We start from the raw sequence: 461,373 nt of genomic DNA, 5'->3' as shown, positions 1-461,373 counted from the left end.
CGATATCTCGAAGATGCCGTGGATGAATAAGGCTCTCTCGCCCGATGAGCGCGCCAGCATGGTGCTCGGACAGATGACTCTTGATGAAAAAATTGAGATGGTTCACGGAACGGGTTGGGGTGTTCTGCGCGCGGGCGACCCGGTGCCGGCGAAATCGAACTTCGCCGCGGGGTATATGGCGGGTATTGACCGGCTGGGTATTCCTGGCATCGATCTTGCGGACTCCGCGGTCGGAGCCCGCATGGCGGCGTATCAGTCCCGTTATGCGACGCTGCTGCCATCGACGCTTGGCGCTGCCTCAAGCTGGGATCCTGATTCGGCTTTTCTTTACGGCTCCGTGATTGGCCGCGAACTTCGCGCCTGGGGCACGAATATGTCGATCGGAGGCGGTGTCAACATTACGCGTGAACCGCGCAACGGTCGCAACTTTGAGTACGCCGGAGAAGATCCGATCCTCGCTGGGACGATGACTGGCAATCTCGAAAAGGGAGTCTTCTCACAGCATGTGATGAGCGACATCAAACACTACGCGCTGAACGACCAGGAAACGGGGCGGACTGTTGTCAATGCGCTGCTCGACAAGAAGGCTTTACGCGAGTCGGACATGCTTGCCTTCGAGGTATCGATCGCGATCGCGGAGCCGTCGGCGGTGATGTGCTCCTACAACCTTTATGAGGGTGACCACACCTGCGAGAACGATTACCTGTTAAACGAAGTTTTGAAGAAGGACTTCAAGTTCAAGGGCTGGGTGGTGTCGGATTGGGGTGCGACCCACAGCACCGTCAAAGCAGCGCTGAACGGGATGGACCAGGAGATGCCAGGCGACGAAAACTACTTCAATGCGCCGTTGAAGAAGGCTGTTGAAGGGGGGCAGGTCCCCATGGCTCGACTGGATGACATGGTTCATCGCATTCTCCGCAGCATGTTTGCAGCGGGCGTGGTGGATGATCCGCCGGTCCGTACTGTCGTCGATCCGTTCCGTGGAAGAGATGACGCGCAGCACATTGCTGAAGAGAGCATCGTTCTGCTGAAGAACGCGGATCATATTCTTCCGCTGAAGGCGACGGCTGCGAGTTCGATTGCGATCATCGGTTCGCATGCAGATGTGGGTGTTCTCTCGGGCGGCGGATCGGCCCAGGTAGATGCGCCGGGCGGTAATGCTGCGGATCCGAAGGCAGGCGGCTCCGGCTGGACCGAGCATGTCTACTTCCCTTCTTCGCCGCTCAAGAACATTCAGGCGCACTCGCCTCAGGGGTCAGTTCGATACGCCGATGGGTTGGATACTGCCGCGGCGGTGAAGCTCGCGAAGTCTTCTTCTGTGGCCATTGTCTTTGTGAACCAGCCGATGCAGGAGGGGATGGATGCGGTGACACTGTCGCTGCCTGACAATCAGGACGCTCTAGTCGAGGCGGTCGCAGCAGCGAATCCGAACACCATCGTTGTGCTTGAGAACGGCGGACCGGTGAGTATGCCGTGGGTTCAACGTGTGAAGGGCGTGGTCGAGATGTGGTATCCGGGCATTGGCGGTGCGCAGGCTCTGGCAAACATCCTCTTCGGCGAGGTGAATCCTTCCGGCAAGCTGCCGGTCACGTTCGCAAAAGATGAGGCACAGTTGCCGCATCCGGTGGTACCGGGTCTTGAGGGCGTGCCACCTGGCCCAAATCAAGAGCATAAAGTTCAACCGTTCGACGTGAACTACAACTCAGAGGGCGCTAAGGTCGGCTACAAGTGGTTTGAGGCGACCAACAAGCAGCCACTCTTCCCATTCGGCTTCGGCTTGTCTTACACAACCTATGCTTACTCTGGCCTGACTGTGGATGATGCCAAGCGCACGGTTCACTTCACGGTTCGCAACACGGGAACGCATGAGGGCACTGAGATCGCCGAGGTCTACGTTGCGCTGCCTGCCGCTGCGAAGGAGGACTATAAGCGGCTTGCAGCATGGCATCGGGTGAAGCTGGCTCCTGGCGAGTCGAAGGAGGTCACGCTCGCGCTGCATCCGCTCTCGCTTACGGTCTTCAATACGGATCAGAACGGATGGCAACTGCTTCCGGGAGAGTACAAGGTGACGGCGGGGCCGTCCTCCAGTGATACTCCGCTGAAGGCTACGCTGCACGTTCAGTAGGGATCCGTGCCTGAGCCTGTTGATGGTGGCTCAGGCGCTGACCGCTCGGACGTTCTCCTTGAACGTTCACTATGATAAGTACTTATGCATGCGCGACTCATCATCAATGCGGACGACTTCGGTGTCACTCGTGGAGTTAACCGCGCGATTGCAGAGCTTCACCGGGCTGGGTCGCTGACCTCTGCAACGCTGATGGCGACCGGCGCCGCATTCGACGACGCTGTCGCGATAGCCAGTGCTAACCCAACCCTTGGCGTTGGTTGTCATGTCACACTCACAGACGGGATCCCGGTCTCGCCGCCGCAGAGTATCTCTACCTTACTGGGGCCCGATGGCAAAACACTTCGTCCTTCGCTGGTTGATTTCGTACAGGCACTCCTGCGCGGCAAGATCAGCGAAGCGGAGATTGAACGGGAGGCGCTTGCACAGGTGGAAAAGTTGCGCGACGCGGGCATTGAGGTTACTCACCTCGATACGCACAAACACACGCATCTCTTCCCTGCTGTCACGCGCCCTCTTCTGCGCGTTGCTGAACGCTGCTCCATCGGTGCGATTCGCAATCCCTTCGAGCAGAACTGGAGTCTTGCACTTGGCCACGGGAACCGCCTCCGCCGTTTGCAGGTAAATTTGCTCGGGAGCTTCAAAAGCAGGTTCGGGCGCCAACCGCAGATTCGCGAGGCCCGCGTGCTGACCACGGACGGAACCATTGGAATCTCCGCGACAGGCCATCTGGACTCCCAAACCCTTCACGAACTTTTGCTTGCTCTGCCTGCGGAGGGAACCTTCGAGCTGTGCTGCCATCCCGGCTACAACGACGGGGACTTAGATCGCGTCACCACTCGACTGCGCACTCATCGTGACGTCGAGCGAAATGCCTTGCTCACCGAGCTTCCCGCGAGGTCTTTGCAACCAAATGCGCCGCAGCTCATCAACTACGGGGACCTTGCAGTCTAGCGGTGCTTGTTTGCGAAAAGCCGATGAACCGCCGGACGCGGCGGAGTCCAATGAGACCTTTGCTTCGTCCAATAGCAGGAGAAATGCATGCAGCCGAAAAGTATGGGAAGACTATGAAGATCGGCATCACCTGTTATCCCACCTACGGCGGCAGCGGCGTCGTTGCTACTGAGCTTGGCATCGAACTCGCTGCTCGTGGACACGAGATTCACTTCATCACCTACTCGCAACCTTTTCGTCTCAGTGGCCGGGAGTCGAATATTCATTTTCACGAGGTTGCGGTTTCAAACTACCCGCTGTTTGAACACCCGCCGTATGATCTTGCGCTCGCAACTCGGATGGCCGAGGTTGCTGAGTTCTATTCGCTGGATTTGTTGCATGTTCATTACGCGATTCCTCACTCGGTGAGTGCGTTGCTGGCACGACAGATGCTCGCCACGCGGGGGATTCATCTGCCCTTTATCACGACGCTTCACGGCACCGACATCACGCTGGTCGGACTGGATCGCTCGTATCTTCCTATAACAAGATTCGGTATCGAACAGTCGGACGGGGTCACCAGCATATCGAGCTACCTCCGCGACCGCACACGCGAGGCCTTCGCGATCACCTCCGAGATCGAGGTGGTCCGCAACTTTGTGAACTGCGATGTCTACCTTCGTGATCCGGACCTAGTGGCTGCGATGCGTCCGCGCTTCGCTGAGCCGAACGAACGGCTTCTGGTGCATCTCTCCAACTTTCGGCCAGTCAAACGCATTCAGGACGTCGTGAGGGTCTTTGCCCGCGTCGCCAGAGCGATGCCGGCTCGCCTGATGTTGATTGGCGACGGGCCTGACCGCAGCGTCGCCGAGTATCTCGCACGTGAGCACAACGTGCAGGATAGGGTTCATTTCATCGGGAAACAGGATAACGTCAACGAGCTGCTGCCGCTGGCTGACCTAATGCTGATGCCCAGCGAGATGGAGTCGTTCGGACTGGCTGCGCTTGAAGCCATGGCGTGCAGCGTTCCCACCATCGGGACACGCGTCGGCGGAGTTCCGGAGCTTATTCAAGACGGACATAACGGCCTCCTCTTTGACGTGGGCGACGTCGATTCTATGTCCGCCGCCGCGATCTCACTTCTAAGCGATCAGCCGCGTCTCGACGCCATGGCGCGAGCGGGCCGTAAGACTGCGCAGGATCACTTCTGCGCCTCTCGAGTGATTCCGCTCTACGAGGACTATTACGACCGGGTCATTGCGCGCACGGCGTCTTCGACCATGTGACTAATTGCCTGCCCCGCCGCGCCTCCTATCGGTCCCCAGGTTTCGGCGCCTGCGTCCAGAATCGGCATAAGGAGCGTCACCTTTGTCCCTCGACCCGGACGGCTGTTGATATCGACGGTCGCCAGTTCACCGTATAAAACCTGCATGCGCTCGCGTACGTTGCGTACCCCGATGCCGTTTCCGGGACGAACCAGGCCGCTCACCAGAGAGACGTCGATGCGCTCTGGAGCCATTCCGACGCCGTCATCTTCTATCTCGACCATCAGCCTTCTTTCTTCCGTAATCCGGCTGCGGATCGTAACAGTGCCACCGCTGATTCGCGGCTCGAGGCCATGTTTGATGCTGTTTTCAATAAGCGGCTGGAGGAGCATTCCGGGCACCACGATGTCCAGTGTGTTATTGGCAATCTCCTTGACGACCTTCAGCTTGTCACCGAAACGCACTACTTCGATGTCCAGATAATCGTCGGTAAAGCGCAGCTCCTCGCTGAGCGGCAGGAAGGCCTCGCGGTCTTTCAAGAGCACGCGCAGGATGTTGGCCAGCTTGACGATCATCTCTCGCGCCAACTCCGGCTGCGAGCGAACCAGGGAGGTGATCGAATTCAGCGTGTTGAACAGAAAGTGTGGGTTGATCTGTCGTTGTAACGCATCCAGGCGGGCCTCCAGCAGCAGCCTTCCCTGCTCCTCCAGCTTTCTTTCGACACGAATCGCATTCCAGATCTTGAGTGGAATTCCGACGACGATTGGCGCGGTGGCGCAGATCAACAACTGCACCCACCACTCTCTGGAGTTCAGTTCGAAGAAGTGCCTCGGGAAGTAATGCGATAGCGCACTAGTCCCGAGCTGCATACCGGCTACCAGGAGAAGCAACAGAATCTGACGATCGAGCTGCGGCCGTCGCAGGTTACGTGTGACCCAGCGATAGATGCTCAGGTCGATCATGGGGGAGAACGACCACACGTCTTCGGGGTCAGCAAAGCGGCCGAAGGCTCCGGCGATCGCGGCAATCGCAAGATTTACCGGGAGAGTCCAGTACTCATGGTGAAGTACGGCTGGAATTGCAAGCGTCGCTCCGCCCGCCATTGCAGCGAGTGGCCCCACTAGAATTCCCAATAAAATCGTGGTTTCGAAGGAGAGATCGGCGGCCAGGAAGTTGGGGACGGCGGTGCGGACCCATACGCCAAGAGTTAGCGGCACGCAGATGATGATGACGAGCCAGGCCGTCTGCCGTGGAGTTCGACGCGGCAACAGGAGGAGATTTTTGAAACGGGTCGATCGCGCCAGCGAGCTCGAAACCGCTGCGGCCACGCCCAGTTCTATCAACAGCGTAATCAAAATCAGCTTGGGATCGGGCTGAGTCACACCACTACTTTACGCCCCTAATGCAACTTCGCATCCAGCAGCCTGTCTGAGCAATCTAATGTCCATGAAGCAGGAAACGTATAATCAAGAGATGCCGTTCGCAAGTGTTACCAAAGTAGCCGACGCCGACTTTCCAACCCGCTGGGGGCACTTCCGTATCCTCGGCTTCGAGGGTGTGATCGAAAACCCAGCCGCCTGCAACGACAACATCCCTCCGCCGGCCATACGCGTAGAGGGAGCGGTCGCTCTGGTGATGGGCGACGTTCACGCAGCACCTCCGATTGTGCGGATCCACTCGCAGTGCCTTACGGGCGATGTCTTCCACTCCCTGCGGTGCGACTGCCGTCAGCAGTTCGAACTCGCCATGGCCCTGATCACCGACGAAGGCACGGGCATTATGCTCTACGAACAGCAGGAGGGGCGCGGAATAGGACTGATGGCGAAGTTGCGTGCCTATGAGTTGCAGGACAAGGGTCTCGACACGATCGAGGCAAATCTTGAACTTGGCTACGAGGCCGACTGCCGCCACTTTGAGCTGCCTGCGCAGATCCTCAAGCAGATGGGGATCACTGAGGTCCGGCTTATCACCAACAATCCGGAGAAAGTGGAAGCCCTGGAGCTTGCCGGAATCAAGGTGGTTGAGCGCATCTCCGCCGAGGTCCCGAGCGAACCTACCAACGAGCGCTACCTTCAGACCAAGCGCGAGAAGATGGGCCACCTCGTCAGCTAGCTCAATTCTTGAATACCGCTGATTCGGGATGATGGTTCATCCAGTCGAACCAGTAGTCCTTGTGCGCGTCGATCTCTGCTAAGCAGCGTCCGGTTAGCGATCCCTCTACGGCGCAACCCTGGAAGTTCCAGACGCTGGCTGTATCGATGTCGCTTATTCCCTGGTCGTCTGCACTTCGTGCAAAGGTCAGGGGCCTATTCTCGAGGGTTCCTTCGAATACTCTGATGGATGCGCCATCAGGCCCCACCACTACGATAAGGGGCAGACTTCCAACCCGATCCTGAATCAGTTTTGCGGCGAGGATCGCCTCAATCGGATAAGCCTTGCTCTGTCCCGCCACGGCGACTCCCAGCATCAGCTGATGCGGTCCAATCCCGGAGCGCGTTGTGTCGACCACCGTTGTTGTCCTGGCGACATGCTTCTCCCAGTCTTTCGGGTCGTACTCTGCCGCATACGGTGGGTCCGACTTCAATACCTGCCCATGCGGCTCCTCGCTCTTCCACAAGGCGAAGGTCAACTCGTTGCTCCGAACGAGCTTCAGTTGCTGCCCCTTCAACAGACCGAAGATGGCCTCGCCGGTGCTCTGCTGCCAGATACTGCTGGTCTGCTCATCTCGCAGGAGAGCATTGCCGTTGTTGATGCCGGCAAGGCGAAAATGCAGTAGCTGTCCGTCGACGACGCGACTCCACACCAGCCCTGTGTGACACAACGTGCAATAGGTCACGGCGATCGGGACACCGCCTATCGTGTCGTTCACAATATGGTGATAGCCCATGGTCCGTATCGGATAGGCCCGTGCTTCCTGTCCTACTCTGACAGCGAGCACCTTGTCGTCGGAGTCGACTTTTGCCTCGTATGCGCTTTCGAATGAGGGCGAATCGTAGGGGTGAAACATCTTTTCGAAGATGTTGACGTGCGTAAAAGATACGCTCGCGAACGCAAGCACAAGCAAGCAGACTAGTGCGATCCGAGCGCCAATCCGTGCTGCCTTCCAGAGGAGAAACACCACCAGCAGCACGACCGCAACGCACACGCCCGCAAGCCATGGGCCGGCGTGGCGAACGGTCAGAGCAATCTCCAACTCTCGCGCGCCCTGTGGGCGGAATGGGCGAATGACAAACATCGGAATGGCGACACAGGCAGCCGAAATGAGGGCACACACCGACGCCAGAGCAAAAAAATATCCGGTTTTGTTTCGTACCGCTTGTATCTCCTGCGTTTGTGGCATGTTCTTCCTCGCAGCGATTCAACGCGGCCCATTGGGAACAGTCAACCATGCAAACGGAGGATCTTTCGCTCCACCTATCGGATGACATAGCCCTTCTAACGAGAGGTGAGACAGTTAGACACGCGCTCCCGTCACGATCTTCGCCGTTGTGACAGCCTGTCCGATGTGCCGCTGCGTATGCTCCGCGCAATGGACAAGCAGTCCGCCTACCGTGCTGGGCAACAACGCCCGGCCCACTCCACGCGGATCTTCATAACTTCCCTGCGAGACCATCAATACGCGCTGTCGTGCCTCAGCCAATCCAGCCCGGACCTCAGCGAGCACAACCTCGGCAGACGCACCATCCTGCATCTCACTGGCCAACGCATCCATTTGTGTCCCGGATAAAGCCCCACCCTCCGCATAGGTCAGCAGACGATCGAGGCTTCGCGCGATGTGACGGAGATGAAACGCCACCGGAGCTATGCCAAACGGCCGCGCATTCATCTCCTCATCGCCCAATCCTGCACACCAACGCTCGACGTCCTCCGCCGCCAGTTCCAGAGCGTGCAGCACCTGTCGCCTTACCGCGTCGATTTCAGTCAACGTCCCTCGCAACCACGGCTCAACCATCTAGATTCCTCCCGTTGCTCTCTGCGACACTGCGATGGACCTCCATTCATAGCCCCTTCGACTTGCGGAACTCTCTCACTACGTCCGCCACGTCCCTGTGCTCGGAGTCCACCGCGTAGTTCATTCCCCGTACCTCGTCCGCGCTCACCTTGCCTGCCAGCCGCTCCATCGCGACCTGAATTCCTGGATGCCGCAGCAGAGAATCCTGCCGTATCAGCGGGACCGCTTCATAGGGCGGAAAGTAGTGCTTGTCGTCCTCCAGCACTACGAATCCGAGAGCTCGTATCGGCCCGTCGGTCGAGTTGCCCGCCACCATATCGACCTGATCGCTCGACAGTGCGCGATAGAGCAGTCCTAGATCCATCGTTCTAGGGTCGCCTGCAAATTTTAGTCCGTAGGTAGCCTCGAGGCCGCGCAAACCATCCGGCCGTGACTGAAATTCATAGCCCACCCCGAGCCTCCATCCGTTCGGGTCGGGAGTCGTCTTTACAGCGTCCGAGATCGTCTTGACGCCCAGCCGTTTCGCATCGTCACCGCGCACTACCATCGCGAACGTGTCTTCGAACCCCAGCCCGGGACCTACCTTCACCCGATACTTTGATGCGTACAAATTGCTGACCTCACGAAAAACCGTCGCCTCATCCCGCTGGCCCACTGGAGGAAGTGGCTGCTTCAAGATCGCGGTCAACGCCGTCCCTGTGTACTCCACGTATCCATCGATGCGTCCGCTGACCAGCGCCTGCTGGCAGAGGTAGCTGCCCGCCAGGTAGAAACGCCGGTCCACCTGCTCCCCGGTCACGGCTTCGATCTCCTGTGCGAGCATCTCCCCCAGGACCACCTGCTCGGTGAAGTTCTTCGCACCAATCGTGATTCGTGAGGACCTCGGGGGGGCGCAGGCGATCAATCCGACGAGGGACAACGATAGAATCCTCGAAGCCAGCCGACGCAGAATGCAATCGGCATCCATCAGACTCTCCTCACGGCCAATCGTTTTTCCAATAAGCCCAGTCCCGCATCCGCGACCAAGGCCAAGAGCGCTGCCGGAATCGCACCTGCCAGTACCAGCCCGTTGTCGACACTAGCCACGCCGCGAAAGATTAGTTCTCCTAAGCCACCCGCTCCGATCGCGGCGGCGATGGTCGCGACGCCGACACAGGTTACGGTCGCGGTTCGGAGGCCGGCAAGGATTACGCTCGCGGCCAACGGCAGTTCCACCTTCAGCAGGCGTTGCCAGGAGGTCATCCCCATCGCGTTAGCTACGTCTACCAACGCAGGGTCTACGCTTCCTATCCCAGCATAGGTGTTACGCAGAATGGGTAAGAGTGCGTACCCGGTCAGCGCAAGGATCGCCAGCCGGGCCGCGTTCTCTCCCAGCCATGGGACGGGTAGGAGCAACCCGAACAGCGCGAGGCTTGGAACCGTTTGCAATATGTTCGCAAACCCGATGATCGGCTTGGCGAGCTTCTGTCTTCGGGTTAGCAGGATGCCCAATGGCAACCCTATCGCTGCAGCCAACAGCATCGCGGATAGAGTTAGCCAGAGATGCTCAAAGGTCAGTCGACCGATGTCGTACCCGTTTTGACGAAGGAAGTTCATCATGTGTGCACCCTGCGGTGTACGGCAAGAACATAATCCTTTACATGATGGTTTTCTGATCGCGCAACCTCTCCCGCAGGAAGATCTGCAACCACTGTGCCTTCGGAGAGAAACACTACTCGGCTGGCCAGGTAGAGAGCTTCATCGAGATCATGAGTCACGAGCAAGACCGTCTTCCCTACCTTCTTCAGCAGATCTCGCAGCATGGTCTGCATCTCGGCGCGGGTTATTGGATCGAGCGCGCCAAAGGGCTCATCCATCAACAATACGGTCGGGTCGGTTGCGAGCGCGCGTGCCAGGCCCACTCGCTGACGCTGGCCGCCTGAGAGCTGCCACGGGTACCGTCCGCGAAACTCTTCATAGTCCAATCCCACCAGCGACATGACCTCGTGAACCCGTGTCGCGATCTCCTGCTTCGAACGTCCCGCCAGCTCAAGTGCCATCCCGGCGTTACGCTCCACCGTCATGTGTGGAAACAGTCCCGTCTCCTGGATGACGTACCCGATATTGCGCCGCAGCGCTATGATGTCGCCATTTTGCGTCTGACTGCCTGCGACGGTCACCTCACCCGCGCTGGGCGTCACCAGATTGTTTACCATGCGTAACAGCGTGGTCTTGCCAGATCCACTGCGTCCCAGCAGGGCTGTTGTCGTTCCCGCCTCGAGCTGCAAAGAGACGTCACGCAATAAAACACGCCCACCTGCCAGCGTATAGCTCACCTTCGCGAACTCAACGCCAACCGTGGGCATGTCTTTTACTCTAACCTGCTGTGGCGAGCTGCGACGCTACTCTGAAGTCTCCGGGACTGGGACTGTATCAGCCGTTGGCTCTCCTGCCGTGCCGGGCTGGCCTTTCACGCGTACTACCGTGATCTTTTCGAAGCCTTCCTTGAAGGTGGGCGGTTTGAGGCGCTCGGCCATCTTCTGCATCACCTCGTCGGTTACCTGGCGATCGCGCTTCGAGTTGCGTTCCATGCATACGGCCAAAGGCACGTCGAAGAATACTGCCTGCACCTCGTAGCCGAAGCTCTTGGCCATCTTGATCCACTGTCGGCGCTCGTGAGGTGACAGGTTCGTCGCGTCCACGTAGTTCCACGGCATCTTGGCGATAAGACGGGCGCGCAGCAAGCTTCGCAACGTCGAAAATACGAGTCCCTGATAGCGCTGTTCGGTGATGTCGTCGAATAGGAGAGTGCGCAGCAGGTCGCTCGATAGAGGCGTTACGCCCCGACGCTTATACCAGGTCGTCTTACCCGAGCCGGGCAGACCGATCGCAAGTACAACGTACCCCTTTGGCGACTTGGTCGCTGTCAACTCTGCGGGCGGTGTTCCGAGCGACTCTGGCTGGGTTTCCATTACCATCTTTGGCTCAGCAGGCTCTGAACGCTCCGCCGCGGTTGCGGTCGGGGCGACTATGGGTTCCGCTGCGGTGGTTGGTTCAAGAGCTTGTTCAGCCTTGACTGGCGCGGACTCTGCGGCGCGTACCGGCGCAGCCTCCGGGTAGGTTGGTCTTAGGGGAGCTGGCTGGTTCGAGGGCAACTCCTGCCCACTTTTCCCCGTGGACTCCGAATCATTCGGTCCACGTCTAGGGCGTCGTCTCATCTTTTCGCTTATCCATTCGCGCAATTCGCGCATAGGACGCTTGTAACACAGCGCCGAAGCCTCCCGCAAATCCCTCGCACCTCTTGCGATACTCCGCCGACCGCCCCGATGATCCGAACTTGACACTCTCATCTCTCTTTTTCTCAGCGGCTTACATCGTCATTTCACATATCTGCAGTAGTGTCGCAAGTAAAAGAGGTGGACCATGGCTGTTGAAGTGTCCGATCTGAACCAGATGCAGGCCGCATACAAAGAAGCTGTCGATCAATGGGTCACCACCATCCGCGAAGAAGAGGCGCTCGCATCGGTCAATCACTCCGAGGCAGAGATTGATGCCTGGGAGGCCGCCGACTCGCGTGAGGAAGATGCTCGAGAGAAGGCAAAAGAGGCTAAGAAAAACTACGAAGACGCCCTTCGCGAAAAGTTTTTCAACTTCTAAATAAATGGTTGATGAGCGATTCGTCTCGCCGTCTGTCACTGCTGCGTGGTCGCGAGAAGCCGCGCCGAAGTTTGCGCCGCATCGGCTCGAGTGGTAGCATCCCGCTCTGATGGCGTGCAGAGCCGTTCGCCGCGCTCTACAATGGTCATACGGATAGATAACGCAGCAAACACGACAGGAGTAACCGACAATCATGGCAGCTGTAAAGGTAGGCATCAACGGCTTCGGCCGCATTGGACGCAACGTATTCCGCTCCGCTTTAGGAAACCCTGACATTGAATTCGTAGCCGTAAACGACCTAACTACCCCCGCCACGCTGGCACACCTCCTCAAATACGACTCCATCCTCGGCAACCTGAAGAACGAGATCACCCACGGATCCGATTTCATCGCGGTCGATGGGAAGAAGATCAAAGTCTTCGCTGAGCGCGATCCGGCCAAGCTGGACTGGGCCTCGGTCGGAGCGCAGATTGTGGTTGAGTCCACCGGCTTCTTTACAGACGCCGAAAAGGCCAAGGCTCACCTTGGCAGCACAGTGAAGAAGGTCATCATCTCTGCCCCTGCGACCAACGAGGACATCACTATCGTGCTCGGCGTGAACGACGGCAAGTACGAGGCGGCGAAGCACAACGTCATCTCGAATGCGAGCTGCACGACCAACTGTCTCGCGCCCGTCGTCAAGGTGCTTCACGACACCTTCGGCATCGCCTCCGGCATCATGACCACGATCCACAGCTACACCAACGATCAGGTCATTCTCGATACCCCACACAAGGACCTGCGTCGCGCCCGCGCTGCCGCCCTCTCGATGATTCCATCGAGCACTGGAGCCGCCAAAGCCCTGAGGCTCGTCGTTCCTGCAATGGACGGGAAGCTCGACGGCTTCTCGATGCGCGTTCCGACCCCGAATGTCTCTGTGGTTGACCTCACGTTCGTCTCCGAGAAGCCCATCACTGATAAGTCGATCAACGAAGCTCTCAAGAAGGCCGCTGATGGTGAGTTGAAGGGAATTCTGGGCTTCACCGACGAGGAACTTGTTTCCTCCGACTTCAAGGGCAACCCCCTCAGCAGCATCGTCGACAGCAAGCTGACCAAGGTCGTCGGCCAGAACACCGGCAAGGTGATCAGCTGGTATGACAACGAGTGGGGTTACTCCAACCGCGTGAAAGATCTCATTACCTTCCTTGTAAAAAAAGGCCTCTAGACATGAGGACGCCCGGGTAGTGGCAGTTCCCGCTGCTGCCTGGGCACATTCTGCATCATCTCTAACCCATCTCGAATCGAATCTCTTGGCAGCGAGTCCACCTGCCCGGATCGAGCGTGCACTATGGGTCGCTTTCAAGAACTAGCCTTCACCCCACTCGTCAAACAACATCAGCAGGAGCACGGCAGCAGACGCCAGTATGAGCGCATGACGGAGCATTCGCCGTCGGGCAATACTCTTGGCCGAGATGAGCAGGCTTTCATCGCGCTGCGGGACAGCTTCTACATGGCTTCGGTCAGCGAGACGGGCTGGCCTTACGTGCAACACCGCGGTGGCCCGAAGGGTTTCGTCCGGGTCATCGAGCCGGGCCTCCTCGGTTTCGCGGATTTGCGCGGGAATAAGCAGTACATCAGTCTGGGAAACTTCGACCACGACGCACGTGTCGCACTTTTCTTCATGGATTATCCAAACCAGACGCGTCTCAAAGTTCTTGGCCGCGTCGAGGTGCATGAGCATGATTCCGAAGCCCCGGCGCTGATCGAATCCTTCCGACCTGCGGACAGGTCTTCGGTCATCGAGAGAGTCATCCTCGTCCACGTTGAAGCGTTTGACTGGAACTGTCCGCAACACATCACTCCTCGCTACACGGCGGAGGAGATTCAGCAGGTCATCGCACCGCTTTCTCAAAGACTCGCTAAGCTCGATGCAGAGAACGCAAAGCTACGTGAGGAGCTCCACGCCCGATCGAAGATCGAACGAACCTGAAGCGCCTCTGTTAGCGGCTCCCGTCACGATCCGCCTCCCTATATACTTGGCGCCATGTCCACTGCGGAGTTGCTTCACGAGGGTCTAGTTCCAACGCCCGGAAAGCGAATTCGGCGGGGCGGCCTTCACGCTCTGACCGGGATTCGCTTCTTCGCGGCAATCTGGGTCCTGGCTTTTCACTTTGGGGCGGCCTTCACCGAACGTGTCCACATGCCGCATCCCATCACGGTCTTCCTGCAGCACGGCGAGCTCGGCGTCGCGCTCTTCTTCATGCTCTCCGGCTTTATTCTTTTCTACACGTACCAGGGCAATCTCCAGACTCCTCGCGACATCTACAAGTTCTTCGTGGCGCGTGTCGCCCGGCTTTACCCGGTTTATCTGTTGGCCATCGCCATCAGTATCCCCCTTCATGGGCGTCTTCCTGACCGCGGGGAACTCCTGATCTTCCCCATGCTGCAATCGTGGGTGCCTCCGGTTTCGGGTACTGGCTACGCGTGGATCATTCAAGCCTGGACGCTCTCCGTGGAGGCGTTCTTCTACATCTGCTTCCCGCTACTTCTGTTCCCCCTGCGCCGCGCCCGGAACACGGCTACACTCTGGCTTTGCGCGGCAGCGCTTTTTCTCCTCAATGTGGCCCTCCGCACCCCCCTTTTCCATCCGTTGATGACGGCGACATGGCTTACCCGCTCAATCATCCTCCCCGTCCTCTGTCTGCCAGAGTTTGCGCTTGGCATGGTTCTTGGGGCGCTCTTCCTGGAGAAGCGCAACCGCGAACCTGATGTCCCAACCAACGACTGGATCACGGCCGCCGGTATCCTTCCGTGCTGCGTCCTGATTGCCAGCGGGGTCGGAGATTTGCTGACTTCGCTGGCTGCTGTCCTTTGCTTCGGCTGGTCAATCTATCGTCTCGCCAATGGCCGTGGATGGCTCACCAATCTTCTCTCCAGCCGGCCAATGCTTCTGCTGGGCGGCGCCAGCTTCTCGATCTATCTTCTGCAAGCACTCGTCCGCGAAGGCGTTCACCGCCTGCTAAGCCGCTCCCACCCAGGTCTCGACGCGGCTCTCTCTCCGTTAGTCCTCATTATTCTTTGTTGCTTGATTTTTCTATATTACGAAGAGCCGATGCGCGACGTCGTTCGTAATCTGCTTTTCCGCAAAAAGACCGAGGCCAAAGTGGCCGTCTAGCCTCGAAAGGACATCGCAGGCACAATATGATCAGAAAAAATATCCCCGGCACGTCACCCTTCGAGCCAGTCATCGGCTTCTCCCGCGCCGTCCGTATCGGCAACCATGTCCACGTCTCCGGCACCGGCCCCGTAGGCGCAGACGCGGCGGACGTCGCGGAACAGACTGACCAATGCCTGACCCTAATCGCCGCCGCGCTCAGAAACGCCGGTAGCTCGATTGATCATGTGTACCGCACCCGTATGTATCTCACCCGCGCGGAAGACTGGGAGGCCGCTGGCCGTGTTCACGGCCAATTCTTTGGCCTGATTCTTCCCGCCGCCACCATGGTGGTCGTTGCCGCGCTGCTCAACCCAGCCTGGCGCATCGAGATCGAAGTCGACGCCTTCATCCCCGAATAATCTTCTGGGGATGCTTTAGAATTTCCCATGCCAAACGACTTGAGCCGCTCCGTCCCGAAGGCAATCCTGATCGGCGCGATGGTGGCCGCTCTCCTCGACATGGTCGATCCGATCATCTTCTATGGCCTGCGCGGAATACCTCCCAGGCAGATACCGCAGGCGATCGCGAGCGGCATCCTTGGCCGCGCCTCATACTCCGACGGCATCCCCAGCGTTCTACTCGGCCTGGCAGCGCATCTCTTCATTGCACTTGTCTGGGCGACGCTCTTCGTCCTGGCAGCCCGTGCCCTGCCGTTTCTTGCTCGTCACGCCATCGTAGCCGGGCTGCTCTACGGAGCTTTCATCTACGCTGTTATGTACTATCTCGTGCTTCCACACACGAACCTCTACCCCAGGAACGACCCCACTCTCGCGGTTCTCATCAACAGCATCGCCGCCATGGTCTTCCTGGTTGGGCTGCCCATATCTTTGGCCAACCGACGCTTCGCGCCGCCATCTCGGGTATCCTCTAACTGACATGGCCAAGCTATCGATCCGCGACCTCGACCTCACCGACAAGCGCGTCCTCATTCGCGTCGACTTCAACGTCCCTCTCAAAGACGGCATCATCACCGATGACACTCGCATTCGGGAGACCCTGCCCACGATCGAGTACGCCCTCCGCCACAAGGCCAAGGTCATCCTCTGTTCCCATCTTGGCCGCCCCAAAGGCAAGCCCGTGGCCTCCATGAGCCTTCGTCCTCTCGTCGATCATCTCCGCACCAGACTCGACCACATCCTGGGCGATGACGAAAACGTAGCATTCTCCCCTGACTGTATTGGCATCGTCGCCAGCGAAATGGCGCTCAATCTCGAATCCGGCCAGCCGCTCCTGCTCGAGAACCTCCGCTTTCACGCCGAGGAGGAGGCCAACGATCCCGTCTTCGCACAAAAACTCGCCTCGCTCTGCGACATCTACGTCAACGACGCATTTGGCAGCGCACACCGGGCTCACGCCTCCACCGAAGGCGTCACTCACTTCGTGCAGCAATCCGCGGCCGGGCTGCTGATGGAGAAAGAGCTGACCTACCTCGGAAAAGCCCTTGCTGAACCGGACAAACCGTTCGTCGCGATCATTGGCGGAGCGAAGGTGTCGGACAAGATAAAGGTCATCGACAACCTGCTGGAAAAAGCTGATGCGATTATCATCGGCGGCGGCATGGCCTACACCTTCCTCAACGCGCAGGGACAGAGCACTGGCATGTCTCTCGTCGAACCCGACAAGATCGACGTTGCCAAGGCCGCGCTTGAGAAGGCAAAGACCATGGGCGTCCGCTTCCTTCTCCCCGTCGACCACATTCTGGCCGACAAGTTCGCTCCTAACGCAAAGACCCGGGTCTTTGCTGGCGATGGCTCCTTTCCAGAAGATCTGATGGCGCTCGACATCGGCCCCAAATCCATTGCGCTCTTTGAAGAAGAGATTGCCGAAGCTCGAACCATCATCTGGAACGGCCCCATGGGAGTCTTCGAGATGCCCGCCTTCGCTCGCGGCACCAACGAGATTGCCGCCGCCGTTGCACGCAATCATGACGCGACCACTATTGTCGGCGGGGGAGACTCGGTCGCGGCCATCCAGCAGTCTGGAGTCGCGAGCCGCATCACCCACATCTCCACCGGCGGCGGGGCCAGCCTCGAATTCCTCGAAGGCAAAACCCTGCCCGGCGTCGCCGCGCTGACGAATAAGTAGGGATTCCGCTAATGGCATGGGAAATAGCGGTTATCGTCGATCCTGACTGCAGCGAATCAGCGGTCGATACTCTTGCCAGATATATGCCTATCTGGATGGTCGACACCCCACAGAATAAGGAACGTGCGCTGTCGGTGCGAAAAGCTGTCGGCGAAATGTGGCTGCCTGAAGCAGTTTGTACGACCTTCACAGTTAAAGACTTGAGCGCTCGCGAATATAACAGTTTGAGTGAGCTTAGTGCAGTCGATCTGCACCACCCGAAAATGGCTAAGTTGAACTTCGTCGGCGTCGATGACTCGGATTCCCTTCGCACCGGAGTAAATGAGTTCGACTTCATTCCGGCAATGGCAACATGGCCCGGTACGATTGCCTTTCGCAGACCCCTTGACATGCTGCGGAACGTTCCACGTCTGCACCTTGACGCCTCTAACTGGAAAAAGAAGGACGACATCTACGAATCACTCTTTACAGTGTTAGGTTCTCCATCTTGGCATGGAAAAAGTTTTAGCGCTTTGAATGACAGCATCGTTACGGGCAGCATCAACGCCGTAGAGATTCCCTACACGCTGTTGATCCGCAATTTAAAGTCTGCTAACTCCGAGGTTCGCGCCTTCGTGTTCGATCTTGTGACCTTCATATCCGAGCGAGAAATGGAAGGTTGTCCAGTTTCGATCCAAATTGAGGCTGATTCAAAATGACCTCACCAACCCTGGCCATGCCTACCGACATAAAGCTCCACCCGTTCAGGCTCTCCCTCCCTTCCCTTGAAGGCGTGAAGATGGAATACTGATTCGCACATGCGAAAGCCATTGATCGCCGCCAACTGGAAGATGTACAAGACGCCCAAAGAGTCCTTAGCCTTCCTTAACGAGTTCCTTCCCCTGGTCAAGGACCACACCGCCAGCGAGATCGCGATCTTCCCCACGATGTCTTCACTTGGCTATGTCATCGAGGCGACAAAGGGCACGAACGTTACCGCCGGAGCACAGACGATGCACTGGCTGAACGAAGGACCGTACACCGGTCAGACCTCTCCAACCATGCTCGAAAGCATTGACTGCACCCGCGTGTTGCTGGGCCACTCAGAGCGCCGCATCTACGCCCACGAGACCGACGACATGGTCAATCTCAAGCTAAAGGCCGCCCTCGATCACGACCTTATCCCCGTCGTCTGTGTTGGCGAAACGCTTGACAAGCGACAGTCGGGCCTGACAGAAGCCGTTCTCCGCTGGCAGATCGCCTGCGCGCTCAACGGCATCAAGGGAGCTTCCTGCGGGAGCGTCGTTATTGCGTACGAACCCGTTTGGGCGATCGGCACTGGCAGCGTCGCTACGCCGGAGCAGGCCAACGAAGCCCACGCCATCATCCGACGCGAGGTTGCCACACATCTCGGCCTTCCCTGCGCCAGCGGCATGCGTATCCTCTATGGCGGCTCCGTTAAACCCGACAATGTCGCCAGCCTGATGTCCCAGCCCGAGATCGATGGCGCGCTGGTAGGAGGGGCGAGCCTGCAAGCCAGATCGTTCGCCGAAATCATCCACAACTCCACCGCTGCCTGAAGATTCTGCGCAGTACTGCTCTGTCTAGCGGACGACCCCAGCCTGGTCCATTGGCCAGTACACAAACGCCGCCTTACCATAGATCAAATCTCGATCGACCGGCCCGAAGTCGCGGCTGTCGCTCGAGATCGACCGATGATCCCCCATCACAAAATATTCGTGTCCTGGAACGGTCATCTCCGGTTGCGATCTGTCATCGGCAAACCGCTTTGGCACGTAACTCTCCGCAACCCGCGCTCCGTTCACGATTACCTGTCCATGATCGATCCGAAGCGTATCCCCTGGCAGCGCGATCACCCGCTTGATATAGCTCTTTTCGTGGTCATGCGGATAGAGAAATACCACCACGTCACCGCGATGAATCTCCCCGACCCGGTACGCCATCTTGTTGATGAACAGCCTGTCCTGGTCTTCCAACATAGGCAACATGCTGGTCCCTTCCACTCGAACCGGCTGATACAGGAAGATGATGATGAAGGCCGACACCACCACGGAGATCACCAAGTCGCGCAACCAGGAGTGCATCACTCCCTTCCGCTGGCCTGTCGGCTCCATCTGCTGTCGATTGTCTGGCTCCGGCTGAAGCTTGCCGTTGGTCTCCACGCGATCTTCTGAATCCTCTAACATTTAGACGCACCAATCAAAGAGTTGCAATCACTAGCCTACTCGCCGGCGACCCGTCCGCAAGCGCCCGGCACGGGTAACCAATTAAGCGGAGATGCATCTCATATATCCAGCAGAGGCTCCAGGTTCAGCCTCATAAATTTATGAGAACTCCACGCTTGAACCAGAATACTTTGCTTATCACAGGTCGACTTAGTTTGCCATCCCAATCATCATCCGGCATAGACCCGACCCTTTATGATAACTCGCATAGGGCAAACCTTTCTTGACGCATTCGAGAAGGTTAGGACTAGAATTGCCCCAGCAGAACAGTAGGATACCTATGGCAACCCTTACCATGCTTGAGCAGGCCCCGACACCCAAACCCGTCAACCGTGGCGCAGCAGACTACAACGATCTCACCACGGAGACCGCCAACGCCGCCTCGGAGGGACTCGACACCAAGTCCGCTCTCGAGATCGCCCGAATCATAAATCACGAAGACGCTAAAATCGCAACCGCAGTCAAAAAAGCGCTGCCTGAGATCGCCATCGTCATCGATACTGTTGCGCGCTCCCTGCGCGATGGTGGCCGGCTTATCTACGTCGGAGCCGGCTCCAGCGGCCGCATCGCCTCCCTGGACGCCTCGGAGTGCCCACCAACCTACTCCACGGCTCCTTCGCAAGTCCAGTACATTATGGCTGGCGGCCCCAAGGCTCTTGCCTCCGCTTCCGATGTGAACGAAGACTCACCAGAGATCGGCCAGCGCGACATCGCCCGTCGGCGCCCGACTCGCAAGGACATTGTCATTGGAGTCTCCGCCAGCGGCCGCACGCCCTACGTGGTGGGTGCCGTAGAGTACGCCCGCGCCCGTGGCGCAAAGACCGCCGCAATCACCTGCAATCTCAACACCCCGCTCTCCGATGTCGCTGACACCACCGTCATCACCGAGGTCGGGCCGGAGGTCATCTCCGGCTCCACGCGCATGAAGTCCGCTTCCGCGCAGAAGATGGTGCTCAACATGATCACCACTGGCGCCATGACACGTCTCGGCTACGTCTACGACAACCTGATGGTCAACGTGCATATGAAGAACGCGAAACTGGTCGAGCGTGGCATTCGCGTCTTGATGAAGGTATGCGATATTGACCGCGATACGGCGATCCGCACCATCAAGTCCGCGGGTAAATCGATTCCCATCGCCGTCGTTATGCTCAAGGCTAATGTTGACAAGATGGAGGCAGTACGCCGCCTCACCAAATCCGATGGCAACGTTCGGCTCGCGATTGACGACTCTCGCCTCGAACTCTGATTGCTCAAAGATTGATCGTCAGTCGTCGGATCATCGATTGTCAGGAAGCGCAGGCACCCATACATGCGGCGTTTCCCTGCTCGTCCCTGATCTCCGGCCTATCTTCCTCATTCAATATTCCGCCCTGCGCCTTCCACGGACTGACCGAAATGGTAGGTTGATCCTGCTCCGATGTGATCTTCCACTGCCCGTTAATGCGCTTGAGCGTGAGACGGGTCGGCACATAGGACTCTAAAATCTCCGACTGTTCAGGTTCGTCGATGAAGTGCTTCATAAGGCGAACTTCAGCCTCAGAATCTGTCTGCCGTTCTATGACAACGTCCTCCATCTTCACGGTCCACAGGCCCTTCCGCATGCGGATTGTGGCCTCGCGGTCCCGCAAGACTGCACCTCGTCCGACGTTTCGCTGATCGAGATAGCGATCCAACTTATCTGCGTAGAAAGAGGCTTGAGCATTTGCATCTCTGGTTTGCATCGAAGCAGCCCATCCTTGCAGCCATCGCTTTACTTCCACACTGCTGGCGGGAGTCTCGGCATTTGTGTCTGATTTAGGAGGCGTACTGCCTGGAGATGATGCTTCGGGCGCTTTCGGCATGACTGGTAAGGGTGCCGGAACGACCGGCGAATCAATCGCTGGAGCCGGAACATACTTTGCTGCGGTTGAGACGGGATTGACGGTGACCTTCCGTTGCAACCAATACAAACGATACGTCCCTGCTGCTAACGCCAACAGCATGACCACCACAGTTGTTCCCAACGCAAGCCGTTTCCAGCCCGGGGTCCGATCTTCTTCCACTTGAAGTCGGTAAGGTGGTATTCGAGCTTCCCATGACAGTTCTTCTTCGAGTCCCGATCCAGCGTCGGGCTTTGGATTATTCGCCCGATTACGCGCAGCCCCCTTCGCAGGAGTTTGCTTCGCTTCCGTCGGGCGCACTGACTCTGCAGTGTGGGTTACGGTCTGTGCCGAATCGATGGCTCTTTCTGGACCATCTTTGACATTCGGTACATCTGCAAGAGGGTGCTCCACCGGTGGGGCAGCGGTCGGCTCCGCGATACGGGCATGGCTAGAGTCGCCACTTCGTTCGGGCAGAACAATCTCCTCCGGCTCTCCTATGAGAGCAGCCGCACCCCATCCTGCATCAGGAGCAGCCGTAATGGCCTCAATCACCGTTTTTGGAACCGCAACCGGCGGAATCTTCTCTTCCGACGGCAACAGTTTTTCTTCAGACGGATCCAAGTCCCGCAGTTTGACCGCGCTCTGATCGGGCCTGTCTAAAACGGTTGTTGACGATGAGGCCGATCTTCTTGCTGCTGTATAAGCAGCTACACGCATGGAATCGAGATGAATCTGTGCCTTCATCTGTTCAAACAGATCATCCAGTTTCGACCGCACAACCTCCTGTTGCGACGTATCTCCCAGGAGCGCCGACGCCTGGAAGTTCACCTCTCCCTGGATTACGGTCTCGTTGTTCTGGGCATTCACATGGAACACCGTAGTGTCGTGTTTGTTCTTCGATCGTGGCGACGGTCCCACACCTCGTAACGTAAGTCGGTCGCCAGACCGGACCACCTCGCTGGAGATCTCGCGTGAACACATCTCCAATGCGCGCAAAACCATCTCTGGATCCGGAGTCTGCACTGTTTCGTGGATCTCAAATCTCATAGCACCTCTTCCCGACTTCTTAATGGATGGCAGAAACCCCGTCTGGGGAAGCCGACAAAAGGTGGGCATGAACAATAAAACGTTCCGGCGCTGCGCCCACATAGTCGAACGGAAAACAGGTGATGAGCGTTAGCTCTGGCCTGGCGGCGATATTCAGCACTTCTACCTTGTCGGGACTCACGATTTCAGTCGAATCCACGACGTAGTGATAGGTGCCACTCTTATCGATCAACCGCACTTCCATCTTCGCGGCGATCCTGCGCAACGGCCGGAAGAACGAATCGCGATGACCTGCCAGCCCCACCGTTCCAAGGCCACCCGGCACCGCGGTCCCGGGAATATGTCCCACTCCCCGATGCAAACTACTCCCATCATAGTCGGCCGTGATCGGTGCTGACAACGCGAGTGCTGGAATCTCAATCCTGCCAATCACATCCTCAGTCGTGTGCGCGGCGGAAGAGGCGATTCTGGTTGGCACAGGCTGGTCGATCCGGTCCGCGAACCTCTGGGTCCCCTTTGCCTGGACAACCAGAATCAGGCAGTATCCGGCGCAAAGGAGACCACACGTCCAAAGAAGACGCTCTGCGTATGCGAGCACTCGCATACTTACTTCCGGAGCAACAGTTTCTGATTGAGACCGAAGACCCGACTCTGCGATGCGATCAGCCGCAGCAGCGCTGCAGCGATCAAGGAGCAGAAGCTAAGCAGCCATACCAGTGGAACCGGGCTGGCGGTATGAGGCAGCGCTTTGATCACCGGCTTCTGGACGCTGGCCACCTGCGTGTATCGCTCCGCCTTGATGCCTGGTTTTGCGGCGTCGCCCGTTCCGCTAACCTGCTCGAGCGACAGAAGCCATAGCGTCAGCAGTTGCATGTCGTCCTGAGACAGCGTGTTATCAGTGACCTTTCCCTCGGAAGCGGGATCAACCGCAGGCACCTTGGCTGGATTCGAGGTTGCTATCGCAACGGCCTCAGCCTTTGGATAGACGAACTCTACGACCGAAGAGCTGCCCGCAAAATACCACCCCTTGAGATATAGAGAGCCGTCAGCCGGGTTGGCCCACTTTACAGGACCAATGGCGGCCGGCTTCTGAATCTCGCTGTTTGGAATACCAAGAAAGGTTGAATGCACGTCGCCCTTCACCGAATCAACCTTCAGGATTACTCGGTCCGACAGACGGTTCACAATGTGGATCGTGTAGGAGCCGGGTTCCAGCGTAGCCCCGGGAATATGTGACGGGTTGGAGATCGTGAAATCAGCGGTGGAAGTTGCCGGACCGGCAGCCCATAAGACCGCGCTGAAAGAGCACAAAGAAGCACACAGCATGAGAGATTTGAGTCGCATCGTTTCTCCTTGCAGGATCAACTTACGTCCCGTGATATGCAAGGTGTACGCGAAAAGTTAGCCGCTCAGTTAAGAGAAGATGCGAGTAACTCAACTTTTTTGGCACGGGTAATCGTGAAATTCGAATTTGATTCGATTGGTAATCGAATGGCCGATTACGACACCCATCGAAGTTGAAAGACTTTTCACATAAACAATTTCGGGCTCTAGCGAACCGTCAGCTTCGTGGATTTTCGCGTGCCCTTGAGCTTCGCGTCTGTCATCCGCAATGATTGGTCAGCTTTCCGATCGAAAGCCTCACAGTTAAGCTATTTGAAATGAGCCACTTAAATGCAGGCACCCTTGATGCTTACTGATTTAGCGACAATGATCTGATCAAGAAAAAGAGTCTCTCACTCGTCAGAAGAGCGGCCGAACCACCGCCGTTACTCATTTCCACGTCGAATCTCCGTAGACTGTCAAAATGGACAAGTTCGTAGTACGCGGCGGCAATCCCCTTCTCGGCACTATCAAAGTCTCCGGAGCAAAGAACTCCGCTCTCCCCTGCATGGCCGCCGCCATCCTCACCGAAGACGAGGTCATCCTCGAAAACATCCCTCAAGTCCAGGACATTGAGACTGAGCGCAAACTTCTGACCAGCATGGGCGCCGAGGTTGAACTGGGTTATGGCCGCGCCCAACACCGTACCCACATCAAGTGCGCCATTCTGTCCGATCCCGTCGCAAAGTACGAGATCGTGAAGACGATGCGCGCCAGTTCCCTGGTCCTTGGACCGCTCATCGCACGCACCGGCATCGCACGCGTTGCCATGCCAGGAGGCTGTGCGATCGGCGGCCGCCCTATCGACCTTCACATCAACGGTCTCGAGGCCATGGGCGCCACGATCACGCAAGATCACGGCTACCTGGAAGCCCGTGCCGACCGGCTGAAGGGCGCGCACATCGTCTTCGACAAGATCACGGTCACCGGCACCGAAGACCTTTTGATGGCCGCGACTCTTGCCGAGGGAGAGTCCATCTTCGAGAACTGCGCCCGCGAGCCAGAAGTCACCGACCTCGCCGCTCTGCTCATAGCGATGGGAGCGAAGATCGAAGGCGCTGGCACCGGCACCATCCGTATTCAGGGCGTAGCTAAGCTCCACGGCGCACGCCATCGCATCAATCCCGATCGCATCGAGGCCGGAACCTTCCTCATCGCGGGCGCCATCACCGGTGGCGACCTCAACGTCGACTGCTGCGAACCGAAACACCTCGGCGCCTTGATCTCCAAGCTCGAACAGTGCGGAGTCAAGATCGACGTTGGCGCCGACCACGTCCGCGTCCGCTCCGGCGGCGAACTCAAAGCCGCCGACATCACCACCGAGGAGTACCCCGGCTTCCCTACCGACATGCAGGCCCAGTACATGGCGCTGGCCACCCAGGCCGAAGGCACCAGCACCGTGATCGAAAACATCTTCGAAAACCGCTTCATGCACGTGCAGGAGTTGATTCGCATGGGCGCGAACATCACCATCTCAGGCCGCACCGCAACCGTCCGCGGCAAAACTCCTCTGCAGTCGGCCGCGGTCATGTGCTCGGACCTGCGCGCCTCCGCCTCCCTTGTGTTGGCCGCTCTGGTCGCCGACGGCGAGACCATCCTCGACCGTGTCTATCACCTGGACCGCGGCTACGAGCACTTCGAAGAGAAACTCCGCGGAGTCGGTGCTCAGATCCGCCGCATGGGAGACGTCTTCGGGAGAAAGTAACCGATGGAGTCACACAAATTTCAGATACTTACGATATACAAAAGCGTCCAGTCCGGATTTGCCATAAAACCTGCGCCTTACTCCGGTTCGCCCGTACCCTGAGCGCTCATAGAACCGGATTGCACCCTCGTTGCCTGAGAACACGTGCAGCTCCATCCACCGCGCTCCCCTAGCGGTTGCGCGCTCCTCGGCATCCCGCAAAAGTCTCCCAGCCAATCCCCGCCTTCTGTACCCCTCTGCCACATCCAACGTCACGACATAAGCTCGTTGTTCCGTTTCAATCTGCTCGATGTGAACGATTACAAAACCAACAATCTCCCCATTCGTAATTACCGCGACACGAACGACGGCATCCGGCTCCTCGGCAAAAACCCTCATCCACTCCTTATCAAACCGAAACTCCGGCGAGAAACAGTCCTGATCCAAGCGATGCATCGCATCGAGATAAGTCGGACGATAATCACAAAGAGAGATCTCATCAATCATCAGATATCCAGACTAACGGCAGCAGACCTTACCATCTGGCAATAATTCCATGGACCGCTCAAAGTGCGAGACACAGGCATAAAAAACGCCTCGCTGAGTGGTCTCAGCGAGGCGGGTGGTGGCTGATGTCATCCTTAGAAGACGACCTTGCCGCTTAGCTGAAGTTGACGAGAAGATCCGCCGTCGCTCGTCGCGAAGCGAGTAGAGGAGATCTGCCCAAAGGTCGATCCCGCGGTATTCCCCGAGGGCTGGCCAAAGTTCGGATGGTTGAGAATATCGAAGGTATCGATGCGAAGCTTGAAGGTCACACGTTCCGTGATCTTCGTATTCTTCTCAAGCGACATATCGACATCCGCGAATCCAGGCCCCGTAATGGCATTTCGAGCGATATCTCCTAACCCCGTTGACACGACCGCGGAAGTAGAAGTAGCCCGCGTCGCCGGATTCTGGAAGCTGCATCCGGCAGGAACCGCAAGGGTCGGACCGATTGGACACACTTTGGACTGAATGAAAGTGACATTTGCGATTCCGGTCTGAATCTTCTTTGTCGCTACCGGACCCACAAGATTCGGCCGAATCACGTTAGCCACTCCAGTGAAGGTCGATGTGTTGTAGGTCAGGTTGATAGGATTGCCAGTCTGATACTGAACGATCGTGGATAGACTGAAACCTTCAACAAAGCGATTCCCCTTGAACGGCAAGTTATAGATCGCATTTCCAGCGTAGTGGTTCCGAGTATCGAAGTCGGAGGGACCATAGTTGCCGGCGGGGTTATTACTGTCTTGGAACGTATAGCCTCCCTGCGATCCTAGCGAATTGGTATCGAGCGATTTGGACCATGTGTAGTTCATATTGAACTGCAATCCGTGGCCGGCATTCTTCGTCGCGACCAGCCAAAGCGCGTTGTAGCTCGATGACCCTACGTCATTGATCTCCGCGATGTTCGAGTTCGACGAGATTCCCGGCTTGATCGGGCTGGTACTGGAGAGAACTGGGAATGGTCGGATACCCGCGGCATTCGGTTGATTCTCGTTGGTCTGCGCACGGAGATGTCTTCCGACAGATCCGTAGTAGCCAATCGACGTCACGATCCCCCAGGGTGACTCCTGCTGCAAGTTCAGGTTGTAGGTCTGGGTGTAAGCATTCTTCAGATTCGGATTAGTAGAGCTGATCGCGATACCAGCCGCCGTCGCCGATGCAAAAAGCGACTCCACTGGAATAGGCGCCTTCGTATTGGCATAGCTAACCTTGGTGCTGAACGGTGGATTCGACGCTAGACCACTTACAACGCCAGACACAGGCTGATCTGCCATGTAGGCGTAGCCACCACGAACGACCGTCTTACCGGTGCGGAAGACGTCCCACGCAAAGCCCAGCCGAGGCTCGTAGTTGTAATTTTGCGGGTAGATGCCACCCACACCATTCGTTCCAGTTTGGATGAGCGACACGGTACTAGGATTGAAGATGACTAGGCGGTTCGCGCCTTCTGTCGGGGTACCGTTCCACTCAAACCGCAAGCCGTACTCCAGGGTCAGGCTTGGCGTCAGTTTGAAGTTGTCCTGAACAAAAAGACCTGCGGCGTTCACATAGATACGGCTATCGATGGTTTGCGGCGTGATCGTGAAGCCTGTAGCCAGATCCTGTTCAAAATGCGCTGTCGTGTCGTAGGTAATGGTCCCGGTGTCGGAGGCAAAACTCGCCCCCAGAAAGCGACGGAACTCACCGCCGAATTTGATGCTATGTCTCCCCTTCAGAAAAGTTGCAGCATCGGAGAAGACACCGAATGTATCGGACCTGCCTTGCGGAAAGCCGGAAGGACCACCGAAGTTCAGACCGGTGCCTACATCCGTCACGGTGATCTGCGGAATCCCTATCGCGGTGGTGATATCGTCGCCAATATGAAAGTCCTGAGGATTCAGTTGATTTGCGGGTGTAAAGCTGATGACGATCCGGTTGAATCCGAGACGCGCCTCATTCACGAAGTTCGGATTGAAGACGTGTGTCTCATTTAGAGTCAAAATCTGCCGGCTTCCGGTACGGTGATCGCCGAAGCCGGGGATCGTATTGCCCTGGAGGTTTGGCTCCGTGCGAACGTCCTTCTGGTACGCATAGAACCCGTGCAACTGATCATTCGAACTGATCTGATGAAGGATGTCGATGGTGCCCTGATCAATATTTACCGGTCCTGGCGTAAATGCAACGTACTGGTTCCCGTTGTTCGGGGCAGGAACCAGAGCCAGAAGGGACTGTGCAGCCGGTGCACCGCTCGTCGCGATTGTATTTCGCACCGCAGGCGAGAAGACCGTGCCGTTCTGCAGAATCCCCTGACGCTGACGCAGACCCTCGTAGCTCGCGAAGAAGAATGTGTGACCCTTCCAAATGGGTCCACCAACGGCAGCTCCGAAGTTGTTTCGCTTCAAGGGCGCTTTATCGCCACTCGACGTACCATTTGGCCGATTGAAGTAGTTCCGTGCGTCCAGGGCTTCGTTGCGGAAGTAGTCAAACACCTCCCCATGCAGCTCATTCGTACCCGACCGCGTGCTAATGTTCACGATCGAACCAGAACTTCTGCCATACTCCGCGCTAAAGGTCGAGTTATCGATCTTGAACTCAGAGGTCGTATTGATGGAGGGCTGGAAGGTGATCTGATTCTGACTCATGTCATTGAGGTTCACGCCGTTGATCTGGAAGTTCACCGAGTCTTCTCGATTTCCTGCGGTGATGAAGGAGTTAGCTCCCAATCCACGGCTTGCCCCTGTCAAACTTCCTGCAGTGGGGGCGACCACACCCCCAGGGGTTAGCACCGTCAGATCGAGAAAGTGACGTCCATTCAAAGGAATCTCTTGAACGGTGGTCTTATCGATCACCTGTCCAACAGTCATCGTCTGCGTCTCGATCTGCACCGCGCCGCTATCCACCTGAACAATCGCCCCTGCCGACGACAGAGAGAGTTGAGCGTTGACCGAAGCTTTTTGATCGACCTCCAGATTGACCCTTTGCAGGGTATAGAGACTGAACCCATCCGCAGAAACCTGCACGTCATATATCCCAGGTTGGAGGGACGGAACCCCGTAGATTCCAGATCCATCGGTCACGACCACGCGATCAAGCCCCGTCGCAACCGAGTGGACCTTCACATGCGCTCCCGGCACTACGGCGCCGCTTGGATCGGTCACCGTACCGGACAAGGTCGCTGTCGACTGCGCAGAGCAGATACCAACGCTCACCGTCAGTAACGCGATCAGGATGAACAACCTGTTTGAGAACTTCCGTGAAGCATTCATTTCAAGCCTCCTGCGGATACACGTATCCCCTCCGGCAACTCACTCGGAAGAAATACGGCTGATGAAATAGAGCTTCTGATCGTTGTAAGTGTGCAAGAACACACCCGATGGCCCTAAGCAACGCCGGTGGTCCGGTCTTGTTTGCCCTCTGTTTATCTATCAAAAACCGGGGCTGCGACCGATCCCACGATGGAATCTATTGTGTGATATATAAAGTTTCATGCCAGCTGAAAGCTGTCAATATTTCAGCGTCATTACACTCATATTTCTTTTCTAAAAAATCTCGTGTCAGGCGACAATTTCTACGCAGTATCGCCCTCCGAGAACGATTTGTTCCCGCCTCAGCGCTCTCTAAGACGAAGGTTAGAGCCATGTGCTAACGAACCGATGGGCGATGATTGCCGACGGCTATCCCGACGTCCTTCCGCTCGCGAAAAGAGATCCACAGCGGTCGATATAGAGAAATTTATTAGGATACCCCTGCAGCTTTGTCACCCCGAAATCCCTGAATTGTCTTTTTTCTGTAATTGGGTATGGTTCGTTACTACTCTCTCAACCTGTCAGGTTCCTGTTCCCCGCTTTCGGATCAAGGGTGTACAACTGTTGCCGTACGTAAAAGGAAGATTTGCCGGAGCATGATGAAAGTACAAAGTAAGGACAGCAAGCCGGACGCCGGCAAACCCGTAACGCTCAAGACTCTGGCAGAGTATCTCGACCTCTCCCCGGCCACGATCTCGATCGTTCTCAATAACTCCCCCGTCGCGAAGTCGATTTCACCGGCAACCAGGGAGCGAGTTCTCGACGCCGCAAAGAAATTCGAGTACCGTCCCAACCTGCATGCCCGCATGCTCCGCACTCGCCTTACCAACACCATCGGTGTGATCGTCCCGGAACTCAGCGAAGGTTACTTCACCGGCGTTATGCTCGGCGTCGAGCAATATCTCCTTCAGGAGGGCTTTCTCTACTTCACCGTCAGCCACCTCGGCCGCGCCGACTTGCGGGAGGAGTATCAGGAGCTTCTCATGAGCCGCCGCGTCGATGGCTTTCTCCTGGTCAACACGGAACTCTCAGTCAACGTTTCCCTCCCCGTCGTCGGAGTCTCCTCCCACAGCCAGGAACCGGGCGTCTCCAACATCATGCTCGATCACGACTTTGCAGCTAAAAAAGCTCTCCGCCACCTTTACGACCTCGGCCATCGCAAGATCGCTTTCATGAAGGGCCAGCGTTACTCTTTGGACTCCGAAGCCCGGTGGGCATCCATCGTCAGCACAGCGAACGACCTTGGGATCACGATACGCCCTGAGCTTTGCATCTATCTGGAGAAGAACCTCTGGTCGCCCGAGCTTGGCTACCCGCCCATGCGAGAGCTGCTCGCTCGCACCCATGACTTCACTGCCCTCTTTTGCTTCAACGATACCGCCGCCATCGGGGCCATTCGCGCAATTCAAGACGCCGGCCTCTCCTGTCCGCGCGACATCTCGGTCATCGGCTTCGACGATATTATCGTTGCTGAATACTTCAACCCTCGCCTCACCACCGTTCGCCAGCCTCTCCATAAGATGGGTTGGGCGGCCGCACAACTGCTTATCAAACGGATTCAGTGCCCAGACGAACCGTATCCACATGAAGTATGGTTTGAACCAGAGCTGGTCGTGAGAGAATCGACCGCAGCCATTCCAAGCACATCCCGGTCACGGCGAGGCGATGGTCGATAGGAGAGCTTTGCAACTAGTCCAGTCGGAAGCCTCCCAACTGAGCCCGAACCGCCCGATAATCCTTCGCACGCTTGGCCCAGCTTACTTCTATTTTCTCGTAGCTGGCACGGTCACGGTTATGTTGGGCCCTCTGCTGCCGCAGCTCATCCAGCATTGGCAGATTCAGGACGCGCAGGCAGGCACCCTCTTCACCGCTGACTTTATCGGCCAACTCTGCGGCGCGTGGATCGCCGCTCGCAATCTTCGCGCAAGCCTGATCTACGGATCGATCCTCTCCGCAGCTGGATGCATTGCACTTACCTGGCTAGGCTTCGGGGCGGCGCACATCGCCCTCTTCTGTATCGGAGTCGGCCTCGGGACCGGTCTCACCGCCGGGAATATCATCGCAGGAACCACACTTCCTGCCATCCGTGCGAAGCTTCTTGCCGTCTTAAACGTCGCATGGGGGCTAGGTGCAATCGCGTGCCCTCTACTGATATACGTCACAGCAGCCGGCGGCATGCGGCGCTTCTTATTTGTTATCGCAACGCTTCTTGTCGCAGCCTCGTTGTATTCAATCGCATTGCCTCGTGCAGGAACCTCTTTCGTGTCTTCCGCAGCATCGGAACGGTCGGGATCAGAATATGCAACGGCAGATCCGCGATTCCCCCTGCCTTTGCTGCCGTTGATCTCCTTCGCCGCTGCAATGTTTCTTTACGTCGGCGTCGAGAACTCGCTCGGCGGATGGCTACCCAGTTACGCCATTCGTTCCAGCTCATCGCTCCAGGCATCTTCTATCGCTACCTACTTCTGGATCGCAGAGCTGATTGGCCGACTGCTCGTGGCAGCCCTCATGACCGTCCTCAGCGAGAGAGCTTTATACAGGCTTTGCCTGCTGCTGCTTCTTATCACCGAAGGACTGTTCTGTTCCATCGCACATCCTTCGGGGTCCGGGGTCATCGCGCTTACAATTCTCGGTGGATTCACCCTCGCCCCGGTCTTTCCGCTTTTGGTCTCCTTCATGCTTGCCCGCACCGGAAATCACAAACGACTTGGCGTTCTCTTCGCCAGCGCCTCTGTCGGAGGAGCAGTACTGCCCTGGCTGACCGGCGTGTGTTCCACTTACTTCCATGGTCTTCGCGTCGGGTTGGTTGTACCAGCCGCAGGATCAGCTCTTCTTCTTCTTCTCTCCGGCATCGTCACGGCCAAAGCTAACACGCCTTTCGAAACAAATTCGTGAGCTGACCGACCCTCAGCGTCGCAGACGAGACCGCCACTTCGGAGCGGTCAGAACATCGCTCCTCGAGAGCCTGGAAAAAGAGGCCAGGCTAAGCCTGACCTCCGTGAGGGATTACGCGCTACGAACTTATTTGGCTGCCGCTACAAAATGATCGCGAAGTTGAATAACGCCGATGACCAGAACTGCTGCCATCGCTGGCGAGAACAAAAGATACATATTGCCTCCTTCCCCAAAGAGTGGGTATGTAACTGAAATAGATTTCTTAACCTGGTGTAACCGCTGAACATTTGCTTTCCAACAGCGAAGCAGACGACTGTGTAAGAGCAACTGGAAGGCCAAAAATTTTGACTCAACTTATGCGCGAACTAATTTACGGCGGAGCACTCCTGCCATTCCGATCAACCCCGAACCGAACAACATCAGGCTTGAGGGCTCTGGAGTCGTCGCTGTACCGATAAACTCCTGTGGCCCCGAAGACGTGTCGTCCGAAGGAATGTATAGAGTGAACTGATTGAAGTAGCCGGAGTTGATCAACTGCTGGTTGTTGGCCGCGTTCAATGCATTGCTGGCCAGGATTTGCGCCGTAGAATCAAATAACGAATTTCCCGTCAGGTCGGCCGAATCGAAGATGCTCCATTCGGCGTACTGAACTTCGCTTGCGCTCACTCCCGCTTGTGGATGAAGAATCTCGGAGTAGAGAATCGCATCGGCGCGGTAGTCCTGATCCGTCACGGAGTTTCCCGTGGGTATGCTCTCTTCGGTGATGCTCCAGGTCTCACCGGCGGAGATTTCGCGGTTGTAGTTGAGGCACATCAGATTCACCGTCGACGTGCCGGAGGAAGTACCAAGCTGAAACGAATAGGGATAGATCTCCGCGCTGCCGCCGGAAGGATTGACCGTCCCATTGTTGAGAGTGAGTGTGTCGGCTTTCGCGGCCATTGAAGCAACACCAAGACAGAGGATTGGAACAAGCAATGCAAATTTCATCAAGAAAACTCCCGGAAAAAACTGTTGGCAGAGCCGTACCGCACCCTGTTTCCGCAAATCCCACCCGGGTTCGGGCATTCGAATCTGCAGAAATATCGATTAGTTGAGCCAGCGTCCATTCCCGTTTTGGTCCGTGACTTCTGGCCATTCATTGCGAAATGCTTACCTCGCCCTTCGTCATTGCAAGTCGCGAACCATTCACAAAGGATTAGAAAATTCTGCAATTTTGGGAGTTTTCTACCGTCGTCAGAGACAGAGTGCGCAAACCTTCGACTGCAGAACGCTAAAAGATTGCCCAAAATGAAAATCTTTTCCACTTTGGGTCTGCAATCTTTCGCATGGGTCTCATGCGTTGATTTGTCACGAAAATAAGTCGATCAGACGGGGACAGATCGTCCGGCGACCGGGAGAGAGGATTGAAGGACTGCAATTGATCAACCCGACTCGACTTTCAATTGATCAAGCCCAGCTCAGCCCGCCCCTCGAACGTGTGCTAACTGGGCTGTCACACAAGGCGCAAGAGGGACTGGGTCAGAAGCGCGCCTCTAAAAACGAAAGCCCCTTCCCATAGGAAGAGGCGAGAGACTCTTAGATCAGAATCTGCTGCTTATCTCGTCAATTCAAACTGCAACGGTAAAACTATCTTCACTGCGGGTCACGGCTCGGTACATTGTGTCGCGCTCAAAGGGTTCACGCCCCGCCTCAGTGATGAGGCGAACCAGGTCGGCCCGCCGCATTCCTTGCGGAGTCGTCGCGCCAGCGTCGTGATAGATCTTCTCCTCAATCACCGTGCCATCGATATCGTCCGCGCCGAATCGCAGCGAGATCTGGGCCATCTTCGGCGAGACCATCTGCCAATAGCTCTTGATATGGGGAAAGTTGTCCAGCATCAGCCGGCCGACGGCGATCTGACGAAGATCAAGCATCCCCGTCGTCCTGGGGATATGCGCCAGCGCAGTATTGTCCGGGTGGAACGACAGCGGAATGAAGGTCTGAAAGCCACCGGTCTCGTCCTGCACCGCGCGCAGCTTCAGCAGGTGGTCCACGCGGTCCTCTTCGTTCTCCACGTGCCCGTACAGCATCGTCGCGTTCGATCGCAGCCCGATCCGGTGCGCCATCCGAGCCGTGTCCAGCCATTCGCTGCCGTCGATCTTGTGGTCGCAGATGATATGCCGCACGCGATCCGCAAAGATCTCCGCGCCCCCACCCGGCATCGAATCCACGCCCGCTGCCTTCATACGCTCCAACGTCTCAGGAATCGTCATCTTTCCGCGCTTGGCCAGAAACGCCACCTCCACCATGGTGAACGCCTTGATATGCACCTTCGGAAACCGAACCTTCAGCCCCCGCACCAGATCCATGAAGTATTCAAACGGAAGATCGGGATGCAACCCCCCTACGATATGAAACTCCGTCACCGCCTCCGTAAGCCCCGTAGCTGCGGTCTCCCAAGCCTCCTCCAGCGCCATCGTGTAGGTGCCTGCGTCGCCCTTCTTCCGTCCAAACGCACACAGCCGACAGGAGGCCACACAGACGTTGGTTGGGTTAATATGCCGGTTCACATTGAAGTAGGCAATATCCCCATGCATCCGCTCCCGCACGAGATTGGCCAGCCAGCCCACAGCCAGAATATCCCCGCTTCGGTACAGCGCGACTCCATCGTCAAAGCTGAGACGCTCCCCCTGCTGCACCTTTGTCGCGATCGGCAAAAGTGCAGCATCGTCTGTTTGAAAGGAGTGTCGCGCGGGCAAGCTGGATGGTTGCAAACTCATACTCCAATTCTAGTCCTCATCGGTCGCTGAGGCACATCTCAGTGGCTAGCCATCTCCTTGGAATCAACCATCCGCGGTTGGATCACTACGCCATCAAACCAGGTCGCTCCAACTAGATGATCACCCATTGGACGCACCAGCCTGAGATTCCATCCGGTATTCCAGTACTGAATCTTCCGATCAGGCAGATGGACCGCGAATGCGATCGTATTTTTGCTACCCGCGGCAATCAGTACACGTTGAGAAGCATCGTCATAAAATATGCTGTTCACATCTCGCAGATACAGGTTCTTCACCGTCTGCCATGAAGCTCCCTTGTCGTCGGACACGTAGATGCCCTGCCGCCCTCCGACCCAAAGTCCACCGGCATCATCGACAGCCATCGCAGACAGTTGATCAAGGGTCTCCGGAAGCTTGATCGGGGTCCATTGCTGACCACCGTCCAAGGAAAGCACCGCGGAGTTCAAATTTGACGCCAGAACAGTTGACTTCCGGGCAGCAACAAAGTTCCAGCTCCTTGGTTCGAAGCCAGGAACCTCCTTCCAGCTTTGACCCGACGTAGCACTCTCGAAGAGGCCAGCCGAGGTTGCCGCATAGAGCGTGTCTCCTCCACGGGCAAAAGCGTTGATCGCCGGTTCGAAAGAATGAACGGTCTGCAAGGCAGTGCTTTTGTGTGCCACGGGTTCAGGCGATTTATGCGCAGCCGTAGCAGCAGCACCGGTATGCGCGGTCCTCTTTCCCGTCTTAGCAGGCGGCGCAGGCGGGGGGTTCAGCGTCACATTGTCCACACGACTCCAGGTAGCCCCCTGCAGCCGATAGATTCCATGTCGTGTCCCCGCCAGCAATGTGCCATCAGGGCCCTGGGCCAGGCTGAATACATCGTGCCCGTTCAGTCCGGAACTTGTTTGCGACCAGTTCAAGCCGCCATTCGTACTGGCAAACACGCCCCCCAGTGCTTTGTCGTTCACTACTCCTACATAAACAGCGCTGGGATTGGAAGCATCCGCGAGATAAGAAGTAATCTGTCGCGCCGAAAACCCGTTGTTCGACTGTACAAAGGAGTTTCCTCCATCGTTGCTGGCCAGCACTCCACCCCGGTCCGTCGCAAGCATTACCCGGTTCGTGTTGGTCGGGTCGACGAACACATCATTGATAATCACTTCCGGACCCGTAGTTCGCTGCCATGTAGCGCCCGAGTCCACGGTACGCCACAGACCCTCCGTGGTTCCCGCAAAGACAATATTCCGATTGGTGGGGTCCTGCATCAACACACGCGTTCTGCGCGCCGTCGAGGGAATTCCTTGGATCTTCTGAAAGACCTGTCCAGCGGTCTGGCTCTTATAAATTCCCGAGCATGCACTCGCATACACGGTCTTCGGGTCCTTTGGATCCACGATGATCGAAAACACGTCCGAGTCATCGATAACGCCCTGTTTGATGTTGGCCCAATGCTGTCCACCATCGACTGTCTTCCATGGAAGATGCCAGGTCCCCGCGTAGATAATCTGCGGATCCACTGGATCGATTGCAATTGATTCGACCTCGTGCAGCTCCTGGCTTCCGGCAGGACTAATCAGCTTCCAGCGCTCTCCGCCGTCGGTGGATTGATAGACTCCCTTCAACGTGCCCGCCACCAGAAGCTTTGGATCGGAGGGAGAAGGAGTAAGCGCGCGAATGGACTGACCTTGCATATCGCCCACAGTCTCCCACGTCGCACCACCGTCCTTGCTAAGGAATATCCCTCCATCCGGACTGCCAAGTACCCAGGCACCCACTACGATCTGCTTCGAATCGGCACCGCTGACCACGATCGAATCCAACACAAGATCATCCCGCTTGCCGATCCACGAGAGCCGCTTCCAATCGCCGCCGCCATTTCGCGACTCATACATCCAGCCCGTTGCTGTGCCCAGATACAGATGAGAGTGATCATGAGGATCGATCGCGAATGCTCGCGCGTCCCCTCCATCCGGACCGTACGGCAGCCAGCTTGCCGCATGTAACTGAAGGCAGGATATAACGATCAAAAAGACTACGAGTGTGATGGGGAAACGAAGAAATCGGCTCAAGGGAGGGGTTCCAGTCTGTAGAGAATTATCGAACTTACGCGAAAGGATGTCTATAACACAAAAGCTGACTGGGAATATTCCCAGTCAGCTTTTGTGCACGTCTACGGCTAATGGTTACTGCTGCTTCTTGTGGTGACGGGTGGCTGGTGCGGTCCGGGGCTTGGCGGTGACTGCGCTTTCGTCCACGGGGGTTATGCCCGTCGTGCTCAGGGTTGCGCCGGCAGGAATCAACGTCGTCGTCACAGTCTTACCGTTCTCTGAACCGGTGTAGACCGAGATACGTCCGGCATCGATGCCCTTCTCCGTTACCAGGTAGGCCTTGGCGTTGACGGCACGCTCTGCAGCGAGCTTGTCACCCTTCTTCTCGGCGCTGTCCTTATCGCCAACCACAGCTAGCTTCGCATCGGAAGTGCGCTGCAGGTTGAGAGCGATATCGTCCAGGCAGGCCTTGGCTTCGTTATCTACACGAGCGGGGCGCTTCTTGTCGCGATCAAAGTTGATCGAGCAGAGTTGGCTGGTCGTTGGTGCTGGAGGCGCTGGCGGTGCGTTGACCGTAACAGTGGTCGTCGCGGAAGCCGTCTGACCCTTGTCATCAACAACGTTGCAGGTCACCGTGATCGTGCCAGGTGCTGCTCCAGTCGTGGTCAGCGTCGCGGTCGAGCCGTTCCCTGAGACAGTTCCAGCCGACGAGCTGTAGCTATACGTCAGAGGACGATTCTGTGGGCTTACCCCGCTCGCTGTAATCGTTGAGGAGTCTCCCGGGGCAACCGTCGAAGGATTGGCCGAGCAGCTCAAGGTCGGCGGCTCAAACGCCTTCACCGTATAACTGGCCGAGCAGTCCGCCATCTCGCCGGGTTTGGGACCCTCGGTCACATGGCCCTTCACCGTGTAGGTGCCGGGATTCGCAGACTTCGTATCGATGTTGGCTGTCGTCGAGGTTCCCGAGATCGTACCGCCATCAGCAGTCCAGCTGTAGGTCGCCGTCTTCTTGGGGTTTAGATTCAGAGGCGTTCCGGTGACCGTAATGGGATCGCCAGGGAAGACCGTCGCAGGAGAGACCGCGCAGGAGTAGGTCACCGGCGGAGGAGGAATGATATGGCCAAAATGAGCCACGATGCCCGTGCTCACTTCAGCTCCGCTCAGGTTCGCTCGGCCACCTAGCACACCGCTAGTCGGAATCGGCACTGGTGGACCGTAGTTCGCATGAACGTAGCGATAGTCAACCTGGAACAGCCGCAGAGAGAATCTGTTGTTCAAGAAGGGAAGATCGTAGTCCATACCGCCGCCAACCGTAAGGGTCGGGCCCCACTGGTAGGGTTCGTGATAGATAAATGGATTTGACTGGTTCGGTCCACCAAGTCGAGCACCACCCGCCAAACCATGCGCAAACAGCGTGAAGTTCTGCATCGGAGCACGGAAGATTGGTCCAGCAGATGCCGTGTACAACCCGTCGTTATGACCGTCCGGATGCGCCGCGAAGATGATCTCGCCACCAACGTACTTGTTGAAGTAGTACGCGCCGCTGCCCATCGCGCCCGTGTCAATTGACGAGTAATTGATACCCGCCGGCTTTACCTGACCGTGAGCCCCAAAGTAGGAGTACCCCATAAATACGTCGACGCGCGAAGGGTTCGGCCCCACCGGGGCGGCTGTGCTGGGAGTCTGTGCACTGACACTGGCAACTCCGAGGCCGACTGCACATGCAGCCAGTAAGTACCGGCGTGTACTACGAAACGGGCGATAAACCATTCGAGTTCCTCCACTCAAAGTGTTGCGTTTTTACGAGCCTTCATATCATCTACGGGGTCGTTTTGTTGGTTCGATTCTCTACAGCTTACTTCAGTTGCTAATGCATCCGGTAAAAAAATACTCTTCGATGACACTATTTTCAATAGGTTACCAGCGAGAAAGGTAAAAACGGTCTTTGGCTGGGAAGGGCGAACCCATCCAGTAACTGCACTTTTGTTGATGCATTAACTCAAATTCAGCGTTTTTCGCATAGATCCGCGTTCCTGCTGGATCTTTTCCTGCAAAAGCGTGATGGCGTACAGCAGCTGCTCTGGCCGTGGAGGACACCCGGGAACGTACACATCCACCGGAATGATCTGGTTGACACCCTGAAGCAGAGCGTAGTTATTGAAAACCCCACCCGAGGTCGCACACGCCCCCATCGAGATCACCCACTTTGGCTCCGGCATCTGTTCGTATAGCCGTCGAATCACGGGCGCCATCTTCTGCGAAACCCGCCCCGCAATAATCATCAGGTCGCTCTGCCGTGGCGACGGTCGAAACACCTCCGCCCCGAACCGCGCAATGTCGTACCGCGACCCGCCCATCGACATCATCTCGATCGCGCAGCACGCCAGTCCAAAGGTCATCGGCCAGATAGAGTTCTTGCGCACCCAGTTGATCGCTGCGTCCATCGAAGCCAGCACAATCCCCTCTGGCTGCTCGTCTCCCCAGCTCACCTCGGTTACCTTCTCGTGGTTCTTGCCGGAGCTCTCTAGGTTGCCGAAGAGGTAGCGATCAGTCCTTTGCGGAGTGGCTGTCGGGCGGCCGTTACTTGTGTTGTCGCTGGTAGCTGTGCTCATGTCTCTAATATAAAACTCCATACAAGCGCCGCATAGCTTTATTCCGCGCTTTCGATTGGCCTACCGGCGAGCAAATTCAAGGTCGCGGTTGAGATGCGCTTCATCCCTCGCCAGGTTGCTTAGACCGAGATCAGGCATCGGAAGCGTGAACCATTTCCAAAACCTAGCGCGCGTTCTCCTCCATGGCCCGCAGCAGAGCCTCCCGCAGCTTCTGTTCTTCCTCATCGTCCAGCTTTGCCCCACTTCGCGTCAGGTAAAAAACGTCGATAGCCGTCTCCCCTTCCGTATCCACCAGCGCTACCTCGATATTGCAACCCTGTGCCGCCAGCGTCAGGCTCAACGCTCTCAACAGTCCAGTCGTATCCTGAGCCACCACCTCCAGCAGCGTACTGTGCGACGAAGCCTCATCGTCGAACTCCACCCGGGTCTCCACCACCATCAGCGGCGCCTTTCGCCTCCCTCTCCGCCGCCCGCTCAGCAGCTTCTCAACCGACACAGCCCCCGTCATCACATCGTGCACGCTCTTCACGAACGCCTCGTGCTCGGAGGCATTCATCTCCAGCGTCCGAAAGCTGTCCGTAAACCGGAACGTATCCACGACCACGCCCTGCCGATTCGAAAACGCATCCGCCGTTACGATATTCATTCCCCACGCCGCGAGCACTCCGGCCATCGTCGCAAACAGCTGTGGCCGGTCGCGCGTCACCAGCGTCAGCTCGCTCACTGTAGTCGCATACCGAAAATCAAGCTGTACCGGGTCGCTCGCGAAACCCGTCGCCATCTTGAAGTGCGTTCGTACCTGCTCTGGAGTCCGGGTCAGTACGTAGCGCTCCGGAAAGCCCTCCAGGTACTCCAGCACCCCGGCTTTCTGGCCAGGCAGCAGCGCCACCACACGATGCACCAGCTCGCTCTCCTCCTGAGCACCTAACCGCTCCTCATCCACGCTGCGGTCCAGATAATTCGCCGTCGCAATAAAGAGCCGCCAGAGATTCTCAGCCTTCCACGGCGTCAACGCATCCGGATGGACTGCATTGATATCCGCATACGTAAACAACGTCAGCATCCGGAGAGCTTCAGGCGTCTGCATCTTCCCCGCAAACGCCTGCACCGTCTCTTCATCAAAAATATCTCTCCGCAGCGCAGCCGACATCTCCAGGTGATTCGCGATCAAGTTCACCACCAGCCCGCTCTCATACGTATCCAGATTCAGGCGCTCCAGGACACTCTCAGCCATCCGCGCACTCTCCCGCGTATGATCGCCCGTGCTTCGTCCTTTGCCGGTGTCATGCAGCAACGCAGCAAGGTACAGCAGTTCAGGGTGCGGCAGCTCCCGCAGTACTCCACCAAACCGCGTCGCCCACTCCGCCATCCCACCCGACTGTGCGCTCTCCAATCCATGGAGCGTATCGATCAGCACAAACGTGTGTTCATCGACCGTGTATCGGTGATACGCATCCCGAATCACCAGCGCATCGATCCCGTGGAACTCAGGGATCAGCAGCTCCAGCACGCCCAGAGCATGCATCGACCGCAGCGCATCGCCGGCATAAGCCCCCTTCAAGATCCCTTGCAGATGATGCCACAGCGCCGGCCCCTCCTCGAGTTGCGCCGACAGCAACGGCAGCCCCTGCGACAAGCGCTCTTCCGCATCTCCCCCCAGCGTCACCCCCGTACGCGCCATCGCCGCAAACACCTGCAGCACTACATCCGGATCCTCCGCCGGATCATGACCGAACTCAGCCGAAGTCTCAAGCACCACCCGGCCGCGCTCCAGGCGGAACCCATGCTGCACCACCTCCGGCTTCCGATCGCGTTTCAATCCAAGCAGCCGGGACGCGGTGACCGCTGGCACCTCATCAAGCATCTGCGTCACCCGGCGCTCCACGCTGCGCGCATGTCGAAAATAGAGCCGCATCCAATACGCCGCATCCGCCTTCTTCGGCTTGCGACCCGTCATTCCCACAGCGGTCTCAGCCGCAGCATCCTGAGCCTGCCAATCCAGCGTGTTGTCGTCCCGTTCGTGCCGATAGTGCAGAAAACATCGCACCAGCCAAAGAAAATCCACCGCCTTACGAAACTCCTTGGCGTCGGCGACCGGCCCGCCATCGGCCTCGACGCCGCCCTTCTTCTGTGCCAACGCTGCGGCCGCTCCCAGCTTCGTCATCCAACCGCACACGTGCACATCCCGCAGTCCACCTGGGCAGTCTTTGATGTTCGGCTCCAGGTGAAACAGCGTATCTCCGTACTTCGCATGGCGCGCCCGAGTCAGCTCCAACAGACGAACCGACAAGGCCTTGTGCTCGCGCTGCAGCAGCTTCGGCGCACTCTGTTCCGACAGCTTGTCATAGAGCGTTGCATCTCCGGTCACCCAGCGATGGTCCATCAACGACAAGGCAAACTCGGCATTCTCGGCATCGAACTTCTCACACTCCGCCAGCTTCCGCGTCGCAGGAGAAACTCGAATCCCGCAGTCCCACATCTCCTGGTTCACGCGCCGAATTGCGTCTTTGACATCCTTCTCAGCCAGCTTCCCATCCAGCAGGAAAAGCACGTCCACGTCCGAGTAAGGAAACAGTTCGCTTCGCCCATACCCGCCAATCGCTACCACAGAGATCCCATTGCTCAACCGCGAATCGCGCTCAACTGCCTGCGCCCACAAACCGCGCACCAACTCGTCCAACGCCGCAGCCCGAGCTGCAATCGTCACTGCCCCTGAAGCACCACCCGCCTCAAACGCGCCACGAATCTCCAGCATCTTCCGCTGGTAGACCCCGCGCCCTAAACTTCCTGGGTATTCAGTTCCCTGCATGACCATTTTGCTCGAAAGAACTTTAAGCATTCCGACAGCCGTGCCCATCCCCACACGGCCAAGGCGCCAACCACATTCATCTGGCCCGAATTACTTAGAGCGCGATCTCTCCACGCTCATCGTTACGAATTCGAATCGCCTCATCGATCTTCGAAATGAAGATCTTCCCATCCCCAATCGTTCCCGTCCGAGCCGCGCTGGTAATCGCCAGAATCGCCTTATCCAGCATCTCGTCCGCCACCACCACCTCGAGCTTCACCTTCGGCAGCAGATCCACCGAGTACTCGCGCCCGCGGTAGAACTCCGTGTGCCCCTTCTGCCGCCCGTGCCCCCGAGCCTCGGTGATCGTCATCCCTTCAACGCCAATCTCCACCAGCGCATCCTTCACCGCGTCCAGCTTCGACGGTTGAATCACCGCTTCAATCTTCTGCATATCTGTATCTTCCTCTCGAGCCGATCGTTCTACCGCCGAAAACTTTAGTGCGCCCAATCGTATCCTTCTTCGCCATGCTGCGAAAGATCGAGTCCCTCGCGCTCTGCATCTTCACTCACTCTAAGCCCGATCAGTTTATCGACGATAAACAGAATCACCAGCGTTCCCACAATCGAAAGACTCCAGGCAATGGCCACGCCAACCAGCTGGTTCAGCAACTGGTGTCCATTTCCTTCGAGAAGCCCCGTCGCCTTACCAACTCCAAAGATCGGATTGATCACGCTGTTGGCAAAGACTCCGGTCAGAATGGCGCCTATCGTCCCGCCCGCACCATGCACGCCGAACGCATCCAGTGAATCGTCATAACCAAACACTGCCTTCACCTTTACCACCATCAGGTAACAGAACACCCCGGCGATCAGTCCAATCCACAACGCTGACATAGGCGTCACAAAACCCGAAGCCGGTGTAATCGCGACCAACCCCGCCACCGCGCCCGAGATCGCTCCCAACGCGGAAGGCTTACCCTGCCGAATCCACTCCGCCACGCTCCAACCGATTGCCGCAGCAGCCGCGCCGAAGTGCGTCGCCACAAACGCTGAAGTCGCCAGCGTCCCCGAGCTCAGCGCCGAACCGGCATTGAACCCAAACCAACCCACCCACAGCAGACAAGCTCCAATGAAACTCAGCACCACCGAGTGCGGAGGCATTGGCACCTTCGGATACCCCAACCTCTTACCTAGGTAGAGCGCCGTCACCAACGCCGAGACCCCCGAAGTCACATGAACCACCGTCCCGCCTGCAAAGTCCAGGCAAGGAAACTTTCCACCCAGCGAAGCATTCAGAAACCCACCCTTGCCCCAGACCATATGCGCCATCGGGCTATAAACGATCAGCGCCCACAACATCATGAACACCAGCATCGCTGAAAACTTCATCCGCTCCGCAAACGCGCCCGTAATCAACGCCGGCGTGATAATCGCAAACATCAGCTGATACACCATGAACGTCTGCAGCGGAATCGTCGCCGCATACTTCACATCCGGGGCCAGCCCCACACCCTTCAAAAACACATTGTGCAACCCGCCGATAAACGCATTTCCCTCGCCAAATGCCAGCGAATACGTCACAAACGCCCAAAGCACCGTAATCACAGCCATCATCGCAAAGGTCTGCATCATCGTGCCGAGAATATTCTTCTTTCGCACCAGACCGCCGTAGAACAGCGCCAGCCCAGGCCCGCTCATCATCAACACCAGCGCTGCCGAAACCAGCATCCAGGCGTTATCCCCCGAGGTCTGCGCCGCAGCGATCAGCGCCGCATTATCGGCGTTCTGCTTCTCCAGCGCCGCAATCCGGTCCGCCTGACCCAGCGTCGCTGTTGACGCTGCAGGAGCCGCCGTCTGCGCCATCACCCGCGATCCACCCACTACCGATCCGCCGACAATCAGCGCAAACAGAAAAGCCAGAAACACCTTCGCCACTGGAAGACGCATGGTTCAATCACCCGTTTCAAAGTTAGTCATTTCAAAATAAACGAAGCCATCAGGAAGAGAAGAGATACGCCGTCAATTCGCCACGCTGGCAACCTACGACCCAATCTTCAAACGTCAAAGAAGCGAAGCACCTCTGCACCGCTCCGGTTCGCTTTACTCTACACAAGGCGGCGCGCATCACAAAGCAAGAAATTCATCCGCTGCGCTACCCTGCACTCACCACCCTTCGAAAGGCGCTCACCATGTCGACCGCAACTCTTCACCGCTGGAATGAAATAGAACCCGAACAACTCAATCCCCTCCTCACCCGCCAGTTTGTCACCGGAACCCTCGCCATGTTCGCCCGCGTTGTGCTCGCCAAAGGCTGCATCGTCCCGCGTCACTCCCATCCCAACGAGCAGATAACCTTCATCACCGAAGGAGCACTCCGCTTCGACTACGACGACGGCACCTCGCACACCGTCAAAGCAGGCGAGGTCCTCGTCATCCCCGGCAACCTCCCCCACTGCGCCACCGCCCTTGAAGACACCATCGACTTCGACATCTTCGCCCCACCCCGTCAGGACTGGATCGACAAAGACGACAGCTACCTCCGCTAGTCAATCCTTGTCCTCGCGTTGCTCAGCCCGAGCAACGCGAGGCCCCCATACTCTCTTTCCAACCCAGACAAGGTACACGCCCCACGAAGTGGGCGCCCCGCGCGCAGCGGGCCCGTCCGGCAGGACATAAGTTTCAGCAAACCATACCTGCTTCGACAGCACACCCACCCATCCCGTACCCTTGCATCAGCAACTAAGGCCGCGCCGGAGACTTCATGAAGCACCTGGTCCAAAAGCAACTCGCTCAGTCCATCGCTACACTGCAAGCCGTCCTCGCCGATGAAATCATCTCCGACACCCTCGTCTCCATCGCCAAACTTACCGCCGAAGCCATGCAATCCGGCCACAAGCTCCTCGTTGCCGGCAACGGTGGCTCCGCAGCCGACGCCCAGCATCTCGTAGCCGAGTTCGTCGTCCGCCTCACCGTCAATCGCCCCGCCCTCCGCGCCATCGCCCTCACCACCGACACCTCCATCCTCACCGCGGCCGGCAACGACTACGGCTTCGACCATCTCTTCTCCCGCCAGCTTGAAGCCCTCGCCCAACCCGGCGACGTCTTCCTCGCCATCTCCACCTCCGGCAACTCGAAGAACATCCTCCGCGCCATCACCCAGGCCAAACTCATCGGCATCCCCACCATCGGCTTCACCGGCGCAGGCGGAGGAAAGATGCGCCCCCTCTGCGACTACAGCATCGTCATCCCCTCCAACATCACCCAGAACATCCAGGAGTCCCACCTCGCCCTCGAGCACATCTTCTGCATGCTCGTCGAGCGCTTCGCCTTCGGCCACGACCTCGACCACAAGCACCAGATCCTCAGCGAATAGTTCTACTTCAGATCCCGCTTTAGCCGCGTCAGCAACTCCACCGAAGGCCGCGCAAACCGGCTGATCCACCGGTCGTAGATCTCCTGCACCGGAACCACATTCAAATAGTTCCATCGCACCCGCCCCTCCCTCTTCGCAATCACCAGCCCAGCCCCCTCTAGCACCCCAAGGTGCTGCATCACCGTGCACCGATCGACCTTTTTGAAGTGCGCGCAGAGCTCCCCCGTCGTCCTCGGCTCATCCCGCAGCAGATCCAGAATCTCCCGCCGCCGGTCATCGGCCAGCGCCTTGAACACCGCGCCCTGAGAATCTTTTCTTGACATGTTATAAAAACATAACATATAAATATCGCCAATCCATCGCGAGGTGAACCAGCCCATGCAACTCAAATTTCAAGTCCAGACCAAAATTCAAAAGCCCATCGCCGAGGTCTTTGACGCCGTCTACAATCCCACAAAACTCAGCGCCTACTTCACCACCGGCGGAGCCAACGGCCCCCTAGACGAAGGCACCAGCGTCCTCTGGCACTTCGCCGACTTCCCCGGCGATGTCCCCGTCTCCGTAAAAAAGTTGTCCCCGGCAAACAGATCATCCTCGAGTGGGACGCCCACGAGAAGGTCGATCTTCTCCTCAACAAGCTGCCGCCCTCCGCCGGTTACAAAACCACCATCGAACTAGCCTTCGAGCAGCTTGACCCCACCAACACCCTCGTCCGCATCATCGAATCCGGCTGGCGCGAGACGCAGGCAGGCCTCGACGGCTCCTATGAAAACTGCCAGGGCTGGACCCAGATGAGCTGCGCCCTCAAAGCCTTCCTCGAATACGGCATCAACCTCCGCAAGGGCGCGTACTAAATCTCGCCAAATGATGAAGGCGATTCACTCGAAAAAGCTGCCTACTGCGGACCGCGCTCCATCGCCTTCACCGCCTCTTCCGTAGTCGGGACCGCATGTGCAATGAACGCATAATTAATGAGTGCCGCCGTATAGCCATAGCCCCACTCCGGGTGCTTTGGCCCCGCTGTCGCGTCTTTCACCACGGCGACCTCGAAGCCTTGTTCGACCAGCTCGCGAAGGTGAGATTCGACGCACATGTTGGCCAGCATTCCACCAAGAATAATCTTGCTGATCCTTCGTTTGCGTAGCTGCAGAACGAGGTCATTGCTCTCCGGCCCCCACACTCGGTGCGGTGAAACTACGATAGTTTTGCCATCCTCGATATATGGCTTGAATCGCTCCAGCCAGTCTGCACCCGATCCTTCAAAGCCATCGAGAGTCAAGACCCCTTTGCGACCGAACTCGTTATGAACGACCTCGTCGGTTTCAAGAGGGCCGTTGAACTTCCACCCTTTGTCAGTCGGATAAAAATAATGAGGAGAGATGAAAACCTCGTATCCATAGGCCTTCGCGGCCTTGAAGATGCGCTCCATGTTCTCAATCGTGTTGTTTTCCTTAAGGCTCTCGTGGAGCAGCGGCCAACTCAGGCCCTTCTCACTCAACACGTCATTCTGAGGATCGATAAAGACTACTGCGGTGTCGTTCTTGTCGAAGTTCATAGACCTCCTTTTTCAATGAGAGATATCGTTCGGACGCCACATTACGCTTTATCGGGTCATGTGACGATGAAAAGCATCGCATTCGGCAGTAGCCCGGCTAACCGTCAATCAACCAATCGGCCAGACACCGAACTCTACCTTCCCTCTGCCAATAACTCCTCCACGTCCTTCTTGAAATCTCCCTGCCTCACCGCCCCAACATAAGTCTTCGCCACCCGCCCCTGCCGATCAACCAACACCGTCGTCGGCACACCCGCCATCCCGTAGACCATCTGCGATCCCGGCTCCGGGAGCGCCACCGGATACGGCACATGAAACTCCTCCACAAACTTCTTCACCTTTGCCGTTCCACCTTCATCGACGGCCACTCCCACCACCGCCAGTCCCTGCGGCCCCATCTCCTTCGACAATCGAATCAACCCCGGCGTCTCCTCCCAGCAGGGCCCGCACCAACTCGCCCAATAGTTCACCAGCACCACCTGGCCCCGATGCTCCGCCATTCGCCACGTGCCGCCATCGAGCTGTGTCATCACCAGCTCCGGCATCGCCTTCCTATCGACCATTGATGCGATTCCGCCCGACTTCCCCGTGGCAAAGTACCACGCCCAACTCAGCACGGCGAACGCAATCAGTCCAGCCCCATATTGTATCCACTTCGACCGCATCATCCACCGCCCTCCACCAACCTAACTCTTTCCTCCGTCCCCCGAGCTATGTACAGTGTGAGAGATGCTGCAGGACCAAAAGCCAGAAGGGACGAACACCATCATTCCCACCCACCGCCGTACCACCCTGCTCAAAACAATAACCCTCGCGGCTCTGCTTCTCACGGCAATCCCCGCCGTTCCCTACTCTGTGCAGACCCATCAGGAGATCATCGACCTGGCCTGGAAGCAGTCCATCCGGCCGCTCCTGCTCAGAAAATTCCCCACCCTCACCGATGCCCAGCTCCAGGAGGCCCACGCCTACGCCTACGGTGGCAGCGCCATCCAGGACTTCGGCTACTATCCCTTCGGCAACGCCTTCTTCTCCGACCTCACCCACTACGTCCGCTCCGGCGACTTCGTCCTCTCTCTGATCCACAACGCCAACACGCCCGATGAAGTGGCTTTCGCCATCGGCTCTCTCTCCCACTACATCGGCGACAACATCGGCCACAAGTACGCCGTCAACGAATCTGTCCCCATCGAGTTCCCCAAGCTCGAGCAGAGATACGGTCGCTCGGTAAACTACGCCGAGAATCCCCACGCCCACGTCCAGACAGAGTTCGCCTTCGACATCAACCAGCTGAGCAAGGCGCGCTTTGCGCCCTCCGCCTACACCAAGTTCGTCGGCCTCGAGGTTCCCATCGTCCTTCTCCGCAAGGCGTTCTTCGAGACCTACGGCCTCCGCCTCCCTGACATCATCGGCAGCAAACAAACCTCCATCCGCGTCTACCGCTACGCCGTCCGCCGCTTCCTTCCCAACATCGCCCGCGCCGAAACCATCCTCCACAAAAAGAACTTCCCTGACGATCTCCCCAGCCCCGATCTCGACGCCCTCACCGTGGACCTCCGCCAGGCCGCGACCGACAACAACTGGGAGGCCTACCGCAAAAAGCCCGGCGTCCGCAGCCATCTCTATGCAGGCTTCATCTACATCCTGCCCAAGTTCGGGGTCTTCAAGCTCCTCGCTATCAAAGGCCCCAATCAACAGACCGAAGACCTCTACATCAAGAGCGTGAACCGATCCATCAAGGCCATGCGTCTCGTCCTCACCAACTACGACACCATCGATCACTACATCGCCAACCGCGACCTCGATACCGGCGAAGTCATTCGACCCGGTGGCTACCGCCTCACCGACATCACCTACGCAAAGCTTCTAGCCATGATCACCAAGAACCCCGACAACGTCGTTCCCTTCCAGGTCAAACACGACCTCATCGCCTACTACGCCGACCCGCAATCCCCCATCGAGACAAAAAAGGACCCGGAGAAGTGGGCTGCAGTCCAGGCCAATCTAAAGACACTCGACACCATGAAGACCATCGGCGTGCTCGATCCCGTCCCCGATGGAATCCTGGACGCAGACTAGCCTGCACAAGCGGCTTATCAAGAAGCAGGTACCTCCTATTCTCCCGATCGCGTCATTTGATAATCGGCAACAAAGCTGCCAGCTGCACACTCACCAGCAGACTCAACCGGTTATCGACCTGATAGAACTTCGCGGTCTGCTTCGCTCCGATCGCCTTCTCGAACTTCGACACGTAACTCTTTCGCAGCTTCAGGCTGTCCTCATCGAACTTCAACACCCGCTCGATATAAGACTGCGCCTGGGTGTCGTCTAAATGGTCATAGTTCGCCGCATAGTCTTTGATCAACGACACCCGCTGATCCCCGATGACCTGCTGATCATGCGCGTAGTTGCGGTACACCGGCCAGAAGGCCTTCGATTGGTCGTCCGTAAACTGCATACTGCGAGTGATAATCTCAGTCTTATCCGCCTGAATATCCTGCCGCAAAACCGCAATATCATCCTCCGTCGTCGGCCGTCCTGTGTTCGCATCGGCGGGAGCCTGGCCCAGCGCACTCAACGTTCCCAAAACAACCGTACCTATCAACAGCCCTTTCATAAGCTTCATCGCACTCTCCTTCGCTCTCTTTTGTCCCCTTGGTTGAATAAGCGTACGCCGACTCGCGCACCCGCTGACACATCGAAAAACCTGAACCACTCTCAGTTACAAACGCTCCCACAACTCTCTCATCCCTCTCAGCTGCATCCAACTAGTAAAAGTGACAGGAGAAGCGATGAAAATCGTTCAATGCAAGCCCGCCTCAACCGCACTCGCCGCCGCCGCACTTAGCCTTCTAACTATTGCCCCTCTCGTCTTTACGGGATGCAACAACACCGGGAAAGCCGCCGCGACCCCCGCCAACTTCACCACCGGCATCAACAACCACTACCTCGACCATCCCGAGTGCCTCTTCACCGACACACGCTTTCCCTTTGAGACCAGCGACCCTGAAAAAACAAAGCAGATGGACACCCTCGTCAAAAATCTTCTCCTCGAGAAGTCCGTCGAGACCAGCATCCACGTCAGCCGCTACACAGTAGCCCCTGCCGGAACCCGCTACGCCCCGCGCTTCTGCTACGGCCACCGCGAAGTCACCAGCATCGGCAGCTTCACCCCCGTCGCAGTCGCCAACGGCTTCAAAGAGACCACAGTCACCTACAGCTACACCATGAAAGAAGTCCCCGTCTGGGCGGAGAGTCACGACGTTCAGGCCGCCTTCCCTGCCATGGCCCATGCCACCACCAGCCAGGCCACCGCCACCATCACCCTCGCCCAAAGCCCAGTAGGCTGGCAGGTCCCCGACTAGCCCGACCAACGGGAGGACCCAAGCACATTACCGCACCAAGACAAGGTATACCCGTCACGAAGTGACCGCGCCACGCGCAGTGGGCCCGTCCGGCAGGACAAGTCTCTTCGGTGTCCAGCCCTCTCCCGCTACAATCCTCCCCAGAGGAACCAATGTCGAAATCCCGCCGCGAATTCCTGACCCAAAGCACCCTCACCCTGCTCGCCTCCGCCTCCGCCTCCGCCTCCGCACTCGCCCAAACCCCCTCCACCCCAACCACTCCCGGCGCACCACCAGCCTTCGGCACCTCGCCCTCTGTAGGCCCCGAGGTCTCCCCCGCCACCTTCGCCGAAGCCGAAAAGCTCGTCCAGTTCCCTCTCACCGAAAAAGACCGAGCCCAGGCCGCCGGCAACTGGCGAGCCGCCATGGCTCCTCTCTACGAGCGCCGCACCGGTCCACGCAAAGTGGCCATCGCCGACACCACCGCACCGTACTCCCTCGTCAACTCCATCCTCCCCGGCCAGCCCACCCTCCCCACAAAAAACGAGTTCCTCCGCACCCAATCCGACGCCCCACTCCCCACCACCGACGAAGCCATCGCCTTCGCCCCCGTCCACCAGCTCTCCCGCTGGATCGAGACTCGCAAGCTCACCAGCACGCGCCTCACCGAGATCTATCTCGCGCGCATCGAACGCCTCAATCCCAAGATCAACTGCATCATCACCCTCACCCGCGATCACGCCCTCGCGCAAGCCAAAGCCGCCGACGCTGAAATCGCCGCCGGCCACTATCGCGGCCCACTCCACGGCATCCCATGGGGTGCAAAGGACCTCCTCGACACCGCCAACATCGCCACCACCTGGGGAGCCGAGCCCTTCCAGCACCGCATCCCCACCGCCGACGCCACCGTCACCGAACGCCTCAACGCAGCTGGAGCCGTCCTCATCGCCAAGCTCTCCCTCGGCGCTCTCGCCCTCAACGACGTCTGGTTCGGCGGCCAAACCATGAACCCCTGGCTCCTCGAAGAAGGCTCCTCCGGCTCCAGCGCAGGTCCCGGAGCCGCCACCGCCGCAGGCCTCGTAGCCTTCGCCATCGGCTCTGAAACCGGAGGCAGCATCGTCAGCCCCTCCATGCGTTGCGGAGTCACCGGCCTTCGCCCCACCTACGGCCGCGTCCCCCGCACCGGAGCCATGACCCTCTGCTGGTCCCTCGACAAACTCGGCCCCATGGCCCGCAGCGTCGAAGACACCATGCTCGTCCTCAACACCATCACCGGCCCCGACGGCAAAGACGTAGCCTGCGTCCCCAGCAAACTAGACTTCGACGCAACCGCCCCAATAAAAAATCTAAAAATCGGCTACTTCCCCCAGTGGATGAAAGAAGCCCCCGCCACCGACGTAGACCGCGCCGCCCTCGCCGCCATCTCCACCCTCGGCATGACCCCCGTCGAAGTCACACTCCCCGACTGGCCCTACGACAACCTCGACCTCATCCTCTTCGCCGAAGCCGCCGCCGCCTTCGAAGAGATCACCCTCAACCATCAGCTCGACCAGCTCAAAGCCCAGGTCCCCGACGCCTGGCCCAACACCTTCCGCCAGTCCCGCTTTCTCTCCGCAGTCGACTACGTCCAGGCCGACCGCCTCCGCCGCATGGTCGCCCTCGAGATGGCCCGCATCTTCAGCTCTGGCCCCAACGCACCGGACCTCCTCCTAGTCCCCTCCCTCCGCGACGAGATCCTCACCATCACCAACTTCACCGGCCATCCCTCCCTCACTCTCCGCGCCGGATTCGTCGAAGTCTCCGAGGCCCGCAGCGACTGGGCACCCGACCCCGCCAAGCCCCTCCCCAAGTTCAACCCACCCCGCCGCGTCCCACACGGAGTCACCCTCATCGGCCGCCTCTTCGACGAGGGCACCATCGCCCGAGCTGGCCTGGCCCTCGAGCGCCACTTCAACGTAGCCCACGAAAACCCACCCGGCTTCTAACCAGACACCGCAAAGGGCTTCATTTTTCTCTCCATGGAAAACGAGACCGGAATCACCAACGTCATCATCACACCCGACCCTTTACGCCGCGAGCGCCTCTCCCCGCGGAGCCGCTAACACACAGCCCAGCCATCGATATCAAGCTGCCGCCAAAAACAAATAAATAGAGGGAGGAGGTAATCACTTGATTACGTCCAACCAATTAAATACTCTCCGCGCACGAGAGATAGCCGATAACAAGGACACACTGTTCGCAAACCTAGGGCCGGGGGTTCGGATATGTCATCTACCAACTACTTCGACGAGCTGTATGGGGTCACCGAAGAACGTGCGCTGAACTTCTGGGCCTCCCATCTCCACGAAGCGATAGGAAGTGAGCAGTGGTCCCAGATCTCAGACTCGACCGGAGTCTATCTCGCAAGCGTGCTTGGTCACTTCTGCCTCCAGTCGGTCGACCGAACCGAGCTCCTCTCTTCTGACTACAACCCCGGCGATCACGAATTTCGCCAGTTCGCGGACCTCACCCAGATCGCCGAGCTCATGATGCGACAGCTAACCAGCGCGAAGAACCCGCTATGGATGGAATCAGCCGGCGCACACATTCTTCTCTACGCCGGATTCTTTCAAACCCAGAACAAGCACCGCCACAACATCAACTTCTACTCGGCCATGGGCAAAGAGTGCTATCTCATGGCAGCCGTCGGAAAGAGAGAGAAGATGATGAAACGCGTAGCCACAGGATTCAATCAGTACCTCACCCATCTCGCCGACCTGCATCAACACCTCCGCGAAAGCCGATACCTGATAAGAATGGATAACTGAATTTACTGGCGCCCGGGTCTCAGAGCACCTCACAGCTGTCGATAATCTCGCCATGGCGAAGCGAAGCCCAGACCCGAAGCAGCTCGTAACCTGGGCCATCGCAGGCGCAGTGATAGCAGCGAGCACATGGTTCCTGTCCTTCGTACATATCCCACGCCTGACTGCAAACGGGGAAGGTTTCTGGGCTGTCCTGTGGACTGATCGTCTGCGATTCGCATACTTCGCGCCATTTGCCATCGGATTAGCTCTCTCCCTCTGGGCAGAACACCGATTCAAGCGTGGCCTCAAGGGTGAAATCTGGAGCGAGGCTGAACTCGAACCGGTGCGCGTGCTGGTCGCCAAGCCACTTTGGAGTTGGACCAGCTGGCTCCTGATCGGCGTTGCAGCAGTCGCCGTAATTCTCAGTGCCCGTACATCCGGTACCGGCCACATCGCTTTGCTCTACTTACTTCTTTATCCCATCCAAACCGCGGCGCGGATACGGCAGTTGGTGACGCCGAAGGTAACGTCGGCCGGCGGCCTCAAAGACTGGCAGAACGTTAAACCAATCCACTCCGATCACTGGGGCGAGCAGCCCCTTCATCCCTCCGAATAGACGATCCCTCCCGACGCCATTGAGGCACCACCCCCGCCTCGCCCTTCGCACTCATCCCGTGAAACAATAGAGCTCGCGCCAATTGGCGAATTCAGGGGTACCACGTTTGCTGCGATCTGCTTTCATTGCTCTCTCTCAAAACAAGTCTTTGCGCTCCTTCTCAGAGCGCTCCACCGTAGGCAAAAAGATGTCCGGCCGCTTCGTCGCCGGCATGTCCGTCGAGGAAGCCCTCGCCGCCTGCCAGCGTGTCAACAAAGAAGGCATCGCCGTCAGCCTCGACTCCCTCGGCGAATCCGTCACCACCGAAGCCGAAGCCCGCAAGTCCGCCGACATCTACCACCAGCTCCTCGACGCCATTCACACCCGCGGCCTCAACGCCAACGTCAGCGTCAAACTCTCTCAGGTCGGCATGGACTTCGACCCCGCCCTCACCGAGCGCATCGTAGGCGAGATGGTCGAGCACGCCGCCCACGTCCAATCCTTCGTCCGTATCGACATGGAAGGCTCCCCCTACACCGAAGCCACCATCGTCATGACCGAGCACCTCGCCGCAAAATTCCCCGGAGCCGTCGGCACCGTCCTCCAGGCCTATCTCTTCCGCACCGAAGCCGACACCGAACGCCTCCTCAACGAAAACATCCGCATCCGCCTCTGCAAGGGAGCCTACAAGGAAGGCCCCGAGATCGCCTTCCCCGCCAAATCAGACGTCGACGCCAACTACGTCAAACTCATGAAACGCATGGTCACCTTCTCCAGCTCAACCACCGGCAAAGGTGTCTTCTGCGGCATCGCCACCCACGACGAAGCCATCGTCGAGCAGATGCAAACCTTCGTCCGTGAGCACAACATCGACAAGTCGGCCTTCGAGTTCCAGATGCTCTACGGCGTCCGTCGCGACCTCCAGCGCCGTCTCGCCGCCGAAGGCTTCGGCGTCCGCGTCTACGTCCCCTTCGGCCCCGAGTGGTACCCCTATTTCATGCGCCGCCTGGCAGAGCGTCCCGCCAACGTAATCTTCTTAGCCAAAAACTTCTTCAAAAACTAGCCTCTTTCTCAGCCGACCAACGGGAGGCCCCAAGCACTTCACTCACCAAGACCGGTACACAAGTCACGAAGTGACCGCCCCACGCGCAGTGGGCCCGTCCGGCAGGACAAAAGCCGTAGCTATCGAAAACAGGAGCCCCGCCTTGTCAGCAATCAATCGGCGTCAGTTCACCTACGGCGTAATCGCAGCAGCTGGATCGATCCCAAGCGCAACTCAGTTGATCGCGCAAACACAGGCGAAGCCCCACAAGCCGATGCTCCAGCTCCAGCAGGAGTTCCTCGACCTACGATTCGGCATGTACATCCACCTCAACATGGCCACCTTCGAGCAGCGCGAGTGGGGAGACCCCAAAGCCTCACCTCAACTCTTCAACCCCGCGCATCTCGACACCGATCAGTGGGCGCAGGCAGCTCGTTCGGCCGGAATGACCTACGGGTGTCTTTCGACCAAGCATCACGACGGCTTCTGCCTCTGGCCCACCGCAACCACCAGCCCAAGCGTCAAAGACGCTCCCTTCCAACACGACATCGTCCGCGCCTACGTGGACTCGTTCCGTCGTCACGGCCTCAAGGTCTGCCTCTACCTCTCCATCTTCGATCTTCGCGCCGACATCCGCCCATATCAGATCACTCCCCGCAAAGTCGAGTTGATCAAAGCACAACTGACCGAGCTCCTCACCAACTACGGCGAGATCACAGCCATGATCTTCGACGGCTGGAACGCCCCCTGGACGCGCATCACCTACGACCAGCTTCCCTTCCGCGAAATCTACGATCACGTCAAACATCTCCAGCCCAACTGCCTCGTCACCGACTACAACGCCAGCCAGTATCCAGGCTCCGCGCTCTACTACACCGACATCCGCCAATACGAGCAACACGCCGGGCAGAAGATTCCCGCCGACAGCCTCGTCCCCTCACAATCCGCCACGACCCTGCAAAGCGAATGGTTCTGGAAGCGCGACTACCCCACGCAGGAACTTCGTTCCGCCCGGCAGATCGTGAACGACTGGCTCATCCCGTTCAACGAGCAGCACTGCAATCTCATCCTCAACGTCGCGCCCAACACAGACGGCCGATTCGACGACAACGCAATCAAGCGCCTCGCGGAGATTGGCCAACTCTGGAAGCACCCCGGCACCGCGCCCCGCCTGCAACCGTCGGTGGCCATCACGACCCCCAACCTCGCCTTCGCCAAGCCATCCTTCGCAAGCAGCAGCCCCGACACCATCGGACCCGACCTCGCAAACGATAACAAGTTCGACAGCTTTTGGATCTGCGACCAGGGGGTTTGCGACCAGCACCAGAACTCGTCCTGGCTCGAGATCGCATTCGAAAGACCGACCGCGTTCAACACGATCTCCATCGTCGAACCTCGTTACCTCCAGCAGTACGGACCAGACAGCAGAATCGCCTCCTACCGTCTGCAACTCTGGAACAACGGAACGGGCAATGAAACGGGCAACGGAAGGTGGACCGACATCCTAAACGGTCGAACCCCCTCCACCTTCCAGCTCCACCAATTTCGCCGGGTCACCGCGCAACGCGTTCGCCTCACCCTCGAAGGCATCGGCCGCCCTCCCGGCATAGCCGAATTCGGAGTCTACAACGAACCCATCACAACCTGAACCGCACCTAGGCGGGCCATCCGAAAATAAAGTTCAAAAACTTGGCGTATTTTTCATCGCCAAAAAAACGACATCTTTCCCACCACGTTTACCACGCAATCCACCACGTTCTCACCACCAAAAAACCACGTCCAGCCACCACGTTTTTCCAAAATACCCTCAAAAACCTCAGCAAAAACAGCAAAACCCCGGGTCTCCCCGGGGTCAAACTTTTTTCTAAAAACAATCGCAAAATCAGCGCGAAGCAGACTGAGTCGGAACCAGTTCCTCAAGCAGCCGCTCCACCAGCTCAGTAACTTCCTTCACCAGCGCCTCATGCGCCGGCGGATTCGCCGGCCCGGCAAACCCCGCATGGACCTCCCTCACCCGCCCATCTCTTCCCAGAAAAAACGAAGTAGGCCAGCAGTTCAAGTTCACCCCCTGCGGAATCTTCTCGTTCAACTGCTCCGTCTCACCCGCCACCAGAACCGTGTAAGTAAGCCCATATTTCTCAATAAAAGCACGCAATCTCGTCGGATCTTTCAACTGGTCCGCCTCTTCAAACGACAGGTTCACAATCTCCAATCCCCGGTTATGAAACTGCTTATAAAGGCTCTCGAGCATAGGCGCTTCATCGTGGCAGTTAGGGCACCACGACCCGCCAATCGCAACGATCACAACCTTCCCATCAAACTGCGGATCGGTATTAGAAACCAACTTCCCGCTAAGATCCGGAAAGCTGAATGCAAACCGCGCAGACGGGTCTTTCACCGTAGTCTGCTGCGTAGGATCCGTCATCCCGGGAAGCGCCGCAGCCCGCGCCTGTGCAGGCCTGCGAGCGACAAGATTCTGCTGCTCATTCACATCCGCCCGCAGCATATTCGAAACCAGCAACGTCCCATCCGTCTGCGGAGCCACGCTATAAAGCGCAGGCCCAGCAGCAGTGAAGTGCCCAATCACATACTCGTGCCCTGTCCAGCCTCCATAAAGAGCGCCAGTATCTCCATCGATGCGCTGAATCACCGCCTTCACCTGGTTCGATTGAGCAGCAGGTTCAATGCGAAGCTGCCACGCCGACTCGCCCTTGGACGATTTAACCTCGACCTCCCAATCCCCGTGAATATCCTGGTCCCCCGCTCCAACCGCGCCAGCAGCCGCCCCATGCAAACTCAAACTGACCGGATAGCGTGTAGCAATCGTGCCGAACGTCCCCGTCAAGTGACCATCAGCTACCGTCGCGTCAAGCGTCCTCGCGTAGTAGTTGAACGTGACCACCAGATGATTGCCAACATAACTGACGCCAGACGCGGGGCTGCGTTCCGGGCCGTTGAGCAGAGCCGCCTGAAGACCATTACCGCTACCGGTAATTTCGAGACGAACAGGAACCTGCTGTCCGTGGACCGTAGCATCGCCCACCCACGGACCGACGATTGCACCTTGCTTCGAACCCTGAGCGACGGCAGAGACTGCGACCAGAAAAAGACTGGCGAAGAGCTTCATGGAAGATCTCGATTCTTTCTTAGATTTATGTGAGACGAGTCTAAATCGGAGTCGGCTTGAACAGCAGACCCGGAGCACAGGTGTCAGGCCAGCGGGGAGTGGCGACAACAACAGAAGCTGTGCTGCATGTGCATACCCATAGGTTAGGCCGGGCAGAGCAACCAGGTCAAGGGGCACCCCCTGCGCCTTGCGCAAAGGAACCACAATCCTTCTTCCAAAGTTGTATGGATAGTAAACCGGGACCAGCGCAGACTGTATCCACTATGGGGAGGGAGACCGTTCAGGAGATATCTCGGATCTGTTTGGACTTTGCGATCACCTCGCCGCAATCCTGATTGGCTTGATCGTCTACCTCCGGAGATAGCCTCTAGAAGCTGGGCCAAAAAGCAGACGGTGTCCCTCACCCATAGCCCTGCCCCTTCCCTGCAACAAAAATAGCCGCCTTCGGGCGGCTACCTCCTTGTAGAAAACATGCGCTACCGAATCATTTTCCGTAGGAAGTACCGTCATTTGGCCGCCGAACCGGAAGATATGGTTCGACAGCGAGAAGATTGGAGAGTGTGCTCCGCTCCTGATCTGAAAATTGCCCACGAAAGCGGTCAGAGTCGAGGATAGCCTGGCGCTGAGGTTGAGGCATCTCGCGAAGATCGCGGAAGGCCCGCGCAACGAGACGGCGACGGTCTTCAGGGAGCCCACCAAGTTGCTGCATGGCGCCGCGAACTTGCTGTCGTTGCGGCAGCGTGAGACGCTCCATCGCTTCGGTGCGGTCAAGGATTCTTCGGCGCTGCTCCGGTGACATGTTATTCAGTTGCGTCAGACGATCGCGCATGCGCTGCTGAGTCGGCGGGGGAAGATCGCGGAAGCCAGGCTCATTTTCCAAAGCACGCTGTTGTTCCGCAAGAGGAAGGTTGCTATGACGGTCCATCCACTGGGCCAGGTGTTCCTGATTCCTCTTCGGCGCTGGCGCCGGCACAGGAGGGCTTGGACGCGACTGACCAATAGGCGCACGAAGAGCCACCCCCGCTCTATGCGCAGGTCCCGGCTGGGCCAAAGCAATCATCGTCGCGGATGACAGGATCATCCCGGCAAAAACTAGTCGAGCAGAAGGCCGTAACTGAAAGAAAGATGGCATGTTTTCAACGTGTAAAAGAAATGCAGTTTCATAAGACTTTGTGTTCAGAGCAGCTTATCGTGTTCCATCTCCCTTCAATCGAATTTTCTTGAAGTCGAACATCCTGCCCGGGAGACTAGCTGCTGGGCGGGGCGGTAGAATCATCGGCCGGAGCGTCGTCCTGCAAGAGTTGATCCATCGTTTGCAGCGCTTGATCGTTCTTATCGAGGATCTGCAGGTCTTGAACCGTCGCCGAGGTCTCGGGGGTTGAGTGAGGGAATCCGGTGAAATTGGCGACAGCTCCGCCGCCCAACAAGAGAACCAACGCAAGGCCTCCAGCAAGCGCCGGGCGAAGCTGACGCCCCGTATTGAAAAGCAGACGAGACCTAAGCCGCTCGAACCAACCGGCCGGCGCAAGTGTCTGCTCTTCGCGGAGTCGCACAGCTAGCTTTTGATCGAAGTACGGGGACGGCTCTGGAGCGTGCCAGGTATCGAGCAGTGCGAAGGTAGCCTGCATCGATTGAAACTCTTGAGCGCAGGCGGGGCACGACTCAATATGGACTTGCATGTCTCGACTCGCAGGCGCGCCCGGATCCAGAAGAAGATCGACGATTGCGGATTGGCAGTCTTTACAGATCATTGTGAACCTTTCCAATTTCTTTTCGGCAGCGCGTCAAAGATGCGCGCGTAAAACTCCAGCGAACCTAAACAAAAGCCTTCAGCTTGTCGCGCAGCGTCTGGTAGGCGCGGAAGAGCAACGACTTCGTGGCGGACTCGCTCAATTTGAGAACGTCACCAATTTGCTTATAATCCATACCCTCATACTTGTGCATGAGTACAGCCATGCGTTGCCGTTCCGGAAGCGCGAGTACATGCTGGCGAATAGCATTGAGACGTTCCTGTCTCAGGAGCTTGGCTTCAACATCCGGCGTAGAGTCCGCGACATCGGGCGTTGTCCCGGTTTCGGAATCCGCCTCATCGAGATAGACGGTAGAAGCGGTCCGTTCGTGCCTGGTGTCGCGTGCATAGTTGACGCCAAGGTTGGTGGCGATCCGGTAGAGCCAGGTACTGAACCGAGCTTCGGCACGATAGGTCTCGCGCGAACGGTAGACCCTGAGGAAGACCTCCTGAGCCAGCTCTTCTGCGACCGCCTGGTTGTGAACCATGCGATACATGAAGTGAACAATGGGCTTGCGGTATTTCTGGATGAGAAAATCGAACCCGGCCATGTTTCCGGCGCGCAACTCGAGCATGATTGCGGCGTCATCCATCTGTCCAAAGTCGCCGGTCGCACGATGCGTCTCTGCAATCTGAAGGTTTTCAAAGAGTCTCGGATTGATCGCCAGCGTAGCCATATCATCCTCAACCCCATCTTTCTCGCGGGGTTGCGCCTTTTGATCAAATTTCGCCGGAATCTCCTCCGAGCCTTCTTGCTCAAGGGGATCATGGGGGTCTCGGTGACCAAAATTCGGAGAGGGAGCGGACATCTGCTGGTCGATTGTACCGTCATCGAAAGGCCGTACCCAAGTATTGCCCATAACTAATGGCTGGCTAGTTGGAATCTGGTCTTGAGAAGCGAGGAATGCTATTCTATACAAAAGCTTAGGCGAGCGGCTCGCGTAGTCAGCCGAAGCCGTTCCGGGCGCATAACTCAGCGGTAGAGTGCCACCTTCACACGGTGGAAGTCGTAGGTTCGAATCCTGCTGTGCCCACCATATAATCAACAACATAGCGACATTGGCGGAAGTGGTTTGATGCCATTTGATGCCAAACTTTACCGGCTGGCATCAACTGCGCCGGTTATACCGGCTCAAACCTACCTGCCCGCTGCTGCTCGGTTGCCGTCGACGTGAGCATCGCGTAGACCGTTCCTACCATCTGCTGCACACTCTCAGGAAGCTCCTGCATGTACTCGTTTGCTGTGGTATCTGCTCGTGAGTGCCGCAGGTGCGATTGAACATCCTTCACTGAACCCAGCTTCTGTGCCCGGGTGGCGATGGTCCGCCGGAGCACCTGAAAATTCAGCTTTTCGGAGTTCCAACGCCTCCCGAATTGGCTTCAAAACTCTGTACCGGAAGTTGGCCGGGTCCAGGAATCCGCCGTCCGCGTTCGGGAAGATCGGCGCGTCCGGAGATGGGTCTGGGCATTCCAACTTCCACTGCCTGAGCTCGGCGGCAAGTCCATCCGGCAGATGAACCTTCGTCATGCTCCCTGGAGTCTTGCCAAAGGGCCGAATCTTCCTTCGGTAGATCGTTTCGGTGATCGACAACGTATTCACGTCGTCGAAGGACTTCCAGCGAAAAGCGAAGAGTTCGCTGGGGCGAAGCGCGTCGGTCATGTCCAGCATAAGCAGGATGCGATCCCGCTTTGATGCCGCTTTCAGTACCGCTCGCAATTGCTCCCAGGTCAGAATCTGTTTGTCCTTCGGCCGGAGATTCTTGGGAATCTTCAGCGTGCGGGTCGGATCTTTGACCAGGAACTCTTGCTCAATTGCTTCATCGAAGATGGACTTGAGATAGGAGCGCGCCTGTTTCACCCGATCCTGGCAGTATGTCCTTGCCAGATGGTTCACATGCGTTTGCAGCTCAAACTTGTCGATCGAGTCCAAAGCTCTGGAACCGAACTTGGAGATCAGGTCGATCTCAATCTGAGCTGTCTTTTCCTTCGCCGTTTCTGGCCGCCAGTCTCCCTGCCTAATCGGAAAGTAGCGGTTGCGAACGAACCACTCAAAGGTGACAGATCCATCCTTCAGGATTCTGCCGTCCGCGAGTTGGCCAGTCTGCTTGGCGATCTCAGCTTTCAGCGCATCTCGCGCCTTAAGCTTCGTCATCTGCGATTTCAGGCCGAGCCGAACGCACACGCGAACGGATCGGACATCTTCGGTTGTGGCGTCGATCACGTCCTTGCGGTAGAAGCCATACCAAGCCTTGCCGCGTTGGATGATCGAGCCCGTCTGATGCGAGATGCCCATCGTTCCTCAAGTTCTGTGGGGGAAGACAGTGGGCTCTTCCATTTTAGCTGGCGCGGCGACCCATGGAAGAGACTCTTTCGCGTTCATCAATGAACGCTTCGATCCGGTTTGCCCGGTAACGAAGTGTGCCATCTCCCATGCGAATAACCGGAAGAAGTGGCTTTTTCCGCGACGAGTGGTCCCAGACCCAATCCGTACTTACGTTGAGGCGTTTTGCAACGTCATCAGCAGTCAACAGAGGCTCAACTGCAATGTCGCTTTCCCTGTGCTCCCCTGGGCGGCTTTCGGATCGTGTGAGCAGAATCTACGGGTGAAACGGTGGAACTGATTTCAGCCTGAGCAATCGACAGCGAAGAATTTGGTTCAGTCAGTGGCATGTCGCCTCCGATTCGAGTGGTCAGATTCGGCACTGATTTCGAGCCGAATGCTAACTCTCAGGGTGAGACGCCAATCGCATCACGTCCAATACTTTGCGTTTATCAACTGATAGCTGGCAGTGATCGCCCCGATTCTTGGCTTGAACCGGTACATATCCTGCTGGCACCGGGCGCCTACGCGAGCATCACCATCGCGACTGTAAGCGAGTGGTACGAAACCGGAATGACTCCGACATAGAGAGGCAAAGAACAAATGACCAGGATCGCGGGAAAACCGCACAAGATTTTTTTCTTTATGATCGTTCTTTACCCTTGGCGGCAGCAGCCTGTAAAGCATGAGGAGGGAATCCTGTCGATTCGCGAATCACGAGGTATGTAGACACAATTTGTCTCGTGGGCGCGTCCTCGTACGGCCTTAGTTTTCGGAAGAGTAGATCAAAACATGCTTCGGCAAGTTGTGTACGAGGAATTCGAACCGTCGTGAGCGGGGGCGAAGTGAACTCCGCAAGATGAATATCGTCGAGACCAATTAGGGACATGTCTTTTGGGACGTCGAGACCTCTGGAGTGCAGAATTTTAAGGGCTCCAATAGCCATGAGGTCGTTGGAGCAGATCATGGCGGTGGGAAGGATCTTTCGTCCAAGGATTTTATGCGCTGCAGCGATGCCGCCTTCAAGGGTGTGCTCCTCGTCGAAGATCGCGTTGGTAACCACAATTCCGATCTCGCGCATCGCTTTCCTAAAGCAGGTTCGACGAAGTTCGGCAGTGAAGTTATCGGGCGATCCGGCCGCGAAGACAATGTCGCGATGTCCGAGCGCGGCTAGGTGCTGCACGGCTTGGCGAATGCCAGTTTCGTAATCTACTGCGATGATTTCGGGCCCGTCTGGTGTTTTACCAGCTTCGATTTGAACCATCGGCGTCTTCTTTAGAAGATCGTAGAGATGGGGATCTTCTTCTTTGAAGGTCAGCAGCGCCAGTCCTTCGACACCGTGCTCCAACATGCGTCGGGCCCAATCTTCGGTCTCACTAGCTACATCGTGAGTCGAGCCAATGAGAATTCCAAAGCCCTGAGCGGTCGCTGCCTGTTCGAATCCATGGATGAGCTCGGGGAAGAACGGATTCATGATATCGGGGACAAGAAGGCCGATGAGACGGGTGCGGCCGGAGATTAAAGCTTGAGCGTGGCGATTCGGAACGTATTCCGTTTCAGAAACGGCTTTCCAAACTTTACGCGCGAGCTTTGCATCGACGTTTGTGACGCCATTCATTACTCTTGAGACCGTTGCGATAGAAACGCCAGCACGCTCCGCAACAGCGTGGATGCCCCGTTTGGTCCCTTTGGAGGATGCTGGGATAGGTGTTTTCAGCCGAGAGATGCTCTTCGATGCGGGCAAGTCAGTAAGCCTCCGTCTACGTTAGTACTCTACGCCACGATCCTTGTCTTTCAGAAGACAAGCTCCGCTAGGAGCCCTGGGCGATCAGAGACTCAAAAATCGCTTACCGGATTTGGCTGCGGAAGTCTCGTATGCGAGTCTCCGAGTCGATGATGACCAGCTCGATGCCTGCAATCTCTGCAAAGTCTTCAAGGTGTTCGAGAGTAAGGGCCTGACTAAAGCTTGTGTGATGGGCTCCTCCCGCATAGATCCAGGCTGCAGCAGCAATTTTGAGACTTGGTCTAGGCACCCATACGGCACGTGCTACTGGCAGCTTCGGAAGCGGCTGCTCAGGCTGGATCACGTCCACCTCGTTGACGATCATTCGGAAACGATCGCCCATATCAACGAGAGAGGTGACGACGGCAGGACCAGGGGGAGCAGTAAAGACGAGCCGGACAGGATCGGCCTTGCCTCCGATTCCTAACGGGTGCACCTCCAGAGATGGCTTCCCAGCTGCGATGGAAGGACAGATCTCGAGCATATGCGAACCCAAGACCTTGGGCGTGCCGCTGAAATCGTAGGTGTAATCCTCCATGAAGGAGGTGCCTCCAGGTAGGCCTAGGGCCATAACCTTCATGGTACGTACCAACGCGGCTGTCTTCCAATCCCCTTCTCCAGCGAAACCGAATCCATCCGCCATCAGACGCTGAACTGCGATGCCGGGCAGTTGGTCGAGGCCATGCAGATCCTGAAAGGTATCGGTGAACGCACCGAAGCCGCCCTCGGTCAGAAAGCCGCGAAGTCCCAGCTCGATTCTTGCAGCAGCGCGCAGAGCCTCCGGACGATCATGCTCTTTGGCAATGGAGTAATCTTCGCGGTAGGCATCTACAAGTTTTGCCACCTCCGTCTCGGAGCTCTGTTGAATCCTATCGACGAGATCGGCGACTCCGTAACCATTCACGCTGTATCCCAGCTGGGCTTGAGCCGCGACTTTGTCACCTTCGGTGACTGCGACTTCCCGCATATTGTCCCCGAAGCGAGCGACTTTCAGACTTTGCGATTCATGCCAGCCCGCAGCCGCTCTCGTCCAGGCGGCGATCTCAAGCACCGTATCGGGATCCTGCCAGAAACCTACGACCACCTTCCGGGCCAACTTCAATCGTGCCGTGATGAAGCCAAATTCGCGGTCTCCATGCGCGGCCTGATGGAGATTCATGAAATCCATGTCGATGGAAGACCAAGGCAAAGCGAGATTAAACTGCGTGTGAAGGTGCAGGATCGGCTTGTTGAGCGCAATCAGGCCGGCGATCCACATCTTTGCCGGCGAGAAGGTATGCATCCAAAGCACGAGACCAAGGCAGGTTTCATCGGCGTTTGCTTCCCGGCAGAGAGCTTTAACCTCTTCGGAAGTTGTTACCGTCGGTTTATGAAAGATCTCGTAGGGAATGACAGATCCGGCGTTGAGGGAACCGGCGATCTCTCTTGAGTTATTCGCTACTTGCGTGAGCGCCTCTTTTCCATAAAGGTGTTGACTGCCTGTAACAAACCAGATCTTAAGACTCTTTGAGACTTTCACAGCTCCCCCTCTAAGGCTTGCGGCTCGAGACGTTCAATTTTGCTGAAGTGAAGAAAAACCAAAATTTCTTCGGAAAAGCTTTCCTGACAAGTTATAAGCATTAAGGGAGATGCGTCAACTCAATTGGCCCGCTCAAAGGTCCTGCTCCTTCCTTGATTGTCCGTAGGTGGCTTTGGCACCGTGCTTTCGAAAGTAATGTCGATCCAGCAGGGTCTGTGACACCTGCTGCATGTTCGCCTCGAGTAAGAGAGTGCGGTATGCCATGCGCGCAACCGCTTCGAGCACTACAGCGTTATGGGCGGCTTCGTGTGGCGTTCTTCCCCATACAAAGGGGGCGTGTCCGTGGACGAGGCATGCAGGGACTGCAAGAGGATCGATAGCGGCGCGGTCTTCCTCTCCGCGAAATCTGGCCACGATCGCCACACCTGTCTCGCGAACATATTGCCCTTCGATCGCTTCGTCGGAGAGTGGTGCCGTCACAGGAACCGGCCCGTGGAAGTAGTCCGCGTGGGTTGTGCCGAATGCCGTAATGGGCAGTCCAGCTTGCGCAAAGCTGGTAGCAAACTCAGAGTGTGTGTGAACGACGGCTCCGATCTCTCCAAACTCCCGATACAACAGGGTATGGGTATCGAGATCGGACGAAGGCCGCAAATTCCCTTCGATGATGTTTCCCTCCAGATCGGTTACCACCATGTGTTCGGGCTTGAGTTCGTCGTAGTCAACACCGGAGGGTTTGATGACGACGAGGCCTTGCTCGCGATCGACGCCCGAAGCGTTGCCGAAGGTGTAGAGCACGAGTCCTCCACGGACCAGTTCCAGGTTTGCTTCGAGGACTTCCTCGCGTAGTTGTGTAAGTCGCATGTCCTGTCTCCAGTTGTCGCTTCGAGCTTCATCCCTTTCCCGGGCGAAAGCGGATGGTGTAAAACCCGCCAAAGAGTGTCAGCAGCAGACCCCACCAGAAAGTGGGATGAAGGTTGCTGAGTACGGAGGAACTCTCATGTCCACTAAACCACTCATACGCGCCATACGGCAAAAGAATGATGCCGTAGAGCAGAGTGAGGCCTCCAACGAAGAACCAAATCGAGAGTGATTCGCCACGTCCTGTACCTTCCGCCATAAGAAAATCTCCGATACTTGCGTGCCCGAACCTTAGAAGAAAATAATGTTTAAAAGGAAGAAGATCGTGATGACGATCGCTGCCCAGAAGATCGGTTTCTGCCAGAGGGATCTTGCTCCGTCGTCAGGGATCGTCGTAGCGCCGTAGACCAAGCCTGCGAGCTGAGCTTCCGGCACAGGACGCGTAACAAGGCTCACCGAGACCGTGACAACGACGCAGATGAGCCAACTCCAGAAGGCGCGGTAGAGATTCTCTGCCATTGGTTTTGCGTCCAGGGACAATGCGATGTGTGCCAGAGCTTGCTGCCCGCCGTATGTGGTGTAAAGCCACATTGCTATCGAGGAGACGGTTCCGGCAAGCAGTCCCCAAAATCCGCCAGATCTTGTGGCACGTTTCCAGAGCATCCCCAGAATAACTGTGCCAAAGAGCGGTGCAATGAAGAAACTAAAGAGCGCCTGGACGTAATCCATGATGGAAGCTGCATGCATCACTAGATAGGCCGTGCCGATCGATGCAATCATACCAACGACGGTTGACCATCGGCCCATGGAGACGTAGTGCTTATCGCTTGCTTTCTTATTAAAGAAGGCACCGTAGAGGTCGTAGGTCCAGACTGTGGAGAACGCGCTGACGTTGCCTGCCATGCCGCTCATGAACCCGGCGATGAGCGCTGTGATGCCCAAGCCGAGAAGGCCAGGACCGCAATAGCGAATCAGCATGAGAGGAAGAACTTCGTTGTAGCTGTAAGGATGGGCTGCATCGACTTGATTTTCCCCAACAAGCCGAATGATCTGATGGGTATGAGGGTCGCGCAGAACTGCGAGCGCTAGAAGACCGGGAATGATGACGATGAATGGGACTGCCATTTTAAATGCAGCGCCAATCACCGGCGCCATCTTTGCGGCGCGAAGATTGTTGGCGCTCAGAATGCGCTGTACTACGAGAAAATCGGTCGTCCAATAGCCGAAGCTGATAACGAAGCCGAGCCCAAAGACGATGCCTGTCCAGTGCACGCCCATGGGATTGTCTTTGAAGGATCCCAGAGTGGTCCAGAGGTGCGTGTAATCGTTCGACCCGACGTTTACAGCAATCTGTGCTTTGAGCTTTGTCCATCCGCCCGCCTCCCACAGGCCGAGAATCGGAATCAGCGCGGCTCCTGCCCAGATGAGAACGAATTGCAACACCTCGTTGATAATGGCCGACCGCAGCCCACCAAGCATGACGTAGATGGCGACTGTGACTGCGCCGATCCAGATGGAGAAACTAATATTCCATCCGAGCACGACTTTCATGACCAGTGCCATAGAGTACATATTGACCCCCGACATGAGAATGGTCATGAAGGCAAAGCTGACGGCACTGACTCCACGCGCGCCCTCACCGAAGCGAAGCTGCAGGTAGCCGGGCACTGAGTGCGTTTTAGAGATGTAGTAGAAGGGCATCATGACGATGCCGAGAAACAACATCGCAGGAATGGCCCCAATCCAGTACCAGTGAGTTGCGAGCATTCCGTACTGGTAGGCAGCGCCGGCCCATCCCATCAACTCCAGCGAGCCGAGATTTGCCGAGACGAAGCTGAGTCCGGCGATCCAAGCAGTCATCTCGCGGCCGGCCAGGAAAAACTCTTCGCTTGTCCTGGTAGACCCCTTCACATAAAAGCCGATGAAGAGTACGACGACAAAATAAAGGACAAGTATCAAAATGTCGATCGGTGCGAGATGGGTGAGTTGCGTAGTGAGCAGGATGGCCAAGGCGGTCATGGTTTCTCGATAGCTGACGGAAGTTTGAAGTTTTCTAAGTGGGTCCTGGATGCGTACTCGCGGAGCTTGGGGAGTACCTCGGCAAGCCTAAAGGGGGATGTGGAATCATCGCCGAACGCGAAGTAGACGCCGCGGTAGAGACGATAAAGCTGCTCATAGAGCGCAACGTTGCTGGGATTGGGAAGAAACGATTTGTGCTTCAGGCACATATGATTCTGTGCGTCCTCGATGCTTGGAAAGATACCCGCGGCGAGTTGGGCGAAGATGCCCGACCCGATACTGGTTGGGATGCCGTCGGGAACCAGCACCTCCTTGTTGAGCACGTCCGCGTAGACCTGATTGAGAGTGGCGTTGTTTTGCGGGATGCCCCCGGCATTGATGATTCGTTTGATTGGAACACCGTTCTCGGCGAAGCGATCGAGAATGATGCGCGTATGGAAGGCGGTGCCTTCAATGGCGGCAAATAGCTCGTCTTGCGCGGTGTGGAGAAGATTCCACCCGATCGTGATGCCTCCAAGTTCTGATTTGACGAGCACGGTACGATCGCCATTGTCCCAGGACAGCCGCATCAATCCGGTCTGGCCGGCGCGGTACTCTTCAAGTCCTTCGGACAGAGTTTGCACGTCGGTGCAGGCCCTACGTGCGATCGCTTCGAAGATGTCCCCCACTGCGGACAGGCCCGCCTCCACCCCTGTGTACGCTGGATGAACGCTGCCAGGTACGACACCACATACACCGGGGATGATCTGGGTGCGGCTCTGCATTGCAATTATGCAAGTGGAGGTGCCAACGACGTTGACCACGTCTCCCTCGCGGCATCCTGCACCGATCGCGTCCCAATGCGCGTCAAATGCTCCGACTGGAATCGGAATGCCTGCGCTCAAACCGAGGCGCTCAGCCCACGTTGGAGACAAGGTCCCGGCCAAGTGATCGGAGGTGAGCACCTCACCTGCTAGCTTTTCGCGGATTCCTGCAAACAGGGGGTCGATTTCAGTGAAAAACTCCTGCGGCGGAAAACCGCCCCACTTCGGGTTCCAGAGCCATTTGTGCCCAAGCGCGCATACACTGCGCTTTGCTTGCTGCGGACTTGTGATTCCGCACAGAGTGGCGGCAACCATGTCGCAATGCTCGAAGGCGGATGCAAAGAGCGCTCGCTTCTCAGGATTATTCCGCAGCCAGTGGAGTAACTTAGCAAAGCCCCACTCGTGCGAGTACACGCCACCGCACCACTGAATCGCTTCAAGCCCGCGTGCATGCGCCAGTTTAGTGATCTGTTGCGCTTCTTTGACAGCACGATGATCGCACCATAGATAATAGTCGTCTAGTGGCTTCATCTCGGTATCTACTGGAATGACGCTTGAGCCTGTTGTGTCCAGAGCGAGCGCCTCGACCGTATTGCCCTCAATTCCGGTCTCCGAAAGCACCTTGTGCATTGCTTGAACCAGGGCGTTCATCTGATCGTCGTGGGACTGAGTGGCGAAATCGCGATCCTCACGCTTGCGATGTAAAGGATATGGGGCAGATGCAGTACCTATCCGGCCAGTCTTGCTATCAAGCAGGGTTACGCGGGTACTCAGCGTTCCAAAATCTACTCCTGCAACTATCCGCATCAATGGTTTGCTCCATGGCTCATGCATAATCCAGGTTGCTCGGCAAAAGCGACTTTGCGAGTTCAAGAGGGTGGTTGGCACAGAGACTGACCGAGTTCAACAGGCGAGTTTTTTACAAGGTGAAGACATGTTGTTTAGCAACCGTAAATTTTACAAATCGACTCCTGTAAGTTACCGTTTTATGCGGAAGTATGAAAAGCTTTTCACTGGGACGAATCGTAGGGTATACATACAGGGCTGTCAAGGGTAGGTTCGAGTTTCTCGGCGGCTTTGGCTAGGGGCGTCTGCTTCAGTCGCTCCACGGCTCGTATCGAGCTTTTGCAATCTAGCCTTGGCGCCATGACCGCGTTGCAGGTAGAAACGACGTGATCGATCTATTGGACTAACCGCTTTGTGGAACAGGAGAGGGATGTTGCGATGAACAAGCAGTTGAGGCTTCCAAAGTTTTCGATCGGAGTCGGTGACAGATTTGCTCACCAGGCAAAAGCGCAGCTGAAAGCATGCGTCAATGCGGGAGAGGCCGGAATCGATGTGGTGCCGGTGTGGAATAAGTCGAATCGAGAGCACCTGATTATTGGGTCAGAGCCACTCCAGACGCGGGCTGCGGCCGACGCTGCCGTAAAGGAGTTGGGATGGGTCAAGCCATACTTCCTCGACGCGGACCATATCAACGAGAAGACGGTTGAGAGATTCATTCAGCCTTGCGACTTTTTTACTCTGGACGTCGCGGACTTGATTGGAGAAGCCGCAAGGCCAGCGGATGTAGCCGCGTTTGTTAGGCGGCATCAAGAGCTTGTGGGAGCAGTAACGATCACGAATATCGCTGAACCGTTCCAGACGGATAAAGGGTTTGTTGAGGGCGTGGCCAACAAATTTCTGGCGGCCATCCAACATGCAGGGGAGATTTACCGTCTGCTCGTGGAGAAGAAGGGCGAAGGAAACTTCGTGCCTGAGATCTCGATGGACGAGACGGACTCTCCTCAGACACCATTGGAGCTATTGATTATTCTCGCGGCCATCGCTGACCAGAATATCCCGCTCCAGACGGTGGCGCCGAAGTTCACCGGCCGCTTCAATAAAGGCGTTGATTACGCTGGCGATGTGATGCAGTTTTCAAAAGAGTTCGAGGAGGATTTGGCGACGATCGCGTTTGCGATCAAAACCTACGATCTAACGGATAATCTGAAGTTAAGCGTTCACTCCGGATCAGACAAGTTTTCGATCTACAAAGCAATTCACGCAGGGATCAAGAAATTCGATGCAGGAGTTCACTTGAAGACCGCCGGAACAACTTGGTTGGAAGAGGTGATCGGCCTCGCTGAGTCGGGTGGCTCTGGGCTCGAGATCGCGAAAGAGATATATGGGGGGGCCTACGCGCACCGCGAGGAGCTTTGTGCGCCTTACGCCGCTATTATCGATATCCACCCGACGAAGCTGCCAATGCCGGACAAGGTTAATGAGTGGACGAGCGAGCAGTTTACCTCGACGCTGCGGCACGACCCAGGGAATAGCTCGTACAACGAGAGCTTCAGGCAGCTATTGCATGTAGGCTTCAAAGTCGCGGCAAAGATGGGTAACAGGTATCTAATGGCACTCGAAGCCAACGAAGAAGTTATCGCAAAGAACGTGACAGAAAACCTCTTTATTCGGCATATCAAGCCCGTGTTTCTGGGAGTCTAGTGGTGTGGTTTTGCAGAACACGCGAAATTTTGTGATTTTCTTTTTCTGCCATCGGTCTGAGCCCCTCGCTTCTGCCGCCGGTGGATTTGACAATTAGGACAAATATTGGCTACCGTTCTGTTGTTTCCAGTTAACGCTACAGTTAGGCTCCCCAAATCATGCGGGAGAGTGCAGCTAAAAACGTGTTTGTTGCGCTGAAATCGCCCGTCTCGGTTGATTGGGCCTCGCACACGACATAGCAACCGCGCCGCATAAACCTGATACGGAAGCGTGAGAGGCGGGTTGTCAGGTACCAAACTCTTATAAGTTTGCAGGAACAGAGGAAAGCCGGAGTCCCAGTGAAGTCAATCCATTTAGAAAAACCAGTTCTCGCGCGCCTCTTAGGTTTGAAGGCCGCGGCTCTCATCGTTGCCACGTCATTCATCTCGACCGGCGCGGCACAAACAACACCCGCATCCTTGAAGATTGCCTTGGACAAACCTGTTCATGCCGTAAGCCAAACACTGTACGGGTTGATGACCGAGGAGATCAACTTCTCCTACGACGGCGGCCTGTATGCAGAACTTGTGAGAAACCGGACATTTCAGGACCATGGATTCGAAGGGATCGCACACTGGAATATCGAACACTATGGAAGTTCGAGAGCTTCGATGGAGATCGACCCGGCAGAGGGGCCGAGTGCAGCGCTCTCTCATAGTCTGGCGTTGACGATCACGCAGGCCGACGCCGCGAACAGAGCGGGGGTGCGGAACGAAGGTTATTGGGGTATGGCGCTCCGACCGAACACCACATATAAGGGTTCGTTGTATGCCAAGGCTGACTCGACGTTTGTGGGGAGTCTGAATTTAGCGTTGATCAACGACGACACGGGAAAGGCAGCCGCGTCGACGGACACTCCAGCATTGACGAGAGAGTGGAAGCGATATGAATTCACGCTCCAGACGGGTGACTTGGAGACGTCGTCTGAAAATCATCTGCTGCTGACTGCTGGCCATACGGGCAGGATCTGGCTGGACCTGATCTCGCTGATGCCACCAACCTTCAACAATCGGGAGAACGGCAATCGGTCTGATCTGATGGAGAAGATGGCAGCCATGCATCCGACCTTCCTCAGACTTCCCGGCGGCAACTATCTTGAGGGAGATCAGATTGATGAAAGGTTCGATTGGAAGAACACGATTGGTCCGCTGGTTGATCGACCTACCCATCGCAGTCCGTGGAACTACCAGTCGTCAGACGGCATGGGCTTGCTAGAGTTTCTGGAGTGGACTGAGGACCTAAAGATTCAGACTGTGCTCGCGGTCTATGCCGGCTACTCACTCAAGGGGGACCATATTCAGGCAGGACCAGCGCTAGTACCGTATGTGCAAGATGCGCTCGACGAGATCGAGTTTGCGATCGGTGATACCTCGACTCAATGGGGTGCGCTGCGCGCGAAGCTCGGTCATCCAATACCGTTTCACGTGAACTATATCGAGATCGGCAACGAAGACCAGTTCGATCACTCCGACAGCTATGAGGGTCGCTATGCGCAGTTTTACAAAGCCATCAAAACAAAATATCCACAGCTTCAACTAATCGCGACAACTCCACTCAAACGAACGAGGCCTGATGTTGTCGACGACCACTACTATAGGCGCGCGGACGAGTTCTTTGACGATGTGAAGCACTATGACCAGACTGACCGCAACGGACCCAAGATCTTCGTCGGCGAATGGGCGACTCGGGAGGGCTCACCCACGACAAACATGGGCGCCGCCTTGGGAGACGCGGCGTGGATGACCGGCATGGAGAGGAACAGCGACTTGATTGTGATGGCTTCCTACGCGCCGTTGTTCGTGAATGTGAATCCAGGGGGCATGCAGTGGGAGTCAGATCTGATCGGTTATGACGCGCTGAAGAGCTACGGCGCGCCGAGCTATTACGCGCAGTGCATGTTCGGAGAGTATCTGGGCGACGAAGTTCCCACCTCTTCCATTACCGGCGAGGGCAAACTTTTCTTCTATTCGGTCACCCGTGATTCGCGTACTGGAAAAATCTACCTCAAAATGGTCAACGCTTCATCCCTTCCACAAGCGTTGGACATCAACTTCTCCGGTATGAACAAGGTCATGCCAGAAGCCATGCTCATCTCGCTCAGCGGCAAGACGAACGCAGAGACCAATTCGATCAGCGCTCCGAAGCAGATCGTGCCGGTGAAGACGTCCACGCGAATCGAGGGGCCGAATTTCTCCCACACCATCCCACCGTACAGTGTGCAAGTGCTTGAGTTGGAGGCTCACTAGGTGCGCGCCTTTTGACCGAGTTGGTTGATAGCTTCTCGGGATACCACCTGTTTAAAATTCCCTGCGATCTACAGGCGAGGGTTGGTCGGTTGTGTGTGCCAGCTTGAAGATTCTCTCCATCTGCCTCCAACGCGTGGTGGGGTCTGACCCGGAGGAGACATTCTGGTAGCTCGACATCAAGCTCTCCCATGCTTGCACTGCCGGATTAAGGCGGTCCATCTCTGCCTTACGCTCGAACGTGATGTCGTTTGTCGTATCCATGATCATGAAGAGGCTTCCTTCCAAATGAAATATCTCCATATCTAGAACACCCGCATCGCGGATACTCTTGTGAATTTCCGGGCGGCCAATTCTGTGATGCTCAATGTATTCGGCAATGAGTTCCGGGTCAGGACGAAGACTCAACGTAAGACAGAAGCGTTTCATGATTCACTCCTCTATTCGGAAAAAGCCTGAAGGCGGTTGGCGCCGTCAGACTCTAGATTTACCACATTATCAGGACGGCGAGAACCTCCGGCGTTGCAGATAGTTAACGTTAAATATTATGCTTTTCGGGCTAATACCTCCTTTCGGGAATGAGACTTCTTTTGCGCTATCGTGATCTTGGAACGACCGGTCTGAGCGTCTCAGTGCTCGGTTTTGGGGCTTCTACGCTGGGGAATGTATTCGGAAAAGTTGGTGCCTCGAGTGGAGAGCGTGCAGTCCGCCACTCGGTTGACCGCGGCATTAATCTGTTCGACGTTTCGCCCTACTACGGGATCACGCAGGCGGAGCAGCGCGCATAGCACGGCCGCAAGCTATCAACTCCCTCTCTACGCCTACCTGGTGATCGTGGTATGGGTCCACGGTCCTCTTGAAGGGCAGTATGGACGAGCCGATAAGGCCACCATCTAGGAACACGTAGAAAAGATCCCCACCGTAAGGAATGACAATTTCTTGCGGGCCTGCCTGCGCGACCTGCAATGTCGTGCTGTACCAGCAGTAGTCTGTTTTGTCTTTTGTCAAAAGCAGTTGCTCAACTGGTTCTACCGAAACAACGCCTTTGTCGCTTCGGGCACTCCTTCCACATCTGCCAAGAGTTTGCCTCGTCGCTTCCTGACACTGTGGTCCAGTTGGCTTCAGAGTAACTGTGCTCGACCCTGGAGTGGGCAGCATTTAGATCAAAGAGGGTTTCGCCCTTGGTGTTCAGAATACGAGCATCCTTCAGGTCATTTCCCCGGACCAGTAGGAATTGATCGCTTCCCTTGGTCCAGGTGGTGGTCCGCTGCTCACCATCGGAACTATCCGAGCGGTCTCCCTCCAAAAACACAGAGCTGTGCTCTTGCATGAAAGAATGGAACTGACCGAGATAAACTCCGGTCCGCGTAATGCCTCCGTACTCGTCAATGGGCGAGGAAAAGTCATAAGAGGTCGTCTGAAGATACATGGAATGGCGTCCGAAGTTTGTTCCGCCCTGCCACGGGTAGTAGTTCCAACCTGAGCCCCCGCGGCTTACAAAATCCAGAATGGCACCGGCAATCTCCCTGGGCGTCACGAGGTATAGGGTTGCGGCCTCCCCACACCTTGTACCAGGCTGGATAAAGTTCGGTCCAGAGAAGTGGTGTGCCTGGGTGAGACTTGCGCACAGACGCAATGCGCTCCGGCGAGATCGTAAATCCGTTCGAGGTTTCGATAGCGCCCTGAGCGCCGCCCTCGCAGGTTGTGGTTGGCACGCTGGTAAGACCGACCCGCTTAGCTAATTCAACAATCCACCTAAGGTATTCTTGTCCCTCTTCTCCGTACCGTTTGGCGACGTTGGTGTATTCGTTCTCAACCTGGACCAGCACCACCGGACCGCCATTGGGTGCGAGATGCGGCCTTACCACCGCAGCGAGTTTGAAGAAGAACGCCTCCACGCGTGCCATATAGGCCGCGTTCATGGTGCGGATGGTGATTCCGGGTTCGTCGCGCAGAATAAGAAGGAAATCCTCCGTAGTTCCACTCTGCGCATATATAAGGCCCGACCCAGAGGAAGACAGAAAGCCCGTTCTGATGGCAGAGGTCAAGGTAGTGGCCCAGGTCACGCTCGCCAGTGAAGTTATAGTTCCCACGGCTTGTTTCATGGACGTTCCAAAATACGTAGGTAGAAATCATATTCAGGCCAAGCGATTTACTTCGCTCAAGTAGCAGGGGCCACATAGCTCGCGTCGACCGAGGGTAATGTATCTCTCCACATATGACGAGGGTACGGTGCCCATTCAAGATGACCGACCTTTCGTCGTAAGCGACAGGTTCGTCTTTTGGGTCAATCCCAGCAAAACTTTTCCTGGAGGCGCTGAAGGCCACAGTTGCAGCGGCACCCTTTAGAAAGTCTCTTCTTGGAATCACGATATCCTCTCTGCTCCTACGAAATGTCACGGCACGACCAACGGCTGAGGGGCAGACTGCTCAATGGTTCTGCTCAAGGATGTCGACCTTGAAGAATAAAGAGGCATGTGGCGCAACAGTGGTGTGAAGAGCTTCCCGGTCGGCAATCTCTTTCTTGACCGCCTGCTGCCCCCACAGGTCGCGAACTCGGGTAGCCTGAGCGCGGACACCAAGACTCTTCCAGGAAAGACTAACGCTCCTGGCAGCGTCGCCCGTGTTGAAGACTGCTACAAACTTTGCCGGTCTCTTGCCGCCGGATGCATTCGCATCCGCCGTCCAGGCAATGATGTCTTCATTACGGTAGGTCTGGTGGCCGTGGGCGCTGGCTTGATTGACCGCCAGCACCTCGGGATTGGTGAGCAGGCTGAAGGTGAATGCGTCGCTAGTGGGAAGGTCGCCGCCGAAGATTAGTGGGGAGCGAAAGATAGACTACAGAGTCATCAGAGTGATTTGCTCGTCATGCGTTAGCAAACTGTTGCGATCGCCCCCCGTTCGCCGCGAATCGCAATGTGACCAAGCGGCAACATATCCGCATCGGGCCAGCCTCCCGGATGAGAGTCGTTCTCCCAGAGGTGAGCCCGATCGAACTGCTCCTTTACATCGATCCATCGATCCCAGAAGTCATCCGAGATGCGCCACATCTGCGCGTTGGCTTTGAGCTCCGGATAATTGGCAATAGGCGCGGGTCCAGGCGAAAGACTGAGAACGATGGGTCCTCAGAGCAGAGCTGAGGGCACGGATTTCTGGCTCATGGAAGGGCCGACTCATATCGTCTGCCTTAACCAGATCAACCCCCCATGCTGCGTAAAGACGTGCGATGGAGTCGTAGTAGTCCTGAGCGCCCGGCTTGCTCATATCGACGCCGTAGGTGTCTTCCATCTGGGGCCAATGACAGATGTTCACCTTGTCGGCAATATCGGCGGCATGGTATTTCGACCCTTCGATGGGCAGGTTCTTTTCGACAGCCTCCCGCGAAATTCCACGCATGATGTGAATACCAAACTTCGAGCCCTTGCTATGAACGTAGGCGGCAAGCGGCTTGAATCCCGCTCCGTCAGCGGCGGTCGGAAAACGATTGAGCGCTGGCTGAAAGCGCCCGTACTGGTCCAGCACGACCCTGCCCCGAGGGATGTAGCCGTTGGCGTGAGCATCGGGTACGTACCACTCGATGTCAACCGTGACGTATTGCCAGCCATACTTTGCAAGACGAGTCGCCATGACACCGGTATTCGCCTTTACCTCGTCCTCGCGCACGGAGGGTCCAAACGAATCCCAACTGTTCCAGCCCATGGGAGGCGTGGGAGCCAGCATCGTGCCGGGAGCATCTTGAGCATTTAGGGTGGGAATAAAGGATGCCGCGAGACAAAGAGCAGTCAGGCGAGATGCGATTGCGGAAAGCACCATGAGTAAAAATCCTTGGGAGGAAGACTAGGTTTAGTACGTTTAAGCCATTGCATGCTTTTCAAGTAATCGTTTACTGTTGCGTGTACATAGATATGGAAACAGTCCCACACTTGTCAATATCAAAGCAGCCGAGAAGGCTGGAGAGCGCTAAGGACTCGAATGGGATCTTCTACAACACGCCGCAGTTTTCTGAGTCTGCTTGGACTCACCTATGCTTCTTCCTACCTTTCGAGCGGTTCCGTCAACGCCATCGCAGAGAGTTCCTCGGAGGATACAAAAATATGCGAGCACAGAATCACTGCTGTGGTTTGAGCAGCCCGCCGGCCAGTGGGTGGACGCCGTCCCCCTCGGTAATGGACGCCTGGGCGCTATGGTGCTCGGGGGCGGCCTCGGTGGCACGTCGGACGCGGGCAGGGAGCGGATTACACTGAACGAAGACACGCTCTGGTCCGGAGCCCCCTCCGATTGGAACAATCCGGACGCCGAGCACCATTTGCCTGAGGTTCGCAAGCTCATCCTGCAGCAAGGTAAATACCAGGCAGCCGACCAGGAGTGCCGGAAGATGCAGGGTCCTTACAACCAGGCCTTCGAGCCTGTGGGGGATGTGCTGATTACGCTCGATCATCCGTCGGCCGTGAGCGGATACCGCCGAGAACTGGACCTTGATCGCGGCGTGGCGACCGTTCGCTACAGTGTGTCTGGGCGCAGAAGGCGCGAACGCGGAAGTTGGGGATTTATACACACGTGAGGTCTTTGTTTCGGCCCCGGCACAGGTCATCGTTATTCGGCTGACCTGCAGCCGTAAGGGGGCACTCAATGGAATAGTGAGATTCGTAAGCCTGTTGCAGTCGAAAACGGAGGCGATCGACGACAATACCATTCGTCTGACCGGAAAAGCGCCCAGCGTCTCGATACCGTCTTACCTGCACAACGGTTGAGGGATGTGAGTTCGAATCCAGCAGCTGTGCGTCCAGTACCGCAGCGAACCGCATGCCAACCCCTTCCACATTGCTGTATTGAATCGGATTGTCCCAGGGACGGCCCAGTTACGCGTGCGCAGGACGGGACTCTTGCGATCAAGAACGCTACCAGCGTGCTTCTGCTGGTCGGCATCGCTACCGGCTACAAGGGATATGCGCAGATTCCCGACATGCCGCTGTCTGAAATTGTGGCTGCCGCGGAGAGGTCTGTTGCGAGTGCCAAAGTCACTTCGTACCAGAGCTTGTATTCCGCGCACCTGAAGGATCATCAGGCGCTCTATCGACGAGTAACGATCGACCTGGGTAAGGAATTTGGCTCCAGCTCGAGTTCGACCGATAAGCGAGTATCGGAGTTTGCAGCGAACCCCGATCCTGCGCTTCTTGCGCTCTACTTCAACCAAGGCCGATATATGCTGATGACGAGCTCGCGGCCGGGTACGCAACCTGCGAATCTGCAAGGTATTTGGAGCGATGAGCTGCGTCCGCCGTGGAGCTCGAACTGGACTTCGAATATCAATGTCCAGATGAACTACTGGCCGGTTGAGACTTGCAACCTCTCCGAGTGCCACCTACCGCTGGCCGACATGATCGCGGACCTCAGCCAGAATGGAGCGAAGACGGCACAGGTCAACTACGGCGCCAATGGTTGGGTCTCGCACCACAACATCGACCTGTGGAGGCAGTCCGCGCCGGTCGGCATGGGAACGGAGTTCGCGACACCCACCTGGGCCAACTTCGCCATGAGCGGGCCGTGGCTGTGCGCACACCTTTGGGAGCACTATCTCTTCACCGGCGATGAATCATTTCTGCGCAAGGTCTATCCGATTATGCGCGGCTCGGCAGAGTTCTGCCTGAGCTGGATGGTCGACGACGGGAAAGGCGGTTTGACGACCTGCCCGTCGTTCTCCACCGAAAACACATTTTTTGCGCCAAACGGCACTCCGGCAAGCACAAGCTTTGGATGCACGCTGGACCTCGCACTGATTCGCGAACTCTCCACGAACGTGCAGCAAGCTGCGACCATTTTGAATACCGATTTTGCCTTTGCGACTAAGTCGGCGCCGTCGTCAAGCGTCTGCCCGACTACCAGGTTGGGCGATGGGGCCAGCTTCAGGAGTGGGCAATCGATTATGAGGAAAACCAGCCGGGGCAGCGCCACATGTCACAGCTTTACCCTGTCTACCCCGGCTCCGAGATCACGCCGCGCAACAACCCACAGCTTGCACAGGCAGCTCGAAAATCGGTTGAGAGGCGGCTTGCACACGGTGGCGCTTACACAGGTTGGAGCCGCGCATGGGTCATCGGATTATGGGCGCGTCTTGAAGACGGAGACATGGCTTGGGAGTCTCTCAAGATGCTAATCGAGCACAGCACCGGGTCGAATTTGTTCGACACACATCCGTTGGGCGAAGCCTTGGAGACGGCTATCGCTGCCAGCTCCGGCGAAAAGACGGTGCATTCGAAATCAGCTGGAACCCCGCACAGCATCTTTCAGATCGATGGAAACTTTGGCGCTACGGCTGCTATTGCCGAGCTTCTACTACAAAGCCACGATAAAGAAGTCGCACTCTTACCAGCACTGCCAATCGCATGGAAGAACGGCTCTATCAGGGGCCTGCGCGCGCGCGGTGGACTGGAGGTTGCACTGCGATGGAAGGACGGCAAATTAGTCGACACGGAACTTCTTGCTCTGCGCGATGGCACTCACCGGCTGCGCGTTCAGAGAGGTTTGCGCCTTATTAGGGCGACCAACGCGAAGGGGGACACAGTCGACCTCACTCCAGACAAAGATGGGGAGATAGTCACGATGCGTGTGCGCAAGGGACAATAATATCATTTGGTCGCAGGGGTCTCCGACAAACAATCAATTCACTCATCGTAACGACGATTACGATCAAAATAGCCAAACATCGAAACGGAATCAGCAGGAGAGTTCATGAAACTTTCAAGACGAGGTGCACTCGGTCTTCTCGCGGGCGCGGGACAAGCCGCCGTCACGTCAAGACTTCTCGGCGCCGTTATCAATTCCCCGGCAAACCCGGTCGGCAGGGTTGCGACCAGCCTCGAGCGCAGTCTTGCAAAGGGGCCATTCGAACCTACATGGGAGTCGCTTAAAGCGCATTACGAGATACCGGACTGGTTTCGGGATGCGAAATTTGGGATCTGGGCCCATTGGACGGCACAATGCGTGCCCGAGCAGGGGGATTGGTACGCCCGCCGGATGTACCTTCAGGGCGATCCGGCTTACTGCTACCACGTCAAAACCTACGGTCACCCTTCAAAGGTCGGCTTCAAGGATATTGACATCATGTGGAAGGCAGAGCGCTGGGATCCCGAGGCCCTAATGGACCTGTACCAGGCTGCTGGCGCAAAGTACTTCATGGCACTTGCCAATCATCACGATAACTTCGACAACTACAACTCCAAGTATCACAATTGGAACTCGACGCGAGTCGGTCCGATGAAGGACATCGTCGGGACGTGGAGTGCGATCTGCAGAAGGCGCGGCTTGCGATACGGGGTCAGTAACCACTCGGCTCACGCGTGGCATTGGTTTCAGACCGCCTACGGCTACGATGCGGAAGGTCCGCTGGCGGGCGTGCGGTATGACGGATTCGCAAAGAAGAGCTTGGCCGGCTTAAATCCACAAGAGCTCTACGTAGGACCCAATCTGGTCGTCCCGGATGGGTTCACATCAGCCCAGAAGATGCTTGGCTGGCACAATGCGAACGATCGCGTTTGGGATGAATTTCCTCCAGCTGAAAATCCCGACTTTACCAATACCTGGTTTCTGCGCTGCAGGGATCTTCTCGACACTTATAAACCGGACATGCTTTACTTCGACGATACCGGGCTTCCGCTGGGCCAAACCGGTGTCGATATTACGACCCACTTCTACAACTCGAATATAGCCCTTCATGGAGGACGCAATCAGGCAGTTGTCTTCGGGAAAGAGTTTGTTCCACAGCATAGAGGAGCCGCAGCGCTCGATCTCGAACGAGGCAGGTCGAATGACATTCTTCAGCTTCCGTGGCAGACCGATACCTGCATCGGCGACTGGCACTATAGCCGTGAAGTCTTTGAGCAGCACAAATATAAATCTGCAAAGACAGTGATTCATCTGTTGGCGGATGTCGTCAGCAAGAACGGAAATCTGTGCTTGAATATCCCGTTGAAGGGTGACGGCACCATCGATTCCGACGAGCGGCAAATCCTTGCTGACCTAGCAGCCTGGATGCCGATAAACGGAGAGGCTATCTTCGGCACGCGGCCTTTCACCGTCTATGGTGAAGGCCCACCGGACCCGGTGAAAACTGGTAACTTCAACGAGGGAAATGGCCGACCTTATACCTCTGAGGACATGCGCTTCACCGTGAAGGATGGCCGTCTTTACGTCATCGCGCTCGGTTGGCCGGCAGATGGCAAGCTTAAGATCAAGACGTTCGCTCGCGGATCGAAAGAGCTTCCAGGCGAGATCAGCAAAGTCGAGATGCTCGGCGTCGGAGAGCCTTGTTCGTTCGAGCGGAGCTCGAACGAACTGGTTGTGAAGCTGCCGACACAGAAGCCGAACGACATCGCGTACGCATTTCGGATTGCGGTGTCTCGCCTTAATATGTCCACCTGAGGCTTGAGACGTTTGTAGATCTTTCTGGTCTAAGCACACACGGGATTCATTTACCATATCAATCGCGACCATCTCTCGGCATGAGATGTGGATTGACCCGAGACTCTGGAGAACTTTGCTTTCCTACTTCACAACTCTGGAAGATTCTCTAACCACAAGCTCTGGCTCCAGTATGACGCGCTGGGGACGAATCGGCCCTTCTGCTTCAACGAGACGGAAGATCATCTTCGCGGTCCGAAGGCCTAGGGGCTCAATCCTCTGGTCTATTGTTGAAAGCGGGACGCGAAGCAGTTCATCGTAGTGATAGTTTCCGCAACCGATAACTGCGAGATCACGAGGTATCTTTAGGCCGGCGTCCAAAGCGGCCATTATGGCACCGGACGCGATCATGTCATTGAAGCAGAAAACCGCATCCGGACGCATCTTCAGGCTTAGCAGGTTTTTCATCGCCGTCTCCCCTCGCGTTCGGCCATCTACATCGACTGAGCCGAGCGGTGCGATCACATACCGAGGATCGATGGCAACCCCATGGCGCTCGAGAGTATCTCGATATCCCTCGAAACGGCTCTTCCCTACCCTGTTCTCCGGACCTCGGATGTGGGCGATCTTCTTGCGACCGATGGCGATGAGATGTTCCGTTGCTAACTCACCAACCTTGTAGTCGTTCGATCCGAGGAAGTTAGAGCGAAAATCCTGAAAGTCGCGGTCGAGAAGAATCAGCGGCGGCCCATTCTCGCTGACCTTGCGCAACTTCTCCGAGGTCGACTGTGTTGTGGCTACCACCAGGGCATCCAGCCGGTGAGCGAGCATATGCTCGATCTCGGCATCTTCGAGGACAGCGTCACTCTCGGAGGAAGCTACGAGCAGGAAGAAGTCCTTCTTGCGCAGCGCACTTGAGAGCGATTTCGCGATCTCGGAGAAGAAGGGGTGAATTAGGTCCGGCACGATGAGACCAACGAGAGAACTGCGCCCGGTCACCAGGCTCCTAGCCATCAGGTTCGGCCGGTAGTTGAGCTCTTTGATCTTCGCCATCACTCGTTCGCGTGTTGCCTTCGCAATATCGGGATGGTTCTTAAGCGCCTTTGAGACCGTCACGATCGAGACGCCGAGACTTTGCGCAACATCTTTCATTCGGACAGCCATGGAGTGAATATACAAGATACGTTTTGGCCTCGAAAGCGTTGCTCATTATTGACAAACGCCGTTGCATCTTCTAGCTTTCAGGTCGAGATAACCTTTACCCAAACTGTGGTTCAACTTTTGAAGCGCAGTTTGAAGACTTGGGCGAGCATGCTGTATGGAAAGTGAGTTTATGTTTCTAAGGAGATTGCTGCGGGCGTTACCGCTCTTCTTAGCTGCCGCATTCTCACTGCGCGGGTTACCGCAGGACAAGGCAGCTACACCAGTGCGCGACGCCGACGCCGCCTGTAGCCAATGTCACCGTACGATATTCAAGACTTACCTCAAGACACCTATGGCCAACGCGAGCGGACTAGCCGGCGAACGACTCACCCCAGGATCGTTTCGGCACGCTCCATCCGGCGGCATTTACACAGTAAGCAATCAGGCGCACCATACACTTGACTATACCCTTCCCACGTCGCCTCCTATCGAAATCAAAGAGCGGCTTCATTACTTCCTAGGCTCTGGTCACCTTGGTTTGACCTACCTCTATTCGAAGAACGGATACCTGCTGGAAAGTCCGAATGCCTACTACGCAAAACTCAAAGGCTACGCCATGAAGCCCGGCTTTCAGCGGTCGCAGGAGCTCCCCGCAGCGCTCACGCTTAACCCAAGCTGTCTGCGCTGCCACATGAGCAGCGTGAACAAGCAGGTAGAGGGAACCGACAATCTCTATCGCGGACTGCCCTTCGAGTACGTAGGCATAACCTGCGAGAGCTGCCACGGGGATAGCCGCGAACATGTTGCCTCCAGCGGACGCACCGCTGTCGTCAACCCCGTCAAGCTTTCGCCTGTAAAGAGAGATAGTATCTGCAGTGTCTGTCATCTCGAAGGCGATACAAGTGTCGAACGCCGCGACCGGTCCGTACTCGACTTCAAACCGGGCGCCGATCTCACCGCCTTCATGTCCTACTTCGTCTATGCCGGCGAGAACACGACCCAGCGCGCCGTCAGCGAGATCGAGCAGTTCCAGTCCAGCAGGTGCAGGATCGTGAGCGGGCCCGGCATGTCGTGCATGACCTGTCACAATCCTCACGCTTCGCCAACGGCTGAAGAGCGCACCAACTTCTATCGCGCCAAATGTCTCACTTGTCACACTCAGGACAAATACGTCGCCGAGCACTACGTCGCAACTCGTGACTGCACCAGCTGCCATATGCCTAAAACCGGAGCGCAGAACATCCCCCATGTAGCATGGACCGATCACCGCATCCGACAGCATCCCGGCCAACCCGATCTAGAAGCTGTTCCGGCTCGGACCCCGGAGCTGATTCCAATTCTAGCCAGCACGAGCAAATCGCGCGACCTCGCTCTGGCGTACTACAACCTCGTTGTGGTTAAAGGACTCACTACCGAAAGATCGCGTGCATGGCAGATGCTCATTGCGGCGGAAAAATTTGATCCCGAGGATCCTGCAGTGCTGCGCGCGCTCGGAATCATAGCCCAATTGAATCAGGATTACGCTCACGCCAAGACCTATTACCAGGATGTCTTGAAAAAGGAGCCCGAGAACCTGGCAGCCGCAACGAACCTAGGTACTCTCCTCGCTCGAGCGGGCAACCTCCAGGCAGCTGCAAATTCGTGGCAGCGAGCCTTCCGTCAAAACGCGGACATCCCCGCCCTCGGACAGAATCTCGCCAAGGCGCAGTGCATGCTTGGATCTAAAGAAGCCGCAGAAGACACGCTCAGAACTGTGCTGGTCTACAGCCCTGGAATGGGGGAGGTGCGCCATACCCTCACAGCGTTGGAAGACGGCAGTCAGTCGTGTCCTGCTCCCGAAGCGAAAGAAAACAGGTAGACCAGGACTGGGATTTTGTCAGGTGAGTCTTGTCCAATCGTCAAAGAAATAGATCGAGATAATAGATCGAAATCGCACATCAAAGAAGCAGAAAGAGCGAACAGTGTCCTTAGCAGATTCATCTCAGGCCCGGAAACTCAGAACACGATTCCCAATTCTTTTCGCTGCGCGATCCGTATGCATCGGCAGTGCGGTTTCGCTCTGCTTCCTGACTGCATCTGTTGTCTTCGGGCAGACCTCACCACCTCCTCACGTTGTCACACAACATCCGCCCGCCATACCCGGCAAATTTGTAGATATCAGCCAAAGCAGCGGCGTCCAATTTCAAGGCGTCGCTTCTCACACCTCGACAAAGTATTTGCTCGAGACGATGGGCTCTGGCGTCGCGTTCTTTGATTACGACAATGATGGCCTTCTTGACATCTTCTTCGTCAATGGAACTCACCTTGACAACCCAACAACAAAGGGCACCATTCCGCAGAAGTCCGGCCCCCAAGATTGGAACCGCCTCTATCACCAGAAAAAAGACGGCACCTTCGAGGATGTCACCGAGCGCTCTGGGCTCAAAGGCGTCGGCTACGGCATGGGTGTCGCAGTGGGAGACTTCGACAATGACGGCTTTGAAGATCTCTACGTGACGGCCTATGGCGGCAATCGCCTATATCACAACAACGGCAACGGCACCTTCACCGACATCACCGACAGCTCCGGAACCGCGGGCAGTGGCTGGTCGACCAGCGCGGCCTGGGTCGATCTCGACAATGACGGCCTGCTCGACCTCGTCGTCCTCCGCTACGTCAAATGGGACTTTGAAGACGTCTGGTGCGGCGAGCATCGCGACGGTTATCGCGCCTATTGCCATCCGGACATCTTCCCCGCGATCGCTCCCCTGGTCTATCACAATGACGGAAACGGCCACTTCACCGAGGTTTCTAAAAAAATCGGCCTCTCTGTCCCCGGCAAAGGTCTTGGGATCGCGCTCGCCGACTTTGACCGTGACGGCAAGATCGATATAGCCGTCGCGAACGATTCCATGCTGGAGTTCCTCTACCGCAACAAGGGAGATGGCACCTTTGAGGAGATGGGGCTCAACGCTGAGATCGCAGTCGACGGCGATGGCCGCACCTACGCCGGTATGGGCATCGACTTTGAAGACTACAATAACGATGGTTTTCCCGACCTTATCATCACTAATCTTGCCAACCAGAGATACGCCCTCTACAAAAACAACGGCGACGGCAGCTTCACTTACGACACCTACATGTCAGGCATTGGCCGCATCACTCTCCTTCACTCCGGCTGGAGTCTTCACTTTCTCGACTACGACAATGACGGGCTCAAGGATCTACTCATCGCCCAGGGACATGATCTCGACACCATCGAACTCACTTCGCCGCAACTTCACTACAAAGAGCCGATGCTTCTTGCCCGCAATACTGGTTACGGCTTTGTCGACGTGTCCGAGGCCTCAGGAAGCGTCTTTGCTCAGCCTTGGGTCAGTCGCGGAATGGCGGTGGGCGATTTCGACAATGACGGCCGCATCGACGCAGTCGTCACGACAAACGGCGGAGCCGCCCACATCCTACATAACGAAACGGCGACGCAGAATCACTGGCTCTCGCTGCGCCTCGTCGGCCACTGCAGCAACCGGGATGCCATCGGCGCAGAGATAAAGCTGACAACATCCAAAGGATCTCAATATGTCACCGTCTCGACCGCGGGGGGCTATCTCTCCTCTAACGATAAGCGCGCGCACTTTGGCCTCGGAACGGATACAGTCGCAAAGGAGATTGAAATTCGGTGGCCCAGTGGTGTCGTCCAGAAGTTAGGTGAGGTAAAGTCCGACCGAATTCTTCAGGTGGACGAACCTCTTCAATCGACCGCGGAGACCACTCCATCAAAGTCCTCTAGGCGTTGATCTTCGAGGAGCGTTCGTCAGTTCACGAATCGTGGGAAAAGAGCGCGAGCCAGTACATCTCATGGAGAGTAGCAGCCGCAGGTGTTAGAAAAGGTTATATCATCTTGATCGCTGACACATGCGATGGAATCGCGAAGACCCACATTGGCGATTCAGTCTTCAGGAAGAGTGCAACCCCGCTTATGATTTTTCGAAGAGTCATTCAGTTCATGGTTCTAGCAGTCCCCTTTGGGGTACATCCCGGCGCCTCCGCTCAAAATCCTTTGGAAACCCGGGACGCCAAGCAGCAGGAAGGAGCTCACCTCCTGCCAAGGGAGGTGCCAGCACCGGTGCCGCGCATTCGGCAGTCCTCGATGCAGAAAGACGCCCCATCACGGCCGGCGGTTTTGTGAAGACGGGCTCCATTGTCTTTCAAGACATCGCAGTAAAGGCGGGACTCACCACCTAGCGTCACAAAATGGGTTCCCCAGAAAAGAAGTACATCCTCGATACGGTCGGCTCGGGTGTCGCCCTGCTCGATTACGACAACGACGGCTGGCTCGATATCTATCTTGTCAACGGTTCTACCGACGAAGCGCTTCTTGGTAAAGAGCCCGCGCCCCACACCGCTCTCTTCCACAATAATCACGATGGAACTTTTACCGATGTCACGGCGAAGGCGGGTGTAGAAAACGACCGATGGGGCTTCGGCGTTGCCGTCGGCGACTAAGTTAACGATGGTTGGCCCGATCTCTACGTCTCGAACTTTGGCAAGAACAGGCTCTATCACAACAATCATGACGGCACCTTTACAGATGTAGCCGAGAAGGCAGGTGTCACAGTTGGAAACTGGTCAACCGGCGTCACATGGGGCGACTACGACGGCGATGGCCGTCTCGATCTCTTTGTTGCAGGCTATGTCCACTACGACATCCGCGATCAACTCGACGCCGGCGGCAAGGCGCTCAGCTTCTGCGAATTTCGCGGTGAGAAGGTGATGTGCGGCCCACGCGGCCTTCCCGGCGAACGGGACCACCTCTTCCACAACAACGGCGACGGTACGTTCACCGATGTCAGCGTCAAAGCCGGGGTCAGTGATCCACAGGCCTTCTACGGTCTTGGAGCTGTGTTCATAGACATCAACAACGACGGCCGCCCTGACCTGCTCGTCGCCAACGACTCTACCCCGAATTACCTGTATCTGAACAAGGGAGACGGAACCTTCGAGGACATCAGCTATGCCTCCGGTTACGCCTTGAACAAGGAGGGGCGCGAAACGGCTTCCATGGGCATCGCAGTTGGCGACTACCGCAACAACGGCCTGCTGGATCTCTACCACACCACCTTCTCCGACGACTACAAGCCGCTCTACCGCAACGATGGCGATGCCAACTTCACAGATATCAGCTATGAAGCCAATCTCGGCGAAATCTCCATTCCGTTCCTCGGATGGGAAGCTGCCTTCTTTCGACTATGACAACGATGGCTGGAAGGATCTGTTCGTCGTGAACGGCCACGTCTATCGCGGTGTGGACAAAACTTCCTGGGGCACCACCTGGGCACAGCGGCCGCTGCTGTTTCATAATCTGCAGGGTACGAAGTTCGATCTCGTTCGAGCTGTCGAAGGTACAGGCCTCGCTGAGGTAATGACCTCCCGCGGGATGGCGTTCGGGGATATCTTCAACGACGGCAAAATCGATGCGGTGATCAACAACATCGACTCGGTTCCCGCACTCATGCAGAATGTCGCCGAGCAGCGCAACCACTGGATCGAGCTTCGCCTGGTCGGCGGCCCAAAAAGCCCTAGGGACTCCACCGGCGCAACCATCTATCTGACCGCAGGAGGCATACGCCAACGTGAAGATGTATTTAGCGGAGCCAGCTATGCCTCGTCCTCCGACCCGCGTCCGCATTTCGGCATCGGTTCTGCCGCCCGCGTTGATAAGATAGAGATCCATTGGCCTAGCGGAGCCAAAGAGGAGATCGTGCCGCCTGCGGTTGACCGTATCTTCACCATCGTTGAAGGGAAGGGAATCCAAAACCCTCACGAGCACGTCAGCAAGTAGCTGTGCTATCGCAGGAGCAGACTTAGCGATATCCGCGCCAAGACGTGGCGCAGAGGAGCCAAAACGACTACCATTCTTCTCGGTTCGACATTTTGCTTCGCGAAGCAGACTCAGTAATGCTTTTCCGCAGTCTATTTTCTGGAAATCGTCTGATCATATAAAGATGGATGAACGACCGGTGATACCTGACAAAACGAACTCGACTCGAAAGTGCATGGGATGCTTCGCCCTCGTTGCTGGCTTCTGCGTTTTGACGTCCGCTTCTCTTCACCTGCAGGCAGTAAAAGCAGGCAGCGAAGTCGAGGAGGGCGCGGCTACTCGCCATGCTTATTCGGAAAAGGTCGCCGAAAAGTACAACTATCGCTATGGAAAAGAACTGCCGTTCCTGCCGTCGAATGCCACCACGGTCAACGGCGAGTTCCTAGACCCCAGACTCTTTCCCACCGCCGACTACTGTGGCCATTGCCATCGGGAAAGTCACAAACAGTGGCGCGAATCTGCCCACTCGAACGCCAACCGCGTTCCCTACTACCTCCGCAACGTCGCCCTCCTCAATGACTCCAAAGGTATCGAGTTCTCCCGGCACTGCGAAGGCTGCCATGATCCAATCGCACTCGTTTCAGGTGCTTTGACGCAGGCAGGCCCGAAGAAGCGTCCCTACGATCAGGACGGCGTAACCTGCACGGTTTGCCACTCCATACAGGCCATCGACACCCGCGGCACGGGCAGCTACGTCATGGGCATTCCCGCCGTGCTGGTCGACGAAGGCGGACAACCCGTCACACGCAAGGTGTCTGACGGCGAGATCCTTGCTCATCTCGACCGCCACAGCAAGGCCGTCATGAAGGACTTTTATCGCACCTCTGCGTTCTGCGCTACCTGCCACAAAGCCGCTCTGCCCCGGACTTTGAACGATTACAAGTGGCAGCGCGCCATCTCTCTCTACGACGAGTGGCAGAATTCCTCCTTCGCAAAGCAGTCTCCTTTGCCTTTCTACGTCAAAGATTCTGTCTCCTCCTGCCAGACCTGTCACATGCAGCGCGAGAAGCTGACGCTTACCGACTCAGGTGCCAAGGAGGGTCAGCTCGCATCGCATCGCTGGCTCGGAGCCAACACGCTTATCCCCAAAATCTACGGCTTCGATGAGCAGGCTACACGCATCGTTCAGTTCTTGCAGAACAGTGTCTTCAACGTCGACATTTTCGCGTTGGAACATGGCGAAATGGTCGACAGCGCCTCGGAAAAGGAGCTCGTCGCACCGCTCGGTCTCACCCCATTCACGATCGCTCCAGGTGAGACCATCACGGCAGACGTCGTCATTCAGAACAAGGGCATAGCTCACAGTCACGTACCCGAGCAGCGCGACATGTACGAGTCCTGGGTCGAGTTTCTGGTCAAGGACGCCTCAGGCAGGATTCTTCATCAAAGCGGCTTCATCAAGCCGGACGGCAATCTGGACGAACGTGCTCACAGCTTCACCAACCGCCTCGTCAACGTCAAAGGCGGCCTCAACGATCTGCATCAGGTCTGGACAAACCGCGTCGTCGCCTACAACAACACGATCCAGTCCGGCCGTTCGCAGCTTGTGCGTTACTCGTTCGTTATGCCGCCCGCGTCCGGCGGCCCTATCACGATCACGGCGACCGTCAAATACAGACGCTTCGATCAGCACTTCATCGACTTCGGCATGAATAGGCACTATGAGCAGCCTATCGTTGATATGTCCGCTGAGACCCGCACTCTCGTCGTCGGGGAGAACAAGCCAATCGCTCCCGGCGCTACTGAAAACAAGGAATGGATGCGCTGGAACAACTACGGCATCGCGATGCTGGACGCGCAGCAGTACGCCGCTTCGGCTCACGCCTTCCAGCACGTTGCCAGGCTCCGCCCTGACTACGCCGACGTCTACACCAACACCGCTATCGTCCAAATTCAATGGGAAAAGTACGACGAAGCTAGACCCAATCTGCAGAAGGCTCTCACGCTTGCTCCCGGGAGCGCCCGCGCCCTTTACTATCAAGCTCTCGTCGAGCGCAATCTGGGCAATATGAGCGAGGCCATCGCCGACCTTCAGAAAGTCGTGACCAGCTTCCCGGAGTCACGCGACGCCCATCGCGAACTTGGCTTCTCCTACTACCAGCTGCATCAGTATGACCTCGCCCGCGCAGAGTACGAGAAGGTTCAAACGATCGATCCTGATGACCTCGCTGCGCACTACAACCTTTCAATCCTCTACCGCCGTCTGGGCCTGAAAGACAAAGCCCAGCAACAGGCCGCGATCTTCGCCGACCAGAAGGACGACCCCACCGCCAGCACCTATGCACTTGAGTACCTCCGCCAGCACACTGAAATCGCAAATGAAAGCGTCATATGGCATACCCATGAATTAGACATGCCATTCAAACCGGGATTGCAGCCACCACAGACCGTCGCTCCCACTTCCAGCTCGATGAGCGGCGGCAGCTTCTGAAAATCGCAACGTAAATTTAGACAGAACGTCACCCTCGACTGACCCAGGCGAGTACATCCCAAAGCCCAACCCACCCGGACAGATCCGATCCAGCCGCCGCCACCGCATCAAACCAACCCACTTGTCTCCTATTGCGCCGGAGTGGAATGCGAACCATATAGCTCTGTACTCCTCTGCAGTTCGATTCTGCTCTTTTCCACCTCGCCGCTCTGCTTGTAGGCGCGCCCCAGCACGAAGTGGAACCGCGGATTCTTCGGTTCCAGCGCGACCGCTTTCTCCAGCGCCGCTTCCGCCTCTGGCAGCCTGTTGAGAGCCAGCAAGGCCTGGCCAAGCGCCTCTTGACACTGCGCACATGACGGAGCAATCGCGGCTGCCCGCGCTAGTTTTTCAGCGGCCTCCTGCGGCTGATTTCGATCCAGTAGCAACAGCCCAAGATTTAGTAGCGGTTGTTCGCTCTGTGACGCCGAGCCCTGCTGCAGCGCTTCGGCCTTGCGGTACGCCTCCATCGCCTTCTCCAGCTGATTTTGAGACGCAAGTGTAAGCCCCAGGTTGTTCTCCGCCTTTACGCTGCGGCTATCCAAGGTAAGCACCCTCCGGAAGGACGTTTCAGCTCCGCCGTAATCTCCTTTGCTGTACTGCGCGCGTCCCAAGCTGTACCAGGTATCCGCATCGTCCGGAGAGAGATCCGTCGCCTGCTTCAGCCATCGAATTGCGTCGGCGTAATCCTGCAGCAGAACGTAATCCAGCCCCACCATGCGCAACTCTTCGCCCGTAGGCCGGCGTTCTGCAGCAGCCTCGGTGAAAACCCGCAACGACTCTTTCGGCTGATCTCTTCGCATCAACACCTCGCCCAGCAAATAAAGCCCATCGGCGGAAGTAGGCTCGCGCTGCAAAAAACGTCCGCAGAACTTGCTCTGCAGCAGCGAACTCTGACCGTTTTATTTGACCCCGTGCTTGCTGCAACGAATCCTCCGCTCTAGCCACCGCTCCGCTGGTTTGATCGAAAAGATCTCCATGCAACACCCAAAAACCTGAAAATCCATTCAACTCAACCAAGACCATCCGCATCGGCGGCGATTGACCCACCGCCGAAATCGTCAGCGGCAGAAAAGCGACGGACCTAATCCATCTCAACGAGGAACCTTTTGTATCAACGAAGATCTTCAAAAGGGCCAGCTCCAGCTTCTCTTAGTTGTCGAGGCCTGCGAGTAAAGATTTTCTGAAAAGGTCTTAAAGCGAATGAACGTGCACCGAAAAATTCCATGCGATTTCATCCCGAACATTATAGCTACAGTTGCTTAGCACCATACCAAACCGCCTACGCTGAAGCCACTACCCGGACCGTCAATGGCCAGCAGTGCCGCACCGCCTATCCGAATAACATCATCACCTCGCCGCTGAGCCCTGTCGCAACCGCCATCTCAGCCTACATCCCCCAGGCCTCCAACGCCTTCACTAATAACTTCGTCTTCGCCGGAACTTATCCCATAATCAGCACTGCGGAATCCATTCGCATCGATCAGGCTTTCGGGCAGAACAACAAAGTGTTCGTCTCCTACAACGTCCGCGACAACGTTCGGAACAACAACAATCTTCCGCAGTTCCAGCTACCGGTAACTTCGTTCCTCACCTCCCAGGATCTTCCCACACACCTGGTCCGCGTCGGATACGATCACATCTTCTCGCCAACCCTCTTAAACCACGCCCTCATCGCCTTCACCCGCGTGCTCAACAAGGAAGGCTTCATCACGCCATCGCAGGGCAAAGACTACTCTCAGCTCGTCGGACTTCCAGGAGGCACCGGAAACTACTTTCCCGGCATCATCCTTAATAGCGTCACCGGCAATGAAAGCAGCCGGGTAAATCTCGGCGATTACGTTGATCCAAACAACAACGGCTTCAACTCAAAAATTTCCGACAACTCCTATTACGTCAGCGATGCATCTCGCTGACGAAAGGCAAGCATAATCTCACCATCGGAGGCGAATACCGTTACGCAGTCTCCATCTCCAGCTTCACCAACGTGGATAGCGGTAGCTTTGTCTTCAGCCGCGCACAGACAGCCGGAACCGCCACTACCACCGCCAACAGCGGAGACGGTTTCGCCAGCTTCCTCCTCGGGCAGGTCGCCCAGGCCACCGTCAAGCAGAACTTCGTCACTATCCGGAACGTCGGCCAATACAGCGCGCTCTACGTACAGGATGAGTTCAAGGCCAACAAGGATCTCAACCTGTCCCTTGGACTTCGCTATGACGTTGACCTTCCCTTCAAAGAGCTCCACAACTTCGGGTCGCAGTTCAACCCCACGACTATCAACACCGGCGCTCAGGGCACCAACACCCCCGGAGCTTTGGAGTTCGCCGGCAACGGCGCAGGAAAGGATGGCATCAGCTCGCGTTACTCCAACGTCTACTACAAAAACGTCGAGCCACGCGTAGGCATTACCTGGTCTCCGAGCTCGCTCGGTCACAAGAGCGTCTTCTCCGCTGCTTACAGCGGCCTCAATGCTCCGATTCTCCAATGGCAACAGATCTACGGCGGAGTGCCTGCTGGCTATTCCTCCATCAGCCAGATCAACAATAACGCGAACCCTTTCACCACAGGCGAACTGCTCGATCCCGCTTCGCTCAAAAGCCCCGGTATCGCCAACCCAGGAGCCTTCGGTGTACCAAACATACCCACCAACCCCAGCTTCGACCGTAGTCAGTTGAACGGTCAAAACGTCAACTACACCCGCCGCGACTTCGGCAAACCCGGCTACGACCAGACCTGGACCGCAACCGTTCAACAGCAGTTCGCAACCGATCTGATTCTTACCTTGGCTATCTCGGTGAGCGGGCCGTTCACCTCGGCTCCAACCTGCTCTACCTCAACAATATTCCGCAGCAGAACTTCGCCCTCGGCTCCCAGCTCAGCGATCCCTTCACGGGCTCCGGCGCGCCGGTCGACGGAGTCTCCGCTCCTTACGCTGGCTTTCAGGGAACCGTCGCACAAGCTCTCAGACCCTTCCCTCAATATCACCTGGTTAACACCGATGCCTATGGCGAAAACCACGGCCAGCTTTCCTACAACGCGCTGACGGCTAAGCTGGAACGCCGCTATCACAACGGACTCAACCTCCTTGCCTCCTACACCTGGTCCAAGATTCTTACCGACACTGGTAACATCATCGGTGGCAGCCTCGGAGGCTCATACACCGCCAGCATTCAGAACCCACTCAACCTAAAAGCAGAAAAGGCCATCTCCCCGCAGGATACGCCGCAGATCTTCGTCATTAGCTACATCTACGACCTGCCCTTCGGCAAGGACAAGAGCTTCCTGAGCCGCGGCGGCGTAGTCAACTACCTTGTCGGCGGATGGTCAGTCAGCGGCATCCAAAGATATCAAAGTGGCCAACCACCTGGCTTCGGCTGCGCAACCGGGATCCCCGGATACGACAACTGCATTCGCTACAACTTCGTGCCCGGACAGAATCTGCGTTCAAGTGCTAGGAGGAACGGATCGTTCAATCCTGCACTCGCTGGATCGAACCTCTGGTACAACCCTGCCGGCGTCCGCGATCCCAATGCCGACGTCACTAGAACTATCTCCTATGCCTTCGGCGACAAACCCGCCTATGAGTCCGACGATCGCTCATTCGGCTATCTCGAAGAAGACTTCGGCTTGATCAAGCGGACTCACATCACCGAACGCGTAGCCTTCCAGTTCCGTGCCGAAGCCTTCAACGCCTTCAACCGCCACGTCTTCGGTAATCCCGACAACAACCCGCACGATGCTGGCTTCGGAACGGTCGGCAGCACTGCCAACAGCCCGCGTTCGCTTCAACTCACCTTCCGCGCGGAGTTCTAACTGTCGAAAGCCTGGAAGCAGAGAAATATTCCTGTTCCCAGGCTCTAATCAGGTCCGGCTACGGGCACGCCATCAAGCTGTGCCCGGAAATTGCTTGCAGTGAAATGGGCTTAGCCTCAGAGATAAGCTGGTCATTCAGGGCGCCATTTATTCGGAGCCGCTTTAGAATCTTGGGCCGTACAACGCCTCGCCGTCGGGATTGCCCGGCGATCATCCGGCAACTGAAAGCAACTCCGCGAGATTAAGCATCGAGTTCGACTCTGTGCCCCGAGGCAGTGATGGAGCAATCACGAGGGCCTCGCTGTGGTCCTCAAACCAAACCAAAAACGAAGACTGTTCAGATCCCGGGAGTCGCTGCTGGTTGATCCAATGATAGTAGGCGCCCATATCGGCATCAATCAAGGAGCCTCTGAGATCGAGTTCGGGATTGCTCTCGCCACCGGACATCAGCTCATTCATTGGCTTCTGCCGTTGCCGAGGGGCAAAACGCACGAATAAGGTGAGGGGTTGCGCCCTTCGCAAAGCTTCGCGAGCCGTCCACTGGGCAAAGGTCGTACTGAATATCTGGGTCCCGGAACCCTCTGTGAGCAGCTTGACCTGAAAGCGCTGCAACACCTCGTCTCCTCCTTTATCGAGACCGAGGTCCGTTGGAGATAGACGCGCCATGTGTGTGCGCAGTTCCTCAGGGCCCATTCCCGGCCTTCCAATCTCCATTTGAATATTTTTCAGCAATGCGGCGCGTACGGGTTCCAGCCTCTGAAAGGACACGCAAGTGAGCAATGGGCTGTGTTCCGCTGCCTGCCCTCCATCGACATACCAATGTCCATAAGGAACCGGATGTGTCTTTGCCCTGGCTTCAACTGCGGCCAGCAGAAGTTTAACTCCGTTCTCAGATTTGACTTGCCTGAAATAAGTTCCGTGCTCGCGCAGATTACGGAACAGGGGCTCGTCATAAGACAAAACGCCTTGTCCGATGACCGCAACTCCAAGCCTGCGCATGGCATTTAGTTGGGGCGCCGTCCCTATGCGGGTACGGTTGCCGTAAGCGATCGCTGCGTCCGTGAACGCATCTAGCTGATGAGTTGTCCAAAGGTATGCCGATAACTGTTCGACAAACTGGGCTGGCTGGTTGATCCAATCAAGGCTCTCAAGTTTCCCCGACAGAGAAAGTTGCCAGAATGCCTGAAACCATTCATGGATCTGCGCGGGCGTTAGAGAACTAAGAGCAGCAAGTTCCCGATCGATTGCCGCATGCTCTGCGGGAAACTTGTAATCGTATTCAATGACCTCCCGCAGTAAGCTTGGCACGAAGCTCAGCGGCAGCTGCTTCACTGCTCCCAGGTGAGCCACGACGAGCTTTCTTGCCTCGGGCGGATACCCAGCGAACTGTTCGGCTTTGAGGTCCCTTGGCAGCATAACCTACAACAACTCGTGGATCGGCACGCCTTGTGACAGCTTCGGCGAGAATCCCATCATTGCGCCGAGAGTGGGGACAAGATCGATCGATTGCAGCGGACGATCATACACCATCCCCTGTCGAACGCCAGTGCCCAGGGCCATCATCCAGGTCGTGCGTGACGCCGCGTCACCCGTGCGATGGTGCTGAAATCCATTCCCGCCGGCATCCTCGTCGGCATCGCGTCCAAAATCCGGAAGGATAAACATCGTCGTATTGCCCGCGTATTCGGGTTCGGCTTGAACCGCTTTCCAAAGCTCCGCACAAAGACGGTCTGTGCGCCGAATTGCCTCAATATAGAGCGAGTAAGCACCGGTGTGAGCGACATCGATATCGTGCATCGTAATCCAAAGCAGACTTGGAGATTCCTGCGGCATTAGACGCTTCGCAATGTATACGGAAAGCTCATCCGCGCTCGAGACAGTTCGTGCATGCACCATGAAATCATCGACTGAGAGCTTCAATATTCTTTCCATTTGCTGCAGTTCGAATTCGCCGCCTCTAATTTGCGGTGCATATAGCGGTGTCTCATAATTATCACGAAGCAAATGGTTGAAATCCGCACCCGCTCCAGATGTTGCCGCACTCAGTAGATGCTTCGGTAAAATAACTTTCGCTCCCAGGCCAGGACCATAGGAACGATACTCGCTTTCGCCAATTCGGTTAAACCCATTGCTGGGCGCGACCACCCATGCGCTCGACGACGGGCGATTCAGGTCCTTGCGAAAATACTCGAACACTGTAGGATGTTCAGGTGGAACCGCCGAAAAATTATTGAGCGTTTCATAAACGCCGGTCGCCAGACTTGCGGTCGCCACGTAGTGGCCCAATATCCCCTGATTTATCACATGCGTGAAAAAACTGGACTGCGGAGCCAGCTCGTGGAGCATGTGCGGTATATTCTCCTGCCCTTCCGGAGCGAATGTCTCTTGATCCCGAGCGCCTCCACCAAACGTAATGACAATGATCTTCCGCTTCTTTGCCGCAGCCTCTCCATGCACAAAGGGGCTGCCTCCCATCAGCGCACTTCCCAGCGCCAGTCCAGCCGTACTGCGCAAAAAGTCGCGCCTGCTGCGACTAAGACGCTGTGCAGTGCGAGATCGGACAAGAGTCGCCTCGCTGAATGACGATGATGCCCTCAACTCAAATCCACCTTATGTCCTCCTAACTTCGATCATGCGCAACTTCTTCTCTCTTGGTTCGACATGCGATCGCCGATGCCGGCATTCAAGGCTTGGTTACCGAGCCGGGCTTCGCCGAATACACAAACTGCTGGACCTCGGCCCTTTCCTTATCAACTGCGGCCATATGTTGTGCCTGCAGTCTTTGATAGAGGGCGAACTCCTCCCGTGCATGGTCCTTTTGTCCGGCGCGAACATAATACTGGCCGAGACGGTAATGAGCATCTGGAAGACTAGGATTCAATTCCAGTGCCCGCCGATACTCAGGAAGCGACTTTGACAACTCATGCTGATCTGCGTACAGAATGCCCAATTGCAAATGCGCGTCGGCGAGTGTTCCATCTAATGCAATCGCCTTATGCAGCAAAGACTCCACCGCCCGAAAATCCACACTGGGTCCTTCCAGCCGTTTCCCCTTCCATAAACTAACAGCGTAATAATACTTGGCCAGCGCGTTGTCTGGCTGCAGCTCCGAATATCGCCGAAATCTTTCGATTACATCATCCGCCTGATTGGGAGAGCTAAGGTACGACTTGGACAAAAACAGATAACATCGGGCATCGGTAGGGTCGAGATCCGCTGCTGTAAGCAAAGATTTGATCGACTCCTCATACCTGCCCTGTGAATATAGCGCCATTCCTAACCCGATGAGTAGACGTGGGGAATTCGGATAATGCCGGGTAGCTTGCTGGAAGACGTCGATGGCTGGCTCATACGTCCTGTGGAGAAGAAGCTCGCTTCCCCAGGCAAACAGATTGTCCTCGCTCGGATCCATTTGAGCGGCAATTTGAAACTCGTTCGCCGCTTGAAGATATCTTCCGTCCTTCTCCTCGATCTGACCCAGCAGGTTGTGCAGTTCGCCGGTGTTCTTCTGTTTCACCATGTTCTGAACAAGCTGCCGCGCGTCTTCGAGCCGTCCCATAAGAAAGTAAACGAGAGCCAGATCGTAGCCGTTGCTATAAGAGGAAGGGTTGATCCGTTGCGCTTGTTCGAGCAGAGGAAGCGCATTCGCAATCCTATTGGTCTGAAGATAGAAGTCAGCCAGATTGTGGTTCGCGCCGAAATCCCCAGGTTCAAGAGCGAGTGCCCTGCGAAACTGCGCCTCGGCCAACTCCAGCTTCCCAGAACTAGCCAGAGCTGTTGCTAGATTCGTTCTTGCTGCCCCCAAATCCGGTTTCAATCGTACCGCGATTGCCAGTTGCTCTACAGCCTTCTCGTTTTCAGACAGCGCAGCATAAGTCAGCCCTAGAATCTCGCGAACTTCAAAGCTCTTCGGGACACTGGGTAAAATACTTTCCAGTTGGACCGCGGCCTCGGTGTACTTCCCTGCGTGGTACTGGGCTACCGCTGACTGAAACTGGCGATCTAGATTTTGGCTTGGGCCGTCTTGGGCCGCTAAAGCCTCAGCCTTCGAATTACGGACTGCAAATGCCGCGCAAAGCAGAAACCATCCGCAAAGAACTACAAGCCGCAATTGATGCGCCTTGCTCATAATCCTCCGCGTGAGGACAACAACACACCCACTAGAATACCTCGAACTCGAAAGGCACGTCTCGAGACGCCTTTCCCGCGAGCTTCAACTCAACCTAATAGTACAGCTTGAGAGCGAATTGAATCTGCCTTGGATCATACGGTGCATCGCGGGTCGATCCGATTTCACCAAAGGTGGAACTGGTGAAATTGCCCGAGTTTCCGATCGCTGTCACACCGTTACCTCCGAAGTTAGGCGAATTGAAGTTCGGATGATTCAAGATGTTAAAGAACTCGGCCCGGAACTGCATCGAGAAGCGCTCGCTAAGCTGGAAGGCCTTGAACGTTGAGAAGTCGAACCGATGGAATCCCGGCCCTGTGGTGGTTGACGGCCCGGCGCCCAAAATAGCACTTCCGGTTAAAGGGAAGCATCCGGCGGGTGCAACTGCTCCCAGCGGGCAAGGTTGCTGGAAGGCGTTCGGGTTCCCGAACCAGCTGAGTTTTCCGTTCGAGTCCGTATGCAGGCCAAGCTTCTGACTCTGCCCAAGCACCTGCACATCGTTGCAATACGTTCCAGAGGTTGTTGCGGTTGGGCAAGTGAGAGTGATCGGTTGGCCGCCCTGCAGGGTCACGATCCAGTTCACGCTCCACCCACCAATAACTGCATTCCCAAGTTTGCCAGCGTCGGCCATGAACTTCCTATCCTTGCCGAACGGTAGTTGATAGCCGCCGCTCAAATGGACCACATTTCGGATATCGAAGTCGGCCAGCCCGTAGTCAAATCTAGGACCAAGTCCAGGGACATACGCGGCCCGGTATCCACTTGAATTGCCTGTACTACCTCCGTTGAGGAGGTCGGCGGCATCCGAAAGCGTCTTCGAATAGGTATAGGTAACCAGGTAACTCAATCCGCTTGAAAATTGTTGTTCAAGTTTGGTTTGCAGGCCGCTGTAGTTACTGAGTCCAAGAGTTTGCTGATATTGCGCATTCTGACCAAAATCTGGAAATGGCAGGAAAGGAAGCACACTGGTGTTGGCTGGTAGCAATTGAGAGACGTTATTGTTGCCGATACCAACCTGCAGGTTATTGACGTTCGTAAATACGTAAGCAACCTGCGCGGACATAGTGGGGGTGATCGCGTATTGGAGAGTGAGGTTGCTGCTGACGGTGACCGGTGTTATGTATTTGAACTGAAGCCCCTGAAGGCCCAACCCTTTAGCATTTACCGCAAGAGGAGTAAACGAACTGCAGCTGAGACCGGCGCCAATCGGTGCGCTTCCGCCCGGACCCGCGGTCGCGCACGTCCCGTAGGGGTTGGAACCGGAACCGAAGGCTGCGGAGTCTGTCGTTCCCTTGTAGTCGAAGTTGTAGACGAAGGGATAGTTCTCGCCGATATTGGGTCCGTAACCCTGGTTCTCAAACGAGTTGTAGAAGAGCCCCACACCACCACGGAAGACAAACTTCGGGTTAATCTGAAAGGCGAAGCCTGCGCGGGGCGCGAAGTTGCCGTGTTGTGTCTTGACGAGAGCATTACCGTATCTGTTGGTCTCCTCAAGCGCAATTCCGTCTTTTGCCAACAGATCAAGGAAGCCGTTGCCGTTAAGAGAAGGATTATTGGAGGTGGAAGACAGAGACCTATCGGCCTTCCCTGACGCCGGGATTAGATATGTCGGCAGTCCGTTTGGAGGGCCGTTTTGAACAAAGTTGGCCTGGGCGCCATTTGATTCGGAGATTGGACTGAAGTAATCCCAGCGCAGGCCGAGATTGAAGGTAAACCTCGGAGTGACCTTCCAGTCATCCTGGAAGTAGAGAGCGGTGTACTTCCTTGTGTCATAGGTTTTGCTGATATTCGATGCATGTATCTCGTTCGCGCCTCCCACAAAACCGACTCCACCTGGATAAGCTGCTGCCGTTGGCGTCAAAAGGAGTTGTGCACGACCGGTCTGGTCCCCAGACTGGCCCGGAACACCTGCGAAGTTGCCATTGAAGTCGAACTCACCTCGTGAGTACGCGGGTTGTAGCGTGTTGAAGTGGACATTCTGGAACTCGATGCCCATCTTGAAGCTGTGTTTTCCATAGATCTTCGTGAAGTCATCTGTGATCTGGAGGGTCTGGCTAACCTCATCGGAAGGCAGGAAGTCGTTGCTGCCCAGCTCTTGTAAACCGCCGATGACGATCGCCGGAAGGCCGCCGTTCTCAGACGACTGCGGGATGCCCTGGATGCCGTATTTTGCAGGAATGCCTTGGGTGGTACCCTCTGGGCCGAATCGAGTGGTGTGCAGGTGGTTGAAGCCAACACGCGCTACGTTAACGATGTCGGGAGTAAACACGTGCGTCCAAGCGGCAACAGCCTGATCGGATTTCGCTGTCTGGAGGCCCTGCTGGAAGCTGCCGCCGTCTGCAACACCGCCAAAAGGTCCCGGAATAAATTGTGGGTCATCCACGTAGCTGAAGCGAACGAATATCTGTTCTTTTTGCGTGGGATTGTAGTCTCCGCGCACGTCAAAGGCGTTGCGATGCTCAAAAAGCTTTGGACTTGTTACAAAGTTCGAGGTGATGCCTGAAGCGGTTGGCAATGGATATAGATTAAGCAGGCCGATTGCATTCGGATCCAGGCGGGAGCCAGGGATTTGGTTCAGGTTGCAAGCTGCTAGTGAAAAAGACAGGGTACCTGGTGCGCAAGAGCCGAACGGATCGCGAACGTAGCCACTTTTTGACGCTACGAAACCTGAGACAGGGTCAAGCACACCTGCCGTAACCGCACGCGTTGTTGCCGGGTCCAGGATCGTGCCAAATGGTATCGATCTGCCCACATTGTCTGTACGCGCCGGTCCCGACTGCCCAGTGATCAGGTCAGAGAGATTTGTGTAGCCGCTGTTTCTCTCCAAGTTTGTCGGCACGCCAATACCAGACTGAGTATTACCTTGGACGCGCCGAAAACCTTCATAGTCGCCAAAGAAGAAGAGCTTGTTCTTGATGATTGGCCCACCGATGGTCGCTCCGAACTGGTTAAAGCGCAACGTTCCCTTTTGGACTTCGAAGTAGTCTTTCGCGTCGAGTACGTCATTGCGGAAGAACTCCCAGACCGCTCCATGTAGGCTGTTTGTGCCAGACTTGATCGTGGCGTTCAGAACGGCACCGGCCGAACGACCGAGCTCAGCGCTGAAACCTGCAGTCTGCACTTTGAACTCCTGAATTGCGTCCAACGGAGGAAGAATGACAAAGTTCGTTCCGTTCAGGAAGTCCACTGCATTGGAATTGTTGTCGATACCATCCAACAGGTAGTTGTTCTGTGCCGGCCGCAGACCATTGGCTGTAAAGGCTCCGGAGGCCGCGTTTCCGCGTGTGTCCGCCTGTGACGTATTCACGCCAGCGCCAAGCTGGGCAAGAAAGGTGAAGTTGCGCCCATTCAAAGGCAGGGCATTCACGGTACGTTCGGACACAACTTGTCCAACCGACGATTCGTCTGTTTGCAACTGCGGAGGCGCAGTCGTGACCTCCACCGTCGTAGTCGTTGAGCCTATCTTTAGTTGAACGTTGACCTGCAGGTTTTGGCCGACAGACACGTTCAGATTTTTCTGAGAGGTCGTAGAGAAACCCGGGCTCGTAACCGTTACCGTGTAGTTGCCAATCCTTACCGGCGAAAAGATATAAACTCCGGCCGCGTTCGTGTTGGTCTCCAGAGACAATCCTTGGTCGATATTCAAAAGAGTCACATGAGCATTCGGAACAATCGCACCTGCGGCATCTACGACCGTGCCGTTGATTGCTCCTTCGTCGACCTGCCCAAAGACGCATTGGGTCTGGGCCAGGAGAAGGCACAAGTAAGAAAGGGTTATAAAGCCGAAACGTCCATACCAGCTCATAGCATTGCGATCAAAAGCCATCCGAATTACCTCAGTTTTTTCGTTCCATGGTCATTGCGCTTCGCCGAACCTGAAAGGCTGATTGGATAGACACGTAAAGCTTTTCCGAGTAAAAGTAAGCGTTTACATTGTCGACGAGGAATCTAGTACAACCGGATAACTATTGTCAACCAAAAGGTTGAAACTGCCGTCTGCAGATAGATGGACTTCTGCCGCGGTGAGTAGTGTGTTTCCGCGCACGATTTTAGCTGTGTCCTTGTCCGGTGCTAACATTGCCGTCTACACGGACCTAGCCGAAATGTCGCATCGCAAAAGCGGAAGTCACTTTCTTTCACGGCGAAAGCTCCTCAAAAGCTTAGGCTTGGCACCTGTCCTGTTCCGTCCAGTTGCCTTCCATGCATCTTCATTCCTACTCGCCCCCCCGGAGACCCTCCCGAGTCAAGCTTCAAATTTCTCCTATGCCGACATAAGGCTCAAACCCCACTACCCCACAAAATCTCCATTGGAAGATGTTCTCCGTCTAGTTCCTCCGGGTTCAGATGAGTACATCAACGAGAAATACGCCTTTGAAATCGGGTCACAACTCAATCATTGGAGCCGAGCCCTCGAGGCATCAGCCAATGATCTTTCGGCCTTAGCCAGCTCCTTGGATTCTTCCGTGGAAGCCTCGTCACTGACTCCCACCAAAGAGATCAGGCTAGGCTCCTCTGATGCGATACATGTCGTGAAGCGACAGTTTACGTCCCAGGTTGTCCCTGGACGTGAGCGATTTCTCAAGGAGATTCAAAGATGGCTAGGGCAGGTCTCGCGCGTGGAAACCGCGGAGTTCGAAATCACTGATATCAAAGAAGTGTCGAGCGCTCCCCTGACGGTTCGCCTGGATATCCGATACGACATCGTCGCCAGTCGAAAGGATCGACACCGCGAGGAGCGAGTTGGATCGTGGCGCACCGAGTGGTCCTACGACGAATCGCGCAACGCATTGGAAACTTGGAAGGCACAAAGATGGGAGGCTACAGAAGAGATCTTGAGCGTCACTGACGGGCTCGCCTTTATTGACGTCACCCATGAAGCTCTCGCTGGAACGGAATCGTATACAAAGCAGATGCTTCGCGGATCCGACTATTGGCGTACGGTCTTGGATGGCGCATGCGGCATCGACGTTTACGGCAACAACGGTGTAGCCGCGGGGGATTTCGATAACGATGGATTCGACGATCTTTATGTCTGTCAGCCGGCAGGTCTGCCGAACCGCCTGTACCGCAATCGGGGTGACGGTACCTTTGAAGATGTAACAGAAGGATCGGGAGTTGGAGTGCTGGACAATACCGCATGCGCTCTGTTCGCCGACTTTCGGAATAACGGGTTTCAGGATCTTCTGGTGGTTTGCGGCAGCGGCCCCCTGCTATTCCTAAATAAAGGGGACGGAACGTTTGCGATCAAGCGTGACGCCTTCCAATTTACGAATCCTCCTCAGGGATCGTTCACGCATGCTGCGATTGCCGACTACGATCGCGACGGACTTCTCGACATCTACTTTTGCCTGTACAGCTATTACCTAGGCCTCGATCAGTATCACTATCCGGTGCCCTACTTCGACGCCCGTAATGGCCCAGCCAATTGCCTGCTGCACAACCAGGGGAACGGTACCTTTGTCGAGAAGACCGAAGCGGCAGGATTGAACGTTGATAACAACCGATACAGTTTCGCGTGCGCCTGGGGTGAATCCACCTCTAATGGCTTGCCCGATTTATACGTGGCCAATGACTTCGGGCGCAATAACTTGTATCGGAACAACGGAGACGGAACGTTCACCGTAGCCTCGAGCTCGGCCAACGTTGAGGACGTGGGAGCAGGGATGAGTGCCTGCTGGTCCGATTTTGATAACGATGGAAATCAGGATATCTATGTCGCCAATATGTGGTCGGCGGCGGGCCAAAGGGTTTCAACACAAAGACACTTTCAGGAAAAAGCTTCGGAAGACATCCGTGCACTCTATCAACGGCACGCGCGCGGAAATGCTCTCTATCGAAATCAGGGGAATGGGCAGTTTCAAAACATCAGCCGGCAAGCAGGAGTAGAGATGGGCCGATGGGCCTGGTGCTCGGATCTGTGGGACTTCGATCATGACGGCTACCCTGACCTCTACGTCGTCAATGGGTATATCACCGCCCCTGAAGGCCAATCAGCGAGAAGTGATCTCGGCAGTTTTTTCTGGCGGCAAGTGGTTGCGAAGTCGCCCATAGACGCCACGCCCTCTTTGGCCTACGAGCGTGGATGGAACGCTCTCAACGAATTGATCCGATCGGACAGCTCGTGGAGCGGCCAGGAAAGAAACGTAGCGTTCGTCAACAACCGCGATGGCACATTTTCTGAGGTTTCGGGGACGCTCGGTTTGGACTTCCCAGAGGACGGCCGCTCTTTCGTTCTCGCCGATCTCGACCACGACGGACGTTTGGAGCTCATCCTCAAAAACCGCAACGCTCCCCAGTTACGGATCCTTCATAACGTTATGAACGATATCGGCGCCTCGATTGCATTCCGTTTACGAGGGATCAAGAGCAATCGCGATGCGATCGGAGCTGCCATCAAAGTAGAAGCTGGAACTATCAGGCAGATAAAGTATCTGCAAGCAGGCTCCGGGTTTCTGGCTCAGCATTCCAAAGAGGTGTTCTTTGGCGTTGGGAGGCTGGAGGGACCGATCCGCGCCACGATCTGCTGGCCGAGTGGGCTCTCTCAGAAATTCGAGAACCTACCGGTAAACCATCGTATCGAAATCGAAGAGGGCGCCACCACATTTCTCGCCAAGCCCTTCGCCGCCCCTAACCCTTCCTTAACTCGAGCGGGCCCCGCGTCAAAGTTAGAGCCTCTCCCATCCCAGACAGACACATGGCTAATTGAGCCCTTACAAGCCCCGGAGTTTTCTCTAACTGATTTCGCGGGCAGCATTCGAACTCTCCAGGCGCTACGGGGTAATTTTGTGCTGCTCAACTTCTGGTCAACAACAGCACCACTCTCTCGCGACCAACTGAGACTTCTTCATCAATATGAGTCAGCCTTCACCGCAAGCCAACTGAAGATTCTCGCAATAGGCGTCGACGAACCGGACGATCTCGGCAAAGCTCGCTCCTTCGCGGCACAAGAAAAATTTGTCTTCCCTCTTGTCTTCGCAACAGCAGAAGTAGCCGGTATCTATAACATCATCTACCGCTACTTGTTCGATCGTCGCAGAGACCTCGCGATTCCAACCTCCTTCCTGCTGGACAGAGAAGGCATGATCGTAAAGATCTATCAGGGACCGCTTGCCCCCGAGCGTCTGCTCGAGGATGTAAGCTCTGTTCCAACTACAGCAGAGGGGCGCATGCAAAAGGCGATGCCTTTAGGCGGAATGCTCTACCGGGCAGGATTCCAACGCAATGACTTTACTTACGGGGTCGCGCTCTTTCAGCACGGCTATCTCGAACAGGCCGCTGAGTCATTCAAGCAGGTCATCGCCGCAAAGCCGGATGATCCGGAAGGCTATTACAACCTCGGAACGCTTAGCCTGCGAAGAAATGACTTTAAACAGGCACGCCAATATCTTCAACAAACGCTAAAGCTACGACCAAACTATCCCGAGGCGTGGAACAATCTTGGAATGATGGCTGCCCAGCAAGGTAAGCCTGACGAAGCCATCCAGAACTTCCAACAGTCATTACGCCTGAGACCAACCTACGCGATTGCCCTTTTGAACCTGGGAAATGTCTACCGGCGGCAGGGAGCTTTTGAGAAGGCACAGGATTGCCTGAACCACGCACGTGAAATTGAACCCGACAATCCTGAAGTCAACTACAGCTTGGGCATGTTTTACGCTCAGCAAAGCCAGATGCAAAACGCATCGAACTATCTGCAAAAAGCTCTCGAACTGCGTCCCGATTATCCTGAAGCATTGAACAACCTCGGCGTTCTCTTCGTGAGGGAACAGGACTACGCGAAGGCAGAAGAGCAGTTCAAGACTTGCATCCGTACCGTCCCGAGTTTCGATCAGCCCTATCTCAATCTTGCTCGACTCTACGCACTACGCAACGACAAGGAAAAGGCCAAAGAGGTTTTGCAGGATCTGCTGCGCATTCAGCCGCAGAACCCGAGTGCTAATAAGGCAACGGAGATGTTAAACGCAGTGCCTTGATCAAAGTCTTAAAACCAACGCCGAACCAATCCTATCCCTCTATAATCGCAACCTATGAATCTTCCCCGACGGCGTTTCCTCTGCTCATCTCTTGTTATGCTCGGTACCCCGTTGATGGACGCGCTAACGACCCCGCTCTGGCAATGGAGAGATCCAACGCTGATCCAAGCCGCAACCTCGAATCCTGCGCCCCCAGTGCAGTTTGTGGATGTCGCGCAGCGAGCCGGGTTGACAATCCCAAACGTGTGGGGCGGTATGGACCACAAGCGCAGCATTATCGAGGCCAAGGGAAGTGGGCTGGCTTTTTTTGACTACGACCAGGACGGTTGGTTGGACATCTATCTCACCAATGGGAATCGACTTGACGCTCAATGGTCTGCCGGAAAGGCGCCTATATCTCATCTGTACAAGAACAACCGCGATGGCACGTTTACCGATGTCACCGAGAAGTCGGGTCTGGGTGTCACCGGTTGGCAGACCGGCGTCTGCATCGGCGACTACGATAACGACGGATGGGACGATCTGTTTTGCACCTTCTGGGGGCATAACATCCTCTTCCACAACAATGGAAATGGAACCTTTACTGATGTTACTCACAAAGCCGGCCTCTATCAGGAACAGTTCCGTTGGGGCGCTGGCTGCACCTTTCTCGACTACGACAGGGACAGCCATCTCGATCTTTTCGTCTGTAACTATCTCAAGCTGAATCCGGAGACCATTCCAGCGGCAGACGAAACGCATTATTGTCAGTGGAAGGGTGTCCCCATCATGTGCGGCCCCCGCGGCCTTCCCGGCGACACGAACATTCTTTATCACAACAATGGAGACGGCACCTTTACCGACGTCTCGCAAAAGTCGGGCATTCTGAAACCGGGCCCGCGATACTCCATCACCTCCGTCTCTTACGACTTCGACAACGATGGTTGGCCGGACATCTATGTTGCGGTGGACTCACAACCGAGCATTCTCTTCCAGAACAATCACGACGGAACGTTCACCGATGTTGCCGTTATTGCCGGTTGCGCCTACAGCGATGGCGGTCATGAGCAGGCCGGAATGGGTGTCGCTGTCGCCGATTACGATTGCGACGGCTGGTTCGACATCTTCAAGACCAACTTCGCAGACGACACCTGCAACCTATACCACAACAACGGCGATGGAACCTTCAGCGATGTTACGTTTCCTTCCGGCGTAGGAATCAATAACCGCTATGTCGCATGGGGATGCGCTTTTCTTGACTATGACAACGATGGTTGGCCGGACATCTTTCAGGTAAATGGGCATGTTTACCCTGAGATCGACAACTACCATTTCGATCAAACCTTCAAGAATCCGCGCTTGGTCTACAAGAACCTCGGCAATGGACACTTCAAGGATGTTTCGTCGTCAATGGGGCCCGGAATTGCAGAACGCTTTTCCAGCCGGGGCGCGGCCTTCGGAGACTATGACAACGATGGTGGCTTGGATGCGCTGATTTTGAACATGAACGATTTGCCATCGCTCCTTCGCAACGACGGAGGAAACAAACAAAACTGGATCAAAATCAAACTGCTAGGCGTAAAATGCAATCGCACCGCAATTGGAGCTCGCGTGCGCGTCATAACCGGTAAGCACATTCAAATGGACGAAGTTCATAGCGGTACAAGCGTGATGTCGCAAAGCGATCTGCGCATTCACTTCGGTCTTGGCAAGGCAGATGTAGTGGATGTCATTGAAGTGAAGTGGCCGACGACGCAAAAGATAGAACGATTCATGCAGGTCAAAGCGAATCAGATACTCACCATCCGCGAAGGCAACGGAATCGTCGCAATCTCCAAGGCCGCCTCCTCGCGCTCCACTTAGAAGGTAGATAGGTTCTCATCAGGAACCCGCCGTCGACAGTTGCTGGATCAGCCTGTTTGCTTTTATCGTGCCGTCGAAGGAACAGGATGATCTGGCAGAACGATCAGGAATTGCTTGACCTCGCGACGCTTCTTCTCAACGGCCTCTGCCTGTTGACTCTTGATCTCATCGTGAAGCTTGAACTCTTCTTCAGCCTTCGCTCGTTCTCCGACTCGGTCATAGGCTAGCGCGAGCCGGTAATGGGCCTCGCCCAGCTGCGGCTCCCCTTCGATTGCCATTTTATAAAAATCGATCGCCTCGGAAAATTTGGATCGAGACGCAGACAGTATCCCGAGCTGGAGGTAAGCGTCGCCGCATTTTGCATCGATAGTGACAGCTCTTGCAAGCAGCTCCTCGGCCTGATTCATGGTCTGGGTCTCCGCCGAATGTTGCTGCCGCTTCAGGATCGCCATCGCATAAAAATAGTTGGCAAGAGCGTTGTCAGGCTGCTCCTTCACAAACCGTGCCAGCCTCTGCTCAACACACGACAATATATCGGGAGCCACAGTCTGCATCTTACCCATAAACATATACGGCTCAGGGTCCATCGGGTCAAGATCGGAAGCATGGCACAGGCGAACGGCAGCCTCCTCGTACAGCGCGCCGGCGAAGAGAGCCGCACCCAGGGCCGTCAGCATTCTGGCCGACCTCGGATAGGCTTCGTCCCCTCTGCGAAAGACCTCCTGTGCCTGCCAAACAGCTCGATGAATTAATAACTCAGAACCCCACTCAAAATAATTCTGTTCACTGGGTTCCAGTTGGACCGCCTCCTCATACTCATGAACGGCGGCTAGAGGATTGCCTGATGTCTCATCCAACTCACCCGCAAGCCGATATAGCTTCCCGTTCCCATGTTGCTTGAGTAGCTCATGGACGCGATCGAGGGCCGCCGCAGTACGACCACTCCGGTCATAAGCCTGAATAAGGTCGTACTGGTTCTTGAGATTTTCCGGATTAATCCGAGATGCATTTTGTAGGGGCGCTAGCGATTCGCCGTATCGGCCAGTTCGAAGATAGAATTCACCAAGCTTATGGTTCGCTTCAAAGTTTCCCGGAGAATGTTCCAAATCTGAGCGTAACTTGCCTTCGGTCTCCTTCCAAACAGGAGCAGCATCGGCTGTTCCAATACTGCCTGCCTGATCCCATGGTTTGAGCGTAACTGTTTCACTCGCGAGCGCTTCGCTGGTCCGCAGCATAGAGTCCGATCCATGCCCCCCGACCGCCGTCCAATCAGTCACTCCTGCAACGGTGAAGTTCGGCTTATCGGCGAAAGCCATAGCTTGTTCGGAAGGCGATGAGGTTGCCCCGGGAGTTGATTGAACTGAACCTCCATCTTCTAGGACCAGATCAACCTTCTGTTGGGTGCCCTTTGAAGATAGTGTGACAGCTACAGCGCGGCCGCGGAATCCTGGTTTCTCTGCGCTCAGCCGATATATTCCCGGTTGAATGGTCGAAAACGCGAACGTGCCATCTGCGTTGGTTTGAATCTCGACACCACCATGAACCCCCTTCTGTTCGAGCCTCACGACTGCGCCGTCGACAGGCTTACCGCTTGGAGAATGGACAGTTCCCTGCACGACCCCCGTCACGTCAGCAGAGATCTGCTGCGCAACCGCCACGCCAATGGAGACAACAAACAGAAGCATAGCGACAGCCACCAAAACACCGCGAAACCAACTAGCAGCACTCGTTTTGGAGTGAGAAAGCAATTCGCGCGATATTACCGTCGGTAAATTCGCTGCACTCGTCTTAAACAGGTTGTCAGTGTGCTTCTTCATGTACTTGACTGCAACTATAACTCCGTCTCATTCAGGCGGAAGGTGAATCGCGTTTACCTTGTTTTGAATTGCATTTCTCGACTTGGCAATAGCACCATCATCATATAAACGCGAACTGCAATCACGATCCCTTGTAGCATCCACAAATTACGATTGCTAGCCTGCAATGTATGCGCGTACATTGGACAAGATCGAACGAACCAGAGCTCTGCGCCGCGCAGATACTTTGACTCTCCCAATTAAGGAGCTCTTCTTGCCTGGACGTAAAGTCTGCCTCGTTCTTCTTGCGGCGCTAGTGACCTCGGGGGCTGCACTCCCTCAGTCTGCGATTCGTTACGATGCTGCTTCACGCGTCTGGCAGTTGTCCGCAGGAGAGATGACCTACGAAATAGGGGTCAACGATCAGAACGGCCTCCAAACAATGTACTGGGGTCCGCGCCTTGAAGGGCCATCGATGCTCGCCTCGGCAAAGTCGTACCCGGAGGCCGCGTCTTTCGATGCTTCTCTATCGACAACCCCACTCGAATACGCCGCTTGGGGCGACGGCTTACCAACGCAACCCGCTCTCAAGATCAGCTTCCCCGACGGCAACCGTTCGCTCATTCTCGACTATCTCGACAGCAAACAGACCGACGGCCCCAACGGCGATCGATTGGAGATTACACTCCGTGACCGACTCGCCGAGGTCTATGTCCATCTTTTTTACAAGGTGTACGCGCCCGGTATTCTCGCTCGCTGGTCACAAATAGAGAATCGCACCAAGGCAGTCATCACGGTGGAGCAAGCCGCTTCCGCAACCCTCAACCTTCCGCCAAGCACCTCCTACGAACTAAGCTCGCTCAGCGGTCGATGGGGCGCCGAATGGCAGCTCCAAACCGTCGCCCTTATGCCTGGGCACAACGTGCTGGAAAGCCGCCGCGGCAGCACCTCGCATCAGTCCAATCCATGGCTCGCCATAGGACGCACCGGGGAGACCACCGAGACAGCTGGCCCGGTCTGGTTCGGCGAACTCGGCTGGAGCGGCAGTTGGCAGATCGACGTCGAACAAACCTTCAGCCATCGCATCAAGATTACCGGCGGCTACAACACCTTTGATTTCTCCTATCCCCTCGCGCCCGGCCAACTCCTCAACACGCCCATCTTCTATGTGGGCTACACCAGCAAGGGCCACGGCGAGGCGTCGCGAATACTTCACCACTTTCAACAACAGCAGATTCTGCCCGGAGCACCACGCCCAAAGCCCCGCCCCATCATCTACAACTCCTGGGAGGCAACAGAATTCAACGTCGACGAGGCCGGCCAGCTTGCCCTTGCAGAAAAGGCCGCCAGCCTCGGAGTCGAGCGCATGGTCATCGATGACGGCTGGTTCGGCCAGCGCGCCACCGATCACGCCGGTCTCGGCGACTGGTACGTCAACCAGACGAAGTTCCCGAATGGCCTCAAACCCGTTATCGATCGCGTCCATCAACTTGGCATGGACTTTGGGATCTGGGTCGAGCCCGAGATGATAAATCCAGACAGCGATCTCTATCGCAAGCACCCCGATTGGGCCATGAGCTTCCCTGGCCGCCCGCGCACCGAAGCCCGGAACCAGCTCGTGCTCAACCTCGCCCGCGACGACGTGAAGCAGTTCATTCTCAGCTTTTTAGACAAGCTTGTTAGCGAAAACGATATCGCCTTCCTCAAGTGGGACTACAACCGCAACTGGTCCGAACCGGGCTGGGATGCGGTGCCCTTGCCTGAGCAGAAGGAGATTTACGTTCGCTACATCGACAACCTCTACAACGTCCTCGCCGAACTCCGCAAACGACACCCTAAGCTCGAGATCGAGTCCTGCTCAGGAGGAGGAGGCCGCGTCGATCTCGGCATTCTCCGCTACACCGACGAGGTCTGGCCCTCCGACAACACCGATGCCCTCGACCGTCTCTCCATCCAGGACGGTTTCTCCCACGCCTATACTCCTGGAGTCATGGTGGCCTGGGTCACCGATGTCCCAAACTTCCTCGACCGCCGCAACATTCCCCTGCAATTCCGGTTCACCGTCGCTATGACAGGGGCTCTCGGAATCGGCAGCGATGTCACCAAATGGACTGCTGACGAATCCTCTCTCGCAACACGTCTCCTCGCCTTCTACAAAACCATCCGCTCCACCGTGCAGCAGGGCGCGCTCTATCGCCTCGTCGCGCCAGAGGCCAACGAGCAGTCAGCGCTTGAATATGTCGCCGAAGATGGGCATCAGGCCGTCCTCTTCGCCTTCCTGCACTCGCAGCACTACGGAGAACCGTTTCAAACCGTTCGCGCTAAGGGACTCGAACCCGCAGCCCTCTACAAGGTCAACCCGCATGATCCAGCGAAGGCCACAGGCTTGCCCCAGCAGATGACCGGCAGCGAACTCATGGGGCTAGGCCTCTCCCTTCATCTCATCGGCGACTACGATAGCACCGCAATCGTCTTCGAAAAGGTCGAACGCAAATAATGCCCCCTCCGATCTCAACCCAACCTTCCCCACCCCAGCGTTTTTCCAACGCTTAGAACGGACCCGACAAGCATGAACCGCAGACACTTTCTCACTTCCACCGGAACAGTCCTCGCCGCCGGCGTCATCGCGCCAGCAGCCACAAGTCAGGCTGTCGCCCCCGTCACCACGCGTGGCAGCCGCATGATCCTGCCTATCAATCGCGGCTGGCGCTATAGCACAAAAACCTCAAGCGAAGGTCACAATCCCGGCTTCGACGACTCCAGCTTTACCCGCGTCGTCGTCCCGCACACTAACGTTCGCCTGCCCTGGCACAGCTTTGACGACAAGACCTATGAGTTCATCTCGCTTTACCGTCGCCCGCTCGACATCCCCGCCGCTCACGGAAGGCGCGTCTTCGTCGACTTCGAAGGCGTTATGACCGCATCCACCGTCTACCTCAACGGCACGAAGCTCGGCGAATACCGCGGAGGCTACACGCCGTTTTCCTTCGAGCTGACCCAGCATCTCGACCCCTCCGGCAAAAATCTTCTCTCCCTCGACGTCGACTCCACCGAACGCGCCGACATCCCGCCCTTCGGCAACGAGGTCGACTACCTCACCTTCGGCGGCATCTATCGCGAGGTCGCGCTCCGCATCGTCCCCCAGACCTTTCTCGAAAACATCTACGCCCGCCCAACCAACGTGCTCAGCGCCTCCCCCACCGTAGAGGTCGAATGCTTCCTCGACCGCGCTCCCGATTCTCGTCTCGGAGCACTTTCGCTCCGCGCCGAACTCCGCCGCAACCCAGACGGCAACGTCTGCTCCTCGACCACCCGCAAGATCTCCGAACCCACGTCCATCGATCACCACGAGGCCGATGCTGACCAAACCCTGGGCGCGCTTCCGCTCCCCACCCCGGTCCCCGGCTCCTACACTCTCACGCTCGATAAACTGGGCAAGCTCGATCTGTGGGATCTTGAAACCCCGCACCTTTACACCGTTCACGTTCAACTCCTCGAGAACGGCAGAGTCATCGACGAAGACGGCCGCCGCATCGGCTTCCGCGAGGCCACCTTCACCCCACAGGGCTTCTCGCTCAACGGAAAGATCGTCAAGCTTCATGGCCTCGACCGCCACCAGACCTTTCCTTTCGTCGGCCAGGCGATGCCTGCGCGCGTCCAGCGTCAGGACGCAAAGATCCTCCGGCATGACCTTCGTTGCAACATCGTCCGCACCTCCCATTACCCACAGTCCCGGCATTTTCTCGACGCCTGTGATGAAATCGGCCTCCTCGTCCTTGAAGAGATTCCCGGTTGGCAGCACATCGGCGACAAGCCCTGGCAGGATATCGCCGTCGATAACGTCCGCCGCATGATCCGGCGCGACTGGAACCACCCCTCCATAATCCTCTGGGGCGTCCGCATCAACGAGTCGCGCGACAACCACGACTTCTACACCCGCACCAACGCCCTCGCGCACGCCCTCGACCAGCAGCGCCAGACCGGCGGCATCCGCTACTTCCAGGAGTCCGAGTTCCTCGAAGACGTCTTCACCATGAACGACTTCGGCTGGCCCCTGAAGGCCCCAAACCATCCCCGCTACCTCAACACGGAGTTCGTCGGCCACACCTTCCCCGCCAAAACCATCGATAGCAAAGAGCGCCTGCAGGAGTTTGTCGTCCGCCACGCCCGCGTCCACGATACCCTCGCCTCCAACCCCCAATACGCCGGCGGCATCGGCTGGTGCGCCTTCGACTACAACACCCACAACAACTTCGGCTCCGGCGACCGCATCTGCTACCACGGCGTCATGGACATCTTCCGCACTCCTAAGTCCGCCGCAGGCTTCTATAAATCCATGTGCGAACCCTCCGAAGAGATCGTCCTCGAGCCCGCCTTCCACTGGTCGCGCAATGACGAGTCGATAGGCTTCACCACCGCGATGATCTCCTCCAACTGCGACCACCTTAAGCTCTTCGTCGAGAACGCCAAAGGCGAGCGCCTGGTCGGCGAAGGAGATCCCGATCGCAAGCAGTTTCCCTCCCTCAAACATCCGCCCTTCACCATCCCTCTCGGCGAAGGTCTTCGCGCCTGGGGCGATCTCCGAATCGAGGGTTACATTGGCGGTAAACAAGTCGTATCCAAACGCTACTCCGGCAAGGGCGTCGACCAGCAGTTCGTGGTGTTGCCCGACGATCGCGAACTGATCGGAGACGGCGCGGACACAACACGGGTCGTCTTACGGGTCAACGATGAATTCGGCCAGATACGCCCCTTCGCCAATGACGCCATCCGCCTTGAACTTGAAGGCCCCGGGGAGATCATAGGCGACAACCCCTTTGCCCTTATAGGCGGCACCGGAGCAATCTGGATCCGCGCCAAAGAACAGCCCGGCAGTCTCCGCCTGCGCGCCACTCACCCGTTCCTCGGCGAGCAGACCATCGACATCCAGTGCTCCTCAGCCTCACCCGAACAGGCCTGACCAACTCACTCATTGCCGCAACGCTAGTTCCACAGAGACTGGGTGCCCGATCCTTTCGCAGTCCCATCGCGATAGGGTGGGATATTCGTGCGAAAGCACGGACCGCAGTAAAAACCGCCCTGTGCCGAAGCCTTCCCTGAGCCGCACTAGAGATCTCACACAAAACCAACTTTACTTTTTCGGTGGTCCCGTCGACTTCCTGACCACCAGCATAGGCTCGATCACGCGGTTTCTTCCCGGACGCGGTTCAATCTGATGCCCATCATAACTTTCAAACAGAGACTGAAAGGCAATCTGTGCAATCTGCGTTCTGGGCAGGCGGATCGTCGTCAGCGCAGGATAGGTAAAAGCGCTCATGTGAATATCGTCGAAGCCGATCACCGAGATATCCTCCGGCACCCGGAAACCCTGTTCATGGATCTCGTCGATCGCCCCGATCGCAGTGAGATCGTTCGACGCCATCACGGCCGTCGGCAACTTCTTAGAAGTTAGCATGCGCCTCATCGCAATCTTTCCACCTTCGATCCGATGATCTCCCTCCTCAATCCATGTCTCTTTCATGCGGGGCTTATCGACTGCCATGCCCTTCATGAATGCGTCCAGACGTTTCCGCGCCGAGATCAGCCTTAGTGGGCCGCTGATAAATCCGATCCGGCGATGATTTAGCGTTCTCAGATGCTTCATCGCCTGGCCGATGCCTGTCTTGTAGTCCACACTGATAGTGTTGACTCCAAGCGCCGGCTTCCCGCCATCTAAAAACACCAGCGGAATGCCACGTCTGCCGAAAGGTCCTATCAGCGCCTCATCCATCTCGGAGGTCATAATGGCGACCCCGTCCACTTTGCGCTCCAGCATACGGCTCAGGCAATGCTCCATCCTGACCGGATTGTAGTCAGTGTTCGCAACCAGCACCTCCTGTCCGTGTTCTACCGCAATGGTCTCGAACGCTTTCACCAACTCAGGGAAAAAAGGATTGGTAATATCGGAAATGATCAGCCCAAACATGTTACTGCGGCCAGTTCCCAACGCTCGCGCATTCCGGTTGGGGTAGAAGTTCAACTCACGAATGACTTCCAGAACCGCCGCAGCCGTCGATGCCCGCACCAGCTCTGGTCGATTGATTACCCGACTAACCGTGGCAGTTGAGACGTTGGCGCGTCTGGCGACAGCTTCAATATTCATAAATCCCCGCGAGAACGGCATTTAGCCATAGCCGATTTTCGCAATCATCGTTTGACCGATGCTGACAGCAGCCGAACATGAATTGAATATATCTTCTATCAACGCATTCGGAAGATTGAGCCCAAATGCCGATTTGAAGTTGATTCTGGGATATGTTCTTGCGTTTGAGATTGGAACGGTCAAGCAAGCAAGACCTCTGCTCAACACCATAAGCACCTTGTTCGAAGCCATGTCCGCTAAACACTCACTCAAGTGCGATACGGCTGCGGCGATTCGGGCTCACGCGCCACCCGACGGACAGCTAAAGGTCCAGCCCCTAACTACCACACCAACACACACCATCATGGCACACCAATGCTGTGTACACCCGGCCAACACAGCGCCCCTTAGAGTAAACAGACGCGCCACTGACAAGAAATATAGGGGAAGGAGGAGTAGGAATGACTCTTGCAAAACATCTTCGGCGCAACGGATGCAAGCGGGGAAGGTGCCGCCAACTGCTCCGTGGTCAACTCATTTAAGTTCAACGGGTTCGACCCGGAACCCTACTATCGCGTCCCGGGTCAGACCGCGGCCATCCAATAAGCAAAATCAACGAGCTGCCGTCATGGAATGCCTCGCTCGACACCCCCACGACAACCCTACCAATTCGTCTCCACATCACGCTACGTGGAGACATAACTCTACCAGCCCTCATAAGAACGATCCATATCACAAACTTACAGTGCACCGGGTAGCAGATGCGATTTCATTTGAACGTAACTTCGGCTAACAAATCGTTGCTTGACAGAAGTCTTATTGTGCATGTAAATAGGTTTGCGTAAACCTTACAGTTAACGTATAAACTTCTTTGCCATTCCGCTGTCGTTCTTTTCAGGAGAAGCCTCTATCAACAGGGTCTTCCCGACTATTGGCGGGAAGATCATTGAAGGATTGCCGATATAGAGCGATATGTCGTCACCGTCCATCTAGGTTCTCATAATATAAAGCACTGGTTCTCTAATGCAGGATAAATGAACCACAATTCCTGGCATGCTAGAGCATTGAGTATCCTCTGAGGCTGTACGGCGTACTCAATGCGGACAACGTTCATCACGACTGCGCTTAAAACTCTACGTTCCTCGGAGAGATCGAATGCGATTAAAAGTCAGACAGCTCCGAAGCTCGATAGGCTCGAAGATTGCGGCCACTAGGAAGCATTCCTTTACAGGTTTCCACTCGGCACTAAGAATTGCGCGGGCGAGGGCACGGAACTCTAATCCTGCACCGTGTTAAAGGCGCTTCTGAAGCGGGAACGACGGAGTGACTCGTAACTGAGCACGAGAAGCGCTCGCCTTCGTGATCTAGAGATGCGAAGAGAGGTTGTCAAACATGGAGTTGTTTTTCTGCGGCTCCCTGCCACAACTCCTGGTTCTGAGATCTTCAAAGGCCGGCGTACGGCCTCCCTTCGTAGGCGGCCACTCCGGGTGTCAGCTAGAACGGCCTCAAGCCTGAGGCTGGAAAAGTCAAAGCTATTACATCGATATTTTTATATGTTTAGACCGAAATGGCTGTTTTCCCACGTTTCAATGGCCACCTCATCATTTCGCTGAACCGCCATATACGGCAGGCTCACCCAGGCTGCCTGCCCTCGGCAGGTTCCGAATATAAAGCACCATGCGCCACATATCCTCATCGGAAAAATCCTTGTCAGAGGCGGGCATACCCGAAGGAGCAATTCCGTTCTTGATAATCCACTCAGTTGTCCATCCGTATAAGACTGAATCTCGGCGCTGGCAAGCGAGGGGATGGGTGGAGAAACAGACGCAGCGAAAGGAACGCCCCTGTTCTGGCCGTCAAGCCCGTGGCAAACCATGCAGTACGAGGTAAAGCCCTGTTTGCCATCCTCAATATTCTCCGCACTTGCAGCCACCGGATTGGCGTCTTTTTTGCCCCCGATAGTGATATGCTTCGTCCAGTTGATAACCTTGGTCTCGGTTACGGACGGCATGCTGACACGGCATCCCGCAAGGCCAGTCGACAGTATCGAAAGCAGAATCAACGAAGAGAAGCGGCGTGATCTCATCTCACTATTGGATCACGTGCACCGTCATTGACATCGTCTTGTGTCCCGCACCGCAGTACACGCCGCAGTCGGCTTTGAAATCGCCCACCTGATCCGGAGTGAGGAGAACATCGTTAAACTCTCCAGCCTTCATCTTCGCATTCAGGTTGAGCGCGTTGATCCGGAGACTATGCAGGGAGTCGTCAGAGGTGAGGTGCAGCTTATACGTCTCGCCCTTGTGCAGCGTAATCTCTGCAGGTTCGTAGGCGAACTTCTTGGCGTGGATCTCGATGACCTTAGGCTCCGGATCCTGAGCACGCGAACTCGTTGTATTGGCAAAGAGAAAGATGACTGCAAGACCGCATGCAGCGGACCATTTCCTGGACTTCATGTGTTCCCTTTCGGTGGAGCAGTTAAGCAATGATGTCGTGGATCACATTTCCCGAGACGTCAGTCAGACGGAAGTCGCGGCCGCTGGAGCGGAACGTCAGCTTGGTGTGGTCGATGCCCATGAGATACAGAATCGTCGCATGGATATCATGGACATGGACAGGCTTATCAACGACCTTCCAGCCGAAGTCATCGGTGGCACCATAAGTCATGCCGCCTTTGATCCCGCCGCCCGCAAGCCACATGCTAAAACCATGCGGATTATGGTCGCGACCAGCGTGAGTTCCAGCCCCTCCAAGCTCAACCACCGGCGTACGACCGAACTCCGAGCCACAGACGATGATGGTCTCGTCGAAAAGACCACGCGCTTTGAGGTCCTTGACGAGCGCGGCGAAGGGCTGGTCCGAGTCCTTGGCGTTTTTGCGGTGAGACTGGATATCCTGGTGAGCATCCCACGGGTCGCCCATCGAGTAATAGACCTGCACCATGCGGACGCCGCGCTCAATCAAGCGGGCCGCAGTCAGGCAGCCACGTGCCGTTGAGCCCTCGCCATACATCTTGATCGTCGCCTCGCTCTCCTTGCGCACATCGAACACATCCGGCGCTTCGGTCTGCATGCGATAAGCAGTCTCCATTGAACCAATGGTGGCCTCAAGCTGCGGGTCCGCTGGTCCGTGGCCGTAAGTCTCAGTCTCGTTGAGTTCGTCAAGCTTCTTCACAAGATCCAGCTCGTGGCGCTGCTGCTTGATATCGAAGCCGTCGTTATGAATATTCGGAATGAGTTTGTAAGGATCGAAATCTTTCTGGCGAGTATCGGTGGTGACGTAGGTCGCCTGGTTGACGGCGGGAAGGAATCCCGAGCTCCAGAGCGGCGGACCTACGGTCGTGGGGACCTGCGGGCAAAGCACAACAAAACCGGGCAGGTTCTTGTTTTCGGTCCCCAGGCCATACGTAAGCCAGGAGCCCATCGAGGGGCGCCCGATGACATTTGCGCCAGTGTTCATCATAATAAGCGCGGGCTCGTGATTCGGGATCTCCGTAAAAACAGATCGAACAACGCAGATATCGTCGGCGCAGGCCCCGACGTTCGGGAAGAGCTCCGAAACCTGAAGCCCGCTCTTGCCATAACGCTTGAACTCGAACGGCGACTTCATCAGTGTGCCAGTCTTCCGTTCGTGGCCGAGATCACCTCCGGGCATCGGCTGGCCGTGGTACTTCTCGAGCATCGGCTTGTAGTCGAAGCTGTCGACGTGAGACAGGCCGCCATTCATGAACAGGAAGATGACGTGCTTTGCCTTGGGCTTGAAGTTGGGGTCGCGAAGCATCCAGGGATTGGTGGCGGTGGTTGTGGCGGCCGCGGCGCCTGGAGTGTTTGCATTGAGGATCTCAGCCTGGGCAAGCGATTCGCCGACCATACTAGCGAAACTCATCATGGCGAATCCGCCGCCGATACAACGGAGGGCGTCACGGCGATTGATCGGTTTTGGTTTCTCACAAGCCATTGGAGTGTCTCCTTTGTTCGTGGTTCCTGGAACCTGCCTGTAAAGGGTCAAAGAACCATCGGTACTGCTAATTCAAAAATTCAAATTCGTTCGAGTTGAAGAGTACACGCGAGTATTGCTTCCACGCGGTAAGTGGTTCTTGATTCACAAGGTAGCCGGGCTTCTCCGGAGTGTTCTTCAAGAAATCAAGTCCCGCCTGCAGTTCTGCCGGCGTTGGTGCTCGTCCGAAGAGCAAGCGATAGACCTCATTAATGCGTGCAGTGTCGTCTCCCCTGTCGTAGACACGCTCGGCCAGCTTTCCAGCTTGCGCGTAGATGAAGGAGTTATTCATAAAGTAAAGACGCTGCACCGGGACGTTGGTAGAGAAGCGCTGCTCTGCAGTAAACGTGGGGTTGGGAAAATCAAAGGCCTGCAGGAAAGGATCGATACGGAAACGGCTCACCTTGGCGTATACAGTGCGCCGATGGTTATCGATGCCTAGCTCCGTCGAAGGCCCACTCGACTCCTTAGTGTCTAGGTCGCCAGCGACGAAGAGTACGGAATCACGAAGCTGTTCGGCGTCGAGACGCTGCAGAGAAAAATGAGAGTAGAAGCGGTTGAGAGGGTCCGCGACATGCTCCTCCGGTGTCTCTTTGCTGCTCTGCTGATACACGGCCGAGAGCATGATCATGCGTTGAAGCTTCTTAAGCGACATGCCATTCTTCTGAAACTGAATCGCGAGATAGTCAAGGAGTTCTGGATCAGACGGTGGATCGCCAACCGCGCCGAAGTTGTCGGCTGTGTTGACGATGCCTGTGCCGAAGTGCCACTTCCAAACGCGGTTCATCCAAACCCGCGAGGCGATCGGACTCGCGACGATATCGTCTGCCAATTGCAGCCGGCCGCTGCCTTCTGTGTACGGCTTCTTGTCGGGCGAGCCAAGCACGGTGAGGAAGGCGCGAGGCGCAATATCACCGTGCGAGTGCGGGTTTCCACGAAGGTCCACAGCAATACTCACAGCCTGGGGTTTGTCGGCCATACCATGCGCAAAGGGGTAAATCTGACCGACCGACTTCACATAACCGCCATGGCTCCGCTCAGTCTGGAGCGTGGACAAATAAGCTTGTTCGGCTGGTCCGAGGCGACGGATCAGATCCCATCCGCGAAAGACGAAGAGGCCTGGCTCACCGCGCTCGTCGAAGACTCCTGTGCCTAACTGGCGCATGAAGAGGTCTTCGTAGAGGTTCGCCTTCTCCGGCGTCATTACCTTGAGCTCAAGCGTGCACCCTGGGCAGAACTGATCGTAGGTATCAAAGTCCGAGGGCTTAACATCCTTTTCGCGTTCGGTCGGAACCCCGGCTTTGGCCTTGATCTTGTCATTCTCGTCTTCAACCGCTTTGTTCTCGATCAGGAGATCGAGGATGCGCTGCTGGAAGGAGTCTCCAAGAAACTTGGCCTGGTCTTCCGTGCCGCCCTGGGCGATCATCAGCTGCCAGTCTTTGAGGTAAGGATAGAACGTTGGCTTCTTCGCCAGGAACTTGACCCAACGATCAAGCAACTCAGGATCCAGACGCGCCGCATCCGCAGCCTCCTCGATCTTTTTCTTGGGCTTTCCTGCCACCTGCCACGAAGCGACCATGTACGCAGAGGTCTGAGCCGCGAGTGCCTTGGCGAGTTCCGAGCTGACAGTCTTCGTATAGTCCTGGGCCGCTTTGTCCTTATCGTTTGCTTCCTTAAACTTCTCGCGCCAGAAATCGACCTCGGACTCAGGAACGAAGTTGTACTCCTTATAAGTAGAGCTCGCGAAGATTCCTCCGAGCGCGTAGTAGTCCTTGGCAAGGATTGGGTCGTATTTGTGGTCGTGACAACGAGCGCACGCAACGGTCAGACCAAGGAAGCCTCGTGTAACGGCGTCGATGCGCTCGTTACGTTCGTCAGCACGACCCTGAATCGGCTCGGCCTGATCCCAGATCCACGGCGCGCCGCCGAGGAAGCCTGTCGCCTTCAAGTCATCTGGCGTGGGCTGCTTGGACAGCAGATCTCCCGCGAGCTGCATCTTTACAAACCGGTCGTATGGGACGTCATCATTGACTGCTTTGATCACCCAGTCGCGGTAGACCCAAGCACCATCGAACGGCATGTAGCCCCGGCCACGCGGATCGAGGCCGCGAATGTCGTCATCCGCATATCTGGCGACGTCGAGCCAGTGGCGGCCCCATCGTTCGCCATAACGAGGAGAAGCAAGCAGACGGTCAACGACCTTGGCGTAGGCGTCGGGAGAAGGGTCCTTTTCAAACGCCACAATCTCTTCAGGGGTAGGTGGCAGGCCGGTCAAATCTAAAGTAGCGCGGCGAATGAGTGTTCGTTTATCCGCCATGGGGGCAGGTTTGAGCCCCTTTTCTTCGAGTTTGGCCAACACGAAGCGGTCGATGTCCGTCTTTGCCCACGACCTAAGCGCTGGATCTTTGATCACAGGTACGGGATAGTCCTTCAGCGGTTGGAATGACCAGAACTTGCGCATGTCGGGAGTGATCTGCTTACCGGCTATACGAACCGGAGCTGTGGTCTTGGGCCATGGCGCGCCCATCTTGACCCACTCCGCAAGTGTCTCGATATCTCCGGCTGAGAGCTTGCCGCCTTTCGGCATCTTGAGCGAACCGGTCTGGTGAACTGCCGTAAGCAGAAGGCTCTTCTCAGGATCGCCGGCCACAATCGCCGGGCCTGAGTCTCCTCCTTTGAGGAGCGCCTCGCGTGACGACAGACTAAGTCCGCCGGAGGTGCGCTCCTGGTGGCAGGATCCGCACTGCGTCGCAAGCACGGGACGCACTTTGTTCTCGAAGAAATCATCGCCGGGAGTGCTCTTCACCTGGGCCGCGGTGAGCAGGGCAACAACCGGCTTCGTTGGTTCTGCGCTGTCCCAAACGCCACCACGTCGAACCCACTCAACGATATTCGCGATATCGCCGTCAGGCAGCTTGTCACCCTTCGGAGGCATCTTGAGATCCCCGGTCTGACGGATCGCTTCAATCAGAAGGCTTTTTTCGGGGTCTCCCGGAACGATGGAAGGACCAGATTCGCCGCCCTTCAACACCCCCGCATGTGAGTCGAGATGTAGCCCACCGGCACCCTCGGAGGTATGGCACTTATAGCAATTCTGCGCCAGCACAGGGCGCACCTTTTGTGTGAAGAACTGCGTATTGTCTTCTTCTGAGGGCGTTGGGGCGATCGTCTTATCCGAGACCTTATTCAGGGTCTTTTCTTGACCGTGCATCCTGAAACTACCGATAGCAAAAAGGGCGACGAAAATGCACACGTCCGAGATCCGACCGCGAATCCAGAGGTTTTTCATAACGCGTCTTCTCCGTCAATGGGAAAAGCATCCGGGGAGGACGTCGTATGTTGGTCGCCTCGCGAGAACCGCTCTACATAGTCGACCAGATCGAGGAACTCCTGGCCATTCTTACGCAAACTCATTCCAGATGCCGGCAACTTTATATCGAGCGCTACTCGGGAGCCGCAGTGATCCTCTCGACCGGCGCGGGCGAGAACGATGAGTCGGCTGCCGAGGAAAAGCGCCTCCGCGGTATTGTGCGTCACGAAGACGACTGTCGGTTTCAGCTCATTCCACACCGAACGAAGCAGACGCTGGAGACTCGCGCGCGTAGCAGGGTCAAGTGCGCTGAAAGCCTCATCCATCAGCAGCACGCGCGATTTCATCATCAGGGACTGGGCAATCGCAACACGCTGCTGCATTCCGCCCGAAAGTTGATGAGGGTACTTGGCGGCGTCCGAAGCCTGGAGACCCATATGCTGTAGCTGACGAAGAGCCTCTTCTCGAACCTGTCTGCGGAACGCTCGAAAGCTGGGACGCAGTCGACCAAGAATATGGTACTTCGAGGTCTCCGGCCCCATCGCCAGATTGTTCAGAACCGTACGGTCCGGGAAGAGAGAATACTTCTGCGGAACGTATCCGGATCGTGCATCAACCCGCTCGACCGCGCTTCCGGAGACAGAGATACGGCCGCTGGTCGGCCGCTCTTGGCCGAGAATCATGCGCAGCAGGGTGCTCTTGCCACAGCCAGTCGCACCCAACAGAACAACAAACTCGCCCTCTTCAATCTCAAGATCAATGCCTTCAAGAACGGTTCTGCGGCTTCGTTTGCCAACCGCATACGAAACCGAAACGCCCTCAATGCGGATAGCGTTTGGTGCGCCGAGCGCCGTGACCGTCAGTTCGCCTATCTGAGGAGCATTCAAACTTGAAACCATGGATGCAGCCTCCTGTTCAGTACTCGCAATGAAAGATCGATCAGAAACAGCAGAAATGCAACCCAAAGGACATAAGGCAAAATGACGTCCATGCCCATATGTCGTCTCATGATTGCGATGCGGTAAGCGAGTCCGTCCGACGCCGCGATCATCTCACCGGCAAACAGAAAAAGCATCATCGGCTTCAGATTGAGACGGAGGCTGTTGATCACCTGCGGCAGCACCTGACGGAAAACCACGCGATAGGCGACATCGAAGTTGTTCGCATCTAGCGTGAACGCTTTGACGATCTGTTCCTGCGGGACAGCCTTCACCATCTGCGTCACATCGAGAATCATCGTTGGAGCGACTCCAATCACAATCAACGCAATCTTCGACCACTCGTCGATTCCAAAGACGATGAACAGAATCGGAAGCAGAGAAAGCGCGACGATCTTATCAAAGAAAAGAACAAAGCGAAGGAATCCAGCGCCAAACCAAGGGAAGAGACCAATATGGAGAGCGAGGAGCACAACCGGAATAAGAAGAAAGAGGCTAATAAAAAAGCGACGGCCGCTTGAGACAGTATCCTTCCATATCATCGAGTGATGAAATCGTTCCCACTTCGAAGCGTTGTCAGGGGCAACATAATCGTCTTCTTCCGCCGGCTCCAAGACAGAAGAGTGAATGCCCAGGGCGAGTTGACGCGCGTTCGGGACCACGCGGTCTTCAACATTTTCACGATGACGGCTGATCGATGTCTGCATATAAAGGCCAACGCAAACAAAGAACAACAAACAGGAGAGTCCCTGCGTCATCAGTCGGTTTGGCCTCGCCTGAATATCAAATGGAGAGAAGTTTGCCATAGGATGTTAGAGCTTTCCCTGTTGCGCAGCCTGCATATAGGCCGCATTGAATCTCAGACGTACTCGTTCTTTGTGGCCCTGGACAGAGCCGTCTGGATAAACGATGGCAACGTCGTCGACGGACTTGACGCCTTGACCAAGTAGTCCGTGTGCGAAGCAGAACTGGCGAACGAGTTCCATCTTTTGCTTGATATTTGGCCCGGTAGTGAAGTCGGCAGCAGACTTTGGTGTGGCAAAAAGCGAAGTAGTCCTGAGCTGCTCCTTATACGAGTCGATCGAGTCGCCGGACGCGGCGGCTGAAACCTTGATCGCCTGTGACTGCCCTGAGGCCAGCTGCTGCACCGTCTCGTACCAGGCCCCGCTAATCGCCTTGGCGAATCTCTGTCCGGATCCATCAGGGCGATTCAACACTTCGGTACGAACAACCAGCAGATCAAGGATTTCGCCGGGAATCTTCGAAGAATCGAAGATGGAGTGGACGCTCTTGTCAGCGAGAATCTGCGAAGCCAAAGGCTTCCACGTAACTACCGCAGGGTTCGACGTATTATTCATGAACGCCGGAACGATGTCCGAGTCCGAGGTGTTAATCAACCGAAGCTTGGAGAGTTGGGCCTGCTGACCGTTGAGCACCATCCCTCGCTCGAGTAAGTACTCGGACACTGTCTTTTGCACCAGCATAATGCGCTGGCCAGGGAGCTTATCAAATGTCAGCCCGTTACGGACTAGGACAGCGTCGTTCCCGTTAGAGTAGTCCCCAACGATGATAGCCGTGGAGTCCACGCCAGCGGCGGCCGGCATGTCCAATGCCTCCATATTAGTCATCGTGCAGGCGTCAATATTCTTTGCGACAAACGAGTCCAGAGACGCGGCATAGTCGAACCGTTGAACCTTGATGACTATCCCATACTTATCCGCCCACTTCTTCATAGTGCCGGACTTCTGCATGTAAAAGTAAGGATTCCAGCCCGCGTAGACCGACCACCCGACGGTGAAGGTCGGCGGCTCTGTTATCGCACTTGCAGGCAAACAACACCCGATTAGCAGAAAGACAGTAAAGACTAGGGCGAAAAAACGGTGCTTCGTCGTTTTCATTGGCTCCTGTACTTCGATAGTTCACTGACCTTTATGGTTCAGCTGCCCTCTTCTGGAGGTTAGGTTGGTCCCAACCACTAGATGCGTTTCCGAGTGATTTAACTGTTATGGAAGTACTGCGTAGTGGCTCTGAGTGACTCCGAGTGTAGTCCGAATCTCTCCGAAATCAACTGCCTATGGCAGCAGTCGATTGATGCGATAGAGAATTGCTATGGAAATAATTTTTCCTATGCGACGAATAGAGAAATCCCATGTCAAACAGAAAATCGATGAACCTTTGTTCTAGTAGAAGGAAGCCAATTCAATCAGAACCTGTTCCTCTCCTCATAAACCAGCGGGTGCTACGCGGAGTGTCTAGAACGATCATGACTTCAATCAATCATCGAAAAGCGAGAGGAGCCCGGTTTGCGATTGCGGCCAGTCTGATTGCCAGTCGAGCAATAGCGGGTATCTCCACACGGGGACAACAGGCAACTCCGCCGGCAGCCGCCCCGTCACGGCCACCGAACGTGGTTCGGACGGGGGTGACGACATCAGGCGTGGCTCGTCCACTCAGCGATCTCAAGCCGGAAACGATATATACCGTCGAAGGATCGCCCGACTGGTCCGTGGCGACGAAGGATGCTGTCTGGGTATCGAGCGCGCGCGTAAATCACGTTGTGCAATTACTTCCCTCGACCGGCAAACCCGGCCTTATCGCAACGGTGCAACGGCCCTGTTCCGGGCTTGCGTACGGCTGGGGATCGGTGTGGGTTCCAAGCTGCGGAACGCATCAACTCGTGCGACTCGATGAAGCCACCGGCAATGTGATAGCCGAGATTCCTGCAGACCCCGCAAACTCCGAAGGCGGTATCACGGTAGGGAATGAGTCCATATGGATGGTCGTAAAGCCAAGCATGTTGGTACGAGTTGACCCAAACACAAACACGGTCGTCTCAAACCTAGAGCTGCCGACAGCTTCGGAGAACCCAGCCTTTGGGGACGGGTTCGTCTGGATCTCCTCCTTTGGTCATGATCAACTGCTAAAGATCGACCCGAAGTTAAACAAAGTAATTGCAACGATCCCGGTCGGCCCAAAGCCACGCTTTCTTACGATTGGAGCAGGTTCGGTTTGGACGCTGAACCAGGGCGATGGAACCATCTCGCGGGTTGACATGAAGACTGACAAACTCGTCGCCACGATCGCATGCGGCATCCCCGGCGAGGGCGGCGAGATCACATTTGGCGCAGGTTCAGTATGGACGGCGTTGTTTGACTTTCCCCTCACCCAGGTAGACGCCACGAACAATCTCCCAGTTAGGCAATGGGCAGGCAAGGGCGGAGACGGCGTAAGGTTCGGCTTCGGTTCAGTGTGGCTTTCGAACTTGATGCAGGGCACCGTGTGGAGAATCTCCCCGGATCAAAAATGAAAGACCGCGCACACTTTTAAAGTAAGTGAAACGGCATAAATGCCGGGAAGGTTGGTTGGTTTGAGCTCTGAAGTTCTTTGGGAGGAGACGCTAAGCGGGTCCTCCACATGGTCGCACGTACTGAAGCGCGGAACCGCGCTGCGCATCACTGCCGGAGGCGACCACGCCAACGTAGGTGCAATATTTCTGAACGCCGATAACCCTTCAGAACGTCTGAATCTGCCAGATACCTTGAAGGCGCAGCATATTGCTCGGCTTACGACTGGTGCGGTGCTCTTCTCCGACATGGGTCGGATTCTCTGTTCAATCACGGACGACACTCTCGGTTGGCACGACCCATTAGGCGGGTGTTCCGACGCGACGCTGGTCGCTGAGAAGTATGGAGCTCTGACCTACCAGAAAGCACACAACGATTGGCACCAGAATGCTCTCGATGGCTTTTTGCTCGAGTTGGAAAAGTACGGCCTCAACCGTCGCGATCTGATGATGAACGTGAACTTCTTCAGCAAAGTCGAAGTGCAGGAGGACGGCAGCATGCAGTTCGTCGAAGGACACGCGAAGGACGGCAGCACGGTAGAGTTGCGGGCGGAGATGAACACTCTGGTAATCCTCAACACATGTCAGCATCCTATGGACTCCGATCGCGAATATAGACAGACGCCAGTCACTCTGACGTTGAAGCGAGTACCCGCGCCGGGAAGCGAGGATATCTGCCGCAAGTTCCGGCCCGAGAACGAGCGCGGCTTCCTCTTGACCGAGCGCTACTTCCAATAACCGCCTCCCAGGCGTAAATCAGTTTCCAGACGCAGGAGTAATTGAGGATGACAGAAGCAGTGATAACGAGAAGCCCACGAACTCCGACAGAGGCCATCTTTATGGTGGATATCGAGGCTGGGGCCTCATTTGTCCACGAGATCAAGCGTGGCCAATTCGTTCGTATCGTTGACATCGAAGGCAACCAGGCAGTGGATACGCTGTTCTACAACGCGCATGACTATGCTGACCGCTATAGCGCGCAGGACACAATCCGCGCGCAAGGCAACATCTATCTGACGACCGGAACGAAATTGATCTCAACCGCTCGTAATGTGCTCCTGACGATTGTGGCCGATACCTGCGGTCGGCACGATACGCTGGGCGGAGCCTGCTCTGCAGAGAGCAACATGGTCCGGTATGCGATCGAAAAGCGCTCCATGCATGCATGCCGCCAAAGCTTCCTGAAAGGCGCGATCCAATGGTCGGATAAGACCGGGCGCGATTTTGGGAAGCGGGATCTCACCGCAAATATCAACTTCTTCATGAACGTACCCGTAACTACTTCAGGCAAGTTAACCTTCGAAGATGGGGTTTCCAACGCCGGCAAGTATGTAGAACTGCAGGCAGAGACGGATACTCTTATCGTCATCTCGAACTGTCCCCAGTTGAACAATCCGTGTAATGCGTATAACCCCACGCCGGTAAGGTTGTTGATATGGGACGCCGCGACCAATGAATCTATGGATCAAAAGTAAAACTAGAGGAGTGGGATGTTTAAGAAGGTTTTGATTGCGAACCGCGGTGCGATCGCCTGCCGCATCGAGCGCACTTTGCGAAGAATGGAAATCATGTCGGTTGCGGTTTATTCCGCCGCAGACTCCAACTCCCTGCATGTGTTTGAAGCCGACGAGGCCATTGCGATCGGACCTGCACCAGCGGCACAGAGCTACCTGTCCTTCGAGAAAATCCTCGACGCGGCAAAGCAGACTGGAGCGGACGCGATTCATCCCGGCTATGGATTTCTCAGCGAGAATGTGCAGTTTGCGCGAGCGTGCACAGCCCAGGGAATTTCATTCATCGGGCCCGAACCGGAACATATTGAAGCATTTGCACTGAAGCACACCGCTCGGGAAACAGCGAAGCACTGCGGAGTTCCTCTCCTGCCAGGCACTGGTCTGCTCTTCGGCCTGGACGACGCATTAGCCCAGGCGGAAAGGCTCACGTATCCCGTCATGTTGAAAAGTTCGGGCGGAGGAGGCGGTATCGGAATGCGGTTCTGCCTCTCGGCCCAACAGCTAAGCGAAACATACAACTCCGTCCTACGTCTTAGCCGCGCAAACTTCGGTGATAGCGGAGTCTACCTTGAGAGGTACGTCGCTAAAGCCCGCCACATCGAGGTACAGATCTTCGGCGATGGCAAAGGCCAGGTGATCGCTCTGGGGGAACGCGACTGCTCGGCCCAGCGCCGCCACCAAAAGGTCCTGGAAGAAACACCCGCGCCGGGACTGACCGACGCCACCCGCGAAAAACTGTGCGCCTCGGCAATTCTGCTGGGCAAGGCAGTGAACTATGCGTCAGCGGGCACAGTCGAATTCATCTACGACGACGATACCGGCGAATTCTATTTCCTTGAAGTGAACACGCGGCTGCAAGTCGAACATGGAGTAACTGAGCAGGTGACTGGCATCGACCTCGTAGAGTGGATGGTGCTACAGGCATCCGGGGACCTCGCCCCTCTGGACTCGTTCACTATCAGACCGGTCGGCGCTTCCATCGAAGCCCGCGTGTACGCAGAAGATCCCGCGCAAAATTTTCAGCCCTCGCCAGGCAAGCTAACCCTCGTAAACTTCCCCGGCACTGAGCTGGCTCGAGTAGAAACGTGGATCGAATCAGGCTCGACCATCACGCCCTACTACGATCCGATGATCGCAAAGATCATCGTCACCGGCAAAGATCGCACTGAGGCACTCGCGAAGCTCGGCGCCGCGCTTGACGCAAGCTCTATCGACGGCACCGAGACGAACTTGCGGTATCTGCGCGAGATCGCGGCATCTCCAGAATTTGTATCTGGAAAAGTTACAACATCATTTTTAAGCAACTTTGCGGTTACGCGAAATTCAATTGAGATCCTCGACGGCGGGACCCAGACAACGATCCAGGACTACCCCGGACGGACAGGCTACTGGAACATCGGCGTCCCACCTTCGGGACCAATGGACCACCAATCGTTTCGCATCGCAAACCGCCTGGTCGGTAACAACGAAGGCGCTGCAGCAATCGAATTCGCGACGATGGGCGGACGTATCCGCTTCCACTCCGACGCACTGATCTCCCTCACGGGCGCCGACATGGGCGCAAAGCTGAACGGCAGCCCGATAAACCGCTGGACGGCCATTGAAGTAAAAGCAGGCAGCGTCCTCTCTCTGGGGGCATCATCGAAGGAAGGAATCCGTTCGTACCTCGCACTGCAAGGCGGTATCGACACGCAACCTTATTTGGGAAGCAGAAGCACCTTTCTGCTGGGTGGGTTCGGCGGACATGCAGGACGTGCCTTACGATCAGGCGACGTAGTGCACTTGGTTACAGCCGCCAAAGACTCCACCGTAAAACTCCAGACTCCCGCACACCTTCCGGCGTTGTTCATCCCGACGCTGACCCGAACCTGGGAGATCGGCGTACTCTTTGGCCCGCACGCGGCCCCCGACTTCTTCACCGAAGAAGACATCGAAACGCTCTTTACCACCCACTGGAAGGTCCACTACCAAAGCGATCGCACCGGTGTACGCCTCGTAGGCCCAAAACCAAAGTGGGCTCGACCCGATGGCGGCGAAGCTGGCCTTCATCCCTCGAACATCCACGACAATGCCTACGCGATCGGCACAATCGACTTCACTGGAGATATGCCAATCCTGCTTGGCCCCGATGGTCCAAGCCTCGGTGGATTCGTATGTCCTGCAACCATCGTTCAGGCTGAGCTTTGGAAGTTAGGCCAACTCAAGGCAGGCGACCTGATCCGCTTCAGGCGTATCACGCTCGCCGAGGCTGAAGCGATGGAACGCGCCCAGGATGCCTTCCTCGAGAACTTTTCCACCGCGCCCCCTTCCCTTCCCAGCGCTTCTTTACCTGAACCCGCGGTGATCGCAGCGTTTGTCGACCGCCCACAGAAGATGGTCTTTCGTACGGACGGTGACAAGTACCTTCTGGTGGAGTACGGGAAACTCGAGCTCGACCTTTATCTCAGGTTTCGCGTCCACATCCTGGAACAGAATCTACGCGCAGCTAACCTCGCTGGCATCATCGACATCACACCCGGCGTTCGCTCACTGCACATCCACTACGACAGCCGCAAAGTAGCACGCGCGAAGCTCATCGAACTGCTCGATAAAATCGACCGCACCATGCCAGAGCTAAGCGACATCACGGTGCCGTCTCGGATTGTTCATCTCCCTCTGTCTTGGGACGACCCGCAGGCAAAGCTTGCACAGCAGAAGTACATGCAGGCGGTTCGGCCTGACGCGCCCTGGTGCCCCTCGAACATAGAGTTCATCCGCCGCATCAACGGTCTCGAATCAATCGATGAGGTCTATCGCATCGTGCATGCGGCGAGCTATCTGGTCTTGGGTCTCGGCGACGTCTACCTGGGTGCCCCAGTGGCGACACCGGTCGATCCGCGCCACCGACTGGTCACGACCAAATACAATCCCGCCCGCACCTGGACGCCAGAAAACGCAGTCGGCATCGGCGGCGCCTACATGTGTGTCTATGGCATGGAAGGTCCAGGTGGCTATCAGCTAGTCGGCAGGACAATTCAGGTGTGGAATACGTGGAAATCGACACCTGCGTTTGCGCCTGGAACTCCATGGTCTCTTCGCTTCTTCGATCAGATACGCTTCTATCCGGTCAGCGCCGAGGAGCTTCTCGAAGCACGGGAGAAGTTTCCCCACGGACAATACGAACTACGCGTCGAGGAGACCACCTTCAACCTCAAGGAGTATCAAAAGTTTTTGGACTCCATCAGCGTAGAGGCTGCAGCCTTCAAGAAGCATCAGAAGGAATCCTTCAACGCTGAGCGCGAACGCTGGCAGCAGTCCGGACTGATGACCGTCGCCGAACCAGAGACTGAGCCCGAAGAAGAAACGACCGTAGTGGTAGCCGACGGCTGCGAGGGCATCGCATCGCCAGTGACCGCCAGCGTCTTTCAAATCGTGGTCGACAAAGGCCAGACGGTGACGGACGGAAAAAAGCTTATCGTACTCGATGCCATGAAGACCGAGATCGCCGTGTCCTCCCATATAGACGGCACAATCGAAGAGATATATTGCGCACAGGGAGCATTGGTTCAGGCGGGCCAGCTTCTGCTCTCGGTGCGTCCCACGCAGCCCATAGCTTTATAAGACACCGCAGGAGAACAATGAACATTGCAGCTCTTCATGCAGCGTACGCAATGAGAGACGAAAGTCCCGAAAAAGTAGTCGAGGCGATCTACAGCCGAATCGAGGCCGAGGGTCTGCAGCCCGTTTGGATCTCGATCGTTCCTCGAGAGAAGGCCTTGGCACATGCGAAGGCATTGCCTGCGGAAGACAGAAGCAAGCTGCCGCTCTACGGAATTCCCTTTGCAGTCAAAGACAACATCGACGTAGCAGGCATGGCAACGACGGCTGCCTGTCCAGCGTATTCGTACCTCGCGGCAGAATCTGCAACGGTCGTCTCCTTGCTCCAACAAGCAGGCGCGATCCTGATCGGCAAGACGAACATGGATCAGTTCGCCACCGGTCTGGTTGGCACGAGAACCCCTTACGGCATCTGCTCAAGCGTCTTCGACAAACGCTACATCTCGGGTGGCTCGAGTGCTGGCTCGGCCGTCGCAGTGGCTAGTGGACTTGTCTCTTTCTCGCTAGGAACCGATACCGCAGGGTCAGGTCGCGTGCCGGCCATGTTCAACAACATCATCGGGCTGAAGCCGACGCGGGGCGTGGTCAGTACGCATGGTGTGGTGCCTGCGTGTCGCACCCTCGATTGCGTCTCGGTGTTTGCGGAAACCGCACTCGATGCAGCGTTGGTGCTAACCGTGGCCGGTGCCTACGACGATCAAGATCCATACTCCCGAGCACCTGACACTGGGGATGGAGCTTCCCCGTGGGCGGCGACGTCTAGCTTCCGCTTCGGCGTCCCCGCCGCCGCGACACTCGAGTTCTATGGCGACCAGTACAATCCGCAACTCTACAAAGCCGCGGCTGAGGCACTCGAAGCCCTAGGAGGCAACCCGGTCGAGTTTGACCTCACGCCGTTTCTTCAGGTGGCGCAATTACTCTACAAAGGTCCTTGGGTCGCAGAACGGTACGCAGCCATCTCGACATTTATAGGCGCACATAGAGACGAGATGGACCCAACCGTCGCAAAGATCATCTCGGGAGCAGCAAACTACTCCGCGGTCGATACCTTCGAAGCCGTATACGCATTGGAGACGCTCAAGCTCGCAATCAAGCCCCTCTGGAGCACCATGGACTTGATGCTCCTCCCGACCGCGCCAAAGACCTTCACGATCGAGGAGGTCGCAGAAAAGCCCATCGAGCGAAATAGCATCCTTGGCCAGTACACAAACTTTGTAAATCTGTTGGACCTGGCAGCAGTCGCACTCCCCGCGGGTATGCGACCGGATGGGCTGCCCTTCGGAGTAAGCCTGATCGGACAAGCGTTCACTGAAACCGCCTTGCTTCCGATCGCCGACAAACTGCACCGCAAGCTGGCGAAGACGCTGGGAGGATCCGGTCGCAGTCTCGCGGACGCTCCCGCACTTGCCGCATCGCAGCCGCCGCATGGTTGTCTGCTCATGGCAGTCGTTGGGGCACATCTCTCCGGACAACCCCTGAACTGGCAGTTAACACAGCGGGGCGGCAGACTAGTCAGAACATGCAGAACAGGCACGCAGTACAAGTTTTACGCCCTGAAGAATACAACCCCTCCCAAGCCTGGTCTCGTCCGTATCCCCGGCTTCCAGGGGCCGGGCATAGAGATCGAGGTATGGGCTCTCCCTGCAGACACAGCCGGCACCTTCGTCGAAGGAGTTCCGCAGCCACTCGCAATCGGTACGCTTCAATTAGAAGACGGCGCTCTGGTAAAGGGCTTTCTCGTCGAGCCAACGGGCGTCGAAGGAGCTCTTGACATCACGGAGTTTGGCGGATGGCGTCGGTATCTGCAAAGCTTGAAATAGTCATAGCTCTAAACAGCGGGAAAGATCCGCTGTGGACTACTCACTATCATCATCGTCCCCAGCCGCAACCTCTTTTCCGCCTTCCTTCTTCGGCTTGTACCTTCCTTCGAGGACCTGCCCAATCGTTGAGATCATCTGGGGGGAGTCCGGCGTAACGTCCGGGTCAAGTCGCGCGATGATCCTGCCGTCCTTGTCGATAAAGAACTTGGTGTAGTTCCAATGGACAGGGCCTCCGGCGGGAGCGCCTTTGCTCTTCGTCAAGTAGAGGTAGAAAGGAATCTCTGCGTCACCGCTCAACTTCGAAACCGCCATCACAGGGAAGGAAACCTTGGCATCGGCATAGGCTTTCTGGATCTCCGCGTCGGAACCTGGCTCAGCCGCACCGAAATCGTTTGATGGAACTCCAAGAATCACAAGACCCTTATCTTTGAAAGTCTCCGCATCCTTGATCAAGGCTGGAAGTTGAGCGTGGTACTCCGATTTGCGACCTAGATTCACAACCAAAATGTATTTACCCTTGAAGCTCGAGAGTGGCACATCCTTCCCATCTGGACCCGGCAGGTTGTAGTCGTACGCAGTCTTATCAGGCTTTGCTGGCTTGCCCCCGGTATCGCCGACCTTGAACGGGTGTTTCTGTTTGCCATCATTCCCGGTAGCCCGCCCCGCATCTTGTGGTTGATATCCGAACGCTGGTATCTCATCGATCAAAAGGAAGAAGACAAAAGAGCAGGCATAAGCTGCGCAAATCTTCTTCACTAACGGATTTAGCACCTGATCGCTCCTTAGTTGTGCATACGTGAAGGTCTAGTCAAGTCGTAAAGAGTCGGAGCGGAGGGCAGCCTCCTACACCTTTGCGTTGATATTGAATCCTTCACGCAGCCAAAGGCACCACTGAAACCAAAAGATCTACATTTCGCATGGACGATAACGGGAGTGTAGCTCCCAAGAGGGATACAGCCAACTCACTATATATTTTCCTTATGCCTCTCATAAAAAAATCGTCTATTGCCAATCCTGTGTTGTAGGTATGGTTTTTCTCTATACCTTAAAGGAAGCAGCACGATCACAAATCAGTCCGACAGATGGGCCACAAAGATCTCCGCGCCCGCAAGTCGCCTCTAGAAACCGAACAGATTGTTGAAGAAGATCCGAGGCCGAAATGGATATAGATCAACTGAAGACGTTTCTTGAAGTGTCACGTCAGAAGAGTTTTTCACGGGCCGCGGAGAAACTACATGTCACGCAGCCCTCCGTCTCTGCCCAAATCAGATCCCTCGAAACCTATCTCGGCTATCGTCTTATGGAGCGAGGCGGCGGTAAGGTGACGCTCACAGCTGCCGGCCGAGTCTTCGAGCCGTTTGCGGAGGATTGTCTGTCGCGGCTGAAACATGTGAGCCTCATGCTCGCAGACACCGAACGGCTGCCGCGAGGTACGCTGACGGTTAGCGCGAATGACTCCACGGCGCTTTACGTTTTGCCGCTCCTCATCTCCAAGTTCAAGAAGCAATACCCGCGTGTTGCGCTCAACATTGTTCGTGCCGAACGCTCCAAGACGCTTGAACTGGTATTGGACCGCGAAGTGGAGTTTGGGATCGTCTCATTGCCCGTGAAAGATCCACGGCTTCATGTGGAGATTATTCACGAGGATAACCTGGTACTTGTAGTACCTGCCGGACATCCGCTTACGTTGGTCAAATGCGCGACACTGTCGGACGCAGCGAAGTTTGGATTTCTCGTACCCAAAGAGGGCCGACGCCGTGAGCTAATCGACCATTTGTTCGTTCAGAACAAGACAGCTAGACGCATCGCCATGGAAGTCGATTCGAGTGAGTTGCTGAAACGCTTGATTCTAGCGGGTTTGGGTATCAGCTTTCTACCACGCATCAACGTCATTGACGAACTAAATCAAGGTCGGCTGCAAACGGTCGCCATAAAAGATGTCAACATCCCGCGGAACCTAGGGCTCATATCCCGTCGTGACATGCCGCTGACGCGTGCCGGCAACACCTTCTTTACCTTTGCTATAGGGAGCGTCCGCCCTTCGCCCGATCCCGAAGCCCACGACGACGGACAGTAAGTTTTGGCTCGCCACGAACCGCCGACGCCTCTCCAAGGGGATCAGTTCCACCCTATTGGTAGCTCCTCAATCGCCTGGGAGGTAGACGGCTGGTCGCTGAGTGCCAGCCTCAAACGTCTAGAGAAGAGGCCTGGACTACGACATGACACAAAGTTAGAAATGCAATCGTTCCTCTGACGAGGAGCAGATGGCTTGTGCTGTCTCGGAATCGAACCTCTTCAGCGACTTGGATCCGGGAGGCTTGAGACTCGCGTACCACTGCTCTCATTTTGAATGAGCCTTGATTCCAAACTCTTCAGTATCGGCATCTTTTATTGGGAGCATAGCTGAACGTTCATTCGATTGATTTCGATAAAACCCCTGTGCATAATCGCTCTACACCGCCTCACAAGCTGCATCATTCTGAGTCCTGCAAACCCTGACTAGCTTCAGTGGCAAACGTGTATCTGCCGCCGCCTTCTAAGTGTCCACGCAACAGGTTATCGCCCCTGAGCCGTTCTACGCCGAACTGAACGCGCCATCATCCGTCAGTCGAATCTAATTCTGGAGTCTCCCTCTATGCGTTGTATTCGCCATTCGTCGATTCTGTTTCTTCTCCTGGCCTTTGTAACATTCGGTTATTCGCAGACCGCAACCACCTCGCTCCACGGCGTAGTAGTCGATCCGCAAGGAAGCGTAATCGGCGGAGTCGACATCACTCTCGCGGAGAGTTCAAACGGATTCACGCAGACCCACAAGACCAACGAAAGAGGCGAATATAGCTTTCAACAGATCCCGCCCGGAACGTATCAAGTGAAGGCGGTCTTCCCGGGCTTCTCGGAGCAGGTAACAAAGGTGGAGCTCCTGGTCTCCACCCCTGCGAATCTGCCCATCAAGCTCACCGTCGGAACCAGCGAAGTGGTGAGTGTGGAGACAAATCTCGCAGACCTGAACACCACCGACGGAACACTCGGCAAAGCCTTCGATCGCGCTCAGGTCCAGAATCTTCCCTATCTCGCCAACAACATCACCTACCTGCTCTCCCTGCAGCCCGGCGTCCTCGCACTCGATAGCGGCGCTCAGACCGGCGGTCTCAACACCGATCCCCGCACCGGCATCGTCAACGGCGCGCGTCAGGATCAATCCAACCTCACGCTCGACGGCGTCGATAACAACGACCAGATCTTCGGCTATGCCTTCAACGGCGCACTCCGCTCCACACGCGACTCAGTCGAAGAGTTCCGCGTCACCACCACCAATGCCAACGCCGACTCCGGCAGGTCTTCCGGCGCGCAGGTCTCGCTCATCACCCGAAGCGGCACCAACTCGATCCACGGCAGCGCCTACGAGTACTATCGCGATCCTGGCACCACCTCCAACAACTGGTTCAACAAACAAGCTCAGTTGAACTCCGGAGAACCCAACGTCGCAGCCAAGGTTCTCGAGCACACCTACGGCGCTTCCCTCGGCCTCCCCATCAAGAAAGACAAGCTCTTCTTCTTCGGTGCCTACGAGGGCTTCAAACAAGCCAGCGACGTTACTGTCGGTCAAACCGTGCCCTCTACTTTGAACGGTGGTGGTCTCGTCACCGGCAATGTCACTTATCAGGCTTGTCCAACATCCGCGACCTGCCAGAACGGCACGACCTATAAAACGCTCACCTCTGCCGAAATCGCGCAGCTAGATGGACGGTCTTCTGACCCGACCTGCGCCACGACCACCTGCTTCGCTCCCTCCACCAACGCCGCAGCGATCGCATACTTCAAAACCTTCCCGCTCTCAAACTCGAACGGCGCAGGCGACGGCTACAACACCGGAGGCTACAACTTCGTCTCACCGGCACCAATCCACCAGATCACCAACATCGCCCGCCTCGACTACAACCTGACCTCAAGGCAATCCCTCTTCGTGCGCGGTAATCTGCAGAGCGATAACCAGGTGACAGCTCTCCAGTTTCCCGGTCTGCCCCCTGCCTCGAGCGCCTTCTCAAATAACAAAGGCATCGCCGCCGGTCATATCTGGACCATCAACGACCGCATGACCAACAACTTCCGTTATGGTCTGACCCGCCTGGGCAGCGCCTCTCGCGGCACCGGCAGCGAACCCTACGTCGCATTCGGCGCCTTCAGCACCATCACGGCAACCACAACCAGTACCATCTACGCCCTCACCACCAACAACTTTGTAGACGACTTTTCCTACACCAAGGGCCGGCACACAATCCAGGCTGGCGCCAACATCTACTACGTTTCAAACGGCCAGTACTTCGACGCACCTCTGCTCTCCTACGCGAACGTAAGCCCGAACCTTCTGGCAACGGCCGCCATCGCCAATCAGGGTGGAAGCCTCGACCCGGCCGCCTTCAACTGTCCCGACTGCGGAACAGTCTCAGCTTCCTTCTCCAACTTCTACAACAATGCAGTCATCTCGAACGTCGGAGCCATTGAAACCGCGCAGACCGGTACCGAATTCCTCGTACAAAACAACCAGCTCGTGCCTCAGGGCGCAGGCATCGTCCCCACCCACACCTTCCGTAATCTCGAACAGGAATACTACGTTCAGGATCAGTGGAAGGCGACGTCGCGGCTCACTCTCACCTTCGGTCTGCGCTATGTCTATCTCGGCGTACCTTACGAGAAAAATGGACAACAGATCGCACCCACCATCCCGCTCGATACCTTCCTCGCCGATCGCGCCTCCGCTGCCGCTGCAGGCAACGCGTACACCGACCGCGTTGCCTTCCGAGCCGCCGGATCGAAGAATGGTCAGCCCGATTTTTGGACCGCGCAGAAGCGCAACTTCGCTCCCCGCATCGCCTTCGCTTACACCACACCAGACAACAAGACCTCAGTTCGTGGCGGATTCTCCCTCGCCTACGACCACTTCGGCTCGGCGTTGATCGATTCCTACCAGTCCAACCCGCAATCGCTCCTCTCTCTCTCGCAGGTCAATCTCGCTACCTATACCAACATCAACTCCAACCCGCGCTTCACCGGCTACCATGACGTCCCAACCATCGCGGGCGCTACGACTCCTCTTCAGCTGCCGTTTACCCCTGCCGACAGTGCGTTTACGTTCGACTACAGCATCAACGACAAGCAGAAGACTCCTTACGCAGAAGCCTTCAACCTCACGATCCAGCACGAGTTCGCGCACAATCTGGCGTTCACGGCATCCTACGTCGGAAGGCTTGGACGCCACCTCATCCAGAACATTGACGTTGCCATGCCCACCAATCTCTACGATCCCGGCAGCGGCCAAAACTACTTCCAGGCCGCTACCGCATATGACAAGATGGTTGACGCTGGCATAGACGCAGGAACGGTTCCGGATAGCGGCTACTTCCATAACGTCTTTCCGAACTTCAGCTTCAACGGCTACGTTGGCGCGCAAGCCTACTACGCCTACTTCGCTGCGAACCGCGGCAACGAAACCAACGCCCTCTTCGCTGCGGATACTGACCCCACTGCCTCACCATCAAATCAGAGCTTCCGCTTCTTCTACCCTCAGACATCCTCGATCTACGCCCAGTCCAGCACCGGGGTCAGCAACTACAACGCTCTCCAGCTCTCGGTTCGTCAGGCTCTCCGCTACGGCCTGGAGTATGACGTCAACTACAGCTACTCCAAGTCCATGGACGAGGGCTCCGATCCCGAACGAAACGGAACAACCGGCAGCCCAATCATCAACTCCTTCTCCCCACACCAGTGGTACGGCCCATCCGACTTCGATGTACGCCACAACATCACCGCAAACTACACCGCACCGTTTCCCTTCGGCAGAGGCACCCCGTTCCTCAACGGCGGCGGCATCCTCGATCGGATCGTCGGAGGATTTCAGCTAAATGGAGTCGTCCACTACAGCACCGGCTTTCCCTTTAGCGCTGTGGCCTCCGGCAACTGGGGAACCAACTTCGCCTTCAACAGCAACATGGTTCAGACTGGTAGAATCCCAACTGGCGGACATCACTACGACGCCGTCAACCTGGAAGAGACAGCTCTCAAGGGCATCACCTCCGCCGACGCGCATGCCAATCTGCGATTCGCCTACGTCGGAGAGAGTGGACAGCGTAACAACTTCCGCTCCGACGGCTACCTCTCCATTGACGACGGTCTGTCGAAATCCTTCCACACATGGCGCGAGCAACAGCTGAGGCTCTCCGTTGAAGTCTTCAACGTCATCAACACAAACCGTTTCGCAACTGTGCAAACCGACGGAACCAGCAGCAACTTCGGGGTCTACCAGAACAGCATCTCTACCGGCAACGCCACCCCACCCAGTTCCCTCTTGCTACAGCCACGTCAGATGCAGTTCTCTGGGAAGTACACCTTCTAGAAGCGATGAAGGAACAATGGCGCGCAAACCGAAAGGGATGCGCGCCATAACTCGCGATGACTCCCTTTTCGTGAGACGATCTATCTGCCTCTTCCACTATCAAGCTCCAAAATCGAGGTCATCATGTTTCGAGTTGCTCTGGCTGCAACGGCACTGACCGTTGCGCTGTCTCTCTCGTCTGGGTCCGTGCTGGCGCAGCTTCCGCAGCCAAATGGCGGAACCATTGAGCGAGGTACTCTACCCTCTCACTGGCTATCTCAGGAGCCGAAGTGCATGGAAATTCCCGAGTGGCAGGTCCATGAGTACAACCCCAATCTCTACATCCTCCGGCAATCCCCTTGTACCGATTTTGAGAAGCCCTTTATCTATCTCCTGTTCGGCAAGGATAAGGCCCTTCTCATGGACACCGGCTCGCGCAACGGCAACCTGGCGCCGACGCTTCAAGTAACGGTCAAGAACTGGCTCGCACGCAACGGGCGCACCAGTATCCCGCTGATCGTGGTCCACTCTCACGAACACGAAGACCACATCTGGGGAGACAAGGAACTGCAGGCGATGAACAACCCCGCGATGCCGGTGACGTTCATCCCCTCGGAGATCGAAGCGACGAAGCGCTTTTACGGTATCGAACACTGGCCCACGGACATCGGACACGTAGACCTTGGCGACCGCATCATTGATCTCATTCCGATCCCCGGCCACAGCGCCGTGAGCGTCGCCCTTTACGATCGGAACACTGCAATCCTCCTCGCCGGAGACACCGTCTACCCAGGTCGACTCTACATAGCAGACTTCTCTGCCTTCCAAGCCAGCGTGGAGAGGTTGATCGAATTCACCGCGGGCAAACCAGTGGCGCAGATCCTCGGCAATCACATCGAGCAGACCAGCACCCCGTATCTCGACTATCCGGTCGGCACCATGTACCAGCCCAACGAACATGAACTTGCACTCTCACGCGGCGCTCTGCTCGAGCTGAAGGATGCCCTCCTCTCCATGCACGGGACCCCAAAGCGACTCGCGCTGCGGGATCTCTCCGTTTGGCCCGTCGGTCCAAACTTCATGAGCCCTGCAGAGAAAGCCCAATTCAAAATTCACGAAAAAGAAGAGAAAGACAAGATGTGGAACCACGCCCCTCAGTAGCGGCTGAGCAACCCTCTGCCACACATTCCGTTAATGCGAGCGTTTGCATCGCAAAGACGGAAACCTGCAAAATAAATACGAAGTCCATGGCATATCTCTTTCAAACTTAAAGCAGCTTTGAGTGCGGCAGGAGAGAGAAATTTCTTAGAGCTCAGCTTCCTGCAAATCGCGCTTGTTGAACATAAAATGAAATCACGACGATTCGCGACGCGCAGTCTCAAAAACGAGAAAGATGGTGTTGTGAAGGCGCAGTTGCCCTATAGCAACCGAACAGAGGTAACAGATTTGCAGCACCTAGAGTGTTTCATTGACTACCCTGCCCAGAATCGCATCCTTGGCGGCGCGGCTCAGGCTGATGCGTATATCTCCAGCGTGGCGTAACGCGAACGCGGGCGGTGAAGTTGGGGCGGTAATCGCGAAAAAGTCAGCACGCTCCACATCTTCGAGAACGACCGCGGGCCGCCCATCCATTGCCATAGGAGCGATCTCAACATGGCTCATCTCAAGATGGCGCAGGTGTCGCAGGAAGAATCCATGCGCTGGCATGGGACCGAATACACCCGGATCCGGATACTTGTCCACATCCTCAGGTGGCACGATCTTCGCCTGTTCGGGGCTAATCCCTCCCTTGTGCTGCATGTAAAAGTTTGCGATCTTGATGTCTTCTATCGGATAGTCCGGAATTCCTGAGAGGATGTTGCCGATGCTTGCTTCTGAGTTATAGGACACGATGTTGGACACCAGGATGCGACGCAGTACGCCCACTCTCGTTGAATCTTTTGGTCCACGAAGTCGCGCACCGAGACGGAAGAACAAAGGCCCGTAGATCAGATTGCGCATGCTGATGTTAGAGATGGTAATGTCTTCGCACAAAGCTCCATCTTCACTCTCGAGCGAAAGGCTGTTGCAACCCTCGAAGACGCAGTTTGTGATCGTGATGTTCCTGAAGCCGCCATTCGATTCGGTCCCGCATTTGATACGGCCGGTACGGTAGATATTCTCGCCCGGCGGGAAGATCTTGTAGCTTCCGTCGAGTACACTGCCTAGCTGGTAGTAGCCAGTAACAGTGCAGCCCGTGATGGTGACGTTTTCCGTCGATCGCGCATAACCAAGCGCATAGCTCGACTTAGGACAGATCCCGTCATCCCAGGGCGAATTCACGATGCAGTTCGAGACGTGTACGTTCTTGCAACAATCTAGATCGATCCCGTCGCGATCGGTGTCGATTGTAAGGTTGTCGATGGTTAGATTGTCTACGCCGGTAAGCAATAGGCCGAAGTGGCCGCCCTTCAGGATATTGAGGTCGCGAAAAATGACATTACGACAGTTCTTTAATGCAATGGCTTTGTTGCCAACGCCGGGTTGTTCTGCTTCGTAGATCGGGTAGTCGCCGCGGCGCTCCCCCTTGATCCATCCACCGAACGAAAGCCCTTTGCCATAGATGAGGCCAGGACCACTGATTCCGACGTTATGGAGATCCTCTCCCCAGATCAGTGAATTGTGCCAGTGGTTGTGACCGTAATCCTGGTAGGCGTCGTATGCGGTCTTCGCCTCCGCGGCGTCGTACTTCCCTCCCATCTCACCTGTCGTCTGACCTGGTAACGGGGAGGCGGCAGCGAGGATGGTTGCGCCTTGCGAGATATATAGATGCACCTGGCTGCGGAGGCGTATGGAAAAACAGAGATAGGTCCCGGCTGGAAATACGACCGTCCCGCCCCCAGCAGCCGCTGCGGCGTTAATCGCTGCGTTAACGCCCGGGGAATCCAGAGTTCTGCCCGATCCGGTCGCTCCATAAACCCGAACGTCGAAGAACAAAGGAGTCATCACAGGATTGGCTGAGTCGGTCTGGCCAAAAACGGGCTTGTTGGTGAGCCCGGCGAGAGCAAACGGAGCGAATTTGAGCATGCTGCGGCGCTGGTTATTCATTCGAGTAAGCTTACCAAGCCCTGAGTGAAGAGAACGCCTCGCTTCATACGAGCCGCAATCGACTGGTCAGAATTTCCTTCACTCTGAGGCAAAGGGAGATTGGAGATGAAATTGACACTGACACAAATTCTGAACGAAAAAAATCCAAATACTGATTCGGTCCTTCACGCAGCACGATATTTTGTCGCAGAAAAATTCGGAGATGTCCCTCCCTCTGGCATGCGAGAGACTTTGCTGGAAAGTTGGATCACTGCTGCGTAACTAGATTCTTCGATTATGAAGCTCGAATCGGATTTAGCCTCCCTTGAAGACGAATCACTTCTCATTTTTGGACTCCGCGTTGCAGGAGCGACAAGATGATGCACCTGCAATCGAACGGGCATTTGATGAAGCGACGGCAAACGTCCCTGTACTCGAGACTGCAATCGTGGCACTCGTTGTCATGTACGACTTGTATCTGCTTACTCCGCCTGGTAATAAACCAGTTCGGATTGTTAAGCCTAGGGTTGTGAAAAAGGACGGAAGTGTTGAAACGTCGAGTGACGCCACATATCACGAGCCAACGGGCGCGTTGGCAAGCGTGGTCGATTTGATAAGCGGTGCAAAGTCACGTCGAAAGCGCTAGATGTCTCCAAGTTAATAAGGCCAAGAAATGGGTTGAACCCCCACGGTCAGCCCACGCCCACTGGTTAGAAAGTTGATGCCAATTTGATGCCAAACAGAGCCCGGAATACCGGTTTTTACCGGCCCTACCGGCTATTAACCCCTTTAGAATGTTTAGCCGTCCAACTTTAGCACACCTTCACACGGGGGAAGTCGTAGGTTCGATTCCTGTGCCCACCATATGAATCAGTTAGTTACAAGCTATGGCCCTTCGAAAAGGGCGCAAAATGGGCACAAAACACCACAACATCTTGTGGTTGCCCGTTATTCATGCCACAATCTCCAACCGTTCCAGTGAAAACAACGCATCACAACTTTGACACTGCCGCGCCTGCAAGAAACCACCCGGCGTGTCTCATTCCTGAGGCATAGTAAAGGCCAGATTGAAAACAAGCATCACCCTGGACCTCGAGATACGCTGCGAGGGCAAGAACGGCGAATGTGCCGGCGGGGTGGAGACAATCTGAGCAAGTTGATTCATTCTGGTCCTTAGAAATTGCATCTTCGAGTTTTCTCTATTGCCTGTTTGCAATAACGGAACCAAACGATTCGCCACTCTGTCATCACGTGTCTGAGCACCCGCGTTGACATCGCGGTCCGTTATTCTTCACGGAAGCGATAGCCGATATGGCTCTCGGTCAAGATATAAATGGGGTGTGCAGGGTCGTCTTCAATTTTCTTTCGCAGTTGATTGATGACAACTCGCAAATATTCACGTTCGTTGCTGTAGGGCGGTCCCCAGATAGATCGCAGCAGATTTTCGTGCTTGACGGGTCTGCCGGCATGCTCCATCAAACAACGGAGGGTCTCGTATTCTTTTGGAGCGAGGTGGATCTGTTCACCCTTTTTCTCGACGAGGCGGCGATTGGCGTCGAGCGTGATGTCGCCCACCGTGCTGATCAGATCTGGTTCTCCCATCGGAGCATGGCGACGCCGGATGACTGATCGTAACCTTGCGGTGAGCTCACGAATCTGAAACGGCTTCGTGACATAGTCGAAAGCCCCCGCGTCTAACGACTCGACGATATCCTCTTCATCGTCACGAACAGTGAGCATGATGATCGGGAGTCCCGGAAAGGTTTGGCAGATTCTTCGACACGTATCCTTCCCTCCCATGCCCGGCATGTTGATATCGAGGAGGACCGCGTCATAGCTGACCATGCGCAATTGCACGAGGGCCTCTTCCCCGTTATGAGCCTCCCCAACTGCAAATCCTAGCGCCCCCAAGGTTTCGAACAGGCTCTGGCGTATTCCTGCATCATCTTCAACAACGAGCACCTTGCTTTTCTGATTCACGCTTTCTCCTTTGCCATGCGGGGTAGTGCGATAGCGAACGTCGTTCCATTCACTTGATCGCTTTCAACCCATGTTCGCCCGCTATGCGCTTCAGCGATGCGCCTCACTACGGAGAGACCGATCCCGGTGCCGGAGATCGTCTTCACCGACCCAGAGCAACGATAAAAACGTTGAAACACCTTCTCTTTTTCGTCATCCGGAATAAACGAGCCTTCGTTTTTGATCCTGATAACCAGTTCCGCTTCTTCTTCGTGAACCGCGATGGCCACCTGAGAATTGGGACGGCCGTACTTTGCAGCATTGTCGAGGACTTGGAAGAGGGCCATTTGAAGAAGCTTTCCATCTCCATATACGGCGTTGTGCCCCGAGCTCACCTGGAAGTCAATGGAATGCCCATCCAGTTCCTGTGATGATTCCGTAATGGTGCTGTGTATCAACCGAGCTACGTCGACTTGCTCGCGCTTGATCTTTAGATCGCCGCTATCCAGCTTCGCGGTAAGGAGCAGATGGGTGGCGAGGTCGCTAAGGTGCCCCGCATGGCGATCAATCAAGCCAACCAACTTTTCTTCCGTGCCCGACAGGGTGTTCATCGCGAGCAGACCGGAGCTCGAAGCTCTGATCGTTGTAAGTGGGCTCTTGAAAGCATGTGCCAGGCCATCCAATATGGCGGAGCGTAGCTGCTCGCTTTGTTTTGCCGCTTCTGCATTTGCTTCAGTCGAGAAGGAGCGTGCCCTTTCGATTGCAACTGCGGCAAGCGAGGAGGCTGCATTGATCGAGGCAGAGTCGAGCGAATGCCCGCAGAGGAAGAGGGATCCAATAGGCCGGGTTCCTAGTCGAAGGACACGCCGGGAAACACCTGTGCTCAAGTCATCGTCATTTGTTTCGAGAAAGTAAGCGGAGCGCACTTCGTCATCGGAGAAATCACAATCTCCACTCTTCCACTGATGCACCTCATACGCGTTCCAAAGGGCTACCCCTTTCACTCGCAGGCTGGAGCGTATGAGATCGACGAGTTGCTGATCGACTGCGTCGTCCCGATTGAGGAGCAGAATATTCTGGCTGAGTTCGTAAAGCTTCTGCTGTTGAGCCTGGCGCCGCTCTAACTCACGAGCGTGGTGGCTCACTCGGTCTGAGAGGCTACTGACGACCAAAGCCGTTGCTTCAAAGACCAGCAGCGCGATCCAGTCGGGCGAATCTGTGATGTAGAACTGGAACAAAGGTTGGGTGAAGAAGTAGTCGAGGCAGGCAACGGACAGAATTGAAACGGCGCTCGCTTCGAATAAACCCCAACGAAGCGCGATGACCACCACTAGAAAGAGTTGGATGGAGGTTGCGGCGGAGAGATTAAAGTGAAGGCGGTAGGAGAGAAGCGTCAACAGCATTCCAGCGGCACAGCCACCGGCAATCCTGCGTAGGACCACCTGGATTGGTTTGGCAATCATTCGGTCGCCCCTGCCGGAACTATAGCGATTGAGGCATAAACAAACCGTTAAGAAGGAGCTTATGCATTGCTAATGGTATTCACGGTTCACTGAAAGTGTCGGTCTTTTCCGGCATACGAGGTGATTCGACATGAACTTACTTAGAGGCCTTCTTTCACTAGACACAGCAGCACGCACGTCCCTTGTAGAGGATATGGCGGTATCGCTTCAACAGCAGAACGAGGTTCAGCACACTCACAGGCGGGAGGGGCGGAGCGTTCTGAGACGCGTTTCATGCAGCGTCATCTCCCTGATTATGTGCGGCCTGTTGTTGGTTGCGGGGCCGTTAGCCCATGCGCAGTCGACGTTTGGAAGCGTCAGAGGCAATGTAGTGGACGCGAGCGGAGCGGCCATTCCAGATGCGCAGATTGTGCTGCACAACTCAGATGAAAATACAGAACGCGCGGTCAATACGGATACTTCAGGCGGCTTCGTCTTTGAGAACGTAAAGGCCGGCAAGTACACGCTACGTGCTCATCGCGATGGCTTTGCCGATACTGTTGTGTCGGGAATTTCAGTAGAAGCGCGACAGGACTTGAGACTTGGCGCCACACTCAACGTGGCGGCACAGTCGACAACTGTGGAGGTATCCGGTGCGGCGGACCAGATCAATACGGAAAATGGAACGATCAGCGATTCGAAGACGAATATCGAAATGACGCAGCTGCCCCTGAATAACCGCGCGACTACTACGAGTCCGCTCGGGGCGCTTGGCCTGTCTCCCAACGTTCAGACAGATAGTGCTGGCAATATCGCTCTCGGCGGAGCGAGCTCCTCAATGGTGAATTTCTCTGTCGATGGTATTTCAACTGCCAACGTGCGGCAGAATGGAGCGCTGCAGGACGCCTATCCTTCACAGGAAGGAATTGCTGCAGTTAAAGTGACCGCATTCAACAACAGTGCGGAGTTTTCCCAGGTTGGCGATGTGACATTCACCACCAAGAATGGGACAAGCCAGTATCACGGGAGTGTCTTCGAATATTTGCAAAATCAGGCGCTGGATGCCGATCCGTATGGCGCTAGCGGCAAAGCCCCCAAGAAGTTCAATACGTTTGGCTTCTCGTTGAGCGGGCCCATTGTGATTCCACATCTGTATGACGGGCACAGCAAGACGTTTTTCTTTGCGGACTATGAGGGCAACCGGCGCAGCACTGCGGTGTTCCAGCAATATGTAGTTCCGACGGTCGCAGACCGGAGCGGCAACCTCTCCGATATAGGTGGCCCTACAATTCCATCTACCCAGATTAGCCAGACAGCAAAGGCACTCCTCGCCTACTATCCATTGCCGAATGTGGCAGGCGCTACTAACCAGACGCGGGCCATCAACTATCAGAACTTTCAGGCGACGCCGGCAAGCACCGACGGCGCGGACATCCGGGTCGATCAGACGATCTCGTCCAAGCAATCGGTTTATGCGCGCTTTAGCCGCAAGAACATCACGACGGACTTCGCGAATCTTTTTCTGCCGGATGATTCGGATTCCATTCACAATCGGAGCTTGTTGATTTCGCACACCTACACGATTACTCCAAAGCTGCTGAATGAGTTCCGCTACGGCTTCACGAACGTTACGACCAACGTCAACTTCCCGATTCAAGGTTCCACTGCGCTGAGTCAGTTGGATCTGACTGGTGTGAATATCAGTCAGCATCCGCTAACCCACGCATTCCCTACCTTCAATTTCAGCGCGGGCACTCCGTTTCCAGTGATTGGAAGAGACAAGGCAGGGGTCACGCAGTCGAAGACGACGCAGTTCAGCGATAACCTGACTTACAGCTTCGGCAAGCACACGGTGAAGGGTGGGATCGATATCCGTCGGGTTCGATATTTCGATCTGGAGAGCTTTGCCCCACAGTTCGCCTCAGATGATTTCGGGGCCTTTATCTTTCAACCATCGTATGGAAACGCCCAAGGCGATCAATTTACGGGCAATGCCTTTGGTGACTTCCTCGAAGGCGCGCCAACCACACTTTACTTCGCTGTCTCGAGCCCGGATGTCGGAGGGACCGCCACGCAATATAGTTTCTTCGCTCAGGACGAATTCCAGGTGAACAGCCGGTTGACGCTCAGCTACGGTCTTCGCTGGCAGATTCTTCCCGGCTTTCAGGAGGACGGCGGCAATCTGGCAAACTTCGATCAACGAAATAACTCGATTGTCGTTCCTGATGCTTTGGCGGGATACCTTAGCAGCCAGAACATCACCTCTTCCAATGTTGCTTTCCAGCAGTCTTTCAATGCGTGCCCGTCCGGCACCGCGGCCGGATCGACCGTTCACGGGTTGCCGTGCACTGGATATATCACGGCCAGCCAGGATGGATTGCCGCAGAGTCTGCGCCAGACCTATAAAGGCGACTTCCAGCCGCGCATCGCGATTGCCTATCGTCCGTTCAACGACACCAAGACGGTGGTGCGTGCTGGATTTGGCATCTATACGATGACCAACCTGGGGCCACTTTCGTTCAACAACAGCGGCAACCCAACCTCAAATCTGCACACGTATTCCAACTCCAACAGCGCCGGACCGAACACGCCACAGATCGTGTTTCCGAATACTGCTCCCAGCACCTCCGGTGGTCCAACCTTCGGTGGCGGCGGACTGGATCAGGGAGTTGATCCCAACTTCCGCGACCCCCAGTCAAACCAATGGAACGTGACCGTGGAACGGCAGCTATCTAACGCAACATCGCTTCGCGCGAGCTACGCTGGCATGCACACCTACCGGTTGAGCATCACCGAGGATCTTAACCAGATTCCCGCCGGCACGATTCCGTACAATACGGGAGCAACGGCTGGGGCTTTCGTGGATTCCCGCGCGCCGTATCAGAATTGGACGACGCTGCTCAGCACGTTCAATGCAGGTGAGGCAAACTATCACGCGTTCGAGCTGCAGGCGACGCATCGTTTGGAGCGTGGGCTCTACGTGGATGCAAACTACACCTACGCAAAAAATGAGGCTGACAATCAGGGTGATGCACCGAGCGCGTTCGCCGGTGAGGTCAATTACGGACTTCCCATTGCCGATCGGTTTCATATCAAACAGAACCTCGGCAATGTTTCCGGCACTCGTCGCAACCGCATGCTGTTCACGGGGATGTATCAGCTGCCTTTTGGCAAGGGCCGACAGTACATGAGTACCAGCACAGCCAAGGATCTATTTCTCGGTGGCTGGGATCTGACAACCGTTACGCTGCTTGAGACGGGGCCCTGGCTTACGCCCAGTATCAGCGGCTCTGCCGATCAGTCGAACACGAACGTCGTCAATCGCAGCGCTGTGCTGCGTCCGGATGTGGTGCCGAAGGGTATGGCCGGAGCTGTGACCTACAACAACCTGTCCTTCCTGGCGACCCCGGCAGGAGCAGGTCGTTTCGGGAATGCAGGAGTTGGGACCATTCAGGGTCCTGGCACGGCTACGGTGAGCCTTGGTGTGGCAAAGCGGTTCGCTATCACCGAGAAGGTGCATGCGCGGTTCGAGACAACCTTCACGAACGTTCTGAACCACACCAACTTTGCGCCACCCGTGACGGCGATCGACAACTCGCTATTCGGGCAGCTGACCGGACCGCAAACGGCTGAGAACGCGGGAAATCGGACGGGACAGGCGGCGCTCAGAATCGATTTCTAATTCGATTGCCCGTTTTAGGGAGGTGAAGAGATTTCTTATCGCCTCCCTTTCATTCATATCATCTACACGCTGAAGTGGCCCGTTTCGTAAACTCAAATTATCCAAGGGGCTGGAGCTGCTGGCTACGGCTTCCTCAAATTTGAGTTCATTGCGGTCGGTACGCTTAAGCCGCTTGGCCTCCTCATCCAGAGCAAGTAAGCGCTAGTGGCGTCGGCTTCGAGACGGCGACGCCACCTTAGCGAATGACGCTTCGATGGAGCCGGGCTTCTGGTTCAAACAATCGGTACCGAGAGGGCGGCTTATGAGAAGTGATCAGCGACGGACTACAAAAGCGTCGTGCCTGCAAAACGGGGTTTGCGGCAATTACAGATGTGAAGTTGCCGAAAACCGGACTTTCGAGGAATTCTAGACGGATTAGCAACACAAGCGCGTTTTTCGTTACCAATCCTGTCCTGGGTCAGTACTGTGGGCATTGGTTACTTCACCTCTTCGACGTCGCCTGGTTTCCAGCTTCCGTCAAAGGCGGCTTTTTCAGGACCGTAGACGCGGAAGTAGACAAACCAGCCCTTGCCGGGGATTGTTTTGATCCACTGGTTCTCATGTCCCTGGGGGAGCGTTGGGACCGAAGTAGAGTTCGGTCGGCTGAGTTTTGGAGACGTCCTTGCCTGATCGGTCTGGACCTGGCTGCGAGTGTCGGTGTCATAGACCGTGACGGACCAGAAGAGCTTACCCGTTACCGGCTGCGGAACGGTGAGCTTATAGCTCTTGCAATGGGTCGCGCTTGAACATGGCAGGCGATGCTCCGATGGCCTGATAGAACCATTTATCGCGGGCGTAGAAGTCGCCGTAGTTGGGAGTGTTGAAGTCGCCGTCTTCGAAGCGGAGGGCGGCCCACTCCCACTTGCGATCGGGCCAGACGATGCGGTTGGGGCGGTTGTCGCCGAAGGACTCGACGCGCATCTGGGCGTTGCCGATTTTGGCGGCCTTTTCGAGGATGGCGGTCATGCGGGCGTCGGGGGTGAAGGGCTTGCCTTGCTCGATGCCAAGGGCGGCTAGCTCGCCGTAGAAGTAATGGACGCGCGGGTTGGATGGTTCGGAGCTAATGACGTTGTAGAGCTGTTGCCAGAACTGGATGTTGTTGTCCCAGGCGAGGGGCGTGGTAGGGTGGGGGTGAGGTCGAGCCATTGGAACTCAGGCCAGCCGGGAGTGGGCTTGAGTGGATGGACCCTGACGGTCTTGATGCGTTCGATGACGGCGGGGACGTCGCCGCCGACGGGGAGCGAGCGGATGCCGACAAGCTGCGCCATCATTCGCACCATCACCAATGAAATCGGAGAACGACATGTCGAGCTTTTCTGCCTATTCCTCTCAAGATCCTTCAGTCCATACCATGCTTCTCAGCGCCGCACCCGCCGGTATGTGGTACGAAGGCCGTTAGTCCATTCTGATCGGAAACACTCTTAGAACGCCACGAAATTCTGCCACACAGCCGAATACCTCACGTTGATGGCGGCGAGCATTCACCGGGAACCTTCGTGTTTATCAGATGCTTTTTGTCTTCTTATGCGACGCGGCGCTTCACTCGTTGTCTCAAACCCAAAGCTGGGCTTGTTCGCCCGGATGGTCGTAGCAACGTAAGACGGTGAGAAGTGTGCATAGTGTTTCTCAGCTATGCGAGTTCCAGAATGGCCTAGTTGATTGGCGATCAGTTGGATCGAGGTTCCGTTCAAGGCAAGTAACTGGGGCTGTAGGGGCTTCTTCATGCATGATTTATCGGCTCGGTTCAGATTCTCAAGTCCCCAACGTCCTAAAGCAAACCCATATTCCTATTCCGCACACCGGGGATAAACCCTCAGCACCTATTGAGGCATTCTGAATTCAAAATAGCGGATCCGAAACAGGATGGAAGACGAAGGCATCTAGCGAGACCACACGAGTGAAGCGATCTTCCAGGACGCCGTTGTCGCTGAAGTCGATGCTGTTGGAGCTTCAGTATGTAGCTCGACCCGGTTTTTGGCACGGGGCATGCGGTCCGGCAGCTTGCCGGGCGGGCGAAAGAACGCACTTTACCCTCTTGAGAATCTGAACGGGCAGATTTCAATCAAATCTGAATGCCCTTCGTACTCAAATTTCAGAATATGCAACTTTAACCAGTCGTTTCCTCTCACATCAATGTCGCACCATTAGACGAAGAGGACGGGCTCCATAATCTCTCTTTGGTTGCGATGTGGTCGTTCGGTTTAGAGAAGAGTGAGGGAGAAAATGAGATCGCTTGTCGATCCAACAAAGTTGAAACCCGTAAGCAAACAGGACGGGATGCTTCAGGTGATCGTCGAAACGCCTAAAGGTAGCCGGAATAAGTTTGCATTTGATCCCGAGCAGGGGATCTTTGCCCTGAAAAAGGTGTTGCCTGCGGGAATGGTATTTCCCTATGATTTCGGCTTTTTGCCTCGAACGATTGCGGACGACGGAGATCCGATCGACGTCCTCCTGTTGATGGACGAACCCGCTTTTACCGGCTGTGCTGTGCACGCGATTTTGATTGGCGTGATCGAAGGCGAGCAGTTAGATGGCAAGAAGAAGGTGCGGAATGACAGATTGCTTGCGGTGGCTGAGGCCAACCATAGCTACGCGAACATTCGAAAGCTGTCGGACCTGCCCAAGCAGTTTCTGGATGAGTTAGAAGATTTCTTTGTCAACTATCACAAACTTGAGGGCAAGAAATACAAGCTCCTGGGTTGTAAGGATGCCAAAAAAGCCCGCAGTCTGATCGAAAAAGCTCGCAAAGCAGTTTGAAATTGTAGGGGCGATGAATGAGTGAATTTGTTATGAGATTTCTCATCGGCGGTGCTGTTGTCAGCTTGTTCGCGGCCATTGGCGACGTGCTGCGCCCAAAAAGCTTCGCCGGACTGTTTGGGGCTGCCCCGTCAATCGCTCTCGCCACAGTTGGTCTCACTACCTCCAAACAGGGTTCGCAATACGCAGCAGCTGAAGCTCACTCAATGATCTTTGGAGCGATCGCATTCTTCATCTATGCGATCTCTGTTTCGAGAGTATTGGCGCGATACAAGACAGCCGCACTCCCGACCACAATCATTCTGATGTCAGTGTGGTTTGCAGTATCGATTGGACTATGGCGATGGTGGGGAAGGTTTTCCTAAGATGATCAGAATGGATTTTTCCTCTTTGCGAGAGACTCAGCCCCACGAATACATCATAAGATTTCTGTTCGGCGGCGTGTGTACGGTCTCGGCTGGACTCATTGCGAAGCGTTATGGGCCGGGAATAGGTGGGCTTTTTCTCGCCTTTCCAGCCATCTTTCCTGCCAGCGCTAGCCTGATCGAGAACCACGAAAAGAAACGCAAGGCCGAACATGGTTTCAATGGAACGATTCGAGGTAGGCTTGCCGCAAGTATCGACGCCTCCGGCGCATCGCTCGGATGCATCGGCCTCGCAATGTTCGCTCTGACTCTGCGGATGGCCCTCCCCGGCCATGTTGCGCTTCACACCCTCGTAGCTGCCAGTGTTGTCTGGATTACCATCTCAAGTCTTTTGTGGAGTATTAGCCGACATCGGATCTTTCATAAGCGAAAGAAACTGACGGATCAGCGGCGCCAGGATGTTTGATATCTGCGCCGGCCTACTCACGGAATAGGAAAATCGAGGGAGAAATGGACAAAGGAAACGGGTCGGGGTGTGAAACAAGTACCGAATGAACAGTATTGATGAGCGCTCAGAATAAAAGACCAGCCAAATGGATAGTCTAGGCCGAGGTTGGCCCTCGGTCGGTTCAGAATCGCATGGCAATCTAACGTATGAAAGAAGGACTCACAAGCGGTTAGCGGACTTCAGCGCTGGCCGCCTTGACGACCTGCTCTACCTGTGGGGTCACCATTGCACTCGTATCCTTTATAGCCGCGATGGCCTTGTCATACCGGCCGGCCATGAAATTACCGCGAATGCGTGCCATGTCTTCGAGCATTTTAATGCCGTCTCTCAGGTAGCTCATACGGCTGCGTTCGTCATGGCCCCAGGTGACCGGGACCTCGCGGACGACATACTTCAGCTTGCGAGCGATGAACAGGATCTCGGGGTCGAAGCCCCAACGTTCGATGGTTTGCAGGCGAAAGATGACCTGGGCAGCGGAGCGTTTGAACGCCTTGAAACCGCACTGAGTGTCTTTGAAAGGCAAGCCCATAACGGTTCGGGTGACCCAGTTGAAACAGCGACCGAAGAACTGCCGGTAGAGCGGCTGGTGGATTGTCTGACGGGTGCGGTCCATCCATCGGGAGCCGATTGCCACATCCGCCCCATCGTTCAGTGCGGCGATAAGGCGTTCCGCCTCTTCCATGGGAGCCGAGAGGTCAGCATCCGTAAACATGACGATGTCGCCTGCGGCTTGCAAAAGGCCGTTGCGCACGGAGTAGCCTTTGCCGCGATTACCCGGGTTCTTGACGAGGTGAAGTCGCGGATGTTGCATCATCCAACGCTGTACGATCGCAGCGGTGTCGTCGATCGAACCGTCGTCGACGACCAGAACCTCCGCATCCCAGCCCTGTTCCGCGACACACGACAGCACCTTATCCAGAGCATGCTCGATACGAGCGCTCTCGTTGTATGCCGGGATTACGATGCTCAACTGTGGATGTGCCATAGCGATCGACAGACTTTCTTTCTTCTACTGATTACTGAGAGATACACGGACGGTGTCGCGATTTATCATACTGCAATGTTTGACGCATGAACCGCCCTGATTGGCTCTATTTTTCACTTTGTCTACATTTCTTTTCGCGGCCCGTGCTCGAGCCTCGACTATGCACCGCGATCAGCGGTCCTGCTAAACTCCACAGCATGCCGGAAGACTTTTCAACACCTCCACCGCCTCCACCACCGCCATCGTTTCCCTACACTCAAACTCCGCCTTACCCTTATCCGCAACGTCAAGGCTTCCCGCCCCCGCGCCAACGCTCGGCATGGTTCTACATCGGGATCATCGCCGGCTCCTTGGCCGCGGTGTTTCTCCTTGTAACGCTCATGGTCTGGTTCACGGCGCGTTCGGTCACCGGAAATTCGGCAGGCTTGGGATTAGCTTCGGACAGCATTGCCGTGATCGACATCTCCGGTGCGATCCTGTCTCCTGAAATCATCGACAGTCAGCTGCGCAAGTTTGGGGATGACTCGTCGGTAAAGGCGATTCTTCTTCATATCAACTCGCCGGGCGGTGGCGCGGCTGCCTCGCAGGAGATTTACCATGAGGTCCTGCGGGTGCGGCAGGAGAGTCATAAGAAGGTCGTCGCCTCAATTGAGTCGGTGGGCGCTTCAGGGGCCTATTACATCGCCACCGCCTGCGACAGGATCTACGCGAACGATGCCTCCGTTGTCGGATCAATTGGGGTAATCATGGAGTGGACAAACTACGGTGACCTGCTGCGATGGGCCAAGTTGAAGAATGTGGTCATCCATGCCGGAGAGTTGAAGGACGCCGGCGATCCGAGCCGCGATCTGACGCCTAAGGAAGAGGCTTACTTTCAGTCGCTGGTGGATAACATGTATACGCAGTTTGTGCACGATGTCGCGACGGGTCGCCATACCTCTGATGACAAGATCAAACCGCTCGCGACCGGCCAGGTTTGGACAGGACAGCAGTCCCTTCCCCTGGGCCTCATCGATAAGGTCGGCGGCTACCGTGTAGCCCTGATGGAGACGGCCAAGGAGGCCGGAATCTCCGGGGAACCAAATGTGGTGCGACCCGCAAAAAATAAACGAGGGCTGTTTGCACTGCTTACCGACGACGGCGAAGACCTGTTCCCGAACCCGAGCCAGATGCTGAACCATGCTCCGGGTTTCTACTTCATGTGGAAGTAAGGTACGGTCCTTCAGTATTTACCTTGCCAAACCACTGCCAAAACACGACCAGGGCCCCGAAAAAATGGGGCTCTTTTTGTTGATCCTTTGACCTTTCGGACAGATTTTGCATCTTATGGGGCAATGCCCAATGTGTTCATTCTTTTGACTTCTTGCACAACCTTTTAGCCTCCATCCCGTCTACAATCAACAACAACGGATTGCTTTCACCCGGCCCTATCGCCCTCCCCCCAGTACGAAAGGAACCCACTATGACTAAAGCCGACCTTGTTGATAAAGTGACCGCTCTTGGAGACCTGACCCGCCGTGACGGGGAAGTTATCGTCGATACCCTCTTCGACGCTGTCATCGGAGCTTTGAAAACCGGTGACAAGATCGAGATTCGCGGATTCGGAAGTTTCCGGACCCGACAACGTAATGCCCGAACCGGCCGAAACCCGAAGACTGGGGCCAAGGTCGATGTTCCGGCTAAGCGAGTTCCCTTCTTCAAGCCATCGAAGGAGCTGCGTGACTCGGTGAACCCAAATGGGGCGGCGAAGTCCAGACCCACAGCCTCCAAAAAGGCAGTCGACAAGGAACACATCGATCCACATCATCCGCCAGCGATGTAATCGTGGCAGAACTGCAATCTGTACGAGTAGCAGGTGCTCCGGCATCTGCTATGTTGCTTTGAAATCAGGATGTGTCACTCAGCCATACCCTCCAAAACTACTGGCGAAATCGGCTCAGCGCCAAACTCCCCCTCCCACTTGGCGACCACGACACTGGCAAGGCAGTTACCAACAACATTGACGGTCGTGCGCGCCATGTCAGCCAACGCGTCGATGCCGAGAATAACGAAGATTGGCTCGGTGGGAAGGCGGAAGGTTGCCGCAGTCGCGAGCAGAACGACCAACATTGCGCGCGGAACGCCAGCAACTCCTTTGCTGGTCAGCATAAGAGTCACCATCATCAGAAGTTGCTGGCCAAGCGACAGATGAACTCCAGCTGCCTGCGCTACAAAGATGCTGGCAACCGCAAGATACAACGTGGAACCGTCCAGGTTGAAACTGTAGCCCGCTGGAATGACGAACGCGACAATCCGGCGCGGAACCCCCAGTGCCTCCATCGCCTCCATAGCTCGCGGAAGGGCCGCCTCACTGGTGGAGGTAGCAAAGGCAATCGTTGCAGGCTCTGCAACAGCCGCGAGGAATCGACGCACGGGGACACGGAAGAGGAGTGCCGCCGGTAGCAAAACAAGAAGGCCGAAGCCTACTAACGCGCCATACAGCGTCAGGAGAAGTTTGCCTAAATTCACCAATACTCCAAGGCCCATCTGACCGACCGTGAAGGCCATCGCAGCGCCTACACCAATGGGGGCCAAGTACATGACAACGTTGGTGAACTTGAACATCACTTCGCTGAAACTCTCGAACAGGCGTAAAACCGGAGTCCGTTTTTTCTCCTCCAGGCTGGCCAGCGCGATCCCGAAAAAGACCGCGAAGACGGCGACCTGAAGGATCTGGCCTTCAGCTACGGACTTAGCGATATTCTCCGGGAAGATGTGAAGCAGAAAATCCTGCCAGTGAGTGGGGGGGGGCGAGGCTATCGTCTCGCTGGAGGTAGCCGGGGGCAGAGAGAGGCCAACTCCGGCACGACTGAGGTTGATTGCCGCGAGGCCAATGACAAGCGCCAGAGTGGTGACGACTTCGAAGTAGATCAGGCTCTTGATCCCCATCCGTCCGACGCTCTTGAGGTCGCCATGGCCAGCGATGCCGGTCACCAGCGTCGCGAGAATCAGCGGCGCGACGATGGTCTTGATGAGGCGCAAAAAGATATCGCTGAAGACGCGAAGGCTCGTCGCCAGCATTGGCGCATCGAATCCCAGCTCCGCCCCCGCAACCATCGCAACAAAGATCCACGGCGTCAGGGAGCGGCGCCGCAGCGCAAAGAGGCCCAGGAGAACAATCGCGACACACCGCAAAGCAACTCCGGCATGGTGCACTTCGGGTCCATGGATCAAGCCCAGCGAGACTCCGACAGAGAGTAAAATCGCCGCCGTAAGCAACAGAATGTGCTGAAAGTTCGTCTTTAACATCAGGTGCGAAGAATATCAGTCTTCAACAGAAAGCCAATGCTCTATAGATCATCTTCGAGCGCTGATAGCATACTCTCTATGCATCGCGTAACCCTCAACAGCATCTTGTTTTGCGCTATCGCTTCCTCTCCACTGATCGCACAGACCGGACCCGGGATCGTTGCCGCATCTGGCTACGACGCTTTTGCACAGACCCCCGGAATCATCTCTAATCCGCTCTCTCAGCCGACACTAACGCCAGGAGCCCTGGTTCTGCTGGAGTTGGAGGGCCGCTTTTCGCAGGCGGTTGCCGAAGGCGGAGGCAAGGCCTTTGGCAGCTGGTTCGCAGAGGACGGAGTTACTCTCAACAACGGTAAGCCCGCGATTCTTGGTCGCACCGCTATCGCGGCACAGGCTCAGTGGGACCCAAAGACTTATCAGCTTAGCTGGACTCCGCAGGGTGCCCAGATGGGCCCTTCGAACGACATGGGATTTACCTGGGGTCACTATGAGGGTCGTAGTAAAGATAAAAATGGCGAGCCCGTGGTGATCTCGGGCCGCTACTTCACCGTATGGAAGAAGTTACCCAACGGCACGTGGAAGGTAGCCTTGGACGCGAGTGCGGATGAGCCGCCCGCAACAGGGGAGTGTTGCACTCTTCCAAAGCCGTAAACCATTGCTGCAACAAAAGTAGGAGTGCGCAACCATTTGCACATAACCTACGATTGAACTGTTGAAATGAACGCTCTCCTGGTCAAAGACGAAGCGCTGCGAATCGAGGCCCTCAACCAATACGAGGTACTCAACTCTGCGCCCGATCCCATCCTGGATGACCTGACAAACCTGGCTGCCCAAATATGTGACACGCCTGTCGCAGCTATCTCGTTGATCGGTTCGGATCGCATCTGGCTGCGCTCGCGCTTTGGCATCGACTCGCCTGACGTCGCGCTTGGTAGCCTGCCTTGCGAAACCACGATCCTGGGCGACACCGTCTACGAGATCTCCGACGCACGCAGCGATCCCGAATACGCTCCGGATGGCATTCTGCTCGAAGGCCGTCTCTACCGATTTTATGCGGGCGCTCCTCTGACAACACCCGGCGGTGTGACCATCGGCGCATTGCTCGTCCTGGATCGCCATCCCCGCACACTAACCCCAGCTCAATCCTCCGCGCTCAGCGTCCTGAGCCGCCAGGTCATCACCCGGCTGGAACTCAACGGTCGCATCCGACAGATGGACCGCGCAGCGCGCTCACGCCAACGCGTCGAGTCCGCTCTCACCGTGGAACGGAACTTTGTCTCGGCGGTCCTCGACACCGTCGGAGCGCTGGTCGCCGTGTTCGATCCGGCCGGCCGCATCGTCCGTTTCAACCGCGCCTGCGAAAACGCATCAGGTTACGACTTCCCTACCCTGGTCGGCCGCTATGCGTGGGACAAGCTTATTCCGCGGCAGGAGATTCCCGAAGCCATCGAGACCTTCGAGCGTCTGCGCTCCGGTCACTTCCCTGCTGCTTACGAGAATCAATGGCTCAACCGTGACGGCAGCATACGCCGCATCGCGTGGTCGGCGACTGCACTGACCGATACGCAGGGACAGGTCGCGTTCATCATCGCAACCGGCATCGATGTAACCACCCAGCGCGCTGCTGAAGCCACATTGCGCGAGAGTGAAGCCCGCTACCGCCAACTCATCGAAGGTTCGCTGGGTATGGTCTGCACCCACGACCTCCGCGGCACTCTGCTGTCGATCAACACCCACGGCGCGGAGACCTTGGGGCGTACCGTCGAGGAGATGACCGGTCACAATCTCGACGAGTTCATCGTGCCGGAGAAAAAAGCTGCGATGCCTGCCTACCTGAAAAAAATAGGCGAGACGGGCGAAGCACAGGGCCTTCTCCACCTCTCCCACAGCGACGGAGACATGCGTGTGGTCGCTTACCGGAACAAGCTCATCGTCGTGCCCGGGCGTGCACCGTACGTTCTCGGCTTCGGTGTCGACATCAGCGAACAGGTTCGCGCAGAAGGCAGGCTTCGCACTCTTACGCGGCAATCAGATTCCATCCTTGAGTCGGTCGGCGACGGCATCTACGGCATCGATCTCGAAGGCAAGGTAACGGTCGTAAACTCCGCCGCGGCTCAGATGCTCGGCTATAAGCAGGAGGAGATGCTGGGCCGAAACATGCATCAACTGATCCACCACACACGCGTCGACGGCACACCCTACGCCTCTGCCGACTCACCGATCCGCAAGAGCCTTACCAACTTCGCCACCGTCCGCATCTCGAACGAAATCTTCTGGCGCAAAGATGGCAGCTGCTTCCCAGTGGAGTATGTCGCAAGACCGCAGGTCGACTCGCAGTCCTCCGATTCGAACGGCCTCAAGGCACTCGGAGTAGTCGTTGCGTTCACCGACACGACGGAGCGCCGCGCCCTCGACCGCATGAAAGATGAGTTCATCTCCACAGTCTCCCACGAGCTTCGCACGCCGCTTACCTCGCTGCGTGGGGCGCTTGGGCTGCTCGCCGGAGGCGCGCTTACCAACCGCCCGGAGAAGACCCAGCAGATGCTCGAGATCGCCATCAGCAACTCAGATCGGCTGGTGCGGCTGGTAAACGATATTCTCGATCTGGAGCGCATCAGCAGCGGCAAAACAGAGCTGCATTCGACGATGTGCAGCGCCGAAGATCTGCTACGGCGAGCCGCCAGCGTTCAACAAACGCGCTCTCCCCGCCCCAACATCCGCATCTTCTTCGCCGCTCATGGTGTCAACGTCTGGGCCGATCCCGACCGTATTCTGCAGACGCTGAACAATCTGATCTCGAACGCAATCAAGTTCTCCCCGGAGGGCAGCGAAATTCACCTAACAGCGCGCAATCTCGACGAGAATGAAGCACTGATCGAGGTTCGCGATCAGGGCCGGGGCATTCCTGCCGATAAGCTCGAACACATCTTCGACCGCTTTCAGCAGGGGGATGCCTCGGACTCCCGCGCAATGGGCGGCACGGGGCTCGGCCTCGCAATCTGTCGCAGCATCATCAATCAGCACGGCGGACGAATCTGGGCTACCAGCGCGCCCGACCAGGGTACGATCTTCCACTTCACGCTACCCACCAAACCCAGCACCAACCTGCGTTAGAAGCGCGTCACTCATCGCCCTCGCGCAGCTTCGCGATCACGGTGAAGTCTTCAAGCGTAGTGGTATCGCCCTTCACCTCGCCTGTAGTCGCGAGTTCGCGTAACAGCCGCCGCATAATCTTTCCGCTGCGTGTCTTCGGAAGCGCTTGAGTAAAGGTAAGATCGTCCGGCCGTGCGAGTGCGCCGATCTCCTTCGCGACCCATTGTCGCAACTCCTGCCGAAGCTCTTCACTGGGCTCGTGGCCACCTTCAAGCGTCACAAATACGGCAATCGCCTGCCCCTTCATCTCATGGGGCCTACCGACCGCAGCCGCCTCTGCAACCTTCGGATGGGCGACGAGCGCCGACTCTACCTCCATCGTCCCGAGCCGGTGACCACTGACGTTGATGACATCATCGACGCGGCCCATCAGCCAGAAGTAGCCGTCTGCATCGCGGCGCGCGCCGTCGCCGGTGAAATAGCTGCCGGGAACCTCGCTCCAGTAAGCCGCCTCGTAGCGGGCCTGGTCGCCATAGATCGTTCGAGCCATGGAAGGCCAGGGCTTGCGTATAACTAGAAGTCCCCCGTGGCCATCGGGAACAGGATTGCCTTCTTTTGTAACCACTTCGGGAACAATTCCAAAAAAAGGTCTCGTAGCGGAGCCCGGTTTGGTTGCCACAGCGCCAGGGACTGGCGCAATCATGATGGCACCCGTTTCAGTCTGCCAATACGTGTCAACGATGGGGCAGCGCTCCTTGCCGATCATGCGGTGATACCACATCCACGACTCGGGGTTGATAGGCTCGCCGACCGTGCCCAGCAGCCGCAGAGAGGCGAGAGAGTGCTTCTCGACCCACTCGTTCCCCCATTTCGTGAAGGCCCGGATCGCTGTTGGGGCAGTGTAGAAGACGGTGACCTTGTGGCTATCGATGATCTTCCAGAAGCGATCGCACTCCGGCCAGTTGGGCGCCCCCTCATACATCAATACGGTTGCACCGTTCTGCAGTGGACCATAGACCACATAGCTGTGGCCCGTGACCCAGCCAATGTCGGCGGTGCACCAGTACACATCCTCATCGCGGAGATCGAAGATGTATTTGCTGGTCAGATAAGTCTGCACTGCGTAGCCGCCGGTAGTGTGTAGCAGCCCTTTCGGCTTGCCAGTGGTTCCAGAGGTATAGAGAAGATACAGCGGATCCTCGGCATCCATCCATTCCGCAGGGCATTCCGCCGAAGCTTTCCCCATCTCCTCGTGCCACCACAGATCGCGACCGGACCGCATCTTTACCGGGGAGCCCGAGCGCCGGAAGACGACAACATGCTTGACTGTGGAACACTTCTCCAGCGCCTCGTCAACAATCGCTTTCAACTGCACCTCGGCACCGCGACGATAGCTCGTGTCCTGCGTGATGATGGCGACACAGCTGGAGTCGTTCACACGATCCGAAATAGCGTGGGCCGCAAAGCCGCCGAATATCACCGAATGCACCGCACCAATTCGCGCGCAGGCGAGCAGCGCAATCGCCAGTTCGGGGGCCATCCCCATGTAGATCGCAACCCGGTCGCCCCGCCTGATACCCAGCAACTTCAGCACATTTGCGAAACGCTGCACCTGCTCATGCAGTTCCCCGAAGGTCACCTTGCGAACCTCGCCTGGCTCACCCTCCCAAAGCAGAGCCACTTTATCCTTGCGGGCTCCCAGCGCGTGACGATCGACACAGTTGTGCGAGAGGTTCAGCTTGCCCCCGACAAACCACTTTGCGTGCGCCGCTTCGCCGTCCATCACCTTTGTCCAGGGGGAGAACCATTCGAGCTCATGAGCGGCTTCGGCCCAAAACTCCTCCGGATGGTCCACGCTTTGCTTGTACATCGTCTCGTACTGCTCAAGACTCTTCACCTGAGCCTTCGCTGCAAACTCCGACGGGGGAGGAAATACACGATTCTCTCGCAGACTTGAATCCAGATTCGTACTCTCTTCGGACATCTCCAGCACAACCCTCCGTGATTTCATCTCGCAAGGTGAAGGTACCCTATACAACTCAACCCGAGCAACCCGCCGTTACATTTAGGTGACACCTGCGCCGTCGGAATCATGTATGGTAATTGGCGCATCTAGATATTCAATGAACGATCAGCTTACCGCTGTCCTCTGTTCGACGATGTACGACCTATCAACTCCTGAGGTTCTCAATGGCCCTGGCTTTTCTCGACCGTGACCGCTCTATAGCCCCCGCAGGATATAGCCGCTGGCTGGTACCGCCCGCAGCCCTTGCAATCCATCTCTCCATCGGGCAGGTTTACTCCTTCTCCGTCTTCAAAAATCCCCTCTTGGCCCTGCACGCGGCTGATGGCTCCGCCTGGAACCTCAAGGAAGTCGGCTATATCTTCTCGATCGCGATCGCGTTCCTGGGCATCTCGGCCGCTCTCTTCGGAGCGTGGCTTGAGAAGGCAGGTCCCCGTCGCGCGATGTTCTACGCTGCAATCTGCTTCGGCGCAGGCTTCGTCATTGCCTCTTTTGGAGCCAGCACGCACCAACTCGCTCTGATCTATCTGGGATACGGAGTCGTCGGTGGCATAGGCCTTGGACTGGGGTATATCTCTCCCGTATCCACCCTCATCAAATGGTTTCCCGACCGTCCGGGCCTGGCCACTGGCCTCGCCATCATGGGCTTTGGTGGGGGCGCGATGATCGGGGGGCCCCTCGCCAACAACTTAATGGCGCACTTCAAAGCCGCGGGACAGCCCTCAATCCCCTACACCATGTTCACAATGGGCGTCCTCTACTTTGTCTTCATGATGTTCGGCGTCTTCACGATACGCGTCCCGCCAACAGACTGGAAGCCTGACGGCTGGGTGCCCGCGGTCAAGCACTCCGCGCTGATCTCGAGTCACAACGTCGCCGTCACCGAGGCATGGAAGACGCCACAGTTCTGGCTTCTCTGGGTCATGCTCTTCGTCAACGTAACCGCAGGCATCGGCATCCTGGAACAGGCAGCGCCCATGATTCAGGATCTCTTCAAAGGTCAGATCAGCCCCGCGGCCGCCGTCGGTTTCGTAGGAATTCTTAGCATCTTCAACATGGCCGGTCGATTTCTCTGGGCTTCGGTCTCGGACTTCATCGGGCGCAAAGGAACCTACTTCACCTTCTTCGTACTCGGCGCAATTCTCTATTTCTTCCTTCCCTTCTCGCGACAAGACAAGATCGACTCCATTCCGCTCTTTGTCGCTATCGCCGCGCTGGTCATCTCCATGTACGGCGGGGGCTTCGCTACCATTCCCGCTTACCTGAAGGATCTCTTCGGCGGCTTCAACGTCTCAGCTATCCACGGCCGTCTGCTTACCGCATGGTCGGCTGCCGGAATTATCGGCCCGCTCATCGTCAACGGCATCCTCGACCACTACGTCGAAAACCACATGAACAAACAGGAAGCCTACCCGCTCATCCTGCACATCATGTGCGGCCTGCTGGTTGTTGGCTTTCTGGCAAACCTGATGGTGCGCCCGGTTGCTGAAAAGTATTGGCTCAAAGACCAGAACGTCGCGGTCCCAGAAGGTGCTGCTCACTAACCCCATCCGGCGGAGTACCTAGCATCCGCCCCAATTCCACACCCAGGAGTTCTCATGGCAGATTCCACCAATATCAAAAAATCCTCGCCCCTGCTCATCGCGGCCGCGTGGATTGTCGTTATCATTCCGACAGCATGGGGCTTGGATTACACCGTCAAAAACGCCCTGAAGATCTTTGCGACCACGCCTGCGCCTACGGTTCCAGCAAAGTAGCGAGAGCATCACCAAACCATCTCTCAGCAGATTAAGTCACATGACTGACGCCGAGACCCACTCAACCGGCGTCAGTCTTTTATTGCAGCAGCGCGACCGCAGCGTCAGTCATCGCTGTCACACCAGTTCGGAGGGTCGGCTCAGGCAACGGAGCAAAGAAGGCAGAGTGAGGTGAAGGCAGTGCCACACCAGTGCGTTCGCTCTCGGCCACCTTCGCCGAATCATAGGCGCCGAGCCAGAAGATGACCGCTGGAATCTTGTGATCGAGGCTGAATATCCCGAAGTCCTCGCTGCCCATAATTGGCTTTCTCTCGATCACGTTTTCGGCACCAAGCTTCGCAACAAATATCTTCTGGAGTCGTGCCGCAAGCGCCGTATCGTTCACCGTAGCCGGAGTCGACTCGCCCTCAAGCACCGTTACGATTGGCGTCCTGTCGTCAGGTACCCCGCCTGCGATGGCGATCCCCTTGGCTGTGCGTCGGACACCCTCGATGATCGTCTGCCGTACAGCCTCGCTGTAGCAGCGGGTCGTCAGCTCCAACTTCACTTCGTCTGGAATGATGTTGCGCTTTGTGCCACCGTGAATGTCCCCTACGGTCACCACTGCCGGCTGATCGGGAGGGATCGACCGACTTACGATCGTCTGTGCCGCCACAACAAACTCGCTCGCCATTACGATCGGATCTTTGCCTGCTTCAGGAGCCGCACCGTGGCTTCCGACACCGCGCATCACCACATCGATCGAGGTAGAACTGGCCAGGGCCGGTCCCGACACAACTGAGACCTTGCCTGCCGCAAAGTTCGCATCATGGAGTGCAATCGCCAGATCCGGCTGACCGAAGCGCTCATACAGATGATCGGCCAACATCGCCTTTGCCCCATCGATGGTCTCTTCACTCGGCTGTCCGATCAGCATCAGCCTCCCGTGCCATTGACTCTTCAGAGCAGCCATGTTCCGCGCTACGCCGATCATCGTGGTGATATGAATGTCGTGGCCGCAGGCATGCATGACACCGACATCCTGTCCTGCAGGATTCTTCGATCGAACCGAGCTTGCGTAAGGCAGCGATGTCTTCTCCGTCACAGGGAGAGCATCAAGATCCGTCCTGACCAGCAGTGTAGGACCTGCGCCATTCTTGAGAATCGCGACCACACCATACGCCTGCGAACCGTCAGGATACTTTCCTACGCGCTCTGTGACGGTGTAGCCCACCTTGCGCAGCTCGCTTGCCAGCAAGGCTGGTCGCCGCCTCATGATGAGACAGTTCAGGTGCAGCGTGAATACTTTTGTAGGTCATCAAAAGATCCGGGAGTTGCTTCTCGACCATCGCCGGGACTTCCTGCGCGTTTGAGGTCGCTGCCGTACCAACTGCCGCCGCAGTGATCCCGTATGCTGCTATTCGCCGCCATCTCTGCATCACACTCTCCCAGGTTGTCGATCGTTTGTTTGTACTGAACTGTAAATGCTGGCCGCTGTAGACTCCAGTTATCGTGAATTTTTACTGGCCATCGTTGATCGGCTTCTTTCTTGGCTTCGCTTTCGGGGTGGGTTGTGCGCTGGCGGTGATGTACTCGATTTACCTGGGAGGATACCGGGCCGCCGTACGCGACTCCCAACTTCCAGTCCCACCGGAACGCTACACAAAAGCGCTTGAAAAGAACTCAGCAAACTACTAACTCAAATCGGCAACGCCCCCCGCGCCGCAAGTTCGGTACGCATCTGCTTTACCTCGACATGCAGCTCCTCGATCGCCTTTCTCAACTCCGCCCGCTGCGCGTCGTCACTCATCGACTTAATCCCTTCGAGATAGAAGTTTCCGTTCGGTTCAAGGACGCACTTCTCTACCTCGCTGAAGTCGTTGAATCCCTGCTTGTGAAGCACGGATCGCAGTTCAAGCTCAGTCAGCGCTTCACGTTTCGCCTCGTCCCAATCGACTACCCCGTGACGAATCAAGACCGACGCGGAACCCTCGAAGGCTTTGTTCAGCCTTGGCATGTTGAACAGTAGTCTCGACAACAGCCAATTGATAGTCAGCAGCGAAAACGCGCCGATCACGCCACCGGACACCGAGTTGTCATCGCCAATCATCGCGTTCTGCACGGTGTTTGAGAGACTAAGCAGCACCACTAGATCGAACGGGTTCAGCTGCGCCAGCTCCCGCTTGCCGAATAATCGCAGAAACCCAATAAGAAAAAGGTAGACAATGACTGGTCGGAGAATCTTCTCCAGCAGCGGCAGATGCATATGAAACATGCTCTCGATCAAGATGCTCTCCTTCTAACCCCCTGCAACATCAGAGACAGAACGGAGGCGTGCCACGCCCACGCCCTCCAATTCCAAACATTGTTACGCATATCGTTTCTGATGCCACCCCCAGGCGCTGGCCATAATTTGATCAAGCTCCGCGAACCTCGGTACCCACCCCAACTCGGCTTTGATCTTCGCGGAACCTGCCACAAGGACCGCAGGATCGCCAGGCCGACGATCACACTCCTCGACAGCAATGGGCCTTCCCGTAACGCGACGGGCCGACTCGATGACTTCAAGAACGCTGAATCCCTGTCCATTGCCAATGTTGTAGATCAGCCGGCTCTTCGCGTCGCTGAGCGCTTGAAGAGCCAGAAGGTGGGCCTCGGCGAGATCACGTACATGGATGTAATCCCGGATGCAGGTTCCATCCTGGGTGGGGTAATCACGGCCAAAGATTTTAATATTCGCCCGCCTCCCTAGCGCCACATCGAGAATCAGCGGAATGAGGTGCGACTCCGGTTCATGTGCCTCCCCGTACCCTTCAATGGCTCCAGCGACGTTGAAGTAGCGCAGACTCGCATACTTGAACCCATGGATGAGGTTCATCCACCGAAGCATATGTTCTACAAGCAACTTACTCTCCCCATACGGGTTGGTTGGCTGCAATCTGGCGTCCTCGAGAATCGGTGTCTTCTCCGGCTCCCCGTAGCACGCGGCAGTTGAACTGAAGACCAACCGATCATGCCCAGTAGCCAGCATCGCCTCCAGGAGGGTCAAGGTTGCTGCCGTGTTGTTTCTGAAATAAATCTCCGGGCGTTTCATGCTTTCGCCCGCTTCGATCAGCGCAGCGAAGTTCATCACACCATCGAAACGGCCTTCGCGAAGGGTTTTTTCGATCAAAGGCCGATCCGCTATATCACCCTCGATAAACGTGGTGTTTTCAGCGACTGCCGAACGCTTGCTGTGGCAAAGGTTATCGAACACCGTGATGGCATGGCCTTGAGCCAGCAGAATCCGCGCCACCGTGCCGCCGATATAGCCCGCTCCGCCCGTTATCAGAATCCTCATGAATTGTCTCCCCGTACCCTTCTTGGATACCACAAAAGTGCCAGTGTCAATCACTTACGCTTACGGCACTATACTTGCAGTAAGAGAAGAGCAGAGCCCCGGCCCTGAAAAAAAAGACACCTCTCCAAAGCACGGCGCCTGCTACAACCTTTTTCTTTGTCGTTTGCGTCTCTTAAGTCGGGCCGACGCAGCGTTCCAACCTCCCCTTGGTGATATTGAAATTTTGCATTGAGTCAAAGACCACAGGTTCGAATCACCCTATGGCGCTCCGGCATAGCACCTCGGAGTTATTCCTCCTTCGCATCGGTTCTGTTTCCATGACAGTACTGGTGTAACTCTCCCGCCCTCGACACGAGGCACTTCAAGGACTTTTTTATGGCAAAGCCGCTTCGCAGTGATGATCCCACACCGCAGAATATGCAGTTCGCACACTTCGGCGTCCTGAACGACGGCAACCAGAGCAAGTCCTCGCTCTTCACTTCCATTGCTCTCAACGTCATCCTCGCGCTGTGCGCTATCATCATCGGCGCCGCCGCGAAGAAGACGATCGACACGCGTCACAAGCTCACCGAGTTGACCGAGCCGATTCCGATGAAGAAGCCCGATGAGCCGCCACCGATCAAGATCAAGCCGCCAAAACTTCCTCCCACTCCCGTGGTAAAGGTTGAGCCGCCAAAAATTAAACTGCCTGATGTAAAGTTGCCGGATGTTCCGAAGCCACCTGAAATCAAGATGGCGCAACCGATGCCAGTCGTTCTTCCGGCACCTCCCAAGCTGGTTCAACCTCCGCCGGCTCCCAAGGTCGTCAGCCTCGCCCAGGCCCAGCCCGCTGCGTTGATCAACAACTCTCCCCACCCAACTGCCGTTGCACTGGGTTCGCAGACCAATCCCATAGCACCATCGAATCGTCCTTCAACAACTTCTATCAACCTTGGCAACAAGGGAATGTCCGGCATGCCAGCTTCGAATAATGGCATGGGAGCACAATCAACCGTTGTCAATCTTGGTTCAGGTTCAGCCGGCAGTCAGAACATGCACGGCAGAGATAACGCATCAGCTGGCGTCGTTGGCGTCAAGCTTGGAGTCACTGGTGGCACTGGACCGATGAATGCTCCAGGCCGCTCGGCCGGCGTCGTCAACCTCGGCCAAAACACTCCTCCACCGATGCCGAAGCCCGGCGGCCCAGCGGCTCCCACAGCTAAGTCTGCACCCAAGGTTCTCTTCAAACCCAAGCCAGAGTACACCGCTGAGGCGCGCAACCTTCATATCGAAGGTGTCGTCTCAGTTCGGCTCCGCGTCTCTTCTTCTGGTGCTGTCCAGGTTCTGGGCGTCACCAGCGATCTTGGCCACGGTCTTGGCGACTCTGCCATCCATGCCGTACAGGCCACCCGCTTTCAACCCGCCACCGATGCATCGGGTCACCCGATCGATTGGGAAGGTGTTGTCAATGTAGCTTTCCAGCTCGCTGGATAAGAAACAATTTTGTTCCGTTGTCGCAGCACTGAAATAGCATCTAGTCCATACTCAGGATGACCCCAGGGGTCACCGTAGGAGCCGTAAATCATGATTCTCGGGAAACAGTCTACCGCCGGTCTGCTGCTGGCACTTCTAGTCGCAACCACTCTCCCCGCTGGAGCAGGCATCCTACATCCTGGCAAGAAGAAGAAGATGGATGAGGACCTCTCCACAACGCGCAAGCCTACTGCTGCGCAGAATGCGCTGATCGATAAGGCGATTGCCCGTGAAAAGGTCATCGTCAAGACGGTCAAAGAGCGGGCTCCTCTCGTGGAGACCTACATCCAGACGATGAAACCTGATCCCCTTCTGGGCCAGGTTCCCGAGTCTGATGAGCACTTCCTCAGCCGCGTCGACTTCAAGAGCGTCATCGGCGACAACTCTTATGCAGTGAACAAAGAGACCTCAAAGGGCACCAGCAACGACGGGAAGCTTGGCTTCTTCAAGCACTCCGTCTCTTTCGTCGGTGGCCTCGGCAACAGCCTGCACCTGAACTTCCACGAGTCCGGCTTTGTACAGATGCTGCTGATGGACTCCAACAGCTTCGATCGTCAGCACTACACGTTCGGCTACGTCCGCAACGACTTCCTCGGCAACACGCCCACGGCGGTCTTTGACGTGACGCCGATTGAAGGCAAGAAATCGTTTGGTCGCTTCTTTGGCCGCATCTGGATCGAGGCGCGAAGCGGAAACGTTGTTCGCTTCAACGGCGACTTCGCAGGAACGCAGGAGGATCAGAAGGAGTTCTATCACTTTGACAGCTGGCGGACCAACGTCCAGCCCGATCTCTGGCTCCCGACCTCCTTCTACGTTGAAGAGAGCGATCCGAAGAGCGTCTCCCGCACTCTCAAGTTCAAAGCGATTAACCACATCTGGGGCTATGTGCTGAAGGTCCCGCCACCAGAGAGCGAAAACACCTCAATGGACGTCGTCGGAGCAACCGACGTTAGCAACGATGCACAGGACGTCAGCCCTCTCGGAGCCCAGCGTGCTTGGGTCCAGCAGGCAGAGGACAACATCGTCGAGCGTCTCTTTCAGGCAGGCTTGCTCGATGCACCGAGCGAGTTCGACAAAACTCTTGAAGCGCTCGCTGGCAACATTCTGGCGTACAACAACATCACACTCTCAAGACCGATACGCTGCCGCACCTTGCTGACCGAACCGCTGGAATCTCTCGCAATCGGCAATACCATCGTTATCTCGAAGAGCTTACTGGATACCACTGGCGTTGTCACGCAGGATGGCGCACAGCAGATGGGCAACCTCAACGCGATTCTGGCTTTCCAGATTGCACACATCATTCTTGCTCACCGTCTCGACACCAAGTACGCCTTCAACGATCGTCTGCTCTTTCCTTCTACAACGGTCTTCAACCGCATCCCCATGCACCACACCGACGCCGACAACGCGGCAGCAGCGAAAAAAGCTATGGAATTGCTCAACGCGAAAGAGTTGGAAGGCGGACAGCAGTACTTCAGCCTTTACCTCCAGCAACTGCAGCAGCGAGTTAAAAATTTGAAGGCACTCAACGAGCCGATGATTGGCGACGGTCTCGTCAAGAGCGACACAGATCCAACATTCTGGATGCAGGCCATCACCACAAAGGGTCCCAAACTGGACATGAAGGACCTGAAGCAGCAAGCAGCCATGCCGCTAGCCAGCTTCCTTCGCTTCGACCCGTGGACCGATCAGGTATTCGTTCTGCACTCGGCCTTCGAGCCTCTACTCACAGCAGCCGACAAGATGCCCTTTGAGGTTGAACCGGTTTATTTGAAACTTAGCTACTACAAGGCACCCGCAGAACCTGCAGCCGCTCCAGCCGCCCAACCGGCGACCGCCGCGCCTGCCGACAACACAGCAGCACCAGCCGCCGCAGCACCGGCTGCCACTCCCCCACCGACCAACGCACAACAAAACTAAACCCTGAGAGCGTGGATGGATCTGGGTCGTTGAGACCATCCACGCTTTTACTGTCTCGGGCACTCCCTTGACACAACCTATGCATCAAAATATTTTTTGACAAGGAGGCACACTGTTGAAGCGGCATATTCTTATCGGCTGTTTCGTCTGCGTCCTTAGTCTGACTTATCGGTCGCATGCGCAAGCTGTCCCGACCGCCTCTCGCTCCGGTGCTATCCAGATCGGTGCCGGAGTAACCTTCATTAGCCCCGACTATACGCAGCACTATATGAAGGGTATCTCCATCTACGGCAACTACGATATTGGCCAGCACCTCGGAGTCGAGGGCGACTTCCACTACTCCGTCATCACGCCGGCCGACCTAAGCGAAAACTCTTATCTTGTAGGGCCACGTTATAAATGGCATTACAAGCGCTTTGAACCATACGCCAAGGTGCTGTTAGGTATTGGCCGCTTCGGGTTTCAGTCCGGTAGCTTCCCAGTGCCGACATCCTACACTTACTTCCAATTTGCGCCTGGCGGCGGCCTGGATATACGCGCAACACGACACATCAACGTCAGGGCCTTCGACGTTGAGTTTCAGAAGTGGCCAGGCTTCGCACCGAATGGCCTTTCCCCTATCGCCTACACAATAGGTGTTGCTTATACCTTGCGTTAATCAAAGAGTCCGTCCCATGATGAAGATGTTGCTTCACCGCAATGTCCTGTCGTTGCGCTGTCAAGCCTGCGATGAGGAATATTCTGTTCGACAGGAGTGCACGTGCTGACAAAGGTTGTTGTTTTTCTGGGCCTGCTGGGGGCCGCATCCACACTAAGCGCGCAGGCCACTCCTACGGCGACTCGCGCAGGGGATCTCAAGATCGGCGGCGGCTTCTCCACAGCTGACTCCGACTACGGAAATAGATTTAATGGTGGCGCAGCATACTTCGACTTCGACTTTCTCCCCCACATCGGAATAACGGGGGAGTTTCATTTCGTCAAGGATCAGAACGATCTCTATGAGAAGACATACGAGGTAGGCGGACGCTATTTTCGCGAATATCACCGGTTCGTTCCCTACGGCAAGATCCTCTATGGACGCGGCGTTTTCAACTTCCCTGTCAACCCCGATGGATTTCGGGCGAACCTCGCCTATAACCTTATAGCGGCTGGTATTGGTACCGATTACAAAGTGAAACCTTACCTCTACGTTCGCGCCGACTGGGAATACCAGGAATGGTTTGGCTTCCAGGGATCCAGTCTTACCCCCAACATCCTTACGGTGGGCGCAGCCTATCACTTCCGGTAGAAGCTCGTTAATTCAACGCTGGTCATCCAAAACTTGAAACGCCCCGGCCAACGCCGGGGCGTTTCAAGTTAAAGCTGCCAATCGTTAGAAGTGATATGCAATGCCGATCGAAGGAGTCGAGATGATCTCATAACGATTGGTATTGAAGATATTGCCTGGAAGGCTAAAAGTCGGAGTCTTTACCAGGAATGCCCTGTACTCCGCGCGGATGTCGAAGCTCGGGCTCAGCTCATAGGCCACACCGCCGCCAAAGAGCGCTCCGATGTTCGTATTCCGCTTTGCGTCAAGGTTCGTCGATCCCGCATCCTTGAAGGGCGAGAAGAACATTACACCCGGACCGGCTTCAAGGAACGGATTAAAGTTTTTGAAGTTCAGGTTGAACACATAGGCAGCGCTGACCTCCTGCTGGAGCGTATGTATTCCGCCGTTAGCCTTCCCGAAGACCTGATAATACTGCGTGTTTTGTTGATATCCGTAGTTAACTTCGAGTCCGCTCCGAGGCGTCAACAAATAGCGGTAGCTGGCAACCAGTCCCATAGTCGTGCTTGTGTTTTTCTGCACGCTGTTTCCGGTAATCTGTGGGGCAAACGCAGCGCTGGCGCTTACGCTCACGTCCTGCCGGCTCTCCTGCGCATAACCGGCTGCCGCAGATAACATCAGCGCGCCAAACAACAACATCGTTTTCTTCATTCTTCGCTGGATCCCTTCGAATTCGCCCATAACTTCCTACGCTGTCCCGCAGGCAACGCGTTTCAAAAGTTATAGGACGCCGTAATCACTGTTTTTCATTGTAACCGCACCGCTGCCCGAAGGAGTACTTACCGACGCAAGAAGGCCGGAGGATGTGATTCTCTCCGGCCCGAGTTACTTCTATGTGGACAACGCGTTACTGTGGTGGCGGAGGCGGCGCTGCTCCCTGTTGACCCTCATGACTCTCTCTACGCTCTCTCATCTGGGCCTGCAAAGCGTCGTACTTCGTCTTCTGATCGTCGGTCAAAACGGCGCGTATCTTGTCCTGCGCTGCTTTGTGGATGTCCATCATCTTCGCCCGCTTGTCAGCCTGAGGAGTAGTCGTGTCCTGATGCAAAGCCATCATCTGAGTTCGTGAATCGTCATCAATCGCCTTCACCTGGGTCACTTGGTCTGGCGTCAGATTAAGCTTCTTAGTCAGGAATTCAATCTGATGCTCCTCCCTTTGACCAGGATTCCGGTGGCCGCCGTTAGGCGGGCCTGCCTGATCCTGCGTTGGCGGCGGAGAAGGGTCTTGTGCCATCGCGGGAAGTGCACTCAACGCCGTGGTGCATAGTGCCAGAAGAACTGCTTGCAATAATGGTTTGCGAAATAATGTCGTCATCGGATTCTCACTCTCATACTGCATTTTCCGGAAGAGTTTCTCCGGTGGTCAATCTACCGGTACAGACGCTCTTTTTGCGCAAAGGTTCCGGTGTCTCGCAAATTTCGTTGCCTCATTTACATTCCCCGTTCGGCCTGAAAACAGTACGGGTCGCCATTTGCCGCCGCATAGGCCTCCACCACTTTGAGAAAGGCCAGCGCCGCATGCGACAGACTGGCCTGCCTCCGATAAACCAGTCTCAGCTTGCGCTCTATCTGCAACTCCGGCACTTGAACCCGCACTAGCGCTCCGCTCTCAAGCTCGGTACGCACCGTCAGTCCCGGCACCAGAGCCACACCGTTTCCCATCTCGACAAATCGTTTGATCGCCTCCAACGATGGCAACTCCACCCCCATCTGAAGCGGAGTCTTGTGGCGCTTGAATGCCTGAATAACCTTCTGCCGCTGGGGCGAAGGAATGTTATGTGCGATAAAGTTTTGCCCTCCCAGCTGCCGGATCGATACCTTCCCTGCCCCAGCCAATGGATGTCGTGGATTCACCACAAAGGCCAGTTCATCCCGGTACACGACCATTGATTTCACCTGAGTATCGTCAGGACGAAACGACAGCACCCCCAGTTCCACCGAGTGCATCAGCACCTCGTCCGAAATCCGGCTCGCCAGGGTGCGCTGCACCGCCAGCTTGATCCGAGGATTCTGCCGTCGAAACTCGTCAAGCAATGGCAGCAGATAGAGGCATGTGTACTCGTTCGCCGCAAGGTTCAGCCTGCCACGGTGAAGCTCCCGAAGCTCGGTCAACGCCCCCGCCGCTTCATTCCGCAGATTCAGTAACTTAGCGGCATATTCCCGCAAAACCTCCCCTGCATCGGTCAGTGTCCCATCTCTCGAAGAGCGCTCAAACAGAACCTCTCCCAGTTCCCCCTCCAGCTTGGCAATTGCCTGACTCACCGCTGGCTGAGTACGATGGAGCCGTGCTGCTGCTCGCGAAAAGCTACGCTCTTCTGCCACCGCCAGAAATGTCTCCATCTGGACTAAGTCCAAGCCTTACCTCCGTGCGGCAGAGATTTCCAGATCGAATGCCGCAATTAGATTTTCTGATATACCTTCAAGTCATCATAAGCATGCATTATGATAACGTCCAGATCGAAAGTGCCAAATCCTATGTCCTCGCATAACCAAATCGTCTTCTTCGACACCACCCTTCGCGACGGCGAACAGTCTCCCGGTTGCACCATGCACCACGACGAAAAGTTGCGCATGGCCCATCAGCTGGCAAACCTTGGCGTCGACGTCCTCGAGGCCGGTTTTGCTATCGCCAGCCAGGGCGACTCCGACTCGATCCGCATGATCGCCCGCGAGGTTCGCGGCCCGCGCATCGCCTCACTCGCTCGTTGCAAACGCGAGGACATCGAAGCCGCCGCCCGGTCCATCGAGCCTGCCGAGAAGGCTCGCATCCACACCTTCCTGGCCTCCTCCGACCTTCACCTCGAAGCCAAGCTGAAGATCACTCGCGCCGAGGCACTCCATCAAGCCGCCGAGTCCGTCCGTCTCGCCCGCACCTTCGCCGACGACGTCGAGTTCTCCGCCGAAGATGCCACGCGCACCGACCCCGATTTTCTCGTCGAAATCGTTACAGTAGCGGTCCAGGCCGGAGCCACGACCATCAATATTCCCGACACCGTTGGCTACACCACGCCCGACGAGTACGCCGCCACCTTCCGCATGCTTATCGCAAAGGTCCCAGGCATCGACGACGTCATTCTCTCCACCCACTGCCACAACGACCTCGGCATGGCCGTCGCCAACACCCTGGCGGGCATACACGCAGGAGCCCGTCAGGCCGAGTGCACCATCAACGGCATTGGAGAGCGCGCCGGCAACGCCGCACTCGAGGAGATCGCCGCAGCCCTCATGGTTCGCCGCGACAAGCTGCCCTACACCAACAACATCAAACTCAATCAGCTCTACCCCACCAGCCAGATGCTCGCCGAATTCATCAGCTTCGGCTGCTCGCCCAACAAGGCCGTCGTCGGCGCCAACGCCTTCGCACACGAGTCCGGCATTCATCAGCACGGCATGATGGCCAACCCGCTCACCTACGAGATCATGACGCCCGAGTCGGTCGGCGTGTCCTCAACGAACATGGTGCTCGGCAAACACAGCGGCCGCCGCCTGCTCGAGCAACGCCTCGTCGAGCTCGGCCACAAACTCACACGGCCCCAGCTCGATGACGTCTACCATCGCTTCACCGAGCTCGCCGACCGCAAAAAATCCATCTACGACCAGGACCTCCTCGGCCTTCTGCAGCCGGACAAGTCCACCGTTACCACGCACTAGATTAACGCCAAAGGAAAGACGGTCATGCGCCTCAAAATTGCAGTTCTCGCCGGCGACGGCATCGGCCCTGAAGTCACCCATCAGGCCACAAATATTCTTCGCGCTGTAGCCGAGCTGGGCGGCCACGAATTCACCTTCGTCGAAGGCCTCATAGGTGGCATAGCAATCACAGAGACCGGTTCGCCGCTACCAACAGCCACCCTCGACGCCGCGCTGGAGTGTGATGCCGTCCTCCTCGGTGCCGTCGGCGACAACAAGTTCAACGCGCTCCCTCCCGACAAGCGCCCTGAGGCCGGACTCCTCCAGATCCGTCAGGCTCTCGGAGGCTTCGCAAATTTGCGCCCCTCCATCGCCTACGCCGCGCTCAGCGAGAGCTCCCCGTTGCGCCCCGAGGTCACCAAAGATGTCGACATCCTCTTCGTGCGCGAGCTCCTCGGCGGACTCTACTTCGGCGCCCCACGCTGGTGGGATCGCGAGAGCAACGAGGCCATCAACACCATGCGCTACACTCGCGACGAAGTCGTGCGTGTAGCCCGCGTCGCGTTCGAACTCGCCGGCAATCGCCGCCAGAAGGTCACCTCCGTCGACAAGGCAAACGTCCTCGAGGTCTCGCAGCTGTGGCGCGCCACCGTCACCGAAGTCGCAAAAGACTACCCCTCCGTCACCTTGGAGCACCAGCTCGTCGACTCCATGGCGATGCACATCATGAACATCCCCCGAAACTTCGACGTCGTATTGACCGAAAATCTCTTCGGAGATATCTTGTCCGACGAAGCCGGAGTCATCACCGGTTCGCTCGGCATGCTGCCGTCGGCGACCATCGGCGGCGCGGTCAATCTCTACGAGCCCGTTCACGGCAGCGCTCCCGACATCGCGGGCACGGGCAAAGCCAATCCGCTCGGCGCAATCCTTACCGCCGCAATGGTCCTCCGTCACTCCGCCAACCTCGAGCAGGACGCCCGCGCCGTCGAAGCCGCGGTCAACAAAGTGCTCGACGCCGGCTATCGCACCGCCGACATCGCCCGCGGACAGCAGCCCGGGCAAACTCCAGTCAGCACGCAGGAGATGGGTAAGCTCGTTCACCAGGCTCTGGCTGAGTCCATCGACCGCCGCCAGGCCATGCACGCCGTCTAAACAACATGAGTCCGAGATTCAAGACGGCCCTGGCAAACCTCGCAATCACCGCAGCGCTGGTCTATCGCTGGCTGCGGGGAGCACCGCCGATGGTGCTCCTCATCACGGCGATCATCATGTTTCCTCTGGTCAACGGTCTGCTTTGGCTCAGCCAACGGCAGTTCAATCAACCCAGACGCAGTCGCTAAACAAAATGAAGATGCGCCACGCTATCCAACTCGCCGCCACTCTCCTGCTCTTCGCAGCTCCGGCCGCGCGCGCGCAAATCTCTTCGCCGCAAATCAAAAAAGACAAGAAGCAGCCGAAGGAAAACATTGAGTGGCTCTGGCAATACGCCCCTCCACCCGCCGACGGCCGCGAGACACAGTTGGTCCTCGACCAGCGCTTCCGTCCCTTCCTCGAGCAGTACTTCACCGCTCCACAAACCTTCTGGGGCAATCCCAAGACGGGCTACAAGACTCTCGCCGAGACCGCACTCGACTTCACCTCAGTCCCCGACAAGGTGCTCGCCGACAACAACCGGTACCTCTCCATCACCGGCTGCGTCTTCCGCTTCTGTCCTGAGCGCGGTCTGATCTGGGTCGATCTTAACGGCCCTCATCCGCTCATCGTCTTCGCCGCAATTGACTGGATCAAAGACAGCAGGACCCCCGATCAGTCCGGGGCCGAGTACACTCTTTGGGTTTTCCCGAATCACCCCATCGACCCCGACCACATTCCGGCAGCGCTCACCAACAGCGTCGCCCGCTGGACCGCGCATCCGCCGCAGGGCAACACACAGATCCAGCAGATCGCCAGCGCTATCCTCGTCGATCCCGACGGCACTCCGCATCAGATCAAACCGGCCGCCATCGGCGCTAACACCTTCACCCTCCCTCCATCAACAGAGCAAAAGGCACAACCATGAGCACACCCAAAACACTCTTCGAAAAAGTCTGGCAGCAACATCTCGTCGCTGAGCCCGCAGGCGAACCCAGCATCCTCTACATCGACCTGCACCTCGTCCACGAGGTCACCAGTCCGCAGGCCTTCGACGGTCTTCGCATGACAGGCCGCAAGCTTCGCCGCCCAGATCGCACCATAGCAACCGTCGATCACAACGTCCCCACCAGCAGCATCGAAGATCGCCTTCATATCGTCGATCAGATCGCATCGAAACAGATCGAAGCCCTGCGCAAGAACTGTGCCGACTTTGGCGTCGAGCTCTACGATGTCCAGTCGCCGAACCAGGGCATCGTCCACATCATCGGCCCAGAGCTTGGCCTCACCAAGCCCGGAATGACCATCGTCTGCGGCGACTCGCACACCAGCACCCACGGCGCATTCGGCGCACTCGCCTTCGGTATCGGCACCAGCGAAGTCGAACACGTCATGGCCACACAGACTCTCCCACAGGACAAGCCAAAGACCTTCCGCATCAATGTCGAAGGCGCATTGCCCCACGGCGTCACCGCCAAAGATATCGTCCTCCACATCATCGGCGAGATCGGCACCGCCGGCGCTACAGGCTATGTCGTCGAATACGCCGGCTCCGCCATTCGCGCCCTCTCGATGGAAGGCCGCATGACCATCTGCAACATGAGCATCGAAGCCGGAGCCCGCGCCGGAATGATCGCCCCCGACGCCACCACCTTCGCCTACCTCAAGGACCGCCGCTTCTCCCCGTCCGGTAGCGCATGGGACGGCGCAGTAGCCCACTGGTCCGAACTTGTAACCGACGCAGGAGCAATCTTCGATCGCGAACTCACCCTCGACGCATCCGATATCACTCCCACCGTAAGCTGGGGCACCTCTCCGGGCATGGTCACCGGCGTCAAGAGCACAGTTCCCCTGGCTGACCCCACCGCCAGCGAGGCCGATCAAAAGGCCTTCGAGCGTGCCCTCGAGTACATGGGTCTACACGCTGGCGAACCCATCGAAGAGATCAAAATCGACCGCGTCTTCCTTGGCTCCTGTACAAACGCACGCATCGAAGACCTTCGCGCCGCAGCCTCTGTCGTTCGTGGCTACCACGTCGCCACCTCGGTTCGCGCGATGGTCGTCCCCGGCTCACAGTCCGTCAAGGCACAAGCCGAAAAGGAAGGCCTCGACAAGGTCTTCACCGAAGCAGGCTTCGACTGGCGCGAGCCCGGTTGCAGCATGTGCCTCGGCATGAACCCCGACATCCTCGCCCCCGGCGAACGCTGCGCCTCCACCAGCAACCGCAACTTCGAAGGCCGCCAGGGCCGTGGTGGCCGCACTCATCTGGTCAGCCCGCAAATGGCCGCCGCAGCCGCCATCACCGGCCACTTCACCGACATCCGCACCTGGCAGTTCAAGGACAAATAGCCGAAGGGAGCGTGGGGCTTTAGCACCGCGAAACATCAACCAATAATTGAGGGCTTTAGCCCCGAGCCTTCTGCCAAACGAGGAACTCATGCATCCCATCAACGTTCTCACCAGCCACGCCGTCCCGCTCGACCGCCCAAACGTCGACACCGACCAGATCATCCCCAAGCAGTTCCTCAAGCGCATCGAGCGAACCGGCTACGGCGACTTCCTCTTCTACGACTGGCGCCGTATCCAGGATGGCCCACACGCGGGGGAGCCTCACCCGGACTTCGTCCTCAACAAACACCATCACAAGGGCGCGAAGATCCTCATCGCCGGAAAAAACTTCGGCTGCGGCAGTTCCCGCGAACACGCCGCCTGGGCCCTCACCGACTTCGGCTTCCTCGCCGTCATCGCCCCCAGCTTCGCCGACATCTTCTTCTCCAACGCCGGCAAAAACGGCATGGTTCTCGTTCGCCTCCCCGAGTCCGACGTCGAAACCCTGATGCATCGCTCCGAAAAAAATCCAGCGCACAAGATCACCATCAACCTCGAAGCCCAAACCATCACCGACGACGAAGGTTTCAGCGCACACTTCGAAATCGACTCCTTCCGCAAATACTGCCTCCTGAACGGCCTCGATGACATAGGTCTGACGCTGCGCCATGAATCCGAACTTGACGCCTTCGAAAACAAACATGACGCCGAGTTCTGGCTGAAACCACGCAGCAGCGCAGCCGCATAGATAAACCCGCTGCATATCTACACCGCAGTTTGTTGTTGCTGTCATCCTGAGCGGAGCGAAGGATCCCGAAGATCTCTCGGATCTCACGACCGCTCGAACCTTTTCAACCCGAAACACTCAAACACGGAGATGAATTGAGCAACGAACTCAATCCCGCAAAGAAGTACTCCAAAGTCCTCACTGAAGGGCCATCCCGCGCCGCAGCTCGCTCTTACCTGCGCAGCGTAGGCTTCACGAAAGAAGACCTCCACAAACCCATCATCGGTATCGCCAACACCTGGACCGAGGTCGGCCCCTGCAACTTCCATCTTCGGCAAGTCGCCGAAGCCGTTAAGCAAGGCGTCCGCGACGCCGGCGGCACGCCCATGGAGTTCAACACCATCACCGTCCACGACGGCATCACCATGGGCACCCAGGGCATGAAGGCCTCGCTCGTCTCCCGCGAGGTCATCGCCGACTCCATCGAGCTCGTCACCCGCGCCAACTCCTTCGACGGCCTGGTCTGCATCGCGGGTTGCGACAAGAACATGCCCGCCGCCATCATGGCCCTCGCCCGTCTCGACATCCCGGGGCTCATGCTCTACGGCGGCTCCATCGCCCCCGGCAAACTCCCCCAGCCCGACGGCACCGTCAAGGAGATCACGATCCTGCAGGTCTTCGAAGGCATGGGCTCACACGCCGCCGGCAAGATCACCGATGACGAGCTCGAAGCCCTAGAAGCCGCTGCCTGCCCTGGCCCCGGAGCCTGCGGCGGACAGTTCACCGCCAACACCATGGCCATGGCCGGCGAGTTCCTCGGCATCTCCCCCATTCAGATCACCGGCGTCCCCGCCATGTCACCAGATAAAGCCGCGGCCAGCCGCGAAGCCGGCCGTATCGTCATGGATCTCGCAAAGAACGACCTTCGCCCCTCCAAGATCGTCACCCGCAAGGCCATCGAGAACGCCTACGTCTCCGCCTGCGCCTCAGGCGGCAGCACCAACGCCGTACTTCACCTGCTCGCCATCGCGCGCGAGTTCAACATCCCCTTCACCATCGACGACTTCAACGCCATCAGCGACCGCACACCGCACATCTGCGACCTCTCCCCCGGTGGCAAATACGCCGCCAAGGACTATCAGGATGCAGGCGGCAGCCGCCTCCTCGCCAAGCGCCTCCTCGACGCCGGTCTTATCGACGGCAGCCAGATAACTGTCACCGGCAAGACCCTCGCTGAAGAGGCCTCCGCCGCCGTCGAGACGCCTAACCAGGCCGTCATCTACACCACCGAGCACCCACTCAAGGCCACCGGCGGCCTCGTCATACTCAAGGGCAACCTCGCGCCCGAGGGCTGCGTCGTCAAAGTCGCCGGCCACGAGCGTCTCTTCCACGAAGGAGTAGCTCGCGTCTTCGAGTCCGAGGACGAGTGTCACGCCGCCGTCGAAGCCGGCAAGATCAACCCCAACGACGTCTGCGTCATTCGCTACGAAGGCCCACGCGGCGGCCCCGGCATGCGCGAGATGCTCGCCGTCACCGCCGCCATCAAAGGCATCCCAGAGCTCAGCGAAACGGTAGCGCTCCTCACCGACGGCCGCTTCTCCGGAGCCACCCGCGGCCTCATGGTCGGTCACGTCGCCCCCGAAGCCCAACTCGGCGGCCCCATCGCAGCCGTGCACGAAGGCGACACCATCACCTTCGACATCCCCAACCGCAAGCTAACCCTCAACGTCCCCGAAGCCGAGATCGCCACTCGCCTCGCCGCATGGAAGGCCCCCGAACCCCGCTTCAAACGCGGCGTCTTCGCCAAGTACACCAACTCAGTAAGCAGCGCCAGCGAAGGAGCTGTCACAATCTAGTTTTTCGTTGTTGTCATTCCGCAGCGAAGCGGAGGAATCTGCTTCTCGATCTTGAGGTTGCACACAAAACCTGGCTTTAGCCCATGAGGTAACCGCTCTATGTCAAAAACGAAATGGATTCCGAAGGACATGGAGTGGTTCCTCGCCGACATGATTCAAGAACTGAAGGTCGCAGGTGCGGAAGACTCCACCGTTTGGATCAATACACATCTCATCAGAGCAAGTTCGCCGGATGAAGCCTACGAGAAGGCGTTGAATCGCGGAAAACTCTACGAGGATTCTTGGACCAACACCAGTGGGAGCAGGTCGTCTCACAATTTAGAGGACTTCGTGACCTGCTTCTGGTTTACGAAAAGCTTGAAGACGGCGCGGAGATTATGTGGGAAGAGCAAGAAGACGTCAGCGAACAAGGCATTCAAGAAATGATTAAGCCAAGAGCGCAACTAGGAGCGATTGAGGCACATGGAGCAAAGCGAGGAAAAGCGTCAACGGGAGGTAGCAATCATGTCAATTAATAAAAATCACCACCCCCAACTCACTGGAGCCGAGATCATCTGGGCCACACTCGTCGGCGAGGGCGTGGACAAGGTCTTCGGCTACCCTGGCGGAGCCATCCTTCCCGCCTACGACGCACTGCGCAAGTTCCCTATCCACCACATCCTCGTCCGCCACGAGCAGGGCGCATCGCATATGGCTGACGGCTACGCCCGTGCTTCGGGGAAGGTCGGTGTGTGTATTGCCACCAGCGGCCCCGGAGCTACGAATCTCGTTACCGGCATAGCAACCGCCATGCTCGACTCAATCCCGATCGTCTGTATCACTGGTCAGGTTGGCAGTAAAGTTCTCGGCTCCGATGCATTCCAGGAGGTCGACATCACCGGCATCACTCTGCCCATCACCAAGCACAACTACCTCGTCACGCGCGCCGAAGACATCGCACCAACCTTGCGCGAAGCCTTTCAGGTTGCGACCAATGGCCGCCCTGGTCCGGTGCTGGTCGACATCACCAAGGATGCACAGCAGAACACCGCCGCCTTCAACTTTGAAGCTGCTGCACCCGCGTCCTACCGCCCTCACCCCATGCTGCGCGCGGAGTCCTCCTCCATCCAGCAAGCCATCGAGTTCATCAAAGCAGCAAAGAAACCCGTCATTCTCGCCGGTCACGGCATCACGCACTCCGGCGCCGAAGCACAAGTTCTCGCCTTTGCAGAGCGCCAGCAGATTCCTGTCGCCAGCACGCTGCTTGGCCTTGGAGCCTTCCCGACCTATCATCCGCTCTCGCTCGGCATGATGGGGATGCACGGCGAATCGTGGGTCAACAACGCCATCCAGCAAGCCGATCTGCTACTTGCCCTCGGTATGCGCTTCGATGACCGCGTCACCGGCAACCTCGCCCACTATGCACCCAACGCAAAGAAGATTCACATCGAGATTGATCCGTCGGAGATTAACAAAAACGTCCGCGCCGACGTAGCCCTCATCGGCGACCTCAAAGAGGTCCTCGAACTCCTGCTCCCGCTTCTCGACTCCACTGGCTACACACTCGATCGCGACAAAGGCACCATCCGATTCGGAGATGGCGCCGACGGAAAGCGCCCTCCATCCGGCGATCCAGGCGGCTCCCGTCAAGGCAGCGGAGCAGCGGGAAACGTACCACGTGCAACCACCGACTGGCTCCGCGAGATCAACGCCATGAAGGGCGATGCAGCCGTCCGCGACATCATCAATCTGCCCGACAATGGCCATCTTTATGCAGCCCATGTGATCAACGACATCTGGCGCGAAGCACACGCTGCCGGCCGCGCCGATCAGACTATCATCGTGACCGATGTAGGGCAGCACCAGATGTGGGAGGCGCAGTACTACAAGCACGATGCGCCTCGTTCGCTGATCACCAGCGGGGGCCTTGGCACCATGGGTTTTGCGCTTCCTGCGGCGATTGGAGCGAAGGTCGCTTGTCCTGACAAAGATGTCTGGGTGATCGCTGGCGATGGTGGCTTTCAGATGACGGCTGCTGAGCTTTCGACCATTGTTCAAGAGGGTTTGGCGATCAACATTGCAGTGATCAACAACGGGTTTCTGGGCATGGTTCGGCAATGGCAGGAGGCGTTTTATGAGAAGAACTACGCGGCTTCGCCGATCCTGTCGCCTGACTTTGTGAAGCTGGCTGGCGCGCATGGTATTGATGGGGCGCATGTTAGCGAGCGAAAGAATGTTACACCGACGGTTACGAAAGCGCGCACCAGCGGTAAGGCGTTTCTTATCAACTTTCAGGTTGAAAAAGAGGATGGGGTTTATCCGATGATCGCTCCTGGGGCAGCGCTTCACGAGATGGTGCGGCGGCCTGCCAGCGATCCACTTCTTGAGACGGCGGAGGATGAATAATTTTCCGTTTTCCGCAGAAAAAATTCCGGCTGGTGGTCGAGGAGCGAAGACCTCTGTTTTCCCTTGTTTTTGAGGGGTGTTTTGTGAAAACCGGTGTTCTGAACGTGATTTTTTGATGGTGAGAACGTGGTGAAATGCGTGGTAAACGTGGTGCGTTAGCAACGTGCTTTTTGGCCTCGAAAAATGCGCCACGTTTTTGAAGTTTATTTTTTGCCCGCTGCACGGTTGTGATCTTTTGAGGGAGGGGTTACCGATGCCGAGTCGATTTGGAGCTGGAGCGAGTAGAAGATTCGGAGTCGTCGCATGCGTGGCCTGGCTGGTTCTGGGCATCTCGATGTCTGCGGCGTCTGCTTCGGCTCAATCTGCTGCGCCGGCTCAAGCTGCTCCGACCGAACCGCCGCCACCGCCGGGTCAGGTTCGCATCCGGGTGATCAATGCGCTCACCAACCAGCCCGTCCACGATGAGAGGTTGAATGTGGCTCTTCGCGTGGATCAGATCGGGTCGGTCGCCATGGGGACCGACAAGAACGGGATCATCCTGGTGGATCCGAAGAGGGCGACCATTCTCCGCATCCTCGCGAATATGTATGCGGACTGCAGGCCGCGGAGCGAGCTTTATACCAACTACTCCGTCGCTGCGATTCTCAGCACTGGAGTCACAACCGGCAATCTTTGCAGCAGTGCGAGCCCGAAGGCCAAGCCCGGCGAATTGATCCTCTACGAGGTTCCCAAGACTTATCTTCGCCAGTACCCTGCACCGCCTGTCGATTCCATGCCTCATAGTCCAAACTAAACGCCGAACTCCGTTGAAAGGCACTTATGCTCCACACCTTTGTAGCTCTCGTGCAAGACAAACCCGGCGTGCTGACGCGTGTCGCCTCCCTGTTCCGTCGACTCAACATCAACATCGTCTCGCTGACGGTGGGCGAGAGCGAGCGGCCTGAAGTGTCGCGCATGACGATCGTCTGCGAGGCGCCTGACCATGCCGCGCACCGCATTCGCGCCTCGCTGTACAAGCTGGAGATCACGGTGGACGTGGACGAGGTGGGGCGCGCCGACGCTGTCATTCGCGAGCTTTGCCTGATCAAGGTTGCAGCCGGGCCGAAGACTCGCTCGCAGATCTTCGAGCTTGCCAACGTCTTCCGGGCGCGTGTGGTCGATCTCGCGCCCGAGTCGGTCATGCTCGAGATGACGGGCGCGGCCAGTAAGATTGAAGGACTGATCCAGGTGCTCACCGAGAGCGGCTACACGATTCTTGAGGTCTCGCGCACGGGACGGATGGCGATGCGCCGCGGCCACCACACCAGCCGCGTGCTGAAGGCGCTCGGCACGCCTGATCCTGACCACCACGATGAGACGTCGTTTCCTGAAAAGCCACAAGCGGATGAGATTCTCCCGAGCGAGTTCTCCGAGGACAGCCAGTGATCTTTCAGAAACGATCGAACGCGCTACATTTAGCCCATTTTGTACTAGCCGGATTGAGTTCCTTCGCCTGGTTCTCGCCCTGGAACGCAAAAGCGGAGACGCCCGATAAGGTCTCCATTGACCTTCACAAAGTCGTTGGCGCAGAACATGCGTGCGCTCTGGGGCAAAGATCAGTTCAATTCATCTCTGAAGAAGAATTACTGTTGCAGGCAGGTCCAACAGAGAAGTGCTATCAATCAGTCAGCCAACTTGAATTGATCGTTATTTCGCTCGATGGACACATTTTGGCTCGCAAACCATGGCCCTCTACATTTTCAACAATTGTTTTGCCTTCCAAGCGAATTGCGCTCTCTAACCTGACTGAACTTCAGGTGGTAAACGACAGACTCGCAACGATTCAAGTGCTCCCACTTCCGGATCAGGCAAAATCTTTGGGTGGCTTTCTTTCTTCCGAGAGCACCGACAGAATTCGTCTAGCTGTAGCGAATGGAACTCTTGTTTTTGGAGGAACACCACTTCTGTACCTGCGATTCGATCCTCGTAGCGAGATCAAGCCAGGCGAACCGCGGCCCGTTTATGCTGAAGGCGACGGAAGGCAATTGGTTCTAGACGGAAGCCATCTAAGCGAGCGAGGGAACGAAGGAACGCTAAGAAAAATTGCGGATCTTAGTTGGGTTATTCCCTGCGATAAATATTGCCAGGCTTACGATGCCGGAACTGCGTTTGAAGTGGTGACTACGAAAGAACGTAGAATATTGGTCATCTCAAATGGCTCTCGTTTTCCCGTTACAGACGCCGCAGGCCTATTTCCCTATTTCCGCTTAGCAGTCTTCGATCTCGACACCGGAGCAGAGATTTACCGTGAACAATTCGTGACGAAAACTGGCGAACGATCGGCGGCTCTCAGTCCAGAAGGTGACCTTCTCGCAACCTTCTCTGGAGACTCAATTTCAATTCGCAAATTAAAACACTAGTTATCCCTTGAACCACATCGACAACACAACCCATCTCTAAATAAGGAAAGTAGAAAACACAATGGCAAAGGCATACCACGACGCAGACGCAGACCTCTCTCTTATCCAGGCAAAGAAAGTTGCCATCATCGGCTATGGCTCGCAGGGCCATGCGCACGCGCTGAACCTCAAGGACTCGGGCGTTGACGTTCGCGTGGGTCTGCGCAAGGACTCGCCCAATGCGGACCGCGCGCGCAAGGCCGGGCTTCAAGTCGATACGGTCGCCGAGGTTTCGAAGTGGGCGGACGTGATCATGAATCTGACGCCGGACCAGACAGCGGCGAAGGTCTACCACGCGGAGATTGAGCCGAACATGAAGCCGAACGTGACGCTGATGTTCGCGCATGGCTTCAACATTCGCTTCCGCACCATCACACCGCCTGCGACGGCCGACGTCTCGTTGGTAGCGCCGAAAGGCCCTGGGCATCGCGTTCGCGAGGTGTTTACCGAGGGCGGCGGCATTCCGGGGCTGGTTGCGGTGGAGCAGGATGCGAGCGGACATGCGCTTGCGCTTGCGCTGAGCTACGCCAAGGGGATCGGCTGCACCCGCGCGGGCGTGCTTGAGACCACCTTCACCGAAGAGACCGAGACCGACCTCTTCGGCGAGCAGGCGGTTCTGTGCGGCGGCACCAGTGCGCTGGTGAAGGCAGGGTTCGAGACGCTGGTCGAGGCCGGCTACCAGCCCGAGCTGGCGTACTTCGAGGTGCTGCACGAGCTGAAGCTGATCGTCGACCTGATGTATCGGGGCGGCCTGGAGTATATGCGCCACTCCATCTCCGACACCGCAGAGTGGGGCGATTATGTGGCCGGACCACGCATCGTCACGCCCGAAGTGAAGAAGGCGATGAAGGGCCTGTTGAACGATATCCAGGACGGAAGCTTCGCCAAACGATTCATCGAGGAGAACGAGACCGGCCGCCACGAGTTTTCCCGCATCCGCAAGCAGGAGGCCGCTCACCAGATCGAGAAGGTTGGGGCCGAGCTTCGTAAATCTATGCCGTTTCTCGACCCGGTCGTCGTAAAAGACGGTCAGGTTTACAAAGCGTAGAGTTGCACGTCTAAACAGCTGCAAGTTTTTACCAATCGAAGAGACGAGGAGCGGCATCTAAGAGGGTGTCGCTTCCTCTGTTTCCATCTCAGAATGATTCTCGAACCCGCGAATATCGCGTCGGCTGGACCAGCCTGCTTGAAATTTATGAGCCAGGAACAACCACCAAGCGGAACCTCTGTAACAATGGAGATGTAGATCTAACTGAACCGATTCAGACGCCAGCGCGACAGAAGGAGCTCCAGGAATGGCCACTTTGAACAACGTTGAAAGCCTCCTATCGACACTTCCCGCTCCCTCGGCAGATCAGGTGGCAGGTCCTCCCGCTCAACCGTCCCCCGTTGCTGATATCGTCGCCGGGCTGCGCACCATTGCTCCGCTCGACGGTCTGACGGACGAGGAGTACACCTGGATTGCGACAAAAGGGACCGAGCGCGTTGGCCAGGATCGTTCCATCGTCTTCCGCGAGGGTGAACCTGCCTGCAATATGAACTTCATCCTCCAGGGAGAGGTGCAGGTACGCCGTCGCCACTCGAATGCTGCGCTGTTTATCGGCCGGGCCGGCTCGATGACGGGCAAGCTGCCCTTCTCTCGCATGAAGACCTACGGCGGCGAAGGTTACTCGGTTGGTCCGGTATGGGCGATCGATGTTCATGAGTCTCTGTTTCCGGAGATGATGGTCGCGATCCCATCGATGGCGCAGCGCAGCGTCTCACAGTTGCTGGACCGCGTGCGCGAGGTGACCCGCATTGAGCAGCAGTCCGAGAAGCTCAATGCACTTGGAAAGCTCGCTGCGAATCTAGCCCACGAACTGAACAATCCCGCCTCCGCAGCGCAACGCTCTGCCGCCAGCCTGTTCGGCGAACTGCGCGAGTATGGCGACCAGAAGTATCGTATGGGCAAGCTTTGCCTGCCCGATGAGACGACAGAGAAGTATCGCGAGTGGATCAAGAATGCGCGTGCGCGGATGTCTGCTTACTCCAACCTGCCCAAGGGCTCGCAGAATCCGCTGGCGAACACAGATCGCGAAGAGATGCTGATTCAGTGGCTCAACGCTCATAACGTTCCCAATCCGTGGACGATCGCACCCGCGCTGTCGGAGACGACGCTGGCGTTTGACCTGCTCGATGAGCTCGCGGCGATCGTCGGCCCTGAGGTGCTTCCGGTCGCCGTTGCGACGGTCGCCAGCTCCCTGCGGGTGGAGCGTATGGCTGAGACGGTAGTCGATTCCACGGTGCGCATCTTTGACCTGATCAGCGCGATCAAGGACTACTCGTACATGGACCAGGCGCCGATCCAGGACGTCGACCTTGCGCAATCGCTTGAAAATACGCTGGTAATGTTCAACTCGCGGCTCAGAAACGTCAAGGTGGAGCTTGAGTTCGATCAGGGTCTGGAGCCGGTGAGCGCCTACGGTAGCGAACTCAACCAGGTCTGGACCGCCTTGATCGAAAATGCGCTCGACGCCATGAATGATATGGGAACGCTGCGGCTGACGACCCACAAAGGTGGCCAGATGGCCCTGGTAGAAGTCTGGGATTCGGGGCCTGGAATCGAGCCGGAGATCAAGTCGCGGATCTTTGAGCCATTCTTCACCACCAAGGCGCCGGGCCGCGGGCTTGGACTTGGACTCGACACCGTTCAGCGCATCGTCAATAAGCACTCTGGGTTCGTTACGGTTGAATCGAAGCCGGGAGCTACCTGTTTCCAGGTCCGGTTGCCACTCGATCGTCTCCAGGCTTACTAAAGCAAATGGGGAGAGGTATTTAGCCCATCTTCTTTATCTTTTACCTTAGCTATTTCGTGACTTCGACACCCCGCCAGAAGGCGATGTGGTGCTTCACATTGCGCGCCGCCGGCTTCGGGTCGGGGTAGTACCACGCCGCATCCGGGTTGTCCTGGCCGTCCACCACGATGGTGTAGTAGCGGGCCTGGCCCTTCCAGGGGCAACTGGAGGTGGTCGAACTGGGCTTCAAAAACTCTCGCTTTACTGACTCTTCGGGGAAGTAGATGTTTCCCTCGACCGTTTCATAGGTTTCGCTTTCGGCCAGTGTCTGGCCATTCCAAACTGCCTTCGCCATAGTCCACTACCTGCATTCTTTTCAACGAGTTACGTTCGTTAGCCAACGCCCGGCGATCATTGCCGGGGACATTAAGAAACCGTGAGGCCGTGATGCATTTGTAACAGAAACGATGCAAAAAAGGAAAGTCGCGGATTTTCAGGCTTGGCGCAGTTTCAGATTGCCCGCGGGTCGACCAGTCTGCAAGATTGCGGTGTCAGGAGGATAATTGGAGCTAAGGTAGAGGGAGCTGCTGCATGAAAAGCCGAATCGCCATTTGGGCCACCGTGGGCGCGATCATTGTCTTCGTCTGGAGAGTCTATATCTCGGCGACTCTTTCGAATCCGCTTGGTACAGGCGGCCTTGGACGGGCTCTCGTCTATCTAACCTGCCCGATCGCGATGGCACGCCAACACCCGCAGGGCTTCTACTTCGTCCTGATTGCAAATGCCGCAACCTATGCATTAGCCGGTGTCATCGTGGAAACCACGCGGCAGTATTACCACGTTCGCTCGAGTCCAAACTGACCCACTACCGAGTTTTCAGGCTTGGATCACGCGAAGGCGCGCTGACCGGTCCAGGAGTCCTCCACAGCGCATCTCGTCGTTCCCTTGCCTTCTGTTAAGCTACGCTCTCGACAACTGCCCGGGTCTTCTCAGGATCGGGCCGTTCGATGACGGGTATCGGAGCCGGCCCGGCAATCTTTTTCTCGTAAGTGCACGGCGGAGTCGTCGGCTCTTCTTCCGGAGCGCCCTTCTTCTTGCGGCGTTTCGGAAGCGCCTCACGATTGTTCGGACATACGAGGTAGGTGCCCTTGTCGTTGACCACCTCAAGGACGTATGCGCTGTCGCACTTCGGGCAGGTCTGGTTCACCAGCTTCAGGTTCGAGGCGAAGTCGCACTTGGGATAGTTCACGCAGCCGTAGAAGAGATCGCCGCGCTTGGTCTTGCGGACGGCAATATCGCCGCCATCCTTCGGGCACTTTACGTCGAGCAGCTCCTGCTTGATGTACTTGCACTTCGGATATCCGCTGCAGCTGATGAACTCGCCGTACTGACCGTTGCGGAGAAGCAGAGGTTTGCCGCACTTCGGGCAGGCCTCTTCCAGTTGGACCGGCGGCTTCTGCTGGACCTTCTGGTTCAGCTTGCGAATCGTCTTGCAGGGCGGATCCTCGTTGTAACCGGGGCAGGCCATAAACGGTCCCCAGGGGCCGTTGCGCAAAACCATCGTGCGTCCGCAGTTATCGCAGGCCTCCTCTTCGGGCGTCTCGTCGGCTCCGGGGGCGCTCAGGTCGGGCTTTGCCGCGAAGTTCTCCTTGGTGAAGTCGCAACTTACCGGCTCGACGGTGATTTTCTTGCCGTGCTCGCCAGCGTGCGCGATGGCAGCAGTCATCTCCTTCGCATCGCCGACCTCCTTCGAGAACTCAATCACGTCTTCTGTCGTTGCCTTCACGATCAGCGGGAATGCGAATGCACTTGTAACCTTTTTCGTTACAGCTTTGGGATCCTTCTTCCAGGGTCCGGCCGCAATCGTCATCGGCTTTACCTTGGTGAAGTTGCTGCAAGAGTAGAAGCTGCCGAACTTGCCCCACTTCAGAATGAGAGGACTACCGCAGTTGTCGCAGATCTCGTCGGTCTTCTGCTCCATCCGCTTGACGTCTTCCATGTTGTCGCTGGCGACGTTCAGCTCCTTCTCAAAGTGGTCGTAGAATCCGCTCAGCAGATCCGTCCATCGCTCCGTCCCATCTTCGACCGCGTCGAGTTCCCCTTCGAGCGTCGCGGTGTATGCGGTGTCAAAGATGTAGGGAAAGTTCTTTACCAGAAGCTTTGTAACCACCGTACCAATCTCGGTCGGCACAAACTTCGACTGGATTTTCTTCACGTAGTCGCGATCCTGGATCGTATTAATGATGGACGCATAGGTGGAAGGCCGGCCGATTCCCTTCTCTTCGAGCGTCTTCACGAGGCTCGCTTCGTTGAATCGCGGCGGCGGCTGGGTAAACTTCTGCAGCGGATCGAGCTTCTCGAGACGCAGTGCCTCGCCGTTGCTCAACTCCGGCAACCTTGCTTCTGCCTCATCCTCTTCTTCACTTCCTGCCTGCGCGGCTGCCCCTGCATCTACAACTGGCTTTGCGGACGCCTCTTCCTTCGCGGCCTTATCTTTGGCTGCCTGGCGAGCGCGCTTGTCTTCCTCTTCGAACTTCAGGTGCCCCTCAAACTTCAACACACTGCCGGTCACGCGGAAGTCGTAGGCGAGCTTCGCCTGCGCGACGATATCCACAGTCGTCTGGTCGAAGACCGCTGGCGTCATCTGGCTCGAGACAAAGCGCTGCCAGATCAGCTTGTAGAGTCTGTACTGCTCGTCACTCAGATACTTCCGGATCGAGTCCGGCGTGTACTTCACGCTTGTCGGCCGGATGGCCTCGTGTGCGTCCTGTGCCTCAACCTGTTTTTTGCCGAGATACTCGTTAGGGGTTGCGGGCAGATACTTCGCGCCCAGCTTGCCAATAAATTCGCGAGCCTCTGCAATCGCATCTGCGCTGACACGGGTGGAGTCGGTACGCATGTAGGTAATAAGACCGACCGTGCCCTCGGAGCCAATCTCTACTCCCTCATATAAACGTTGCGCCACGCCCATCGTGCGTCGTACGTTGAAGCCGAGACGACCGGCAGCATCCTGCTGCAGTTTGCTGGTCGTGAACGGAGCCTTCGGATTGCTTCTGCGCTCCTTCTTCTCAACCGAGCGAACACTCCACTTTGCAACCTTCAGCTCGCTGACAACCTCGTCTACCGCCTCGTGATCAGGCAGCGCGTTCGACAGAAAGAGCTCTTTGCCCTCTTCATCTTTTCCGTTTGCAACACGGGCGGGAACGCCATTGACACCGACAAACCGTGCCGTAAAGCTCTGCTTATTCGCAGTCGGCTCAAGCTGTGCATCGATGGTCCAGTACTCCACTGGATTGAAGTCATTAATCTCCTGCTCGCGCTCGACGATCAGCCGCAGCGCGACGGTTTGCACACGTCCCGCCGAAAGCCCGCGCCGAACCTTGTCCCAGAGCAGCGGAGAGACCTGATAACCCACCAGCCGGTCCAGCACGCGCCGCGTCTGCTGCGCATCCACCAGATCCTCATCAATATCGCGAGCGTTCAAAAACGCAGCCTGCACGGCCTTTTTGGTGATCTCATTAAAGGTGACACGCCGAACCTTCGACTTGTCCTTCATCATCGGCAGCAGCTGAATCGAGAGATGCGCGGCAATCGCCTCGCCTTCGCGGTCGGGGTCCGGCGCAAGGTAGACCATGTCCGCCTTCGACGCCAGCTTCTTCAGCCGATCCACCACCTTCTCTTTACCTGGAGACACAATCAGCGTCGGCTCGAACGTCCGCCTCTTCAGCTCTACGCCGATGTCGTTCTTCGGCAGGTCCATGATGTGGCCGATCGAGGCCTCCACCACGTAGTCGCTGCCGAGATACTTCCCAATCGTCTTCGCCTTCGCCGGCGATTCGACGATAACTAATGATTTACCCATTTGTTCCCTTCATCCACCAGAACGCATTGCCGAGGCAAAACGTTCCACACATCCTTATTCCATTGCGAACCTAACACGAGTTCTGCAAACACGTCATCTCGCCATGATTCCTCAACTGACGAAATCGGACTGAGAAGGTCATAGCACAGCAACTCAAACTGACAAGCCGACCCACGCTGTGGATAACTCGCCAAGTCGAACGAAACTCTGAGCTTACGTTTATGTTTGCGGCATCCACTTCGCCGCAGGAATCAACCTTGCCACTGAGACTCAAAACGCTCGCACATAATTTTTTCCGGGCAGTTGCCGAACGCGTCCTGCAAGCTCCAGTTCGAACAGCGCGGTAAAGATCTCTGCGGATCCCAACTCTGCCTCCAACTGTTCGATCAGCTCGTCCAGTTGCGTCGACTCATCGTGCCGCAGCTTTTCGAAGACGATCTTTTCGTGCTCGGGAAGCGGCGTATCGTTAAATAGAGATGCAGCACCTCCCGGTTTCGATTCAGAGCCGCCTCCGGCTGCTGCCTGCTCGTCCTCCAGGGCCAGCCTGATCTGCGATGGCAGATCCTCCCAGATGTCCTCCCAGGTAGCCGTCAGCTTAGCCCCCTGTTTTATCAGGGTGTTAGGCCCCCATGCGTTCTTGTTCGTCACGTTCCCGGGGACGGCATAAACGTCGCGATTCTGCTCCATCGCGCACCGCGCCGTAATTCTGGTTCCGCTGTACTCGGCGGCTTCGATGACCAGCACGCCGACGCTCATTCCACTCAGAATCCGGTTGCGAATAGGAAAGTTCTGCGGCGCAGGAAATGTTCCGAGCGGGTACTCGCTGACGATTGTCCCCCCGGTCGCGACGATCTGCTCCGCCAGTTTCTTATTCTCTTTGGGATAGATGACGTCGATGCCCGTGCCCCACACCGCGACGGTCTTTCCACCAGCTTCGATCGCGCCCTTGTGCGCGGCAGTATCGACGCCACGAGCCATGCCGCTGAGGATCACCATCCGCCGATTCGCCAGGTCACGCGAGAGCAGCTCCGCCATCCCCGCTCCGTACGGCGACGGCTGTCGCGTTCCCACGACCGCAATTCCCGGCCGCGCCAGCAGAGAGACCTCGCCGCGGATCCAGAGCGCCGACGGAGGATCGTAGATCTCACGCAGCCGTTCAGGGTAGGCCTCGTCTTCAGGCGTCAATATACTGCCGCCGGCTTCGCCTACACGCTTCAACTCGTCTTCAGCCGCTGCCTTCGCTTTGCCTTCGAAGACAAACTGCGCAGACTGCGCCGGCATCCCCGCGCCTTCCAGCTCGGTAAGCGAAGCCTCAAGCACCCGCTCCGCTGCGCCCAGCCGATTCATCGCCTTCCAGATTCGTGTGGGTCCCATTCCCGGCGTCAGCGTCAATGCCACCCATGCCAAACGTGCCTGTTCCTTTACTACTGCTGCATCCTGCTGCGCCAAAGCCATTCATCGTCCTCTTCATCGGTATGCTTCGCAAGCCTCCGCCCTCGACGATTCTCAAGAATCAGCGCTGACAGAGGCTCACCGTCACTGTATCGCATCTCACGCGACGAGGTCGGGTGCGAAACTCTCCGCAAGAATAAAAGACGCGCCACTCATCGCCAATGCAACTAGAAGGCTAGTGAATTCGTCGCCATTGCGCGGTTGGGCTGCGACGCGGGGCACGTGAAGTATAACGACCCAGATAAAAAACATTGTGCCCAACAGGATTGAGGCAGTCCGCGCCATCTGCCTGGTAACGATCGCCAGAGCAGCTGCGACAAACGCCACTCCGACAAAGTACGACCAGAAGAGGCGCGCGGGAATCCATGCGGGGACAATTGTCGCCACAAACTTCGCATACAGGAAATGCTGCACGGCGAAGACCACAAGCGCGAGAGCAAACCCGACGCGCCCGAAGATGGCTAAATGTGACAAGACCTTGTTGGTCGGCTCAAGCCTGAGCCCGTCCGGAATCTCGATCCTGGCCAGCACGAAGGCGCCACCCATCAAAGCCAGAAGCTCGAAGCCGCTGGTCCAGGGATCGGGACTATGCGGCTGCGCGATGAGCCTGGGGAGTTGCAGAAACAGGACGTACAAAAACAGAGCAACACCCAAAAGCGCCGCCGCCAGCCGCGCCAGTTTTTCCGTCACGATGCAGACCGCAACCGCGATCAGCGCGGCACCGGTCAGCACAGCTACCGCGTGCGACCCCGGTATCCACGGAGGGCCAGGGATCGGGCCCTTCAACCCTGCGACATAGATGAAATACTCCACGCCGAAGAGGGCCATTGCGATGGCAAAGAAGAGGCGGCCAGCTTTCAACAATCCATCCATTCTTTCTGCTCCCTTCCGAATGAACTGTGCAGTCTCGCGAGAATCCTACTACCAACCTGCTATTTTTCCTCCTCATCGCACCTCTTGCACTCCATCAAACTCCCGATTCGCGCAGCCCTTCCCTCTTCCGTCGTCACCCATTCGCGCACCGTCCACGGGGGATCATGCCGCACATGCTGCCCATGACCGCAGTCCAGCTGGGTCGCCCAGTGCTGCTGTTCATCCTGATAAAAACCCACCACTCGCCTCAGCATCGAGCACGCCTCCTCCACATCCAATAAACTAGTCCTTTGAACACTTCGTCTTCATCTTCCATGCTTCGTGTCGCTGCCATCAACTTTCTCAACCCCGCACCGCTGATGTGGGACTTCGAGCACGCACCTCTCGCGCAGGAGCTGGCACAGCGCTATTCGCTGCACTACACCCAGCCCTCGCAGTGCGCCGCCGAACTTCTCGCATGCCGCGCCGACCTCGGCCTTATCCCGATCGCAGCGCTCACGCCGGAGCTTGCCGTCGTCCCTGGCTGCACCATCGCTTCGCTGAACGAAGTTCGCTCCATTCAGCTCATCGTCAAATCTCCTCACACGTTCAGCACGGTGAAGACGGTCTCGGCCGACACCGCCTCCCGCAGTTCGCTCGCCTACGCCGAGATCCTCTTTCGTAAGTTCGCCAACAACTCTCCCACGTTTCATCCCGCGCCCGCCGACCCCATCGCAATGTTGCAGCAGGCAGATGCTGCCATCCTGATCGGTGATCCTGCCCTGCTCGCCCTCGAACACCGGGAGCAGATCGAAGCGGCGGTTGGCCCGTGCCAGTGGTTTGATCTCGCTCGCGAGTGGCACATCCGCACCAACGTACCTTGGGTTGCCGCAGTCTGGGCCGTGCGGCCAGAGTCCCTCGGCGCCCCTCGCCTCTCCGCCGCTCAACTCGTCGAAGACCTTGAAGCCTCGCGCAATCATGGCCTCCTGCACATCGAAGATCTGGTCGAAGAGTGGACTCCACGAATCAACCTCAGCCCCGCCGTCATCCGCCACTATCTTTCCAGCAACATCCACTATGTTCTGAATACGGATTGCATGCGTGCCATCAAACTCTTTCGCCAGTACGCCGCGGAGGTTGATGTTCTTCCCGCGCTGCCCGATCTCCGCTTTCTGTAAGTCCTCTGTTATACTCGCGGCTCAACCAATCTTTTAGAATTTCAGCGACTTCTCCTCCCTGGGTCGCGTCTTAATCTCTATGAGCCTGCGCGCAGCTGCCATGACCCTATCCAAGAGCCTCGCCGCAGCAGCGCAGACGGCTGCCGCAGCACACCGCGCGCGCAGTCCGTTCCTCCATCTGCTCTTCAGCTTCGGCCTCTTCGGCGTCTTCCTGGTCTCGATCGTCGACAGCTCCTTCGTTCCGCTCCCTCTGCCCGGCATCACCGACATCATGATCATCGTGCTTTCCGCGCAGCATCAAAGCTGGTTTCTCTTGATCCTGCTCGCAACAATAGGCTCAGGACTCGGTGGATGGTTCAGCTACCAGGTAGGCCAGTCCGGAGGCATGGCTTTCCTCGAAAAGCACGTTCCACCTCGTGCCTTCAAGCGCGTCTGTGAATGGATGGAAAACCACGCCATCCTCTCCGTAGCCCTGCCGGCGATCCTGCCACCGCCGATGCCGCTTAGCCCCTTCGTCCTCGCGGCTGGCGCGCTGAATATGTCGCGCAGAAAATTTCTCACCACCTTCATTATCAGCCGATGCCTGCGGCACACGGTTGCGGCTTGGCTTGGGATCCACTACGGACGGCACATCCTCCATCTCTGGAACAATCTCTCCGACAAGTACGCGACCCCTGTTCTCGTCGTCATCTGGACCGGGATTCTCGCAAGCTGCGCCTTCGCCTTCTGGAAGCTCTATAAGACCTCGCGTGCCGTCCACCCCCGCTCTCGAGGCCTCGCCAAGCCTTCTAACACCACCGCCTAAGCTCAAGCCTTTACGTCACAGCCTTCGCCCGCGGAGCGAACTTACGCTGGTAGTACGCCGTGGTCAGAATAATTGCAGGCACTCCGATCATCGTCGGCCACAACCACACGTACCAGTGATTGCCAATGACTCGCGTTAGCGTGACCACGCTGAAGGCGGACCACGCTGCGATGTAGCTTCCAATAAAATTTCCGAGATGCGTGTACCACCAGAACATCTTCTCCTTCGGCTTGCGCACGAACGAGAGCAACTGAGTCGCCGCGCCTCTCATTCCGATAAATCCGAAAACCACGCCCACCAGCGGAATCACCTCAATGGATGCGGGACGGAACCACGACAGCCACGCCAGCAGCGCGCTCGTCGCAAAGGTAACGACGCCCGCAATCCAGTCGATGGACTCTGCGCTACCGCCGCGCGCCAACTCCTTCAGCCGCAGAACGCGAAATCCCGAAAACGCAAAGTAGAAGCTGAACACCGCCACCAGTGCCAGAAACCGCACCGGGAAGAAGAACGCCATAGGGATTGCAGTCGCCGCAACGATCCCCATCGACCACAGGTAAACCTTCCCCCAGCGTTTATGCTGCTTGCCGCCCTTCGCCGTAGCCAGCGCAACGGGAGCAAGTAGAAACGACGAAGCCCCCGCAGCAATATGAATCGCAAGAAAGATCTTTACCCACAACGGATCGAGTGCATGCATCACCGCCTCCTTTTTTCCTTGCTCTCTATCTCATCCAACTCCGCCAGCGTCTCCCTGCACCACTTCGACATCGCTACGCTGTAATGTCGTCCGTAGTTCAACGTCATCAACCAGTACGGCAGATTAGGATCATTCGCCTCGTCCTGCCGCAGTTGCTTCGCCGTCGCCGTGTACACCTTCAGCGCCCGCTGATGAAACTCCATGTTCGAGATCACATGCTCCCGATTGACGCTCGTCGAGACATGCGCGCCGAAGAAGAGCTTCAACAACAATTCGTTCCTGGCCACCTCCTCGGAGACCGGAATCTTCAGCCACTCCTGCAGCCGTTCTCGTCCCTCTGCCGTAAGCGAATACAGGTTTCGGTCAGGCTTTCCCTTGTTGCGCTCGGTCTTCTTCTCGATCAAACCCGCTGCCGCAAGGCGCTTCAACCCTGGATAGATCTGTCCATAACTCTCGCTCCAGAAGTGCCCGATGGATTGAGCGACCATCTGGCGAATGTCGTATCCGGACATCGGCCTCAGGCTCAGAAGTCCAAGCAAAGCATTGGGAGTCGAACCGCCTTCGATCTTCATAGCTCCAAGATATATATCTAAAAGATATATTAAGCAAGAAAAAATCCCTGAAACCTGGGACGGACAAAAATCAGAGGTTAAATGAAAACGGGTGAAGCATCTCCGCCCTCACCCGCTCAAAAATCTTTTAGATCCCGTGCTTTAGAAACTGTCCTGCCGGACGGGCCCACTGCGCGTGGAGCGGGCGTTCACACGCCTTTTTAAAGCTTCGCCCGGTCCTCCCGTTGGTCGGAATCAACTTCTCCTCCGACCAACGGGAGGACCGAAGCAGCTAGCCTCGCCAAGACAAAGTACACACGTCACGAAGTGACCGCGCTCCGCGCAGTGGGCCCGTCCGGCAGGACAGTTTCTGGACAGCCTCTTAAAACTCCCACCGCAACAAAGTGGCTCCCACGGTAAAGCCAGCTCCAACACTAGCCAGCAGAACGAGATCGCCCTTCTTCAACCTCTTCTCTTCAAGCGCCGTCTGCATCGCCATGGGGATCGTAGCCGCCGTGGTGTTGCCGTACCGGTCGATGTTGATGATCACCGACTCCTCCGGCATGCCCAGTCGCTCCGCCGTCGAAAGAATGATCCGCTTATTCGCCTGATGCGGAATAAAGCAGCCAAGGTCCTTCCCTTCCACGCCGTTGCGCGTCAGGATGATCTCCGCGGCCTCCGCCATCTTGCGCACCGCAAACTTGTACACCGCCTGCCCATCCTGATGGACATAATGCATCTTCGCTGCGACCGTCTCCGCAGTCGGCGGATTCAAACTTCCCCCACCCGGCATATTCAGCGCTGCCGCACCAGAGCCATCGATCTCGTGCCAGTAGTCGACCAGCCCGATCTCTCCGTCTTCGCATGGCTCGAGCAGCACCGCGCCAGCGCCATCGCCGAAGATTACGCAGGTCGCCCGGTCGGTGTAGTCGATGATCGAGCTCATCACATCCGCTCCGATCACCATCACCTTCTTGTGCATCCCGCTCTCGACCAGCTTCGCCCCCACCTGCAACGCATAGGGAAATCCCGAGCAGGCTGCCGAAAGATCGAACCCCCATGCTCCCTTTACACCGAGCTTGTCCTGCACCAGGCACGCCGTCGCCGGAAAGAACATATCGGGCGTCACCGTCGCGACGATGATCACCTCCAGCTCACTGGCCTCGATGCCGCGAGCCGCAAGACACTTCTTCGCCGCCTCCACCGCCAGATCGCTGGTCGCGACACCCGCCTCCACAATATGACGCTCACGAATTCCCGTCCGCTCGGTAATCCATTGGTCGTTGGTTGCGACCATCTTTTCCAGATCCGCATTGGTCAACAAACGCGGCGGAACATACGCCCCTACTGAACTGATCTTCGCGCGTACCCGCGTCTGCGGTCTCAACGTCAAACTCAAACTCTCACCTCATCTAGTGTCAAAGCAATAAAAGATAAACCCGTTTTCAAATGAACCGTCGTTCACCGTCGGACCATTCTCTCTGAGAAGCGTACGCGTGTCACGTTCCCCTGACGAGTTCATTGACGAGCAGCGACCCAAAAAAGACACACCTCGCCCTTCGGGATTGGCGAATCTCACAAATGTCCTGAGCGGGAAAAGAAGGAGGAGGGATAGTGCATCGGGCGACCTACTGCGCCATTGCGAGAGGCTGCGGCGAAAGTAGAAGCAGGGAAAGATTGTGCACCGGGCGACCTACTGCGCCCGTAATGACCCGTTACCGTTGCTTCCTTCCGGACCTGGCGGGGTTGGCGGGATTACGTCGCGTAGGACCCGGCACATGAGCTAGTTTACCACTTCAAACACGAACTGTGCTCGCACCGCTATCTCCATCTGGTGCAAAACTTCGCGACAAATCGTCGCAAATCTTTTTCACTCGCCGTCGTTGTCATCTCTTGTTTGAAGCAGCTACAATTTTTGGCATCTTCACGAGGGTCTATTTTGCTCAATCGATTTAGCCGCCGCACTTTCGCCCGTCTGCTCGGATCTGCCGCACTCGCCCCCACCGCACTCACAACCATCGCCACACCGGCCTCCGGCGAAGTCGCTCCCTCCGCACCTGCTGCGCGAGCCTTTCCAAAAGGCTTCCTCTGGGGATCCGCTACAGCGTCCTATCAAGTGGAAGGTGCCGTCAACGAAGACGGCCGTGGCCCCTCGATCTGGGACACCTTCTCCCACATCCCGGGCAAGATCAAAAACGGAGACACCGGCGACGTCGCCAACGACCACTACCATCGCTACAAAGAAGACGTGCAGCTGATGAAGGCGCTCGGCCTCAAGACCTACCGCTTCTCGGTCGCATGGCCACGCGTCTTCCCTCAGGGCACAGGCACACCCAATCCCAAAGGCCTCGACTTCTACCATCGCCTCGTCGATGAGCTGCTCGCAGCCGACATCCAACCCTACTGCACGCTCTACCACTGGGATCTCCCGCAGGCGCTCGAAGACAAGGGCGGCTGGCAGTCGCGCGACACCTCCGAGGCTTTCGCCAACTACGCAGGCTACGTCGCCGAGCATCTCTCCGACCGCGTCAAGCACTTTATGACGCTCAACGAGATGAGCTCCTTCGTCAGCGGATACGCCTCGCCTCGCCATGCCCCAGGCCTCACGCTTCCACCCGCTGGCGTCAACCAGGTTCGTCATCACGCGGTGCTTGCCCATGGCCTCGGAGTGCAAGCCATCCGCGCCCATGCAAAGTCCGGCACCAAAGTAGGTCTCGCCGAGAACGCCAGCGCCTGCGTCCCCATCATCGAAACGCCAGAGCACATCGCCGCTGCAGCCAAAGCCATGCGCGAGGTTAACGCCGGTTATCTCACCGTCATCATGGAGGGCCGCTACACCGACGCCTACCTCGCACACGCCGGAGCCGACGCGCCGAAGTTTACCGACGCCGACATGAAGGCCATCGGCACACCGGTCGACTTCGTCGGTCTCAACATCTACACCCCCACCTACGTCCGTGCCGACGACTCCCCGGCCGGCTTCGCTCGCATCCCCTCGCCCGAATCCTACCCGCACATGATGAGCCCCTGGCTGCACGTCGGTCCCGAGGCGCTCTACTGGGGACCGAAGCTCGCCGCGCAGCTCTGGAACATCAAGGAGATCTACATCACCGAAAACGGCGCCTCTTCGACCGACGTCCTCACACCGGACGGTCATGTGTACGACTCCGATCGCGTCATGTATCTCCGCAACTACCTCACGCAGCTTCACCGCGCCGTGTCAGAGGGCGTTCCCGTCCGCGGCTACTTCCTCTGGAGCCTGATGGACAACTTCGAGTGGGCCGACGGCTACGCCTACCGCTTCGGCATCCACTACGTCGACTTCGCTACCCAGAAGCGCACACCCAAAACTAGCGCGCACTTCTACCGCGAGGTCATCGCCCGCAACGGCCTTGCTTAAAGAACTCTTGACGGGCAACCGGACGATCATCTCCGGATTGCCCGCAGTTGGGCCTCAGTGCGAGCGTCAGTATCTCCTGCCCCGCAGCTGTCGAAGCCCTGGCTGAGTGCGTTGGCGATTTAGCACCAACTGGGACAACGGAGTGATAACTTCTGGATCGCGGACAATCCACTGGGAACGCAGAAAGGGTCTCGATATTAGATTGTCGGTGGCCAATCCCCAAATCGCAGGCACGTGTTGGGGAAATTCCGAATGCGTCCTTAAGAACGGCCCTGCCAGGACGAAACAAACGTGTATCGTTTCTCTGAAGTTGCTACACGACCGGGTTGGTTTTCCGGGCTGCGGTTGACGGGATAGCTATAAGGGGAAAATTCACCTTCGCTATCTCAGCGTGTACTACCATCAAGGATGGACGATGACGGGAAATCGCCCGTTAACCATGAACATCGCAATGACGGATTGACCAAAGAATCGCTTCAAACTCCAGGAGGTGCTTCGTGATCCGATCTCTGAACTCGTTTCTCCTTTGCGCTGTGCTGGTTCTGCCGTCATATGCCTCTGGGCAATCGGCGACAGGAAAATCACCAGAAAGCCTCCCTGGTTCATCCTGGCCGCAGGTCGCGTCGCTCGAAAAGTCAGGCTGGTCAAAACAGAAGCTTCTCGCCGCGCGTCAATTCGCCGAGACCGATTCGATCCACACCTCCGCGGTCATGATTGTTCAGGGCGGAGAGGTTGTCGATCAGTGGGGAGACTTCGACAAAAAGATTGACTGCTATTCCATCCGAAAGAGCCTACTGAGCGCTCTTTATGGAATTTACTCGGCTGAAGGCGTCATTGACGTCAATCAGACCCTTGAACAGCTCGGCATCGACGATTCTCCCGATCCGCTAACTAAAGAAGAAAAGCAGGCGCGCGTCGTGGATCTGCTGCGCGCACGTTCGGGTGTGTACCACCTCGTCGATTTTGAAACTGCGTCCATGCAGAAGAGCCGGCCGGCCCGCGGGAGTCACGCGCCAGGAACGTTCTGGTATTACAACAACTGGGATTTTAATGTCCTAGGCACGATCTTTGAAAAAAAGACTGGCTTGAAGATTGGCCAGGCCTTTTATGAGCGCATCGCCAAGCCCATCGGCATGCAGGACTTTCGACCAGACGACGTCTTCTATTTTGGTGGACCACTTTCCATCCATCCCGCTTATCATTTTGAGATTACTGCGCGCGATATGGCGCGTTTCGGCTTGCTCTATCTCCGTCATGGTCGATGGAACGGAAAACAGATCGTGCCAGAAGCTTGGATCGAAAAAAGCAGTCACGCCAATGAGATGGTGAAGTCCGATGGCGCGGATCACGGCGGTTATGAGTATCTCTGGTGGGTGGATTACGGCGGTGTTCACTTCCCGGAAGTCTCGCTTCCCGGAATCTATTCCGCGCGGGGCAACGGGGCTCATTACATTTTCATCATTCCGACCCTGGACATGGTCATCGTGCATCGCACGGACAACGATCCTCCGGTCAAGGATGCCAAGACCATTACGGAAATTGCGAACCGAGCGTCGCCAGCTAGCGAGAACCGGGCACAATTCGGTCATCTGGTGAAGTTGATCCTTGACGCGCAAACCGGCCATTAATCGTCGTCGGATCGGATCAACCAATTTGATCCGGTCCGGAATGTCGGTTCACATCCACCAAATACCCGGTGCGGATTTCAGTCGACGCATTCAGGCCGAGTCACTCATTGAGTTGCAAGAATCCCCGCTTACCTCAAAATTCACCTGTCCATCCACACCATTTGCGCTATCCTCATGCTCATCGGGAGGTCACTCATGCGCTGCTTCCGTTCCGGCCACGCTGTCGTCAGTCTTCTTCTCGCGATCCCCGCCCACGCACAAAACCAGCAGCAGATGCCCCGCGACTATCGCGGAGTCCAGGTTTTCGTTCCCGGCATCTTTGTCACACCCGTCCCCAACGCCCCGTTCAGCGCCACCATCGACATCCTCTCGCACGAGAACCTCCCCGACGGCTCCGTGAACACCCGCACCACCTCCGCCCATATCGCCCGCTCCTCCTCGGGACGCATCTACAACGAGCGTCGCCAGCTCGTCCCCACCAACCTCAAGGGCGAACCTCAGCTCCTCTCCGCTCACATCTACGACCCATCAAGCCGCCTCAGCATCTTCTATAACCCCTACGAGCGCCTCGCCCGAGAGACCATCCTCGCTCAGCCTCCCGCAGCCCCGACAAACGCCGTACCCTCCCGCACTCCGGTCAACGATCCCTACTTCAAGCAGGAAGACATCGGCACCCAGCCCCTCGGCGGCCTCACGCTCACCGGCATTCGCAAGTCCCACACTATCCCCGCCACCATGAGTGGCACCGGCCACGACATCGTCATCGTCGATGAGTACTGGTACTCGCCCGATCTCTCCATCTACATGATCATCAAACACAACGACCCTCGCACCGGCGAGCAGATCGTAGCCGTTAGCAACGTAGTACGCCACGAACCTGACGCCTCCGTCTTCGCCGTTCCTCCCACCTACAAGGTCGTCGACGAAACTCCACCCGCCGAATAGCCTTCCAAGCGCAAGCCAGACACTTTTTACGCCCAATCCACGCTGTCAAGCCCCATTCGACCCTATCTAGCTCATAAAAAAGAAGATCCGCGTGGCGCATTAGTTCTACCCCAACAGCTATCCTGAAAGAGGGTGAAAAGCGCCGGGATAAATCCCGAGACTTTCTCGCAAACAAAAAGTTAGCCTCCGAAGGCATACAACCCAAGCAGAATGAATAGTTTGCAACGGCGCTCTCAATAAAATTAGGACTTTGGCTCCTCGGCGCAAGTCCATGTACACGCTTAACCCGAAAAGAATGAAGACTTTGACATCAAAACGCAGGGTGGGAGATACCGGCAGATCGCGCAGGAAGCAGGCAAAAGTTGGTACACTATAAGACTGTGACCAATCAGGCAACCATCGAAGCCGAACCCCTCCAGGCTGCTGCGCCTCGCCCCAAGGTAGGCTTCGTCTCCCTCGGCTGCCCCAAAAACCTCGTCGACTCCGAGGTCATGATGGGCCTCCTCCACCACAATGGAGCTGAGCTCACTCCGCGCGCCGAAGACGCCGAGATCATCGTCATCAACACCTGCAGCTTCATCGACTCGGCCAAGCAGGAGTCAGTCAACACCATCCTCGAGATGGTCCAGCACAAGCGTCAGTTCGGCGGCAAGGCCCAGCGCATCGTCGTCGCCGGCTGCCTCGTCGAGCGCTACCGCGACGAGATCCAGAAGAACATTCCCGAGGTAGACGCCGTCGTCGGCACCGGCGAGCTCGAAGCCATCCTCGCCGCAGCAGGCCTCACCCCAAGCGGCCACGCGAACAATAACTCTCCCTTCAATATCCTCCCGCAGGGCACACCCGAGGCGACGATCCACACCCACGCCATCAGCATGTCCCAGACCGACGGCGAGGTCGCGCAACTCGAAGCGACCAGCATGCAGCAGGCAGGACAGAATCTGATCGACCGCGCCCCCAGCGCCGTCTCGCAGCACTCCCGCCCACTCGCCGACCCTGAACACGACCGCGAGATCGCCCCCCAGCTCCGCATCGTCCAGTCTCTCGCCGAAACCGGCACCACCCACGGCGACGAGCCTCTGAACCACGCCGGCGACCACATCGCGCACCTGCCCGTTGGAATCGACCCCGGCAACACCAGCCGCCCCGAAGGCGACCTCCGTCAGCAGCAGGGGCGCTTCTCCCGCGAGTCATGGGGCGGAGCCGCCGCAGCCCTCCCCGAGTACCTCTACAACGACGCCACCCCACGCATCCTCACCACCCCCCGCGCGTCCGCCTACATCAAGATCGCCGAAGGCTGCGACCATCCCTGCAGCTTCTGCATCATCCCGCAGCTTCGCGGCAAGTTCCGTTCGCGCCGCATGTCGTCGATCATCGCCGAGGCCGAAAACCTCATCAAGCAAGGCGTCCGCGAGATCACACTCATCGGCCAGGATACCACCTGCTACGGCGAAGACCTCGGCTTCACCGACGGCCTCGCAACACTTCTCGACGCCCTCGCCGTACTCCCCGGCCTCCGCTGGCTGCGCTTCCTCTACACCTATCCGAACAAGGTCACGACGCGCCTGCTCGAGACGATGGCCACGCACGACACCATCTCAAAGTATCTCGATGTGCCCCTCCAGCACGCGAGCGCCAGCGTACTCAAGACGATGAAGCGCGGCGGCAACGCGCAGATCTTCCTTGACCTCATCGCCAAGGCCCGCCGCATCGTCCCCGGCATCGTCATCCGTACCAGCTTCATCGTCGGCTTCCCCGGCGAAACCGAGGCTGACTACAAAGAGCTCGAAGCCTTCATCACCGCCGCGAAGATCGACTGGCTTGGCGTCTTCACCTACTCCGACGAAGAGGGCGCCGCAGCGTTCAACCTCGCCGACGACACCAAAGTCCCGAACCGTACCATCCAGGCCCGCCGCCGCAAGCTGATGAAGCTCCAGCAGAAGATCAGCACCAAATCCAAAGCCGAATGGGTAGGCCGCGAGATCGACCTCCTCGTCGAAGGCGAATCCGAAGAGACCGAACTCCTCTGGGAGGGCCGCACCTCGCTCCACGCCCCCGAGATCGACGGCAAGGTCTTCATCAACGACTTCGGCCCGCACGAAACCCTCGTCCCCGGCACCTTCTACCGCGCCGAGATCACCGAGTCCCACGACTACGACGTAGTCGCCCGCATCCTCGAATAGATTCTTCGCGCAGTGATCTGGACGTCTAACTCACCAGTCGAAGCTCACTCATCGACCCGCCACCACCTCAAGCAGCAGATGATCTCCATCCCGAATCACGGCGCGTCCCTTAGCATCGGTGATCGTAATCAATCCCCCAGACGAAGACAGCTGAGCCCCCTGATCGAATCCGTAAAGTCCTTCAGCAGTCGTCGAAAACACGCCCATCGCGCGCGGCACCAACGCGCCATTGGCTCCCTCCAGCTTCGCCGGCAGACTGTAGACACCGTAGTAGTCCGCACTCCCCACCGTTCGCGTCCCGCTGCCGACCACAGGCCCCACCCAGCCCGACCGCGCAACCTCGTCGCCCCCAACCTGCCTCGTTGTCCAGCTCGCCGGATTCGAATTTCCGCGGTCCGTACTTCCCGTCGCCGGCAGAAACGTATCGTCCACAACCATCAGGTTCGCAATCGCAACCGCCCGCGTCATCAAAGGAACCGTCCTGCCTCCATAGCTCAGTTGCGTAAACCGGATCGTCAGCGTCGACGGATGCAGCGCCGATCCATCTCCGGCGTCCGACGCAACCACCTCTCCACGCACCACGGCTCCCCGCTTCAGATAGGCCGTCTCCGAGACCGGCACACGCTGCGTCGTCTTCACCTGAAAGGCGGTTCCAGGCCTCGTCTTTCCGGCGCGAAGCGTTCGCCCCATGGCGACGGGCAACGTAATGCCTCCCGGCAGCGGCTGCAACTCCGTAATGGCTTGACCATGAGTTTCAGCCTCTGCTGCTCTCCCCCCGAAGGCCTGAAACATCAGCAAGAAACCGAAGCACCATACGCCCAACTTCATCTTGTGAACGCTACGAACCCAGCGCATAAAGACCTCTACCCTTTTTAGACGTATCTCCAGGCTCAACTCCCCACACTTCGCCACGTCTTCTTGCAGACCAAAAGTATTAAACTAATTCTGTTATGTCGAAAGCCGCCAACCCGAAACTCAAAACCCTCCGTTGCCCCACCTGCCGTAACATCGTCCTTGCTACAGGCGAAGACTTCCCCTTCTGCTCCGATCGCTGCCGCCGCATCGATCTCGGCAAATGGGCCAGCGGCGACTACAAGATCTCCACGCCCATCCAGGATCCCGATCTGCTCGAAGAGCTGGCCCGTTCCAACAAGCACAATCGCCAGAACGACGACGACGTGAACTAGTGGCGAACTCCAACATCCAGACTCATCCTCCGTCCGAAACAAAGACCCTCTGGGCGTGGGCTGTCGGCACCTTCTTCGGAGCAGGCCTGCTGAAGCCCGGCCCCGGCACTTATGGCAGCATCTCAGCAGTCCTCCTCTGGTACGCCGCTGCCCACATCCTCCACCCGGCTCCAATCGCACTCGCAGTCGGCACCACCATTGCCGCGACTCTCGCCACGCTCGTCGGTATCCCCGCAGCAACCATCGTCGCCAACGAATCAGGCCGCGAAGATCCCGGCCACGTCGTCATCGACGAGGTCGCCGGCCAGCTTATCGCCCTCATCGCCATCCCAGCCGACTGGCAACACGCCGCGCTCTCACTCCTTCTCTTCCGCTTCTTCGACATCCTCAAACCCCCTCCAATCCGCCAACTCGAACGCCTCCACGGCGGTACCGGCATCATGCTCGATGACGTAGGCGCTGGCCTCTTCGCGCTAGCCGTCGCGCAACTCATCCACCTGCGCTTCTAACTTCCATCTCGCCAGGCCCTAGTTGCGCTCGCCCCCGCAGCCGTCTACGCTAGCTTTCAGGCCCATGACCACACTCCGTTCGCTCCTGACATCCGATAAGCCCGATGCACCCCCGCCGCATCTCGACCGCGTCACGCCACTCGCAGCGATGCCCGGCGGCGAGATCGACGTCCACGGCGCGCACCTCGAGCCCCACGGCGCCCTGTTGCCCCGCGCGACCATCGGCGACATCTCCGCTCCACTCCTGCTCAGCCGCCCCACCCGCGCCACCATTCGCATTCCCGAAGGAACCATCACCGGCGACCTCATCCTGCACCACGGCAGCCACGCCAGCAACCCGCTCCACGTTCGCATCGCGGTGCCCATGGCGGAAAATCTTCACCCCGTCGCCAACCCGGCGGTCGATGCCGAAGGCAACGTCTATGCCACGGTCTCGGGCTCCCGCGGCCAGGCCGTTCCGGTTTCGATCTTCCAAATTCAACGCGACTTCCAGATCCGCCCCTTCGTCCGCGACGTGATGAACGTCACCGGTCTCGCCTTCGGTCCCGATGGCTACCTCTACGCCAGCTCTCGTGCCGAAGGCACCGTCTACCGCATCTCCCCCGACGGAGCCACCTCCACCTACGCCGAAGGCATGGGCATCGCCACCGGCATCGCCTTCGACCGCGACGGCAACCTCTACGTCGGCGACCGCTCAGGCACCATCTTCAAGATCAGCCGCGGGAACATCGACGGCACCAGCGGCGAGATCTTCGTCTACGCCACGCTCGAGCCCAGCATCGCCGCCTACCACCTCGCCTTCAACGACGCCGGCACGCTCTTCGTCACTGGCCCCACGACCTCTTCGAACCAGGTCATCCACGCCATAGACCGCGACGGCAACGCGACTGTCTTCTATCAGGGTCTCGGTCGCGCCCAGGGCATGGCCTTCGACGTTGACGACAACCTCTACGTGGCCGCCAGCCTCCACGGCCAGCGCGGCATCATTCGCATCGACCGTCACCATCAGGCCTCTCTCGTCGTCTCCGGCAACAACCTCGTAGGCCTCGCCTTCCTCGAAGACGGGAACGCCACCCTCGCCACGCGCGACGCGCTCTACCACGTTGCGGTGGACATCGAAGGCCGCAGGCTCATCTAGCCTGTCCTCAGGTCGTTACGGCTATAAAACTTTCGCTTCCGTTATTGAGTATGTTGTAACGTCACCATCGATTCTGTCGCCAGATCGACTCCGCATCAGTAAAATCAAGAAGCGCCAGGAATCCTCTACTCTGGACACGATCTGGATGTGCAGCGCACGCGTGAGGACAATACTTTGGAATCGCGGCTTTACAACAGACTTTTGTTTCGACTCCTCGCTTTACCCGTTGCAGCACTTGCCTTTCTCGCTTTGATCCTTGGATACGGTCTCCAACGTGTCGAAGAAAGCGCAAAGGCCATCGACCGGGCCGACGTGGTCATCCTCCACGGCAACCGGCTAACCAAACTGATCCTCGATGAAGAGACCGGCCTGCGCGGATTTCTACTGACACGCAATCCGGTCTTCCTGCAGCCTCTGCACTCAGCAGATCTACAGATCGAACCCGAGTTCGACACCCTCTTTACACTGATTCAACGTCCCGATCAGCTCGCCCGGCTGCATCGTATTCAGGCCTCCCACAAGCAATGGGAGCTAGAGGCTTACCACGAGATCGATGCCTTCCCCCAGGATGAGTCCACGCTTGAGCAACATATGCTCCAGCGCAAGCAGGATATGGACGATCTGCGCGTCCAGATAGATGAGTTCCTGAATATTTTCATCGGCCGCCGCGCCCAGCGCTCTGCGGAAGATATTCTCGTCAACCGAAACGCAAGGATTCTGCTCCTCTTCGCCGTCGCACTCATCGCGGGTCTTCTTGTCTGGGAGACGCGAAGAATCTTCCGCGTCCTCACCGCCGCCTATAACCAGCAGATCAAAGAGATCAAGCAACGCGTCGACGAATCCTATGCGCGCGAGCAGTGGCTGAACACCACCATCCGAAGTATCGGGGATGCCGTCATAGCCTGCGACACCGAGGGCACCATCGTCTTCATGAACCGTGTCGCTGAAGAACTCACTGGCTGGCAGGAACAAGAGGCCCACGGGATCTCGCTGCACAGGGTCTTTCCTATCTTCAATGAAGACACTCGCGCCGCCGTTGAAAATCCAGTCGACAAGGTACGCCGCCTCGGCACGATCGTTGGCCTTGCCAACCACACCTTTCTCGTCTCCAAAGACGGCAGCGAGATCTGCATCGACGACAGCGGGGCGCCTATCTGCGACAGCTCCGGAAAGATGATCGGCATCGTCCTCGTCTTCCGCGACATCACCGAGCGGCGCATGTCCGAGGGCGCTCTCATGCGTGCCGAAAAGCTCGCCGCCGCCGGTCGCCTTGCCGCCTCGGTCGCACACGAGGTCAACAATCCCCTCGAAGGCCTCACCAATCTCGTCTACATCGCTCGCCGCTCCGACGAACTCGACGAGATCCGCCACCTTCTTTCGCAGGCCGAGAGCGAACTTGGCCGCATCGCCCACATCACCCGCCAGTCCCTGGGCTTCTATCGCGAGACCGCTATCGCCGCGCACTTCAAGCCGGCCACCGTCGTCCACGAGGTCAGCGACTTCTACACCGCCCGGGCGGCAACTCTCGGCGTGGCCCTCGTCGTCAACACCACCACGGAGCGTGAGGTTCTCGGCACCGCCGGGGAGCTGCGCCAGGTCCTCTCCAACCTCCTGGCCAACGGCCTCGACGCATGCTCCAGGGGAGACACGATCCGCCTCGAAGCAAACTCCGCCACCGACCCGCGCGATTCCACGCGCCAGGGCGTTCGCATCACCATCGCGGACACGGGACAAGGCATCCCTCCCGAGCATCTCGACAGCGTCTTCGAACCCTTCTTCACGACGAAAAAAGATACCGGCACCGGCCTCGGCCTTTGGGTCTCGCGCGAACTCGTCGAAAAGCACGGCGGCAGTCTCCGCGTCCGCTCCCGCACCGTCACTCCAGGATGCGGCACCGTCTTCTCCATCTTCCTGCCGCTCCAGGGAGGCCCGCACTCAGCCGCCCAACTCAACGGACACCAGCCACAAAACGACCTAGCCGTAAATTAGCCGCGAGCTAAATTGCTCGCGGCCTCAGGCCCCTGTGCGTCATCTTATGCATAAGGGGGGTCTCCTGATGCCGAACAACACCGAACACGCCTCACCCGCCGACACCGCTGTCTTCAACATCCAAAAAATCGCCGCAAGCTTTCCAGACAGTGCCGACACCATGCTGATCGACACTCGTCTCACCGACGAGCCTCACGCCAGCTCCCGCGTCTTTCGCGTCTACCGTCCAGTCGCGGCCCACTATCACGCAACCTGCGACGAATATCTCTCCGTTCTCTCCGGCCGCGCAAAGTTCTTCCTCGGCGAAGCCCCGCCCTTCGAAGTCGGCCCAGGCCAGCTCATCTTCTTCAAACAGGGCACCATTCACGGCACACCGGAGATTCTCGAAGAGCCATTCGTCGTCCTCGCCGTTGACACTCCGCGCCGCGACCCCAGCGACGTTCACTTCGTAAACCCCACCGACGGAACGGCCGAAAGCTTCATCGAGAGCAAGCATCTGTATTGAAGCTCAACAAAACTCACGCACAACCCATATCATCAATGACAGAGCCACCGACACGGCCTGGAAAGCCCACCACCACTCATGATCGCTGAAATCATCGCTGCTGGCTCCGAGATGCTCACGCCCTACCGTCAGGACACCAACTCCCTCTACCTCACCGACGGCCTCAACGACCTCGGCGTACAAGTCGCCTTCAAGACCATCGTCGGCGACAACCTCTCCCACCTCACCAGCGCCGCCTCCATCGCCATCGCCCGCGCCGACATCGTCATCTTCTCCGGCGGCCTCGGCCCCACCGAAGACGATCTCACCCGCGAAGCCGCCGCCGCCGCACTCAACATCGAGCTACGCTCCGACCCCGCCATCCTTACCCAGCTCTACAAGCGATTCGCCGCACGCCAGATGGTCATGCCGCCCAACAACGCCAAACAGGCCGACGTGCTCGACCGCGCCATCATCCTCGATAACCCCAACGGCAGCGCCCCCGGCCAGTTCCTCGACACCACCGTCCTCGACGCCTCCAACCAGCCCATCCGCAAGATCGTCATCCTCCTCCCCGGCCCGCCCAGAGAGCTGAAGCCCCTCTTCGACACCCAGGTCAAACCCCGCCTCGCTGCCGCTCTCCCCCCGCGCCACCTCGCCAAGCGCCTCCTTCGCATGGCCCTCATCCCCGAATCGCACGTCGACGCCAGAACCTCACCCATCTACACTCAATACTCCGACGTCGAGACCACCATCCTCGCCGGCTCAGGCGAGATCCAGCTCCACTTCCTCTGCGCCAAGCCCACCCTCGCCGAAGCCCAGCGCCGCGTCGACGACCTCGTCGAAAAGATCGAAGCCGAGATGGAAGACTCCATCTTCTCCTCGCACGGCGAATCCCTCGAAGAGGTCGTGCTCCTCAACCTCGGCCTCCGCGATCTCACCCTGGCCACCGCAGAAAGCTGCACCGGTGGCCTCCTCGCAGAGCGCCTCACCGCGATCCCCGGCAGCTCGCGTTACTTTCTCGGCGGCGCAGTGGTCTACAGCGACGCGCTCAAAACCACCTTCGCCGACGTCCCCACCGAACTCGTCGCAACCAAAGGCCCCGTCTCATCCGAGGTAGCGCGCGCCCTGGCCGAAGGCATCCGCACCCGCACCGGAGCCTCGCTCGGCATCTCCATCACCGGTATCGCCGGCCCCGGCCCCGGAGCTCCCGGCCCAGACGCCGACAAACCCATCGGCCTCGTCTACATCGCACTCGCCAGCGCACAAACCACCCAGGTCAAGGAACTCAACCTCCGCGGAGACCGCGAGATGATCCGCTGGTGGGCCAGCCAGCACGCCCTCGAACTGATCCGCCATCACATCCTCTAGCCTGCACTCCACCCCCGCCGCACTCACACTCGAGCCCGCACACGCACACGCACGCCGTAAGACCATCCTCCTCCGCACTTGGTAGACTCATTCGGACGACAATGAACCCCTGGCTCCTCTCCATTCCGCTCGCGTATCTTCTTGGGTCTATCCCGTTCGGCTATCTGCTCGTAAAAACCTTTCGCCACGAAGACATTCGCGCCACCGGCAGCGGCAACATCGGTGCCACCAACGTAGCTCGCAGCGGAGCCAAGGGCCTCGGCATCGCCACGCTCCTGCTCGATATCGGCAAGTCCTTCCTCGCTGTCAAAATCGCCCAGCATATCGCACCTGGCAACTACGACCTTGCCGTCACAACCGCCGTCGCCGCCATCCTGGGACACGTCTTCCCCATCTGGCTCGGCTTCCGCGGCGGCAAAGGCGTCGCCAGCGCCCTCGGTGTCATGCTGGCCCTCAGTCTGGCCGCAGCAGCCTGCACCTTCGGCATCTTTCTGGTCATCGTCCTCCTCACCCGCTACGTCTCTCTCGCTTCGATGATCGGTTCAGCCACCTTCCCTCTCTTCGGCCTCTACTTCCTTCCTCAGCGAACCCCCATTGTCATCGCCGGGCTGGTCTTCATTCCGCTCCTCGTCATCGTCAAGCACCATCAAAACATTGGCCGCCTCCTCGCTGGCACCGAGAGCCGCTTCGGCAAGAAAAAGGCGGTAGCATGAGCCGAATCGCCGTCCTGGGAGCTGGTGCCTGGGGCACCGCCCTCGCCCTCTCCCTCGCCCGTCGCGGCGGGCACCAGCTCTTCCTCTGGTCTCACTCCCCCGCCCTCGCCGATCAGCTCAGCGAAGCCGGCGAAAACCTGCCCTACCTTCCCGGCTTCACCCTGCCCGTCGATATCCACGTCACCTCCGACCTCCCGCGCGCCATCTTCGAAGCCGACATCCTCCTCTGTGTCACCCCCTCGCAACACCTGCGCGGAGTTCTCACGCACATCGCCCCTCTGCTCACCCGCGACCAGATCATTCTCAGCGCCAGCAAGGGCATCGAAGAAACCAGCTATCTCCGCATGTCACAGGTCGTCGCCTCCGTTACACGCAATCCCTTCGCCGTCCTCAGTGGTCCCTCCTTCGCGCAGGAGGTCGCAGCCGGCATGCCCACCGCAGTCGTCGTCGCCTCCGAGGTTCCGAACGTAGCTCAGACCATCCAGCGCGACTTCACCTCTTCAAGCCTGCGCGTCTACACCAACGAAGACGTACCCGGTGTCGAACTCGGCGGCTCTCTCAAAAACGTTATCGCCCTCGCCGCAGGCGTTGCCAACGGCCTCAACCTCGGCCACAACTCCTCCGCGGCCCTCATCACCCGTGGCATCGCCGAGATGACCCGCCTCGCCGTAGCCTGCGGTGGCCGCCGTCAAACCCTCGCAGGCCTCTCCGGCGCAGGCGATCTCATCCTCACCTGTACCGGTTCTCTCTCCCGCAACCGTGCCGTCGGCGTAGAACTCGGCCGTGGCCGCCAGCTTCCCGACATCATCGCCGGCCTCAACGGCAAAGTAGCCGAAGGCATACGCAGCACCGCCGCCGCCCTCGGCCTCGCCGCCCGCTACGCCGTCGAGATGCCTATCACCCAGCAGGTGGACGCAATCCTCCACCAAAACAAAAGCCCCAAAGAAGCCATTCGCGAACTCATGGCACGCCCCGGCCGCGACGAATAGCCTCTACAGATGGGTAAGCCTTATCTCTTCTTCCGACCAACGGGAGGACCAAAGATATCAGCCCCGCCGAGACAAGGTACACAAGTCACGAAGTGACCGCGCCACGCGCAGTGGGCCCGTCCGGCAGGACGCCCCCGTAGCTGGCACGCAGATCGTTTTGCGCCTAAGCTGGTACGCATGCATGATCACGAGCACGGACACATCCCTCCGCCAGACCTGCCCCAACACAAAACCTACATGGGATTCCGTCCCCACATCTTCATCGGCGGCCTCGTCCTTATCGCAATCCTCTTCCTCTACCTCCTCCTCCTCGTGCGCCCTTCAGTCTGGCCATCCGCGGCTCACCCTGCGCCCGCTCCGGCATCCACCCCCGCTCCAAACTAACCTTCACCGTGTCGCATCGAATCGCCTCAGTTATGCAAATCCAACGGAGAGCTCACGCATCCAACTTCCAATCCAAGGACCCGCACCCAACCTCGCAGGTCACGCCAGCTGGCCCATCGATGAGCCCGGCCGACGCAATCAGACTAAGCTGAGACACACTGTGGTCCGGAACACGGTGTCTCGAAAACTACAAGGACGAGTATGAAGATTCTGATCGTAGGTGCTGGAGCAGTCGGCGGTTACTTCGGAGCACGTCTCATTCAGGCAGGCCGGGACGTCACCTTTCTCGTTCGTCCCGCTCGAGCGCAGCAGCTTCAACGCGATGGACTCCGCATCGTGAGTCCTCACGGCGACGCCATTCTCAAGCCAAAGACTGCCACCAGCACCGAGATCACCAGCCCCTACGACGTCGTCTTTCTCAGCGTCAAGGCCCAGGCCCTCGACCAGGCGATCAAAGATATGACCCCCGCCGTCGGCCCCGACACAATGATCTATCCCGTGCTCAACGGTATGCGCCACATGGACTCGCTCGTGCATAGCTTCGGCAAGCAACCCGTCCTCGGCGGTGTCTGCCTTGTCTCCACCGACCTCGATGAGCAAGGCCGCATCGTGCAACTCACCCCCCTGGACAAGATCATTTACGGGGAGCGCAGTGGGGAGATCACTACTCGCATTCGCTCCCTCGACGAAACCCTGCGCAACGCCGGCTTCGAAACTCAACTCTCCACCAACATCACTCAGGCAATGTGGGACAAGTGGGTGACTATCGCCTCCTTCGGTCTCATCACTTGTCTGCTGGGTGGTCCCGTTGGCGAAATTAACGCGGTCTCCGACGGCAAACAGACCGCCCTCCAGGCCATAGACGAATGCGCCGCAATCGCGAAGGTGTGCGGCTTCCCTACCCCGCAGCCTCACCTCGAATATGTCCGCCAACTAGCCACCGACAAAGACTCAAAGTTCACCTCGTCGATGTACCGCGACCTGCAAAAAGGCGCTCCAGTGGAAGTCGACACCATCCTCGGCGACCTGCTCGACCACGGCCACGCCCACCACATCGAAGCCCCTCTGCTCCAGGCCTGTTGCGTTCACCTCCGCGTCTATCAGAACTCGATAAATTCAAAAAATCATTAGCACTCGCCTGCACCCACTCGCCTTCGCGCTTTTTCAGGCTGTCTCCGGTCCGACGTAGACGTTAATTTCTAAGACCGGTACTCTCTGGGACTCGTCATCTCGACCGAAGTCGCGCAGTCTCATCGCGCGACGCAGTGGATTGCGGCCACATCTCTCAGTTGCAGCGAACCGATGAATTCTGCGGTATCCGTCAAGATCCCTGTATTTTCGTCTTTGCCTCCGCAATGCTTATCCTCGCCATCAGCGCGAGAACCCTCACATTCCAAACACCATCTCCTCGATCCGCGGTGGCCGCTGATCGAAGTCGCTGAATCGAATCCATTGCGGACGAACGACGAAGTACACCAACCCCGGCCAGTTCTGACGATCCACTCCATCCGGCCACGCCGAGAAGTAGATATTCTTGTACTGCGTCAGTTCCTCCCCCACCGGCAGAAACGCCTCACCTTCCAACTGCACCGTCCTCTCTCCCTCCCACCCCACCACCAGGGAGGCCTTTGGATTCGAGGTAAGGTTCCGGTATTTGCGCGTGATGTTGAGAGTGTCGAAGACGATCTCAAGATCTTCCGTCACCGCAATCCCGACAAGGGCAGACTGCGGCACACCCTCCCCCGAGATGCTTCCCAACACCCCCAGCGTATGCGCAGCCAGGAACTCGTAAAGCTCCGCCTTCGTCATAATCGTCAACGATTCATCATCATCAACGATAAGCCTGCCACCGCGAAAGTCAACGATCCAAGGAGCACGAAAGACCCGCCATCGGGCCATATCTCCAACATTGCTAAACTAGCAAGAGCATGGCTTTTTCCCTCTTCGGCAAACGCGACAAACCCGACCAGCAACCCGACCAGCCCACCGCAGTAGCTCCCGAACCGCAGGAGCCGAAGCGCGGACTCTTCGACCGCATGAAGCAGGCGGTCACCCGCACCCGTGAGTCCTTCTCCGAGTCGATTAGCTCCGTCATCGCCCTCACCCGCGAGGTCGACGAGACCACCCTGGTCAACCTCGAGCCTCTCCTGCTCGCCGCCGACCTCGGCGCCCCCACCACCGCCCTCGTCATGGAGAACCTCCGCCAGCGCGCCCTCCGCGTCGGCATCCAGGGTGGCGATGACCTCAAGCGCCTACTCAAGGCCGAACTAAAGCAGGTCCTCGACAACGTAGCCCGTCCCATCACCCACCCCGCGACGCCCCCCGAGGTCATCATGATGGTCGGGGTTAACGGCACCGGAAAGACCACCACCACCGGCAAGCTCGCCGCGCACTTCACCGCACAAGGCCGCACCGTTCTGCTCTGCGCCGCCGACACCTTCCGCGCCGCCGCCATCGAACAACTCGAAGTTTGGGCCCAGCGCTCTGACGTTCAGATCATCAAGACCAAGCAAGGCGGCGACCCATCAGCGGCCCTCTACGACGCCTGCGTCGCCGCCAAAGCCCGCAACACCCAGGTCCTCATCGTCGACACCGCCGGCCGCCTCCACACCAAGACCGACCTCATGAAGGAGCTCGACAAGATGCGCCGCACGGCAGAAAAGCTGGTGCCCGGCGCTCCGCACCAGACCCTCCTCGTCATGGACGCCACCACCGGGCAGAACGGTCTCACCCAGGCCCGTCTCTTCACCGAAGCCGCCCACGTCACCGGCATCGTCCTCACCAAGCTCGACGGCACCGCCAAGGGCGGCATCGTACTGGCCATCGCCACCGAACTAAAACTCCCCGTCATCTATGCGGGTATCGGCGAGAAGCTCGAAGACATCATCCCCTTCGACAGCGCCAGCTTCATCGACTCGCTCCTCGACTAAAGCGCTCCCCTCCGACCAACGGGAGGACCAAGCACCTAACCCGCCAAGACCGGTACACAAGTCACGAAGTGACCGCCCTCCGCGCAGGAGGCCCGTCCGGCAGGACACATCAAGCATTCCCGCCGGACAGACCCCAGCCGTCTACTTCTCAGCAGTCAGCTTCAAATCCCGCGAAGACGACCCCACCCGCACTCGCCGCGCATCCGACCGCACCCACTTCTTCTCCGCAACCGACCAGTACTCGAGCGCACGCGGCCACACATGCATCGTCACATCCTTGCTCTCGCCCGGCGCCAGCGTAACGCGATCAAACGCCGCCAGCGTCTTCGGCGCAAACTGCACCCCCTGCGGTTGCTGCTCCGGAGCATCCAGGTACACCTGCGGCACCTCATCCCCCGCAACCGCGCCCGTATTCTTCACCCGAATCGAAACATCCAGCCCGTTATCCGAAGCCTTCGCCACCTTCAGATCCGAGTACTCAAACGTCGTGTATGAAAGCCCGAATCCAAACGGAAACAGCGGCTCGATCTTCTCCTTATCGAACCACCGGTACCCAACATCCACGCCCTCCGAGTACGTCGTCTTCCCATCCACACCCTTAGCCGACCGCTCCGGATGCGCCGGATCATTCGCCGCATAGTCCGTCAGCTGCTTCGCCCACGTAAACGGCAACCGCCCAGCCGGACTAACCTTGCCCAGCAGAACATCTGCCGTAGCCCATCCGCCTTCATCCCCCGTCCACCACATCTGCAGCACGCCCTTTACTTTGCCCAACCACGGCATCGCCACCGGCTGGCTGACGTTCATCACCACAATCGTGTTCGGATTCACAGCCGCAATCTCATCCACGAGCTTGTCCTGCTCTCCTGGCAGTGCGAAGTCCGGCTTGCCTCGCGTCCACACAAACACCACCGCCGTATGCGCCTTCTTCGCTGCATCGATAGCCGCCTTGTGGTTGCTCTCCCGCAGCTCCGGCGTCGTCCAGTTCAACCGAATCTGCTCTGGCTTATTCGAAGTATCGCTACTCGCCATCACCGTAATCGAGTGCGGCCCCGCAGTCAGCTGCACCGCACGCCGAACATTGTCCAGCCCATCGACCGTCGGAAATCCATTATCCTGCGTCGCGTACTGCACATCGCCGTGCACCGTACCCTTCGCCGCGCCCGTCTGCCCCACGCGCTTGCCGTCGATCATCAGCCTTCCACGCGCACCCAGCACCTGCAGGTACATCCAGTACTCCCCCGCGCTCGGCACCGTCAGCGTTCCCTTCCACGTCACGGTTCCACTCGCCGGCAGTGACTTTCCATTGCTGTGCGTAAAATCCAACTGCGCGTCTTCAACCTTGCTTCCTCTGCTATCAATACGCAACAACCCCGGTTTCCCATCATGCGACAGCGCCGCCGCCGGAACCGGCACGCCAGTCATATCGTCATCCACCGCATACGTAATGTTGGCCGTGGGAGCACCCTTCTTCAGCGCCTCCAGCGGACCAATCTGCCGCTCCGTCAACCCCGGACTCCGCTCTCCGAACGTCCCGATCGCCGCAACCTGACCAGCCCCCGGCCCGATCATCGCCAGCGACTGCAAGTCATCATTGCCCAGCGGGAGCGCGTGCTCATTCTTCAACAACACCGCCGCATCTTCGGCCGTCTTCCGAATCACCGCAGCATTAGCCTCCACATCCTGCGCCGTCACCGTATGCTTCTGCTTGCCATCCAGATAGCCGAACCGATCGATCTCATACAGCACGCGCCGCGCAGCAGCCGTAATCGTAGCCTCGGTCACCGTCCCGTTCTTCAGAGCCTCCCGCATCGTCGTCTTGTCGTTATCGCGCGGGAAACCACCCAGGTCCAGCCCATTCCCCTGCGGCTCCTCCGGAATCGGCCCGCCAAGAATTCCCGCCAGCGCCTCCGGGTCGAGAGGCTTCACCGGCGTAGTGTCAGGCGGAGCCGTCACAAAATAATTATTGATGAACGCCTTGAACGGACTATCCGCCTCCGCCGCGCCAGGCATCTCCATATCCAGCCCTTCGTTCAGAAACAGAACGCTGTGCACGCCGCCCCAGTCCGAGGTCACAAACCCCTTGAACCCCATCTCCTCCTTCAAAATCGTCTTCAGCGTATCGCTATTGCCGCAAGCAAACGGCCCATTGATGCGGTTGTAAGAGCACATTACCGACGACACGCCGGCCCCAATCGCATCCACAAACGGTGCGGCGTAAACCTCGTGCAGCGTCTGCTGGTCGATGAAGATGTTGTAGCCATTCGAGTCGTACCCCACATAGTGCTTCGCCATCGCCATCACGCCCTGCGCCTGTGCTCCGCGAACCTCCGCCGCGCCCATCGCGCCACTCAGCATCGGGTCTTCCCCAAACGTGTTGTAGGCGCGCGCGAACGTGATATCGCGATCGATGTTGATAAACGGCTGCAGCACCACATCGATGCCCAGCGACCGCGCCTCACGCCCAATCACCGCACCGTTCGCCTCGGCATCCTTCGCGCTGAAGGTCGCAGCAACACCCATCGTCGCCGTCTCCGCCTGCCCCGCCACCCGCGTCAACAAACCCGGCGGCCCATCGGCCATGCGCAGCGAAGGAACATGCAGCCGCGGCACTCCAGGCAGATATCCCGCCTGCGCTTGATAAACAGAAGGATCCTCAAGCCCACCGCGGATCAGATTCATCTTCTCTTCCAGCGTCATCTGCTTCAGCAGCCGATCCACCCGCGCCTCATCGGCCTTCTCTGCCGGAACCGCCTGTGCCCACGAGGCAACAGACACAACGCTCAATGCACCCAGACAAAAAGCCACTGCAAGGTACTTGCTCTTCTTCAAAGACATAGCCCGATATTCCTTCTCTTTCTGCCGAAACGGTTCATTCTTCGCCAACGACAAGAGAGCAACGAGAAAGCCCTCCCAGAGATGCCAACTACAGCTTTGCCTGAAGCCAGTCGGGCAGGTTACACAGTGCCTTCCCCATAACACGCTCAGGCTTCAACGCCAAAGCAAACTGTTTTTTCAAGTTCGAGGATTGTAGCCGAAACGGCTCCGCTCTGTTCTAGCCCAAACCAAAACCAACTGAAAATCACAGAAAAACACCCCGTCATTCTGAGCAAAGCCGCTCACGCTTTCTGTGAGCAACACAGTCGAAGAACCCCCCGCATTTCGCCTTCGCTGTCGCCATTTTTGTCGTTGTCGTTGCCTCAGCTGTTGCTATTGCCGTTACTTCTGCTGTGGCCGTTGCCTTAGCTGTTGCCCTTGCCGTTGCCTTAGCAGTTGTCGTTGCTTTTGCTTTTGCTGATGTCTTCGCTGTTGCCGTTACCCGCTCTTGGTCGTCATCCTGAACGAAGTGAAGGATCCCGACACATTTCACCCACCCATACCATTCGAACCTTCCAATCCAAACACTCCACCGTTCCCGCTCCTCCACCCACTAACAGCCTCACCGTGAACAACGCAGCCGAAAAACCGCCGTACTAGCCATTGCCGTTGCACGCCCCTTGGCTGTCATCCTGAACGAAGTGAAGGATCCCAACACATTCCACCCACCCATACCATTCGAACCTTCCAACCCAAACCCTCCATCACCCCGCTTTACCTTCGCCATTGTTGCAAAGCCCGGCCATCAAAATCCTGTCAAGCCCCCTACCCACCAAAACCCGCGCCAGACAAGGAGATTCGCGTGGCGTATCAGTTATGTCCAATCCGCTATACTTGTTTAAGAAAAGAAAAAGGGTTCCGAGTTTCGGAGCCCTTTCTTGATTAAGGAGCTAACCCCTCTGGAAAGACGAATTTAGCCTTAAGCCATTTAGATAGACGATTTAACAGACACCCATTTTTGCAAGTGCATGAAAAGAAGTCACTTCCACGGAGATACCCCCCAGGGGGTACCCCCTGAAGACGGAACAACCCGAAGACCGAATGCAGCCTGCCCAACCAACCCGCGCCGCCCAAGATCAGGCCTTCATGCAGCAAGCGCTCAAGCTCGCCGCAGAGACCATCGTCCTTGCCTCGCCCAACCCGCAGGTAGGCTGCGTCCTCACCCAGATGCCACCCAGCGGAGGCGTCCCGAAGATCATCGGCGAAGGAGCGCATCTCTACGCCAACCGCGACCACGCCGAGATCGTAGCCCTCAAACAAGCTGCCCAGCGCGGCCTCTCCACCGTAGGAGCTACTGCCTACGTCACCCTCGAACCCTGCAGCCATCACGGCCGCACCGGCCCCTGCGCCGACGCCCTCATCGCCGCTGGCGTCAGTCGCTGCGTCGTCGCCACCCAGGACCCCAACCCGCAGGTCAGCGGCGAGGGACTAGCCAAGCTCCGCGCAGCAGGCATCGAGGTCACCGTCGGCCTCCTCCAACAGCACGCCCGCGACCTAAACGATGCCTTCGCCCACTTCATCCAGCACCGCACTCCCTTCGTGACACTCAAGGCCGCGCTCTCGGTCGACGGCAAACTCGCACCGCCACCAGCCTCCCGCTTCCCCAACCAACCTCACTGGCTCACCGGCCCCGCCGCACGCTACGAAGTCCAACTCCTTCGCCACGCCTCCGACGCAGTCCTCACCGGCATCGGCACCGTCCTCGCCGACGACCCGCAACTCACCGACAGAAGCGGGCTCTTCGGACCCAACAACCTCCCACGACGCCGCCCCCTCCTCCGCGTCATCCTCGACACCCAACTCCGGATCCCTCTCTCCTCCCAACTGGTTCGCTCCGCCAACAACCCCCACGACTCAGGCGAGCCAGACCTGCTAATCCTCTGCGGTAAGACTGCGCCAAATGCCAGGATCACTGCTCTAACCGACCTCCGCATACAGGTGGAAACCCTCCCCGACCACGCTGGACGCCTCAGCCTCCCCGCCGTCCTCTCCACCCTCGCCGAGCGCAACATCCTCAGCCTCCTGCTCGAGTGCGGCTCCCACCTCAACGGAGCCTTCCTTCAGCAAAACCTGGTCGACAAAGCCGTCCTCATCTACGCCGAGACCGAGCTAGGCGACCAGGCCATCCCCTTCGCCCAGGGCATCGGCTCCCCCTACCTCTTCGAAGAGTCCCTGCACCGTGTCACCCGTGCCACCTACGGCCCCGATGCCTGCGTCACCGGCTACCTCCACGACCCATGGCCCAACCCCGTCCCACCACCATCGAAAGCGATAAGCTAAGACCATGTTCACTGGACTGATCGAGACCACCGGCAAGCTTCTAGCCATCACTCCAACCGCAGGCGCGACCCGCATCACCATCGCCTCGCCCACGCTCACCGCGCGCCTTAACACCGGCGACAGCATTGCAGTCAACGGCGTCTGCCTGACGGCTCTCAGCATCGAGCCCAACGCCTTCCCGCCGCGCTTCTCGGCAGACCTGGCCGGCGAAACCATCGCCCGCACCACCCTCACCCACCTGCGCCCCGATGCCATCGTCAACCTGGAGCTCCCGACACCAGCAGGCTCGCCGCTAGGCGGCCACGTCGTTCAAGGCCACGTCGACGGAACCGCGACCCTCATCTCCCTCGCCCCCATCACGCCCAACCAGCCCGATACCGACTGGCGTCTCCGCATCCAGCTCCCCGACACGCTTACCCGATACGTAGTTCCCCAGGGCTCCATCACCATCGAAGGCATCAGCCTCACCGTAGCCTCCATCGTGGACAACGTGGTCGAGGTAGCCATCATCCCCCACACCTACGCCTCCACCAGCCTCCACACCCTCACCCCCGGCTCCCCCCTCAACATTGAGGTAGACGTCCTCAGCAAATACGCCGAACGCCAACACTTACCAGAAAAATTCACCCTCACCGAGGAGTACCTCATCGCCAACGGCTACTGACAGAGCGTGATGCTTGAGACGAATCTGAGCGAATCAAGCAGAAAACAAAAAAGAGCGCGGCCAAAAGGCCGCGCTCTTGCGTGCTTCTTACCTCGAAGTTAGATCGAGCTCATGTTGTGTAGAAACTCCTGGTTGTTCCGAGTCTTTGCCAGCTTGTCGGTCAGCAGCTCCATCGCTTCAACAGGCGACAACGGATTCAGTACCTTGCGCAGAATCCAGGTCCGTTGCAGATCCTCTTTCGGAATCAGCAGCTCTTCCTTACGTGTCCCGGAACGCTGAATGTCGATCGCCGGAAACACGCGCTTATCTACCAGCTTGCGATCCAGAATCACTTCCATGTTGCCGGTTCCCTTGAACTCCTCGAAGATCACCTCATCCATGCGCGAGCCGGTATCAACGAGCGCAGTCGCGATGATGGTCAGCGAACCACCTTCCTCGATGTTGCGAGCCGCACCGAAGAAGCGCTTCGGCCTCTGCAGAGCATTCGAATCCACACCGCCTGAGAGCACTTTGCCCGAAGGTGGAACGATCGTGTTGTACGCACGCGCCAGACGCGTGATCGAGTCCAGCAGGATCACCACATCGCGCTTGTGCTCCACCAACCGCTTGGCCTTCTCGATCACCATCTCAGCAACCTGGACGTGACGCGCCGCCGGCTCATCGAAGGTGGAGCTTATCACTTCACCTTTGACGCTACGCTGCATATCGGTCACTTCTTCCGGGCGCTCATCGATCAGCAGAACGATCAGCACCACCTCCGGATGATTCGCCGTGATGCTATTAGCGATTGACTGCAGCAACATCGTCTTGCCAGTACGCGGGGGAGCCACAATCAACCCTCGCTGCCCTTTACCAACCGGCGTCAGCAAATCCATCACCCGGCCGGAGATATGCTCGCGAACCGTCTCCATCTTCACCCGCTCCTGGGCGTACAAAGGCGTCAGGTTGTCGAACAGAATCTTATTTCGTGTCTCTTCCGGCGACTCGAAGTTGATCGCCTCGATCTTGACCAGCGCGAAGTACTTCTCGCCCTCGTGCGGCGGACGGACATTGCCGCTGATCGTGTCCCCTGTCTTCAGGTCAAACTTGCGAATCTGTGAAGGAGAAACGTAGATGTCATCGGGACCGGGCAGATAGTTGTAGTCGGGAGAGCGAAGGAAGCCGTAACCATCGGGCAGAATTTCAAGCACACCTTCTGCAAAGATATGCCCCTCTTTTTCGCTCTGCGCCTGCAAAATCTTGAAGATAAGGTCTTGCTTGCGGAGACCACTGGTTCCGGCAATGTCGAGACCGCGCGCTAGTTTACCCAGCTCCGCGATGTTGTGTTCTTTTAACTCGGAAATAGTCATGTTTTACCTGGAAATTTGAATTTTAGGAGGGATTGTTTGGAACTGAGGCGGGATCTGCTTGACAGAGGGTCGTGCGGAAGGCCGGATGTGTGGTGAAAAATTCGAAAAGCGGATGGATTGTAGAGCGGATTAGAGGTTAGATTGATCCAAAAGTTGGAGAGGTGAAACAGCCGCGCGTTATGCCGCGCGGCGCTCTTGTAATTGTACCTTTTCTACGACAGCTTCGCCAGACTCATCCATTGGAATGGTGTCCTTGAAGCGATCCAGAACTTCGTTGGTGGTGTCCTGCAACCGCGTGTTTGGCTTATGCAGTTTACGCGTCGCTTTCGACGCCAGTTGACAAAGCTCATAGCGGTTGTTCACGTGCGTGAGAGCTCCAAAAATCAGATCCGAGCGCATAGTTTCTCCCTTTCAATTTCCGAAGCTGAAGCGTCTTGTTAGCGCTAACTCGCCCGAAATCATTCAAAATGTGGCAACCGATCTAGAGATCGCTACCGTGTTTAAGCCTCACACATTAGACGCAGAGAATCCATCCGGGGACTCCGCAATTCGTCAGAAATCTCGACTATCTTGATATCTGACATATTGCGTCTGCAAGACAACAACCTGCCCTGTTAGCTAAGTTAGCGTTCTTAGCTGAATCTGTTTCTTCCGTAGGATTCAGCGCTCGCCGCGCCCAAGTGTGAAACAGGAAGCTCGCCAGAAACCTGGCAAACCCAGAAGTTATCGTAGAAACCGGTTCGTGTTTAAGAGATCCTGCGACCCAGAGCAAACTACGACTTCAAGGAAAGTAAACTGTTCGACGCTCAAGGTCAATACTTTTTTCGGGAACCAGCGAATAAAGATATTCCAGAAATGGGAGACATCCGTTCTTCAGGACCAGTAACTTCGGTCTAAAGTGCGGTATTGAATTGCTTCTGCGATATGTTTAACTGCGATATCCTGCTCCCCTCCCAAATCTGCTATCGTTCTTGCTACCTTTAAGATACGGTCATGTGCCCGAGCACTCAACCCCTGCTGCTGCATGGCGCGTTCGAGCAGTCGTTCAGCATCAGACGATAGCTCGCAATAGGCACGTATCTGCTGTGTATTCATCTGTGAGTTAGAAAATATCTGCCGTGAAGCTGCTTTCGCTGAGCCCTTGGTCCGATCCCCCGCCTGCGCGAACCGCCTATGCTGCCGCTCCCTCGCCGCCAGAACGCGCTCACGAATCTGCTCTGACCCCTCTGCCGCTGCCCCACCCCGCAACTCCTTATATTGCACTGCGGGAACCTCTATATGAATATCAATCCGGTCAAGTAAGGGCCCGGAGACCTTCGAAACATATCGCTGGATCATCGGCGGCGTACACATGCACTCCCGCGACTTGTCGTTGAAATATCCACAGGGGCAAGGATTCATTGCGGCTGCAAGCATGAACCGCGCAGGAAAGCTCAAACTCATCGCCGCACGGGCGATCGTTACATGACCGTCCTCCAATGGCTGTCGCAGCACCTCCAACACGTTTCGCGGAAACTCCGGCAGCTCATCCAGAAAGAGCAGCCCGTTGTGGGCCAGCGACACCTCGCCCGGCCGCGGCATCATCCCGCCGCCAATCAAACCGGCGTCTGAAATCGTGTGGTGTGGCGACCGGAACGGCCGATGGGCCACCAGTCCTTGCTCAGAATCCAAAACACCTGCAACCGAGTGAATCTTCGTCGTTTCAAGCGCCTCTTCGAATCTAAGCGGAGCGAGGATGGACGGCAGTCGCTTGGCGAGCATCGTCTTGCCCGATCCTGGCGGTCCAATCATCAAAATATTGTGTCCGCCAGCGGCCGCTACCTCGAGAGCGCGCTTCGCTACTTGCTGGCCGCGCACGTCTTTGAAGTCGAATGGAAAGTGCTGCATTTCGTTAAGCAGATCAGTCGTCTCCACTTTTAGCGGAGTAGCCTTGATGCCACCCAGCACCGCCGAGTTCAACAGCTCTCGCACCTCCAGCAGCGACTTCACCGGATAAACGTTGACACCCTCAACTACCGCCGCCTCCCGCGCATTGCTCGCCGGAATAATGAGGTTCGGAATCCCTTTTGCGCGCGCCGCCACCGCAATCGGCAGCATCCCCTGCACCGCCCGCAGGCTGCCATCCAACCCCAACTCCCCCACCAGCAGATAATCGCTCAGATCCTTGATGTGCAGTGAGCCATAGGCTCCCAATATCCCGATCGCAATAGGTAGGTCGAATCCCGAACCTTCTTTCTTTAAGTCTGCGGGAGCCAGGTTGATCGTGATCCGCGTGGGCGGGATTTCGAAACCAGAGTTCTTGATCGCAGAACGCACACGGTCACGACTCTCCCGCACAGCTGCGTCCGGCAATCCCACCGTGTGAAACTGTTCCTGGTCTAACTTGATGTTGGAAAAATCGACTTCTACATCGATGATGTGGGCGTCAATCCCATACACTGCAGCACTGCGAGCCTTGAAAAGCATGAATAAGCCGATGAACCCTTAGGGGCGGAAGATTTTGCCGAGTATAGCACCCGCCTCATCACCTCACAGGCTCAGGAAGCGAATCGCCTTCAACGAAACAGCGGGGAACTAGTGTCTCTCCTCTAAAGTTCGTTGCATCAATGGGTGTCATCCTGAGCGAAGTTTGGCGCTTTTTTTGCGCCAACGCAGTCGAAGGACTTGCAGTTTGTTCCGGTTGGCAAACAGATTAGATGGTAGTGGGTCAGCTTGAAATTTATAGAGACGGGCTAAATATCACGTGCAGCAGGAAAGACCAAAAGCCATAGTGAGCGATGCAATATAGGCTCACGGGGATCGTTATGGCTACAAAAAGTACTTACCCAAGTGGGTAGTTTGTCTATTGCCCTTGAAATCAACCCATGCCCGCCATCCTCTCACGCGTTGGAAGCAGGGTATCACCGACCACGTTTGGTCGATTGCAGAGATGATTGGTTTGCTACCATAAGCCTACAAAAATGAAGACAGGGAAATTCATCACAGGCATTGCATTGGGCAGCTTTTTTGCTCTACTCGCAGCCGTCTCTGCTGGGGTGCTGCTGGCGCACCTTTACTACTCTTCTCGAGTGACGCTAACGGTGTTCACTATTGAAGTGATCCTGTCATTACTATGCTTTGGTTGGGCACTTCGTAGCGGGATCGCGAGAAATTCAAACTGATCCACTGGCGATTAAATCGGAAAATATGCTGCGAACTTCTGAGACGCTACACTAGCGAGTCGTAGCAGAATCTCGCGGCGTCAGGTGTTCGCAGCATGGTGCGATGGATACAGGTCGAGCATCGTTCCTGTTCCATAGCTCTCCGTCACTTCCAGTATCTTTGCCGGTCGCGTCTTTCTCGCGTTCAATCGCAATCACCATCTGTCGCGTGACGAAGAGGAGGTCGGCAAAGTCCTGTGCGTCGTCGAGCGGACATCGCGGAGCTCTCGTATGGTGTCGCGAAGGCAAGAACTCACGTGGCCATCCGGCAGGCAACAAGCTCGCGGAGGATGCGGACAGGGACGCAAAAAACCAGCAGGTGGAAGAGAATCCCACAAATATCTCTTCAAATCCAGCCCAAAAATCGCATGTCAAGCCCAAAACCCATCTAAACCTCTGAATTATAAGGAGATCCACTTGGCACTTTAGTTAGGTCTGACTGACTATACTTTTAAATAGTGGAGAGAAAGCCCAGGTTCCAGATAGGATTGCGCGCTAACTCGTTTGTTTGTAATATTCTGCAGGTAACTTCTTTGCTTGCAATATTTTACAGACCATGACTACCCGTAAACCATTGAAACGAAGATACTTACACGCGGGTAATATGGGGGGGGGTACCCCCCTCAGGACAGAAGGAGCCAGAAGAGCAGAAGGGGACGAAGATGCCAACAAAATCACGCATAGCTCTCTTCCGCCGCCTCGCCCTCGAGCTCCCGGTAGCCGCAGCTGAAATCTACCAAGTCTGCGCCTCAACCAAAGACACCCGCGGCCACCTAAAATAGCTTCCGTGAACACCAGCCTCTTCGAACTCTTCAAAATCGGCATCGGCCCCTCAAGCTCCCACACCGTCGGCCCCATGCGGGCCGCCCTCCGCTTCACCCGCGAACTCAAGGAAAAGAACCTCCTCGAACAAACCGCAAGAGTCAAAGTCGACCTCTACGGATCGCTCGCCCTCACCGGTATCGGCCACGGAACCGACCGCGCCATCCTCCTCGGCCTCCTCGGCGAAACGCCCGACACCGTCGACCCCTACACCGTCGAAACAAAGATCGCCGCCATTCGCAACACCAACACCCTCGCTCTCGGCGGAAGCAAAACCATCCCCTTCTCCGAAGCCGAAGACCTCAACTTCCGCCGCAACCAGATGTACCCCGATCCCGCCGTGCACTCGCACCCCAACGGCATGCGCTTCACCGCCTTCGACAACGCCGGCCGAAAGCTCGCCGAAGAAGTCTTCTACTCCATCGGCGGCGGCTTCATCGTCTCCGAGGCCGAACGCACCGCAGTATCCGCAACCGATACGCGCACCGTTCCTTATCCTTTCCGCAGTGCCGCCGATCTCCTCGCCTTGGCGAAACAACACAATCTCACCATTGCGCACCTCATGCTCGCCAACGAAGTCGCGCTGCTAAACGACCCGGCAATCTCTATTACTCGCCCGCAGACAATATCCGCTTCATCGCAGATCAATCTTTCAGCCGAACAAAAGATTCGCGCCAGCATCCTCGCCCTCTGGCAAACCATGCAGCAGTGCACCGAACGCGGTATCGCCACCGAAGGCATCCTCCCAGGGGGACTCAACGTTCGCCGCCGCGCCCATCGCCTCGCAGAGCGCCTTAACACGATTGGCTCCAAAGACCCTCTAGCGCCCATCGACTGGGTTACCGTTTACGCCATGGCCGTCAACGAAGAGAACGCCGGCGGAGGCAGAGTGGTGACCGCTCCCACAAACGGAGCCGCCGGAGTGATTCCTGCCATCGGTAACTACTACCTTCGCTTCATCGATGGAACCGAAGCAGAGAAGGAAGAGGGCATCCTCCGTTACTTTCTTACCGCTGCAGCGATCGGTATTTTGTACAAAGAAAACGCCAGCATCTCGGGCGCCGAAGTAGGTTGTCAGGGAGAGGTAGGCGTAGCCTGCAGCATGGCCGCGGGTGGGCTGGTCGCCGCACTCAATGGCACGAATGCCCAAATCGAACATGCAGCCGAAATCGCGATGGAGCACAACCTCGGCATGACCTGCGATCCCATAGGCGGCCTTGTCCAGATCCCCTGCATCGAACGCAACGGTATGGGCGCCGTCAAAGCCATCAACGCCTGCCGCATGGCCATGCACGAAACCGGCGACCACAAACTCTCCCTGGATCAGATCATCGCCACCATGTACCAGACCGGCCTCGACATGCAATCTCGATACAAAGAAACCTCACTTGCCGGACTCGCCCTCAACATCATCGAGTGTTAGTGACGTCGCGGCTTCTTTGACCACGCTGCGTCGGCGAAAGGTGGTGGCATGAAACAATAAGACGCGTTGCACAGAACAGAACTTCATAGCCTCTCATGATTAGCTGCCAGACCTCCCATTCCCCTGACAAGCCATGACCGAACAGATGGTCCCTGTGTGCAGCAACCCGTCATGCTCGAACCGCGCGAAGAAATCCTCCAGCGCAACTTGCATCCCCATATACCCCCCATCTCCGGGCTTCGGAGTTGCGGAAAATGACTGTGTCTGCCCCAAGAACTCGTCGAGAGTCTGCACCTGTTCCCCAGACACCTCCTGACGAACCACCGCTCCCTCAGCAAACAGAGGTGCAACCTCTACCATCCTTCGAGTCGGCTGGTGCGTTTCGCGATAGTCCCTTCCGAACTTCATCAAGATTTTTTCATACGCCTCCGCCTCAGCCGACCCATCCTGGCTTCGACGGTTGCTCGCCAGAACGACCCAACCAGCCGGTCTGAGGATTCGTCGGAACTCCCTCACGGCCCTCTCTCGGTCAAACCAATGCCAAGCCCGACCCACAGACACAAAATCCACCGAGGCGTCTGCTAGAGCGGTGTTTTCAGCCGTGGCCCTCCTCACCGTCAGCCCGGGCCAGGCCGTTGCCATTTGCTCGCAAGCCGCACGCATGTCATCATTCGGCTCTATCGCTACAACGGCATTCCCGTTTTCCAGAAAAAGCTCAGCCAGCATGCCTGTTCCAGCCCCGATATCTGCAACCATATGTTCCCGCTGCAGTCCGCAATGATCCGCCAGGATCTCAATCACCTTTGGCGGATACCGTAGGCGATACCGCTCATAGGATTCAACTCGCCCAGTAAATCTGTCGGTGTGTTTCATCGTGATAGGTAAGATGCGGTTTTCGTGCCCTCGGACAATAACTGTCTTCGTACTCCCACACAAGAAAGCCGATACAAATCTATGCATCGGCCCCTGAGACATTTATTCGACCGCTTCAATCGCGGTATTACTTCTGAGTCACCAGCAGAGAAATGCGGCGATTTTGAGCGCGTCCCTCCTCAGTGGCATTGTCGCCAACCGGATACTGATCTCCGTACCCCTTGTACTCGAGCCGCGACGAATCGATCCCTGCCCCCACCAAAGCATCCATCACGTTCTTAGCGCGCGCACTTGAGAGAGCAACATTTGCAGCTGCGTCCCCCGTGTTATCGGTATAGCCGCCAATCTTTACGTGAGCGTTGGGATAGGCTTTTAGAATCGCAGCAATATTGCCCAACTGTTCCTGTGAAGATGGCTGGAGTTCAGCTTTACCAGTGTCGAACAACAGGCGATCGAAATTAAACCATGTTGTTGTATCTGCGGGTTTGGACGAGTCCCCCAGAAAACTGATCAGTTTGCTCTCAATACCGAAGCGGGGAATATTTAGTTCGACCCCATCGGGTAGCTTCGTTTTAAAAAAGTCTCCAAGAGCCGAAGTGCCTGCATTTGCAGCCGCAGTTGAAGCAGTTTGGACTGCATCACTAACAGGCGCCTTGGTTCGATTGAAAAACCAAAACAGGCATAGCAACAATGCGACCAGCAGAACGACAGGCCACAACCAACGATTGCCGGTAGCAACCTTTGCCGGAACCGCCGCGGTTAGATTCGAAGCGCCACCGAACAAGCTACCAAGTCCGGCTGGCAGAAACCGCTGGAAGCTTGGGGCCTCCGCCTTCAACGTTGAACCAAGATCAGCAGCGCTCAAATTGTTCTGTCGAACGTGCTGCCCTAAAACTCCAAGAACCAGTGGAGCAGCCATAGCCAGGAGCGACCCAGCCTTACCGCTCGAAAGACCTACGGAACGACCGATCGAATCGGTCACTGAGGACGTATTTGAACCGAAGATGCTTGATAGAAACTGGCTGCCAAGATTTGCGACCGGGGAGGACGTAGCGCCCGAGGCCAACGATCCCAGATTCGACGTAAGGTTTGAAAGAGCGCTCGGACCGTTCGCGGGGTTTGTAATGAGACTAAATACCTGTCCCAGAAATCCAGGTTGACCGATCTTCGCGACAAGACCCGCGAGCATAGCAGCGGACCCAGTCTGCAAGCCGCGTTGGACGGTATCAGTAGACTCTCCAAGTTGCGAAGCCACTGGGCCAATCACCTGAGGACCCAGCAGACCCATGAGGCTTTCCACGATAGAACCCGCCATAAGTTCTCCTTTTTAGACAATGATTTTTGATTCAAATTAGGAATCAAACTAAAAGGGGCCCAGGTTTTGACACTCATTTCAGAAAATCTATAGATAGGGGCTTAAGATGTCCGTTTCACGAACTCCAGTTGTCCTCATACGGAAATTTTTGGTAGTGAAACATCACCCTCGTCCCACCGCTAACGCGACCGAGTTTCCTCCACCCAAACAAAGCGCAGCTATCCCCTTCTTCGCATCCCTTCGCATCATCTCGTAGATCAAGGTAACCAGTACCCGCGCACCGCTCGCTCCAATAGGGTGCCCAATCGCTACCGCACCGCCATTCACATTCACCCTCTTGGCATCCAGACCTAACTCCCTCATCACCCCCAACGCTTGAACGCTGAACGCCTCATTCAACTCGAACAAATCGACGTCATCCCGCTCCCACCCAGCTTTCTTCAGGACCTTCTGCACCCCGGTTACTGGAGCTAGCATCACCCACTTGGGAGCGACTCCGCTCGTAGCCTGCGCTTTGATCGTCACCATCGGCTTCAAGCCCAGCTCCTTTGCCCGCTCTGCCGACATCACCACCACCGCCGCAGCCGCATCATTCACTCCTGGAGCATTTCCCGCCGTCACAGTCCCATCCTTCCTGAAGGCCGGCTTCAAAGCAGCAAGCGCCTCCGCCGAAGCGTCCTCCCGCACACTCTCATCCCGCGACACCACGGTTACTGCACTCTTCTTCCCCGGCACGTTCACCGGCACCACCTCCGCATCGAACCGCCCCTCCTTCCAAGCAGCACTCGCCTTGCGGTGCGAAGCCAGCGCATAGGCATCCTGCTCCTCTCGGGTAATTAAATGCTTCTCCGCGACGTTCTCCCCTGTGATGCCCATGTGGTAGTCCTCACAAGCGCACCACAACCCATCCTTCACCATCGAATCGACCACGACTGAGTCGCCCATACGGAATCCCTTCCGCCCCTGCGGCAGCAGATAAGGTGCGTTGGACATCGACTCCATCCCCCCTGCCACCACAACTTCGGCATCGCCAGCCATCACTGCCTGCGCCGCCAGTGCCACAGCCTTCAAACCCGACCCGCACACCATATTGATCGTCATCGCCGAAACCGTATCCGGCAGCCCGCCTCGTAACGCTGCCTGTCGCGCCGGGTTCTGTCCCAGCCCCGCAGGGAGCACGCAGCCCATTAAACACTCGTCCACGCTCGCCGCATCAATCCCAGCCCGCTTCACCGCCTCGCGAACTGCGATGGCACCAAGCTCTACGGCCGTCATCTCCGCAAACGCCCCTTGAAACTTGCCCACAGGTGTCCGTACCGCAGCAACAATCACAACATCCTTCATCGATCGAAATACCTCGAGAAAAACTCTACTCCTCTGGTTGGACTTCGCACCAATCGGCAATCCGTGTCCCGAAGCGAAGACAGGTCCCCGTTCATAAGACAAACCCTCTTAATCCCCGCCATCTGTCTATCCTCGAATTCGTATGCCTATTAACAAAAATTTGAATCAGTAACATTCCGGCAATGCTGCGGTTCTTCCAAACCATCGCAAGTAGACACATACCTTCGCTCAGTGAGCTTTCCTCATCGCCGCGTTTTTGCAAAGGAGGACACACATTTGGACGTTCTCTTCGTATGCAACAAGCGCTCTCCTCTTCGACTCAATCTCCTGAGCCTCGGCTTGCATGACAACTTTTGTAATTCTTTCCATCGCTCCGATCACACAAAGGTCGTACTCTCACCAGCGTTTCATCTCTCAGCATTCACGGGCCGCCCTCGCTCCGCACAACTCCAGAACAAACTTCCAAAGCAGACGTGGCAGTCGTTTCGAACGTCCCCATGCAAAAAGAATTTGCCTTACCTTCATTTTTTGCTTGACAGTGAAATTTCGTAAATCTATACCTTCGTTAGCTGCATTGCAGCTAGTTGTAGAGTCAATGTCTAATCACTAGGGAGAATAGGCACATGGCAACCAAGAAAGCCGCAAAAAAAGCACCAGCGAAGAAGGCAGCAAAAAAGGCAACCAAAAAGTAATCCAACCAAGGCAAACAGAAAGGGGGACGCAATAAGCGTCCCCCTTTCTGCATTTGAAACAGCCTGTAGTTATGGTGTCGAAACCGCCTTCGCCGCGTTCTTCGGCGTCGATAGATATCCTGACACCTTATTCTTCTCGATTACATTCACCACCAACTCATACAGCACCGGATCCTTGCCGTTATAGAACTGCACCGGCTCATCCAGCCCTTTATCCTTCTTCTCAATCGTCCGGTCGTCCGAGCTCACATTCAATGTGTAGCGCGAATGTTTCTCGTCCGCCTTCTTCAGTTGCAGCTTGACCGTCGACAACAGCGTAGGTTTCGCGCCCTTCTGCAGCGTGAACTCCAAGTAGTTACGATCACCCTTGTGCTTTAGAACCTCCAACTCATCATGATTCGTAGCGATCAGCCCGCTCATCACACCGGCATCGCCGACCACGCGATTCAATTGCGTCTTGGTCGCCTCAAGGTCAGATTTTGTAGTTGCAACGTCGGTCTTCACACCGCCTACATCCGTCTTGACACTGGCAACATCGGTCGACACTGCGCCGATCTGCTTGGAATTTTTTGCCGCCTCCTCCTCCAGCTTCGCCGTCGCAACCTTCTGCTGCGCGATGATACTCTGCGTCCGCAGCTCAATCTGCTTCTGCGCAACACCAACGCTTTGTCCGAGCGTCTCGCTCGTCGCTCGCAGCCGCGCGTTGGTTGCCTCCAATTTTTCCGTCAGTTCAGTGTTCTTCTGGTCGGCCGCCACGATCTTCTGCTCTGCTGCGGCAAGATGATTTTGCAAACCGTAGCACCACACCAGTCCACCTAGCGCCGCCAGCAACGCGACCGCCACCACTCCAAGCAGTGCTCCCGAGATCGATCTCTGCTCCACGTACTCTTCGCTCATCACTCTCTCCTAAGCTTCTCTTCCTTTGAAGCATCGTGAACTCTGCTTTCACAGACTACTCGTCCGCGCAAAACAGACACACCCAAACTATAACCTCTCCCTAAGCCAACTAAACTAATTCCATGAACCACCCCGACGTGTGCATCGCTGGAGCCGGCATCATCGGCCTCTCTCTTGCCCTTGAGCTCCACGGCCGCGGCTACCGCGTCGTCGTACTTGACCGGGGCGCTCCGCTCGCCGAGTCCTCCACTGCGGCTGCCGGTATGCTGGCCGCCCATGATCCCGAAAACCCGCCCCAACTCCTGACTTTGGCCAATCTCAGCCTCTCGCTCTATCCCGAGTTCCTCGATCGTATCCGCGCCCTCTCCGGCATCAACATCCCCTTCCAGACCCACGCGACCCTACAATCCGTTTCTCCCAATACCCCAGCAAACACCGAACTGACCCAAGAAGATTTGGCTCATCTGCTTCCCGCTCTCACGCCGGGGGACTATCGATTCATCCTTCTCGACGAACACAGCCTCGACCCCCGACAACTCGCCTCAGCCGTCCTCGCCGCGATCGGTTCCACCAAGATCGATCTCCGACCGCATACTCCTGTCCTCTCCGCTCGTTCCATCGGCAACGAGGTTGAGATCACAACTCCCAGTGGCATCATTCATGCAGCACAGTTCATCAACTGCGCTGGAGCCTGGGCGGCCGCTGCTTCGCGCCTGCTGAATATTCCGGTGGTGCCCAAGAAGGGTCAGATGTTTTCCGTATCCCTTCCCTCCTCGCTTCCTCTGCAGTTCGTCGTCCGTACCCCCGACATTTACATTGTGCCCCGCACCATTGGCCCCGCTGCGGGTCGTGCCATCGTCGGAGCCACGGTCGAAGATGTCGGCTTCGACAAGACCGTCCACTCAATTGATATAGACCGTCTCCGTTTCCTGGCCTCCTCTCTCCTTTCGGCAATTGGTCACGCTCCTCAACTAGAAGCCTGGTCAGGACTGCGTCCCGCGACTCCCGACGGTCTTCCCCTCCTCGGAGTGATCCCAGGTCACCCGAATCACTTCATCGCCTGCGGCCACTATCGCAACGGTATCCTCCTCGCGCCAGCCGCCGCACACGTCATGGCAGAATTAATCGTCGGCGAAAGACCTCCCATAGACCTCTCGCCGTACTCTCCAGCACGATCCCTATCTCTGCTTCCGTCACCCTAGTTCGCACGACATCGCCGATATTCGCCCATCCCGTCGTGACAACCGTTTCTCCGCTGCGCTATAACCAGATGTACTTAGTTTGAGCCCGCATCAAATTCGCTCCTGGAGAAGCGCCTTATGTCCACCGCTGTCGCACCGAAAGGCCTGGAAGGCATCGTAGCCACCACGTCTGCCATCTGCTGGATCGACGGCGATGCTGGCGTTCTCTCCTACCGCGGCATCGATATCCACGAACTCGCGCAGCTCTCCACTTTCGAGGAGACTACCTACCTCCTCTGGTTCGGCAAACTCCCCAACGCGGCCGAGCTAGCTGAGTTCATCAAGCATCTCTCCGCCGCACGCGAACTGAATCCGAAAATTGTCGACTTCCTTCGCGGTGTCCCTGCCGATGCCACACCGATGCAGGTTCTCCGAACCGCTGTCTCTCTTCTCAGCATCTACGACGCCGACGAGGCCGACTGCACTCACGACGCTAACGTCCGCAAATCCTTTCGCCTGACCGCGCAAATCCCGATGATTGTCGCTCTCTTCGACCGCATTCGCAAACGCAAGCCCCCCGTCGAAGCCGACAGGTCTCTCTCCCACGCCGCCAACTTCCTGTGGATGCTCAACGGCGAAAAGCCCTCCGACACTGCTACGCGTGCCTTTGACATTGCCCTGATCCTTCATGCCGACCACGAGCTCAACGCCAGCACCTTCGCTGCGCGTGTCATCGCAGCTACCCTAGCCGATATCCACTCAGCGATCACCGGTGCCATTGGCGCCCTCAAAGGCCCTCTCCATGGCGGAGCGAACGAGGCGACTATGCGCCTTCTCTACGCCATCGATAAGGCAGGTGCTGATCCCGTCGAGTACGTCAAGCAGATGTTCGCCGAAAAGAAAAAGATTTCTGGCTTCGGCCATCGCGTGTACCACACAGAAGATCCCCGGGCGACCCATCTCCGCCGCATGTCCGAGGAACTGGGCAAAGCCGCCGGCAACACCAAGTGGTTCGACTTATCCCGCAAGATTGAGCTCTTCGTAAAGCAGGAAAAGAAACTCAACGCCAACGTCGACTTCTACTCTGCCTCTACCTACACCACCCTCGGTATCGATATAGATCTCTTCACGCCCATCTTCGCCATCAGCCGGATCTCAGGCTGGGCCGCCCACGTCATAGAGCAGCACGACGACAACCGCCTCATACGCCCACGCGCCGACTACACCGGCCCGGCCTACCCTGCGAGCTACACCTCCATCGAAAAACGTTAACTTTTACACCTTCCTACTAACTAGCGGCACGTAGAATCCCACCGATTTTCCGACTTTCCTAAACACAAAAAGGCAGCCCTTGCGGGCTGCCTTTTGTAAGCTATAGGGGTCTAGTGATGAGCAGGATGATGCACGGGTGCTTTGGTCGGAGTCTTCTTCGGCTCGACCACAGCTCCATCGCTCATCGTAATCAAAATGGGGCTGGGGGTGAATGACGCGTAAGTGCCGCTCACGGTGACCTTCGCTCCCGCCGCGGGTGGCGTCTTCAACGGCGCCGTCAGCTGGAAGATAAAATCTGCCGTCTTGGATTGCACGGCATCGTCAGAAACAGCAACTTGCAGCGCAGTATCGGAGACAGATATTACAGTCGAATCTGGGAATTGGACTGACTTACCCTTCATGGTATCCCAGACTTTTGCAGCATCCTCAGGCTTGCCATTGGCAAGGATGAACTCTTTATCACTGATCGCCAGTGTAGAAAGGTCTGGCGTGCTTGAGATAACACCGGCGACAATATCGGCTGGCGACGGCGCCGGTTTGATCTTAAAGTCGGCAGGTGGATTAAGATTCGTTTGCACGGCAGCCGTGACTGCATCGTAGCCATCGTCAGCACCGTGATACTTTTTGTAGCAGAACTTCGCGAGCGGCAACATCTGGCTCTTGTAGGGCTCGGGCGCAAAAGCCGCGGCACGCGATGCGTACCAGGTGCAGTTCACATAGTCGGGAGGAGTCGACTGGTAGTAAGCCTGCCCCAGAATAAAGGTGTCCTGTAAGAGCACGCCGGGGGTCTGGGTCTGCGCGACTGGAACGCTACCCAATTCAGACTTGTAGTTTGTAATCGCGGTAGCGGTATCTTTCTTGTTCAAAGCAGCCGCACCAATCGCGCCGTAGAACACAGGAGTCGCTGCGTCTTTGACCTTGGCGAAGTCTGCGTCGCTCATATCTGCCGGTTTGGTAGTGACCGCCAGCCCCTTCTGCGCAAACTCGGCCGCCTTGTCCAGCGCCGCCTGCTTTGCGGTCGGGTCAGTCGCCTGATCTCCCTGCTGTTTCCGGAAGTAAACCTCAAAGGTCAGGGCGCGCAGATTGTTCGGGTCTACCTGCAACAGCCGATCCGCTGCATCCAAGGTCTTAGCTGGATCAAATGCAGCATACGCCAGCATCAGCTGCTCCAGCACGGATGCTTTCACCGGGGACTGCGGATAGGCCGTCAGATAAGCTTCAATTGCGGATGCTTTGGTCTGGGGCGTGGTCTGGCTTATCGCATCATTATAGGCTTTATATTCAGCAGGCGACAGCTGTACTCCGCCGCTCGCGGCCTGCGCGTTGGAACCAAGATTGACCTGGGTTTGTGCCACAAGGGGTCCCGCAGCACTTGCCATGCTAGCGACCGCCAGGAGAGACGCAACGACTACCTTCTTCATTCCACACTCCTCAATAAATCTTTCTTTCAAATGTGTCACCGATGCTTCCGGGGCCACTTGGATATAAGACGAAACAGAAACCGATCATAATGCCTCAGTGGTTGTCCTCGCCGTGCCTAACCCTTCGGCCAGACGGTTGAAGTGTTCGTAGCAATCCGGGATGATGATGCGGATTATAGAAACGCCGTTGCTCAAAACGCAAGCTGACCCAACCTTTAGCAGCAATAAAAGTGTTATACACGAACAATCGCGTCCGGGGACTTCATAGCGAACAAGCAGCCCCAAAACAGAGACCCCGACCAACTCGCGTCGGTCAGGTGTCTTGTTCTACCGAAGTAAGCTACTTATGCGCTGCTGACTAAGATGAGCATCTGTCGAATGCTCGTGCGCTTGAGTGGAGTGTTGGTGCGCCGTGACCGCGTGCTCATGGGCGGCCTCATGATTGCCATTGACGTGGTGCTAGGCGGCCGCATGGTGCTCTCTTTCGGCTGCATCGCTGGCTGATTAAAATCTCATGCAATGTCCCACATTACGATCCCATCAACTTGGTGAAATCCAGGGAATACAAACTCACTATGACAATCCTGAGACGAATCTTGCTCAAGCCACCCATTTATTGCGTTTCAGTCCAATTATCCACAATATGTAGTGTTGTACCCGTTGATTCCATGCCGAACCGGAGCTAGAGTTGAATCAGTCTTATTCGACTGGGGAAAGTTTCTCAAGACTCATCGGTCCTCCCCATAGAGGTGCACTTGCTCAAGCTCAAAAAAGTCCAGATACTCGGCTTCAAATCCTTCTGTGATCGCACCGAAGTTCAGCTTTCCGGCGAGGGCATCGCCGCCATCGTCGGCCCCAACGGGTGCGGGAAATCCAACATATCCGACGCCATCACCTGGGTCTTGGGCGAACAGTCCGCCAAAAGCCTCCGCGGTATCAAGATGGAGGACGTCATCTTCGCCGGCACCCGAGAACGCAAGCCCACCGGCATGGCCGAGGTCTCGCTGACCCTCGTCGACCCCGAGGTCTACGATGGAGCCAGCCTCCAGGACGACCCCGAAATCATCATCGATGAAAACCTTCCCACCGACTGGGACGAGACCACCTTGCGCCAGCAGCGCTCCGAAGAAACCGAAGAAGCCGTCGCCGAGGCCCAACCCGGCACTGTCATCGAGGGCGAGGCCAAGGGCCTACAAATCCTTCCACCTCCAACCGAGACAGACGCGGCAGCCGAACTTGCCAATCCCAACAATGTCGTCCTCAAGATTCGTCGCCGAAAGTTCGGCCGCGCCCCCGTCCGCGCCGGCGAACTCACCATCACCCGCCGCCTCTTCCGCTCCGGCGACAGCGAATATCTGCTTAACGGCAAGATCTGCCGCCTACGAGACATTCAGGACATTTTTATGGGCACAGGCCTTGGTGGTGAATCTTACGCCATCATCGGCCAGGAGCGCATCGGTCAGCTCCTCTCCGCCAAGCCTCACGACCGCCGATCCATCATCGAAGAAGCCGCAGGCATCACTCGCTTCAAGACAAAAAAACGCCTCGCCGAGTTGCGTCTAGAATCAGCCCGCCAGAATCTTGCCCGCGTAAACGACATCTTCGACGAGGTCACCCGTCAGATGACCACGCTGAAGCGCCAGGCCGCCAAGGCTGAACGCTATGGCGCGCTCCGCGATGAACTCCGCACTCGCCTTCGCGTCGTCCTCGCCAGCCGCATGTCGCAGTTAGATATCGAGCAGGCCGCCACCACCGAGAAGATCACAGCGCTCGCTGCCCAGATCGACGCTCAGGCCACCACCGTTGAAGCGATGGACGCCGAACACACTGAAGGCGTCAATTCCGGCTACGGTCTCGATCAGCAGATCCGCGAAGCCGGAGCTCAGGCGAACCAGTCTGCCGTCGAACTCGAGCGCATCTCTGCCCGCTCGGCCTCGAACGCCGACCGCATCGCCGAACTCACCAACCGCATCGCAACTGGCGCCGACGATCTCGCTCAGGCCCGCGAACAGCTTGCCAGCCTCGCCGGCGAACTTGAAGAGCATCGCAACTTCCTCAACAGCGCCACGGTCGAGTCCGCCGAATCACGAGAGGCCGCCCAGAGCCATCAGGCGCAGGCGCAGGAGGCCGTCCGCAGCGTCGCGGCAGCCGAGCAGCAGGCTGAACAAAACCGCCGCTCCACCATGCAACTCGTCCAACGCATCGCCCAGACTCGCAACGAAGAGGCTCAGGCAGCAGCAGCTCTTGCTGGTCTCGACCGTGAAGCTGAACGGCTCCTCTCCGAGTCGGAGATCGCCAGACAGGAACTCGAAACTTTGGGTCTGCAGCGTGGGCAGGTCAAGATGTCGTTCGAGTCGGTGACCGAGCGCCTTAAGCGTCTCGAGGCCGAGATCGCCGAACTTCGCCACCAGGTAGAAGCCCGCCGCAACGAGGAGTCTCAGTCCAAACGCCGCGGCGACCAGTTGCGAGGCGAGGTAGCATCCCTCGCCGGCCGCCGCACCTCCCTCGAAGCGCTGATTCGCGAACACAGCTACTCCACCGATACCGTTCGAAATCTCTTCAAGACTGACGCCTATAAGCAGAATGCCGATGGCATGGCGGCTGTTGGCACTCTCGCCGACTTTCTCGAAGTAGACGGCAAGTACGAAAATGTCGTCGACGAATTCCTCCGCGACGAGCTCAACTACGTCGTGGTCAAATCCTGGGACGCCGCGAACGCAGGAATGCATCTCCTGCAGACCGACGTCACAGGCCGCGCCACCTTCCTCGTACACCCCAACGACTCCCAGGCTAACTTCGCCTTTGCCGATGGCATGCCAAGCATCGCCCAGACCAACATCGAAGGGATCGAAGGCGTCGTCCCCCTCAAAGAGTGCGTCCGTGTTCTCGACGGCTTCGGCAAATCCCTCGAGGTTATTCTGCCCAAACTCCGTGAGGGTTTCGTCGCTCCAGACTCCTACACTGCCCGCTCGCTCGCCCTCTCAAACCCCCAGGCATTCTTCCTCTCCCCCACCGGTGAGACCTTCCACAACGTCACGGTCACCAGCGGACGCCCCCGCACGCAAGGGCCCCTCGCTCTCAAACGCGAACTCGCAGAGGTGCAGCAGAAGTTGGAAAAAGTCGAGCGCGATCTGGCTCAGACAGACCGAAACACCATCGAACTGCAGCACCAGATGGCCGCTCTCAATGCGACGATCGAAGGCAAAACCCACGAACGCCGCGACGCCGAGCGCGAGTCCGCAAACTCCGGAGCAGCTCTCCGGCAAATGGAGTCGGAGGTCGCTCGCATTGAGCGCCGCCTGCAGGACTGGGCTCTCACCAACGAACGCAATCGGGAAGCACGCAATCAGAAAGCGGACCTGATCGCGCGTCGTCAGCAGGAGGCGGAAGCCTTCGAGAACGAGCGCAGCACCTTGGAAGCCAGCCTGGCCGCCCTTCAAGAGCAACTCGAAGAGCTCCGCGCCCGACGCGAAGATCTTCAACAGGGCGCAGCAGCCGCCTCCGCCGCGCTCGCCGGATTAGAAGAGCGTCGCCGCAACGCAGCCGCAAACTTCGAGCAAACGACGCGCCTATATAACGGTCAAAACCAGCGTATCCAGCAACTCGACCAGCAAATCTCCTCTGCCGGCGCAGAGAGACTCCGCCGCGAAGAAGAGACCGCCGCTCTCGCGGTCCAGCACACCGAACTCTCAGACGTTCGCGCCTATGCCGTAGCTCAAGGCGCACGCCTCACGGAAGAGGCCCACGCTTTGCGCGTCTCTATGGCCGACCTCGACGTTCGTCTCCGCACCCTTCGCCACGAGACCGAAGCCCTCCGCGAGCAGCGTGCAGCTCTAACTGCCCGCGCCGCAAAGCTCACCTCCGACATTGAGCACATCGACGCCACCTGCCTCAACGATCTTGGCGCCGAAGCCATCACGCTCCGCGAAGACCAGACCATCACCCGGATCGAAGGCGACGACCTCCACACCCAGGAGGAAGAATCCCGTGCCCTCAAGCAAAAACTTGAAGCCATGGGTCCGGTCAACATGATGGCCCTCGACGAGTACAACGAAACAGTCACCCGTCACAGCTTCCTCGAAACGCAACGCAAAGATCTGCTCGATTCCATCGAGAACACACAAGCTTCCATCAAGGAGATTGACGACGTCTCCCGTCTCAAGTTCGATGAGGCCTTCAAGGTCATCAACGAAAACTTCTCCGTCACCTTCACCAAGCTCTTCGGTGGCGGTCAGGCCCTCATGAAACTCACCGATGCCGAAAATTCCAACGAGAGCGGCATCGACATCATTGCCTCCCCCCCAGGGAAGAAGCTTCAAAACATCCTCCTGCTCTCCGGAGGAGAAAAAGCGCTCACCGCTCTTTCCCTCCTCGTTGGAATCTTCCAGTTCCAACCCGCCCCCTTCTGCATCCTCGACGAAGTCGACGCACCGCTGGACGAAACTAATGTAGGCCGCTTCGCAAAACTCATCCACGAAATGAGCGCAAATACACAATTCGTCGTCATCACCCATAGCAAACGCACCATGTCCCAAGCGGACATCATCTACGGAGTCACCATGCAGGAGCCGGGCGTCTCTAAGATCGTCAGCGTCAATCTTAATCGCCGCGACTCCGCCGACAATCGTCGCGCCGTGGCATGATATCCCAAGCCTTTGCGCAGCTGGAGCGATTCACCACTCGCTCCAGCTTTTTTTCCAGCGTCGCTGAATTGTCTGTCTTATCGCCCCGGTAGATTGCCACTGACCAAAACAGAATCAATGAGCCTTTCTACACGCACCCACGAAAGCAGCTAATCTAAAAACGGCATGAATATACCGCTCACAACTGCCGTTCTTATTTTGTTGTCAGGAGCAATGCTTCTGGCGCGGATCTTTTGGGACAGTATCCACTCTCGTCTGAAGTTCAGCCTCATCTCAGCATCCCTAGCCTTGGTATTGATTCAAGTGTTCTTCGCTGCTTCCAAATGGGGAACGACCTCCGACAGATTGAACGTCTTTATTAACTGGCTGGCCGTCGCAGCATACGAACTCCTGGTTCTCCTCTTCACGCGACTATCTCCAAGATGGTTGACGTATTTCAGCGCGACGATTTTATTAATCCCCGTGTTTGGAGCGAGTATTATGCTCCCACTTGCCGAACTCTTCGACCCTTCTTCCTACAAGACTGTACCCATCGGCGGTAACCTCTTCTATGAAGTCAAACCATGGGGTAACCCCGGCAGTGGCAATAAAGGGGCCGATCTCATCGTCTCCTATCATCCCCCAATCGCCCCATTTCTCCGCCATAAAGTCCGGGTCATTCCTTTTAATGATCGCGAATGTAACTCAAATGCCGCCATCGCTATACCTTTTCCTGCAACGAAAACCGTTCTCGGCCGCTGCCCGCGTTGGCCGTCCGAGTCCGAGGGAACTGTCGACAAGTTATTCCCACTGTCCTAGCCTGTTACTGTCTGTTTCAGTCTGATCGCAAAACCCAAAAGGTGGTACCGTCGACCCAATGCCAGCAGCCTTACTACAGACCAATCTTGGATCACTTCCCCTTACCGCCCGCGGCAAGGTTCGTGACATTTACGCCATCTCCCCCGACCAGCTCCTTTTCGTAGCCAGTGACCGCATTTCTGCTTTCGATCATGTCCTCGGCAGTGGCATTCCGTTCAAGGGGAGGATTCTGACCCGGTTGTCGCTTTTCTGGTTTGATCTCCTCAAGCCGATCGTCCCAAACCATCTGCTCACCGCCGACTCCACACAATTTCCCCCAGAACTCCAGCCGTTCCTTGACCAGCTGGAAGGTCGCAGTATGCTCGTCAAGCTAGCAAGGATGTTTCCCGTCGAATGTGTCGTCCGCGGCTATCTTTCCGGATCCGGCTGGAAGGACTATCAGCAAACCGGTTCGATCTGCGGCATCAAACTACCAGTCGGTCTTCGAGAGTCAGATCGTCTGCCTGAGCCAATCTTCACCCCGGCGGCAAAAATTCACTCTGGCGGCCACGACGAAAATATCTCCTACGAAATGGTCGAGAAGACGATCGGCGCTACCAATGCCAATGCGCTGCGCACACTCACGCTCAAAATCTATGAGAAAGCAACCGAGCATGCAGCCAGTAAAGGACTAATCCTAGCCGACACCAAGTTTGAATTCGGTCTCACCACCGACGAATCGGGAAATGAGCAGATCATTCTTGCCGACGAGGTACTAACCCCCGACTCCTCGCGATATTGGCCAGCGGATTCCTATAACCCTGGCGGTCCTCAACCTTCTTTCGACAAACAATACGTCCGCGACTATCTCGAATCGATCCACTGGAACAAGCAAGCTCCCGCACCCGCGTTACCGCGTGAGGTGGTCGTCCGCACCAGCGAGAAATATCTCGAGGCCTATCGCTTGCTCACTGGCCGTACAAACCTTTAGGCGCATGAACCTCTTCGACTGGTTCTTGATCGCAATTCTGGCCTACTCCACCATCGTCGCCTTCCTGCGCGGCATTATCCTCGAGCTTTTCTCACTTGGCGGCCTGATCGCGGGAATCCTGATCGCCAGCTGGAACTACAACCGCCTGACTGTGTATCTTGAGCGCCTGATCGTCACACCATCAACCGCAGAGATCGTCTCCTTTCTCCTTCTCGTGATAGGAGTCATGGTGCTTAGCGCGTTGCTTGGCAAATCTCTCAACCGCACCGCTCACGCCATCGGACTCGGCTTCTTCGACAGGATGCTCGGAGCAGTCTTCGGTTTTGTGCGTGGTTGCCTCTTGGGGGTAGCCATCCTGACAGCTATCGCCGCCTTCCTCCCTCATCCCAGCTGGATTAAAAATTCGCAGCTATCTTCCTATTTCCTTGCGGGGGCGCATGCGGTATCCTTCGTTGTACCTTACGACCTTCAGCAACGGATTCTGGATGGCGCCGCTCAACTCAAGCACAACGCGCCCTATTGGATCAAACCGCTACGGTAGAGGCACAATGAGAGTGTGGTTCCACAAAGGGGCCACCAGCGAGGAATAACCTTGAAGCGCGAAATGGACGGCTTGATCACACAGATGCACAGCGCCGGCATCCCCTACTCGGAGGCCGTACGTCAGTTCAAGAAGCGCTACATCCTTGAAGTGTTGGCGCATCACAAGGGAAACCAGTGCAAGGCCGCCGACGAACTCGGGATGCACCGCAACACCCTTAGCCGTACCCTCGCCGAGCTTGACATGGACACCGCGCAGATCCGCAACGGCATGCGTCGCCCCCCCAGGAGCGAGCGCCCACACATTCAGAATATCGCCAGCGCCCGTTAACTTCCGCCTCCGTCTAATCAGCAGTCGATGAGACCCACCTTCCAAACTCGTGCGTCCGCAGTTGCAAAATACACTGCCGCGCTCGCCATCATCAGTACAGTCTCTTTTACCACCCTGGCTCAGTCCAATTTGGCCCCAAACGCCAGCGTCTCCGAAGCTGTCTCCAAACGAAACGTCCGCGCTGCTGAAGATGCCTACCTTTCTGGCGCGCGACTACTCGATCATAACGATTTAACGGGCGCTGAGTTGAAATTCCGTGATGCAACCACTCTCAACTCCTCCAATCATGACTACGCCCTGGCGTTAAGCGTTACCCACCAACGCCACGTCACCGAGCTGATACAGCAGGCTGGTAAAGCACGTCTCTTAGGGCAGCATGAAAAGGCCGAAACACTCCTGGCTGAAGCCCGCCTTCTGGATCCTGAGAACAAGACAGTAGGCTCCCAAGTCGACAACGGCGAACTCCCGAGGGCCTTCCATCCGGAGATAGAACCTTGGATTCGCGAAGGCCCTGCCATCGCTGGCCCCGTCACCCTCGAGCCCAATGCCGGTCAGAAGAGCTTCCATCTTCACTCCGACGAGCAAGACGTTATCCGTCAGGTTCTGTCAGGGTACGGGATCCGCCAAATATTCGATGAATCGGTCCAAAGAGACAATTTGCGTTTCGATCTCGACGACTCGACTTACCAGCAGTCGATCCCTGTTCTGCTAAACATTACCCACCTATTCGCGGTACCTCTGGACGCCAAAAGCGTTTTCATAGCTAAAGACACCGTAGATAATCGCCAGCGTCTTGAGCGTCAGTTGCAAGAGACTATCTACATCCCGGGCATGACCAATGAGGACATGGACAGTTTCGGCACTCTTGTGAAGAATATCTTCGACGTCAAAGAAGTTGCGGTTGGTAAGGCCTCCGGCACCCTCGTCCTCCGTGCTCCCCAGGAGACCCTGACCTATATCAACCTCACTCTCGCTGATCTTATCGACGGCGGCAGTGAGGTCATGATCGACCTTCAACTTTACTCCGTCAATACGACTAATCAACGAAACATCGGCGCGCAGCTTCCCCAGCAGGTTGGTATCTACAACGTAGCTTCAGCAGCGCAAAGTATCGTCAGCTCCAATCAAAGCCTCGTAAACCAAGCCATTGCCCAGGGTCTGGTCCCGGCTGGATCAAGCAATATCGTTATCGCGCTTGCGCTCATCGCCTCAGGCCTCGTCCAGAGCACTTTACTTTCCAATACGGTTGGCTTTTTCGGCGGCGGACTCACCCAAACTGGCGTTACTACAAATCAGTTCGCCGCCTTTAATCTCTCGCTTACTAGCAGCGACACTCGCGCCCTCAATGATATCCAGATCCGAGTCGGGGACCGTCAATCTGCCACTTTTCGGGTCGGGGAACGCTACCCCATTACTACGGCGACCTACTCCTCTGGAATTAGCAACTCATCCGTACCATCCAACGCTACTATCAATGGGGTTTCTGTCTCGAGCCTGCTCAACTCCGCAGCCGGTACTTCGGCCACAATTCCTCAGATTCAATACGAAGATCTCGGTCTGACGTTGAAAGCAACTCCAACTGTTCAAAAATCAGGCGCAATCAAAATGCACATCGATCTTAAGATTGAAGCACTGAGCGGCGGTACTGTTAACAACATCCCAATCCTCAACAGTCAGCAGTTCGCCTCGGATGTAACTCTCGATGACGGAGATACCGCGCTCATGGTCAGCAGCCTCGCCAAAAGTGAAACGGCAAGTATCAACGGCTATCCCGTGTTGAGCGAGCTACCAGGCTTTCAAACCGTTACGGCAGATCGTGTGACAGACACGAGTTCCAGCGATCTCCTCCTTCTCCTCACGCCTCACATCACTCGTCGCCGATCCAATTTAACGGTCGGTCCTAGAATCGCAATCAATTTACCTGAGCCACCAGGTTAGGACTTCCCTCTACCGGCAACCAAACCGAGAACACAGTTCCATGTCTCTCACCACGCCGTGTTCTTGCCCTGATTCGGCCGCCGTGCTTCTCGACGATGCCCTTGCTCACCCAGAGTCCAAGTCCTGTTCCGGTAAGTTCCTTCGTCGTCTGGAACGCTTCGAAAAGGTGCTCCTGCATCTCCGGCTTAATCCCCTCTCCTATATCCGCAACCGTCAGACGCACCCCGGGAGTTCCACTGAGACCATCCCGCTGCGGATGCAACCTTATCGTTAACCGCCCTCCTTTACTCATGGCGTCGAGCGCGTTCCTGACAAGGTTATTAATCACCTGGCGAATCTCTCCTTCGAGCACTCTCACCCTTGGAGTCGCCATCAACTTTAAATCGATCTCTATGTTCCGAACGAGAGTCCGTCCCGTATATAGAGCCATGACCGTCCGCAACAGCTCCGCCATATCCACATAGGTCGGCTTGCTATGCTGTCGGTTGAACCTCAATGTTTGCAACGTGATTTCAGTGACTCGAGCCAATTCACCTTGAGCCAGGGCCGCATAGTGCTGCGTATCTTCCATCGATTCCGATTGTCGAATCAGATACAGTAGGTTTGTAATCGACTCGAGCGGATTATTGATCTCATGGGCAATGGACGAAGCCAACTGCCCCACCGCAGCCAGCTTTTCTGATTTTCTCAGCGCCTCGTCCTGCAGCCGCACCTGCGTGACATCAGTATTCACAGCTACGCCGCCAAGTATCTTTCCATTTAGAAAAATCGGCGCTGCCACACTTCGAATCCAGCGATCCGACGTTTTTACCGTCTCTGTGGACCACTTCCCAGCCAGCGCTGTCTCCAGCGTCTTCAACTCCGCCGGAAACGTGCCGCCACTCATCATCTTGGCAACGTGGTTAGAACGGACTTTCGCATCGGAAGTCGCTATATAGACCCCATGCGGCATGCTCTCGATCACGGCATCCAACTCGGCCGTCTTCTGTTCCGCCAGTTCATAGGCTCTGCGAAGATTTTCCTGTTGTTGCCGGAGTTCGGTCACCTCTCGGAACGTTACCACTACGCCTGCAACGCGTCCCTCTATAACCACCGGCTGTGCGGAGATTTCTGCGACAAAGCTGCTTCCATCTTTTCGAAACATAGTGTCCGTCAGCCGCCTCAAAGCTTTACTCTTCCGCACCACGTCATAGATCGGGCACTCGGAGCCAGGAAAATGACGCCCATCCGGATAGTGGTGATGCACAAGTTCGTGCATATTGTTGCCCAGCATCTCCTCGCTGGCAAAGCCAAAGCAATTCACCGCCATACGATTAACGAACGTACAGTTCCCTTCAAGATCCAGCCCCCATATGCCCTCTCCGGCTGAATCGAGCAGGGCCTGCCAATGCTGCATCTGCCCCACGTTTTGTAGTAATGGCTGCGTCATCTACCTCATTCCTGTACGGCACTCGCTAACTCTGAGCCAGTCAACAAATGAGATGCAGTTTTTTGTCTGGTATGACGCTCAGAAAAAGAAACGCATTTGCGACTGCACGTCACACCTCGTTGACCATACTGAACATGGCCGCTATACTTGAACCTGAAGAGCGGGAGTAGCTCAGTGGTAGAGTGCTTCCTTGCCAAGGAAGATGTCGCCGGTTCGACCCCGGTCTCCCGCTCCAAATCACATCCTGCCTGCGGTACACTTCTCCTACAATCCAGCAGGGCAGAATTACATAGCCCACCCGAGGCGCGGTACCCAAGTGGTAAGGGAGAGGTCTGCAAAACCTTTATGCGTCGGTTCGATCCCGACCCGCGCCTCCATAATCTTATCCCTTTAGAATCAAATAGATTTGAATTGCTGGTAGAGAATTGTGCTAAATTTGTGCTAAGGTTTTGGCGTGGTTATCCCGAAAACCTCCGGATCGAGCGCATAAATGTCCATACAGTCCAAGTCTCCAACATCCCTACCATCACTATCTTTGTTCGACACAGGGGCGACTGCCCGCGTGCGGGTGATGAGTTCTATAAGGGTTGTCGATGCTCGAAGCATCTACGTTGGTCAACCGGCGGCAAGCAACATCGTCAGGCCGCGAAGACGCGTACATGGTCCATTGCGGAGGAGAGGCGGCGGGAGATAGAAGCGCAGTTCGCGGCGGCTGATCCGACGCGCCCCGCAGAGGTCGTCCGATTGGAAGAGCTATCCGGCAAAACAATCGAGCGAGCGATTGAACTTTTTCTCAGTGACAAGGGTTCGCAGGGTATCGACAGTGACGTGCTAAAAAAGTACGACCGTGAACTTATGCGGTTCCGTCAATTCATGGAGAAGCGATCTAAGTTATTTCCTCGCGAGATTGCATTGGACGATCTCACAGAGTTCCGGGCCGGTTGGCTGCACCTCTACCCTTCTTCTACTACCCGCTCCAAAGTTCAAGAGCGTTTGAGGGCGTTTCTGCGCTACTGCTACGAATCGCAGTTAGTTGACAGGGTGCCGAAGCTATCCCCGATCAAGGTAGATGAACCTCCCACGCTCCCCCTCACAAACAAACAATACACAAAGCTGCTCCAAGTGATCCGTGACGAGTTCACCGACGATAAGGCAACCCGAGCCCATGCGCTCGTGAGACTCATGCGTTTCAGTGGCCTTGCGATCCGCGATGCGGTCACCCTGGAGAGAGAAGAAATGAAGTGGGATAACGAAGCGAAGCTTCATCGTGTCGTCACCAATCGGCAGAAGACGGGCACACACGTATCAGTACCGATCCCTCAGGACGTGGCGGCGGAAGTTATGGTTGCGATGAAATTGAATGAGAATCCTAAGTACGCCTTCTGGAATACTGGAACCGGCAAGCCGCAGACCGCCGTTACGAATTGGCAACACGACCTTCGGCAGATATTTAGAACTGCAGGAATGGAAGACGGGCATCCACACCAACTACGAGATACATTTGCGGTGGGGTTGTTGGAGCAGGGAGTGCCTTTGGAGGAAGTATCGAAGTTGTTAGGGCACGAGTCGATAAAAACGACGGAGAGGTACTACGCGAAATGGGCGAAGGCGAGGCAGGATCGGCTCGACTCTCTAGTCGTGGCAACATGGGTCACGCCGGAGCACGGTGCGAAGGCTGGCCATTGACTCGTTACTGCTTTTTTTCTTTGTCAATATGCAGATCCATGGTCACCTTCAACCGTAGGACAGCTTGATCGAATTCCCTTCCCCTGATCGTTAGAATCGCCAAAGGTAGTGTAGATGGTATTGCCCCCCAGGGATTCACTAATTCTGAAAAATCAAGAAGATATGTCGATGTTCGACGATGATCCCCACAAAATTCCCACACAAAAAAATAATATTTTATCGTCTGATTTCCCGCGCACTTCGTCGGACTTTTTTGGACCAGTTTGGACTCAGCGAACAAACAGATCGGTGGTTCCCATCGGCTTGTTACCGGCTAGATGATCCGCCACAAAGGTCCTCGCAGGTCTTGATCGAAGGGACGAGATCGTCGCAGCGACCGGCGTGGATATCCTTGGCCCCCTTGGGGGTATGAATTGACTCTCACTGCGGCGTCACGCGATCCGCTGAACCCATTGGTTCCGCCAGGCCGGCAGCGATATTCATCTGTAGCATTTATCTCTGCGGTGGTTCGCCTACTTCAATGAGAGCGGATGTTCCGATTCGACTCCACTGAACGTGCTAACCGGGAACCGGCAGCCAGTGTGTTTTTGAAGATGTTCGATGTGGGCTCTGGCTCCGGTGTTGGATTCTTTGAGCGCCTGCACGGGGCCGTGGCAATATTTGCAGCGCATGATCTCGTCGCGTTCTGCAAGCGCCTCGTAGAGGGTGCATGGGAGCCAGCGTCCACGCACCTTCACCTCGCACTCGGTCATCACCGGCGGTTTCTTCTTAGAAGACACTAATGCGCTTAGATGCCTCCCAATGAGTTGTCCACATACTCTTTTCTTGTCTTTTGAATCTAGTGTTCTATGTGACCGCGCCTTGAGCAGGCGCGGGCCGCCGTGGCTCAGGTAAACTGCACTTCGGCTTGGTTTACTAACAAACGCAATCGTTCCACCCCCAGTGTCGATAACAGGTCAAGTCACTGATCTACTTCACTCAACGAGTGACTCGGCGATTTATCACTCTTTGACAAATCAGGTATTAGTCGCCTTGACGCGATTACGCAGCCGTGAAAAAGGCCGAGCGCTCCCCTTATGGACATCAAGCGCCGCAACCGCACAGTCACTTAGAAACAGGAACCACGAACTGGGCTCGGGATACGTACCTGCTACTTTGTGTTTTCAATGGCTTACAGGGTCAGTCGCACGCGGGTTCGCAAACAGCATGTTCAGGATCTACCGGTTTCTATCCTCGTGAAAACGCATGAGTTGTTAGGCCGGAACCCTTCACGTACGCAGCAATCGTTTTTTGAGGTTTCCGTGATACTTCCAAAATAATGTTGCAATGTTTGCAGAGGACGATTAGGTTTATCGCCTTATCTTTCTCTAGATGCGCCACACTTCTATTAGCCGTTCGGTTTTTGGAATACGGAATACGTTGAAGCACCGCAGCCTACCGCCACGAAGCTGGCTTCTTTTTCGTTCAGTATAAAAAACCCTTCAAGGCGACCAGCGAATCCTTTGCTTTCCTTTGGAGGTCATATGAAACGACTACGAACACGTCTCCTGCAGGCTGTTCTCTACAGCCTCGCCGTCATCCTCACCATCACATCCCTACCTGCCCTCAACGCCCAGATCTACCGCGGTGGCATTGGAGGCACCGTCACTGACTCTACCGATGCGGCCGTCGTCGGCGCAGCTGTGTCTGCCGTAGACACAGCTACGAGCCTTACCTACAACACCGTGTCCTCAAGCTCGGGCGAATTCAACTTTTCGAATCTGCCTTTGGGCAGCTACACCGTCACCATCAGTTCTCCCGGCTTCGCGACCGCGAAGTACGACAAGGTGCAGGTCGTTGCCGGCCCGAGTTACACGCTATCCGCGAAGCTGACCCTCTCTTCAACTGGCCAGACGGTGGAGGTGACAGCTGCCGCATTGGCGCTCGATACTGAGACGGATGTGCAGGCTACAGTTCTTCCGGAAACGGTTGTGCAGAATCTGCCCAATAGCGGCCGCGACTTTACGCAAATGCTCGCTCAAACTACAGGATTTGCTGGATTGTCCACCGGAGGCGGCGCACTCTATGCCAGTGTGAACGGAACCCGGTCCAACGCGGTAAACTGGCAGATCGAAGGCACGGACAACAACGATCTTTGGTGGAACATTCCCGCAGTCAATCAGGGCGGAGTCTCTGCAATAGCGGGCGTGATCTTTCCCATCGATGCCATTGAAAACTTCTCCTTTGTCACCACGGGCGCGACCGAGCTTGGGCGCAATCCGGGCGGAACAGCAAACCTCACCATCAAATCCGGCACCAACCAGCTTCATGGCACAGCCTACTACTTCAACCATAACGAGTTCTTTGAGCGGCAGAATCCCTTCTTAACCAGCAAGGCTGCATCGCGGAATCAAAACTACGGATTCTCCGTTGGCGGCCCGATTCTCAGGGACAAGTTCTTCTTCTTTCTGTCCGGTGAACATCAGAACTTTTTGATCGGCGCTGAAAATCACGCGACCGAACCATCGGCTGCCTATCAGAGCGCTGCCTATGCGCTCCTCGATTATTACGGCGTACCCCATAACACCGTGTCGGTAAATTTGCTGAATGGAAACGGCACTCTCCGGGGCCTCTGGCCAGCCGCTGCACTCACCGGACCTGCCAATCCGGAAAACTACCAGGCCTCAGGAAATCTTACCGGGCATAGTTTCAACGGCGTTATCAAGTTGGATTACAAGCTCTCCGACAAAGACCATCTCTCCGCCAGGTGGTACGTGGGTCAAGGCACGCAGACCGCGCCAACCTCCTCCGATCTGACACCGTACTTCGAGAACGCACCCATCCACGTTCAAAACTACTCTTTGATCTACAACCGCATTATTACCTCTTCGATGGCCAATCAGGTCGCTGTGGGAGTCAGCTATTTCAACCAGGTGTTTGGCGATGCCGATACAGGATTCAATCCCATCGGCCTCGGATTCAACACAGGTGTCACCGATCCAGCTCTGCCGGGCTCCCCCCATTTGGTCATCGGTCCCACCAGCAGCAGTAATGGCCTTTCCGCTGGCAACACTGGATTCGATCCGACCGGTGTCACTGCGCCTTCGGGAAGGAATGACATCACCGGCCACCTTGACGACGATTTAACCTGGACCAAAGGGGCGCATCAGCTCCATTTCGGCGGTGAGATCCGCCAGGCTCAGGTTGACGACTTCTATCAGACCGGACAGCGCGGAACCATCTACTTCGACGGCTCTCAGGGCCCATGGAACTACGCGACAAACTTTGTCGACGGAGTGGCGCAGACACCGTGCTCTGCATTAGCTACAACTAACCTTGGAGTAGCTCCCGGAGCTAATCTGAACACGACATCCAATGTCCTTTTCCTTGCAGACTTCCTGGCGGGATGCTTGAATCCAACGTCTTCGAGCATCGTTCAGGGAAATCCGAAGCGACAGGTTTTCGTGAACACATTTGCCCTCTACGCTCAGGATGCCTGGCAAATCACCAAACGTTTCAACTTCAACTACGGCTTGCGCTACGACTATGAAGGCCCTGTGCACTCTGACTACCCCAACCTCTCGATCTTCAACCCATCGAGCCCAACCGGTCTTTCAGTCGCAGGGCAGGGCGTGGCAAACGTCTATCCCAAATTCTGGAGCGGTGTAAGCCCGCGATTCGGGTTTGCCTATCAACTGGATAGCACCGGCACTACGGTCGTTCACGGTGGCTACGGCTTTTACTACGACTCCGTCTATATGAAATCGATCTTGCAGAATAACGGCGCGCAGAACATCGCCGTCTTCGGGCCAGGCCAGAATCCAGCAGGTATTGATCAGGTCGTGAACGCACAGGGTCTCAACCAGGTGGTTCAGTCAGGAGTTGACATCTTTCCTGCCTTCAATCCCTCAAGCATCCTTGCCGATGCTGCGCCGGGTAGCATCACCATCTCCACCTTTGACAAGAACTTCAAGCCTGCCAATGTGCAGATATTTGACCTGAATATTCAGCGCAGCCTCACAAACTCAGTCATTGCCCAGATAGGGTACGTTGGCTCAAAAGGAACTCATCTCATGGGCTTGTTCGACATCAACGCCGCCGCTCTGGGAAGCGCCTACAACCCTTGCCCACCCCCAGATGTCCTTCCCGGAGGTTCTTGCAGCGTCAATCCCCAGCAGCTCACCCGCCCCTACAACACCCAGTTTCCAGCATTCGGCGTGATCGACGCAGCCCGAAGCAATCTCGGCTCCATATATCACTCGCTTCAATCAAGCCTGCGCCTCCAGGGATGGCACGGTCTAACCGCGCAGTTGGCCTACACCTGGTCGCATTCGCTCGACTATGAGACCGGAGCTCTGCCTTATGTCCCGCAAGACCCCACCAATGAAAAAGGAGAGTACGGAAACTCCGACTTCGACGTTCGCAACACCTTCACAGGGTACTTCAACTACGCAATCCCAACCTTCCGCGGGCCAGAGCGGCTCACTCACGGCTGGGAGCTGAACTCCGGATTCTCCTTCCACGGCGGCACACCTTACACCGTCACTGCGAGTTCGAATGTCAGCGGAAACGGGGAGTTTGCGGACCGGGCGGTACAGGTGATTGCTAATCCCACAGCCGGTGTCGCCCACGCCATCGTCAACGGCTCGGTTCAATGGTTCAATCCCGCTGCCTTTGTTGACCCCGCGCCCGGAACCTACTCCCCAACACGCCGCGGACAGAACTACAATCCCGGCTATAAGGCGTTCGACCTCTCTGTCATCAAGACGACAGCGATCACCGAAAGAGTAAGAGCTCAGTTCAAGGCAAATATCTACAATCTGTTCAACACCACGAATCTGGCACCGGTAGGTTTTCCATCGACTGGTCAGGTCGGGGCAATCGGCTCCACGCTTGGACCCTATCTCGGTAACCCCACCATCGGGCCGGGCGAACCTCTCAATGTTGAATTCGCCTTGAAGATCCTCTTCTAGCTCGAACAACAGAAAAGCCCCATCCTCCATCGCGGGGGCGGGGCCTTTCGTCGTTCAATCTCTTTGCTGTCGATTCCATTCTCATGGCCATACTTCGTTGTCGCTTTGCTTGAGATCATCCTGATCTATGCCTATCGAGCTAACTTCGCAGGCATCTTCACCGCCAAAGCGAAGACAGTCGTTTAATACAAACCGACAGACGACACCTAGGTTTGACCTTGCTGCGGCATCTCTGCCGCGCAGCCGGCGAGCGGAGGCGGGGGGGCGAGATGAGAGTCCGGGAGAAACCAAAGCGGTTTCTCCCGGCGCGGCGCGGAAGCGCCGGTGCCGTTGCAAAAGAAAGCCCCGGACGAATCCGGGGCTGAAGAAGAAGGGCGTTGCTGCCCCGATGCAGTTAGGCAGCTTTCTGCTTCTTGGTTGCGCTCTTTTTCGGAGCAGCCTTGGTGAGTGTGGGCGTCTCCTTGGATTTGCTGCTGTTCTTCGGCTTGGAAGACTTCGGCTGCGGTGGAGCGAATGCAGCCTCGGCCTCGGACAATGGGTCTGGTTCGTTTTCACGCGGAATGCCGACGTGATCGGTCAGCGCGAGACGCAGGGCGAAGCCGGTTAGCTTGTCCTCTGCGGTGTTGTCGAGTGCGGCGAGTACGATTTCCTCGTCGGTCTGCTGGCCGTTTTCATCGTTCCCGGCGAAGTGGCTGGCGGGTAGCAGATGCGGCTCTTTGTCGTTCCAGTCCTTGCGCCAGCACTGCTCGAAGGCTGCGGTCTGATGCTCCTGCGGCAGACGGGCAATGAGGTTGGCGTGGCTGGCGGTAATGCGCTCTTCGACAAATGCCTGGGCAACGGCAGGTATGAGTTGCAACAGGGACAGACGAGCGTAGATGTGCGATGCACTCTTGCCCGATTTCAGAACAAGCGCGGCCACGTCGTAACCGGGCATGTCGAGCAAACGTTGGAAGCCCTGCGCCTCCTCATAGGGATGCACGTCGACGCGTTGAGAATTTTCGACGAGCTGCCATTCCATGGTGGCTGCATCTTCCAACTCAACGATGCGGGCAGGGATGGTAAACAACTCCGCTAACTGTGAGGCACGGAATCGTCGTGCGCCCGCAACGATCTCAAAGCCGTTGTCGCTGGGCCGGACGGTGACGGGTTGGATGAGACCGTGTTGCCGGATGCTCTCGGCAAGCTCCTCCAGCTTCGATTGCTCGAAGGTGAGGCGCGGGTTGGTGGTGGACTCGTGAATCTGGTCGATGGCGATGAATTGGAATGCGCTGCTGTCCTGCATGATGCCCTCCTTTGGGCGTGGTCGTGCGGTGAGGTTGTAGAGCGAACACGCTTCCCTGTCTCCGCTCCGGTGGGCGGGGAACTTGGGCTAACTGCGTATGTGCTTGTGCGGGTCGAAGCCTTGCAAGCGAAGGTTGATGTCCCACGTCGCAGCGAATCGCTGGTGCTGCTCAAGCAACTCGATGAGGTGGACGTAGCGGTCGCGAACGATATTGCGGCTCCACTGCTCGACGGCCACGTAGTCGTTCCGCCAATAGAACGCGTCCAGATGTGCGCCCCCGGTGAGACCAAGCTCGAAGCACATCTCCGGGTCACGCATGAGGTCGCCATTCTGTTCGCCGTAATGGGCCACGGAGAGCGTGGGAGGTCCCATCGGGCCGGACTCGTCCATCGCCTCGATGACCAATTCCATATAGGGCGGGTTATCGATCTTGAGATAAAGGCCGAGGTGCCAACCACCGGCCTTCCTGAGAATGTCGAGGATGGTTTGCATTACGCCACCTTCGCCAGTTCTGCATCGGGCATCGTCTCTGCGGTTGCGAACGATTCCAATGCGGCGAGGATGATGGCGGAGGTCTGCTGGATGACCTCCAAGCTCTCGGCCAGCAACGACGCATTGCCGTGGTACAACTGGATATAGTCCGCCGAGGCGGTTCCGGTTTCGAGGCCGACAGCCCTCCCAATCACAAATGCAATCGCCTCTGCCTCCGTCTCACGGACTACCTTGGTGGTCGCCGTCCGGCGTTCGGCCTTGTGTAACATCTCATGCGCCAACTCATGTACCAGCGTCGAGAACTCCTCGGCCTTGGACTGTCCGGGCAGGATGGCGATACGTCCTCCGTAGCTCATGCCGAGTGCGGGTGCAATCTTCTCCGTATAGGTGAGTGCAATTCCCTGCTTCTCAAGCAGAGCAAGAAGACGGTCGCGGTTCGCGCCAACATCGCCGGAGATGCCGTCGAGTTCGGGCAGGTCTACGCCATCGGTCTGCGAAACGTCGAAGACGTAGGCGCTGCGGAAGCCAACCAGGACGCGGGTGTTCTGTTTGGTGATGTCCTTCTCTGCTTCGGCAGCGAGCTTGCGCTTGATGCCGACAATGGGAGCGAGAATGCGAATCCCTTTCTCGCCAGACTTAACCGACCGACCTAGCTGCTTCCAAGCCCAGAACCCGGCCACACGGGTGGCCGTGGGCATCTGCCGAGCAATCTCCAGTACATTGCTGAAGCTGTAGTGATGGAAACGGCTCATGGCGTTGAGGTAGGCGGTGAGTGCGTCGGAGTGTCCGGCCTCCAACTGCTCGATGAGGGCTTTCACGTTGGCGGCGATGATCTCCTTCGCCGTCTGTGGCTGTTGCGGCTGCTGCTGTTCTTTCGGGTTTTCGGTGGTGGAGCGACGGTTGCTGTTGGCGGCTGGGGTATTCATGGGTGCTTCCTCCTTAGGGTTATGGAGCGGTGGCTTATGCAAGACGCGGATGGTGTTTCGCGTCATGCCAATCGAGTGCGGGGGTGATATGGGTTGTGGTGAGGTCTTCCAGACCATCGCAGAGAAATTCCACGGGAACATTCCCAAGAACCTCTCCGCAGGTGGGACACGAGACTTTGACCGTATCGCCGCAAAAGCCCAATTGCGCGAGGTCTACGGTGTCCTCGCCGAGGAGGTAGTCGCCCATCCGCACGTTGGCGAAACGCCGCCATGGGAAGGGGTTCGGTGTGGCTGGTGTTGTGGTTCGCATCTGGCCTCCCGCTTTTGCGTTGGCACGTCCGCGTTGAAACGCGGCATGTACATGCCGAACGCCACCTGGCGAAGGCGGGGGTAGCAAGCGTCAAGGGGAGGGGTATCTCCCACCCTTGGAACGGAGCGATAGCGGGAGTGGAAAGGGCGCAGCGCAGCGGAGGTCTGCACAAGCGAAGCGCGGAAGATTGGGGAGACCCCTTGACGGGCGCGGGGGGCAGAGCCCATTAGCGTACTTAGCACTTCCGATACAAAACAGACCGGAGACATGGTTTACAGCGAAGCGCGACGGCGTCGGTTCTTCAGCTTTGGGCAACGCACGACGATGTTGTATGCCCTGGAAAGAGAGTCGGATCGTGGATCAACGTTTGCAGTTTTTGTCGAGTTATCAGAAGGAAGAGATGTCAGTAGGGGACCTGTGTTGTACATCCGCCTCCAGGCAGTGGACAAAACGTAGCGTTTCCGTATGCCACGGAAGAGTGCTCATGCTAAATTGCTCTCTACAAGCCAAGCGTGATCCTTGTCACTCATCCTTGAGCGACACCGCGGCACTTTCCGTTGTATGAGTCTGGTACCGCGGCTTCGAAAGCGGACGTTTGAGATGCGCTGTTGGTCTGTGAAAAGACGTGATAGAACCGAAACTTCGATCTGGCGACAGAGTTGACGGATACGCGAATGCCTCGAAAAGATTTCGCTAACCCAGGCGGGACTGGTGATCATATCCGGGATTTCCGGGATCGCGTCGTGAAAACCATTGAGAAGATCCTCCAAGTCCTCCTAACCCTCCTTTGGTTCGTCTTCCCGATCGTTTTCTTGAGAACAATCTTCTGGCTCGACAGGCAGACAGACTACTATCAGCGATGGGCGTTTTCTAGAGTGTTTCTCTATGCCCTTGGTACAGTGCTGTAGCTCGGCGTTGCGTTGATTCTCTCGTTTGATGAAAATCCGTCTATTCATCTTCCGGGTCGAACATTCGCTCGCGAAAGTTTCATGGCGAGAGCGGTATCTGCCCTGATCGCCGCATCGCGTGTACTGTGGATTTTTATCTGGATCCGATTGGGAATACCACCCAGTCGATCCTTCCTCTATTACTGTATTTATCTGGCACTTCTGATTTTTGTCATCCGGTTCAATCAGAAACGTAGAGCTAGTTTCTTGACACGGCAACATGTATTCGGTCTTGGCGCATTAGCAGCAATGCTTTTGACGAGTGCTGTGTTCACAATTTTCCCGATCCTCTGGGCAGATATAACAATGCGCGTGGCGGATGATTCCTTTCTCGTCCCGACGCTTGTTACCCCATCGCCGTGCAATAGTAACAACGCCGTAATTGCTCATATTAGCGACCTTCACATAACCGAAAATCAGAGAACACGCGACGGAAAGCTTCGCGGAAACGAACGTCTTCCGCCACTATTAAGTCGAATTGACGGATCCAATGCGGCTTATCTGATCGTGTCCGGTGATCTCACAGACTCGGGAAGTCCTAGTGCTTGGAAGATCACCAGTTCGATTCTCACAAAGGGGCTACCACGAACCCGCGTGATCGCAACGCCCGGTAATCATGACCTAAACGAGTTTTTCGGTCTCGATCCAACCCAGCAGCAGTTGCGAGAAAAGGACGACGAGATCACAACGGACATCGAAAAGATGCCACGTTTGTCACGCTTTATTGTTTATCAATCCCTTCTGTTCCCGTCATTGCAGACGTATAACAACATTTCACTCTCGAAGCTTGTCGCGGAGATTCCAAAGAAATCCACCATTACCCCGGAGGAGGAACAAAAGTGCTTCAAGCAATGCAAGGATCTATGGGGACCGGGAATGCACGAAACACAACAGTGCTTTGCTTCCTGCCGCCAGAATTGGCAGTTCGCGCGCTTCGATTACCTCTACTCATTCCGGGATATGTTCCCTTTAGTGTATGTGGATTATGACCGAGGTATCGCCTTCCTTTCTTTTGCTAGCACCCTTTATCACAGCGACACGGTCGGCGATAATGCAATCGGCGAGATTAGCGAGGAGCAGATTGTTAGGGCCAGGAAGCTATTGAACGGATTGCCCCCATCGGTGAACAATTGGGTTTTCACGATGCACCACCCATTGATTCGTCAGCATAGTGATCTAGCGTTTCCATTTCACCTTTCGGACTTGAGACATTCTATAGCGTGGGCCGATAGATTATATGAAAGCGACTGGTTTCTCGCGATCTTTTTGCGAAATGACCCCAACGAATCGAGGAAGCTATCGGATGTCATTTCTAAACAACTTGATGACCGACCAGAGGCGAAAGCCTTCGTCTTTTATGGCCATCGACACCGACGCCCGCTATCTCGGATTGGACGAATAACGTTTATCGAGGCTCCAAATGTCGCAACATCCAACCCTGATGATTTTGGCTTCTACTCGGTGAACCCAATGCGTAACACTGCCGAAGTTTCATGGTGCGCAGTCAAATAGGCTCAGCCGTTTCGTGGACGCACTTGGCTAACCCTCTTTGATCTGGTCCGGCCTTTGTGGGGTAGGGCTGTGCGGGAGCGGGTTGTACATGGCTTCCGTATACGCGTGCGTACGCACGCAAGATCCATTGGGGAGGGCGTGCGGGAAGGAACGTCCCGCTGAGATTCTCTCTCCCTTGTCTAGGCTTTGTTCCTGAGCCTTAACACGGCGCTTGGGGTCTGTCTGTTGGTGGCCGTTAAGCAGCCGGCAAGCGTTGGTCAGCGCTCAGCGCGCGTTGCTGTATTTGAGAACCAAATTGGTGAGCGTACCTGGTTGGTCCTCCGGTAACATCTTCTTTGGCCATCGAGCCCAGCTTTGTATGATCGCGTGGTCGGGAATCATGGAAGGATTGGATTCAACCATGCGAAAGCGCTGTTCTGCTTCTCGAGTCCATACAGCATCGCTTTCCTCCTTTGCCCCGCCGCCGTCATAGATAATTCCGAACTTCAGACCGGCCGCGATAATGCGACTCTTGACTGCTGGTAACTGTTGTTGCCTAGGCCCATTCCATGCCACGTCAGCATGGAAGAAGCTCAGCGGCTCACCCACCACTTTCCGATAGACCTGAGTCCATTGCGAGATCTCCTCCACCCAATCAGGAGGTTGGGCAGTACCGACGGGCTCGATGTCGCCGATCTGCACAGCAGAAAACTTCTCACGGAGTGCAGCAACGCGCGGGGCGATATCCCGAGCGACGTCCTCCATCGTCCACCCGCAGGCGTTCTTTCCGGAAAAATGATGCGCGCACCAGAGCGGTTCATCCATCGCGACATAGGCCAGCACGCCGCCAGCTCTTTGAATGCGATTGGCGACCACCTTGGCGTTGTCCGGTGCGGCGAACCCCTCGACACCCACTCCGCATACCTGCTGGCCGGCACTATCCTTTCCTGACAACAGTCCCATTTCGATGGCCAGTGCGATGTTCCGTCTTTTCAAATCCGAAAAAACGGCTTTCAACTCCTCGTCCGACTGATGCATGACAAGAGCGCCGTTGATCATGAACACACTGACCGTCTGCGCCGATTTCGACCAAGGCGCATCCGGTTTGAAAAGGTCCATATAGTCGGAATCCGATTCCTGGAACGTCTGCTGACGCACGAATGGCGGGACGCCGGACAGCCACACTTCCGAAGATGAATCTAGCCGGTTCTGCGCGGCTACCCCGGCGGGTGCCATAGCGAGGCACAGCGTCAATGCAAAAGCTATGAAACAAGAGACCCGCCTTCTGAAACGCATTGTCATCCCTCGTGCAGACAAAATATCACGATCTCTCCGGATGGCCGGCTCCGCGGCGGGATAACCCTTTGGTTCATTACCCAAAGAGCGGAACAGCCTAGGCATCAGAATCGGTGGTTTCATGGTGTACAAGTGGGTTGCCGCTGAGGGAAAAGGATCGATCTATGCAGCGGACGAACTTTGGACGTTCGGTGTGTAGTGACCCTACTTGCACTCGTCGCCGCACCAGGAGTTCGCAAGCATGGAAAGCATCGCCATGTAGCTCGAGGGAGAGACGTAAGCACGGTAGTTCTTATCGATATCGACCTGGTGAACGACGACCATTCCGTTCGCGGGGAGCACAGTGATGTACGTGCCACCCGTGCCAGCGGCTGTATACGCACCTTGCATAAATCCGATGTATGCATTACCGAGGAACATCTGTTCGTCCCAGACCCACCAGAGTAGACCGTAGCCCCAACGCTCCGGTTCGCCATAGTTCCGGAAGCCTGTCGGATTGATGTCTCGGAATTGCGTAGCGACGTAAGTGCTGTAACGCGCCCAGTCGCAGGAGATCACGGTCTCGCCATTCCATTGACCGCAGTCCAGCATTAGCAGGCCGAGTCTGGCCATGTCGCGCGTCGAAAGATACATGGCAAATTCGGGAGGGACGCTTTCCGGCGCATAATTCTTCTTCTGTTGGCCGAGGACAAAATCCTGCATACCGAGGGGTTTTGCTAGGTCATCTTGCAGAGCCTTGAAGATGTCCCTGCCAGCAAGCTTCTCGAAGGCCGTTCCGCCGCATCAAAGTCCCAGTTGTTGCAGATGAAGTGGGCGCCGGGAAGCTCCGAACCTCGAGGCGGCATGGTCTTCGCCTGGCCGTCATTGCCCGTTGGGATGTAAATGCCGGAGCGAGACCCCATCAGTTCTATGAGCGTCGCGTTCTCCTCCATTGGCAGAAACGGCACCTTATCGTCGAGGCCGAGTTGCCTAACAGTTTTGTTGAGGGCATCGTCTTTGATCTGGTCTTTGAAGACGTCAGCGCCATAGAGCATGTTGAGCACGCTTTTGCGGACGGAGGCAATCTTGCTGGTGTGGCTGACGTCGCCGTAGGAAAAGATTACCCGACCCTGGACGATGACCATCATGGAACCCGTGTCCTGCGTCTTCACCCAGCCACGCAAGGCCTCCAGCCTGGCGCTTGAATATCCGACGGACTCGGGTGCGGCTGTCACCCATTCCGCGCCGGGAACGACGCTATCGGTGATGTGCTTTGCAGGGGGAGTCTGGGCGGCAACGGACAGGCTCGTCAGGGAGACGATCCCATAGGTCAGCGCGCGAAAGAGCTTCATAGCGCCAATCCTCCAATAGAAGTTTTGTATCAGACTTCGCGGCCGAGAACTGACCCTCTAATCTAGTATGGAAAAGCTATGCCCTTCAGAAATGCCTACACTGACAAACAAATTGGTTCACAGAGATCGGGCAGGCCACCGTGATACCGTGGTCTCGTTTCTTCCCCCACCTCCGGAGGCACGAATGCTCCCGTTCAGCACGAAGATGGTCGCAGCCTTCGCTGTTGCACTCCTTACCACCGCACTCGCTGTCAGCCAGACCGTCGCTCCCGCCAGCACCCCCAGGAACACACTCGCCGACTACGACCCGGGCCTAGTCAAAAAGATCCACGCCTTCGGCCCGCTATTTTCCGACGCCATCTCCCGCAAAAACACCGAAACCGCCGCGCCGCACGACTTTGTCGAAGACCTTCAGGTCCCCGACGGAACCAAAGTGCGCGTTCTGGTCAAAGCCCCCGCCCCGGCCAACCCAGCCAAAATCCTGAAGCTCGCCCCCATCGCCCCGGCCCAAACGCCCAACGACTACTTCGCCACCGCAATCACCCAGGCCATCTCCGGCGGCTACGCTCAGGTCGTCTTCCCCAAAGCCACCTACAACTTTGTGGCGCCCACACACGCAGGCGCATCGCACGTCCTCATCAAGGGCGCCAACGACCTCATCATCGACGGCCAGGACTCCACGCTTAACTTTGCCTCGCCTTTGTCTGGCGGAGTAAGCATCGCGAACTCCCAGCGGCTCGTCTTCAAGCGCTTCAACCTCGACTGGCCCAAGACCCTGATGGCCTCCATCGGCACCATCGTCTCCATCAACAACAAGGCCAACACCCTGCGCGTCCGCATCGCGCCCCAGTACCACGTCGAGTCCTCCACCCAGATCATCGCCCTCACGCCCTGGGACGCGAAGTCGGACCCCGCCAACCCACACTTCTCCCTGACCTCCTTCTACAAGGAGCAGTACACCAACAACACTGGTACCCGCTTCGTCGGCAACCAGACCTTCGAAATCCCCTACTACAACCACTTCATCCAGGTGGGCGACGTCTTTCTCGTCCGCCACTTCGGTGCGGCCCCCTGGATGAGCGCCATCTCCGTCGGCGGCCATGACATCGACTTCGAGCAGGTCAACGTCTACGCCAGCCCTCTCATGGGCTTCTCGATCTCCGGTGGCAATGGTTACCGCCTGTCTCATTGCAGCGTCACCCGCCTCAGCGCCGCACGGCTCATCTCCAGCGCCGCCGATGCCGTGCACGCCGCCGACACCGTCGGCGACATCATCATCGAAGACAGCACATTCGCCTACCAGGGCGACGACGGCCTCAACATCCACGGCGCCATCGGCGGCACCGCCAAAGCAGGCCAGAACTTCCTTCACTGGACCGTCGGCGGTGAAGGCTCCTGGGCTCCCTACGGCTGGGCCAAGGAAGACCCCATCGGCTGGTTCGACAACGTCCTTGGCTTCCACGGCACAACGCCGTTTCAGTCCGTCTCCCATGCGCCTTCCGGCCTTCAGATCAACCTGAAAGACAAGGCACCACCAGGCACAACCAGGGTCTCGGATCTCTCGCACGTCGGTGCGCGCTTCGTCATCCGCAATAACAAATACCTCTACAACCGCGCACGCGGCATCCTGCTTCAGTCGTCCTTCGGCCTGCTGGAAAACAATACCTTCATTGGCCAGACCCTCCACGGCCTCATCCTCGGCGTAGCACCCGACAGTGAGGGTCCCGGCGTGCAGAACGTCATCGTTCGCGGCAACCACTTCTCCAATGTCGGCAGTATCCCGCAGATTCAACCACTGCCAGATCCCGATGCCGCCTACGGTGCCATGATGATCTCCGTGCAGGGCGACGCAAACAACGTGACTTCGCAGGTTCCGGTACACGCCAATCTCGTCCTCGATAGCAACACTTTCACCAATCTCCGCGGGCCCGGCCTGTTCATCACCCGCGCCAACGATGTCGTCGTAGTCAACAACCAGTTCACCAACACCAATCTTTCACGCTTACCGTTTGTGAACCTCGGAATTGCCAACCTCGGTGGCTCAATCGTCATAGACCACGCACACAACATCTTCCTCTCAAACAACACCATGAAGGACGCAACCACCGGCCCTATCTCAATCGACTCAAAATCAACCGATGGAATCAAACGCTGACCGTGGGCATATAGTCGCCGTTGGATAATATCCACACCCCTCCCCCCAACCGGACCAGCATGACGGGGGCGTCCATGCTTCGTAAGCGTTATGTCTTCCCCTCTGGACGTGATCGAGTGCGGGTGATGACGAGGGGCTGACGTGCGGGCGCACGCCGACGCAATCGAAGCCGGAATTTCGGGTTCGCGGCTGGTGGGGCCTCGGAGGCCGGCCACTGGAAGTTGACACTTCGAGATGGCACAGTGCGCCGTTGGGGATTCCATCTAGGCTAGTCAGCTGGTAAGGTTTCATGCGTGACTAACGCCCTTATCCCCAACCAGTTATAAGAATTTCCTCAATCTGTGTGAGTACTATTCTCGAAGACGCATCTCCTCCACACGCTGGTCTTCGCGTTCTGCTGAATGTTCCCAATGTTCTGCGAGTCCGATTAGCATTAGTTTGGTTCGGGGCCACGCATTGACCTTCAAAGCGTCCTCGCGCAAGCTACCTGCAAGAGCACGTTCCTGTTTGCCACCGTCGAGTGGAGCGCGTCTAGTCACGCCTCGCGAATTCAATTTCCCGATAACGATGCCTCGTTCGATTTCATGGGATTTCCATGTCTCCAAGCCGTCCCGAATTGCCTGATGTGGCCACACTTTGTCTTCTGGATCAGGGAGTGCATGGCAGAGCATTTTCCCGATGTATTGTTCCGCGATTGCGAGCCTGTCTGCTGCTTTGGCGAGCCGGCGAGCTTCTTCCACCCAAGCATCAAGCGCGAGCGGATCAATTGACGCACCGTCTCCCCCGGGAATGGTCGTGAAGCTTTCGAGCAGCGTCAAACTAGTTCGAGCGCGAGCACGCATCTGTGACGAAATGTCCTCCGTGGGCTCGCCGCGATCAGCCTTTCCCCGGAAAACATGCGAGATTACCTGAACAAAAAACTCTGGGCTTCTGACTAAGTATCGGTCTAACGCGGAGTTTGGATCGGAAGTAGACCACGATTCTCGAAGTAAGGGTAGGTACCGGTACTCCCAGCCAGCGACTACCTCGAGCGACGTGTCATCGCGGCTTTGGAGCGCCTTGAAAATGAACTTCATCTTAAAATCAAGAACGTTGTCGTTCAGTAACTTCGGATTTTGCGCGAACCTTTTCTCGAATTCTTCGAGCAGCCTGATTAAATTCGAAGTGGAAATCTCATTTGCTCGCTGGTACAGCGCGTCGATAACAAACTCCGGGCGTTCGGCCTCGAGATAGTTATCAATCGCATCGTCGAAGTCTTTTCCGGTCGCGTGAATGCCCCAGGCCCGCCTCCTTTCCCAAAAATGTTTCCGCGCATCGTCGCCGAATCCTGCAATCCACTCCCATGTAAAGCGATTGTGAGGCCACCACTCAATCAGTTCTTGTAACTGACTTTCGGTGAGTTTTCCTTGTCCGAATTCCGCCCGGATGAGGTCAGCCCAATTCTCACCGAATCTCTGATAGGCTGTGCTCGATGCGGCCCCTGAAAAGCCCAAGTCCGGTTTGCCTGAGTCATTCTTCGCCAGGACGCCATTCATAACAGTCGCCATGTCCTGACCGACCAAGCCAAAAGCAGCCCCAACGTAGCGAGGCGCTTCTACATCGCTAGAGAACTGAATGACTCGACCGACGCCACCATCTTGTAGGATGCGTGCAACGACCTCTTTTCTCAGTTCTTCAGTGCGAGTTAAGAGGTTCTCGGGTTCGACGCCAGGAATATCAGGAAAGACCTCTTTGAATAAATACTGGTCTTGCATTTCTGAATCCTTCGGGGCAATCTCTTTCAATATCCTTTCAAGAGGCGCCAACTCCTCCGAGGGTAACGACCAGTCCGCTCCCGCGTACGTCTTGTGTCGCCTGACAAAGTCAGCGAGATGTTGCCACAGTCGTTGTTTGTCTTGTTCATGCATGAGCGAGACAGATTTGGAGAAAGCTGCAATAACGAGTTGACGATCTGAGGGCAATAGGGAGCCCAGCGAGTCGAGAACGGATTCCCAACGCATTGGGTCGGTGCCCGCTAGTCGCACCGCTAGGCTCACGATGGCAGTTATTGTCTTATAGAGAATTGCCCATGTGAGAGTTTCACGCTCTGAAGCGCCCGCATCTCGGAAGTGAGGGCTAACTGACTGAACGCCGGTGTCAAGTATTTTCGGCATGAGTGCAAGAAGCAGCTTCCAGCCAATTTCTGGATGGGCAGCCACGAGGGTATCGATCACCGCGAGCCGGAATTCATGCGATGCATTGGTAAGCGGCTTCCAGGTGAGAAACAAGGCGCGCAGGCTATTTAGGGGCCGGTTCGAGTAAGTGCCCCCCGGATCAATCTCCGCGAGGCGCGCTAGTATGTCGGCGGCCCTTGGCAAGAGTTGCGGGTCTTGGCCAGCAACCTCTAAAGCCCAGAGCAATCCCGTGTGAGGGCTGCTTCCGAATAGCCAGTTCTGATCCTTGGTATCCCGGAAGATCGGCTTGAGTTTCATCCCGTCGCCCTCAAGCAAATGCTCAAGGGCTAAGAACAAAGGGACGGGAGATGCCTCCATTAGCATCGGGAGTTGCGCAGAAAGACTAGCTATGACGCGATAGTCATCGCGCAGGCCCGGGATGTCCGCAACCAGTTGATTCACGAAATCTTGAGGCGACCCTCCGTTAATCAGGGTGTCGTTCTCAACTCCTAACGCCGCGAGTATTAGCAACGTTGTAGTAATTCCGTCTCGGAGCCACAATGAATGCGTGAGGACTTTATTTCGGAGTCGCGCATACGCACGCTCTCCGGGTGGCAGTTCGAGTGACGGATCGATTTCCGACAGCACCTTCTTCGCAGTTTCTTTGAGGCGCACCCAATCTGTGTTCGTGATCAAGTGCGCGACATGAACGAACATATCGACCGGTGCGCGCACTGCCCAGACCGCCCCTACTGTCTCTAAAGGGGCGTCCGGCAACGCTAGAAACGCCCGTAAAGAACTTTCTAAGTCGTCATAGGTGGGAAAACCCGAAAGCGCGAGGACAGCAGCTTTGTCCGCTTCCGACGATTGATCCCATGCACCAGCTAAGAACGCCGGAATCAGATGACGAGAATTCCGCCAAGTGGGACGCTCGGAATCTGCGCTAGCGATCGTGCGAGCAAGAATACTGACGCTGCGTCCGCATCCATAGGCGAGCTTAAGAGCTTTATCCTCCGCGATTCCCATAGTGCAGAGTGCCTCGCTCATCTCGTGGACCAACGGACGAATCAGAGCGATTGCGCTGGATTGCTTCGTGCTGTCTCTGCCAATCGGAACAATGACGCAGCGATCGTCCAGTAACCCGCCGTATCTGACCCCTTCCCCGCGCATCGCAAAGATCAGATTGGGTCTTGCCTTCAGCAGTCTTGCGGCATTCTCAGATTGAACAACGAGCGTCCTCGCACGAAGATATTCGCGCTCGCTATCGCTGGCGGATCGAATTACGGCCGCGACAAACGCTAGCACCTCATCAAGGGAATCTCCTCTATACCGATGAATGCCAGTGGCCGTAGACAAAGTTTGGAGAAGTGCTTGACTCTGCTCGCCTCTGCCAGCAAGAAGAACCGCTTCGGTTAAGTTTGGATTGAAGTGCGAAGCATAGCTCTCCCAAAACTCGTCAATGTCTTGTACATCTTCCTTTGGGGCGAAGCCATTCTCGCGGGCGAAGGTAGCGGAGGCGGCTGGACAAAGTTCGCACCATTCTTCCAGCGCGACTCCATCAATGATCCGAATATCCTTCCATGGCGATCCTTCTTTTTTCTTCTTGGCAACCCAGGTCGAGGACTTTGGCCAAGTTTGGGGTGTAACGAATACAAACGTGGTTTCTGCCTGATTGATTCCGTCTCCCGGATCCTTCTTACGTTTTTTCCAGTCACTTTGTGCTTTGGTTCCCGGCGACTCGGCAACTCCCCATTCCCATACCGATGATCCTTCGGGTATGTACGTTCTGAAAGCGCCCTCTGGTCGCGCGACGAGTTGTCCGTCCCACCCTTGGATTTGAGCGCTGTCGCCAGATGGAAAACGGAATGCGGTAACGTCAGTGACGGATGCCCGGATGAGCTGCCCCACAAGGCGAGGGAGTGCGCTTCTCGCATCTATACGTTCTGAGGCCCAAGTAGAAAGTTGCTTCGCGTCGATCCATCTCATTTGCTCTAGCCTTTCGTCACAGCGCGCAGATTCCTCAATTTCGCCCTCATCTGAAGAGCAACCGGGAGTGACCCAAATTTCAAAGAAGTCGCCACACGAAATCGTACACGCTACGGATGCGGTCCTAAGTTGTCCGGGTTAGATGATTGGCTCTTATTTGCGATCTCGGCTGGAGCGAGGGAGGAGACTTCCTTCCTTTACGTGACTTTAGCCTGTCACCGCGCCCTATAGGACCGGCCGATTGTGTCACGGTGCAATACGTCGTGGACGATTCGTACCATCATGCCGTTCAAATAAGTCCATCCGGAGCTCAAGTCGCTTATCTCGTAAAGTCGCCGAACCTCTCCACGAATCAGAACGATATCCGGCTCTACATAAAACAACTCTCAACGGAATCTGACGATCCAGGTCGACTTTTGGTGACCGAATCCAAGATATCGCAACTGCGTTGGCTCGATGACGGCCGACACATCGTTGCCCTTCTGAATGAGGGAATCCATTCTGAAATTGTTGAACTTGATACCCGTACCTCTCAGCGTAAAGTATTGGCGAAGCCGCAGGAAGGCGTCAAAGAGTTCAGCATAGATGGCAACGGCGGTATCTTGGTCTTCGCTGTTCCATCCGAACTGCCTCCAATCAAGGTGAAAAGCCAGACCAGAGAGGAACTTTCGCGGGGATATCGAGTACCATTCCAGCGTCCCGGCTCAGCAAGATTTCAAAAACTGAGCTTGTTCGTCTCGAGTCGCCTCCAGGACGGGAGATGGACCCTGCCAAAAAGGATTGTCATTCAATCTCCATTCACAGACGCAACGCTCACCTCCATGTATTGCCAGGAGTATCTTCGGCTCAGCCTGTCGCCAAACGGAAGGATGTTGCTGATCTCCTATGTCGACACGGGCCGAATACCAGAGCGTTGGAAGGTCAGCAAATTCGTACAAGCAACAGTCGTCTCCGGTTTTCCGGGTATGCACGTAACCGTCCTCTATAACCTGAAAACGGGCAAAACGGCTCTTCCATTTGAGACCCCGTGGAATCACGGAGTCCCCCTCTGGTCGTCGGACAGCCGATCGTTTCTAATGTCGGCTCAATCCCCAGTGGGTAGTCAGTCGGAGATCCAGGATCAGCGCGAGCACAGAGGATCCATCCATCTATTTCGAATCGACGTGACGAGTGGAAAAGCGGAGGAGGTGGCGGTCCATTTGGCCAACCCTGTCCAACAACCGCTATTCTGGAGTCCCCCTGGCGAGGTTTTTGTCCAAACTCAGAATGACGAGATTTCACGCTTCCTTTATCAGAACGGTGTGTGGCAGAATGCGTCATCTGCGCATATCCCGCTCCGCGGTCTGGTACGCGACAAGCCCCCCGGAAGTGTTTTCGTATTCGTTCGATCATGAAAGTGCTATCCGTCGATTCATACTGAACCCTCAGTTTCAGCACCTGACGATCGCTCCAGCAGTAGAACTGGATTGGCAAACGTCGACAGGCTATGCAGACCAGGGACTTCTCTTCGTTCCTCCACACTATGTCCGCGGCACGAGATACCCGTTGGTGATTCAGACCAAGCCAACCACTGGTCAATTCGTATGCGATAGCGGCCAAGACCATTACCCGTCCTTCGCACCCCAACCCATCGCAAACGCGGGAATCATGTATTTGATTCGCAATGGATCGGAGTCGATCGAAGACCAGATTGCAAATGCCCCTGAAGGGTATCCCGATGGAATAGGAGAAGCGGCGTTTCACATGGATGTTTGGGACAGCGCCGTTGCCAAACTAGTCTCAGACGGGATGGTCAACCCTGAAAAAGTTGGCATCATCGGGTTCAGCCGCTCCGGATGGTACACGGAGTTTATTCTTTCGCATTCTAAAACCCGATACCGTGCGGCAACGGTCGCGGAAAATGTTCAATACAGTTTGGGCGAGTATTGGCTGCTGCACTCGGATAGCACCATTCGCGGATGGGAGACGATCTACGGGGGGCCTCCGTATGGCGCGACCCTGCCAAACTGGTTGCGGTATTCCATTTCCTTCAATATAGACAAGATCCACACGCCGCTTCTCATGGAAGAGATGGGCTATGGCATCACTGACGATAATGAACAGACCCCGCCACTGAATTTAATGCAGAATTATGAGCTATTCACCGGTCTGAACCGGCTCGGCCGCGCAGTTGAGCTGTACTACTATCCCTACGAACAGCACCAACCGGACCACCCTCAGGCGAGGCTGGAGAGCCTCCAACGAAACCTAGACTGGTACAGCTTTTGGCTGCTGGGGAGCGAAAGAGAAATGCCGGCGGATCGCGAACAATATGACCGGTGGCGTCTCTTCCGTCTTCGCTCTGACAAGAGCGGAACGATTCCGCCTTGAGGTCGCTAGTTGGAATCCAGTCGTTCCGACTATTCTTCCAAAAAGATGCAACAAATGTACTGAAGGAAACGCTCATCTCCTCTGATGGCCTACCCGCTGCGACCGAGATTGTCGGAAACTATGCCAGCTTCGACAATCGAGCTGTCGCAGACGCTCTCATCGACTACTTTTCTGCCAATGACCGTCTGCTCCAGTACGAACGCCGCTTACAGTCGGAGGCGAGCTCGCAATATGCACCGCGTATCACGCGCCATTTGGCCAGCGACAGGTGACGAACATCACGGAGGATAGGATCAAACAGATTGCCCAGGACGAGAGAGTACCTTACCCAAGCCGTTGGGGTCCTTCACGTGGAAACTCTCGAATCCTTTGCCGTCATTGTCGGCTAATGGAGACAAGCCGCGCGCCCGCAACTCCGACTCTACCGTTGGCGCATTCCTGATGAGAAATAGTTCTCCCGAAACGAAAAAAGCCCCTGCCGCAATCCTGCTTAGAGGAAGAGTCAGAGGCTTTGCGAATAGTATTCAGAGACAGTGTTTCCTTAAATCAAGACAGTGTAAGGCGAAGCTCTGGCGTTGTTGCAAAAGTTGATCGTCACGGTACTCTGGTTTTTGTGAGCAGTCCGGCGAGTTCCATTACAGTAGGCGTGGACGTGATTCGTCCTGAAGAAATGCCCAGGCAGAGCCTCGTTCCAAGTAGCTCTCCCCAAACGCAAAAAGACGCCGCATTACTCAATCCTCAGAGTGATGCGGCGTTGTATTGAACAGCGCGTATTTAATGCACCGTGTAGGGGCTAGGCAACTACAGGTAGAGCGTCAAGGTTTGACTCTGAAACATAGCTCGCCATCGCCTGAGCGAGTTGCGAGTCTACCTCGTCTGCTATCGTCATTACTCCCACCAAGACCAGACTCAAGTTCACTCTGTACAGATTATTTTGTAAGGTATGGAAGATGCTTACCTGCACCATTCGCGATTCTTCCACCATCATCGCTGCCGTATAGCCCTGCCTACGTCGGTCTACCCCATGCTGAGCTGCTGCGGTGGACACCAGGGCACGCGTACCCAATGGTAGTGGGTAGCGAAGACGACAAACAAGGTCACTGAATAGGTCTAGGAGGTGTGCGGTACGGTCGTCATAACCCAAAGGGATAGTAATAATGTCAGGCTCAAGTTCAACACGCAGAAGCCAATCACTGATTGTCGATTGTGTCTCCTCTTCGAGGATATCGGCAACGCTCGCTATAACTCGCGCAGGAATTGTCCTCTGCTTCAGCCGTCCTCTGATTAGATCGACCAGCATGACTACCGCCATCGGTTTTACCAGAACGCCATCCGCTTGTAGCAAAATCGCCTCCGCAGCCTCTTTCATTGCGGGATACGAACTGAGGATGAGCGTCACGGCTTTGGGATTAGCATGGCGCATGGCGCTGACCACAGTTAGTCCATCACCTGGATTGGGCATGTGAAGGTCGCTTAGCAATACGTCGAAAGTCTGAGCGCCTATAAGGCTGAGAGCATCGTTGACATTCGCAGCCACAACGACTTGAAATCCACTAGTTTCAAGAATTGCACTAAGGATTTCGCGGGTGGTTTCGTCATCATCAACGAGCAATATTTTTGGTGTAGCCAATATCTCATCGTCTACGATAGAGTGCTCTATTTTCGTATGGGGCATCGCTCACCGTGGGATCGTTGCTCTACTTCCCACCCCAATTAGACGCAAGGCTCCGGAGATACGTTGTCTAAAGGACTTATCGGGGGTAGCGTCTCTTCTGGGGATTAAGCCTCCCGATAGTAGACGTTGAAAACGCAAGACTGTCCTCGACTAATATGCTTTCTCGCGGTATTAGCCTGTTCTGCGAAGAACATATATTTCTTTTCCATCTCCGTCACAACATTGGGATTTCGTGTCACCTGCGGGTGACGAATGTCTCCGCCCTCGACCGTTTCAGTGACTTGGAGCTGGTTAGGCGGCAAACACTCGAAAGAGATTACTGCATACCTTGGCTTCATAGTCCTAGCAATCTCAGCGCTGTTGGATGCAGCCGATCATAATTCCGTTGTAGTTCTAGATATACAAGCGAGATGCAAGACAGAACGCTATCGCATCTTCAAACGATAAGAGCTCCACCCGGATACAGAGTGCGCAAAGGATGGGAGCGGAAGCACAAATTGCTTAGGTTGTTCATAGTTGGCCCCTCCTTTATGGCCGGGCACGCTATCCCATTACATGGCCCGACAGGATCAGTTTAGACGCTCCGCAAACCGAATGATCCTTAGCATGCTCTATTGTCCGTTAACTGCAGATTGCATGGAATGCTGCCGCTGAGTGCAACATTATGTTGTCACTGGCGGCATTCCGGATGCACTGTTATCCTGCCGCCCCGTGCGATCCAATCTTGCCAATTATTCGAAGCGGTCTCGATTACCAAACCCAGCGATCCGCGGCGGCATGGCGACTCCGTCGGAGCACCGGGCAGTAAGGTGCGGTTTGCCCGTCATACGACAAACAAGTGGATCGCTTCCGGTTTGCCCGTGATAAGCCTTCAGAGCGTCGAGGGAAGATGTAATCGCTTCCAGTTGGGTGTTCTTCGGAGGTTATCTCGCTTGCATGGACCGCTCATCATCGTCACCTTTCGTCGTTGAGAATGGATCGGCGGTCGCAGCGTGACGCCCGCAGCTTGCGAAGGCGCCACGCTACTTTTCGCCAGACTTCCTACCACCCTATGCCGAACGCCATGTGTTCTGGTTTTGGTGTGGTGATTGTGGTGCTTTGGTTGTTGTTGTCGTCGTAGGAAAAGCCGTATGCTAGTCCCCCAATTGAGTGTTTATGCCAGAACTGCGAGTAGAAGTTGGCTGACGACGCGTTGTAGTAGGCCGAGACGCTGGCCCAGTTGGCTGGGGTGAGGAGGACACCGCGGTTGGTCGCCGAGCATATCTGGTTTTCCAACTGCAGTTGGACAGCATTTTCATCTTGAAGTTGCGGAGTCGTACCTGAAACCCCGCTGGCCATGGTGCCAGCGCATTCGAGCACATCTTGCGTTGACGGCTGTTGCACGACGAAGACTTCGCCAGTGTGAGATGAGGATGGGTTGGTCTCGGTGAACGTGAGTGTCGATGCCGAAGACGTGCCTGTGAATGTTCGACCGTTGAGCGTTATCGAGAGCGGAGTGGTATTGTACGACTTCCAGGCTCCAGCGATGTAGCTGTCGAAGTAGTTCGCGTTCGCTCCGCCGGAGGCCATGGAGAGCTTGGACGGCGAGAGGATGCGAAGGTTCGACATTGTGGGTGGCTGGAATTGCGCCGGGACCTGACTGGCGAACTCACTATCGATTTGTGCGATGGATTCGGTAATACCGACTTGCTGGTGGAATGTTCCGCCTGCACCCCAGACATCGAGGAGTAGGGGCAGGCCGAACTCGTCAACCTGCGTGGTGTTGATGAAGATACCGTTCTGGTTGTTGAATTCGTACCAGTCGAAGTTGGTGTTGATGTTGGGGTCGGTGGCGTTCTGGGGGTTAGGGCCTGCGTAGCCGGTTACGTTGCCGTTGCCGTCTCCGTTGACCTGAACGTACAGAGGTTGGCCGAGCGAGATGTACGCGCGGGCTGAGATGAAGGTAGGAATCTTCAACAGCTTGCTTTGGGCAAGGTTGAAGGAGTAGTTGCCGTAGTTCTTACCGTTCTTGGTGAGATGACCGGTGGCGGAGCTGTCGTTGAGGGTGAAGTCAACGATCGTGCCGTCTGGAGTCAGATAGGAGAACTTCCCAGTGTTGGGATCGATCCCGATAACAGTGACGTACACCTGGTTGTCCGCCCACACCCCGCCGGTGTTGTTGTTCAGATCGACTCCGATGAAGCCCGGATAGATGGTGTAACCCGAGCCGGAGTTGTTAACCGTAAGAGTCGCAGGTGTTGAATTGACAGTTCCACTGCTGTTGCCAACGATGACGCTGTACTGGTTCCCGTTGTCGGTCGCGGCAAGAACAGGAGTGGTGTAACTCGCGGAGACGGCGCCCGTTATAGGGGCGTTGTTCTTTAGCCACTGGTAAGTGAAGGGGCCTGTGCCACCGGCGACGACCGTGAAGGTGGCAGTTCCGCCGACGTTGGCCGTCTGGTTAGCGGGTTCGGTGGTGATGGTTGGAGCACTGCCAGCACCGTAGACCTGGAACTCATAGATGGAGTAGCCGTATGGTGACGAGCGAGTGGTTCCGAACATACGAACGTAGCGTCCGCTTGCGGGTGGGAAGGTGATGTTTTCCACTCCACCGGTGCCGGAAGATTGCGTGTAGACGGTTGTCCAGCTCTGTTGATCGTTCGAGACCTGAATCTGGTAGGCCTTACCGTAGGCGTTTTGCCATTGGATTACGACCTGCCCAATCGTCTTCGTGGAGCCCAGGTCGACCTGCAGCCATGAGGGATCCACGAAGGCCGAAGACCAGCGAGTGGTTGCATTGCCATCGACCGCGTTGGCTGGCCCCAGGCCGGCGTTCTCGTTGCCGCTCGAGGTTGCCGGCTGATTGAGCGCCAGGTTTGTGCCCGTAGGCGTACTGGAGTTGACCGTCAGGATCGCCGCGGTGGAGGTGGTGGTGCCGCTATTGTTGGTGACGGCGATGGCGAAGGTGCTGCCGTTGTCCGTCGACATCACGGAAGGCGTGCTGTAGCTGGTTGTTGTGGCGCCCGGGATGGCGACGCCATTTCTCAGCCACTGGTAGGTGAAGGGGCCGTCGCCGCCAACCGTGGCGCTGAACGTTGCGGTGCTGCCGCTGTTCACTGTCTGGTTGGCCGGCTGCGTGAGGATTGCCGGGACATCTGCGCCGTAAACCTGGAACTCGAAGAGCGAGTAGCCATACGCCGTAGCCCTGGTGATGCCCACCAGACGGATGTAGCGGTTGACGACGCTCGGGAAGGTAAGCGTCTCCACACCACCGGCGCCTGCGTTCTGCGTGGCTACGGTGGTCCAGGTCTGCTCATCGTTCGAGACCTGAATATCGTATGCCTTGCCGTAGGCAGCCTCCCAATAGATCACCACCTTGTTGATGGTCATTGGAGAGCCGAGGTCGACTTCGAGCCACTGATTGTCGGTGAAGGCCGACGACCAGCGAGTGGTGAGATCGCCATCCACGGCATTGAGCGGGCCAAGTCCGGCGTTCTCGTTGCCACTGGATGTTGCAGGTTTGCCCAACGCCAGGTTTGCGATGCCGGCTGTCTGGTTTTGAGGCGGTGCGTTGACCGTCAGTAGAGCATTCGATGAGGTAGTCGAAGCGAGTCCATTGCTGACGACTACGCTGAACGAGCTGCCGCTATCCGCCACCGAAAGAGCAGGTGTCGTATAGGTGGCGCTTATCGCACCAGGGATGTTGGCCCCATTGAGAAGCCATTGGTATGTGAATGGGCCAATACCGCCCGCCACGACGGTGAACTGCGCCGTGGCACCAGCAACTACGGTTTGGTTGATAGGTTGGGTTACGATCGTCGGCGCGAGAGGCCCGTAGACTTCAAACTCCCAGAACGAGTAGCCGTACTGTGAAGAGCGGGTCTGCCCCTGCATCCGCACATAGCGCGCGTTCACGGTTGGGAAGGTGAGGTTATCGATTCCTCCCTGTCCATTCTTTTGTTGAAACGCCGTAGCCCACGTTTGTCCATCGGTGGAGGTTTGGATCAGGTAAGACGTGCCAAAGGCACTCTGCCACCGTATGAGGACTTGTCCGATGGGCTGAATCGAGCCGAGATCTACCTGGAACCACTCGTTGTCCTCGAAGGCAGACGACCAGCGCGTGTTGAAGTTGCCATCCACGCCATTCGTCGGCGGGAAAGATTCGCTCTCATTGTCGCTGGAGGTTGCTGTCATGTTGAGCGCCAGGTTGGAACCGACTGGAGCGGGACCGCTGCCATTGCCGGTGCAGGCTGTGGCATTGCCGCAGGCCGGAGGTGGCGGCGGAGGAGGAGGCGGATTGCCGCCGGTACCGCCTCCGCCTGTGTTGTTCGTTACCGTGAGTACAGCAGCGTTGCTGGTGATGTCGCCGCTTCCATTGGAGACGGTGACACTGAAGGAGGTGCCGTTGTCGTTAGCGACTGTTGGTGGCGTGATGTAAACAGCACCGGTCGCACCTGTGATGGGATTTCCGTTGTTGAGCCACTGGTAGGTTGGCGCAGGTGTCCCGGTAGCGACCACCGTGAAGGTTGCTTGTTGTCCTACGTTGACCGTAGTGGGTTGTGGCTGCGTTTGGATAGCTGGAGCCTGAGCTGCGGATGTGCCCACAGTGCAGAGGGTGGCGCCTGGGAAGTTATTGGTTACGTTCTCTGTAGCGCTGCCGTCGAAGTTGACGATCGCGGTTTCGCTTGCATCATTCGGATCGACAGTTGAGGTCCATGTGCTCCACGTACCGGGGAAGGCACACGACGCGTTGTTGTTGCCACTGATGCCAAGCGCTTCAGGCTCGGTGGGGAGGCGCATGTTGATGCTCTTGCAATAAGCCGCGGCACTTACGCCGGTGAACTGCGAGCCGATTGCGCTGTCGGTCTGGATGGTGCGGGTCCAAGTGAGACCTAGCAGGTTATCGAGCACCAAGTTGGGGTTGCTGGTGTTGATCGTGTAGCGCTCGTTTGGGCCGCCGCATTGAGCGACGTTGTAGACCTGGAACTCGTAGATCGAGTAGCCGTAGTTCCCGCCACGCAGTGTGCCGAACATCCGGATATAGCGGGCCTGAACGGTTGGGAAGTTAAGGGTCTCCGTTCCACCTGCTCCGGCGTTGTTGGTGAATGCTACGTTCCAGGTTGGGTTGGTCGTTGGATCCTGGTTGGTGTATTGAATCTGGTACTGCGCGGCGTATGCATTTTCCCAGTTGATGATGACCGTATTGAAGGCCTGCACCGAACCTAGATCCACCTGCAGCCAGGATGGGTCGACACCTGTGACGGGAGGCGTTGGAGTTGCCCCTGCGGTCGCCGATCCCCAACGAGTGTTGAGGTTGCCGTCGACTGCGTTCTCCGCTCCGAGGCAGCCTGCGCCGGAGAGAGGTGGCGTTGTCGTTATATCGTTGCAGGCGTTTTGCGAGGTGCTGGAGGTTGCGAGCTTGTCTAACGCGAGATTGATTCCTGGCGGCGCAAGCGTCAACTGCGCGGCGGCGCTGGTGACGGGAGCGTTGGCAGCGTTGTTGACCGTCACTGTGAACGCACCAACATTGGCGGCACTCATGGCGGGGATGGTGAAGGTGATGATGTTCGAGGCTTGCGTGTTGCTGACAAGGATGGTGGCGTTGCCTCCCTTGGGAGTGAACTGCCACTGATACGTGTAGGGCGCAGAGCCGGCTACTACAGCGGTAAACTGCACCGGCTGGTTGGCCGCAACGATCTGACTAGCAGGCGAGGTGGTGATGCTCACCGGAGTGGGGGCGTTGACTGTGAGCGTCGCCGTCGACGATTGAAGCTGGCCGAGGGGATTGCTGACAATGACATAGACGCTGGCCGTTCCGACAGACGTAAGTACGGACGTGGTGTAACTGGGTTGCGGGCCGGTTGCGACCTGCACACCATTCTGAAACCACTGGTAGTTGAGCTGAGGCGAACCGGTGGCACCTACGGTGAAGGTTGCAGCCTGTCCGACGACGGCGGTCTGCGGGGCAGGTTGCGCGGTGATGGCGACTGGGGCCGCCTGATCCACTGTGAGTGTGACGGGGATCGATGTGACCTGGCCGAAGTTGCTACTGATGGTTACTGTGACACTCTCGCCGTTTTGCGCGAGCGTGGTGGACGGCGTGGTGAGGGTGGGGCCGGTTGCTCCCTCGACTTCACTTCCAGCCACAGACCATTGGTATGTGAGCGTTCCGGAACCGCTAGCCGCAACAGTAAAGGTTGCAGGAAAACCGACTGTGACCGAGGTGTTTACAGGTGGCACAATGATCGCCGGCGGCTGCGATTGAGAAGGAGCTGGTGGCGTTACAGAGGTCAGCTGAACGCTGGCGCTCGCGAGCCCAGGTGCTGTTGCCGTCACGGTCACGGTTCCAGGAGTGAAAGTACTGCGGAGAGCGATCTTCTGCAATCCACCGTCGAAGTTAAGCTCAGGGTCGCCCGGCGCGTGGAAGAATCCGTAAGGCAAGCCGCCGATATCCGTGCTGTGCGCCTCGGAAAATGCATCCTGGTAGTAGTTGGTCCATGATGGATCGGCGACGAGTTGTTGCGTGCCGCCCATGTACATTGCCGGTCCGGTTACGGTGAAGGTGACGTTGTCGGCTGCGGTTGGTACGAGGTTGCCGTTTGCGTCCTGCACTTCTGCCTGCACGAACGCTGCGTCGGAGCCGTTCGAGGTCCATTTGAAACTGGTGCCGTCGGGCTTGACGACTTCAGGAACGACCGAGAGTACGATCTTGTTTTCGGCGCCGGCTGTCGTCACCGTGTGCGTCACGCCCGGAACCACGTTGCCGTTGATGTCCAGGCACTCTGCTGTAACCGTGCCCGGAGCCCAGTTCACCATCCAGTGAACCTGGCCAGGAATCACTGTACTGCTCTGGCTTAGATCTGCGTGCGAGTTTATGTTCCATGGATTGGGAACCTGATCCGCGAGTGCGGCTCCCGTAACCGGATCTTTGGCTACGCCGTTGATCAGGAGGCGAACCGAGGGGCAGTTGCTGAAGGCATTCTCCTGAATTGGGGTTCCCGGGGTGTACTCGTAGGCGCGATTCCAGTGGTGCCCCAGGTGAACTACCGGCTGGATCGAGTAAGGTACCCAGTTAGCTTGATAGATATAGTAGAGCAGTCGGGGAAAGCGGTTTTGATCCACAGAGGAGTAGCCGAGCGAACGCACGAGATGAACCATCGCGGGCTGATTTTGAAACTCCGCCCAAAGACTGTCCTCGCCTGGAGTGTCCGCAAAGTACCACTGCGCCATACCGAAGGCATTGGCTTCTTTGCCTTGACGCCAATCGTCCAGATACGGCGCCGCAAAAGCCAGTTCGTAGTCGTAGGCGTAGACCGTATTGGCACCCGTACCCGTTTGGGTACCGCGGCCGGTGCCCATATTGTCCCAATACTCGGCGCCAAAGGCAGGGTTATTCGGATTCTGCCCCTTGATCCCAGCCTCGCAGCCAGCACCGTCGCATTCGCCCATGTAGGCGTACGAAGGCGAGTAGGTGCGGTCGGATTGCACGCGCGGATTGATGTTGTCCCATGAAGTCTCTATTGTCGCAAGCTCGTTGGCCAGCGTCTGATTCATTCCGCCGTTATCTTCTTCCCAGGCGAGAATCGAAGGATGACTGCGATCGCGAACAATCATGTCGCGATGCACCTCCTGCTTCAACTGAAGGTCATCCGCCGTTGGATTGGATGAGGCATTCCAATAGCCTTCGCCGTCTCCGCTGGGCTGGTCGATCATGATGCCGTAGGCGTCGGCAGCCTCCACCATCTCCTCGCTGCTGGTGGAGTGGCCGGGGCGCCAGATGTTACCGCCCTGGGCCGCAATCTGCGCCATGTCGCGCCACCATTGCTCGTCCGGCACCGAGGAGCCGAGGGCCGGGTAGTCGTACCGGCTCGCGCCGCCCCAAAGATACATGGCATGACCGTTGAAGTAAGGAAAGTTTGCATCCCAGGTGATCGTACGGATGCCCAGCGGGCTCTGGAAGGAATCCACTACAACGCCGTTCACGCTGACGATGTGGTAGACCTTGTACATATACGGCTTGCCGTAGGTCGAGTTATTCGGATACCACAAGGTTGGATTTGTAACCGTGATCAATTGATCGAACATCGGCGCCGGCGTCGAAGGAAATGTGTTCGACGTCATTGGTGACACCGATTGCGTGATGGGCGGTGCTGTCACGACTACATTGCCGCTCGCGTCGACAATCTGCGTGGTCAAGGTAACTTGCTGGGTCGATGCTGTCTCGTTGACAACGTTCGTTTGCACCTCGACAACCGCTGAAGCCGCAGTCGCGGTCCCTTCCCCAGCAGGAACCTCGGAGACCGTGCCGACGTAGGTGCCCCAGGTCTTCTGGTTGGAGTACACATTGAGTGGAATATGGACTGGATTGGTTACATATAAATAGACATTGCGGAACAGGCCGGCCATGGCCTGGCCGAAGCGAAAGGCGCCGGAGAAATTAGGCTGCTCAAACCACGCATCGCCTCTGGACACATCAACTGCGATCACGTTGTCCGTGGCACCGTCAGTATGCAGGTACGGCGTGAGATCAACGACAACAGGAACAAAACCGACGACGTGCGTCGCCTGCGCATCGGCAGCGACGGCGCTGATACCTTGCAGCAAAGTACCGTTGATGAAGACCTGAACGCCGGTATGCGTGCCTTCGAGATTGAGCAGAAACTTCTGGCCGGCATACTTTGGATCCACTTTGAAGTGCAGGCGGTACCAGTTCTCCTGCCCGTTCAGAGATCCCTGTCCGCCGCCGGAGTCTTGATTGAGAAAGGTGCGCGCTATGTTCGCATCATAGGGCAGCCCAACTTGATGCCAGGCTGGGTCCGAGCTCTCCACAAAACTACTGGTCGAATACGTCGTCGAGTTTTTTGTATTCTCAAACCACCATTGGCTCTGCGGCGCATTCGACGTTGAGGAGGCATCTCCGACGTATTCCGGCACACCCGCCGCCAGATTGATCGTGAATCGCTGCGAGAGCGGCAGCGAGGTTTCCACCTGCTGCTGCGCCCCTGCCAGGCATGGGCTAAGAATTGCGAATAGAAACAGGAGCATCGCAGCGATCGCGGGCATCCTGCTCCCCTTCAGGGAACGTGGAACAACAGGTTCCACTTCGACGAATTCTGAACGGAGTTGCCCAACGACGACAAGAACTTCAAGTGTTTCCGTGTTGGATTTGTTTTGCAGCGAGGAGACGAGGACGGACATGATGCTCCTTTGTTTGAACACTTTCATCTACAATTTGGAACCCGTAAAATACAGGTCCCCGACCTGTCCGGCAGCTTGACGGAAGCCATTCCGTAACCCGACTCGCTGGATATCCGCGATTTCGCCATCCTTAGTCGCAGCGCGGCTAGGGTCGGTTCATTTCATGGCAGGTTTGTAACAGTCTTCAACCGTAGGCGGGACTATTCCATCGGTGCCGCAGAAACTGCGGCAGCCTCTTCCTATTTTGGTTACGTCTCTGTTTGAGGACGCGGGCGGGGCGTCATGCGCAATCGCGGTAGGGGAAAAATCAAAGAAGGAAAAAAAACAAGCAGATAAGAACCAAACACAACGTGCGTGCAGTCTCACTGGTCGTCCTTATAAAGGGTTGTGATCCATAAAGGGAACCCATGCGGCGAAGACTGGCTATGGGCGTAGCTACCTCGAACAAGGAAGATCATTACACAAGTAAGCCGTAAGTGTGTTACTCAAGCGTTATTTAATGACTTGAGTTTAGGTTACTTTAGTAAGCTTGCTAACTCAATGTATTGCATTCGAGATTACCGCCAAATGATTGGAGGCATTGTGCGTCACCTTTACAGCTTCCGTTCGCGCCAGATACCTATCAATGGACAACAGACACTGGGTGTCGCTCTACCCTGGCTATCGCAGCGACTCTTGTTCGCCCATCAGAGAAGGTCCTCTCAATTTCAGGAGACGGTGGCTTTCTCTTTTCCAGTATGGAGCTCAGAGCCTCTAAGCTGAAACGGATTTCTTTGAAAACGGGGTTTTCACCAAGTTCGACGCACCGAACCTTCTGGCCACGTGAACTTGCTCAAAACGTGACTTTCAGGAAGCATCTGACCACTAGAGATCTAGGAGCCAGCCAATCTCTCGAAAGCTTGGATTAACTCCTGCTTCAATATAGCGTCGCTTCGTCCATAACCTGGGTTCCAGTCGGCTTCATCCGCAGCGCAGTAAATGTCTAGGATGTTCTGGTCTTCTGTCTCCCAATGAGGAAAGGCTCTGTCCAGCCGCATTGCGGCAGTCCAAGGATCTCTTCTACCAGCCACGACCTCTTTTGCGATCTGCCGAGCAACCGTCTGCCGAGCGACTTCTAACGACATCGGATACTCCACGCCTAGGGCCGCGAACATTCGTCCCAGGAGCGCCTCCACATCATCCCGGCTGTTCACGTTGACTTCAGCAGCCACTCGATATATCGATGGTTCTTCGCGGCCTGCTTCGATGAGTTCGATAGCAATTTGGGGGACATCCTCAGGGAGCAGGTCTCCACACAGCCAACGTGAAGCAAGCAATATCGGATCGAGATTCGACAATGGCGGCGGTGTTCCAGACACTGAGTGCTCCCGATTCGTCCTAGTAATTCATTTTGCAACAATTCCTGAGCCGATGGCGCAACTGCACCAATCCACCCCGTGTATCGGCTGAGTCGCCCTAAGCTCCCTTTCAGGGAAGTCTTTGGCGCATCTCAATAGAGACCCTCTAACGGGACTCAGCATTCCGGTGAGGCGTACCTATCGATTGGGCCGGTTCCGATCGCGATTGCACGATTCGCTCGAATATGGCCACGAGTCGGCCCGACTGAATGTCTGACACGTCCACTCCGTAGACTTCCATAATCTTCGCGTTCAGTCGGCTGTTGTCACCTTCCTCATTGAAGTCCCACAAGCTGGATTGGTCTGAAATCCAGGCCCAATCCAAATCTCGAACGCGATGGATAAAATCCTCGCTCAGCGCCTCATACTCATTTACTTGCTCTTGAGAAGCGAACTCGACCGGCCATGACCTTCCCGGACGCACTAAGGGTTTGCCATCTTCCAGCCGTCGGTTCCGGACCGTCCCGAAGCTCTCTTTGAGTTTCTCTTTGGCAGCCGATGGTGTGTCGCCGCTTCCGGTGATCGCCGCGTTCAAGATCTGAGCGACGTACCTGTGTGAAATAAAGCGCGGAGCTGGGAGGGGTGGACTGCGATTGTCCTGTTGCTCCCGTATTTCTAACCGCGTAGTCGTTCAGTTGCCAATCATTTGTTCTGAAGGAAAGAAGCCACTTCCACGAAGAATGAAGCCGGTTCTTTAACTTCGAAAGTCGGGGGTACGCCATGATCGCAAGTGTATTGCACAGCCTAATAACGTTGTGCCCGCAAAACGGGTTATCGGAAGCTTCGTGGCGAACTTGCCGAAAACGTGACTTTGCAGGAGTAGCGGACATCAGGATGGGATGGGAAAGAGGGTTGGTTGACTATTGTAAACAGTAGGACGAGCGGTGGAGAACCAATGTCAGTAACGGATAGCAGATTTCATCGTTGGCGATGCAAGCTCCTAGCTTTACACTCGCCGGCGGATTCACCAACAGAAGCAATTCGGCAAGCTTCAGATTCAGTTTGGAAGCAACCGCCAAAGTTCTGAGCGCTCCAGAACTCCTCAGACTCTGCCTCGCAAGGCTCGAGAGCTCATCAGATTCAGTCGCCGATAATAATCCTCATCGCGAATTTAGGCTCTTCGATAAAAGGTGCGGCGGCGTCAGCTGATTCTGGAGTTTCCTGGCTAAGAACGGCCAGGGCGCGGTAACGCTCAGCATCATAGGAATAAGGAGAGTTGGGATTTTATGACTATTGCTTGCGAGTTTGTAGGAGAAGTCAGGCACTGGTAGTTTGAGCGACGGATTCCTTCTCGGCCACGTCCCACTTTAAGATTTTGAGGTCGAGTACAAAGATTGCATACATTACCGGCACCTGAAGTTTCGTAACCACGGTTGCGACCAGGAGCCCTCCTATCTGCGCGTAGCAGAGTGGCTTCCAAAGCGGGCCACCATGCATCGCTAGGGGCACAAGTGCCAGCACAGTTGCGAACACGGTTATCAGCACAGGACGAAGGCGGAGGATGCCCGCGTCGATCAGAGCGAGCTCGAAGTCGTCTCCGGCAATGCGCCGCTCCTCAATGAAGTCGAAGAGAACGATGGAGTGGCTGACGATGACGCCGACAAGGCTTGCGACGCCAAGAAACGCCATAAACCCGAATGGTTCACCCATGATCCATAGCGCGGCGAAGGCGCCGATCATGCCGTAGGGGGCTGCAGCTAAGACCAGCACGGGTTTGACGGCGTTCTTGAACTGGAAGACGAGGGCCAGGAAGACTAACGCGACTGAGATCATCATGACCATGGCGAGGTTGCGGAAGCCATTCTTTGTCTTATCGTATTCGCCTCCAATCTGGATTTTGTAGCCGGGCGGCAGAGACGCTCCAAGCTCGCGCAACTTTGGCATGGCGACTTTCAAGACTTCGGAACTCAGATGCCCCGCGATAGGAAAGCTGCGCACATTGATGGTGCGGAACTGCTCCAGGCGGACGATGCGCCCAGTCACCAGGTCGTGGTTGATATCCGAAATCTGCGCGAGCTGAATCTTGTTGTTGTCCTGCGAGCCATAGATGTAGAGGTCCTGAATGTCCGAGAGCTGTGCGCGCTCATTCATACGCAGACGAGCTACGATCGGAATCTGCTTCTGGCCTTCCTGCAGGACGCCGACCGTCGACCCACTGATTCCTGCGGTCGACGAGTTCGCTACGTCCATATTGGTGATCCCGGCCAGGTTGGCGCGGTCCGGATCGATGGTAAGGGCGATCTGCGCGTTCGGCTGTTCCCATTCGTTGCGAGTGCGCTCCGCAATTGGAATCGAACGGAAGATGTCTTCCACTTTGGATGCGACAGCCTGCAGTTTGCGAGTGTCTTCGATCTCCTGTTGCGCGCTCAGGTCAGCGGTGCTGGAGATGCGAATTTCGATGGGATAATCCATGGGATTTGTCAGCAACTGACGCGCATCCAAGTGCGCTCCCGGAATGGAGGAGGTCAGTATGGGCTGCAGTGTCCTTATGAACTCAGGCGTCATCTCTTTGTCGCGAAGTTCAATCAGAATCTGCGCATAGTTCAACTGTTGGCCTTGCGGAGAAGCGGAGAACCAGAAACGCGGACCTCCGCCGCCCACGAAGGTTGTGACATAACGAAGCAGGTCATGCTGTTTCAACTGATGCTCGTGTTCTTTGGTGAAGCGCGCGGCCTGCTCGCGAATGATCTGTTCCGCCCTAAGTGCGGTCGCATTGGTAGTTCCAATATTCGCATCATTCGGCAACCAAACGTCGATATAAGACCAATACTGTACATCCTCTGGGAAAAAGGAGGTGCTAAGCCTCGAAAAGATAAAGATCCCGGCTGCTAGGAACAAGAGGGAAGAGAAGAAGAACTTCCAACGATGTTCGATGGAGTATTTCGCAACACGCGCGTAGGCACCGAAGAAGCCCTGCTTGCGCTGCTCCTCCAACGATCTCTCGGCCGATTTTTCCGGGCGCAGCAGGTAATACCCGAGCACGGGGAGAAAAGTCATCGAAACGAAGCGCGATGCGACCAGTGCGACCGTCATGACGATAGGTAGGCTGAAGAGAAATTCGCCAGTGCTGCCAGTGATCATGAGGAAGGGCAGGTACGCCACAATATTTGTGACGGTTGCGTAAACGATAGCGTTGGCAAGCTTGGTAGGGCCAAGCCAAGCAGCAATGATGCTCGGATGGCCTTCGGCGAGTGCATGTTTAATAGAGTCGCCAGCTATTACGGGATCATCGACCAACAGCCCGAGCGCGATGATGAGAGTGGCTACCGAAACTTGCTGGATATCAATACCAATGAGATACAGGACCCCGAAGGTCATGGCCAGAGTGATGGGAATGGCAATCGCCATTAGCAGTGCGGAACGCCACTCCCAAAAGCCGATCCACGACACCATCACTACGAGGACGACGGCTTCATAGAGTGAATCCATGAAGAGGCTGATGTTTTCTTTCACCTGCAACGGCTGATCGGAGGTGCGAGCAAAGACCAGGTCTTCTGGCAAATATTGTTTTACGGCAGCTAGTTTGTCCGACACACTTCGGCCAAAAGCGTCGATCTGTTCGCCGTCTTTCACCTGAACCGCAATGGTGATCGCGCGACTGCGGTGCCAGTGACCTTGCTTGTCCGCCCATGTGAGGTAGTTCAGATAGCGCGCGGGGCTCTGGTAGGCGCGAGAGATATTCACTAAGTCGCGAAGGTAGACGGGGCTCTGTGCGGCGGATGAGGAGGATCCGACGATAACATCGCCGATTTGACGCGGGTCAGTGAACTTTCCTGAAGGATTGATTTGAATGCTGGCGGGCCCGACCTCAAGTTGGCCGCCTGGCAGCGTCGTGTTGCGAGCGGTCAATATGTCCTTGAGTTTGGAGGGAGTCATCCCATATTGCGCCAGCCTCTCCTGCGAGTAATCGAGATAGATCTGTTCGGGTAGTACTCCCTTGCGCTCGATCTTGGCGACCTCGTGGGCCCCCTGCAGGGTCCTGCTTATAAGGTCGGTGAAATCATCGAGCTCGCGATACGAATATCTGTCTCCTGCCACCGCAGAGAGTCGCGTCTCGGCATCGTCGGGACTACGGATGAAGACGGCGGGCCACGCATCGGGATGAATTTCGGAGCGGTGCAGCTTCTCCAATACCAATTGGTCTCCGCCTCTGCGTAGTTCTTCGTCAGTGAGGAGAGTGCCGACATCGACGCCGATAAAACCGCTGCCTTCGAAGAAGTAGGGATCGGAGATCATTCTGGTTTGTATAGCGGACTGGATGAATGAGATGAAAGAGTCGCGCATCAAAGAGGCGGAGATAGTGAGGGGGAATGCGTTGACGATGGTCACCCTCGGCTGAGCGGACTTTCGTGGCTCAGCGGCACGCGTTTCCACGATTGCACTGCGAACAGATCGCGCCCGCAAAGCGACCTCGACCTCATTCGCTGGAGGACTAGCGACGGTGAGCATTAGAGCTGCGGTGTCTCCGAAGTCGCTGTTGAACTGAATGGGGCCTGCACCCTGCGGCAAACTGCTGTTGAGCGCATTCAGCTTCAGATTTATTTCGGTGAACTGTTTTTTTGGATCACTCACTTGGTCATCGAGTTGAACGTAGACCATTGAGAGATTCGGAAAGCTGAAAGAGCGAATGCCGAAATCGGAGGCAGATGGCGGCTTGAGTAATGAGTTCTGCGCCATTGTCTGCTCAACCTGTCGAGTGACGAGTTGTTCGACCTCTTGCGCAGTTGCTCCGGGCCATTGTGTGTACGCGACGGCTACACGCACGGGGATCTTCGGGTCTTTGCGTTTGGTCATGTGCTGGAAGCTATACCAGCCCCACATGCAGAGCGCGAAAAGAATGACCAGCGAGAGCTGTCGGTTGTCCACGAAGAAGCGCGCCGTGTTGTGTGTGTGAGCGATGTACTCGGCTTCAGACTTGTGGCTCATAGCATTTGAGCACCCTTGGTTCAAGTTCAACTGATGTGCTGACTACGGAATGACGCGGACCTTGTCACCGTTCCTGATCAGTGTGACGCCTGTAGTTATGACTCTCTCTCCAGAGGTGAGTCCTCCCTTTACGACGATCATGTTTCCAGAGGTATCCCCGAGGTCTACCGGCTGCAAGCGCGCCGATACGAGATTTCCACTGCCATCAGCGATCATGACGGCAAAGCCATTTGCATGCGCCGGATCCCGGATGACCGCGGCCAACGGCACGGCCAGGGCGGACTGCTGTTGTCTCACGCCATCGAGGCTGAGCGAGGCGATCATGCCAGACTTCAACTCGTCTTTTGGATTTGGGATTGTGACTTCGACGGAGAATACGCGACTCTTCTGATCGGCAGCCGGAGAAATAGCACTGACGCGGCCATCCACCGTGTGCGATAGTGCGTCAGTGGAGATGACCAGATGCTGGCCCAGTCTGACGCGACTGATGAAGATATCGGGTACACCGAAGACTGCCTTCACTGAGCTGGTATCGGCCAGAGTGAAGCCGTTAGTGGTTGGGCCAACGAGGCTTCCCATATCGACGCTGCGCTTTACCAGCCAGCCGTTGAAAGGTGCTCGCAGGGAGCAATAAGCGAGAGCAACCTTCGCTTCACTGACCTGTGCGTGCGCCCCGGAGACCGAGGCATTTGTGCTGTCCAGCTGTGCTTTGGCGGAATCGTAGTCGGGCTTGGTAGCGCTTTGCGTCGAGTAGAGCGAGGAAACTCTTTCGAAGCTGAGCTTGGCTTTTTCTTGTTCGGCTTGGCCACGCGCCAGTTGAGCCTCAGCCTGCTGAAGTTTATCGATGTAGTCCTGCTGGCTGACCACGGCAAGCACTGTTCCCTGCGCGATTCGGTCGCCCTGATCTACATTCCTGATGCCGCCGCCTGGATTCTCAACTTGATGGATGCGCTCTACGTAGCCGTTCGACTTGAACGACAGGTCCACCTGCGCGTACGGGACGATGTTAGCGGAGTATTTCGTACCGGAGTCGGCGGATATTGATTGCACTACAGCCGTATGCACGGGTAGCAGAGGCGCTGCCGCCGGGGTTTCCTTTTTGCATGCGGTGACAAAGAGAGAGAGAGAACTCACAAGAGCTGCGGTCCTCAGGCCACGCAGCATGACAAGGGGAGTCATCGCTTACTCCTCTCCCAGGGCTTTCTCGAACTCTGCTTTTGCGTTCCAAAACGCTAACAGGCTCTCTTCGTATTCGTGATCGGCGTTTGCGACCGCGGCTTCCTGCTTAAGGACATCGCGCAGCAACACGGCGACCTTCTTGAATTGGTCATTAACTTCGCGCAACTTCTCCTTCGCAGCGTCGCGGGCAGCCTGTGCAACCTCCAGCATTGAACGGCTCTCGGCCAATTTACGAAATGTGTTGTCGACGTCTAGTAGCACCTGAGAGCGCGTCTGGTCCAATTGGTATTGACTCTGTTGAAGCTGAATGTCCTTTCCTTTTACATTGTCTTTCCGCCGACCCCATTCGTATGGCTCCCAGGTCATCTTCAAACCGACAGTGAGAATGTTTTGCGGAAGAATCTGTGTATTGATCGGAGTGAGGTATTGGAGCTGTGCGCCGATTCCGGGAATATATTCGGCCTTCGCGAGGCTGCGGTCGTAGCCGGCCTTCTCGACGTTGATCTTTGCCTCCTTGAGTTCGGGTCGCTGCTCGAGCGCAGTCTTTCTGGCAGCTTTCAGATCCATCTCGTCGGTTGAGGCCGGTGGGACAGGCTGAGTGCGAAAAGGTATATCGAGATCGCGCCCCAGAAGATCGTTGAAGTGTTCTTTCTGGGTTTGCAGATCGTCGCTAAGCGTGATGAGTTGGTGTCTCGCCTGGGCCAGTTGAGCTTTGATCTGCAGGCTGTCGGATTTCAAGACGGACTCTTTCTTCAGGTAGTCCGTGGTGACCCTATCGGTCTCCTCATATTCCTTTATCAATGACCGCTCTGCCTCGAGAGCGCTCTCGGACTGAACGATCGCGTAGTAGCCCTGCTTTACATCTATCACTGTGTTCTGCCTCTTCTGCTGATATTTTTCCCCTGCAAGATCGACGGAGAGCTCTTTCTCTCGAACCATAAGGTGTATCTGATATAGCTGCGAGATTGGCTGAGCCACCGTTGCGATGGCGTATCCGGTCAACCCGCTTGAGAGGCTAACCTTTGTGTCTGTGGATGGAACAGGCTGATTATCTACCGTTCCGAAGATGCCTTTCTGAAAGGTGAAGCTGGGAGAGTCAATATTTCCTGAAGCAAGTAGCTCCGTTTTGATTTCGGGTAATCGATGGGTCTTAGCCTCGGCAACTTCCCATGCGGACTTTGCAATGTCCAACCGCGCAATCTGGGTTGGCCTGTTGTTCCCTAATGCGATCTGAATAGCGTCAACGAGTGCGAGCTCCTGCGGCTGCTCTACGGGGCTCTGGCCAAGGCCAGATACGCTCCACAGCGAGGCCAGAGTGACAGAGAAGCAGGCGAGGAATCTTGCGCGCGTTGCTCGTCTCATTGCAATTGGGCGATACACGGTTACACGGCGATTGAGAAGGGCTCCAAAGCCCGCACGCAATCCGACTACAGTCCTTGTCTCCTCAGTCCACCGCCACCGCCTCCCCTACCTCCGAGATTGTTTAAGTCATCGAGAACCGCTTGCTTATCCTCCGGTCGGAACGAGCCAGCGTTCATCGTCGCCTCGATCTGCGACTTGGCGGTCTTCATCGCTCGGAACTTTTCCAGCATGCTTCCTCCGCTCGTCTTGATAGACTCCAGAGAGTTCAGGCTGTCCTGAAGCTGCTGCACCTGTGGAGGCGTCGGTTCTCCATGCATGACCGCGGCAAAGATATCTTCACCGAGTTTTTTCCCTGGCGTATCAGGTTCGGCAGAGGGCTCCGGTTGTTTCGTAGCCATCATAAGCTGAAAGTCCTGACGCAGGGTGGTCCGGTCGGGCTCCTTAACCGTAGCCATGGTCGTTCTGATTTTGGTGACAGCTGAATAAGGCGTCATCAGGTCGATGGGCGCGCCCGGCTGTCTTTCGGATTTTGCCTCTTTGAGAATCGCGAGGTTCTCCTTTATCTCCTTCAGCTGAGCGACGGTGATGCTTTCACTCATGACTGCAGCCTTGAGATCCTCCTGGAACTTTTCCTTAACAGGGTTAGTCTCATTCTGGCCTTTGACGAATACTGAAGTTGAAACAATCAAAGTCATCATTAGGATGGCGGAGAAAATGATTGCCTTACGCTGGCTTTTCATAGATCCTGCTTTCTGAAAGTTCTGTGCACTAAGAGCAACAGAAGTACCGAGGTGCGGGAGTACAGTCTGTTCCGCCTTCTTGAACGAATGCAAGCAATTCGGCGGAGAATGACACGGCCGACTCCTTCACTTCGCTCCCGCTCAACGTTGCCTGCGCGAACCGCCACGTGCGCCGCCGCTGGCTCCTCCACGGTTTTGCATTTGTTCAAGTTGATCGCCGCGCGAGCGAGATCGCGAATCATTCTGCAGTTGACTCATAGTGCCGGGCGAGGTCGAACTGCCAGGAGAAGTCTGTGTCGGGAACTGACCAGACTGGTTCTGGCTGGCTCGTCCCGCACCACGAGAGTTTGTCTGATCGGACCCTCGACCACTCGCCGATGGCGTGTTTCCTGATTGCGAACCAAGAGTTGAAGACTGAGGCTGATTTGGACTGGTGGAGTTCTGCTTCTGCTGCCGAGTTTGGTTTGCGCCCGTGGACGGATCTACAGGAGTCCAGCCGCCGTTGTCGTACTTGCTCCAGTTTCCGCTGGAGTCTTTCTTGTAGACGTTGCCATCGGCTCCAGCATAGACGTTGTTGTTATTCGCATCCTTTGCAACAAAGCCGCTGTTTCCGTTAGCACCCGAATAGCCGGCACCGGCGCTGCCTTCGGAGGTTTGAAAGGATCCTGCCGTCCCGTTGCTGTTGGTTACATGCTGTGCCTGGGCCCAGTTGTCTCCGTTGGTAACCACCGAACTTCCCCACTGGCTATATTGATTGTGGCCCTGCGAGGTCGCGGCCGAAGTTCCTGTCCATGGGTTATAGGTCTGGGCGTAGGTATGGCCGCCATAAGCATTTTGAGTTGTAACCGCATGTCCATAAGTCCCAGTGGTCGGGTTGTACCAGGCTGCTGAACCAGCTGAACCATATGGCCCGTACACGGCCCGCCCTACGCCATAGGCTCCGGTGTAGGGACTGTATACGGCCGCCACTCCATAGCTATAGGGATAGGGATAGTAGATGGGGTGTGGTCCCCAGTCAACATAGGGAGGGTAGTAGTAGCCTGTGCCGTACACGACAGTTGCTCCCACTGCCGCCCCAATGACAAAGACACCGAGATAGCCGCTCGAGTAGCTTGTCTGCACGGTCGTTGGTGTCGGGTTTGAGACCACGACATAACTCACGTTGTACATAGGAGAGCTTGGCGGAATCGTATAAATGACCTGCGGCACTGAATCCGCAGTCTTCCATGGGCCACTAGGACTCCGGGAGATAAACCAGACACCTTGAAAGCAGAGGTAGTAGAGATCGCCAACACGAATTACTTTGTCAGGCGTATTCACCGCGTAATAAAGCGTTGTGGTTTCGATCTTGTTGAACTGAGGCTGCCCAGCATACGAGACCTTGACCTGCGCCTCTGCAGCAGCGCGATTCACGACTGCCGTTGTGGGCACTTGCGACAGCAACACGGCATCACTGGCTTCTTGCGTTCCCGGCACGGAGACAAGCACATCGTGAGCTGGGCTGCTCCTTGGGATCATCGCAAAGTCCGCGGGCAGTGAGTCACCTGCATAGGTCCATGGGCCTGCAAGGCTGGCAGCGCGAAACCATCGTCCGGAGATCAAGACGTAGATCTGACCGTCAGGCTGATGAACGAACGCCTTGTTCTCTGTATTGGTCCCATAGCTGAGACTGGTGCCGGGAATCTTCGAGTAGACCGGCTTACCCACGAATGCAATCAACTCAGCCGGTTTCTCGGTGAACAAAACCTGAGGTGCAACCTGACCGCTGGAGACTGGCGGCACGGCTTTCAAAACGTCATCCCAGTTCTGATGAGCGGGCAGTTTGCCTATGTCTGGTGGCAGCTTTACAGTTGCCGCCCATGGCCCATGCAGATCTTTCGCTTTGAGCCAGGTCTTGCCGTTTAGTAAGTAGTAGTCAGATTTATCGAAGAAGAGGTCCCAGTTAGTGTTGACGACGTATTCCAAGGTCGTGCCCTGAATGGGAGCCAATACCGGTTTTCCATCGACCAGGAGCACAATCGATGGCGCTGTGGAGACGAGAATCACAGGCGCCTGCGTATTGGTAGCAACCGTCCTTACCGGCTCATTTACCTTCTCCAGGCTGGCGATCATGCGAGGCAATCCGATAGTGAACGTTATGGTCGGATAGAGCTGGTGGGCACGCTGCTTCATCTCAGCTTCCTGCGCTGCGTTGAGCGAAGGAAAGCGGGCGTCGAGCACTACGATGTCGTTTACGAAGACTGTCTGCGCGCTTACGTTAGCGAGGGTATCAGCGCGCCAGGAGATAACTCCTAGGACAGGTTTTTGCCCTTTGTCTGTTACTGAAATCGCCGTATCCGCGACCATCGTGCGATATTTCTGCCAGGCTTTGAGTTGCGGCTGGTAGACAACGAGCTGCACCCCGTTGCGGTTGAAGACTCGTGGCCACGAAGGAATAGAAGCTGGAGAACCGACGGGGTGGTTAGTTGTCGCAGAGACCTTCTGGGCCATGGCGGCGGAGGTTGCCCCGCTTAGCAGGCAGGTCATCATCGCAAGAACTGCATAGCCTTTAAGTTCTTTCAAAAAATGGCCTACTTTGATCGAAGTGGGTAGAACCCGGCCCGTTTTTGTGCGTGAACGATTGTAAACCGATTATTTACACGTTCATGGCATTTTTTTGAAGTTTGTGTGTAAAAAATCGAAAAAAAAGAGAGAGCCAAAAAAAATTGAGAAAAAAAGATCAAACTCGTAGAATTGGCGCGTTCTCAAAGCACAACGTGCATCCGGGCCCCGAAGTATCGCCAATTATCTTGGCAATTTTAACTTGAGGCCCCAATGAAATTCATGCGACGGCTTTTGGCACTATCCCTCTTCTTCGCGGCTTTCAATCTTGTCGCTCAGGTTCCACCGACACAAGACGCTGCTACACCGCAGAAGCTGCCAACGTTCTCCTTCACAAAAGACATGACTATCTACGTGAGCGACTTTGAGCTGGATGCTGAGAATGTTCAGGTCGATAAGGGATCGGCGATCAGTCAAGCGCGACCCGGAATTCTGGAAAGACCTTCGAAGAGAGAGCAACGGGACCCAGAGGCCCAGGCAAAAAAGCTGGTCGAGACGATGTCGACGAGTATCGTCAGTGATCTCCAAAAGGCCGGCTACAAGGCGCAAAGATTGGCAGCGAACGATCTGAAGCCTGCCACGGGGGCGTGGGTGCATGGAGTGTTCATACAGGTGGATGAAGGGAGTCGTATTCATCGCGCGATAATTGGCTTTGGATCCGGTAAGGCAACAATGGAGCTATTTGTAACCCTAAGCAATCTGGCGACCCCCCAGAAGCCGCTTTACGAAGCTTCTGAAGATGGCGCAAGCAAAAACAAAGCCGGTGCCGTAATCACCCTGAATCCTTATGTAGCCGCAGCTAAGTTTGTCATGGAAAAGAATGCGCCCGAAAAAACGGTCAAAAGTACCGCCTCAGCAATTTCAAAGGACGTCATACAGCATCTGCAACCGAATCCGATATCACTTGGGCTCCCAACCACCGCTAACCAAACTTAATTGCGATCGTGAGCTGTAGTGGATATCTGAGGTCGTTCGTGTGTAATGGCCACGAAAACTGGCCATACATACAGATCGCCAACCCAGATTGTTATACGGGTACAGCGACGCCGATGATGTAGCTTAGCTGACTTAATTCATCTTGATGGACCGAAATCGCCTCCCCGGCCCCGTGGGCGCCGGCCAGAAGCACGTACTGATTGTCATTTCGATCCAAGTAGCCGCATCGTAGATCTGCGCCTTTACGAAGTGCATAGACGCGACGACTCCAACCGGTCTTCGTCGTATCGCTCTCGATCTCAGGGATGCCGGGGATCTCCTCCAAAAGAATGAGTGAGCCCGGAGAGATCGGTGGATCGATGCCTTGGAGGGCGCTCCCGTGCGGAAGTCGGACGACTCTTTCGTCCAAAGACCGGAGTTGCGGAAACCTTAGCGACAGCAACATGGGCCATTCAACAAACTCTTTACGGAGTGCCATCCACCGATCTTGCGGGACAGGTATATGAGGCCTGCGAAACGTTCCTGATAAATCCGCAAGGTGTCTTGTGTTGAGAAGCGTGTCGAGAGAATACCTTCCCCGATCAGACGCCATAGGCCGTTGCATACGGAGCGCATCGGTGTAGCGCGTCAGATGTGTCACAGAGAGTTGGATCAGTGCATCGACATGGGGCACCGACGACGTGGCCACCGATAGCGCCGCTCCGTCCTCCCACTGAGCTTCGTGTGGAAGATCGACTCCATTGCCTCTTGAATGCGTGGGAGGTCCTGCCGCGATCTCCGAAACCGGCGATGCTTGGTCGCAAACAGCCGATCCATAGACGGATGCTCCCAGGGCAGGACCAGCGATGCACTATGCTCAGACGTTGGAAGTGAACGCAGCAACGGATAGTCCGGCAGCGGAAGGCCCAACGCGAACATCCGTATTCGTCCTGCGATCCGACGTCTTTCGGATAAGCAAACTCCTGGGGCCCGTTGTATCTCCGGCCGGAGACTAACAATAGGAGTTTGCCTCGGGTGACGACACAGCGACTGCAGCGGTATCCGTTGCCAAACTGAAGCAAGTAAATCGCTCTTGGGTTCGGGCGCATTCGTTCCACTTCGTCAATAGGCACCACAAGAGCGCTTGCGCCCGGCGGCAGGCTGGAGCCCAGACTATCTTCTGTCCCTACGTGCACATAGAATGTACCCGGCTGCCGCCAACCCGCATCCTCCAAGGCGCGGATCGGGACGTTCCCTTGCCACTCCGGAACAAGATCCTGCAGGGTGGAACTCCTGGTAAAAACCTCGTCGCCGCCGCATTGAAACGGCAGATCCACCAGGCGATCACGTTCGAACGGATAGGTTTCGATGATGTGAGTGCGGCCAGCGTTGAGCTGTAGGTCATACTCTCGAATTTGCTCTAATTCATACCCAAAGAGGCGGTGGGCACCATCGAGAGTTAGGGAGAAAACATCCGCGACCTCAAGCACGGCATGGAGCGTGGGATGGTCTTTTGTGCGAAAGAGATTCGAAAGGAGGTTCTTTGTCAGAATCTCCCGTCTCTCGTGTGCCCGATAGTCCTTTTCGCTGGAAGGCGGTATTTCGCGGAACAGCCCTCGGAGATGGATGAGCGCATCACCGATTTGCTCGCGTGGAACGAAGTTGTACACAGTGAGCAGCCTCCTCGAAAAGTCTCAGCACGGGAGTCGCAAGAGAAAACAGCAAAACAGGAGCTACAGCTTTTTAGCGGCTTGCCAGTTCAGAACGAGCGATCAATGGGTTTCAAGACATATGCGTAGCATCATACAAGCCACAATCTGGCGCCATTCGCTGCTTTTGCTGGTGAGAGATGCTGCACAACGCCAATCCGATGCGCGAACTTGATCGTTCAACCACCTGAGGCAAATACGATTTGTATGTCTAGAGAACGGTAAACTCTTTCGTTCCTGCACGAAAATGCGGCAGAGACTTTGCCTGATATTTTTTTGATATCACCTGATAACTGAAAAGTATTGGACGGAATCGTCAATAAGCTGGAATCTCAAGACAGTCTTAGCTTGGTAGAAAGCCGCGGGCCTCACAGGATGTTGTGATGAACTCACGTCCAAGAATGCGGTTAGCCAATAAGGCTCATTACCAAAGGCCTCACTGTAGACCGGCGAGAGAATCGCAGGCTCGTCACAATCAAAGGTACAGAGGTTGGGTGACAAGGCATAGCTATCACACGGCGCGTCTATAACCGCCAGAATTGGAGTTAGAGATGGGAACCTATCTGCCAGCAGAGAGAACTCAACTTGCCTCGCTCGAAGCTCCTCCTAAATTCCGGCCGGGCTCCGTGACAGCGCTTGAAAGGCACTACTGTGTGGCTGAGATCGCGCAGCTGTGGGGTTTGAGCGAAAGCACCATCCGGCGGCTCTTCATCGATGAACCAGGGGTCCTGAAGATTGCTCATGAGGAGACGAGATTCAAGCGGCGCTATATCTCGCTAAGAATCCCGGAACGGATCGCACTCCAGGAAACCGGCGACTCCAAGGGGTTGCTTGATTTCTGGCTGTTGTCTCGCTTCGTAACAGGTACCTCAACAGCCTTCGGTTAGGTCACGCTATCGTGTCTTCTCCGCCTCCCTCACAACCTCCTACCCAAAAGATGATGTCGGCTCTACTACTAAGAGAGCAGCATGCGCTCAGCCTAGAAATCGGGCGCACAACCTAGGCTATGAGGTGCGCGCCGAAGCGTGGGTCTGGGAAGAACCCGCGCTTCGGAAGTGAAAGCGATTTTGTGCTAATTTGTGCTAGCCTCCTGCGAAACATGCCACTTTGGGTGTTTTGTGTGTTTTTAGAATCAATAAGTTACGAGGCTCCACTGCGGAACATGGGTTTGATCCCGACCCGCGCCTCCATAATCTTCTCAACAACTTAGACAACTGATAAAGCCGCTACCTAAGCCGGCAATAAGGCTGCCAACTGACGTATAAGATTCTGAATAGGCCGATAAACGGTAATGCGGCCGGTCTGAGGTCAGGGTTTCGTCGGCGATCTCGGAGGCGGCTGACTTCGGTGGGTTTATCTTTCGCCGTGGTCTCGTCGAGGTTCGTGGCGGAAAGGGTATGTTTGTGGCTCTCCCTAAGATCACACGAGAGTTTTAAACGCTGAGTGACTTTGTGAGCATTTACACGCACTCGGCCGCAAGCCAATCGCGTACTCAGTAGAGAGATTGTGACCGCCGGGGCGACCGTGGCGCATTAACTCGCGTTGACAAAGGGGAAGCGCATCGTAAGAATCCGTCGCTTGGGTCTGGCTGATGGGTGTCACTTGAATCTAAGGCGTGTGGTGCTGTGGATGACTTTGAGAACATCATCAGCGACTTCCATGGGGCGCTCATGCTCCAGAATCGGATCTCTGCTCTGGCCGCGAGGTGTAAAGGGGTTATCCATTACAATCATTCTTCCCGCACTACAAACTGTATTGAACGAACCGTATAGAAGCCGGCCAGCCGGCTACCGCCATCTTGCCGAGGTGTGGCTTCTGCGTCAACCCTAACATCGCGAACTCAGCAGTTGTACATCCGGAAAATTACTCATTGCGGTCGATGGCAGAGGTGCATACTCTCTATGTCATAGATTGTTGGAACATCAAATGTTACTCGTATTGGCCGATAGCAGAGATCATCGAAAGCGCCGATGGCCTTCGTTTCCGTGCGTTGGCCTTTTCATCTTGATCACAACGGTTTCGTTAGCAACGGCGCAGTCCCCCCAGTTCCTGCCTGAAATCGATTCCTCTGTCTCGATCAACCCGCTGGTGTGCCTCAGATTTCAGGCGAAACAGACCCGCGAGGGTGGCGACCCAACCCAGGCTGAACTGGGCCCCAGCGTGGATTTTTACCTCAAACCGTGGATTAGGCTTAAGAGCGTAACCGCGTTCGATCTGGACGAAGCCGAGAAGCGCGCTCTGATCTTCTCTGCCGGCTACCGCATTCTTCCCTCGGCGGACGCTAGTACCGTACAGCGACTGCAACTGGTCGCCACGGCCAATTTTCCTCTCCAGTGGGGTCTGTTGCTTTCCGATCGAAGTCGCGCCGACAATGACTGGACGAACGGAGAATACGACTGGCGATACCGTAATCGGATTTCACTGCAAAAGTCGCTTGCCGTTCACTCCTATCACCCAAAAATCTATCTCCGCGCCGAGGAGTTCTACGAGAGCAAATATCAGAAATGGAGCACCACAGCGTTATACCTAGGCGCTACCTTCCCTATCCGAAGCCATCTGGAACTTAGCCCCTACTACGATCATCAGAACAATACCGGCAAGAAGCCAAATCAGCAGTTGAATCAGCTGGGACTGATTGCGAACTTCTATTTCACTGCCACGAAGCGGTAAATAAAAATTGTGAATGACTTGCAATGAATCGATGTATTCCCGGGCAGGGCCCATGACAGTTATCATGGTCCGCCGAAGTGCCAGAGATCCGCACCGCCATGGGACTGGGAGCAAATTGAGAATAGAGGTAGAGGATTCTTGAGATTCGTGTTTCTTGCCGCGGCGCAGACCCTGTGGATCTGCATGGTGAGCGCGCAAGAACTTGCGCCACGGGCCTATGTCATTACTCCTTCGCAATTGAATGTAGTTACCGTGACTTGGTCTTTCTATGACGGGACTATCAACTATAACGGGTCGCTTCCGGTAAGTGGCGCTGTGGGAACGTATCAGGTTCCGAGCCTCACCTATTACCGTTCCTTTAGTATGTTTGGCCGCTCGGCAAACGCGGTCGCCTCGTTACCTTACGGACGAGGAACCTTCGAGGGAACCGTTACAGGAGCCGGACTGCGGCTCTATCGTTCGGGTCTGCTGGATTCGGTTTATCGCCTTTCGGTGAATCTTATGGGTGGTCGGGCGATGCCGATTCCGGAGTTTTCTCGATGGAAGCAGAAAACCCTTTTGGGCGTCAGTGTCAAGGTGGTCCCGCCTACCGGCCAATACGATCCGACCAAACTCATCAATTGGGGCACGAACCGATGGTCTTTCAAGCCGGAGCTCGGGTATTCCCGGCGATTTCGGGCGCTCGTCCTAGATTCATATGCGGGGGTCTGGTTCTTTACCAGCAACTCCGACTTCTGGTCGCGCAACGTTTATTATTCCGGCACCAGAACTCAGTCGCAGAGTCCGATCGGGGCATTTGAAGGACATTTGAGCTACGACATCAAACCTCGGCTTTGGATATCTCTCGATGGGAACTACTGGTTTGGCGGGGAGACCAGTATTGGCGGAGTAAAAAATTCTCTGAGCAAGGAGAGCAACTCGCGGCTCGGGGGCACATTTTCGATGCCCATCACCAAGCATCAATCAATAAAGGTTAGCTATAGCAACGGCACCTATATCCGGTTTGGCGGTAATTATCAGAACGTTTCGGCAGCATGGCAGTATTCCTGGATCGGGAAACTTAGATAGCTCGGTGCTCTCAATTTGAGTGGAGGGGAGACGCCCACAGCGTGGGAATCTTCCTGCAAAGGTTGCTGCTGTTGGCCTTGACCGAACGGCCCGGACTTCCTGGCAATAAGCTGCACGTCAACCCTCTCCAAAAGAACGTAGTTTTCCTGGACATAGGAGGAGATGAACTAAGTGACTCGGGGATTTTTCATAAACTGAGGCAGCGACCCCAGGCTCGGACTCCCACCAGGGCCTCGAGTTGATCGCCCATTTTGGCGTTCTTCGGCGCAAAAAACCGGACGCCCCACGAAGGAGCATCCGTCGTTGATCCCGCTCTTGCGGACAGGTTTACTTGAGTTGGACCGCGGGAAGAACGCTCGTTCCCTCCGCGCGAACGGCATCGAGTTCCCAAGGATTGAGACCCAAAGCTTTGAGGATGGTAGGCGCTACCTGGACGGTGCCCACTGCGGCGCGGACCGTGCTGGATTCGAAAGACGAATGAGAGAGCAGGAGGATGACATTCGTGTCGTCGTGGGCGAACCCGCCGTGCTCCTCCTGCTTTGCGCTGCTGCCGGAGTAAGTAACGCCGACGTTGGGGGTCACGATGATGTCCGGCGAACGCGGGTCCTTGGTTGGGTCGTTGTAGTTGATCGCGAGTGACGGGCCATAGTAGAGCTGCCCGAGCGCAATTCCGGTGGCGGAAGCATTGTCTTCGAGGATTTTGACTCCGGCGTCAGTGTCGGAGGAGCTCTTCAGCCAGAGCAACGAGACGTCATCTTCCGTGGGTCCGATGCCGCTGCCGTTGGTCGATTCAGAGTCCGGAATGAAGCCTGCATTGGAGAGCAAGGTAGCAGGCGAGGTGCCGACCTTGAGTTGAGCGACATAACGGTTGGGATCGATAGGCGACTGGCCGTGCTTGGCAGTGATCACGATCAGGGTCGAATCATAAAGGCCCTTGTCCCTTAACTCCTCGATGAATGCCCCGATCGAGGCGTCGACGAACTTGAACTCGTCCAGCAACGCCGCGCTGGGCGTTCCAGTGGCATCCAGATATCCGCCCGTCACGCCGTTGCTCTTCTCAATGAGCTTTTGGCCCACGCTGACGGCCTGGAAGTTCATGCCAAAGATGGTGGGAACTTCGGTCTTCCTGGTGCCGAGGTGATTCTTCCCATCGATCTCGTTGAGGATCGCGTCTACCTTCAAGGTGTCGTAGCACTGAATGTTCTGGAAGCTGTTTGTCCAAGCCGACACGTCCGAGCCTGGATCGAGGACGGTCGAGCAGGACACGCCGGTAGGGGTTTTGACGCCGGGGAGACCGATCACATTCGAGTTGATCTCAGGCGCGTAGAAGTCGTCGAGCGCGCTAGGGCCAATGCCAGATGCTACCGACGAGTACGCAGGGTGCTTGTCGGACCAGGCCGCGTAGCCACCCGCCTTGTGAATGACGCTGAAGATGCTATTTGCGCGGACGAACTCCCACGGAAAGACGGGTGCACAGCCCTTCCCTGGGTCACGGACCAGTCTCTTGGGATCGATAGAGGCGAGGCCCCCATCAGTCAGCGCTGCACCAGGCGCGCCGCCGTTTACCTTGCTCTGGTCGATGTCGATGCCTTCTTCATATTCGGTGGTCGTCCCGGTCGGGGCGACGTAGGGAGTGCAAGAGCCGGCCGCGAGACCGTTACCGGTGGTCTTGGCGGGAGCGTCGTAGTTCCGGGAATACGCGACGTCGTAGTAAACGCCCGTAAGGGCTGGGCTTCCGCCAGTGATGATCGCAGTCAGGCCGGGGAAGGAATCGGAGGGCTTTGAGGTGCTGGCGGCGACATAGTTGATGCCAGTCTTGCCAAGGGCAGCCAGCGCAGGACAGTAAGGTTGGCCACCGTTGACGGTGCTAATACCTTTCGCGCAGTTTGCAAAATCGACGGCATGCATGCCGTCGACGCTGATCAGAAGAACGTGCTTAATGCGGTCACGGCCGAAGTGGTCATGGTCATCGTCATGGTCTTGTGCTGCCGCAGAGACTGCCGAACACGCGGCCGCGAGAGAGAGTAAAGCAACTAACTTTTTCATTGATATCCTCCGCGGATAATCATTGGCTAGTCATTGGGATTCTGACATTGTCGAGATGTAAAAATTCGATGAACTAATTTAGCGACCGCATGCGGGCGACAGGAGAGAGCCGAGTTCCCGCGAATTTTGGTGCCCGCTTGAAATAACGGATTGGCAACTAAGCGGGATACAGCTGACCGAAACCGGGAATGGAAATCGCTAAATCGTGATGCTAGATGAACTCGGCTTCGATTCCTTCAACGCGGAACAGCGCGCTAACTCGGGAACGATCGTCACCACTTGCCGCTTCATGATCGTCTCTGGGCCGAGGTGAATACACTGCGATTGGGCCGAAGCAGGCGCAAAAACAGCAAGCCAGCACTTAGTACAGATGATCCTGCCTAAGAAGACTGTGTGCGCTTAGTGTGTGAAGTTGTGTGGGATTGTGCTTGAGTGAAGAGCTAAGTCTGGATTTTTTGGCTCCCCTTACTCACCGCATATCGAACTCTCTGCGCAGCCCCCTCCCCCGAAATCATCAGCGTTTTCAATGACTTTCAGCATATCTCAATTCCGGCGGTGCGCCAGTGAGGCGCACCGCCGCTGTTCCCGATGCACTTAGCTCCCAAGTCGTCTGCGTTTATGCCCGATTCTCGAACGATCAGCTACAGCGAGACGCCTCGATCGAAGATCAGGTACGAACCTGTACCGACGCTGCTACAGCCAACGGATGGTCAGTCGAGCCATCCCTTATCATCAGCGATGCCGGAGTCTCCGGTGCACAGATGTCTACTCGTGAGGGCATTCAGACTCTATTACACCGGATCCAAAGCGATAGAACGAGAACATTCCAAGGTGTCCTCTTCGACGACTCGTCCAGATTAGGCCGCAACCTTTCGGAGGTGCTGAGCTTCTGCAAAGTTTGCGAGTTCCATCAAGTCTTTTTGTACTTCGTAAACCAGGAACTCGACTCGCGCGACCCGAACTTCTACCAACTAATGATTCAGTTCGCCTCTGGGGATGAGCAGTTTCTAAAAAAACTAAAACATGCGGTCACTCGTGGACAGAAAGGACGGATCGCAGAGGGGATGATCCACGGAGGTCGATACTACGGGTACAAAACCGTAGCGATCGCCGATCCGACGAAAAGAAGTACTGCATCAAAGACTGCGATCAAAGGAGTCAAACTGGTAATTGATGAGTTAGCCGCCGCCGCCGTACGTGCAATATTTGGATGGGCAGAAGAAGGTCGCTCTTTCCGACAGATCGCAACAGATTGCAGCGATGCCAACTTTCCTCGTCCCTGCACAATTAGTGGGGCGGCGGGCGTTTGGACCCGCGACACCGTTTGGAGGATCGTCTCCAACCGCTTATATTGCGGATTTCTCACCTACGGAAAAAAGACGACGGTGAAACACCCGATTACTGGGAAAATTCAGATGCGCCGGGTTCCGCAGTCTCAGTGGACGATCAAGCATTTCCCTGACCTAGCTATAGTCACCACCGAGCAGTGGGATCGGGTACGGTCCATAGTCGATACCCGGAAAAGCCTCGGAATTCCTAGAATGGCAGGATCAGGCAGACGCGACAAGTCAGCGCCTATTTCACTGTTCTCTGGACTTCTATTTTGCGACGAGTGCGGAAACCCATTCGTGGTGTCGGGCAAGGTTGAACGTGGCGGCCGATTTCTCAAGTGCAAGACTTTCCGATACGAACGCCAAAAGTGTAGTTGCTCTCTAGGTATCGACGAGGCGTTGCTTGAAACCCGACTTGTCGAGCATCTCGTTAGCCGCATGCTGGCACACGAGCGGCTTGAGTCGGCGATTGAATATTTCCACGAGGCATTGAACGCCCAGATCTTATCCGCAGAAGAAAACCGAAGGAACGCCGAAGCAATCTCGGCCACACTGCTTCGCGAGCAGAATCGTCTGCGTAAGGAGCGTGAAAATATCATTGCCTCACTCAGGGAACTCGGGCCGATCGAATCCTTGAAGTCCGAGTTTACGCGGATAGAGGGTCGCCTGAAACAACTCGAAGACCAGTTACCACGACCACACCAGCGAGAAACCCGCCAAGTCTCGTTGGAGAATGCCCGTGCGTTTATTCACACGCAAGCTCATCGCCTCTCTGAGGTACTGCTTGCAGACCGAACCTCGGCACGACGGGCAATCTTGCGCTTTGTCGGGCCGCTTAAGCTTCGTCTTGACTCTGAGCACTACCCACCCACTTTCCATGTAAAAGGAGGTTTACGCATATGTCGCGACAAACTGCCGTAAAGCTGTCGGCCTCGGCAACGGATTTCCAACAGCTTTACGAGGATTTTGAAATGATTATCGATATTGAAGTACCGGCCTTGGTCAGAGGGAGAAACCCCGCAATCGAGCGGTCTTACGATATGGCAGTGGCCGAACAGATTGCGCAAGGCGCTTCGTCCTACAGCGCAATCTCGCAGTCCCTTGGTATTTCAACTTATCTAGTGATTAAAGCTGCGAAAAGACAGAACATTCGCCCCACAGTTCGGCGCAGAGTTGATCCCTTCAACCATCCAAAAATTGATTTGGACAGAGTTCGCGGACTACGGAAGGACGGGATGACTTTTGCGAATGTAGCCCGTGAGCTGAACGTAAGTTACGCAACGTTGCAAGCGGTGCTGAAGCACGTAAACTCCGTCACCGGAGGAACATTCGACCGCACATGGCAGCGGTTGGATCCATTGAACCACCCCATGGTTATTCTGGACCGGGTCCGTGAGCTACAGAAAGCGGGGATGACACTGAAAAAGATATCGTGTGAGCTGAACGTGCGTGAAACAACTTTACGATCTGTATTGAGACAGGCGAAGTCCATTACCGGAGAAACGTTCAAGCGCGCACCCCAGCAGGCTGGAAATCACCCCAAAATCGACTTGAGAAAGGTGCGTGAACTGCGGAAGGCGGGAATAATCTTTGCCAATATAGCGCGCCAGTTCAACGTATCTGTACCAACATTGTTCAAGGTATTGCAACAAGCGCGTGCCATCACCGGAGAAACGTTCGAGCGAACAGTGCAGCCCAGCGACCCGCTGAACCATCCTAAAGTGAACTTGAATAGGGTCCGCGAACTGCAGAAAGCAGGGAAAACGATCAAAGAGATCGCCGTTTACTTTAACATTCTGCCCAACATGTTGTATCGCCTACTAGCACGAGCGCGTTCCATCAATGGAGAAGATTTCAGATCTAGATTGCCCTTGGACCATTCCGAAGTGGATCTGGATCGCGCTCGTAACCTACGTAAGGCGGGGATGTCCTTCACAAAAATAGCTTCCGAACTCAATATTCCGCGACACAGGTTGTATTGCGTTCTGAGGCAAATAACATTGACTACCGGAGAGACGTTTGATTGTCCAATGCCGTAGCGCTTGCACCCATTGAATCGCCGAAAAATCTACTCAGATAAAGTCGCCCGTTTCGGCGGAACTCTGCCGCGAAGCTCATCAAGATCGTCCATAGCCGGGCGGGGACTAAACAGCGCCGGATTTCGGCTTCGCGCGCGAAAAGTCGGCAAGGTGCGTGATCGGAACGCCCGTCCGCGGGTCCATCCACTCATGCAGCAGCACCAACTTCATCTCGTTCGATGTCCACACCTCGCGTATCCGTAATCGGCACGTCGTTCCCTATGCGCCCCGCCGGAGTTGCCGTCGTCGTCCGCTCGCCAGTCGCCACCACGTTGTCGATAGTCTGTGACCCTAGCCGCTCGGCTGACACGTCCGATTGCTGCGGGAAGTCCTCTTTCCTGTTTGCTCCCGGCAATACACCCATCGGCTCTTTCATCTTCGCCACGGTCGCCACCTTCGGTCCATTCGTTCCGCGCTCCACATGGTCAGATCGTGTGCGCGACCGGGTCAATAACAACCACCAGCTTCTGCTCTGGCTTTCCTGCCTTCGCCGCCAGAAGGCGCATTTTCCCTCGTTCGCGTCCGGCCGAATCCCGTGTCACTAAGTGATGCCGATTCTTTTTACTATGCGCATCATCGGACAGCGTCATCACAATCTCGTTCGTCCAAATCGCGGAGAAGGGTTCACCCGTCACAGGCGCTGCCATCAGGTCGCGCGGCAACCCACCAGCGGCCATCACCTCGCGTGAGCGCGGCGGTTCGCTCGCCAGGATCACCATGCCCGCCCCAACGCGCGCAGACGCTTAATGTCACCGGTAACGCAGAATGAACGTGCCAGCAAACAAATGGACCTGATCGTCGACTTTCACGTTTTTGGACGTATGGTCGCCAACTCGAAAGTTATACATGAGTAAACATTCGAGCGAAAGCTGGGCGCCAGCTTTTCCCTACTCCACCACTCCATGCTTTGATAACGCTGTCCGGCACCTCTCTGCTGGTCGTCAGGAGCCGCTCGAATTCGTACTACCTTGCTGAACCGATTGCAATAAGCAGAATTCTGCCCGGTCGCGGGTCCGCGGCACTTGCGTTCCATCAGAACTGCAGCGCCGAACATTGACACAGCCAAAAGCACCGGGATGACCTCACCTGTAGGCTTCGAACGCGCTTATATGCACGGTGATTCACCAGACCCTCTCAAGCATAGCGTTCACGATCGTGTCTAGATTAGGAGCATTACAATGATCGATACGAATACCGTTTTAGAGGATGGCACTATTTCCTCACCATCTCCCATACAGATCAAGACCAAGGATACCCCTGAGAATGATGCGCTAATACGAACTCTCATCGATGAATGGGTTGTACCACAGCTCGTTCGCGAATATCTCTCCCATAAGAGCGGGACATAGCTTCGAGGGTTGGTTATCAACGCCCTGATGAGTCCACCGCAATGCAGTACGCGCGTAGGGGTATTAGCTCTCACCACAAAGACCAATCACTCACGCATCGCTTGAGTGACCAACAATTCGTCCTGCAAAGATTAACAAACTTTGTTCCTTCACCCGCAGCGGGTTGAAGAATGCCAGGAAACCTCCCCTCAGCCCAGTCCCCAAGACTGGGCATTTCTATGCGTACCTGACGCAATACCTGACTGAAAGTGAACCCCAATGAAAAACCCAACCAAAAATCAACTTCCCCGACGAACGATTCTGTGGCTCCAGGCAGACAAAATGTGTCACTGGTGCAACCGCGCCACACTTCTCTGTGACAAGGCCGCCCCCGACCAGGCCACCGTCGACCACATCATCCCGCGCGCTCGCGGTGGCCCCAACACCATCGAAAACTGCGTCAGCGCTTGCCGGCAGTGCAACAATGATCGCAATCGCAGAGACATCCTTTCGCCTGGGCATAAGGGACCAGCGCCAAAGGCCAGCACCGCCGAAGACCTTGTTGCGGCGCTGGGCGAGGCTTCCAGACAGCGCGACGCCGCAGTCCAGCAGCTAAATGCGCAACGAGCCTGGAAGCAGCGGCACCTAGCAGACCTCCGGATGCTCCTCAGCCAGAGATCGGCGGTCAGCCGCTGACCTCGCCGCCCCTGCAAATGTGGACAGGGAAAAAATCTACCTTCAATTTGCACTCTTAGCACCCGTTGTGAAGTGCCCCTGACGGGTTCACTGCGGGACGTGGCGTTTGCTGTGCATCGAGGCGATGTGCTGGTTGCGCACGTTGTCATCCGCATAGCGGAGGACGATCACCTCGCCTCGCACACTTCTTGCGCCAGACGTCCGCCCAGAGATCGAACACATAGTGGAGATAGATATTGGCAAGGAGCGGTGAGATCACCGACCCCTGCGGAGTACCCGTCTCCGTGTCCGACCACTTCCCTTCCTCCATCACCCCAGCCTTGAGCCATTTCTGGATCAGTTGCAGGATGCGGCGGTCGGCGACGCGGTGCTCGACGAACTTGATCATCCACGCTTTGTCGAGATTATCGAAGAAGCCCTGGATGTCGGCATCAAGCACATAGTTCACCTTCCTCTTCACGAGTGCATAGGACAGGCGTTGATGCCGTGCTCGACCCAGATGGGGACGGCGACGGTGCGGATGCGTCTTCCCTTCCCTTCAAGGTCGGCCAGGACCCAGCGCCCCTCCCTTTGTTGGATGGTCTCGACATCAAGCTCGGCCAGTTCGTTCCGCCTCAGGGCGCAGCCAACCAGAAGCACCAGGATGACGTAGTCGCGTTTGCCCTTGAGCGTCGAGCGGTCGGGGACAGCGAGCAGCTCCTTGGCCTGCTCGCGGTTCAGCCAGTTTCCCAGCCGGGTTCCCTTCTGGCTGATGTTGGGTATGTCGGTCAGGCGTGGAGGAGAGCCGCCGTTACTTCGGATTCGGCTTCAACAGCAAGCTTCTCCATGCTCTTGCGATGGACGCGCAGAGTGGAGTTAAAGGCCTCGATGGAGGAGAAGAGGCGTTTTTGGAGAGTCGTGATGACCAGGTTCGCGGCGGTCTGCTGCGAGCGACGACTGCCTTCGAGGCGTTTGTCCCGGAGGGCGCGGTACTGGGTCAGGAGCCGCATCAAGGCGAGATCGGGTGCATCTTCGGGCAGTCCTGAAATATCGTGCTGGACTACATCGCGCTTCGGCAGACCGAGGTCCGGAACGAGTTCGCGGAGTTCATCTTTGAGGCGACGGACCATGACTTGGTCGAGTAATCGAGGGTCCTTGATCTGTTCACCGCGGATAAAGCGCTGGGGGTCGAGCATGGCGAGGAGCGCCGAGAAGCTGTTCGAGTGGCCGTTGTGCGGAGTAGCTGAAAGGAAAAGGCGATGCTCGAAAAGCGGTGTGAGTTCGCGCATGCCACGGGTGAACTGGGAGTCGACAGCATAGACCGACGACGTGGCCGGAGCGGCATGGTGGGCTTCGTCGAGAACGAGCATGGAGCCGGAGGGGTGCTGTTTGAGCCAGTCACGCAGGGGTGAGGCATATTGCTCGTCGCGCAGGAGGGAGTGGGAGACGATGAACTGCGAATGAGTGGTCCACGGGTTGATAGCGTAACCGCGTTCCCGGCGGCAGTTGAAAAGATAGTCTCGGTCGAAAATGACGAAGCTCAAGCCGAAGCGAGCCTCCATTTCGCTTTGCCACTGAGTGACAAGAGAGGCCGGGCATGCGATGAGGATGCGCTTCACCTTCTGGCGCATGATCATTTCGCGAAGAATGAGGCCGGCTTCGATCGTTTTGCCGAGTCCGACATCGTCGGCGATGAAGAGGTTGACGCGCGGCATCTGAAGCGCCTTTTTCAGAGGTTCCAGCTGGTAGGACATGATCTGGATGCCAGCGCGGTGCGGAGACTGGAAAAGTCGCGGGTTCGTGGATGTTACGAGATTCCAGCGAAGTGCGTGAAGGTAGGCGGAGAAGATGTGCGGTGCGTCGAACCCCTTACGGGCAAGGTGTCCCCAGTCAGGTTGCGGCAGGACCTGGGCGTCGACCTCACGTTCCCAGAGGACGGAGAGGTGCTCACCTTGGGCGTCGTCTTCGAGGCAGGAGAGTTCTGCCAGGGTCTGCTCCCACCTAGCGTCCGTTGGAGGCTCTACGTTCTCGACCAGATAGCGTCGTGAGCGAACCTTGACTACTGCGCCGGGCCGAAGTCCTGCGGTTTTGATTGCCATCTCTTTGGTCACTGTTTGTACAACCCGGAGTTTCAGAATCTAAAGTATCAGAAGAGTCGAGCTGCCTGAGTATCCGGCGCTCTTGGACCGCCACCAGGACAAGCGACGCGAGGTGAAGGAATCTACATGATCCTTCACCCCCGCTGCCAGGCTGCCTTTGGCAGGACCTCACCGGCGATCAGAGGACCGACCTTCACAAACCGTGGCCCTATCTTGCGAAGCCGCCACCGCCTTAAACAAGCAAGGCTTACCTTCGTATGTTCTGAAACCTCAGTTTCTGTGAGAAGTGACTCCATGATGTCCTCGCCGCTCTGAGAAATATCCGTACCCCCTGTTTCCGCAGGATGACCGGCTTGCAAGAAGGAACTTAGGCCGGGCTGATATCTCCGTCAAATTCGGATGCGTCAGTTTTCAACTTCTTCCTCAGGATCTTTTTTGTTCTGATGATTTCGTCACGATTTTCTCCAACGCATCGCGTTTGGCCTTCATCCGGACGTGGAGATAGTCCCTGAGCACTTCCTTCGAGACATGGCCCACAATTTCCCGAATGGTCTCCTCACCCGCTCCGTTTTCTGCCAGCTCCGCGATGATCGTATGGCGATGGTCGTGCCATCTGCCGGTCACACCCGCATTCTTCCGAACGTTCTTCCAGGCGGTCTTAAGTGTGGTTACAGGTCTCGTGGGGTCGTGAGGACGAAGCCACACTGGAGGACAGACACATGTTTTGGCTTGCTTATCTGTTTACGGTGATCGTGGGAGGGAGCGTCACCGTCGTCTTGCGAGTTCTCAAGAAGATATTCCTAAGATGAGCTTGGTTACGGCGTGCCAAGTCTCCTTTGCATTAGGAAGGCGTTTTCAGTTGATTACACCCAGGTTCGCTCACGCTGGCAGCTGTTTCAAAGCAACAACCTTGCCATGTTCGACCTTTGCTTCCAACTGTATCGGAAGCCGCTGCCCGACCGTCTCAAGACTTGTCAACTGCGGATCGATATTCTGGCGATGATGTTCATAAGAATCCATGACATTCGACAACCTCTGCCGGATTTCGTTTCTCCGTGTATCGATCGTTGTCTGCCGGTTGAACATCGACTCAATTTTCTCGATCTTAGGCTCTATAGCGGCATTGACGCGCTCTTTGATGCCGCCATTTCCATGCAGAGCTTCACTTTTGACTCTGATGCTCCGAAGGCGTTCCCGCAATACAACCTTGGATGAAGGCAGCGCTGAGAGGATCTGGACATTTAGAACTCGCACATTTCCGCATAACGCCCAAACATCATTCAGCTTTTCAAGTTTTGATAGCGAGCCTCCAAGTTTGTTAAACATTTCCTCTGAGCCGAACCACTCCGAGTCTTGGTAGGTTTCGACGTCCTCTATCAAACGGCGATGATCGTCGAGGATATGATCCTGGATGGTTAATAGCTCAAGTTCAATGTTCTCGATCTGTTGCGTAGCTGGTGCAGGTATTTCTCCCGCTTTGATGCATGCCACCAATTGCTTCAAGTAGTCGAGTGAACCAGTGATCTTCGCTCTACGTTCTGCTTCCAAGAAGGCTTTAATTTCGTCAAGTGTGCTAAGGATTGCCGACAGCTTCGCGCTAATATCTGCCAACTGCTTTTGCGCAACGATGACAGAGGCAATTTGCCAGAATGCTGCGGCATTCGCGACCGCCGTGACGCTACCGGGATCAAGCCGCGCTAATTCCTTTATGCGACCGTGGTTGTCTCGAACAAACGGTAGCAGCAGGCCTTCGCCGCTTGATTCAAGCTGGCCGTTTACGACCACGCGCATCCACGTGCCCCCATGTCGGCTCATCCCTTCCAATACTGTCGGCAAAATCTGTGCAAGTGCATTCAAGCGCCCAGCATCTATTTCGGTCGGAAGCACGTCTCGGCCCCGTGATCCGAAGGTCGGTGACTTTATGCACGAAACGCTAATGAGCGGCGTTTCTTGGGTGGGTCCGAAGAACAACTCACGCGCCAAGAAAGCGGGTGACGAGCTTTGAGGCAACGGCGGATTGGGGGATACGGTTGTGCTCGACTCGTAAGGGATCGTAAGTTTCGATTCCGCTCTCCGGCTGGTTAAGGTTCGGCCCGCTAGGAAGGACAGGATCCCAATTGCCAGAATTAAAATCACACCAAGTGCAACGTACAAGCCCAAATGATCCACTTAGACACCGACCTCTTGCTAGCTGGCGCCCCGGTGTGCGCACATCTAACAATCTAACCGTTGAGGACTCAACCAATGGTTCCGCCCTATTTAGGAAATCGAATCCCCTTGATGCTGGCCTTCTTTGCAATATACGTGGCCGTATGATGAGCGGCACGTTTTCCGTGCTTCCAGAACATCGGGGTACTCTGGGCGGCTTTGGAGGATCGCTTGCCCAAGCTCTTTCCAAAAACTGAATGTACGATCTTGCCCAACATCCTGCTCATCCTCACTTCGGCAGGCCAAACTCGCGCACCTTTTCCAAATGAGGATACGCAAGAAAGATAGATGCCTGAGATTAATCTACCGCCATTTTAGCTGATCTCGCATGACAGCATCGGAAGCCAACTGTGCGTCCACAGGTACTGAGGCAGAACGGCAAGTGTGGCTTGCCGTTCCTCAACTTCTCGTTCTTGGGTAGTGTCTCAGTTTGAAGCTCCGCTCACGACTCGTTCCCGCCTTTCCGGGCGACTTTTTGGGCACCTCGTTTACGGACGCCCATTGTCATCTGAGTGAATGCCGCCCAGCGTCGGTAAGCACAAGCGAGCTCGCCCCTGCCATCGTCGTCCTCACGCACCCGAGCCCAACGGCGTCTCCATCACATCGAAACAATTAAACTAGGTCCGTCGACAGAATTAGCTCAGCCAGCAGGTCGAATACTCCAGCGAACCTCTCGGCATCGCGCTCGAAATCTTGGGTTTCCATGCAGATCCGCTTATTCCCGTCCAGGTGGATTCGCCAGTGCGGCATGACGTGGTTGAGCATTTCGTTCCACGCCATCGTGACCTCCTCGAATGCCCCGTCGAAAACTCGCTCCATCTCCCGCGGTCCGGGAATGTGTACAACTGCGGGGTCTCGCTGGGTGAGCAGCGCGAGACGCTTGCCGTACAGGCAGGGAACCCGTTCCAGTTGGAGAGACAGCGACAGGCTGGAGGTCGTTCGATTCTGCACGTAGCCCGCTCGTTGCAGGCGCAACAAGGGCTCTGCAGCGATCTTAAGCCAAGGTATATCTCGCAGGTGGGCGGGAATCGGCTGGACAGAAGCGTGTCCTTTGAATCCGTTCAGGGCATCGTCTATTGCGTCAGCGAGATGGTCGAGCACCGCCATCGCCGGCCGGTTCGTATCTTGGAGTTTCTTGGCAACCGACCTCGCCAGCACAGCCACTTCCTCTAGGCTCGGCTGTTCGCGCAGGCCACCACGTTTTCCGACAACACAGATCACTCGGAAGTAACGCTTCCGATAGCGCCCCAGTTGCGGCTCATCCGGTCGTCCGTCAAGCTCGACCTCGACGCAGCTCTCGGTCGGCCCTACGCCATTCAGAATGAAGTCGGGGCGACCGTCTGTCCCGGCGACCACCTCTCTGGTAAGCCAAGCAGAATGGGGAATGTCGAGGAAGTCGCAAAATGGCTTCCAGAATTCGGGAATGCCGTGCGCGCCGAAGAGTTCCAAGTTTACGCGATTCTCCTTCTTTTGCAGGTCTTCGCAGGTGAAGGAGCGGTTGGGACGACCGAGAGAGGCTGGGATGGGAGTATTTGTCATCTGATTCTCCTTGCGCCGCGGCAACCGCGACGCCGTCTATGGCGGGTTATAAGGTCTTTAACAGATGGCAGGCAGCCGCTTTTGGATAAGGTTCGTTGTAAGCATCCCGTCCCCTTACCACTATTCCCGAAATCTAAACTGAGACACTGCCCGAGACCAGTCCAAAGTACACACCTCCAGGAAAAGTGCAAATAGTTCGCGAACGATTTTAAAAACTAAAGTTTTCACGCATGATAATCATCGATGGCCGCAGTGCGGCCGCACCTGAGGATGAGAAGGGTTTACGTTGACGTAAAGCCTCGGTGGGGTGGAGACTTCAGGTGCGAACAGGTAAAGGGTCGCGGACTTATTGGTGGTTCGACCCCGAATGATAATCTGACCCGCCGGTGGCTCACGTACACCTGACTGGCGCCTCTTCTGAGCCCGTAGAACAATATGCCCAACCCGCCGCCGGCTGCTTGTCCGCACTGGAGGAGTAGATGATCGAAGCGATTATCGAGCGATGTGCCGGCATCGATGTTGGTAAGAAGTTCGTCGTGGTCTGCGTCATGACCGGCGGCGCAAAAGATGAACCCCGCACGCAGATCAAGAAGTTTGGCACGATTGTGAGCGAGCTTCAGCGGCTCGCCGAATGGCTGGTCGCTGAAGGTTGCACCCACGCCGTGATGGAGAGCACCGGAAGCTACTACTGGAAGCCGGTATTCAATCTGCTTGAGGCCTGCGTCCACGTGATCCTGGCGAACGCCGCGGACGTGCAAAATAGGCGTGGACACAAGACCGATCCTAACGATAGCCGATGGTTGGCCCATCTGCTTCGTCATGGCATGATCCGGCCAAGCTTCATCCCGCCGCTCGCAATTCGTGAACTGCGAGACCTTACGCGTCGGCGGAGGCAGCTGATCGGGGAGAACTCAAGGGAGCGGAACCGGGTTCAGAAGGTGCTTGAAGATGCGAACGTCAAACTTGGTGACGTGTTGTCAGACGTCTTCTGTGTGTCAGGCAAACTGATGCTCGCAGCGCTTCTCGATGGTCAAATGACCGCAGAGCAGATTGCCAATCTGGCCAAGAAGAAGGCCCGAGAGAAGATTCCGCAAATAGTGGCTTCTGTTGCCGATCATCGGTTGAGCGGCCATCAGCGGTTCCTCATTCGGCATGCGCTCCGTCATCTTGAGTTCCTGGACCAGGAGGTTGAGGCGCTCAATCAGGAGATCCGACGGCGCATGGAAGACCCAGCACTAGCCGAAGCGTTCCATCTGCTCCAGAGCATTCCAGGTATCAAGGAAGAATCCGCCGCCAGCATACTAGCCGAGATAGGCGCTGACATGGAACAGTTCCCTACAGCAGCGCAACTCAGCTCCTGGTCCGGGCTATGTCCGGCGAACCACGAGAGTGCGGGCGTCAAGAAGAGCGTTCGTACGAACCGGGGAAACGTCTGGCTCAAAACAACGCTGACGCAGAGCGCATGGGCCGCCACCAACCGAAGGGGATCGCGGCTGCAGTCACGCTACCACGCCTTGAGAACCCGCTGCGGAAACAAGCGGGCCATCGTGGCACTCGGACACACGCTCCTCAAGACCATCCACGCAGTTCTCTCAGCAAAGATGCCCTACCGAGAAGATCCTGCCATCACGCGGGACGACCGGAATGTCGAACGTGCTCAGCACCATATACGTTGCCTGAAGAAGCTCGGATACAACACGTTTGCCGTCGAGTAGAGCTGCCTATTCTCAGAACAATGTCCTTTCTCATGCGTGGCGGCCCGGGCGACCGTCAATGTTCCCGGTGCTCCGTCTCTCAGAAGGGACGGGTCAGAGGCGCCGGCCGTCAACCACGCGGACAAATCTCTTCTTGTTCAAGCGAGCACTACGACCCTTTGCGGCCTCAATCAGTGAGCCCTATTTCTTATCGCACGATTTTTGACGTTTGGTGTAGTGACTCCATCAAGGCCACCATCCATACGACGGAACGGTACCTGGGCTCGGAACAGGATATCGAGATCGCCGTAAACGACAACTTAGGGCTTTGAAGGTATCCTCTCAACATCTCCCCCAAGAGGAACCCACCATGCCTGTCTCGCGTCCTTTGCGCCTTCTTTGCGTCCTTTGCGCACTGAGTTTGTCTTTGTCCTTCGCCCTCTCCCAAACCCCCAAATACCCGCAACTCCCCTCAGAAACCCCCGCCACTGTCAACATCCCCGTAGACCTCGCCGACTATAGCCGTCGCACCGTCATGATCCCCATGCGCGACGGCGTCCGCCTCAACACCATCATCGTCGTCCCCAAAACCGCCACGCCCAACCACAAAGCCGGCATCGTCCTCACCCGCACCCCCTACTCCGCCGAGGCCCTCACCACCAACGCGCAGTCCACCCACCTCGGGTCCTCGCTCTACGGATACGACAACGCCACCGACGTCATCGTCCAGGGCGGCTACATCCGCGTCATTCAGGACATCCGCGGAAAATACGGCTCCGAAGGCGACTACGTCATGAACCGTCCCTTCCTCGGCCCCCTAAACCCCACTCCCGTCGACCACGCCACCGACACCTACGACACCATCGACTGGCTCATCAAAAACGTCCCCGAATCCAACCAGAAGGTCGGCATCATCGGCATCTCCTATGACGGCTTCACCACCCTCGCCGCCCTTGTCAACCCACACCCCGCCCTCAAAGTCGCCGTCCCAATGAACCCCATGGTCGACGGCTGGCGCGGCGACGACTGGTTCCACAACGGAGCCTTCCGCCAGCAAAACATGTCCTACATCTACGAGCAGGACGGCTCCCGCGCCAACGGCTACAAATGGCCCACCAGCAACTGGGACGACTACGCCATGTTCATGCGCGCCGGCTCCGCCGAAGCCCTCGCAAAGGAGCGCGGCCTCGACCAGATGGGCTTCTGGCGCAAAGTCCTCGCCCACCCCGCCTACGACGAGTTCTGGCAGGACCAAGCCGTTGACAAGATCCTCGCCGCCCAGTACGCCAAACAACCCCCAACCTTCCCCATCATGCTCGTCCACTCTCTCTGGGACGCTGAAGACATCTACGGCGCCATGGCCGTCTACAAGGCCATCAAACCCCTCGACAAAAACAACATGGTCTCCCTCACCATCGGCCCCTGGCACCACGGCGGAGCCATCGACGATGGCACTACCCTCGGCCAGCTCAAACTCCCCGCCGACCCAAGCTACTGGTGGCGACAGACCGTCCTCGGACCCTATCTCGCCAGCTACCTTCAGGACACCCCGCCCGCTAACCCAAAACCCATCCCGCCCGTTACCGCCTACCAGACAGGAGCCAACAAGTGGCAGGGCGTCCCGTACTGGCCCCTCGCCAAAAAAACCACCAAACTCTACCTCCACGCAGACGGCCTCCTCAGCCTCAATGAGCCCACCGCCGCCGAAGTCCCCTCCACCGCCTACGTCTCCGACCCCGCCAAACCCGTGCCCTACCGGCCCCGCCCCTCACGCACCGCCGGCTACGAGCCCGACAACGGCTGGGCCAACTGGCTCGCCCAGTCCCAGATCGAGCAGTCCGGACGCACCGATGTCGCCGTCTTCACCTCCGACGTCCTCACCGCCCCCATCGCCGTCGCCGGCGAGCCCATTGCCAACCTCATCGCCGCCACCTCCGGCACAGACTCCGACTGGGTCGTCAAGCTCATCGACGTCTACCCCGATGAAGTCCCCGGAGACCCACACATGGGCGGCTACCAGCTCATGATCGCCGCCGACATCTTCCGCGGCCGCTACCGCGAATCCCTCTCCACCCCCCACGCCATCCCCGCCAACACGCCCGAAACCTACCGTTTCAACCTGCCCAACGCCTACCACGTCTTCATCCCCGGCCATCGCATCATGGTCCAGGTCCAGTCCTCGTGGTTCCCCCTCTACGACCGCAACCCCCAGACCTTCGTCCCCAGCATCTTCCTCGCCCAACCCTCCGACTACCGCCCAGCCACCCAGACCATCTTCCACTCCACCACCCAACCCACCTTCATCGAGCTCCCCACCCTGACCAACCCCTAACTAACCCCGATTCAATCGAGGGCCTGTCCGTAACGGCAGGCTCCTCTTCTGCCACTCAACCAGGTTGTATAGAATCCGGTTGTACGTCTTTCTTCGTGTGCTTCAGGATCAGGTTCCCGATCATTCCGCCGGTGTCGGTTTTGCCATGACCCAGAGTCCGTGTCCGACGGAGGTGGGCATCAGTACAGACGCCAGATACGCTCAAGCCGCAATCTTGATTGGAGCAGCGACGAGTGCGAGAATCAGCAACCCCGCGCATGTGATGCCGGCGATGAAACCGAGCACAACGATTATGAAGAGAATCTTCCGCACCTGCCTCCATTGATTACGTTTCTTGTGCCACTGGCCTTTATCGTTGTGTTCGTTGTGGTAGAGAGCCCAACCCCAACTGCTGTCCGAAGCGGAATCTGCGGCAACCCCGCTGAGAGCACAAGCTACTGTGAGCACGAGGCAAATCAACGCGGTGCGGATGAGGATTTTCTCGTTCGAGGTAAAGCCGTTTGGGGGCGCGTGCATGGCCGCCAGGGAAAGCGCTCCGATGATTCCAGTGGCGAGCGTGAGAATAAGGCGTGCAAGTTCAACAGCGGTCGCCCTGGCACGATCAAAGAGAGATTGCTTGTCTCTAGTCTCTAATACCTGTTGTGGCTTTTCGGGAGAATGCTGCACGGTGCACCTCCTGCGGAATAGTTAGGGCATCCTACAACAAATCTTTGGCGAAGGTTAGGAGGCGAGGAACTTGCTCATTTTTGATGAGGCGGGTTGCGTCAATACGTTTGGGTTTGAGGAGCTCAGGGGTGTAGCTTTGATCGCTAAATGGCGTGAAATTTCACACCTATTTGGCGTACCCGCTGGGTGTTGCCGGACAATGTAGAAGCTCGAGGCGTCCCTTCGCCAGAGGTCGAAAGATGGTCTGCCGCGGGTAAGTAGTTGACTACCGGTGGACTGCGGACATGTTTATAGAGGGTTCTATCTGGCTCGTGGTCCGACGGAAAGCAATCACTACGACAAATAGCTCTGAAAAACTACGCCAAATAACTCTGAAAGTGACAGATCTATCTGTATCGAGCGCTCGACGAGCTTGGAAACACGATTGATTTCTATCTCTCGCCGACACGGAACGCCAAAGCGGCGAAGCGCTTTCTCGGCAAAGCGCTGAATGGTTTGAAGGATTGGGAGAAGCCGGAGATTATCAACACCGACAAAGCGCCGACCTACGGAATCGCGATTTCAGAACTGAAGGTCGAAGGCAAATGTCCTGAGAAAACGGTGCATCGACAAGTCAAGTATCTGAACAATGTCGTCGAGGCCGATCATGGCAAGCTGAAGCAGTTGATCCGTCCAGTGCGGGTTTCAAAACCCTGAAGACCGCCTACGCGACCATCATGGGATTTGAGGTAATGCGTGCCCTACGCAAGGGCCAGGCGGCAATGTTCAACCTCACGCAGGACATCCGCGGCGAGGCGCGCATCGTAGAACGCTCGTTCGGCATCGGGGCCAGTGCGCTCGCGGAGGCCGTCGCAGCCATCGGTGAAAAACTCGAACTCCAACCTGCTTGACGCATGGGTAGGGCAAGTCTGGGACACAGCCCGGCAACGCCCGAATTTGCAACAGAGCCGTCTGGAATGGCGATGTAGTGCGCGGAACCCTCGTTAGAAGCAATGAGTGTGGCGATCGGATCCAATTGTCCGAGGTCGGCTACTTGGACAGTGGGAATCCAAAAGAGCAATAGCACCCGAAGGGGAGCGATGTTATTGTTTAGGTATCGCTTGTAAGCTACTGATTATATGTCTTATAACGCATCTTATGTACAGTGGATTTTGGGGTGGCTAGGCGATGACCTCCAGGCCCCTCTTTTCAACCAGGGTGAGTAGCTTGAGAGATGTTCCCTGCGGATGCTTCTCGCCGCGCTCCCATTTGCTCACCAGGCTCGGCGTCACGTTCAGGTAGGCCGCGAAGACAGTCTGGCTTGCTTTCTCGCGCGCGCGAAGGGCGCGAATCTTCTTCGGCGTCATCTCCTGAATGGGAGTGAGGCACAGCACATCGAACTTGCGCATCGTCTTCCGATCCATTCCGTCAACCTTGTACAGATCGGTCGCGGTTTCATGGATTGCCGCCATTACGTCGCTACGATATTTCTTTGGCATCTCAATCCTCCTTCGGCGGCTGTATCTCGAGAAGAGCTCCGTCCGCCACTCGCTTCGCCATCTCGGTATCGCTATAGCCCAACACAACGTCCGCCAGCTCTCGGAAGGCTTCCAAACTCATTCGCCTTGATATTGCCGAAATCCTTCTTCTCAAATCCGTACACGAAAACGGCTCGCCCTTGGAGACGATAGAGGATGATGGATCGTGACCCGCCCGACTTCCCTTCACCGGGCGATACGTTGCTTGATCACGCCACCGCCCAGATCAGCATCGATTACACCCTCATTTACCAGACGTGCAGTTTCCCAAAGGTCCGCATCACTGATGCGTGCCTTGCGTGCAAACATGGGAGTCACTCCTCACCGCTACCTTATGGATCAACGGTTACAACAAGCTAAAGCTCTCCTGCGTTTGGATAGCCGGACGATTGCCGAGGTCGCCACTGAAATCGGTTTCGTAAATGCAGGTCATTTCGCCCGTGCATTCAAACGACACCTTGGCGTCAGTCCAACCGAATGGCAACGCCAGAGCTGAGGTACGCGCTTTGAGATCATTTCGCGGCAATGATTGTGTTCTCTCAACAAAAAACGGTTTTAGGCATCCTTGTCGACAGATACATACCTTATAAGGGCATGCTCGTCCCTTTACTAACCGAGGCTGTAAGGGTTAATCCCCGAATGACCGGCATTGAATGAATCGAGCAATCTATGCGCAATGTTTGCTTCCAAATTGTCCGCTTATGGCTATTTTTGCCCAACCCCTCGAAACAGTCTAATTGGCGTCATTGACTATTGCGGTCCGTCCTCATCTCCTTCGGTCATGGAGCGGCGCCAGAAGTCTTCGTTTTGATAGCGGGCTGCTAGGGCTTCGATGTCGACCGGCGATGAGCTAGTGAAGTCGAACTTGCCGATCAGATTGATGTTGCGCCAGGCGACGGGCGAGGTGCTTTTGAGGATTCTGATGGCTTCGAGATCGCCCGCCGGCAGCTTTTGCTCGTATACCCGTGATAGGAGAAGGGTGTTGTAGTAGATGATGGCGCTGGCGGTGAGACGGGAACACTCGTTCCAGATTTGCTGCTCCGCTTCGGTTTTCACGCGGAACTTGCCGGAGTTGACGTAGGAGATCGCTCGCCGGAAGATCGTCGAGGCGTCGACCTCAACTCCGCGCTCTTGCATCATCTCCGCGAGATCGCGATACGTGATGCCGTACTTGCAATACCACCGCACGCATACCAGGATGATCTCGACCGGAAATCGGCGGCTTGAAGATGGACATCTGCTGGACTCCTCGACTCAGCTCTCACCATACACGGCCTCAGTTAATGCAACAGAGCCAGTCAGTGGGCGAAGGCGTTGAGTACTAGCCTTCCCCCACTGTTCCTTGCTCTGGCGTCTTATAGACAGCCGATGCCGATTTCCCATTCGATCCTCTCACTCACGCGTGACATGAAGATGTGAAAGCTCGCATCCCGTACGGAGCGCATCGGTTCCAACATGCGCTCGCATGGAAGGCCCCGTGACGACGGGATGACAGATGTCGGATCGCCGACATGGCCCTCAGCAGATTTAAGAAAGCGGAAATCGCTCAAAGCCCCGGTTTTCATGTAGGTTGTTCTCCGCTGCATATCTTCGGCACATCCGCAAACTCTGGCACGCGAGTTGCATATATCCAGGGAGACTGTCAAAGGGCCGAGTCTACCGGAAAAAGTGGACGCTTGGTGATGTGGAATCGTCGATCACCGCCAAGAGAAGCAACGAAGAATTGACAGCGAGGAGATTGCGTGAGGGGCATGCCAATAAGCAAACTCAGTAAACGCACAGTCAAAATTGGATTTATCGGCCTGGGACTTATGGGAAGCCGACTGACGCAACGCTTGCATTCATCAGGCTGGAATATTCAGGCATGGAATCGCAGTTCAGAGCCGGCAAGAGCGATGAGTCAAAAAGGTATAGGGATCGCGCCATCGCTTGTGAAGCTTGTGGCCGATTCGGATGTGGTCCTTTCCTGCCTGGCCAATGATACGGCTGTTCACTCGGTGTATTGCGACAGTGCGGGTATTTTCTCCGCGGCAAAGCCAGGCACCATCCTTCTTGAAATGAGCACCATCTCGCCGCAACTATCGCACCTTCTGCATCAGGAGGCTTCCAACCAAGACGTCAGGCTTCTCGACCTAGCTATCTCTGGATCAACGCCGGCAGTCGAGGCCGGAACGGTCACACTGTTTGCAGGCGGGGACCGGAATACCTTCGAGCAATGCACTCCCATTTACGAGTCCATTGCCAAGCAGTGGTTCTTAGTCGGGGGCGGTTCTTCTGGGGTTCAAATGAAACTGATCGTCAACCTCCTTCTCGGCGTCGAAATGCAGGCCATCGCGGAAGCAGTGTCGCTGGGTGAGCATCTTCAATTGAATAGGAACGTTCTGCTCGATGTCCTATCCAAGACGGCAGTCATACCTCCGGCGTTTGTAGGGAAGTTCCAGAAGATAAAGAACAACGACTACTCGCCGGAATTTCCGTTGCGGCTGATGAGCAAAGACATGGATCTGGTCATGGAGACAGCCGGAACCGCGGGGGCCAATTTGCCCGTGGCAGGCGTTGCCCAGTCCGTACTTACCTCCAATCTCCCCTCAAATGGCGACTTGGACCTGGCTGCTATTACCCCGTTTGTCATCGGTCACGGAACGAGAAGTTAGTTTCGGCGTCATACCGGACCTTGTATTACCTGTCCAGCGAGGTTTTATGCAACATCAATCTATTCGTGTAGTCCGTTCAGCGCAGTTCGACTCTGCGACTGCTCAAACGCCCGGATCACAGCGCTTTGCTGCTGTCCATGCAGGGGCCGGCATAGAGTCGCCTATGTGGGGAGGTCTCTTCTCCGTCGAGCCTGGAGCCCGCACCGGAATACATCATCATGGAGAGCAGCACACGATCGCCTATGTCCTCAGCGGCTATTCTTACGTTCGCTGGGGCGACCGAGGGGAGTTTGACGCCATTCTGCAAGCAGGCGATTTTCTCTATGTCCCGGCGTGGCTTCCTCACCAGGAAATTAATCCTTCGAGCGACGCCTCCTTCCAATGGATTGTAGTCCGCAGCACTTCCGAACCCGTCGTTGTGAATCTGCACGATGACTTCTGGGATGACATCAACTTGAGTCCCACGCATTTGCGCGTTGACGACTAACAACATTAAGTAATTCCGAGGAGAAAGAAGATGAGTTATATACCTGATGGGAAGAGGTATGACGGAGCGGTGTTTCGGCGGTGCGGGCGATCTGGGATCGTGTTGCCGCCGGTATCGCTTGGGCTGTGGCAGAACTTCGGCGGCGTCGACGTTTTCGAGACCGGACGGGCAGTGATCCGGCGAGCGTTCGACAGGGGCGTGACACACTTCGACTTAGCCAACAACTATGGCCCACCGTATGGGTCGGCCGAGGAAAACTTTGGGCATATTCTGCGGAAGGACTTTCGCGACCACAGGAATGAACTCGTGATCTCGTCGAAAGCAGGATGGGATATGTGGCCTGGGCCCTACGGCGTGGGCGGCTCGCGCAAGTATCTGCTTGCGTCCCTGGACGAAAGCCTGGGGCGCATGGGGCTCGAGTACGTCGACATTTTCTACTCGCACCGGCCGACAATGGATGTTCCCCTTGAAGAAACCATGAGCGCGCTGGTGCAGGCGGTGCGGCAAGGCAAGGCTTTGTATGTGGGCATTTCGTCGTACAGTCCGGAGCGGACGCGCGAAGCAGCACAGATTTTGAAGAGCGAAGGAGTCCCGCTGCTGATTCATCAGCCGTCGTACTCGATGCTGAACCGCTGGGTGGAGGAGGATCTGCTGGGCACGCTGGAGAAACTAGGCGTGGGCTGCATTGCGTTTTCTCCGCTAGCCCAGGGACTGCTGACGAACAAGTATCTCAACGGGATCCCCGAAAATTCGCGCGCAAAGGGCGGCCTCTGGTTTCAGAAGGAGTTCTTGAGTGAGGAAAATCTTGCACGAGTGCGAGCGCTGAACGAAATTGCGAGTGGGCGCGGGCAGACGCTGGCGCAGATGGCGATCTCGTGGGTACTGCGTGACAAACGCGTAACCTCGGCGCTGATCGGAGCGCACAATGTGGAGCAGCTCGATAACTCGCTCGATGCGGTGAATAAGCTCCAGTTCACGGATTCAGAGCTGAATGAGATTGATCGCTATGCACAAGAAGGGTCCATTGACCTTTGGAGAAATGCCCGAGAGGGGGCGGCGTAGCAAACACCATTGAGTGACGTAAGGAAGTGCCCCACCGACGCGTCCGGCGATATCGTTATTACTTATCTCGCAGGCACGCAGTCAAGAACCCAATACCTTTCAAACCTAAGGTGCCTAACTATGCGATTCCCCTCCTTCCTCGTCCTCGTCGCAGCCAACATGCTTCTTCCTGCGGCGCTACCGGCGCAGCAGACCATCACCGGCCAGGCCGCCTTCGCCGACTGGAACCAACAACAGCCCGGCGTCCGCCGCAAGATCACTCTCGCCGACCTTCCCGAGCCCAAGCCCGACGAGGCCGTCAACAACACACCGCACGTCATCCCCCGCCCTGCCGACGCCTGGCCCATCGCGGCCGCCGGTTTCAAAGTTACCCTCTACGCCGGCGGCGACTCCATCCCCATGCAGCGTGCCGACAACAAACAGGTCATGGCCCTTAGTGGCGGCACATTTACCATGCCGCGCCTCATCCGCACCGCACCCAACGGCGATCTTTTCCTCGCCGACTCCGGCGCCGGCGCCGTCTTCATCCTTCGCGGCGTAGGCCCCGACGGCAAAGCCGCGCAGATCGAAAAGTTCGCCACCGGCCTGGACCACCCCTTCGGCATCGCCTTTTATCCCGCTGACAACCCGAAGTACGTCTACGTCGGCAACGCCACCACCATACAGCGCATCCCCTACCACTCCGGCGACCTCCACGCCACCGCCGCCCCCGAGACCATCGTTCCCGACATCCCAGGCTACGCTCAGCTCACCGGCGGTGGCCACTGGACCCGCGACGTCGTCTTCACCAAAGACGGCCAGCATATGCTCGTCTCCGTGGGGTCCGGCTCCAACGCGGACGACCCAGACACTCACCCGAAGGAGTTCCACCGCGCCGATGTCCTCGAATACACCCCCGAAGGCAGGTTCATCGAGGTCTACGCCCATGGCATCCGCAACTGCGTTGGTGAGGCAATCAATCCAACCACCGGTCAGCTCTGGTGCTCTACAAACGAGCGCGACAACCTGGGCAATCACCTTGTCCCCGACTACGTCACTTCGGTCAAGGAAGGTAGCTTCTACGGCTGGCCCTGGTACTACATGGGCGGCCACCAGGACCCGCGACTCCCTGAGTCCTGCGCCAACGGCACCGGCCCCAATCCGCAGGCGGCCGCGCTCACCGCGGATGAGGCCAAGACCTGCAAGCGCGTCAATCTTGCCTCCAAGGTTATTACTCCCGATGTCCTCGTTCAGCCCCACATGGCCTCGCTCGAGATGGTCTTTTATCCTGACCAGAAAGAACAGTTCCCGGAGCAATATGACGGTGACGCCTTTGCCGCGGAACATGGCTCGTGGAACCGTGCCAACCGCGCCGGCTACGAAGTCATCCGCATCCCCATGCACAACGGCCACGCCGACGGTAGCTACGAAGACTTCCTCGCCGGCTTCGTCACCAAAGACGGTCAGGTCTGGGGCCGCCCCGTAGGCGTCGCCATCGCCAAAGACGGCAGCATGTTCGTCACCGACGACGGCTCCCGCTCAGTCTGGCACGTCACCTACATCGGCAAATAGAGCTTCTCCAGAAGAAACTGAAAGTGAGGAACTTGGGAAAAATGCACAACTACGATAACCCCTGGCCTGTTCTTAACCGCAGCACACGGGGAGGTCTTATTGATGTTTTCGTTTGACAACCTGTTGTTGGTAATGACAGGAAGCTCGATTTTCACAGTTGGCGTACTCGCCCCGTGCGCTCACTTCTCGAGCGCCGCCCTGCGGGAACGGATCCTGCTCTGGTTTGGTTTGTTCGCGGCGCCCTATGGGCTGGCTCTTGTCTGTCGCAGCGTCCTCATTCCGCAGTGGGACGGCAGCGCCGAACAGATCATTGTTGCGGTTTTTAGAGGATCCATTTTCCGTAGGCAATGTCGATACCAATCTAGTTCTTGCCGGGTGGAACCTCGAGCTTAGCCGCCATTCTGACCAATTCCGCCAGCGATTCGGCCCGCATTTTTTGCATTACGTTCCCGCGATGGATCTTCACCGTGATTTCGCTGGTTCCGAGCTCAAACGCTATTTGCTTATTGAGCATGCCCGAAACCACCAGGGCCATGACCTCCCGCTGGCGCGCGGTCATGGATTCGTAGCGCTTCCGCAGATCGGCAAACTCACTCCGCTGTTGGCGCGTCACCCGGTCTCGATCCAAAGCCTGGTTGATCGCATCAAGCAAATCCTGATCCCGGAAGGGCTTAGTAAGGAACTCCACCGCGCCGGATTTCATGGCCTTCACCGTCATTGGGATATCTCCATGACCGGTAATGAAGATGATAGGAATGAGAATGTCGGCATCAGCCAACTCCCGCTGAAAGTCCAGACCGTTGACTCCGGGAAGTCTCACATCCAGGATGAGGCAACTTGGCCCGTCCGGTCGCTTGCTGTGTAGGAACTCTTGCGCGGTCGCGAAGCCTTCGGACCGCAAGCTCACCGACTTCAACAGGCCCTGGATCGACGCACGCACCAAGGTGTCGTCATCGATGACGAACACCGTGGGAGCACCCGCCGCCATCATTCGTGTGCCTCGACCATCTGCCATAGATGCCCTAATCTTGCTGCCCTGGATGTTCAATCCTAGACCCGACTGAATTCTAGCCGACTTACTCGCCGTCGCGTCGAAATCCGCACGCTGTGTCGATCCCATGACACTTGCTCGGAGTTGAATGAAATCCTCCTCAATTCATCAACCGACTCATACCGCTGAAAATACGCCGCTAAGTTGACTGGCGGTTCAATTGGCACGCGGCGTGCATACGCAACGGAGACCCAACATGCAAGAGACGGAGTCAAGAATCGGAAGCGAACAGCACCTCGATGTCTGCATCCTCGAAAAAGAAACTCAGGAGATGCAGGACGTTCTCGCGCGGGCTCTGGTGCAAATATTGAGGTATGCACGTTAAGGCGACTGGAGAGGCCGTGGTTTATGCAGCAAGGACTGCATTCCAGATCGCAGGCGCAGCTTGATCTTTGAGACGTCGGCGATGCAGGGCAAATTGACCTTTGGGAATACGGTGGAGTAGTTCGACGCCGGCAATTGTGATGGCGGCGTAGTCGAAGTTCTTGAAGTCGAGCAGGGGCCTGGTTCGGGACTTGATACCCCGATGATCCTGTTCGATCAGATTGTTCAGGTATTTCGACGATCGCAGTTTGGTGCGCTTCCATGCCTCGTCTTCGTTTGGAATTTCACGCACTGCTCGATGCGAAGCGGCATAGCCATCAAGCGTGATGCTGACAGGTGCGCGCAGCTGCGTGCGAAGCGCTTTGCGGAAAAAGGCCTTGGCCGCTGCTACATCCCGATTCGGACTCAGTCGGAAGTCGACGGTGTTGCCATCCCGGTCGACGGCGCGATACAGGTAGACCCAACGGCCACGGACCTTCAGATACGTCTCGTCAATACGCCACGAGCGACCGCTCTTGCGTGCATAGCCATTCCAGCGCTTCTCGAACTCCGGAACATATCTCTGTACCCAGCGCATGATCGTGGTATGCGCAATATCCAACCTGCGTTCGGCCATCATCTCGACTAGATCACTGAGGTTGAGTTTGTAGCGTAGATACTAGCGCACGCACAGAACGATGATCTCGCGATCAAAATGTCGCCCCGCAAACAGCTCCTTCATCCCCTTCAGCTCGCCCATCTATCGGTCCTCATTGCCTCAATCCACTACTCTAATCGGTTCCAGAATGCTGTTTGCACCAGACCCTGCGGACATGGATGGTCGAGGATGGGCTGTCGCGTAAGCAGCGCCGGAGCTTTCACCAGCCCCGACTTAGACGCGAGAGCTACGGTGAGCTCGTCCAGATCGATGGGAGCGATCATCGCTGGTTCGAGCAGCGTGGCGCGCCCTGTACGTTGCTGGTGTTCATCGATGACGCCACAAGCAAGCTGATGCAACTGCGCTTCGTGCTCCGCGAGAGCACGGACTCCTACTTCGGTGCGCTGCAGGGGTATCTGAACGATCATGGGTGCCCTGTCGCGTTTTACTCCGACAAGCACACCGTCTTCCGCGTCAACAAGCCGGATGCGAAGGGCGGCTCCGGTATGACGCAGTTCGGTCGTGCGCTGGCGGAGCTCAACATCGAGATTCTATGCGCCAACTCAAGCCAGGCTAAGGGCCGGTTCGAATGAGCAAATCGAACGTTACAGGATCGTCTGGTGAAGGAGCTGCGCCTCGCCGGCGTCAGCGATATGGCAGCCGGCAACATGTTCCTACCGGGGTTCGTGAAGCAGTTCAACGAGAAGTTCTCGGTGCCCGCAGAGAAGACAGAGAATCTGCATCGCAAGTTGAACGTGCAGGCTGCCCGCCTGGCCGCACCGCGAACAGCGCCACGTAGGTCAGCAGCTCACTCTCGCCTACGATCGCAGGCAGATCATACTCGAGCGAAGTGACCTGGCAGACGGGTTGGCAGGCCAGTATGTCGAGATTTACGACTTCGCAGATCGGCCGCTCGAGGTGCGATGGAATGGGCACTTGCTTCCCTGCCGCGTGTTCAGCAAGGATCAGCGCGTAAGTCATACAGCCGTAGTCGAGAACAAGCGGCTGAGCCATGCACTCGCCATTGTGAAAGCGCAGCAAGACATCAAGCACTTGCCCACAGTGATGACCAACAGCACCAAGAATGGATATAAGAAGCCCCCCGTCAGATTTACCGGCCCGATTACAAAGAAACGATCGCCGCGCCCGCGGTGGAAATGACGGCCTGATGGAAAGCATGGAAGACCAACGATAAAACTGTTGGTCTCCCACTCTTCCCACAGTTCTTGGAAATCGTCAGAGTCGACGATTTCACACATTCCCACCGCACGACGACGACTAAATATTATGATGACAATTCAGCTTTGCAAAGCTGACGACACTTACGCTTTGCGGCAACAGGAGCCAGAATTTGTAGCCGCCCATTAGAAATGTCATGGTCACACCTTCCGGGCGACTGGCATCACCGCTTACCTAATGGCACTACCCTGAAACTCACAGGCGAACCTCACGCGCAGCGGTCCTCTCAATGCTCCCCGAAGCCAGAACCGCCTCAAGAGCTCCTGAGCATTCATAAATTTCCCTTTCTTGAGGTGTCCCCTATCCTCAGGGCCGCCGCATGACCTCGGCCAAGTGCCGATCACCTGCCTGAAATCTGAATTGACCTTTTCCAGGCGTTATGCAAAAACCCCAATATGGGAGCGTTCAGCAGTCGCACAGAAGCGACGCGCCGGCAGGACCACTAGGGAGTAGTGAAGTGGTAGACCGCGCTATTCACGGGATCGACTTTGCCGGTACCCCCCATCGATCCGACCGTGTAGTAGTACGTCGTTCTCGGCTTTAGCCCGTCCACACGTACCCGGAAAACCGTTTCGGGATGGCTTTGGTTCAGTTGGATATGGTTCTTCGCGGTCTGGTTCAGCTGCGCGGCATCCGTGCCGTAATGCACGACGCCGAAGTGCTCGGCCGATCCGCCCGGGTTATTGCTCGTCCACCGGATGATCGCGAGGCCATCTTTATCTGATTCGATCGCCGGTCCCTCTGTGATATGGACACTCGCTGCTGCCGGCGCAGGAGGAACCAGCTGCGCCTGCGAAAGCTGCGGAGCGCAGATCGTAAGGGAGAAAAGCACGGCTACACAGAGGATCGTCGGTGACAGAAGGAATTTGCGAATATGCAGACCGGTCATCTATAGACCTCGAAGAGAATTGGATATTCCAGCGAAGAACGGAGACAGGGCGCATGGAGTCGCTCCATGTACCCCGTCCTGGCATAGATTGGTCCTAGCGCTGCATTTGTTGGAATTGCCGCAGTAGATCGGCGGGAATGATCGTCGAATTCCCCTGGGTGGCAGCGGTGCCGCCTGTCATGCAGGCTCCTGTATACGTGTTAACGTCGGGGTAAGGTGTTGTGAAACCGTCACTGAGCGTTTGTAGAAATGCGACGATCTCATTCTCCTCCGTATCCGTCAAGCCCAGGTTGCCGGTGGTCATGTCGATATTTTGAGGCACCTCGGGCTCAGGCCAGCAGTTTACTTTCTCGGTTGTTCCCGTCGGGCAGTTGCCGGACTCCACGGCATTCCGGTACAGATCCCGCGTGTTGTAGAAGTGGACGAGTTGCTTCAGGCTCTTGATGTAGCCATTGTGGAAGAACTCCTTCTGGAAGTAGGGGCCGGGAGCCTCTGTGGTAGGACACGATGGCGGCGTAAGCCCCACATTGCGCGCCGTCATCACCTGCATCTGGCCGTCGACGGTTGATGCAAACTGCCGCCAACTGGAGTTTGGATTGGGAGCGGAGCCGAAGCCGCTTCTGAGGAAAGTTCCTAATCCGAAATCGGTATAGGTAAAGCCTCCCGGATTGGGCGTAAATCCGACGGCATCCGGCGTGGTCTCATAATAAAAGGAATCCCTGGGATTCTTGGGCAGGCCCTCATTGGCAGAGCCGAAGCAGGTGAACACCGGTACGACATTAGCGGCTACTCCCGTATCTTTGGCGCCGGTATTTGTTGGGGCCGGCGCCGTTGATCTGCCGTCCAGGTGACACGAATTGCAATTTCCTTTGCCCCGGAATAGCGCGTATCCGGCCGCTTCCTTGGCTGTCAACTTATACGTTCCCTTCAGATATGCATCAAACTTCGAGGTGAAAGGGCTGACAGACTCGCTGTGCTCAAAGGCGTTAAGGGACTGCGCCCAATGATCGTAGTCGTTATTCGAGCGGGTGCGGTCGGCCGGACTTAGCGCAACTGGTGTAGGGTTCCCGTTGAACACGGAAGCTCCATTTGGCGTGGCGCAGATCTGCGCAATGTTTGCCGGCCAGGTGATGTCGAATGAGCCGGAACCCCATATCAGCTCGAAGAGGGGTCTGTACGGAGCCAGTGAAAGCTTGTAAGTGACACAGGCAGTGTCAGGGTTGCCCATTTCGTCAGGATCGACAGGAGGCCCCTGTGACTGCTCGGCGTCGGGACTCCTCAGCAAATACCCGGTTGCGCGTGAATCCCAGAAATTTCCGCCATAGAAAAGGCCCTGAACCGCGTCGTACTGGAGCGGAGGGAAGTAGCTCGCATACGTGTATCTCTGCGCTGTCCGCTTGCCGGCCCTGAAGTGAACCGATCCGGGGTACGCGATCATCGTCAGATTCACCGACGGAATCGGTCCGCTATAGCCGGCGTAGGGCATGTGGCAAGACGAGCAGGCCTCATTCTCGTTTGGCGAGATGGTTCTGTCGAAATTCATGAGCTTGCCGAGTATTTCTACTGAGGCAACTCCGGTGTTCTGAAGTGTTGGGGGGTTGCCCGTCACAACCGGGGGCGGGAGCGCCTGCCACTGCCGGATCGCTTCAGCTTCGATGGAATTCACTTCGCGCAGAACCCTTGCTATCTCGGGATCGATGTTGGAGGGCAGAATCCCAGTTGGATATGGGTTGTAGACGGTTTGTCCGTGCACAATGTGTCTGGAGATGGACATGGCGACCGCAATCGTCGCACAGGCGGCTGCTAGTGCTATCAACCTTGTTTGTCTCACAAATAACCTCCCTTTAACTGCAAAGGTTCGGGTAGGTGGGCGGGTAGCTCTGCGAACGCGGCAACACTTAAACGCACTCATGGAGCCTTGGTATATTTACCCAAACTGGGTTGGAACGGTAGAGATCATGTCGCTGTCTCCTCGAACACGCGGGGCGAATGAGTCGATTCAGCACACTGGGAGAGAATTGGATCCGTCGAACAACACACCAAGAACGTTGGGCCTGTCGAACTTACCAAAGAGGATGATCCTGGTCTTGCCGAAATGTCAAGAGTTTTTTGGGTAATTTTGTACGTCCCAGGTTATAAGAGTCGATATAAACGGAAACGCCCTCCGAAAATGCGAAGCGAGCTGGAAAGGAGGAACAGCGTTACGACAAAGAACACAGCACAGCATCTTTACAAAGTAGCGGTGATTTCGGTTTAGGAGTCGATTTCCGCAGACGGCCATCCTTCTTTGGGGGCGCCTTGAAACATCCTCAGTTGCTGATGTGATAGGCTGCCGACCAGAAGGCGCGTTCTGTCCAAAGGAGAATTGTGCTTTCGAACATTCGCCACAGTGACACGTGGCTCTCCTTCGGGCTTGCCTTTGTTGGAGGATATTGCGATGCGGCCAGCTTCAACAAGCGCCACAACAGCGCCCATCTGTTCGCGGTATTCTCGCGGATAGTTGGAATTGCGCAAGGTGTGCCGCAACCTCGATGTCCCGAGCAGCGCCAGCCGCGTAACCCTCTGTGCCGTTCCCTGGTCCACTGGAACTCCGGTTCCATAACAAACGAGCACGGCTTCAATGGAAACCAGCCGGTCGCCGATGGATCGCAGAAGGTCATTCCCCGGTCTCATCGCTTCAAACAGCAACTCGACAACCACGGCAACCGCACTCCCGATTGGAAAGTGCAAAGACCGCCCAAAGCGTCCCCTCAAGCCTGAGTTCGCCGGAGATGTGTTCATCCCAGAGGGAGACGGTGATCACGATGAGATATGCAACCACGGTGGCCGAACCCTCAATTGCCATCGCGCTAATTGCGTAGAACGCCATGAACATTGATCCGATTACCCACAGCAGGCGGAGCATTGGGTCGTCCACAAAAATGATCGCGCCAATCAGCACATAAATGGCTCCGAGTGCATAGGAGACGATTCTGGTTAGCGCGGCCTTCACCGTTAGCTGGGTGCTTTCGCGCGAAATCGACAGTGAATAGATAGCACAATACGCTCCATAGGGGAGGCGAACGTCATGGTGATGAGCATGGAAAGAGTTGCAGCCGTGACCATGCGGCCCACCAGGGCAGATCTTCCTGGATAGGGCACGAGCTCTTCTTTGAGAAATCCCAGATCCAGGCCGACGGTCGACTTGAGCGCGGTACGCTTTAAGCGAAGGTCCCCATTTTCAATGTCCACGGATCTCGACAACTGCCGACTCACCAACGCGAAACAACTCGGGAGAAGGATTCTTGATGCGGATGCGGACCGGGTATCGGCACGAAACCCATCCTCGGCCGCCACACCGCCTCAGCGATCGCCTCGGCGTCAATGTAGTCGCTCTTGTGGGTCTTCACGTACGGCTTCAGATACTGCGCCGGGATCAGCCGTACTTCATGACCCTGCTCTCGCAATGCCCGTCCTAGAAAACGTGGCCCTCCACAGGCTTCCATGCCAATCAGTCTTACCTTCAGGTTCGCCGTGAAGTGCAGCAGTTGCTTGCGCGAACACTTCTTGCGCACTACAACCTCGCCACGCAGGTTGAGCCCTATCAGATGGAAGACCGTCTTGCCAAGATCAATGCCGATCGCGTGTAGTTCCATGGGGATGTCTCCTGTCTTCACCGTGATATCCCGACTGCTGTGGGTTAAGGCAGCAGACCATCCCATTAATAGCGCCCAAATATTAAGCCACATAGCGCCCTAACCTACAGGACCACAAACTTTCGGATCAAGCTGCGAGGCTGTCAAGGTGACGACACAATGACGGTATCTCGTCGTCGTCGCGTCGTCACTCAACCCTTATGTGACATTCACAAATCCACTTGTTCTTTAGCTAACTTATTTATCGTCAGCGGCTAACTACTCCTCGCGTTGAAGCCCGCCTTTGGCACGCAAATTGCCTTACACATGGCGGCAGCAATATAGATCCGAGGCGCGCTGTGGCGATGTTCCGGTTGGACTATCTATCTTGTTTTCTCACCGTCGTTGCGACGGTCCTGGTCGGAAGAAAGATGTGGACCGGTCTTGTTGTTTCGGGCGTCAACAGTCTCATCGTCTGTGTGATCGGGTTGCACACGTCACAGTATGGCTTTATCCCTGCGAATGTGTTTTGCATTTGCATAAACGCATTCAATCTTCGGGCATGGTTAAAGGTGCAGAAAGATCCATCCGAATCGATGACTGACGCAAGCAGCGAACTGGTCGCTGGCTGCAAACTAATGAGCACCTCTAAAAAGGCAGCCCCGCGACACTTAATAAATTCTTTCAGAATCCGCAGCGAAGGAAGGCTCGGGAATTAGATCTCATCTCTCGCTGTTAAAGGCGTGTGGCCCTTCGCACCAACACCCCTTCGCATCAACACAAACTTCGGGGTAACCCACCCGTGACGCAGTTTCATCGCGGCAAGGGTGGGAGTTCACAAATGTGACGACGATCAAGCTGGCCAAGCGCATCGCAGCAAGACTGAGACATGTGCATCCGGCATGCAGTTCCAACGAGTTAAAACCACAGCAGAAGTTTCAGAAAGCCGCACAAAGGAATTTATGAATATCTGTAGCTCGCAAGACGAAATCAGCGTGAAACTCCTTGCTGCTGCGGCAACCGATGAAATCCTTGTGGGCGCAGCCAAGTTAGGGGATCGCTTCGCGTTTGCGGAGCTGTGGGCGCGACATTCGAATACTGCATTCAACGTGGCTTATCGGGTCACGAAAAGCCGAGACGATGCAGAAGACGTGATTCAGGAAGCGTGGATGAGAGTCTATGTTCATTTGAACACTTTCGATGGCAGGGCCAAATTTTCGACTTGGCTCACGCGTATTGTGATCAATTCGGCGCTTATGACTTTACGTAGGAAGCGCACTCACCCTGAGACTTCTATGGAGATCTCGGATGGCAAGACCTGGCAGCAGCGGGAGATTGCTGACCAAACGAAGAACGTTGAAGAGCTCTATGCAAGGCACGAAAGAACAGAACTCTTGAAGCGAGCAATTTGCCGTCTACAGCCGCCTCTGCGAAATGTGGTTGAGATTCATCAATCGAATGATAGGTCGATAAAGGAAATCGCCGACCTCGTAGGCCTCTCTGTTGCCGCAACTAAGTCTCGTTTGTTACGCGCCAGAAGAGCCCTGCGTATGGATTTGGTGGAAAGACGAGAGAAGCAATGCCCCGTTGTTCAAGAAAAGTATCGATAAGTGTTCCATTCGTCCCGGGCGTAGACAATGCATCCCGTCTCGGTCACGAGATTGGCCGTCACGTAACTGTTTGGACGTGTCGCGATTAGCGGCCGATACTCGGGATTGAAAAAGGAGACGCACCATGAAAGCAGCAACCTTACATCAACTGGCTAAGTCGGTTTTTGTAGCGTTCACGGCATTGGCCATGACATTCACCCTTCATGCAGAAATCCGTTCAAAGTCGCAGGGATTAATCGTCGTCCAGCCGCGCGATCTGCCAGAAGTGGCGCAGATGCCTGGCAATTCGTTATTTCTACATTCAGACGGTTCTGGTGAAACCTATCTTTACATCGAGCAGCAGCAGGGTGCACGCCTCACAATCTTTGATGTTACAGATCCAAGCAAGATCAAGTTGGTTGAGTCGATCACGCTAACCGTTCCTGGCACCTTCGACTTCGTTCGTCCGCTCGATGGGCATGGAGAACTTGTACGATTCCGCGACAATAAGGGAGTCGCAGTTCTCGATTTACACAAGGTGAAGGCACCGTCGTTGCGGATGATCAGCACTCTATCTGACTCTGGCTCTACAGAGTCACTCGGTGAGACTGGCTTCCTGATGGTGAATGAGCCCTACAACTACGTGCGCGCAACTCCCCGCGATTATCAGGTGGTCGACATCTCATTGCCCTCCGAGCCTGTGCTGCTGGCAACAATTAAGGAGGTCAGGCACGAAGTGGTGAAAGACGATACCGGTACAACGTTCCTGCTAGGTAGCGAAGGATTGACGGTAGTTCGGCGCACCAGCGTCGAATATGACTACAAGACACACCTGATGCAGATGTCTAACTAACCTGCAGCGAAAGGGTGCCAGGCGCGGCAACCCTCCCCTTTTACGGACTGATTAAGAGCCTGCTGCAGGACAGCATGCGGGAGACAGGCTTTATGTGGATCGTTCGCTTTGCCCTGAAAAGGCCGTATACGTTCGTCATTGTCGCGCTGCTTATCGCGATCTTCGGCGTGGCCTCGATCGTGACGACGCCGACCGACATCTTGCCGGACATCGCTATTCCCATCGTTAGCATCATCTGGACGTACAGCGGGATGGATGCGGATGACATGTCCAAGCGAATCGTTGGGGTGTGCGAGCGGGCACTTCCGACCACAGTGAATAACATTCAGTACACGGAGTCGCAGTCGTACAGCGGCGTCGGTGTCATCAAGATCCATTTTCAGCCGAACGTGCAGGTAGACCTCGCGATTGCGCAGTGAGGAACAAAATGAGCGTGATGGATCTGACAAACGTAGTCAAAGCCGGCCCGCCTGGTAAGCAGCCAGAGGTCGAGCTCTCTCTTGATGGAGATGGCGCGCCGTGCGGACATCCACTTCCGCCCGCGGCCCGGTACGGATTTGGTCTGGATATCGGCGCTGAGCCGCTACATGCTCGACCACGGCCACGCCAAGCAGGCGTTTCTCGACCAGTGGGTCAACGGGCTGGACGAGTTCCGCAAGAGCCTTGAGCCATTCACAATGGAGTATGCCGCCAAGACGTGCGGGGTGCCCATTGAAACCCTTGAGCGCGTCGCCAAGGAGATTTGCAGCTGCGGACACTATGTGCGTTCTCTGGGCGATGGGTATTACGCAGCACACGAGCGCATCAGATGGATCGACGGCTATCTCAAACCTGCTGCTGGTTACCGGAAACTATATGCGTCCTGGCTGCGGAGCCTATCCGCTCCGCGGTCACAACAACGTGCAGGGTGCCAGCGACATGGGAGCCATGCCGGACAGCTATCCGGGCTATCAGCATGTGACCGAACCGGCCATTCGCGAGAAATTTGAGAAGGGATGGGGTGTAGCGCTTTCTCCGGATCGCGGCATGGATAACCACCAGATGGTGGACGCGATCCACGAAGGAAAGCTGCGCGCGATGTATCTGGCTGGAGAGGACATGATCTCCGCCGACTCGAATGCAAACTTTGTAGGAGCCGCTTTCGAGAAGCTGGATTTGTTTGTGGTGCAGGATATCTTCTTCTCCGAAACCTGCCGCTATGCTGACGTCGTTCTGCCCAGTGTTCCGGCCCTCGAAAAGGACGGCACATTTACCAATACAGAGCGGCGCGTTCAACGCCTGTATCAGGCTCTGCCAGAGTTAGGAGAAGCCAAGGCCGATTGGAGGATCACGATGGAGCTTGCCAACCGAATGGGTGGGAACTGGAACTATCGGCATCCCTCCGAGATTATGGCGGAGATGGCCTCGTTAACGCCCCTCTTTGAAGGCGCGAGCTTTGAAAGACTGGAAGCCTACAAGACGCTGCAGTGGCCGATAGCCAAGGACGGTTCCGACCAGCCCATCCTGTACTTGAACAGATTTCCTTTCCCGGACAATAAGGCGCGGTTCTATCCGGTTTCGTTTCGCGAGCCCGAGGAGGCTTTGGATGATGACTTCGATCTCTTCCTGAACAACGGTCGCATACTGGAGCACTTCCATGAGGGAAACATGACTCATCGGGTTGACGGGATTCGCGAGGAAACTCCGGAGCGCTACCTTGAAATCTCGGAGGACCTGGAGAAGTAGCGTGGCATCGAGTCCAGACGATGGGTGCGCGTCACCAGCCGCCACGGCTCGCTGGTCATCAAGGTACTTGTGACGGGCCGAGTATTCGGAAAGGAGGTGTATCTGCCGCTGTTTTCGCGGGAGGGACCGGTCAATATCCTGACCGGGTCGCATGCGGACCGTGACACCAATACTCCCGCGTTTGAAGAGACTGCGGTGCGCATCAAACTTTTACCGGAAAAAGGCACGAATCCTTTGAAGCCCCTGAACTTTCGCTTTTCAGGCAAGCCAACACCTCAGATGGGTGTCGAAGTGGAGCGTAAGTGGAGGCGTAAGGACTATCACATGCCGGGCACGGAAAAGCTTGTTCAAATCCAATCGCAGAAAGGAGCGTCATCCAATGGCGGTAGCTGTTGATTTTCGTGAGTTCAAACCGGTCGATTCGCGTGAGGACCTGATTCGCAGGGTTGAGCAGGCTCCAATCGAACACGCAGAGGCTGTGCTGGCCGCATATGATCTGCTGCTGCGGCTGCATGCAAAGGGCCTGCTTGATTTATTGAATGGGCTGCTAAGTGCGGGCGACACAGTCGTTGACCGTGTGGTGGATGTCGTCAGCTCGAAGGAGATGGTAACCGCGCTTCGCATATTGCTGATCTTCAGCAACCTGTTTACCTTGATCGATGCAGATGTATTGCACGCAGTGATTGCAGAGGCCGGAAAGGAAACTCCATCGTTGCTGGCGCTTGGGAAGCAGGCAGCATCGAAGGATGCGCGCCGCGGCCTGGCGACGGCAGTGGGGTTGCTTAATGTTTTTGGAGCCGCCCTGAGCAAGCAGCAATCAGACAAGCACGGCTAAGGCACGTCTGAAAACCGATTCGTTGTATGTAATGGGTTGCTGTAATCGTCGCGATTGGACTTGCTAATTCGAGGATGTTAAGCGCAGGCTGAGCTGTGACGAGAACTTAACACTATCGCTCGGTCGATCAGGGCCGCCGATGGTGGATGGGCAACGCGCGTGGCCGCAGTTCTTGCCACCTGCGCATTCGCCGGATGACGACATACAGCTCGCGAGGGAATCAGAGCAACCATGAGTACTTTGCACGGATGGGACCATCGTCATTCTTCGCAAGTCCCCAAACTGTGGCTGCAACTGATTCGAGCTCACGATCAGATCTTTTCGGAGGCCAACAAGGCCTTGCTCAAAAGGTTGGCCATCGCCGTGAGTATTGTCGGTTTCGCGGTTCATCTGGTACTGGTGTTTCTTTCGCGGGGGGTCTCCTATCCGCCACTTATCCTCTTGGCCGTAGGGCGCTCAACAGCGAGAGTAGACAGCAACAATCCTCACTGTGTCAGAGATTGGTTGACTGATGAAACGAATACGAAACCGTTACAAAGCAATTCGCTTGCCACTGCTGCCACAGACTGTGGTATTTATCCACGCGGATGAATGTAAAGGGTTTGCAAAAAATGAAGTGAGAACTGAACCGCTCGGGTGGATGCCAAATCCTATGCCTAGAGCAAATGCGGACGCGAGAGAGTCAATGTTTCGACACGGCTCGAACGAGTGTCAAAAATGTCCACGACACTTGGATCCAGTCACCATTCGTCTTCCGTCTTTCCCGTCTTGATAACACACGCTAGTCCAGTCAGTTAAAAGAAAGACAAATCCCCAACAACAATGCGGTGAGGCTCTCCGGGATTTGGCAATCAACTTGCATAAAGCATATGCCGGTAAAGAAATAGTCCGGCGAGACGGAGCGCTAAGCAACTTCCCTGCGCGCGCCTTCGTCCGTTATTTGATTTCCCAAGGAGAGTCCAATGCCTATCAACAGCCTCAATTTCCGCCTCCCCAAGCACATCATTCCCGTGCCCACTCCAGAGGAGAAGTACCAGAAGCTAGCGCCCGGGGTTCCCGACAGCAAGCTGACGCGCGCGGCCACCGGTCTGCTCTACCAGTTCAGCACACCGCTGCTCATCAACCACTCGCACCGTGTCTTCTTCTGGGCCAATGAGCTGGGCCGTCAGACCAGCCAGCCGTATGATGCGGAACTGCTTTTTGTCTGCGCGGCGTTTCATGATCTGGGCCTGCTGAAAACCTTCCGCAGTGAAGGCGACCGCTTCGAAGTGGACAGCGCCAATGCAGTGCGCCAGTTCCTGGAGCATCACGGGGTTCCGCACACCCGCATCCAGACGGCGTGGGACGCGATCTCGCTGCACACGACGCCGGGCATCGCGGCCTACAAGCCAATTGAAGTCGAGCTGCTGTACAACGGAGTTGGCCTGGATGTGCTGGGCATCGGCTATGAGGGACTCGACCCGAAGCTGCGCGACAAGGTGGTTGCCCAGTTCCCGCGCGTGGACTTCCATCGCCAGATCGCTCAGGCGTTCCAGGATGGCTTCGGCTACAAGCCGCAGACCACCGAAGGCACCTGCAATGAAGACATCTGCTCGCACTTTATTCGTAACTACAAGCGGAGCAATTTCTACGAGCAGATTCAGGACTCGGCGTTCCCGAACTCGTAGGGTGGTGGAACCCGATGTCTCGGAAGCGAGACAGGAGGCGCCGGGTGCTTCGAAGAGCAACATGCAGCCCGCCTGGCATTTCCGTACCGCGAAGTTGAACCAGCAAAGTAGAGCCCTTGTGCTCGACTCGCTGGACCGGGAGTTGGAGCGTCGGGGACATCGCTATGTTCGTTACGCAGACGACAGCAATATCTATGTGCGTAGCGAGCGTGCGGGTCAACGGGTGATGAACAGCGTAACGCGGTTTATCACGCAGAAGCTCCAACTCAAGGTCAATGAGACGAAGAGTGCAGTGGCGCGACCGCAAGAGTGAAAGTTTCTTGGGTTCAGCTTCACAAACGGTCCAGCGGTCAAACGGGCAATCGCGCCGAAGGCCCTGGTCCGTTTCAAGGATCGAATCCGGGAAATCACGCGACGGGCGAAGGGCGTTAGCATCAAGTCGACAGTGGAGGAACTAGCTCGCTACATGGTGGGCTGGCGAGGCTACTTCGGCTTCTGCGAAACACCCGAGGTCTTGATCTACCTTACTCGTTGGGTACGGCTCAGGCTTCGATGTGCCCTCTGGCGGCAGTGGAAGACCACGCGCCGTCGTCGGGAGGCATTGTTGCAGCTTGGGGTACGCACGCGACTGGCAACCAACACTGCTGGAAGTGGTCGTGGCCCCTGGTACCTGGCCCGCGCCAAAGCCCTCTCTCTCGGACTTTCCAATGCATACTTCCGCTCGCTCGGTCTTCCTTCGTTATTCGAGAACTGCTAGCGTAACTTCTCGAACCGCCGTGTACGGACCCGTATGCACGGTGGCAACGCTCGGAGTCAGAGCTTAGGTTCAAGCAGCGGGCAGGACATCTTTGTCCTTGACAACAACTTCGCCCTTATTGATGGATACATTGACGCAGACTTTCTTCATCCACCAACTTTTCCCTTGCAGTCAGACGGCGGACCATACATTCGGCAACTACGAAGACATGCGATTCCGCCCGTCCCCTTCGAATCCTCAGAGCATCCCAAAACGATACCGACCCCGCATTGCGCCGAGATTACGGGTCCTATATTTGCGTAACCAGTGATTATGCGATTAGCTCTCCTCGCGGGCGGCAAGTCAGGCAGCCTTCCTTTCTTGCGGTCGATCGCTTGAATCTGGTCGATGAACATCTTCACGACCGGCTGGACTCAGCGCCTTGAAAGCGGCCGCCGCCACCGCACCGCCGGCAAAATCAGCCAACAGGTAAATCCAGATATTCGGCCAGGACGACAGCCCCATAACGGAGATGCCGACCGCGACCGCTGGGTTGAAGGCTCCGCCGGAAATGTTGCCGACGGAAAACGCCCCCAGCATCACTGTGAATCCGATCGCCAGCCCGTAAAAAGAATTGCCCGACGTGCCCTTGGCTGTAGCAACGTTCAGAACAACGTAAACGAGCGCAAAGGTGAAAAGAAACTCTGCCACAAGCGCGGGTACAGTCGCCGGGTGGAGCGGTTCAACAGCGGACCCTCCCTTTAAGAACTTCGCTATAGAGGCTGCCAGCACAGCCCCAATGACCTGAAAAATCATGTACGGTACCACATCTTTAGCCTCGCACTTCCCGCGCAACCAGACGCCTAGCGTGACGGCCGGATTGAAGTGCCCTCCGGAAATATGACCACCCGCAAAGATCATTACCATGAGCGCGGAACCGATTGCTAGCGGGGCCAACGGACCGGCGCCGTGGCCGATGACCGTGCAGCCAATGGTCAGAACCAGGAAAAAGGTTCCGATCAATTCAGCGACGTACTTGTTCATGACCTACTCCTTCGACTCTTGATTGAGAGGCCGGGGAACAGTTGCTAACCTGCTCCCCGGTCTCGTTGAACGTCCGCCCATTCTCTCGACAAAGGTGATTCCAAGGATTGAGTTGACAGGCCTCTGTACGTTCGCAGTGGCATGCATGATGCGGCGCGCCTAATATCATCCTTTCTAGAAGGAACTGCTAAGTTAGAGGTTAGGCGGTCTCCAAAACATCCTGCTTCAATGCTCGTGCCACACCATCACCATAGGCAAGATCGGCTCTTCTGCAGTTCGCAACATGCCGCTCCAGGACCTCCTGGGAGGCGCCATTGATCGCGCGAGCCGTATTGTCGAAGAGCAACTGCTTTTGCTCAGGCGTCATCTTGCGGAAGAGATTGCCCGGTTGCTCCCAGTGATCATCCACTAAGCGGTGATCATAGTGATCCGCGTCGCCTTCAAGCGAGAGCGGCAGCTCAGCGTATTCCGGCTGGTTATCCCACAATCCCTGGCTATTCGGGTGATAAGACGTCGTCGCTCCGAGGTTTCCATCTGTGCGCATCTTGCCATCGCGGTGATAGGACTGGAATGGACACTTCGGCGCATTCACCGGGATGTGATTGAAGTTAATGCCGAGCCGGTATCGCTGGGTATCTCCATAAGAGAACAAGCGGCCCTGGAGCACCTTGTCAGGAGAGAAGTCAATTCCGGGAACGATATTCGCCGGGGAGAAAGCGGCTTGCTCCACCTCTGCGAAGTAGTTTTCGGGATAACGATTAAGCTCCATTACACCAACTTCGATCAGCGGATAGTCAGCCATTGGCCAGACTTTCGTCAGATCAAAAGGACTATGCTTGTGCGTCTTTGCCTGTTCCTCTGTCATTACCTGGATGAAGAGCGTCCAACGCGGAAAATCTCCACCGTCGATTGCCTGCAATAGGTCCCGGCCATTGCTCTCGCGATCGTTTGCCACAACCGCAGCAGCAGCCTCGTCCGTGAGATTTTCAATGCCTTGCTGCGTGCGGAAGTGGAACTTCACCCAAATGCGCCTGTTGTCGGCGTTGATCATCGAGAAGGTGTGGCTTCCGAAGAGATGCATATGCCGGAAGGACTTTGGAATTCCGCGGTCGGACATGACGATTGTGACCTGATGGAGTGCCTCTGGAAGAAGAGTCCAGAAGTCCCAGTTATTCTGAGCGCTCCGAATACCGGTGCGGGGGTCGCGCTTGATGGCGTGGTTGAGGTCAGGGAAGCGCAGAGGATCGCGGAAGAAAAAGACTGGAGTATTGTTTCCGACGATGTCCCAATTTCCGTCCTCGGTGTAGAACTTGAGAGCAGTACCGCGGATATCGCGCTCGGCATCGGCTGCCCCGCGTTCCCCAGCGACGGTTGAAAAGCGCGCGAACATAGGCGTCTGCTTTCCGATCTTCGAGAAAATCGATGCCTTGGTGTACTTTGTGATGTCGTGAGTCGTCGTGAACGTTCCATACGCCCCCCAGCCTTTGGCATGCATCCTGCGCTCGGGAATGACTTCGCGATCAAAGTGTGCGAGCTTCTCGATCAGCCAGATGTCCTGGAGCAGAGCCGGGCCACGACGACCGGCTGTCAAAATATTTGTGTTGTCCGGTACAGGAGAACCGGTTGCACTAGTAAAGCGTTCGGGTTTTGACATGATGAACTCTCACTTTCAAAATTTGTTTTGCAAGGTTGATAAGTTGAACTGAATACAGCGGATGTTCGACTGAGCACCCGCTGAAGGATTTCTTAGCCCTTCCACTGCGAACCGCGAATGATATTGCAGAGCGACATGATCACAAATGTGTATGGGCGCTGTATCGCGGCCCGGACGAGAAACGTCGCGGCAGCACACGACCATGAAATGCCCGCCGCGTATCCGAGCGATACTAGCTGCCCATGTCTCGTAGAACCCCAGCGCCATTCCCGATACCTCCACGTCACATCGGTGCAATCGAGGTGCCATCCCTAGAGGCCTGAAGAACGCGCTGCGCCTTGCAAAGTTTCAGCATATAAATTGCTACGCGTCGACATAGCGACAGTTGTGTGTCAGCCCGTCGAAATGGCCACGTGTTCAAGTGCTATATGGGATAACGGGTGCTACGGGGCACGTGTACCTCTGTTAGAGAATTAGCATCGCCATTCTGGCTTGGCGAAAGCACTCGGCCAAGTCCGCCGCCGTGGTCTGATTCCCAGAACCTGCGCTATACAAACTGGCCCTTCGTCCTGTTTGGTAAATGTTGGAAGAACCAGCGATCTCACTACGGATGCCGACGGGAATTTCTCGGTCCCATTCCTGACTCCGGGCGACTACGGTCTAATGGTTGGCGTGCCGCCACGGCTTTCGCGAACGATCGGTACTAAGAGGAATATCTGTCGAAGTGGACCTTCGGCAGCAAGGCGAATTCGTAACTTCAGAATCATGTCACGGTTGAGCGCCGGAAGGTGCTTCTGAAATCCAGGAAGGCACAAAAACTATCAAAATGATTATTTGGGGGGTCGTACAGCCGTGACGACAGGGATGCCCTCCATGACCGAGCCTTCTGAGTACTGGAGCCCATCCTGGAAGGCGCGGATTTCACCCTTTACCGCGGCCGACAACACGGCAACCCATCGCCGGTCCTGGTGATCGCGCTTTCTGCCGGACAGCCGTCACCTCAGCGTTTCCGACGGCTCGAGGACGAATGCTCGCTCGCGGGCGAACTCGATCCCTCGTGGGCAGCCAAGCCGCTGGCGCTCACTCATCACGAAGGCCGGACGATCCTCGTACTTAAGGACCTGGGCGGTGAGCTCATGGATCAAGTTCTTGAGCGGGAACAAGGGCAAACGCTCGACCTGACTCGCTTCCTGTGCGTCGCAATTGGCTTAGCGTCAGGACTCGGCCAGGTCCACCGCCAAGGCCTCATACATAAGGACATCAAGCCTGCAAATGTGCTCGAACGTCTGGCTCATCGGCTTCGGGATTGCGTCCCGGCTGCCGCGCGAGCACCAGCCGCCCGTGCCACTCGAGATTATTGCCGGCACGTTGGCCTCTATGGCGCCCGAGCAGACGGGCCGTACCGCTCGATGGATGCCCGCAGCGATCTCTACTCTTTGGGCGTCACCTTGTACCAGACGCTTACCGGTGACCTGCCGTTTCTGGCGCCGCCCCCTGGAGTGGGTTCACTGTCACATTGCGCGCGAGCCGGCGCCCCCTAGTGAGCGCGACGCAGTCCCCGAGCCGCTGTCTTCTCTCACTATGAAGCTGCTCGCCGAGAACGCAGAGGAGCGCTATCATACCGCCTCTGGCTTAGAAGATGATCTTCGGCGGTGCCTGACGCAATGGCAGTTGCATGGCCGCATCGATGCGTTCCCGCTGGGCGCGGACGATGCGTCGGACCGTTGACGTTCAGCACACGCGTCTTCGGTCGGAGGTCAGACACTTGTAGCTACCGCGAAATCGCTAATGGACTTCGCCGGGTCCCGAACTGATTACCTCTCAGGCAGAAGCTCTCGTTCCCTTGGCATCGTCCTTGGAGGTGGAGGAACTCCGGAAACACCACAAAGCTACAATGAAGTTTCTGATTGAACAAAATGTGCCAGTAATTTGGATCGAACTTACAAGAGATTTGTTAGACCGTTTGCGCATTCTGGCACTTTCTGCGAGGGAGCCTTATCGTCGGAAGGCTATCTCCCTCCCTTTGCAGATCCCCGATCCTCATCAAATTCGGAGAATCGCTCGTCGTCTTCGAGCATTTTGTACTTTGGAAACTCGAACCATTTCCGGGCGACAGGCCGAAATATCCAAAATATGAGAATTCCAAAAGCGATTGCGGTTATGACTCCAACAATTGTGTCGATCATTGGCTTTGCGCCTCCTTGTGCCCGCTGTCGTACATGCTTTGGACATACTTCACCAGCAAGCGCCGTTCGTCATCGCTCAGGCGGCTTTTCCATGCCGGCATGGAACTGCCGGGGATTCCCTGCTCAAGCGCAGTCCAAGCTCTCTCTGCCGAAGGCTGACGCACATGGAAGTTGGCCGGCGAGGGTTTGAGCGCTCCCGCAGCTGGCCCATTGCCGCCTCCGTGGTCGCCGTGGCAGCTGACACAATTCGCCGCGTACAGTTCGGCTGCTTTATCCAGCTCCTGCGACGACATTGAAACTGGCGTCGCCTGCGCTCCAAGGGAATGCACATATGCATTCACGGCTGCCAGGTCTGCCTTATCCAACTGTCTCCACGGCGGCATGGAGGAACCATAGACTCCGTCCCAGAGTATCGTCGCCAGATGAGCGTCGGAGTAATGATCCTTGTGCAGATCCACAGGAACCGGCAACAGCCCCGGACGCGCTATGCCATTGCCGTCTGCATTCACACCATGGCATCCGGAACAATTATGTTGAAAGACTCCTCGCCCACGCTCTTGGTTCGCTGCCTCGAAATTTCCTGTCGTTGCGAAGACAGGCGCATCCGGATTGATGCCTCCAAGGTCGATACGCGGGACTGTGTCTGGAATCCCGTGCGCCGAGTAGCCGGAACTCATCTCCATTGCCATACCGTGGTCGACTTGCTCACTGCCTGTATCTCCAGCCAGTTCGCGCTCACGCCCCAGAGACCGCAGATAGGCGACCAGGTCCAAAGCATCCTGGTTAGGCTTGGCGGAAGATCCGTTGAACATCCATGAGTATCCAGGCATGATCGAGTCGGGAACCGTCGAGCGCGGATCAAAGAGATGCGCGTAGTGCCAGTCATCCGTGCGCAGACCATGCTCACGAGAAAGATCGGGTCCAATGCGCCGAGTTCCCCACAGATGCGGATAGTCATACTGCGTCTCCCATGCCGCAGTTGGCGCTCCGAAGCGCACCACATCTGCAGTGATCACGCGCACTTGCTCCGTATGACAATAAGCACATCCCTCTCGTCCGTATATCTCGCGACCATGCTGTTCAGTAGCTGTCAACGGCTGCATGGCATGTGGCGCAGTGCGGTTGATCTCCGACTCGAGCTGGCGCGCGGGCAGAATGCCCAGGACCACAAAAGAAAGGACGAAGAAGCCAAACCCACCTACAAATGCAATCACAAACGCATAGCCAAGGATCGATGGAGTTCCGTGAAAGATACGCTTAGTCTGAAGATGGCCCTCGCCAGTCCCTGCGCTGCCCTCAAGGGTGGTCTTGCTATTCGCGGGCGCGGGCCGCGCTACATTCCTGGGCCCGGTCACGAGACCAATCCAGAACAGCAGAAAGCCAGCAAGAATTGGAATGCCCGATACCGTTCGCGTCAGCCAGTATGGATACATAGCCCGAACCGAATCGATCCATGGTGCGCGGCTAACCCACAACTGACCTTCCACCAATCCAGCCGCGGTAAGATCAATCACCATCAGACCGAGTCCTATAGCCAGCAACCAATAGGCCCAGCCCATCGCCCGCGCGTTGTAGCGTGCGCCGGGGAGGCTGCTCCAGACGTGCGCCAAAGCGCCGGCGGCAATAAAGCTAGCAAAGCCAATCATGGCGAGATGGGAGTGGCCGATCACCCAGTCTGAAAAGTGAATGAACCGATTCACCGGCATGATCGACTGCATCGATCCCTGCAGGCTCACGACCAGATACGCCACTACGCCAAACCATACAAAGCGTAAAGGCACATTGCCACCGACTTTATCTGTCGAGCCGCGCAGCGACAGGAGAAGATTGGTAACCACCAGAATCACAGTTAACCCGAGATAGATCGAAGCAATGATTGCGCCGCGCTGGGCGCTCATCGGAATCGCGGAGTAGACGTAGTGATGGGTTCCGTTCAGCGGATAGATGAAGAAGAGCAACCAGAATCCCATCATCGAAATAAAGTGGCTGTAGATGGGCTCTCGCGTCACCGAGGGGATCACGTAATACGCCATCGAAAGCGCCAAAGGAGTAACGAACAGCCCGACCGCATCGTGAATCCACAGTCCGCTAAAGGCCGCGCCCTTGGCCCCCGCTACCAACTCTGGAACAAGATTTCCGATCGGGTAGGCCAGAGTGGTAAATACCAGGCCGCCGACGATATACCAGCCCGAAACGTAGAGATCTCCCGCAGGCACACGAAGAATTGGCCTTACGAATTGCACCAGCATCAGCACAAATGCGAGGATCACGAACAGGTCAACGATAATGGGAAACTCTGCCCACTCCAGCGGTTGACTGAAGCCCGCGCATACCAGGATCCATCCCGGCAGCACAACCGCAAAATTCCATAGCCAGAAAATGACCCATCCAAGCTTCCGACTGGTGACCGGGCGGTTTGTCAATCGGGGTACAACGTAGTAGCAGAAGGCGATGAACGCATTCCCAAGCCAACCGAAGAAGATACCTTGGGTATGGTTGTAACGAAGCCTTCCCCAGGTCTCCCATGCGTGGCCGCCCAGAAAGGTTGGGAAATTGAACTTCGTTGCCACCAGAATTCCGAATAGCGCCGAGATAAGAACCGTGATCAGCGCGGCATGGCCGTGCCATCGAATGAGGTCGTAGTCGATTCGTGGCAGCACCGACCTCGTCGTCCGCTCGTCAGCGGCGTACTTGTTGTCTGCAAGATGCTGTCTACCGTTCAAGGTTCCCTCCAAAACGTGTTTGTTGTGTCCAGCGAAGGGGGTAGCTACTTCAGTTTGGAATTCGATTGAGCCGGCATATCCTCTTTGCCATGCCAGGCAACGAGATAGTTGACGATCTCTCTTTCCTGTTCAGGAACGATAGGCGCCCCGTAACCCTTGACCATCTTGTGTACTTCAGCCGTCCAGGTCTTTCGCGGAAAGGCGGGCTGGTTGAGCACGTATCGAGCCGAATGGCAAATGACACACTGCGTCGCGAAGACATCTTGTCCAGGTCCCGGTGGCAGATCGGGCGAATGATATTCCAAGTCAATCTCCTTTACGGGCTTCACTTCCGTCAGGCGCGAAACCGGAATCACCGGTTCTTGCTGGGGCAACGCTGCGTTGCGTTCCCGGCCAGCCCGTCCCCACAAGGCATAGACCAGGATCGCCACAGCAACGATCAACAATAAGACGACAACACGCAGAGTCTGCATTACGCTACCACCTCCACATCGATCGTCTGGATGACATTGCGACAATATCCGCCGTGGTTCCACTCATTGGTCGTCTGCGTTTCTCCGGCGGCATTGCTCGCACGGCACTGCAGGCTGTACCGGCGAATTTCGGTAGGACGCCAGTTCATTCGCCATCGCCTCCACGAGTATTTGTCGATCACACGGTCCAGTACCGCTTCGGTCCAGGTGCGCCCGGCGTCTGTCGATACTTCCACGCGCCGAATGCCCGTGCCATCATCGACGGCAATGCCCTGGATCTCGACCGGCGAGTCCTTCTTCAATTGCGCGGAGAATTCCGGCGTCACAAAGACCGCTCGTGTCGGATGACGGGTGATCGGGGTACTCTGCTCGCTGGGGTGTTTTGGGTCTTCGGAATAGTCCGGCGTCGTCGGAACTCGATACGCCGTATCCACCCAGAAGTTATGCAGCGGCTCCGCGCGGACGGTGATCTGGCTTAGAGCCTTGACCCAGTACGTGGCGAACCAGCCAGGCACCACCAGGCGCACTGGAAATCCGTTCAGCATCGGCAGCGGCTCGCCATTCATTTCGTAAGCGATGATCGAATCTCCGTTCAGTGCGTGATCGATCGTCAGCGGCTTTTCAAAGTGAGGAGATGCCTGCAGGGGAGGTACATCCACGCCGCGAAAACTCGCCTCCACGGCTCCCGCCCTGACTCCCGCTGCGTTCAGCACATCCTTCAATCGAGCCCCAACATAGCGTGCATTTCCCATCGCACCGTTGGTCCACTGCGCACCAGGTACTTGCGGACGGAAGAAGCTGCGCGAGTTGCCCGAGCACTGGCTGAAGGCGGTCAACGTCACAGGTTCAAACTTCGTTCGCAAGTCGTCAAACGATAGCTGTAGCGGTCGATTAACTGCGCCGATCACCTGCGTTCTGAATGTTCGCAGGTCGACACGCGTTGGTAACCCAGCGTAGTGCCAGCGAACAAAATAAGCATCGTTGGGAGTCAAATCGTGCAAAAAGAAATGCACGGGTGTTTCAAGAAGAGGCGGCCGGTCCGCCAGCATCATGAGGTCGGTCTTTTCGGGATAACGGGCCCAGGTCCTAAGATTCGATCCCATCCCTTTGGACTCAGGGACGCCGGCATCGATCACCGTCCGCGCGATTGAACCGTTCTTGCAAGCGGCAAGAAAAGCGGCCATTCCCAGCATTCCTGTGGCCCTGAGAAAATCACGACGTGCGCTTTTCACTTTAACTCAACTCCATCCTCGCCTCTCAACGATGGTCTGTTCGCGACACAGACCAGCTTCCTGTTTTATGAACTCTTCAATTCCAAGGTTGAAGAGCTCCTTGCCATACGCGAACCGAGAGTTCGTCCTTACGTGACCGTATAAAATGCAATCGCAATAACGAAGGCGATCAGGCAGAGCACCATGAAAATGGAAATTCCAGATATAACGTCGTCGAAATTACGATGCCCGATCGACCCAAAGTTCTCAGTGTCAACAACACGCTTGGATTCGGCATTTAGATCGTTAGTGAAATCGGCTATGAGATGGTTCGCTGTACTTGTCTTTAGCTGTCGAATGTTCATGACAGTCTCCTGGTTCCTAATCAGTCTTTAAATGGGGAGGGTTGCAGCGCTCTGGTATCTTCTCGTGCAGGTAGTTGGACAACATTTACCGCGTCCACAGATTGTTGCAATTGTGTTTGAACCATATGCATTGACATGTTGCCCTGAATTGCTCGGGAGAGACTCTTTCGTGGGACAGAAAGAGCGCTCTCGTTGGACCATGGAGGTCAGCGCTCCGGCTACGGCACTCCATGGCGGTTTGATGGGGAGAGCGATTAGCTGCTCTCCCCCGTATTTCAGTTACTGGATAGTTGCATTAGATGGGTTTTGTAGTCGTTTTCCACGCTGAGTCGACGGATCACTGTCAACCCACCGCTCCCGAGCAGAAACGTTGTTCCGGTGTCTCCGTTTACAACCCGGTGTTTGACCTCCTTCACGGTTGTGACCAGAAGTGGATCGGAAGGAGACGAGATATCAATCACCTGGTAGTCGCGGGGGATGGCTCGTATGTAGTTGTATGGTTCGCTGATCAACATGAATGCCTGTTCGCCGAGAGGCTCGGTAGAACCGGACTCGGACAAGCCCGAGATGATCTTCACCGTGGGCTTTATTGCGGTATGCAGATCGAGGACGGCGACACCCTTCCCATCCCGGAACCTAATCAGTTCCGCCCGACCGCCCACTGGACGAACAAAGTCGAAGGGCACAGGTGAGGTCAACATAGTAGACGAGACGAACTTGATCTTGCTCGGATCGGTGACGTTAAATGTAGTGAGGCGAGCGCCTTGCTGTTGTTCGATGTAGAGGTAGGTGCTTCCGTCATTGTCAGAGTATAGGAAGAACGAATTTCCTGGAGTCTGGGCCTGCTCTGGCAGATCCGTAGGTTGAAGGACTATGATGTCGTTCGACTTGGAACGCACCTCGGCGTGGACGGCACTCACGCTGATCAGGGCCAGCAATGCAGACATTGCGAAGGTGGCCGCGCGCTTTGACGATATTGCTTTCATGACACTCTCCTTGATCTTGATTCATCTGCTGCGTCTGCTTAGTGACCTGCGCTTTGCCTGAAGGTTCGAAGCGCGAAGACCTACAGGTTGGTGTTGCAGTCCACCTCACCTGTGAGTTCCGCTGTGGATTCTGCAACCCACATGCCAATTCAAAATTGACCACCCCTAGCAAGGTGCGTTCCAAGGGCGTCGGCTAACCAACGCGTTTTCTGTTACTCCCGTAGAATCTGTCCTGCCTGACGAAATGAAATGCGATCAGAGGTTGGCTCGGAGTTTCCTCAAGGGTGGGTTACCCCGACGTTTGGGTTGGTGCGAAGGGGTGTTGGTGCGAAGGGCCACACGCCTTTATCAGAGAGAGATGAGATCGAATTCCTGAGCGTTCCTTCGCTGCGGATTCTGAAAGAATTTCTTAGGCGTCGCGTGGCTGCCTTTTTAGAGGCGCTCATTCGTTTGCAGCCCGCGACCAGTTCGCTGCTTGCGCCAGTCGTCGATTCGGATAGATATTTCTGCGCCTTTAACCATGTCCGAAGATTGAATGCGTTTATGCAAATGCAAAACACATTCGCAGGGATAAAGCCATACTGCGACGTGTGCAACCCGATTACACAGACGATGAGACTGTTGACGCCCGAAACAACAAGACCGGTCCACATCTTTCTTCCGACCAGGACCGTCGCGACGACGGTGAGAAAACAAGATAGATAGTCCAACCGGAACATCGCCACAGCGCGCCTCGGATCTTTATTGCTGCCGCCATGTGTAAGGCAAATTGCATGCCAAAGGCGCGGCGCTACAACGCAAGAAGTGGTTAACGGCTGACAATAAAGAAGTTAGGCTAAAGAACAGGTGAGATTTGCAAATGTCACATCAGGGTTGAGTGACGGCGTGACGATGACGAGATACCGTCATTGTGTCGTCACCTTGACAGCCTCATGAGAAATTCCACTCAGCGGAGAGATCCGAAGAACTTGGGGACCGACATGCAGAAGCATGGAACGCTGAAGGACACTCAAGGCATTCTTCGGCACGCCAGCATCCGCACGACGGGCGATATCTATGTCCAATTGATCGATGCAAGCGTTCAGCAGGCCGTGAACTCGCGCACGGATGCTGTGCTCAAAGACTGGACTGCGCCGGTCGAAAACATGGGAGTGGAAGGGCGGAACTTGAAGGGTATTTCAGCAATTCGGCGAAGTTCGGCGAAGCCGGAAGAGGAGGCGCCTTTAAGTTGTTAATTTTATGGCTCCTGAGCTAGGACTCGACCCTACAACCCTTCGGTTAACAGGCGGTCATGAAGGCCGGAGAATATGTGTTTTCAATGGAGTACTGAGGAGCGCACAGGAGGATTTGGAGTCCCTGCGGAGCACAATTCGGTGAAGAATTTGGTGAAGTTCTGTTCTCGATCTTGGCCGTGGAAGAGCAGATCCCATATTGGAATCTTCGCACCCTAGGCGTTTGTCCACGGCTTCGTCATCAAAGTCACCTAGCACTCGCGCCACTTCACGCCCACGTATTGCAAATTCCGGCCCAGTAACTCAGAATCGTAACAACGTTCAAAAAGAACCCCAACGAGTCCCTTGGGGGGGCGCGCGATGGACTTAACCACAAGAGTTAGGAATCTGCTGCGAACCAACGACACGTTGCCTACAACGAGCCGCGAGCGCGAGGCCGCGGTAAATCAGCTGCGGCGCAGCGAAGCGTATTTGGCGGAAGCGCAGAGGCTAACCAAGACGGGCAGTTGGGCTTTCACCCCTGGCAAAGAAGGCTGGAATTATTGGTCCGACGAGCTGTTCCGAATTCTTGAAGTCGACCCCCGGCAGGGTCCGCTCTTGCTCGAGCTGATGGGCCAGCGAGTCCACCCGGAGGATCGCCAGCAGGTAGTCGACCGGTACCTGAAGGCACTGAATGACAAGGAAGATTATGTTCTCGATCACCGCATGCTGTATCCGGACGGGCGCCTGAAGTACTTCCACACGATTGGTCATCCCATATTCAACGATGCTGGAGAGATCGCTGAGTTCGTGGGCACGTCAGTCGACGTGACGGAGCAAAAGCGCATCGAAGAAGCTTTGCGTCGGAGCGAGGCGTATTTGGCCGAAGGGCAGCGCCTGACGCATACGGGTAGCTGGAGCCTTAACGCTGCCACGCGGCAGATCTTTCACTCGTCCGCAGAACATACTGGTATGTTTGGCTTTGATCCGGAAAAGGGACTGCCCTCTTTCGAAGATTTCCTCCAGCGTATTCATCCCGAAGATCAGGAATACGTGCTTGAGACTCTCCAAACGTTGATGCGATCCGGCGAAGATCTGGATTTGCGGTACCGAATCGCGGCCCCTGACTGTCCGGTGAGATATATGCACACAATCGGTCATCCTGTTCTTAAAGAATCCAGCGCGCCCGGCGAGTACGTTGGCATCACCATCGACACTACCGAACGCAGGCGGTTGGATCAGGAGCGCGAGCAGGCGGAGAACCGGCTGCGACGCAGCGAAGCATATCTGGCGGAGGCACAGAGACTCAGCCACACCGGCAGTTGGGCGCTCGATCCCGCCACCGGCAAGATCATCTACTATTCGGAGGAAATGTTTCGGATTATGGGGCTCGAACCGACGCTTGACCCACCGGATTCGGAAGCGATCTCGCAGCGAATCCACCCTGAAGATATTCCTCCAATTATCGAGGGCATTGAGCGAACTCTGGCGGCTTCCAAAAAGTGTTGGATCGTAATGGATCAAACGACCGGTTCACAGGGACTTGAGGCACTATTGAAGGAGTTGCAAGCTGAACTCGAATTCCGGGTTGTGTCGCCCGATGGGACCCTGAAGTATGTCCGTTCATACGGGCATCCGATAGTCGATAAAACAGGACATCTTACCGAATTCGTAGGAACAATTGTCGATGTGACAGAGCAGAAAAAAGCCGAATTCGAGCGCGAACGACTCCGACAGTGGGAGGCAGATCTCGCTCATATGAATCGGATAAGTATGCTGGGCGAATTGGCGGCGTCGATCTCTCACGAATTGAAACAGCCCATCGCGGCAGGAATCATAAGCGCCAGCACAACGTTGAATTGGCTGGCGCGTGACGAGCCCAATGTAGAAGAGGCTCGGGAGACAGCAACGGCCACCCTGAAGGCTGGAAAGCGCGCCGCAGAAATAATCGACCATGTGCGGGCGCTCTACACGAAGGCTCCTCCCAAACGCGAATTGTTGGACGGAAACGAAATTATTCGCGAAATTGTGGCGCTGTTGTGGGTTGAGGCCAACCGTTACAAAGTCTCGATGCATACCGATTTCGCCGCCGAAGTCCCCATGATCATGTCAGACCGCGTGCAACTGCAGCAGGTGCTCATGAATCTGATGCTCAACGCGATCGAAGCAATGAAAGAGACCGGTGGATCACTTTCAGTCAAGTCGCGACTGAATCAGGAAGGCCTGTTCCAGATTTCGGTCAGCGATACAGGCCCAGGCTTGCCGGCGGCGAAGGAAAAACAGATATTCGAGCCGTTTTTCACGACCAAACCGCAAGGTAGCGGGATGGGGTTGGCAATCTGCCGCTCGATTGTTGAATCTCATGGCGGTTGCTTGTGGGCCGCTCCGAATGGCGATCGCGGTGCGTGCTTTAATTTCACCCTTCCGGTGGCAAATCATTACGAGACATAATTGGTTCCATTGTGGTCTGCTCCTAGCTGGCCCGCCGGATCCGAGAAGATTGAGAGATTCACTCTCGCCCCAATAGGCGATCATTCAACAACCCAGATACGATGATGTGCACAATTTCGCTGGAGCGTTAGGATGATTTTTATCGCACAGGACGTAAGGAAACTCACTTCTCTGCGCGAAGGAGAGTCCAGACGTAGGAACTCCGTGTGCAGATGGACCGGGCTGTTCAGCTTTGGCTCGTCGGTGTGACTGGCTCTGTCGATCGTTTTTGGGATCCGAACTGCAGACCAGCGTGCGGCGGCGCAGAGCACTACGGCCGACATTCTGCGAACGGTGACTGACACGACAGGCGCGATCATGCCGGGCGCGAAGGTCACGGTGACCGCATTGGCGACTAGTGAGAAACGCGAGGCAGCCGCCAACGCCGCAGGCGAATATGGTAAGCAGGAAGTTGCGGCGATTCATCATCTCTAGCGTTAGGCCGACGGCGCACTGGGTTTGCCGTCGGCGTTGCAAAACACGAAGTAATTCATCGAAAATCCTTCTTCTTCAAGGTTGCCCGCGAATTACTTCTTGTCGATCCGATACCCCTGCCACAGGTATTCGAGCGCCTCAGGCATCGTCTGCATCCTCACCGCCCAGTCGGCATGTCCCGCATTCCGTGCGAACACAAATTGATAGTGATACCCCTTGTCTGCCAGCGCCGCTGCCATCTGCTCGTGGGCCAGCACCGAGTCATGCATGTTGTCGTGCATCACGTTAGGGTTCAGCACATCACTGTCACCTATTTCCATCCAGATGCGAATCGGCTTTGCCGACGAGACAGGAATCAGATGTTCGTGGAACTCCCAGGCTCCGTGCGGAGTCTCGGGGTTATACGGCCATTGCTGATTCTCAAATGTTCCCGAGAAGGTCAGCACCCGGTGATAAAGGTCCAGGTGATACCAGGCCATGGCCAGAGCGCACCCCCCTCCCGAACTCGTGCCCATCGACGCGCGGCCATCGGGGTCGTGTGTCAGCTTTACATGTGCCTCGGCCTCCACGCGCGGCAACACTTCCTTCTCAACCCACTCGGCAAAGAGCCCCGACATCGTGTTATATTCCAGCCCCCGCTCGCTGCCTTGCGCGTCGCCCCCACCGCTGCCTATCGAAATCGCAACCATCGCCGGAATGCGATGCTCCGCAATGAGATTGTTGAGCACGAGAAAGAGGGGCCGGTCGGGGCCGTCCGTACCCACGATGAAAGGCGACGTGGTTCCCGGCTTGTATTGGCTCGGCACGTAGACGGCCACGTGCCGCGTGTAAGGAGCGGGATGACTCGTTCTGACAATCAGCTTCGCAGGATCGGCCGGATCGGGCGTGCCAAACGTCCCCGGATCCCGGGCAATGCCGGGATAGATCTTGCTATCGGTCGACTTCATCTCGAATTCGATCACTTTACCTTGCGGCACACCGGGCTCCGGCTTCACTTCGGGAGCTGGCGTATGCGTGGGCCCAAGGATGAAGTTCCCGTCGGCATTCACGGGGGGGAGGGCGCCGTCCAGCAAATCCTTCGCTGCCACAAACCCTGGCGTATGCGGATCGCGCGTCGGATTCTTTCCCCATCCGGCAGACGCACTCTGAGATGGCGAGGGCGCTACGCCTCGGGTGGCGGTGAAGAGGCCGTCGACGTTGAAGGGCTTAACTAGGACGGTTCCGGCAATCTTACCCGAGTCATCCACGGTTCCTGTGTAAATGAGGGTAAACGAAATGTGGTTGTACTCCCCTTCATGTTGCAAAGTGACCTTAATTCCATCGACGGTGCCGGTGACCTGGCGATCCTTATCTAGAAATTCGCAGCTTCCCGTAATCTTGTTGTCAGTTACGACAAGCTTGCAATCCTCGTCGGTTGCGTTTCCGTTGAGGTTGTAATGAAAGGTCTACGGGCCTGCCAGGTTTTGCGCTGGGAGCGCAGGCGACGCAAACAGGAGGGCGGTAAACAGGAGGGTAGATGCTGCGGGAAGTCTCTTCATCATGAGTCACCTTTCGGATTTCCGGTATTCGCCGGGATCGAGTTCAATGCCCTCTTCGTTGAATGAATCAATACAGGGCACGAGATGGAATCCAAGCTCCTGAGGTTCGTTTGGTGCCTTCTAGCGTGCGGGCCGACGGTGCGCCGGGTTCGCCGTCAGCGTTGTAAGCGGTGATGCGATATTTGGCACCCATCAGGCCTTTGAAGCCGAGATCCGGCCAACCCACGTCGGAGTCCATTGCGCACTTGTCGCAGACGAGCTCCCAGTTGCCGTCGGGCATGGGAGCGTTCGACGCTGTAATTGACCGCGCCGACCGATCCGCGCCAACGGACGATGCCGAGGCTCTTGGTGGTAATGACGGGAGCGGGCGGGACGGGGTGCGGCGGCACAGGCAGGCCCGCCATTTTGAAGGCGTGACTGCGGAGCATCTCGGCGCGGGCGCGCATCTCTGCACTCGAGTTAACGAGGGTGTCGATACCGCCGTAATAGAGCGACCACCACTGGCCGGCGTCGCTACCGGCGGCTTTCACGTGGCGGATGTCATTCGTAGGCATGACCATTGGCTGCCAGCCGCATTCGAGGGCGTGGGCGTAGAAGGCCCAGAAGCCGTCGCCGGAAATTTTGGGATCGGACTCCATCGCGGTTAGTGCGGCCTGGAAGTCGTCGCGTGTGGGCCAGTCGGTCACGTCCCAGCCGTATTCGCAGACGGAGTAGGTTTTGCCGTGCGATGTGACGAGTGCGGCGTCCTTGAGAGAGAAGCCAGTATCAATCCCAGCGCCTGCGCAAAAGCAATGCTGCCGTTCTGGCTCGGCGTCAAACCGAAGCGGTCGGAGAGATTCGGCAGGATGGTGCCCAGCGTGGCGGCGACCAGGCCATAGACAAAGATTGCCAGAATGACGGCGAGAATCAACATAAACGCGGCATACCTTTCCAGATCAGCGTGTTCTCATACATGCAGCCATCGGATGCGCCAAAGGAAATGCCAGCGCTACTGAAGCATCAAACCCACCACGCCGCGGCGGGCGGTTGACTGATCACTACATCCTGCAGGAAATGCGCAGCCTTGCTAAGTCCTTCTTCCGGCGCGAGCAGGCTGTCTTCATGTTCGATGGAAAGCACATGGTCATAGCCCAACATGCGAAGCGTGGAAACGAACTCCTTCCACCACTCGGCTCCGTGCCCAAATCCACACGTGCGGAAGATCCAGCCGCGGTTGCGCTCGTCGGTATAGGACTTGGTGTCCAGCACTCCGGTGCGCGGCAGGCTGGCTGCATAGAACTGCGTAACCTGGGCATGCACGTGAAGGATCGCATCGCCCAACACGCGGATCGCCGCCACCGGATCGATATTCTGCCAGAACATGTGGCTGGGATCGTAGTTGCATCCAATCGACGGACCAGCAATCTCACGCAGCCGCAGCATCGTTTCCGGACTATAGACCACAAAGCCCGGATGCATTTCGATGACAATCTTTATGCGGTGCCTAGCAGCGAACTCCGCATGTTTCCCCCAATAAGGCTTAACAGCTTCTGCCCACTGCCACTCCAGCACCTCGCGATACACCGGGGGCCACGGACAGGTCACCCAGTTCGGCTGCTTCGCATCCGGAGAGTCGCCAGGGCATCCTGAAAAATCAACCACCTCCGGCACGCCCAGCTTTTCTGCCAGCAGGATTGTCTTGCGCGAAGTCTCCTGCGCCTTCTCCGCGATCTCTCCGTTGGGATGCAGTGGATTTTCGTGGCAGCTCAAAGCGCTGATGCTCGCGCCGTGCCGCTCAAGCGTCCGACGAAATTCATTTAGCTCGCCCGGATTGTCCAGCATGGAGAGCTTGCAGTGTGCGTCGCCCGGATAGTTTCCAGTGCCCAACTCGACCGTATGGATCCCCAGCCCGCTCAATTTACTGAGGACATCGTCCAGGGGCAACTGCGAAAGAAGCGGCGTGAACACTCCAAGTTTCATTAAATTGATTCCTCCTGCCAGCCGGCGGTGCGGGTTTGCCTGCTTGCCGCTTCAGAGATGCCGGGAACATACATGACCCGCTCCCAGGTGCTGCCGATGCGTGACTGCGCAACATGGCCTCGACAACGCATGCCGAGCGATAGCCATCGCAAAATGTCGGCAGCATCTGTGGCTTCACTTCGGGGATGCCGTTTTCACGGACCCAGCAATACGCGTCGCGAATAACGTTGTAAAAGGCATCAGACCCGGACTCCTGATGCCCACCGGGAAGATGAGTGTAGGGACGAACTTCCGGAGCCACCAATGTGGGGTCTTTGGTCATCACGCAGTTGGGGCGGTCATGGTAGCCGATCCACAGCTCGTTCTGCTGCTCCTGTTTCCACTTCAGAGACATGGCCGCACCACAAACCTCTGCAGGTCGTTCTTGTGGCCTGGCAGCGCCTGGCCGACCGACAGAGAGCCCTTAGCGCCATTCTCAAAACGCAGAGCACGCTGGCCAGATCCTCGCCGTCGACCCTCACCGGGTTATCCTTCATCGAGTTATCGGTTGAAAAGGCGTCGGCAGAAACTCCGGTCGTGTACCGCACCGGAATCGTGGTACTCAGATCGGCGATGACAGCCTCGATCGTCGCTCCGGATACATGCTCCACCAAGTCGCACCAGTGGGAACCGATATCGCCCAGCGCCGAACTTGTGCCACCCTTCAGCGGGTCTGATCGCCACGAATACACATGCGGGTCGGTCATCCAGTCTTGAAGATAGACGCCATGCACAAAACGCAACTCGCCGAGTTCGCCCTTGGCGACCATGCAGCGCGCCTGCTGTACAAGCGGGTTGCCGCGGTAATTGAACGTCACCACGTGCGCTACTTTGGCTTCCAGCGCTGCGTCCCGCAGCTTACGGCCTTCTTCCGCCGTCATCGCCAGTGGTTTGTCCGAGATCACATGCTTCCCCGCCTGCAGCGCCGCCATTGTCACGGGAAAGTGCAGATAGTTCGGCGTAGTGTTGTGAACCACGTCGATATCGGGATCGGCAATCAGATCGTGATAGTCGCCATAGGCTCGACTTACGCCTAGCTGCTTGGCCTTGCGAACTGCAGAATCCTGGGTCGAACCGGCGATGCCAAACGATGTCGACATCGCCCAGTCTGCGCACAGCATCGATATGATGCGCGGCGATAAAACCTGGACCTACTAACCCCATTCCAATCTTTTTCACGCACATGGCTCCAAAGAATCTGCTTTACTTCGCCTGCTCAGTAATTTTTTCGTACTCGGTCCAGACAAACCTCTTGGAGTCCGGCGACCAGCCACCGGTATTGCCCGCGCCCTGCCCACCGAAGAAGGTCCTCACCGTCGTCAATTCGGCGCCTTTTGCGCCAACGCCGTTCTCGAGGCGCAGCATCTTGATCTTCATACCCTCCCCGATGTACGAGTGATCTGGATGATCCATCGGGTAAGAAATGGTGTAGAGCCACTTGCCATCTGGAGAGATGTGCGGAAACCAGTCCTGCGTGTCTCCACTGTTGGTGATCTTCTCGGCCAGATTGTCGTCCGGCCCTGCGCCGTCGGCTGGCATGCGCCACGCATCCCACTTGCTTGAGCGCTTCGAGCAGAAGTAAACCCACTTGCCATCGGCTGAGTACTCGGGACCATCATCCTCTGCTTTGTTTGTGGTCATCCGCAACTCGCCGCTTCCGTCCGAGCCGATCCGATAGATGTCCGCATTGTTGTCGACGATCCCGGTGTAAACGAGGTATTTACTATCGGGCGACCACCCATGCAGCCAGCCCAGATGAACCTCATGCAGCGTGCTCCCATCCAGATTCATGATGAGGATTGGATTATGAATATCCGCCGCACTTCGCATGTTTTTCGGCAATGGCAGCGTGATACCGCTGACGGCGATCTGCTTGCTGTCCCATGAGAGGGCATGATCGTTGGTGAGCAGGACCTTCGGGTCCCCATAGATCTTCTCGGGTTTCCCTATGTTGGTGCCGCTCATGGGAATTCGATAAATGCTGCCGCCCATGTCGGAGACGACGTACTTTCTGTCGGAAGTCCAGTTAGGTGCGTGCCACTCTCCCTCGATGGTGAAGAGCGGCGTCGTGGTCTTCTTCTGTACGTTGTAGATCACGAAATGGGTGCGGTATTTCGTGCCGGACTGAAATGGGTTTTGCGCTACAAGCCCCGCAGTAGCGAAAATCAGCAACAGAGACAAGCCAGAAAGCAACATAAAACTCCAGCGTATTGACTTCACAGTGAATCTCCTAAAAAACGAGCGATGTTGAGATCCTTCATCAATTCTGACCGGCGGTTCGCGTCAGCGCGGAAATCGCGCCGACCCTTCCTAACTGAGGAGTGATTTGAGATAGCGGCAATCGATAGCAGCCGCCTCCAGGGCTGGAACTTCCTTGAACGGCGGTTCCTGCTCCACAAATATGTGCTTCACTCCAGCCTTGAACCCCGCTTCGATAATCGGCTTGTAATCAATGCTTCCGCGGCCGATTTCCGTCGATATCGGCAGGTCAGGGGAGTGGGAAAACATCGCACCCATCGTGGTGACCGGCTTTGTGATATTTTTGAAATCCTTGACGTGCAGCATCGCAAAGCGATCACCGTGCCGGGTGAGATAGTCGATTGGATCCTTGCCGGCTACCTTCATCCACCCGCAATCTGCCTCGAATTTCACAAGCGATGGATCTGTCTCCTGCAAGAGAATTTCATAGCCTGTCTTGCCGCCGCCCAGGTCCCGGAATTCAAACATGTGATTATGGTAGGCGTATTGCAAGCCAGCTGCCTTAGCCTTTTGCCCAATCCCATTGGCCTTCGCAGCTATGCCCGTGAAATCGTCGACGGACAGGCTATCCACGACCTTGAAGAATTCCTGGATCCCTTTGGGATCTTGGAAATTAATAGGGGAGCCATCGGGGAGAAGCACAGAGCTGACAGCATATTCCACTCCCAATGTTTTGGCATCATCGAGCAGTTTGTCGGTGTCCTGCATTCCAAACCCGAGATGAGCGCTGGGAGCCCGCAGTCCGACATCTCGCAGCAAGTCACGGAATTGTGCGGCGGATAGTTTTCCAAACCCCGCCGTCTCAACTTCGGAGTAGCCGATCTCTGCGAGCTTCTTGAGAGTACCGACGGGATCTTTCGTAAGCTCGGCATTCACCATGTAGAGCTGAATGCCTGCGGGCAATCCGTGGGTTCCCCGGGTCTGCTGCGAGAATGCGGCGGCGGCAAGCGCTCCGCCAGCCAAAGGAAAGAAACGTCGTCGAGAAATCGTCATATTTGCTCTCCGCATGTGCATAATCTGCTTCATCATCAGGATCCCAGGTGGCACGTGTACTTGGTTTCGTAGCCGCGCCAGGACTAGCCGTCAAAATGCTCCGCCGAACTCGGGCGAGCGAACGTCGGGCAGTCAAGAGTCCACCTACTTGTCCGTTTCTTTGGGAGCCGGGATAGCGGTGAAGTCGCCTGTAACGCCAAAGGGCTGTACTTCGACGGTACCCGCAATCTTGCCCGAGTCACCCAGGGTTGCCGTGTAGATGAGGGTAATCGGAGCGCCGCTGTAGTCCGATTCGTATTGCCAAGTGACCTTATTTCCATCGACGGTGCCGGTGACCTGATGATCTTTGTCCTGAGCTTTGCAGGTGCCCGTGATCTTGTTATCGGTCACGACGAGCTTGCATTTCTGGTCGCTTTCGTTTCCGGCGATGTTGCTGTGGATGGCCCACTGTCGTGTCAGGTTTGGCGATGCGAAAGCAGACGATGCAAACAGGAGGGCAGATATTGCGAGAAGTCTATTCATTGTTAGTCACCTTTCGGATTTACGGTGTTGGATGGATCAATTTCATATGAACTCCGCCAGGATGTCCGGTGGAGTTCGAGTCGGAGCAAGGTAGAGCAAAACTTGCTGTTGAACCTCTACCGAACGTTATCGAGATTTCGTACAGCGAACTCCTTACGGCAGCTTAGAAATAGATGAGGCGGCGTTTGCCGCCTCATCCGAGGACGGGATCGACTAGAACAGGAGCTTCAGAGCAAACTGAAACTGCCGAGGGTTGATGTTGGATACGGTCGAGGTAATGGTGCCAAAGCCGCCAGCACTCGTGGGCGTGTCACCCGGCAGCAAGCCAACCGAAGTGCAACCCGGGGTCGTAGCGCTGCAGAAGTTAGGATTGTCTCCCGCTTTAATCGGGTACAGAAAACCATGTTGCTTGCCTTCCGTCCACCCGCTGATAGTCGAATTTGGAGGCAGGAAGTTGGGCGTGTTGGAGATGTTGTAGGCCTCGGCCCGAAACTGTAGCGTCATCTTTTCGGGCAGCTCGAAGTTCTTGAAGATCGACAGATCCGCGCGCCGAGTATGCGGTCCGAAGAACTGATAACTCGCCTCATTGCCAGGAGTCCCGGCAGGCTGTGCCGTAAAAGCATTCGGGTTCAGCCAGTTCGTAAGGCTTGCATTGGTAGCCTTGTAGGACTGGCCTGCGATTATGCTGGGCCGGTCGATGGTGATGGTGGGCAGATTGATCTGCGCGGAGCCGTTCGCATTGGTCCAGCCATTAAGCACCTGAAATGCCTGCCCCGTCTGCCAGAAGAGGATCAGGTTGCTGGTCCAGCCCTTGGCGAGGAGCGCCATAGCTCCACTCATTTTATTGCCGAACGGCAGCGCATAGCTCCACGTGGTGGCAAAACGTTGCCGGATGTCGATGCCTGCATTGCCGTAGTCGTAATGCGGGTTCGTTGGAATCAGGCCTGCGCCATTCGTCGAAGAGCCGCTACCCACGGCTCCATCGGTCAGATCGTGCGCCCAGGTGTAGTTGGCATTGAACTCGAGACCTTTGGTGAACCGACGGGCAAAGATCGCCTGCAGGGCGTAGTAGCTGCTGGTGCCCTCACCTCCGTAATGCGCGATCGTGCTTACGTTCGGCAGCGAAGTAGCGGTTAAGAGCGACGGAGGCGCCTGCGGCCCCCTGGTCGCGTCGTTGGCGTACGGCCCGTTTGGGTTGGGAAGGTTGATTGTGGTGTCGTAATTGACGTGCCGACCCAGTTCGCCAATGCCTCCGAGGGTGAAGACATTCGCGCCAATCTGCTGCTGCAACATCAGGTTGAATTGCTGCACGTAAGCGGTGTTGAAGTTGCGGGACAAACTAGTGAGCGATCCGGAGAGATTCGTCGTAGACGATGGCGTCGGCACAGGCAAATTCGGCCACCAGCCGAAGCAGGGGATGCAGGTGTTTGCGTAGTTGAAGGGTGGATTGGCGGCTTGAAGAGCAGTCCCAAAATCGAGGGGGTAATAACTGATTCCATAGCCACCGCGCACCACAGTCCCGGGACGGACGGAGGCCGAGAATCCAACGCGCGGCGCGAAGTTCGTGTAGTTGGTCTTGATGCCGATGTGCGGGTCCGTTGTTCCTTGTATCAAGGTAAGGGTCGAGTAGTCGAAGTTCGCGTACCGGTTGTGCGCCTCAGTGATGGGCGTGTATATGTCATAGCGGAGACCGAGGTTCAGGGTCAACTTGCTGTTGACACGCCAGTCATCCGCCACATAGTAGCCCTCTTCCCATCCTCTGTATCCAGGCTGGATGAGCTGATTGCCGCGGATATAGCCGAGCGGCAAGCCGGTCAACATGTCTTCCGCCGAATTTCCCGTCAGGCCCGCGTAGTAGATCCAGCCCAGTGGGAATTGGCTTTGGGAGTAATTGAGTTGCCGACGGGTAATTTGGACGCCGCCTTTGATGTTGTGCACGCCGTGCGTATAGATCAACGACCCGTTGTAGATAAACGTATTGTTGGTGTCGACGATGGGAGAGAAGATCGAATCGCCCAGATTTGCATACCCGCCCGTGAGAAAGTCGGTTGGTGCCAGTCCCGTAGTATTCGGCGCCGCCGGCGTGTTGGCGTTCTCAAGCCCGATCGCGGAAGAGACATTCTCGCCGTAGTTGAGGTTCTTCGAGAAGATAGCGATGCGCGTATAGCCCGTCTTGAGCTCCATCAATAGGTTTGGCGTAAACGGGTGATCGTAGACAAACGCAACCCCATGAGCCTTGGTCGTCGAGTCGCCTGGAAAACCATTTACATTGCCGCTGGGCTGAACACTGACACCGGCGACATTTACCGCTGGGAAATAGCCCGGAACGCTAGCGTTTACGCTATTGTAGGAGTAGCGGCCGAAGAGCGTGTCGCCGTTCGAAAAGTGCTGATCGATTCGCCCGTCGGCAGAGAGTGTCGTCTGCGGCTGCTTGACTACGTTCGAATAATTGTTGGAAGTCGCGGTCGAGGAGACGTTCGGGCATGGGAACATCGAGAAGTACGCCTTGCCAACCGGGTCGGCAAAGGCGGAGGGTACTACGGTGCCGCCGTTATCGCTGAAGTCGTAGTTGCCGGTGGTATTGCCAGGGCAGCCTGGGTTCTCCCGGACACTCGGGACAGTGAGCAAACCCGAGGAGAGCCCCTGAATCACGCGATTGTCCTGGACATCGGCGAAAAAGAACGTCTTGTTTTTCACGATGGGGCCGCCGACGCTACCGCCAAACTGATTCTGGCGGTATTCGGGCTTGGGAGTCGTTCCGGCCTTCGCAAACCAATCGCGCGCGTTAAAGATGTCGTTGCGGAAATACTCGAAGGCCGATCCGTGGAAGGTGTTGGTTCCCGACTTCGTAATGATGTTGACCACCGCGCCGGCGGCGCGGCCCACTTCGGCGCTGAAGTTGTTGGTCTGCACCTGTACTTCGGCGATGGCGTCAATCGAGGGAGAAACACCAATGAATCCCTGTTCGCGCTCGTTGTTGTCCATGCCGTCAATCATCTCGTTGTTGAAGCTATCCGATTGGCCATTGGCCACAACCGTCGAAGTCGCGGCGCGGTTGTCGGGGCGCTGGCCTGAAGAGATGGAAGAGCTCTGGCCCTGGTTCACGCCAGCCTGCACCTGCACCAGGTTGATGAAATTGCGCCCGTTCAGGGGTAGGTCCTGCACCGACTTCTCGGTAACGGTACTCTGCACGGTAGAGCTGTCGGTCTGTAGAAGCGGTGCCGCAGAGGTAACCTCCACCGTCTCTTCCACGTTGCCGGGCTCCATCTTCTCGTTTTCGCGCAGACGGTCGCCGGCGGCCAGAGCAAAGCCAGGGATAACCAGCTTCTTGAAACCGTTGGCCTCGATGGTCACCGTGTATTGGCCCGGATTGAGCAGATTGAACGTGTAATCCCCGGTATCGTTGGTCGTTGCGATACCAGCAACCTTAGTTCCAGCGTTGGTGAGCGTCACTTTGGCGCCAGGGATCACAGCGCCGGTCGTATCGGTGACAGTACCAATAACGTCCCCAGTGGAGAGTTGAGCCTGGGCAAACCTGGTGAAGAAGAGCGAAGAGAGAGCCACCAGCCCGTATGCGAAAATCATCAGGCGCAGCCTGCGCTGGCTGAACATTCTTTGTTGCATCATTGTCGTCCTCCTAATCATTCGTTCTTTCTTTGTTCCGCTGTTCCCTTTTGAAATCCGGAAGTTTGAGCGGGATAGAAAAACGGACGAACGCTTGCCGCTTTGTCGTTTCTACGGCTATGTTCCCGTGCGGACCATTCGCATCTGTGCGCGTCTTTGAGCTAACGATCTGCCGAAGGTTCGCTTGCTCTGCCGTCTGCGTTATAGGCGGTAACGCGATACTTAGCGCCGAAGATGCTCAGAGACGGCTTGGGGTCGATCCAAGGCGTATCTGCGTCCGTGGCGCACTTGTCGCAGATGACCGTCCAGGTGTCCTTGTCCTTGCGCTCGATGGAATACTTGACCGCGCCTGCGGAACCGCGCCAGGCGACCAGGCCGCCGCCCTCGAAGGTGACCATGGGAGCAGGCGGAATCGCGTGCGGAGGCACGGGAACGCCCGCGATCTCGAATGCGTGTGCACGCAAGAGCTCGGCTCGGGCGGCCATATCCTCTTTGGTCATGATGACGGTGTTGATGCCGCCGTAGTAGAGAGCCCACCACTGGCCGGTTTCGCCCCTCTTGGCGTACGTCTCGTCGGGAACGTTGGCGGGGATGGGCTGCCAGCCAAAGTTGTCGTTGTGGGCCTGCAGCGCCCAGAAGAGATCACCAGAGATTTTGGGGTCGTCCTTCATGGCAGTAAGGACCTTCTCCAGATCGGCCTGCGTGGCCCAGTCGGTAACGTCCCAACCGAATTCAGTCACAACATAGACTTTCCCGTGGCCGGTGACCAGGGCCGCTTGCTTCGGGAAGCTCTCAGCCGTGGTCCCTGGACCACCCATGCTGAAGACGGCCTCCCAGTGGGGATAGTATTCAGAGGTGATGATGTCGGGAGTCTTGCTGTCGAGAAATGCGCCGGCCTTGTCGAGGGCGAGGATATAGCTGTTGTCCTCGTAGAGGTGCTTCTTATCGATGGACTTGATGAAGGCGCCGATGGTGTCGACCCACTTGACGATGGAGGCCGCGTTGGGCCCGCCGTCGGTTAGGGACGCCACGATGCCGCAACCGTTGCAGTTCTGCCAGGCGAGAATGGTGGGATCGTCCTTGTAGTAGACGCCGGTGAGGGAGTTCTTGTGATTCAGGAGCGCCTCGATATGTTTTTCAAAACGGGCGCTGATGACGGGATCGGTGAAGAAGTCCTTGCTGCCGGCAGCGCCGCGATCTTTGAAGTACTCACCGGCGCCGCTTTGCTTGCAGTTGGCACAGTCGCCGACAAGGGTGACAATCAGGCGCAGGCCACGGTCATGGGCGGCCTTAAGGACGTAGTCAAGGTGCCTGAAAGCCTCCTGATTGAACTGGCCAAGCTTCGGTTCGATGCAGAGATCGCAACCGATGCTGTCGCCCATAGTTTGCGAACGGATGACGCGGGCCCCCATCATTTTGGCGGTGTCAAGAGCATCATCGACTTCAAAATGGCTGGGATAGCGGGGCCCCGTGGGATCGATCGGGCCGTAGGCTTCCAGGCCGAGCCATTCAATATTGGGGCCGCTGTAGCGGAAGGTTTCGCCGCCAAGGGTCAGGCGGGTTCCGTCGCGCTGGACAAATTCATCGTTGTGCTCGGTTTGCGCCGAACTCCGAGCACACAATAACATCACGGCCATAGCCAAAAGGGTCACAGAAGTGAACGTGCCCCTAAGTAAGTGAGTTTTCCCCATCTTCATCCTCCTCCAACCACATCCGTCATCCACGCCCTGAACTGCAAGAATCTTGCATACGCTTCTAGCTATTCCTTTCAGGGACTAAAAGGAGGGGATTGATCAGCGGTCCGAACAATAATGGTAGTTACATTCATTTGTCAATGACTATCTTTTAAATGTAAATTCCATTTGACAATCAATACCGCGATGCAAGAGCATGTAGGCAGTAAGATACTGCGGCGCAAGGGGATGTTTGGCATGGGTTTACGAGAGACAAAGGCGAAGAAAACTCGAAAGCGGATTCTTAGCGAGGCATTGCAACTATTCGGACGCAATGGCTACGAGCAGACCACCATGGAAGCGATCGCGGAAGCCGCCGAAGTCAGTCCTTCCACCCTATACCGCTACTTTCTTACTAAGGATCTGATCCTTCTTGACCCGTTGGTCGGTTACGACCTCATCGCATCCTTTTCCCTGCATGCGGTGAACCTCCCGGTGGAGGAGGCACTCGCCAAAGCAATCTTGGAATGGGCCAAATGGCAAGATACGAATGCGGAGGAAATACTGCGGGTTCGCTCGCTCATCGATCAAAACATAATGCCACGTGCAAGAGTGTGGGATCTTATTTCCCAATCGGAGCGGGATTTGAACGCACGTTTGGCGGAGAAACTCCATCTGCCTGAGGATGATCTACAGGTTGTGCTCTCGGTGCGCCTGCTCTTTCTCACTATCACCTACACGGTAGCGGACCTATGGAAAGCAAGCGCTGGCAGATCCTCAGCCGTTGCAATTGCAGAGCAGGTGCTGAGAATGTTCGCGGAGCACAAAGTCCTCATACCACGAAAAGCACCTCGCCGATGAGTGCACCCTCATGACTATGCACGAAGCCATTGAGCATCTCGCTTTATATTCCATTGTCGACTCCAAGTATTTTCCTTATTTTCGGTAACGTTACTCATTGCGTTCGGTGAACTTTGGAGCGACTTCCATGTAATGCATGGAATGGGAGCGCCGAGATATACGCGGGGTCAATGGATAGCAACTATAAAAATAATGCGGGCCTGAGGAAACGAGGCCGCGCAGAGCCACCGTCGATTTACCTGCGCACAAGAGTATCAAAGAGCTCCCCGACCAACGTTTGCAGATGTTTTGCCGGAAGCAGAGATGGCCGAAAGTCGCTTTCGAGCCTCATGCCGCTTAGTGCGCCGCCAAGAGCTGCCAACCGCCGATCTAGGGTTTCTCTCGCTCTTCTCGATGACCGGTTGCCAAAGAGCAAAGAGGGGAGGTCTTTGGCAAAATCACCGAATAACTCATCGTGAAGCTTTAGGAGCCTTTCCTTTGACTCCGGACGCCGTACCGCATAGAGCTTGAATTCCAGCGTGAGCGCCCCCAATGATGGATCGACAACCTGGTCGATGAACCATTGCCGCATGATTCCAAGACGCTTGCCCATCTCAGGTTCTGCTTTCACTCCCAGGTACATGGCTTCAAATCGCCTCTGAACGTGCTGTTTCATGAGTGCGAGGAAAACTTCCTCTTTGCTCGCGTATTGTGCATAGATCGCCCCGCGAGAGCAGCCGGCTCGCGCCGCCACCTGCTCGAGTTGGCTGTGTTCGAAACCCAGTTCCGTAAAAACCGCCAGGGCTGCGTCAAGGATTCTGGTATTGGTCGCAATGCGTCGTGCCTGAGGCTCTTTTTTCGCCTGAGCCTTTTCTGTGGGTGTTCGAGGCATAAACAATTTTAGCTGATTTCGTGACAATTCTTTCGAACCATGGTTATGATAAAAACAGACGTGTATGTTTTTTTCATCGAGAAGTTCGTGCAACATTGGGATCCGCTCTTCTTGCGCCCTTGCCCTCTTGCTCATCGGCGCCGCAGACGGGAGAAGTCAAACTTCGGGCTCGTCAACGCACGCAGTCCAGCTTCCACTCTCAGGGCGGAGTTCCAGCGGGGGGGGCACGGTGCAGCAGACCGCTGTGCCAACGGCTGGATCGAGCGTGACCACTCTCAATTCCCAAGTGCAGGTACAGGCGCCTTATAGCGGAAGCATTCCTGGCAATGACAACCCGCAGGGCACAATCACATTGACCATTCAGGAAGCGGTGCGCCGCGGCCTTGGAACCAATTTGGGAAAGATCGGCGCTGACACTGCGTCGCAGCAGTCATACGCTCAACGACTCTCTGCTCGCAGTTCCTTTCTGCCGACAATTAGTGCCTCCATATCGGAAAACGCTGAAAAAGTGAATCTTGCAGCGGAAGGATTCAGCGCCAGTGCTTTCGGCGTCTCAGGATTCAACTTTCCCACCGTTGTAGGCCCATTCCATTTCTACGACGCTCGCGGAACTTTGCAGCAAGATCTGCTGGACTTCACCGCAATCCATAACCTCAGATCAGCTCGCCAATCTGAGAATGCCGCGAAATTCAACACTACTCAGGCACGCGAAGAGGTTGTCCTCGCCGTAACCGGGACCTACCTGCAACTGATGGCGACTATCGCCGAGGTCGAGGCGCAACGCGCCGAGGTCCAGTACGCCGAGACCAGTTACAAACAGGCACGCGCGCAGGCTGACGCAGGCGACAAGGCCCCGATCGACGCCAATCGCAGTCTCGTTGAACTACAGACCGAACAACAGCGTCTGCGCTCGCAGTTGGGTGATCTGCGAAAGCAGAAAAACACGCTCGTCCGCTTGATCGGATTGCCATTGAGCGTAGACCTGCAAATCACCGAGAAGCTGCAAGCCCAGCCCTCCGACACAACGTCAGTGGAAGCAGCGGTGCGCCGCTCCTGGGAGCAGCGTCAGGATCTAAAATCAGCCGCGGCTCAACTCCACGCAGCGGAAGAAGCCCGTAAAGCTGCCGGAGCCGAGTATCTGCCATCCGCTACCGTCAACGGCTATTTTGGGATCGAGGGGATCAATCCCAACCAGGGCAATGGCGTCTTTCAAGGTTCCGCGACACTGAATATCCCCCTTTTCAACGGGGGTCGCATTCACGCCGACACCATCCAGGCGGAGGCCGTGATCACCCAGCGCCGTGCGGAACTTTCGAGCGAACGCGGTGATGTGGAACTGGATGTGCGCAATGCTTATATCGATCTAAGTGTGGCCAATGATCAGATCATCACGGCGGAAAGCAATCGCAAGCTGGCGCTGGCGACCTTGCAGCAATCCCAAGATCGCTTTGCTGTAGGGGTCGCCGATTCCGTCGAAGTAGTCAACTCGCAGCAGGCGCTAGCCGCGGCAGATCATGACTACATCAGCAGCCTGCTCGCTCAGAATTTGGCCAAGGTCACCCTGGCGCACGCCATGGGCGAAGCCGAAAAAGACATCCTCGAATTGTTCAAAGGAAGCAATTAAATGAGTGCTGAAACAGAGACGCTAGCTGTAGAACCGGTCGAGCCGCCCCAGAAGACCCGGCGTGTTAGTCGGGTCGTTCTCGGCATTGTATTGATTGTACTGATTGCCGCAGGTATCAGCTGGTATCTCTACTCTTCGGGTTTTGAAAATACGGACGATGCCCAGGTCGACGGTCATCTGAACCCGGTTGCCTCGCGCATCGACGGCACCATTAAGGCGGTTCGAGTCGATGACAACCAAACTGTCCAAGCCGGAGAGTTGTTGGTTGAGCTCGATCCCAGCGACGATCAGATATCACTTCATCAGGCTCAGGCGCAGTATGACCAAGCCATGGCACAGTTGGGCGCGGCTCATCCGAATCTTCAAATCACACGTATCGGCAACACCGGCGATCTTACATCGCAACAGGCCGAGGTGGTCGGTGCTGAAGCGACTTTCGCCGCAGCGCAGCATGACTTGGACAGTGCCGAGGCAAAACTCAAGGAATCCCAGGCAGTAAACGACCGCAACCAGGCCGACTTTACGCGCCATCAGACTCTGTATGACAAGCAAGAGGTTTCGCGGGCAGATTACGACCAATACAAGGCAACCGCTACCGCTCAAGCCCAAACCGTCGTCTCGAACCAGGCTGCCGTAGCGTCCGCGCAAAAGACCGTAGAACAACGCATGGCTCAGCTCACCGAGCAGCGCAGCAAGCTGAAGCAGACCGAGAACAGTGCTCCTTTGCAGGTTGCCATTCGCGAGGCGAACATTAAGAGTCAGCAGGCCAACGCCGAGTCTGCTCAGGCTGTCCTGGAACAGAGCCGGTTAAATCTTTCTTACGGCCGGCTAATCGCGCCAGTCTCCGGAGTCATCACCCAGCGCAGCGCCGAAGTAGGCGCGCGCATCTCCAAGGGCCAGCAGTTGTTCATGATTGTTCAAACCAATGACCTTTGGGTCACCGCCAACTTCAAGGAAACGCAGCTGGCTCGCATTCACCCAAACCAGCACGTACGCATTCACGTGGACGCTCTTATTGCGGACTTTGACGGCATCGTCGAAAGCATGCCCGCCGTCACCGGATCCCGCACCAGCGTGTTGCCGCCGGAGAACGCCACAGGCAACTACGTCAAGGTGATCCAACGCCTTCCTGTTCGCATCCGCTTCAACAGCGGCCAGAAGGACCTGGACAAGCTTCGTCCCGGGATGTCTGTGGAACCCAAGGTATCTCTGGATTAATTCATGGCCCAGGAAAACGAAATCTCGAATCCAACGCGCCTGCCGGAGACAAAGCCCCTCATCAATCCCTGGATCGTGGCCGTCACCGTAACGCTGGCTACCTTTATGGAGGTACTCGACTCTTCCATCGCCAATGTTGCGCTGCCTCATATCGCCGGCACACTTGGCGCAAGTTCTGATGAGAGCACCTGGGTCATCACCAGTTATTTGGTTTCCAGCGCGATCGTCTTGCCCATGAGCGGCTGGCTTTCCAATATCATCGGCCGGAAGCGCTTCTACATGATGTGTGTCGCCATGTTCACCATCAGTTCCTTTCTCTGTGCGCTGGCGCCCACTCTCCCGATGCTCATCCTCTTCCGCGTGCTGCAGGGCGCAGGAGGAGGCGGGCTCCAACCCAGTGAGCAAGCCATCCTTGCCGACACCTTCTCCGCCAAACAGCGCGGCATGGCATTCGCCCTGTATGGAATGGCGGTCGTCGTCGCGCCAGCTATTGGACCTACTCTGGGCGGCTGGATCACCGACAACTATAGCTGGCACTGGATTTTTCTCATCAATGTGCCCATCGGCATCCTTTCGCTCGTGCTCACCCAACGCGTTGTAAGAGATCCGGAATATCTCAGGAACCTCAAGAAATCCAAGCTCCGTGTGGATTACATGGGCATCAGCCTAATTGTGATCGGCGTAGGCTTTTTACAGTACGTGCTCGATAAAGGCCAGGAAAACGACTGGTTCTCTTCGCGAGTAATTTTTGTCAGCGCCATGATCGCTGGTGTCGCACTCGTCGCATTGGTTGTTCGCGAGATCACGCATGAGAATCCGATTATGGATCTGCGGTTGCTGAACCGACGCAACTTTGCCGCCGCGGCTGCGTTCAGCTTCATTCTCGGCATCGTGCTCAACGGCAGTACCATCCTGCTGCCGCAGTTCTTGCAGAATGATCTTGGCTATACGGCGCAGCAGGCCGGCATGGCGCTCTCGCCGGGAGGAATCGCGCTCGCAGTCATGATGCCCGTTGCTGGCATCCTGGCCATGAAGTTTGACCCCCGCGCCATCATCGCCATCGGTTTTGCCATCACTTCTTTTGGTCTCTTTCACGTCACTAACATTTATCTCGGTGTCAGCTTCAACACGATGATCGCTGACCGTGTCATCCAGGTCATCGGCATCCCGCTAATCTTCATCCCCATCAGTACCTTGAACTATGTAGGAATTCCGCAGGAGAAGTTCAACCAAGTCTCCGGCATCAGCAACTTCATGCGTAACCTTGGCGGCGGCATCGGCGTCTCGCTGCTCGGTAACTTCATCACCCAACAAGGACAGATTCACCGCACGGGCTTAACCGCTCATACCAACCACGCTAACCCCTTCTTCGAATCTCAACTCAACGCCATAGCGGCAAGCTTCCGAGCAGCTGGCGCGGGTACGGCCGAGGCATCGCATAAAGCCCTTGCCCAGCTCTCCGCGCAAGTCGACCTGCAATCCAATGCGCTTGCCTTCGTAAACGCATTCTGGCTCATGGGCGCAGTAGTGCTTCTGCTGACGCCATTGCCCTTCCTCATGTGCCGGCCAAGCCCTGGAGAAGCAAAAGCCTCTGCAGCGATGCACTAGTCCAGTCCATTAGGAGGGTCTGATGCTCCGCAGTGACGGCGACGGAACCTGTGGCGGTTGCTCGGGATCGAGAACAAAGTGGCGGGCCAGTGCGATCGTTTCTCTTGGCGTGTTAGCGATTCAGGCCCAATCGCAATGAATCCTTCGAATTCGTTGCAATTTCCGCAAATTGGCCCAGTCTCCGAACGGACAACAGAGCAGGATAAGCCGCAGCAAGTATTGAAAATAAGTGAGCCGCGGACCAGCCGTTAACCGCCGATGTGGACCATGCTGCGAGAGGGCTTGAGGAAGGCGGGTTCGCCGATGTGGTGGCGGGCTTCCTTATGCTGAATTGTGCGCTCGATAAATGCTGCCATCTCCGCATCGCTGCCTCCACGCTGCAACACTCCGTACAAGTCATGGTCGGACTGCGAGAAGAGGCATGTTCGGATTTTGCCGTCAGAAGTCAGCCGCACGCGGCTGCAATGGCCGCAGAAGGCCTGCGAGACTGGTGCTATGATCCCGATTTCGCCGACGCCGTCATCGAAGGTGTATCGTATGGCTGTTTCACTGGCGGCATTTGGTGGCAACTGTACCAGTGGACGGAAAGCTTCCAGCCGCGCCTTCACTTCCTCGAGCGGAAGGACGGTGTCCAGCGACCAGCAGCGGTCTTCTTCAAGCGGCATGAATTCGATGAACCGGACGATAACGCCTTCCTCGCGGGAAAACTTCGCGAAGGGAACGATTTGGTCGTCGTTGAAACCGCGCAGCAGCACGCAGTTTACCTTGATTTGGTCGAAGCCGGCCTGCTTGGCGGCGCGAACCCCGACGACCACACGGTCGAAGCTGCCGGGCACGCGCGTGATGCGAGCGAATGTGTCAGGGACCACCGCGTCCATGCTCACCGTGACCCGGTTCAGTCCTGCATCGCGCAATGGCTGCGCCAGCTCCGCGAGGAGGTGCCCGTTGGTGGTTAAGGCCAGGTCGAGAGGCCGCCCGCTCGCCGTTTCGACAGGCGTCCGTAATCGCCTCAGCTCATACACTAACTCCAGCAGTCCTTTGCGCAGCAACGGCTCACCGCCCGTCAGCCGGACCTTCTCGATTCCCAGCTCGACGAAAACACGTACCATGCGCAGATACTCCGCGATTGATAGTTCGGAGTAGACTGCGCCTTGGTTACCCGTGCGGCAGTAGACGCACCGGTAGTTGCAGCGGTCAGTGATGGAAACGCGCAGGTCGGTGATGGTGCGGCCATGCTTATCGATGAGCCTCCGGCGCGTCAGGGGCGCCCTCTCTTCAACCGACGAAATGGAGGTAAGGATCGACATTGCTTAAGCTATTTCTCCCCAGAAGTTGCCGAAGAGCTGGATCGCGCGTTCCAGCCTGGCTCAGCAAACGAATTAGTGAGTCGGATGGCGACGCTTGCCAGCAACTCATCTCACATGCAAACGCCGGCTTTCAGACGCACTTTAGCGATCCTTTTCTGTTTGCTGCTTGCTCAGGGCGGCTCCAAAAACATTAAGCAACCCCACTGCCGTCGCCAGGCCGCGGCGCGCATCCTTCGACGCTGCCTGCTTCCCAAGCGCCAGCAACGATGGAGTTTCCTTTCCGGCCTCTGCAATCACTGCGTGCAATGCATCTGCATCGATCAAGGTGAGCAGGTTGCTGAAGGTCAGCCCTATGCGGAGCGCTGTTACCATCTCCTTCGAGCTGACGACATCCACCACATGGTTGACGACTGTGTCGCCCGCACTCAGCAGCCCGTTTAACAAATCAAGCAAACCCTTTTCGTGCAGCCGCTGCAGCAGGTCATATGCGGCCAGCACAGCCTCTGCGTGTTCGATTGGAGCCTGCTCAACCCTGCGAATCAGGTCTCCACGCGAATCGACCGGTGTGAACTCCCTAAAATCAACAGCGACCGTCATAGGATGACCCGCCTTTCCGCGGTTGAATTTGAACTAGCTTTTCCGTGCCCGGCATGTAATAGTCCTTACGCCTCCACTTACGCTCTACCTCCACTCCCGTTTGGGGAGTCGGCTTGCCGGAGAAGCGGGGGTTAAGCGGTTTCAACGGATTTGAGCCCTGTTCCGGTAGAAGCTTGATGCGGACCGCCGTCTCCTTGAACGCCGGAGTATTAGTGGCGACATCCGCATGCGAACCGGTCAGGATATTGATCGGTCCCTCTTGCGACAAATGCGGAAGGTAAACCTGTTTACCGAAGACTCGGTTGGTCACCAGTGCCTTGATCACCAGCGAGCCGTGACGGCTGGTCACGCGCACCCAGCGTCCGGACTCAATGTCGCGCTCGTGCGCCAGTTCTTCAGAGATCTCGAGGTATCTCTCGGGTGTCTCCTCCTGAATACCGGAAACCCGGTACGTCATGTTGCCTTCGTGGAAATGCTCTAACAGGCGGCCATTGTTCAGGAAAAGATCGAAATCGCGATCCGGCGCCTCCTCTGGCTCATGGAACTCCAGCGGATAGAGCCTTGCCTTGTTATCGGGGAATGGGAAACCGTTGAGATAGAGGACAGGCTGGTCCGTGCCGTCAGGCGCCACGGGCCACTGCAGCGTCTTATAGCCTTCCAGCCTGTCATAGCTGACGCCCTCATAAAGAGGCGTCAGAGAAGCCATCTCCGCCATGATCTCCGATGGATGCTGGTAGTTCCAGTTAGCGCCCATGCGGTTAGCAATATCCTGCGTGATCTTCCAGTCGGCGCGGCTGTCGCCCAACTCCGGCAGCGCCTGGTAGAGCCTCTGGATACGCCGCTCCGTGCTGCTGAACGTACCTTCTTTTTCCAGCGCCGGAGCACCAGGCAGAATAACGTCGGCATACCGGCAGGTCTCGCTGAAGAAGATGTCCTGAACCACAAAGAAATCCAGCTTTTCAAAGGCGCCGGCCACATGGTTCGCGTTGGAATCAGCAGAGATCATGTCCTCGCCCGCAAGGTACATCGCCCTCAGCTTGCCTTCGTGCATCGCATCCACCATCTCGTGGTTGTCCATGCCCCGTTCCGGCGCCAGGGCCACGCCCCAACCTTCTTCAAACTTCTTGCGAATCTCCGGATCGGTCACACTCTGGTAGCCGGGATACACATCCGGCGCCGCGCCGATATCGCCTGCTCCCTGCACATTGTTATGGCCGCGCAGCGGATACGCTCCGCCCTCGTCGCGCATGTAATTGCCGGTGATCAACAGCAGGTTCGAGAGGGCCGTCGATCCATCCGAGGCGCGTGTGTGCTGGGTAATTCCCATCGCCCACAGGATCGCGATACTTCTTGCCGCAGCCAGTTCCTTGGCGACCCGCTCCAGCGTTTCCAGGGGCACATCGCAGGTCTTGGCCGCGTATTCCATCGTGAACGGCTCGAGGCTCTTGCGAAACTCGTCGAGGCCATTCACCCAGTTGTCCAGAAAATCGAGCTTGGCGTGGCCGTTGTCGAGCATGTAACGGCTCATCGCCGAAATCCACACCAGGTCCGTGCCGGGACGCGGGCGGAAGTGGATATCCGCGCGCTGCGTCATCTCGTGCTCGCGCGGATCCGCAACAATCAACCTCTGACCGTGAAGCTTGTGCGCCCGCTTGACACGTGTTGCAAGAACCGGATGGCTATCTGCCGTCTGGCTGCCAACGATCAGTACCAGCCCGGACCTCGCGATATTCTCGATCCCGCCCGAGTCGCCCCCGTACCCGACGGTCCGAAACAGCCCCGTCGTTGCGGGCGATTGGCAGTAACGCGAGCAGTTATCGACGTTGTTGGTCCCCAGCACGGCACGAGCGAATTTCTGCATAACATAGACTTCTTCGTTTGTGGTCTTTGACGAGGCGATGATCGCAATCGAATCCGGGCCATACTGCTGCTTGATCGTGCCCAGCTTCGTTGCCACAAGACTTAGCGCCTCTTCCCAGCTCGCCTCGCGAAAACCACGGCCTTCGCGGATAAGCGGTTTTTGCAGGCGGTCCTTATGGTTCACATAATCCCAACCGAACTTGCCCTTAACGCAAGTGGAAATCTGGTTGGCGTCGCCATGTAGGGGAGCGATCTTGAGGATTTTGCGGTCCTTGGTCCAGACATCATAGCTGCAGCCGACGCCGCAGTAGGTGCAGACCGTCTTCGTCTTCTTGATGCGCTCCTCGCGCATCTTCGCCTCGGTCTGCGAGACCTGCATAATGGCCCCGTAGCCCATCTCCGGCTCAATGGCCTTGACCACATCGATCATCTTGTTCAGAGATTCTTTCGGCATGCCGCTGAGAAAGCCCGCTTCGCTCAGCATGGATTTCTCCATCAAAGCATTGCAGGGGCAAACGGTGATGCAGTGGCCGCAGGAGACGCAGCTGGAGCCACCAATCTGCATACCACCGTCCCAGAGAACGCGCGGATGCTCCAGCTCCCAACCGATCGAGAGGGTCTCATTGACCTGGACAGTCTGGCACGCCTGAACGCATTGGCCGCATAGAATGCACTGACTGGGATCATAGCGATAGAACGGATTGGACATGTCCACTTCATACGGCTTGGGCGTGAAGGGATGCTCCTGATGCTGGACATTGAGGGCAAGCGCGGTATTGTGCACCCTGCAATTTTCGTTGTTGTTGTCGCAGACGGTGCAATAGAGCATGTGATTGCCGAGGATCACATCGAAGGCTTCCGAGCGGGCATCCTTCGCGCGCTTCGACTCGGTCATCACCTTCATGTGCGCACCTACTTTGGTCCCGCATGAGCGGACGAGCTGCCCATCTACCTCAACGAGGCAGGTGTCGCAGGTCTGAATGGGTCCCATGAGGGGCGAGTGATAGCAGATATGAGGAATTTCTTTGTGCCTGAGGATCGCCTCGACCAGAAGCTCACCTTCGCTTGCAGCGACGGCCGTTCCATCAAGAGAGAGCTCGACCTCTGGCTGCTTACCAGGCGGGCCGGCTTTGACTACGTTTGTCAGATCCATCACGCTCATTTTGTTCCTCACTCAGTCCTTAATTTTGGGGGGAAGTCGATCCCGCCGTGGAATACGAAAACTGCATTAACTTGATGGGCTCCGAAGTTTTCAGTTTTGTAGACATCTACTGCCCACTCCCGGGCGCTCCGGTCCCTGCGCTGTTATCTATGGGAAGCCGCCGTTAATGTAATGGGATATCTTCATTGTTGGCTTTAAAGGTTTGCATCATATACCAAATCGAAGGAAACAACACGAGAAGTCCAGCGACTGTTGCACCAATTAGTGCCCATAGAACTGGCGGTGCTGCCGCTGCTTCGGAGACGGTCATGTCGCCTTGCAGGAAAAAAGGAGACTGAGAGAGTGCCCAGCCCCATAGAATCAGGCCAACCTGGAGCATCGCCGCGATCCGGGCTATCTTGTACTTCCTCTTCAGCAAAGCGACAAAGGTAGCGATGGCGTAAGCCGCCGTAGCGCCCTGCACGATCCAGACAAGTGATGGCCGCAGCAGGCCCGCATAAATATCGGGGGCTCCCGTTCTTGCAGCAAGGAACGTGCCTAACGCCATCAGTGCCACGATGACTCCGGAAACCAGCGCCTTGCGGCGAAAGTCCTCCTGCAGCGCAGGATCCCGGCCCTCTACCGTCAGGTAAACGGCGGCGAGAAACACAAACAGCGAGAGCGCAAAGAGACCGACCATTAAGGGGAATGTCCCGAGCCACGGAGCTAAAAAGCCATTCACCGAGACACCGTCTCTTACCAGCACGCGCCCGGAAGACATTGCACCGACGACCACTCCCAGACAAAGGGGCGTGATAGTACTGGCGATCGCAAAGATCAGGCCCCAGCGCCTCTGCGTTCGGTAGTCGCCCGTATGGTAGGCGCGAAAGACGAAGGACGAGCCACGCATGACGATGCCGATGATCAAAACGGTCAGCGGGATGTTCAATGCCGTCGTAATCGCAGCGAACGCCGCAGGGAATCCCGCAAAGAGCAGTACGACCACCAGAACCAGCCAGACGTGGTTTGCCTCCCAGACCGGAGTGATTGCGTTGGAGATCAACTCCCTTTGCTCCTGCCTGCGCGGCCCACTGGACAGCAGGTCCCACACGCCGCCTCCGTAATCCGCGCCGCCAAGGAGCACGTACAAGGTCAGAGAGGCCATCAGAATGAGCGCAAGCAACATCTCAGGGGCGTGCATGGAGCGGCACCTCATTTCCGGCAATGGCGTGAATCTCTGCTTCGCTTGGGCTAGCAATCACGTGTCTGCTCATGAGCCATATCACAACCGCCGCCAGAATCAGATAGAGGCCGGTGAACAGAACCATAGGAGTGGTCAGGCCTGGCATCGTCGTCACCGCCTGGGAAGTTTTCATGATGTGGTAGATGATCCAAGGTTGGCGGCCAACCTCCGTGACCACCCACCCAGATTCCAACGCCACAAATCCCAGAGGAGTGCAGAGCACCAGCAATTGCAGAAAGCGGCGATTCTCTATCAGGGGCCCCTTCCTCCAAGCCAGCCATGCGGCAACCAGCGCAACGCAGATCAGCAGCGTCCCGACTCCAACCATGATCTGAAAGGCAATGTGCACGACCAGTACATTCGGCCACTCATCCCGTGGAGTCTTATCCAATCCCTGCACGGTTGCGTGCGGGGAATGAAAAGCCAGCAGGCTAAGACCATCCGGAATTTCGATGGCATATTTCGTCTGCCTGGTCCGCACATCCGGCAGGCCGCCGATGTGCAACGGCGCTCCGCTACGGGTTTGGAAGTCGCCCTCCATTGCAGCCAGTTTCGTGGGCACGTTCCTTGCCGTCATTCTGGCTAAGGCATCTCCGCTCACCGCCTGCGCGACTGCTGCCGAACCTCCCACCAGCAGGGCAATGGCGATCGCGCGCTGGTGGAAACGGTTTGAACGGTCGCGAAGCGCCAGCAGCGCATGAACGCCGGCAGTGGCAAAGCCAGCCGCACAATAGGACGCCAGGATCATATGGATTGCCTCCGGCAATCCCGCCGGATTTCTAAGCGCCTGCCACACATTGATATCGGTGAGCTGCCCGTTCACCAGGCGAAAGCCGGTGGGAGTATTCATCCATCCATTTGCCAGGCATACGAACATTGCGGAGGCCACGCCGCTTACTGCAACGATCGCGCCCGCGAGAAGATGAATTTCCGGAGAGACTCTCTTCCAGCCATAGAGATAAATTCCGAGGAAGATGGCCTCTGTGAAGAAGGCAAAGCCTTCCAGCGAAAACGGCATGCCGATCGCCGCGCCGGCAAACCCCATAAAACGCGGCCACAACAACCCGAGTTCGAACGACAGAACTGTGCCGGAAACAGCGCCTACTGCAAAAAGGATCGCTGTGCCCTTGGCCCATCGTTTAGCCACGCACAGATATGCCGCATCGTGCGTCCGTAACCATAAGCCTTCCGCGATCACCATCATGAGAGGCAGTGCCACCCCGATGGCGGCAAAAATTATGTGAAAAACAAGGGACATCGCCATTTGCGAGCGAGCCGCAAAGATATCACTCATAGATCGTTCCCTTATGTGAGTCAGCCCAATCTGGGATGTCTGCTTCGATTGCCAGGCGCCTACCTACACCCCTGGAGGGAAAAGCATGAACCAGATTCGCTATTGCTCCGATTCGTCTCGCTACCGACATTGTTCTGTTTGTGGATGTCATGCATTTCCCGAATAGGCGCCGTTCGTACGATACGGACCATCAACGGAATGCCGCCTGCTACAGAGATTGCAACTGAAGAGCCAAACAACTCCGTTTGTCTGGCGTGACTGTTTCCTACGTTTTAAGACCGACTGATGAGTGGGTGTGCAATGAGTGGACGTCACAGCTGTCGGTATTTCGACTCCATTGCGATATTGTGGCCATTTTGTCGACACCTAGCCTCACCATTGGAAATCCGCATCTCTCTGGGAAGCCCAGAGAGAAATCTTCCTGGTGTCGGTGGGACTCTGACGTATGTGATTCTCAGCTACCGCCAGAAGAAGAATGACACTCAGGAGGCGGCGCAGATTTACGGCAGCACGAAGCTAGCTGTACTCAAAGGATTCGCTGCAGTCGAAAGACGTAATCGGGCATCCAATATGAATGGAGTGGGGGATCCAATATCAATATGGATACGTTTACTCCTATTACCGGTCCGGTTTCGGAGAGGGACACCAGCCGTGCCGTCGTCGACACATCGGTCGAGAGGGTAACGGGACTAGCCTTCCGCCAAACCGAAGAGTTTCTTGCAGTGGAAGAACCCCTTGAAGTTCAGCTAGCCTATAGTCCGGCTGACAACCGAGCAATGAAGTCCATCTCAGTTACGATGCGAACTCCCGGCCACGATTTCGAGCTTGCCGCCGGCTTCCTGATGACTGAAGGCGTGGTTCGCGACGCCAATGACATCGACGGGATTATCTATGCGGCGGAGAAGACTGCGCCTATACCCAACGAAACACAAGACCGTTCCTCTGCTTTGCCCTATCAACCCCGAAAGAATGTCGTCCGCGTGGAGCTAGCGCCTGATGTGAAAGTAAGTCTCGCAAATCTGGAGCGGAACTTTTATACAACCTCAAGTTGCGGCATTTGCGGAAAGGCGTCGCTGCTGGCTCTGCAAACAGTCTGCCCGGCGAGAGTAAAAAACACATTCTCGATCAATGCGCAGCTTCTCTATACGCTACCCTCTCGTTTACGGGAGGCACAGAGCGTCTTCGATCGCACTGGGGGCCTTCATGGAGCCGGGCTGTTCGACGCCACGGGCCAACTCCTCGGCTTACGCGAGGATGTGGGCCGTCATAACGCCGTCGATAAGCTTCTTGGCTCGGAATTCCTGGCGGATCGTACGCCTTTGCGTAATTCGTTGCTTCTGTTATCTGGACGAGCGAGCTTTGAGCTACTGCAGAAGGCTTTGATGGGTGGCGTCTCGATGGTCGCCGCAGTGGGAGCGCCGTCGAGCCTTGCTGTCCAGGTAGCACGAGAATTTGACATTATCCTGGTTGGCTTCCTGCGTAACGATCACTTCAACATTTACCACGGAGCTGATCACATCCAGCGGAGAAGATCGGACAGAGGGGACTTACGGGCATGAAAATACGCATTCAAGGAAATTCACTGCGAATACGCGTTGGGCGCTCGGAATTAGCGCACTTTCTTCATGAAGGCCGCATTGAAGATACGATCCGATTTACCCCGGCGCCAGAGGCTAGACTCACCTATGCGTTGGAAGTCTCGCCTGGCGCCACGCAAACCCGAGTACGGTATTCGCCACAGGAAGTTGCGGTCATTCTCGCTCCCAGACAAGTGGTCCAATGGAGTCTGGAAACGGAAGTGGGTGTCTATACACAAGTCCCCATCGGAGCTGGAGCTTCACTGGAAGTGATTGTCGAAAAAGACTTCGCCTGTCTCGATCGCAGCGACGAGGGCAACAAGGATACTTTCGCCAATCCGCTTGCTGGCACAGACTGCCAGGTAGGGTGATCCGAAGTAATCCTGCCAGATACCCGGCAGTCAGCAGCAAGTAAGAGACAGATCCTTTGATAGCACTCTGCACGACGATTCACAACAGCAGAGTCCTCGCTATCGCTTAGTAGCGTGTTACGGAAGAGCGATGCACGACCAAGAAAAAATCTCGCGCATTGGTGTCATTCTTGAGAGAGGCTATGCTGGCGATGGATGTCAATTGTGACTCACAGAATTGAAATCACCTAAGACTGTCTCTGTGTAGGGTTCTGCTGTGTAAGACGTGGTAGACGACGTGGTCTGCCCGATCTTCTGTACCAGTTCGGTTGTTAGTGTAGCGCAGCTATGAAGGGCCTAATTTTCCTGTACCAAGGTCAGAGTTAGTCTTCGACCTGTTTAGGTTCCAGCCAGATCGCGGCTAGCCGCGATCTGGCTGGCGAACTCGCTCGGCGTCCTGTCATCGAGAGATGCGTGAGGACGACTCTCATTATATTCCTGCCGCCATGCTTCGATCAGGTGTCTTGCCTCCTTCAAATCGAGGAACCAGTGGATATTCAGACATTCACTTCGCAGGGTTCCGTTGAAGCTTTCAACGAAGGCGTTGTCTGTTGGCTTGCCTGGTCTGGAGAAGTCGATCTTAGCGCTGTTGCGATAAGCCCATAGATCCATCGCCTGACTGGTGAACTCGCTGCCGTTGTCACAGAACAGCACCTTCGGCACGCCACGGTCTAGCTTCAACTGGTTCAGTGTCCGCACAACATCGTCTCCTTTCAGGCTCTGTCCTACTTGAATCGCTACAGCTTCTCTCGTATGCACATCCACGATCGTCAAGGCGCGGAACCGCGTTCCATCCTGCAGCTGATCCATCACGAAGTCCATACTCCAGGCTTCGTTCGGAGCCGTAGGCTTGATCCGATCCTCACGAGTTCGAGATGCCTTCCGCTTCCCGGCAGGCTTCATCCTCTTCAGCGTCAGTCCTTCTTCCTTGTACAGCCGGTACACCAAGTACTTGCCCACATCCCAGCCTTCGCGGTTCAACAGCACGCGGATCTTGCGGTATCCATAACGCACTCTTGCCTGAGCGATCTCGCGGATCCTCATCCGCAGTTCAGTCCGTGGATCGAGACAGCTTCGGTAGCGGTAGGTCGCTCGAGGGACGCGTAGAACACGACAGGCATGCCGTTCGCTTACCAGGTAGCTTCCAACCAGCCGCTCCACCATCGGCCCACGCCGCGAAGGCTTCACCATTTTTTTGAGAGCACATCCTGCAGCATCGTCTTGTCCAGCGTTAGCTCTGCAACAAGCTGCTTCAAACGCAGGTTCTCTTCTTGTAACTGAGCCATCTTGCGAACTTCGTCCACCTCTAGGCCAGCGTACTTCGCCTTCCACCGGTAGTACGTCTGCTCGCTAATCCCCGCCTTGCGGATCACCTCCGCGACAGGAACGCCTACTTGCGCCTGCTTCAGCACACCAATCATCTGCTCTACCGTGAACCGTCTCTTCCTCATCCAAATCCTCCTCAGCCATAGGGTTAGATTTGGTCGAAGACTAACATTTCTCCTGGCTCAAAATTACCGGGGCCCATCAGTTGAGAGGAGCCCGGCCAGTCAATTGGAATTGTTGCTCACAAGCTTGCCGCAGCATTCCGGTCGATCAGGCAAACTTGAACGATCCCATCCGCCACCGAGAGCCTGGATCAGCAAGACGGTATTCGCCATCCGCCGTCCCAGAATATTGACCGCCGTGACCTCATCGGTGAGAGCCGCATTTTGAGCTGTGATCACTTCAAGATAACTCGTGACCCCTCCCTTGTAGCGTTTGATGGAAAGCTCTAAGGACCGCTGGGCCGCCACGACTGCTTCAGCTTGGACCTTGGCTTCGTCTTCCAGAATTCTGACAGCCGCCAGATTGTCTTCCACCTGTTGAAATCCGGTCAGCACGTTTTGTCGGTAGACGGCGACTTGATTATCATAGGCGGCACGGGCTTGGTCGGTGAGGGCACGGCGTCTTCCCACGTCGAAGACGGTCATCACTGCAGAGCCGCCAACGGACCATAGGCCGCTCGGTCCAGTGAGCAAGGTCGTGATGGTCGCGCTTTCGAATCCTCCCGAGGCGCCCAGATTGATCACCGGGTAATAGGCCGACTTCGCAACTCCGATCTGGGCATTGGCAGCCGCCACCCTCCTCTCTGCGGCTGCGATGTCAGGGCGCCTTTCCAGCAGTTCCGAGGGCAGGCCGGCAGGAATGGGTGGAGGTGGTGCGGTGAGAGGTAGTGGGGGAAGGCTGAACTCTGCGGGGGGGGTCCCAATAAGAATTGCAACCGCGTGTTCGTATTGCGCTCGCAGCACTCCTACGTCGATCGCTGATGCCTGGACAGTTCGCAGCTGGGTCTTCGCCTGCTGAACTTCCACTTCCGAGGCGGTCCCTCCCTTAAAACGGCTTTCAGTCAACTTCAGTGCCTGCTCGTACTGCGTAACCGTAGACTTCAGGAGCTGTTCCTCGGCATCGAGACTGCGGGCTTGAAAATAATCCATCGCCACATCCGCATGCATGCTCAGATTGACCGTAGCCAGGTCGGCTGCACTCGCTTGCGCCTGTTCTCGATAAGACTCCACGGTGCGTCGAACTTGTCCCCACACATCGGCTTGGTAAGAAAAGTCGAACGGCAGCACAAAGTCGTTGTAAGTGACGCCATCAAAGGTCGGACTCAGGGTCGGGCGGTTGTTGGACACCCGCGTGCGCGTCGCAGACGGTCCGGCCGTCACTGTCGGATAATAGGCAGCCCGGTTGTAACGTAAAACAGCTCGCGCCTGCTGAAACTGCGCGTCTGCTGCCTTCAGGTTCTGATTCGATACGTTGACCTGAAGTTCAAGCGAATCAAGCAGCGGATCTTGAAATATCGTCCACCACGTACCGCCAAGATTCTGGTCATTGGGCTGGGCGGGCTTCCAGTTCCCTACCTCTTTATAAGCGGGAGGAGCCTGCACCACAGGAGGGTGGTACTTCGGTCCAACCTCACATCCACTCAACTCCAGCGCCGCTATCGCGAGTAGAACTCCCCACCACCGTGCATGTCTCGGGTTCTCGGCCAAAGAAATCTTTCGGGAGCGTTTCACTTGATATCTCCCGGCAATGTTGCCTGAACGATTTCAACTGCCTGACCCGAGACGATGGAGTCTGGAGGGTTGATAACCACCTGATCGTCTGCTTTGAGGCCGGCGACAATCTCTATCTCATTACCGAAATCGTGGCCAGGAGTTACAGCAGAGAGCACGACTTTCCCGTCTTTCACGATACCAACACGTAAACCTTCCGATCGGAATATCAGAGTATTGACTGGAAGCAGGAAGGTGGAGGCCTGCGCCGGGACCGCCAAGTGGACCTCAGCGTACGAGCCCGTGAGCAACGTGCCCGCAGGATTGTCCACATCAATCTCAATCAGCAGGGTACGGGTTGTCATATTGATGGCGTCCGCTGTGCGCACCAGCTTTCCCTGAAACTTCCGTCCGGGAAACTCAGCCAGGCTCAGGTCTGCCGTCATGCCGGTTTTCACGCCCTGCGAGTATTCCTCAGGGACGTTTACATAAACACGCAGCGTTCCCGGTTGGGAGATGTGAAAGAGGTCCGTTTTCACACCGCCGCTGCTGCCCGAATTGATGAGGTCCCCAATATCAATGTTTCGTGCCGTGATCACTCCGGTGAATGGAGCGTAGATCTTCTCGAAAGACTGCAGAGCTTGGAGTTGTCTGACGTTTGCCTGATTAGCTTCAACCGTCGCCCTGTCCGCGTTGTAGGTGCCCACCGCGTTATCCACATCTTGCTGCGAAACCGCATTGTCCTGCAGTAGTCCTTGGTAGCGGTTCCTGGTGGTCTCGGCAAGTGCGAGGTTCGCCTTTGCGGTATTGAGGTTGCTGATCGATTGCTGCAGTTGTTGGTCGACTTCAGGAGTTTCGATCACAGCAAGCAGTTGCCCCTGAGTCACTCGTGCCCCTATGTCCACATACCACTTCTTCAAATATCCGTTTGTGCGGGAATAAATCGGTGAAGCGATGAATGGTTGCACATTTCCGGGAAGGACAATCTCCTGAGCGGGCGCGGTTCGTTTCGGCGGTACGACCGACACCGCCTGTCGAGCCACTTGAGCCGTCTCCGAGCTTAGCGCCGTACGGGCCCTGACACGGGACCAGACGCCCCATCCAAATACGGTCGCAACCGCGATCAACCCAATTCCCAAGACAAGCCATGGTTTGCGCGGACGCTTCCGAACTTCCACCTCATCCAATGGAAGTGCTTGCTCGCCGATCCGTCTTGCATCTTCGCTTCGAGGCAACATGATGACTCCCATTCTTTAGTGCTTACTGCGCATGTTTCGATTGAGCCGGATGCAGACGCGAACCTTGCAGCACGCTGAAAAATGCCGGGACAAAAAACAACGTCGAAACCGTCGCGAAGAGCAGCCCACCAATGACCGCCCGTCCCAGGGGAGCATTTTGTTCGCCGCCGTCTCCCAGCCCGAGAGCCATTGGAATCATTCCGATGATCATGGCCAGAGCCGTCATCAGCACGGGGCGAAAACGCGTGAAGCCTGCTTCCATCGCTGCGCTGACGGAATCACTTCCTTCCATCATTTTTTCCGTGGCAAAACTTACGACCAGGATGCTGTTTGAGGTCGCCACGCCCATGCACATAATGGCTCCCATGAGTGCGGGTACGCTCAGAGTTGTGTGCGTTATAAACAAGAACCAGGCAATTCCGGCGAGCGCCGCGGGCAGCGCGGAAATCATGATGAAAGGATCCAGCCAGGACTGAAAGTTGACTACGATCAGCAGGTATACGAGCACGATCGAGAACGCCAGTCCGCTGAGAAGGCCGACATAGGAAGCGCGCATCGTCTGAACCTGCCCACGGACAATAACTTGAGAACCGCGCGGTACTTGCTGGCGTGTGGCGTCAATGATCTTGTTGATGTCGCTGGCCACTCCCCCGAGATCCCGTCCCTCGACAGCACCATAGATGTCAATCACCGGCGCAACATTGTAATGAGAGACCACCGCCATTCCCGCTCCCCTTCGCATGGATACCAGACTGGCCATGAGCGACGGAGAGGCGGTCGAGTTGGTACCTGTGATCGGAATGTTCTCTATCTCTTGCAATGTGTCCGCGCGATATTGCGGCGTCTGGGTCGCAATTTGGTAACTAACACGATTTTTGGGATCTACCCAAAACGTAGGTGAAGTCTGGAAGCTCCCACTCAAGGACACCAGGAGATTTTGCGCTATGTCGTAGGCATTGAAACCAAGTTGTTCGGCCTTCGTACGTTCGACGCGGAAGCGCAGGTACGGCTCATCGAACGGTTGCTGGATCCGCAGATCTGCCGTTCCTGTAACATCTCTCATCTTCGCGAGCACTGCATTCGCATAGAGCCGGTTCCCTTCCAGGTTATTTCCCACGATTTGGACGTCGATAGGAGATGGCAATCCAAAATTCAGAATCTGCCCGACCATGTCGGCGGGGAGGAAAGCGAATGAAACGCCCGGGAACTCTCTCGGGAGTGTCAGACGAAGCTGATGAATATAGTCGGCCGTGGGATGGTGTTTGGCAGAAAGGGTCACCATAACATCGGCATCCGATGTCCCAACTGGGGCCGAATTACTGTAAGAGAGATTGATGCCGCTGTAGGGCAGACCTATATTGTCGATGACATTCTGGAATTCACTTGCCGGTATCTTCCGTCGAATCGACTGTTCGACCAGATCGCAGAGGTTGGCCGTTTCTTCAATCCGCATTCCGGTTGGAGCACGAAGATGAAGCTTGAAAGTGCCGCTGTCAACGTTGGGGAAGAAGTCCCGGCCTAGCCAGGGAATCAGAATTGCCAGAGAGCCGAGACTACACGCGAAGAACGCAATGAGGAAGACGCGCCGGTGATGGAGACATAGGTCCAGCAGTCTGCGATAGCCGCCATGAAATCTCTCGAACGCCTCCTCAAACCGCTTCTGAAGCCGCACCAGCGGATTACGGACGGCGGCATCCCGCGCCTCCACTTTTTCTCCCCGCAACAAGTACTTGGCCATCGTCGGAACGATGGTTCGCGAGAGAAAATACGAGGCCAACATAGCGAAAACAACTGCTTCGGCGAGCGGCACAAAGAGGTACCGCGCCACGCCGGACAGCAGGAACATCGGAGCAAACACAATGCAGATCGAAAGCGTGGCCACGAAGGCGGGTGTCGCGATTTGCGCAGCACTCTCAAGAACGACTTCGTCCATGTCCTTCTCTGGCTCTGCCTCCCGGTTGCGATTGATATTCTCTACTTCCACTGTGGCGTCATCCACTAGAATGCCGACCGCCAATGCGAGGCCACCGAGCGTCATGATATTGATCGTCTCTCCTATCGCACTGAGCACAAGGATGGACGTCAGAATAGCCAACGGGATCGAGGTCGCAATGATCAGGGTGCTACGCCAGCTGCCTAGAAACGTGAGAATCATGAAAGCGGTCAGACACGCGGCAATCAGCGTCTCCCTCACCACACCGCTGATCGCACCACGAACAAAAATTGACTGATCACCTAGCGGTGCTATCTGTAGCTGCGGTGGAACCGTTGTCTTAATTTGAGGCAGAAGCGCCTTGATGCCCGCGATCACGTTCAGCGTCGACGCATTCCCCGCCTTTTGGATCGTCAGTAATACCGAGCGCTGTCCGTTCACGCGAACGATATTGGTCTGTGGGGGAAAGCCATCGCGCACCCATGCCACATCTTTGATGTAGATCGTAGTGCTCCCGATCGTCTTGATCGGGATTCGATTCAGGTCCGCTATCGTCTGCGGTGCGGCGTTGGGAATGGAAACATCGTATTCCCTGGAACCAATTTTGGACGTTCCTGTCGGCAGGATCAGATTCTGTACGCTGATCGCATTGACTACATCCAGCGCGGACAGCCCCTTCGACTGCAACGCTGTCGTATTCAGATCCACCTGCACCTGGCGTTGTTTTCCGCCGTAGGGATAGGGAACAGACGCGCCGGGCACTGTGATGAGTTGCGTCCGAATGAAATTCAGGCCATAGTCGTTTAGTTCTTGCTCTGAGAGATTTTGCCCCGAGAGGGCCAACTGGAGGACAGGCACACTCGATGCACTATAGGCAAGAATGAGCGGCGGCGTCGTTCCGGCAGGCAACTGCCTGAGCTGAGTCTGAGAAATCGCCGTAATCTGTGCAATACCCTGTTGAATGTTCGCGGTAGGCTGCAGGAACACTTTAACAACAGCAATTCCATACAACGACTGCGATTCGATGTGTTCGATGTTATCAACGGTGGTGGTAAGCGCTCGCTCTGTGACGCTGACGACGCGGTCGCTCATGTCTTCAGGAACGAGACCGTTATAGTTCCAGATGATGCTAACAACCGGAATGTCGATGTTCGGGAAAATATCCGTCGGGGTGCGAACGATTGCCAGCATCCCCATAATGAGGATAAGTATGGCCATCACCACAAAGGTGTACGGCCGCCGCAATGCAAGTCGAACGATCCACATAGAATTTCGTTCCTTTAGTCAGTTACCTACAAATGGCTGTCAGTTCGCCCTCCGTGATCTCGTTTACCCTCAGGTCCGCAGCTTGCAACTGCGCTGTAACGGCGCCTGGCCAATGCCTGCTTAAAATCTTGTGGCGCGGGAAACAGTGCTCCATCGCGATATCGTGTCGTGTTGTGCCCGAGAGGATCTGATTCTCGTTGCTTACTTCCTTGTCCCAACTGGCGAAGCAGTGCGGGTCGGGGTTGAACGAGGCTGTGCATCGAGAGCGTGGCCTATCAGCCGCCTGAGCCTCGCGCGCGCCCGTGATACATGGGCCTTCACTGTTACATCTGCCACTCCCAGAATCTGTGCTGCTTCGCTTGTAGTCAGCCCATCCAAGTCACGCAGTCGGAAAGCATACCCCGACGCGGGCGGAATCTCATCTATGAAACGCATGAGATGCCCATACAGTTCCGACTTTATACACTCATCTTCAGGACTTGGTCTGCGGTCCGCCAACCGTTCTGATACGCAATATCCTGGCTCTTCCCCAAATTGCTCATCCAGCGATATGTGGATCTGACGTGACCGTCTTCGCAATTGCGTCAGGGCGGAATTGATGACAATCGTGGTCAACCAGGTCGACATTTTCGACTGCCCCTTGAATTGGTCCAAATGGCGACAAGCGGACAGGAGTGCATCCTGAACCGCATCTTCCGCGTCGGCTGCGTTGCCCAGGTATCGATAAGCCCTTCTGTAAAACGACGGCAAGCTCTGCGTGAGAACGTCCTGCATATCCTGAGTTTCTTTTTCCAAGATGCAGACATCGAGGCGCTGCTCGCTTCCGAGGTTTGACTCTGTCGTTTGCATGTTGTCTGTGCCTCCCGGTGCGACTGCGAGATGCACGTCACTTGCCAAGTAACCGCCGGATGATTTAATTGCGTATTTTCAGCGGGATGAGTCAGCTGATGGGCTGAGGAGGGCCTCATCCAACTCCGGGCAAGTGTCGTGGAATTGACACAACGTCCGCATTTCGACGGGACGGTCTCTCCAAAAAGTGCTCCGTCCCTTCCAAATGAAGAATGCATGGGACACAAACCTCACTGCGGAGAGACATGACGGCCGACCGGCGATGGAAGCACGGCGAGTAAGTCGAGTAGAATTCAGGCCTGTCGAGGGTCAAATCTCTAGAGCAGCAAAGATAGGCGCATATAGCCGTCGTTCGAACCCGGCAAGAATTGGCGCTGGTGCTAGGGAGGCGGTTTAATTTGTTAATTGAAGCGCCACGACTGTTCCGCGTGGCAACCGGGATGGAGTCAAATGGCCGCAGTGAATTTGATTGGCTCGTACAACTACGCGCTCGTGGCGCTTTCGGTGTTGATCGCCATGTTTGCGTCGTACGCTGCTCTGGATCTCGCAGGTCGCGTAACGGCTGCGGGCGGTTGGACTCGCGCGGTTTGGCTGCTGGGCGGGGCCGGTGCGATGGGAACTGGCATTTGGTCCATGCACTACATTGGGATGCTGGCGTTCATCCTACCGATTCCCGTGGCCTACCATTGGACGACCGTTCTGCTGTCACTGTTTGCGGCCATTCTCGCGTCGGTCATTGCACTGTACGTGGTAAGCCGACAGAAAATGGGTGCATCCCGAGCGGTCGCCGGAAGTGTCCTGATGGGTGCGGGTATTGCGAGTATGCATTACATCGGCATGGCCGCCATGCGTTTACCGGCTATATGCCAGTTTAATTCCTTTCTCGTCGTCCTGTCCGTCGTATTCGCGGTTTCGATTTCTCTCGCCGCGTTAAGGATTACCTTTCATCTCCGAGATGAGAAAGCGGGGATCGGCCGGGAAAAGTTAGCCGGAGCAGTTGTGATGGGAGCTGCGATTCCCGTCATGCATTACACCGGCATGGCTGCTGCCAGTTTCACGCCCTCGGGCATGCCGGCGGACCTGACTCACGCCGTAAGCATCTCCGCACTCGGCACCGCCGGAATTGCCGTCGTCACCTTTATCGTCCTCGGGCTGGCTTTACTGACGTCCTGGGTGGATAGGCGATTCGCTGCCCAGACCTTGGAACTGCAGGAAGAGAAGTTGCAGCGAAGCGAAGCGTACTTGGCGGAAGCGCAAAGGCTCACGCACACAGGGAGTTGGGCCTGGCGGGTAGCGGGGAGAGACGCCTTGCACCTATCCGAGGAATGGTATCGCATTTATGGCTTCGATCCAGAAGATGGTCCCCCGGCTTTTGAAGAACGTCTGCAGCGAACTCATCCGGAGGATCGAGCCAAGTGGCTAGGGGCGATCGATCGAGCAATCGCTGAAAAGTCGAATTACGAAGTGGAATTCCGAATCCTTCTTCCAGACGGCTCTGTCAAACACATCCAGACCGTCGGCCATCCTGTTTTGAACGCATCCGGGGATTTGGCGCAATTCGTGGGCAGTTCGACCGACATTAGCCAGCGCAAGCTCGCCGAAGAAGCGCTTCGCCAGGCGCGAGCGGACCTCGCACACGTCAGCCGGGCGACCACAATGGGAGAGCTGACTGCCTCCCTGGCGCACGAAGTAAATCAACCGATTGCCGCTGCCGTCACGAACGCCAACACGTGTCTGCGCTGGCTGACGCGCGACCAGCCCGATCTGGAAGAGGCCCGCGAAGCTGCAGCAAGAATCGTCAAGAATGGGACACGCGCGGCGGAGATCATCAAGCGGATCCGCATGGTCTTCACCAAGGACACTCCAGAATGGGAGTTGGTTGACTTGAATGACGTCATACGAGAGATGATTGTCCTCCTGCGCAGTGAGGCAACGCGACACTCCATATCAATCCGGACGGAACTCACCGCGGATCTTCCCGCTGTCATGGGTGATCGCGTGCAGTTGCAGCAGGTCATGATGAACCTCATCATGAACAGCATCGATGCAATGAACGATGTGGCTGGGCCACGCGAGCTCGCCATCAAGTCGCAGCGAGCTGAAAACGAACAGCTTATGGTGTCCGTCTGCGATACCGGCGTAGGGCTGCCCGCCCAGCAGGTGGACCAGATATTCAATGCATTCTTTACTACGAAGCCTCGCGGCACCGGGATGGGACTTCGCATCAGCCGCTCCATCGTTGAGGAGCATGGCGGCCGTCTATGGGCTGCCGATAACTCTCCGCGGGGCGCGAGCTTTTTCTTTGCCTTGCCCACCTCAGTCGAGGGACACGAATGATGTCCGCAGGCGCTCCCACGGTGTTCGTCATCGATGACGATGCAGCTGTCCGAGCATCGATCAAAGGCCTGCTAAAGTCGGTGAACTTGCGGTCCGAAGCCTTCGGGACGGCGGAAGAGTTCGTGCATAGCAAGCGACCGGACGGCCCGGGTTGCCTTGTTCTCGACGTGAGACTTCCTGGAGTCAACGGTCTGGACTTTCAGCGAGAATTAGCTGACGCGGGCATCCGGATTCCCATCATCTTCATCACCGGTCATGGAGACATTCCGATGACGGTGAAGGCCATGAAGTCCGGCGCGGTGGAGTTCCTGACCAAGCCCTTCCCGGACCAGGACTTGCTGAATGCAATTCATCAGGCACTGGAGCGCGACCGGGTGGTGCGCCAACAGGAGAGTGATCTTGCCGAGTTGCGCAAGCGCTACAGGTCGCTGACGCGGCGCGAGCGCGAGGTCATGAGCCTGGTAGTTTCGGGCATGCTCAACAAACAAGTAGCTTCCCAGCTCGGAACCAGCGAAATCACCGTGAAGATCCATCGCGGGAACGTGATGCGGAAGATGCAGGCTGAATCACTGGCAGAATTGGTCAGAATGGCGACGAAGCTTTTAGCTTCTTAGTCGGCGAGTAATACCAGCTTTTGAAATCTGCAGCTGCCTCCCTGATCAAAGTGCCCTTGGAGTCCATATACCTAAGTATGATTGCGCTTTGTTGGTCCCGCTACTAATGTTTCTGCCATGGCTGTTCAAGGAAAGGCCAAGCTGGTTGCGATTGTCGACGATGATGATTCGGTGCGCGGCGCATTGCATGGCATGCTGAAAGCGGTTGGATTGCCTGCGCTCGCGTTTGGGTCAGCGGAAGAATTTCTTAAGTCCGGACAGCAGCACCACATAGCATGTCTGATCACCGATATACGCATGCCGGGAATCTCCGGCCTGGAATTGCAAGCCAAGCTAAACGCTGATAATTGCAGGATTCCGACCATCTTCATCACGGCACACGGCGACGCACAAATGCGGATGCAGGCATTGAGGGCGGGGGCAGTGGAGTTCCTGGCAAAACCGTTTGACGATGAAGCCCTGCTCGAGACTGTCCGAGCGGCTCTAGAGAGTTGAGCCCGATAGGTAGCATGCACCCGGCGCCAGGAGGTTCACCGTGGGAACTTTCGAAATTATAGAAAATAGCGGTCAAGTTTCTTATGCGCGTCGATTCGAGCAACTCATAGGCAATAGCCCTGCTCTGGAAGCGGTGCTCGAACACGTCGAACGCGTCGCGCCTACAGATTCCACCGTTCTTATCCAGGGCGAAACAGGCACCGGCAAGGAGCTGATCGCGCGCGCGATTCACAACATCAGCTCGCGGTGTGGACGCTCATTCGTAAAACTGAATTGCGCTGCCATTCCGTTGGATCTGTTGGAAAGCGAGCTTTTTGGCCACGAGAGAGGCGCCTTCACTGGAGCCGTAGCGCAAAGGATTGGTCGTTTCGAACTGGCTGACAAGGGCACTATCTTCCTCGACGAGGTCGGCGATATTCCGTTGACGCTGCAGCCGAAACTGCTGCGAGTACTGCAGGAACAGGAGTTCGAGCGCCTGGGCAGCACTCGGACTCGCCAGGTGGACGTACGGCTGGTGGCGGCAACTAACCGTGATCTGACGGCGATGATGAAGCGGGGCGAATTTCGCAGCGACCTCTACTACCGTCTGAATGTGTTTCCAATCCTGCTGCCACCATTGCGGGCGCGCTGCGAAGACATTCCTGTCCTGGTGACTCATTTTGCCGAGATTTTTGGCCGTCGGGCGGATAGGCAAATCGAACACATTCCTCCGGAAACGATGTCTGCGCTCAGCTCGTATCAGTGGCCGGGGAATATCCGCGAGCTGCAGAACTTGATCGAACGTGCTGTGATCCTCTCAAACAATGGGGTGCTTCCCAATCCTCTGCCGACGGCAGCGTCTCAGGGTGTCATCATCCCTCCCACTGTAACTACTCTAAGGGACTCCGAACGCGCTCTGATTTTGCACACGCTTGAAGCCGTTGGTTGGGTGATCGGCGGCCCGAAAGGCGCAGCTGCCAAACTCGGATTGAAGCGCACCACTCTAATCTGCAAGATGCAGAAGCTGGGGATCTTCCGGTCGTGTCTCCAAAGCAGCCAGGATGTGATTTGGCCCGCACCGCAGGAGCCGGCCTTGCTGCCGTCATAATAGTTAGCGCCACGTTCGCAATTGTATTGCTGAGAGAAAGCTTCGCGGGCTCATGTTCCCAAGTTCTGCCAATTCGTCTCAAGCTCTTCGCGTGGGTTCTGTCGCGATAAGGATGTTTGAACGATCAAAGGCCGATATGATCAGGCTGCCTATGCTGCCAAGGAGTAAAACTGCTGTGCGGGGGTTTGTCCCCTGCCGCCGTTCTTCATTTGTCCTTTCCTGATCATGTGCATGAGTTCGATGCCGGAGAGGAGGATGCGGGCGCAGCGAAAATCCTTGAAGCCGAGCATCGGTCTGGTTCGGCGTTTTATGGCAACGGTGGTCTTGCTCGACGATGTTGTTCAGGTACTTGACCTGGCGCACGACGATCCCCTTCCCTCGTCCGGCGTTCATGGCTTCGAGAGCCGCCACATTCGAGCCGCTCTTATCGATGGTTACTTTCTCTGGTGCGCCGTTACGCTTGACCGCCTGTTCGAAGAACCTTCGTGCCGCGACCTTGTCGCGATGCGCCCGCAGCAAGAAATCGACGGTGTCGCCTGCCTTATCGACAGCACGGTACAGATACTTCCACTCGCCCTTAACCTTGATGTAGGTCTCGTCCATCCGCCAGCTCCTCCGACCTTGCGCTTGGAGCGCCGGAACGCCTTCTCCAGGACTGGCAACAATTTGATCGCCCAGCGGTGCACGGTCGAGTGATCAACGGAAATCCCGCGCTCGGCCATCATCTCTTCCAAGTGCCGAAGACTCAACGGATACGCGCTATACCAGCGAACACAGCGCAGAATCACATCCAGAGGATAGTGCAAGCGCTTTAAGACCTTTGCCATCTCTGGATTCAACGTCTGTCTCATCGCTCCCCAACACCTCGCCGTCTGTGCAAAGAATAGCAAAGCGCTCTATTGCGACAGAACAGGCGAAAGTCTTTCGGCTTTATAACCGTGCCCGCTCCAGTTCAAGACTGAGTTCTTCGATCTGCTGCTCGGCAGTGGGTTTGCCGATGCGCCCATCCGCTAGCGGCACATTTCACCCCACAGTCTGGATCTCAAACCATCGATACCCCCAGCCGTGCGTATACTCCGACGGACGCACTCAAACGACCGGGTTGTTGTCGTGAGTGCCGTCAGCAGCATCAGTGCGATCTCCAGACACAACTGGGTCGCATGTCGCGCCGTTGGCAGGTAATGTGAAACAAAATCTCGCGCCTCGCGGAGGGTTGTCAGCAGCCCACAAGCGGCCCCCGTGCGATTCAACAATGGAGCGACTGATCCGCAGTCCCATGCCCGTGCCGCGCGCCTTGGTGGTAAAGAACGCATTAAAGATCTTGTCGGCCTGCTCCAGTGGAAGCCCCACGCCGGTATCACTGACCGATATCAACACCTGACCGTCCTCGCTGCGCTGTGATTCGATCATGAGTTCGTGGGTCCCATCCACATCCTTCATCGCATCGATGCTGTTCATCATCAGGTTCATGAGCACCTGCTGCAGTTGCACGCGATCTCCCATGACTCGAGGGATGTCTGCAGCCAGTTTCGTCCGAACGAAAATAGCGAATTGAGTTGCCTCGCTATGCAGGAGAAGTGTCATCTCTCGAACAATCTCGTTTGGATCGACCAACTCCCGTTGCAGCGTACCCTTCTTAAAAAGCAGGCGGACGCGGTTGACGATCTCGCCCGCACGCCTTCCGTCTTGTACGATTCTCGCCGCGGCCGCGCGCGCCTCCTCCAGATCGGGCTGCTCGCGGGACAGCCAGCGCAAGCACGTATTGGCGTCGGTGATGGCTGCCGCAATCGGTTGATTGACCTCATGCGCCAAAGAGGCACTCAGCTCTCCCATGCTGCTCACCCGGTTGGCGTGTGCGAGATCCGCCTGCGCCTGCCGCAGCGCCTCCTCCGCTTGCTCCCGCTCGGCGCGCGCTTCCCCCCGAAGTTCAATAATCCGTAGCGCTGTGGCCCAGCCAAAGAAGGCGGCGGTGAACAGGGTAACGAATCCTGTGACGATTGCTGCCAAGATGATGCGACGTTCTACGATCTCAATATTTAATGCGGCTTGCGTGCGCTGTTCTTCGACGTCGCGGGCTACGTCTCTGACGAGCTGCGAGCTAAGGTATTCAAGCCGCTGAACTTGATCGTCGGTTCGACTGCGTACGTCCGCCCACTCTCCCGAAGTCGCTAACGCACTGATCGCATCCAAATGAGACAGTAGGGTGTTCTCGATTGTTTCGATCGTTGGAAGCACTGTTTCGTCTACCTTGACCGCGGAAGGCAAATGACGGAACGCTGCCTCAGTGCGTTGAGTCTCATCGAGTACAGCGCTCCTGAGTGCTTCCGATACTGCGATGAATTGATCCTGGTCCTCGGATCGCGCCGCATGGCTTAGCCTTTCGTAAAACGAGAAAAGCTCTCCATGGACGCGCAAGACCTCGATCAGTTCTCCGTCGACTCCCTTCAGGAGTTCAACTTGCGAACGAACCTCGCGCAACTGCCAAAGCAGAACGCCATCGCAAGCGACCATTATTCCAATCAGAAGGGCAAAGCAGAGCGCAAGGTGACGACCGATTTTGAATCGATAAAGAACGGGGCTAATGCTCGCCTGCCTCATCCAGCCACTCCAGAAGTGTTAGCGAACGGGTCAAACAGCACTCTACTTCAAGGAATCGTGCGCTGACGCAGTCGTTGAAGCGGCAGCCGGCCGCGCGCCGGAGACCCTGCCTAAGCTCTTCTGCGTCGGAACGCGGTTCCGGCTCGGCGGTCCTGTTTTGAAACCGGTGATCCGCACCAATTCCCGTTCCAGCGATGCCGCAGCCTCTGGCGCCCTGCTTTGTCCCAGCAACACAGAGTGCACTGCCTGAATATAAGCTCGCGAAACTTCTTCGTATTTTTCTCCTGCAACTGTAGAGGGTCGAGCGACTACGCCGCTCACCTGCTGTTTCCCGGTTTCGGCCGAACTTCGTTTTGCTCGCAGGATCGCGGTCGGATCATACAACTCCGGCCAGTTCCGTGACTCGTAGTCCGCGCGCGCCTCTTCGATCTCGATCTCTCGATGGATCAAAAATCGGATCAGGTGCAGCGCCTCAGCACTGTGCCTTGACGATCGCGAAAGCCCGAGTCCAAAACCGCCCAACGTCGCTGCTTGCGCATTCTTTCCCGCGGGAATGCTCGTGATTGCGATCGTGTCTCGAACCGACGGAATATCGCGGACGCTGAGAAGATAAGTCCGCGCCCACCCACGATAAAAAGCGGACGTTCCCCTGTGGTAAAAGTCGTTGATGGCATCCCATTCCTGGAGAGAGGTCACGAACGGGGGCGAGATCCAGCCTATCCAATGGGCTGCGCGTTGCCAACTGCGGATCGCATCAGGATTATTCACGCTAATGTTGCCGTCGGCTTCGATGATACGCCCCCCACCTTCAGAGACCTGCCATTCCAGGGCGTTACAGGTCAAGCCTTCGCCGGCCGCACCTGGCCATAGAAATCCCCAAAAATCTTTTTGGCCTCTGGCGCGCTCGCCCTTCTGGATCCTGGCGGCCATTTGCTCGAGTTCGTCCCACGTACGGGGCGGCGTCGCGTACCCATACCGTCGGAGCAAATCCCTTCGGTAAAATAGGACTCCGATATCGGAATGGTAAGGCGCGGCGACCAGTTTCCCCTTGACCGTGTAACTGGCGGCGACATCGGCGTTGATCGAAGAGAGTTCCGTCGCCAAATACGGCTTCAGGTCCATCAATTCTTCGCTCAAAACTCCGGGCCAGATCACATCGACACCCGACACGTCCGGAGTGGAGCTTCCCTGTCGGAGTAGCTTCCGGACCAGGTCTAACTGGTCTAACGTGGTCTCCGGGGTCGGCAGATGCTTGACACCAATTCCCGTCTCCTGCGTGAAATCCTTCAATCTGTCGTCTGCGACGACAGTATGTTCGGTCAGGTCGTGCGACCACTCTGGGTCGACGAACGTGACCGTCACGGATTCCTTAGATAGTGGATGCTCTCCATGAAGAATCAAAGAGAAGAGGAGAATGCACACGATCCTGGCAGTCTTCGTCGAACGCGGCCATGAGACTTTACAAATACCGATCGTGAGGCCCATTCGACAACCCCCAAAAGGTTTCTGATTATATCGCAGGCACCTCCTTGGTGCATCGGTGTACTCTCTGCCCGGCGCTGGCAGCAGCCGATGAGCACCGCTAGGATCGCCCGATTCCGTTGTGCTCGAAGATCCACTCCGGCAGAGACACCGAGAGGGAGTCTTCCTTGCTCGGCAGACAGCCCGTTGCCCACTCATATGCCGAGACGCTTGGCGACTTCACCCGGCGTATGCCCGCGGCCATGTCAGGGCTCAGAAGACCACAATCCGCGGCTTCATACGCCAATCGCCGTACCGCTGCGAGTCTCAGGTTGACGGGCCGATTAGTACTGATAAGCAGATTAATACTGATATGTCGGCCAGTGTTTACAAATCCAGTCCACCTGATTTCATAACAGTGTTTGCTCTGTCGAGGCGCGATTAGACTCTGTTGCATCGACGACCGAAGGTTCGGGAGAAGGAGCCGAACATGATCATTGTAGGAGTGGATTATCATCCAAGCGTTCAGCAGGTAGCGTTTTTAGATACGGAGACGGGCGAGACCGGCGAACGGCGACTGAGCCACAGCGATGGAGAGGCAGAGCGTTTCTATCGCGATCTACAGCGAAGACAGGTCAAGGTGCGTGTTGGGATAGAGGCCACCGGACATGCACGTTGGTTTGAGCGATTGCTGGCAGAGTTGAAGTTCGAGCTGTGGATTGGGGATCAGGCCAGGATCAAGGCAGCACGGGTACGCAAGCAAAAGACCGACCGGCAGGATGCTCAGTTATTGCTTAGGCTACTGATAGAGGGTCGCTTTCCCCGGATCTGGGTCCCGAGTCCGGAGAACCGTGATCTACGCCAGCTAATCTGGCATCGGCATCGCCTGGTGCAGATGCGCACGCGGGCCATGAACCAAATCCAGGCTGCAGCGATGAACGAGGGAGTACGGCGCAAAAAGACACTGTGGAGCAAGACCGGACGAAGGCAACTGGAGGCACTCCCGCTTGCTCCGTGGTCCACACGGCGCCGACAGGACCTGCTGGAGTTGGTGGATCGATTGAACACAACTATCGACGAGCTTACCGCAGCAGCCGAGGAGGAGGCACGCAAACGGCCCGAGGTACTACGGCTGATGACGCATCCCGGCGTGGGGCCCATCACCGCACTGGCCTTTGTGTTGGTGCTTGGATCTCCGGATCGCTTCGGTTGCGGCCATCAGATAGGTAGCTATCTGGGCCTCATTCCCTGTGAGGACTCAAGCGCCGATCGTCAACGACTGGGGCACATCACCAAACAAGGAAGTTCTCTGTTGCGCTTTCTACTGGTGGAGGCAGCCCAGGCTGCTGTCCGCTGGGACCCCGACTGGCGACGTCGCTTCGTTCATCTGGCCATGCGTCGCGACCGTCGCATCGCTGAGGTTGCCATGGCACGCAAACTGGCCGTCAGCCTCTACTGGATGTGGCGTAAGGGATTCGATTACCCACAGACTTTGCAGTTCGGTTCGCACGCGGGAGAGCCTGGATACGTCCATGGTGTGAAGTAAATCACCGCCCACTTGATTGGGCATCCCGCTCCCTATCCAGGGAGTTCGAAGTAGTAATCATGGTCGAACGTGCGATCGGAGAGATGGTTGGGTCGGGCCGAGTTCCGCCCGAAAGATTACATGCGAACCTTTGTCGGCGATGATGAGTTTGTTCAACCAAAGCGTAACGAAACAGCTCCTCGGAGTGAGTGCCGTTTACGTTCAAAAATGCATTGACACAGCCGAGATTGTTAGAGATGGACGTAAAACCGGCTTTTCTCCAACATCGCACACCGATTGACAAGTGGACGAATGCCGACTATTTGGCAACTAGCCTTGATCTCATTTGTCGATGAGTCCTATGAGAGGGGATGTCAAGGAAACATTTTTCCTCCGTCCTCTTCGAGCGGAGATGGGTGTGGCGATTTGCATCCAGCCCGATCTCAGATCTGGAGAGGCTTTGTGTTCGCGACGTGCTTCTGACAGACCAGGGCACTCGACGTTTTCTGCTCGACGGTTTCATGACTCGATGGTTCGACGCCTTCGGTGCGAAGCTACGCAAGCCAACCGGGGTGGCTCTAATACGCCAACCATGGTCCTATTTGAGACTCGAGGCCTATAGCTTTTTTCGGTTATGCGAGGGGGTATAGAGTGCATTTGGAGACTCGGTGCTGACAGCACGTGGAGTGGTCTAGCTCATCGATTGATACTCTCCCTCGACCCGGAGCGTCGCAAGAACCGATTGGCTAACCATCAGGTAAGACAACCTAGTCAATTGCCTGGGTTCCGTAGACGCTCAAGCTGCTTGCGATTTCAGATGTTCGGCGTCGAAACTCCCTCCTTTTTTCCAAAGTGTTAACGTGATGGCCGCGATCTTGCGTGCCAGCGTTAGGCGAGCCATATCCGGCTTCATCCCTTTGGCCAGCAATCCGACGTAAAAGTCCTGCAGCGGTCCCGCACAACGACTGGCGTTCAGGGCTGTACTTTTGAAAATCTCCTTCATCGCGTGGTTGTGATTCTGATTCAGGCCACGGATCTGTTGTGGCTTTTTGGAACGTTGTAGTTGTCCGTCCACATAACGATGTTGCGCGCTGTCGTGCGTCACCACCGCCAGGGGCTCTGTTGCATTAACGGTCGTGTCGTAGTCTGGAGTCGTTCGCCGAGGAGCCTTGTTCATGTTCAAGCGCCGTCGTTTCGCTGTGGATATCATCCTGGTGTGCGTTCGCTGGTACTGCAAGTATGGGATAAGCTACCGGGATCTGGCGGAGATGATGCAGGAACGCGGCGTAGACGTGGATCTGTCCACGATCATGCGCTGGGTTCATCGCTACGCGCCTGAGCTTGAGAAGCGGGTTCGTTGGTACCAGGGGTACCGTGCGACCTCGTGGCGAGTGGACGAGACCTATGTGAAGGTCGGTGGCCACTGGAAGTACCTGTTCCGGGCCGTCGACAAGCATGGCCGGTTGATCGACTTCATGTTGATGGATCGGCGAAACACCCGTGCGGCCCATCGTTTCCTGGGAAAAGCGCTGACGACAATGCGCCACTGGCCGCCGTCCTCAATCACCACGGACCAACTCGGCTCTTATCCAAAAGCCATTAGCCGGCTGCAACGAGAAGGCAAGCTATCAAGCGATGCCAAGCATCGCACGTGCAAGTATCTGAACAACATCATTGAAGCCGACCACGGCGCACTGAAGCGAGTCATTCGCCCCACGCGAGGCTTTCAGACAATGAAGACGGCCGCCGCTACGATGAAGGGGTTCGAGGTGATGCGGATGATCCGCCGAGGACATTGCCTCACGTGCAAGCCGCATGTTAAAGACGAGGTGCGCTTCGTAAACAAGCTGTTCGACATCTTCGATATCGCTGCCTGATGTAAACCGCGCAAAGGACGAACTCAACCAACAGAGTTAATGCAACAGAGCCCAACTACGGGCGGCAGCCCTTACCGCAGTCAACAGTTCCGGCGCTTCTTGGATGGATTTTCTACCAGTCGACGCGGCCTGTGAAATTCTTCTCGAGCAGTTCAAGGACGAGCGGTTGTTTACAGATTTACACGACCTTGTCCTGAAAAATCGTTTTGCAACGGGCCCGATGCTGGCTCTTTGTCTGGGATGGCCCCAAAGCACCCTAATTCAAGACGTTCTGCTCGATCTTAATTCCATTGACCAGCTCGTCGCAACCCGACTCGAGATCGACGAGGGCGGCGACAATCAATCACAAATCCGCGACGAACAGTCGAACGTTGCCGAACATGAGAGTTTGCGAGGAGGCTTTTTGACTGAAAATGTAATAGGGGATCTGGACAACCTGAACGAGACCACTCGGTTTGACGACTGGCTTTCCGATTTCGACGATAATCCCGAGGTCGGTGGGGACTGCAACGAATCACAACCGTGTCGTGGCGATGAGTACTTCGACGACGGCTATGACGACCTGGAGCCAAGTCCCCCACCCTCACGGATTCGTGTGCACCTGCAACTGTGGTGGTATCCAGTCAAAGGCGTCGTTCGCCGTTATTTGCGCTCTCGTTTTTCGTGGTTTCAACGCGGGCAGGTCAACATCGTCCAGCAAGCCGACTCTGACATCCCTTTCTAGAACTCAGTTTGGGCAGCCTACATCGTCGGCTGCCCAAACGCGGAGCTGGGGTTCTGGTATAGAGATGTGACACACGATCGGCTCATAGGTCTTCGGATTGCGACTCAGCTCCGGCACATTCTTACCTGACGGACGCTACTTCGCAGTAGTCGTTGGTGACCGGTGGTCCTGAGCAGGCATGGCGATACGATTTACAGACCGGCGAATTGTGAGCAATCACGGAGAGACCTACAGTTTCCGTTTTAAGCTGGAATGCTCTGAACACCATATTGGGATTGGACTGACGTGTCGGCCGGCAGTCTATTTCCAATCGTAACCCGGAGGCAATGCGTACTCGGTTCCACGAACGCCAACAGAACTCGGAGGCCCAAACTGACACAACTTTCTCGCCTCATCAGCAGTTAAAGGGACCTGACTATGTTCCCCACGCTGCCATAAGATTAACAACTCACGAGTCGCTTGAGATCGTCGTTCTATGCCCCACGCTGACTTCTCAGAGAGAAAGTTCTTTGCTTTCTCCGTTGCAGTTGTCTGGAGATCCCGAGCAGAAAAGTAGTTTTTTGCACGATGGCGCGACTGAACAGACTTTGTCCTCTTGTTATCGGTTAGTTTCCCCCAGATCAGCTGCGCTTTAACGGAAGGAGAGCACTCTAATCCACTCAGCAGTTCTGCAATGCGCAAATCTATCAGTGCTAGAACCTCGTACGTCTGATACATCTCGAGGTCTTCCTTCCATTTGGAAGGCGTATGTCGATGCTGGAACGCAGCAACTACTTTTCCGAGATCGTCAATCGGAATGTCGTTCGCGATTTTAAGGTAGGTGTACTCGTGGCCCGGACATCTCTCTTGCTCATATAAGTACTGAATATCGGGCATCTCTCCTATATGCCTTTGATACGCATATCGAAAAAACCAGCTCAAGTCGCCAATCTCCTCCAGGTGCAATCCATGGCCCTCTATGCTAGACGGGGTCACCAAGGGATTCTCCATTAACATCTTGAATCCGCGCATCAAATACACTTTCCCATCTTCTGAGGGCAAATCACCAGACCTGTTCACACGCTTGAACCAAGGAAATTCTGGATACCAATCAGGATTGTCCTTCCACCAATCAACACAGAGCTCCCAGTAATACACCCACCATCTACGAACTTCAGCCTGGACATACCACGCCAATGGGCTGTAGTTGATTCTGGCGATTTGCTGCTTATGCTTCGTTAGCCAAGCGAAGGTCTCCGCCGAATCGAGATTTGTGCAGAACGCATTCCTTCCCGGGCGCCCTGGGGCAGGTTTGACGAAAAATGATTTCCTGAGTGGAAGTGGCATGTTCTCACCTTCACGCATGCTCTTGAAATCTCTTCAGCACACGAAGATGTTTCGAAAATCAATGTCTACACGAACGTATGCGGGCTGGACCTTACCACAAGGCTTCTGTGGCTAAAACAATTACCGAAATTCCGGCCGTTCCGATTCGGTAATTTTGGTGGACCATTCTTGTGCTGGAATGAAGTTAACTAGAAGCGGCACACTACGCAAGTCGCAGGAGACTGAGGTGAGCGAACCATCCAACATTTTCACGGACAGCTATCTCGTCCAATCCGAATATCTCCGGTTCACTACCAAGCTCAATGAGATTCTCCATGACATCCTTAAACATGGTTATGGGGAGGCGATGATCCGCATTTCAATCACAAAAGAGAACAAACGCACGATCGTGATCGAGGCCGGAAAAAGCTACCAATACACTGTTCATCTGTCTGAAATGCAAAATTAGCTCTCGAATCCGGACTCCTGAGATTGGAGCCATCACCGCAGATCTACCGCCGCATGACCCGTCTGACTCGGGCGTAGGCGTTCCGGGCACACCGCCTAAGGAACGGAATACGTATGGATCCGCGGGACGAGTTACTCGCTGACACTCAGCGCAAATTTGCAGAATTCGCGGATCGCCTGACGTTGGAGGAGGCCCGGGAATGCCAGGCAAATATCGCCGGATTACTCCGGCTACTGATCGAGTGGCAGAGCAGGGCTGAAGATCAGACGCACTCGCCCAATTCAGACACAACAGACGACGACGATTCCACGCTGCCCTCACACTCACAAAGAAAGGGATCCCATACCTTCGCTCGCGTCCGCTAGCCGGATGCGTGGATAGGCGGAGGCTACACGTTTATCAACCGAAAAATAGTAGGCCGGACACCACAGCTACGTTTGGATCCAGAAGCGCAAGTTCACGTTCATTGACCGGAAAACACAGCAAAGTGGCCGTATTCCGGACCCTGTGCTTTCTGAAAAGACGAGAATCATGGAGTTAGTCAATTTATGCCAAGAAAGACATTAAAGAAGATCCAGCATTCCGAATCCGCAAGCAGCGACCAAGCTGTAACTTACATCCGCGTTTCGTCGAAACCCCAGGAGGAGGATGGTTTTTCGCTTCCTGCACAGCGCAAATTACTCATCGACTATGAGCATTCTATTGCGCTGAGAATTGTAAAGGAATTCGTTGACATCGAAACTGCCAAGACAAGCGGAAGAAGCGCCTTTGGCCAGATGGTCAAGTTCTTGCAAAAGAATCCTTCAGTAAAACACATCCTCGTAGAGAAAACTGACCGTCTATATCGCAACTTTAAAGACTATGTATTGATTGACGAATTAGGATGCACCCTACACCTCGTAAAAGATGGTCAGGTTCTTTCTCCCGACTCCAGGTCTTCAGAAAAGTTCATTCATGGCATCAAGGTTGTCGTGGCGAAGAACTATATCGATAACCTGAGCGAAGAGGTACGTAAAGGAATGACGGAAAAAGCCGAACAGGGCATTTGGCCTTCGTATGCGCCACTTGGCTACCTTAACACTAAGCTACCCTCCGGCAAAAATGGCATCGCGCAGGACGAGATCAGAGCCAAGCTTGTACGTCGGCTTTTCGAGATGTATGCAACCGGGAATTTCTCGTTGAAGCAACTAGCCCAGTGGGCTGCATCTGCAAGGCTTACTTTTCGCAAGAGTGGCCGTCCCGTAAACAAGGCCACAATTCAAGGTATCCTGCATAACCTGATCTACACAGGTGATTTTGAGTTCAAGGACAAGGTGTACAAGGGTATCCATGAACGTATCATCTCCCGCGAACTCTGGAACGAGGTACAGTCAGTTCTAGACCGTAAGTATTCGAATTGCTACCGAGTGATTAAGCATGATCTTCCGTTTTCGGGTTTGATCCGCTGCGGTCATTGTGGCTGTGCCGTTATCGGCGAAATTAAAAAGGGAAAATATATCTACTACCATTGCACTGGCCAGCGTGGAAAATGCCCCGAGAAGTATGCGCGCCAAGAGATGATTGAGGCTCAGTTCTGCGATGCGGTTCGTAGAATTGTCTTACCAGAACCATTCGTAGGATGGGCAAGTGATGTCTTTCGTGTAGCGAACGCAGATGATGCCTGCCTTCGCGGGGAGGCGATCAGTCGTCTCACCGCAGAAAGGGCGAAGATTATAACACGCCTAGATGCGATGTATATCGATAAACTTGAAGGCCGAATAACCAGAGAAATATATGATCGTCTTGCTGGGCAATGGAAGCCAGAACTGGACCAGCTTGAACGGGCAATCGAACACCACCAAGCAGGCAGCAATAAAAGCTACTTGTCGGAAGGAATGCAGCTGTTGGAACTTGTTAAGATACTGCCAGAATTATTCGAACAGCAGCCGCCACGCGAAAAACGCGAACTTCTCAAATTTGTCATATCGAACTCGGCCTGGAAAGAAGGTACGCTAACTGTGACTTACCGCCAACCGTTTGATTTATTTACCACTTGGAGGGCAACAATGAACAAAGAACCAGCGCCGAAAGGGATGAAAAACGGCCAAAATGAAATATGGCTCCTGAGGTAGGACTCGAACCTACAACCCTTCGGTTAACAGCCGAATGCTCTGCCATTGAGCTACTCAGGAACGTCTTTGGACCGCGGAGGACTCACGCGCGCTCTCTCAGTTATAACAAATCAGGTTAGAGGGGTCAAAGGCCACCTGGGAGCCAGCGTCAACACAGTGGCATTACGATGCACGCGAAATGTTTTTGAAAGGGCTGCTGCCTACGCCCACGCGTCCTCAGACTACTACGCGATGAGATCTCAGCCACTCATGACAGCCGGGTGCTGGCTGCTCTCCGTTGTCAGGGGTAGAGAAGGACTGCGATATTGTAGGCCGTGAAGGGGCTGTTTCGTGTTACGGAACAGGCTCCGACGACGGCCTGATGATATTTGCCGGATGCCAGTTTGCTTTTGAGCTGACTGGGGATCTGATTTAGACTTCCAGCGGTGTAACGCATGATGTACCAAGGTTGGCGGGAACCCGCGTAGCCAGTGGACATTGTGCAGGTCTGACGAGCTTCTTCGGTGGTTTCTGTAACGTGCATTCCCGACTGTGCGATTACGCTGGCAACGGTGCGCTCCTGCTGGTTGAGCGAAAGAGTTTGAACGGTGCTGGCGAAATCTTCTACTGCGTAGAGTTGATGATCTCGAGTGACGATGGCGATTCCGATTGAATCTACGTTGGGATCAAGCAGATTGGCTCGGTGGCCGGGCGAGTGCATCCAGAGATTGTGGATGATGACAGAGGTGGGGGCTTCGGCTACGTTTTCTGTAATGAGGCTGAAGTGTGCGCCAGCATTGGCTCCGCGAGCAGCGAGTGCGGGCTCGCCATCGAATTGGTGGGAGATTTCGGCGTGCGCGGCCATCTCGCGGGCGTGGATGGCGGAGGCTTCGGCCAGGACCGGGTCGAAGCGGAGTGGCTGAAGTCCTTGATTGACGCGGTCTTCGTTTGCGGCGGCGAGGAGATACTGCTCGGCTACGGTGAGATTGCCTGAGGATTCGAAGCTTTGGGCAGTAAGGGCGCGCGACGATAAAAGCAGCAACGCGGCCAACGAGAAGTAGCACAGGCGAGATTTCTGCAATGAAATCAGAGACTTGGCGCGCGCTACGAAGAGGGCCGGCATGAGGCTCATTCTAGGTTTGGGGTGCCGGGGTGGGTAATACAACTTTATGGTTAGCATGAGGTCCCCTGCCCTGCCTATCGGTTGGGACGCTGCGAAGGTGAGGAAACGATGCCTGCAGTTGCAAACTTTAGTACTAGAAAATTCGCAGAGGTAAAACCTCACTTTTGCAGGGGGTTTTGTAGATTTTGACTGTTTTGTGGTGGTGAAATCGTGGTGAAGTTGTGGTGGACTGCGTGGTGAACGTGGTGTTCTGGACGGGGTCTTTTATGGAGATAGAAAACACGCCATGTTTTTCAAGTTTATTTTCGACCTGTTGACCGGGGGATCTCTTTTTGGAACTCGCATCAGGGTAGTCATGGGACAGGGATTGGTTTTTGCCCGGAGAGCGGGATTTCTTTGTTGCTCAAGCTGCCGAACAGAGGGAAAAGCATTCCTCGCGTTCGACTCCGCTCAGTGTGCAGATGGCGATGAGAGGAGCAGATAAGACCCTCTGTAACAACAGGAGGTTGGTCTAGGGAGTTGGTCTAGGGAGTTGGTCTAGGACTTGAGTGCGGGGAGGCGGCCGCGGTTACGGAGCATGATGGCGAGGAGCTTGCGAGCGTCCCAGTAGCGGGGGATGTAGCGCTTCGGTTCGGCGAAGGAGCGGAAGAGCCAACCCAGGTAGTACTTGTCGGCCCAGACGGGGATGAGGACCTGATCGCCGCTGAGGAAGGCGATGGCGGCACCGATGCAGTGGATGGCGGGGCGATAGGCGAGGTTGCGTTTGAGGTAGAGGCCCAGGCGCTCCTGGGTTCCGCCGCCGATGGTGACGATGACGTGCTGGGGGCGAAGGCGGTTGAGGCGTTCGAGTAGAGCTGGATCGTCGATAGGAGCGCTGCCGTACATAGGGGCCATGTAGACATAGTCCTGAGGGATGACGATTCCCTGCCCTGCGAGCCAGTCGAGATTGCGTTTTGCGCTGACCGGGCTCGCCATGATCCAGAGGACGTTGCCGGGTTCGCGAATGTCGGATGCGAGGAGGAGTTCGCGGAGATACTCGAGTCCGGAGAGGCGCTTGATGGGAGTGGGCTGGAGACGATTCCAGATGAGGACCATGAAGGCGGAGTCGGTGATGGCGAGGTCCGCGTTGAGGAGTGCGTCGCGATAGTCGGGGCTGCGGTCGAGGTCTTTGAGGGCCGGGGCTGCGGGAACGACGAGGAGGCCGCCTTTGGTGCGCATGATGTCGATCGCCTCTCTTGCGGAGCCGTCGAAGAAGTCTATGCCAAGGATGCGGTGGGTGAGGGGAGTTGTCGACATGAGGAGTTCGCTTCTATCTTATTCGAAGACGGCTCGCTCTTGGTTAGTTCGTGTCACAACACCGCATGCGAGAGTGGCCCGGAAGATGACGAGCTGATTCCAAGCGGAGAGAAAAGCGGTTCGCGCAGGGCGCGAATACCCACATCTCAAAATCGAGATATGGGGCACCCAGCTGGTGGGCGACCACGAGGATGTCTCATCGCGCTGGACCTGCGCGGCCTCCCACTGAGGAGTACAGAGCTTGCACTCCCCAGTTGGCAACAGGTTGGTTACTTTTTGGGGCGTGATTCAGGAGGGACCAGGCCGGCGACGCGGTAGTAGACGACGAGCTGGCCGTAGTGTTCGCCCGAGTGTTCGATGAAACCCCAAGCCTGATCCGAAAGACGAACTTGTTGATCCTTGGAGAAGGGGTCCAACATCAGATCGCTCATGCCCGAATCGCCCTTCTGCTTGAGGAGCGCTGCACCGTCTGCAAAGGATTTCTTCACAAAGGCAACCACTTCAGCCTTGCTTTTGTACTGATCCCGTTTGGGATCACCCTCAGGAACCTTATTCCCGAGGAGTGGGTTAATGAAATAGTAGTTCGCGCTCGCCGCATGGAGCAGTTGCTCGGCAAAGCTTCGCTCGACAGGAACGGGCTTGAAATCGTATTTGTCTTCAGGAAAATCTTCTGCCATCGCGGTTAACTTTCGCCCGACATCGTTCCAGGCGTCCAACAATACCTGTGAAGGGTTTGCCGGCGGTTTCGGCGTGAGTTTCTTCGCGTCATCCTGTGCATGCGCTTGAAGTGGGCTGACGATCAGGGCGAGAAAGAGCGCTACGAGAGTCTTCTTCATTTACGAACCTCCGGCAGTTCTGCCGTTGCAGTCCAATCATCTTAGCCAAAAATACAAGGGTTGCCGAGTGTGTGATCGAAAATCGCAGGCTCGACTGGCGGGGTCGCCATAAGAGTTCGCTTTGATACAGTGCCTGCGAGTCGTCGGCCAGTTTGAGGTGAAGAGTAAAACGGTTTGGCGCGAGGCGCGAAATGCCCCACATCTCAGAATCGAGATATGGGGCTCCCGGCGCATTGAAACGGCTGCCCGGTACCTCGTCCCCCATCCTTGGCCCGGCGGAGTCTTCGGAAAGCCGATTATGTTAACCTTCATGGCATGAAAGTAAGCGTGCCAATACGTGCTAACGCGTTACTCGCAAAATTTTACGCGATGAAGGTCAAGGAGCTCGATTTAGAGATCAATAAGATATACACGTTGATGATCGGCGACGCGGGACCGGACGAAATTGCATCGGGGGAAATGGATGCACGAATCGAGAAGGCTAACGAAGCCACGGCCAAAATGCAGTATCAACGGAAGGCGTTTCGACAAATGCCATTAATCGCCAGAGCTACACAGCTCGGTATTGATATTCCCGAAAGCTATTGGGAACCCGGAAATTTCGGCCTCTCTTACAAGCCACTCAATCATCAGGGATATAGCTGGCTTGTACGAGAGATAGGAAAGAACAAACTGTCAACAGTCAAAGATTGGGTTTCGGTCATTAGCCCTATCTTGAGTTCTATTATCGCCATTCTGGGACTGCTTGTAGCCCTTCGAAGGCACTAACTAATCCGGCCCGTATATCCAGCTGCCGCCCTGACAGAAGCATTACTAACCGTGTTCCTGACTCAGTTGCATTGTGAGAGTAGACCATCGTATAGGCGTCTCATGGTGAGAGGGTCCACGTCTTGAGTCGCAAACTCCATCCAACAGATCGATTTCGAGCACCAATTGTTGTGTAGCCGCTGGGTAAAAATTGTGAGTTTTGATGTAGGAGATCGTCATGGGTAGGTTTCGGTCGCTTGCGGTTGCGGTTTTGTTTCTGGTGAGTTCTTTATGTGTTTTATCAATGGCTCAGGGGCCCGAGCAACATGGGCGGCCGGACAACGTTGCAGGCAACTGGACGATCTACGCCAACAATATCGATAAGGCCGGGAGCTCCTTGAAGACCGTCCAGATCATCCAGAACGGCAGCATTCTGACGGGTCGCTTCAAAGGTCCACATCAGTCAGGGAAGCTTCAAGGATGGGTCCATGTGCATCACGTCGAGTTCAGTACAGACACCCGTGAGGTGCTGACGTTCCGTGGACAGATTCAGGGAGACACCATGTCGGGACTCTACGGAATCAGGGGCAGGCACGCTGAGTGGCATGCTCAGCGCACGAACTGAGTTCCTTACGATGTGATGGCCTCTGGGTTTGAGGTCGTTGAGTGGACCTGATAAGCGCGTGTTCGGTTTGACTGAACGGAATCGCGAGCTACCCTCCGTCCATCTAATCGACAGGTCTCTATGTGGGTGGGTAGAGTACCTATGAATGGATGGACCATGGCTAAGCATTCACATCGGGACAGGATTTTAGAGAGCGGACTACGGGTTGTGCACGAACGCGGCTTTACAGGGGCCAGTGTGAGGGATATCGTTCGGGCGGCCGGCGTTCCGCAGGGCTCGTTCAGCAACCATTTTGCTTCGAAGGAGGCGTTCGGGGTCGAGATTTTGAACCTGTACTTCGAGCAGACGCTGGAGATTATCAGGAAGACGCTCCACAACAAAGAACTTGCTCCGCTGGCGCGAATCCGGGCTTATGTAGAGGACGTGGACGCATCGCTCCTCAAAAAAGACGAGTTGAACGGATGCCTGATGGGCAACCTGAGCCTGGAGTCGGGCGAACAGAGCCCTATGATCCAGCGACGTCTCGCTGAACTCTTCACGGAGGTGCAGAAGGAGATCGCAGACTGTGTGCGAGACGCGGTGAAGGCGAAGGAACTGCCTCCGTCGACCAATGCGAAGGATCTTGCGACCTTTATTCATGCGTCGCTGGAGGGTGCTCTGCTGCAGTCGAGAGCAGAACAGAGTCGCGTGGCGATGGATCGCTACAAGCGCATTCTTTATTCGACGATCCTGATTTAGACTCTCACGTTTTGTTTGAGGGAAACGATATGGCCCCCGAAGTGTTGTAGCGCTTCGGGGGCCGTATTGTTTTCGTTCTCGACGATTACCTTGTAGCGGCAGCCAGAGGCTTGGCGGCGAGGATCTCGTCTTCGATCCAGGCGTAGGTCTTTGCAAGGCCGTCACGAAGCCTGATCGACGGTGCCCAGTTCATCTTTTCCTGGATGAGGGTGTTGTCGCTGTTGCGGCCGTTGACGCCCTTGGGGGCGCTGAGATTGTAGTTGCGCTTGAGCTTGATGCCGGCGATGTCTTCTGCAATGTCGACGAGTTGGTTGATGGTGACGAGCTCGTCGGAGCCGAGGTTGAGGGGCTCGTGAATCTCGCTTTCGGCGATCATCTGCGTGCCCTTGGTGCAGTCGTCGATGTACATGAAGGAGCGGGTCTGTTTGCCGTCGCCCCAGATCTCGATCTCGTGCTTGCCGGAGTGCTTGGCTTCGATGACCTTGCGGCAGACTGCGGCGGGAGCCTTCTCGCGGCCTCCGGTCCAGGTGCCTAGGGGTCCGTAGACGTTGTGATAGCGGGCTACGCGGGTCTGGAGGCCGTAGTCCTCTTCGAAGTGGCGGCACATGCGCTCGGAGAAGAGCTTCTCCCAGCCGTAGCCGTCCTCGGGGAGGGCGGGGTAGGCGTCCTCTTCTTTGAGGGCGACGACGTCGGGGTTGGTCTGCTTTTCGCCGTTGTAGACGCAGGCGGAGGAGGAGTAGAAGAAGCGCTCGACACCCTTTTCGCGGGCGGCCATGAGCATGTGGGTGTTGGTGAGGACCGAGAGCATACAGAGGGCTTTGTTGTTTTCGATGAAGCCCATGCCGCCCATGTCGGCGGCGAGCTGGAAGACGACGTTGGTGCCGGCTGCGGCCTGGAGGCAGCTGTCCTTGTCCTTGAGGTCGAGGGAGAGGCTTTCGACGCCTTTGGATACTTGATACCACTCGTCGAGGGGCTTGATGTCGACGGCGCGGATGACATCGACGCCATTGGCGAGGAGGCTTTGAACGAGGTGGCCGCCGATGAATCCACCGGCACCGCAGACGACTGCTTTCTGTCCTTTGAGCTTCATAGGGTAGAGACTCCTTGGGGTCTTAGGTTAGAAGCTATTGAAGTGGTTCAGGTTATCCGTTAGACCGCTCTGGCAGTGCATTTTCGCTTTGCTTCCAAGTGCCAAGTATAGCTTGGAGGGATAGGGGGTTGATATGAGAAATAACTCCTAACGGGAGGGATTGACTTTTCGAATTTTTGGTAGCGTGAATTGAATTTGAGATCAGACTTTCATCAGCTCTCGTTGATCGATGATGGATCGAGCGGGTGGGGTGTCTGCTGGTTTGTGCAGGAGATCGATGACGGACTGATAGAGGCGGTTGCGCACATCGAAGCGGTCGCCGGCACGGATGACGTAGCGGACGACGATGTCGACGCCGGATGCTGCGGGTCGCATGTCGACCGATGGGGTGGCTTTGAACTGGCTGAGGCCGTTCTGGCGTGTGGCGCTCTGCCACTCCTGCTCGGCGAGCTTGGCGTCGCGTTCGGTTTGTTTCAGGACGGTGTTGTGGATGGCTTCGATGGTTTTGTAAGAGTCGACGCCGGGTGGGATGTTGACAGTGATCTCGTCCCACATCCACTGGCCGGTGGTGGAGAAGTTGAAGTACTGACCCGAGATGGCGAAGTTGTTGATGAAGGTGACGCGGCGTCCGGTGGGATGGCCTTTGTCGGTCCAGTTGCCGGTCTCGAGGAGTGCGGTGCGGAAGAGACCGATCTCGACGACCTCGCCGCCTACGCCGTTGATCTCGACCCAGTCGCCGACGCGGATTCCATTTTTGCCCATGAGGATGAACCAGCCGAAGAAGGCGAGGATGAAGTCCTGAAAGACGACGGTGAGGCCTGCGGCGCCGAGGCCGAGGATGGTGGGGACCTGGCTGGGTGCGCCGAAGATCACGAGTAAGACGAGCAGCAGTGTGACGAGCTGGATGCCGAGGCCGATGATTGTGCGGAGGGTGTGGAGGCGGCGCTGCTCCATACGGGAGCGGTCGATGAGCTGACCGACAAAAGTGGCGAGGAGGACGCCGCAAAGAATCAGGAAGGCGATGAGGGAGAGCGACTGCAGAGCGAGGTGAGTGACGATGGAGTGCTGAAGCTCGACCTGCGCGAGCCATTTGCCGTAGACGGCGGAGAGCTGCTGCTGGGTCTGGAGCTGGTCCTCCACGATGCTGTGCATCTGCGAGAAGGCATGGGCCTGGGCCATGCGGGCTACACGGCTCTTTATGGCGTCCTGCGGAGGGGCGGTGCTGGGTTGGGCGGTGGATGGGTTGATGCTGGATGCGTTGATGCTGGCTGCGGCGGTTGAGGCTTTCTTTTCGAAGTCTGCGTGTTTTGCAGTGAGGGCGACGATGTCGTTGTCGGTCTCGGCTTTGGCCTGGCGGATGAGGTCGATGCGGCTGCGCTGATCGAACCAAGCGGAGACGCGGCCGTAGAGGGTACCGTAACGGCGGGCGGAGAGAACGGCGATCTGACCGCCGGTGTTTCCCTGAGCCGCGTCGTACTTCTTCATGGCGGCTTCGCGGGCGGTGAGCTCCTGTTGCAGCTCACCACGCTGGTCGCCACTGAGGCGGGCGAGCTGTTCGGTGAGGTCGGCGAGTTCGTCAGTGTCCAGCTGGAGCTGGGCCTTGGCGACGTCGAGGTCGTCGGAGTCGGCGATGGAGCCGTTGGGCTGTTTGAGGGAGGTGGTAAGGGCGTCCACTTTGCCCTGATCTTCTTTGACGAGCGACTGGACCTGGGCGACTTTGTCCTGGAGGGCGAGGGCGTCGCCGGTAAGGGTGCGGGTCTGGAACGCCGCTTGGCGAAGGGCGAGAGCGAAGGCCTGATCGACCTCGTGGTCGGCCAGACGGGCAGCCTCGTGAGCGAAGGATTGCTCTTCGGCGGAGACGGCGAGGGGGGCGAGGGACTCTATTGTCTGCCACGGGCGCTGGTCGACCAGGTTGTTGGCGCCGGCATGACTGCCGTTGGCTTTGAGGAAGGGCATGTGGGCCATGGCGCCGCGCGTCCACCAGGCCGCTGCGAGACAGAGGACGAGGAGGGCGGCGGGAAGGGCGATGGCGAGACGACGGAGATCCTTCATCGTTTAACCCTACATGCTCCTTGAGTTAGCTTCAAAGCCCCGTTAGGGTCATTGCGCATGCAGGGTTTTGGGTTGGGGAGACATGTGTTGCAGATGCCGCAGTTACGGCCGGACGTCTTTGTGCAAAGAAAATCGGGTTACGGGCCGGGCAAAGCAGGTCGTAACCGGAATTTAACAAATACTGGAGGGGCCGCAGGGGTACATTGCTTCGGTAGTGCTTCTCCGGGAGATTATTGTGACGAATACATCAGAGGTCCCTTTTCATTGTGCGGTAGAAAATTCGACGGAAAACGGCGTCAAGGTAACGACGGTTCGGTGCCATGGACGCCTGATCAACCAGACCGCTGGTGAAGTGAAGGAGATCGTTAAGCCGTTGATTCCTCAGGGCGGAAGGATTGTGATCGACCTGGCAGAGGTGACGTTTCTGGATAGTCTGGGACTGGGAACGCTGGTAGGTTTGAAGGTTTCGGCGATCAACGAAGGGTACTGCACGTTGAAGCTGCAGAACTTGTCGCCCCGCATCCAGGAGCTGCTGAAACTTACGAGTCTTACGAATCTGTTCGCGTCCTAGGTTGCGCGTGTCGCGGGCGGTTGAGTCTGGATGTTTATCAGGACATTGTGCATGTAGGATTTAGGGCGTGGAGACTGCTGTTGCAAACGCCGGGGTTGCTCCTGGGCGATCGCTGGTGGGGGCGATGCGGAGACAGCCGCTGGCGGCGGTGGGTGTGACGCTGCTGGTGGTGTTTGCGGTGTGCGCGGTGTTTGCTCCGTGGCTGGCGCCGTGGGATCCGGCTCAGTTGGATCTGACGGGACGGCTGATGGGGCCTTCGACGGCACATTGGTTCGGGACCGATGAGCTGGGGCGGGACATTCTCTCGAGGACGCTGTTTGGCGCGAGGATCTCGCTGGTGGTGGCGGTGAGTGTGGTGGGGTTGTCGCTGGCCGTTGGGTTGGTGGCGGGTGGGCTGGCTGGGTTTTACGGCGGGTGGACGGATACGGTGGTGAATATCTATGTGGCAAATGCTTTTCTGGCGTTGCCGGGGATCTTGCTGGCGATTGCGTTTGTTGCATTCATGGGGCCGGGGTTGGGTAATGTGATTCTGGCGCTCGCGATCTCGGGTTGGGTGGGGTATGCGCGGCTGGTGCGGGCGCAGGTAATGGCGGTAAAGGAACGGGAGTTTGTGGAGGCAGCAAGGGCGCTGGGGGCGACGGATCTTCGCATCATGACGCGGCATATTCTGCCAAACATCCTGCAGCCGCTGATTGTGCAGGCGGCGATTGGCATGGCGGGGGCCGTGTTGGCGGAGGCTACTCTGAGCTTTCTGGGTCTGGGGGTTCCGCCGCCGGCAGCGAGCTGGGGTTCGATGTTGAATGATGCACGATCGCATCTGTTCGACTCGCCGCATCTGGTGTTCTTTCCGGCGATGGCGGTGATGCTCTGCGTGCTCTCGTTCAACTTTATCGGCGATGCGCTGCGGGATTATCTCGACCCGCGGACGCAGCTCGGGACGGGGCTGTAAAAGCGGCGGGTTGGGTTATCGGATATGCTTGGCCTTGGAACTGTGAGGCAACACTAATGCGCAAGAGTATCGTTTCCCCTTCGACTACGACGGCAACTCCTATCAGCGATCTGTGGCGTGATCTGGAGAGGATTGCGCGGGTCGAGATCAGTTCTGAAGACGAGAAGTTCCCGATTGAACAGGCGCTGGGCAAGAAGGCAACGACGGGATGGAGAGCTGCGACTACGGGTCCGCAGGTGATCCGCCTGCACTTTGATGAGCCCTTGACGATCAAGCGGCTGCAGCTGCACTTTGTGGATAAGACTTCAGAGCGGTCGCAGGAGTTTGCGTTGTATGCGGGTGCGGGGACCGAGTTGAAGGAGATTGTGCGACAGCAGTGGACGTTTAGTCCGAGTGGTTCGACGGAAGAGATTGAGGACTACGCGGAGAGCCTGAGCGGGATTACTACGCTTGAGCTGCGGATCGATCCTGACCGGAGCCACGATCCGAAGGCGAGTAAAGAGTACGCCTCGCTGCAGAGTCTGAAGCTGGCTTAGACTCAATGACCACGACAAGATACGGGGGTCTCTCCACTGCGGCGGCAGAGTAGGCCGCCTTCGGTCCAGGTGACCTAATTTTTGCGTTCGAGAGAGTGCAGATATGTTGATTGGGGTGATCTCGGATACGCATGGATTGATGCGGCCGGAGGCTTTGGCTGCGCTGCGTGGGGTAGAGCATATTCTGCATGCGGGCGATGTGGGGGATGTTGCGGTCCTCGATGCGCTGCGCGAAATTGCTCCGGTGACGGCGATTCGTGGAAATGTGGATTTGGCCGGGGCTTGTGCGGAGCTGCCTGCGACCGATGTGGTGGAGTTAGGTGGGCAACTTTTTTATATGGTGCACTCAGTGCACGATCTGGATATCAACCCTAAGGCGGCGGGGGTAGCGATGGTGGTGAGTGGGCACTCGCATAAGGCCAAGGTTGAGGCAAAGGATGGGGTGATCTATTTCAATCCAGGGAGTGCGGGGCCGCGGAGGTTTTCGCTGCCGGTTACGGTGGGGTTTGTGACGGTGGAGGATGGGGTGGAGGCTAGTGTGCGGGAACTTTTGGTGGGTTGAATTACGTAGAGTTTGGGCATGCGCAAAATGTTCCCAATCCTTATGTTGGTTCTTTCATCCCAAAGCCTCCGTGCTCAGGACCTCGCGGTTGTTGGCGCGACGGTTTACGCGTCACCCACTGCAGAGCGAGTCGCAGACACAACGATCCTGATACGTGGCGGGAAGATTGTCTCGGTTGGTCAACATGTCCCGGTTCCTCAGGGCGTTGATGCGCTCCAATGCGCGAACTGCATTGTGTTTGCAGGCTTCTGGAATACCCATGTTCATTTCACGGAGCCGAAGTGGGTGGGCGCGGCCAGCCAGCCTGCCGACAAGCTGACGCAACAGCTGCGGGAGATGCTCACTCTTTCCGGTTTTACAACTGTTGTCGATACTGCTTCGATTCCGGATAACACCGTTGCTCTTCGTCGTCGCATTGAATCCGGAGAGGTGATGGGGCCGCGTATTTATACCGCTGGCGCGGGGCTCTTTCCGCCACACGCGCTTCCCTACTACGTGAAAGACATGCCGCCGGAGGTGCTGGCTCAACTGCCGCAGCCTGATACTCCGGCTGAAGCTGCAGCCGATGTGCGGAAGAACATCGCGGCGGGTGCGGATATTGTGAAGCTCTTTACCGGTTCTATCGTAGCTCCCGGACATATCGTCCCTATGCCGCTTGCTATTGCTACGGCGGCTGCGGCGGCTGGTCACGAGCACGGCCAGCTTGTCTTTGCTCATCCTTCGGATCTTGCGGGGACTCGCGTGGCCATGGAGAGCGGAGTGGATGTTTTAGCTCATTCCCCAGAGGCACTTGAAGGGATTGACGACGCTCTTCTTCATCAGATGGTCGCTCATCATATGGCTATGATTCCGACGCTCAAGCTTTTTTCCGGTGATTCGAACATCGCGGCGATACGGTCAGTTGTGTTCAGGTTTCATCAGCTTGGAGGGCCGCTTCTGTTCGGCACGGACACGGGCTTTCTTACCGACTATGACGTGAAGGAGGAGTATCGTCAGCTCGCGCTTGCCGGATTGTCTTACCGGGATGTGCTGGGGATGTTGACGACTGCGCCCGCACAGCGTTTTCGAGTGGCCGATCACGAAGGGCGCATTACGGTCGGTATGGCGGGCGACCTGACTGTGTTGTCGGTCGATCCGGCCACCGATCCGCTTGCATTCACGCGTGTGCTTTTTACTATTCGCGACGGAAGAGTGATCGCCTCAGCTCCGGCGCGCTAAGTGCGGCGGGTTCCCTTGAGCAAAACATCAGCCTTTGCTGCGGTCGGTGAAGCCGTCGACGTGAGTTTCGACTGCGTTCGTGGGCGATCAAGCATTCAGAAATATGCATTTGACATCAGCCCAGAAGGTAGCGCAAGCTGAACGCGTTTCAAACACTGGAGAGGCCAAATGTTGATCAACGGGGTATCATCTGCAAGTTCTCGGAGCAAGCATCCGCGCAAATTGCCGTCCGCAGTTGCGACAGTTATCGGTGTCGTTATGTTCGCGGCGTCATCCCTCTATTGTCAGACGCCGCCGGAGATTAAATACACCGTCGCTCTTAAGTTCAATGGCACCTTCAATGGAGCTCAGCCGGTCGGAGAGCTTTTTCTGGACAGCCAAGGGTTTGTGTACGGAACGACGGTTTACGGTGGCGCCGATTATGGCGAGTGCACTCCCGGGCCTGGTTGCGGTGTTCTTTATAAGTGGGGCCATGGCCGGTTTACCACTTTGCATGACTTTACGGGCCAGAACCCCAGCATCTATTTTCCTGACTCCGGCCTCATTCGTGATGCGGAAGGTAATTTTTACGGAGAGACGAACGGCGATTTTGGGACAGTCTACAAGTTGGATACGCTAGGCAATATCAATGTGCTGCATTCGTTTACTGAGCAGGAGTTTTGGCCGAGCGGTGGCCTGATTCAGGATGCGGCCGGAGACCTTTATGGCGTTACTAACGGTCGCTGCAACCCTGGCGTCGGCTGCGGGGAGGTGTTCAGGATCAATTCTGCCGGCTCTGAGACTGTTCTTTACACCTTCCCTACTGGCGGAAACGAAGGGTCTAATCCACAATCCGCTCTTGTTCAAGATGCGCAGGGAAATCTCTACGGGACTACTTCCTTCGGCGGTACCCATGCGAATGTGAATGACACTTCGGGCTCTGGCGTGTTGTTTAAATTGGCTCCGAGCGGCAAGCTGACGGTGCTTCACTATTTTAATGGCACAACTGATGGTGCCACGCCGACGAACCTTGTTCGTGACCCACAGGGCAATTTGTATGGCTACGCCTCAGCGGGAGGATGTACGTTAGCAGATGGCTGCGCCAAAGCGGGACCCAGCCTGGTGGCATGTAACGAGACAGGTGGCTGCGGCCTCGTGTTTAAGTACGATACAACTGGAAAGTTTTCGGTCGTGTACACCTTCACAGGCGGACCAGACGGGGCGAGCCCGGTTGGGGTTCCACTCCTGATTGGAAACAGCATCTATGGTGCGACTCAGTCGGGAGGCTATGACGCCAAGTCGATATGCTCCGGCGGATGCGGGGTGGTGTTCAAGCTCGATCTCAATGGAACCGAGACAGTTCTCCACGCATTCACGAGTTCCGGGGGCGACGGGTCGCTACCGTCCAGCGGACTCGTCGTGGATGCGAATGGGAACTTCTGGGGTGCGACCGCTCGAGGAGGCGCTCTCTCTGCCCCTAATCAGTCCTGCGGACAAAATATAAATATAGGTTGCGGCACTCTTTACACTTTTACGCTGACTAATCCCTAACGAGACACGAGTGACTTTTCCGGTCGATGGTGGACCGGAAAAGTCACTCTTTGAAGTCTCTGTTGAGCATCAGCCTTTGCTGCGGTCGGTGAAGCGGAAGAAGAGAGATTGCTCGGCTACGGGGGCGGCTAGTTCGTTGAGGGCGGCCATCTGGGAGTTTGAGAGGGGCGTGAAGGTCTGGGCGATCTTTACGTTTTCTTCGAGCTGCGCGATGTTGTCGCAGCCGATGATGACTGTGCTGACGGGCTGCGTGAGAGTGAAGTTCATCGCGTCCTTCATGGTCATGACGCCGGGGCGGTGCGCGATGGCGGAGCCTTCCCATGAGTGGCGCTGGGCGTCGAGCGACGGAGGCGTCCAGGAGGCGAGGAGACGGCCGCGCGAGGGGACCTTCATGCCGATGATGCCCATCTGCTTTTCGACGACGAGCGGGAGGAGCTTGTCGGTGAAGCTGTGGATGTGGGTGTCGGCGGCGTTCATCGCCATGAGAATGGTGTCGAAGTTGTGACGGTTGACGGCGTCGATAAGGGCTTCGGGGCGGTAGTGACCGGTGACGCCGAGGTAGCGGACGACCTTCTGGTCCTGCATCTCGAGGAGGGCTTCCATGGCTCCGCCTTTGGCGAAGATGGCGTCAACGTCTTCGGGCAGGCCGACGTCGTGGAGCTGCCAGAGGTCGACGTGATCGGTGTTGAGGAGTTGGAGGGACTTCTCGATCATGCGGAGGGAGCCGTCGCGGGTGCGTTCTTTGGTCTTGGTGGCGAGGAAGGCTTCGTTGCGGCGGGTCTTCATGACGCGGCCGACGTACTGCTCGCTCCATCGCTCGGGGCCGCCATAGATGGAGGAGGTGTCGATGTAGTTGACGCCGAGTTCGAGCGCGCGCTCGATGATGGGGACTGCGACGGCGAAGTTGTCGTGCTTCTCCAAGGCAGCCTGGCCGCCAAGCGAGAAGATGCCTACCTTGTAGCCGGTCTTGCCGAGGTTGCGTGTGGGCATCGCGGTGCGGGTGCGCTCGTTGACCGGCAGAGGCGGCAGGGTGTGCGGAGTCTGCGCGGCGATCGCGCCTTTGGTGAGGAGGGCTGCGGCGGCGACGCCTCCGGTTTTAAGAAAGGTGCGGCGGTCAGGAGTAGTGGGCAGATTCTTCTTCATCGCGGAGTCCTCGGGTCAAGCCTTGTCCACGGACAGTTTAGCGTCTTCCGGGAACGGCGTCGCCCTCCGGCTACTTTTGCCAAATCTTTAGTTGGTGTCGAAGTGGACGGAGTCGAGGATCTTCTGCATGCGATGGCGGACGGCGTCGAGTTCGCGGGGGGAGATGTCCTGTACGCCGCTGACGTCGCCGCCGCAGAAGGTGTTGATGACGGCGTCGAAGCGATAGCAGGCGTTGTTGTGGGCGGTGGTGTAGATCTCGTCGCGGGATTCGGTGCAGATGCCGCCGTGCTCGTCGTAGCCGTGGGTGAACGGTATGCCGCCGATCTCGGCGCTGGAGGCGGTGTGAGGATCGCGCACGGTGGCCTGCGCGCTGCACTCGGCGGAGCTGAGGTGTGGGGTGACGCTGAAGTAGAAGAAGGCTCCGCTGAAAGTGGAGTTGGGGTGCGGGTTGAAGCCGATGCTGGCGACGGCGCGCATCTGGGTGGTGTGGGCGATGGATCGGGCGTCGAGGTTGAAGGTGCTGACCTCGGAGTCTTTGCGATTGAGCTCCCAGGCCGCGGGGACGGTGAAGGTGACTCCGTAGCGGGTGTCGTGAAAGGGGTGGGCGGGCGGCATGGTTGGCTCAACGGCCGGGGGCTTGGGTCGAAACATGGGGGGAACTGGCTCGGAGCCGGCGGATTTGGCCTGCGCCGAAGCGGCGATGGAGACGAAGACGGTCATCAGAACGGCAGTGGTGCAGCGAACGAGGGGGCTGGGTCTCATGCTTCCTTCTCTGGGCGCGGCTACTGGGCGCGCATGCGCGGGTTGGCTATAGTGTAGGCGATGTCAGTGAGGAGATTCACTACAACATAAGTTAGCCCGACGGCGAGGATGCAGCCCTGGACTAAGGCGTAGTCGCGGTTGGAGATGGCGGAGAGGGTGAGGCGGCCGATCCCGGGCCAGCTGAAGATTGTTTCGGTTACGATCGCACCCGCAAGAAGGCTGCCAAATTGGAGGCCGATGACGGTCAGAACAGGGATGAGGGCGTTGCGCAGGGCATGGCGGTAGACGACGGCGTTCTGGGTGAGGCCTTTGGCGCGGGCGGTGCGGATGTAGTCCTGGCTCAGCTCTTCGAGCATGGCGGTGCGAACCATGCGGGTGAGGATGGCGGCGAGACTGAGGCCTAATGTGATCGCGGGAAGGATGAGATGGAGGATGAAACTGGTGGCGTCGCCTGTGCCTGCTCCGGAGACGGGAAGCCAGCCGAACTGGATGGAGAAGACCAGGATCAGGATGGGGCCGAGGGCGAAGTTCGGGAAGGAGAGGCCGACGAGGGAGACGACGCCGAGGGTGCGGTCCTGCCAGCGGTTGCGATGGAGGGCAGAGGCAATGCCGGCGGGGATGGAGAGTGCGATGCCGATGAGCAACGCCGCGGCGGTGAGAGCCAAGGTGTAGGGGTAGCGCTGTAGAACGAGGTGGACGACCGAGTCATGGAGGCGGAGGGACTGCCCGAGATCGGCGTGGAGGATGCCGTGCCAGTAGTGGGCATACTGCTGGGTGAGCGGGGCGTCGAGGCCGTAGGAGTGGCGAAGGGCGTCGATGTCGGAGGCGGTGGCACCTTCGCCGAGCATCTGGACGATGGGGTCGCCGGGGACAAGGTGGATGAGGAGGAAGACCACCGAGACCACGACCCAGAGGACCGGCAGAGTGAGGAGGATACGGCGGAGTGGTCGCCAGATGGCCGCGCGATTCAGGGTCACTGGATGGCTTCCCTGCTGTCGGCTTCGTCCTGGATCTGGTTGGGCGGGGGAGCAATGTCCTCTACGATGACACGGCTGATACGGCGGCCGGCCATCTCGGCGACTTCGTAGCGACGGGCGCCATGCTCGACACTTTCGCCGACGCTGGGAATGTGGCCAAGGTTGGCGAGGAGGAAGCCGGCAAGAGTTTCAACACCGGGCTCGCGCGGGAAGGTCCAGTGGAGTTGGTTGCCGAGATCGCGAAGCGTGGTGCTGCCATCAAGCAACATGGCTCCGGTGGTGCTGAGGAGAGGAGATTTGCTGATATCGAATTCGTCTTCGAGTTCGCCGACGATCTGCTCGAGGACGTCTTCGGCGGTGACGAGGCCGACGGTTGAGCCGAACTCGTCGACGACGATGGCGATGTGGCGGCGGCGCTCCTGGAACTCTTGGAGGAGCTCGATGGCAAGCTTGGTCTCGGGGACAACGGTGAGCTCGCGCATGACCTGGCGAAGGGTGAGGGCTGACTCGCCTTTGCCGCCGAGTGAGAGCGCGACGGTGCGGAAGTGCATCAGGCGCGAGATGTCCTTGGAGTAGACGATGCCGATGATGTGCTCGGGGCCGCTGGCTGGGTCGTAGACGGGGACGCGGGAGTGCTGCTCCTCAACGATACGGGCGGAGGCCTGCTGGAGCGGCAGGTCAGCGGAGAGAGAGAAGATACTGCCGCGAGGGGTCATGATCTCGCGGACGGTGACGTGGTTGAGCTCGATGGCGCGATGGATGATCTCCTCCTGAAAGACGGGGAGCAGACCCATGCGGCGGGTGGCGGTGGCGATGAGTTTTAGTTCCTCGGGCGAGTGGACTGCGCCTTCGCCGCGCAGGGGGGCGCGAAAGAGCCGGAGGACGAGCGCCGCGGAGGAGTTCATCAGCTTCACGATGGGCCGGGTGAGGCGGATGAAGACGTCCATGGGACCGGCTACGGCCAGGGCAATGCGCTCAGTGCGTTGCAGTGCAAGGGACTTGGGGACGAGTTCGCCGAGGAGGACCTCGAAGTAGGTGATCAGCGAAAAAGCAAGGATGACTGCCGCGGTGTGGGCGTAGAGGACAGCATGAGGTGGCACGCGATGGAGCGGACCGCCAAGGAAGTTGAGGATAATCTCGGCGACGGCGGGCTCACCGATCCATCCCAGGGCTAGACCTGCGACGGTAACGCCCAACTGGACTGCGGGAAGGAACTCGTCGATGGAGTGTTTGAGTTTGAGGACGGTGCGGGCACCGGGACGGCCGAGGGCGATGAGCTGCTGGACGCGAGTCTCGCGGACGCTGACCAGGGCAAACTCCGCAGCCACGAAGAAGCTGCTGGCCAGAATGAAAAAGGCCACCATGATTATGCGGAAGAGCATCCACTCGAGCATTAAGGCTTGAGTTTATCCCACTTCGTGGGGTGTATACCGGCTTCGCCCTGGGCCTCCCGATGGTCGGCGGAAAATCTCTTGTCGAGACCAACAGCAGCGCCGAGCGAAGGGCATACAAGTCATAAAGTGACTGCCTCGCGTAGCAAGCCTGTCCACTTTCCAGGCAAACGAAACGGCCCGCGAGCTGAACTCAACGGGCCGTCCCTTGGCGTCGCTTGAAACTTACGCCAGAACCTTATTCACGGACTTGTCGATGGTGTCCTTGGGGACGAAGCCAACGATCTGCTCGGCGACCTTGCCATCCTTGAAGATGAGCAGGGCGGGGATCCCTCGGATGCCATAGCGCATCGGGGTCGCAGTGTTGGAGTCGACGTCCATCTTCATGACTTTGAGCTTGCCCTGATAGTGAGTGGCAACCTCGTCGACGACCGGAGCGAGAGCGCGGCAGGGGCCGCACCAGGCAGCCCAAAAATCGACGAGAACGGGCTCGGTCGACTGTAGAACATCTTTTTCAAAAGTTGCATCATTTACTTCGGTGATGAACTGTCCAGCCATTTATCTTCCTCCAGAATGCTCTGCACTTTTACACCCATCCGGTGCGGCGCAGTCTTCTCTATAGTAGATGCAATTTTGAACCGGGAGTTTCAGCGAGCGAAATACCACTTAAAGAGTAAACGCCCGGACCTCTGTAAAGAGGTCAACGGGCGGCGTAGCAGCCCTCCCCAGAACTGCCCACTCGGCTAAAATACGAGGCTTTTTGCGATTCGTAAAGAACTCTTAGGTAACAAAATGATCATTACTGATATGTTACTTGCGTATTGTAATTCCTTTTGCGAGAGAGGGATGGGTGTCAGGCTTCAAGTGCTCTCGTAGAGATCGTGGTCTGAATAACTTCAAGTGATCGGTCGCCAGCAGCCTGGCGGATGATGTCTGGAAGGACCGAGGGTCTTGCCTCCTGGGTGATGATCAGAACAGACGGGCCGGCGCCACTGAGAGCGACGCCGAGGATCGCCGGATGGCTGGCCAGGGGCAGCAACAGCGGGAGCAGAGGGCAGGCCTTCATCCGGTAGGGTTGGTGGATGCGGTCCTTCATGGCGGTACGGAGGAGATCGCCGCGTCCCTGGGCGAAGGCGGCCACAAGCAGAGCGGTTGATTGAATGTTGGCCACTACATCTTCCCTGGAGTAGGTGGCAGGGAGCAGGGCTCGGGCTTTCTTTGTGGCGAGGCTGTGGGAGGGCAGCGCCAGATTCAACCCCCAGGTTATATTTTCTCCACAACTCGCTGTTGTTACTGAGTTTTCACTCATTGCGGATGCGGTCATTCCACCCAGATAGCACGCGGCTACGTTATCGGGATGGCCTTCGCGAAGGCAGGCCTCTTCAAGGATTTGTTGTCCTGACCAGCCGAGGTTGCCAAAGTGATTTGCCAGGAAGACACCGGCCAGCAGCGCGGAGGCACTCGAACCGCACCCCATTCCGAGGGGGATCTCGTTGTGGAGCTGGAGGTGAAGGCGGGGAGCCCTGATTGCGGCGTTGGCCAGAACGTCGATGTAGGTCGTGAAGATGAGATTGTCTTCGAGCTTGGCGCACTGGTCGGCGTCGCGACCGGTGGCATCGATTTGGAAGGCGTCGGCAACTGTGGCGTCTATGGTGAGGTAAAGAGCCATGGCCAGGCCAAGGGCGTCAAACCCGGGCCCCAGATTAGCCGAGGTAGCAGGCAAACGGAGGTGGTAAGGTTTGGCTGGGCTTTTTGCAGTGCTTTGACTCATGCTGGTTGAGGCTGATGCATGTGGGATTCGAGGGTACGGAGAACCAGACTGGGGTCGGCGTCGAGGACGATAGGGGGCTTGCGCAGAGCCGCATGCTGGAGTTGTTCCCCGGGGCTAAGCTGAGCTTTTTCAGCATCTGAGAACAATTCGTTACGGTGATAGTCGATGGTATAAGCGGAGTCTTTGAGGGTATGGCCGGTGAGGATAAGGACGACTCGCTCCTCTGTGGAAATCTTTCCCTGGGCTACGAGCTTTTTGAGGCCGGCGAGGGTAACAGCCGAGGCGGGTTCGCAGCCTACGCCTTCGGCCCCGATCTCGGCCTTGGCGAGGGCGATCTCCTGCTCGCTGACCTGGTCGCACCAGCCGCCGGTGGTCCGGAGGGCGTTGACGGCCTTACGCCAGGAGGCTGGGTTGCCGATGCGAATGGCGGTGGCGCGGGTGTTGGCAACGACCGGCGTAAGGCTTTCGCCGCCGTTCTCCTGCAGGCTGCGGTAGAGCGGGTTGGCGCCTTCGGCCTGAATGATGCTGATCTTGGGAGTGCGCGGGATGAGACCAAGCTCGCGCATCTCGGCGAAGCCTTTGGCCAGGGCTGAAGAGTTGGCGAGATTGCCGCCGGGAACGATGACGTGCTCGGGAACCTGCCACTCCATCTGTTCGACGAGTTCGAAGGCGGGCGTCTTCTGGCCTTCGAGGCGGTACGGGTTGACGGAGTTGAGAAGGTAGATGGGGAACTGTTTTACGAGTTCGCCGAGAATTTTGACGCAGCCGTCGAAGTCAGTCTTGAGCTGGATCGTAAGAGCGCCGTAGTCCATCGACTGCGAGAGCTTGCCCCAGGCGATCTTGCCCTCGGGGATAAAGACGATGCTGCGGAGGCCAGCGCGGGCGGCATAGGCAGCCATGGCTGCGGAGGTGTTGCCAGTGGAGGCGCAGGCTACCCACTCGAAGCCACGTTGGGAGGCGACGGAGAGGGCCGCGGTCATGCCGGTGTCCTTGAAGGAGCCGGTAGGATTCATGCCCTGGTGCTTGGCGAGGAGCCAGTCGATTCCGGCGGCTTTGGCGCAGCGGGGGAGATCGTAGAGAGGCGTGTTGCCCTCGCGAAGGGTAATGACTTTTTCGAGGTCGTCGACAATGGGCAGCAGGTCGCGGAAGCGCCAGACGCCGGATTGGTCGACGGGCATGGTAGACGACCGGCGCTCCTGCCAGAGCCAGCGGAGGGCGCTGGGATTAGGAAGTCTGCTGTCGGGACCGGCTGCGGCGTTGGTCCACGAGTAGACCACTTCATAGAGACCGTTGCAGAGCGGGCAGCGAAAGTTGCTGCTGACCTCATCCTTACTGATGACGGTCGTGCATTCGGTGCATCTAAGGTGATGTGTTGCTACTTTCATGGTTGCTACTAGCCTATCGTAAAGGTCGAAGTGCGTCTGCGGCCTTGGTGTGCCTTGTTGTGTGTCTGGGCGTGGTTTTGGGCGGTCAGCATGCCTGGGGACAGAAGGAGCTACGGGTGGCGGCGGCGGCGGATCTGCAGCCGGTGATGCCTGTGCTGGCGCAGGAGTACGAAAAGGGGACGGGCGTGAAGCTGGTGGTTAGCTTTGGGTCGTCGTCGACGCTGGTGACACAGATTTTGAATGGCGCTCCGTTTGATATCTTTCTGGCGGCGGATTATGTGTTTCCAGAGAAGGTTGTGATTGCCGGGCTGGCAGATGGGGGCGAACCAACGGCTTACGCGAAGGGCACGCTGGTGTTGTGGACCCGGAAAGACTCCGGCCTGCTGCCGCTTAGTCTGGAGACGCTGTCTGATCCGCGAGTGAAGACAATCGCCATCGCGAACGAGTTGCATGCGCCCTATGGGCGCGCGGCGGCCGCGGCGCTGCGAAATATGAAGCTCTACGACAAGTTAGCCCCGCACTTTGTGGTGGGAGACAATATCTCGCAGACGGCGCAGTTTGTGGAGTCCGGCAATGCGCAGTTGGGGTTGATATCGTTGACGGCGGCTAGTACCGAACACTTCAAGGAGATCGGGACCTACGTGCTGATGCCGACCTCGCAGTACCCGGCGATACGACAGTGCGCGGTGATCATGACAAAGTCGGACCGAAAGGCAGAGGCACATGCTTTTCTGGACTGGATGTTGTCTTCGGAGGTTCAGGGGAGTTTGAGCAAGTCGGGCTTGGGTGCGGTGAAGTAAGCGGTTCAGCGCGGGTTAGCCGTCGAGACGAACGGTGAAGGGTCGTCGACAGCATTCGAGTGTGCAGACTCGAGTGTCATAGACTGGCGCTGTATGGATTTTGAGGCGCTCTGGTTGACGTTGCGGCTGGCAGTCGGGACGACGGCGATTCTGCTGGTGGTAGCGTTGCCGCTGGCGTGGTGGATCGCGTCAGGACATGGGGCTGGGCGTGCTTTCGTGCAGTCGATAGTGGCTCTGCCGTTGGTGTTGCCTCCGACTGTGCTTGGGTTCTATCTGTTGATCGCGATGGGTCCGCTGACCGCGCCTGGAAGGCTCTTGATGCGAGTCTTTGGGCATCCTTTGGCGTTCAGCTTTGGCGGCCTGCTGGTGGGGTCGATTCTCTACAGTCTGCCGTTTGCAGTGCAGCCGTTGGTGGCAGGGTTTCAGGCAGTGGATCGAGGATTCGTCGAGGCGGCGGCGGGGCTGGGTGCGAAGCCGACCAAGGTGTTCACGACGGTGGTGCTGCCGATGGCGCGCGCTTCCCTGCTGACGAGCGCAGTACTGACATTCACGCACACGGTGGGCGAGTTCGGCGTGGTGCTGATGCTTGGCGGCAATATCCCTGGGGCGACGCGGACGTTGTCGATTTCGCTCTACGATCTCGTGCAGGACGGAAACTATGCGGCTGCGAATCGGACGGCGCTGGTGTTGATCGGGTTTGCGACGGTGGCGCTGCTGACAATCTATCTTCTGCCCTCGATGCGGAAGGTGGACGGAAGGCAGGCTGACATTGTCCGATAGTCTGCCGGGTGAATCGCCGGAGCGAGTGCTGACGATGAGTATGGAACATCGGGTCGGAACCGTCTCGCTGAATATCAGGTTCGCGTTGATCAAACCGTGGACGGTGCTGTTTGGGCCGTCCGGGAGCGGCAAGACGACCCTGCTGAGGGCCATCGCCGGCTTTGTGCGGCCGGATGCGGGATCGATTGTGCGAGGAGACCGTGTGTTGGTGGATCGGGCCTCGGGTGTGTTTGTTCCGCCATACCTTCGACCGGTGAGGAGCGCAGGGCAGACGGCCCGGCTCTTCCCCAATCTGACCGTGCGGTCGAATGCGATTTATGGCATTGGATGGAGAGATAAACCTGACGACGCCAGTAAGGTTGTTGACGAAGTCATCAGTTTATTCGGCTTGGGGGAGCTGGTGAATCGAAAGCCACATGATCTGAGTGGAGGGGAGAAGCAGAGAGTCTCGGTCGCACGCGCAGCAATCTCTGCGATCACTTACGAAGGAGCCGGAGCAGCGTTGTTGTTGCTCGATGAGCCATTCTCTGGACTGGACTACGCGATGCGAGATGGACTTGTCGACGGATTGCGGGAGTGCCTGGGGCGGTGGAAGACGCCGGTGCTTTCGGTGACACACGACGTTGGGGAGGCGTTTCAGCTTGGAGCTGAGGTGATCAGGATCGCGGAGGGAGAGATTGTGAAACAGGGGCCGGCGGCGGACGTGCTGGCGGAGGAACGTCGGCGGTTAATCGGGCAGCTTCGCGAGCCGTAATCACTCGCCGGGCTGCACCGGCTCCTGTTCAAGGTGAACACCAAATCTCCGCTCTACACCCTCGACCACAGCGTCGCGAAGTGCAATCAGTTCGGCAGCCTTCGCGCCGCCCAGGTTCACCAGAGCGAGGGTATGGCGGGAGGAGATTGCTGCCCGTCCCATGGCAAAGCCTTTGTGAAACCCGGCCCGCTCCACGAGCCACGCCGCAGGTAGCTTCACCATGCCATCACCCGCCGGATACTGCGGAACCTCATCGGGCCTGCAACCGGCGCCGAGAGCGACCTGCGAAACAACGGCAGAGGGAACCACGGGGTTCTTGAAGAACGAGCCGGCGCTTCTCCCATCCGCTCCCCCCTGTCCCACCAGCATTCCCTTCTGCTCGCGGATCGAACGGACTGCATCGTAAACCTGGCGAAGCGTGGGCCTTTCCCCTGCTTCGAGCGTGGCCGCGAAGTATCGCGAGAGATCGGCATACCGCAGCGCGGCGTCTCCCCCGGGCCGCAATCTATAGGTCACAGCCGTTACGATGTATCGGCCGCGCTGCTCCGTGTTGAAGAGGCTGCGCCGGTAGCCGAAGCGGCAGGCTGTGTGATCCAGATCCACAAAGTTTTGGCTCTTGAGATCGTAGGCACGAACCTTGACGATGGTTTCGGCAACCTCCTGCCCGTACGCGCCGACGTTCTGGACCGGAGTGCCGCCGACATCGCCGGGAATGCCCGCCAGGCACTCGATGCCGGCATACCCGCGATCGACGGCGTAGAGCACAACATCGTCCCAGCTCTCGCCTGCGCCGGCTTCGAGAAGAACGCTCTCGCCTTCGTGCAGCTCCCGTCTGGTGATCGGTACGCCAACCCGCATCACCACGCCGTCAAATCCAGCATCGCTTATCAGCACATTGCTTCCGCCGCCCAGAACGAACAGCGGCATACCTCGATCCCGCGCGAAGGAGGTTGCCTCCACCACCTCATCCTCACTCGCCGCCTCTATAAAGAAGCGGGCCGGACCCCCTATCTGAAGCGTGGTGTAGGGGGCAAGCGGAACGAACTCGCGGAGGTCGATCATGGGACGCAGCACCGCTTGAGAGTACAACATCGCCCGGCTACTGGGATTTGACACACCTGATACCTTCAAATGGTGGTTCGCTTTGGCGCTAGCTCCTTCCCAGGTGAAAAGGTCCACTCGAAGTCCAGAGCTATCTGTTTTGTTTCGAATACTTTGCGTACTTTTTGCCGGGGGTGGGGTGCAAGGCTCGTAAGTAGAACGTAGAATCGAAACAAGCGCGGCTTTTACCCGCGAGCAAAAGGGTTAAAGGGAGAGTGTTATGTATCCAGAGATTATGGTGATTCCGATGCGCGAGGAGCTGACGCGCGCTGGGTTGACGGAGGCCCGCAGTGCGGCCGAGGTGGATGCAGCAGTTGCAAAGCCGGGAACAACGATGGTGGTGGTGAACTCCATCTGCGGTTGTGCAGCCGGCAAGATGCGTCCGGGAGTTCGTCTGGCGATGCAGCATAGCGCGAAGCCCGATCATTCCGTCACGGTGTTCGCAGGCCAGGACCGCGAAGCAACCGAGAAGGCGCGCAGCTACTTCGGCGGACATCCTCCGACGTCGCCGGCGATTGCGATTCTGCGCGACGGCCAGCTCGTCTACCTGATGCAGCGTTCGGCGATCGAGACCTCCACCGCGCCGGCCATTGCCCAGGAGCTTCAGCGCGCGTTCGATACTTACTGCGCGCCAACGACTGCCTAAGCCTGAAGCTGTTGAAATCTAAGGCCGGAGACCCGCTGCTACATTGTGCGGTCTCCGGTTTTTCGCGTTTTATGGCTGAACGGAAGGCGGATTTTGCCGATGTAAGAGACAGCCATGTCGATCACACGATCTGATTCTTCCATCTTCATTGATCCTTCTCATGGGCTTGTCGAAGAGCCATGGCCCGAGGGGAACGGTCTCGAGATTGTGGGCTCGAGTGCGGAGATACGGCGGCTGCGTTTGCAGGTGCGACGGATCGGCCCGCACTTCCGAACGGTCCTGGTCCATGGCGAGACCGGGACCGGCAAGGAACAGGTGGCTCGTGCGCTGCATGGAATGAGCCACGCTGCCGACGGCCCGTTTGTGGTCTGCCATGGAGCCGCTCTTGAAGAAGCAGTCGCCGGACGCCTGCAGGAGAACGATTGTGGCGTGGACCACTCGGATGCAATCGGTTGTCTTACCAGGATGGCGCACAGAGGGACGCTCTTTCTCGATGGAATCCACGAGATGCCGTTGCAGACACAGCTTCGTCTGCTACGCCTTCTGCGACGTTTCGACTCGACGCAGAAGCAGCGGGAAACATGCAGGCAAGACCTCCGGTCCGATCTGCGGATGATTGCCGCAACAAGCGAAAACCTGAAGATATTAGCTTCTGCAGGACGATTTCAGCAGGAGCTCTACCAACGGTTTGCCATGGTGGAGATTACCCTGCCACCGCTGCGGGCCCGCAGAGACGATATTCCGGATCTGACGAAGTATTTTATGTCTCAGCTTGCGCCGCTTTACAAGAAAAAGATGCCCGCTGTGTCTGAGCAAGCGATGGAACGCATGCAGAGGTACAACTGGCCGGGTAATGTGCGGGAGCTGAAAGGTGTTGTGCGGAGCAGCCTATCGCGAGTTGAGGGTGACGTACTCGACTCGCATCATCTTCCTGCGCTGGCTGAAGAGACAACGTTCATAAGAGAGGGAATGACAGAAAGTTTGCGGCTGCAGGATGTGGTCGAGCACCACGTCCTTCGAGTGCTGAAGGGCTGCGGAGGCAACAAGGTGCGCGCGGCGGAGATGCTGGGGATCAGCCGCTCGACGCTGTACAGGATGCTGGATGCCTCCGCATCGGCGGTTTTGCAATAAACCTCATCTTGGTATTGCTGTGAAAAGCGCTTCAGTAGAAGCGGCAGACGGAGTGCAGATGCTCCGCTCGCCACGATAGACTGAAGGTCAAGGTTGAGGACAGATATGACGAGATTGTGGCTGGGTCGCGCAGGTGGGTGGGTGCTTGTTTGCTGTTTGAGTGTAACGCCGAAGATGGTGCAGGGTCAGTTGACGGCTGCGGCGTCAACCGCCACTTCGGTTGCGGGACAGAGCAAAGCGTTATCCACACTCTTCACGCAGATCTGGGAGGACCGGCTGAAGCGCTCGCCCGAGTTTGCTTCCTCGATCGGAGACAAACGCTATAACGATCAATTGACGGACTACTCGACCCAGGCCTTGAACGCGGCGCTGGCACGGGGGCGCGAATACATCCGAAAGCTTTCGGAGATCGATACGACCGGACTGACAGACCAGGAGAAGCTGTCGGCAGATCTGATGCTGCGTCAACTGATCGAGGAGCAGGAGGCGGCGAAGTTCAAAGAATGGGAGATGCCAGTCAACCAGTTCTACGGCTTTCACACCGAGCTTCCGCAGCTTCCGAACCGGCTTCAATTTGACTCGGTCAAAGACTACGACGACTACATTACGCGGCTCAAAAAAGTTCCGAATGCCTTCTCGCAGATCATGACGAACATGCAGCTGGGAGCGGACGAAGGCCGGGTGCAGGTGCAGTATCTGATGGAGAAGGTGCTGGTGCAGACTCTAGCGCTGGCGAATCAGAAGCCGGAGGAGAGTCCGTTTGCGCAGCCTCTTAAGAAATTTCCGAAGACAGTAAGCGCGGCTGAGCAGAAGCGGATTTCAGCGGAGACGATCGACGCGATCTCTGCTGACGTATTTCCATCGTACAAACGCTTTGCCGGATTTCTGAAGGCCGAGTACATTCCAAACTCGCGCAAGGAGATCGGGGCATCAGCGTTGCCGGACGGAGATGCCTACTATGCGTTTCGGATTCGACAGAGCACCACGTTGAGCAAGTCCGCCGCTGAGATCCATCAGATAGGGCTCGACGAGGTGAAGCGCGATGAGGCCGAGATGCTGGCGATTGTGAAGAGCCTTGGCTTCGCTGATATCAAGAGCTTCAGTGCCGCGCTGAAGTCCAATCCAAAGGAGCACCCTGCCTCCGCCGACGCTCTTATTGATGACTACAAGGGATACATCGCTGGAATGAAGCCGAAGCTGCCGGAGCTGTTCGGCCGTCTCCCGAAGGCTCCACTGGAGATTGTGCCGGTGCCCGCGTATATGGAGAAGGATCAATCGGCTGCTTACTACGACAACGGTACGCCAGATGGAAGTAGGCCGGGCCGAGTGTATGTCAACGAGTATAACTTTGCGGAGCGCTCGCTCGCCCCAGTTGAAGCGGTGTCGTATCACGAGGGCATTCCAGGGCACCATCTGCAGATCTCGATTGCGCAGGAGCTTACCGGGATTCCGGAGTTTCGAAAGTACACCTACTACACGGCTTATACCGAGGGCTGGGGACTGTACAGCGAGCGGCTTGGTAAGGACGTCGGGTTCTACAAGGCCCCCTACAGCGACTATGGCCGGCTGGAGGCGGATATCTGGCGCGCAATCCGGTTGGTCGTGGATACGGGCGTGCACTCGCAGCACTGGACGCGGCAGCAGATGGTCGATTACTTTCACGATCACTCGGCCATTGACGAGACGAATATCCAGGCTGAGGTTGATCGCTACATAGCGTGGCCGGCGCAGGCGTTGGGCTATAAGATGGGACAACTGAAGATCCTCGAGTTGAGGGAGCGCGCGAAGACGGCGCTAGGCCCAAAGTTTGATATCAAGGCGTTTCATGATCAAGTGCTCGACTCCGGCGCGCTTCCAATGGACGTACTGGAGCAGCGCGTCGACGCCTGGATCGCCGCAGAGAAAAAGTAGGCTGCGTGGAAAAAGCGCTGTCTGATAGCCTTTGAAGATGAGCGAGAGCTATGAAGTGATGGTTCCGGCTCCGGTGATGCCGGGGCTGCGGGTAGCAGTTTTGGGCGCAGGAAAGATGGGCGGCATTCTGCTGCAGGCCTTCTTGAAGAACAACCTGCTTGCGCCTGAGCAGATCTTTGCCACAGTGCAACACGCGGAGCGAGCGCAGGCGTTGTCGGCGCAGTTCGGCGTCGAGGTAACGACCGACAACCTTGCCGCAGCGCAACAGGCAGATGTGATTCTGCTTGGAGTAAAGCCCACACAGGTGCCCGCGTTGATCGAGGAGATCAGGCCTGCGCTGACTCCGAAGAAGACGGTGCTGTCGTTTGCGGCTTCCGTAAAGACGCGCAGTATCGAGGACGGCGCGGGATGCGAACTTGCTGTAATCCGCGCAATGCCAAACACTCCGGCGATGCTGGCTGCGGGTATTACGGCGCTCTGCGGCGGGCGGTTCGTCTCGGCTGAACAGATGGCAATGGCGCAGAAGATCTTCCAGACGGTTGGCCGGACTGTTGTGGTCGATGAAAAGCACATGGATGCGGTGACCGGTCTTTCAGGTTCTGGGCCCGCGTTCCTCTACATCATCATCGAGGCCCTTGCCGAGGCGGGAGTGAACGTAGGGCTACCGCGCGATGTGGCTACTCTGCTGGCCGCGCAGACGACTCTGGGTTCGGCGAGGATGGTGCTTGAGACTGGATACCATCCCGCGCTACTCAAGGACGCTGTGACGACACCTGCCGGGTGCACGGTGGATGGCATTCTGGAACTCGAGGAGGGTGGACTGCGCGTGACCTTGATCAAGGCTGTAAAGCGAGCGACCCAGCGGGCGAAAGAGTTAGCGAACGGATAGTCCTGGTTCGTTCTTCGCGTGAAAGCGCACGACACCCGCGATTGAAACGGCGGCGTCAAAGCTGCGTAGAATGATGATATGGCTACGGCTGGAACGGTAAAGACGCCGGACGGTTTGAAAACGACGAGGCTTGAAGCGTCTCGAGCGCTGGTGCGGTTTGCCTGGGGTGTGGTCGGCTACAACGTGCTGGTGATCCTTTGGGGAGCTCTGGTGCGGGCTACAGGTTCCGGCGCCGGATGCGGGAACCACTGGCCGCTTTGCAATGGTCAGGTGATTCCGCTGTCGCCGCGCATCGACACGGTCATTGAGTTCACTCATCGGTGCATGACCGGCGGTTCGACTTTTCTTGTCGTTGGGCTACTGATCTGGACGTTTCGGGGAACCCTGAAGGGGCAGGCAGCACGAGGGCTAGCAGTCGCGTCTATGGTATTACTGCTGAACGAAGCGTTCCTCGGCGCGTTGCTGGTCAAGTTGGGGTATGTCACGGGCAATCAGTCGATGGGACGAGTGGTTGTGCTCTCAATTCATCTGAGTAATACTCTGTTACTTCTCGCCGCATTGACGCTGACGGCGCGGCTGTTGGGGACTAGACAACGATGGGCTGAGTTAAGGGTAAGCGGAGCGAGAAAGCTGTGGGCATTGCTGGGGCTTGGGGCAACGCTGGTTGTCGGTGTGAGCGGGTCGCTTGCAGCTTTGGGAGATACATTGTTCCCTGCTTCCTCTCTGCGGGCGGCGTTCACACAGGACTTTGCAGCGGGCTCTCCCTGGCTTTTACGGTTGCGAGGTGTACATCCGATCAGCGCAGTGATTGCAGCAGCATTCGTACTTTCGTTGACGGGACAGGCCAGGCGCGCGGGCGCGAGTCGCATCGCCGGGTTGGTGCTATCTTTTCTTTGCTTACAGTTCGCACTTGGACTAGCGGACGTTCTGCTGCTGGCGCCAGTGTGGATGCAGATCCTGCATCTGCTGGGAGCCGATCTCTATTGGGTCACACTGGTGACGCTTGCAGCTATGGTGATGTGGCCACAACAATCCCCAAGCAGAGCGTGCACCGCCGATTGAACGGCTACCTCTGAGCCCCTTCGATGAAACAGAGGCTCAAAGAGATAGCGCTATTGGGCAAGCGGAGCTACTGCGGAGTTGGCTTGCCTGCGATCTTATCGCCGACCTTTTCGGTTCCGTGAGCAGCGTCCTTCGCCGCGACCTTGGTGCCGTGACCAATATCCTTACCTGCGGTCTTGGTTCCTTCAGCGGTTTTATCGGCCGCTGTCTTCGTCCCGCTGACGGTCTTGTGATAGACCTTCTTCGTTCCGGTGGCGGTCTTTTTGGATCCGGTAGCGATAGCGTGACCTGTATCTTTGGTTGCGTCTTTTGTGTCAGTTCCGGCAGCCTTCAGGTCGTGCCCGGCGCTATCCTGAGCGAGGGCGAAGCTGGCTGAAGTGGATACAGCGAGCGCGGATGCCAAAATGATAAATCCTAGTTTTCTAACGTGCATATTTCTCCTTTTGAGGTTCACATAAACCCCCTTACGGATAGAGTATCGGTTCAGGAAAAGCGATTCATAACGACACGGCGTCCGGCTCTCGGATCCGCCCAGCGAAGCGAATCGTATAAGAGCCCGCGCAGTGTCGAATAGGCACGCTGATCGAGTCACGGTGGCTGAAAAATCGCTGTTGAATATTTGCAACGTTCGAGAGGTGATCAGTTCGAAGGTCAGATGGCCCGTCTTGAACGGCTGCATAAAGCGATCTTCTTTAAAACTATACAGACATTCGAAGCCGAAGGTGAACGTCTGAAACGCAGTAGAACTGACGGCGTAAATTTTCTTGGAAAACCAACGCAAGCATTGGCTGGATTCTTGGATAGATGATCGGAACCGGTAAGGGAAGAATTCTTGCCATTTAGTCAGGTCTGCGGAGTTGCTGGTTTTTGATCAAAAGCTCTGCGACCAGGCGATGAAGACGAGCGTTCTCCATCTCGAGTTCGCCGAGGCGGTCCTTGAAGTGGGCGGCGGACTGTCGACTGTAAATCGAGGAAGAGGATTGCCTAAAACCGCCAGGCTCCGCATCTTCTTCAGTGTCGATGCGACTTGTTTCGATCTCGTTCATATCTGCGTCTCCGCGTGTGAAGCGAAGGGCGCGCGGCCGCAACGCACACCTTTACGAAACTTCTCGCGATCCTCGGGTGTCATGTGATCCCAGCGATCTTTCATGCGTTGTCTCCAACGATTGCGGCCTCCCCCGCCATGCCGGTGAAAGCCTCCGAACAGAATTTTGCTGAGCAAAAACAGGCCGAGGCCCTGCCAAAAGGTGATCATGTGCCATCCAAAGATCGGCGGCATAAGAACGTTCCACAGGCTCTTGATCAGGAAGCCAAGCGCTGCGCTGGCAACTACGGAGAATAATGCGATTTTTACCACTTTGATTGCTGGATGATGCCCCATATATGACTCCTTATTTCTTAGCAAAATCTTCGTAGATCAACTGCAGTCTTTGGCGCAGATGCGTGACGGCATAGTGCTTGCGCGAAAGCAGAGTGTTGACACTGAGACCAGTTTCGGCGGATATCTCTTTAAAGCTCTGGCCCTGCAATTCATGAGCGATGAATACCTCTCGCTGCCCTTGCGGCAACTCTTCAAGAGCTTCTTCCAACGCATCGAGGAGTAAATTCCTTGCATAGGCTGCTTCAGGTCCCGCGTCGGCCGAAGGAAGCAGGTCTTCGAGTGTGTCCCCATCCTCTTCGACGGACGCCGGGCTGTTGAGCGAGGCGGCCTTTTTTCTACGGAAGAGATCGATCATCCGATTCCGGGCCACACGAAAGAGCCACGCAGTCACATGCTCTACGGGCTTCATCAGACGATAGGCCTCAAGAAGTTCATAGAAGACGTCTTGAAGGATGTCCTCCGCTTCGCCAGTGTCGGCGACATGTTTACGGATGAAGCTTCGCAGCCTAGGTCTGTCTCTCTCCAGCGCCTGAGAGATGAGCTGGTTCTGCTCGATAATTGTCCAATTGCCCGGAATCTCACTCATCTATAGGTGTAGACGGATCAAGCGCTTGAATATTTTATGGCCACGGATTTTGTTTTGCGTCCGTTTGCGGGTATGAGAGGACCACCGAGGGCGCAACCGCCGATATTTCTCGGTTCTTCATACTTGGGATTCATACCATTGCGGTAATCTTTTAGACCTCTATGACTTCTACGAAGCGAACTGCCGGAAGCTCTGCCAGTGCCAAAAAAGCCGCCGCGAAGGTGGTCGAGAATCTTTTTTTCAGCCGCGACGAGTCCTGGATGCGTTTCAACCAGCGTGTACTCGAAGAAGCGCAGGACGAGACCAATCCACTTTTGGAGCGAGTAAAGTTTCTGGCCATCACTGCGAGCAACCTGGATGAGTTCGTGGAGATCAGGGTCGCTGGCTTCCTCCAGCGGATCGAGGATGGTTACAATCTCGCGCAGCCACCAGATGAGGGTGGACTCACCCCGCAGGAACGTCTGGATGGATTGATGGAGCGAATTCATCTATTCGTAATGGCGCAATACCAGTGCTGGAATGAACAACTGTTACCAGCGATGCAGGCAGCAAAGATTCGTGTGCTGCGGTGGAGTCAGCTGAACGATGCGGCACGGAAACAGGCGTTGGATTTCTACGACAATGAGGTCGATCCTCTGTTAACCCCTGTGACCATCGATCCTTCTCACCCTTTTCCGCGAGTGCTGAACAAGGCGCTCTGCATAGGTCTCCTGCTGAGACATAAGCGGCGTGGCCTGAAGGCTGCGACGGCCCTGGGCGTGGTGACCGTACCTCGCGCCCTCCCGCGACTGGTCCCGCTTAAGAGCGCAGACGGAAGCTGCGACTTCATCCTTTTGCATGAGCTGGTCGAGTCTCAAGTAGAGCGGATGTTTCGTGGGTACGAAGTACTGTCTCGGTCGGCGTTTCGAGTCACGCGCAACAGCAATCTCTATATGCAAGAGGAAGAGTCGCGCTCTGTTCTGGAAAGTGTTCGCGCGGAGTTACATAATCGACGCAAGGGCGATGCCGTCCGGATGGAGATTGAAAGTTCCGCTGTCGAAGAGATGGTCGAGCGTTTGCGGATCAACTTCGAGCTCGAGCCGGAGCAGGTCTTCAGGACCGACGGACCCGTAAATCTTTCGCGCCTGATGAATCTTTATTCCGAAGTGAAGCAGCCCCAGCTGAAGTATCCAGCATTCGCTGCGAAAGAGTTCAAGCTGAGCGCAAAGTCCACCGATATCTTCGACGAACTGCGGAAACGGGATGTGATGTTGCATCATCCCTTCGATTCGTACAAGACCGTTGAGGAGTTTATCGAGGCCGGAGCGCAGGACCCCAGTGTGATCTCGATGAAGCAGACACTCTATCGCACAAGCAAAGACTCGCCTATCTTTACTGCTCTTACCGACGCCGGACAGAGTAAGGAGGTGACTGTCGTCGTGGAATTGATGGCACGCTTCGACGAAGACTCGAACATCCGCTGGGCACGAGAACTGGAGGACGCAGGTGTCGGGGTATTTCACGGCATCTTCGGTTTGAAGACCCACTGCAAGCTGTCCCTCTTGGTGCGGCGCGATCCCGATGGCGTGGTGCGACGGTACGCGCACTTGGGAACGGGGAACTATAATCCTGTCACGGCGCGTTTTTACACCGATATCAGTCTCCTGACCTCGAAGCCGGAGTTAACGGGCGAGGTGCAGAAGGTCTTCAATTACCTCACCGCTGAAACCGAGTCAGAGTCCTATAAGCCTCTCCTGGTCGCACCGTTGACACTCGCCGACGGCCTTGTCGCGCTCGTCGAAAGAGAGGCGGCCCATGCCAAGGCCGGTCGCCCTGCATCCATCATCGCCAAGATGAACGGCCTACTAGATCGGCGAACGGTAGAGGCCTTATATGCAGCTTCGAACGCTGGCGTCGAGATCGACCTGATTGTTCGCGGAATGTGTTCCCTAAGGCCCGGCCTCAAGGGTGTGAGCGAGAGAATTCGGGTGCGAAGCATCGTCGGACGCTTTCTCGAACACAGTCGAATCTTCTGCTTCGCGAACGGCGGCAAGGAAGAGGTCTACTGCGGAAGCGCCGACTGGATGCCCCGAAATCTGATCGAACGATGCGAGGTGGTATTTCCGGTAGCCCAGCCAGACCTCCACAAACGGCTGCGCGAAGAGATTCTGGCCGCCTATCTAGCGGACAACACCAAGGCAAGACTCCTACGGTCGGACGGCGAGTATGAGAGGGCTCCGAAGACGGGAGCTCCGTTCAGTGCACAAAACTATCTGATGGGAGTAGCCGATGGCGCAGACGAGAAGGTTCCCGAAGCTGCGAAACATGAAAAGATTACAACTCATTAGTGCTTCGCAAGTCTGAACGCGATAAGGATTGAGCTATTGAATCGTCAAATTGATGGCAGCGGTCTGGATGGTCGAACCGCCGGTGGCTCTCACGGTGACTGCATAGCTTCCGGTCGAGAGAGGTTTCGCAGCATTAGGGTCGACTCCACCACTGCCACAACCGCTTAGGACGCCCAGCGTGGAGAGCGCAAGCAGAGCGAAGGCACCCCACCTACGAGTGCCCCGGCCCGGCACCATGAAAACAATCAGACCTGCGCAGGCTAGGCCAAAAACCGGCACCAGGTCATGAGAGGTCGATGGCTCCACGGTGCGGCTGGACAACGCAGTAGATGAGATGGTGAGCACCGTGGTCCGGGGGGTGGAATTGGTGGGCGTAATCGAAGCCGGGGAGAAGAGACAAGTTGCCCCCGCGGGCAGGCCTCCGGTGCACGCAAACATGATGATCGAGTGAAAGCCGCCGACTGGAGCGACAGTAAGCGTAATCGCATTGGAACTTTTGCCCTCGGCCATGGTGGTCGATGACGTCAAAGGAGACAAAGTAAAAGTGCCGATTGGAGCGATAACGGTGAGCGTGGCGGCCGCGGAAGTACTGGCGGAATGATTTTTGTCGCCGGAGTAGTTGACCTGAAGGACGTGAGCCCCGGACTGAAGCGTATTCGTAAGAAGAGGGAGGATAGTGGTAGTGCTGGTAAGTGGAACGGATTGTCCGTAGGGATTGCCATCAAGTAGCAATTGCGTCACACCGCCGGGGATAGGGGACGCAGGCGAGATGGTAGTGGCGACGGTAACAGCAGCTCCCTGTTCGACGGTGGCGGGCGAGACGCTGATGGTAGCGATGCTTGGGAGAGCTGCACCGATGGTGAAGGACGCCGGTGCAGAAACGGAGGCCTGATGTGTGGCATCGCCAGAGTAAAGCGCGGTGATGAGGTGCGAGCCCGGAGTAATCGTAATGACTTGGCTGGACGCGCTCACTGTCCCGGAGGAGAGTGGCAGCGGCTTGCTGACGACCTGGTTGTCACTGAGAAAGACGACGGTGCCGGTAGGTAGCGGGCTGTTAGGAGAGACGGTAGCTGAGAAGACGAACGAATCTCCCGGAACTATGCTCGCGCTCGATAAGCTGAGTGCTGTAGTGCTAAGGCCAAGGGAGGAGGCGGTAACATAGACGCCGACCGGGGTGGAGCTAGACGGTTGATAGTTTATATCGCCCGAATAGCTGGCCGTAATGGTGTTGTTGCCAGCTGAGAGTTGGCTGGCAGGGAAACTAAAGTTCACCAGCCCAGAGTCTGTGGTGAATGCGGGATAGGCATTTTGCGCGACAACTGCATTGCCGAGCGTAAGGCCACCAGCGGTGAAGGTCACCGTACCACCAGGAGCCGCGGCACCGAAACCTCCTAGTCCACCCGTTGCAAAGCCCAGTGCGTTGATCTGAGCGGTAAGTGTAACCGTTGTGCCCGCGGACACATAACCTGCGTTTGTTTGAAGCAGGCTATCAGTCTGCGTTTTGACGATAGTAAACGCGAACGGAGGCGATTGGCTGGGATTGAAGCTCGCATCGCCAGAGTAAGCCGTAGTTAATACGTGGGTGCCCGGGCTCAGCGAGCGTGTCTGATCCTCGGTATTCGAGGCGGCGTTGAGTCGAAAAATTCCGCCATCAAGCCCGAGACCTGAATCGGTCAGCATGATGTTGCCGGTGGCCAGTCCCTGTCCAGAAACGCCCGCGACCTCTGCACGGATAAGAAAGAATCCTCCATACGGGTACGTAGAGCCAGGCTGCACCGGCGTGACGGCACCGTTGGCTGGGTTGTAGAGCAGAGGCTGTAGGCTCGTCGTGCTGTCCTCCGGGCTTACCGTGAGCGCGACTGCATTGGAATCGCTTGGCGCATAGACTCCATCACCGCTGTAGTGTGCTTGGACCGAGTAGGAGCCTCCGGGAAAACTGCTGAGCAGCGCGCTATAGCTGCCATTCTGGAGAGTCCCTGTGTGAACCGAGCCATTTGTCGTCAGGGCGTTGACTGAAACGTTGCCGGTCGGCGTCCCTGCAGCGGAGGTGACGCTGACGACCGCAGATACAGGGCTGCCATGAGGAATTGTCGAAGACGAGAGCGTAAGGGTCGTCGAGCTGGCTGTAAAATTTGCATTCGTCCAGTTGTTGACGAGGTTTGCAGCATTGATGCTGCCAAGGCCTGTAGTGAGATCGTATCCCGCGCCGCTGTGGTATCCGGAGAGCACGCCATATCGGTCAACAGAGTTGGTTAGGGTGCAGTTGGGACTGCCTTTGAGACAAGGCATGGCGATGGTATCGGTCGTGATGTCGTTGAAGAGACAGCCGGCGGCTGGAACTCCCGAGATTGCGCTGCAAGTCGTACCAGCTTTTTGCTGCTGGCTGGCGAGATTGTAGAGAACATAGTTGGCATTCCCTTGCCGGCTGCCGGTCTTCTGGTTGATCAACGAGAGGATGCCGGCAAACGCGGGCGTAGCAACCGAAGTCCCACCGTAACCTGCAAAGTCGTAGGCCGGAGCGGCGAGGTTGCAGGGCCGGCCATCCGTGTTCGTACTCTGTTGGCAAACGACATAGAACGCGCCGAAGAAACCCGCGCCGGCAAAGAGAGAGACGTCGGGAATATCGCGAACCCCATCTGAAGGAACTCCATCAGCCATCTGCCAGGATGGCTTGCTGTAGTATCCCTTGCAACTCAAAGGCGACGATCCATTGGACTGAGTGCAGGAACTGGCGCCTCCGCCGCCCCCAACGACAGAAAGAAGTCCGTCCGTCAACGCGACGCCAGTATTACAGATCTGTTCGGTAGTCTGACCGGAGAAGAAACGGGAGGTAGCGAAGACCGTATTGGTGCAGCTCTCGTTCCATGGAACCTCGGGGATATAGCCTTTCGCCGAGGCCTGGGTGGTGGAGCTATTGATGCCATTCCAGAACGCAGTCCCGCCCTGGGGCATGTAAAAATCAGTCCCGCCCACGGAAATGTTATAAGGTGTGCTGCCAAGTCCGTTGACCCCAAGACCATAGCTCGCTCCGGTATCGTCTGCCGTGTCGCAACCCGCTGCCCCGGAGTCGCCGCTGGCGATCAGAACCGAGATCCCCTGGGCAGCGGCCTGTTGCCAGAGCGCCTTATAGAAGGCATTTCCTGTAGACCCTAGAAGAAGTTCGCACTGTCCGTAGCTGTAGCTCATTACAGGAGCAAGATTATTGTCGACGATGTAGATGGCCGACAGATCGGTGCCCTGGGTGACCTCAGTTCCCTCCGAAACAACGTAATCGATGGTCGCACCTTTTGCGACTGCAGCCGACCACTGGGTGTCGATGTCCGCCTCCCCTTCGTCCGCAGTGACGCCGGGGTTGGGGCCGTTGTAGATGATGTTGAGGTATTCAGTTCCAGTTGGTGTCGCAGTATTGCCAAGCGGAAGGCTGAAGAGCTTGCGAAAGTTGACGAAGTCGGCGGGATTGATGTCGGTCTGTCCGACAATGGCTATCCTCTGGCCAATACCGTCAATCGGAGTGCTAGCGTTCCACAGCGGCAGCACGTTATAGATTGTGGCGAAGTCATACGGAGTCACGCCATAGAGGGTATTGGCGCCACTGGCAATGGTAAAGGCAGGCCTACCTTTGCTCGTAGCTTGATCCGGCAGGCGAGTCGTGAGGTTCGCCGCCGCATCGTGTCGAAAGCTGCCGACCCTACGGCTTGCAGGCCTGCGTCCAAAGTCGTTGAGCGACGCGATGCCTGACACCACGGGTGCTAGTGCAAGTGGAATCTGCGGATCGGATGCGTTCGCGAAATGCTGTTCGCCCCGAATAACGTACCTGTGCATGTTTGTGCGAAACGCTGTGCGGACCATCCCCGCCGTTCCGCTGAATTCAATCAGCGTTCGTCCGGAGTTGACCCGAACGTCGCCGAAGCCGTGCCCTGAGAGCCACGTAGTAATCGAGGACAGATCCCGGTCGGATGGGCCAAACGTTGCACCGAAGCTCTCTGGAGTGAGCCACTGATGGTAAGTCGAGGAGTTCCTGTCCTGCTGTTGATCGATTAACCGCTGCAGCTCAACCTCCTGCTCGGGACCGCGCTGAAGAATCAAAACCATGCTGCGAAGGGGAGCGGCATCGGCCATCGCGCCCTGGTCGAACTCCGCGCGCGCCATCGGATGAGTGTTCCCGGCGAGCGTCGTACGGCGACTCTCCTCGACGGGCTGCAAAATCCTCGAACGCGGGGTAGGAAACGACAACTGCGCGAACGTCGATGCAGAATCGGCGAGCAACAGCAAAATCGCCGGAACAAGAAATAGCAGCTTTCGGATGATACGAAACATTCTTTCGTTTCCTGCTGCTGAGAAAACAGAAAAATTCTTAGCAGATAAATTGTGACAAGGACTACAGGCCTGATTCTGTCGTGCTCAACATCGAGCGTCAACGAAAGATAGTCAGCAAGATAGGAATATTCGGAGAAACAGTTCTATTAAGGGAAAAAGGCCGCGCCTTCAATGGCGCGGCCGGAAAAGACTAAACGTACTTTCGTCTACGGTACGTTGTAGGAAATCTGTGTGCTATGCACCAGAGTGCCACTTACTGCAGTCACCGTAAACGTATAAATGCCCTTAGAGGCATTTGTCGTCCCAGCAGGAGGAGTAGTCCCGCCGCCTCCGCCGGTGTTGGAGGTGCTGGATCCGCAGCCAACCGCTGTTAGAGCAGAGATGCTAATCACAGCAGCAAGCAGAGCTACCCAACGACGGCGACGCGGCAGCATAAGCAAACACAATCCAGCAAGGGTGGCTCCAGAACCAGCCGCATACCATGGCATCTTATTCGCGGGACCTCGACCGGATGGCTTCAGTCCGGGTCGAATTGAGTTCGCGGCAGTCGTGGGTTCAGAAGCTACCACAACAAACGACGTGGTCACGCCAGTAGAAGTAGTGATTGCGACCGGCGACACAGAGAAACTAGGCGTTGCAGCCATTCCATCATTGTTGGTCGCCGTCAGACTGACCGTACCCGTAAAGCCGTTAACCGGTGTGATCGTAAAAGTAACCCCCGATGCCGTAGCTCCCGGTTGTACGGTTGTCGTCGCGCCGCAGGTCGCAGGGGCGAAAGAAAAATCGGGCTTGCCGGAAGATGAGGACGAGACTATGTCGACTGACGCGATCGGTCCGTTCGGGTAGAAGCTGGCGTTGATGTTTGGCCCCAGAAGCGTCCCTTTAGACCCAGCATAGTTGCCATCGCCGGAGTAAACCGCGCTGATGTTGTGGCCCCCAGAAGAAAGCGAGGAGGTGACAAGACTATAGCTCGCGGTTCCACTCGACAGAGTAGCAGTGCCGCCCACGACAGCCACGTTGTCGACAAAGAATTGGATTGTGCCCGTTGGCGTTGGACCCGAAGCAGTCCCCGCAACTGTCACATTGAGTGCCAGAGTACCCGCCGACACAGCGCACAGAGAGGCGGTGGTGGTAAGCGCCGTTGTACTGACGCTCGTCCCAATCCCGCTGCCGACGCCCGTGCCGACTGGCTTCACGCCACTCCAACCGGTGACCAGCGCATTTACATCAAAACTGCCGAGACCTGTCGCCTGATCGTACGTATTCCCTGCGGTGAAGCCGATCGATCCACCGTTTGGACAGTTCGGTGTTCCCTGGGTGCAGGGAACGGAGTTGTTGCCGGAGATGATGTCGTGGAAGACGCTACTGTAAGTTGGCCCGTTCAAGAAGCCATAGAGAGTTGGTCCAACATTGCCGAGCCAGCCCGTCGTTGCGCCGGTCGGATTCGTCTTCTGTTCTACCAGAGCCAAGATACCGGCGAAGGCGGGAGCAACGAATGAGGTCCCTCCAAACACGTTTGGGTCGCCGTTGGAGGAAAGGAAGCCGTTTACGCAAGGTGTCTCGCCTTGTCCATCGCCTGAGCTACAAACCAGATATCCGTCGTGCAAAGCCGCAGCGTTGAGCGCGATGTCAGGAAGATCCCGCGAAGAGTCACTCGGAACTCCGGCGCCTGTCTGCCATGCAGGTTTAGAGAAGAAAGCACTTGCTCCGCCGCCCCCAGCGCCGCCCCCGGTTCCGTTGCCGAAGCCAAGACCAGCACTGGATGTTGTCTCGTTCCAAGGCTGCTCCGGAATGTACGACTGAGCGGAGCCGCCGTTGGTTCCATTACTGCTGCTCCAATAGGTCGCAGGGGTGTTCACATCTCCACTGAACATGGTACCGCCGGCAGATGTGACATAAGGCGAGCTGGAGGGGAAGTCGACATTAAGCCCCTCAGTAGCCAGACCGTCTGCATCGCAGTCGGCAGCACCGGCATCGCCAGATGAACTGACTACGGTCTGCCCCTGCGCGTTCGCTTGCGCCAGCAAACTGTTGTAACTCGACAGCATTGCGGTACCCCAACCGCTCTCGCACAAGCCATAGCTGATTGTGATAATCGGAGCCACCTTGTTGTCGATGGAGTAAGTCAGAGAGTCCGCAAAGATGTTACTGCTGCTGTAAACATAAAGAATCGTGGCTCCCGGAGCGGCCGCACTCGACCACTCAATATCAAGATGCGCTTCATCGATATCGCTCGCCGAAACGCCAGCGTCAGAGCCGCCGGCAGGAATAGCGGATTGCAGCTTGAGATTGATTGTGGGAAGGCCAGCCGCCGACCGAAATTGCGCAACATTTGCGTCGGGAAGGACGTTGCCTGAGGTAAGATCCGTATTTCCCATCACAGCAATCGTTACGCCCGTGCCATTAATCGGGGTGGAAGCAGTAAGCAGAGGATTCTCGTCGTAGATGGTGTAAAAATCAGCCGGCGAAATGTAGTGACTCGTAACTCCGTTCAGAGTTTGCGTGTAAAGCGGTTGGGACGGGTCAATCGGGGAGACATTGCGCGCACGCGAGTGAGGCTTCGCCTTAAAGTCATTCAGCCCAACAATCGAGGTCACCACCCCGGCGATGGCTGACGGAAGCACGGGATCAGTGACATTCGAAATATGCGGTTCGCCGTTGAGCGAAAGACTGTGAATCGAGGTCCCAAAAGCCTGCTGCACCTGCGCAACCGTGCCTGAAAAAGAGATGAAGGTAGAGCTCCGAGCCGTCCGGGTGATGGTTAAGCCCTGACTGGTGAGCCACGTCGAAACCTTGGCAATATCCGCGCTGCTGAGTCCAAACCGAGTCCCAAACTGCTCCGGAGTCAGCCACTGGTGATAACTCGCCGAACTGGGGTTCAACTGATCGGCGAGCAACTGGCTCAGACCTGCCTGCTGGGCGGAAGTCATGCTGAAACGCAGTGACATCGACTCGAGCTTCTTGTCCGCCGGCGCAGCACCAAGATCCGTAGCGCGCCGCGCCCGGCTCATAATCGTGCCGGGCAGAGGGGTCCGAGAACCGCCGTCGACAGCACTGGCAATTCGGCTCTGGACTGCAGCCTGGCTAAGAGGGCTAAACGCGGAGGCAAGGAGGGTAATAGGGGCAATCAGATGAGAGAGAAGGCGGCTGCGCATTGGATATCTTCTACCTTACTACCGGGTTACGGGGTGGCCTGCTGGTCCACACACGGAGATCGACTGGCCCGACGAACCAGAGAGGGACCGAGGTGAGGTACATGCTTAGACAGACGATAAAACGAAATGTTGCGTTTACAGATGTAAAGAGATTATTTCGTCTCTCTGATTGTGCCATTTCAGGAAGAAAAGCTGGAACCTAGAGCCGCGCAACCCTTTGGCAGATGTTCAATGGCTCCACATCGGATCGTTTTGTCCTCACTCCCACCAAAAAAGGACCGGCCGAGGATCGCTCAACTAGTCCTTTTCAAAATCACATTCCCCTAAATACTGTACTTTCCTGCCTTCAGCACGTGCTGAGCTACCTGCCGGCGCAGCTTGATCGTATTGGCGGAGTCATGTTTGGACAGGCGGCGAAGAATCGTAAGCTGAGTCCGCAGCATATCTCCCTCAGCCACCGCCGCTATCACCTTCCGCGCTGCCAGCTCGACCGTAGCCATGGCCTTATCAGCATAGATCCGCGCCATCGCAACGGGCATAGCTGAAGCCTCCGCCGACTGGCCTGCCGCGATCTTCTCAGCGCGTAGAATCGCACTCTCCATCGCGAAGACCTCAATGATCATGTCCGAGATGGCCCCCATTACCTCCTGCTCATCTGCGATCTGTGCCATATACTTCTGCGTAGCAGCTCCAGCGACAAACAGTGTCAGCTTTTTTGCATTCGCCAGGAGATTGCGCTCGTCAGCCAGCGGCCCTTCGCGCTCCACTTTCTCGCTCGGCCCTGACATCACCTCGTCCATCAACTTCTTGATTGCAGGCATCAGGGCCAGCTTGCCACTCATGGCAGACTTCATCAGCCAGCCTGTGATGATCAGCCGATTGATCTCGTTGGTTCCCTCGAAGATCCGATTGATTCGAGCATCGCGGTAAGCCCGCTCGGCCGGAAACTCTTCGACATAGCCATAGCCCGCGAAGATCTGCAGCGTCTCGTCGACGACCATGTCCAGCATCTCGCTCGCCCACACCTTCACAATCGAACACTCAACCGCGTAATCCTCGATACGCTTCTGAATCTCCTTCGTATCGTTCTTATCCACACCTGCCAAAGCCCTATCGATCAGCCCCACCGTGCGATAACACACCGCGCCGCCAACAAAGATGCCAGCGGCGCAGTTCGCAATCTTCTCCTGAATCAGCCCAAACTCGGAGATTGACTTTCCGAACGCCTTTCGATCAATCGCATACCTAATCCCATTATTCAACGCCATCCGCGCACCGCCGATCGCGGCATTCCCCAACTTGTAACGCCCGACATTAAGAATATTGAATGCAATGTGATGGCCCTTGCCCACTTCCCCCAGCAGATTTTCCGCCGGAATCACACAGTCGTTAAGAATCAGCGGACACGTCGAGCTACCGCGAATCCCCAGCTTGTGCTCCTCTTTCCCCTGGGTAAAACCAGGCGTTCCGCGCTCGATCAAAAACGCCGTAAGCTTCTCCTTCCCCTCATCCGGACCGTCGGGAATCGCGCACTTCGCAAAGACTGTGAACAGATCCGCAAATCCCGCATTCGAAATCCACATCTTTTCGCCGTTCAGCGTGTAGGTCTTCCCATCCGCAGAGAGCACCGCCTTCGTCTTCGCATTGACCGCATCCGAACCGCTCGTCGACTCCGACAGCGCATACGCCGAAACAATCTCACCCGATGCAATCTTCGGCAGATACCTCTTCTTCTGCTCCGCGTTGCCGTACCAGACCAGAGGCAGAGTCCCGATGCCGGTATGTGCCGAGAACGCCACCGAAAAGCTAGCCTGCTTCGAGATGTTCTCCGCGACGATAGCGGAGGTAGCCTTGTCCATCTCCAAGCCGCCGTACTCCTCAGGAATATCAATCGCGGTGAGTCCAAGCTCCGCGGCCTCCTTCAGCAGACGCTTCGTAACTGAGAAGTCCTTTGCCTCAATCGAGTCAGACGCTGGCATAATCTCGTTGACCGCAAAGTTCCCGGTTGTCTCAGCAATCTGCTTATGCTCATCGGTAAAATCTTCAGGAAAGAAACAATCCGCAGGCGTCGGATCGCTGATAAGAAAGCTGCCACCAGCAATCCGGGGAGTGGTGGTCGGGTCGGGGGTCGTCATCGTTGCCATGGTGTTACTCCTTCTGCAGCTTCTGGGCTCAAAATTGCGAACTAATCCACTTCAGCGATCAAATCTTCAGGTGCGGCGGCCTTCCATCGAACAACACAATGTTGGCCCTTCCAGCGAAACGTCTGCAATTCTGCTTCAGCGAGTGATACCGGCGGTTGTTCCACGGTAATCCACCTTTCATGCTCTACACCGTCCGAAACATACTTCGCCAGAATTGAAACTTCGTACAGCGCCGTTCTGCTACCTTTAGCATTGCTCACCGTCTCGATCACCTCAGGGCGAACCTCTTCGACAATGGCTGTGGCGCACTTCCAGCGTTGTTGAATCTCGTGATGGTGCCGGTGTTTGATAAAGAAAGCTACTGCGACAAACACCGCAGCCAGTGCGATATATCCACTCACTACTCGAATCGAATGCCAGCCATCACAGCTGCCGGGCCGCAACTTTGACCAGCTACTTCGATCCGACATGGAGTCTCGACTCATTGCCTAACTCATCGCCTCATAGATCCCAGCCGCTCCCATACCGCCGCCTACACACATCGTGACAATCCCATACTTCGCGTTACGCCGAGGCATCTCGCGCAGAAGTGTTGCGGTCAGCTTCGCACCGGTGCAACCAAGCGGATGCCCCAGCGCGATTGCGCCGCCATTCACATTCACCTTCGCTGGATCGATCCCCAGCACCTTCAACACCGCGAGGGACTGCGCAGCAAAGGCCTCATTTAGCTCAAAGAGATCAATATCTTCCATCGAAAGGCCGGCCATCTTCAACACCTTCGGAATCGCATGAATCGGCCCAATGCCCATCTCCTCCGGGTCGCATCCCGCATAAGCGAACGCAATAAACTTTCCCATCGGCTTGATGCCAAGCTGAGCGGCACGGTCCGCCGACATCACAACTGCCGCCGCAGCTCCATCCGAGGTTTGGCTGGAGTTTCCGGCTGTCACAGTTCCCTTCGCATGGAACACAGGCTTCAACTTCGCCAGCGCTTCAAGAGAAGTATCGGCACGCGGGCCCTCATCCTGCTTGAACGTCGACTCGTTCATCTTAGCCTTCTTGCCATTCGGAACAGAACTTGTAACCGTCACCGAAACAATCTCATCCTCAAATTTCCCGCCGCCGATCGCAGCCAGCGCCTTCTGATGACTCTCATACGAAAACTGGTCCATCTGCTCCCTCGTGATCCCATAGTGAGTTGCCACGCGCTCCGCTGTAAGCCCCATGGACATATATGAGCCCGGATAGTTCTCCACCAGCCACGGGTTGACCGAGATCTTGTTGCCGCCAAACGGAACATAGGACATACTCTCCGTCCCGCCTGCAACAATACAATCCGCCGACCCGCCACGAATCCGGTCCGCAGCCAGGGCAATGGACTGCAACCCTGACGCGCAGTAGCGGTTGATGGTCATCCCTGCAGTAGTAACCGGCAAACCCGCCCTAAAGCTGGCGACCTTTGCCACATTCATTCCCTGCTCTGCCTCAGGCATGGCGCAGCCCAGGATCACATCTTCGATCTCCGACTTGTCGAGCTGCGGAGTACGCTCTAACGCACCACTAATCGCAAAGGCCGCCAAATCATCCGGGCGAGTAGTACGAAGGGTGCCGCGCGGGGCTTTTCCAACGGCGGTGCGAACAGCGGAGGCAATAATGACTTCTTTC

At 56.5% G+C, this 461,373-nt stretch carries 379 protein-coding genes, 4 tRNA genes, 1 other RNA gene and 6 pseudogenes (2 of these 390 running past the window's edge); 196 read left to right on the top strand and 194 right to left on the bottom strand.

The genetic code is table 11. From position 1 onward, the window contains the following. From RBB81_RS14560 to bshA, 3 genes are all read left to right on the top strand, one after another. Positions 1 to 2,125 carry the 3' portion of a beta-glucosidase family protein gene (locus tag RBB81_RS14560; RefSeq protein WP_353071141.1) on the top strand. 95 nt of this gene lie to the left of the window's left edge, so only the last 2,125 of its 2,220 coding nucleotides appear in the window; its start codon lies off the left edge, out of view; it ends in the stop codon at positions 2,123 to 2,125. 84 nt (positions 2,126 to 2,209) lie between these two features. After that, positions 2,210 to 3,079 (top strand): ChbG/HpnK family deacetylase, encoded by an 870-nt coding sequence (locus tag RBB81_RS14555; protein ID WP_353071140.1) that lies wholly within the window; start codon positions 2,210 to 2,212, stop codon positions 3,077 to 3,079. A gap of 113 nt (positions 3,080 to 3,192) precedes the next feature. Continuing rightward, positions 3,193 to 4,344, top strand: a complete 1,152-nt coding sequence (gene bshA, locus RBB81_RS14550) for an N-acetyl-alpha-D-glucosaminyl L-malate synthase BshA (protein WP_353073940.1) — start codon at positions 3,193 to 3,195, stop codon at positions 4,342 to 4,344. On the opposite strand, the gene RBB81_RS14545 is transcribed toward bshA, so the two are convergent. Next, a complete protein-coding gene (locus RBB81_RS14545; protein ID WP_353071139.1) occupies positions 4,302 to 5,705 on the bottom strand; it encodes a sensor histidine kinase in 1,404 nt (467 codons plus the stop codon). The two genes, bshA and RBB81_RS14545, sit on opposite strands and share 43 nt — an antisense overlap. A gap of 91 nt (positions 5,706 to 5,796) precedes the next feature. On the opposite strand from RBB81_RS14545, the gene ribA reads away from it, so the two are divergent. After that, on the top strand, positions 5,797 to 6,435 hold the full coding sequence (gene ribA / locus RBB81_RS14540; protein WP_353071138.1) for a GTP cyclohydrolase II: 639 nt from the start codon (positions 5,797 to 5,799) through the stop codon (positions 6,433 to 6,435). A 1-nt stretch (position 6,436) separates the two neighbouring features. Here ribA and RBB81_RS14535 read toward each other — a convergent pair whose 3' ends face one another. The 6 genes from RBB81_RS14535 to RBB81_RS14510 all read right to left on the bottom strand — a co-directional run bounded on the left by RBB81_RS14535 (position 6,437) and on the right by RBB81_RS14510 (position 11,472). Next, positions 6,437 to 7,663: a DUF3179 domain-containing (seleno)protein gene (locus RBB81_RS14535; protein WP_353071137.1), complete on the bottom strand. Its 1,227-nt coding sequence runs from the start codon at positions 7,661 to 7,663 to the stop codon at positions 6,437 to 6,439. Between the two features lie 114 nt (positions 7,664 to 7,777). Then, positions 7,778 to 8,275: a DinB family protein gene (locus RBB81_RS14530; protein ID WP_353071136.1), complete on the bottom strand. Its 498-nt coding sequence runs from the start codon at positions 8,273 to 8,275 to the stop codon at positions 7,778 to 7,780. 46 nt (positions 8,276 to 8,321) lie between these two features. Further along, entirely contained in the window at positions 8,322 to 9,242 is a 921-nt protein-coding gene (locus RBB81_RS14525) for a glycine betaine ABC transporter substrate-binding protein (RefSeq protein WP_353071135.1), read from the bottom strand. Beyond that, positions 9,242 to 9,874: an ABC transporter permease gene (locus RBB81_RS14520; RefSeq protein WP_353071134.1), complete on the bottom strand. Its 633-nt coding sequence runs from the start codon at positions 9,872 to 9,874 to the stop codon at positions 9,242 to 9,244. Before RBB81_RS14520 ends, RBB81_RS14525 begins: the two co-directional genes overlap by 1 nt. Beyond that, complete coding sequence (locus RBB81_RS14515) at positions 9,871 to 10,620, bottom strand: ATP-binding cassette domain-containing protein (RefSeq protein ID WP_353071133.1); 750 nt, start codon at positions 10,618 to 10,620, stop codon at positions 9,871 to 9,873. The genes RBB81_RS14520 and RBB81_RS14515 overlap by 4 nt, the downstream gene beginning before the upstream one ends. A 36-nt stretch (positions 10,621 to 10,656) precedes the next feature. Further along, positions 10,657 to 11,472: an AAA family ATPase gene (locus RBB81_RS14510; RefSeq protein WP_353071132.1), complete on the bottom strand. Its 816-nt coding sequence runs from the start codon at positions 11,470 to 11,472 to the stop codon at positions 10,657 to 10,659. A 205-nt stretch (positions 11,473 to 11,677) separates the two neighbouring features. Here RBB81_RS14510 and RBB81_RS14505 point away from each other — a divergent pair, with 205 nt between their 5' ends. The 9 genes from RBB81_RS14505 to tpiA all read left to right on the top strand — a co-directional run bounded on the left by RBB81_RS14505 (position 11,678) and on the right by tpiA (position 18,751). Further along, complete coding sequence (locus RBB81_RS14505; RefSeq protein WP_353071131.1) at positions 11,678 to 11,911, top strand: hypothetical protein; 234 nt, start codon at positions 11,678 to 11,680, stop codon at positions 11,909 to 11,911. 193 nt (positions 11,912 to 12,104) lie between these two features. Continuing rightward, positions 12,105 to 13,115: a type I glyceraldehyde-3-phosphate dehydrogenase gene (gene gap, locus RBB81_RS14500; protein WP_353071130.1), complete on the top strand. Its 1,011-nt coding sequence runs from the start codon at positions 12,105 to 12,107 to the stop codon at positions 13,113 to 13,115. A 123-nt stretch (positions 13,116 to 13,238) separates the two neighbouring features. After that, positions 13,239 to 13,880, top strand: coding sequence for a pyridoxamine 5'-phosphate oxidase family protein (locus tag RBB81_RS14495; RefSeq protein ID WP_353071129.1), 642 nt, complete (start codon positions 13,239 to 13,241; stop codon positions 13,878 to 13,880). Between the two features lie 54 nt (positions 13,881 to 13,934). After that, positions 13,935 to 15,065: an acyltransferase family protein gene (locus tag RBB81_RS14490; protein ID WP_353071128.1), complete on the top strand. Its 1,131-nt coding sequence runs from the start codon at positions 13,935 to 13,937 to the stop codon at positions 15,063 to 15,065. Positions 15,066 to 15,091: 26 nt separating this feature from the next. Then, positions 15,092 to 15,466 (top strand): RidA family protein, encoded by a 375-nt coding sequence (locus tag RBB81_RS14485; RefSeq protein ID WP_179582770.1) that lies wholly within the window; start codon positions 15,092 to 15,094, stop codon positions 15,464 to 15,466. Positions 15,467 to 15,493: 27 nt separating this feature from the next. Beyond that, positions 15,494 to 15,982 (top strand): hypothetical protein, encoded by a 489-nt coding sequence (locus RBB81_RS14480; protein ID WP_353071127.1) that lies wholly within the window; start codon positions 15,494 to 15,496, stop codon positions 15,980 to 15,982. 1 nt (position 15,983) lies between these two features. Beyond that, positions 15,984 to 17,192 (top strand): phosphoglycerate kinase, encoded by a 1,209-nt coding sequence (locus RBB81_RS14475; RefSeq protein ID WP_353071126.1) that lies wholly within the window; start codon positions 15,984 to 15,986, stop codon positions 17,190 to 17,192. 11 nt (positions 17,193 to 17,203) lie between these two features. Continuing rightward, positions 17,204 to 17,890, top strand: coding sequence for a hypothetical protein (locus RBB81_RS14470; RefSeq protein ID WP_179582764.1), 687 nt, complete (start codon positions 17,204 to 17,206; stop codon positions 17,888 to 17,890). 99 nt (positions 17,891 to 17,989) lie between these two features. Beyond that, the gene (gene tpiA / locus RBB81_RS14465) at positions 17,990 to 18,751 is read left to right on the top strand and encodes a triose-phosphate isomerase (RefSeq protein WP_353071125.1); all 762 of its coding nucleotides are present in this window, start codon (positions 17,990 to 17,992) and stop codon (positions 18,749 to 18,751) included. Positions 18,752 to 18,775: 24 nt separating this feature from the next. On the opposite strand, the gene lepB is transcribed toward tpiA, so the two are convergent. Then, on the bottom strand, positions 18,776 to 19,276 hold the full coding sequence (gene lepB, locus RBB81_RS14460; protein ID WP_373563916.1) for a signal peptidase I: 501 nt from the start codon (positions 19,274 to 19,276) through the stop codon (positions 18,776 to 18,778). Between the two features lie 421 nt (positions 19,277 to 19,697). Here lepB and murQ point away from each other — a divergent pair, with 421 nt between their 5' ends. Continuing rightward, positions 19,698 to 20,666, top strand: coding sequence for an N-acetylmuramic acid 6-phosphate etherase (gene murQ, locus RBB81_RS14455; protein ID WP_179582760.1), 969 nt, complete (start codon positions 19,698 to 19,700; stop codon positions 20,664 to 20,666). A 40-nt stretch (positions 20,667 to 20,706) separates the two neighbouring features. Here the strand turns inward: murQ and RBB81_RS14450 are convergent, their stop codons facing one another. From RBB81_RS14450 to RBB81_RS14440, 3 genes are read right to left on the bottom strand one after another with little or no spacing between them, the layout of a single operon-like run. Next, positions 20,707 to 22,329, bottom strand: a complete 1,623-nt coding sequence (locus tag RBB81_RS14450) for a hypothetical protein (protein WP_353071124.1) — start codon at positions 22,327 to 22,329, stop codon at positions 20,707 to 20,709. A 19-nt stretch (positions 22,330 to 22,348) separates the two neighbouring features. Further along, positions 22,349 to 22,933: a class D sortase gene (locus RBB81_RS14445; RefSeq protein ID WP_246373462.1), complete on the bottom strand. Its 585-nt coding sequence runs from the start codon at positions 22,931 to 22,933 to the stop codon at positions 22,349 to 22,351. Between the two features lie 2 nt (positions 22,934 to 22,935). After that, positions 22,936 to 23,673: a hypothetical protein gene (locus RBB81_RS14440; RefSeq protein WP_353071123.1), complete on the bottom strand. Its 738-nt coding sequence runs from the start codon at positions 23,671 to 23,673 to the stop codon at positions 22,936 to 22,938. A gap of 463 nt (positions 23,674 to 24,136) precedes the next feature. On the opposite strand from RBB81_RS14440, the gene murA reads away from it, so the two are divergent. Continuing rightward, positions 24,137 to 25,417, top strand: coding sequence for a UDP-N-acetylglucosamine 1-carboxyvinyltransferase (murA, locus tag RBB81_RS14435; protein WP_179582753.1), 1,281 nt, complete (start codon positions 24,137 to 24,139; stop codon positions 25,415 to 25,417). Between the two features lie 9 nt (positions 25,418 to 25,426). Here the strand turns inward: murA and RBB81_RS14430 are convergent, their stop codons facing one another. Further along, a complete protein-coding gene (locus RBB81_RS14430; RefSeq protein ID WP_183788551.1) occupies positions 25,427 to 25,903 on the bottom strand; it encodes a GNAT family N-acetyltransferase in 477 nt (158 codons plus the stop codon). Between the two features lie 134 nt (positions 25,904 to 26,037). Further along, the gene (locus tag RBB81_RS14425; RefSeq protein WP_353071122.1) at positions 26,038 to 29,187 is read right to left on the bottom strand and encodes a TonB-dependent receptor; all 3,150 of its coding nucleotides are present in this window, start codon (positions 29,185 to 29,187) and stop codon (positions 26,038 to 26,040) included. A 635-nt stretch (positions 29,188 to 29,822) separates the two neighbouring features. Between RBB81_RS14425 and RBB81_RS14420 the strand changes: the two genes are divergently transcribed. Together RBB81_RS14420 and RBB81_RS14415 are read left to right on the top strand one after the other, a co-directional pair. After that, on the top strand, positions 29,823 to 30,902 hold the full coding sequence (locus tag RBB81_RS14420) for a LacI family DNA-binding transcriptional regulator (RefSeq protein WP_306458005.1): 1,080 nt from the start codon (positions 29,823 to 29,825) through the stop codon (positions 30,900 to 30,902). A 7-nt stretch (positions 30,903 to 30,909) separates the two neighbouring features. After that, complete coding sequence (locus RBB81_RS14415; RefSeq protein WP_353071121.1) at positions 30,910 to 32,121, top strand: MFS transporter; 1,212 nt, start codon at positions 30,910 to 30,912, stop codon at positions 32,119 to 32,121. A gap of 354 nt (positions 32,122 to 32,475) precedes the next feature. Here the strand turns inward: RBB81_RS14415 and RBB81_RS14410 are convergent, their stop codons facing one another. The 8 genes from RBB81_RS14410 to RBB81_RS14375 all read right to left on the bottom strand — a co-directional run bounded on the left by RBB81_RS14410 (position 32,476) and on the right by RBB81_RS14375 (position 44,278). Beyond that, positions 32,476 to 33,108, bottom strand: coding sequence for a PEP-CTERM sorting domain-containing protein (locus RBB81_RS14410; protein WP_353071120.1), 633 nt, complete (start codon positions 33,106 to 33,108; stop codon positions 32,476 to 32,478). A 620-nt stretch (positions 33,109 to 33,728) separates the two neighbouring features. Further along, positions 33,729 to 34,880, bottom strand: a complete 1,152-nt coding sequence (mqnE, locus tag RBB81_RS14405; protein WP_179582743.1) for an aminofutalosine synthase MqnE — start codon at positions 34,878 to 34,880, stop codon at positions 33,729 to 33,731. Positions 34,881 to 34,918: 38 nt separating this feature from the next. Beyond that, positions 34,919 to 36,949: a WD40/YVTN/BNR-like repeat-containing protein gene (locus RBB81_RS14400; RefSeq protein WP_257025489.1), complete on the bottom strand. Its 2,031-nt coding sequence runs from the start codon at positions 36,947 to 36,949 to the stop codon at positions 34,919 to 34,921. Between the two features lie 114 nt (positions 36,950 to 37,063). Further along, the gene (locus tag RBB81_RS14395) at positions 37,064 to 38,698 is read right to left on the bottom strand and encodes an OmpA family protein (RefSeq protein ID WP_179582741.1); all 1,635 of its coding nucleotides are present in this window, start codon (positions 38,696 to 38,698) and stop codon (positions 37,064 to 37,066) included. A 224-nt stretch (positions 38,699 to 38,922) separates the two neighbouring features. Then, a complete protein-coding gene (locus RBB81_RS14390; RefSeq protein ID WP_423248085.1) occupies positions 38,923 to 39,417 on the bottom strand; it encodes an NADH-quinone oxidoreductase subunit B in 495 nt (164 codons plus the stop codon). Between the two features lie 286 nt (positions 39,418 to 39,703). Then, on the bottom strand, positions 39,704 to 42,349 hold the full coding sequence (gene glnD / locus RBB81_RS14385; RefSeq protein ID WP_353071119.1) for a [protein-PII] uridylyltransferase: 2,646 nt from the start codon (positions 42,347 to 42,349) through the stop codon (positions 39,704 to 39,706). Positions 42,350 to 42,443: 94 nt separating this feature from the next. Further along, on the bottom strand, positions 42,444 to 42,782 hold the full coding sequence (locus RBB81_RS14380; RefSeq protein WP_353071118.1) for a P-II family nitrogen regulator: 339 nt from the start codon (positions 42,780 to 42,782) through the stop codon (positions 42,444 to 42,446). A gap of 44 nt (positions 42,783 to 42,826) precedes the next feature. Beyond that, positions 42,827 to 44,278: an ammonium transporter gene (locus tag RBB81_RS14375; RefSeq protein WP_353071117.1), complete on the bottom strand. Its 1,452-nt coding sequence runs from the start codon at positions 44,276 to 44,278 to the stop codon at positions 42,827 to 42,829. Between the two features lie 242 nt (positions 44,279 to 44,520). On the opposite strand from RBB81_RS14375, the gene RBB81_RS14370 reads away from it, so the two are divergent. Together RBB81_RS14370 and RBB81_RS14365 are read left to right on the top strand one after the other, a co-directional pair. Beyond that, positions 44,521 to 44,877, top strand: coding sequence for a cupin domain-containing protein (locus tag RBB81_RS14370; protein WP_353071116.1), 357 nt, complete (start codon positions 44,521 to 44,523; stop codon positions 44,875 to 44,877). Between the two features lie 215 nt (positions 44,878 to 45,092). After that, positions 45,093 to 45,704, top strand: a complete 612-nt coding sequence (locus RBB81_RS14365) for a D-sedoheptulose-7-phosphate isomerase (RefSeq protein WP_183788563.1) — start codon at positions 45,093 to 45,095, stop codon at positions 45,702 to 45,704. Between the two features lie 2 nt (positions 45,705 to 45,706). On the opposite strand, the gene RBB81_RS14360 is transcribed toward RBB81_RS14365, so the two are convergent. After that, complete coding sequence (locus tag RBB81_RS14360; protein WP_353071115.1) at positions 45,707 to 46,027, bottom strand: helix-turn-helix domain-containing protein; 321 nt, start codon at positions 46,025 to 46,027, stop codon at positions 45,707 to 45,709. Between the two features lie 55 nt (positions 46,028 to 46,082). Between RBB81_RS14360 and RBB81_RS14355 the strand changes: the two genes are divergently transcribed. Both RBB81_RS14355 and RBB81_RS14350 read left to right on the top strand, forming a co-directional pair. Further along, positions 46,083 to 46,382 (top strand): hypothetical protein, encoded by a 300-nt coding sequence (locus tag RBB81_RS14355; RefSeq protein WP_353071114.1) that lies wholly within the window; start codon positions 46,083 to 46,085, stop codon positions 46,380 to 46,382. Next, a complete protein-coding gene (locus tag RBB81_RS14350; protein ID WP_353073939.1) occupies positions 46,292 to 46,558 on the top strand; it encodes a hypothetical protein in 267 nt (88 codons plus the stop codon). Before RBB81_RS14355 ends, RBB81_RS14350 begins: the two co-directional genes overlap by 91 nt. 41 nt (positions 46,559 to 46,599) lie before the next feature. Here the strand turns inward: RBB81_RS14350 and RBB81_RS14345 are convergent, their stop codons facing one another. Both RBB81_RS14345 and RBB81_RS14340 read right to left on the bottom strand, forming a co-directional pair. Beyond that, positions 46,600 to 47,259 (bottom strand): cysteine hydrolase, encoded by a 660-nt coding sequence (locus RBB81_RS14345; RefSeq protein ID WP_353071113.1) that lies wholly within the window; start codon positions 47,257 to 47,259, stop codon positions 46,600 to 46,602. A 134-nt stretch (positions 47,260 to 47,393) separates the two neighbouring features. After that, complete coding sequence (locus RBB81_RS14340) at positions 47,394 to 47,927, bottom strand: TlpA family protein disulfide reductase (protein ID WP_353071112.1); 534 nt, start codon at positions 47,925 to 47,927, stop codon at positions 47,394 to 47,396. Positions 47,928 to 47,988: 61 nt separating this feature from the next. Between RBB81_RS14340 and RBB81_RS14335 the strand changes: the two genes are divergently transcribed. Beyond that, positions 47,989 to 49,335, top strand: coding sequence for a zinc dependent phospholipase C family protein (locus RBB81_RS14335; RefSeq protein ID WP_353071111.1), 1,347 nt, complete (start codon positions 47,989 to 47,991; stop codon positions 49,333 to 49,335). Between the two features lie 52 nt (positions 49,336 to 49,387). Here the strand turns inward: RBB81_RS14335 and RBB81_RS14330 are convergent, their stop codons facing one another. Continuing rightward, the gene (locus RBB81_RS14330) at positions 49,388 to 49,882 is read right to left on the bottom strand and encodes a hypothetical protein (protein ID WP_183788573.1); all 495 of its coding nucleotides are present in this window, start codon (positions 49,880 to 49,882) and stop codon (positions 49,388 to 49,390) included. A gap of 166 nt (positions 49,883 to 50,048) precedes the next feature. Here RBB81_RS14330 and RBB81_RS14325 point away from each other — a divergent pair, with 166 nt between their 5' ends. The 6 genes from RBB81_RS14325 (at position 50,049) to RBB81_RS14300 (ending at position 56,671) form a co-directional block, all read left to right on the top strand. Continuing rightward, entirely contained in the window at positions 50,049 to 50,621 is a 573-nt protein-coding gene (locus RBB81_RS14325) for a hypothetical protein (protein ID WP_183788575.1), read from the top strand. A gap of 152 nt (positions 50,622 to 50,773) precedes the next feature. Beyond that, positions 50,774 to 52,585, top strand: a complete 1,812-nt coding sequence (locus tag RBB81_RS14320) for an amidase (protein ID WP_353071110.1) — start codon at positions 50,774 to 50,776, stop codon at positions 52,583 to 52,585. Between the two features lie 279 nt (positions 52,586 to 52,864). Then, complete coding sequence (locus tag RBB81_RS14315; RefSeq protein WP_183788579.1) at positions 52,865 to 53,407, top strand: hypothetical protein; 543 nt, start codon at positions 52,865 to 52,867, stop codon at positions 53,405 to 53,407. A gap of 52 nt (positions 53,408 to 53,459) precedes the next feature. Continuing rightward, positions 53,460 to 54,002, top strand: coding sequence for a hypothetical protein (locus tag RBB81_RS14310; RefSeq protein WP_179582715.1), 543 nt, complete (start codon positions 53,460 to 53,462; stop codon positions 54,000 to 54,002). A 106-nt stretch (positions 54,003 to 54,108) separates the two neighbouring features. Continuing rightward, positions 54,109 to 55,044 carry a proline dehydrogenase family protein gene (locus tag RBB81_RS14305; protein WP_179582713.1) on the top strand — a complete coding sequence of 312 codons (936 nt, stop codon included), beginning with the start codon at positions 54,109 to 54,111 and terminating at the stop codon, positions 55,042 to 55,044. A 142-nt stretch (positions 55,045 to 55,186) separates the two neighbouring features. Further along, entirely contained in the window at positions 55,187 to 56,671 is a 1,485-nt protein-coding gene (locus RBB81_RS14300; RefSeq protein ID WP_353071109.1) for an alpha-L-fucosidase, read from the top strand. A gap of 234 nt (positions 56,672 to 56,905) precedes the next feature. On the opposite strand, the gene RBB81_RS14295 is transcribed toward RBB81_RS14300, so the two are convergent. From RBB81_RS14295 to RBB81_RS14280, 4 genes are all read right to left on the bottom strand, one after another. After that, positions 56,906 to 58,150: a TlpA disulfide reductase family protein gene (locus RBB81_RS14295; RefSeq protein WP_353071108.1), complete on the bottom strand. Its 1,245-nt coding sequence runs from the start codon at positions 58,148 to 58,150 to the stop codon at positions 56,906 to 56,908. Positions 58,151 to 58,634: 484 nt separating this feature from the next. Further along, entirely contained in the window at positions 58,635 to 59,075 is a 441-nt protein-coding gene (locus tag RBB81_RS14290; RefSeq protein ID WP_179582708.1) for a DUF3106 domain-containing protein, read from the bottom strand. A 322-nt stretch (positions 59,076 to 59,397) separates the two neighbouring features. After that, entirely contained in the window at positions 59,398 to 59,901 is a 504-nt protein-coding gene (locus RBB81_RS14285; protein ID WP_353071107.1) for an anti-sigma factor family protein, read from the bottom strand. A 64-nt stretch (positions 59,902 to 59,965) separates the two neighbouring features. Continuing rightward, complete coding sequence (locus RBB81_RS14280; protein ID WP_353071106.1) at positions 59,966 to 60,616, bottom strand: RNA polymerase sigma factor; 651 nt, start codon at positions 60,614 to 60,616, stop codon at positions 59,966 to 59,968. Positions 60,617 to 60,901: 285 nt separating this feature from the next. Between RBB81_RS14280 and RBB81_RS14275 the strand changes: the two genes are divergently transcribed. After that, positions 60,902 to 60,976: transfer RNA gene (locus RBB81_RS14275), tRNA-Val, on the top strand. 176 nt (positions 60,977 to 61,152) lie between these two features. On the opposite strand, the gene RBB81_RS14270 is transcribed toward RBB81_RS14275, so the two are convergent. From RBB81_RS14270 to RBB81_RS14240, 7 genes are all read right to left on the bottom strand, one after another. After that, positions 61,153 to 62,232, bottom strand: coding sequence for a tyrosine-type recombinase/integrase (locus RBB81_RS14270; protein ID WP_353071105.1), 1,080 nt, complete (start codon positions 62,230 to 62,232; stop codon positions 61,153 to 61,155). A 670-nt stretch (positions 62,233 to 62,902) separates the two neighbouring features. Next, complete coding sequence (locus tag RBB81_RS14265; RefSeq protein WP_423248021.1) at positions 62,903 to 63,877, bottom strand: LacI family DNA-binding transcriptional regulator; 975 nt, start codon at positions 63,875 to 63,877, stop codon at positions 62,903 to 62,905. A 229-nt stretch (positions 63,878 to 64,106) separates the two neighbouring features. Then, complete coding sequence (araA, locus tag RBB81_RS14260) at positions 64,107 to 65,561, bottom strand: L-arabinose isomerase (protein WP_353071104.1); 1,455 nt, start codon at positions 65,559 to 65,561, stop codon at positions 64,107 to 64,109. A 132-nt stretch (positions 65,562 to 65,693) separates the two neighbouring features. Next, positions 65,694 to 66,422 (bottom strand): L-ribulose-5-phosphate 4-epimerase, encoded by a 729-nt coding sequence (locus tag RBB81_RS14255; RefSeq protein ID WP_179582699.1) that lies wholly within the window; start codon positions 66,420 to 66,422, stop codon positions 65,694 to 65,696. 28 nt (positions 66,423 to 66,450) lie between these two features. Continuing rightward, complete coding sequence (locus RBB81_RS14250; RefSeq protein ID WP_353071103.1) at positions 66,451 to 66,678, bottom strand: hypothetical protein; 228 nt, start codon at positions 66,676 to 66,678, stop codon at positions 66,451 to 66,453. A gap of 32 nt (positions 66,679 to 66,710) precedes the next feature. Beyond that, positions 66,711 to 68,438 carry a sodium:solute symporter family protein gene (locus RBB81_RS14245; RefSeq protein WP_353071102.1) on the bottom strand — a complete coding sequence of 576 codons (1,728 nt, stop codon included), beginning with the start codon at positions 68,436 to 68,438 and terminating at the stop codon, positions 66,711 to 66,713. Then, positions 68,435 to 70,048, bottom strand: coding sequence for a ribulokinase (locus RBB81_RS14240; protein WP_353071101.1), 1,614 nt, complete (start codon positions 70,046 to 70,048; stop codon positions 68,435 to 68,437). The genes RBB81_RS14245 and RBB81_RS14240 overlap by 4 nt, the downstream gene beginning before the upstream one ends. A gap of 417 nt (positions 70,049 to 70,465) precedes the next feature. Here RBB81_RS14240 and RBB81_RS14235 point away from each other — a divergent pair, with 417 nt between their 5' ends. Both RBB81_RS14235 and RBB81_RS14230 read left to right on the top strand, forming a co-directional pair. Continuing rightward, positions 70,466 to 71,728 carry a tagaturonate epimerase family protein gene (locus tag RBB81_RS14235; protein ID WP_353071100.1) on the top strand — a complete coding sequence of 421 codons (1,263 nt, stop codon included), beginning with the start codon at positions 70,466 to 70,468 and terminating at the stop codon, positions 71,726 to 71,728. Positions 71,729 to 72,066: 338 nt separating this feature from the next. Further along, positions 72,067 to 74,013, top strand: a complete 1,947-nt coding sequence (locus tag RBB81_RS14230; protein WP_353071099.1) for an alpha-L-arabinofuranosidase C-terminal domain-containing protein — start codon at positions 72,067 to 72,069, stop codon at positions 74,011 to 74,013. A gap of 51 nt (positions 74,014 to 74,064) precedes the next feature. Here RBB81_RS14230 and RBB81_RS14225 read toward each other — a convergent pair whose 3' ends face one another. Next, the gene (locus tag RBB81_RS14225; RefSeq protein ID WP_353071098.1) at positions 74,065 to 74,439 is read right to left on the bottom strand and encodes an L-rhamnose mutarotase; all 375 of its coding nucleotides are present in this window, start codon (positions 74,437 to 74,439) and stop codon (positions 74,065 to 74,067) included. 161 nt (positions 74,440 to 74,600) lie between these two features. Between RBB81_RS14225 and RBB81_RS14220 the strand changes: the two genes are divergently transcribed. Then, positions 74,601 to 74,798: an aldo/keto reductase gene (locus RBB81_RS14220; RefSeq protein WP_353071097.1), complete on the top strand. Its 198-nt coding sequence runs from the start codon at positions 74,601 to 74,603 to the stop codon at positions 74,796 to 74,798. 230 nt (positions 74,799 to 75,028) lie between these two features. Here the strand turns inward: RBB81_RS14220 and RBB81_RS14215 are convergent, their stop codons facing one another. The 6 genes from RBB81_RS14215 to RBB81_RS14190 all read right to left on the bottom strand — a co-directional run bounded on the left by RBB81_RS14215 (position 75,029) and on the right by RBB81_RS14190 (position 77,823). Beyond that, positions 75,029 to 75,517, bottom strand: a complete 489-nt coding sequence (locus RBB81_RS14215; RefSeq protein ID WP_353073937.1) for a beta-galactosidase — start codon at positions 75,515 to 75,517, stop codon at positions 75,029 to 75,031. After that, on the bottom strand, positions 75,414 to 75,917 hold the full coding sequence (locus tag RBB81_RS14210) for a beta-galactosidase (RefSeq protein ID WP_423248020.1): 504 nt from the start codon (positions 75,915 to 75,917) through the stop codon (positions 75,414 to 75,416). Before RBB81_RS14210 ends, RBB81_RS14215 begins: the two co-directional genes overlap by 104 nt. Continuing rightward, complete coding sequence (locus tag RBB81_RS23495) at positions 75,823 to 76,338, bottom strand: beta-galactosidase (RefSeq protein ID WP_423248084.1); 516 nt, start codon at positions 76,336 to 76,338, stop codon at positions 75,823 to 75,825. The genes RBB81_RS14210 and RBB81_RS23495 overlap by 95 nt, the downstream gene beginning before the upstream one ends. A gap of 102 nt (positions 76,339 to 76,440) precedes the next feature. Further along, positions 76,441 to 76,764: a hypothetical protein gene (locus tag RBB81_RS14200; RefSeq protein ID WP_353071095.1), complete on the bottom strand. Its 324-nt coding sequence runs from the start codon at positions 76,762 to 76,764 to the stop codon at positions 76,441 to 76,443. Positions 76,765 to 76,883: 119 nt separating this feature from the next. Beyond that, a complete protein-coding gene (locus RBB81_RS14195) occupies positions 76,884 to 77,060 on the bottom strand; it encodes a hypothetical protein (protein WP_353071094.1) in 177 nt (58 codons plus the stop codon). After that, a complete protein-coding gene (locus tag RBB81_RS14190) occupies positions 77,041 to 77,823 on the bottom strand; it encodes a hypothetical protein (RefSeq protein WP_353071093.1) in 783 nt (260 codons plus the stop codon). The genes RBB81_RS14195 and RBB81_RS14190 overlap by 20 nt, the downstream gene beginning before the upstream one ends. A gap of 211 nt (positions 77,824 to 78,034) precedes the next feature. Here RBB81_RS14190 and RBB81_RS14185 point away from each other — a divergent pair, with 211 nt between their 5' ends. The 5 genes and pseudogenes from RBB81_RS14185 to RBB81_RS14165 all read left to right on the top strand — a co-directional run bounded on the left by RBB81_RS14185 (position 78,035) and on the right by RBB81_RS14165 (position 82,428). After that, entirely contained in the window at positions 78,035 to 78,571 is a 537-nt protein-coding gene (locus RBB81_RS14185) for a glycoside hydrolase family 95 protein (RefSeq protein WP_353071092.1), read from the top strand. Beyond that, positions 78,516 to 78,761 carry a glycoside hydrolase N-terminal domain-containing protein gene (locus RBB81_RS14180; protein WP_353071091.1) on the top strand — a complete coding sequence of 82 codons (246 nt, stop codon included), beginning with the start codon at positions 78,516 to 78,518 and terminating at the stop codon, positions 78,759 to 78,761. Before RBB81_RS14185 ends, RBB81_RS14180 begins: the two co-directional genes overlap by 56 nt. Positions 78,762 to 78,973: 212 nt before the next feature. Continuing rightward, positions 78,974 to 80,283, top strand: a pseudogene (locus RBB81_RS14175) (glycosyl hydrolase family 95 catalytic domain-containing protein); the annotation flags it as partial. Next, a complete protein-coding gene (locus RBB81_RS14170; RefSeq protein ID WP_423248083.1) occupies positions 80,257 to 80,634 on the top strand; it encodes a glycoside hydrolase family 95-like protein in 378 nt (125 codons plus the stop codon). The pseudogene RBB81_RS14175 and the gene RBB81_RS14170, both read left to right, overlap by 27 nt. A gap of 105 nt (positions 80,635 to 80,739) precedes the next feature. Further along, on the top strand, positions 80,740 to 82,428 hold the full coding sequence (locus tag RBB81_RS14165) for an alpha-L-fucosidase (RefSeq protein WP_353071088.1): 1,689 nt from the start codon (positions 80,740 to 80,742) through the stop codon (positions 82,426 to 82,428). A 123-nt stretch (positions 82,429 to 82,551) separates the two neighbouring features. On the opposite strand, the gene RBB81_RS14160 is transcribed toward RBB81_RS14165, so the two are convergent. After that, positions 82,552 to 83,571 (bottom strand): LacI family DNA-binding transcriptional regulator, encoded by a 1,020-nt coding sequence (locus tag RBB81_RS14160; RefSeq protein ID WP_179582685.1) that lies wholly within the window; start codon positions 83,569 to 83,571, stop codon positions 82,552 to 82,554. Positions 83,572 to 83,740: 169 nt separating this feature from the next. On the opposite strand from RBB81_RS14160, the gene RBB81_RS14155 reads away from it, so the two are divergent. From RBB81_RS14155 to RBB81_RS14125, 7 genes and pseudogenes are all read left to right on the top strand, one after another. Then, positions 83,741 to 85,408 (top strand): cytochrome c3 family protein, encoded by a 1,668-nt coding sequence (locus tag RBB81_RS14155; RefSeq protein ID WP_353071087.1) that lies wholly within the window; start codon positions 83,741 to 83,743, stop codon positions 85,406 to 85,408. 370 nt (positions 85,409 to 85,778) lie between these two features. Next, the gene (locus RBB81_RS14150) at positions 85,779 to 87,326 is read left to right on the top strand and encodes a CRTAC1 family protein (RefSeq protein ID WP_353071086.1); all 1,548 of its coding nucleotides are present in this window, start codon (positions 85,779 to 85,781) and stop codon (positions 87,324 to 87,326) included. Positions 87,327 to 87,783: 457 nt separating this feature from the next. Then, positions 87,784 to 88,035, top strand: coding sequence for an FG-GAP repeat domain-containing protein (locus RBB81_RS14145; RefSeq protein WP_353071085.1), 252 nt, complete (start codon positions 87,784 to 87,786; stop codon positions 88,033 to 88,035). Positions 88,036 to 88,098: 63 nt separating this feature from the next. After that, positions 88,099 to 88,155 (top strand): annotated as a pseudogene (locus RBB81_RS14140) (hypothetical protein); the annotation flags it as partial. Between the two features lie 147 nt (positions 88,156 to 88,302). Beyond that, entirely contained in the window at positions 88,303 to 88,782 is a 480-nt protein-coding gene (locus tag RBB81_RS14135; protein WP_353071084.1) for an FG-GAP repeat domain-containing protein, read from the top strand. After that, positions 88,715 to 89,371 carry a CRTAC1 family protein gene (locus RBB81_RS14130; protein WP_353071083.1) on the top strand — a complete coding sequence of 219 codons (657 nt, stop codon included), beginning with the start codon at positions 88,715 to 88,717 and terminating at the stop codon, positions 89,369 to 89,371. Before RBB81_RS14135 ends, RBB81_RS14130 begins: the two co-directional genes overlap by 68 nt. Before the next feature lie 214 nt (positions 89,372 to 89,585). Then, the gene (locus RBB81_RS14125; RefSeq protein ID WP_353071082.1) at positions 89,586 to 91,841 is read left to right on the top strand and encodes a tetratricopeptide repeat protein; all 2,256 of its coding nucleotides are present in this window, start codon (positions 89,586 to 89,588) and stop codon (positions 91,839 to 91,841) included. A gap of 128 nt (positions 91,842 to 91,969) precedes the next feature. On the opposite strand, the gene RBB81_RS14120 is transcribed toward RBB81_RS14125, so the two are convergent. Then, a complete protein-coding gene (locus RBB81_RS14120) occupies positions 91,970 to 92,734 on the bottom strand; it encodes a tetratricopeptide repeat protein (protein WP_353071081.1) in 765 nt (254 codons plus the stop codon). A gap of 369 nt (positions 92,735 to 93,103) precedes the next feature. Between RBB81_RS14120 and RBB81_RS14115 the strand changes: the two genes are divergently transcribed. The 3 genes from RBB81_RS14115 to RBB81_RS14105 all read left to right on the top strand — a co-directional run bounded on the left by RBB81_RS14115 (position 93,104) and on the right by RBB81_RS14105 (position 95,690). After that, complete coding sequence (locus RBB81_RS14115) at positions 93,104 to 93,793, top strand: hypothetical protein (RefSeq protein WP_353071080.1); 690 nt, start codon at positions 93,104 to 93,106, stop codon at positions 93,791 to 93,793. A 71-nt stretch (positions 93,794 to 93,864) separates the two neighbouring features. Then, a complete protein-coding gene (locus RBB81_RS14110) occupies positions 93,865 to 94,920 on the top strand; it encodes a hypothetical protein (RefSeq protein WP_353071079.1) in 1,056 nt (351 codons plus the stop codon). Between the two features lie 380 nt (positions 94,921 to 95,300). Next, a complete protein-coding gene (locus RBB81_RS14105; RefSeq protein ID WP_353071078.1) occupies positions 95,301 to 95,690 on the top strand; it encodes a hypothetical protein in 390 nt (129 codons plus the stop codon). A 210-nt stretch (positions 95,691 to 95,900) separates the two neighbouring features. Here RBB81_RS14105 and RBB81_RS14100 read toward each other — a convergent pair whose 3' ends face one another. The 4 genes from RBB81_RS14100 to RBB81_RS14085 form a co-directional block, all read right to left on the bottom strand. Next, positions 95,901 to 97,106: a hypothetical protein gene (locus RBB81_RS14100; RefSeq protein WP_183788637.1), complete on the bottom strand. Its 1,206-nt coding sequence runs from the start codon at positions 97,104 to 97,106 to the stop codon at positions 95,901 to 95,903. A gap of 3 nt (positions 97,107 to 97,109) precedes the next feature. After that, entirely contained in the window at positions 97,110 to 98,204 is a 1,095-nt protein-coding gene (locus RBB81_RS14095) for a hypothetical protein (RefSeq protein WP_353071077.1), read from the bottom strand. Between the two features lie 169 nt (positions 98,205 to 98,373). Continuing rightward, on the bottom strand, positions 98,374 to 99,819 hold the full coding sequence (locus RBB81_RS14090; protein ID WP_353071076.1) for a tetratricopeptide repeat protein: 1,446 nt from the start codon (positions 99,817 to 99,819) through the stop codon (positions 98,374 to 98,376). A 94-nt stretch (positions 99,820 to 99,913) separates the two neighbouring features. After that, positions 99,914 to 103,684, bottom strand: coding sequence for a TonB-dependent receptor (locus tag RBB81_RS14085; protein ID WP_353071075.1), 3,771 nt, complete (start codon positions 103,682 to 103,684; stop codon positions 99,914 to 99,916). A 1,006-nt stretch (positions 103,685 to 104,690) separates the two neighbouring features. On the opposite strand from RBB81_RS14085, the gene RBB81_RS14080 reads away from it, so the two are divergent. Continuing rightward, positions 104,691 to 107,831, top strand: coding sequence for an FG-GAP-like repeat-containing protein (locus RBB81_RS14080; protein ID WP_353071074.1), 3,141 nt, complete (start codon positions 104,691 to 104,693; stop codon positions 107,829 to 107,831). Between the two features lie 114 nt (positions 107,832 to 107,945). Next, a complete protein-coding gene (locus RBB81_RS14075) occupies positions 107,946 to 109,673 on the top strand; it encodes a CRTAC1 family protein (RefSeq protein WP_353071073.1) in 1,728 nt (575 codons plus the stop codon). 62 nt (positions 109,674 to 109,735) lie between these two features. On the opposite strand, the gene RBB81_RS14070 is transcribed toward RBB81_RS14075, so the two are convergent. Then, entirely contained in the window at positions 109,736 to 111,358 is a 1,623-nt protein-coding gene (locus RBB81_RS14070) for a carboxypeptidase regulatory-like domain-containing protein (RefSeq protein WP_353071072.1), read from the bottom strand. A gap of 385 nt (positions 111,359 to 111,743) precedes the next feature. Here RBB81_RS14070 and RBB81_RS14065 point away from each other — a divergent pair, with 385 nt between their 5' ends. Both RBB81_RS14065 and RBB81_RS14060 read left to right on the top strand, forming a co-directional pair. Next, a complete protein-coding gene (locus RBB81_RS14065) occupies positions 111,744 to 113,966 on the top strand; it encodes an alpha-galactosidase (RefSeq protein WP_353071071.1) in 2,223 nt (740 codons plus the stop codon). Positions 113,967 to 114,038: 72 nt separating this feature from the next. Then, positions 114,039 to 116,429 (top strand): glycoside hydrolase family 2 protein, encoded by a 2,391-nt coding sequence (locus tag RBB81_RS14060; RefSeq protein WP_353071070.1) that lies wholly within the window; start codon positions 114,039 to 114,041, stop codon positions 116,427 to 116,429. 171 nt (positions 116,430 to 116,600) lie between these two features. Here RBB81_RS14060 and RBB81_RS14055 read toward each other — a convergent pair whose 3' ends face one another. The 9 genes from RBB81_RS14055 to RBB81_RS14015 all read right to left on the bottom strand — a co-directional run bounded on the left by RBB81_RS14055 (position 116,601) and on the right by RBB81_RS14015 (position 127,732). Next, positions 116,601 to 117,611, bottom strand: coding sequence for a LacI family DNA-binding transcriptional regulator (locus RBB81_RS14055; protein WP_179582664.1), 1,011 nt, complete (start codon positions 117,609 to 117,611; stop codon positions 116,601 to 116,603). Positions 117,612 to 118,444: 833 nt separating this feature from the next. Continuing rightward, positions 118,445 to 118,579 carry a hypothetical protein gene (locus RBB81_RS14050; RefSeq protein WP_257025479.1) on the bottom strand — a complete coding sequence of 45 codons (135 nt, stop codon included), beginning with the start codon at positions 118,577 to 118,579 and terminating at the stop codon, positions 118,445 to 118,447. A gap of 560 nt (positions 118,580 to 119,139) precedes the next feature. Further along, the gene (locus RBB81_RS14045; protein WP_353071069.1) at positions 119,140 to 119,601 is read right to left on the bottom strand and encodes a c-type cytochrome; all 462 of its coding nucleotides are present in this window, start codon (positions 119,599 to 119,601) and stop codon (positions 119,140 to 119,142) included. A 79-nt stretch (positions 119,602 to 119,680) separates the two neighbouring features. Further along, entirely contained in the window at positions 119,681 to 120,046 is a 366-nt protein-coding gene (locus RBB81_RS14040) for a cupredoxin domain-containing protein (protein WP_353071068.1), read from the bottom strand. A 22-nt stretch (positions 120,047 to 120,068) separates the two neighbouring features. After that, positions 120,069 to 121,547 carry a DUF1501 domain-containing protein gene (locus RBB81_RS14035; RefSeq protein WP_353071067.1) on the bottom strand — a complete coding sequence of 493 codons (1,479 nt, stop codon included), beginning with the start codon at positions 121,545 to 121,547 and terminating at the stop codon, positions 120,069 to 120,071. Positions 121,548 to 121,614: 67 nt separating this feature from the next. Next, a complete protein-coding gene (locus RBB81_RS14030) occupies positions 121,615 to 124,797 on the bottom strand; it encodes a PSD1 and planctomycete cytochrome C domain-containing protein (protein WP_353071066.1) in 3,183 nt (1,060 codons plus the stop codon). 74 nt (positions 124,798 to 124,871) lie between these two features. Continuing rightward, positions 124,872 to 125,795, bottom strand: coding sequence for an ABC transporter ATP-binding protein (locus tag RBB81_RS14025; RefSeq protein ID WP_183788665.1), 924 nt, complete (start codon positions 125,793 to 125,795; stop codon positions 124,872 to 124,874). Further along, positions 125,780 to 126,640 carry an ABC transporter permease gene (locus RBB81_RS14020; RefSeq protein ID WP_179582654.1) on the bottom strand — a complete coding sequence of 287 codons (861 nt, stop codon included), beginning with the start codon at positions 126,638 to 126,640 and terminating at the stop codon, positions 125,780 to 125,782. Before RBB81_RS14020 ends, RBB81_RS14025 begins: the two co-directional genes overlap by 16 nt. A 6-nt stretch (positions 126,641 to 126,646) precedes the next feature. Next, positions 126,647 to 127,732: a putative urea ABC transporter substrate-binding protein gene (locus RBB81_RS14015; RefSeq protein ID WP_179582652.1), complete on the bottom strand. Its 1,086-nt coding sequence runs from the start codon at positions 127,730 to 127,732 to the stop codon at positions 126,647 to 126,649. Between the two features lie 365 nt (positions 127,733 to 128,097). Here RBB81_RS14015 and RBB81_RS14010 point away from each other — a divergent pair, with 365 nt between their 5' ends. The 5 genes from RBB81_RS14010 to atzF are packed head-to-tail and all read left to right on the top strand — an operon-like array spanning position 128,098 to position 136,108. Continuing rightward, the gene (locus tag RBB81_RS14010) at positions 128,098 to 129,141 is read left to right on the top strand and encodes a hypothetical protein (protein ID WP_353071065.1); all 1,044 of its coding nucleotides are present in this window, start codon (positions 128,098 to 128,100) and stop codon (positions 129,139 to 129,141) included. 60 nt (positions 129,142 to 129,201) lie between these two features. Next, positions 129,202 to 129,915, top strand: a complete 714-nt coding sequence (locus tag RBB81_RS14005; protein WP_218892345.1) for an urea amidolyase associated protein UAAP1 — start codon at positions 129,202 to 129,204, stop codon at positions 129,913 to 129,915. A 47-nt stretch (positions 129,916 to 129,962) separates the two neighbouring features. Further along, entirely contained in the window at positions 129,963 to 130,652 is a 690-nt protein-coding gene (locus RBB81_RS14000; RefSeq protein WP_179582646.1) for an urea amidolyase associated protein UAAP2, read from the top strand. A 15-nt stretch (positions 130,653 to 130,667) separates the two neighbouring features. Further along, positions 130,668 to 134,291, top strand: coding sequence for an urea carboxylase (uca, locus tag RBB81_RS13995; RefSeq protein WP_353071064.1), 3,624 nt, complete (start codon positions 130,668 to 130,670; stop codon positions 134,289 to 134,291). Positions 134,292 to 134,308: 17 nt separating this feature from the next. Further along, entirely contained in the window at positions 134,309 to 136,108 is a 1,800-nt protein-coding gene (atzF, locus tag RBB81_RS13990) for an allophanate hydrolase (RefSeq protein ID WP_353071063.1), read from the top strand. A gap of 36 nt (positions 136,109 to 136,144) precedes the next feature. Here the strand turns inward: atzF and RBB81_RS13985 are convergent, their stop codons facing one another. Continuing rightward, a complete protein-coding gene (locus RBB81_RS13985) occupies positions 136,145 to 136,879 on the bottom strand; it encodes a glutathione peroxidase (protein ID WP_353071062.1) in 735 nt (244 codons plus the stop codon). A gap of 388 nt (positions 136,880 to 137,267) precedes the next feature. Between RBB81_RS13985 and RBB81_RS13980 the strand changes: the two genes are divergently transcribed. From RBB81_RS13980 to RBB81_RS13970, 3 genes are all read left to right on the top strand, one after another. Continuing rightward, positions 137,268 to 138,185: a LysR family transcriptional regulator gene (locus RBB81_RS13980; RefSeq protein ID WP_179582638.1), complete on the top strand. Its 918-nt coding sequence runs from the start codon at positions 137,268 to 137,270 to the stop codon at positions 138,183 to 138,185. Between the two features lie 558 nt (positions 138,186 to 138,743). Further along, positions 138,744 to 142,499, top strand: a complete 3,756-nt coding sequence (locus RBB81_RS13975) for a carboxypeptidase-like regulatory domain-containing protein (RefSeq protein WP_353071061.1) — start codon at positions 138,744 to 138,746, stop codon at positions 142,497 to 142,499. Between the two features lie 123 nt (positions 142,500 to 142,622). Continuing rightward, entirely contained in the window at positions 142,623 to 143,639 is a 1,017-nt protein-coding gene (locus RBB81_RS13970; RefSeq protein ID WP_353071060.1) for an MBL fold metallo-hydrolase, read from the top strand. Positions 143,640 to 143,933: 294 nt separating this feature from the next. On the opposite strand, the gene RBB81_RS13965 is transcribed toward RBB81_RS13970, so the two are convergent. Then, positions 143,934 to 145,565: a rhamnogalacturonidase gene (locus tag RBB81_RS13965; protein ID WP_353071059.1), complete on the bottom strand. Its 1,632-nt coding sequence runs from the start codon at positions 145,563 to 145,565 to the stop codon at positions 143,934 to 143,936. 105 nt (positions 145,566 to 145,670) lie between these two features. On the opposite strand from RBB81_RS13965, the gene RBB81_RS13960 reads away from it, so the two are divergent. Beyond that, a complete protein-coding gene (locus RBB81_RS13960) occupies positions 145,671 to 145,826 on the top strand; it encodes a hypothetical protein (protein WP_353071058.1) in 156 nt (51 codons plus the stop codon). 1,002 nt (positions 145,827 to 146,828) lie between these two features. On the opposite strand, the gene RBB81_RS13955 is transcribed toward RBB81_RS13960, so the two are convergent. Beyond that, positions 146,829 to 147,524, bottom strand: coding sequence for a response regulator transcription factor (locus RBB81_RS13955; protein ID WP_353071057.1), 696 nt, complete (start codon positions 147,522 to 147,524; stop codon positions 146,829 to 146,831). Beyond that, a complete protein-coding gene (locus tag RBB81_RS13950) occupies positions 147,521 to 148,966 on the bottom strand; it encodes a sensor histidine kinase (RefSeq protein WP_353071056.1) in 1,446 nt (481 codons plus the stop codon). The genes RBB81_RS13955 and RBB81_RS13950 overlap by 4 nt, the downstream gene beginning before the upstream one ends. Positions 148,967 to 149,159: 193 nt before the next feature. Between RBB81_RS13950 and RBB81_RS13945 the strand changes: the two genes are divergently transcribed. Further along, positions 149,160 to 152,627, top strand: coding sequence for a TonB-dependent receptor (locus tag RBB81_RS13945; RefSeq protein ID WP_353071055.1), 3,468 nt, complete (start codon positions 149,160 to 149,162; stop codon positions 152,625 to 152,627). A 476-nt stretch (positions 152,628 to 153,103) separates the two neighbouring features. Here the strand turns inward: RBB81_RS13945 and RBB81_RS13940 are convergent, their stop codons facing one another. Together RBB81_RS13940 and RBB81_RS13935 are read right to left on the bottom strand one after the other, a co-directional pair. After that, positions 153,104 to 153,421: a DUF1214 domain-containing protein gene (locus RBB81_RS13940; protein ID WP_353073936.1), complete on the bottom strand. Its 318-nt coding sequence runs from the start codon at positions 153,419 to 153,421 to the stop codon at positions 153,104 to 153,106. Then, positions 153,384 to 153,812: a hypothetical protein gene (locus tag RBB81_RS13935; RefSeq protein WP_353071054.1), complete on the bottom strand. Its 429-nt coding sequence runs from the start codon at positions 153,810 to 153,812 to the stop codon at positions 153,384 to 153,386. The genes RBB81_RS13940 and RBB81_RS13935 overlap by 38 nt, the downstream gene beginning before the upstream one ends. Here RBB81_RS13935 and RBB81_RS13930 point away from each other — a divergent pair. The 4 genes from RBB81_RS13930 (at position 153,812) to RBB81_RS13915 (ending at position 156,254) form a co-directional block, all read left to right on the top strand. Continuing rightward, on the top strand, positions 153,812 to 153,955 hold the full coding sequence (locus tag RBB81_RS13930) for a hypothetical protein (RefSeq protein WP_221272804.1): 144 nt from the start codon (positions 153,812 to 153,814) through the stop codon (positions 153,953 to 153,955). The genes RBB81_RS13935 and RBB81_RS13930 overlap by 1 nt on opposite strands. 934 nt (positions 153,956 to 154,889) lie before the next feature. Continuing rightward, complete coding sequence (locus RBB81_RS13925) at positions 154,890 to 155,423, top strand: inorganic diphosphatase (RefSeq protein ID WP_353071053.1); 534 nt, start codon at positions 154,890 to 154,892, stop codon at positions 155,421 to 155,423. Between the two features lie 17 nt (positions 155,424 to 155,440). Beyond that, positions 155,441 to 155,788 carry a DUF3147 family protein gene (locus RBB81_RS13920; RefSeq protein ID WP_353071052.1) on the top strand — a complete coding sequence of 116 codons (348 nt, stop codon included), beginning with the start codon at positions 155,441 to 155,443 and terminating at the stop codon, positions 155,786 to 155,788. Between the two features lie 10 nt (positions 155,789 to 155,798). Next, the gene (locus RBB81_RS13915) at positions 155,799 to 156,254 is read left to right on the top strand and encodes a DUF3147 family protein (protein ID WP_353071051.1); all 456 of its coding nucleotides are present in this window, start codon (positions 155,799 to 155,801) and stop codon (positions 156,252 to 156,254) included. A gap of 211 nt (positions 156,255 to 156,465) precedes the next feature. Here RBB81_RS13915 and RBB81_RS13910 read toward each other — a convergent pair whose 3' ends face one another. Beyond that, complete coding sequence (locus RBB81_RS13910; RefSeq protein ID WP_179582622.1) at positions 156,466 to 157,281, bottom strand: dolichyl-phosphate beta-glucosyltransferase; 816 nt, start codon at positions 157,279 to 157,281, stop codon at positions 156,466 to 156,468. 197 nt (positions 157,282 to 157,478) lie between these two features. Here RBB81_RS13910 and sppA point away from each other — a divergent pair, with 197 nt between their 5' ends. Together sppA and RBB81_RS13900 are read left to right on the top strand one after the other, a co-directional pair. Next, positions 157,479 to 158,492 (top strand): signal peptide peptidase SppA, encoded by a 1,014-nt coding sequence (gene sppA, locus RBB81_RS13905; RefSeq protein WP_179583626.1) that lies wholly within the window; start codon positions 157,479 to 157,481, stop codon positions 158,490 to 158,492. A gap of 251 nt (positions 158,493 to 158,743) precedes the next feature. After that, positions 158,744 to 159,103: an HU family DNA-binding protein gene (locus RBB81_RS13900; RefSeq protein ID WP_179582621.1), complete on the top strand. Its 360-nt coding sequence runs from the start codon at positions 158,744 to 158,746 to the stop codon at positions 159,101 to 159,103. A 74-nt stretch (positions 159,104 to 159,177) separates the two neighbouring features. On the opposite strand, the gene RBB81_RS13895 is transcribed toward RBB81_RS13900, so the two are convergent. Further along, positions 159,178 to 160,569 carry a dicarboxylate/amino acid:cation symporter gene (locus RBB81_RS13895; protein ID WP_353071050.1) on the bottom strand — a complete coding sequence of 464 codons (1,392 nt, stop codon included), beginning with the start codon at positions 160,567 to 160,569 and terminating at the stop codon, positions 159,178 to 159,180. A 78-nt stretch (positions 160,570 to 160,647) separates the two neighbouring features. On the opposite strand from RBB81_RS13895, the gene RBB81_RS13890 reads away from it, so the two are divergent. Together RBB81_RS13890 and RBB81_RS13885 are read left to right on the top strand one after the other, a co-directional pair. Beyond that, on the top strand, positions 160,648 to 161,220 hold the full coding sequence (locus tag RBB81_RS13890) for a YybH family protein (protein ID WP_353071049.1): 573 nt from the start codon (positions 160,648 to 160,650) through the stop codon (positions 161,218 to 161,220). Between the two features lie 66 nt (positions 161,221 to 161,286). Further along, entirely contained in the window at positions 161,287 to 163,683 is a 2,397-nt protein-coding gene (locus RBB81_RS13885) for a PAS domain S-box protein (protein WP_353071048.1), read from the top strand. 7 nt (positions 163,684 to 163,690) lie between these two features. Here RBB81_RS13885 and acs read toward each other — a convergent pair whose 3' ends face one another. Beyond that, positions 163,691 to 165,646 (bottom strand): acetate--CoA ligase, encoded by a 1,956-nt coding sequence (gene acs, locus RBB81_RS13880; protein ID WP_353071047.1) that lies wholly within the window; start codon positions 165,644 to 165,646, stop codon positions 163,691 to 163,693. A gap of 206 nt (positions 165,647 to 165,852) precedes the next feature. On the opposite strand from acs, the gene RBB81_RS13875 reads away from it, so the two are divergent. Further along, on the top strand, positions 165,853 to 167,229 hold the full coding sequence (locus RBB81_RS13875; protein WP_353071046.1) for an L-lactate MFS transporter: 1,377 nt from the start codon (positions 165,853 to 165,855) through the stop codon (positions 167,227 to 167,229). Between the two features lie 54 nt (positions 167,230 to 167,283). Further along, entirely contained in the window at positions 167,284 to 167,442 is a 159-nt protein-coding gene (locus RBB81_RS13870) for an MFS transporter small subunit (protein WP_353071045.1), read from the top strand. A gap of 79 nt (positions 167,443 to 167,521) precedes the next feature. On the opposite strand, the gene RBB81_RS13865 is transcribed toward RBB81_RS13870, so the two are convergent. Continuing rightward, positions 167,522 to 168,697 (bottom strand): amidohydrolase, encoded by a 1,176-nt coding sequence (locus RBB81_RS13865; protein WP_353071044.1) that lies wholly within the window; start codon positions 168,695 to 168,697, stop codon positions 167,522 to 167,524. 236 nt (positions 168,698 to 168,933) lie between these two features. Here RBB81_RS13865 and RBB81_RS13860 point away from each other — a divergent pair, with 236 nt between their 5' ends. Then, positions 168,934 to 169,119, top strand: a complete 186-nt coding sequence (locus RBB81_RS13860; protein ID WP_353071043.1) for a hypothetical protein — start codon at positions 168,934 to 168,936, stop codon at positions 169,117 to 169,119. A 1-nt stretch (position 169,120) separates the two neighbouring features. Here the strand turns inward: RBB81_RS13860 and RBB81_RS13855 are convergent, their stop codons facing one another. Then, entirely contained in the window at positions 169,121 to 169,708 is a 588-nt protein-coding gene (locus RBB81_RS13855) for a DUF421 domain-containing protein (RefSeq protein WP_179582605.1), read from the bottom strand. An 81-nt stretch (positions 169,709 to 169,789) separates the two neighbouring features. Next, positions 169,790 to 170,761: a UDP-glucose 4-epimerase GalE gene (gene galE, locus RBB81_RS13850; protein WP_353071042.1), complete on the bottom strand. Its 972-nt coding sequence runs from the start codon at positions 170,759 to 170,761 to the stop codon at positions 169,790 to 169,792. A 375-nt stretch (positions 170,762 to 171,136) separates the two neighbouring features. Here galE and RBB81_RS13845 point away from each other — a divergent pair, with 375 nt between their 5' ends. The 4 genes from RBB81_RS13845 to RBB81_RS13830 all read left to right on the top strand — a co-directional run bounded on the left by RBB81_RS13845 (position 171,137) and on the right by RBB81_RS13830 (position 175,484). Further along, the gene (locus RBB81_RS13845) at positions 171,137 to 172,234 is read left to right on the top strand and encodes an energy transducer TonB (protein WP_353071041.1); all 1,098 of its coding nucleotides are present in this window, start codon (positions 171,137 to 171,139) and stop codon (positions 172,232 to 172,234) included. 90 nt (positions 172,235 to 172,324) lie between these two features. After that, the gene (locus RBB81_RS13840) at positions 172,325 to 174,196 is read left to right on the top strand and encodes a hypothetical protein (protein ID WP_183788691.1); all 1,872 of its coding nucleotides are present in this window, start codon (positions 172,325 to 172,327) and stop codon (positions 174,194 to 174,196) included. 115 nt (positions 174,197 to 174,311) lie between these two features. Next, entirely contained in the window at positions 174,312 to 174,854 is a 543-nt protein-coding gene (locus RBB81_RS13835; RefSeq protein WP_183788693.1) for an outer membrane beta-barrel protein, read from the top strand. A gap of 102 nt (positions 174,855 to 174,956) precedes the next feature. After that, on the top strand, positions 174,957 to 175,484 hold the full coding sequence (locus tag RBB81_RS13830; protein ID WP_179582595.1) for an outer membrane beta-barrel protein: 528 nt from the start codon (positions 174,957 to 174,959) through the stop codon (positions 175,482 to 175,484). A gap of 84 nt (positions 175,485 to 175,568) precedes the next feature. On the opposite strand, the gene RBB81_RS13825 is transcribed toward RBB81_RS13830, so the two are convergent. From RBB81_RS13825 to RBB81_RS13815, 3 genes are all read right to left on the bottom strand, one after another. Then, a complete protein-coding gene (locus tag RBB81_RS13825) occupies positions 175,569 to 176,174 on the bottom strand; it encodes an acyloxyacyl hydrolase (protein WP_179583624.1) in 606 nt (201 codons plus the stop codon). A 196-nt stretch (positions 176,175 to 176,370) separates the two neighbouring features. Then, the gene (locus RBB81_RS13820) at positions 176,371 to 176,838 is read right to left on the bottom strand and encodes a Spy/CpxP family protein refolding chaperone (protein ID WP_183788697.1); all 468 of its coding nucleotides are present in this window, start codon (positions 176,836 to 176,838) and stop codon (positions 176,371 to 176,373) included. A gap of 116 nt (positions 176,839 to 176,954) precedes the next feature. Beyond that, positions 176,955 to 177,878, bottom strand: a complete 924-nt coding sequence (locus tag RBB81_RS13815) for a LysR family transcriptional regulator (protein WP_179582591.1) — start codon at positions 177,876 to 177,878, stop codon at positions 176,955 to 176,957. Between the two features lie 120 nt (positions 177,879 to 177,998). Here RBB81_RS13815 and RBB81_RS13810 point away from each other — a divergent pair, with 120 nt between their 5' ends. From RBB81_RS13810 to RBB81_RS13745, 14 genes are all read left to right on the top strand, one after another. After that, positions 177,999 to 179,174, top strand: a complete 1,176-nt coding sequence (locus tag RBB81_RS13810) for a 2-isopropylmalate synthase (RefSeq protein ID WP_353071040.1) — start codon at positions 177,999 to 178,001, stop codon at positions 179,172 to 179,174. A gap of 24 nt (positions 179,175 to 179,198) precedes the next feature. Next, on the top strand, positions 179,199 to 180,308 hold the full coding sequence (gene leuB / locus RBB81_RS13805) for a 3-isopropylmalate dehydrogenase (protein ID WP_353071039.1): 1,110 nt from the start codon (positions 179,199 to 179,201) through the stop codon (positions 180,306 to 180,308). Between the two features lie 5 nt (positions 180,309 to 180,313). Then, complete coding sequence (locus RBB81_RS13800) at positions 180,314 to 180,496, top strand: hypothetical protein (protein ID WP_179582585.1); 183 nt, start codon at positions 180,314 to 180,316, stop codon at positions 180,494 to 180,496. Between the two features lie 11 nt (positions 180,497 to 180,507). Continuing rightward, positions 180,508 to 181,215, top strand: a complete 708-nt coding sequence (locus RBB81_RS13795; RefSeq protein WP_353071038.1) for a hypothetical protein — start codon at positions 180,508 to 180,510, stop codon at positions 181,213 to 181,215. Next, positions 181,212 to 182,636: a 3-isopropylmalate dehydratase large subunit gene (leuC, locus tag RBB81_RS13790; protein ID WP_353071037.1), complete on the top strand. Its 1,425-nt coding sequence runs from the start codon at positions 181,212 to 181,214 to the stop codon at positions 182,634 to 182,636. Before RBB81_RS13795 ends, leuC begins: the two co-directional genes overlap by 4 nt. A gap of 88 nt (positions 182,637 to 182,724) precedes the next feature. Further along, entirely contained in the window at positions 182,725 to 183,363 is a 639-nt protein-coding gene (gene leuD, locus RBB81_RS13785) for a 3-isopropylmalate dehydratase small subunit (RefSeq protein WP_353071036.1), read from the top strand. A 134-nt stretch (positions 183,364 to 183,497) separates the two neighbouring features. Beyond that, positions 183,498 to 185,198 carry a dihydroxy-acid dehydratase gene (ilvD, locus tag RBB81_RS13780; protein WP_353071035.1) on the top strand — a complete coding sequence of 567 codons (1,701 nt, stop codon included), beginning with the start codon at positions 183,498 to 183,500 and terminating at the stop codon, positions 185,196 to 185,198. A 99-nt stretch (positions 185,199 to 185,297) separates the two neighbouring features. Next, positions 185,298 to 185,624 carry a DUF4288 domain-containing protein gene (locus RBB81_RS13775; RefSeq protein ID WP_353071034.1) on the top strand — a complete coding sequence of 109 codons (327 nt, stop codon included), beginning with the start codon at positions 185,298 to 185,300 and terminating at the stop codon, positions 185,622 to 185,624. Positions 185,625 to 185,702: 78 nt separating this feature from the next. Next, positions 185,703 to 187,583, top strand: a complete 1,881-nt coding sequence (locus RBB81_RS13770; protein WP_353071033.1) for a thiamine pyrophosphate-dependent enzyme — start codon at positions 185,703 to 185,705, stop codon at positions 187,581 to 187,583. 253 nt (positions 187,584 to 187,836) lie between these two features. Further along, on the top strand, positions 187,837 to 188,376 hold the full coding sequence (locus RBB81_RS13765) for a hypothetical protein (RefSeq protein WP_353071032.1): 540 nt from the start codon (positions 187,837 to 187,839) through the stop codon (positions 188,374 to 188,376). 26 nt (positions 188,377 to 188,402) lie between these two features. After that, on the top strand, positions 188,403 to 189,008 hold the full coding sequence (gene ilvN / locus RBB81_RS13760) for an acetolactate synthase small subunit (protein WP_353071031.1): 606 nt from the start codon (positions 188,403 to 188,405) through the stop codon (positions 189,006 to 189,008). After that, a complete protein-coding gene (locus tag RBB81_RS13755) occupies positions 189,005 to 189,982 on the top strand; it encodes a hypothetical protein (RefSeq protein WP_353071030.1) in 978 nt (325 codons plus the stop codon). The genes ilvN and RBB81_RS13755 overlap by 4 nt, the downstream gene beginning before the upstream one ends. 61 nt (positions 189,983 to 190,043) lie before the next feature. Continuing rightward, positions 190,044 to 191,069 carry a ketol-acid reductoisomerase gene (gene ilvC, locus RBB81_RS13750; protein ID WP_353071029.1) on the top strand — a complete coding sequence of 342 codons (1,026 nt, stop codon included), beginning with the start codon at positions 190,044 to 190,046 and terminating at the stop codon, positions 191,067 to 191,069. A 247-nt stretch (positions 191,070 to 191,316) separates the two neighbouring features. Then, entirely contained in the window at positions 191,317 to 192,816 is a 1,500-nt protein-coding gene (locus RBB81_RS13745; protein WP_353071028.1) for a sensor histidine kinase, read from the top strand. 49 nt (positions 192,817 to 192,865) lie between these two features. Here RBB81_RS13745 and RBB81_RS13740 read toward each other — a convergent pair whose 3' ends face one another. Next, positions 192,866 to 193,150, bottom strand: coding sequence for a DUF427 domain-containing protein (locus RBB81_RS13740; protein ID WP_158945193.1), 285 nt, complete (start codon positions 193,148 to 193,150; stop codon positions 192,866 to 192,868). Positions 193,151 to 193,386: 236 nt separating this feature from the next. On the opposite strand from RBB81_RS13740, the gene RBB81_RS13735 reads away from it, so the two are divergent. Then, a complete protein-coding gene (locus tag RBB81_RS13735; RefSeq protein WP_353071027.1) occupies positions 193,387 to 193,656 on the top strand; it encodes a hypothetical protein in 270 nt (89 codons plus the stop codon). Between the two features lie 94 nt (positions 193,657 to 193,750). Here the strand turns inward: RBB81_RS13735 and topA are convergent, their stop codons facing one another. The 4 genes from topA to RBB81_RS13715 form a co-directional block, all read right to left on the bottom strand. Continuing rightward, entirely contained in the window at positions 193,751 to 196,657 is a 2,907-nt protein-coding gene (gene topA / locus RBB81_RS13730) for a type I DNA topoisomerase (RefSeq protein WP_353071026.1), read from the bottom strand. Positions 196,658 to 196,927: 270 nt separating this feature from the next. Further along, positions 196,928 to 198,112, bottom strand: coding sequence for a DNA-processing protein DprA (gene dprA, locus RBB81_RS13725; RefSeq protein ID WP_353071025.1), 1,185 nt, complete (start codon positions 198,110 to 198,112; stop codon positions 196,928 to 196,930). Between the two features lie 96 nt (positions 198,113 to 198,208). Then, a complete protein-coding gene (locus RBB81_RS13720; protein ID WP_179582557.1) occupies positions 198,209 to 198,982 on the bottom strand; it encodes a hypothetical protein in 774 nt (257 codons plus the stop codon). Positions 198,983 to 199,041: 59 nt separating this feature from the next. Beyond that, the gene (locus RBB81_RS13715) at positions 199,042 to 199,236 is read right to left on the bottom strand and encodes a DUF3565 domain-containing protein (protein ID WP_353071024.1); all 195 of its coding nucleotides are present in this window, start codon (positions 199,234 to 199,236) and stop codon (positions 199,042 to 199,044) included. 60 nt (positions 199,237 to 199,296) lie between these two features. Here RBB81_RS13715 and RBB81_RS13710 point away from each other — a divergent pair, with 60 nt between their 5' ends. Both RBB81_RS13710 and RBB81_RS13705 read left to right on the top strand, forming a co-directional pair. Then, the gene (locus tag RBB81_RS13710) at positions 199,297 to 200,139 is read left to right on the top strand and encodes a menaquinone biosynthesis protein (RefSeq protein ID WP_353071023.1); all 843 of its coding nucleotides are present in this window, start codon (positions 199,297 to 199,299) and stop codon (positions 200,137 to 200,139) included. Positions 200,140 to 200,239: 100 nt separating this feature from the next. Further along, positions 200,240 to 200,944, top strand: coding sequence for a YqaA family protein (locus RBB81_RS13705; RefSeq protein ID WP_246373481.1), 705 nt, complete (start codon positions 200,240 to 200,242; stop codon positions 200,942 to 200,944). A gap of 10 nt (positions 200,945 to 200,954) precedes the next feature. On the opposite strand, the gene RBB81_RS13700 is transcribed toward RBB81_RS13705, so the two are convergent. The 4 genes from RBB81_RS13700 to ffs form a co-directional block, all read right to left on the bottom strand. Next, positions 200,955 to 201,641 (bottom strand): hypothetical protein, encoded by a 687-nt coding sequence (locus RBB81_RS13700; protein WP_353071022.1) that lies wholly within the window; start codon positions 201,639 to 201,641, stop codon positions 200,955 to 200,957. Further along, complete coding sequence (locus tag RBB81_RS13695; protein WP_353071021.1) at positions 201,641 to 202,213, bottom strand: PadR family transcriptional regulator; 573 nt, start codon at positions 202,211 to 202,213, stop codon at positions 201,641 to 201,643. The genes RBB81_RS13700 and RBB81_RS13695 overlap by 1 nt, the downstream gene beginning before the upstream one ends. Positions 202,214 to 202,574: 361 nt before the next feature. Next, complete coding sequence (locus RBB81_RS13690; protein ID WP_353071020.1) at positions 202,575 to 203,591, bottom strand: beta-ketoacyl-ACP synthase III; 1,017 nt, start codon at positions 203,589 to 203,591, stop codon at positions 202,575 to 202,577. A gap of 280 nt (positions 203,592 to 203,871) precedes the next feature. Next, an RNA gene (ffs, locus tag RBB81_RS13685) (signal recognition particle sRNA small type) lies at positions 203,872 to 203,969 on the bottom strand. Positions 203,970 to 204,131: 162 nt separating this feature from the next. Between ffs and RBB81_RS13680 the strand changes: the two genes are divergently transcribed. The 4 genes from RBB81_RS13680 (at position 204,132) to rimO (ending at position 210,345) form a co-directional block, all read left to right on the top strand. Beyond that, the gene (locus tag RBB81_RS13680) at positions 204,132 to 205,592 is read left to right on the top strand and encodes a GH1 family beta-glucosidase (protein WP_353071019.1); all 1,461 of its coding nucleotides are present in this window, start codon (positions 204,132 to 204,134) and stop codon (positions 205,590 to 205,592) included. 497 nt (positions 205,593 to 206,089) lie between these two features. Then, a complete protein-coding gene (locus RBB81_RS13675) occupies positions 206,090 to 207,220 on the top strand; it encodes a serine hydrolase domain-containing protein (RefSeq protein ID WP_218892341.1) in 1,131 nt (376 codons plus the stop codon). A 195-nt stretch (positions 207,221 to 207,415) separates the two neighbouring features. Further along, positions 207,416 to 208,165 (top strand): hypothetical protein, encoded by a 750-nt coding sequence (locus RBB81_RS13670; protein WP_353071018.1) that lies wholly within the window; start codon positions 207,416 to 207,418, stop codon positions 208,163 to 208,165. 380 nt (positions 208,166 to 208,545) lie between these two features. Continuing rightward, entirely contained in the window at positions 208,546 to 210,345 is a 1,800-nt protein-coding gene (gene rimO / locus RBB81_RS13665) for a 30S ribosomal protein S12 methylthiotransferase RimO (RefSeq protein ID WP_353071017.1), read from the top strand. 48 nt (positions 210,346 to 210,393) lie between these two features. On the opposite strand, the gene RBB81_RS13660 is transcribed toward rimO, so the two are convergent. Continuing rightward, positions 210,394 to 211,200: a hypothetical protein gene (locus RBB81_RS13660; protein WP_353071016.1), complete on the bottom strand. Its 807-nt coding sequence runs from the start codon at positions 211,198 to 211,200 to the stop codon at positions 210,394 to 210,396. 95 nt (positions 211,201 to 211,295) lie between these two features. On the opposite strand from RBB81_RS13660, the gene RBB81_RS13655 reads away from it, so the two are divergent. The 10 genes from RBB81_RS13655 (at position 211,296) to RBB81_RS13610 (ending at position 220,240) form a co-directional block, all read left to right on the top strand. Next, positions 211,296 to 211,532: a DNA gyrase inhibitor YacG gene (locus RBB81_RS13655; RefSeq protein WP_179582537.1), complete on the top strand. Its 237-nt coding sequence runs from the start codon at positions 211,296 to 211,298 to the stop codon at positions 211,530 to 211,532. Continuing rightward, positions 211,532 to 212,041, top strand: a complete 510-nt coding sequence (locus tag RBB81_RS13650) for a phosphatidylglycerophosphatase A family protein (protein ID WP_348641553.1) — start codon at positions 211,532 to 211,534, stop codon at positions 212,039 to 212,041. Before RBB81_RS13655 ends, RBB81_RS13650 begins: the two co-directional genes overlap by 1 nt. Before the next feature lie 64 nt (positions 212,042 to 212,105). After that, positions 212,106 to 213,179 carry a gluconolaconase gene (locus RBB81_RS13645; RefSeq protein WP_179582533.1) on the top strand — a complete coding sequence of 358 codons (1,074 nt, stop codon included), beginning with the start codon at positions 212,106 to 212,108 and terminating at the stop codon, positions 213,177 to 213,179. Positions 213,180 to 213,353: 174 nt separating this feature from the next. Beyond that, positions 213,354 to 215,168 (top strand): ATP-binding protein, encoded by a 1,815-nt coding sequence (locus RBB81_RS13640; protein WP_179582531.1) that lies wholly within the window; start codon positions 213,354 to 213,356, stop codon positions 215,166 to 215,168. A gap of 67 nt (positions 215,169 to 215,235) precedes the next feature. Continuing rightward, positions 215,236 to 215,673: a cupin domain-containing protein gene (locus RBB81_RS13635; protein ID WP_179582529.1), complete on the top strand. Its 438-nt coding sequence runs from the start codon at positions 215,236 to 215,238 to the stop codon at positions 215,671 to 215,673. A gap of 78 nt (positions 215,674 to 215,751) precedes the next feature. Then, positions 215,752 to 217,023 carry a competence/damage-inducible protein A gene (locus RBB81_RS13630; RefSeq protein WP_353071015.1) on the top strand — a complete coding sequence of 424 codons (1,272 nt, stop codon included), beginning with the start codon at positions 215,752 to 215,754 and terminating at the stop codon, positions 217,021 to 217,023. Between the two features lie 101 nt (positions 217,024 to 217,124). Continuing rightward, positions 217,125 to 217,736, top strand: a complete 612-nt coding sequence (gene plsY, locus RBB81_RS13625; RefSeq protein ID WP_353071014.1) for a glycerol-3-phosphate 1-O-acyltransferase PlsY — start codon at positions 217,125 to 217,127, stop codon at positions 217,734 to 217,736. Then, positions 217,733 to 218,725, top strand: a complete 993-nt coding sequence (locus tag RBB81_RS13620; protein ID WP_183788748.1) for an NAD(P)H-dependent glycerol-3-phosphate dehydrogenase — start codon at positions 217,733 to 217,735, stop codon at positions 218,723 to 218,725. Before plsY ends, RBB81_RS13620 begins: the two co-directional genes overlap by 4 nt. 177 nt (positions 218,726 to 218,902) lie before the next feature. Continuing rightward, a complete protein-coding gene (locus RBB81_RS13615; RefSeq protein ID WP_353071013.1) occupies positions 218,903 to 219,109 on the top strand; it encodes a hypothetical protein in 207 nt (68 codons plus the stop codon). A 201-nt stretch (positions 219,110 to 219,310) separates the two neighbouring features. Then, on the top strand, positions 219,311 to 220,240 hold the full coding sequence (locus RBB81_RS13610) for a ketopantoate reductase family protein (protein WP_353071012.1): 930 nt from the start codon (positions 219,311 to 219,313) through the stop codon (positions 220,238 to 220,240). A gap of 255 nt (positions 220,241 to 220,495) precedes the next feature. On the opposite strand, the gene RBB81_RS13605 is transcribed toward RBB81_RS13610, so the two are convergent. Beyond that, positions 220,496 to 221,008 (bottom strand): pyridoxamine 5'-phosphate oxidase family protein, encoded by a 513-nt coding sequence (locus tag RBB81_RS13605; RefSeq protein ID WP_353071011.1) that lies wholly within the window; start codon positions 221,006 to 221,008, stop codon positions 220,496 to 220,498. Between the two features lie 29 nt (positions 221,009 to 221,037). On the opposite strand from RBB81_RS13605, the gene ftsY reads away from it, so the two are divergent. Beyond that, positions 221,038 to 222,039 carry a signal recognition particle-docking protein FtsY gene (gene ftsY / locus RBB81_RS13600; RefSeq protein ID WP_353071010.1) on the top strand — a complete coding sequence of 334 codons (1,002 nt, stop codon included), beginning with the start codon at positions 221,038 to 221,040 and terminating at the stop codon, positions 222,037 to 222,039. A gap of 141 nt (positions 222,040 to 222,180) precedes the next feature. On the opposite strand, the gene RBB81_RS13595 is transcribed toward ftsY, so the two are convergent. Further along, positions 222,181 to 224,877: a beta-glucosidase family protein gene (locus tag RBB81_RS13595; RefSeq protein ID WP_353071009.1), complete on the bottom strand. Its 2,697-nt coding sequence runs from the start codon at positions 224,875 to 224,877 to the stop codon at positions 222,181 to 222,183. Positions 224,878 to 225,957: 1,080 nt separating this feature from the next. On the opposite strand from RBB81_RS13595, the gene ribD reads away from it, so the two are divergent. Beyond that, entirely contained in the window at positions 225,958 to 227,196 is a 1,239-nt protein-coding gene (gene ribD, locus RBB81_RS13590) for a bifunctional diaminohydroxyphosphoribosylaminopyrimidine deaminase/5-amino-6-(5-phosphoribosylamino)uracil reductase RibD (RefSeq protein WP_353071008.1), read from the top strand. 4 nt (positions 227,197 to 227,200) lie between these two features. Next, positions 227,201 to 227,860: a riboflavin synthase gene (locus tag RBB81_RS13585; protein WP_353071007.1), complete on the top strand. Its 660-nt coding sequence runs from the start codon at positions 227,201 to 227,203 to the stop codon at positions 227,858 to 227,860. Positions 227,861 to 227,958: 98 nt separating this feature from the next. On the opposite strand, the gene rho is transcribed toward RBB81_RS13585, so the two are convergent. The 3 genes from rho to RBB81_RS13570 form a co-directional block, all read right to left on the bottom strand. Next, positions 227,959 to 229,209: a transcription termination factor Rho gene (gene rho / locus RBB81_RS13580; RefSeq protein ID WP_174336882.1), complete on the bottom strand. Its 1,251-nt coding sequence runs from the start codon at positions 229,207 to 229,209 to the stop codon at positions 227,959 to 227,961. Between the two features lie 177 nt (positions 229,210 to 229,386). Then, entirely contained in the window at positions 229,387 to 229,608 is a 222-nt protein-coding gene (locus tag RBB81_RS13575; RefSeq protein WP_179582507.1) for a DNA-directed RNA polymerase subunit omega, read from the bottom strand. Between the two features lie 474 nt (positions 229,609 to 230,082). Beyond that, positions 230,083 to 231,675 (bottom strand): YifB family Mg chelatase-like AAA ATPase, encoded by a 1,593-nt coding sequence (locus RBB81_RS13570; protein WP_183788755.1) that lies wholly within the window; start codon positions 231,673 to 231,675, stop codon positions 230,083 to 230,085. Positions 231,676 to 232,169: 494 nt separating this feature from the next. Between RBB81_RS13570 and RBB81_RS13565 the strand changes: the two genes are divergently transcribed. Both RBB81_RS13565 and RBB81_RS13560 read left to right on the top strand, forming a co-directional pair. Next, a complete protein-coding gene (locus tag RBB81_RS13565; protein WP_353071006.1) occupies positions 232,170 to 232,370 on the top strand; it encodes a hypothetical protein in 201 nt (66 codons plus the stop codon). Positions 232,371 to 233,196: 826 nt separating this feature from the next. Beyond that, entirely contained in the window at positions 233,197 to 234,654 is a 1,458-nt protein-coding gene (locus RBB81_RS13560) for an L-serine ammonia-lyase (protein ID WP_183788760.1), read from the top strand. A gap of 99 nt (positions 234,655 to 234,753) precedes the next feature. Here the strand turns inward: RBB81_RS13560 and RBB81_RS13555 are convergent, their stop codons facing one another. From RBB81_RS13555 to RBB81_RS13540, 5 genes and pseudogenes are all read right to left on the bottom strand, one after another. Continuing rightward, positions 234,754 to 235,527, bottom strand: a complete 774-nt coding sequence (locus RBB81_RS13555) for a class I SAM-dependent methyltransferase (RefSeq protein ID WP_353071005.1) — start codon at positions 235,525 to 235,527, stop codon at positions 234,754 to 234,756. Positions 235,528 to 235,654: 127 nt separating this feature from the next. Next, positions 235,655 to 236,446, bottom strand: a complete 792-nt coding sequence (locus RBB81_RS13550; RefSeq protein WP_423248082.1) for an OmpA family protein — start codon at positions 236,444 to 236,446, stop codon at positions 235,655 to 235,657. A 24-nt stretch (positions 236,447 to 236,470) separates the two neighbouring features. Continuing rightward, positions 236,471 to 236,815, bottom strand: a pseudogene (locus RBB81_RS23490) (DUF937 domain-containing protein); the annotation flags it as partial. Positions 236,816 to 237,004: 189 nt separating this feature from the next. Further along, positions 237,005 to 238,186 (bottom strand): acetyl-CoA C-acetyltransferase, encoded by a 1,182-nt coding sequence (locus RBB81_RS13545; RefSeq protein ID WP_353073934.1) that lies wholly within the window; start codon positions 238,184 to 238,186, stop codon positions 237,005 to 237,007. Between the two features lie 761 nt (positions 238,187 to 238,947). After that, positions 238,948 to 239,775 (bottom strand): hypothetical protein, encoded by an 828-nt coding sequence (locus tag RBB81_RS13540; RefSeq protein ID WP_183788766.1) that lies wholly within the window; start codon positions 239,773 to 239,775, stop codon positions 238,948 to 238,950. A gap of 122 nt (positions 239,776 to 239,897) precedes the next feature. Between RBB81_RS13540 and RBB81_RS13535 the strand changes: the two genes are divergently transcribed. Both RBB81_RS13535 and RBB81_RS13530 read left to right on the top strand, forming a co-directional pair. Next, positions 239,898 to 240,977: an NAD(P)/FAD-dependent oxidoreductase gene (locus RBB81_RS13535; RefSeq protein WP_353071004.1), complete on the top strand. Its 1,080-nt coding sequence runs from the start codon at positions 239,898 to 239,900 to the stop codon at positions 240,975 to 240,977. Positions 240,978 to 241,094: 117 nt separating this feature from the next. After that, complete coding sequence (locus RBB81_RS13530) at positions 241,095 to 242,228, top strand: citrate synthase (RefSeq protein WP_179582495.1); 1,134 nt, start codon at positions 241,095 to 241,097, stop codon at positions 242,226 to 242,228. Positions 242,229 to 242,338: 110 nt separating this feature from the next. Here the strand turns inward: RBB81_RS13530 and RBB81_RS13525 are convergent, their stop codons facing one another. Beyond that, positions 242,339 to 243,583 carry a hypothetical protein gene (locus RBB81_RS13525; RefSeq protein ID WP_348641554.1) on the bottom strand — a complete coding sequence of 415 codons (1,245 nt, stop codon included), beginning with the start codon at positions 243,581 to 243,583 and terminating at the stop codon, positions 242,339 to 242,341. 821 nt (positions 243,584 to 244,404) lie between these two features. On the opposite strand from RBB81_RS13525, the gene smc reads away from it, so the two are divergent. From smc to RBB81_RS13500, 5 genes are all read left to right on the top strand, one after another. Further along, positions 244,405 to 248,292 carry a chromosome segregation protein SMC gene (gene smc, locus RBB81_RS13520; protein WP_353071003.1) on the top strand — a complete coding sequence of 1,296 codons (3,888 nt, stop codon included), beginning with the start codon at positions 244,405 to 244,407 and terminating at the stop codon, positions 248,290 to 248,292. A 165-nt stretch (positions 248,293 to 248,457) separates the two neighbouring features. After that, positions 248,458 to 249,090, top strand: a complete 633-nt coding sequence (locus RBB81_RS13515) for a hypothetical protein (RefSeq protein ID WP_353071002.1) — start codon at positions 248,458 to 248,460, stop codon at positions 249,088 to 249,090. A 58-nt stretch (positions 249,091 to 249,148) separates the two neighbouring features. Continuing rightward, a complete protein-coding gene (locus tag RBB81_RS13510) occupies positions 249,149 to 250,060 on the top strand; it encodes a phosphoribosylaminoimidazolesuccinocarboxamide synthase (protein WP_179582487.1) in 912 nt (303 codons plus the stop codon). Positions 250,061 to 250,064: 4 nt separating this feature from the next. Further along, positions 250,065 to 250,601, top strand: a complete 537-nt coding sequence (locus tag RBB81_RS13505; protein WP_179582485.1) for a CvpA family protein — start codon at positions 250,065 to 250,067, stop codon at positions 250,599 to 250,601. A gap of 51 nt (positions 250,602 to 250,652) precedes the next feature. After that, a complete protein-coding gene (locus RBB81_RS13500; protein WP_179582483.1) occupies positions 250,653 to 250,931 on the top strand; it encodes a helix-turn-helix domain-containing protein in 279 nt (92 codons plus the stop codon). A 366-nt stretch (positions 250,932 to 251,297) separates the two neighbouring features. Here RBB81_RS13500 and RBB81_RS13495 read toward each other — a convergent pair whose 3' ends face one another. Continuing rightward, positions 251,298 to 251,498 (bottom strand): hypothetical protein, encoded by a 201-nt coding sequence (locus RBB81_RS13495; RefSeq protein WP_353071001.1) that lies wholly within the window; start codon positions 251,496 to 251,498, stop codon positions 251,298 to 251,300. Between the two features lie 90 nt (positions 251,499 to 251,588). Between RBB81_RS13495 and RBB81_RS13490 the strand changes: the two genes are divergently transcribed. Next, a complete protein-coding gene (locus tag RBB81_RS13490) occupies positions 251,589 to 252,869 on the top strand; it encodes a type II secretion system protein GspD (protein ID WP_353071000.1) in 1,281 nt (426 codons plus the stop codon). Here RBB81_RS13490 and RBB81_RS13485 read toward each other — a convergent pair. After that, positions 252,844 to 254,265 carry a PAS domain-containing sensor histidine kinase gene (locus RBB81_RS13485; protein WP_246373486.1) on the bottom strand — a complete coding sequence of 474 codons (1,422 nt, stop codon included), beginning with the start codon at positions 254,263 to 254,265 and terminating at the stop codon, positions 252,844 to 252,846. The two genes, RBB81_RS13490 and RBB81_RS13485, sit on opposite strands and share 26 nt — an antisense overlap. A 193-nt stretch (positions 254,266 to 254,458) precedes the next feature. Between RBB81_RS13485 and RBB81_RS13480 the strand changes: the two genes are divergently transcribed. The 3 genes from RBB81_RS13480 (at position 254,459) to RBB81_RS13470 (ending at position 255,984) form a co-directional block, all read left to right on the top strand. Then, a tRNA-Gly gene (locus RBB81_RS13480) sits at positions 254,459 to 254,533 on the top strand. A 67-nt stretch (positions 254,534 to 254,600) separates the two neighbouring features. After that, a tRNA-Cys gene (locus tag RBB81_RS13475) sits at positions 254,601 to 254,675 on the top strand. 367 nt (positions 254,676 to 255,042) lie between these two features. Next, positions 255,043 to 255,984 (top strand): tyrosine-type recombinase/integrase, encoded by a 942-nt coding sequence (locus tag RBB81_RS13470; RefSeq protein WP_353070999.1) that lies wholly within the window; start codon positions 255,043 to 255,045, stop codon positions 255,982 to 255,984. Between the two features lie 512 nt (positions 255,985 to 256,496). On the opposite strand, the gene RBB81_RS13465 is transcribed toward RBB81_RS13470, so the two are convergent. Continuing rightward, the gene (locus tag RBB81_RS13465) at positions 256,497 to 256,739 is read right to left on the bottom strand and encodes a hypothetical protein (RefSeq protein WP_353070998.1); all 243 of its coding nucleotides are present in this window, start codon (positions 256,737 to 256,739) and stop codon (positions 256,497 to 256,499) included. Positions 256,740 to 257,507: 768 nt separating this feature from the next. On the opposite strand from RBB81_RS13465, the gene RBB81_RS13460 reads away from it, so the two are divergent. Next, positions 257,508 to 260,936, top strand: a complete 3,429-nt coding sequence (locus RBB81_RS13460; RefSeq protein ID WP_353070997.1) for a TonB-dependent receptor — start codon at positions 257,508 to 257,510, stop codon at positions 260,934 to 260,936. 394 nt (positions 260,937 to 261,330) lie between these two features. Here the strand turns inward: RBB81_RS13460 and RBB81_RS13455 are convergent, their stop codons facing one another. The 4 genes from RBB81_RS13455 to RBB81_RS13440 form a co-directional block, all read right to left on the bottom strand. Continuing rightward, a complete protein-coding gene (locus RBB81_RS13455) occupies positions 261,331 to 262,218 on the bottom strand; it encodes a ParB/RepB/Spo0J family partition protein (RefSeq protein WP_353070996.1) in 888 nt (295 codons plus the stop codon). 87 nt (positions 262,219 to 262,305) lie between these two features. After that, the gene (locus RBB81_RS13450; RefSeq protein WP_353070995.1) at positions 262,306 to 262,710 is read right to left on the bottom strand and encodes a DUF6908 domain-containing protein; all 405 of its coding nucleotides are present in this window, start codon (positions 262,708 to 262,710) and stop codon (positions 262,306 to 262,308) included. Next, positions 262,710 to 263,636, bottom strand: coding sequence for an ArdC family protein (locus tag RBB81_RS13445; RefSeq protein WP_353070994.1), 927 nt, complete (start codon positions 263,634 to 263,636; stop codon positions 262,710 to 262,712). Before RBB81_RS13445 ends, RBB81_RS13450 begins: the two co-directional genes overlap by 1 nt. A 34-nt stretch (positions 263,637 to 263,670) precedes the next feature. Further along, positions 263,671 to 263,946: a hypothetical protein gene (locus RBB81_RS13440; RefSeq protein WP_353070993.1), complete on the bottom strand. Its 276-nt coding sequence runs from the start codon at positions 263,944 to 263,946 to the stop codon at positions 263,671 to 263,673. 920 nt (positions 263,947 to 264,866) lie between these two features. Here RBB81_RS13440 and RBB81_RS13435 point away from each other — a divergent pair. Further along, positions 264,867 to 266,405, top strand: coding sequence for a metallophosphoesterase family protein (locus tag RBB81_RS13435; RefSeq protein WP_353070992.1), 1,539 nt, complete (start codon positions 264,867 to 264,869; stop codon positions 266,403 to 266,405). 264 nt (positions 266,406 to 266,669) lie between these two features. Here RBB81_RS13435 and RBB81_RS13430 read toward each other — a convergent pair whose 3' ends face one another. The 3 genes from RBB81_RS13430 to RBB81_RS13420 all read right to left on the bottom strand — a co-directional run bounded on the left by RBB81_RS13430 (position 266,670) and on the right by RBB81_RS13420 (position 269,011). Next, positions 266,670 to 267,680: a hypothetical protein gene (locus RBB81_RS13430; protein WP_353070991.1), complete on the bottom strand. Its 1,011-nt coding sequence runs from the start codon at positions 267,678 to 267,680 to the stop codon at positions 266,670 to 266,672. 204 nt (positions 267,681 to 267,884) lie between these two features. Beyond that, a complete protein-coding gene (locus tag RBB81_RS13425; protein ID WP_353073933.1) occupies positions 267,885 to 268,412 on the bottom strand; it encodes a hypothetical protein in 528 nt (175 codons plus the stop codon). Further along, the gene (locus tag RBB81_RS13420) at positions 268,397 to 269,011 is read right to left on the bottom strand and encodes a hypothetical protein (RefSeq protein ID WP_353070990.1); all 615 of its coding nucleotides are present in this window, start codon (positions 269,009 to 269,011) and stop codon (positions 268,397 to 268,399) included. Before RBB81_RS13420 ends, RBB81_RS13425 begins: the two co-directional genes overlap by 16 nt. 184 nt (positions 269,012 to 269,195) lie before the next feature. Between RBB81_RS13420 and RBB81_RS13415 the strand changes: the two genes are divergently transcribed. Beyond that, a complete protein-coding gene (locus tag RBB81_RS13415; RefSeq protein WP_353070989.1) occupies positions 269,196 to 271,166 on the top strand; it encodes a right-handed parallel beta-helix repeat-containing protein in 1,971 nt (656 codons plus the stop codon). Positions 271,167 to 271,516: 350 nt separating this feature from the next. On the opposite strand, the gene RBB81_RS13410 is transcribed toward RBB81_RS13415, so the two are convergent. After that, entirely contained in the window at positions 271,517 to 275,305 is a 3,789-nt protein-coding gene (locus RBB81_RS13410) for a hypothetical protein (protein ID WP_353070988.1), read from the bottom strand. 419 nt (positions 275,306 to 275,724) lie between these two features. Between RBB81_RS13410 and RBB81_RS13405 the strand changes: the two genes are divergently transcribed. Both RBB81_RS13405 and RBB81_RS13400 read left to right on the top strand, forming a co-directional pair. Continuing rightward, complete coding sequence (locus tag RBB81_RS13405) at positions 275,725 to 276,699, top strand: hypothetical protein (RefSeq protein WP_353070987.1); 975 nt, start codon at positions 275,725 to 275,727, stop codon at positions 276,697 to 276,699. Between the two features lie 253 nt (positions 276,700 to 276,952). Further along, a complete protein-coding gene (locus RBB81_RS13400) occupies positions 276,953 to 277,675 on the top strand; it encodes a prolyl oligopeptidase family serine peptidase (RefSeq protein WP_353070986.1) in 723 nt (240 codons plus the stop codon). 793 nt (positions 277,676 to 278,468) lie between these two features. On the opposite strand, the gene RBB81_RS13395 is transcribed toward RBB81_RS13400, so the two are convergent. Both RBB81_RS13395 and RBB81_RS13390 read right to left on the bottom strand, forming a co-directional pair. Next, entirely contained in the window at positions 278,469 to 279,350 is an 882-nt protein-coding gene (locus RBB81_RS13395) for a response regulator (RefSeq protein WP_353070985.1), read from the bottom strand. A gap of 1,041 nt (positions 279,351 to 280,391) precedes the next feature. Beyond that, on the bottom strand, positions 280,392 to 288,392 hold the full coding sequence (locus RBB81_RS13390; protein ID WP_353070984.1) for a discoidin domain-containing protein: 8,001 nt from the start codon (positions 288,390 to 288,392) through the stop codon (positions 280,392 to 280,394). 680 nt (positions 288,393 to 289,072) lie between these two features. On the opposite strand from RBB81_RS13390, the gene RBB81_RS13385 reads away from it, so the two are divergent. After that, complete coding sequence (locus RBB81_RS13385) at positions 289,073 to 289,435, top strand: thiamine pyrophosphate-dependent enzyme (protein ID WP_257025453.1); 363 nt, start codon at positions 289,073 to 289,075, stop codon at positions 289,433 to 289,435. Here RBB81_RS13385 and RBB81_RS13380 read toward each other — a convergent pair. The 7 genes from RBB81_RS13380 to RBB81_RS13350 all read right to left on the bottom strand — a co-directional run bounded on the left by RBB81_RS13380 (position 289,400) and on the right by RBB81_RS13350 (position 300,693). Continuing rightward, a complete protein-coding gene (locus tag RBB81_RS13380; protein WP_353070983.1) occupies positions 289,400 to 289,885 on the bottom strand; it encodes a hypothetical protein in 486 nt (161 codons plus the stop codon). The two genes, RBB81_RS13385 and RBB81_RS13380, sit on opposite strands and share 36 nt — an antisense overlap. 145 nt (positions 289,886 to 290,030) lie before the next feature. Continuing rightward, positions 290,031 to 290,459, bottom strand: a complete 429-nt coding sequence (locus tag RBB81_RS13375; protein ID WP_353070982.1) for a hypothetical protein — start codon at positions 290,457 to 290,459, stop codon at positions 290,031 to 290,033. Between the two features lie 722 nt (positions 290,460 to 291,181). Next, the gene (locus tag RBB81_RS13370; RefSeq protein WP_353070981.1) at positions 291,182 to 294,850 is read right to left on the bottom strand and encodes an efflux RND transporter permease subunit; all 3,669 of its coding nucleotides are present in this window, start codon (positions 294,848 to 294,850) and stop codon (positions 291,182 to 291,184) included. A gap of 42 nt (positions 294,851 to 294,892) precedes the next feature. Then, a complete protein-coding gene (locus tag RBB81_RS13365) occupies positions 294,893 to 296,029 on the bottom strand; it encodes an efflux RND transporter periplasmic adaptor subunit (RefSeq protein WP_246374154.1) in 1,137 nt (378 codons plus the stop codon). Positions 296,030 to 296,032: 3 nt separating this feature from the next. After that, positions 296,033 to 297,391 carry a TolC family protein gene (locus tag RBB81_RS13360; RefSeq protein ID WP_353070980.1) on the bottom strand — a complete coding sequence of 453 codons (1,359 nt, stop codon included), beginning with the start codon at positions 297,389 to 297,391 and terminating at the stop codon, positions 296,033 to 296,035. A gap of 65 nt (positions 297,392 to 297,456) precedes the next feature. After that, positions 297,457 to 298,224 carry a hypothetical protein gene (locus tag RBB81_RS13355; RefSeq protein ID WP_353070979.1) on the bottom strand — a complete coding sequence of 256 codons (768 nt, stop codon included), beginning with the start codon at positions 298,222 to 298,224 and terminating at the stop codon, positions 297,457 to 297,459. 48 nt (positions 298,225 to 298,272) lie between these two features. Continuing rightward, a complete protein-coding gene (locus tag RBB81_RS13350) occupies positions 298,273 to 300,693 on the bottom strand; it encodes a hypothetical protein (protein WP_353070978.1) in 2,421 nt (806 codons plus the stop codon). Positions 300,694 to 300,945: 252 nt separating this feature from the next. On the opposite strand from RBB81_RS13350, the gene RBB81_RS13345 reads away from it, so the two are divergent. Next, positions 300,946 to 301,668: a DUF4410 domain-containing protein gene (locus RBB81_RS13345; RefSeq protein ID WP_353070977.1), complete on the top strand. Its 723-nt coding sequence runs from the start codon at positions 300,946 to 300,948 to the stop codon at positions 301,666 to 301,668. Positions 301,669 to 301,759: 91 nt separating this feature from the next. On the opposite strand, the gene RBB81_RS13340 is transcribed toward RBB81_RS13345, so the two are convergent. Next, positions 301,760 to 302,146 (bottom strand): hypothetical protein, encoded by a 387-nt coding sequence (locus RBB81_RS13340; RefSeq protein ID WP_353070976.1) that lies wholly within the window; start codon positions 302,144 to 302,146, stop codon positions 301,760 to 301,762. 757 nt (positions 302,147 to 302,903) lie between these two features. Here RBB81_RS13340 and RBB81_RS13335 point away from each other — a divergent pair. From RBB81_RS13335 to RBB81_RS13320, 4 genes are all read left to right on the top strand, one after another. Then, entirely contained in the window at positions 302,904 to 303,047 is a 144-nt protein-coding gene (locus RBB81_RS13335) for a hypothetical protein (RefSeq protein WP_353070975.1), read from the top strand. An 860-nt stretch (positions 303,048 to 303,907) separates the two neighbouring features. Continuing rightward, a complete protein-coding gene (locus RBB81_RS13330) occupies positions 303,908 to 304,243 on the top strand; it encodes a hypothetical protein (RefSeq protein WP_353070974.1) in 336 nt (111 codons plus the stop codon). A gap of 1,117 nt (positions 304,244 to 305,360) precedes the next feature. Continuing rightward, positions 305,361 to 306,026 carry a DUF2490 domain-containing protein gene (locus RBB81_RS13325; protein ID WP_179582431.1) on the top strand — a complete coding sequence of 222 codons (666 nt, stop codon included), beginning with the start codon at positions 305,361 to 305,363 and terminating at the stop codon, positions 306,024 to 306,026. 147 nt (positions 306,027 to 306,173) lie between these two features. Then, on the top strand, positions 306,174 to 307,094 hold the full coding sequence (locus tag RBB81_RS13320) for a transporter (RefSeq protein WP_348641653.1): 921 nt from the start codon (positions 306,174 to 306,176) through the stop codon (positions 307,092 to 307,094). Between the two features lie 327 nt (positions 307,095 to 307,421). Here the strand turns inward: RBB81_RS13320 and RBB81_RS13315 are convergent, their stop codons facing one another. Beyond that, on the bottom strand, positions 307,422 to 309,140 hold the full coding sequence (locus RBB81_RS13315; protein ID WP_353070973.1) for an alkaline phosphatase family protein: 1,719 nt from the start codon (positions 309,138 to 309,140) through the stop codon (positions 307,422 to 307,424). 563 nt (positions 309,141 to 309,703) lie between these two features. Here RBB81_RS13315 and RBB81_RS13310 point away from each other — a divergent pair. Together RBB81_RS13310 and RBB81_RS13305 are read left to right on the top strand one after the other, a co-directional pair. Next, positions 309,704 to 311,392, top strand: coding sequence for a recombinase family protein (locus RBB81_RS13310; protein ID WP_353070972.1), 1,689 nt, complete (start codon positions 309,704 to 309,706; stop codon positions 311,390 to 311,392). After that, positions 311,371 to 312,510 carry a hypothetical protein gene (locus RBB81_RS13305; protein ID WP_353070971.1) on the top strand — a complete coding sequence of 380 codons (1,140 nt, stop codon included), beginning with the start codon at positions 311,371 to 311,373 and terminating at the stop codon, positions 312,508 to 312,510. Before RBB81_RS13310 ends, RBB81_RS13305 begins: the two co-directional genes overlap by 22 nt. Before the next feature lie 187 nt (positions 312,511 to 312,697). Here RBB81_RS13305 and RBB81_RS13300 read toward each other — a convergent pair whose 3' ends face one another. Together RBB81_RS13300 and RBB81_RS13295 are read right to left on the bottom strand one after the other, a co-directional pair. Next, positions 312,698 to 312,934, bottom strand: a complete 237-nt coding sequence (locus RBB81_RS13300; RefSeq protein ID WP_353070970.1) for a hypothetical protein — start codon at positions 312,932 to 312,934, stop codon at positions 312,698 to 312,700. A gap of 40 nt (positions 312,935 to 312,974) precedes the next feature. Next, positions 312,975 to 313,268 (bottom strand): hypothetical protein, encoded by a 294-nt coding sequence (locus RBB81_RS13295; RefSeq protein ID WP_353070969.1) that lies wholly within the window; start codon positions 313,266 to 313,268, stop codon positions 312,975 to 312,977. 888 nt (positions 313,269 to 314,156) lie between these two features. On the opposite strand from RBB81_RS13295, the gene RBB81_RS13290 reads away from it, so the two are divergent. Next, positions 314,157 to 314,573, top strand: a complete 417-nt coding sequence (locus RBB81_RS13290; protein ID WP_353070968.1) for an HNH endonuclease — start codon at positions 314,157 to 314,159, stop codon at positions 314,571 to 314,573. A gap of 145 nt (positions 314,574 to 314,718) precedes the next feature. Here RBB81_RS13290 and RBB81_RS13285 read toward each other — a convergent pair whose 3' ends face one another. The 6 genes from RBB81_RS13285 to RBB81_RS13260 all read right to left on the bottom strand — a co-directional run bounded on the left by RBB81_RS13285 (position 314,719) and on the right by RBB81_RS13260 (position 320,398). Next, on the bottom strand, positions 314,719 to 315,021 hold the full coding sequence (locus RBB81_RS13285) for a reverse transcriptase domain-containing protein (RefSeq protein ID WP_353070967.1): 303 nt from the start codon (positions 315,019 to 315,021) through the stop codon (positions 314,719 to 314,721). An 8-nt stretch (positions 315,022 to 315,029) separates the two neighbouring features. Beyond that, positions 315,030 to 315,269 (bottom strand): tyrosine-type recombinase/integrase, encoded by a 240-nt coding sequence (locus RBB81_RS13280; protein WP_353073932.1) that lies wholly within the window; start codon positions 315,267 to 315,269, stop codon positions 315,030 to 315,032. Between the two features lie 71 nt (positions 315,270 to 315,340). After that, positions 315,341 to 316,651, bottom strand: coding sequence for an SNF2-related protein (locus RBB81_RS13275; protein ID WP_353070966.1), 1,311 nt, complete (start codon positions 316,649 to 316,651; stop codon positions 315,341 to 315,343). Positions 316,652 to 317,074: 423 nt separating this feature from the next. After that, positions 317,075 to 317,275, bottom strand: coding sequence for a tyrosine-type recombinase/integrase (locus RBB81_RS13270; RefSeq protein ID WP_423248019.1), 201 nt, complete (start codon positions 317,273 to 317,275; stop codon positions 317,075 to 317,077). Between the two features lie 255 nt (positions 317,276 to 317,530). Next, positions 317,531 to 318,538: a hypothetical protein gene (locus tag RBB81_RS13265; protein ID WP_353070964.1), complete on the bottom strand. Its 1,008-nt coding sequence runs from the start codon at positions 318,536 to 318,538 to the stop codon at positions 317,531 to 317,533. 933 nt (positions 318,539 to 319,471) lie between these two features. Further along, positions 319,472 to 320,398, bottom strand: coding sequence for a hypothetical protein (locus tag RBB81_RS13260; RefSeq protein ID WP_353070963.1), 927 nt, complete (start codon positions 320,396 to 320,398; stop codon positions 319,472 to 319,474). Positions 320,399 to 320,877: 479 nt separating this feature from the next. Between RBB81_RS13260 and RBB81_RS13255 the strand changes: the two genes are divergently transcribed. After that, positions 320,878 to 322,113 (top strand): IS110 family transposase, encoded by a 1,236-nt coding sequence (locus tag RBB81_RS13255; protein WP_353070962.1) that lies wholly within the window; start codon positions 320,878 to 320,880, stop codon positions 322,111 to 322,113. A 406-nt stretch (positions 322,114 to 322,519) separates the two neighbouring features. Then, entirely contained in the window at positions 322,520 to 324,424 is a 1,905-nt protein-coding gene (locus tag RBB81_RS13250; RefSeq protein WP_353070961.1) for a CocE/NonD family hydrolase, read from the top strand. 201 nt (positions 324,425 to 324,625) lie between these two features. Here the strand turns inward: RBB81_RS13250 and RBB81_RS13245 are convergent, their stop codons facing one another. After that, positions 324,626 to 325,090, bottom strand: a complete 465-nt coding sequence (locus tag RBB81_RS13245; protein WP_353070960.1) for a hypothetical protein — start codon at positions 325,088 to 325,090, stop codon at positions 324,626 to 324,628. 387 nt (positions 325,091 to 325,477) lie between these two features. Between RBB81_RS13245 and RBB81_RS13240 the strand changes: the two are divergent. Beyond that, positions 325,478 to 325,980: pseudogene (locus tag RBB81_RS13240) on the top strand (IS6 family transposase); the annotation flags it as partial. A 270-nt stretch (positions 325,981 to 326,250) separates the two neighbouring features. On the opposite strand, the gene RBB81_RS13235 reads toward RBB81_RS13240, so the two are convergent. Further along, the gene (locus tag RBB81_RS13235) at positions 326,251 to 326,568 is read right to left on the bottom strand and encodes a helix-turn-helix domain-containing protein (protein ID WP_353070959.1); all 318 of its coding nucleotides are present in this window, start codon (positions 326,566 to 326,568) and stop codon (positions 326,251 to 326,253) included. A gap of 71 nt (positions 326,569 to 326,639) precedes the next feature. Further along, a complete protein-coding gene (locus RBB81_RS23485; RefSeq protein ID WP_423248081.1) occupies positions 326,640 to 326,765 on the bottom strand; it encodes a hypothetical protein in 126 nt (41 codons plus the stop codon). On the opposite strand from RBB81_RS23485, the gene RBB81_RS23480 reads away from it, so the two are divergent. Together RBB81_RS23480 and RBB81_RS13225 are read left to right on the top strand one after the other, a co-directional pair. Continuing rightward, entirely contained in the window at positions 326,764 to 326,967 is a 204-nt protein-coding gene (locus RBB81_RS23480) for a hypothetical protein (protein ID WP_423248097.1), read from the top strand. The genes RBB81_RS23485 and RBB81_RS23480 overlap by 2 nt on opposite strands. Continuing rightward, positions 326,894 to 327,103, top strand: coding sequence for a helix-turn-helix transcriptional regulator (locus RBB81_RS13225; RefSeq protein ID WP_353070958.1), 210 nt, complete (start codon positions 326,894 to 326,896; stop codon positions 327,101 to 327,103). The genes RBB81_RS23480 and RBB81_RS13225 overlap by 74 nt, the downstream gene beginning before the upstream one ends. Before the next feature lie 254 nt (positions 327,104 to 327,357). Here the strand turns inward: RBB81_RS13225 and RBB81_RS13220 are convergent, their stop codons facing one another. Then, a complete protein-coding gene (locus RBB81_RS13220; RefSeq protein WP_353073931.1) occupies positions 327,358 to 327,810 on the bottom strand; it encodes a Tn3 family transposase in 453 nt (150 codons plus the stop codon). A gap of 548 nt (positions 327,811 to 328,358) precedes the next feature. Here RBB81_RS13220 and RBB81_RS13215 point away from each other — a divergent pair. From RBB81_RS13215 to RBB81_RS13200, 4 genes are all read left to right on the top strand, one after another. Beyond that, complete coding sequence (locus RBB81_RS13215; protein ID WP_353070957.1) at positions 328,359 to 329,261, top strand: NAD(P)-dependent oxidoreductase; 903 nt, start codon at positions 328,359 to 328,361, stop codon at positions 329,259 to 329,261. Between the two features lie 46 nt (positions 329,262 to 329,307). Further along, positions 329,308 to 329,748 carry a cupin domain-containing protein gene (locus RBB81_RS13210; protein WP_353070956.1) on the top strand — a complete coding sequence of 147 codons (441 nt, stop codon included), beginning with the start codon at positions 329,308 to 329,310 and terminating at the stop codon, positions 329,746 to 329,748. 30 nt (positions 329,749 to 329,778) lie between these two features. Further along, complete coding sequence (gene mgrA / locus RBB81_RS13205; RefSeq protein WP_353070955.1) at positions 329,779 to 330,810, top strand: L-glyceraldehyde 3-phosphate reductase; 1,032 nt, start codon at positions 329,779 to 329,781, stop codon at positions 330,808 to 330,810. A 120-nt stretch (positions 330,811 to 330,930) separates the two neighbouring features. Then, a complete protein-coding gene (locus tag RBB81_RS13200) occupies positions 330,931 to 332,361 on the top strand; it encodes a PQQ-dependent sugar dehydrogenase (RefSeq protein ID WP_353070954.1) in 1,431 nt (476 codons plus the stop codon). 361 nt (positions 332,362 to 332,722) lie between these two features. Here the strand turns inward: RBB81_RS13200 and RBB81_RS13195 are convergent, their stop codons facing one another. Continuing rightward, positions 332,723 to 333,352, bottom strand: coding sequence for a response regulator transcription factor (locus RBB81_RS13195; protein WP_353070953.1), 630 nt, complete (start codon positions 333,350 to 333,352; stop codon positions 332,723 to 332,725). Between the two features lie 256 nt (positions 333,353 to 333,608). Here RBB81_RS13195 and RBB81_RS13190 point away from each other — a divergent pair, with 256 nt between their 5' ends. Further along, positions 333,609 to 333,737: a hypothetical protein gene (locus RBB81_RS13190; protein ID WP_353070952.1), complete on the top strand. Its 129-nt coding sequence runs from the start codon at positions 333,609 to 333,611 to the stop codon at positions 333,735 to 333,737. Between the two features lie 21 nt (positions 333,738 to 333,758). Here RBB81_RS13190 and RBB81_RS13185 read toward each other — a convergent pair whose 3' ends face one another. Further along, entirely contained in the window at positions 333,759 to 334,355 is a 597-nt protein-coding gene (locus RBB81_RS13185; protein ID WP_423248018.1) for an IS6 family transposase, read from the bottom strand. Positions 334,356 to 334,534: 179 nt separating this feature from the next. Here RBB81_RS13185 and RBB81_RS13180 point away from each other — a divergent pair. Next, positions 334,535 to 335,468: pseudogene (locus tag RBB81_RS13180) on the top strand (ISNCY family transposase); the annotation flags it as partial. A 586-nt stretch (positions 335,469 to 336,054) separates the two neighbouring features. On the opposite strand, the gene RBB81_RS13175 reads toward RBB81_RS13180, so the two are convergent. From RBB81_RS13175 to RBB81_RS13150, 6 genes are all read right to left on the bottom strand, one after another. After that, positions 336,055 to 336,501: a fibronectin type III domain-containing protein gene (locus tag RBB81_RS13175; RefSeq protein WP_353070951.1), complete on the bottom strand. Its 447-nt coding sequence runs from the start codon at positions 336,499 to 336,501 to the stop codon at positions 336,055 to 336,057. A gap of 94 nt (positions 336,502 to 336,595) precedes the next feature. Continuing rightward, on the bottom strand, positions 336,596 to 338,332 hold the full coding sequence (locus tag RBB81_RS13170) for a cytochrome-c peroxidase (RefSeq protein ID WP_353070950.1): 1,737 nt from the start codon (positions 338,330 to 338,332) through the stop codon (positions 336,596 to 336,598). A gap of 422 nt (positions 338,333 to 338,754) precedes the next feature. Next, a complete protein-coding gene (locus RBB81_RS13165) occupies positions 338,755 to 339,174 on the bottom strand; it encodes a hypothetical protein (protein ID WP_353070949.1) in 420 nt (139 codons plus the stop codon). 4 nt (positions 339,175 to 339,178) lie between these two features. Next, a complete protein-coding gene (locus RBB81_RS13160; protein WP_353070948.1) occupies positions 339,179 to 339,493 on the bottom strand; it encodes a hypothetical protein in 315 nt (104 codons plus the stop codon). 2 nt (positions 339,494 to 339,495) lie between these two features. Continuing rightward, a complete protein-coding gene (locus tag RBB81_RS13155; RefSeq protein WP_353070947.1) occupies positions 339,496 to 339,732 on the bottom strand; it encodes a hypothetical protein in 237 nt (78 codons plus the stop codon). 20 nt (positions 339,733 to 339,752) lie between these two features. Beyond that, a complete protein-coding gene (locus RBB81_RS13150) occupies positions 339,753 to 340,136 on the bottom strand; it encodes an IS110 family transposase (protein ID WP_353070946.1) in 384 nt (127 codons plus the stop codon). A gap of 881 nt (positions 340,137 to 341,017) precedes the next feature. Between RBB81_RS13150 and RBB81_RS13145 the strand changes: the two genes are divergently transcribed. The 9 genes from RBB81_RS13145 (at position 341,018) to RBB81_RS13105 (ending at position 347,541) form a co-directional block, all read left to right on the top strand. Continuing rightward, positions 341,018 to 341,725, top strand: coding sequence for an RNA polymerase sigma factor (locus RBB81_RS13145; protein ID WP_353070945.1), 708 nt, complete (start codon positions 341,018 to 341,020; stop codon positions 341,723 to 341,725). 124 nt (positions 341,726 to 341,849) lie between these two features. Further along, on the top strand, positions 341,850 to 342,557 hold the full coding sequence (locus RBB81_RS13140; protein WP_353070944.1) for a hypothetical protein: 708 nt from the start codon (positions 341,850 to 341,852) through the stop codon (positions 342,555 to 342,557). A 14-nt stretch (positions 342,558 to 342,571) separates the two neighbouring features. Further along, on the top strand, positions 342,572 to 342,976 hold the full coding sequence (locus tag RBB81_RS13135; RefSeq protein ID WP_353070943.1) for an efflux RND transporter permease subunit: 405 nt from the start codon (positions 342,572 to 342,574) through the stop codon (positions 342,974 to 342,976). A 340-nt stretch (positions 342,977 to 343,316) separates the two neighbouring features. After that, a complete protein-coding gene (locus tag RBB81_RS13130) occupies positions 343,317 to 344,282 on the top strand; it encodes a molybdopterin oxidoreductase family protein (protein WP_353070942.1) in 966 nt (321 codons plus the stop codon). 24 nt (positions 344,283 to 344,306) lie between these two features. Continuing rightward, positions 344,307 to 344,678, top strand: a complete 372-nt coding sequence (locus RBB81_RS13125; protein ID WP_353070941.1) for a molybdopterin dinucleotide binding domain-containing protein — start codon at positions 344,307 to 344,309, stop codon at positions 344,676 to 344,678. Beyond that, a complete protein-coding gene (locus RBB81_RS13120) occupies positions 344,662 to 345,117 on the top strand; it encodes a hypothetical protein (protein ID WP_353070940.1) in 456 nt (151 codons plus the stop codon). Before RBB81_RS13125 ends, RBB81_RS13120 begins: the two co-directional genes overlap by 17 nt. Positions 345,118 to 346,079: 962 nt before the next feature. Further along, on the top strand, positions 346,080 to 346,784 hold the full coding sequence (locus RBB81_RS13115; protein WP_353070939.1) for an HD domain-containing protein: 705 nt from the start codon (positions 346,080 to 346,082) through the stop codon (positions 346,782 to 346,784). Between the two features lie 61 nt (positions 346,785 to 346,845). After that, positions 346,846 to 347,097 carry a reverse transcriptase domain-containing protein gene (locus RBB81_RS13110; protein WP_353070938.1) on the top strand — a complete coding sequence of 84 codons (252 nt, stop codon included), beginning with the start codon at positions 346,846 to 346,848 and terminating at the stop codon, positions 347,095 to 347,097. Positions 347,098 to 347,145: 48 nt separating this feature from the next. Then, a complete protein-coding gene (locus tag RBB81_RS13105; protein ID WP_353073930.1) occupies positions 347,146 to 347,541 on the top strand; it encodes a group II intron maturase-specific domain-containing protein in 396 nt (131 codons plus the stop codon). 342 nt (positions 347,542 to 347,883) lie between these two features. Here the strand turns inward: RBB81_RS13105 and RBB81_RS13100 are convergent, their stop codons facing one another. Together RBB81_RS13100 and RBB81_RS13095 are read right to left on the bottom strand one after the other, a co-directional pair. Beyond that, on the bottom strand, positions 347,884 to 348,564 hold the full coding sequence (locus tag RBB81_RS13100) for an MIP/aquaporin family protein (RefSeq protein ID WP_353070937.1): 681 nt from the start codon (positions 348,562 to 348,564) through the stop codon (positions 347,884 to 347,886). Between the two features lie 199 nt (positions 348,565 to 348,763). Continuing rightward, positions 348,764 to 350,218, bottom strand: coding sequence for a catalase (locus RBB81_RS13095; RefSeq protein WP_353070936.1), 1,455 nt, complete (start codon positions 350,216 to 350,218; stop codon positions 348,764 to 348,766). Between the two features lie 968 nt (positions 350,219 to 351,186). Here RBB81_RS13095 and RBB81_RS13090 point away from each other — a divergent pair. Next, complete coding sequence (locus tag RBB81_RS13090; protein ID WP_353070935.1) at positions 351,187 to 351,759, top strand: protein kinase domain-containing protein; 573 nt, start codon at positions 351,187 to 351,189, stop codon at positions 351,757 to 351,759. Positions 351,760 to 352,227: 468 nt separating this feature from the next. Here the strand turns inward: RBB81_RS13090 and RBB81_RS13085 are convergent, their stop codons facing one another. The 6 genes from RBB81_RS13085 to RBB81_RS13060 all read right to left on the bottom strand — a co-directional run bounded on the left by RBB81_RS13085 (position 352,228) and on the right by RBB81_RS13060 (position 358,162). Next, on the bottom strand, positions 352,228 to 352,404 hold the full coding sequence (locus tag RBB81_RS13085; RefSeq protein WP_353070934.1) for a hypothetical protein: 177 nt from the start codon (positions 352,402 to 352,404) through the stop codon (positions 352,228 to 352,230). Beyond that, complete coding sequence (locus tag RBB81_RS13080) at positions 352,401 to 355,127, bottom strand: cbb3-type cytochrome c oxidase subunit I (protein ID WP_353070933.1); 2,727 nt, start codon at positions 355,125 to 355,127, stop codon at positions 352,401 to 352,403. Before RBB81_RS13080 ends, RBB81_RS13085 begins: the two co-directional genes overlap by 4 nt. Before the next feature lie 44 nt (positions 355,128 to 355,171). Further along, complete coding sequence (locus tag RBB81_RS13075) at positions 355,172 to 355,600, bottom strand: hypothetical protein (protein ID WP_353070932.1); 429 nt, start codon at positions 355,598 to 355,600, stop codon at positions 355,172 to 355,174. Continuing rightward, positions 355,600 to 356,784, bottom strand: coding sequence for a molybdopterin-dependent oxidoreductase (locus RBB81_RS13070; RefSeq protein WP_353070931.1), 1,185 nt, complete (start codon positions 356,782 to 356,784; stop codon positions 355,600 to 355,602). Before RBB81_RS13070 ends, RBB81_RS13075 begins: the two co-directional genes overlap by 1 nt. A 176-nt stretch (positions 356,785 to 356,960) precedes the next feature. Next, positions 356,961 to 357,176 (bottom strand): hypothetical protein, encoded by a 216-nt coding sequence (locus tag RBB81_RS13065; RefSeq protein ID WP_353070930.1) that lies wholly within the window; start codon positions 357,174 to 357,176, stop codon positions 356,961 to 356,963. 275 nt (positions 357,177 to 357,451) lie between these two features. Beyond that, positions 357,452 to 358,162, bottom strand: a complete 711-nt coding sequence (locus RBB81_RS13060) for a hypothetical protein (RefSeq protein WP_353070929.1) — start codon at positions 358,160 to 358,162, stop codon at positions 357,452 to 357,454. 932 nt (positions 358,163 to 359,094) lie between these two features. On the opposite strand from RBB81_RS13060, the gene RBB81_RS13055 reads away from it, so the two are divergent. The 3 genes from RBB81_RS13055 (at position 359,095) to RBB81_RS13045 (ending at position 362,298) form a co-directional block, all read left to right on the top strand. Next, on the top strand, positions 359,095 to 359,397 hold the full coding sequence (locus RBB81_RS13055; protein ID WP_353070928.1) for a hypothetical protein: 303 nt from the start codon (positions 359,095 to 359,097) through the stop codon (positions 359,395 to 359,397). Between the two features lie 357 nt (positions 359,398 to 359,754). Next, positions 359,755 to 361,824 (top strand): PAS domain-containing protein, encoded by a 2,070-nt coding sequence (locus RBB81_RS13050; RefSeq protein WP_353070927.1) that lies wholly within the window; start codon positions 359,755 to 359,757, stop codon positions 361,822 to 361,824. Between the two features lie 333 nt (positions 361,825 to 362,157). Then, positions 362,158 to 362,298 carry a carboxypeptidase-like regulatory domain-containing protein gene (locus RBB81_RS13045; RefSeq protein WP_353070926.1) on the top strand — a complete coding sequence of 47 codons (141 nt, stop codon included), beginning with the start codon at positions 362,158 to 362,160 and terminating at the stop codon, positions 362,296 to 362,298. Positions 362,299 to 362,390: 92 nt separating this feature from the next. Here RBB81_RS13045 and RBB81_RS13040 read toward each other — a convergent pair whose 3' ends face one another. The 10 genes from RBB81_RS13040 to RBB81_RS12995 all read right to left on the bottom strand — a co-directional run bounded on the left by RBB81_RS13040 (position 362,391) and on the right by RBB81_RS12995 (position 374,863). Further along, positions 362,391 to 363,602, bottom strand: coding sequence for an alpha/beta hydrolase (locus RBB81_RS13040; RefSeq protein WP_353070925.1), 1,212 nt, complete (start codon positions 363,600 to 363,602; stop codon positions 362,391 to 362,393). Between the two features lie 389 nt (positions 363,603 to 363,991). Then, entirely contained in the window at positions 363,992 to 364,522 is a 531-nt protein-coding gene (locus RBB81_RS13035; RefSeq protein ID WP_353070924.1) for a hypothetical protein, read from the bottom strand. Next, a complete protein-coding gene (locus RBB81_RS13030) occupies positions 364,519 to 364,749 on the bottom strand; it encodes a hypothetical protein (RefSeq protein WP_353070923.1) in 231 nt (76 codons plus the stop codon). Before RBB81_RS13030 ends, RBB81_RS13035 begins: the two co-directional genes overlap by 4 nt. Positions 364,750 to 364,835: 86 nt before the next feature. Next, positions 364,836 to 365,795 carry a sugar phosphate isomerase/epimerase family protein gene (locus RBB81_RS13025; protein ID WP_353070922.1) on the bottom strand — a complete coding sequence of 320 codons (960 nt, stop codon included), beginning with the start codon at positions 365,793 to 365,795 and terminating at the stop codon, positions 364,836 to 364,838. Between the two features lie 338 nt (positions 365,796 to 366,133). Next, a complete protein-coding gene (locus RBB81_RS13020; protein WP_353070921.1) occupies positions 366,134 to 366,934 on the bottom strand; it encodes a Gfo/Idh/MocA family protein in 801 nt (266 codons plus the stop codon). A gap of 103 nt (positions 366,935 to 367,037) precedes the next feature. Beyond that, complete coding sequence (locus tag RBB81_RS13015) at positions 367,038 to 368,054, bottom strand: TolB family protein (RefSeq protein WP_353070920.1); 1,017 nt, start codon at positions 368,052 to 368,054, stop codon at positions 367,038 to 367,040. A 90-nt stretch (positions 368,055 to 368,144) separates the two neighbouring features. Next, positions 368,145 to 369,086, bottom strand: a complete 942-nt coding sequence (locus tag RBB81_RS13010) for a sugar phosphate isomerase/epimerase family protein (RefSeq protein WP_353070919.1) — start codon at positions 369,084 to 369,086, stop codon at positions 368,145 to 368,147. A gap of 144 nt (positions 369,087 to 369,230) precedes the next feature. Further along, positions 369,231 to 369,608 (bottom strand): hypothetical protein, encoded by a 378-nt coding sequence (locus RBB81_RS13005; RefSeq protein ID WP_353070918.1) that lies wholly within the window; start codon positions 369,606 to 369,608, stop codon positions 369,231 to 369,233. A gap of 213 nt (positions 369,609 to 369,821) precedes the next feature. Then, on the bottom strand, positions 369,822 to 373,235 hold the full coding sequence (locus RBB81_RS13000; protein WP_353070917.1) for a carboxypeptidase regulatory-like domain-containing protein: 3,414 nt from the start codon (positions 373,233 to 373,235) through the stop codon (positions 369,822 to 369,824). A gap of 158 nt (positions 373,236 to 373,393) precedes the next feature. Next, a complete protein-coding gene (locus tag RBB81_RS12995; protein WP_353070916.1) occupies positions 373,394 to 374,863 on the bottom strand; it encodes a hypothetical protein in 1,470 nt (489 codons plus the stop codon). A 231-nt stretch (positions 374,864 to 375,094) separates the two neighbouring features. Between RBB81_RS12995 and RBB81_RS12990 the strand changes: the two genes are divergently transcribed. Continuing rightward, entirely contained in the window at positions 375,095 to 375,766 is a 672-nt protein-coding gene (locus tag RBB81_RS12990; protein WP_353070915.1) for a TetR/AcrR family transcriptional regulator, read from the top strand. A 235-nt stretch (positions 375,767 to 376,001) separates the two neighbouring features. On the opposite strand, the gene RBB81_RS12985 is transcribed toward RBB81_RS12990, so the two are convergent. Continuing rightward, a complete protein-coding gene (locus RBB81_RS12985; protein ID WP_353070914.1) occupies positions 376,002 to 376,733 on the bottom strand; it encodes a TetR/AcrR family transcriptional regulator in 732 nt (243 codons plus the stop codon). A gap of 169 nt (positions 376,734 to 376,902) precedes the next feature. On the opposite strand from RBB81_RS12985, the gene RBB81_RS12980 reads away from it, so the two are divergent. From RBB81_RS12980 to RBB81_RS12970, 3 genes are read left to right on the top strand one after another with little or no spacing between them, the layout of a single operon-like run. Beyond that, complete coding sequence (locus RBB81_RS12980) at positions 376,903 to 378,261, top strand: TolC family protein (protein WP_353070913.1); 1,359 nt, start codon at positions 376,903 to 376,905, stop codon at positions 378,259 to 378,261. Further along, the gene (locus RBB81_RS12975) at positions 378,262 to 379,479 is read left to right on the top strand and encodes an HlyD family secretion protein (protein WP_353070912.1); all 1,218 of its coding nucleotides are present in this window, start codon (positions 378,262 to 378,264) and stop codon (positions 379,477 to 379,479) included. A gap of 3 nt (positions 379,480 to 379,482) precedes the next feature. Then, positions 379,483 to 381,087, top strand: a complete 1,605-nt coding sequence (locus RBB81_RS12970; RefSeq protein ID WP_353070911.1) for a DHA2 family efflux MFS transporter permease subunit — start codon at positions 379,483 to 379,485, stop codon at positions 381,085 to 381,087. A gap of 248 nt (positions 381,088 to 381,335) precedes the next feature. Here RBB81_RS12970 and moaA read toward each other — a convergent pair whose 3' ends face one another. The 5 genes from moaA to RBB81_RS12945 form a co-directional block, all read right to left on the bottom strand. Continuing rightward, a complete protein-coding gene (moaA, locus tag RBB81_RS12965) occupies positions 381,336 to 382,394 on the bottom strand; it encodes a GTP 3',8-cyclase MoaA (RefSeq protein ID WP_353070910.1) in 1,059 nt (352 codons plus the stop codon). Positions 382,395 to 382,535: 141 nt separating this feature from the next. After that, positions 382,536 to 382,991, bottom strand: coding sequence for a hypothetical protein (locus RBB81_RS12960; protein WP_353070909.1), 456 nt, complete (start codon positions 382,989 to 382,991; stop codon positions 382,536 to 382,538). Further along, entirely contained in the window at positions 382,975 to 386,004 is a 3,030-nt protein-coding gene (gene fdhF / locus RBB81_RS12955; protein WP_353073929.1) for a formate dehydrogenase subunit alpha, read from the bottom strand. Before fdhF ends, RBB81_RS12960 begins: the two co-directional genes overlap by 17 nt. Before the next feature lie 172 nt (positions 386,005 to 386,176). Beyond that, complete coding sequence (locus RBB81_RS12950) at positions 386,177 to 387,178, bottom strand: cytochrome d ubiquinol oxidase subunit II (protein ID WP_353070908.1); 1,002 nt, start codon at positions 387,176 to 387,178, stop codon at positions 386,177 to 386,179. Between the two features lies 1 nt (position 387,179). Further along, entirely contained in the window at positions 387,180 to 388,529 is a 1,350-nt protein-coding gene (locus tag RBB81_RS12945) for a cytochrome ubiquinol oxidase subunit I (protein WP_353070907.1), read from the bottom strand. Positions 388,530 to 389,128: 599 nt separating this feature from the next. On the opposite strand from RBB81_RS12945, the gene fdhD reads away from it, so the two are divergent. Then, positions 389,129 to 390,088, top strand: coding sequence for a formate dehydrogenase accessory sulfurtransferase FdhD (gene fdhD, locus RBB81_RS12940; RefSeq protein WP_353070906.1), 960 nt, complete (start codon positions 389,129 to 389,131; stop codon positions 390,086 to 390,088). After that, the gene (locus RBB81_RS12935) at positions 390,085 to 390,477 is read left to right on the top strand and encodes a DUF7009 family protein (protein ID WP_353070905.1); all 393 of its coding nucleotides are present in this window, start codon (positions 390,085 to 390,087) and stop codon (positions 390,475 to 390,477) included. The genes fdhD and RBB81_RS12935 overlap by 4 nt, the downstream gene beginning before the upstream one ends. A gap of 378 nt (positions 390,478 to 390,855) precedes the next feature. On the opposite strand, the gene RBB81_RS12930 is transcribed toward RBB81_RS12935, so the two are convergent. The 5 genes from RBB81_RS12930 to RBB81_RS12910 form a co-directional block, all read right to left on the bottom strand. Next, positions 390,856 to 391,967, bottom strand: a protein-coding gene (locus tag RBB81_RS12930) for an IS3 family transposase (protein WP_353070904.1) whose coding sequence is annotated in 2 segments (ribosomal slippage) — positions 390,856 to 391,715 and positions 391,715 to 391,967 — 1,113 coding nt in all. Because the reading frame shifts where the segments join, the coding sequence is not laid out codon by codon here. A 99-nt stretch (positions 391,968 to 392,066) separates the two neighbouring features. Beyond that, positions 392,067 to 393,449, bottom strand: a complete 1,383-nt coding sequence (locus tag RBB81_RS12925; RefSeq protein WP_423248017.1) for an efflux transporter outer membrane subunit — start codon at positions 393,447 to 393,449, stop codon at positions 392,067 to 392,069. Positions 393,450 to 393,571: 122 nt separating this feature from the next. Next, positions 393,572 to 394,597: an efflux RND transporter periplasmic adaptor subunit gene (locus tag RBB81_RS12920; RefSeq protein ID WP_353070903.1), complete on the bottom strand. Its 1,026-nt coding sequence runs from the start codon at positions 394,595 to 394,597 to the stop codon at positions 393,572 to 393,574. 217 nt (positions 394,598 to 394,814) lie between these two features. Next, positions 394,815 to 397,991 (bottom strand): efflux RND transporter permease subunit, encoded by a 3,177-nt coding sequence (locus RBB81_RS12915; protein ID WP_353070902.1) that lies wholly within the window; start codon positions 397,989 to 397,991, stop codon positions 394,815 to 394,817. 201 nt (positions 397,992 to 398,192) lie between these two features. After that, entirely contained in the window at positions 398,193 to 398,708 is a 516-nt protein-coding gene (locus RBB81_RS12910; RefSeq protein WP_353073927.1) for a sigma-70 family RNA polymerase sigma factor, read from the bottom strand. Between RBB81_RS12910 and RBB81_RS12905 the strand changes: the two genes are divergently transcribed. The 5 genes from RBB81_RS12905 (at position 398,646) to RBB81_RS12885 (ending at position 403,373) form a co-directional block, all read left to right on the top strand. Beyond that, complete coding sequence (locus RBB81_RS12905; RefSeq protein WP_353073974.1) at positions 398,646 to 398,825, top strand: hypothetical protein; 180 nt, start codon at positions 398,646 to 398,648, stop codon at positions 398,823 to 398,825. The two genes, RBB81_RS12910 and RBB81_RS12905, sit on opposite strands and share 63 nt — an antisense overlap. Before the next feature lie 465 nt (positions 398,826 to 399,290). Further along, positions 399,291 to 401,177: an MHYT domain-containing protein gene (locus RBB81_RS12900; RefSeq protein ID WP_353070901.1), complete on the top strand. Its 1,887-nt coding sequence runs from the start codon at positions 399,291 to 399,293 to the stop codon at positions 401,175 to 401,177. Then, a complete protein-coding gene (locus RBB81_RS12895) occupies positions 401,177 to 401,791 on the top strand; it encodes a response regulator transcription factor (RefSeq protein ID WP_423248080.1) in 615 nt (204 codons plus the stop codon). The genes RBB81_RS12900 and RBB81_RS12895 overlap by 1 nt, the downstream gene beginning before the upstream one ends. 81 nt (positions 401,792 to 401,872) lie before the next feature. Then, the gene (locus RBB81_RS12890) at positions 401,873 to 402,286 is read left to right on the top strand and encodes a response regulator transcription factor (protein WP_353070899.1); all 414 of its coding nucleotides are present in this window, start codon (positions 401,873 to 401,875) and stop codon (positions 402,284 to 402,286) included. A gap of 40 nt (positions 402,287 to 402,326) precedes the next feature. Beyond that, entirely contained in the window at positions 402,327 to 403,373 is a 1,047-nt protein-coding gene (locus RBB81_RS12885) for a sigma-54 interaction domain-containing protein (RefSeq protein WP_353070898.1), read from the top strand. A 149-nt stretch (positions 403,374 to 403,522) separates the two neighbouring features. Here the strand turns inward: RBB81_RS12885 and RBB81_RS12880 are convergent. Both RBB81_RS12880 and RBB81_RS12875 read right to left on the bottom strand, forming a co-directional pair. Then, a pseudogene (locus RBB81_RS12880) lies at positions 403,523 to 404,200 on the bottom strand (IS6 family transposase). Positions 404,201 to 404,462: 262 nt separating this feature from the next. Beyond that, positions 404,463 to 405,380 carry a sensor histidine kinase gene (locus tag RBB81_RS12875; protein WP_353070897.1) on the bottom strand — a complete coding sequence of 306 codons (918 nt, stop codon included), beginning with the start codon at positions 405,378 to 405,380 and terminating at the stop codon, positions 404,463 to 404,465. 396 nt (positions 405,381 to 405,776) lie between these two features. Between RBB81_RS12875 and RBB81_RS12870 the strand changes: the two genes are divergently transcribed. Continuing rightward, positions 405,777 to 406,037 carry a hypothetical protein gene (locus RBB81_RS12870; protein ID WP_353070896.1) on the top strand — a complete coding sequence of 87 codons (261 nt, stop codon included), beginning with the start codon at positions 405,777 to 405,779 and terminating at the stop codon, positions 406,035 to 406,037. Here the strand turns inward: RBB81_RS12870 and RBB81_RS12865 are convergent. Next, positions 406,014 to 407,456: an extracellular solute-binding protein gene (locus RBB81_RS12865; protein WP_353070895.1), complete on the bottom strand. Its 1,443-nt coding sequence runs from the start codon at positions 407,454 to 407,456 to the stop codon at positions 406,014 to 406,016. The two genes, RBB81_RS12870 and RBB81_RS12865, sit on opposite strands and share 24 nt — an antisense overlap. Positions 407,457 to 407,922: 466 nt before the next feature. Between RBB81_RS12865 and RBB81_RS12860 the strand changes: the two genes are divergently transcribed. After that, complete coding sequence (locus RBB81_RS12860) at positions 407,923 to 408,978, top strand: IS110 family transposase (RefSeq protein WP_353070894.1); 1,056 nt, start codon at positions 407,923 to 407,925, stop codon at positions 408,976 to 408,978. 775 nt (positions 408,979 to 409,753) lie between these two features. Here the strand turns inward: RBB81_RS12860 and RBB81_RS12855 are convergent. Then, a complete protein-coding gene (locus RBB81_RS12855) occupies positions 409,754 to 410,134 on the bottom strand; it encodes a hypothetical protein (RefSeq protein ID WP_353070892.1) in 381 nt (126 codons plus the stop codon). Between RBB81_RS12855 and RBB81_RS12850 the strand changes: the two genes are divergently transcribed. Further along, on the top strand, positions 410,133 to 410,834 hold the full coding sequence (locus tag RBB81_RS12850) for an IS6 family transposase (protein WP_423248016.1): 702 nt from the start codon (positions 410,133 to 410,135) through the stop codon (positions 410,832 to 410,834). The two genes, RBB81_RS12855 and RBB81_RS12850, sit on opposite strands and share 2 nt — an antisense overlap. 103 nt (positions 410,835 to 410,937) lie before the next feature. Next, positions 410,938 to 411,558, top strand: coding sequence for a hypothetical protein (locus RBB81_RS12845; protein ID WP_353070891.1), 621 nt, complete (start codon positions 410,938 to 410,940; stop codon positions 411,556 to 411,558). Positions 411,559 to 411,858: 300 nt separating this feature from the next. Here RBB81_RS12845 and RBB81_RS12840 read toward each other — a convergent pair whose 3' ends face one another. Next, complete coding sequence (locus tag RBB81_RS12840) at positions 411,859 to 412,902, bottom strand: hypothetical protein (RefSeq protein ID WP_353070890.1); 1,044 nt, start codon at positions 412,900 to 412,902, stop codon at positions 411,859 to 411,861. Between the two features lie 208 nt (positions 412,903 to 413,110). Between RBB81_RS12840 and RBB81_RS12835 the strand changes: the two genes are divergently transcribed. Both RBB81_RS12835 and RBB81_RS12830 read left to right on the top strand, forming a co-directional pair. Continuing rightward, complete coding sequence (locus RBB81_RS12835) at positions 413,111 to 413,332, top strand: hypothetical protein (RefSeq protein WP_353070889.1); 222 nt, start codon at positions 413,111 to 413,113, stop codon at positions 413,330 to 413,332. Between the two features lie 548 nt (positions 413,333 to 413,880). Continuing rightward, positions 413,881 to 415,443, top strand: a complete 1,563-nt coding sequence (locus tag RBB81_RS12830; RefSeq protein WP_353070888.1) for a recombinase family protein — start codon at positions 413,881 to 413,883, stop codon at positions 415,441 to 415,443. Here the strand turns inward: RBB81_RS12830 and RBB81_RS12825 are convergent. The 4 genes from RBB81_RS12825 to RBB81_RS12810 form a co-directional block, all read right to left on the bottom strand. Further along, positions 415,429 to 415,503, bottom strand: a tRNA-Asn gene (locus RBB81_RS12825). The genes RBB81_RS12830 and RBB81_RS12825 overlap by 15 nt on opposite strands. A 220-nt stretch (positions 415,504 to 415,723) precedes the next feature. Continuing rightward, on the bottom strand, positions 415,724 to 416,545 hold the full coding sequence (locus tag RBB81_RS12820; RefSeq protein WP_353070887.1) for a CAP domain-containing protein: 822 nt from the start codon (positions 416,543 to 416,545) through the stop codon (positions 415,724 to 415,726). Between the two features lie 537 nt (positions 416,546 to 417,082). Next, a complete protein-coding gene (locus RBB81_RS12815; RefSeq protein WP_353070886.1) occupies positions 417,083 to 417,841 on the bottom strand; it encodes a WecB/TagA/CpsF family glycosyltransferase in 759 nt (252 codons plus the stop codon). Between the two features lie 269 nt (positions 417,842 to 418,110). Beyond that, complete coding sequence (locus RBB81_RS12810) at positions 418,111 to 418,677, bottom strand: DinB family protein (protein WP_353070885.1); 567 nt, start codon at positions 418,675 to 418,677, stop codon at positions 418,111 to 418,113. A gap of 369 nt (positions 418,678 to 419,046) precedes the next feature. Between RBB81_RS12810 and RBB81_RS12805 the strand changes: the two genes are divergently transcribed. From RBB81_RS12805 to RBB81_RS12795, 3 genes are all read left to right on the top strand, one after another. Then, positions 419,047 to 419,445, top strand: a complete 399-nt coding sequence (locus tag RBB81_RS12805) for a hypothetical protein (RefSeq protein WP_353070884.1) — start codon at positions 419,047 to 419,049, stop codon at positions 419,443 to 419,445. Between the two features lie 217 nt (positions 419,446 to 419,662). Next, the gene (locus RBB81_RS12800) at positions 419,663 to 420,049 is read left to right on the top strand and encodes a hypothetical protein (RefSeq protein WP_353070883.1); all 387 of its coding nucleotides are present in this window, start codon (positions 419,663 to 419,665) and stop codon (positions 420,047 to 420,049) included. Positions 420,050 to 420,205: 156 nt separating this feature from the next. Further along, positions 420,206 to 420,787 carry a TetR/AcrR family transcriptional regulator gene (locus RBB81_RS12795; protein ID WP_353070882.1) on the top strand — a complete coding sequence of 194 codons (582 nt, stop codon included), beginning with the start codon at positions 420,206 to 420,208 and terminating at the stop codon, positions 420,785 to 420,787. 85 nt (positions 420,788 to 420,872) lie between these two features. Here RBB81_RS12795 and RBB81_RS12790 read toward each other — a convergent pair whose 3' ends face one another. Both RBB81_RS12790 and RBB81_RS12785 read right to left on the bottom strand, forming a co-directional pair. Beyond that, positions 420,873 to 421,877: an NAD-dependent epimerase/dehydratase family protein gene (locus RBB81_RS12790; protein ID WP_179582414.1), complete on the bottom strand. Its 1,005-nt coding sequence runs from the start codon at positions 421,875 to 421,877 to the stop codon at positions 420,873 to 420,875. A gap of 201 nt (positions 421,878 to 422,078) precedes the next feature. Continuing rightward, complete coding sequence (locus tag RBB81_RS12785; protein WP_353070881.1) at positions 422,079 to 423,929, bottom strand: mechanosensitive ion channel domain-containing protein; 1,851 nt, start codon at positions 423,927 to 423,929, stop codon at positions 422,079 to 422,081. Positions 423,930 to 424,164: 235 nt separating this feature from the next. Between RBB81_RS12785 and RBB81_RS12780 the strand changes: the two genes are divergently transcribed. The 6 genes from RBB81_RS12780 to RBB81_RS12755 all read left to right on the top strand — a co-directional run bounded on the left by RBB81_RS12780 (position 424,165) and on the right by RBB81_RS12755 (position 429,295). Next, positions 424,165 to 424,500, top strand: a complete 336-nt coding sequence (locus RBB81_RS12780) for an STAS domain-containing protein (protein WP_353070880.1) — start codon at positions 424,165 to 424,167, stop codon at positions 424,498 to 424,500. 124 nt (positions 424,501 to 424,624) lie between these two features. Continuing rightward, on the top strand, positions 424,625 to 425,449 hold the full coding sequence (locus tag RBB81_RS12775) for an ABC transporter permease (protein WP_353073926.1): 825 nt from the start codon (positions 424,625 to 424,627) through the stop codon (positions 425,447 to 425,449). A 56-nt stretch (positions 425,450 to 425,505) separates the two neighbouring features. After that, complete coding sequence (locus RBB81_RS12770; protein WP_179582408.1) at positions 425,506 to 425,985, top strand: hypothetical protein; 480 nt, start codon at positions 425,506 to 425,508, stop codon at positions 425,983 to 425,985. Positions 425,986 to 426,088: 103 nt separating this feature from the next. Next, on the top strand, positions 426,089 to 426,547 hold the full coding sequence (locus RBB81_RS12765) for a metallophosphoesterase family protein (RefSeq protein ID WP_183788789.1): 459 nt from the start codon (positions 426,089 to 426,091) through the stop codon (positions 426,545 to 426,547). A gap of 18 nt (positions 426,548 to 426,565) precedes the next feature. Further along, complete coding sequence (locus RBB81_RS12760; protein WP_353070878.1) at positions 426,566 to 427,765, top strand: amidohydrolase family protein; 1,200 nt, start codon at positions 426,566 to 426,568, stop codon at positions 427,763 to 427,765. 222 nt (positions 427,766 to 427,987) lie between these two features. Beyond that, a complete protein-coding gene (locus RBB81_RS12755) occupies positions 427,988 to 429,295 on the top strand; it encodes a choice-of-anchor tandem repeat GloVer-containing protein (RefSeq protein ID WP_353070877.1) in 1,308 nt (435 codons plus the stop codon). Positions 429,296 to 429,364: 69 nt separating this feature from the next. On the opposite strand, the gene RBB81_RS12750 is transcribed toward RBB81_RS12755, so the two are convergent. The 7 genes from RBB81_RS12750 to thrC form a co-directional block, all read right to left on the bottom strand. Next, positions 429,365 to 430,438: an aldo/keto reductase gene (locus RBB81_RS12750; protein ID WP_353070876.1), complete on the bottom strand. Its 1,074-nt coding sequence runs from the start codon at positions 430,436 to 430,438 to the stop codon at positions 429,365 to 429,367. An 87-nt stretch (positions 430,439 to 430,525) separates the two neighbouring features. Continuing rightward, positions 430,526 to 431,200: a hypothetical protein gene (locus RBB81_RS12745; protein WP_179582398.1), complete on the bottom strand. Its 675-nt coding sequence runs from the start codon at positions 431,198 to 431,200 to the stop codon at positions 430,526 to 430,528. A 20-nt stretch (positions 431,201 to 431,220) separates the two neighbouring features. Continuing rightward, positions 431,221 to 432,177, bottom strand: a complete 957-nt coding sequence (locus tag RBB81_RS12740; protein WP_348641555.1) for an ABC transporter permease — start codon at positions 432,175 to 432,177, stop codon at positions 431,221 to 431,223. Continuing rightward, complete coding sequence (locus tag RBB81_RS12735; protein ID WP_353070875.1) at positions 432,174 to 433,571, bottom strand: hemolysin family protein; 1,398 nt, start codon at positions 433,569 to 433,571, stop codon at positions 432,174 to 432,176. Before RBB81_RS12735 ends, RBB81_RS12740 begins: the two co-directional genes overlap by 4 nt. A gap of 222 nt (positions 433,572 to 433,793) precedes the next feature. After that, positions 433,794 to 434,126: a thioredoxin gene (gene trxA / locus RBB81_RS12730; protein ID WP_179582394.1), complete on the bottom strand. Its 333-nt coding sequence runs from the start codon at positions 434,124 to 434,126 to the stop codon at positions 433,794 to 433,796. A 295-nt stretch (positions 434,127 to 434,421) separates the two neighbouring features. After that, positions 434,422 to 435,339, bottom strand: a complete 918-nt coding sequence (gene thrB / locus RBB81_RS12725; protein WP_353070874.1) for a homoserine kinase — start codon at positions 435,337 to 435,339, stop codon at positions 434,422 to 434,424. Then, positions 435,336 to 436,724 (bottom strand): threonine synthase, encoded by a 1,389-nt coding sequence (gene thrC, locus RBB81_RS12720; RefSeq protein WP_353070873.1) that lies wholly within the window; start codon positions 436,722 to 436,724, stop codon positions 435,336 to 435,338. Before thrC ends, thrB begins: the two co-directional genes overlap by 4 nt. Positions 436,725 to 436,795: 71 nt before the next feature. Here thrC and modA point away from each other — a divergent pair, with 71 nt between their 5' ends. The 3 genes from modA to RBB81_RS12705 all read left to right on the top strand — a co-directional run bounded on the left by modA (position 436,796) and on the right by RBB81_RS12705 (position 439,058). Next, entirely contained in the window at positions 436,796 to 437,524 is a 729-nt protein-coding gene (modA, locus tag RBB81_RS12715; protein ID WP_353073925.1) for a molybdate ABC transporter substrate-binding protein, read from the top strand. 93 nt (positions 437,525 to 437,617) lie between these two features. Then, positions 437,618 to 438,304 (top strand): molybdate ABC transporter permease subunit, encoded by a 687-nt coding sequence (modB, locus tag RBB81_RS12710; protein ID WP_179582386.1) that lies wholly within the window; start codon positions 437,618 to 437,620, stop codon positions 438,302 to 438,304. 34 nt (positions 438,305 to 438,338) lie between these two features. Beyond that, positions 438,339 to 439,058 (top strand): ATP-binding cassette domain-containing protein, encoded by a 720-nt coding sequence (locus tag RBB81_RS12705; RefSeq protein ID WP_183792150.1) that lies wholly within the window; start codon positions 438,339 to 438,341, stop codon positions 439,056 to 439,058. Here RBB81_RS12705 and RBB81_RS12700 read toward each other — a convergent pair whose 3' ends face one another. Beyond that, entirely contained in the window at positions 439,059 to 440,174 is a 1,116-nt protein-coding gene (locus tag RBB81_RS12700) for a UDP-N-acetylmuramate dehydrogenase (protein WP_353070872.1), read from the bottom strand. Between the two features lie 205 nt (positions 440,175 to 440,379). On the opposite strand from RBB81_RS12700, the gene RBB81_RS12695 reads away from it, so the two are divergent. The 5 genes from RBB81_RS12695 (at position 440,380) to RBB81_RS12675 (ending at position 445,798) form a co-directional block, all read left to right on the top strand. After that, positions 440,380 to 440,805, top strand: coding sequence for a BrxA/BrxB family bacilliredoxin (locus tag RBB81_RS12695; protein ID WP_179582382.1), 426 nt, complete (start codon positions 440,380 to 440,382; stop codon positions 440,803 to 440,805). Positions 440,806 to 440,919: 114 nt separating this feature from the next. Next, the gene (locus tag RBB81_RS12690) at positions 440,920 to 441,936 is read left to right on the top strand and encodes a sigma 54-interacting transcriptional regulator (protein ID WP_353070871.1); all 1,017 of its coding nucleotides are present in this window, start codon (positions 440,920 to 440,922) and stop codon (positions 441,934 to 441,936) included. Positions 441,937 to 442,041: 105 nt separating this feature from the next. Then, the gene (locus tag RBB81_RS12685; RefSeq protein WP_353070870.1) at positions 442,042 to 443,847 is read left to right on the top strand and encodes a DUF885 domain-containing protein; all 1,806 of its coding nucleotides are present in this window, start codon (positions 442,042 to 442,044) and stop codon (positions 443,845 to 443,847) included. Between the two features lie 37 nt (positions 443,848 to 443,884). After that, positions 443,885 to 444,736, top strand: coding sequence for a pyrroline-5-carboxylate reductase (proC, locus tag RBB81_RS12680; RefSeq protein ID WP_179582378.1), 852 nt, complete (start codon positions 443,885 to 443,887; stop codon positions 444,734 to 444,736). A 78-nt stretch (positions 444,737 to 444,814) separates the two neighbouring features. Continuing rightward, positions 444,815 to 445,798, top strand: coding sequence for a COX15/CtaA family protein (locus RBB81_RS12675; RefSeq protein ID WP_353070869.1), 984 nt, complete (start codon positions 444,815 to 444,817; stop codon positions 445,796 to 445,798). 67 nt (positions 445,799 to 445,865) lie between these two features. On the opposite strand, the gene RBB81_RS12670 is transcribed toward RBB81_RS12675, so the two are convergent. The 4 genes from RBB81_RS12670 to RBB81_RS12655 form a co-directional block, all read right to left on the bottom strand. Then, positions 445,866 to 446,201: a hypothetical protein gene (locus tag RBB81_RS12670; protein ID WP_179582374.1), complete on the bottom strand. Its 336-nt coding sequence runs from the start codon at positions 446,199 to 446,201 to the stop codon at positions 445,866 to 445,868. A 436-nt stretch (positions 446,202 to 446,637) separates the two neighbouring features. Then, the gene (locus RBB81_RS12665; RefSeq protein WP_179582372.1) at positions 446,638 to 446,844 is read right to left on the bottom strand and encodes a hypothetical protein; all 207 of its coding nucleotides are present in this window, start codon (positions 446,842 to 446,844) and stop codon (positions 446,638 to 446,640) included. Next, complete coding sequence (locus tag RBB81_RS12660; RefSeq protein ID WP_179582370.1) at positions 446,841 to 447,179, bottom strand: hypothetical protein; 339 nt, start codon at positions 447,177 to 447,179, stop codon at positions 446,841 to 446,843. The genes RBB81_RS12665 and RBB81_RS12660 overlap by 4 nt, the downstream gene beginning before the upstream one ends. A 10-nt stretch (positions 447,180 to 447,189) precedes the next feature. Beyond that, entirely contained in the window at positions 447,190 to 447,765 is a 576-nt protein-coding gene (locus RBB81_RS12655) for an RNA polymerase sigma factor (RefSeq protein WP_353070868.1), read from the bottom strand. 161 nt (positions 447,766 to 447,926) lie between these two features. Between RBB81_RS12655 and ppk1 the strand changes: the two genes are divergently transcribed. Continuing rightward, positions 447,927 to 450,092, top strand: coding sequence for a polyphosphate kinase 1 (gene ppk1, locus RBB81_RS12650; RefSeq protein WP_183788813.1), 2,166 nt, complete (start codon positions 447,927 to 447,929; stop codon positions 450,090 to 450,092). A gap of 33 nt (positions 450,093 to 450,125) precedes the next feature. Here the strand turns inward: ppk1 and RBB81_RS12645 are convergent, their stop codons facing one another. From RBB81_RS12645 to RBB81_RS12625, 5 genes are all read right to left on the bottom strand, one after another. Further along, positions 450,126 to 454,409, bottom strand: a complete 4,284-nt coding sequence (locus RBB81_RS12645; RefSeq protein WP_353070867.1) for an Ig-like domain repeat protein — start codon at positions 454,407 to 454,409, stop codon at positions 450,126 to 450,128. A gap of 206 nt (positions 454,410 to 454,615) precedes the next feature. Continuing rightward, complete coding sequence (locus tag RBB81_RS12640; protein ID WP_353070866.1) at positions 454,616 to 457,564, bottom strand: protease pro-enzyme activation domain-containing protein; 2,949 nt, start codon at positions 457,562 to 457,564, stop codon at positions 454,616 to 454,618. A 323-nt stretch (positions 457,565 to 457,887) separates the two neighbouring features. Continuing rightward, a complete protein-coding gene (locus RBB81_RS12635; protein ID WP_353070865.1) occupies positions 457,888 to 459,708 on the bottom strand; it encodes an acyl-CoA dehydrogenase family protein in 1,821 nt (606 codons plus the stop codon). Between the two features lie 41 nt (positions 459,709 to 459,749). Beyond that, complete coding sequence (locus RBB81_RS12630; RefSeq protein WP_353070864.1) at positions 459,750 to 460,178, bottom strand: hypothetical protein; 429 nt, start codon at positions 460,176 to 460,178, stop codon at positions 459,750 to 459,752. Positions 460,179 to 460,196: 18 nt separating this feature from the next. Further along, positions 460,197 to 461,373, bottom strand: partial view of a thiolase family protein gene (locus RBB81_RS12625; protein WP_353070863.1) — the 3' portion only. Its footprint extends 2 nt past the window's final position; 1,177 of the gene's 1,179 nt are visible here — the last part of the coding sequence; the start codon is cut by the window's right edge — 1 of its three bases falls inside, at position 461,373; its stop codon occupies positions 460,197 to 460,199.

Origin of the sequence: Tunturibacter gelidoferens, from assembly GCF_040358255.1 — a bacterium.
GTDB lineage: Bacteria > Acidobacteriota > Terriglobia > Terriglobales > Acidobacteriaceae > Edaphobacter > Edaphobacter gelidiferens.
Note: the sequence above shows the minus strand (reverse complement) of the source record. Positions and strands in the feature narration are given on the sequence as shown.

Excerpts from the sequence above, each read along its gene's own strand:
- RBB81_RS13555 (WP_353071005.1), bottom strand. The coding sequence starts at position 235,527 with ATGAAACACACCGACAGATTTACTGGGCGAGTTGAATCCTATGAGCGG.
- RBB81_RS13980 (WP_179582638.1), top strand. The coding sequence starts at position 137,268 with ATGGATATAGATCAACTGAAGACGTTTCTTGAAGTGTCACGTCAGAAG.
- RBB81_RS13720 (WP_179582557.1), bottom strand. The coding sequence starts at position 198,982 with ATGGATGGATTGTTGAAAGCTGGCCGCCTCTTCTTTGCCATCGCAATG.
- RBB81_RS14050 (WP_257025479.1), bottom strand. The coding sequence starts at position 118,579 with ATGGACGGTGACGACATATCGCTCTATATCGGCAATCCTTCAATGATC.
- RBB81_RS13115 (WP_353070939.1), top strand. The coding sequence starts at position 346,080 with ATGCCTATCAACAGCCTCAATTTCCGCCTCCCCAAGCACATCATTCCC.
- RBB81_RS14340 (WP_353071112.1), bottom strand. The coding sequence starts at position 47,927 with ATGATGCGGTCGAAGTGGATACAATATGGGGCTGGACTGATTGCGTTC.
- RBB81_RS14040 (WP_353071068.1), bottom strand. The coding sequence starts at position 120,046 with ATGAAGTCCAGGAAATGGTCCGCTGCATGCGGTCTTGCAGTCATCTTT.
- RBB81_RS12775 (WP_353073926.1), top strand. The coding sequence starts at position 424,625 with ATGCGGAGACAGCCGCTGGCGGCGGTGGGTGTGACGCTGCTGGTGGTG.
- RBB81_RS14280 (WP_353071106.1), bottom strand. The coding sequence starts at position 60,616 with ATGGCTACGCTGGCGATCAATCCGAGACTCTTTGAAAACCTTCAGATT.
- RBB81_RS13915 (WP_353071051.1), top strand. The coding sequence starts at position 155,799 with ATGGATTTTTCCTCTTTGCGAGAGACTCAGCCCCACGAATACATCATA.
- RBB81_RS13910 (WP_179582622.1), bottom strand. The coding sequence starts at position 157,281 with ATGGCACATCCACAGTTGAGCATCGTAATCCCGGCATACAACGAGAGC.
- RBB81_RS12765 (WP_183788789.1), top strand. The coding sequence starts at position 426,089 with ATGTTGATTGGGGTGATCTCGGATACGCATGGATTGATGCGGCCGGAG.
- RBB81_RS13340 (WP_353070976.1), bottom strand. The coding sequence starts at position 302,146 with ATGGCACTCCGTAAAGAGTTTGTTGAATGGCCCATGTTGCTGTCGCTA.
- sppA (WP_179583626.1), top strand. The coding sequence starts at position 157,479 with ATGCCGGAAGACTTTTCAACACCTCCACCGCCTCCACCACCGCCATCG.
- RBB81_RS13800 (WP_179582585.1), top strand. The coding sequence starts at position 180,314 with ATGAGTCCGAGATTCAAGACGGCCCTGGCAAACCTCGCAATCACCGCA.
- RBB81_RS14155 (WP_353071087.1), top strand. The coding sequence starts at position 83,741 with ATGTTTCTAAGGAGATTGCTGCGGGCGTTACCGCTCTTCTTAGCTGCC.
- RBB81_RS14290 (WP_179582708.1), bottom strand. The coding sequence starts at position 59,075 with ATGGACCGTCATAGCAACCTTCCTCTTGCGGAACAACAGCGTGCTTTG.
- RBB81_RS13050 (WP_353070927.1), top strand. The coding sequence starts at position 359,755 with ATGGACTTAACCACAAGAGTTAGGAATCTGCTGCGAACCAACGACACG.
- RBB81_RS13540 (WP_183788766.1), bottom strand. The coding sequence starts at position 239,775 with ATGAGCGAAGAGTACGTGGAGCAGAGATCGATCTCGGGAGCACTGCTT.
- RBB81_RS13145 (WP_353070945.1), top strand. The coding sequence starts at position 341,018 with ATGCAGTTCCAACGAGTTAAAACCACAGCAGAAGTTTCAGAAAGCCGC.
- leuC (WP_353071037.1), top strand. The coding sequence starts at position 181,212 with ATGAGCACACCCAAAACACTCTTCGAAAAAGTCTGGCAGCAACATCTC.
- RBB81_RS13030 (WP_353070923.1), bottom strand. The coding sequence starts at position 364,749 with ATGTTGATTCTCGCCGTCATTCTGGCAATCTTTGTCTATGGCCTGGTC.
- RBB81_RS13890 (WP_353071049.1), top strand. The coding sequence starts at position 160,648 with ATGCATCGCGTAACCCTCAACAGCATCTTGTTTTGCGCTATCGCTTCC.
- RBB81_RS12795 (WP_353070882.1), top strand. The coding sequence starts at position 420,206 with ATGGCTAAGCATTCACATCGGGACAGGATTTTAGAGAGCGGACTACGG.
- RBB81_RS13975 (WP_353071061.1), top strand. The coding sequence starts at position 138,744 with ATGCGTTGTATTCGCCATTCGTCGATTCTGTTTCTTCTCCTGGCCTTT.
- RBB81_RS12895 (WP_423248080.1), top strand. The coding sequence starts at position 401,177 with ATGTCCGCAGGCGCTCCCACGGTGTTCGTCATCGATGACGATGCAGCT.
- RBB81_RS13885 (WP_353071048.1), top strand. The coding sequence starts at position 161,287 with ATGAACGCTCTCCTGGTCAAAGACGAAGCGCTGCGAATCGAGGCCCTC.
- RBB81_RS13795 (WP_353071038.1), top strand. The coding sequence starts at position 180,508 with ATGCGCCACGCTATCCAACTCGCCGCCACTCTCCTGCTCTTCGCAGCT.
- RBB81_RS13695 (WP_353071021.1), bottom strand. The coding sequence starts at position 202,213 with ATGAAGATCGAAGGCGGTTCGACTCCCAATGCTTTGCTTGGACTTCTG.
- RBB81_RS13545 (WP_353073934.1), bottom strand. The coding sequence starts at position 238,186 with ATGAAGGATGTTGTGATTGTTGCTGCGGTACGGACACCTGTGGGCAAG.
- RBB81_RS12865 (WP_353070895.1), bottom strand. The coding sequence starts at position 407,456 with ATGGGCCTCACGATCGGTATTTGTAAAGTCTCATGGCCGCGTTCGACG.
- RBB81_RS12945 (WP_353070907.1), bottom strand. The coding sequence starts at position 388,529 with ATGAGTGATATCTTTGCGGCTCGCTCGCAAATGGCGATGTCCCTTGTT.
- RBB81_RS14190 (WP_353071093.1), bottom strand. The coding sequence starts at position 77,823 with ATGGTGCTTTCCGCAATCGCATCTCGCCTGACTGCTCTTTGTCTCGCG.
- RBB81_RS13025 (WP_353070922.1), bottom strand. The coding sequence starts at position 365,795 with ATGAAACTTGGAGTGTTCACGCCGCTTCTTTCGCAGTTGCCCCTGGAC.
- RBB81_RS14380 (WP_353071118.1), bottom strand. The coding sequence starts at position 42,782 with ATGCAGAAGATTGAAGCGGTGATTCAACCGTCGAAGCTGGACGCGGTG.
- leuB (WP_353071039.1), top strand. The coding sequence starts at position 179,199 with ATGCGCCTCAAAATTGCAGTTCTCGCCGGCGACGGCATCGGCCCTGAA.
- RBB81_RS13635 (WP_179582529.1), top strand. The coding sequence starts at position 215,236 with ATGCCGAACAACACCGAACACGCCTCACCCGCCGACACCGCTGTCTTC.
- RBB81_RS12630 (WP_353070864.1), bottom strand. The coding sequence starts at position 460,178 with ATGTCGGATCGAAGTAGCTGGTCAAAGTTGCGGCCCGGCAGCTGTGAT.
- RBB81_RS14325 (WP_183788575.1), top strand. The coding sequence starts at position 50,049 with ATGAAAATCGTTCAATGCAAGCCCGCCTCAACCGCACTCGCCGCCGCC.
- RBB81_RS12760 (WP_353070878.1), top strand. The coding sequence starts at position 426,566 with ATGCGCAAAATGTTCCCAATCCTTATGTTGGTTCTTTCATCCCAAAGC.
- RBB81_RS12950 (WP_353070908.1), bottom strand. The coding sequence starts at position 387,178 with ATGTTGCTTGCGCTCATTCTGATGGCCTCTCTGACCTTGTACGTGCTC.
- thrC (WP_353070873.1), bottom strand. The coding sequence starts at position 436,724 with ATGAAAGTAGCAACACATCACCTTAGATGCACCGAATGCACGACCGTC.
- RBB81_RS12870 (WP_353070896.1), top strand. The coding sequence starts at position 405,777 with ATGGACGCGCAAGACCTCGATCAGTTCTCCGTCGACTCCCTTCAGGAG.
- RBB81_RS14225 (WP_353071098.1), bottom strand. The coding sequence starts at position 74,439 with ATGAAACGCTTCTGTCTTACGTTGAGTCTTCGTCCTGACCCGGAACTC.
- RBB81_RS14440 (WP_353071123.1), bottom strand. The coding sequence starts at position 23,673 with ATGCGACTCAAATCTCTCATGCTGTGTGCTTCTTTGTGCTCTTTCAGC.
- RBB81_RS12960 (WP_353070909.1), bottom strand. The coding sequence starts at position 382,991 with ATGACGGTCGCTGTTGATTTTAGGGAGTTCACACCGGTCGATTCGCGT.
- RBB81_RS12975 (WP_353070912.1), top strand. The coding sequence starts at position 378,262 with ATGAGTGCTGAAACAGAGACGCTAGCTGTAGAACCGGTCGAGCCGCCC.
- RBB81_RS13670 (WP_353071018.1), top strand. The coding sequence starts at position 207,416 with ATGCGCTGCTTCCGTTCCGGCCACGCTGTCGTCAGTCTTCTTCTCGCG.
- RBB81_RS13895 (WP_353071050.1), bottom strand. The coding sequence starts at position 160,569 with ATGTTAAAGACGAACTTTCAGCACATTCTGTTGCTTACGGCGGCGATT.
- RBB81_RS12665 (WP_179582372.1), bottom strand. The coding sequence starts at position 446,844 with ATGAACGAGATCGAAACAAGTCGCATCGACACTGAAGAAGATGCGGAG.
- RBB81_RS13305 (WP_353070971.1), top strand. The coding sequence starts at position 311,371 with ATGTCGCGACAAACTGCCGTAAAGCTGTCGGCCTCGGCAACGGATTTC.
- RBB81_RS12820 (WP_353070887.1), bottom strand. The coding sequence starts at position 416,545 with ATGCCGGCCCTCTTCGTAGCGCGCGCCAAGTCTCTGATTTCATTGCAG.
- RBB81_RS14060 (WP_353071070.1), top strand. The coding sequence starts at position 114,039 with ATGAACCGCAGACACTTTCTCACTTCCACCGGAACAGTCCTCGCCGCC.
- RBB81_RS13010 (WP_353070919.1), bottom strand. The coding sequence starts at position 369,086 with ATGACGATTTCTCGACGACGTTTCTTTCCTTTGGCTGGCGGAGCGCTT.
- RBB81_RS13315 (WP_353070973.1), bottom strand. The coding sequence starts at position 309,140 with ATGAAAAAGTTAGTTGCTTTACTCTCTCTCGCGGCCGCGTGTTCGGCA.
- RBB81_RS14015 (WP_179582652.1), bottom strand. The coding sequence starts at position 127,732 with ATGAAAACGACGAAGCACCGTTTTTTCGCCCTAGTCTTTACTGTCTTT.
- RBB81_RS14145 (WP_353071085.1), top strand. The coding sequence starts at position 87,784 with ATGGGTTCCCCAGAAAAGAAGTACATCCTCGATACGGTCGGCTCGGGT.
- proC (WP_179582378.1), top strand. The coding sequence starts at position 443,885 with ATGAGCGAGAGCTATGAAGTGATGGTTCCGGCTCCGGTGATGCCGGGG.
- RBB81_RS12705 (WP_183792150.1), top strand. The coding sequence starts at position 438,339 with ATGAGTATGGAACATCGGGTCGGAACCGTCTCGCTGAATATCAGGTTC.
- RBB81_RS14470 (WP_179582764.1), top strand. The coding sequence starts at position 17,204 with ATGGCATGGGAAATAGCGGTTATCGTCGATCCTGACTGCAGCGAATCA.
- RBB81_RS13865 (WP_353071044.1), bottom strand. The coding sequence starts at position 168,697 with ATGAGGCGGCGACCAGCCTTGCTGGCAAGCGAGCTGCGCAAGGTGGGC.
- RBB81_RS14245 (WP_353071102.1), bottom strand. The coding sequence starts at position 68,438 with ATGACCGCCTTGGCCATCCTGCTCACTACGCAACTCACCCATCTCGCA.
- RBB81_RS12935 (WP_353070905.1), top strand. The coding sequence starts at position 390,085 with ATGAAAATACGCATTCAAGGAAATTCACTGCGAATACGCGTTGGGCGC.
- ribD (WP_353071008.1), top strand. The coding sequence starts at position 225,958 with ATGCAGCCTGCCCAACCAACCCGCGCCGCCCAAGATCAGGCCTTCATG.
- RBB81_RS14195 (WP_353071094.1), bottom strand. The coding sequence starts at position 77,060 with ATGTGGCGCATCTCGGATGACTTCTGGGATCGATGGATCGATGTAAAG.
- RBB81_RS13370 (WP_353070981.1), bottom strand. The coding sequence starts at position 294,850 with ATGAGCCACAAGTCTGAAGCCGAGTACATCGCTCACACACACAACACG.
- RBB81_RS13920 (WP_353071052.1), top strand. The coding sequence starts at position 155,441 with ATGAGTGAATTTGTTATGAGATTTCTCATCGGCGGTGCTGTTGTCAGC.
- RBB81_RS13295 (WP_353070969.1), bottom strand. The coding sequence starts at position 313,268 with ATGGTGATCCTGGCGAGCGAACCGCCGCGCTCACGCGAGGTGATGGCC.
- RBB81_RS12985 (WP_353070914.1), bottom strand. The coding sequence starts at position 376,733 with ATGTTGCACGAACTTCTCGATGAAAAAAACATACACGTCTGTTTTTAT.
- RBB81_RS14025 (WP_183788665.1), bottom strand. The coding sequence starts at position 125,795 with ATGGTTTCAAGTTTGAATGCTCCTCAGATAGGCGAACTGACGGTCACG.
- RBB81_RS14375 (WP_353071117.1), bottom strand. The coding sequence starts at position 44,278 with ATGCGTCTTCCAGTGGCGAAGGTGTTTCTGGCTTTTCTGTTTGCGCTG.
- RBB81_RS13225 (WP_353070958.1), top strand. The coding sequence starts at position 326,894 with ATGCGTGCCTTGCGTGCAAACATGGGAGTCACTCCTCACCGCTACCTT.
- RBB81_RS14430 (WP_183788551.1), bottom strand. The coding sequence starts at position 25,903 with ATGATTGATGAGATCTCTCTTTGTGATTATCGTCCGACTTATCTCGAT.
- RBB81_RS14035 (WP_353071067.1), bottom strand. The coding sequence starts at position 121,547 with ATGGCTTGTGAGAAACCAAAACCGATCAATCGCCGTGACGCCCTCCGT.
- RBB81_RS13660 (WP_353071016.1), bottom strand. The coding sequence starts at position 211,200 with ATGCGCTGGGTTCGTAGCGTTCACAAGATGAAGTTGGGCGTATGGTGC.
- RBB81_RS14295 (WP_353071108.1), bottom strand. The coding sequence starts at position 58,150 with ATGAAGCTCTTCGCCAGTCTTTTTCTGGTCGCAGTCTCTGCCGTCGCT.
- RBB81_RS13530 (WP_179582495.1), top strand. The coding sequence starts at position 241,095 with ATGTCCACCGCTGTCGCACCGAAAGGCCTGGAAGGCATCGTAGCCACC.
- RBB81_RS13875 (WP_353071046.1), top strand. The coding sequence starts at position 165,853 with ATGGCCCTGGCTTTTCTCGACCGTGACCGCTCTATAGCCCCCGCAGGA.
- RBB81_RS12855 (WP_353070892.1), bottom strand. The coding sequence starts at position 410,134 with ATGAACAAGGCTCCTCGGCGAACGACTCCAGACTACGACACGACCGTT.
- RBB81_RS14285 (WP_353071107.1), bottom strand. The coding sequence starts at position 59,901 with ATGATCTGTAAAGACTGCCAATCCGCAATCGTCGATCTTCTTCTGGAT.
- RBB81_RS13410 (WP_353070988.1), bottom strand. The coding sequence starts at position 275,305 with ATGAGATGGATCGACGCGAAGCAACTTTCTACTTGGGCCTCAGAACGT.
- RBB81_RS14425 (WP_353071122.1), bottom strand. The coding sequence starts at position 29,187 with ATGAATGCTTCACGGAAGTTCTCAAACAGGTTGTTCATCCTGATCGCG.
- RBB81_RS14030 (WP_353071066.1), bottom strand. The coding sequence starts at position 124,797 with ATGCACGGTCAAGAAAAGACCCTGAATAAGGTCTCGGATAAGACGATC.
- ppk1 (WP_183788813.1), top strand. The coding sequence starts at position 447,927 with ATGACTTCTACGAAGCGAACTGCCGGAAGCTCTGCCAGTGCCAAAAAA.
- RBB81_RS14160 (WP_179582685.1), bottom strand. The coding sequence starts at position 83,571 with ATGGCTGTCCGAATGAAAGATGTTGCGCAAAGTCTCGGCGTCTCGATC.
- RBB81_RS12845 (WP_353070891.1), top strand. The coding sequence starts at position 410,938 with ATGGATTTTCTACCAGTCGACGCGGCCTGTGAAATTCTTCTCGAGCAG.
- RBB81_RS14330 (WP_183788573.1), bottom strand. The coding sequence starts at position 49,882 with ATGAAGCTTATGAAAGGGCTGTTGATAGGTACGGTTGTTTTGGGAACG.
- RBB81_RS13290 (WP_353070968.1), top strand. The coding sequence starts at position 314,157 with ATGAAAAACCCAACCAAAAATCAACTTCCCCGACGAACGATTCTGTGG.
- RBB81_RS13575 (WP_179582507.1), bottom strand. The coding sequence starts at position 229,608 with ATGCGCTCGGATCTGATTTTTGGAGCTCTCACGCACGTGAACAACCGC.
- RBB81_RS12640 (WP_353070866.1), bottom strand. The coding sequence starts at position 457,564 with ATGCGCAGCCGCCTTCTCTCTCATCTGATTGCCCCTATTACCCTCCTT.
- RBB81_RS13330 (WP_353070974.1), top strand. The coding sequence starts at position 303,908 with ATGGGAACCTATCTGCCAGCAGAGAGAACTCAACTTGCCTCGCTCGAA.
- RBB81_RS13700 (WP_353071022.1), bottom strand. The coding sequence starts at position 201,641 with ATGCATGCACTCGATCCGTTGTGGGTAAAGATCTTTCTTGCGATTCAT.
- RBB81_RS14535 (WP_353071137.1), bottom strand. The coding sequence starts at position 7,663 with ATGCCACAAACGCAGGAGATACAAGCGGTACGAAACAAAACCGGATAT.
- leuD (WP_353071036.1), top strand. The coding sequence starts at position 182,725 with ATGCATCCCATCAACGTTCTCACCAGCCACGCCGTCCCGCTCGACCGC.
- RBB81_RS13745 (WP_353071028.1), top strand. The coding sequence starts at position 191,317 with ATGGCCACTTTGAACAACGTTGAAAGCCTCCTATCGACACTTCCCGCT.
- plsY (WP_353071014.1), top strand. The coding sequence starts at position 217,125 with ATGAACCCCTGGCTCCTCTCCATTCCGCTCGCGTATCTTCTTGGGTCT.
- RBB81_RS13260 (WP_353070963.1), bottom strand. The coding sequence starts at position 320,398 with ATGACAAATACTCCCATCCCAGCCTCTCTCGGTCGTCCCAACCGCTCC.
- RBB81_RS14420 (WP_306458005.1), top strand. The coding sequence starts at position 29,823 with ATGATGAAAGTACAAAGTAAGGACAGCAAGCCGGACGCCGGCAAACCC.
- RBB81_RS12860 (WP_353070894.1), top strand. The coding sequence starts at position 407,923 with ATGATCATTGTAGGAGTGGATTATCATCCAAGCGTTCAGCAGGTAGCG.
- RBB81_RS13945 (WP_353071055.1), top strand. The coding sequence starts at position 149,160 with ATGGCGGTATCGCTTCAACAGCAGAACGAGGTTCAGCACACTCACAGG.
- RBB81_RS13845 (WP_353071041.1), top strand. The coding sequence starts at position 171,137 with ATGGCAAAGCCGCTTCGCAGTGATGATCCCACACCGCAGAATATGCAG.
- RBB81_RS13655 (WP_179582537.1), top strand. The coding sequence starts at position 211,296 with ATGTCGAAAGCCGCCAACCCGAAACTCAAAACCCTCCGTTGCCCCACC.
- RBB81_RS14395 (WP_179582741.1), bottom strand. The coding sequence starts at position 38,698 with ATGGTTTATCGCCCGTTTCGTAGTACACGCCGGTACTTACTGGCTGCA.
- RBB81_RS13510 (WP_179582487.1), top strand. The coding sequence starts at position 249,149 with ATGCCAGCAGCCTTACTACAGACCAATCTTGGATCACTTCCCCTTACC.
- RBB81_RS13070 (WP_353070931.1), bottom strand. The coding sequence starts at position 356,784 with ATGGCCGCTTTTCTTGCCGCTTGCAAGAACGGTTCAATCGCGCGGACG.
- RBB81_RS13620 (WP_183788748.1), top strand. The coding sequence starts at position 217,733 with ATGAGCCGAATCGCCGTCCTGGGAGCTGGTGCCTGGGGCACCGCCCTC.
- RBB81_RS13535 (WP_353071004.1), top strand. The coding sequence starts at position 239,898 with ATGAACCACCCCGACGTGTGCATCGCTGGAGCCGGCATCATCGGCCTC.
- RBB81_RS12745 (WP_179582398.1), bottom strand. The coding sequence starts at position 431,200 with ATGAGACCCAGCCCCCTCGTTCGCTGCACCACTGCCGTTCTGATGACC.
- RBB81_RS13505 (WP_179582485.1), top strand. The coding sequence starts at position 250,065 with ATGAACCTCTTCGACTGGTTCTTGATCGCAATTCTGGCCTACTCCACC.
- RBB81_RS13085 (WP_353070934.1), bottom strand. The coding sequence starts at position 352,404 with ATGATCGACACAATTGTTGGAGTCATAACCGCAATCGCTTTTGGAATT.
- RBB81_RS13000 (WP_353070917.1), bottom strand. The coding sequence starts at position 373,235 with ATGATGCAACAAAGAATGTTCAGCCAGCGCAGGCTGCGCCTGATGATT.
- RBB81_RS13585 (WP_353071007.1), top strand. The coding sequence starts at position 227,201 with ATGTTCACTGGACTGATCGAGACCACCGGCAAGCTTCTAGCCATCACT.
- RBB81_RS13110 (WP_353070938.1), top strand. The coding sequence starts at position 346,846 with ATGCAGCCCGCCTGGCATTTCCGTACCGCGAAGTTGAACCAGCAAAGT.
- RBB81_RS12915 (WP_353070902.1), bottom strand. The coding sequence starts at position 397,991 with ATGTGGATCGTTCGACTTGCATTGCGGCGGCCGTACACCTTTGTGGTG.
- RBB81_RS14555 (WP_353071140.1), top strand. The coding sequence starts at position 2,210 with ATGCATGCGCGACTCATCATCAATGCGGACGACTTCGGTGTCACTCGT.
- RBB81_RS12655 (WP_353070868.1), bottom strand. The coding sequence starts at position 447,765 with ATGAGTGAGATTCCGGGCAATTGGACAATTATCGAGCAGAACCAGCTC.
- RBB81_RS14510 (WP_353071132.1), bottom strand. The coding sequence starts at position 11,472 with ATGAGACGACGCCCTAGACGTGGACCGAATGATTCGGAGTCCACGGGG.
- murQ (WP_179582760.1), top strand. The coding sequence starts at position 19,698 with ATGGCAACCCTTACCATGCTTGAGCAGGCCCCGACACCCAAACCCGTC.
- RBB81_RS13345 (WP_353070977.1), top strand. The coding sequence starts at position 300,946 with ATGAAATTCATGCGACGGCTTTTGGCACTATCCCTCTTCTTCGCGGCT.
- RBB81_RS14525 (WP_353071135.1), bottom strand. The coding sequence starts at position 9,242 with ATGGATGCCGATTGCATTCTGCGTCGGCTGGCTTCGAGGATTCTATCG.
- RBB81_RS13020 (WP_353070921.1), bottom strand. The coding sequence starts at position 366,934 with ATGTCGACATCGTTTGGCATCGCCGGTTCGACCCAGGATTCTGCAGTT.
- RBB81_RS13140 (WP_353070944.1), top strand. The coding sequence starts at position 341,850 with ATGAAAGCAGCAACCTTACATCAACTGGCTAAGTCGGTTTTTGTAGCG.
- RBB81_RS14270 (WP_353071105.1), bottom strand. The coding sequence starts at position 62,232 with ATGGGCATCTCGCATCAGACGGGCTCGATCATCCAACGCGGCAAGGCT.
- RBB81_RS13970 (WP_353071060.1), top strand. The coding sequence starts at position 142,623 with ATGTTTCGAGTTGCTCTGGCTGCAACGGCACTGACCGTTGCGCTGTCT.
- RBB81_RS12645 (WP_353070867.1), bottom strand. The coding sequence starts at position 454,409 with ATGTTTCGTATCATCCGAAAGCTGCTATTTCTTGTTCCGGCGATTTTG.
- RBB81_RS14090 (WP_353071076.1), bottom strand. The coding sequence starts at position 99,819 with ATGAGCAAGGCGCATCAATTGCGGCTTGTAGTTCTTTGCGGATGGTTT.
- RBB81_RS13360 (WP_353070980.1), bottom strand. The coding sequence starts at position 297,391 with ATGAGACGAGCAACGCGCGCAAGATTCCTCGCCTGCTTCTCTGTCACT.
- RBB81_RS12900 (WP_353070901.1), top strand. The coding sequence starts at position 399,291 with ATGGCCGCAGTGAATTTGATTGGCTCGTACAACTACGCGCTCGTGGCG.
- RBB81_RS13215 (WP_353070957.1), top strand. The coding sequence starts at position 328,359 with ATGCCAATAAGCAAACTCAGTAAACGCACAGTCAAAATTGGATTTATC.
- RBB81_RS13195 (WP_353070953.1), bottom strand. The coding sequence starts at position 333,352 with ATGATGGCGGCGGGTGCTCCCACGGTGTTCGTCATCGATGACGACACC.
- RBB81_RS14410 (WP_353071120.1), bottom strand. The coding sequence starts at position 33,108 with ATGAAATTTGCATTGCTTGTTCCAATCCTCTGTCTTGGTGTTGCTTCA.
- RBB81_RS13960 (WP_353071058.1), top strand. The coding sequence starts at position 145,671 with ATGAAATTGACACTGACACAAATTCTGAACGAAAAAAATCCAAATACT.
- RBB81_RS13840 (WP_183788691.1), top strand. The coding sequence starts at position 172,325 with ATGATTCTCGGGAAACAGTCTACCGCCGGTCTGCTGCTGGCACTTCTA.
- RBB81_RS13455 (WP_353070996.1), bottom strand. The coding sequence starts at position 262,218 with ATGCAGGACAGCAGCGCATTCCAATTCATCGCCATCGACCAGATTCAC.
- RBB81_RS14075 (WP_353071073.1), top strand. The coding sequence starts at position 107,946 with ATGGACGCGCTAACGACCCCGCTCTGGCAATGGAGAGATCCAACGCTG.
- RBB81_RS12785 (WP_353070881.1), bottom strand. The coding sequence starts at position 423,929 with ATGAAGGATCTCCGTCGTCTCGCCATCGCCCTTCCCGCCGCCCTCCTC.
- RBB81_RS14185 (WP_353071092.1), top strand. The coding sequence starts at position 78,035 with ATGCTTCTTCCTACCTTTCGAGCGGTTCCGTCAACGCCATCGCAGAGA.
- trxA (WP_179582394.1), bottom strand. The coding sequence starts at position 434,126 with ATGGCTGGACAGTTCATCACCGAAGTAAATGATGCAACTTTTGAAAAA.
- murA (WP_179582753.1), top strand. The coding sequence starts at position 24,137 with ATGGACAAGTTCGTAGTACGCGGCGGCAATCCCCTTCTCGGCACTATC.
- RBB81_RS13605 (WP_353071011.1), bottom strand. The coding sequence starts at position 221,008 with ATGGCCCGATGGCGGGTCTTTCGTGCTCCTTGGATCGTTGACTTTCGC.
- RBB81_RS13610 (WP_353071012.1), top strand. The coding sequence starts at position 219,311 with ATGAAGATTCTGATCGTAGGTGCTGGAGCAGTCGGCGGTTACTTCGGA.
- RBB81_RS14365 (WP_183788563.1), top strand. The coding sequence starts at position 45,093 with ATGAAGCACCTGGTCCAAAAGCAACTCGCTCAGTCCATCGCTACACTG.
- RBB81_RS14210 (WP_423248020.1), bottom strand. The coding sequence starts at position 75,917 with ATGGCACGCGTGGAGGCGTTCTTCTTCAAACTCGCTGCGGTGGTAAGG.
- thrB (WP_353070874.1), bottom strand. The coding sequence starts at position 435,339 with ATGAGTCAAAGCACTGCAAAAAGCCCAGCCAAACCTTACCACCTCCGT.
- RBB81_RS12810 (WP_353070885.1), bottom strand. The coding sequence starts at position 418,677 with ATGAAGAAGACTCTCGTAGCGCTCTTTCTCGCCCTGATCGTCAGCCCA.
- RBB81_RS12750 (WP_353070876.1), bottom strand. The coding sequence starts at position 430,438 with ATGAAGAAGAATCTGCCCACTACTCCTGACCGCCGCACCTTTCTTAAA.
- RBB81_RS12660 (WP_179582370.1), bottom strand. The coding sequence starts at position 447,179 with ATGGGGCATCATCCAGCAATCAAAGTGGTAAAAATCGCATTATTCTCC.
- RBB81_RS14480 (WP_353071127.1), top strand. The coding sequence starts at position 15,494 with ATGCCAAACGACTTGAGCCGCTCCGTCCCGAAGGCAATCCTGATCGGC.
- RBB81_RS14310 (WP_179582715.1), top strand. The coding sequence starts at position 53,460 with ATGGCGAAGCGAAGCCCAGACCCGAAGCAGCTCGTAACCTGGGCCATC.
- RBB81_RS13950 (WP_353071056.1), bottom strand. The coding sequence starts at position 148,966 with ATGATTGCCAAACCAATCCAGGTGGTCCTACGCAGGATTGCCGGTGGC.
- RBB81_RS14255 (WP_179582699.1), bottom strand. The coding sequence starts at position 66,422 with ATGCGACTTACACAACTACGCGAGGAAGTCCTCGAAGCAAACCTGGAA.
- RBB81_RS14055 (WP_179582664.1), bottom strand. The coding sequence starts at position 117,611 with ATGAATATTGAAGCTGTCGCCAGACGCGCCAACGTCTCAACTGCCACG.
- RBB81_RS14475 (WP_353071126.1), top strand. The coding sequence starts at position 15,984 with ATGGCCAAGCTATCGATCCGCGACCTCGACCTCACCGACAAGCGCGTC.
- RBB81_RS13925 (WP_353071053.1), top strand. The coding sequence starts at position 154,890 with ATGAGATCGCTTGTCGATCCAACAAAGTTGAAACCCGTAAGCAAACAG.
- RBB81_RS13430 (WP_353070991.1), bottom strand. The coding sequence starts at position 267,680 with ATGCGTTTCAGAAGGCGGGTCTCTTGTTTCATAGCTTTTGCATTGACG.
- RBB81_RS13735 (WP_353071027.1), top strand. The coding sequence starts at position 193,387 with ATGAAAAGCCGAATCGCCATTTGGGCCACCGTGGGCGCGATCATTGTC.
- acs (WP_353071047.1), bottom strand. The coding sequence starts at position 165,646 with ATGTCCGAAGAGAGTACGAATCTGGATTCAAGTCTGCGAGAGAATCGT.
- RBB81_RS14130 (WP_353071083.1), top strand. The coding sequence starts at position 88,715 with ATGAAGCCAATCTCGGCGAAATCTCCATTCCGTTCCTCGGATGGGAAG.
- RBB81_RS14345 (WP_353071113.1), bottom strand. The coding sequence starts at position 47,259 with ATGAACTTCGACAAGAACGACACCGCAGTAGTCTTTATCGATCCTCAG.
- RBB81_RS13400 (WP_353070986.1), top strand. The coding sequence starts at position 276,953 with ATGTATTTGATTCGCAATGGATCGGAGTCGATCGAAGACCAGATTGCA.
- RBB81_RS13550 (WP_423248082.1), bottom strand. The coding sequence starts at position 236,446 with ATGGCTGCTCCACTGGTTCTTGGAGTTTTAGGGCAGCACGTTCGACAG.
- RBB81_RS13565 (WP_353071006.1), top strand. The coding sequence starts at position 232,170 with ATGAAGACAGGGAAATTCATCACAGGCATTGCATTGGGCAGCTTTTTT.
- RBB81_RS13185 (WP_423248018.1), bottom strand. The coding sequence starts at position 334,355 with ATGATGGCCGAACGCAGGTTGGATATTGCGCATACCACGATCATGCGC.
- fdhF (WP_353073929.1), bottom strand. The coding sequence starts at position 386,004 with ATGGATCTGACAAACGTAGTCAAAGCCGGCCCGCCTGGTAAGCAGCCA.
- RBB81_RS14010 (WP_353071065.1), top strand. The coding sequence starts at position 128,098 with ATGACTTCAATCAATCATCGAAAAGCGAGAGGAGCCCGGTTTGCGATT.
- RBB81_RS13065 (WP_353070930.1), bottom strand. The coding sequence starts at position 357,176 with ATGAACATTCGACAGCTAAAGACAAGTACAGCGAACCATCTCATAGCC.
- RBB81_RS13120 (WP_353070940.1), top strand. The coding sequence starts at position 344,662 with ATGGCGGTAGCTGTTGATTTTCGTGAGTTCAAACCGGTCGATTCGCGT.
- fdhD (WP_353070906.1), top strand. The coding sequence starts at position 389,129 with ATGGATACGTTTACTCCTATTACCGGTCCGGTTTCGGAGAGGGACACC.
- RBB81_RS13190 (WP_353070952.1), top strand. The coding sequence starts at position 333,609 with ATGCAAGAGACGGAGTCAAGAATCGGAAGCGAACAGCACCTCGATGTC.
- RBB81_RS13570 (WP_183788755.1), bottom strand. The coding sequence starts at position 231,675 with ATGCTTTTCAAGGCTCGCAGTGCTGCAGTGTATGGGATTGACGCCCAC.
- RBB81_RS14335 (WP_353071111.1), top strand. The coding sequence starts at position 47,989 with ATGCTGCAGGACCAAAAGCCAGAAGGGACGAACACCATCATTCCCACC.
- modB (WP_179582386.1), top strand. The coding sequence starts at position 437,618 with ATGGATTTTGAGGCGCTCTGGTTGACGTTGCGGCTGGCAGTCGGGACG.
- topA (WP_353071026.1), bottom strand. The coding sequence starts at position 196,657 with ATGGGTAAATCATTAGTTATCGTCGAATCGCCGGCGAAGGCGAAGACG.
- RBB81_RS12790 (WP_179582414.1), bottom strand. The coding sequence starts at position 421,877 with ATGAAGCTCAAAGGACAGAAAGCAGTCGTCTGCGGTGCCGGTGGATTC.
- RBB81_RS14020 (WP_179582654.1), bottom strand. The coding sequence starts at position 126,640 with ATGGCAAACTTCTCTCCATTTGATATTCAGGCGAGGCCAAACCGACTG.
- RBB81_RS13820 (WP_183788697.1), bottom strand. The coding sequence starts at position 176,838 with ATGACGACATTATTTCGCAAACCATTATTGCAAGCAGTTCTTCTGGCA.
- RBB81_RS14370 (WP_353071116.1), top strand. The coding sequence starts at position 44,521 with ATGTCGACCGCAACTCTTCACCGCTGGAATGAAATAGAACCCGAACAA.
- RBB81_RS13390 (WP_353070984.1), bottom strand. The coding sequence starts at position 288,392 with ATGCCCGCGATCGCTGCGATGCTCCTGTTTCTATTCGCAATTCTTAGC.
- RBB81_RS13495 (WP_353071001.1), bottom strand. The coding sequence starts at position 251,498 with ATGGAAGCTCTTCTGACCGGCATTGGGCTCGAGGGTGACGGGGCCAGC.
- RBB81_RS14250 (WP_353071103.1), bottom strand. The coding sequence starts at position 66,678 with ATGGCGGAAGGTACAGGACGTGGCGAATCACTCTCGATTTGGTTCTTC.
- RBB81_RS13935 (WP_353071054.1), bottom strand. The coding sequence starts at position 153,812 with ATGGCTCGACCTCACCCCCACCCTACCACGCCCCTCGCCTGGGACAAC.
- RBB81_RS13175 (WP_353070951.1), bottom strand. The coding sequence starts at position 336,501 with ATGACCGGTCTGCATATTCGCAAATTCCTTCTGTCACCGACGATCCTC.
- RBB81_RS13615 (WP_353071013.1), top strand. The coding sequence starts at position 218,903 with ATGCATGATCACGAGCACGGACACATCCCTCCGCCAGACCTGCCCCAA.
- glnD (WP_353071119.1), bottom strand. The coding sequence starts at position 42,349 with ATGCAGGGAACTGAATACCCAGGAAGTTTAGGGCGCGGGGTCTACCAG.
- RBB81_RS12685 (WP_353070870.1), top strand. The coding sequence starts at position 442,042 with ATGACGAGATTGTGGCTGGGTCGCGCAGGTGGGTGGGTGCTTGTTTGC.
- RBB81_RS12905 (WP_353073974.1), top strand. The coding sequence starts at position 398,646 with ATGGCGACAAGCGGACAGGAGTGCATCCTGAACCGCATCTTCCGCGTC.
- RBB81_RS13200 (WP_353070954.1), top strand. The coding sequence starts at position 330,931 with ATGCGATTCCCCTCCTTCCTCGTCCTCGTCGCAGCCAACATGCTTCTT.
- RBB81_RS14495 (WP_353071129.1), top strand. The coding sequence starts at position 13,239 with ATGGGTCGCTTTCAAGAACTAGCCTTCACCCCACTCGTCAAACAACAT.
- RBB81_RS14000 (WP_179582646.1), top strand. The coding sequence starts at position 129,963 with ATGACAGAAGCAGTGATAACGAGAAGCCCACGAACTCCGACAGAGGCC.
- RBB81_RS13095 (WP_353070936.1), bottom strand. The coding sequence starts at position 350,218 with ATGTCAAAACCCGAACGCTTTACTAGTGCAACCGGTTCTCCTGTACCG.
- RBB81_RS13445 (WP_353070994.1), bottom strand. The coding sequence starts at position 263,636 with ATGAATACCCCAGCCGCCAACAGCAACCGTCGCTCCACCACCGAAAAC.
- RBB81_RS12840 (WP_353070890.1), bottom strand. The coding sequence starts at position 412,902 with ATGCGTGAAGGTGAGAACATGCCACTTCCACTCAGGAAATCATTTTTC.
- ftsY (WP_353071010.1), top strand. The coding sequence starts at position 221,038 with ATGGCTTTTTCCCTCTTCGGCAAACGCGACAAACCCGACCAGCAACCC.
- RBB81_RS13710 (WP_353071023.1), top strand. The coding sequence starts at position 199,297 with ATGCTTCGTGTCGCTGCCATCAACTTTCTCAACCCCGCACCGCTGATG.
- RBB81_RS13645 (WP_179582533.1), top strand. The coding sequence starts at position 212,106 with ATGACCACACTCCGTTCGCTCCTGACATCCGATAAGCCCGATGCACCC.
- ilvC (WP_353071029.1), top strand. The coding sequence starts at position 190,044 with ATGGCAAAGGCATACCACGACGCAGACGCAGACCTCTCTCTTATCCAG.
- RBB81_RS13770 (WP_353071033.1), top strand. The coding sequence starts at position 185,703 with ATGTCAATTAATAAAAATCACCACCCCCAACTCACTGGAGCCGAGATC.
- RBB81_RS12850 (WP_423248016.1), top strand. The coding sequence starts at position 410,133 with ATGTTCAAGCGCCGTCGTTTCGCTGTGGATATCATCCTGGTGTGCGTT.
- RBB81_RS12805 (WP_353070884.1), top strand. The coding sequence starts at position 419,047 with ATGAAGGTCAAGGAGCTCGATTTAGAGATCAATAAGATATACACGTTG.
- RBB81_RS12770 (WP_179582408.1), top strand. The coding sequence starts at position 425,506 with ATGCGCAAGAGTATCGTTTCCCCTTCGACTACGACGGCAACTCCTATC.
- RBB81_RS12635 (WP_353070865.1), bottom strand. The coding sequence starts at position 459,708 with ATGGCAACGATGACGACCCCCGACCCGACCACCACTCCCCGGATTGCT.
- RBB81_RS13715 (WP_353071024.1), bottom strand. The coding sequence starts at position 199,236 with ATGCTGAGGCGAGTGGTGGGTTTTTATCAGGATGAACAGCAGCACTGG.
- RBB81_RS13705 (WP_246373481.1), top strand. The coding sequence starts at position 200,240 with ATGACCCTATCCAAGAGCCTCGCCGCAGCAGCGCAGACGGCTGCCGCA.
- RBB81_RS13965 (WP_353071059.1), bottom strand. The coding sequence starts at position 145,565 with ATGAATAACCAGCGCCGCAGCATGCTCAAATTCGCTCCGTTTGCTCTC.
- RBB81_RS13075 (WP_353070932.1), bottom strand. The coding sequence starts at position 355,600 with ATGCAGACTCTGCGTGTTGTCGTCTTATTGTTGATCGTTGCTGTGGCG.
- RBB81_RS13595 (WP_353071009.1), bottom strand. The coding sequence starts at position 224,877 with ATGTCTTTGAAGAAGAGCAAGTACCTTGCAGTGGCTTTTTGTCTGGGT.
- RBB81_RS14485 (WP_179582770.1), top strand. The coding sequence starts at position 15,092 with ATGATCAGAAAAAATATCCCCGGCACGTCACCCTTCGAGCCAGTCATC.
- lepB (WP_373563916.1), bottom strand. The coding sequence starts at position 19,276 with ATGCACTCCTGGTTGCGCGACTTGGTGATCTCCGTGGTGGTGTCGGCC.
- RBB81_RS13825 (WP_179583624.1), bottom strand. The coding sequence starts at position 176,174 with ATGAAGAAAACGATGTTGTTGTTTGGCGCGCTGATGTTATCTGCGGCA.
- mgrA (WP_353070955.1), top strand. The coding sequence starts at position 329,779 with ATGAGTTATATACCTGATGGGAAGAGGTATGACGGAGCGGTGTTTCGG.
- RBB81_RS13420 (WP_353070990.1), bottom strand. The coding sequence starts at position 269,011 with ATGAAGCTCTTTCGCGCGCTGACCTATGGGATCGTCTCCCTGACGAGC.
- RBB81_RS14045 (WP_353071069.1), bottom strand. The coding sequence starts at position 119,601 with ATGCCGTCCGTAACCGAGACCAAGGTTATCAACTGGACGAAGCATATC.
- RBB81_RS12815 (WP_353070886.1), bottom strand. The coding sequence starts at position 417,841 with ATGTCGACAACTCCCCTCACCCACCGCATCCTTGGCATAGACTTCTTC.
- RBB81_RS14165 (WP_353071088.1), top strand. The coding sequence starts at position 80,740 with ATGAAACTTTCAAGACGAGGTGCACTCGGTCTTCTCGCGGGCGCGGGA.
- RBB81_RS13150 (WP_353070946.1), bottom strand. The coding sequence starts at position 340,136 with ATGGAACTACACGCGATCGGCATTGATCTTGGCAAGACGGTCTTCCAT.
- RBB81_RS14355 (WP_353071114.1), top strand. The coding sequence starts at position 46,083 with ATGCAACTCAAATTTCAAGTCCAGACCAAAATTCAAAAGCCCATCGCC.
- RBB81_RS13485 (WP_246373486.1), bottom strand. The coding sequence starts at position 254,265 with ATGCAGCATTGGCAGGCCCTGCTCGATTCAGCCGGAGAGGGCATATGG.
- tpiA (WP_353071125.1), top strand. The coding sequence starts at position 17,990 with ATGCGAAAGCCATTGATCGCCGCCAACTGGAAGATGTACAAGACGCCC.
- moaA (WP_353070910.1), bottom strand. The coding sequence starts at position 382,394 with ATGTCGATCCTTACCTCCATTTCGTCGGTTGAAGAGAGGGCGCCCCTG.
- RBB81_RS13440 (WP_353070993.1), bottom strand. The coding sequence starts at position 263,946 with ATGCGAACCACAACACCAGCCACACCGAACCCCTTCCCATGGCGGCGT.
- RBB81_RS14070 (WP_353071072.1), bottom strand. The coding sequence starts at position 111,358 with ATGCTTCTGTTTGTTGTCTCCATTGGCGTGGCGGTTGCGCAGCAGATC.
- gap (WP_353071130.1), top strand. The coding sequence starts at position 12,105 with ATGGCAGCTGTAAAGGTAGGCATCAACGGCTTCGGCCGCATTGGACGC.
- galE (WP_353071042.1), bottom strand. The coding sequence starts at position 170,761 with ATGAGGATTCTGATAACGGGCGGAGCGGGCTATATCGGCGGCACGGTG.
- RBB81_RS13450 (WP_353070995.1), bottom strand. The coding sequence starts at position 262,710 with ATGCAAACCATCCTCGACATTCTCAGGAAGGCCGGTGGTTGGCACCTC.
- RBB81_RS12675 (WP_353070869.1), top strand. The coding sequence starts at position 444,815 with ATGGCTACGGCTGGAACGGTAAAGACGCCGGACGGTTTGAAAACGACG.
- RBB81_RS14520 (WP_353071134.1), bottom strand. The coding sequence starts at position 9,874 with ATGATGAACTTCCTTCGTCAAAACGGGTACGACATCGGTCGACTGACC.
- RBB81_RS14530 (WP_353071136.1), bottom strand. The coding sequence starts at position 8,275 with ATGGTTGAGCCGTGGTTGCGAGGGACGTTGACTGAAATCGACGCGGTA.
- RBB81_RS13740 (WP_158945193.1), bottom strand. The coding sequence starts at position 193,150 with ATGGCGAAGGCAGTTTGGAATGGCCAGACACTGGCCGAAAGCGAAACC.
- RBB81_RS13630 (WP_353071015.1), top strand. The coding sequence starts at position 215,752 with ATGATCGCTGAAATCATCGCTGCTGGCTCCGAGATGCTCACGCCCTAC.
- RBB81_RS14505 (WP_353071131.1), top strand. The coding sequence starts at position 11,678 with ATGGCTGTTGAAGTGTCCGATCTGAACCAGATGCAGGCCGCATACAAA.
- RBB81_RS12695 (WP_179582382.1), top strand. The coding sequence starts at position 440,380 with ATGTATCCAGAGATTATGGTGATTCCGATGCGCGAGGAGCTGACGCGC.
- ilvN (WP_353071031.1), top strand. The coding sequence starts at position 188,403 with ATGCTCCACACCTTTGTAGCTCTCGTGCAAGACAAACCCGGCGTGCTG.
- ribA (WP_353071138.1), top strand. The coding sequence starts at position 5,797 with ATGCCGTTCGCAAGTGTTACCAAAGTAGCCGACGCCGACTTTCCAACC.
- RBB81_RS14100 (WP_183788637.1), bottom strand. The coding sequence starts at position 97,106 with ATGCTGCCAAGGGACCTCAAAGCCGAACAGTTCGCTGGGTATCCGCCC.
- RBB81_RS13765 (WP_353071032.1), top strand. The coding sequence starts at position 187,837 with ATGCCGAGTCGATTTGGAGCTGGAGCGAGTAGAAGATTCGGAGTCGTC.
- RBB81_RS13900 (WP_179582621.1), top strand. The coding sequence starts at position 158,744 with ATGACTAAAGCCGACCTTGTTGATAAAGTGACCGCTCTTGGAGACCTG.
- bshA (WP_353073940.1), top strand. The coding sequence starts at position 3,193 with ATGAAGATCGGCATCACCTGTTATCCCACCTACGGCGGCAGCGGCGTC.
- mqnE (WP_179582743.1), bottom strand. The coding sequence starts at position 34,880 with ATGAGTTTGCAACCATCCAGCTTGCCCGCGCGACACTCCTTTCAAACA.
- RBB81_RS13870 (WP_353071045.1), top strand. The coding sequence starts at position 167,284 with ATGGCAGATTCCACCAATATCAAAAAATCCTCGCCCCTGCTCATCGCG.
- RBB81_RS13235 (WP_353070959.1), bottom strand. The coding sequence starts at position 326,568 with ATGCCAAAGAAATATCGTAGCGACGTAATGGCGGCAATCCATGAAACC.
- uca (WP_353071064.1), top strand. The coding sequence starts at position 130,668 with ATGTTTAAGAAGGTTTTGATTGCGAACCGCGGTGCGATCGCCTGCCGC.
- RBB81_RS14320 (WP_353071110.1), top strand. The coding sequence starts at position 50,774 with ATGTCGAAATCCCGCCGCGAATTCCTGACCCAAAGCACCCTCACCCTG.
- rho (WP_174336882.1), bottom strand. The coding sequence starts at position 229,209 with ATGACTATTTCCGAGTTAAAAGAACACAACATCGCGGAGCTGGGTAAA.
- RBB81_RS23480 (WP_423248097.1), top strand. The coding sequence starts at position 326,764 with ATGATGGATCGTGACCCGCCCGACTTCCCTTCACCGGGCGATACGTTG.
- RBB81_RS14240 (WP_353071101.1), bottom strand. The coding sequence starts at position 70,048 with ATGCGGATAGTTGCAGGAGTAGATTTTGGAACGCTGAGTACCCGCGTA.
- RBB81_RS14235 (WP_353071100.1), top strand. The coding sequence starts at position 70,466 with ATGAACAAGCAGTTGAGGCTTCCAAAGTTTTCGATCGGAGTCGGTGAC.
- RBB81_RS12830 (WP_353070888.1), top strand. The coding sequence starts at position 413,881 with ATGCCAAGAAAGACATTAAAGAAGATCCAGCATTCCGAATCCGCAAGC.
- RBB81_RS12800 (WP_353070883.1), top strand. The coding sequence starts at position 419,663 with ATGGGTAGGTTTCGGTCGCTTGCGGTTGCGGTTTTGTTTCTGGTGAGT.
- RBB81_RS13460 (WP_353070997.1), top strand. The coding sequence starts at position 257,508 with ATGAAACGACTACGAACACGTCTCCTGCAGGCTGTTCTCTACAGCCTC.
- RBB81_RS14515 (WP_353071133.1), bottom strand. The coding sequence starts at position 10,620 with ATGCCCACGGTTGGCGTTGAGTTCGCGAAGGTGAGCTATACGCTGGCA.
- RBB81_RS13130 (WP_353070942.1), top strand. The coding sequence starts at position 343,317 with ATGTGCGTTCTCTGGGCGATGGGTATTACGCAGCACACGAGCGCATCA.
- RBB81_RS14445 (WP_246373462.1), bottom strand. The coding sequence starts at position 22,933 with ATGCGAGTGCTCGCATACGCAGAGCGTCTTCTTTGGACGTGTGGTCTC.
- RBB81_RS14360 (WP_353071115.1), bottom strand. The coding sequence starts at position 46,027 with ATGTCAAGAAAAGATTCTCAGGGCGCGGTGTTCAAGGCGCTGGCCGAT.
- dprA (WP_353071025.1), bottom strand. The coding sequence starts at position 198,112 with ATGGCTTTGGCGCAGCAGGATGCAGCAGTAGTAAAGGAACAGGCACGT.
- RBB81_RS13165 (WP_353070949.1), bottom strand. The coding sequence starts at position 339,174 with ATGAGACCGGGGAATGACCTTCTGCGATCCATCGGCGACCGGCTGGTT.
- RBB81_RS13210 (WP_353070956.1), top strand. The coding sequence starts at position 329,308 with ATGCAACATCAATCTATTCGTGTAGTCCGTTCAGCGCAGTTCGACTCT.
- RBB81_RS14135 (WP_353071084.1), top strand. The coding sequence starts at position 88,303 with ATGTGCGGCCCACGCGGCCTTCCCGGCGAACGGGACCACCTCTTCCAC.
- atzF (WP_353071063.1), top strand. The coding sequence starts at position 134,309 with ATGAACATTGCAGCTCTTCATGCAGCGTACGCAATGAGAGACGAAAGT.
- RBB81_RS14125 (WP_353071082.1), top strand. The coding sequence starts at position 89,586 with ATGGGATGCTTCGCCCTCGTTGCTGGCTTCTGCGTTTTGACGTCCGCT.
- RBB81_RS14450 (WP_353071124.1), bottom strand. The coding sequence starts at position 22,329 with ATGAGATTTGAGATCCACGAAACAGTGCAGACTCCGGATCCAGAGATG.
- RBB81_RS12690 (WP_353070871.1), top strand. The coding sequence starts at position 440,920 with ATGTCGATCACACGATCTGATTCTTCCATCTTCATTGATCCTTCTCAT.
- RBB81_RS12970 (WP_353070911.1), top strand. The coding sequence starts at position 379,483 with ATGGCCCAGGAAAACGAAATCTCGAATCCAACGCGCCTGCCGGAGACA.
- RBB81_RS12735 (WP_353070875.1), bottom strand. The coding sequence starts at position 433,571 with ATGCTCGAGTGGATGCTCTTCCGCATAATCATGGTGGCCTTTTTCATT.
- RBB81_RS14490 (WP_353071128.1), top strand. The coding sequence starts at position 13,935 with ATGTCCACTGCGGAGTTGCTTCACGAGGGTCTAGTTCCAACGCCCGGA.
- RBB81_RS14265 (WP_423248021.1), bottom strand. The coding sequence starts at position 63,877 with ATGAATGGCGTCACAAACGTCGATGCAAAGCTCGCGCGTAAAGTTTGG.
- RBB81_RS13775 (WP_353071034.1), top strand. The coding sequence starts at position 185,298 with ATGTCAAAAACGAAATGGATTCCGAAGGACATGGAGTGGTTCCTCGCC.
- RBB81_RS14115 (WP_353071080.1), top strand. The coding sequence starts at position 93,104 with ATGCGATTTCATCCCGAACATTATAGCTACAGTTGCTTAGCACCATAC.
- RBB81_RS13005 (WP_353070918.1), bottom strand. The coding sequence starts at position 369,608 with ATGAATAGACTTCTCGCAATATCTGCCCTCCTGTTTGCATCGTCTGCT.
- RBB81_RS14085 (WP_353071075.1), bottom strand. The coding sequence starts at position 103,684 with ATGGCTTTTGATCGCAATGCTATGAGCTGGTATGGACGTTTCGGCTTT.
- RBB81_RS13365 (WP_246374154.1), bottom strand. The coding sequence starts at position 296,029 with ATGACTCCCCTTGTCATGCTGCGTGGCCTGAGGACCGCAGCTCTTGTG.
- RBB81_RS13415 (WP_353070989.1), top strand. The coding sequence starts at position 269,196 with ATGCTCCCGTTCAGCACGAAGATGGTCGCAGCCTTCGCTGTTGCACTC.
- RBB81_RS13060 (WP_353070929.1), bottom strand. The coding sequence starts at position 358,162 with ATGAAAGCAATATCGTCAAAGCGCGCGGCCACCTTCGCAATGTCTGCA.
- RBB81_RS13100 (WP_353070937.1), bottom strand. The coding sequence starts at position 348,564 with ATGAACAAGTACGTCGCTGAATTGATCGGAACCTTTTTCCTGGTTCTG.
- RBB81_RS13515 (WP_353071002.1), top strand. The coding sequence starts at position 248,458 with ATGAATATACCGCTCACAACTGCCGTTCTTATTTTGTTGTCAGGAGCA.
- RBB81_RS14150 (WP_353071086.1), top strand. The coding sequence starts at position 85,779 with ATGGGCTCTGGCGTCGCGTTCTTTGATTACGACAATGATGGCCTTCTT.
- RBB81_RS13810 (WP_353071040.1), top strand. The coding sequence starts at position 177,999 with ATGTCCTCGCATAACCAAATCGTCTTCTTCGACACCACCCTTCGCGAC.
- RBB81_RS14315 (WP_183788579.1), top strand. The coding sequence starts at position 52,865 with ATGTCATCTACCAACTACTTCGACGAGCTGTATGGGGTCACCGAAGAA.
- RBB81_RS13255 (WP_353070962.1), top strand. The coding sequence starts at position 320,878 with ATGATCGAAGCGATTATCGAGCGATGTGCCGGCATCGATGTTGGTAAG.
- RBB81_RS13055 (WP_353070928.1), top strand. The coding sequence starts at position 359,095 with ATGAGAAATTCCACTCAGCGGAGAGATCCGAAGAACTTGGGGACCGAC.
- RBB81_RS13395 (WP_353070985.1), bottom strand. The coding sequence starts at position 279,350 with ATGCCCCATACGAAAATAGAGCACTCTATCGTAGACGATGAGATATTG.
- RBB81_RS13275 (WP_353070966.1), bottom strand. The coding sequence starts at position 316,651 with ATGGCAATCAAAACCGCAGGACTTCGGCCCGGCGCAGTAGTCAAGGTT.